This is a genomic window from Frigoribacterium endophyticum (genome assembly GCF_011759585.1).
Lineage (GTDB): Bacteria > Actinomycetota > Actinomycetes > Actinomycetales > Microbacteriaceae > Frigoribacterium > Frigoribacterium endophyticum.
Map to the genome: position 1 here is coordinate 910,629 of NZ_JAAOYV010000001.1, position 461,373 is coordinate 1,372,001.

Here is a 461,373-nt window from a genome sequence, read left to right on the forward strand (position 1 = left end):
TCAGCTCCGGCGTCCGGGTCGAGACCCTCGAGCAGCGCTACCTGCGCATCACGCTGGCCGCTCCGCTCGAGGGCCCCGTGGGCCTCACGTACACGGTGTCCAACGGCCTCGCGACGGCCGAGGGCACGGTCACGGTCGTCGAGATACCCCGGCGCCAGCAGACGCAGCCCCCCGTGGCGACCGACGACCAGGTCACCGTCCGGGTGGGGGACGCCATCGACATCGACGTCCTGGCGAACGACGAGCAGCCCGACGGCGACGACCTGACCCTGGTCGCCGACCTCGTCCGGGGCGTCCCTGCCGACGGCGGCCTCCTGTTCACGTCGGCCACGAAGCTGCGGTACCTCGCGCCGGCCACGCCGGGCAACGTCACCGCGGTGTACGCCGTGCGGGGGAGCGACGGGCAGATCGACTCCGCCCAGGTCTCGATCTCGGTGCGCGAGGCGGACGCCTCGACCAACAACGCCCCCGTGCCGCAGACCGTCACGGCGCGGGTGGTCGCGGGCCAGACCGTGCGGGTCAGCGTGCCCCTCACCGGCGTCGACCCCGACGGCGACAGCGTCAGCCTGCTGGGCATCGGCACGAGCCCCGAGAAGGGCAACGTGACGGAGGTGGGGGCCGACTACGTCCAGTACCAGGCCAACGCCTCGGCGGCGGGCACGGACGAGTTCACGTACACCGTGGTCGACGGCCTGGGCGCCCGGGCGACGGGCAAGCTGCGGATCGGCATCGCGGCGCGCGCCGACGGCTCGCGGAACCCGGTCGCCGTCGCGGACGTCGTGACGATGCGGCCGGGCGGCACAGTGACGGTCAGGGTGCTCGAGAACGACTCCGACCCCGACGGGGGAGCCCTCACCGTGACCCAGGTGCAGGCCTCCGACGAGGCCACGACCGCCGAGGTCGTGGACGGCTCGCTCGTCGAGGTGACGCCGCCCCGGGCCGAGGGGTCGTACGGCCTCGTCTACACGGTCGAGAACGCGCAGGGCGGCTCCAGCTCGAGCTTCGTCACGGTCACCGTCGACGCCGACGCGCCCCTCAACCGCCCCACGGCGTCCGACACGGTTCTCGACCTCGCCGACATCAGCGGCCGGGAGTCCGTCGACGTGGCCGTCCTCGCCAACGTCTTCTTCGCCGACGGCCCCGTCTCCGAGCTGGGCCTCGGCATCGAGCCCGGCTACGACGGCACGTCCGTGGTGACCTCCGACCGTCGCGTGCGCGTCACCCTGACCGACCGCGCGCAGATCATCCCGTTCTTCGTCACCCACCCCGACGACCCGGGAGTCCGGGCGACGGCCTTCATCCGGGTCCCCGGCTTCGACGACGCCCTGCCGCAGCTCGACAAGCGGGCGCGTCCGGTGACGGTCGTCAGCGGCCAGCGCGTCGTCGTCGACCTCAGCCGGTACGTCATCGCGGCCGGCGGCAAGGCCGTCCGCCTGACGAACCCCGGAGCCGTGCGAGCCACCCACGCGAACGGGGACGACCTCGTCGTCGACGAGACCACGCTGGCGTACACGTCGGCCGACCTCTATTTCGGGGCCGCCTCCCTCTCGTTCGAGGTCACCGACGGCACGTCCGCGGACGACCCCGAGGGGCGGACCGCGACGCTCGTGCTCCCGGTCACGGTCACGCCGCGCGAGAACCAGCCGCCCACCTTCACCGGGACGTCGATCGCCCTCGAGCCCGGCGAGTCGCGGACGCTCGACCTGACGCGCCTCACGACGTACCCGTACCCCGACGCGGTCGGCGAGCTGCGCTTCGAGGCACGCCCCGAGGCCGCCCCCGGGTTCACCGTCGACGTCTCGGGCCAGCGCATGACGGTCACGGCCGACGCCGGCACCCCGAAGGGCACCTCCCGGACGCTGCCCGTCGCCGTCCGCGACTCCGTGTCGACCGGCCAGTCGGGCGCGGTCCAGCTCGCCGTCGTGGGGTCGAGCCGTCCCCTCGCGCAGCCCGTCGCCGACGCCCAGGCCGTCCGACGGGGCAGCTCGGCGACCATCGACGTGCTCGCCAACGACCAGGCGACCAACCCCTTCCCCGGGCAGCCGCTCCGCGTCGTCGACATCAGGGGCCTGGGGGGAGGCGGCCTGCCGGCGGGCGTGACGGTCACGCCGAGCGCCGACAACAGGACCCTCGCCGTCGCCGTCGGTGCCGGCGCCGCCCCCGGCGACGCGAACCTTCAGTACCGGGTGGCCGACGTCACCGGCGACCCCGAGCGCCAGGTGTGGGGCAACGTGACGATCTCCGTCCAGGACGTGCCGGCGCAGCCGGCGGCGCCGACCCGCACCGGGTCCTTCCGCGGCGGAGAGCTGACGCTGAGCTACGCGGCTCCGCAGGCGAACAACTCGCCGCTCACCCGGTTCCGCCTCGTGGGCACCGGCAGCGGCGGGTCGCCCTACTCGAAGGACTGCGGGCTCTCCACGGTCTGCACGCTGACCGACCTCGCCCCGGAGCAGACCTACCAGTTCGCGGTCGTCGCGACCAACGCCGTCGGAGACTCCCCGGCGAGCGCCCTCAGCGACACCTACAGCGCCGACTTCGTCCCGGCGGCGCCGACCGGCGTCTCGGTCACCCCGTCACGCTCGACCCCGGGCGCGCTCGACGTGTCGTGGAACGCCGTGCCGAAGCCCGCGCGGGGCACCGCCGTCACGGGCTACGTCGTCGAGCGCGCGGGCGCGGCGGCCCAGTCGACGTCGGCCACCTCGGTGACCCTGACCGGCCTCACCCCGAACGAGGTGTACGGGGTGACCGTCTCGGCGCGGAACCGTGCACAGGTGAGCAGCGACGCCGACTGGGCCCGGAGCGGCACGGCGTCGGCTCGCGCGGTCGGCACGCCGAGCGCTCCGACGTCCGTCCGCGCGGAGGCGAGCCGGAACAGCGTGACGGTGTCGTGGCAGGCCCCCGCCGACCTCGCCGGTGGCACCTCGGCGACCTACAGCGTGTGGCGGCAGCCCCAGGACGCCGGGGCGAGCGGCTGCTCGGCGACCGGCACGCCCCTGCTGACCGACGAGGCGCGCACGAGCGTGACGGACACTCCTCCCGACGGCACCTGGTCGTACGTCGTCGTGGTCCGCAACGGCTACTTCTGCGCGAGCGGCAGCGCGAGCTCCGAGGCCGTGACGCCGCCCGGGCAGGCCTCCGGCTCCGTGACGGTGGAGCGCTCCGACCAGTTCGGGAACTTCGACCTGCGGGCCGAGGGCCTCGCGGCGACGGGACTCGTCGACCGGTTCCAGTACCGGATCGGCTCGGGCGCCTGGACGGACGTGCCCGCCGACCGGTTCCTCGCGACCGACTCGCCCAGCGGGAACACGCTGTCGGTCGCCTTCCGCGCCTGTCGCGTGGGGGCCTCGCGGGCCGAGTGCGGCGCCGAGTCGTCGCCGACGTCCGCCACCCCGGTCGCGACGCGCGCCGCGGGTGCGGTCTGCTCCGTGGGGCAGCCGCTGTCGGTGAGCGACCCCGTCAACGGGCCCGACGCCTCCGTGAGCGCCACGACGGTGGAGTTCCGCCTGGTCACGCTCGACGTGCTCGGCGTGCCGATCGCCTCGTCGTGGACCACCGAGGGGCCGGACGGCGTCCGGTACACCCGGACGAGCACGGTCCCGTCGAACGCCGACGCGGTCCGCGTGACGACGACGGTGGACGCCGACGGCACGTCCTACACGGATCCCGGCTCGTTCACGACATCGTGCTCGTGACGCACCACCACCCCGCGCCGACCAGAGAGACGACAGCAGAATGAGCATGACCCCCGAGCAGGCGACCTGGTTCTCCGACATCTTCGGCCGCCTGGTCGCCAACGTCGACCAGGTCCTCCTCGGCAAGTCGTTCGTCGTCAGGCTCTCGTTCACCGCCCTGCTCAGCGAGGGCCACCTCCTCCTGGAGGACTTCCCGGGCACGGGCAAGACCTCGCTCGCCCGCGCGGTCGCGCAGACCGTGCAGGGCACGAGCAGCCGGGTCCAGTTCACGCCCGACCTCCTGCCCGGCGACATCACCGGCGTCAGCATCTACGACCAGAAGAAGGGCGAGTTCGAGTTCCACCGCGGGCCCGTCTTCGCCAACATCGTGCTCGCCGACGAGATCAACCGCGCGAGCCCGAAGACGCAGTCGGCCCTGCTGGAGGTCATGGAGGAGTCGCGGGTGACGGTCGACGGCATCAGCCACGACGTCGGCGCGCCGTTCATGGTGATCGCGACCCAGAACCCCGTCGAGCAGGCGGGCACCTACCGCCTCCCCGAGGCCCAGCTCGACCGGTTCGTCATGAAGACCTCCATCGGCTACCCCGACCATGCGGCCACGGTCCGGATCCTCGAGGGCTCCGCGACGCGGGTCCACGAGGGGTCGATCTCGCCCGTGGTCCAGGCCGGCGTCGTCGTCGAGATGGCCCGTCTCGCCCGCACGGTGCACGTCGAGTCGACGATCAACGACTACGTCGCCCGGCTCGTCGAGGCGACGCGGACGGCTCAGGAGGTGCGGCTCGGCGTGAGCGTCCGTGGTGCGCTGTCGCTGGTGCGCTGCGCGAAGACCTACGCGGCCTCGCTCGGCCGGCACTACGTGACGCCCGACGACGTCAAGGTGCTCGCCGAGCCCGTCCTGGCTCACCGACTCGTGCTCGACCCGGAGGCGGAGTTCGACGGCGTCACGGCGTCGAGCGTCGTCAGCCAGCTCCTCATCGAGACGCCCCCGCCCGCGGAGAGGGTCGCCGTGTGAACGAGGACGCAGCGGGACCCGTCGGGGCCTCGCGCGGGTCCGTCGCTCCGCGCGAGCGCAGCCGCACCCGGGGCGGACAGGTCGCCCGCGGGGGCGTCGACGCGTCGTTCGCGACCGGCACGCGCGGGCTGACGAACGCCCGCACGCGGCTCGTCGGCGACCGCACCGGCCCCGTGGCCGACGGCCTCGTGCTCGTGGTCCGGGCCGTCCGCGGCGTGCGCCGCGTCACCGCGCGCGCGGTCACGGTCGTCTCGGGCGTCGTGACGCCCGTGGGGTGGGCGATGCTCGTCGCCGCGCCCGTCGGCCTGGCGGCGGGCCTGGTGCTCGGCTGGCAGGAGCTCCTGGTGATCGGCTGGGCCGCGGTCGTCATGCTCCTCGTCGCGGCGGTGTACCTGATCGGGAGGAACGCCTTCACGGTCGAGCTCCACCTCCCGCACGAGCGGGTCGCCGTCGGTGACAACGCGTCCGGGACGGTCACGGTGCAGAACCCCACCCGGCGGCGGCTCCTCGGCGTCTCCGTCGAGGTCCCCGTCGGCGTCGGCCTCGCCGAGCTGAGCCTGCCGGGCCTGCGGGCGGGGGAGTCGCTCACCGAGACGTTCCCCGTGCCGACGACGCGCCGGGGGGTCGTGCGGGTCGGCCCCGTCCGCACCGTCCGGGGCGACGCGGTCGGCCTCGTGCGGCGCGAGCTGGAGTGGACGGGCGTGACCGAGCTCTTCGTGCACCCGCGGACGATCGGCATCGCGAGCTCGAGCACCGGCCTCATCCGCGACCTCGAGGGCAACCCCACGAGGGACCTCAGCCCGAGCGACATCTCCTTCCACGCCCTGAGGGAGTACCAGCCGGGCGACGAGCGGCGGAACATCCACTGGCGCTCGACCGCCAAGACCGGCACCTACATGGTCCGCCAGTTCGAGGAGAGCCGCCGGAGCCACGTCGTCATCGCCCTCAGCGTCGCCCGCGACGACTTCGCGGGCGACGAGGAGTTCGAGCTGGCCGTCAGCGTTGCCGGCTCCCTCGGCGTCCGGGCGATCCGCGACGCCCGGCAGGTGAGCGTGGTGGTGGGCGAGCGCACGCCGGAGTTCGCCAAGCGCAAGGTGCTCGCCGTCCGTGAGCTCAGCACGCTGACCCGCAACCGCCTCCTCGACGACCTCGCGGTCGTGGAGCGCGACGAGTCGGCCCTGCGGATCGACGACGTGGCGCGCGTGTCGAGCACGCAGGTGTCGGGGGTGAGCGTCGCGTTCCTCGTGGTGGGGTCGAGCACCACCCTGACCGAGATGCGGTCCGCCGCCCTGCAGTTCCCGCTCGGCGTCGAGGCCGTCGCCGTCGTCTGCGACCCCGAGTCGGTGCCGGGCATGGTGCGCGTCGCCGACCTGACGGTGCTGACGGTGGGGTACCTCGACGACCTGGCGCTCTCCCTGGCCCGGGCGGCGGCGACGTGACCGCGCACGACCTGGGGGAGCGCCGACGGGCCGGTGACCTGCGGGTGCGGGTCCGGCGGCCCCGGCTCCGCGCCTCCTTCGTCTCCCTCGCGTGCGCGCTGCTCGGGCTGGCCACCCTCGTCTCCGTGCTGCCGTTCTGGCCCGTCTACCAGAGCGCGGAGTTCGTCGTCACCGTCGTGGTGACGGTGCTCGTCGGCACCACGGTCGGCGTCGCCGGAGCCGTGCTGCGCCTCTCCAGCTTCGTCGTCCTCCTGGCCACGGTGGCGGCGTACCTCCTGCTCGGCGTCCCCCTCGCCGTGCCCTCCGGTGCGCTCTGGGGAGTCCTCCCCACCCTCGACGGCCTCCGTCAGCTGGTCGTCGGCACCGCCCTCGGCTGGAAGCAGCTGCTGACCATCTCGTTGCCCGTCGGCAGCTACGAGGCGCTGCTCGTGCCGCTGTTCGTGCTGCTGCTCGTCGTCTCGGTCGTCGGGACGTCCGTGGCGCTCCGCACCCGGCGCGGCGAGCTGGCGATCGCCGGTCCCGTCGTCGTCCACCTGGCCGGCATCGTCCTCGGGCCGCAGGACGCCGTCCTGCCGCGGGTCGCCGGGCTGGCGCTGCTCACGACGTGCGTCGCCTGGTTCGTCTGGTGGCGCCTCCGTCGTCGTCGCCTGGCGGTCGACGCCCTCGCGGGGAGCCGCCCGGCGAGCTCGACGGGCCACGGGCACGGGACCGTCGCGGGGCGTGCCGTCGCGGGCACCGTCCTGACCCTGGTCGTGGCCGCCTCCACCGCCGTCGGGGCCGTCGCCCTCCTGCCGTCCCCGAGCGACCGGGTGGTGGCCCGCTCGCTCGTCGCCCAGCCGTTCGACCCGCGCGACGAGGTGAGCCCGCTGACGCGCTTCCGCGTCTACGAGCAGGAGCCGCTCGTCGACGACGAGGTCTTCCGCGTCCGGGGGCTCGCGCCCGGGCAGCTGCTGCGCCTCGCGACCCTCGACACCTACGACGGCGTCTCGTACACGGTCGGCAGCGGCTCGGTGTCGAGCGCGTCGGGCACCTTCGACCTCGTGCCGTCCACCGTCGACCAGTCCGCCGTCGTGGGCGCGCCGACGAGCGTGTCGGTCGACGTCGGCTCCTACGACGGCATCTGGCTGCCGACCGTGGGGGCGCTCCGCGACGTCGCCTTCTCGGGCCCGACCGCCGCCGCACGACGGGAGCGGTTCTACTACAACGACGTGACGAGCACGGCCGCCGTCGTCGGGGGAGTCTCCGAGGGCGACACCTACAGCCTCCAGGCCGTCCTGCCCCGGCAGCCGTCCGGGGGAGACCTCGACGGTCTGACGCCCGGCACCGACGCCGTCCCGGCGCCCCGGGCCGTCCCCGACGAGCTGAGCACGGCCCTGGACGGCTACGTCGAGGGAGTCACGGGGCCGGGTGCCCAGCTGCAGGCCGCCCTCGAGGGCCTCCGGACGCAGGGCTACGTGAGCCACGGCGTCTCCGCCGACGAGCCGTCCAGCCGGTCGGGCCACGGGGCCGACCGCATCGCCCAGCTCTTCACGGACCCGGTCATGGTCGGCGACGGCGAGCAGTACGCGACCGCGGCCGCCCTGATGGCCGACCAGCTCGGCTTCCCCGCCCGCGTGGTGATGGGCTTCGTGCCGGGCGAGGAGGCGCCCGTCGACGACCAGGGGGCCGTCGCGATCACCGGTGGCGACGTCACCGCCTGGATCGAGGTCGACACCGCCCAGTTCGGCTGGGTGGCCCTCGACCCGAACCCGGAGGAACGCCCCGTCCCCGAGGAGCAGCTGCAGGACCCGAGCCAGGTCTCGCGCCCGCAGTCCGTCGTGCAGCCGCCCCCGCAGGACCCGCAGGTGCGCGACGACCAGGCTCCGCCGCAGACGGCGCAGGAGGACGCCGACACGCCCCCCGAGTGGCTCGCGGCGCTCCTCGTGGTCGTCACGGTCGCCGGGTGGCTCGCCGTGGTCGCGGGGATCGTGGCGGCGCCGTTCCTGGCCGTGGTCGGGCTGAAGGTCCGCCGTCGTCGACGCCGCCGGAGGGCGGCGTCGGCCGCGGCCCGGATCACCGGCGGCTGGCGGGAGTTCGAGGACGCCGTGGTCGACCACGGCGTCGACACGCCACCGGCGGCGACCCGCAGCGAGGTCGCCGCCCGGGTGGGGGGAGCGCGGACGGCGGTGCTGGCCCGCGTGGCCGACCGGGCGGTCTTCGGGCCGTCCGCCCCGCCGGAGGAGGACGCCGACCGCGTCTGGGCCGTCGTCGAGGACCTCCGCCGGTCGCTCGGGGAGGGCCTCACCCGGTGGCAGCGGGTCAAGGCGGCGGTCTCGCTCCGCTCGCTCCGTCGATACCATGGCCGGACACGTCCCGAGCGCTAGAGGAACCTCATCGATGCACTGCCCCACCTGCGCCAGCCCCCTCCCCGTCGGAGCCATGTTCTGCGGCGAGTGCGGTCGGGCCGTCACGAGCGCGGACGTGCAGGCGGCCCGTCGGGCGGAGGAGGCCGAGGCCGCGCGCGTCGCCGAGGCGGGGCCGGCACCGGCCGCTGAGACGCCGTCCTGGCGCCTCGAGCAGCCCGACCGTCCGCTGCCGGGCGAGCAGGAGCCCTGGTGGGTGCGCGAGCGTCGCGCCCCTGCCGCGCCGCCGGCGTGGTCCGGCCAGCCCGTGCAGCCCCTCCCGACGACGCCCGAGGCGCGCCCCGCCCCGACGGAGCCCGACGACGGGCCCGTCGACAGGCCGGCCGAGGCTGCGACACCGACCGCCGCACCGGCACCGGCACCGGCCCCGGCCCCGGCACCCGCGCCCGCGGCGGCCCCCGCTGTCCGCCCCGCGCCCCTGCGCGTGCCCGGTGCCGACGACGACGGCCCGCGGCCCACGTCGGCCCCGCTGTGGACGGCGTCCCTGGCCCCTGTCCCCGAGGCCGCGTCGGCGCCGGCCGACGCCGGCGATCCGGCCCCCGTCGACCAGGAGTCGCGCACGCGCCCGGAGGCGGAGGCGGAGGCCGACGAGGCGGCGCCCGCCCGCGACGACGTCGCCTCACCGGACGACGTCGCCTCACCGGACGACGTCGACGCCGAGCCGCGCGACGACGAGGCCGTCCCGACCGACGACGCGGCCCAGGCCGACGACCACGTGATCGGCGCGACGTCGGAGGCGTCCGGTCCCGCGACGCCCGCCGCCGAGACCGCCACCGCCGGTGCCCCGGACCAGGACGACTCCGCCGAGCACGACCAGAGCGTCGACGTGACGCCCGCGGCCGACGACGACGACGGCGCCGCGTCCGCCGACGCGCAGGCCGCCGAGCCCGAGCCGGCCTCGGCTCCCGTGCCCCTCCGCGAGCCCGTCTCGTTCGCCCCCGCGGCGGGCGACACGGCCCCCGTCGCCCCCGTGCCCCTCGTGGAGCCGGGCCGCGCGGCCGCCGTCGAGCACTGCACCCACTGCGGAGCCGCCCTCCACGAGGACGACATCTTCTGCCCCGAGTGCGGTGCCGTCGTGCAGTCCGTCGCCCTGTCGTTCACCGGGCCGATCGCTCCCGTGCCGGCCAGCTGGACGCCGCCGACCGCGCCGGCGCCCGACGTGCGGGTCGAGCCGGCGCCCGTCGAGCCCGCCACCCCCCGCGAGGCGGCGCCCGTCGAGCAGCCCTCGCCCCGGCCGGTCACGCCGCCCGCGCCCCCGGCCCCCGTGGTGCCCCCGGCCCCGCGGGCGCCCGAGGCCTCGCCGTGGCGCCCCTCGCCCCTGCCTTCTCACCTGACGCCGTCCGACGACGACGTCGACGCCACCCGGCTCGTCCGGCGCGGCCCCGTGGGCACCCCCTACCTCCTCCAGTTCAGCACCGGCGAGAGCGTGACCGTCGACGGCTCGGGCCTGCTCGGCCGTGCGCCCGCCCCGCAGCCCGGCGAGCGCTTCGACCAGCTCGTCCGCATCGTCGACCCCGGCAAGTCCGTCTCCAAGACGCACCTCGAGTTCGGGCAGGAGTTCGGGGCGCTCTGGGTGAGCGACCGGTGGTCGGGCAACGGCACCGTCGTCCGGCCCCACGACCAGCCCGCCCGCCGGGTGGAGCCCGGCACACGGGTGCGCGTCGCGCGGGGCACCCGCGTCGAGATCGGCGAGCAGTTCTTCGTAGTCAGCTGAGGTCCCTCCCCAGCTGACGGTGCTCCCGTCCGTCCCCCGGCGTCGGCACGCGTCTCCCGTGGAGGCCGCGCGACGTGGTCTCCTCGAGCATGCCCCCGCTTCCCCGTGCTCCCCAGGCCCCGGCCCCCGACGTCCCGTCGCCCGGGGAGCCGCGGGCGCCCCGCGCCGCCGTCCGCCGGGACGCCGCCCTGGTCGCCGCCGGGGTGGCAGCGGTCGTGCTGACCACCGGCGGGCCACGGTCCTGGAGCGTCGCCGTCGCCGCCGCGGCCGCCTCCTGGGTCGGCACGACGGCGGCGAGGGCCCTCCGACGCCGGAGGCCACGGTCACGTCGAGTCGCGCGGGAGCACGAGGAGGCGGTGGTCGCGGTCACGAGACGGCTCGCGGTCGTGGCCGACGACCTGTCGGCCGAGTTCCCGAGCTCGGCGGCGCTCGCGGAACTCGTGCGTCGTCGCGGAGGCCTCCGGTCCCTAGCGCCGCGAGGCCCCCGCGGCGCGGCCTGGCTCGTCCTCGGCACGGGGGAGGTCGACGTGGGCGCGGCGGTGCTCGGCGACGACCCGGTCACCGCGGGGCGACGTGCCCCGGCCCGGCGGGCCGCGACGATCGCCCGGGGCCCGCTCTGCGTCGACGCCCGGGGCGGTGTCGACGTCCACGGCCCCGCCGTGCTCGTCCGCGGGGTCGCCGCGGGCCTCCGGCTGCAGCTCCGCGCGCAGGGCGGCCCGGTCGACGCGGTGGCCGTCGTCGGTGAGGACGCACCGAGCAGGGAGCCGGCCGCGTGCGTGCTGGTCGTCGCGCGGGACGGCACCGCGACGGTGACCCGCCGCGACGGGCGTGCGTGCGAGGTGCCCGTCCAGGTCTGGAGCATCTCGGTGCACGACGACGCGGAGCGGGCACGGCCGTGACGCGGCTCGACCCTCGCCGGGGCCGGAGTTCGCGAGGGCCCTCAGCGCCCCGCGGCGACGAGCTCGGGGCTCACCTCGATGCCGCCGACGACGACGCCTCCGCCGAGGACGGGCTCCAGGGTCGCCTCGACGACGCGACGTGCCGCGTCGGCGTCCACCGCGCCCTCGGCGACGAGGAGGTGCAGCGCGACGAGCGTCCCCGCGCGCACGTTGCCGTCCAGCACCTTGACGGCGACGCCCACGCCGTCCGGCGTGCCCATCACCATGACGCCCTCGGCCCCGAGCTTCGCGAAGACGCCGAGCTCATCGACCGTGACGGTGTTGGCGCGGCCGGGGCCGTCGATGGCCCAGGCGTCGGCGAACACCGCGTCGACGAGACGAGCGGCCTCGGGGTCGCCCGCCCGGCGGCCGGGCGCCACCGAGCCGGCGACCCGCGCGACGGAGCGCGCGAGCCCCGTCACGGTCGTCGCGAACACCGGGGCGCCGCAGCCGTCGACGCCCGCGTGGTCGACGACCTCGCCGGTGTACTCGCTCACGGTCTCGCGCACGGCACGCTGCAGCGGGTGGTCCAGGTCGACGTAGGTCGCCGGGTCCCAGCCGTTCTCGGCGCAGGCGAGGAGGAACGACGCGTGCTTGCCCGAGCAGTTCATGGCGAGCCGTCGGCTGCCGTCGGCGCGCCGGGCGCTCGCCCGGTCGCCGGGCCAGTCGGGCGGGCAGAGCAGGTCGTCCTCTCCGCTGCCGGAGCGGGCGAGCACGCTCGCGGCCAGGGCGAGGTGCTCCGGGGTGCCGGAGTGGCTCGCCGTCGCGATGGCCGCCTGGGAGCCGGGCAGCTCGACGCCCGACCGCAGCACGGTGAGCGCCTGCAGGGGCTTGAGGCACGAGCGCGGGTAGATCGAGGCACCGCCGTCGCCCACCTCCCGGAGCACGGCGCCGTCGTGGTCGACGACGACGGCCGCGCCGAGGTGCCGGCTCTCCTCCAGCCCGGAGCGCACGAGCACGGCCAGCTCACGGCTGCCCTCCGCCGTGAGCGGGCGGCGGGGGGCGGAGACGGGCGCGGGAGCACGGTGGTCGGTCATGATGGGGAGCATACCGACGCCCCCGGCCACCGACGGGGGCGTGCCCGCCACCGATCCCCGGAGGTCCCCGTGCTCGACCACCACTACGCCGTCGACCTCACCTGGACGGGCGACCGCGGCGTCGGCACGACGTCGTACCGCAGCTACGGGCGCGACGCGCTGATCTCCGCCGCGGGCAAGCGGCACGACGTCGAGGGCTCCGCCGACCGCACCTTCCACGGCGACGCCGACCGCTGGAACCCGGAGGAGCTCCTGCTCGCCGCGCTGGCCGAGTGCCACCTGCTCAGCTACCTCCACGTCGCGGCCGCCGCGGGCGTCGTCGTCGTCGCCTACTCGGACGCCGCGGAGGGCAGCATGACGCAGACCGCCGACGGGGGAGGGCGCTTCACCTCCGCGACCCTGCGGCCCCGCGTGACCGTGGCGGACGAGGGCATGGTCGAGGCCGCGACCCGGCTGCACGCGGAGGCCTCCCGCAAGTGCTTCATCGCCGCCTCCGTCGCGTTCCCGGTCGGGCACGAGCCCACGACCCTCGTCCGCGCCTCCTGACCCCGGGCACGACGCCCAGCGGACACCTCGACGTCGTGCGGCACAATGGTCTGCGCCGAGCGTCGTCGACGACCGGCCCCCACCGCCTCGACCGAGAGATCACCATGCGCCGCTCCCTGTCCCTCCTGGCCGTCCCCGCCCTCGTGCTCGCGCTCGCCGCGTGCGCCGGCGACGACGGGGCCGCCCCCGCCGACACGTCCTCGCCGTCGAGCTCGTCGAGCTCCGCCGCGAGCGACGTCCCCCAGCGCGCCACGGGCGCCGACCAGGAGCCCACCCCGGGCTTCCCGACGGTCGAGCTCGACGCCGACGGCCGACCGACCGTCACGATCCCCGACTCGGCGGCGCCCACCGAGACGCAGGTCGAGGTGCTCAAGAAGGGCGACGGCGCGGTCGTCGCCGACGGCGACACCGTCACGGTCCAGTACCAGGGCGTCAACTGGACGACCGGTGAGGTCTTCGACGAGAGCTGGTCGCGCGGAGCACCGGCGACCTTCGCCACCACGCAGGTCATCACGGGCTTCGCCCAGGGCATGGTGGGGCAGACCGTCGGCTCCCAGACGCTCGTCGTGATCCCCCCGGCCGACGGCTACGGCGCGTCGGGCCAGCCGCAGGCCGGCATCGGCGGGACGGACGACCTCGTCTTCGTCATCGACATCCTCGCCGTCGGCTGACGTGACCCGCGTGCGCCGTCTCCCGCGCCTCCTCGCGGCCGCCGTCCTGCCGCTCGTCGCGGCGGGGCTCGTCGGCTGCACGGGCGGCGGCGAGCCGGCGCCGTCCGACGGCACGGCCTCGGGCACGGCGACCGCAGCGGCCCGTGACTGCCTGCCGTCGGGACCGGCGTCGGAGTCGGTCCAGGTGTCGGGCGACGTCGGCACGCAGCCGACGATCGCCCTGAGCGGGCCGGTCGACACGTCGTCCAGCCAGCAGACGGTCGTCACCGAGGGCACGGGCGAGCGCACGGGCACGGGCGACGTCGTCCGCGTGGCGATCACGGTCTTCGACGCCACGACCGGCGACCTCGTCAACTCCGCGGGCTACGAGAGCGGCACCGGTGAGCAGCTCACCATCAGCGCCGACTACTACGTGCCGGGGCTCGAGGGCGCGCTCCTCTGCGCCCAGGCCGGCGGTCGCACGGTCACCGTCGCCTCCGCGGCCGACATGCAGCCGAGCACCGAGGGCACCGACCCGCCCAACGCCGCCGCCGTCATCGTGGTCGACACCTTCGCGGTCGTCCCGACCCGGGCGACGGGGGCCGAGCAGGAGGCGCAGCCCGGCTTCCCGTCGGTCGAGCTCGCCGACGACGGCCGCCCGACGGTCACCCTCCCCGAGGGCGACCCGCCCACGGACCTGCAGGTGGAGGTCCTCAAGCTCGGCGACGGCCCGGTCGTGCCCGACCCGGCCAACGTCACCGTCCAGTACCAGGGCGTGAACTGGCGCACCGGCGAGGTCTTCGACGAGAGCTGGGGGAGCGGCACGCTCGCGACGTTCTCGACCCAGCAGGTCGTCAGCGGCTTCGCCTCCGCGATGATCGGCCAGACCGTCGGGTCGCAGGTGCTCGTCGTCGTGCCGCCCGCGGAGGGCTACGGGGAGGCCGGCCAGGCCTCGGCCGGCATCGAGCCCGGCGACACGCTCGTCTTCGTCATCGACGTGCTCGCCGTCGCCTAGCCCGCCCCGCCCCGCCCCGAGCCGACGACCCGCCCCGAGCCGACGACCGGCGCCGGGCCGGGGCGCGGCGACCCCCGCCGAGGCCCGCCCGCGGGCCCTAGGCTGCTGGCATGCGTCGCGTCACGATCCTCGGCTCCACCGGCTCCATCGGCGTCCAGGCGCTCGACGTGGTCCGGGCCAACCCCGACCTCTTCGAGGTGGTGGGGCTCTCGGCCGGGAGCAACCGCGAGCTGGTCGAGCGGCAGGCGGCCGAGTTCGGGGTCGAGCACGTCGCGCTCGGCACCGACGAGTCCGTGGCCCTCGTCCGCGACGTCGCGACGGACGTCGTCCTCAACGGCATCACCGGCAGCGTCGGCCTCGGCCCCACCCTCGCGGCCCTCGAGTCGGGCGCGACCCTCGCGCTGGCCAACAAGGAGAGCCTCATCGTCGGCGGCGACCTCGTGCGGGAGCGCGCCCGGCCGGGCCAGATCGTGCCCGTCGACTCCGAGCACTCGGCCATCGCACAGGCGCTCCGGTCGGGGGCGGAGCGTGAGGTCCGGCGCCTGGTGCTCACCGCCTCCGGCGGCCCGTTCCGCGGTCGCACCCGGGCCCAGCTCGTCGACGTGACCCCCCGGGAGGCCCTCGCGCACCCCACCTGGGACATGGGCCTGGTGGTCACCACGAACTCCTCGACCCTGGTCAACAAGGGGCTCGAGGTGATCGAGGCGCACCTGCTCTTCGACGTCGACTACGACCGGATCGACGTCACCGTGCACCCGCAGTCGATCGTGCACTCCATGGTCGAGTTCGTCGACGGCTCCACCATCGCCCAGGCGTCGCCGCCCGACATGCGCCTGCCCATCTCGCTCGGCCTCGCCTGGCCCGACCGCGTGGCGGGCGTGGGGCGTCCGTTGGACTGGACCACCGCCTCCACCTGGACCTTCGAGCCGCTCGACACCGAGGCCTTCCCCTCCGTCGAGCTCGCGAAGCAGGTCGGCCGGGCCGGCGGCACGGTGCCTGCCGTCTTCAACGCCGCCAACGAGCAGGCCGTCCTGGCCTTCCACGAGGGCCGTGTCGGGTACCTCGGCATCCTCGACACGGTCCGCGAGGTCGTCGACCGCCACGACTCCGGCGTCGCGTCGCTCGAGGGAGTCCTCGAGGCGGAGCGCTGGGCCCGCGCGGAGGCCGACGCGCTGCTCGCCGGCTGATCCGGCCCGGCCGCCGGCGGCCGCGGTCGGGCGCCCGCCCCCAGACCTGGGGTGACGGCCCCCGCCGGCCCGGCGTTCCCAGCGTCGCCAGGGCCGGGGCGCACCTCGCCCCCTGGTCCGGGCAGCTACCCTGAGCCGGTGGAAACGATCCTGCTGTACGTGCTCGGCATCCTGATCATGGTGATCGGGCTCGGCGCGTCGATCGCGCTGCACGAGGTGGGCCACCTCGTGCCGGCGAAGAAGTTCGGGGTCAAGGTCGGCCAGTACATGATCGGCTTCGGGCCCACGATCTTCTCCCGCCGTCGCGGCGAGACCGAGTACGGCCTCAAGGCGCTGCCCCTCGGCGGCTACATCTCGATGTCGGGCATGTACCCGCCGAGCGCCGCCGGCGGCTCGCGCACGGCGAGCACCGGCTTCTTCCAGACCCTCGTGCAGGACGCCCGCACCGCCAGCGCCGAGACGATCGACGAGGGGGAGGAGGAGCGCACCTTCTACCGCCTGCCGGTCTACAAGCGGATCATCATCATGCTCGGCGGCCCCGCGATGAACCTCCTCATCGCCGTCGCCCTCTTCGCCGTCCTGCTCTGCGGCTTCGGCACGGCCCAGTCGAGCTCGACCGTGGGCTTCGTGAACGAGTGCGTCCTGCCGGCGGGCTCGACCGAGACCAGCTGCCCCGCGGGGGCGACCCCGGCTCCCGCCTACGCCGCCGGGATGCAGAACGGCGACCGGATCGTGTCGATCGACGGCGTCGCCATGACCGACGGCGACCAGGTCACGAGCACCCTGCGCGCCGCGCCCGACCAGACCCTCGACGTCGTGGTCGAGCGCGACGGGGCCGAGCAGACCCTCCAGGTCACCCCGGTGCTCACCGAGCGCGAGGTCACCGACGACGCCGGAGCCGTCGTGACGGACGCCGACGGCGCGCCGCGCACGCAGGAGGTGGGCTTCGTCGGCATCGGCTTCGCCACCGAGAACGTGCGGCAGCCCGTCACGGCCGTGCTGCCGGCTGTCGGCGACACCGTGGCCCGGGTGGCGAACGTCGTCCTGCACCTCCCGCAGCGGATGGTCGACGTCGCCCAGGCCGCCTTCGGCGGCGGTGAGCGCGACGCGAACGGCCCGGTCAGCGTCGTCGGGGTCGGGCGCATGGCGGGCGAGATCGTCAGCCTCGACAGCATCCCCGTCGTCGACCGGGCGGCGTACCTCGTCAGCCTGCTCGCGAGCCTCAACGTCGCCCTGTTCGTCTTCAACCTGGTTCCCCTGATGCCGCTCGACGGCGGCCACGTCGCCGGCGCCCTCATCGAGGCCGTCCGCCGTGCCGCCGCGAAGCTCCTCCGCAGGCCCGACCCGGGCCCCGTCGACACGGCGAAGGTGATCCCGTTGACCTTCGCGGTCGTCATCGTGCTGGGCGGCATGAGCCTGCTGCTGACCTACGCCGACATCGTCAACCCGATCAAGCTGTTCGGCTGACGCCGGGTCCACTCGGCGCTCAGCCCGCGGGGCTAGCATGTGGTCCGTGCCTGCAGTCAATCTCGGAATGCCGAAGGTCCCAGAGACCCTTGCCCCGCGACGCAAGTCGCGGCAGATCAAGGTCGGCAAGGTCCTCGTCGGAGGAGACGCTCCCGTGAGCGTCCAGTCGATGACGACCACGCCCACCCCGAACATCAACGCGACCCTCCAGCAGATCGCCGAGCTCACCGCCTCCGGCTGCGACATCGTCCGGGTGGCCGTGCCCAGCCGCGACGACGCCGAGGCGCTGCCGATCATCGCCAAGAAGAGCCAGATCCCGGTGATCGCCGACATCCACTTCCAGCCGAACTACGTGTTCCAGGCGATCGACGCCGGCTGCGCGGCCGTCCGTGTCAACCCCGGCAACATCCGCAAGTTCGACGACCAGGTCGGCAAGATCGCGGCGGCCGCCAAGGCCGCGGGCGTCTCCATCCGCATCGGCGTCAACGCCGGGTCGCTCGAGCCGAGCCTGCTCCAGAAGTACGGCAAGGCCACTCCGGAGGCGCTCGTCGAGTCCGCCGTCTGGGAGGCCTCGCTCTTCGAGGAGCACGACTTCCACGACTTCAAGATCTCGGTCAAGCACAACGACCCGGTCATCATGGTCAAGGCGTACCGGCAGCTCGCCGAGCGCGGCGACTGGCCGCTGCACCTCGGCGTCACCGAGGCCGGCCCCGAGTTCCAGGGCACCATCAAGTCGGCCACCGCCTTCGGCATCCTCCTCGGCGAGGGCATCGGCGACACGATCCGCGTCAGCCTCAGCGCCCCGCCCGCTCAGGAGGTCAAGGTCGGCCTGCAGATCCTCCAGTCGCTGAACCTGCGCGAGCGCAAGCTCGAGATCGTCAGCTGCCCGAGCTGCGGTCGCGCCCAGGTCGACGTCTACAAGCTCGCGAACGACGTCACCGACGGCCTCGAGGGCATGACCGTGCCCCTCCGCGTCGCCGTCATGGGCTGCGTCGTGAACGGCCCCGGCGAGGCCCGCGAGGCCGACCTCGGCGTCGCCTCCGGCAACGGCAAGGGCCAGATCTTCGTCAAGGGCGAGGTCATCAAGACCGTCCCCGAGGCCGAGATCGTCCAGACCCTGATCGAGGAGGCCAACCGCCTCGCCGCCGAGATGCCCCCGGGCGAGGTGGGCTCGCCCCAGGTCCTGACGGTCTGACGACCGCCCGGCGGCCGAGGCCGCCACACCCGCGGGAGGCGCGGTGCGAGTGACAGCTCGCACCGCGCCTCCCGCATGTCCGGCCCGGGCGCCGCGACGCATGTGTCGTCGTGTGACGCGCCCGCGCGCCCCCGCTCCGCGCAGCCTCCACCATGGAGGGGACGCCCGAGCGAGCGCCGACCCGGGTCGGCCACCGCAGTCGGCTCGTCGCCGCAGAGAACACCGAGGAGACACATGTCCAGCGCCACGCCCCTGATCGACGCCCCGAAGAAGGGCCCCGGTCGACTCATCGCGATCATCGTCGTCGCCGTCGTCGTGATCGCCGCCGCGATCGGGATCGGCGTGGCCGTCGCCGGCCGAGGCGGCTCCGGCGCCGCGGGGGAGACCGTGCGCATCGGGGTCGTCGGCGCGAGCGACCCGTACTGGAAGACGTTCACCGACGCCGCGGCGGAGGAGGGCATCACGGTCGACCTGGTCGACTTCTCCAGCTACGAGCAGCCCAACCCGGCGCTCACCGAGGGCGAGCTCGACCTCAACCAGTTCCAGCACATCGTCTACCTGGCCCAGTACGACGTCGCGGCCGAAGCGGACCTCGTGCCCATCGGCTCGACGGCGATCTACCCGCTGCCCCTCTACTCGCAGGAGTACACGTCGGTGGACGACTTCCAGCCCGGCGACACCGTCGCCGTCCCCGATGACGCCAGCAACCTCGCCCGGTCGCTGCTCGTGCTCCAGTCGAACGGCCTCATCACGCTGAAGGACGGCGGCGACATCTTCTCCGGGGTGGACGACATCGACGAGTCGAAGTCCACCGTCAAGGTCACGACGGTCGCCGCCGACCTCGCCGCGACGTCGCTGCCCGACTTCGCCGGGGCGATCATCAACAACGAGTACGCGACGAAGGCCGGCCTGTCGACCGACGACGTGATCGCGCAGGACGACCCGAGCGACCCCGCCGCGCTGCCCTACGTCAACGTGTTCGCGGCCCGCGCCGACGACGCCGACGACCCGACGCTGAAGAAGCTCGTGCAGATCTACCAGGACACCAAGGCCGTCACCGACGGCGTCGTCGAGAACTCGGGCGGCACCGCCGTCACCGTCAAGGTGCCGGTCGCCGACCTCGAGTCGTCGCTGGACGAGACGAAGGAGCTCGTCGAGCAGAACGGCTGACGCCCGGCCCGACCTGCCCCGCCCGACCCGTGTGCCACCCTGGTGCACGGGTCCGGCCGTCCCGCCCCTGACGAGGAGAACCATGCCCGCCATCACCCTGACCGACGTCGTGAAGACGTACCCGCCCCGAGAGAAGGGCGGCGCCCCCCTGACCGCCGTCGACGGCGTGAGCCTCGAGATCGCGGACGGCGAGATCTTCGGCATCATCGGCTACTCCGGGGCCGGCAAGAGCACGCTGGTCCGCCTGATCAACGCGCTCGAGCTGACGACCAGCGGGCGCATCGAGATCGACGGGGCGCCCGTCACCGGGCTGCCCGAGCGCGAGCTGCGCCGGGTGCGGGCCGGCATCGGCATGATCTTCCAGCAGTTCAACCTCTTCTCGTCCAAGACGGTCTGGGGCAACGTGGAGTTCCCGCTGCGGGCCGCCGGGGTGCCGAAGGCCGAACACCAGCGGCGGATCAGCGACCTGCTGCACTTCGTCGGCCTCGCCGACAAGGCCCACGCCAGGCCCGACCAGCTCTCCGGCGGGCAGAAGCAGCGCGTGGGCATCGCCCGGGCCCTCGCCACGTCGCCGCGCATCCTCCTCGCCGACGAGGCGACGAGCGCCCTCGACCCCGAGACGACGCAGGAGGTGCTGGGGCTCCTCCGGCGGGTCAACGCCGAGCTCGGCATCACGATCGTCGTCATCACCCACGAGATGGACGTCATCAAGTCCATCGCCGACCGGGTGGCCGTGATGGACTCCGGCAAGGTGGTCGAGCTGGGCCCCACCTTCCAGGTCTTCAGCGAGCCCCGGGAGGCCTCCACCCGCCGCTTCGTGTCGACGGTCGTCGCGGGCAGCCCCGAGGGCGACGAGCTCGCGGCCCTGCGCCGACGCCACCCCGGTCGGCTCGTGACCGTCAGGGTCTCCGAGGGCGGGGTGGACCAGCAGCACGTGTTCGGGGTCCTGGCCCGGCACGGCGTCTCCTTCGAGATCGTCTTCGGCGGCATCGACGAGATCGCCGGCCGGACCTTCGGCACCCTGACCCTCGCCCTGGCGGGCGACGACGGGGCCGTGGAGGCCGCCGTCGGTGAGCTCGGCCCCGCGGCCACGGAGCTCCTCCCGCCCGCCGCCGTCACGACGCAGAAGGGCCTCTGACCCGTGGACTCCCTCCTCCAGCTCCAGCCGCTGCTCTGGCAGGCGGCCTACGAGACCGTCTACATCGTGGCCCTCACCCTCCTGCTGGGCGGCCTGGGCGGCCTCCTCCTCGGGCTCGCGCTGTACCTCACGCGAGCCGGGGCGCTCTTCGCCAACCGACCCGTCTTCAGCGTGCTGAACGTCGTCGTCAACGTCTTCCGGCCGATCCCGTTCATCATCTTCCTCGCGGCGGCCCAGCCTCTCGCCCGGGCCGTGCTCGGCACCGGCGTGGGCAACACGGCGATCATCTTCACGCTCTCGCTCGCGGCGTCGTTCGCCATCTCCCGCATCGTCGAGCAGAACCTGCTGACCGTCCAGCCCGGCGTGGTCGAGGCCGCGAGGGCCGCGGGCGCCGGCCCGTTCCGCATCATCGGCAGCGTCATCCTGCCGGAGGCGCTGGGGCCGTTGATCCTGGGCTACACCTTCGTCTTCGTCGCGCTGGTCGACATGTCGGCGGTCGCCGGCTACGTGGGCGGCGGGGGGCTCGGGGCCTTCGCGCTCCTCTACGGCTACCGGCAGTTCGACCCGGTCGTGACCTGGGCGGCCGTGCTGCTGATCATCGTCCTGGTGCAGCTCGTCCAGTTCGCCGGCAACGCCCTCGCCCGTCGCGCGCTGCGACGCTGACGGGGGGTCCCGGCGGGGTCGGGCCTGACGGACGTCCGGTCTACAGTGGAGCGCGTGACCGACACGACGACGACTCCCCAGCCCGCCGCGGCCGAAACCGGTCCGATCAGCCCGGCCGAGATGGAGCGCGCGCACCGGGTGCTCGGCACGGTCTCCGAGGCCTTCTCCCGCAAGGTCGTCGGCCAGACGGCCCTGCGCGACACCCTGCTGATCGCCCTGATCACGGGCGGGCACGTCCTGCTCGAGAGCGTGCCGGGGCTCGCGAAGACCACGGCCGCCCAGACCCTGTCGTCGGCGGTCCAGGCCAGCTTCACGCGCATCCAGTGCACGCCCGACCTGCTGCCGAGCGACATCACGGGCACGCAGATCTACGACGCCCAGAAGTCGACGTTCGTGACCCAGCTGGGCCCCGTGCACAGCAACTTCGTCCTGCTCGACGAGATCAACCGCTCGAGCGCCAAGACCCAGAGCGCCATGCTCGAGGCGATGCAGGAGCGCCAGACGAGCATCGGCGGCCGCGTCTACGCGCTGCCCCGCCCCTTCCTCGTCCTGGCGACGCAGAACCCGATCGAGCAGGAGGGCACCTACCAGCTGCCCGAGGCCCAGCTCGACCGGTTCCTCCTGAAGGAGGTGCTCGACTACCCGAGCCCCGCCGAGGAGGCGGAGGTCATCCGCCGCATCGAGGCCGGCGTCTACGACGAGGGCCGGGCCGACGAGCCGACCGGGGTGACGCTCGACGACGTCGTCTTCCTGCAGGAGCTCGCGAAGCGGGTCTACGTCGACGCGTCGATCGTCAACTACGTCGTCCAGCTCGTCTACGTCACGCGGCACCCGCAGCAGTACCTGCCGGCCGGGCTGGCCGACTACGTCGAGTTCGGCGCCAGCCCGCGCGCCAGCATCGCCTTCGTCCAGGGCGCGCGGGCCCTCGCCCTCCTCCACGGCCGCGACTACGTCATCCCGGAAGACGTCAAGCACCTGCGCCACGGCGTGCTGCGGCACCGGGTCATCCTCGGCTACGAGGCCGCCGCCGACGACGTCCGGCCCGAGACCGTCATCGACGCCGTCTTCGGCGCGGTGCAGACCCCCTGACGCCGTGCCGGGCCTGCTGCTCCGGGTGCGCACGAAGATGTCGCTGTTCGCCCACCGACGCACCCTCGACCTGCTCGAGGGCGGCTACGCCTCCGTCCACCACGGGCGCAGCCACGACTTCGACGACCTGCGGGCGTACGTGCCGGGCGACGAGGTGCGCGACATCGACTGGAAGGCCACCGCCCGCCACGGCGAGCCCCTCGTCAAGCGCTACATCGCCAGCCGTCGCCGCCACCTGGTGCTGGTCGTCGACACCGGCCGCAACATGGCCGCCACCGCCGCCGGCGGCGAGACCAAGAAAGACATCGCCGTGATGGCGGCCGGGGCCCTGGGCTACATCGCCGCGCAGCACGGCGACGTCGTCAGCCTGGTGGCGGGCGACGAGTCGGGCACGCGGGCCTACCCCGCCGGGTCCACCGACGCGCACCTCGAGATGCTGCTGCGGCGCGTCGACGAGCGGGTGAGCCTCGAGGCGCCCCGCAGCGACCTGCACGGCGTCCTGTCGTGGGTCGCGCGGGGCGTGCGTCGGCGGTCGATGCTGCTCGTGGTGGCCGACGACGTCGTGGTCGACGAGGTGCTCGAGAAGCTCCTGCGCCGGCTCCGTGCGCAGCACGAGATCCTCTGGCTCACGGTCGGCGACGCCGACCTGATGAGCCGCGCGGGCCACGCGCGCGACCTCTACGACGTCCAGGAGGCCTCGGGGCTCCCCGCGTACCTCCGCGAGAACGGAGCCCTGCGGGTCGCCTTCGACGCCTCGTCCGAGCGGCGGGTCGGCGACGCCGAGCGCCAGCTGCAGGCCCTCGGCATCAGCAGCCAGCGCCTCACCGCCCAGTCGCAGGTCGTCCCCGGTCTCTCCGCCCTGATCGAGAAGCACCGCCGTGCTCGACGATGACGGCTTCTTCGGCCCCTACCAGTACCAGTGGTGGGGGCTCTGGCTCGCCCTCGGCCTCCTCCTCCTGGCGCTCGTCGTGGGGTGGTGGGTGTTCGTGGCGCGGTTCTCGGCGCGACGCCTCCCGCCAGCCGAGCGCGCCGCCCGACGGGCGGCCGCCGTCGACCTCCCGAGCGTCCGGGCCCGGTACCTCGGCCTGGTCGACGAGGTCGAGGCCGCGGCCGCGGCGGGCAGGCTCGACGACCGCGCCGTCCACGGTCGACTGAGCCTTCTGCTGCGCTCCTTCGCCCACGAGACCGCCGGGGTCGACACCCACGTGATGACGTTGGCCGACCTGCGCGAGTCCGACCTGCCGCAGCTCACCGGCGCGGTCGAGGAGTACTACCCGCCCGCCTTCCGTCCGGCGTACCCGGGCGACGCGCGCCACGCCGTCGCCACGGCACGGGAGGTGATCACCTCGTGGGCCTGATCTTCTGGTGGGTGCCCCTCGTGGCGCTCGTCGTCGCGGGAGTCGCGGTCTGGCTCACCGTGCGGCGCCTCCGTCGCGAACGGGGTCGCCTCCGTCGCCTCGGCACGCCCGTCGCGCACAGCGAGCGCCTCACCGAGCTGCCGGTGTACCGCCGGCTGGTGCGCCGGTACCGCGCGCTGCTCGTGGCGGCGCTGGTCGCCCTGGTCGCCCTGGGCGGCGTCGGCGCGCTGCTCGCCGCCCGCCCCTCGTCGACCCAGGTGGTCGAGCCGCCGTCCTACAAGCGCGACATCGTGCTCTGCCTCGACGTCTCCGGGTCGATGACCGAGGTCGACGCCCAGATCGTCGAGACGTTCGCCCAGCTGGCCCAGGGGCTCGACGGTGAGCGGATCGGCCTGACCCTCTTCGACAGCTCTGCCGTGACGGCCTTCCCGCTCACCGACGACTACGACTTCGTGACCGAGCAGCTCCGGCGCTACGGCGCCTCCTTCGACTCCCTCGGCGAGGACGGCACGCGGTACTGGTCGGGCACCGACCTCGGCGAGGGGGCCTCGCTGATCGGCGACGGCCTCGCGTCGTGCGTGCTGGGCTTCGACGGCGGCAGCGAGAGCACCCGGCCCAAGTCGGTCGTGCTGGCCACCGACAACTACGTCAACGGCCAGGCCCTCGTGACCCTCGCCGACGCCGGTGAGCTCGCCACCGAGCGCGACGTGCGGGTCTACGCGCTGAACCCGGCCGACTACTCGTCCGACGCCGTCGCCGACGAGGTGGCGGGGGAGCTCGAGCAGGTCGCCGTCGACACCGGCGGGGCCTACTACGCCCTGAACGACGACGACACGGTCTCCGCGGTGATCGACGCCATCGACGAGCGGGAGGCCGGGCTGTTCACGGGCACGCGCCGGCTCGTCGTCACCGACCGGCCCCAGGGGCTCGTCATCGCGGCCCTGCTGGGCGTCGCGGGCGCGTTCCTCCTGCTCTGGCGGGTGCGGCTGTGAGCGCGGTCGGCACTGTGAGCGCGGTCGGTACGGGGGAGGCGCTGGTCACCGCTTCGACGGGGGTCGCTCGGGCCGTCGTGTTCCAGCCCGTGCTGCCCTGGTGGCTGCTCGCCCTCGTCGGCGTCGCCCTGCTCGGCTTCACCGCCTGGCGGCTCGTCGCGGAGCGGTCGAACCGGCGGCTCGCCCGGGCCTGGGCTCGGCGCCTGGGCGTGGTGGCGCTGCTCCTCGTCGTGGCCGCCCGCCCCGGCCTGCCGGGAGGCTCGGCGGAGGCGTCGGTCGCGCAGGTCAACGTCTTCTTCGTCGTCGACACCACCTCCAGCATCGCGGCGGAGGACTGGGGCGACGGCGAGCCGCGGCTGACGGGGGTCCGCGCCGACGTGGCCGCCGTCACGGAGCAGCTCGCCGGGGCGCGGTTCTCGCTGATCAGCTTCGACAGCACCGCGGTGCTGCGCACGCCCCTCACCGACGACGCGGCCGCCGTGGTGTCGGCGGCCGAGGTCATGAACCAGGAGATCACGACGTACTCCCGGGGCAGCTCGATCAGCGAGGCGAACGAACTCCTCGCCGAGCGCCTGGCCGAGGCCCGCGACGCCGACCCGGCACGGGCGAACGTCGTCTACTACCTGGGCGACGGCGAGCAGACCTCGGGCGACGAGCCGGAGTCGTTCGCCGAGGCGGCCGGCGATGTCGACGGGGGAGCCGTGCTCGGCTACGGCACCGCCGCTGGCGGGCCGATGAAGGTGTTCGACGGGTACGGCGACGAGTACAGCAGCGACGAGTACATCCTCGACCGGACCCAGGCGGGGGAGCCCGAGGCGATCTCGCGCATCGACGAGGACGCGCTCCGCACCGTCGCCGACCAGCTCGGGGTGCCGTACGAGCACCGCTCGGCGGGCACGAGCATCGACTCCGTCGTCGCCGACGTGCGCTCGGGCAGCGTCGCGTCGGACGCGACCCGGTCCGAGTTGGTGACCGACCTCTACTGGATCGCCGCGGTGCCGCTCTTCCTGCTCGTGCTCGTCGACGCCCTCCAGGTCGCCCGCGCCCTGGCGGAGGTCAGGCCCGCCCGGCCTCCCCGGCCCGGGGGCGCCGCCGGCTCCGACCGGCCGCCCCGCGCCTCCGACGCCCGCCGACCCACGACCGGAGCCCGTCCGTGACCGACACCCTGCCCCCGCCCCCGGTCGACGAGGTCGCGCGTGCCCGCGTCGCCGTCCCGGCCCCGACGGTCGAGGAGTACCGGCGCCGTCTGCGTCGTCGTCTCCTCCTGTGGTCGGCCCCGGTCGCCCTGGTCGTCCTCCTCGTCGCGGTCAAGCTGCTGTCGCTCCCGATCGCCGCAGCGCTCACGCAGCAGGCCTACGGCGCCCGTGACTTCGAGCGGGCCGCGTCGCTGACCGGGCCGCTCGGCGTCGCCAACGTCGTCGAGCCCTGGGTGCACCACTTCGACCGGGGCACGGCCTACGCGCAGATCGGCGTGCTCGACGTGGCGCGGCAGGAGTTCGTCACCGCCCTCGACCTCGCCCCCGACGACGACACGGTCTCCTGCGTGATCCGCACCGACCTGGTGCTGACCATCGAGGCGCAGGGCGACGCCGCGCTCCTCGAGCTCCGCTACGCGGACGCCGAGGCGCTGTACGCACTCGGCCTGACGACGATCGAGGAGGCGCCCGAGGGCTGCTTCCGGCCCCCGGAGGACCCGCAGCAGCCCGACACCTCGGAGCCGCTCGACCAGGCCGAGGGACGCCTCGGCGAGAAGGAGCAGCAGGCCCAGGGCGAGCCGGGCGACGGCGACCCGGGCGGAGGCGACGGGAGCGAGCCCGCCCCCGGCGACGGGGAGGAGGGCGACGACGGAGCCGGCGGCCAGACGCCCCTGGAGCAGCTGCAGGACCAGGGCGAGCAGAGCCAGCAGGAGCAGCAGCGCGACCAGGACCGCGAGCGGTACTACGAGCAGAACCCGGGGGACTACGACGGCAAGCCGTGGTGAGGTGCCGCCGCGCCCCTAAGCTGGTCGGGTGTCCACGCGCCTCTCCCAGCTCTTCGTCCGCACCCTCCGAGAAGACCCCTCCGACGCGGAGGTGACCAGCCACCGCCTCCTCGTGCGGGCCGGCTACATCCGCCGTCAGGCGCCGGGCGTGTTCGCCTGGCTGCCGCTCGGCCTCCGCGTCAAGGCCCGCATCGAGGCCGTGATCCGCGACGAGATGGCCGCCGCCGGCGCCCAGGAGGTGCACTTCCCGGCCCTGCTGCCGCGCGAGCCCTACGAGGCGACCGGCCGATGGACGGAGTACGGCGAGGGCATGTTCCGCCTGAAGGACCGCAAGGACGCCGACTACCTCCTGGCGCCCACGCACGAGGAGGTCTTCACGCTCCTCGTCAAGGACCTCTACTCGTCGTACAAGGACCTCCCGCTCACCCTGTTCCAGATCCAGGACAAGTACCGTGACGAGGCACGGCCCCGGGCCGGCCTCCTGCGCGGTCGCGAGTTCACGATGAAGGACGCCTACTCGTTCGACGTCCGCGACGAGGGCCTCGAGCTCAGCTACCAGGCCCAGCGCGACGCCTACGAGCGCATCTTCACGCGACTCGGCCTCGAGTACGTCATCGTCCAGGCCGACGCGGGCGCCATGGGCGGCTCGCGCTCGGAGGAGTTCCTGCACCCGACCGAGGTCGGCGAAGACACGTTCGTCCGCTCGGCCGGCGGCTACGCGGCGAACGTCGAGGCGTTCACCACCACGGTGCCCGCGGTCGTGCCGATCGAGGGCCAGCCCGCCGCGGTGATGCTCGACAAGGCCGACACGCCCACGATCGCCTCGCTCGTGGAGCAGCTCGAGACCGCGCACCCGCGCGCCGACGGCCGGCCCTGGACGGCCGCCGACACCCTCAAGAACGTCGTGGTCGCGCTCACGCACCTCGACGGCACGCGTGAGCTCGTCGTCGTCGGCCTGCCCGGCGACCGCGACGTCGACATGAAGCGGCTCGAGGTCGCGTTCGCCCCGGCCGAGGTCGACGCCGCCGGCGACGCGGACTTCGCGAAGGCGCCCGGCCTGGTGAAGGGCTACATCGGGCCCGGCGGCGCGGGCTGGGGAGCCGGCATCCGCTACGTCGTCGACCCCCGCGTCGTCGAGGGCAGCTCGTGGGTCACCGGGGCCAACATCCCCGGCGTCCACGTCGCGGGCCTCGTCGCCGGTCGCGACTTCGAGCACGACGGCGTCGTCGAGGCGGCCCAGGTGCGCGAGGGCGACCCCGCCCCCGACGGCTCCGGCCCGATCGAGACCGCGCGGGGCATGGAGATCGGCCACGTCTTCCAGCTCGGCCGCAAGTACGCCGAGGCCCTCGGCCTCAAGGTGCTCGACGAGAACGGCAAGCAGGTCACCGTCACGATGGGCTCGTACGGCATCGGCGTGACCCGCATCCTCGCCGTCATCGCCGAGGCCAACAACGACGAGAAGGGGCTCGTCTGGCCCGAGAACGTGGCGCCCTTCGACGTGCACGTCGTGGCCACCGGCAAGGACCCCGTCGTCTTCGAGGTGGCCGAGGCCCTGACCGCCGAGCTCGAGCAGCACCGCCTCGACGTCCTCTACGACGACCGCCCCAAGGTGTCGCCCGGCGTCAAGTTCGGCGACGCCGAGCTGCTCGGCGTGCCGCGCATCGTCGTCGTGGGCCGCTCGGCCGGCGAGGGCGTCGTCGAGCTCTGGGACCGCCGCACGGGCGAGCGCACCCCCGTCACCGTGGCCGAGGCCGTGGCGGCGCTCTCGGCACCGCGCGCCTCCTGACCACCGACACCGCGCCTCCCCGTCGTCCTGACGAGGAGGCGCGGTGTCGTGCGTCCGGGCGGTGCGTCCCCCCGCCCGCACTCGGGTACCGTAGGGGGATGCTGTGTGCGCCACCGCGCGCGCAGCCTGCAGATCTGAACAGTGGAGGCCCTCAGTGGACATCGACCTGAGTGTGTTGCGCCTCATGGAGCGCGAACGCGAGATCCCCTTCGAGGAGCTCGTCGGCATCATCGAGCAGGCCATCCTCACGGCCTACCTCAAGCACACCAACCAGCCCGAGAGCCGCGTGCCCGCGGCCCGCGTCGAGCTCGACCGCAAGACCGGCCACGTGTCCGTCTTCGCCATCGAGCGCGACGAGGAGGGCGCCGTCGTCGGCGAGGCCGTCGACAGCCCGAGCGACTTCGGTCGCATCGCCGCCTTCGCCGCGAAGCAGGTGATCAACCAGCGCCTGCGCGACATCGGCGACGACAAGGTGCTCGGCCAGTTCAAGGGCCGAGAGGGCGACATCGTCGCCGGCGTCATCCAGCAGGGGCCGAACCCCCGCATGGTGCACGTCGACCTCGGCACCGTCGAGGCGATCCTCCCCCCGGAGGAGCAGGTGCCCGGCGAGAAGTACGCGCACGGCTCACGCATCCGCGTGTACGTGACGGGCGTCAGCAAGGGCACGAAGGGGCCGCAGATCACGGTCTCGCGCACCCACCCCTCGCTCGTGCGCAAGCTCTTCGCGCTCGAGGTGCCCGAGATCGCCAGCGGCGTCGTCGAGATCGTGTCGCTGGCCCGCGAGGCCGGCCACCGCACCAAGATCGCCGTCCGGGCCACGGAGGCGGGCGTCAACGCCAAGGGCGCCTGCATCGGCGAGATGGGCCAGCGGGTCCGCGCCGTCACGACCGAGCTGAACGACGAGAAGATCGACATCGTCGACTACTCCAGCGACCTGCCGACCTTCGTCGCGAGCGCCCTGTCGCCCGCGAAGGTGTCGTCGGCGTTCGTCATCGACAAGTCGACCAAGGCCGTCCGGGCCCTCGTGCCCGACTACCAGCTGTCGCTCGCCATCGGCAAGGAGGGCCAGAACGCCCGCCTCGCCGCGAAGCTGACGGGCGCGCGGATCGACATCCAGCCCGACTCGATCCTCGAGGACGACTGAGCTGGATCGTCGACCACGACGCCGGGGGCCGGCGGCGCACCACGCCGTTCGCCCCCGGCGTCTCCCGTCCCGCGACCCGAGGGGGTAAGGTGGAACCCGTCAGAACGTGCATCGGCACTCGAACGCGCGCTCCGCGGTCCTCACTCGTGAGGATCGTCGTCCGAGACGGACGCCTGGTGGTCGACGAGACCGCCTCGCTCCCCGGGCGGGGTGCGTGGTTGACGCCTTCGATGGAGGCGTTCGAGTCAGCAGTGAAGCGCAGGGCCTTCCGCCGTGCGTTCCGCCTCGACTCGGACCCCGACTCGCAGGAGCTCCGCGACCACCTCGTGGCACGGACCACTCCCGATGCACCACCCCGAGTTCCACCACGACCACTAGCCCAGACAGAACAGGCTGACAGGCACATGGACAACTAATGAGCGGCTCGAAATGAGACCCGTCCAGAACTGACGGCTCCACCCTGATCGGGCGGGGCCCGAGACAGGAGAACTGTGGCTAAACCACGCGTACACGAGATCGCCAGCGAGCTGGGGATCGACAGCAAGACCGCACTAGAGAAGCTCAAGGAGATGGGCGAGTTCGTCAAGGGCCCGTCCTCCAGCGTCGAGCCCCCCGTCGCCCGCAAGCTGCGCCAGGCGTTCGCCGGTGCCGCTTCGGCGTCGCCCGCACCCAAGGCGCCCGCCAAGCCCGCCACCGCGGCGTCGTCCTCGGCTCCCAAGCCGGGAACTCCCCGTCCCGCGGCGCCCACCCCCAAGCCCCCGGTCGCCGAGCAGCCCGCTGCTCCGGAGCCCGCTCCCGTCGCCGCCGAGCCCGAGGCGGAGGCGGCACCCGCCCCCGTCGCGCCGCTCACCGTCGCCGAGCGTCAGGCCCAGGCAGAGGCGCAGCGAGCCGCCGCCGCCGCCGAGGCCGCCTCCGCCCCCGCGGCGGACGCCGTCAAGCCCGGTGCCGCCGGCCCCAAGCCCGGTGGCCCCCGCCCCGGTGCCCCGCGCCCCGGCAACAACCCCTTCGCCAGCAACCAGGGCATGGGTCGTCCCAGCGCGCCCCGTCCCGGAGGCTCCGGCGCCGCGAGCAGCATGCCGCGCCCCGGCGGCGCCGCGGGCCCCCGCCCGATGGCTCCCCGTCCCGGTGCTCCCCGTCCGGGCGCTCCGCGCCCCGGCGTGGGCGCAGGCCCCCGCCCCAACGGCTTCGGACAGCGTCCGGCCGGTGCCGGTGCTCGTCCCGGCGGTGCCGGCGGCGGGTTCCAGCGCCCCGGCGGCGGCGCCCCCGGTGCCGCGGGCGGCTTCCGCCCCGGCTTCGGCGCTCCCCGCCCCGCGGGCGGCGGCGGCGGCCGTGGTCGTGGCCCCGGCGGCGGCACGGCCGGCGCGTTCGGCCGCGGTGGCGGCAAGAGCAAGGCACGCAAGTCGAAGCGGACGAAGAGGGCCGAGTTCGAGATGCGGTCGGCGCCGTCCCTGGGCGGCGTCAGCGTCCCCCGCGGCGACGGCAGCACGATCGTCCGTCTTCGTCGCGGTGCGTCCATCAGCGACTTCGCCGACAAGATCGACGCCAGCCCCGGCAACCTCGTGACCGTGCTCTTCCACCTCGGTGAGATGGCCACGGCGACGGAGTCCCTCGACGAGGCCACCTTCCAGGTGCTCGGCGAGGAGCTGGGCTACAACATCCAGGTCGTCTCGCCCGAGGACGAAGACAAGGAGCTCCTCGAGGGCTTCGACATCGACCTCGAGCAGGAGCTCGAGGACGAGGACGAGTCCGTCCTGCAGATCCGTCCCCCCGTCGTGACCGTCATGGGCCACGTCGACCACGGTAAGACGCGACTCCTCGACGCGATCCGCAACGCCAACGTCGTGGCCGGTGAGGCGGGTGGCATCACCCAGCACATCGGTGCCTACCAGGTGTGGGCCCCGCACGAGGGCGTCGAGCGCGCCATCACCTTCATCGACACCCCGGGCCACGAGGCGTTCACCGCCATGCGCGCCCGTGGTGCGCAGGTCACCGACATCGCGATCCTCGTGGTCGCCGCCGACGACGGCATCATGCCGCAGACGGTGGAGGCCCTGAACCACGCCCAGGCGGCCAACGTGCCGATCGTGGTCGCGGTCAACAAGATCGACAAGGAGGGCGCGAACCCGGCGAAGGTCCGGCAGCAGCTCACCGAGTACGGTCTCGTCGCCGAGGAGTACGGCGGAGACGTGATGTTCGTCGACGTGTCGGCGCGTGACAACAAGAACATCGACGCCCTCCTCGAGGCCGTCCTGCTCACGGCCGACGCGGGCCTCGACCTGCGGGCGAACCCCGACAAGGACGCCCGAGGCGTCGCGATCGAGGCTCGACTCGACAAGGGTCGCGGTGCCGTCGCCACGGTGCTCATCCAGTCGGGAACGCTCCGCGTCGGAGACGCCATCGTCGCAGGCACGGCCTACGGCCGCGTCCGTGCGATGGTCGACGAGAACGGCGACGCCGTCGACGAGGCCTACCCGAGCCGGCCCGTGCTGGTCCAGGGCCTGTCGAGCGTTCCCCGCGCCGGCGACACCTTCCTCGTCACCGAGGAGGACCGTACGGCCCGTCAGATCGCCGAGAAGCGCGAGGCCGTCGAGCGCAACGCGTCGCTGGCCAAGGCCCGCAAGCGCATCTCGCTCGAGGACTTCACCCGTGCCCTCGAGGAGGGCAAGGTCGAGGCGCTCAACATCATCATCAAGGGCGACGTGTCCGGTGCCGTCGAGGCGCTGGAGGAGTCGCTGCTCAAGATCGAGGTGGACGACAGCGTGCAGCTGCGCATCATCCACCGGGGCGTGGGCGCCGTCACCGAGAGCGACGTCAACCTCGCCACGGTCGACAACGCGGTGATCATCGGGTTCAACGTTCGCCCCGACACGAAGGCCCGGGAGCGCGCTGCTCGCGAGGGTGTCGACGTCCGCTTCTACTCGGTCATCTACGCGGCCCTCGAGGACATCGAGAACTCGCTCAAGGGCATGCTCAAGCCCGAGTTCGAGGAGAAGCAGTCCGGTGTGGCCGAGATCCGCGAGATCTTCCGCTCGTCGAAGGTCGGCAACATCGCCGGTGTCATCGTGCGATCGGGAACGATCACCCGGAACGCCCGTGCTCGGGTCATCCGCGAGGGCGTCGTCGTCGGCGACAACCTGGCGATCGACTCGCTGCGTCGCTTCAAGGACGACGTCACCGAGGTGCGGACGGACTTCGAGGCCGGCATCGGCCTCGGCAAGTTCAACGACATCCAGATCGGCGACGAGATCGAGACCATCGAGATGGTCGAGAAGCCGCGGGTCTGACCCCGGCGTCACAGCACTGAACGAGGCCCCGCCCCGACTCCGGTCGGGGCGGGGCCTCACCCCTCACCGCTCGCCCTGAGCGGACCAGCAGAAGGAGCCCGACATGGCTGACCCGCAGCGCGCCCGCAAGATGGCCGACCGCATCAAGGAGATCGTCGCTCGACGCCTCGACAAGGGCATCAAGGACCCGCGTCTCGGCTTCGTCACGATCACCGACGTCAAGGTGACGGGCGACCTCCAGCACGCCTCGATCTTCTACACGGTCTACGGCACCGACGAGGAGCGCCGCGACACCGGCGCCGCCCTCAAGTCCGCGACCGGCATGCTCCGCAGCGAGGTGGGCAAGAACATCACCGCGCGCCTCACCCCGAGCATCGAGTTCATCCTCGACGCCCTGCCGGAGAACGCGGCGTCCATCGACCGCCTCCTGCAGGAGGCGCGTCAGCGTGACCAGGAGAGCCAGACCATCGCCGCCACGGCCGAGTACGCCGGCGACGCCGACCCGTACGTGAAGCCGCGTGACGAGGACGACTACGACGACGAGGAAGACGACGACGCTCTCGTGGTCGACGACGCCGAGCCCGCGCCGTCGGCCGACGCCCCCGCGGGCGACGCCCCGGTCGGCGACGGCTTCGTCGAGCCGGACGGCGGCACCCGCTGACCTGAGGCGGCGGCGCCTCGCGTCGTCAGCTCGGCAGTTCCCAGCCCTCGTCGGCGCTGCCCGTGACCAACCCGTCACGGAGCAGGCCGGCGAGGGCTCTGTCGCGCTGGGCGGCGTCGGGCCACACCGTCGTGATCTCCGCGGCGGTGACGGGCACGTCGCTCGCCCGCAGCTCCGCCATGACGAGCCCGCGCACCTGGCGGTCCGATCCCTCGAACTTCGCCTGGGTGCGGAGGCGCGGCCCGACGTGCGCCGGGCGTCCGGCGAGGACCCACGCGCACTCCGCGATCAGGGGGCACTCGTCGCAGCGGGGCGAGCGGGCGGTGCAGACCAGGGCACCCAGCTCCATCACTCCTGCGCTGACGACCCGCGCCTCCTCTCGGTCGAGGGGCAGCTGAGCCTCCATCAGCGGCAGGTCACGACGGGCCGACGGCGCCCAGGGCTCGGCCAGGCCCTCGACGGCACGGGCCAGGACGCGACGCACGTTCGTGTCGACGACCGGGTGCCGGTGCCCGTAAGCGAAGACGGCGACGGCCCGGGCCGTGTAGTCGCCGACCCCGGGCAGCGCCAGGAGGTCGGGCACCTCCTCGGGGACGACTCCGCCGTGCCGCTCGGTGATCGCCACGGCGGCGGCGTGCAGCGCGAGGGCGCGACGGGGGTAGCCCAGGCGGTCCCAGGCGCGGACGGCGTCGGAGGCGGGGGAGGCGGCCAGGTCGGTGGGCGTGGGCCAGCGCTCGAGCCACTGCCGGAGGCGCGGGACGACGCGGACGACCGGCGTCTGCTGGAGCATCACCTCGCTGACGATCGTTCCCCACGCGGTGAACCCCGGCCGGCGCCAGGGCAGGTCCCGCCCGTTCTCGCGGAACCAGGCGGCGACGGGGGAGGCGAGGGGCACCGGACGATCCTAGGCCGCGCGCCCTCGACGGAGGCGCGCCCTCCCCAGGCGCGGTGCCCCGGTCGTCGTCCCCAGAGCCGGGGGCCGAGTGGCGACAGAACGGTACATGTGGAATGTTGATGGGCAGTCCGCCGACCACTGTGAGACAGGACCCCGCCATGAGAACAGCCTGCTGCCCCTGCACCGCGTGCGACGAGTCATCGTGAGCTTCGCGGGCGACCTGTCGAAGCCCCGGGTCACCGGCGATCCCAGCCAGGTGCTGGCGCTGGCCGTGCGGTGGGGGGCGACGGCCGAGCTGATCTGGTCGGCGGCGGAGTCGTTGCGCTCCCTGGACGCCGAGGGCGCGCAGAGCGACGCGGTCGAGGCGTTCCTCGCCGCGGCCGGCGAGGTCGAGCAGCAGCTGCGGACGGTGCACCGGCGCTACCAGGGCGCGGGGGAGGCGTTGCGGGCCTACGCCGCCGCCCTGGCGGAGGCGCAGACGGCCTCGGCGCCCGCCCTCCGGGAGCACGGCCTCGCGGTCGACGACCGCGACGCAGCCCGACGGCTGGTCGAGAAGTACGAGGGGATGGCCCTGGTCGCGGTCGGCGAGGAGGCGCGGGCCGACTACGAGGAGCTCGCTCGCGTGCAGCGCCTGCGCCTCGCCGAGGCTGCCGAGCGTGTCGTGCTCCACGGTGGCCGCGTGGACCCCGCGCACGCCGCGGTCGAGGCCGCCGCGACGACCGCGATCGCGCGCCTGGACGACCTCGAGGCCGACGGGCCCCGCGACTCGTTCTGGGACGACGTGAGCGGGGCCGCGGGCGTGGCCTTCGACGGCTTCCAGCAGTGGATGGAGGACAACGACCACTGGCTCGACGGCCTCGTCACCGCCGCAGGCTTCGTGGGCATGGCGCTGGCCGTCGCGGCTCTCTTCATCCCGGGCGTCAACGTCTTCGCTTTCGCCCTCATGGTCGGCGTCCTGGCCGTCACGACCGCTCAAGCCGCCGTCGGGACTGGCGAGTGGTCGGACGTCGCCTTCGCTGCCCTGTCCCTCGCCACCTTCGGCACCGGATCGGTCCTCGTCGCTGGTGCCAAGACCGCTGCGAAGGGCATCGCAGTGAACCGGGTCAACGGCTTGGTCGCGTCGGGCCAGTCGCGGTCGCTGGCGACGGCATGGGTCAAGGCGACGTGGGACCGAGCCGCCCCTGGCCTCCTCAGCAAGTCCCTCCGGCAGAACCTGGGGGACGTCGACATGGCTCAGATACGACGGTTCCTGCGAAGTGACCGACCCGGAGCAGAATTCGACGACGCCGTCACCGTCGCCGGTGCGCTCCGCGATCTGCGGCACGCTCGCATCTTGTCCGGTAGCGACTTCGCGGTGAGTGGGTTGCGAGTTCTGGATCCTCACGGCCGGCTGCAGCGGGCGGGAGTCACCAAGTGAGCGCGAGAGCCCCGTCCACGAACAGAGGCCGGAGGTCGAGCGGTGCTTCTGATCCGATCTCGGCAGGGTTCTGGGTCGTCGCCTACTACGGCAGTCTGGTTCCGGTACTCGTCATTCAGAGCTTCAACATCGTGCTGGTGATCATCGCCGTGCGCTGGGAGGCGGATGGCCGCCGGTCATCCGAGATCGAGACGGTCTTCGAGTCGTCACCCGGTTGGCCTCCGGTCGACATGCCGGGCCTCGTGTTCGTCGGCATGGGGATCGGCATCGTGCCCATGGCCGTGGAGATGGTGGTTCGCCGCGGAAGAACGCCCAGTGGCAGCCAGCCGGGGCTGATGAGCTTCGTGTGGGCTGCTGACGGCCTGCTCTGCCTGAACCACTGGTGGGCCTTCGATGCGGCGCCGGTCTGGGCTGCTCCCGCGGGGCTCGCGGGCTTCACGATGCTGGCCTCAGCGGGCGTGGCGTTCGTCGTGTACCTGATCCGTGGCGTGCGTCGACTGCTAGCACGTCGCCGGGGCCACCCGGCTGCCGACGAGCCGGTCGAGTCGCTCGACCCAGTGCGGGCTCGGTTGCTCCGCGGAACGGGGATCGACCGATGACCGCGCCACGGTGGGTGCGGCGGGGGCCGGGCATCGTCGGCGTGGGCTACGCGGTGATGGTGCCGCGGGGCTGGGTGCAGATCCCGGGGCAGCTGCGTCCGGAGATGGCCTTCGACGCCGTCGTCGACCAGCTCGGCAGCGTCCTCGGCGGGGAGGTCCCGGCGGAGTTCGCCCGGAGGGTCGGCAGCGGGCTGATCGAGGCCCGCGCCGCCGACGTCGACGGCCACGTGCTCGACTCCTACGTGACCGCGGGGCCGCTGCCCGACACCGGCACGACCGCGAGCATCGTGGTCACCGTGGTGCCGGTCGTTGCACGGTCGACGGACGACCTCGACCTGCTGCTGCTGGGGCGGGTCGGCCGCGGCGCGACAGCCCTGGGCGTGGGAGGTGAACCGGCGGTCGTGTGGAGCGAGACCGACGGTGGGCAGCCGGCCCGCGACTCCCCGGGTCGGGTGGTCCGCCGGCGCACGATGCTCAGCAGGGTGACCGGGCAGCTCGACCGTCTCGTGTCGGCGACGCTGACCGTGCTCGAGACCCACGAGCGCACCACCGGCACGGACGGCGCCAGCGACGCCGTGGCGGACGCGCTCGTCGAGCTGTTCGACGCGATGCTCACCACCGTGCGCTGGCTCGACGCGGAGGGCCGGGTGATCACCGGCCGCTGAGCCGCCGCGCGGCACCGCGGCCTAGGGTGACCTCATGACCACCCGCTGGGCCCCCGCCAAGAAAGACACGCTCCGTGCACTCGCGACCGAGATCCTGCACAACTACTCGAGGGGCCGCGCCTTCGTCGCCGTCGACGGCCTGCCCGGTGCCGGCCAGGCCGCGTTCGCCGACGACCTCGCCGACGCCCTCCGCGAGCTCGGGCACGCGGCCTTCCGCGCCTCCGTCGAGGACTTCGTCGTCCCCGTGGACACGGGCTCGTCGCCCGACATCGGCGCCGCCGACCCGGCCTTCGCGCCCGAGCTCTTCCGCCGCGTGCTCATCGAGCCCTTCCGCCTCGGCGGCAGCACCGGGTGGGTCGAGGCGGCCTACGACCGCGAGGCCCGTCGCGCCGCCGAGCCGCGCTGGGTCACCGGGCCCGCCGACGCGCTCCTCCTCGTCGACGGCGCCGGGCTCAACGAGCCCGAGCTCGCCGGTCTCTGGAACTACAGCGTCTGGGTCACGGCCGACGCCCACCGCGGCGGCCTCCGAGCCCGGGCCACCTACGTCGTCGACGTCAGCGACCCGGAGCACCCGCGCCGCGTGTTCGACGACGCGTGCTGAGGTCCGCCCCTCGCGGGTGCGGTAGCGTCGTCGCGTGAACAGCGGCATCCTCCTCGTCGACAAGCCGCAGGGCATCACCAGCCACGACGTCGTGTCGCGCGTCCGTCGGGCTGCCGGCACCCGCAAGGTCGGCCACGCCGGCACCCTCGACCCGCTGGCCACCGGGCTCCTCGTGCTCGGCCTGAACTCGTCGACGCGCCTCCTGACCTTCCTCGTCGGCCTCGACAAGACCTACGAGGCGACCATCCGCCTCGGCGTCGCGACGACCACCGACGACTCCGAGGGCGAGACGACCGCCACGCACGACGCCTCCGCGGTCGCCGACGACGCGATCGACGCCGGGGTGCGGGCCCTGAGCGGCCCGATCAGCCAGGTGCCCACGACCGTGAGCGCCATCAAGGTGAACGGCCGTCGCGCGTACGACCTCGCCCGCGAGGGCGTCGAGGTCGAGCTCAAGGCCCGCGACGTGACGGTCTCCGAGTTCTCCGTCCACGATCGGCGAACCGCCGAGGTCGTCGACGAAGCCGGGCGCACCGTGAGCGTCCGGGACCTCGACGTCCGCGTGCGCTGCTCGTCCGGCACCTACGTGCGGGCGCTGGCCCGCGACCTGGGTGCCGGGCTCGGCGTCGGCGGGCACCTCACGGCCCTGCGCCGCACGACCGTCGGCCCCTTCGACGTCGCCGACGCCGCCGTGCTCGAGGGCATCGACGTCGCGCCCGCCCTGCTGCCCCCCACCGCGGTGGCGGAGCGCCTCTTCCCCGTCTGGCGGATGTCCTCCGACGAGACGGTCGACCTCGGCCACGGCAAGCGCGTCACCGTGGGCATCGACGACACGGCCGGGCCCGTCGCCGCCGTGACGCCCTCCGGGGACCTCGCCGGTCTGGTCGAGGTGCGGCGGGGGCAGGCCGTGCCCATCGTCAACTTCCCGAGCGACGAGGTGTCGGCATGATCGAGTGGTTCACCTGGGTGCAGGTCGTCGTGGCCTGCGTCGCCGGCCTCGTCTGCGTCGTCGCCGGGTTCGCCCGCAAGCTGCCGAACGACGTCACCGTCGGTGCGACGGCCCTCGTGCTCGTGCTGCTGCTCGTCCAGCTCGTCGTCGCGATCGTGGCCCCGTTCGTCGGCAACCCGCCCACCGGCAACGTCGTCGAGTTCTACATCTACCTCGTGTCGGCCATCCTCCTGCCGCCCCTGGCGGTGGTCTGGGCGCTCGTCGACCGGACCCGGTGGAGCAACCTCGTGCTCGCGGCGTCGGTGTTCGCGGTCGCCGTGATGGTCTACCGCATGCTCCAGATCTGGACGGTGCAGGTCGCGTGACGCCGTCGTCGAGCCGCATCCCGTCGACCCTGCCGCCCGTGTCGGCGCGCACGGCGACCGCGACCTATCCTGGTCGATGATGGTCACTCAGAAGTCAACGCGCGCTGTCGGTCTCGGCCGGGTCCTCGTCGCGGTCTACGCCCTCCTCGCCCTGGCGGCCACCGGCCGCTCCGTCTTCCAGATCGCCGAGCAGTTCTCGGAGGCGCCGCTCGCCTACACGCTGAGCGCCCTCTCGGCGGTCGTGTACATCGTCGCGACCGTGGCCCTCGTGAAGCGGGGCACCACCTCCTACGCCGTCGCCTGGGCGACCATCTCGTTCGAGCTCGCCGGCGTCCTGATCGTCGGGCTCGTGACCGCGCTCGACCCGGCCCTCTTCCCCGACGACACCGTCTGGTCGTTCTTCGGCCGCGGCTACGGCTTCGTGCCGCTCCTGCTGCCCGTGCTGGGCATGATCTGGCTCGCGCGCACCCGACCGACCGCCGCCGAGCGCGCGCACGACGGCGAGCCGGAGTCCGTCACCGGCCTGCCCGAGTAGGCGACGTGCAGTTCTTCGAGACCGTCGCCTCCGTCCCGGCCGACTTCGGGCCGAGCGCGGTGACCATCGGCAAGTTCGACGGGGTCCACGTCGGCCACCGGGCCGTCATCGACCTCCTCGAGCAGGTGGCCGCCGACGAGGGCCTCGTGAGCACCGTCGTCACCTTCGACCGGCACCCGCTCGCCGTGCTGCGACCGGGCGACGTGCCTCGGGCCCTGGTCAGCAACCGCCAGAAGCGCGAGCTCCTCGAGCAGGCGGGCGTCGCCGCGACGCTCATGCTCACCTTCGACGACGAGCTCCGCGCCCTCGCTCCCGAGGAGTTCGTCGACAGGATCCTCGTGGGCGCCCTCCACGCGCGGGTCGTCTTCGTCGGCGACGACTTCCGCTTCGGCGTCCGGGGCAGCGGCACCGTCGACACGCTCCGCGAACTCGGGGCCACCCGCGGGCTCCGCGTGGTCTCGATCGACGACGTCCGCCCCGGGGGCGCACGCCGCGCCTCCTCGACCTGGATCCGCGAGCTGCTCGACGGGGGCCGCGTCCGTGAGGCCGCCGAGCTGCTCGGCCGGGAGCCGGCGGTGCGGGGCGTCGTCGTCCAGGGCGAGCAGCGCGGCCGCGAGCTGGGGTTCCCCACCGCCAACCTCGAGCCGCACAGCGAGGGCTTCGTGCCCGCCGACGGCGTCTACGCCGCCAGGGTGCTCGTCGGCGACACCCTGTACCCGGCGGCCGTCTCCGTCGGCAACAACCCGACCTTCGAGGGCGTGCCCGAGAAGCAGGTCGAGGCTCACCTGCTCGACGTGACGCTCGACCTCTACGGGCAGGAGATCACCGTGCACTTCGTCGACTGGGTGCGGGGCAACGTCGCCTTCGAGGGGCTCGACGCGCTGATCGCCCACATCCGGGCCGACGTCGTGCGGTGCCGTGAGATCCTCGGGGCGCCCGCGCCCTGAGCCCGCACCGCGCGGCCTCGGCCCGCGCCGGCAGGATGAGCCCGCGCCCCGACGGCCCGGCCCCCCGGACGCCAGGAGGCCCGCACGACGATCGTCGTGCGGGCCTCCTGCTCTGTTCCGGCGTCGCCTCAGTACGACGTCGTGTCGTCCCCGGCGCCGGAGGCGCTGCCGGTCTCGAGCCGGTGCGCGAGGTCGTCGAGGATGGTGCCGCTGGCGCTGGTGCCGAAGCGGGTCACGCCGAGGTCGAGCATCTCGAGGACGGTGTCGAGGCCGCGCACGCCGCCCGACGCCTTGACCTGGACGGCCTCGCCGACCGCGTCGCGCATGAGGCGCAGGTGGGGGAGGGTCGCGCCGCCGCCGGCGAACCCGGTGGAGGTCTTGACGAAGGCCGCGCCGGCCCGCTCGGCGGCCTTCGAGCCCGCGACGATCTCGTCGTCGCTGAGGAAGGCGGTCTCGAGGATGACCTTGACGACGAGGTCGCCCGCGGCCTCGACCACGGCGCGGACGTCGGCCTCGACGTCGACGAGCAGGCCGCTGCGCAGCCGGCCGACGTTGACGACCATGTCGAGCTCGACGGCGCCGTCGGCGACGGCCTGACGGGACTCGGCGACCTTGGCCTCGGTCGAGGTCGTGCCGTGGGGGAAGCCGATGACGGTGCCGACGAGGACGCCGGTGCCCTCGAGGCGGGAGACGGCGTGGGCGACGTCGGAGGGGCGGACGCACACGCTGAAGACGTGGTGCGCCGCGGCCGTGTCGAGCGCCTCGTCGACGTCGGCACGGGTCAGTTCGGGCTTGAGGATCGCGTGGTCGATCATGCCGGCGACGGCGGCGACCGTGGGGAGCTGCTGGGTAGTCATGATGCTGCCAGCGTAGCTTGGGCACATGGCCACCGACCCCGTCCCGTCCGACCCCCGCCCCGCCGCCGACCCCGTCGTGCGCGAGAACGACGGCGCGGTCGCGCGGCGCCGTGTCCTCGTCACCGGCTCGACCGGCTACATCGGCGGGCGTCTGACGCCGCGCCTGGTGGCGGCCGGCGCCGACGTGCGCGTCCTGGTGCGGAGCCCCGGCAAGCTCGTCGACGTCCCGTGGGCCGGCGACGTGGAGGTCGTCGAGGGCGACCTCACCGACGCCTCCACCGTCCGCCCCGCCATGGAGGGCGTCGACGTCGTCTACTACCTCGCCCACGCGATGGGCGGTCGCGGCGACTTCGAGGCGGCGGAGGCGGAGGCCGCCCACACCGTCGCCGACGCCGCCCGTGAGGCAGGCGTCGGCCGCATCGTCTACCTCGGCGGCCTGCACCCCGAGGGCGAGCTCTCGAAGCACCTCCAGTCGCGCAAGGAGGTCGGCGACATCCTGCTGGCGAGCGGGGTCCCGACGGTCGCCCTCCAGGCGGGCGTGGTCATCGGATCGGGCTCGGCGTCGTTCGAGATGATCCGCCACCTCACCGACGTCCTGCCCTACATGCCCGCGCCGAAGTGGGTCCGCAACCAGATCCAGCCGATCGCCGTCCGCGACGTGCTGCACTACCTCCTCGGCGCCGCCGACGTGCCCGCCGACGTCAACCGCACCTTCGACATCGGGGGCCCCGACGTCCTCCGATACGGCCAGATGATGAACGGCTACGCCCTGGAGGCGGGGCTGAAGCAGCGCCCCATCGCCTCGCTGCCGGTCTTCACGCCGTGGCTGGCCTCGCAGTGGGTCAACCTCGTCACTCCGGTGCCGCGCGCCCTCGCCGTGCCGATCATCGCGTCGCTCCAGTACGACTGCGTCGTGCATGAGCACGACATCGACCAGTACGTGCCGGCGCCGGCCGAGGGCCTGCTGCGCTACCGCCAGGCCGTGCGCCTCGCGCTGCAGCGCGAGAAGGACGGCGAGGTCGAGACGAGCTGGCAGGACAGCTCGGTGTCGGGAGCGCCCAGCGACCTCCTGCCCAGCGACCCCGACTGGTCGGGCCACATCGTCTACACCGACGACCGGGAGACCGACTCGACCGCGCCTCCGGAGGAGCTCTGGAAGGTCGTCGAGAGCATCGGCGGCGAGAACGGCTGGTACTCGTTCCCGCTGGCCTGGGCCGCGCGGGGCTGGATGGACCGGCTCGTCGGGGGAGTGGGGCTGCAGCGTGGCCGTCGCAGCCGCAGCACGCTCCGTGCGGGCGACGCCCTCGACTGGTGGCGCGTCGAGAAGATCGAGCGCGGCCACCTGCTGCGGCTCCGGGCCGAGATGAAGGTGCCGGGCGGCGCGTGGCTGGAGATGACCGTCACGCCCCGCGAGGGCGGCGGCTCCCACTACCGCCAGCGCGCGGTCTTCTTCCCGCAGGGGCTCGGCGGGCGCCTGTACTGGTTCGCGATCCTGCCCTTCCACGGGGTGATCTTCTCCGGCATGCTCGAGCGCATCACCGCCACCGCCGAGCGGGACGCGGCCGCCGCCTCCCACGGTGACGACGTGCCCGCGGGGCGAGGAGCCCAGGAGGCGCGGGTCGCGGCCGACGACGCCCACGGCAGCAGCGCGGCCGGGTCGTGACGCCGCTGCTCGCCGCCCCGCTGCTGGCGCCGCTGCTGCGGGCGTCGACGACGTTGACGCCGACCCCGTCGCCGTTCGGCCCCGGGGGCGACGGCCCCGCCTCGCCCGTGCCGCTGTGGCTGGGCGTGACCCTCGGGATCGTCGTCGTGGTCGCGTCGTTCGTCGTGCTGCTGCCCGGCGTGCGACGGGGCCTCGACCGCATCTCGTCCCATCGACCTCGACGCTTCCGCGACTGACGCGGTAGCGTCGAACCACCCCGCGACCGGTGGAGCCGCCCTCGGGCAGCACGGCCGGTCGCGCACACGACGACAGGAGGCCCCCATGGCGCACGGCGAGAAACTCGTCTTCGTCGGAGACAGCATCACGGCAGGCGGCGACTGGACCGCCTGGTTCCCCGACGACGACGTCGTCGAGCTCGGCGTCGACGGCGACACCACCACCAGCCTGGCCGAGCGCCTCGACGACGTCGTGGCGGCCCAGCCCGACTCGGTCGTGCTGCTGATCGGCACGAACGACTTCGGCCAGCGACGCACCGTCGAGCAGGTCGTGCGCGGCGTCGAGTCGATCATGGTGACGATGCGGCGCGAGCTGCCCGGCACCCGGCTGCTGCTCCAGTCGATCATGCCGCGGGGCGCCGACTACGCCCCGCGCATCAAGGACGCGAACCGGCACCTCCGCCAGTTCTCCTCGACCGTCCGGGCGCAGTACCTCGACCTGTGGCCCGCGCTGGCCGACGAGTCGGGCGACGCGATCCGCCCCGAGTTCAGCGACGACCAGCTGCACCTCACGGCCGCGGGCTACGAGGCGTGGCTCGCCGAGCTCGTGCCCGGGCTGGCGCGGCTCCGCGACGAGCCGCCGATGAGCGCGCCGCTGCGCGTGCTCAACGTGCCCTACGACATCGACTGAGCCCGGGGCGTCGGGGCGCCCAGGGCGCCCCGATAGGCTCGTCCGCGCCGCGCCCGCGGCCTGACGAGAGGTCCACCGCCCGTGCCCACGCCCACCGCTCCCGCCTTCCTGCGACCCGCCCTGGCGCCCGGGCTGCTCGGGGCGATCGTGCTGACGGTCGGGGCGTTCCTGCTCGACTCGCCGACGTTCACGATCGTGCGCTTCGCGGTCGCGATCCTCGCGCTGATCATGCTGGTCTTCGCCTGGCGCGGCCGCACGTGGTGGGCGCTGCCCGTCCTCGCGGCGATCGCGGTGATCTGGAACCCCGTGGCCGTCGTGCCGCTCTCCGGCCAGCCGTGGGCCGCCCTGCAGTTCGCCGGCGCGGTCGCTTTCGTGGTCACGGGGGTCCTCGTGAAGGTGCCGACGGAGCAAGCGGCGGGCGACGCCCGCCCTGCTCGACGTCGCTGACCGGGGCGAGGCGCTCCGGCGTGCACGAGAACCCGCTTCGACCAGCTAAAATCAGTTCGTTCTAGAGTGCGGAGGCCGTCCCGAGGCCCCCACGGGAAGTTGAGTCTGAATGGTCACCGAGATCACCGGTACGACAGAGAGTCCTCTGCTGACGCCTCGTCCCCGACCCGGTGGTCTGGACCGCGACGACGTGGTGGTGCGGAAGGGGCAGTTCACGCTCCTGAACGGTCACCTCACGCCGCAGCAGTCGATGATCGAGGATCTCCTCTTCATCCGTCGCGTCCTCGACGAGGCAGCCATCCCGTTCCTCCTCGTCCGCGGCAACGACGTGCGCCCCGTGCTGGCGGTCGACGTGGTCCACCGCCGTGCCTTCATCGACGCCATGATCGCCGCGTCGGGCTCCGAGCCCTTCTACGCCAAGCCCCGCAAGGGCCAGGCCGTCCTCGTCGCCGAGGGGGGCCTCGAGTCCGAGACCGAGCGGGCCTTCAAGGTGTACCGCCCCCGCGTCGAGCCCATCGGCCGCCTCCGCTACGGCGCCGGCACGGCCGTCCAGGTCGAGTTCTGGGTCCTCACCGACGACGAGGTCCTCGTGCCCGTCGAGAACTCCCTCATGCGGTACTCGCTGCCCCGCGAGGAGGCCGTCGAGACGACCGTCGAGCGCTACGGCCTCGAGTGGCCGACCCTCGAGCACATGTTCGACGACCACGCCACCGACATCACCTTCGACATCGACATCGTCTTCTCCTGGGTCGACGGCAACTCGGTCGAGTACCAGCGCGCCCGTGCCGCGCAGGCGAAGCGCCACGTCGTGGGCGAGGGCGACGACGCCCCGGCCCGGTTCCGCCAGATCGACGAGCTCAAGTACGCCCTCCGCAGCGTGTACATGTTCGCCCCGTGGGTCCGCAACATCTACGTCGCGACCGACTCGCCCGTCCCCGAGTGGCTGGGCGACCACCCCCGCGTGCGCGTGGTGCGCAGCGAGGAGTTCTTCTCCGACCTCTCGTTCCTCCCGACCCACAACTCGCAGGCCGTCGAGTCGCAGCTGCACCACATCGAGGGGCTCAGCGAGCACTTCCTCTACTCGAACGACGACATGTTCTTCGGGCGCCCGGTCGCGCCGTCGATGTTCTTCTCGCCGGGTTCGGTGACGAAGTTCATCGAGGCCGAGACGCGCATCGGGCTCGGCGTGAACAACACCGAGCGCAGCGGCTTCGAGAACGCCGCGCGGGTGAACCGGCGCCTCCTGCAGCAGCGCTTCGGCCGGGTCACCACGCGCCACCTCGAGCACACCGCCGCGCCCCTGCGCCGCAGCGTGATGTCGGAGATGGAGCACGAGTTCGCGGACGAGTTCCGGGCGACCGCGGCCAGCCCGTTCCGGGCGAAGGAGAACGTCTCCGTGACGAACTCGCTCTACCACTACTACTCGTTGATGACGGGGCGCGCGATCGTCCAGGAAGCCGCCCGGGTCCGCTACGTCGACACGACGACGGTCGCCGACCTCGCCTCGCTCTCCGACCTGCTGAAGAAGCGCTCGTACGACTTCTTCTGCCTCAACGACGGCAGCTTCCCCGAGGTCACCGACGAGGAGCGCACCGCGACGGTCACCGACTTCCTCGAGCGGTACTACCCGTTCGCGGCCCCGTGGGAGAAAGCCGAGATGGAGCGCGTCGAGCGCGAGACGGCCGAGCAGCGTCGCCGTGTCCGCCGAGCGGGTGGCGACCAGGACCAGATCGAGGCGTAGCCCCGGGGAGGCGCGGGTCGGTACCCGCCGACACCGCGCCTCCTGCAGGTGGTCACGCCGGGTGCTCGCCCCGCCGCACCTCGCCCGCCACGACGAACTGCGCGCTCGGGTCGCCCGACAGCGCGGCGTCGACGCGGGCGCGCATGTCGGCGGTCATCGGCGGCAGGTCGCCGCGGGGGAACCACCGGGCCTCGGTGTTCTCCCCGTCGGCCGGCGAGGGGTCGCCGCTCTGCCAGCGCATGAGGAACGTGTGGTCGAGGTAGCTCGCCTGGTCGCCGTTGCCGTAGACGATGCCCTCGGTCACCCCGAGGGCGGCGAGGCGGACGGGCACGACGTGGAGGTCGGCCTCCTCCAGCACCTCGCGCACGGCGGCGTCGGCGGGGTGCTCGCCCGGGTCGATGATCCCGGTGACGGGCGTCCACTCGCCCGTGTCGGAGCGGCGGACCATGAGCAGGTCGTCGCCCCGCTCGACGACGGCGGTGACGCCGGAGAGCCAGAGCGGCGCGGTGCCGATCGACTCGCGGAGGGTCAGGATGAAGTCGGGGACGGCCATGCCGCGAGCCTAGCGAGCCTCCTTCGCGGGAGCCTGCCCGCGACTCCCCGCGCGTAGGCTGACGGCATGAGGGGCGACGACGTGCGGTGGGGAGCCGACGTCCGCTCGATCTCCGACATGGCGGGGGAGTCGCTGCTGCTCGGCGGCGGCGGCCGGGCCATCCTGCTGCAGCTCGCGAACCCGGCCGTCGGGCACGGGGTCGCCGACCACAGCGACTTCGTCGACCGGCCGCTCGCCCGACTCCACGGCACGATGACCTACCTCTACGCCATCGTCTTCGGCACGCCTGACGAGGTCGCCTTCGTGCGGGCGCTCGTGGACCGGGCCCACCGGTCCGTCCGGAGCACCGCCTCCTCGCCGGTCACCTACGACGCGGTCGACCCGCAGCTGCAGCTCTGGGTGGCCGCCACGCTGTACGACTCGGCGATCACGCTCTACGAACGCGTCCACGGGGCCCTGTCGCCCCAGGCGGCGGAGGACGTCTACCGCGACTACGTGGTGGTCGGCTCGGCTCTCCAGATGCCGCCGGAGCTGTGGCCGGCGACGCGGGCCGAGTTCCGCACCTGGTGGGACGCCCAGCTCGCCGGGCTGTCCGTCGACGAGGTCACCCGCGACGTCGCGCACCAGCTGCTGCACCCGGTGAGCGTGCCCGTGGCGCTCCGCCTGGCCATGCCGCTCGCACGCCTCGTGACGGCGGGGCTGCTGCCGGCGACGGTGAGGGAGGCGTTCGGCCTGCCCTGGGGAGCGGTGCGGCAGGGCCTCTTCGACGTGGTCCTGGGCGTGAGCCGGGTCGTCGTGCCGCGGCTGCCCGCCCGGCTCAGGCACGTGCTGCGGGACCACTACCTGCGACGGCTGCGGCGCTACATGGCGCAGCGGGGCACGGAGCAGGCGGGCTAGGAAGCCACCGCGGGTCGCGTCGACGTCCGTCTCGGCGTCTCGCCACGGCCCCGCTGCGCTCGGTCGTGCCCGCGGCTCGGGCTCCTCGCCGTCGAGCTCGCGGTGATGTCTCAGACCTTGAACCCCGAACCCCGAACCCCGAACCCCGAACGCCGAACCCCGAACCCGGAACCCCGAACGCCGAACCCCGAACCCGGAACCCCGAACCCCGAACCCCGAACGCCGAACGCCGAACGCGGAACACGGAACCCCGAACCCCGAACTCAAACGCCGAACGCCGAACGCCGAACCCCGAACGCCGAACTCAAACGCCGAACGCCGAACTCAAACGCCGAACTTAAACGCCGAACGCCGAACGCCGAACGCCGAACGCCGAACGCCGAACGCCGAACGCCGAACCCCGAACCCCGAACCCCGAACGCCGAACGCCGAACGCCGAACCCCGAACCCCGAACCCCGAACTCAAACACGGAACCCCGAACCCCGAACCCCGAACCCCGAACCCCGAACCCCGAACCCCGAACCCCGAACCCCGAACCCCGAACCCCGAACCCCGAACCCCGAACTCAAACACGGAACCCCGAACTCAAACACGGAACCCCGAACTCAAACACGGAACCCCGAACTCAAACACGGAACCCCGAACTCAAACACCGAGCGCCGAGCGCCGAGCGCCGAGCGCCGAGCGCCGAGCGCGGAACGCCGAACGCCGAGCGCTGGACGCTGGCATGAAGGCACGATCTGCCACGTGACACGACTGCGGGGCGCGCCGACCGTCGGCAACTCCCGCGCGACGTCGCCGGGACGGCGACGGTGGCGGCGAGCGGGTCAGGGCGCAGGAGTTGTCGACGTGGCGCGCGGGCGCTCTGCGCAGGGCCGTCTGGCTCCGGGCGAGGAGGCGCGGGTCCGGAGACGGAGCCGGGCGAGGAGGCGCGGGTCCGGAGCCGGAGACCTGAGCGGGATGTGTCGGCAACTCCTGCGCGACGTCGCCGGGACGGCGACGGTGGCGGCGAGCGGGTCAGGGCGCAGGAGTTGTCGACGTGGCGCGCGTCCGCCCTGCGCGGGGCCGGGTCGCCGCGAGCGAGCCGGGCCGGCTCAGCGGCCGGCGGGGCCGACGTGGCCGCCGGCCCGGCCGGCCGCCTCGCGTCAGAGGGTGTCGATGGGGCCGGTCAGCGCGAGCTCGCGCGTCACCACGGGCACCGGGGCCGTGTCGGTGCGGCGGTGCCGGGGCGCGGCCGGCGCGATCCGCACGCCCGCGAGGGCGAGGCGCTCGGCCGTCGACGACGGCGAGACGTACTCGCCCACCGTGTCGTACGAGCCGATCGGCACGACCGAGTGCACGACCGTGTCGGCGTACACGTGCACCAGGTTGTACGACTGCGCGCCGTCGCGGCCGCGGGTGCCGCCGACCGCGAGGTCCTGCGTGTAGCAGGTGGCCGAGGCCACCGAGACGGGGACGCCCGCGAACACGGCCGTGGTCGAGTAGTGCAGGTGCCCGGCGATGATCGACCGGACGTCGCTGCCCTCGACGACCTCGGCCAGCGACGCCTGGTCGCGCAGCTCGACGAGCACGCTGAGGTCCTGCACGCTGGGCACCGGCGGGTGGTGCATCGCGATGATCGTGCCGTGCTCCGCGGGGGTCGAGAGCTCCTCGGCGAGCCAGTCGAGCTGGTCACCGGTCAGCTGGCCGTGGTGGTGGCCCGGCACCGACGTGTCGAGGGTGATGATGCGCAGGCCGTCCACGTCGTAGACGAAGTCGACGGGCCGGTCGGAGGGCATCTGCCCGAAGAGCTGCTCCCGGAAGGCGCCGCGCTCGTCGTGGTTGCCCATCGCCCAGATGATCTGGGCCCCGAGGCGCTCCGCGACCGGCTCGAGCAGCGCCCGGAGCTTGCGGTACGCCGCGGGCTCGCCCTTGTCGGCGAGGTCGCCGGTGAGGACGATCGCCTCCGGCCGCATGCCGGAGGCCTCGATCCCGGCGAGGATCTGGGCGAGACGCCCCTCGCTGTCGACGGCGCCGTAGAGGTCGGCGTCACCGCCGACGAGGTGGGTGTCGCTGAGGTGCAGGATGAAGTGGTCGGGCCTCGGGTGCTCGGCCGTCCGGAGATCCATGGTTCTCTCATTCACGTGTCGCCGACGACGGCCCCAGGACGAGGCCCTCGTTGTTCCTTCGTCACCAGTCCACCACTCGTTTGCTCCACGGCCGGTGAACGTCGGTGCGTGTTCGGGTGAACGGTCAGCGAACTGATCGGACACGTCGACGCCCCGCGACGCTACCGACGTGCGGAGGGCCCCGCCAGGCCCCAGGACGGGGCGGAGCGGGGCCCGGCGGTGACCCGCGGGGAGTCGCGCTACGGCTTGAGCACCACCTTGATGCAGCCGTCCTCCTTCTTCTTGAACAGCTCGTACATCTCCGGCGCGCGGTCGAGCGGCACCGGGTGCGTGGTGAGGTCCTCGGTGCCGAGCGGGTCGGTCGGGTCCTCGACGAGGGGCATCAGGGTGTCCATCCACTGGTGGACGTTGCACTGGCCCATCTTGATGGTGATCTGCTTGTCGAAGAGGGTGAGGAAGGGAGTCGGGTCGGCCGTTCCGCCGTAGACGCCCGACAGCGAGACGGTGCCGCCGCGACGGACGACCTCGAACGCGAGGTGCATGGCGCTCAGGCTGTCGACGCCGGCCTTCTGCATGAGCGCCTGGCCGACCTTGTCGGGCAGGGCCGCGGCGAACTTCTGGACCATGCTGACGCCGCCGTGGTCGTGGGCCTCCATGCCGACGGCGTCGACGACGGAGTCGGGGCCGCGGTCGTCCGTCATGCCCTTGATGACTTCGGCGACGTCCTTCGTGAGGTCGAGCACCTCGACACCGTGGCGCTCGGCCATGGCGCGGCGCTCGGGGACGGGGTCGACGCCGATCACCCGGAAGCCCTTGTGCACGCCGATGCGGGCCGCGAACTGGCCGACGGGACCGAGCCCCAGGACGACCAGCGTGCCTCCTTCAGGTACCTGCGCGTACTCGACGCCCTGCCACGCCGTGGGGAGGATGTCGCTGAGGAAGAGGTAGCGCTCGTCGGGGAGGTCGTGCCCGACCTTGACGAGGTTGGCGTCGGCGCGCTGGATGCGCAGCTGCTCGGCCTGCCCGCCGGGCACCTGGCCGTAGAGCTTCGTGTAGCCGTAGAGGGTGGCGCCGGATCCGTACTCGGTGACCTGCGTGGTCTCGCACTGCGAGAAGAGGCCGCGCTCGCACATGAAGCACTCACGGCAGGCGATGACGAAGGGGACGACGACGCGGTCGCCGACCTGGATGCGCGAGACGGCCGAGCCGACGGCGGTGACGACGCCCATGGTCTCGTGGCCGAGGACGTCGCCCTTGTCGAGGTAGGGGTCGAAGACGTCGTAGAGGTGCAGGTCGCTGCCGCAGATCGCGGCGGAGGTGACCTTGATCACCGCGTCGGTGGGCTCCACGATCGTGGGGTCGGGCACCTCGGTGACGGCGACGTCGGCGATGGACTGGTAGGTGAGAGCCTTCATGCACCCCGTCTACGCCCGGCGGCAGGGAGCGCGCTGGCCCCGTGGGGTACAGGTGTCGCGGAGACGACGAAGGCGGCCGCCCCCGACAGGGGACGACCGCCTCAGCAGTGCCGCAGGTGCGGCCAGGGGGTGCTACGCGTCGACGCTCACGGCGGAGGCGACGATGTTGACGACCTTGCGGCCGCCCTTGGTGCCGAACTCGACCGCGCCGGGGGCGAGGGCGAACAGCGTGTCGTCGCCGCCACGGCCGACGTTGGCGCCGGGGTGGAAGTGGGTGCCGCGCTGGCGGACGAGGATCTCGCCGGCGAGGACGACCTGGCCGCCGAAGCGCTTCACGCCGAGGCGCTGAGCGTTCGAGTCACGACCGTTGCGGGTGGACGATGCGCCCTTCTTGTGTGCCATGTGTGCTCAGCTCCCTTTACTTGGAGATCTTGGTGATCTTGACGCGGGTGAGGTCGGCACGGAAGCCCATGCGACGCTTGTAGCCGGTCTTGTTCTTGTAGTTCTGGATGACGATCTTCGGGCCGCGGAGGTCGTTGAGGACCTCGCCCTCGACCGTGACCGAGGCGAGGTCGTCGCCCGAGAGGACGGTGTCGCCGTCGACGTGCAGGACGGGGACGAACGAGACGGTGTCGGACGTGTTCGCCTTGAGACGGTCGACGGTCAGGATCGTCCCGACCTCGACCTTCTCCTGACGACCGCCGGCACGCACGATTGCGAAAGCCATGGGATCTCCTTGGTGCAGCTAAGTGTGAGGTGCCCGCGTTCGGGCAACTTGGATAGTCTTTCACAGATGTCACGACCGATCAAACTTCAGCGCCCGCCGCGGTTCACCGCGGAGATCGTCGCCGACGCCCGGCAGCGGTTGCTCGACCTGCTCGACGACCTCGACGGCCTCACCTCCGAGCACGCCGACGACATCGAGGTGTGGGGGTCGGCCGTCACGACCGCCGGGTGGGAGATCGCGACGCTCGGCCAGTGGCTGGGGCTGGAGGGCGAGGCGGTGCTGCTGCTCGGCGGCGCCTCCTACCCTGAGATCGCCGAGCACCAGGGCACCAGCGCCTCGGCCGTGTACGCCCGTGTCGGCCGGTCGTTGACGCTCGCCCCCTACGCGCACGCCTCGGGGGCGGACGGCGGCACCACGAGGGTCTCGGCCGACGACCTCGAGCAAGCACGGGCGGACTACCGCGCCGACCGCGCGGGCGCCGAGGGGGAGGACGTCGAGGAGGCGGGGGTCGGCTCGGGCGCGTCGCTCGCCGACCGCATCCCTGAGGTCCTCCGCGCGGGGCCGCTGTCGACGACCGCGCTCGTGGCCGCGCTGCCGGGCTACCGCCGCAGCAGCGTGCTCTCGACCCTCAGCGTGCTGACGCGCCAGGGGAGGCTCGAGCGGGTCGGGCACGGCGTGTACGCGGTCGCCGGCCCGGCCGCGGCCCCTGCGGCTGAGCCCGGCCCCGCCGCGAGCTAGCGCGCGCAGTCGATGCAGAGCCGCGCCGTCGGGCGGGCCGTGAGCCGCGCCTCGCCGATCCGGGCCGAGCACCGCTCGCAGCGGCCGAACGTCCCGTCGGCGAGTCGCCGCAGTGCCGAGTCGGCGTCGGCGGCCCGCTCGAGGGCCGACCGCCGCACCGCGTCGAGCTGCGACCGCTCGTAGGCGATCGTCGACCCCTCGGGGTCGTGCTCGTCGTCGACGTTGGCTCCCTCGCGGGCCGCGGCCACCGCCTCCATGTCCTGTCCGAGGCGCGCGGCCAGGGCGAGCGCGTCGTCGCGGGTGGCGCGCAGCTGGTCGCCCGGGTCGGTCACGCGACGAGCGGCGGCACCTGCTCGCCGTCGCGCGGCGGGGGCGGCGGGGTGCCGTCGCCGAAGGGGCGGCCGCCGAGCTCCTCACGCCCGTGGGCGGTCAGCCAGCCCGACGGGTCGGGGCCGGCGGGCACGATGCCGGTCGGGTTGATGTCGCTGTGCACGACGTAGTAGTGCGCCTTGATCTGGGCGAAGTCGATCGTGTCGCCGAACCCGGGGGTCTGGAACAGGTCGCGGGCGTAGGCCCAGAGCACCGGCATCTCGGTGAGCTTCGAGCGGTTGCACTTGAAGTGCCCGTGGTACACCGCGTCGAAGCGGGCGAGGGTGGTGAAGAGGCGGATGTCGGCCTCGGTGATCGTGTCGCCGACGAGGAACCGCTGACCCTCCAGGCGCTCTGAGAGCCAGTCGAGACGGGCGAACAGCGTGTCGTACGCCCGCTCGTAGCTCTTCTGCGACCCGGCGAACCCCGCGCGGTAGACGCCGTTGTTGACGTCGCGGAACACGACCGCGTTCACCTCGTCGATCTCGGCCCGGAGGTGCTCGGGGTAGAGATCGGGCGCGCCCTCGCGGTGGTGCTCGCGCCACTCGGTCGCGAAGTCGAGCGTGATCTGCGGGAAGTCGTTGGTGACGACCTTGCCGCTCGGCACGTCGACGACCGCGGGCACGGTGATGCCGCGGGCGTAGTCGGGCGTGCGGGCGAAGAAGGCCTCCTGCAGGCGCTCGATGCCGAGCACGGGGTCGCGGCCGTCGGGGTCGAGGTCGAAGGTCCAGCTGCGGGCGTCGTGGGTGGGGCCGGGCAGGCCGAGCGAGATGACGTCCTCGAGGCCGAGGAGGCGGCGCGAGATGACGGTGCGGTTGGCCCAGGGGCAGGCGCGGGCGGCCACCAGGCGGTAGCGGCCCGCCTCGACGGGCCAGCCGTCGACGGCGTCGCGCGTGATCCTGTCCTCGATGTAGTTCGTGTCGCGGGTGTACTCCTGGCCGGGCTCGACGTACGTGCCCTTCGCCTGCTGGTCGTCGCTCATGCCCGCCACCCTACGCAGGAGCGTCCGAGAGGTCGGGCAGCTCGGCGCCCCCAGACCCGGAGGCGGCCGAGGCGCGGCTCGCCTGCCAGTCGCGCCACATCGCCTTCAGGTCCCAGGCGTTCTCCGCCTCCAGCGAGATGCCCTTCTCCCCGGTGCGCCGGGTGCGCCCCTGGATCAGCATGAGCTTGGTGCCGAAGAGCAGCGAGCCCGCCCGCGACTGGGCCTCCTCGAAGAAGGTCGCGTCGGCGCAGCCGGTGCCGTCGTCGAGGCTGATGAAGACGACCCGCTTGCCGCTGCGCATGGGCGGCGTCTGCGTGGCGATGCGGATGCCGGCGACGAGCACGGTCGTGCCGTTCCAGTGGTCGCGCAGGTCGGCGGCCCGCGTGACCCCGAGGTCGTCGAGCATGGGCCGGTAGCTCTCGACGACGTGCTCGCTGACCTCCATCGAGAGGATGTCGAGCTCGTCGCTGACCCGGTCGCGGAGGCTGACGTCGGGGGTGCCGGTCGGCACCTCGGCCGAGTCGTCGACGCTGAAGTCGAGCTGGTTCTCGACGTCGGAGGCGCGGGGCCGGGCGGTGCGCTGGGTCAGCGACCGCACACGGGCCAGCACGTCGCCCCGCGTGCGGCCCGGGCCGGCCAGCGAGTCGAGCGCCCCGACCTGCGCGAGGCGCTCCACCAGCCGCCGTGACGGCGTCGCGCGCTGCCAGAAGTCGGTGATGGAGTCGTAGGGCCTGCCCACGACGATCCGCGCGAGCTCGGCGTCGGTGATGCCGTGCACGTCGGCGAGCGAGAGCCGGATGCCGAGGTCGCCGGGGCGGCTCGGGGCGATCGGGGTCGCGGGGGCCCGCACGCGCTCGACGCTGTAGACGTCGGTCGACTGGTTGACGTCGAGCGGCAGCACGGGCACCCCCATGCGTCGTGCCTCGGTGAGCAGCAGCCGCTTCGGGTACATGCCGGGGTCGTGGGTGAGCAGCCCCGCGAGGAACTCCGCGGGGTAGTGGGTCTTCAGCCAGGCGCTCTGGTAGGTGGGCAGGGCGAAGGCCGCTCCGTGCGCCTTGCAGAAGCCGAACGAGCCGAACCCCTTGAGCACCGCCCAGATCCGGTCGACCTGCGCGTCGCTGAAGCGCCTCCTGCCCCGCTCGTCGACGTTGGCCCGCGTGCGGCGCCGGAACTCCACCTCGAGGTCGTCGTCGGCGCCCTTGCCCATGTGCCGACGGAGCTCGTCGGCCTCGGCGAGCGACACCTCCATCGTCGCCTCGAGGATCCGCAGGACGTGCTCGTGGTAGATCACGACACCGTAGCTGTCGTCGAGGAACGACGCGAAGCTCGGGTGCAGGTAGTCGGGCTGCTGGAAGCCGTGCTTGGTGTCGAGGAAGGGCGCGACCATGTTGCCCTTCATCGGCCCGGGGCGGAACAGCGAGATGTCGGCGATGAGGTCGCTGTAGCGGTCGGGCTGCATCTTGCCGATCAGCTCGCGCTGCCCCGGGCTCTCGATCTGGAACATGCCGAGCGTGTGCGTGGTGCGGATGGCCTCGAAGGTGTGCTCGTCGTCGTGGGGGATCTCGTCGAGCTCGACCCGCCCCGCGCGGTTCACGTAGGGCACGTCGACCGAGAGGCCGCCCGCGACGGCCGCCCGGGAGCCGTTGACCCGCTCGATCTCGTCGAGGGCGTAGGCCATCGAGCTCTGCATCCGGACGCCGAGCACGTCGAGCTTGAGGAGGCCGGCGTCGTTCATGTCGTGCTTGTCGAACTGGCTCATCGGCAGGCCGATGCCGCTCGGCTGCACGGGCGTCGTGCTGAGCAGGTCGGAGTCGCCGAGGATCACGCCGCACGGGTGCATCGAGATGTGCCGGGGGAGCCGGTCGAGCCGCTCGGTCAGGTCGACGAGGAGGTCGATCTGGCCGTTCTGCCGCGCGAGGTCGGCGATGGCGCGCAGCTCGGGCTTCTCCGCCATGGCGGTGCGGAGGTCACGGGCGTTGGACCGCCAGACGTTGTTGGCGACCATGTCGATCTGCTCGTCGTCGAGGCCGAGCGCCTGGCCCGCGTCACGGACGGCCCCCCGGCCCCGGTAGGTCGACTGCATCGACATGAGGGTGACCCGGTTGCTGCCGTAGCGGTCGAAGATGGCCCGGTAGATCTCGTGCCGCCGGGCCGACTCCACGTCGATGTCGATGTCGGGCAGGGTCTCCCGCTTGTTGCCGAGGAACCGCTCGAAGAGCAGGTCGTGCTCGATCGGATCGACGTTCGAGATGCGGAGCAGGTAGGTGACGAGGCTGCCCGCGCCGGACCCCCGGGCGGCGTTCCTGACCCTCATGTCGCGCATGAGCTGCGAGACGTCGGCGACGGTGAGGAAGTAGCCGGCGAAGCCGAAGCCCGAGATGATGCCCAGCTCGTAGCGCATCCTCTCCTCGACGATGCGGCGGAGACCCTGGCCGGCGTGCCCGAAGCGGGCCGTGACCCCCGCCTCCGCCCGGCGGAGCAGCACCTGGTCGGGGTCGCCCTCGACGCCGATCGCGCTCAGCTCGGGCACCTTGGGCTGCCGCCAGCGGAGGTCGGCGTCGGGGTCGAGCCGGCAGCGGTCGGCCAGCCGCTCCGTCGCGGCGAGCATCTCCTCCGCCGCCCGGCGCGACAGCGACGAGGCGTCGGCGACGAGGTGGGCGATCGCCCGCATCGCGGCGCCGTTCTTCAGGGTCGCCTGCGCGTTGGGCTGGGGCGTGAACGAGCCGAGCGGTGCCAGGTGGCCCGCTGAGTCGAGCACGTCGGCCGTCACCGCGCCGTCGGCGTCGAGGTAGCGCACCGCGTTGGTCAGCACCGCCGGCACCCCCACGTGCTCGGCGAGCTCGAGCATCCGGGCCGCGTGCCGCACGCTCCGGCTCTCGCCGGGCTCGGTGAGGTGGCAGACGACCTCGACGACGACGCCCCCGGGCAGCTCGCGGGCCCAGTCGGCGAGGGAGGCGGCGGCCGCGGTGCTGCGCCCCTCGCGCACCAGCCGGCCCACGTCGGAGTCGGGGCCCAGCAGCACGGTGGCGGAGGCGCCCTCCTCGCCCCGCAGGAACGCCCGCAGCCGGGAGCGCCCGATGGTCGCCGTGCTGTTGGCGCTGCCCGCCGCCCGGCGCGTGGCCCGGCCGTGCGCGGCGCTGATCAGGCGGCAGAGCGACGCCCAGCCCTCCCCGGCCCGGCCCTCGCCGGAGCCGTGGGCGAGCACGACGACCCGGTCGACCGGGGCCGCGGCGGAGGCGGCCGTCCGGCTGCCGGTCGCCGGCGTCGCCTCGGCCCGGTCGTCGGCGCAGCCCAGCTCCACCCCGACGATCGGGTCGATGCCCGCCGCCCGGCAGGCCCCGATGTGCCGGATCGCGCCGTAGAGCCCGTCACGGTCGGTGATCGCGAGGGCGTCGGCCTCGTCGGCCGCCGCCCGCTCGACCAGCTGGGCGGGCGGGGTCGTGCCGTGGTGAGCGCTGAACGAGGAGGCCACGTGGAGGTGGGTGAAGCGCATGGTCGTGCTCCGAGTCGGGACCCCGGCCAGGTCTGGTCGAACGTGTGTTCGATCAGTGTACGTCCTCGGCCGGGCCGCGCCGCCGCCGGGCTGTCATCATCGGTGCATGCCCGATCGACGCCCGAGCGGCTCCCGCCCCGACGTCCGGGCCGACGTCCGCACCGCCTCGCGGTGGGCCCGCGTCCTGCTCGGCCAGCCGCGCCTCCTGCTGGCCGTGAAGGCGGCGCTCGCCGCGGCCCTCGCCTACTGGCTGGCTCCCCACGTGCCCGGCGTGGCGGCCGAGTACCCGTACTACGCCCCGCTCGGCGCGGTGATCGCGATGTACCCGACCATCAAGGCGTCGCTCCGCCAGGGGGTGCAGACCCTGCTCGGCCTCGTCGTGGGCATCGTGCTGGCCACGGTCGTCTTCTCGCTCCAGGAGGGGCAGCCCGGCGTGCTCGCCGTCGCGGCGGTCGTCGGCGTGGGGACGCTGCTCGCGGGCATCCGCCGGCTCGGCGCCGGGAGGGACTGGGTGCTCACGGCCGGGCTCTTCGTGCTGCTGCTCGGCGGCAGCGCGACCACGGAGGGCGACCAGGCCGACTACTCGACGGGCTACGTCATCCAGGTCGCGGTCGGCGTGGTCGTCGGGCTCACGGTCAACTACCTGCTCGTGCCGCCGCTCTACGCCGGGCGGGCCGACGAGCGGCTGCGATCGCTGCAGGCCTCGCTCGCCGACCGCACCGACGACGTCGCCGCGGTCTTCGAGGCCCGCTGGCCGCTCGAGGGCGACGACTGGGAGCGCCGCGTGGCGGAGCTGCCCGGCACCCTCCGCCGGGTCCGCGACGCCGTGCAGTACGCCGACGAGTCCCGCCGGCTCAACCCGCGCTGGAAGCTCCGGCGCCGCGACCTCGGCCAGGAGTACGCCGACCTCGTCGTCTTCGAGCGCGTCGGGTTCCACCTCCAGGACATGGCCGAGGTCTCCGGCATCCTGGGGCGCCGCATCGGCCGCCAGATCGGGATCGTCGAGGAGCTCGCGCCGGTCGTGGCCCGCGCCGCTCACGCCGTCGCCGAGGTCGTCCGGCTCCGGGGCGGCGACGACGTCGACGCGTTCGTCGAGGCCCGGCGCCGGGTCGCCGACCTCTGGGAGGCGATCGACGAGCACCGGCACCTGCCCACCACCGACACCAGCGGGGGCGTCTCGATCGCCGTCTCGATGGGCCGGATCATCGCCGCGCTCGACCCCGACGACACCACGGCGCCCCGACCCGACGACGACGCGGGGGAGGGCGACGAGAGCGGGGGAGGCGCGGGGAGCGACGCCGAGGGCGGCACCGGCCCCGCCGACGGCCGCGCGGGCGACGAGCCCACCGAGGGCGGCACCGACAGCACCGGCCCCGTCGACGACCCCACCGCGCCCCGCGACACCGAGCCCCGCCGGTGAACGTGCTTCCCGCGGGAGCAGTACGGTTGACCGGGCACCGGCGCCCGAGCGCGACGCGCTGCCCTCCCCGGGCGGCCCCGCGGGGGCCGGGAACGGTCCGCCGCCCGTCGCGTTGACCCACCGGGGCCCCCAGCACACCGGCGCGGACGCGCTCGTCGTCCGCAGCTCTCGGCCCGCCATCGAGGAAGGACGACCATGACCACCGACACCACGTCCCCGTCGGCGGCTGCCTCCGGGCAGTTCACCATCGGAGGCGACCTCCCCGTCACCCGCCTCGGGTACGGCACCATGCAGCTCACCGGCGAGGGGGTCTGGGGCCAGCCCCGCGACCACGACGAAGCCGTCCGGGTCATCCGCCGGGCCGTCGAGCTCGGCGTGACCTTCTTCGACACCGCCGACTCCTACGGCCCCGACGTGGCCGAGCCGCTGCTGCGCGAGGCCCTGCACCCCTACGGCGACGACGTCGTCATCGCCACCAAGGCCGGCCTCACCCGCCCGGGCCCCGGCGACTGGCGGCCCGTCGGGCGCCCCGAGTACCTCCGCCAGCAGGTGGAGATGAGCCTGCGCATCCTCGGGCTCGACCGCATCGACCTCTTCCAGCTGCACCGCATCGACCCGGCCGTGCCCCTCGCCGACCAGGTCGGCGAGCTCGCCGCCCTGCAGCAGGAGGGCAAGATCCGCCACATCGGCCTCTCCGAGGTCTCCGTCGACGAGATCAAGGAGGCGCAGCAGACCGCGACCATCGCCTCCGTCCAGAACCTCTACAACCTCGCCTCCCGCGACGCCGAGGCCCTGCTCGACCACAGCGAGGCCGAGGGCATCGCCTTCATCCCGTGGTTCCCGCTCGCCACCGGCGCGCTCGCCGCACCGGGCGGGCCGCTCGACGCCCTCGCGACCGAGCACGACGCCACCCCCTCGCAGCTCGCCCTCGCGTGGCTGCTCCGGCGCTCGCCGGTCATGCTCCCCATCCCCGGCACGTCCAGCGTCTCGCACCTGGAGGACAACGTCGCCGCCGCCCAGATCGACCTCAGCGACGACGAGTTCGCCGCCCTCACGAAAGCTGCACAGTGACCGACACCACCACCCTCATCATCCTCGGAGCCTCGGGCGACCTCACCGAGCGACTCCTGCTGCCCGGCCTCGCCAGCCTCCTGAAGAGCGACCGCGGCGTCGACGTCCAGCTCATCGGCACCGGCCGCAGTGAGCGCACCCCCGAGGAGTGGGACGGCGTCGTCAAGACGGCCTTCAACGGCGACGCCGGCAGCGACCTCGCGAAGAAGACCCTCGCCTCCAGCCGCTACATGCAGGGCGACCCCACCACCGTCGAGCACCTCAAGGCCCTCTTCGAGGCCTCCGAGGGCACCCCGGTGATGTACTTCGCGCTGCCCCCGGCGATCAGCACCCGCGTGATCCAGGCGCTCGCCGAGATCGACCTGCCCGACGGCCTGCGCCTCGCCCTCGAGAAGCCCTTCGGCTCCGACGAGGAGAGCGCGCGCGAGCTGAACGCCGAGCTGCTGAAGATCGTCCCGGAGGAGCGCATCCACCGGACCGACCACTTCCTCGGCCGCGCCACCGTCCTCAACATGATCGGCCTCCGCTTCGCGAACCGCCTCTTCGAGCCGGTCTGGAACGGCGAGAACATCGAGAAGGTCGAGATCTTCTACGACGAGGTCCTCGGCCTCGAGGGCCGCGCCCAGTACTACGACAAGGCCGGCGCCCTCGTCGACATGATCCAGAGCCACCTCCTGCAGGTGCTCGCCGTCATCGCGATGGACGCGCCGTCGAGCATCGACTCGGTCGAGCTCCGCAGCGAGATCGCGCGCGTGCTGCGCGCGACCTGGGTCAAGGGCGGCGACCCCGTCGCCTCGAGCCGCCGGGCGCAGTACACGGCCGGCACGATCGACGGCAAGGACGTCCCGTCGTACTCCGACGAGGAGGGCGTCGACAACGACCGCCAGACCGAGACCCTCGCCGAGGTCGAGTTCGAGGTGAAGACCCGTCGCTGGGCCGGCGTGCCCTTCATCCTGCGCTCCGGCAAGGGCATGACGAAGATCCGCAAGGAGGTGCTGATCACCTTCAAGCCCGTCCCCGCGCTGCCCGAGGGCCTGAACGGCTCGTCGACCCCCGACACGCTCCGCATCGAGATCAGCCCCGAGACGATGGAGCTCGGCGTGACCACCAACGGCAAGGGCAACCCCTTCGACCTGGAGCAGTCCACCTTCCAGGTCACGCTGGGCAAGCCCGAGCTCACGCCCTACGGCGAGGTGCTCAGCGGGATCTTCCACGACGACCCGACCCTCTCGATCCGCGGCGACGTCGCGGAGCGCTGCTGGGCCATCGTGGCGCCCGTCGTCGATGCCTGGACGGCCGGCGACGTGCCGCTCGACACCTACGCGGCCGGCTCGACCGGCCCCGCGGACTGGCCCGCCTGATCGGCGCCGACCGTCCGACGGTGCCCTGAGCGCCGCGCCACGACGAGGCCGCCCTGCCCACCGGCAGGGCGGCCTCGTCGTGTCCGCCGCGGCCGGCGGACGACGCCGTCTCGACGGACGGGCCTCCGCCAACGCCGTGCGTCGAGCGCGCCGCCGATCGCGTCAGCGACGTGCGTCGAGCGCCCCGCCGATCGCGTCGGCGGCGCGCACGAGGGCCAGGTGCGAGAGCGCCTGCGGGGTGTTGCCGACGTGGCGGCCGGTGGCCACCTCGATCTCCTCCGAGAGCATGCCGACGTCGTTGCACCAGCCGACGAGGCGGTCCATCAGCGTCACGGCGTCCTCCACGCGCCCCGACCGGGCGTACTGCTCCGCCAGCCAGAACGAGCAGGTGAGGAAGGGGTGCTCCGTGCCCTCGAGGCCGTCGACGCCCGACTCGGTGCGGTAGCGGAGCAGCAGGCCGTCCTGCAGCAGGTCGTGCTCGATCGCGGCGACGGTGCCGATCATGCGCGGGTCGTCCGGGGCGACGAAGCCCACCTGGGCGAGCTGCAGCAGCGAGGCGTCGACCTCGGCCGAGCCGTAGTGCTGGGTGTACGTGCCCCGGTCGGCGTCCCAGCCCTGCTCCTCGACCTCGGCACGGACCTCGTCGCGGAGGCTCCGCCACCGGTCGACGGGCCCGTCGAGCCCGAACTGCTCGACGCCCTGGACGGCGCGGTCGAGGGCGGCCCAGATCATGACGCGCGAGTGGGTGAAGTGCTGCGGTTCGCCGCGGATCTCCCAGATGCCGTTGTCGGGGCGGGTCCAGTTGTCCTCGACGTACTGCATCAAGGCGCGCTGCAGCGGCCACGAGTACTCGGACTCGGCCACCCCGAGCTGGCGGGCCTCGTGCAGCGCGACCATGACCTCGCCGAAGATGTCGCCCTGGTACTGCGTGAACGCGGCGTTGCCGAGCCGGACGGGCGAGGCGCCCTCGTAGCCCGGCAGGTGCTCCAGCTCGCTCTCGTGCAGGTACCGCTCGCCGGCGAGCCCGTACATGATCTGCACGTCGGCGGGGTCGCCGGCGATCGCGCGGAGCAGCCAGCCGCGCCACTTCTCGGCCTCCTCCGCGAAGCCGTGCAGGATGAGCGCCTGGAGGGTCATCGACGCGTCGCGCAGCCACACGTAGCGGTAGTCCCAGTTGCGCGAGCCGCCGAACGACTCGGGCAGGCTCGTCGTCGCGGCGGCGACGATGCCGCCCGTGTCCTCGTTCGTGAGGGCCCGGAGGATGAGCAGCGAGCGGCGCACCTCGCGGTCGTAGGCCGAAGGCTCCTGCGAGCGGGCGGCCCAGGCCTGCCACCAGCGGACGGTGTCGGCCAGCACGGCGTCGACGTCGGGAGCGGTCGGCGGCTCGCGGTGCGAGGGGTACCAGGTGAAGGTCATGTCGACGGTCTCGCCGGCCGCCACGTCGAACTCGGCGGCGTGGGTGTGGTCGGCCGCCGTGAGGTGGGGCCCGCGGACCACGACCGCGTCGGGGCCGGCGATGGCCACGAGGGCGGTCTCGTCGCCCTCGGGCAGCTGGCGCACCCAGGGCAGCGCGGCGGCGTAGCCGAACCGGATGCGGAGGTCCTCCTGCATCCGCACCGTGCCCTCGACGCCGGTCACGCGACGCACGACGTCGGCCCGCCGGTCGCCGACGGGCATGAGGTCGGTGACCTCGACGACGCCGGTCGACGTCGTCCAGCGCGTCACGAGCACGAACGTGTCGTCGACGTAGCGGCGGGTCGCCGTCGCCCCTGCCTCCGCCGGCGCGACGAGCCAGCGGCCGTGGTCGCGGTCGCCCAGGAGGGCGCCGAAGACGGAGGCGGAGTCGAAGCGCGGCAGGCACGACCAGTCGATGCTGCCGTCGGAGCCGACGAGGCACCCCGTGTGCAGATCGCCGATCAGGGCGTAGTTCTCGATGGGCAGGGGCATGGCGCCATCGAACCAGACGGGGTGGTGAGCACGCCGGGGGGAGTCGCCCCCTCAGCCCGCGGTCAGCGGCGCTGGAGCGTGGGGTCGGGCCACTGGGTCTCGACCAGCGGCTTCTGCCTCCTGGCGCGGGCCCAGACGAAGAACCCGGCGAGCGTGAAGGCGCCGTAGAAGACGTACATCAGCCCGGAGGCGTAGTAGCCGGCGCTGAAGAGCAGGGGCGTGCCGACGAGGTCGACCGCGACCCAGATGAGCCAGAACTCCACCCAGCCCTTCGCCATGCCCCAGGTGGCCAGCAGCGAGCCGGTGAAGATCCAGGCGTCGGCCCAGACCGGCTCGTAGGAGCCCAGGGCGCTGAACACGGGGGTCAGCAGGGCGGTGCCGCCCACAAGGCCAACGACGAGCAGGGCCCGGTTGCGGGCACCGGCCCAGCGCGGCTCGACCGCGGTGCCCGCGTCGCCGCCGCGGCTCTGGCGCCAGCGCCACCAGCCCCAGATCGACACGGCGATGAACATGACCTGCCGACCGGCCTGGCCGAGGAGGTTGACCGGGTCGGGCGTGTCGAAGACCGCCCCGAGGAAGACGGTGAAGAGGAGGGCGTTGCCCACGATGCCGACCGGCCAGGCCCACACCTTCCGGCGCATCCCGCCGAGGGCGCTGAGCAGCCCGAACACGTTGCCGACGATCTCGCGCCAGAGGATCGTCTGGTCGCCGATCACCAGCTGCGCGTCGAACAACCACCGGATGACGGTCATGGGCACCTCCCTGTCTGCCGAGGCCCAGCGGGAGAACGGCTCCGGCGGGCCGTGCATTCCCGCCGCGCTCGCCGGTGCCCCGGGCGCTCGTCGGGTGTCGGCCCCCTCAGGCGAAGAGCTGCTGCTCGACGGTGTCGTCGTAGACGCCGAGCAGCAGCCAGGTGCCGCCCTCCGCCGGGTCGAGCGCGAGGTCGAAGGTGCCGTCGACGCGGTGCGCCCCGTCGGTGAGCGGCAGGGCGTCGACGCGCCACACCGGCAGCTCGAGCAGCTCCGCCCCGAGGCCCCGGGGCGCCCGGGGCGCCGAGCGCCACCACTCCCGACGGGTCATCCACATCTCGGGGGCGCTGACGACGCCGTAGACCACCCCGCGCCAGACGAAGCGGAGGGGCGCCCCGCCCTCCGTGGTCTCGACCGGCACCTGTTCGTCGACCTTCACGTCGCCTCCTCGTTCGAATGTACGTTCGACCAGGAGTGTACGAAGTCCCACCGACATCGGCCAGGGGGGGGGAGTCACCAGCGGGGCAGCGACTCCTCGACGTGGCCCACGACGCGGCCGGGGACGCCCGCCTCGTCGGCGAAGCTCCGCCAGCGCGCCACCGCGTCGCGCACCTCGTCGACGACGTCGGAGGCGCCCGGCACGAGGTGGCGGTCCGCCAGCCTCATGACGTCGGCCCGCGCGACGTCGCGGAAGACGCCGTCCACCCCCATCAGGTGCTGGTACGTCCACCGGCCGGTCGGGTTGTGCGCGAACGTCACGTCGTAGGCGGGGGAGAGCTCCCACGGGGCGGTCGGCGACCTCAGCAGGAACGACGCGTTCTTCGTGTGGTCGTCGTTGTTGGCCGCGAGCACGTTGAAGATCATCCGCCGGAACACCTGCTCCCGCGCCTCGGGCCCGCCGCCGAGCCGGGCGACGGCGTCGAAGAGCTGCCCGTAGTCGTGGGCCTGGCGCTGCCGGTAGTCGAGGTGCGCAGTCCCACAGAGGGTGACCGAGTGCACCTTGCCCTCCGGCGACCGGTCGAACCGCCGCGTCATGAAGTGCGCCCGGCCCCCCTCCTCGAGCAGTCGGCACTCGCTCATCTCGATGCCCGCCGCCCTCGCCATCAGCGAGTACGCGTACTCGACCCGGCCCGTGGCCGAGCCCTGGCCGAGCTCGACGTCGGCGCCGAGGCCGTCCAGCTTCAGCAGCCAGTGCTCGAACCCCTCGGGAGCCGGGAGCTGGCCCGACCGCACCTCGCCCGTCGCCCTGTCCCAGGCGACGACGGCCTTGGCCCGCGCCCCGCCCGCCGAGGTGCCCACCTGGATCAGCGACCGGATCGCCGACTCCGCTCCCTCGTCGTCCGCGAAGCTCCCGTCGAGCACGCTCCGGGCGCCCTCGACCAGGGCGCTCAGCTCGACCGCGCTCGTCGTGCGGTGGCGCGGGCCCCGCGAAGGCCGGAACTCGAGGGCGCCCATCGCGCGGTCGGCCATGTAGGCCAGCCGGTCGAGCGGCGTCACTGCCGCCCGCGAGACGCCCTGCCGGGCCAGCCAGGCGTCGATCACCGCGTTGCCGAAGTCGTCGGGCAGCGCGTCGGCCAGCAGGGCGGGGAGGCGGTGGAACGTCGCCTCCGGCAGCTGCGGGAAGACGTGGCGCCGCACCCGGGTGGGCATCGTCAGCGGCGCGAGCTCGATGCCCCGCTCGACCCAGTCGGGCCAGTACTCGAACACGTACGCGCCGAGCCGGGGGTCGGGCGCGACCGCGCCGACGCGCATGCCCCAGGCGCTCACCTCGACGGCGGGCACCGGCACCCAGCTCACTCGCCGGCCCCTCCGGACGAGCGCTCGCCGCGTCGCCCCGCGTCGTCGCGCACGACGCGGCTGGCCCGGGGGCCCCGGGGGCGGTAGACCCGACGGCGGGGGGCCGCCGGCGCCGAGCGCAGCACGTCGAGCGGGCTCACGTCGCTGTGCGGGGCGATGGTGTCGAGGGCCGACTCCGCCCCGAGCGCCCGCAGCACCCGCACGAGGCTCCGCACGGTGCTCCCACGGCCGTTCTCGAGCGACTGGAGGGTGCTGGTCGACACGTCGGCGAGGCGCGCGAGCGAGATCTGGTCGAGGCCCTGGTCGAGGCGTCGGGCACGCACCTGGGCGCCGATCCGCACCTCCCACTCCTGGGTGGAGCGGGCAGCGTCGGGCTGGTCGGTGATCTCGGTCATGTCGCTCCTGTACCTGATCTTCTGATGATAAGACACAAGAACGCCTCCCATGACGGGATTTCCCTGTATCAGAGGCGGGTGTCTCCCGAGCGGGGGACGACGTCGGTGTCGACGAGCTGCTCCCACAGCCCGGCGCCGTCCGGGGCGGAGACCCAGACGGCGTCGCTGCCCTGCGCGTGCTCGGAGCGCGAGCGCCCGCCGGCCAGGACGGCCTCGCTGGGCGACAGCTGGCGGATCGCGACGGCCGCGACGTTCTCCGGGTGGTCGCGGAGGAACCGCCCGTAGAGCTCCTCGTCGTGCTGCCCGTCGTCGCCGACCAGCAGCCACCGCATGTAGGGGAACTCCTCGGCGAGACGGTCGAGCGAGCCCTGCTTGTGCAGGCGGCCGCTGCGGAACCACCGGTCGTGGGTCGGCCCCCAGTCGGTCAGCAGCAACGGGCCGCTCGGGTAGAGGTTGCGCGACAGGAAGCGCGACAGCGTCGGCGCGACGTTCCAGGCGCCGGTCGACAGGTAGATCACGGGGCAGCCGCCCGCGGCCGTGTGCAGCCGTTCGTAGAGGACGGCCATGCCGGGCACCGGGCGCCGGGCGTGCTCGTTGAGCACGAAGGTGTTCCACGCCGCGAGGAAGGGGCGGGGGAGCGAGGTGACCATGACCGTGTCGTCGATGTCCGAGACGATGCCGAAGCGGGCGTCGGCGTCGATCACGACCACGGGGGCCTCGATCGGCGGCGAGCCCTCGGTGCTCAGGGTGACGAGGTGCCACCCCGGCTCGAGGTCGACCTCGATCCGGGCGTCGAGCACCCCGCCGCGGTCGGTGGTGACCTGCACGGTGCGGCCGCCGACCGTCACGTCGACGACGGCCCGCTCGACCGGCACGCTGGTGAAGCTCCGCCAGCCGCGCACGTTGAGGCGGTCGGTGCCGTCGAGCGAGCCCGTGCGCGTGAGGAGCACGCGCGACAGCACCCGCACCCAGCCGGCCGAGCCGTAGCCCGAGTACGGCACGATCGTCGGGAGCAGTCCCCGCTTGCGGGCCCGCTTCTCGCGGAACCGGTGCACCGAGTTCTCGAGTCGGGCGGCGCGGTGCAGGAGGGGCTCGACGGCGGACGACGTCACCGTTCGGGGGTCGGGCATGCGGTCATCCTCCCACGCCGCCGCACGCTGACGGGTCAGACCGGGTCGACCAGCGACGGCGAGTCGACGCCGACGCGGCCGACCTCGGGCGACACCTCGTGCACCTGCAGCCGGGCGGCGACCTCGTCGACGAGCCCCGAGACCCCCTGCAGCAGGTCGTCGTCGCCCTCGGTCTCCGGGTCGAGCCAGTCGTCCATGACGTCGGCCCCGACCAGCACGGGCATGCGGTCGTGCACCTCGGCGAAGGGCCCCGAGGAGGCGCGGGTCAGCACCGCCGTCGAGAGCAGCCACCGAGACGGCGACCCCACGGCGGCCGCCGGGTCGCGCCACCACTCGTACAGGGCGGCGAAGAGCATCACCTCGTCGTCGGGCAGGCTCACGTAGACCGGGCGCTTGCTGCCGTCCGGCCGGACCTGCCACTCGTACCAGCCGTTGGCGGGCACGAGCCCGCGTCGGGAGGCGACGGCCTCGCGGAAGGTCGGCTTCTCGGCCGCGGTCTCGACCCGGGCGTTGAAGAGGGGGGCGCCGACGGGGCCGGGGGAGCCCGCCGCGACGAAGCCCCACCGCGCCGAGGCGAGCCGTCGCACCGGCGGCCCGCCCGCGTCGTCGCCCCGGGGCGCGGCGTCGACGAGCAGCGACACCGGGCGGGTCGGAGCGATGTTCCAGGAAGGGTCTGGGAGAGTGTCACCCGATACATCAACGTCGAACAGGGCCACCAGGTCGCTCGAGGCGCGCGCCATCACGAATCGTCCGCACATGCGTCCATTCTCGGGGCAGCGACCGACAGTGGCCGACACCCGGTCGCCGGAGCCCCCGACGGGGCGCCTGCGAGGCCGGCCAGGCGGGCCTGCGCGCCGCCGTCGACCGACGGCCGGCTCCGACGTCCAGCACCGTGCCCGGCACCCGCCGGCACCGCACCAAGGAGGAACGTTGCTCGTCACCGACGTCAATGAAGCACTGCCCGGGGGATCGTCACTGCTCAGGAACGAGCCGGTCCAGGCGCGCAGCACCGCGCGCCTCACGGGCCTGCTCGACGCCGCGGCCTCGATCATCGACGAGATCGGCTACGAGCGGCTCACGACCGCGATGGTCGCCGAGCGCGCCGGCGCCTCCATCGGCACGGTCTACCGCTACTTCCCCGACCGCATCGCGGTCGTCGACGCCCTGGCGCTCCGCTGCACCCAGCGTCTCGTCGCCGGCGTGTCGGCGGCGGTGGCCGCCGACGGCGTCGACGACTGGCGTCAGGCCCTCGACGCCGTCATCGACACGGAGGTCGAGATGTACCGCTCCGAGCCGGGCTTCCGGTCCGTGAGCTTCAGCGACGCCCCCGAGCTGGGCGCCGACGGGGGAGCGCCGGCCGCGCACCCCCTGGCCGAGAGCCTCTCCGCCCTCCTCGCCGACCGCTTCGGCGTCGTCCGCGACGACGCGAGCGACCTGGCCGTCCAGGTCGTCGTCGAGATCGGCGACGCGCTCCTGGCGCGGGCCTTCGTCGCCGGCGGCGACGGCGACCCCCGCTTCGTCGAGGAGTGCCGTCGAGCCGTGCGGGGCTATCTCGAGCCCGTCCTCACGGTGGCCTGACCCGCCTCCTCACCGTCCCTCCGCGGCCCGGCCGCCGTCGTCCGCCCAGCGCGGCGTGGGCGGCCGTTCTACGTCACGACTCGGCCACGGAGGCGGCGACGAGGTGCCCCCGTCGGGGGAGTGTGGTTGGGTGGTGGCCCTGGCAAGTGTCGATCCGTGCTGCCCACGAGGAATGAGCCACCCATGATCGAGTTCCGCTCGGTGAGCAAGCAGTACCCCGACGGCACCCGCGCCGTGGACGACTTCAGCCTCGTCATCCCCTCCCGCAAGACCACCGTCTTCGTCGGGTCGAGCGGCTGCGGCAAGACGACCATCCTGCGGATGATCAACAGGATGGTCGACGCCACCTCGGGCACCATCGAGATCGACGGTCAGTCGATCGCCGGCCTCGAGCCGGTGGCCCTGCGCCGCAGCATCGGCTACGTGATGCAGAACTCGGGCCTGCTCCCGCACCGCAAGGTCGTCGACAACATCGCCACCGTGCCCGTGCTCAAGGGCATCGGCAAGAAGGAGGCCCGCGAGCGCGCGCTGGAGCTGATGGACACCGTCGGCCTCGACCGCTCGCTGGCCGACCGCTACCCGAGCCAGCTCTCGGGCGGGCAGCAGCAGCGCGTGGGCGTGGCCCGCGGCCTCGCCGTCGACCCGAACATCCTCCTGATGGACGAGCCGTTCGGCGCGGTCGACCCCCTGGTCCGCTCCGACCTCCAGCAGGAGCTCATCCGGCTGCAGCGCGAGCTCGACAAGACCGTCGTCTTCGTGACCCACGACATCGACGAGGCCTTCTACCTCGGCGACCAGGTCGTCATCCTCGAGAAGGGCGGCCGGATCGCCCAGCAGGGCACGCCCGCCGAGATCCTCTCCGACCCGGCGAGCGACTTCGTCGCCGACTTCGTCGGGTCGAACCGCGGCAAGCGCGCGCTGCACATCGAGCAGACCGCGACGGGCCAGGTCGTGGTCGACGAGTCCGGCCGAACGACGGGCGTCCTCACGCAGCCCGTGCCCGTGCTCCAGGCAGAGGCCGGTGCCCCCGGGGCGCCGGGTGCCCCGGCGCAGGGTGGGCACGCGTCGTGAACTGGATCTGGTCGAACACCGACTACATCTGGGACAAGACGCTGGTCCACCTCGGGCTGAGCGTGCCGCCCGTGATCCTGGCCTTCGTGATCTCGCTGCCGATCGGGTGGCTGGCCAACCGCTTCCCGGTCGTCCGCGGGGTGCTGCTCACCGCCTCCGGCCTCATCTACGCGGTGCCGTCGTTCGCCCTGCTCGTGGCGCTGCCCGGCATCATCGGCCTCTACCCGCTGCGGAGCAACACCAACCTCATCGTGGCGCTGACCCTGTACGGCGTGGCCCTCATGGTGCGTTCGACCGCCGACGGGCTGCGGGCCGTCGAGCCCGACGTGCTGCAGTCGGCCACGGCGATGGGGTACTCCGGCTGGCAGCGCTTCTGGCGCGTCGAGTTCCCGCTCGCCGGCCCCGTCCTGCTCGCCGGTCTCCGCGTGGTCGTCGTCAGCACCGTCAGCCTCGCGACCGTCGGCGGCATCCTCGGCATCAACGGGCTCGGCCTGCTCTTCAACGACGGCCTGCAGCGCAGCATCCTCGCCGAGATCGGCACGGGCATCGTGCTGACGATCGTCATGGCCCTAGTGCTCGACGGCCTGCTCGTCCTGCTCGGTCGCGTCCTCCTGCCCTGGGCCGACCAGGGTGCGCGCGACCGGCGCCGCGTCCGCCAGGCCGGGGAGGTGACCGCGTGAACGCCTTCCTCGACGCCCTGGCGTGGCTCGGCGACCCGGTCCACCTCACGGGGGCGAACGGCGTGCCGGCCCGTCTCGGGCAGCACGTCACCTACTCGGTGATCGCCGTGCTCATCGCGGCCGTGGTCGCGATCCCGCTCGGGTTCCTGATCGGGCACACCGGCAAGGGGCGCACGGTCGCGGTCGCGCTCACCGGCGGCGTCCGGGCCCTGCCCACCGTCGGCATCGTCTTCCTCCTCGCGCTCCTGCTCGGCATCGGCATCAGCGCGCCGATGATCGCGTTCGTGGTGCTCGCGATCCCGTCCATCCTCGCCGGGGCGTACTCCGGCTTCGAGGCCGTCGACCGCGCGACGATCGACGCGGCCCGCGCGGTCGGCATGACGGAGTGGCAGATCGTCACGCGCGTGGAGCTCCCGCTCGGCCTGCCCCTCCTCATCGGCGGGCTCCGCTCCGCGCTGCTGCAGGTCGTCGCCACGACCACCATCGCGGCCACCGTGGGCGCCGGCGGCCTGGGCATCTACATCTTCACGGGCCTCCGGTCGAACGACTACACGCAGATGTTCGCGGGGTCGATCGTCGTGATCGCCCTCGCCGTCGTGCTCGAGGTCGTCTTCTCGGTGCTCCAGCGACTCGTCGTCCCGGCCGGCGTCACCGCCGCGGGGCGCCCCCTCGACACCCGCGTGACGACCTCCCGGTCGGCCGCGGCGAAGGCAACATCCCTCCAGGAAGGAACACAGTGATCAACACAGCGAAGAAAGGCCGGCTCACCGTTCTCGGTGCGGTCGCGATCGGGGCCATGGTGGCCCTGGCAGGGTGCGCGTCGAGCGACCCGCTGAGCGACGGAGGAGGAGATGCCTCGGCGTCGTCCGACACCATCGTCGTCGGCTCGCAGCAGTACTACTCGAACGAGATCATCGCCGAGCTCTACGCCCAGGCCCTCGAGGACGGCGGCTACACCGTCCAGCGCGAGTACCAGATCGGCCAGCGCGAGGTCTACCTCCCCGAGCTCGAGTCCGGCGACATCGACGTCTTCCCCGAGTACACCGGCAACCTCCTGCAGTACTACGACAAGGAGTCGACGGCGAAGTCGCCCGAGGAGGTCGAGGCCGCCCTGGCCGACGCCCTCCCGGAGGGCCTGACCGCGCTCACCGCCTCCGAGGCGTCCGACCAGGACAGCTACACCGTGACCAAGGAGTTCTCCGAGGAGAACGACATCACGAGCCTGGCCGACCTCAAGGACTACGACGGCACCCTCGCCGTCGGGGCGCCGCCGGAGAACGCCGAGCGCCCCTACGGCCCTCCCGGGCTGAAGAGCATCTACGGCGTCGACGTCACCTCGACCCCGATCGACGACGGAGGCGGGCCCCTCACGGTCAAGGCCCTCCTCGACGGCAGCGTCCAGCTCGCCGACGTCTACACGGCCAGCCCGCTGATCGCCGAGAACGACCTCGTCACCCTCGACGACCCGGAGAACATGATCCTGCCGCAGAACGTGGTGCCGATCGTCTCCGACAAGGTCGACCAGGGCGCGCAGGACATCATCGACGCCGTCGACGCCGCCCTGTCGGCGAAGGACCTGCAGGAGCTCAACGCGAAGAGCCAGACCGACCAGGAGTCGTCGGCCACCATCGCGAAGGACTACCTGACGTCGAAGGACCTCATCGGCTGATCGTCGGTCCACACCAGCGGAGGGGCCGGGCGCGCACAGCGCCCGGCCCCTCCGTCGTGCCGGGACAGGCCCGGGGGCAGGCGCCGGGGGCGGGCGTCGCGGCTCAGAGGTGGGCGTCGTCCTCCGGGGGGCGACCGTCCCCGTGCCCCATGTGCCGCGCCTCCCGCCGGTGGACGACCTTCTTCACCACCAGCACGAGCACCAGGAACGCGGCGACGATGCCGACGAAGACGTAGCCAGCGTGGTGCAGCTGGTCGGCGAGCTCACGGTAGCTCCCGGCCGCCGCGGCGCCGACCGACACGTACGCCGTGGCCCAGAGCAGGCAGGCGGGCGTCGTCCAGGTGAGGAAGGTGCGGTAGCGCATGGGGCTCGTGCCGACCGTGAGGGGGATCAGCGAGTGCAGCACGGGCAAGAAGCGGGAGATGAAGACGGCGATGCCGCCCCGCCGCGCCAGGTAGGCCTCGGCCCGGGCCCAGTTCGCCTCGCCGAGTCTCCGTCCGAGCCTGCTGTGCCGGATGGCGGGGCCGAAGTGCCGGCCGAGGGCGAAGCCGACGCTCTCGCCCACCAGCGAGCCGACGACCAGCGCGGCGACGAGCAGCACCCCCTCGAGCGGTGACGCGACGGCGGTCGCCGACACGATGGCGACGGTGTCGCCGGGCACGACGAGGCCGAGCAGCACGGAGGTCTCGAGCACCATCGCGAGCCCCGCGAGGAGCGTCCGGAGGAGCGGGTCGACCGACTGCACGAGGTCGAGGAGGCCGGTCAGCACGTCGTTCACCCGGCCGATCCTATTCACAGGCAGCCGTGAGGCGGCCGCCCCCCTATGCAACGGGTGTTGTCTAACGATCGTCCTACGCTGAGATCGTCCCGCCGACGTGACGCCCTCCGTCCCCCTCGAGGAAGAAGACGACAGTGCTCTCGACCCTCACCACCCGCGGGCCGGGCCGCTCATGACCGAGCTGCTCGATCCGCTGCTGCTCTCCCGCTGGCAGTTCGGCCTCACGACCATCTACCACTTCCTGTTCGTGCCGCTCACGATCGGCATGGCGTTCACCGTCGCCGCCTTCCAGACCGCCTGGGTGCGCACCGGCCGGGTGCACTACCTCCAGCTGACGCAGTTCTTCGGCAAGATCTTCCTGATCAACTTCGCCATGGGCGTCGTGACCGGCATCGTCCAGGAGTTCCAGTTCGGCATGAACTGGTCCGACTACTCGCGCTTCGTCGGTGACGTCTTCGGCGCGCCCCTCGCGCTCGAGGGCCTGCTGGCGTTCTTCCTCGAGGCCACCTTCATCGGCGTCTGGATCTTCGGCTGGGACAAGGTGCCCGCGAAGCTCCACCTCGCGAGCATCTGGGGCGCGACGGTCGGGAGCGTCCTGTCGGCGTACTTCATCATCGCGGCCAACGCCTTCATGCAGAACCCCGTCGGCTTCGACATCAACGAGGAGAAGGGCCGGGCCGAGCTCACCGACATCGTCGCGGTGCTGACCAACAAGGTGGCCCTGGCGGCCTTCCCGCACACGATCTTCGCCTGCTTCATGGTCTCCGCCGCCGTCATCGTCGCGGTGGCCAGCTGGCACCTGAGCCGGAACCAGAACCTCGAGACGATGCGCCCCGCGCTGCGCTTCGGCCTGTGGACGATGGTCGTCGCCGGTGGCCTGACCGTGCTCACGGGCGACCAGCTCGGCCTCGCCATGGTCGAGACGCAGCCGATGAAGATGGCGGCGGCGGAGGCCCTGTACAAGACCTCGACGGGGGCCGACGCCTCCTTCTCGATCTTCACGCTCGGCACCCCCGACGGCGTCCACGAGCTGTTCAGCCTGCGCGTGCCGTACCTGCTCTCGTTCCTCTCCACCCACACGTTCGACGGTACCGTCGAGGGCATCAACGACCTGCAGGCCCAGTACGTGCAGCTCTACGGCCCGGGCGACTACACCCCGATCATCTGGGTCACCTACTGGTCGTTCCGCTGGATGATGGGCCTCGGCATGGTCGCGGTCATGGTCTCGGTCGTCGGCCTCTGGGTCACGCGCCGGGGGCGCCTGCCCCAGAACCGCTGGGTGTGGCGGGCCGCGGTGTGGACCTTCCCGCTGCCGCTCCTGGCCATGGTCGTCGGTTGGGTCTTCACCGAGATGGGCCGCCAGCCCTGGCTCGTCTTCGGCCTGCTCAAGACCGCCGACGGCGTCTCGCCCAACGTCACGGGCCTCGAGGTGCTGATCTCCCTGCTCGCCTTCACGGCCATCTACGGGACCCTCGCGGTGGTCGAGTTCCGGCTCATCCTCCGCGCCGCCCAGAAGGGCCCGGCCGGGCCCCCCAGGGTCGACGCCGAGACCGGCGCCGTCACCCACGAAGCGACCGTCTACTGATGGAAGGCGCACCCTGACATGGACCTCCCCACCCTCTGGTTCGGCATCATCGCCTTCCTCTTCGTCGGCTACTTCGTGCTCGACGGGTTCGACTTCGGCGTCGGCATGTCGCTGCCCTTCCTGGGCCGTGACGACACCGACCGCCGCGTCCTGATCAACACCATCGGGCCCGTCTGGGACCTGAACGAGACCTGGGTCATCGTGGCCGGGGCCGCGCTCTTCGCGGCCTTCCCCGAGTGGTACGCGACGATGTTCAGCGGCTTCTACCTGGCCCTCCTGCTCATCCTGCTCGCGCTCATCGCCCGCGGGGTCTCGTTCGAGTACCGCCACCAGCGGCCGGAGGCGCGGTGGAAGCGCCGCTTCGACCTCATGATCACGGTGGGCTCGGCCGTGCCCGCATTCCTCTGGGGCGTGGCGTTCGCCAACGTCGTCCGGGGCGTGCCGCTCGACGCCGGCTTCAACTACACGGGCACCTTCCTCGACCTGCTCAACCCCTACGCGCTGCTCGGCGGGCTCACGACCCTGCTGCTCTTCTTCACCCACGGCGTCGTCTTCGTCTCGCTGAAGACCGACGGCGAGATCCGGGAGCGGGCACGTCGGCTCGCGGTGCGGTCGGGCGCGGCGACGATCGTGGTCGCCGCGGGCTTCCTCGCGACCACGTCGCTGATGCACGGCACGCTGGCGTCCACCGTCCTCTCCGTCGCGGCGGCGGCCACGCTGGTGGCCTCGTTCGTCGCGAACCTCCGTGGCCGTGAGGGCGTCGCGTTCGCCACGATGGCCGTGACGATCGGCCTCGCCGTCGTCAGCCTGTTCGCGGCGCTCTTCCCCGCGGTGATGCCCGCGAGCAACGACCCGGCGAACAGCCTCACCATCGCCAACGCGGCGAGCTCGACCTACACGCTCACCGTCATGAGCTGGGTGGCGCTCGTCTTCGTGCCGCTGATCCTCGCCTACCAGGGCTTCACGTACTGGATCTTCCGCAAGCGCGTGACGCGGGCGGCGATCCCCGTCGCGGCGCACTGACGGGAGGGCCGTGAAGCCGCTCGATCCGCGCCTCCTGCGGTACGCCTCCGCCGCCCGGGCGTTCCTCGTGCTCGGGGCCGTGCTGGGCGTGCTGCAGACCGTGAGCGTCGTCGGGGTCGCCTGGGGCGCCACCCGCGCGGTCGTCAGCGTCGTCGAGGGCACCGGGGCGGGAGCGACCGGCGAGGCGCTCGTCGTGCTCGCCGTCTCCGTCGTGGCGAGGTCGGCCACGTCGTGGGCGCTCGAGGCCGTGGCGGCCCGGACCGCAGCGACGGTCAAGAGCCAGCTCCGGGCACGGGTCCTCGCGGCGGTGACGGCTCGCGGCCGCGAGTGGGTCGCCGAGCGGGGCTCCGCCCGTCTCACGACCCTCGTCGGCCCCGGCCTCGACGCCCTCGACGAGTACTTCTCCCGCTACCTGCCCCAGCTCCTCCTCACCGCCCTGGCGACGCCGTTGATCGTCGGGGTGATGCTGGTCAGCGACTGGCTGTCCGCGGTGATCGTGCTGGTGACGCTGCCGATCATCCCGCTCTTCATGGTGCTGATCGGCTGGACGACCCGGGCCGCCCAGGATCGCCAGTGGGAGCGCCTGCAGGCCCTCGCCGCCTCCTTCCTCGACGCGGTGGAGGGGCTCTCCACCCTCAAGGTCTTCGGCCGGGAGCGTCGACAGGTCGAGCGGATCGGGCGGCTCACGGACGACCACCGGCGGCACACCATGGCCGTGCTGCGCGTCTCGTTCCTCAGCGGCTTCGCCCTCGAGCTCGCGGCGTCGCTGTCGGTCGCCCTCGTGGCGGTCTCGGTCGGCATCCGGCTGGTCGACGGGTCGCTCGCCCTGTCGGTCGGGCTGTTCGTGCTGTTGCTGGCGCCCGAGGCGTTCCTGCCGCTCCGTCAGGTGGGGGCGGCGTTCCACGCGGCCTCCGACGGCGTCGCGGCGGCCGAGGGCGTGTTCGCCGTCCTGGAGGAGGGGCCAGCGACCGGCCCGACGCCCGCGCGTGCGACGGCCGACCCCGTCGAGCCAGGCGACGCCCTCGTCGTCTCGGGGGTGTCGGTCGAGCGCGGCGGCGTCGTCTCGCTGGCCGCCACGTCGTTCGTCGCGGAGACGGGCCGGGTCACCGCCGTCACCGGGCCGAGCGGCGTCGGCAAGTCGACCCTGCTCGCGGCGGTCAGGGGGGAGGCGCCCCACGGCGGCGAGGTCCGCTGGCGCGACGCCGACCGCGGCTGCGTCGTCGGCGACGTCGCCTGGTCGGGCCAGCGCGCCGGCCTCGTCTCGGGCACCGTGGCCGAGAACGTCGCCCTCGGCGACGAGGTGGACCCGCCCGCGGTCGCGGCCGCCCTCCGCGCCGCGGGAGCCCCCGACGTCGACCCGGCCCTCGTGCTCGGCGCGGGCGGCGGCGGCCTCTCGGGCGGGCAGGCCCAGCGGGTCGCCCTCGCCCGGGCCCTGTACCGGGTCGAGCGCCGCGGTGCCCGGCTGCTGCTCGTCGACGAGCCGTCGTCGGCCCTCGACGCCGTCACCGAGGCCGCCGTGGTCGCGGGGCTCCGGCGCGTCGCGGCCCGGGGCGTCGCCGTCGTGGTCGTGACGCACCGCGCGGCCGTGCGCGACGCGGCGGACGACGTCGTCGTGCTCGCCCCTGCCCCTGCCCCTGCCCCTGCCCCCACCCCCGCGATGGCCCCTGAGGAGCTGCCCGCATGACCGTCACCCGCACCGGCGCGGCCCCCGGCCCGTCCCTCCTCCGCACGGCGCAGCCGCCGCTCCGGCGCTCGGGCCCGGGCATCGCGGCCGGCTCGCTCAGCGCGCTCTCGGCCGTCGCCCTGCTCGCCGCCTCCGCGTACCTCATCACGCGGGCGGCCGAGCAGCCGCCCATCCTCTACCTCACGATGGCCATGGTCGGGGTGCGGGCCTTCGCCCTCGCCCGGGCGGCGTTCCGCTACCTCGAGCGGCTCTCCAGCCACGACGCGTCGTTCCGTCAGCTGGCGGTCGTCCGCACCGAGCTCTACCGCAGGCTGTCGCGCGTCGCGCCGGCCGGGCTCGGCCGCACCGACCGCGGCGACCTGCTCGCCCGGGTCGTCTCCGACGTGGACGCCCTCCAGGACCTGCCGCTCCGGGTCGTCCAGCCCCTCGTCGTCTCCGGCGTGACCGGGGTCGCCGCCGTCGTGGGCGTCGCGGTGGTCTCGCCCCGCGCGGCGCTGGTGCTGGCCGGGGGCCTCGTCGTCGCGCTCGTCGTCGGCGTCGTGCTCGCCGACCGGCTCGCGACGGGCACGGAGGCCGCGCTGGCCGCCCGCCGCGGCGCCCTCTCCGGCGCCGTGCTCGACACGGTCCAGTCGCTCGACGTGCTCGTCGCGTTCGACGCGCTCGAGGGCCAGCTGCGCCGGGTCGCCGCCCTCGACGACGACCTGCGCCGCGCCTCCCGACGGCGCGCCACCACCGCGGGGCTCGTGGCGGCGCTCCTGTCGCTCGTCTCCGGCGCCACGGTGGTCGGCGTGGTGCTCGCGACCGCGGGCGACGTCGCCGCGGGCGAGCTGCGCGGGCCCGCCTTCGCGCTGGTCGCCCTCGTGCCGATCGCCGTGCTCGAGGTCGTCGGGGCCGTGCCGACCGCGGTGGTCGCGTGGCGTCGCGTGCGCGCCAGCGGGGCCCGGGTCGAGTCGGCCGCCCCGCTCGTCGCCCCGGCGGAGGTCGTGGTCGACGAGCTCGACGAGGCAGAGGTCGAGGTCGACGGGCGCGACGGGGGCGACGGCCCGGCCGCCCTCCCGGCCGACCTGCCGGTGCTCAGCCTGGAGCACGTCTCGGCGCGCTGGCCCGGCGCCGCGACCGACTCCCTCGTCGACGCGACGCTCGAGGTCCGCGCCGGCGACCGCGTCGTCGTCGAGGGCCCGAGCGGGGCCGGCAAGAGCACGCTCGCGGCCGTCCTCGTGCGCTTCCTCGAGCACCGCGGCCGGTACGAGGTCGGCGGCACGTCGGTCCGGTCGCTCGGCGCCGAGCGCGTACGGGGCACGGTCGGCCTGATCGAGCAGTCGCCGTGGCTCTTCGACGAGTCGATCCGGCAGAACCTCCTCTTCGCGCGCGACACCGCGACCGACGACGACCTGCTGGCCGTGCTCGACCGCGTCGACCTCGGCGACTGGGTCCGCGAGCGGGGCGGCCTCGACGCCCGCCCGGGGGAGCGCGGCGCGCTCGTCTCCGGCGGGCAGGCCCAGCGGCTCTCGCTCGCCCGCGCCCTGCTCCGCGGCTTCCCCGTGCTCGTGCTCGACGAGCCGACGGCCGGCCTCGACGCCGAGCTGGCCGACCGCCTCGTCACCGACCTCCTCGAGGCGGCGCGCGACGACGGCACCACGGTGGTCCTGATCTCGCACGTCCCCGTGCCCGCGGCCCTGGTCACCCGCCGGGTGCGCGTCGACAGGGGCGTGCTGCGCGACGTCGGCTGACTGGGGTCCGCGGGCTGCCGGCCGCGCCGGGCGCCGTTTGCCGTTTGCGGACGCCGGTCGACCGTGCCGTCGCGGTCAGGCGGTCAGGCGGTCAAGCGGTCAGGCGGTCAGGCGGCCGGCAGCGGTCGGCGCAGCGCGTCGAGTCGTCGCTGCCAGGTCGCCAGGCGACCGGGCTCCTCGGCCGTCGTCGGGCCGTCGACCCACCGCGTGGCGATGCGCACGCCGTGCAGGGCGCTCAGCGACCAGATCTCGAACCCGTCGAGCTGCTCCGGCGTCACCCGCTCGTGCAGCACGTCGACGCCGAGCACGGCCGCGAGGGTGAGCACCGTCCGCACCGTGACGCCCGGCAGCCTCGGGAGGTCGTCCGCGGGCATGCAGAGGGCGTCGCCGCGCCACCAGAGCAGCGAGCTCCACGCGCCCTCGACGACCCAGCCGTCGCCGTCGAGCAGCACGGCCTCCTCGGCGCCGCGGGTCGCGACCTCCCGGCGCAGCGCGCCCAGTGCCTCCAGGTCCGGCCCCTTCACGAGCGGCTCGGTGCGGGGGTCGGAGGAGGCGGTGGCCAGCACGACCGACCGTCGCGGCTCCGGGGCCGGCCGCAGCTGCAGGCGGAGGTCGTCGCCGAGCAGCTCCGCGCGCGGGAACCACCGTCCCTCGCGAGGCAGGGCCGCGACGGCGGTCGACCAGAAGGCGTCGACGTCGAGCCCCGGCGCGGCCTGCCTCACCGAGCCGGCGAAGCGGTCGCGGTGCACGTCGAGGGCCCGGACGGCACCGTCGACGACGAGCCAGGAGTCGGCCACGCGGATCGGGTCACGGCGTGCCTCCGGGGCACCGTCGTCACGGGAGGCGTCGCCGTCCCCGCCGCCCGCCTCGCCGACCTCGTCGTCCACGAGTCGTCCGTCGTGCCAGCGGAGGGTCGTCGCGAGGCTCATGCCCCCAGGCTAAGCGCCGCACGGGAGCCGGCCCGACCCAGGGCGCCCGGGGCTCCTACACTCGGTCCATGCGCCCGACGGTCCTCCGCCGCCCCCTGCCCTGGGCCGACCCGGAGGCCGTCGTCGCCGCCCTCGCCCCCGACGGCGACGTCGTGTGGCTCGACGCCGGGCACGGGGCCGTCACCGGCCGGTCCGTCCTGCTGTGGGGCGACCGGGTCACCGCGTCCGCGCGGCACGGCGAGCTCGGCCGGCTCTGGGCCCTGCTCCGCGACGACCTCGCCGACGGCCGCGACGACGCCGCGCCGCTCGGCTGGGCCGGCTGGCTCGGCTACGGGGCGGGCACGTGGCTGCTCGACCGCGACGCGACCGTGGGGCCGGGGCGCGGGAGCCCGCCGTCCGTGACCGCCGGCCTCCCCGTCGACGAGACCGCGCCTCCCGACGTCGCCCTGCTCCGCACCGACCGCGCCCTCGTCTTCGACCACGCCGCCCGCGAGGTCGAGCTGGTCGCCCTCGCGGCCGACGACTGGGCGCGGTCGGTGGCCGCGGCCTGGCCCGGCGTCGTCCCGCTCGGCGAGCCGGGGGAGCCGGAGGCACTGCGCGGCCCCGGTGCCGTCCGCCGCCGTCACGGCGACGACGAGTACCTCGCCCTCGTCGCCCGCTGCCAGGCCGCCATCGCGGCGGGCGACGCGTACGTGCTCTGCCCGACGACGTCGTACGAGGTCGCGGGGCCGGTGGACGCCTTCGAGACGTACCGCCGCCTCCGTCGGTCGTCGCCGTCGCCGCGCTCGTCGTTCGTCCGCATCGGCGGGACCGCGGTCGCGGGCGCCTCGCCCGAGTCGTTCCTCGAGGTCTCGCGGGGCGGCGTCCTGAGCTCGTCGCCCATCAAGGGCACCCGGCCGCGCTCCGCCGACCCGGTCGCCGACGCGGCCCTCGCCGCGGAGCTCGCGACGAGCGAGAAGGAGCTCGCCGAGAACCTGATGATCGTCGACCTGGTGCGCAACGACCTCACCCGCGTCGCCCGCCTCGGCAGCGTCGTCGTCGACGAGCTGTTCGCCGTGCGCTCCTACCCGGCCGTGCACCAGCTGGTCAGCACGGTCACGGCCCGGCTCGCGCCGGGCCTCGGCGCGCTGGACGCGCTCGAGGCGACCTTCCCCGCGGGCTCGATGACGGGCGCCCCGAAGCGCCGCGCCGTCGAGCTGCTCGCCGAGGGCGAGCGCGCGCCCCGCGGCGTCTACTCCGGCGCCGTCGGCGTGCTCGGCCTCGACGGCAGCGCCTCCTGGGCGATGGCCATCCGCTCGGTCGTGGTCACCGACGGCCGGGCGACCGTCGGGGTCGGCGGGGGAGTGACGTCGTCGTCGGTGCCGCGGGAGGAGCTGGCGGAGGTGGCCTGGAAGGCGACCGCGCTGCTGCGCGCGCTGGGGGTCCCCGCGGGAGGCGCCTCCTCGTGATCTGCCCCGGTGCGGTCGCCGCCCCGTGCGGACCACCTGCGGCGGGCCGCTACCCTGGACGACGGGCCGCCGCGTGCCCGCACCTCGTCGTGCCGTCCGCCGGTCGCCTCCACCCCGTGAGCGAATGAGAGTCCCGTGGCACACGAGCACGACAACACCCCCGCCGAGGAGCGCGAGTACGACGTCGCGCGCCTGCAGCGCAAGTGGCAGCAGGTGTGGGAGGTCGCGAAGCCCTTCGCGGTCGACCCCGACGACAAGCGCCCGCGCAAGTACATCCTCGACATGTTCCCGTACCCGTCGGGCGACCTCCACATGGGCCACGCCGAGGGCTACGCGCTCGGCGACGTGATCGCGCGCTACTGGCGCCAGCAGGGCTTCAACGTGCTCCACCCCATCGGCTGGGACAGCTTCGGCCTGCCCGCCGAGAACGCCGCCATCAAGCGCGGCGTCGACCCGCGCGAGTGGACCTACGCGAACATCGCGCAGCAGGCGCAGAGCATGAAGCTCTACGCGCCCTCCTTCGACTGGGACCGCGTCCTCCACACGAGCGACCCCGAGTACTACAAGTGGAACCAGTGGCTGTTCCTCAAGATGTACGAGAAGGGGCTCGCCTACCGGAAGGACAGCTGGGTCAACTGGGACCCGGTCGACCAGACCGTCCTGGCGAACGAGCAGGTGCTCGCCGACGGCACCTCCGAGCGCTCGGGCGCCGTCGTCGTCAAGAAGAAGCTGACGCAGTGGTACTTCGGCATCACCGAGTACGCCGACCGCCTGCTCGACGACCTCAACCAGCTCGAGGGCCGCTGGCCGACCAAGGTGCTGAACATGCAGCGCAACTGGATCGGCCGGTCGATCGGCGCCGACGTGCACTTCGAGATCGAGGGCCGCGACGAGCGCGTCACGGTCTTCACGACGCGCCCCGACACGCTCTACGGGGCGACGTTCATGGTCGTCGCGCCCGACAGCGACCTCGCGGCCGAGCTCGTCGCCGAGGCCACCGACGACGTCAAGGCCGCCTTCGCGGAGTACCTGGTGCAGGTGCAGAAGTCGACCGAGATCGAGCGCCAGACGGCCGACCGGCCCAAGACCGGCGTGCCCCTCGGCCGCGTCGCGGTCAACCCGCTCACCGGCGCCCCGATGCCGGTCTGGGCCGCCGACTACGTGCTGGCCGACTACGGCCACGGCGCGGTCATGGCCGTGCCCGCCCACGACCAGCGCGACCTCGACTTCGCCCGCAAGTTCGACCTGCCCGTCCGGGTCGTCGTCGACACGAACGCCCCCGTGACGGGCGTGATCCCGAAGCTCGAGCTCGACGAGGACGGCCAGGCGATCCTGCCCGAGGACCTGCCCGAGCTCGACCCCGCGAAGACCGGCGTGGCCCTGACCGGCGACGGCCGCCTGATGAACTCGGGCCCGCTGACCGGCCTCAGCAAGTCGAACGCGATCAAGCGCGTCGTCGAGCTGCTCGAGGAGAAGGGCGCCGGGAAGGCCGCGAAGACCTACCGCCTGCGCGACTGGCTGATCTCGCGCCAGCGCTTCTGGGGCACGCCCATCCCGATCGTCCACGCGGCCGACGGCACCGAGGTGCCGGTGCCGGAGGACCAGCTGCCCGTGTTGCTGCCGTCGACCGAGGGCCTCGACCTCAAGCCGAAGGGCAGCTCGCCGCTCGGCGCCGCCACCGACTGGGTGACCGTGCCGAACCCGGTCGACGGCACGCCGGCCCGGCGCGACGCCGACACGATGGACACCTTCGTCGACAGCTCGTGGTACTTCCTGCGCTTCCTCAGCCCGAACGACGCCGAGAAGGCCTTCGACCCCGCCGTCGTCAACCGCTGGGCGCCGGTCGACCAGTACGTGGGCGGCGTCGAGCACGCCATCCTGCACCTGCTCTACGCCCGCTTCATCACCAAGGTGCTCTTCGACCTCGGCTACGTCGACTTCACCGAGCCGTTCAGCGCGCTGCTCAACCAGGGCATGGTGCTGCAGGACGGCGCGAAGATGAGCAAGAGCAAGGGCAACCTCGTCACGCTGTCGGAGGAGGTCGAGAAGCACGGCGTGGACGCCATCCGCCTCACGATGGCGTTCGCCGGGCCGCCGGAGGACGACATCGACTGGGCCGACGTCTCGCCGGCCGGGTCGGCGAAGTTCCTCGCCCGCGCCTTCCGCCTCTCGTCCGACGTCGCCAGCCCCGTCGACGCCGTCTGGGCGGACGGCGACCAGGCCCTGCGCCGCCAGACGCACCGGTTCCTCGCCGAGGCGCCCGGGCTGACGGAGGCGTTCAAGTTCAACGTGGTCGTCGCGCGCCTGATGGAGCTCGTCAACGCGGTGCGCAAGACGATCGACTCGGGCGCCGGCGCGGCCGACCCCGCGGTGCGCGAGGCGACCGAGACGGTGGCCCTGGCCCTGTCGCTCTTCGCCCCGTACACCGCCAGCGAGATGTGGGAGAAGCTCGGGCACGACGGCGTCTCCGTCGCCTCGGCCGGGTGGCGCAAGGCCGACCCGACCCTGCTCGTCGAGACGAGCGTCACGGCCGTCGTGCAGGTGAACGGCAAGGTGCGCGACCGCCTCGAGGTCTCGCCGAAGATCAGCTCGGAGGAGCTCGAGGCCCTGGCCCGCGACTCCGCCGCGGTGCAGCGCGCCGTCGGCGAGAAGGAGATCGTGAACGTGGTCGTGCGGGCGCCCCGCCTCGTGGCGATCGCCGTCAAGTAGCGGCGCTCCGTCCCTCCCCGGTCACCGACGGCCGCCCTGGCTCCCCAGGGCGGCCGTCGTCGTCGACGGGGGCACCACGGCGGCCCCTAGCGTCACGGGATGGTCGTCACCTTCCGCAGCGCGCCCGACCCGGCGAGGCCGGGCGGCCCGCGCTGGCGTCTCGGCCTCGGCGCGGCCGTCGTGGTGCTGCTGGTGCTCGCCGTGGGGTCGGTCGTCGCCACGGCGGTGGCCACGGCAGGGGGAGCGGGGGGAGGCGCGGGCGAGACCGCGATCACGGCGGCGTCGTCGCCGGGCGGCCCGCTCGACGGCGAGGCGGGGGCGGCGGCGACCGGCGCGGGTGCCGGGCCGGGCACCGCGGGGTCGCTGTTCGTCCACGTGCACGGCCACGTCGCCCGGCCCGGCCTCTACGAGGTGCCCGCGGGAGCCCGCGTGGTCGACGTCGTCGCCGCGGCCGGGGGCTTCGCGGAGGGTGCGGACGAGGCGGGGGTCAACCTCGCCCGGCCGGTGGCCGACGGCGAGCAGCTGCGGGTGCCGGCGGTGGGCGAGGTCGTGGATGGGAGCGGTGCGACGGGTGCCGTCGGGGGTGCTGCCGGCGGGGGCGGGGCGTCGGGTGCGGGGGGCGGCGCGGGCGGCGGCCTGGTCGACCTGAACCGCGCCGACGCCACGGCTCTCCAGGCGCTGCCCGGGGTCGGCCCGGCGACCTCGGCCGCCATCGTCGAGTGGCGGGAGGGCTCGGGCGGGTTCCGGTCCGTGGACGACCTGCTCGAGGTGCCGGGCATCGGCGAGAAGACCCTCGAGTCGCTCCGGCCGCTGGTGACGGTGTGACCGTCGGCGACGGCGAGGCGGCTCGGCCCGTCGACGTCCGCCTGGCGGTCCCGGCGGGCGTGGCCTGGGCGGTGCTCGTCGTCGCGCTGCCGTGGTCGGCGGGGCGGCAGCTGGTCGTGCTGGCGGGCCTCGCGGTGGTCCTGCTGGCGGCCGGCGTGGTGGCAGCCGTCGCGGGGAGGGGCGGTCAGGGCGTCGGCCCGTCGGGTGGGGCGTCCGCCGGAGCGCCAGCCGGGCCGCCGGCCCGGTCAGGCTCCCTCGCGAGGCCCCGAGCCTCCCGCGCGTCCCCCGTCGCGGCCCTCGTGCTCGTGACGGCGGGGCTGGCGGGTCTCCTGCTCGGGGCGGCCGCGGCGCGGGCGGACGACCGGTGGCCGCCCGCCGTCCTCGACGTGCAGGGCAGGGTGGTCACGATCGAGGGCACCGCGACGGCCCGGATCGTCCCGGGCAGCACCACCGCGGAGCTCGACGTGGGCCTCGTCGAGGTGGGCGGTCGGGCGGTCTGGCGAGGCGACTCCTCGCTGTTCCTGCTGGGGCCCCGGGTCTCGGGGCCGGCCGTGGAGATCGGCCAGGCCGTCCGGGTCCGCGTCTCGCTGCTGCCCGTGGAGCGCGGCGATCCGCACCCGTGGGCGGCGGCGTCGCGGGGGCCGCTGCGGGCCGGAGCCGAGGCGGAGGGCGTCGAGGCCGTGGCGAACGGGCTCCGAGGGGCCTTCCGCGACGCCGTGGCCGAGCTGCCGGGCGACGGCGGCGCCCTGCTGCCCGGCCTGGTGCTGGGCGACACGTCGGCGGTGCCCGACGACCTGCGGGACGCGATGGAGACGGCCTCGCTGACCCACCTGACCGCCGTGTCGGGCTCGAACTGCGCCGTCCTCGTCGCCCTCGTGATGCTCGTGGGCGGTGCGCTGCGGGTGCCCCGCGTGGTCCGCATCGGGGTCTCCTGCGTCGTCCTGCTGGCCTTCCTCGTGCTGGTGACGCCCGACGCGAGCATCCTGAGGGCCACGGTCATGGCGCTCGTGGTGCTGGTCCACCTCGCGGCGGCCCGGCCCGTGTCGGGCCTCCCGGTCGTCGCCCTGGCCGTGACGGGGCTGCTCCTCGCCGACCCCTGGCTGGCGCGCGACGTCGGCTTCGCCCTCTCCGTCCTGGCCACGGCGGGGCTCGTCGTGCTGGCGCGACCGCTGGCGGCCGAGCTCGCCCGCGTGCTGCCCACGCCGCTCGCGCTGGGGCTCGCGGTCCCGGCGGCGGCTCAGCTCGCGTGCCAGCCCGTGCTGCTGCTGCTCGAGCCCAGCCTCCCGGTGCACGGGGTCGTGGCGAACGTCCTGGCCGAGCCCGCGGCTCCCGTCGCCACCGTGGCCGGCCTCCTGGTCTGCGTGACGGCGCCGTGGGCGCCCCGCGCGGCCGAGCTCGTCGCGCGCGTGGCCTGGGTGCCGGCGAGCTGGGTCGGCGCGGTCGCCCGCACCGTCGCCGCGTGGCCGGGGGCTCGCCTGGACTGGTCGGGCGGGCCGGCGGGCGTGGCCGTGCTGGTCGTCGCGTCCGCGCTCGTCGCGGCCCTCGTCCTGACACCGCGAGGGCTGCGGGCCCGACGTCTGCTGAGCGTCGCGCTCGTGTCCTCTCTCGTCGTGCCGGCCGGCGTCGCCGTCGGTGCCCGTCTCGGGGAGCGCGCCGGGGTGCCCGACGACTGGGTCGTCGTTCAGTGCGACGTCGGGCAGGGCGACGCCGTGCTCGTCCGGAGCGCCGGGCGCGTGGCGCTGATCGACGTGGGCGACGACGAGGAGGCGCTGGCCGGCTGCCTGCGCCGCTTCGGGGTCGACGAGGTCGACCTGCTCGTCCTCACCCACTTCGACACGGACCACGTCGGGGCCGTCGGAGTGGTCGCGGGCAACGTCGCCACCGTGCTCCTCGGGGCGCCGGGGAGACCGGCCGACGTGGCGGTCGTCGACGGCCTCCGGGCGGGAGGCGCGGAGGTCGTCCCCGTGACGGCCGGCGCCGGCGGAGTGCTCGGCGACCTGACCTGGTCGGTGCTCTGGCCGGTCGACCCTGAGGCCTCGGGCAACGACGCCAGCGTCGTGACCGCGTGGCGGCCCGCCCCAGGGTGCGTCACCGGCTGCGCGTCGCTGCTCGCGCTCGGCGACCTCGGCGAGACCGCCCAGCGGAGGCTCCTGTCGTCGCCGGCCGGCGAGGAGGCCGTGGGGCCGGTCGACGTCGTCAAGGTGTCGCACCACGGCTCCGCCGACCAGCACGCGGAGCTCTACCGCCGCGCTCCCGCCCGGGTGGCGATGATCGGCGTCGGGCGGGAGAACGGCTACGGGCACCCGACCGACGACGCCCTCGCGCTCGTCGGAGGGGCCGTCGTCGCCCGTACCGACCTCGACGGCGACGCGGCGGTGACCGTCAGCGGGGCGCCCGCCGCCGACGGCGCCGCGGCGGAGCTGCGTCTCTGGCGGCGTCGTCGTGGGTGACGGAGGGGTCCGTTACGCTGATCACCGGCTGCCCGGGGCGGCCGCACCTGGAGGAGGACCGTGGCCGCGAAGACGACCGGCAAGACCGTCAAGAAGGCGTCGGTCAGCGTCGACCAGGTCGCGTGGCACCAGATCCGACCGGCCCCCGTCGTGCTCGTGAGCGGGCCGGAGCAGTTCCTCGCCGACCGGGCCGTGCGGCAGCTGCGTGACCAGCTCACGGCGGAGGACCCGAGCCTCGAGGTCAACGACCTCGAGGCCGACCACTACCAGCCGGGCGAGCTCATCTCGCTCGCGAGCCCCTCCCTGTTCGCCGAGCCGCGCCTCATCCGGGTCTCCTCCGTCGAGAAGTGCACGGACGCGTTCCTCACCGAGACGCTCCGCTACCTCGAGTCGCCCGCCGACGACACGTACCTCGTGCTCCGGCACGGCGGCGGCGTGAGGGGCAAGAAGCTCCTCGACGCGCTGCGCTCCGGGCTCGGCGGCGGCTTCGAGGTCGTCTGCGCCGAGCTGAAGAAAGAGACCGAGAAGCTCGACTTCGCCGCCGCCGAGTTCCGGGCCGAGCGTCGTCGGGTCACGTCGGGGGCCCTGCGCGCCCTCGTGACGGCCTTCAACGACGACCTCGCCGAGCTGGCCAGCGCGTGCCAGCAGCTGATCTCCGACGCGGCGGACGAGATCACGGAGGCCACGGTCGAGAAGTACTACGCCGGCCGTGTCGAGACGAACGCCTTCAAGGTGGCCGACATGGCGATCGCGGGTCGGCAGGGCGAGGCGCTGGTGCTCCTGCGGCACGCCCTGTCGTCCGGGGCGGATCCGGTGCCCGTGGTGGCCGCGTTCGCGATGAAGGTCCGCACGATGGCGAAGGTGCAGGGCTCGTACGGGCCGTCGGGCCAGCTGGCCTCGCGCTTCGGCATGGCGCCCTGGCAGGTCGAGCGGGCGCAGCGCGACGTGCGTGGCTGGAGCGAGGACGGCCTCGGGCGCTGCATCGAGCTCATCGCCGAGACCGACGCCGCCGTCAAGGGCGCCGAGCGCGACGCGATCTACGCCCTCGAGCGCATGGTGACCGCCGTCGCGACCCGCGGCTCCCTCGCCCGCTGACCCGCGCCTCCCGCCCCGCCCCGTCCCGCGCCATCCCGCGCCGCGCTGCCCCGCGCCGCGCTGCCCCTCGCCGCGCTGCCCCGCGCCGCGCTGCCCCGCGCCGCGCCGCGCCGCCCCGCCCCGCGCCGGCCTGCGTCGTCGGGCCCCGCCCGAGGGTGCCCCCTCCCTCCCTCCGTCGCGCGCCGGCGGTGGTCGGCAACTCCTGCACGGTGCCCTCATCGGCTCCCGGGACGGCCGCTCAGCGACACCCCGCAGGAGTTGCCGACCGCGCCGCGTCGGAGGCGCTGAACCGGCGCCGACGCGGTGCCGCCGCCGCCGCATGTTCGGCGCAGCGAAGCGTGCGTCGGCGACTCCTGCTCTCGGTCGCGTGAGCGGCGTGGGGGCCACGTCGGCGGGCAGGCCGCAGGAGTTGCCGACCGTCCGCGGGGGAGGCGCGTGCCGATTCGGTCGCGGCCCGGACGTGCTGCGCAGCGAGGCGTGCGTCGGCAACTCCTGCTCCTGGTCGCGGGAGCGGCGTGGGGGCCGGCCCGGCGAGCAGGCTGCAGGAGTTGCCGACGGCTCGCGGGGGAGGCGCGGTGCCGGTCCCGCCGCGCTCCGGACGTGCGGCGCGGCCAAGCGTGCGTCGGCAACTCCTGCTCCCTGTCTCGAGAGCGGCGTGGGGGCCGCCCTGGCGGGCAGCCCGCAGGAGTTGCCGACGGCGACGGCGACGGCCCGCGACCGCCGGCCGCGGGCACGACGAAGGCCCCGTCTCCGAGGAGACGGGGCCTTCGTCGTCGACGACCAGGTCGTCGGGGATGCTGCGTCAGCGACGCGTCACCGGGGTTCGGCTCAGAGAGCGCTGACCTGCTTGGCGATGGCCGACTTGCGGTTCGCGGCCTGGTTCTTGTGGATGACGCCCTTGCTGGCGGCCTTGTCGAGTTTCTTCGCCGCGAGGGCGAGGGTGCTGGTGGCCTTGTCCTTGTCGCCCGAGACGATGGCCTCGCGCGTGGCGCGGATCGCGGTCTTGAGCTCGCTCTTGACGGCCTTGTTGCGGTCCTGGGCCTTCTTGTTGGTGCCGATGCGCTTGATCTGCGACTTGATGTTTGCCACGTTCGCTACTTCCTTGGTTTCTGTGTCTGGACGAGTGATGCGCCAGCCGACCGGAGGACGGTGCGTCCTGCCCGGGCTGCCGCCGGTGCTGCCACCGGAGCGGCTCACGGCTGGGATCGCGTTCCGTCAGTTCAGACGTAACGCGCAAGCCAACAGGCAACGTTACCAGTCGCGTCCGCCATCCTCAACGACCGAGGGGCCGGAGGCGCGGCGTGTCGCCCGTAGTACCGTTCAGCATGCCTTCGCTCGCCCCGCACGTCGCGTCCGTCCCCACGTCCGGCATCCGACGGATCTTCGAGATCGCGGCGAAGCTGGACGACGTCGCGATGCTCGTCGTGGGGGAGCCCGACGTGCCCGTGCCGCACCACGTCGCCGACGCGGCGAGGCGCGCCTGGGCCGACGACCGCACGAACTACACGCCGAACGGCGGCGTCCCCGCGCTCCGCGAGGCCCTGGTGGCGAAGCTCGCCCGCGAGAACGACGTCCACGTCGACGTCGAGCAGGTCTGGGTGACGGTCGGCGCCACGCAGGCCCTGCACCAGACGATGGGCCTGCTGCTGGCCGCGGGAGACGAGGTCCTCGTGCCCGACCCCGGCTACACGACCTTCACGATGAACGCCCGCATGCTCGACGCCGTCCCCGTGCCCTACGCGCTGTCGCCCGACCGCGGCTTCGTGCCGCACGTCGACGACCTCGAGAAGCTCGTCACTCCGCGAACCCGGGTGATCATCGTCAACTCGCCGTCGAACCCCCTCGGCGTCGTCTACGAGCGGGAGGTGCTGCAGTCGCTCCTCGACTTCGCGGCGCGCCACGACCTCTGGGTGATCAGCGACGAGGTCTACGAGTACTTCACCTACGGCACGCCCCACGTCAGCCTGGCGAGCCTCGACGCCGACGACCGCGTCTTCAGCGTCTTCTCGACGAGCAAGACGTACGCGATGACCGGGGTCCGGGTCGGCTACCTCGTGACGCCGCGCGGCCTCGCCGACACGATGCGCACGGTGCAGGAGGCCGCGATCAGCTGTGTCGCCGAGCCCGACCAGCTGGCGGCCCTCGCGGCCGTCCTCGGCGACCACTCGCCGGTCTCCGAGGCCCGCGAGCACTACCGCAGCAACCTCGAGCTGGCGAAGGGCCTGCTCGACGAGCGGGGCATCCGCTACCTCGACCCGCAGGGCGCCTTCTACCTCTGGATCGACGTCGGCCACGCCTCGCGGGGCGACGTCGCCGCCTGGGCGGAGGATCTCTTGTTCCAGCACCGCGTCGCCGTCGCGCCGGGCAGCGCGTTCGGCCGCTCCGGCGAGGGCTGGATCCGCGTCTGCCTCGCCTCGTCGCCCGAGGTGATCACGCGGGGCCTGGCCGCGCTGCCCGCTCCCGGCGACCCGCGACGCCCGCTCGGCCGCGCCTCCGTCGTGTCGTCCGACTGACCCGTCCCGCACCTCCCGCACCGCCGGGCGAGGGCGGGCCCCCGGCCGTTTCCGGGGGTCAGCCCCCGAGGAGTCGCGGGTCGACTTTCCTAGGCTCGGTGCATGACCTCGACCACCACCGCCCCCGCCCCGTCCCCCTCCGTCGCCGCCCCCGCCGCTGCCTCCGCGCCGCTCAGCATCACGAGCCTCGTGCTCGGCCTGGTCTCCGTCGCCGCCGGCTTCACCCTCGTCGTGCCGATCGTCGGCCTCGTGCTCGGCGTCCTCGCGCGCCGTCGCGAGCCCGAGGCGCGCACGTTCTCGACGATCGGCATCGTCGCCAACGCCGTCATGCTCGCGGGCGCGGCGATCGTGCTGGGCCTCGGCCTGGCCGTGGGCGTCCCGCTCGGCGTCGCGCACCTCCTCGGCGGCCTCGGCTAGGCGGCCCGGGCCGACCCGCCGGGGGCGCGGGTCGGCGCTGCCGGGCCCTCGCCGCGTCGCGGGCGTGGGAGAATGCTCGGACCCCCGCCCGCCACCCCCAGAGGACCGTGTGAGCCCCCAAGCACTCCGAGCACTCGAGCCGGCCCAGACCGCGCCCGAGCAACTCCGCAACTTCTGCATCATCGCGCACATCGACCACGGTAAGTCGACGCTGGCCGACCGCATGCTCGGCATCACCGGCGTCGTCGAGAGCCGCGCCATGCGCGCCCAGTACCTCGACCGCATGGACATCGAGCGCGAGCGCGGCATCACGATCAAGAGCCAGGCCGTCCGCATGCCGTGGGAGCGCGACGGGGCGACCTACGCGCTGAACATGATCGACACCCCCGGGCACGTCGACTTCAGCTACGAGGTCTCCCGATCGCTCGCCGCCTGCGAGGGCGCGATCCTCCTGGTCGACGCCGCGCAGGGCATCGAGGCCCAGACGCTGGCGAACCTCTACCTGGCGCTCGAGAACGACCTCGAGATCATCCCGGTGCTCAACAAGATCGACCTGCCCGCGGCCGACCCCGACAAGTACGCGGCCGAGCTCGCGAGCCTGATCGGCGGCGACCCCGCCGACGTCCTCCGCGTCAGCGGCAAGACCGGCATGGGCGTCGAGGAGCTCCTCGACCGCGTGGTCGACCGCATCCCGTCGCCGGTCGGCGTCGCCGACGCCCCGCCGCGAGCGATGATCTTCGACTCGGTCTACGACAGCTACCGCGGCGTCGTGACATACATCCGGATGATCGACGGCACGCTGCACCCTCGCGAGAAGGTCCAGATGATGTCGACGAAGTCGACGCACGAGATCCTCGAGATCGGCGTCTCGTCGCCGGAGCCGGTGCCGAGCGCGGGGCTCAGCGTCGGCGAGGTCGGGTACCTCATCACCGGCGTGAAGGACGTCCGGCAGTCGAAGGTCGGCGACACCGTCACGACCCACGCGAAGCCGGCCACCGAGGCGCTGCCGGGCTACACCGAGCCGCTCCCGATGGTGTTCTCGGGCCTCTACCCGATCGACGGCAGCGACTACCCCGACCTCCGCGAGGCGCTCGACAAGCTTAAGCTCTCCGACGCGGCGTTGGTCTACGAGCCCGAGACGTCGGTGGCCCTCGGTTTCGGCTTCCGCTGCGGGTTCCTCGGCCTGCTGCACCTCGAGATCATCACCGAGCGGCTCGAGCGCGAGTTCGGCCTCGATCTGATCACGACCGCGCCGAGCGTGGTCTACGAGGTCACGGCGGAGGACGGCAAGACCGTCACCGTGACCAACCCCAGCGAGTTCCCCGGCGGCAAGATCGCCAGCGTCCGCGAGCCGATGGTGAAGGCCGCCATCCTCGCCCCGAAGGACTACGTCGGCGTGATCATGGAGCTCTGCCAGCAGCGCCGCGGGTCGCTGCTCGGCATGGAGTACCTCGGCGAGGACCGCGTCGAGATCCGCTACGCGATGCCGCTCGGCGAGATCGTCTTCGACTTCTTCGACAGCCTCAAGTCGAAGACGGCCGGCTACGCGAGCCTCGACTACGAGCCCACCGGCGAGCAGGAGGCCGACCTGGTCAAGGTCGACATCCTGCTGCAGGGCGAGCAGGTCGACGCCTTCAGCGCCATCGTCCACCGCGACAAGGCCTACGCCTACGGCGTGCTGATGACCGGGCGCCTCCGCGAGCTCATCCCGCGCCAGCAGTTCGAGGTGCCCATCCAGGCCGCGATCGGCGCGCGGATCATCGCGCGCGAGAGCATCCGCGCGATGCGCAAGGACGTCCTCGCCAAGTGCTACGGCGGCGACATCACCCGCAAGCGCAAGCTGCTCGAGAAGCAGAAGGAGGGCAAGAAGCGCATGAAGACCATCGGTCGCGTGGAGGTCCCCCAGGAGGCGTTCATCGCCGCCCTCTCCGGCGACACGGAGAAGAAGGACAAGAAGTAGCCCCATGCGCCGAGCCACCCACACCGAGACCCGGACCACCTACGGCGAGGTCGGGGCCACCCAGGCCGCCGACCTGATGCAGTACCCGCCGGTCGGTTTCACCCCGGTCGAGTACCGCACCCGGGTGGGCCACGGCGACGCGCGCTTCGAGGCGGCCTGCATCGCCGCCCTGACCTGGAAGATCCAGGAGCGCAGCGGCATCACGGTGCGCGTCGACGACGTCCCGCCCGCCGATGACACCGGCTACGTGCCGGTGACGTTCGACGAGTCGGGCGAGCCGGTCGACCCGGCGCACTGGAGCGAGGAGCGCCCCGACGAGTCGCGCTACGCGCCCGACGGCACGCCCTTCCTCACGGCCGGCACGACCGCGACGCTGGTCATCTCTGCCTGGGGCCGCCAGGTGGAGGCGCCGGTGCGCGTCGTCTACGTCGTCGACGAGCCGAAGCGCAAGGGCTTCGCCTACGGCACGCTCGAGGGCCACCCCGAGAGCGGAGAAGAGAGCTGGATCGTCGACCAGACCGACGACGGCTCGGTGTGGCTGACGATCCGTGCCTTCTCGCGCCCGAGCACGTGGCGCTGGCGCCTCGTGTCGCCGTTCATGAAGCGGACGCAGACCCTCTACACGAAGCGCTACCTCCAGGCCCTGAGCCAGAACGACGAGACCGGCGACGCGAGCGAGACCGTGCCGAGCGTCGACGACGTCGACCTCGCGGCCGCCGCCGAGGCCGCGGCGGACGACGAGGAGTCGCGCCGTCACGGTCCCGACGAGGTCCGCGACGTGCGTCCGGGCCACTGACGGTGCCCGGAGCCCTCCCCGTCGCCGACCCGGCCCCCGCCGACGGATCCCTGCCCGCCTCCGTTTGCGAGGGCGTCGCCGACCGCGACCTCGGCGTCTACCTCCACGTCCCGTTCTGCCGCGTCCGCTGCGGCTACTGCGACTTCAACACCTACACGGGCGACGAGCTGCGCGGGGCCCGTCGCGACGACTACGCCTCGCAGGCGGTGGCCGAGGTGGCCCAGGCCGGCCGTGTGCTCGAGCGGGCGGGCCTGCCGCCGCGCCGCGCCTCCACCGTGTTCTTCGGCGGCGGCACCCCGACGATGCTGCCGCACACCGACCTCGCGACGATGCTGCACGCCGTCGTCGACACCTGGGGGCTGGAGGCGGGGGCCGAGGTCACGACGGAGGCCAACCCGGACAGCGTCGACGCGGAGTACCTGCGCGCCCTCGCCGCCGCCGGCTTCACCCGGGTCAGCTTCGGCATGCAGTCGGCCGTGCCGAGCGTGCTGGCCACGCTCGAGCGCACCCACGACCCCGAGCGCATCCCGCTCGTCGTGGCCTGGGCCCGGGAGGCCGGCCTCGACGTCAGCCTCGACCTCATCTACGGCACGCCGGGCGAGACCCTCGACGACTGGACGAGGTCGCTCGACGTCGCCCTCGCGCAGGAGCCCGACCACCTCTCGGCCTACGCCCTGATCGTCGAGGACGGCACGAAGCTCGCCCGGCAGATCCGCCGCGGCGAGGTCGCCCAGCCCGACGACGACACGGCCGCCGACATGTACGAGCTGGCCGACGCCCGCCTCGCCGAGGCCGGCTACGACTGGTACGAGGTGAGCAACTGGTCGCGCGGCGTCGAGCACCGGTCGCGCCACAACCTGTCGTACTGGACGGGCCAGGACTGGTGGGGCGTCGGGCCCGGCGCACACAGCCACGTCGGCGGGGTCCGCTGGTGGAACGTCAAGCACCCCGCCGCCTACGCGCAGCGCATGACCGCGGGGGAGTCGCCCGGGGCGGGGCGGGAGACCCTCGACGACGAGACGCGCCGGGTCGAGCGCGTGCTGCTCGCCGTGCGCACGCGGGACGGCCTGCCGACGAGCGACCTCGACGCGACGGGCCGGGCGGCGGTCGCCGGGCTCATCGCGGACGGATGGATCGACGGCCGCGCCGCCCTCGCCGGCCGCGTCGAGCTGACGCGCACCGGGCGCCTGATGGCCGACGCCGTCGTCAGCCGGCTGCTCCCGGCGTGACGCGAGGCGCGCCTCCCCGGGGGAGACGCGCCTCGGTGGGTGCGGCGGCGCTGTCGCGCCGGCGGGCTACGCCTTGATGAACTCGATCGTCAGCGGGTACTTGTAGTACTCGCCCTTGTTCGCGGCGAGGGCCGCGAGGATGCTGAAGACGAGGATGACGATGCCGACGGCGGCCGAGATCAGGTAGCCGACGAGGACGATCCAGAGCAGGGCGCCGACCACGCTCGCGATCGTCATCGTGATCTGGAAGTTGAGCGCCTGACGCGTGTGCTCCCGGATGAACGGACCGCGGTCCTTCAGCACGAGGTAGCCGACGAGCGCCGGGATGAACCCGAACAGGATCCCGCCGACGTGGATCAGGGTCGACCAGAGCTTCTCGTCCTCCGGACGGAGGGGCTGGCCGGCCTGCTGGTAGCCGGCGCCGCCGCCCGGGGCCTGCTGGCCCCACGGCTGCTGCTGGCCGTAGGGCTGCGGGCCGCCCTGCGGCGCCTGCTGGCCGGGTGCCTGCTGGCCGGGTGCCTGCTGCCCGTACGGCGGCGGGCCGGGCTGGCCGGCCGGGCCGCCCTGGCCGGGCTGCTTGGCGTAGGGGTCCTGCGGCTCTGCGGGCGGGGTGTCGGTCATCTGCTCACCTGGTTCGTCGTGGTCGGAGGTGACGGCCTCCCGCCCCGGAGGGGCCGGTGCCCGAGGGCGTCGACCGGACCGCGCGGTCCGGTGTCCGTCACGCCGAGCATAGGACAGGGAGGCGCGGCGCGAGTAGGTACCGCCAGGCCGGTGGCGTAGCATTGGCAGTCTGGTACGGCGAGTGCCAGCCGGTCCGTGTCGACGCCCGCGGGGCGCGCCGGGCCCGTGGTGCGATGAGGAGGTGTGCGGTGGTCTCGGAACGAGGGCTCGAGGTGCTGCGCGTCATCGTGCACGACTACGTCGCCTCCCGGGAGCCCGTGGGCTCGAAGTCCATCGTCGAGCGGCACCAGTTCGGCGTCTCTGCCGCGACGATCCGCAACGACATGGCCCTCCTCGAGGAGGAGGAGCTCATCGCGGCCCCGCACACCTCCAGCGGCCGCGTCCCGACCGACAAGGGGTACCGCCTCTTCGTCGACCAGCTCGCCGACCTCCGCCCGCTCAGCGCCGCGCAGCGCCAGGCGATCGAGACCTTCCTCGGCGACTCCACCGACCTCGACGAGGTCCTCGGCCGCACCGTCCGCCTGCTCAGCCAGCTGACGAACCAGGTCGCGCTCGTCCAGTACCCCTCCTTCTCGCGGGCCCGCGTCCGCCACGTCGAGCTCGTCAGCCTCGCCGAGCGCCGGGTCATGACGGTGCTCATCACCGACACGGGCCAGGTCGAGCAGCGGGTCGTCGAGCTCCCCGCGCCGGTCGACGAGTCCTTCCTCGGCGAGCTGCGCTCCTCGCTCAACGCCCTCGTCGGCGGGGCTGCCCTGAGCGCCGCCGCGACGGCGCTGGCCGACCTGTCGGCGCAGCACCCGCCCGAGCGCGCGGCCACCGTCGGGCTCCTCGTGGCGAGCCTCGTCGAGCAGCTCGCCACCGGCCGCCAGGACCGCCTGGTCATGGCGGGCGCGGCGAACCTCGTCCGCATCGGCGACGACTTCAGCGGCAACCTCTACCCCGTCCTCGAGGCCATCGAGGAGCAGGTGGCGCTGCTCCGGCTCTTCGGCGAGATGCAGCTCGACGCCGTCGACGTCGCCGCCAGCATCGGCCGCGAGAACGAGTCGTTCGGGCTCTCGCAGGCGTCCGTCCTCGCGAGCGGCTACTCGTCGTCGGGCAGCGAGATCGCCCGCCTGGGCGTGCTCGGCCCGATGCGCATGGACTACTCGACCAACATGGCGGCGGTCCGGGCGGTCGCCCGCTACCTCTCGTCCCTGCTCTCCGAGCGCTGACGAGGGCCGTCGCCGGCCTGCGGCCCCGACCACCGACTCCACCCCCTGACACGACACACGACCAGCAGACACCCCACCCAGACATCCGCCCCGCGGCCCCCGCGGAGCGCAGACGCACACCAGAGGCAGACGAGAACCAGTGGCAGATCATTACGACGTGCTCGGAGTCGACCGCTCGGCGACCCCGGAGGAGATCAAGAAGGCGTACCGCCGGCTCGCCCGCGAGCTGCACCCCGACGTGAACCCCAGCCCGGAGGCGTCCGAGCGGTTCAAGGACGTCACGCACGCCTACGACGTCCTCAGCGACCCCCAGCAGCGGGAGCGCTACGACCTCGGCCCGCAGGCCGGCTTCGGCGGGGGAGGCGGCGCCGCGGGCTTCGGCGACATCTTCGACGCCTTCTTCGGCGGCGGGGGAGGCGGCGGCCAGCGCCAGGGGCCGAGGTCGCGTCGCGAGCGCGGCCAGGACGCCCTGCTCCGCCTCGAGGTCGACCTGGAAGAGATCGTCTTCGGCACCCAGCGCGACATCGAGGTCGACACCGCGGTCCTCTGCGAGACCTGCTCCGGGTCCTGCTGCGCGCCCGGCACCTCGCCCCAGACCTGCGACATCTGCCACGGCTCGGGCCAGATCCAGCGCCAGGTCCGCTCGCTGCTCGGCAACGTCATGACCTCCAGCCCCTGCGGCACCTGCCGCGGCTACGGCACAGTCATCCCGAACCCGTGCCCGACCTGTCAGGGCCAGGGCCGCGTCCGCGCGCGCCGCACCATCCCCATCGACATCCCAGCGGGCGTCGACACCGGCCTCCGCCTCCAGCTGCCCGGCCAGGGCGAGGTCGGCCAGGCCGGCGGCCCCAACGGCGACCTCTACCTCGAGGTCAAGGTCCGCCACCACGAGACGTACAGCCGCAACGGCGACGACCTCCTGGCGACGCTCGAGGTGCAGATGTCCGACGCGATCCTCGGCACCGAGACGACCCTCGACGGCCTCGACGGCGCGGTGGAGATCGAGCTCAAGCCCGGCACCCAGAGCGGCGACGTGCTCACCGTCCGCGACCGCGGGGTCACGAAGCTCCGCGGCACGGGCCGCGGCGACCTCAAGATCGGCGTCCAGGTGGTGACGCCGACGAAGCTCAGCCACAAGGAGCGCGAGCTGATCGAGAAGTTCGCCGCCGGCCGTCGCGAGCAGGCGCCGGAGCTCTCGCAGTTCCAGCAGGGCCTGTTCGGCAAGCTCCGCGACCGGTTCCTCAACTTCTGATCGTGGCGCACTTCTACCTGGTCGACGACCTGACGGAGGCGGTGGCCGGCTCGACCGTCACGGTCACCGGCGCCGAGGCCCGGCACGCCGTCACCGTCAGCCGGGTGCGGGTCGGCGAGCAGCTCACGCTCGGCGACGGCCGCGGCACGGTGGTGCGGGGCGAGGTGACCGAGGCGACCGGAGACCGGCTGTCGCTGGTGGCGGCGACCGTCACCGCGCATCCTCGGCCGGGGGTGCGGATCGCGCTGGCCCAGGCCCTCGCGAAGGGCGACCGCGACGAGCTGGCCGTCCAGGCCGCGACGGAGCTCGGGGTCGACGAGGTCGTCCCCTGGTCGGCGTCGCGGTCGGTGTCGCGCTGGGAGGGCGCCAAGGTCGCGAAGGGCACGAGCCGCTGGCGCGCGATCACCCGTGAGGCGACGAAGCAGGCGATCCGGCCCTGGGCGCCCGAGGTGCTCGACCTCGCGACGACGAAGCAGCTCGCGGCCCGCACGGCGCTCGGCCCGGTGCTCGTGCTGGAGCCGACGGCCGACCGCGCGCTCTCCGCGGTCGACCTCCCGCCCGAGGGAGGCGCGGGCTCGGTCGTCACGGTGGTGGTCGGCCCCGAGGGCGGCGTCTCGACCGCCGAGCTCGCCCTCTTCGTCGACGCGGGCGCCACGCTCGCGAGGCTCGGCGACAGCGTGCTGCGGACCTCGACGGCGGGCCCGGCGGCCCTGGCCGTCCTCAGCGTGCGGCTCGGTCGCTGGTAGGCGGCCCCGTCGCCGACGTCGGGCCGGTGTCACCGGCCGCCGGTACGATGAGCGGCATGTCCGACGACCAGACCAGCCAGGCCCCCGGCGGCTCCGACCAGCCGTCCGTCTTCAGCCGCATCGTCGCGCGCGAGATCCCGGCCGACATCGTCTTCGAGAACGAGCGGGTCATCGCGTTCCGCGACGTCGAGCCCAAGGCTCCCGTCCACCTGCTCGTCGTCCCCAAGAGCGAGCGGTGGCACGACGTCGCCGAGCTGGCCGCGGGCGACCCCGCGCTGCTCGCCGAGATCGTGGCGACGGCCTCGGCCCTGTCGGCCGACCCGGCCGTCTTCCGCTCCGACGACGGCACCGACCTCTCGGTCGGCCGCGGCGAGTTCCGGCTCGTCTTCAACACCGGCCCCTCGGCCGGCCAGACCGTGTTCCACGCGCACGCCCACGTGCTCGGGGGACTCCTCCAGGAAGGCACCCTTGCCCACTAGCGACACTCCGTCCACCGGCTCCGACGCCCGCGCCGAGGGCGCGACCCGGGTCGACATCACCGTCGACGGCGTCGCGATGGTCCAGCTGCTCGGTCCCCACGACCGGCTCCTCAAGACCGTCGAGAAGCAGTACCCCGATGTCCGTGTCCTCGTGCGGGGCAACGAGGTCGGACTCGAGGGGCCGGCGGCGTCGGTCGCCCGGGCCCGGGGCCTCGTCGACGAGCTCGTCTCGCTGGTGCGCAACGGCCACGACCTCGTCCCGGCCGAGGTCGAGACCAGCGCGAAGCTGCTCGACTCCGGGCAGGCCGCGCCCGCGGACGTCTTCGGCCAGCCGATCGTCTCGAGCCGCGGCAAGTCCGTCCGGGCGAAGACGCTCGGCCAGGCCCGCTACGTCGAGGCGATCGACCAGCACACCATCACGTTCGGCATCGGCCCCGCGGGCACCGGCAAGACCTACCTCGCCATGGCGAAGGCGGTCCAGGCCCTGCAGCGGCGCGAGGTGCAGCGCATCATCCTCACGCGCCCCGCCGTCGAGGCGGGGGAGCGCCTGGGCTTCCTCCCCGGCACCCTCACCGACAAGATCGACCCGTACCTCCGCCCGCTCTACGACGCGCTCAACGAGATGATGGACCCGGAGATCGTGCCCAAGCTGCTCGCGGCCGGCACCGTCGAGGTCGCCCCGCTCGCCTACATGCGCGGCCGGACCCTGAACGACGCCTTCGTCGTGCTCGACGAGGCGCAGAACACGACGCCCGAGCAGATGAAGATGTTCCTCACCCGGCTCGGCTTCGGCTCCCGCATGGTCGTGACGGGCGACGTCACCCAGATCGACCTGCCGACCGGCGCGAGCGGCCTTCAGCTCGTGACCCGCGTGCTCGACGGCATCGACGACATCCACTTCGCCCGCCTGACGAGCGACGACGTCGTCCGTCACACCCTCGTCGGCCGGATCGTCGACGCCTACACGACGTACGACGCCGAGCGGCAGGCGCAGCGCACCCACCGAGAAGAGCAGGCGGCGGCCGCGCGGCCCTCGTCCGCCGACGGTGCGTCGCGGTCGACGGGAGGCAGCCGATGAGCATCGAGGTCAACAACGAGTCGAGCATCGAGGTCGACGAGGCCGCGCTGCAGCGGCTCGCGACCTTCGCCCTCGACCAGATGCACGTGCACCCCGAGGCCGAGCTGGCGATCGTGCTCGTCGACGAGGCCGCCATGGAGCAGCTGCACGTCCAGTGGATGGACGAGCCGGGCCCGACCGACGTGCTCAGCTTCCCCATGGACGAGCTGCGCCCCGGTACGGAAGACGACCCGACCCCGGCCGGGCTGCTCGGCGACATCGTGGTCTGCCCGCAGGTCGCGGTCTCGCAGGCGGCGACGGCGGGCCACTCGCCCCTCGACGAGATGCTGCTGCTCACCTGCCACGGCGTCCTGCACCTGCTCGGCTTCGACCACGCCGAGCCGGAGGAGGAGCGCGAGATGTTCGGGCTGCAGCGCGAGATCCTGGCCGCCTTCGCGGCCGCCGACGAGAGACGGTGACGCCGTGATGGTCACCGTGTTCGTCATCGTGGCCGTCGTGCTCGTCGTCCTCGGAGGGCTGCTCGCGGCCGTCGACTCGGCCCTGGGCGTCCTCAGCCGGGGCGACCTGCACGAGGAGGCCGAGGCCTCCCCGCGCAGCCGGGCGGCCCTGCTCGCCGTCGCCGACGACGTCGGCGCCCACGTCAACGCCGTCAACTTCATGCGCATTGTCGCCGAGACGTCGGCGGCCGTGCTCGTCACGCTCTCGTTCGCGACGGCCGTCGACCAGTGGTGGCTGGCCCTGCTGCTGTCGGCGCTCATCATGACCGTCGTGTCGTTCGTGCTGGTGGGCTCGAGCCCCCGCAGCGTCGGCCGCGCCCACGCCCGCGGGCTCGTGGTCGTCACGGCCGGGCTCGTCCGGGCCCTCCGGCTCGTGCTCGGCCCCCTGGCCGACGCCCTGGTCGCCGTCGGCAACCGGGTCACCCCGGGGCGGCCGCGCACCGCGTCGTTCTCGTCGGAGGAACAGCTGCTCAGCATGGTCGACGAGGCCACCGAGCTCGACGTCCTCGAGGAGGACGACCGGGAGCTCATCCACTCGATCTTCGAGTTCAGCGACACCGTCGTCCGCGAGGTCATGGTGCCCCGCACCGACATGGTGACCGTCGAGGCGACGGCGACCGTCGGCTCCGCGATGAGCCTCTTCCTCGGCCGGGGCGTGTCGCGCGTGCCGGTCGTCGGCCGCGACAGCGACGACGTCGTCGGGGTGGTCTACCTCCGCGACCTCGCCCGGCGCCTGCACGAGCACGTCGGCGACGACTCGGCGCCGGTCGTGGGGCTCGCCCGCCCCGCCCTCTTCGTCCCCGAGTCGAAGAAGGCCGACGACACGCTGCGCCAGATGCAGGTCGACAAGAACCACCTCGCGATGGTCGTCGACGAGTACGGCGGCATCGCCGGGCTCGTCACCCTGGAGGACCTCATCGAGGAGCTCGTCGGCGACATCAGCGACGAGTACGACCGAACGGTCGCCGCCCACCGCGAGGTCAGCCCCGGCGTCTTCCGCGTCAGCGCTCGCATGCCCGTCGACGAGCTCGGCGACCTGTTCGGCCTCGAGCTCGACGACGACGACGTCGACTCCGTCGGCGGGCTCCTCACCAAGGCGCTCGGCCGCCTGCCCGAGAAGGGCTCGGTCGTGACCGTGTCCGGTCTCGTGCTGACCGCCGACCGGACCGAGGGCCGCCGGCACGACCTCCAGACCGTGCTCGTCGAGCGCAGTCCCGACCTGACGGCCGCCGAGGCCGACACCGCACCCGCCACGACGAGAGAAGCACCATGACGAACACCGACGACGCCGACCGCACCTCCGCCGCGCCTCCGGCGGGGTCCACCTACCGCGCGGGCTTCGTCTCGTTCGTCGGCCGCCCGAACGTCGGCAAGTCCACGCTGACGAACGCCCTCGTCGGCGAGAAGGTGGCGATCACGTCGTCGAAGCCGCAGACGACGCGCCGCGCCATCCGCGGCATCGTCCACCGCGAGGTCGGTCAGCTCGTCGTCGTCGACACCCCGGGCATGCACCGCCCGCGCACCCTCCTCGGCGAACGCCTCAACAGCGTCGTCCAGACGACGCTCGGCGACGTCGACGTCATCGGCTTCTGCGTGCCGGCCGACGAGAAGATCGGACCCGGCGACAAGTTCATCAACGAGCAGCTCGACGCCTTCCCCCGGGCGAAGAAGGTCGCCATCGTGACGAAGACCGACACGATCTCGCGGCCCGCCGTGGCGGAGCAGCTGCTCGCCGTGAGCAAGCTCCGCGACTGGGAGGCGATCATCCCGCTCTCCGCCGTCGAGGGCGTGCAGCTCGACGTGCTCACCACCGAGCTGATCAAGCTGATGCCGGTCTCGCAGCCGCTCTACCCGGCCGACGCCGTCACGGAGGAGGTCGTGCAGGACAGGATCGCCGAGTTCATCCGCGAGGCCGCGCTCGAGGGCGTGGAGGACGAGCTGCCCCACTCGCTGGCCGTCACGATCGACGACATGATCGAGCGCGACGACCGCGACCTGCTCGAGATCTACGCGAACCTGTTCGTCGAGCGCGACAGCCAGAAGGGCATCGTCATCGGAGGAGGCGGCGCTCGCCTCCGCGAGGTCGGCGCCCGGGCCCGGGCCCAGATCGAGCCGCTCGTCGGCAAGCAGGTCTTCCTGTCGATCCGGGTCAAGGTCGCGAAGGACTGGCAGCGCGACCCGAAGCTGCTCGGCCGCCTCGGGTTCTGACCCGGCGGTGTCCCTCCACAGGATGATCCCCGTCGTCCTCTCGTCGTCCGGGGCGCCGTCGGTGTCGTGGGGCCGGGCCGCGGGCCGTACGGTGGTGCGGTGATCTTCCGACGACTCGCCCCGTACCAGGTGGTCGTCGACGTGTCGGCCGCGGTCGTCCTCGGGGTCGTCGCGCTGGGCCTCAGCGCGGGAGGCACGGCGGCCGGGCTGGTGATCGCGGGCATGACGGCGACGCTCGCCGTCCGGCGGCTCGCCCCGGGCCCGTCGCTCGTGCTCGCCTGGGTCGTGGCGATCAGCGAGATGCTGTCGCAGACCAGCCCCGGGGTGAGCAACCTGGCGATCTGCGCGGTGCTCTACACGGTCGCCGCCTACGGCACCGAGGCGACGAAGTGGGCGGGGCTCGTCTCCACGGTCGTCGGGGCCGCCGTGGGCACCTTCTACGTCACGAGCGTGCAGACCACGCTCTTCGGCATCGACTACACGGTGTACGGCCTGCAGGACGTCGTGCGCATCCTGCTCCAGCTGGGCATCACCTTCCTCGGCTTCCTCGCCCTCCTCGGCCTGCCGTGGGCGGGCGGCCTCCTGGCGCGAGCACGGTCGTCCGAGCGGCTCAGCCGTGAGGCGCAGCTCATCGCCGAGCGCGAGACGGCGCGGGCGGAGGGCGAGGTCGCCCGCATCGAGCGGGAGGCCGCCCGGGCCGAGCGCGACGTGGCGGTCGAGCAGGAGCGCAACCGCATCGCCCGCGACATGCACGACGTCGTCGCGCACTCCCTGGCCGTCGTCATCGCCCAGGCCGACGGCGCCCGCTACGCGGCCAGGGTCGACGCCGGGTCCGTCGACGACGCCCTCGTCACCATCGCGACCACGGCCCGGGAGGCGCTCGGCGACGTCCGCGTGCTGCTCGGGCAGCTCCGCCACAGCCAGGGGGAGGCGCCCCAGCCGGCCCTCGGCGACCTCGACCGGCTGCTGGAGCAGATGCGCGCCTCCGGCCTGGTCATCGAGCACCGGGTGCAGGGGGAGGCGCAGGTGCTGGGCACCAACCGTCAGCTCGCCGTCTTCCGGATCGTGCAGGAGTCGCTGACGAACGTGCTGCGCCACGGCGCCGCGGGGGCGCCCGTCGACCTCCTCTTCGACTGGCGCTACGAGGCCCTCCACCTGGTCGTCACGAACGTCGTCCGGCCCGCCACCCAGCCCGTCGACACCCGCCCCGGCGGAGACGACCGCCGCGGAGGCGGGCACGGCCTCGACGGGATGCGCGAGCGCGCGACCCTCGCCGGCGGCTCGCTCACCACGCAGGACGCCGACGGTCGCTTCGTCGTGCACGCCGTCGTGCCCACCCTCGCCCTCACCCAAGAAGTAGGAATCCGCCGATGAGCCCCACCACGCCCGCCACCGCCGTCCGAGTCGCGCTCGTCGACGACCAGGCCCTCTTCCGGGCCGGCATCAAGATGCTCGTCAGCTCGCAGCCCGACCTCGAGTTCGTCGGCGAGGCCAGCAACGGGGAGGAGGGCGTCGCCATGGTCGCCGCGACCCGCCCCGACGTGGTGCTGATGGACATCCGCATGCCCGTGATGGACGGCATCGCCGCGACGACGGCCGTCCTCGCCCAGGCCCAGGCCGCCTCCCGGAAGCCGCCGCGCGTCATCGTGCTCACGACCTTCGACCTCGACGAGGCCGCGACCCGGGCCATCCGGGGCGGGGCCAGCGGGTTCGTCCTGAAGGACGCCGACCCCGAGTTCCTGCTCGCGGCCATCCGGACCGTGCACGCCGGCAACGCCGTCATCGCCGCCTCCGCCACCCGTGAGCTCTTCGAGCACTTCGACGGGCGGTCGGCGCGGGCCGCCGCGGTGCCCGCCGCCTTCGGCACGCTCACCACGCGCGAGCGCGACATCTTCGACCTCGCCGCCCGCGGGCTCAGCAACTCCGAGATCGCCGGGCGGGAGTACCTCAGCGAGGCCACGGTCAAGACGCACATCAGCCGCGTGCTGTCGAAGCTGTCGCTGCGCGACCGGGTGCAGCTCGTCGTCTACGCCTACGAGCACGGGCTGGCGGAGTAGCCGGGCGCCGGCGTCGTCACGGTCCAGCGTGCCGTCGAGGTCGGTGCTAGCCTCGGCACGTGCTCACCTGTGCGCTCCGCCTCCTTCGCCGCCGCGACGAGTCCTGACCCTGGCCTCCCTCGTCGCGGAGTTCGCCGTCGGCCGACCCACCCGCGAAGACAGCCCCTCCCGGGGCGAGAGAGACCTGAGACCATGAAGAACGCACAGCAGCCCTCGGCCATGCCGATCCACAAGTACCGTCCGTTCCACGAGCAGATCGCCGTCGACCTGCCCGACAGGACGTGGCCCGCCAAGCGGATCGAGCAGGCCCCGCGCTGGTGCGCCGTCGACCTCCGTGACGGCAACCAGGCGCTGATCGACCCGATGAGCCCCGAGCGCAAGCGCATCATGTTCGACCTGCTGGTCGGCATGGGCTACAAGGAGATCGAGGTCGGGTTCCCGAGCGCCTCGCAGACCGACTTCGACTTCGTGCGCAGCCTCATCGACGAGGGCGCCATCCCCGACGACGTGACCATCCAGGTGCTGACGCAGGCCCGCGAGCACCTCATCGCGCGCACCTACGAGTCGATCGCGGGGGCGAAGCAGGCGATCGTCCACCTGTACAACAGCACGAGCGTCCTCCAGCGTGACGTCGTCTTCCGCACCGACCGCCAGGGCATCGTCGACATCGCCCTGGAGGGCGTCCGGCTCTGCCGCGAGCACGAGGCGACGATCCCCGAGACCACCGTCTTCTACGAGTACTCGCCCGAGAGCTACACCGGCACCGAGCTGGAGTTCGCGCGCGACATCTGCAACCAGGTGATCGAGGCCTTCGACGCGACTCCTGACCGCCCCGTCATCATCAACCTCCCGGCCACCGTCGAGATGGCGACGCCCAACGTCTACGCCGACTCGATCGAGTGGATGCACCGCAACCTGGCGCGTCGCGACAGCGTCATCCTGTCGCTGCACCCCCACAACGACCGCGGCACCGGCATCGCGGCCGCCGAGCTGGGCTACCTGGCCGGCGCCGACCGCATCGAGGGCTGCCTCTTCGGCAACGGCGAGCGGACGGGCAACGTCGACCTCGTCGCCCTGGGCATCAACCTGTTCACGCAGGGCATCGACCCGCAGATCGACTTCAGCGACCTCGACATGGTCAAGCGCACCGCCGAGCACTGCAACCAGCTGCCCGTCCACGAGCGCAGCCCCTGGGCGGGCGACCTGGTCTACACGGCCTTCTCCGGCTCGCACCAGGACGCCATCAAGAAGGGCTTCGAGGCGATGGCCGCGACCGCCGCCGAGCGGGGCGTCGACGTCGACCAGCTCGAGTGGGCCGTGCCCTACCTGCCGGTCGACCCGAAAGACCTCGGCCGCAGCTACGAGGCCGTCATCCGCGTCAACTCGCAGTCCGGCAAGGGCGGCGTGGCCTACCTGCTCAAGGCCGACCACGCGATCGACCTGCCCCGCAAGCTGCAGATCGAGTTCAGCGGCGTCGTGCAGTCGCGCACGGACGCCGAGGGCGGCGAGATGACGAGCTCGCACATCTGGTCGATCTTCCAGGACGAGTACCTGCCCGCCGACGACGCCGACGAGAAGTGGGGCCGCTTCGAGCTGACCCGCACGGGCACGTCGAGCGACATGAGCGGCGAGACCAGCCTCGACGTCGAGCTGCGCGTCGGCGACGAGCGCCAGCTGACGACCGGTCGCGGCACCGGGCCGATCGCGGCGTTCCTCTCCGTGCTCAGCGAGCACGGCGTCTCGGTGAAGCTGTACGACTTCGTCGAGCACACGCTCAGCGCCAGCGGCGACGCCCAGGCCGCGGCCTACGTCGACCTCGACGTCGACGGCACGCGTCTCTGGGGCGTCGGCATCGACGCCGACAGCTCGACGGCGTCGCTGAAGGCGATCGTCTCGGCCGTCAACCGGGCCATCCGCCAGACGTCGGAGACGCGCGAGCTCGCCGACGTCTAGTCTCCGTCGCCGTGGCCGTGGCCGTGGCCGTGGCCGTGGCCGGGGCTCGAGCCCGTGGCCTCTGCCGTGGCCGTGGCTCGAGGCGGTGGCCTCTGCCGTAGCTGCAGCCGCAGCCGCAGCCGCAGCCGCAGCCTCGGCTTCTGGCCGACCTCGTCGGCTCGTCACGCGCATCCCCCCGGTCGGCAACTCCTGCACACCGTCGTCTAGAGCGACGCCGGAGCCGCTGGCGCGCCACGGGGCAGGAGTTGCCGACCGGGCTGTCCCGGGGGCCCGGCGCGAGCGGGGGCCCGGCGCGAGCGGGGGCAGCGGCCCGCGACCGCGAGGAGGCGCGGGCCGGCTCAGCGGGGCCGGCGCCAGCGGGGCAGGCGGCTGAGCGAGCGCTGCTCGGGCAGCGTCCAGCCGAAGCGCACGGCCAGCAGCCGGATCACCAGCGTCACCGACGTGCCGATCACGGCGGCGGCCGCCGCGGGCACGCCGAGGGAGACGAGGCTGACGAGCACCACGGTGCCGCCCGCGGCCGCGACGGCGTAGAGCGACCCCACGTGCATCATCGCGATCGTGAGGTTCATGAGCACGTCGCGCAGCACCGAACCGCCCACGGCGGAGATCACCCCCACGAAGATCGCCGGGATCTCCGGCAGCCCGAGCGACAGCGCCTTCGTCGAGCCGATCGCGCCGAAGAGCCCGATCGTCAGGGCGTCGAGGGCCGTGATGACGCTGGCGAGCCGGTGGAAGAGGCGCTGCAGCGCCATGCCGACGAGCGCGGCGGCGACCGCGACCAGCAGGTACCAGTTGCTCGCCATCATGCGCGGCACCTGCCCGAGCAGGACGTCGCGGAGGATGCCGCCCCCGAGCCCGGTCGCGATGCCGATGATGGCCACGCCGAGCAGGTCGAGGCGGCGGTCCTTGAACTCGGAGGCGAACATCGCGCCCTGGAGGCTCCCCACGCCGACGGCCAGGAGATCAGCCCAGAGGGGGATGGCGAAGGCCGTGGCGTGCATCCGACGTTTGTACCACGCGTGGGATCATGGGTCGGTGCCCGTCTACCGTGATGAATGCGTCGTGCTGCGCACCCACAAGCTGGGTGAGGCCGACCGCATCGTCACCATGCTCAGCCGCCAGCACGGCAAGATCCGAGCCGTCGCCAAGGGCGTCCGTCGCACCGCGTCGAAGTTCGGGGCCCGCCTCGAGCCGATGATGGTCGCTGACCTCCAGCTCTACGAGGGCCGCTCGCTCGACATCGTGCAGCAGGCGGAGTCCCTCGGCTCGTACGGCGCCCTCATCGCGAGCGACTACGCCAGCTACACCGCCGGCAGCGTCATGGTCGAGACGGCCGACAAGCTGACGGAGGCGGAGGCCGGCCTCCAGCAGTACCTCCTGCTGGTGGGGGCGCTGCGGTCGCTCTCGCGGCACGAGCACGCGCCGCAGCTGACGCTCGACTCGTACCTCCTGCGGGCCCTCAGCGTCGCCGGGTGGTCGCCGAGCTTCGGGGACTGCGCCGTCACGGGTGCACCCGGGCCGCACTCGGCGTTCGTCGTCCAGCTGGGCGGGGTCGTCGCGGACTCGCACGCGCCTCCCGGGGCTCCTCGCCTGTCGCGCGAGGCGCTCGGCCTCCTCGCCGCGTTGCTGACCGGCGACTGGGCGACCGCGGAGGCGGCGAGCGAGGCGACGCGCAACCAGGCCAGCGGCGTCGTCGCGGCCTACACGCAGTGGCACCTCGAGCGTGGCCTCCGGTCGATGCAGCACCTCGACCGGGAGCCGGGGCGACCGCAGCTCTCGGCCGGCGTCCGCGCGACGGCGGCGGCCGAGGCGGCGGCACTCGCGGCGACCGTCGTGCCCGTGCCCGTGCCCGTGCCCGCGGTCGATCCGAGCACCCCGACCACCCCGACCCCGCACGCCCTCGGAGGGACCCCGTGAAGAAGACCCACCGCGACGCCGTCGACTTCCGCCCCCTCGACTGGACGGGCCTCTACCCGCCCGCGCTCCCCGCCGCGGCCGTGCCCGAGCACGTCGCCGTCGTGATGGACGGCAACGGCCGCTGGGCCAACGGCCGTGGCCTGACGAGGGTGGAGGGCCACAAGGCCGGCGAGGCGAGCCTGCTCGACGTCGTCGCGGGCGCGATCCAGCTGGGCGTCAAGCACCTGAGCGTCTACGCCTTCTCGACCGAGAACTGGAAGCGCTCGCCCGACGAGGTGCGCTTCCTCATGGGCTTCAACCGCGAGGTGCTGCACCGTCGCCGCGACCAGCTGAACGCGTGGGGGGTCCGGGTGCGCTGGGCGGGCCGGAAGCCGCGGCTGTGGGGCTCCGTCATCAAGGAGCTGCAGTTCGCCGAGCAGCTCACCCGCGACAACGACGTGCTGACCCTCACGATGTGCGTCAACTACGGCGGTCGCACCGAGATCGCCGACGCCGTCCGTGAGATCGCCGTGGGGGTCGCCGCCGGGCGCATCAAGCCGTCGGGGGTCAGCGAGAAGCTGATCCAGAAGCACCTCTACACGGCCGACCTGCCCGACGTCGACCTCTTCGTCCGCAGCTCGGGCGAGCAACGGACGAGCAACTTCCTGCTCTGGCAGTCCGCCTACGCCGAGATGGTCTTCCTCGACACGCTCTGGCCCGACTTCACCCGCGAGCACCTCTGGGGGGCCGTCACCACCTACGCCCGGCGGGCGCGCCGCTTCGGCGGGGCCGTCGACGCCCCCGGTGAGGGCGCCTGAGCCTCAGAACTGGACGTTGGCCCCGAGGAAGATGCGCTCGGCGGGCCAGAGGAACTGCAGCGTCAGCGGCCCGTCGGCCTGACGGTGGAACCAGGCGTTGCCGAACACGACCTGCTCGCCGGGCAGCAGGTACCACGACGTCGCGTCGGCGGGGAACTGCGTCGCCAGCTCCGTCGACCAGCCCTGGCTCGTGATGAGGTCCTGCCCGGCGAAGGTGTCCTGCTGGGCGAGGTCGTTGCCGTACGACGAGTAGTCGGCCGAGAGGTCGGTGAGGTCGAGGCGTCGCTGCGAGGCGTTCGACAGCACGTAGACGGTCGCCTCGACCGTCGTGCCGGCCGGGTAGGGGTCGGTGCCGTCCGGCCGCGCGAAGATCGACGGTTCGGTGGTCGTGAGCTCGCCGACGCCGTAGACGTAGATCGTGAGGTCCTTGTAGTTGACCTGGTTCAGCAGCGCGCCCCCGGGTACGAGGTCGTCCGCCGCCGACCCGCCGCCCGTGCCGGGCGCCCCCGTCACCTGGGGCTGCGGGACACCGGACGAGCCCTGCCCGGGGTCGGAGCCCGACGCCCCGGACGAGCCGTCGGCGGGGCGGAGCGTGTCGAGGTCGGCGTAGCACCCGGTCAGCCCCAGGAGGGCCGCGGAGAGCAGGGCGGCGGAGGCGAGGGTTCTTCTCGACACGGGGCAGGCACCTCTCGGACGGGCGGCCGCGCGGACGGCACGGCGGGCGGGTCGCCAGCCTAGCCGGGACCCCCGACGCCGACGCGGGAGGCGGGGGTCGGAGCGGCCTCGGGCCCCACGACGCCCCGGAGCCCGTGCGCCGCGGGATCGACCGCGTGCAGGGCCTCGGCCAGCAGTCGCACGCTCGGCACGCGTCGGGCCCCGCGTCGGTGGACCACGGAGATGACGCGGGCCATCCCGCGGGGCAGCGGCACGACCCGCACGCCGTCCGGCAGCGCCGCGGCCTGCAGCGAGAGCCCCGGCAGGAGGGCGACGCCGAGCCCCGACGCGACGAGCCCCAGCACCGCGAGGGCGTTGTCCGTCTCGAGCACGATCTCGGGCTCGAAGCCCGCCGACGCGCACGACGCGAGCAGGTGGCCCCGACAGCGTGGGCACCCGCCGATCCAGCGCTCCGCCGCGAGCGAGGCGAAGTCGTCTCCGGGCTGGAAGCCGTGCGCGCGGGGCACCACGAGCACGGTGTCGTCGACGAAGGCGGGGTGCTCCCGGAGGGAGTCGGGCAGCGGGGCCGGCGAGGGCGCGCCCGCCCCGGCGTGCCCGAAGACCACGGCCACGTCGGCGAGGCCGTCCCTGACCAGGGCCAGCGCCTCCGGCGGCTCGGCCTCGACGTAGTCCACCCGCAGCCCGGGGCGGCTCCGGTGCAGGGCGGAGAGGACCTCGGGGACGAGGGTCGAGGAGGCGCTCGGGAAGCCCGCGAGGCGCACCCGGCCGGACGTCGCCCCGCCCAGGTGGTCGAGCTCCTGCCGCGCGGCGTCGAGCGCGGCCTGCACGTGCACGGCGTGCTCGGCGAGACGGCGGCCGGCCTCGGTGAGGGCGACCCCGCGGCCCGACCGCAGGACGAGCGGGTGGCCGACCCGCGCCTCCGCGCGTCGTAGGTGCTGGCTGACGGCGGGCTGGCTGTAGCCCAGGCGGGCGGCCGCCGCCGTGATGGTGCCCGTCTCGGCCAGGGCCCGCACGACCCGGAGGGTCTGCAGGTCGACGTCGTCGCTCATGGCTCGACCATAACCCCGGGTTATGGATCTCGAGCGGAGCTGGCGGTTGTCGTGACGGGAGCGGGTCGTCACCCTGGAGGCATGACCGCACCCGCCCGCACCCTCCCGGCCCCTGCCGGCGCTCCGCTCTCCGTCGCGGACCTCGCGGGGGAGTTCGCCCGCGGCACCGGCTACCTCGCCGCCTGCACGATGGGGCTGCCGCTGGCCGCGACGCTGGAGGCGCAGCAGCGTGACCAGGAGGCCTGGCGGACGGGCCGCCGGTCGCCCGTCGACTACGGGGCGATCGTCGAGGAGTCGCGGGCCGCGTGGGCCCGGTCGGTCGGCGTCCCGACGTCGGCCGTCGCGATCGGCTCCCAGACGTCGGTGATGGTGTCGGTGGTCGCCGCGGCCGTCCCCGACGGCGCCGAGGTGCTCTGCGTCGACGGCGACTTCAGCTCGATGGTGTTCCCGTTCGTGGCGCAGGCGCACCGGGGCGTCACGGTGAGGAGCGTGCCGCTGGCCGAGTTGGCGGAGAGCGTGGGGGAGCGCACCGCCGTGGTGGCCTGGTCGGCGGTGCAGTCGGCCACGGGGGAGGTCGCCGACCACGCCGCGGTGGTGGCGTCCGCGGCCCGGCACGGCAGCCTCACCGTCTGCGACCTGACCCAGGCCGCCGGCGTGCTGCCGGTCGACGCCGCGACCGTCGACGTGACGGTCTGCCACGCCTACAAGTGGCTCTGCAGCCCGCGCGGCGCGGCCCTCGCGACGTTCTCGGCGCGGGCCCTCGCCGAGCTCCGGCCCGTCCAGGCCGGGTGGTACGCGGGGGAGTCCGTGTGGTCGTCCTGCTACGGGCCCGAGATGCACCTCGCGACGGACGCCCGGGCGTTCGACGTGTCGCCGGCCTGGCAGGCGTGGGCCGGCGCCCTGCCCGCCCTCGACGCCTTCTCCCGGCTCGACGTCGCGGAGGCCTGGGCCCACGCCAGCGGGCTCGGCGACGAGCTGTGCCGACGCCTCGGCATCGCCGAGCAGGGGCAGGCGATCGTCACCTGGCCCGACGCGGAGGCCCGCGACGTCGCGGCGATGACCGCGGCGGGCCTGACCGTCTCGGGCCGCGCGGGGCGTGCGCGCGTCGCCTTCCACCTCTGGAACGACGGCGACGACGTGGAGGCCGTCGTGCGGGCCCTCCGGCCCTGACGCCGGGCCTCCGGCCCTGACTCCGGCCCTGACGCCGGCCCTCCGGCCCTGACGCCGGCCCGGGGCCCCGGCCCTGGCGCGGCGACCTCGGCGGCTAGAGTTGCCGGGTACCTCGACCCACCGGGCACCCAGCTCGGCCTGACTCTCTGGAGCATCACACGTGGCAGCACCCAACCGTCTCGATTCCGTCATCGCCCTGGCCAAGCGCCGAGGGTTCGTCTTCCAGTCGGGAGAGATCTACGGCGGATCGCGGTCGGCGTGGGACTACGGCCCCCTCGGCGTGGCCCTGAAGGAGAACATCAAGCGCCAGTGGTGGCAGACCATGGTGCAGGGCCGCGACGACGTGGTCGGGCTCGACTCGGCGGTCATCCTGCCCCGTCAGGTGTGGGAGGCCTCGGGCCACGTCGAGGTCTTCAGCGACCCGCTGGTCGAGTCGCTGCACACCCACAAGCGCTACCGCGCCGACCACCTGCTCGAGGCGTACGAGGCCAAGCACGGCCACCCGCCGGAGAACGGCCTCGCCGACGTGCGCGACCCCGAGACCGGCCAGCCCGGCTCGTGGACGGAGCCGCAGAACTTCTCCGGCCTGCTGAAGACCTTCCTCGGCCCGGTCGACAACGAGCAGGGCATGGCGTACCTGCGACCCGAGACGGCCCAGGGCATCTTCACCAACTTCGACAACATCCTGCAGTCGTCGCGCATCAAGCCCCCGTTCGGCATCGGCCAGATCGGCAAGAGCTTCCGCAACGAGATCACGCCCGGCAACTTCATCTTCCGCACCCGCGAGTTCGAGCAGATGGAGATGGAGTTCTTCGTCGAGCCCGGCACCGACGAAGAGTGGCACCAGTACTGGATCGACCAGCGCTTCCAGTGGTACGTCGACCTCGGCATCGACCCCGACAACCTCCGCCTCTACGAGCACGCGGCCGAGAAGCTGTCGCACTACTCGAAGCGCACCGTCGACATCGAGTACCGCTTCCGCTTCGCGGGCGGCGAGTTCGGCGAGCTCGAGGGCGTCGCGAACCGCACCGACTACGACCTCAAGACGCACGCCGCCGCCTCCGGCAAGGACTTGTCGTACTTCGACCAGGCGAAGAACGAGCGCTGGACGCCCTACGTCATCGAGCCCGCGGCGGGCCTCACCCGCTCGCTGATGGCCTTCCTCGTCGACGCCTACACGGAGGACGAAGCGCCGAACGCGAAGGGCGGCGTCGACAAGCGCACCGTCCTGAAGCTCGACCGCCGCCTGGCGCCGATCAAGGTGGCCGTGCTGCCGCTGAGCCGCAACGAGCAGCTGTCGCCGCTCGCCCGGGGCCTGGCCGCCGACCTCCGCAAGTACTGGAACATCGACTTCGACGACGCCGGCGCGATCGGGCGTCGCTACCGCCGCCAGGACGAGATCGGCACGCCGTTCTGCGTCACGGTCGACTTCGACTCCCTCGACGACGACGCGGTCACGGTGCGCGAGCGCGACACGATGGCCCAGGAGCGCATGCCGCTCTCGGCCCTCCGCGGCTACCTGGCGGAGCAGCTGCTCGGCGCCTAGGCCTCCGGCACGCCGAGAGGGCCCCGACGGCGTGTGCTGTCGGGGCCCTCTCTCCGTCCCGATCTGCGCCTGTGCCGCGTCATGGCTTGGGGCGCGCCCTTGAGTCCGAGCCTGCGGCCTGCACGCGCGGTGTCGTCGCTCGCGACGGCACCGCAGTCCGTGCATGGCGCCGCCCTCGTCCCCGGCCCGCAGCGCGTCCTCCGCGCGTGGTCGGCAACTCCTGCTCGCTGTCACGCCGCGGCGGCCCAGCCCCTCCCCACGTGCAGCGTGCAGGACGAGCCGACCGCCGCGTCGCGCAACCGGCACCGGACCGTCGACGCCGGGCTGGAGGCGGCAGGGTCCGCCGCCGCGCCCCCGCCTCCGCCTGGTGGTGCTGGGCGCCGACCCCCGCCTCCGCCTGGTGGTGCTGGGCGCCGACCCGCGCCTCCGCCTGGTGGTGCTGGGCGCCGACCCGCGCCTCCGCCTGGTGGTGCTGGGCGCCGACCCGCGCCTCCGCCTGGTGGTGCTGGGCAGCGACCCCCGCCGCCCACCCTGGGCGTCTCCCCACCGCTCGCCGCCGGTGCCCCCGGGTGCTCGGGTGGGGAACTCCTGAACGGTGTCTCCGGCGCGCGCTCCGCGGCTCGGGCCGCGACAGCGGGCAGGAGTCGCCGACCGGTCCCTGGATGGTGGGGGCCTACGGGCGTGGCGGAGGGTGCTGCTCGCGTCGGCTCGGCCGCGGTCGGGAATTCCTGCTGGGTGTCGTCACGGCGCGCTCGGCGGCTCGGCCCACGACAGCGCGCAGGAGTTGCCGACCGGCCCCGGAGCGACGCGGGCTGAGGCGGTGCCGTGACCGGCTGTGCGACTGGCGTCGGCGCCGTCGGCAACTCCTGCCGGGTGTCGTCGGCGGGGGCGTCGAGGCGCGTCACGCCGCAGGGAGCAGGAGTTGCCGACGGAGGGCGGGTGAGCGGTGGGGTGGGGGAGAGCGGCAGAGCGGGAGAGCGGGAGAGCGAGACGGCGTGACGGCGAGAGGGGGAGGCGCGGGGAGCGCGTGCGGGGACGGGAGGCGCGGGGAGCGCGAGAGGGGGAGGCGCGGGCGCGCGTGCGGGGGAGGCGCGGGGCGCGCGTGCGGGGGAGGCGCGGGGCGCGCGTGAGGGACGGGAGGCGCGGTGCGGGAGGTGCGCCGGTGCGGGACGCGCCCTCCCCAGCGGCCGCCGGGTGAGTCCTGTCCACGGGAGGGCGGGCGGCGTCGGGGGCCTGCCCTCGCGGAGCACCAGGATCGGCCCATGACGACGATCCGAGAGCTGGTGCACGACGCCGGCGGACTGCTGCACAAGCGTGATCTGGTCGCGCACGGCGCGTCCGACCGACACCTCACCGCTGCCGTCCGCCACGGGGGAGTGCTGCGGCCCCGCAGGGGGTGGTACTCGACGTGGAGTCCGACCGATCCGCGCTTCGTCGCCGTCGGCGTCGGGGGCCGCCTCGCGGGGGCGTCCGCGCTGGCCCTGCAGGGAGCCTGGGCCTGGCGGCCACCCTCGCAGGTCGTCGTCTCCGTGCCCCGGACGGCGTCACGGCTCCGCCGCAGGCCGGGAACGAGGGTGGTGTGGGACGGCCCGGCCGTCTCGGGCCGCGGCACGTCCGCCGTCGTCCACGTGCACGACGCCCTGTCGCGAGCCGTCGTCGAGGCCGGCTCGTTCGAGGACGCCGTCGCCCTCGCCGACTGGGCCCGACGGGCCGCAGTGGTCGACCGGGTCGACGTCGAGCCCGTGCTCGGAGCCCATCAGCGCGACGCGGCGGGCCTGGCCGCCTGGAGCGACGAGGGTGCCCAGAGCATGATCGAGAGCGTCGCGGGCACGCGCCTCCGCCTCCGAGGTCGGCGGGTGGCTCGGCAGGTGGTCGTGGGCCCCCTGGGGGAGGCGGTCGACCTGACCGTCGACGGGCTCGTCGGTCTCGAGACGGACGGCCGAGAGCACCACGAGGGCCGGTTCGAACGCGACAGGTGGAAGGACGGCCTGACAGCCCGGGCCGGGTACCTGCCGCTCCGGGCGAGCTTCCTCGCCGTGCGCCACCGGTGGGCCGAGACGGAGGCCGCCGTCGACGCCATGATCAGCACCGCGGGCGGCCCTGCCCCCGGCGGACGGCCCGCGCCGGGGCTCCCGCGGCTCCTGGCTGCTCGGGGCGGGCGGTCCTGGAGGCTGTCCCGGGAATGCCGGGGGCGTGGCCGGACTTGGCTCTAGGCGTGACCGACTCGACCCCCGCCTCCACCGTTCCCTCCCCCCGCGACCCCGTCGTCGTCGACGTGTGGAGCGACATCGCCTGCCCGTGGTGCTTCATCGGCAAGCGCAAGTTCGAGGCCGCGGTCGAGAGGTTCGAGGGCGCCGTCACCGTCGAGTACCACTCGTTCGAGCTCTCGCCCGACACCCCGGTGGACTTCGAGGGCGACGAGATCGACTTCCTGTCGAAGCACAAGGGCATGCCGGCCGACCAGGTGCAGGGCATGCTCGACAACGTCGCCGGGATCGCCGCCGAGGTCGGGCTCGCCTACGACTTCGACGCCCTGAGGCACACCAACACCGTCAAGGCGCACCAGCTGCTGCACTTCGCGAAGGCCCGGGGGCGCCAGCTCGACATGAAGGAGCGCCTCCTCTCGGCCTACTTCGAGGAGGGGCGTCACGTCGGCCGGGTCGAGGACCTCGCCGACCTGGCCGCCGAGGTCGGGCTCGACCGCGACGAGGTCGTCGCGGCCCTGGAGTCGGACGCCCACCTCGCCGACGTCCGTGACGATCAGCGGCAGGCCCAGGCCTACGGCATCTCGGGGGTCCCCTTCTTCGTCCTCGAGGGCAAGTACGGCATCAGCGGCGCCCAGGCGCCGGAGACCTTCCTCGGGGCGCTGCAGCAGGTCGTCGCCGAGCGCAGCGCGGCTGCGGCGGCTCCCGCCGTCGGGGTCGACCGATGAGCGCCGCCTTCACGATGCTGGGCGACGCGGACGCGCTGGCCTGCGAGGGCGACTCGTGCCTCCTGCCGGCCGTCGTCGCCGACGTGCACGCGGCCACCGCGAGCGGCCAGGCACCCGCCCGAGCCGTCGTCGAGGCTCTCGACGAGGGCCGTCAGATCTGACGCGACGTCCGTCGTGCCCGACGACGACGGCGTCCTCCGCCGTCGTCGTCCTCCTCGCGACGGCGGGGATCGAGCTCAGTCGCTGATGTCCGCCACGGTCGCCGAGAGGCCCTCGACGAGCGCGTCGGCGTCGACGAGGGCGCTCCGGCCGTGGACCCCGGCCCCGAGGGCGACGCGCAGCCCGAGGATCCGCTCGTCGGCGAAGACCGGCCACGCGGTCGAGCTGCCCAGCGGGGTGATGGTGCCGCGTTCGTAGCCGGTGGCCGCGAAGGCCACCTCGGCCGAGGGCATCGACAGCTTGTTGACGCCCACCACGGATCGCAGCTTGCTCCACGAGATCTGTCGGTCTCCCGGCACGAGCGCGAAGAGGAACGACCCGTCGTGCCGCTTCACGACGAGGCTCTTGACCACGGACGAGGCGTCGAGGCCGAGGAGGGCCGCGGCCTGCTCCAGGCTCTCCGCGGCGGGCCGCTCGACCACCTCGACGGCGAGGCCCAGCTGATCGGCCGCGGCCGACACCCGGTCGGCTCCGGGACCAGCGGGGGAGCCCCCGTCGCCGCGTCCCTCCCCGACTCCACGCCCCTCCGACTCGTCCACACCCGCTGCCGACCCGACTGTCGCGCCCTCGTCGCTCATGGGAGAATCGTACAGATGTCCACCACCACCCTTCCTTCCCCCGGCCTCTCGATCGGACCGATCGACGTGGCCTCGCCCGTCGTCCTCGCCCCGATGGCCGGCATCACGAACACCGCCTACCGCCGCCTCTGCCGCGAGTACGGCGCCGGTCTCTACGTGAGCGAGATGATCACGAGCCGTGCGCTGGTCGAGCGCACCCCCGAGTCGATGCGGCTCATCCAGCACCACGAGAGCGAGACCCTCCGCAGCATCCAGCTCTACGGGGTCGAGCCCAACACCGTCGCCGAGGCGGTCACCATGCTCGTGGCGGAGGACCGCGCCGACCACATCGACCTCAACTTCGGCTGCCCGGTGGCGAAGGTGACGCGTCGGGGCGGGGGAGCAGCCCTCCCCTGGAAGCTCGGCCTGTTCCGCGAGATCGTCGAGCGGGCCGTGCGCGCCGCCGGTGACGTCCCGGTCACGGTGAAGATGCGGAAGGGCATCGACGCCGACCACCTGACCTACCTCGAGGCCGGCCGAGCGGCCGAGGGTGCCGGCGTCGCGAGCATCGCGCTCCACGCGCGCACCGCCTCCGAGTTCTACTCCGGCACGGCCGACTGGTCGGCCATCGCCACCCTGAAGGAGACCATCGGCAGCGTGCCCGTGCTGGGCAACGGCGACATCTGGTCGGCGGCGGACGCCCTGCGCATGGTCGACGAGACCGGCTGCGACGGCGTCGTCGTCGGCCGGGGGTGCCTCGGGCGTCCGTGGCTCTTCGGCGACCTCGCGGCCGCCTTCCGCGGCGAGGACGCCAAGGCCGAGCCCACGCTCGGCGAGGTGGCCGCCGCCTTCCGACGCCACGCCGAGCTGCTCGTCGAGTTCTACGACGGCGACGAGCCGCACGCGTGCCGCGACATCCGCAAGCACGTCGCCTGGTACTTCAAGGGGTACCCCGTCGGCGGCGAGACCCGCGCCAGCCTGGCGGCGGTGGAGTCCCTCCAGCAGATGGACGACCTGCTGTCGACGCTCGACGGCTCGCAGGAGTACCCCGGCGAGGCCGCCGAGGGCCCTCGCGGGCGCGCCGGCAGCCCGAAGCGACCGTCCCTGCCCGATCGCTGGCTCGAGAGCCGTGAGCTCGACGTCGCCTTCAAGGCCGAGCTGGCCGCCGCCGAGCTGCACCACAGCGGCGGCTGAGGCGTGTCGATCCGCATCGCCCCGCACCTGCCGGCCCGCACCCGCCCGGTCGTGCCTCCCCGCGACTCCGCCCGCTGCTCCGCCCGCCGTCCTGCCTGCCCCGAACCGAGAGGTGACCGGTGACCGCTGCGTCCCCGCACGCCGTGAGCGTCGCCTACGACCCCGCCGACTCCGAGCGGTGGCTGCCCGAGCAGCACTCGAACCGACGCAGCGACTTCGCCCGCGATCGCGCTCGGCTGCTGCACTCGAGCGCGCTCCGTCGCCTCGCGGCCAAGACGCAGGTGCTGAGCCCCACCGCGGGCCTCGACTTCGCGCGCAACCGGCTGACGCACTCGCTCGAGGTCGCGCAGGTCGGTCGTGAGCTCGCGACGAGCCTGGGCCTCGACCCCGACGTCGTCGACACGGCGTGCCTGGCCCACGACCTCGGGCACCCGCCCTTCGGGCACAACGGCGAGCGTGCCCTCAACGAGTGGTCGCGCGACATCGGCGGCTTCGAGGGCAACGCGCAGACCCTCCGCCTGCTCACGCGCATCGAGCCCAAGGTCATCGACGCGACCGGGCGCAGCTTCGGCCTCAACCTGACCCGTGCCAGCCTCGACGCGAGCTGCAAGTACCCGTGGCCGGCCGCGCAGGGCGTGCCCGACCCCGGCGGGCGCATGAAGTTCGGCTTCTACGACGACGACACGGCGGCGTTCCGGTGGCTGCGCGCCGGGGCCCCTCGTCGCCGTCGCTGCATCGAGGCCCAGGTGATGGACCTCTCCGACGACATCGCCTACTCCGTGCACGACTTCGAGGACGCCGTGGTGAACGGCTACGTCGACGTCTCGAGCCTCGGCTCGCTCGACGGCCACGACGCCCTCGTGACGGCCATGCACGCGTGGGTCGGCGGCGAGCTCAGCCGTGACGAGCTGGTGGAGGCGTTCGAGCGGCTGCGCCGCCAGCCCTTCTGGCTGCGGTCGTACGACGGCGGCCGGCTCGACCAGGCCCGGCTGAAGAACCTCACCAGCCAGCTCATCGGCCGCTTCGCGGGCTCGGCCACGCAGTCGACCCGGGAGTCGTACGCGGAGGAGTCGCTCATCCGGTTCCGCGCGAGCATGGTCATCTCGCCCGACGTCATCGGCGAGATCGCCGTGCTCAAGGGGATCACCGCCGCGTTCGTGATGACCCAGGGCGCACGCCAGCCGATCTACGAGCGCCAGCGCGAAGTGCTGACCACCCTCGCCGAGTCCCTCTGGCAGCGGGGCGACTCCGAGCTCGACGCGGGCTTCGCGGCCGACTGGGCCAGCGCCTCCGACGACGCCGCCCGCCGCCGCGTGGTCGTCGACCAGGTCGCGTCGCTGACCGACCAGAGCGCCATGGCCTGGCACGACCGTCTCGTCGGCTCTCGGTGACGCGCCCGAGCGACACCGCCTCCGAGCACACCAGCCTCCGGGGCACAGCCCCCGTGTCGGAGCCCCGACCTAGGATCGATCCGTGGCAGGGCTGATCAAGCGGGACGACATCGACGAGGTGCGCTCGCGCACCAACATCGCCGACGTCGTCGGCGACCACGTCACGCTCAAGGGCGCGGGCGTCGGCAGCCTCAAGGGCCTCTGCCCGTTCCACGACGAGCGCAGCCCGAGCTTCCACGTGCGGCCGCAGGTCGGCCGGTACCACTGCTTCGGCTGCGGCGAGGACGGCGACGTCTACAGCTTCGTCATGAAGATGGACCACACCACCTTCCAGGAGGCGGTGGAGCGTCTCGCGGGCCGCATCGGCTTCGCCCTGCACTACGAGGACGGTGGCCAGGCGAGCGACCACGGCAACCGGGCGCGCCTCCTGGCGGCGAACGAGGCGGCTCGCGAGTTCTTCGTCGAGCACCTCACGGCGGCCGACGCCGACCCGGCCCGGCGCTTCCTCGGCGAGAGGGGCTTCGACCCGGCGGCCGCCGAGCGCTTCGGGGTCGGCTTCGCGCCGAAGTCGTTCGACGCCCTCCGCTCGCACCTCAAGGGCCTGCGCTTCACCGACGAGGAGCTCGTGACGGCGGGCCTGCTCAGCCAGGGCGACCGCAGCCCCTACGACAGGTTCCGGGGCCGGCTGCTGTGGCCGATCCGCGACGTCACGGGCTCGACGATCGGCTTCGGCGCGCGCCGCCTGCTCGACGACGACAAGGGCCCGAAGTACCTCAACACGCCCGAGACGCCCGTCTACCACAAGTCGCAGGTGCTCTACGGGCTCGACCTCGCCCGACGCGACATCGCCAAGGGCAAGCAGGTCGTCATCGTCGAGGGCTACACGGACGTCATGGCGTGCCACCTCGCGGGCGTCACCACCGCCGTCGCCACCTGCGGCACGTCGTTCGGCGTCGACCACATCAAGCTGCTGCGCCCGATGCTCGGCGACGTCGGCGGGGCGGACACGTCGACGGCCGGTGAGGTCGTCTTCACCTTCGACCCCGACGAGGCCGGTCAGCGGGCCGCCTCCCGCGCCTTCGCCGAGGAGAGCCGCTTCTCGGCGCAGACCTTCGTGGCCGTCGCGCCCGACGGGCTCGACCCGTGCGACCTGCGGCTCAACCGCGGCGACGACGCGGTCCGGCGCCTCGTCGACACGAAGCGGCCGATGTTCGAGTTCATGATCCGCCGGGTGCTCGACGCCCACGACCTGGAGACGGTGGAGGGGCGGGTCGCCGCCCTGCGCGCCGCGGCTCCCGTCGTGGCCGGCATCCGCGACCGGTCGATGACCCAGGGCTACGTCCGCTCGCTCGCGGGCTGGCTGGGGCTCGACCCGGGGGAGGTCGCGACCAGCGTCGAGGAGGCGCGCCGCGCCTCCGGTGCCGTGGCCGCCCTCGAGCGGGCCCAGCCGAAGAGCGTCTCCGACGGGCGTCAGTCCATCACCAGCCTGCCGCCGCTGCCCGAGGAGCCTGCGGGCCCCAGCCTGATGACGCTGCCCGGCGACCTGACCACCCGTCTCGAGCGGGACGCGCTGATGGCGATCCTGCAGCAGCCGGCCGCCGTCGGCCTCGAGCTGATCCAGCGCGCGACGCGGGCGACGCTCGCGACCGCGTCGTTCGACGTGGTCAAGGACGCCGTCGCGGTCAGCCTCGACAGCTTCGGCGACCCGCGGTGGCTCGACGTGGTGCTCGACCAGACCCCCGAGTACTACGCGGGCCTCGCCAAGGAGCTCGCCGTCGCGCCGCTGCCGGAGCGCGAGGGCCGGGAGATCACCACCTACTGCCGCGGCATCGTCTCCTCGCTGGTCGAGCGCGACCTCCTGCGGCAGAAGGCGGACCTGATGGGGCAGTTCCAGCGCACCGACGTCAAGGCCGAGCCCGAGCGACACCGTGAGCTCCAACGTCGGCTCGTCGAGGTCGAGGCGGAGCGGCGCGCCGTCCGCGCCGAGTAGCGACCGCCCGCGACGGCGGGGGTCCGCGACCGCGACGGGCCCCGACAGCGACGACACCTGCCTGGAAGCGCATACACGAGCTGCTGCGACGACCAGACCACGTGGCAAGGTTCGTTGCCGTCTTGTTAACGATCCGGCCTGGGCTACGACCCGAGGCCGGGCGTGTGTTACCAATGAGCACTCCCAGAAACGGCCGCACCTCACAGCAGCGGTGTCGGGAGCCCCTCGTACCCAGAGAAAGAGGCAACCGGATATGACAACGTCCGACATCAGGCTCGGCCGTCGCGTCCTCGCGATCACCGGTGGCGTCGCCGCCACCGCCCTCGTCCTCGCCGGCTGCGCGTCCGGAGGCGGCGACGCCGCCGACGACGCGCTGAACGGCATCAGCGTCGGCACCACCGACGTCATCACCTCGCTCGACCCGGCCGGTTCGTACGACAACGGCTCGTTCGCCGTGCAGAACCAGGTCTTCGGCTTCCTGATGAACTCGCCGTACGGCAGCCCCGACGTCGAGCCCGACCTCGCGGCCTCCGCCGAGTTCACCGACCCGACGACCTACACGGTCACCCTCAAGGACGGCCTGACCTTCGCGAACGGCAACGCGCTCACCTCGAGCGACGTCAAGTTCACGTTCGACCGCCAGCTCGCCATCGCCGACGACAACGGCCCCTCGTCGCTCCTCGCGAACCTCGACAGCACCGACGCGCCCGACGACACGACCGTCGTCTTCCACCTCAAGGGCGCCGACCAGACCTGGCCGCAGATCCTCTCGAGCCCCGCCGGCCCCATCGTCGACGAGGACGTCTTCTCGGCCACGAGCCTGACCGCGCCGGCCGACATCGTCTCGGGCGACGCCTTCTCGGGCCAGTACTCGATCACCGACTACAAGGAGAACGAGGCGATCCAGTACGAGGCCAACGACTCGTACGACGGCGTCCTCGGCGCTCCGAAGGCCTCCTCGATCACGGCCACGTACTACACCAAGGAGACCGACCTCAAGCTCGCCGTGCAGGAGGGCGACGTCGACGTCGCCAACCGCAGCCTCAGCCCGACCGACCTCGCCGACCTGGCGAAGGACGACTCGCTGACGGTGCACAACGGCCCCGGCGGCGAGATCCGCTACATGGTCTTCAACCTGAACACCCAGCCCTTCGGCGCCACGCAGCCCGACGCCGACCCGGCCAAGGCCCTGGCCGTGCGCCAGGCCGTCGCCGACAGCGTCGACCGCGCGGCCCTCGCGAAGGACGTCTACAACGACACCTACACGCCCCTCTACTCGGTCGTCCCCGACGGTCTGACCGGCGCCACCGAGCCCCTCAAGGAGCTCTACGGCGACGGCGACGGCGGAGCCGACGTGGCGAAGGCCACCGAGGCCCTCTCGGCCGCCGGCGTCTCGACGCCCGTGTCGATCGACCTGCAGTACAGCCCCGACCACTACGGCGCCTCGAGCGACGAGGAGTACGCGCTGATCAAGACGCAGCTCGAGGCCACCGGCCTCTTCACCGTCAACCTGCAGTCGACCCTCTGGGACACCTACTCGAGCGAGCGCCGCGAGGACGCCTACCCCGTGTACCAGCTGGGCTGGTTCCCCGACTTCTCGGACGCCGACAACTACCTGTCGCCGTTCTTCGTGAAGGACAACTTCGTCGGCAACCACTACGACGACGCCGAGGTGCAGGGCCTGCTCACGCAGGAGATCGCCGAGTCCGATGAGACCGCCCGCACGGCGCTCATCGGCCAGATCCAGGACGCGGTCGCCGCCGACCTGCCGACCCTGCCGCTGCTCCAGGGCACGCAGGTCGTCGTCTCGGCCTCCGACATCCAGGGAGTCGACGACACGCTCGACGCGTCGTTCAAGTTCCGCTACGGCGCCCTGAGCCGCTGACGGCCGCACCGCTGACCCGCCACGAGCGGGTCGGCACCGACCGAGACACCGCGTGACGCGGAGGGGGTGTCCCGCCCACGGGCGGGACGCCCCCTTCCCGCGTCCGCTCCGCACCACCACGAAAGGCACAGTGACGTGACAGTGCTCACCGGGAGCGCCACAGCTCCCGCGACGCCCCCGACGACCACCGAGAAGAGGCGGAAGTCCTCCGGCGGCGGCCTCGGCCGCTACCTCGTGGTCAGGGCCCTCCTGATCATCCCGACCGTCTTCATCCTGGTCACCCTGGTCTTCTTCCTGATGCGGGTCGTCGGGAACCCGATCACCGCCTCCGTCGGGGGCCGCCTCACCGAGGCGCAGCTGCAGGAGCGCCTGCACGCCGCGGGCTACGACCGGCCGATCATCGTCCAGTACCTCGAGTACCTGGGCCAGATCGTCCGCCTCGACTTCGGCACGACCGCGACCGACAACCGCCAGATCAGCGAGGTCATCGTCACGTACGGCGCGGCCACGGTCGAGCTCGTCTTCTACGCCCTGATCGTCGCGCTGGTGATCGGCATCCCGCTCGGCATGCTCGCCGCCTACGTGCGCGACCGCTGGCCGGACGCCGTGCTGCGCATCCTCGCGATCCTCGCCTACGCGACCCCCGTCTTCTTCGCGGGCCTGCTGCTCAAGCTCGTCTTCTCGGTCTGGCTGGGCTGGCTGCCGCTCAGTGGCCGCGCCGACACGAGGGTGGGCATCGCCCTGGGGCGCATCGACAACCCCACCGGCGTCTACATCATCGACGCCCTGCGCATCGGCAACGCGACCATCACGACCAACGTGCTGAGCCACGCCGTGCTGCCCGCCCTGACCCTCGGCCTCCTCACGGCCGGCATCTTCCTGCGCCTGGTGCGCACGAACGTCATCGGCACCCTCGGCTCCGAGTACGTCGACGCCGCCCGCTCGCGCGGGGTCTCGGAGTTCCGCCTCGTCCGCAAGCACGCGCTGAAGCCCGCGCTCATCCCGATCATCACCGTCATGGGCCTGCAGATCGCCATGCTGCTCGGCGGCTCGGTGCTGACCGAGACGACCTTCGGCTGGCGCGGCCTCGGCTTCGAGCTGCAGCAGTACCTGTCGGCGCGCGACTTCGTCGCCGTGCAGGGCATCGTGGCCGTGCTGGCGGTGATCGTCGCCGTCACCAACTTCGTCGTCGACGTGATCGCGGCTCTCATCGACCCGCGAGTGAGGTACTGACATGTCCACCGTCCCCACCGCCGTCCTCGCCGACCGCCGCGAGCCGCTCTGGAAGCGCCTCCCGGTCGTCTCGCACCTCCGGCGCTCGGTCGGGCTCCAGCGCGGCATGCTCGTCGCCGGCCTCGTGCTCTGCGTCGTCTTCATCGTCCTGGCCCTCTTCGCGCCGCTCATCGCGCCCTACGGCTTCGGCCAGCTGAGCGACGCCGACGGCAACTTCGCCCGTCAGGCCGCCCCCTCCGCCATGCACCTCTGGGGCACGACGGTGGGCGGCTACGACGTCTTCAGCCGGGTCGTCTGGGGCACCCGCACGGCGATCGCCGTGATCGTCGTCGCCGTGGTCCTCTCGATCTCGATCGGCGTCGTGCTCGGCCTCGTCTCGGGCTACCTCGGAGGCTGGCTCGACCGCGTGCTCGTGGTCGTCGCCGACGCCGTCTACGCCTTCCCGTCGCTGCTGCTCGCGATCGTCATCTCGATCGTCATCAGCGGGGGGCAGTCGAGCCTGTGGGGCGGCATCCTCTCCGCCGGCATCTCGATCACGGTGGTCTACGTGCCGCAGTACTTCCGCGTGGTCCGCGCCGAGGCCGTCCGCCTCAAGGCCGAGGCCTTCGTCGAGTCGGCGAAGGTCGTCGGCAGCAGCACCCCGCGCATCATGTTCCGGCACGTGCTGCGGAACGCCACGCGGAGCCTGCCGCTCATCCTCACCCTGAACGCCTCCGAGGCGATCCTCACCCTGGCAGCGCTCGGGTTCCTCGGCTTCGGCATCGGCCCGACCTCGGCCGCCGAGTGGGGCTACGACCTCAACCGGGCGCTCAGCGACACGGCGAGCGGCATCTGGTGGACGGGCGTGTTCCCGGGCTCGGCGATCGTGCTGATGGTGCTCGGCATCACCCTCGTGGGCGAGAGCCTCAACGACCTGGCCGACCCGCGCCTCCGGACGCGTCGTCGCGCGGGGCGCAAGAAGACGACGGCCGCGGCGCAGGCACCGGCCGAGACGACGGAGGTCCCCGCATGAGCGACGACACCAGCACCACGGCCGGCGGCACGACGAGCGCGGGAGGCGCGGTGGCGGTCCGCCACGCCGCGCACGACCTGCCCCGCGACCAGCGCGACGTCGCGGTCGGCATCACCGACCTGCGCGTCACGTTCGCCACCGACGGCGGCGACGTGCCGGCCGTCCAGGGCGTGACGCTCGACGTGCGCGCCGGCGAGGTCCTCGCGATCGTGGGGGAGTCGGGGAGCGGCAAGTCCGTGACGGCCAAGACGATCCTGGGGCTGCTGCCCGAGACCGCAACCGCGAGCGGCGCCGTGGTGCTGAGCGGGAGCGACGTGCTCTCGGTCGGCGCCGGCAAGGTGCGCGAGCTGCGCGGCACCGAGGTCGCCATGGTCTTCCAGGAGCCCTCGACCGCCCTTAACCCCGTCTACACGGTGGGCTGGCAGATCGCCGAGGGCATCCGGGCCCACGGCAAGGTCAGCCGGAAGGACGCGAAGGCCCGCGCCGTCGACATCCTGCGTCGCGTGGGCATCCCCGACCCGGAGACTCGGGTCGACCACTACCCCCACCAGTTCTCGGGCGGGCAGAAGCAGCGCGTCGTCATCGCGATGGCGCTCGTGCTCAACCCGTCGGTCATCGTCGCCGACGAGCCGACCACCGCCCTCGACGTGACGGTGCAGGCCGAGATCCTCGACCTGCTGCGCGACCTGCGTGACGAGTTCGGCACGGCCATCGTGCTCATCACCCACAACATGGGCGTCGTCGCCGACCTGGCCGACCGCGTCGCCGTGATGTACCTCGGCCGCGTCGTCGAGCAGGCGTCCGCCGCGGACCTCTTCGCCGCGCCTCAGGACGACTACACGAAGCGCCTGCTGGCCTCCGTGCCCAAGCTGGAGGCGCGGGGCGCGCAGGTGCAGGCGGCGGAGGCCGACCGCGAGGTCGTCGTGCGCGCCACGGGGCTCGAGATCGAGTACCCGGGCCGCTTCGGCCGCAGCGGCTTCCGTGCCGTCAAGGGCGTCGACTTCTCCATCGCGAAGGGCGAGGTGCTGGGCCTCGTCGGCGAGAGCGGCTCAGGCAAGACGACCATCGGCCGGGCCATCGCCGGGCTGACCAAGGTCACCGGCGGGTCGCTCGAGGTGCTCGGCGTCGAGATGAACGGCGTGCACGAACGGGACTTCAAGCCCCGCCGCGCCGACATCGGCTTCGTCTTCCAGGACCCGGCCTCCAGCTTCAACCCCCTGCTGACGATCGCCGAGTGCGTCGCCGAGCCCCTGGTGGTGCACGGCCGTGCCCCGCACGCCCGTGCGGCGCGGAAGCGGGTCGACGAGCTGCTCGAGGCCGTGCAGCTGCCCCGGGCGTTCGGCGACCGGTACCCGCACGAGCTCAGCGGCGGCCAGCGTCAGCGTGCGAGCCTGGCCCGGTCGCTGGCCCTCGAGCCGACCCTGCTGATCGCCGACGAGCCGACCAGCGCGCTCGACGTGTCGGTCCAGGCGCGGGTGCTCGAGCTGTTCCGCGAGCTGCAGTCCGACCTCGGGTTCGCCGCCCTGTTCATCAGCCACGACCTCGCCGTCGTCAACATGCTCGCCGACCGCATCGGCGTGCTGTACCACGGCGACATGGTCGAGATGGGGCCGAACGACCAGGTGCTCGGCGCCCCCGAGCACCTGTACACGCAGCGGCTGCTGGCGTCGCTGCCCGTGCCCGACCCGGCCGAGCAGGCGGCCAGACGGCAGCACCTCGCCGAGCTCGACCGCGTGGCGGCCGAGGGCGCGGCCTGACCGTGGCGGGGCTCGACCTCGACCTGTCGCGACCGGTCGCGACCGACGACCTCTCGCTCGAGTACCCGGCGCGCGCCGGCAGCCCCGCCCTGCGGGCGGTCGACGGCGTCACGCTCTCGGTGGCCCCCGGCGAGATCGTCGCGGTGCTCGGCGAGAGCGGCTCGGGCAAGTCCACCCTGGCCCTCGCCCTGGCCGGCCTCGTCGGGCGCGGCCGAGCGCCCGAGGGGCGGCCCCGCATCGTCGGCGGCGCCGCCCGCGTCTTCGGGCAGGACCTCCTGCGGGCGTCGCCGCGGCGTCGCGACCGGCTCACGGCCGTGGTCGGCTACCTCGCGCAGGACGACGGCGAGGCGCTCAGCCCCGACCTCACCGTGGGGGAGGCGATCGCGGAGCCGATCTACCTCCGTGACAAGCGGTTCGACCGACGGGAGGCCGGTCGTCTGACCTCGACGCTCGTCGACGCGGTGCACCTGCCGCTCAGCGTCATGCTCAAGCAGACGTGGGAGCTCAGCTCGGGCCAGCGGCAGCGCGTGGCGCTCGCGCGGTCGCTCGTGCTCGAGCCGAGCCTGCTCGTCGCCGACGAGCCCGCCCGCGGGGTCGACGTGCTCGTGCGCCAGGCCGTGCTCGACGTGATCAAGAACCTGCACGAGGACCGCCAGTTCTCGGCCGTCGTCGTCACCTCCTCGGTGGCCGAGGCGCGCGCCGTGACCGACCGGGTCGCAGTGATGCGCGGCGGCCGTCTCGTGGGCCACGGCCAGATCGACGAGGTGCTGCGTGACGGGGTCGACCCGTACGTGAAGGTGCTCGCGCAGACGTCGCCGATCGACGCCATCCGGCGGGGGTCGACCGGAACGGTCGGCTCGACCGGCCCGCTCGGCTCGGCCGGCCCGCGCGGCGAGGCCGAGGGCGACGCCGGGCAGACGGCCGGGGGAGACCCGCGATGACCGGCAGCGCTGACGTCCCGGTCGCCCGCGGGCACCGCTCCACCGACGTGGTCGCCGCCCTCCCCGCCGACCGCCGGCCCCGCCCGGGCGCCGTCACCGTGGCGCCGCGGGAGTCCCCGGTCTTCGTGGCCGCCGTCGAGGAGGCCGGGGGCACGCTCGTCCCGCTCGGCCCCGACACGCGCGGCCTGATCTGGCTGTCGTACCGTGACGTCGCCGGCCTCGACGCGGCACTCGCCGCCCATCCCGGCATCGAGTGGGTCCAGCTGCCCTGGGCCGGCGTCGACGCCTTCTCCGACGTGCTGGCCCGGCACGCCGACGCCCCCCGGCCCCTCTGGACGAGCGCGAAGGGCGCGTACTCCGAGCCGGTCGCCGAGCACGCCCTGATGCTCGTCCTCTCGCTGTTCCGGGTCGTGCCCTCGCGCGTCCAGGCCACCTCGTGGCAGACCGAGCAGCGAGGGGTCTCGCTGTACGGCCGACGGGTCGTCGTCGTGGGCGCCGGAGGGATCGCGCGCGAGCTGCTGCGGCTGCTCGCGCCCTTCGAGTGCCGCGTGACGGTGGTCCGCCGGTCGGCCGAGCCCGTGGCGGGCGCCGAGCGCACGGTCACCGTCGAGCAGCTCGACGAGGTGCTCCCCGACGCCGACGTCGTCGTGCTCGCGGCGGCCTCGACCGCCGAGACGGCGCGCCTCGTCGACGCCCGGCGGCTCGCGCTGCTCCCTCCGCGGGCCGTCCTGGTGAACGTCGCGCGCGGTGACCTCGTCGACACGGAGGCGCTGGTCGCCGCCCTGGACGACGAGCGTCTCTGGGGCGCCGGCCTCGACGTGACGTCGCCCGAGCCCCTGCCCGACGGGCACCCGCTCTGGGGCCACCCCCGGGCGATTGTGACGCCGCACCAGGCGGACACCCCCGAGATGACGGCGCCGCTGCTCGCCGGGCGCATCCGCCACAACGTGCGCGCCCTGGCCGGCGACGGCGACTTCGCGGGGGTCGTCGACCCGCGCGCCGGCTACTGAGGTCCGGTCCCACGGCCGCCCGCGGGCGGTGGGTGCAGGGGCCGCGGCGCGACGCGCCCGGCGCGCGCCCGGTGTTCATCCGGAGGTCAGATGTGCGCTACAGTTGGACCCGCTGTTGAGAACTCAGGTTCGCAGCAGTTGCCATTCCTCGATAGCTCAATTGGCAGAGCAGCCGGCTGTTAACCGGCAGGTTCTTGGTTCGAGTCCAAGTCGGGGAGCGAAGGCCCAGCGGCTCCACCCGCTGGGCCTTTTCACGTTCTGGGGGAGCGACGGCCCAGCGGCTCCGCCCGCTGGGCCTCCTCACGTCCTCGGGGAGCGACGAGGCCCGAGGCCGCGCCGATCAGTCGTCGAGGTGGTCGACGCCCGGCAGCCAGGTCTTGCCGGGCACGCCCCAGCTCGCGCGCTTCACGGCCTTGGCGGCAGCCTTGTGGAACGGGTGCTCGAGACGGTCGGCGTAGAGCACGCCGTCGAGGTGGTCGTACTCGTGCTGGAAGATGCGGGCGAGCCAGCCGACCGCCTCGATCTCGAACGGCTGCCCGTCGAGGTCGGTGGCCCGGAGCAGCACGCTGTCGGCACGGCGCAGCGGGAAGCGCTCGCCCGGGATCGACAGGCAGCCCTCCGACTCGCCCTCGTCGTCGAGCGGCTCGATCGTCAGCGGGCTCTGCCAGAGGGTCGGGTTGATCGCGACGCCGCGCTGGTCGCCTCCGTCGTCGTCGATCCACGACCAGACGAACAGGCGGAGGCCCACGCCCACCTGCGGGCCGGCCAGGCCGACCCCGGGAGCGGCGTCCATGGTCTCGAACATGTCGGCGACGAGCGTGCGCAGCTCGTCGTCGATGTCGAGCACCTCGGAGGCGCGGTGGTGGAGGACGGGATCACCCGTGATCGAGATGGGACGTACGGCCATTCGTCCAGACTATCGACGACGCGCCCGCTACCGTGGTCGCGTGAGCGCTGACCTCGGGGACCTGACCGCCCAGGTCTCGCTGACCCCGTACCAGGCGCTCGGCATCCCGCTCGCCCTCGTCGGCGCGGTCTTCCTGTCGATCGGCGCGCAGCTGCAGAGCCGGGGGGTGGCGAAGGTCGAGCACCGGCTCGGCGCGGCGCACAGCGGCATGTCGGTGCGCCAGGTCCTCGCCCTGCTCGGGCGGCCCTCGTGGGTGATGGGGACGGCCATGCTGGGCCTCGCGATCGTCTTCCAGCTCACCAGCCTGAAGATCGCGCCCCTCCTCGTCGTGCAGCCGCTCGGCGCCGTCGCGCTCGTCGTCACGGCCCTCGTCAACGCCCGGGTGACGGGGCGTCGGCTGACCGGCCGGGTCAAGCGCTCGATCGCGATCTGCGTGGGCGGCATCGGGCTGTTCGCGACCGTCGCCGCCTTCACCGCCACGGAGAGCCCGATCACGACCCCGCAGCTCGTCACGGTGCTCGTGCTGCTGCTCTTGGTGGGGGCCCTGCTCGGAGGGGCGTTCGTGCTCCTGCGCCGTCGCCGCAGCGCGCTGTTCTACATCATCGGCGCCGGGGTGCTCTACGGCTTCGTGGCGACGCTCGCCAAGGTCGTCCTGAACAGGATCACGGCGGGGGAGTTCGACTGGCTCAGCGTGGTCTGCCTCGTGATGCTCCTCGCCGCCGGGGCCCTGGGCGGGTACTTCGTGCAGAACGCCTACTCGTCGGGCTCGCCCGACCTCGTCATCGCCGGCCTCACGGTGGTCGACCCGATCATCGCCGTCACGATCGGCATCGTCGTGCTGGGGGAGGCCGCGACCGCGCCCGCCGTCGCCGTCGTGCTCTTCCTGCTCGCCGGCGCGGTCGCCGTCTACGGCGTGTTCCAGCTGGCCAAATACCAGCCCGTGAAGAAGACCTGAGCTAGCGTGGCCACGCCGTGTCGGGAGCGGGCCGTCGACCGGGCGCGCGCCTCCTCGGCACGACCCGCGCCTCCTCGCCTCACCTGACCACCGTTCGACCTGACCACCGAGCCTCACGAAGGACGCCCGAGACGTGACCGACGCCCCCGATCCCGCCGCGCCGACCCGCCCGGAGGCCGCCTCCGACGCCCGCCTCACCGTGCTGATCGCCGCCGACACCTTTCCGCCCGACGTCAACGGCGCGGCCAACTTCGCCGAGCGCCTCGCCGTCGGGCTCGCCGACCGTGGCCACGACGTGCACGTGCTGGCCCCGGCGGCGACTCGTCGGCACGGCACGTTCCTGGAGCAGCACGCCGGCACGACCCTCACCGTCCACCGCCTGTACTCCACGCGCTGGCCGCTGCACGACTGGCTGCGCTTCGCGACCCCGTGGCGGGCGCAGCGCAACGCCGAGCGCGTGATCGAGCAGGTGAAGCCCGACGTCGTCCACATCCAGTCGCACATCGTCATCGGCCGCGCCGTCGTGCGCGTCGCGAACCGCCTCGGCATCCGCGCCGTCGCGACGAACCACTTCATGCCCGAGAACCTCCTCGAGCACACCGGGCTGCCTCAGGGGCTCCGGGCCACCGCCGTCGCGCTGGCGTGGAAGGACGCGAGCTCGACGTTCCGCCGCGTCGAGGCCATCACGACGCCGACGCAGGCCGCCGCGGACTTCCTCGAACAGGCCGTCGACGTGCACGGCGTGCTCGCCGTCTCGTGCGGCATCGACGCGGCCGACTACACCGCCAGGACGGACCGCCCGGCCGAGAACCGGATCGTGTTCGTCGGCCGGGTCACCGCCGAGAAGCAGATCGACGTGCTGCTGCGGGCCGTGACCCAGCTCGACCCTGCCCTCGGCGCCACGCTGACGATCGTCGGCGGGGGCGACCTGATGAAGCAGCTGCAGCAGCTGACCGTCGAGCTGGGCCTCTCCGACCGGGTGACCTTCGCGGGGTACCTCTCCGACCACGACCTGCGGCAGACGCTCACGGACGCCACGGTGTTCGCGATGCCCTCGATCGCCGAGCTGCAGAGCATCGCCAGCCTCGAGGCGATGGCGTCGGGCCTGCCCATCGTCGTCGCCGACGCGATGGCGCTGCCGCACCTCGTGACGGAGGGCGTCAACGGGCACCTCTTCCGGCCCGGCGACAGCCGAGACCTCGCGGCGAAGCTGACCCGGGTGCTGACCCTCCCCGACGACGACTACCTCGCGATGCGGCGGGCCAGCCTGCGGGTCATCCAGGGGCACGACATCCAGCGCACGCTGAGCGTGTTCGAGGGGCTGTATCGTGGTCAGCCGGTGGCACCCACCACCGAGGTCGACCCGGCCTGACCCGCCTCGGCGGCCCGACGGGTCGGCGGGGGGCGGTAGCTCAGCCGGTTAGAGCAGTCGACTCATAATCGATCGGTCACGGGTTCAAGTCCCGTCCGCCCTACTGGTGTCGCGTACGGTGCGTCGTCGTGCGCCGCGTCTCGCGTCTCGCGTCTCGCGCCTCGCGCCTCGCGCTGAGGTGCCTGTGGCACGATGTGCGCATGTTCACGAGGCGACCGCGCGACCTGCAGTCCGACGACGACGGCCCCGCGGCCGGCCCGGCCCGCATGGGCATCGGGGCGCAGGTGTACGTGCTCGACTCCGACGAGGACGCCGCGTCGCCCTTCCCCTACGGCCCGACCGGCGTCGTGCTGCGGGCCGGTGGCTCGGCCTGGCAGGGCGTCTCCGCCATCGGCGGGTCCGCCCGCACCTGGTGGGTCGAGTTCGACTCGCCGCAGATCGACCGTGACGGCGACGGGCCCGTCGAGCGTGCCCAGGTCGCCGAGCGCTTCCTCCGCCTCGCGCCCCCGCTGGCCTGACCCGCTCCTCCCTCTCCTCGTCCCGCTCTGGCGCCCCGTCCGCACCGGAGGGCAGCGCCCTTCCCTCCGGCGTCCCCCGGGCCCCGACGGGGCCCCTCGACCGACCCCCTCGACCGGGCCCCTCGACCGGCCCCCTCCCCGTCCGAGCGCCCGCCTACCGTCTCGTCTGCCGCCCCCGGCCTGTCGGCAACTCCTGCTCCGGGTCCCGGAGCTGCCCCGTCGGCCGGGAGGGGCGCGCCTGAGCAGGAGTTGCCGACACGCCTGGGCGAATCGAGTCCGCCCCGGAGCCCCGGGTGCGCGACGGCCCGTGTCTCCGCCCACCGCGACTCCTCGCAGGTCTCGGGATCGCCGCCCTCGGTCGGCAACTCCTGCCCTGCGCTGCGCGGAGCGGGTGGAGTCGCGGTGTCGGAGGCAGGGAGCAGGAGTTGCCGACACGGTGTGAGCAGGAATTGCCGACACGATGGGAAGGAGAGGGCGCGCCCGGCGATGGCGAGACGGCCAGGTCGGGTTGGGTGCGGTCGCTCGCTCGCGGCTGTCACATGACCCCTCGTGCTCGGTCGGCAACTCCTGCCCTGTGCTGCGCGGAGCGGGTGGAGTCGCGGTGTCGGAGGCAGGGAGCAGGAGTTGCCGACAGGGGGGCGATGGGCACGGGGCTCGGGGCAGGTGCCGGTGACGCGGTCGACGGAGAGAGGAGAGAGGTTCGCGGGGCGGGAATGCCGAGGGGGAGGCGCGCGTTCGGACAACTACATGCAAACGCATGCAGTTGAGCTAGGGTGGACACCATGCAGCTAGGGATCTTCAGCGTCGGCGACATCACGACCGACCCGACCACGGGGCGGACCCCGACCGATCACGAGCGCCTCGAGGCGATGGTCACCATCGCCAAGAAGGCGGAGGAGGTCGGCCTCGACGTCTACGCCGCCGGCGAGCACCACAACCCGCCCTTCGTGAACTCCAGCCCGACGACCCTCCTCGCCTGGATCGCCGCGCAGACCGAGACGATCACCCTCAGCACCTCGACCACGCTCATCACGACGAACGACCCGGTCAAGATCGCGGAGGACTTCGCGACCCTCCAGCACCTCACGAACGGCCGCGTCGACCTGACCCTCGGCCGCGGCAACACCGGCCCGGTCTACCCCTGGTTCGGCAAGGACATCCGCCAGGGCATCAACCTCGCGATCGAGAACTACGCGCTGCTGCGCCGGCTCTGGACGGAGGACGTGGTCGACTGGAAGGGGCACTTCCGGACGCCCCTGCAGGGCTTCACCGCGACTCCCCGGCCTCTCGACGGCGTCGCGCCGTTCGTGTGGCACGGCTCCATCCGCAGCCCCGAGATCGCCGAGCAGGCCGCGTACTACGGCGACGGCTTCTTCGCCAACCACATCTTCTGGCCCGCCTCGCACACGAAGCAGATGGTCGAGCTCTACCGCACCCGCTTCGAGCACCACGGCCACGGCCGCGCCGACCAGGCGATCGTGGGCCTCGGCGGTCAGGTCTTCCTGGGGAAGAACTCGCAGGACGCCAAGGCCGCGTTCCGCCCCTACTTCGACCAGGCCCCCGTCTACGGCCACGGGCCGAGCCTCGAGGACTTCACCCGGCAGACGCCCCTCACGGTCGGCAGCCCGCAGGAGGTCATCGACCGCACCCTCGGCTTCCGCGAGTACGTCGGCGACTACCAGCGCCAGCTGTTCCTGATGGACCACGCCGGGCTGCCGCTGAAGACCGTGCTCGAGCAGCTCGACATCCTCGGCGAGGAGGTCGTCCCGGTGCTGCGCGCCGAGTTCGACGCCCGGCGGGCCCCCGGCGTGCCCGAGGCGCCCACCCACGCCTCGCGGGTGGCCGCGGCCGACGCCGCCGCGCTCGACGCGCAGGCGCTCCGTGAGGCCGACCCCGTCGCCACCGCGCGCTGAGCGCCGGCCGGAGCCCCGGCACGCACCAGCACCAGCACGCACCAGCACCAGCACGCACCAGCATCAGCACCACAGACAGGAGCACCACCCCGTGAGCACCAAGACCGTCGTCGTCGTCAGCGCCGGGCTCAGCCAGCCCTCCTCCACGCGGCTGCTCGCCGACCGCCTCGCCGAGGCGACCGCCCGTGAGCTGCTCGCCGGCGGGACGCCCGCCCGCGTCGAGGTCGTCGAGCTGCGCGACCTGGCGCACGAGATCACCGACGCCCTGCTCACGGGGTTCGCTCCGGAGGCGCTGGCCGCGGCCCTGGAGCAGGTCGCGCGGGCAGACGGCCTGATCGCCGTCACTCCTGTGTTCACCGCGTCGTACAGCGGCCTGTTCAAGTCGTTCTTCGACGTGCTCGACAAGGACGCCCTGAGCGGGACCCCGGTGCTGCTCGGGGCGACCGCGGGCACGGCGCGCCACTCGCTCGTGCTCGACCACGCGCTCCGGCCGCTGTTCTCGTACCTGCGGGCGGTCGTGTCGCCGACGGCCGTCTTCGCCGCCTCGGAGGACTGGGGCGGGGGAGACGAGACGACGACGGGCCTGCCTGAGCGCGTCAGCCGCGCCGCCGGCGAGTTCGCCGCCCTCGTCGCCCGCCACGACACCGAGCGCGACGACCCGTTCGCCGACGTCGTGCCGTTCGCCGAGCAGCTGCGCCGCCTCGGCGGTGACACGACGCCGTAGCCCGCCGCGCCGCGGCACGGCCCTCCGCGCCGCGCCGCAGCACGACGCGGGGCATGATCGGACGCCGCGCACGGTTCACCCCGACAGACCCAGGAGGACCCATGGCCGACGCCACGCCCCGAACGCCCGACCCCACGCCCCGCACTCCCGACGCCGCCTCGGCGGCCGCCGAGCTCGAGCGCTTCCGCGCTCTCCGGCACGCCCACGTCGTCGGCGCCCGCGGCCCGCTCGCCCTCGTGAACACGCAGTGGGTCGACTCGCCCCAGCCGATCTGGGGCGTGCCGGGCACGTGGGAGCCGACCTCCGCGGGCGTCTCCGGTCTGCGGGTGACGGCCGCCGCCTCCGACGGGATCGTGGTCGACGGCGACCTCGTCGACGGCTCGGTGCTGGTCTCGGGGGACGACGCGATCACCCCGAGCAGCGTGCGGTTCTCCGACACCGTCACCGGCACCGTGGTCGCGAACGACGACCGCACGAGCTGGGCGCTCCGCGTCTGGGACGCCGCGTCGCCCGACATCGGCCGCTTCGGCGAGATCGACGCGTTCCCCCACGACCCGGCCTGGGTCGTCACCGCCGAGTTCGTCCGCAGCGAGGAGGGGGCGGAGGTCGACATCCGCCACCAGGCCGACCTCGAGCTGAGCCGGCCGAAGCCGCTGCCGGGCGTCATCCGCGTCACCCTGGGCGGCGTCGAGCACGAGCTGGTCGCGTTCCCGGCCGGGCAGGGCGACCGCCTCCAGCTCGTCTTCTCCGACGGCACGACCGGCGACAGCACCTACTCCGTCGGCCGCTTCCTCTTCCCGACGCCGTCCGACGACGGCACGATCGTGCTCGACTTCAACCGGGCGGTGCTGCCGCCCTGCGCCTTCAGCTACGCGTTCAACTGCCCGGTGCCGCCGCCGCAGAACCGGCTCACGGTCGCGGTCGAGGCGGGCGAGAAGACCGTGCTCGACACGGCCGGGGCCCCGCTGCACGAGTAGCGCAGGGGCGCGGCCGGGCGGGCCCCCGTCAGGTGGCAAGATCGACGGGTGTTCATCCTCGTCCGCCGTCTCGACGACGGCGACGTCGAGCTGACGCCGTGGAGCCGCGAGGCCCCGGGCGCCCCGCTCGCTCCCGGTCCCTCCCGCACGATCGCCGACGGCGAGCTCGCCGAGGTGGTCAGGAGGCGCGAGGCCGACCCCGAGGTCGCGTCGCGGCCCCGCTGGGTCTGGGACGACACCCCGCGGTGGTACCCGCGCCTCCTCGAGGCCGGCGTCCGCGTCGCCCGCTGCGTCGACCTGCGCCTGTGCCACGCCCTGCTGCGTGCCTCGACCGCCACCGTCGGCTCCGAGCTGCACGGGGCCCCTCGGGGGCCGTGGGACGTGCCCCAGGCGAGCGAGTCCCCGCGGGACGGGCTCTTCGACGTCCTGCCCGAGTCCCTCCCCGACCCCGCGGCCGAGTTCGCCCGTCAGCGTGCGGCGATCGAGGCCGCCGCGGGGCGGGGCAGGCTCGAGCTGCTGACGGCCGCCGAGTCGACGGGGGCCCTGATCGCCGTCGAGATGCGTCACCGCGGCGTGCCCTGGTCGCCCGTCGTGCACGACCGGCTGCTGACCGAGATCCTCGGGCCGCGGCCCGCGCCGGGCGAGCGCCCGAGCCGCATGCGCGCCGACCTCGCCGAGGTGCGCGAGGCGCTCGGGGCGCCCGACCTCAACCCCGACTCGCCCGCCGAGCTCGTCCGGGCTCTGCAAGGCGCCGGCGTCATGGCCGCGTCGACGAGCAAGTGGGAGCTCGAGCGGCACGACCACCCCGTCGTCGAGCCCCTGCTGCGGTACAAGAAGAAGCAGCGGCTGCTCGTCGCGAACGGCTGGGCCTGGCTCGACGCGTGGGTGCACGACGGCCGCTTCCGCCCCGACTACGTGCCGGGCGGGGTCGTGACCGGGCGCTGGGCGACGAGCGGGGGAGGCGCGCTGCAGCTGCCGAGGGCGGTGCGCGCCGCCGTCGTGGCCGACCCGGGCTGGTCGCTCGTCGTGGCCGACGCCTCGCAGCTCGAGCCGCGCATCCTCACCGGCCTCAGCGGCGACCGGGCGATGGCCGCCGCGGGGGAGGGCGACCTCTACGAGGGCATCGTCGCGAGCGGTGCCGTCGCGAGCCGCGCCGAGGCGAAGGTCGCGATGCTCGGCGCCATGTACGGTGCGACCCAGGGCGAGAGCGGGCGCCTCGTGCCCCGGCTGGCACGGAGATTCCCCCAGGCGATGCAGTTCGTCGAGGACGCGGCGCGGACGGGCGAGGCGGGCGGCGTGGTCAGCACGCTCCTCGGCCGCACCTCGCCCTCGTCGGCCGACGGCGCCGACGAGCTGCCGCCCGAGATGCCCCGCGCCGCGGTCGACCGCGACGCGCGCTCGTGGGGCCGATTCACGCGCAACTTCGTCGTCCAGGGCACCGCCGCGGAGTGGGCGCTGTGCTGGATGGGCGCGCTGCGCTCCCGGGTGCACGACCGCTGGGGCCACCTCGGCGACGGCGCTCCGCACCTCGTCTTCTTCCTCCACGACGAGGTCGTGCTGCAGGCACCGCGGGAGGCGGCGGCGGAGGTCGCCGAGATCGTCACGGAGGCCGCGGCGGAGGCCGGGCGCCTCCTCTTCGGCTCGGCGCCGGTGCGGTTCCCGCTCACAGTGGCGGTCGTCGACGACTACTCGCAGGCCAAGTGACGGGCCGGCCCGCGGCGCGCGCCTCGTCCGCCCACGCCGACGCGCCCGGGCGCACAGCTGTTACACGGTTGTGATGCACGGGCGGCATCTGCGATGATCTCCCCAGCGGGCTCGCCCGCGCACAACTGAACACGCACGAGAGCAACGATCGCAGCCGAGCTGCACCGTTCGAGAGGTCGATGGGGAAGTCGCACCTGACCGAATGGAGGAATCGTGGCTGCTGCAATGGCTCGGGGAGTGCTCTACGTGCATTCATCCCCTCGTGCACTGTGCCCACACGTGGAGTGGGCGGTCGGTCGTGCCCTCGGGCACGCCGTCAACTTCGCGTGGGTCGACCAGCCCGTGCTGAAGGGCTCCCAGCGCACCGAGTTCTCCTGGCAGGGAGACGAGGGCGCGGGTGCCCGCATCGCCTCTGCCCTCCGGGGCTGGGAGCACCTCCGCTACGAGGTGACGGAGGACCCGGGCGCCGAGAACGACGGCGGGCGGTGGATGCACTCGCCCGACCTCGGCGTGTTCTTCGCCCAGACCGACACCGCGGGCAACACGGTCGTCCCCGAGGACCGCATCCGGTACGCCATGGATATCGCGGGCTCGAACGCGCTCGAGCTGCACCGCGAGCTCCGGCTCGCGCTCGGGCAGGCGTGGGACGACGAGCTCGAGCCGTTCCGCCACAGCGGCGAGGGCAACCCCGTCGTGTGGCTGCACAAGGTGGGCTGACCGCTCGGCCGACCCGCGCCTCCCGGGTCACGTGACGAAGGCCGGCACCCTCGCGGGTGCCGGCCTTCGTCGTGCTCGCTGCGACGCGTCGAGGCGCGTCGCGCCGTGGTCAGACCGAGCGGAACGCGATGACCGCGTTGTGGCCTCCGAAGCCGAACGAGTTGCTGATCGCGACGATCTGGCCGTCGGGGAGGCGACGCGGCTCGCCGAGCACGACGTCGAGGTCGATCTCGTCGTCCATCTGCGTGACGTTGATCGTCGGGGGAGCGATCTTCTCCTGCAGCGCCTTGACGGTGAAGACCGCCTCGATCGCGCCGGCCCCGCCGAGGAGGTGCCCGGTCGCGGCCTTCGTGGCCGACACGACGAGCTTGGAGGTGTGGTCGCCGAAGACGCGCTTGATGGCGCGGTACTCGGCGATGTCGCCCACCGGCGTGCTCGTGGCGTGCGCGTTGACGTGCACGACCTGCTCGCGCTCGACGCCGGCGGCCTCGAGCGTGGCGACGACGGCACGAGCCGCTCCGGAGCCCTCGGGGTCGGGGGCGGTGATGTGGTACGAGTCGCTGGTCACGTCGCCGCCGATCAGCTCGGCGTAGATCTTGGCGCCGCGGGCGAGCGCGTGCTCCTCGGTCTCGAGGACGAGCGCCGCGCCTCCCTCGCCCAGGACGAAGCCGTCGCGGGTGACGTCGTACGGGCGCGAGGCGGTCGCCGGGTCGTCGTTGCGCTTCGAGAGGGCCTGCATGGCCGCGAACGACGCGAGCGGCATGGGGTGGATCGCCGCCTCGGAGCCGCCCGCGATGATGATGTCGGCGAGGCCCTGCTGCAGGTGCGAGTACGCGTTGGCGATGGACTCGGTGCTGGAGGCGCAGGCCGACACGACGGTGCGGGCGCCGGCCCGGGCGCCGAGGCCCATCGAGATGGCCGCGGCGGGGCCGTTGGGCATGAGCATCGGGACGGTCATGGGCAGGACCCGGCGGGGGCCCTTCTCGCGGAGGGTGTCCCAGGCGTCGAGGAGGGTCCAGACGCCGCCGATGCCGGTGGCCCAGTCGACGCCGAAGCGCTCGGGGACGACCTCGGGGGAGCCCGCGTCGGCCCAGGCCTCGCGCGCCGCCGTGAGGGCGAACTGGCTGGAGGGGTCGAGCCGCTTCGTCTCGCGGCGGTCGAGCACGTCGGCCGAGGGCGTCCGCGCCTGGCCAGCGATGGTGACGGGCAGCTCGTACTTGGCGACCCAGTCCTGCTCGAGGGTCGTGATGCCGGACTGGCCGGCGAGGAGGTTGGCCCAGCTGTCGACGGCGGTGCCGCCGAGGGGCGAGGTCGCACCGATGCCGGTGACGACGATCTTCTTGGTCATGACGGTTCTCCCTGGAGTGGCGCTGTCGCCCGGCCGTGCGGGGGCGCGACGGAGAGCGGCGGAACGGGTGCGCCCGGCCGGCCCCTGCGGGCCGGGCCGGGCCGCGACGTCGTTAGTCCTGCGCCTTGGTGATGAAGGTGACGGCGTCGCCGACGGTCTTGAGGTTCTTGACCTCTTCGTCGGGGATCTTCACGTCGAACTTCTCTTCTGCGTTGACGACGATCGTCATCATCGAGATGGAGTCGATGTCCAGGTCGTCGGTGAACGACTTGTCCATCTCGACGGTGTCGGTCGCGATGCCCGTCTCGTCGTTGACGAGCTCGGCCAGGCCGGCGAGGACTTCTTCGGTGGACAGTGCCATGGTGTTGTTCTCCTTGAGGGGGTGTCGTGGTGACCGAGGTAGAGCCTATACAGGCGGGGGCGAGGGGGAGGCGCGGCGCGCTACGGCAGGACGACGACCTGGGCGCCGAACACGAGGCCCGCGCCGAAGCCGATCTGCAGCGACAGGCCGCCGCTGAGCTCGGGGTGCTCCTCGAGCAGGCGGTGCGTCGCGAGCGGGATGCTGGCGGCCGAGGTGTTGCCGGTGGTCGCGATGTCGCGGCCGATCACGACGGTGTCGGGCAGCCCGAGCTGCTTGGCGAACTCGTCGATGATGCGCATGTTGGCCTGGTGCGGCACGAAGGCGGCGAGCTGGTCGCTCGTGACGCCGGCCCGCTCGAGGGCGAGCTTCGCGACCTTGACCATCTCCCAGACGGCCCAGCGGAACACCGTGGGGCCCTCCTGGCGGAGCGTCGGCCAGGCGACCTCACCGGCGCCCTCGCGGTACTCCTGCATGGTCGACGTCATGCCGATCGCGTCCCACTTGCTGCCGTCGGAGCCCCAGACGGTCGGTGAGATGCCGACCGTGTCGCTCGGGCCGACGATCGCCGCGCCCGCGCCGTCGGCGAGGAGGAACGAGATCGTGCGGTCGGTCGGGTCGATGATGTCGCTGAGCTTCTCGGCGCCGACGACGAGCACGTGCTCGGCGAGGCCGCTGCGCACGAACGAGTCGGCCTGGGCGATGCCGTAGGCGTAGCCGGCGCAGGCGGCGCTGATGTCGTACGCCGCGGCGGGGTTCGCGCCGATGCGCTCGGCGAGCAGGGTGGCGACGGAGGGCGTCGCCACGCCGCCGCTGACGGTCGAGACGAGCACGACCCCGATCTGGTCGGGGCGGATGCCGGCGCGCTCGATCGCCTGGCGGGCGGCCGTCTCGGCGAGGTCGACGACGTGGACGTCCTTCGAGGCGCGGACCCGGGTGATCACGCCGGTGCGCTGCTGGATCCACTCGTCGGAGGAGTTGATCGGCTCGATGATGTCGGCGTTGGGCACGACGTTCTCGCCGCGGGCGGCGCCGAGCGAGAGGATGCGCGTGTACGCCGCACCGGTGGTCTGGTTCATCTGGGGGGTGGTCATGCTGCTCCCTCGAGGAGGTCGACGGCGGCCTGGAGGTCGTCGGGGGTCTTGACGGCGACGCTGGGGACGCCGCGGAGGGCGCGCTTGGCGAGCCCGGTCAGGGCGCCGGCCGGCGCGAGCTCGACGATGCCGGTCACGCCCTCCGCCGCGAACGACTCCATCGTGGCGTCCCAGCGGACGGGCGAGGCCACCTGACCCACGAGCAGCTCGACGAAGCGGGGGCCCGAAGTGACGACGGTGCCGTCGTGGTTGGTCCAGAGGCGGAGCGTCGGGTCGGCGGGCGTCACCGAGGAGGCGGCGGTGCGGAGGGCCTCGACGGCCGGCTCCATGAAGCGCGTGTGGAACGCGCCGGCCACCTGCAGCGGGACGACCCGGGCCCTGGCGGGGGGCTGCTCGGCGAGGGCCGCGAGGCCGGCCAGCTCACCCGCGACGACGATCTGTCCGCCGCCGTTGTAGTTGGCGGGCGACAGGCCCAGCTCGGCGAGGCGGGCAGTGAGCTCGTCGGCGTCCCCGCCGAGCACGGCGCTCATGCCGGTCTCGACCTGGGCCGCGGCGGCGGCCATGGCGCGCCCGCGCTCGGCGACGAGGCGGACGGCCTCCTCGTCGGTGAGGACGCCGCTGACCGCTGCTGCGGTGAACTCGCCCACGGAGTGGCCGGCGACGCCGCCGACCCGGCCGCGGTCGACGCGGGCGAAGAGGGCGTGCGCCGTCAGCAGGCCGGCGGCGACGATGAGCGGCTGCGCCACCGCGGTGTCGCGGATGGTGTCGGCGTCGGAGGTCGTGCCGTGCGCGACCAGGTCGAGGCCGGAGGCCGTGCTCAGCGTCTCGAGGAGGCCGCGGCTCTCCGGGTCGGCGAGCCAGGGGGCGAGGAAGCCGGGGGACTGGGAGCCCTGCCCGGGCGCTACGACAACGATCACTGCTCCATCATGCCCTCGACACCGTGGGCCGTGGTGTAGCAACTCGACCAAAGATCGCGACGAGCCTTGTCGATCTCCACGAGGCGCCGCCTCCGGCACGCGTCAGCGGCGACGCGTGACCGGGGCGTCGTGGTCGGCGATCGAGCCGAGGATGAGCGCGCTCTGGAGGATGAGGGCCTCCCGGGCGCCGGTGGCGTCCCAGCCGATGACGTCGGAGACGCGCTTGAGGCGGTAGCGCACGGTGTTCGGGTGCACGAAGAGCTCGCGGGCCGTCGCCTCGAGCGAGCGCCCGTTGTCGAGGTAGCACCAGAGGGTGGTCAGGAGCTCGGTGGAGTGGTTCTTGAGCGGCTTGTAGACGCGGTTGACGAGGGTCGACCGGGCGACGGGGTCGCCGGCGAGGGCCCGCTCGGGCAGGAGGTCGTCGGCCAGGACAGGGCGGGGTGCGGCACGCCACGACCGCGCCACGGCGAAGCCGGCGAGGGCTGCCTTGGCGCTCTTGGACGCATCGACGAGGCTCAGCACCTCGTGGCCGAGGACGAGGTGCCCGTCGCCGAACCCGGGCTCGAGAGCCGAGGCGATCTCCGTGAACGACGTGCGGCGGTCGGGGGCGGCCGTCTCGCCGTCCGTGTCGGAGACGACCTGCTCGGCGCGGCCGATGACGAGGACGAGCCTGCTGCCCTGCACGCCGATGAGCACGTCGGCCTCGAGGTGCCGGGCCGTGCGCCGGAGCATGTCGACGTCGAGCATCCGCGGGGCGGTGCCGACGAGGACGGAGACCTCGCCGTGCCCGTGCCAGCCGAGCGCGGCGATGCGGCTCGGCAGCTCGTCGTCGTACTCGCCGCTGAGGATGGAGTCGACGACGAGGGCCTCGAGACGGGCGTCCCAGAGGCCGCGTGCCTCCGCGGCCCGCGCGTAGACGTCGGCGGAGGCGAACGCGATCTCACGCGAGTAGAGCAGGATCGCCTCGCGGAGGGAGTCGTCGCCGTCCTTGACCCGCTCCTCGACGACCTCGACCGTCACGCGGATCAGCTGCAGGGTCTGCTGCAGGCTGACGCTCCGGAGCAGCTCGCGCGGAGCTGCCCCGAAGACGTCGGCGGCGATCCAGGGCGTCGACTGGGGGTTGTCGAACCAGCTGATGAACGACGTGATGCCGGCCTGGGCGACGAGCCCCACAGCGGAGCGCCGCCCGGGCGGCATGTCGCCGTACCAGGGCAGGGTCTCCTCCAGGCGTTTGATCGTCGCCGTCGACAGCTCGCCCGAGACCGTCCGCAGCCACGCGAGCGTGCGCTCCTTCGTGGCGGCGGACGGTTCCATGGGCGAGTGCGACACCCGCTCAGCGCTCACGTCGCGGTCAGCTCTCCCCGCCGGCGCTGCCGCTGGTGCCGGCCGTCACGTCGTGCAGCCGGTAGCGGTCGATCGCCTGCTGGACGACGCTCGGGTCGACCTCGCCGCGGCGGGCCAGGGCCTGCAGCGTGCGGACGACCATCGACGGGCCGTCGATCTTGAAGAACCGACGGGCCGCGGCGCGCGTGTCGGAGAAGCCGAAGCCGTCGGCACCGAGCGTCAGGTAGTCGCCGGGCACGAACTCGCGGATCTGGTCGGGCACGGCGGCCATGAAGTCGCTGGTGGCGATGAACGGGCCCTCGCTGCCCCGGAGCTTCTCCGTGACGTAGGGGGTGCGCTGCTCGGCGCCGGGGTTGAGGAAGTTGTGCTCCTCGGCGGCGAGGCCCTCGCGGCGCAGCTCGTTCCAGGAGGTGACGCTCCAGACGTCGGCCGCGACGTTCCAGTCGTCGGCCAGCAGCTGCTGCGCCTCCAGGGCCCACGGCACGCCCACGCCGGACGCGAGCAGCTGGGCGCGCGGGCCCAGGTTGTCGGCGCCCTTGAGCTTGTAGATGCCGTGCAGCAGCCCGTCGACGTCGAGGTCGTCGGGCTCGGCGGGCTGGGCCATCGGCTCGTTGTAGACGGTGATGTAGTACATGACGTTCGGGTCGGAGTGGGCCGGCGAGCCGTCCTCCGTCGTGCCGTACATGCGGTCCATGCCCGCCTTGACGATGTGGCCGAGCTCGTAGCCGAACGCGGGGTCGTACGAGACGACGGCCGGGTTCGTCGAGGCGAGCAGGAGCGAGTGGCCGTCCGCGTGCTGCAGGCCCTCGCCGGTCAGCGTCGTGCGGCCCGCGGTGGCGCCGATGATGAAGCCGCGTGCCATCTGGTCACCGGCGGCCCACATGGCGTCGCCGGTGCGCTGGAACCCGAACATCGAGTAGAAGACGTAGACCGGGATGAGCGGCTCGCCCTGGGTCGAGTACGAGGTACCGACGGCCGTGAAGGCCGCGAAGGCGCCGGCCTCGTTGATGCCGACGTGCAGCAGCTGTCCCTGGGGGCTCTCCTTGTAGGCGAGGAGGAGTTCACGGTCGACCGACGTGTAGTGCTGGCCGTTCGGGTTGTAGATCTTGGACGTCGGGAAGTAGGCGTCCATGCCGAAGGTGCGCGCTTCGTCCGGGATGATCGGGACGATGCGGTGGCCGAAGTCGGGTGAGCGCAGGAGGTCCTTCAGGAGGCGCGCGAAGGCCATCGTCGTGGCGACCTCCTGCTTGCCGGAGCCCTTCTTGACGACGTCGTACGACTTCTGCTCGGGCACGGCGACCTGCGTGTACTTCGAGCGGCGCTCGGGCACGTAGCCGCCGAGCGCGCGACGGCGCTCGTGGAGGTACTGGATCGCCTCGTCGCCGTCACCGGGGTGGTAGTACGGCGGCTGGTAGGGGTTCTCGTCGAGCTGCGCGTCGGAGACCGGGATGCGCATCTCGTCACGGAACTGCTTGAGGTTGTCGAGCGTCAGCTTCTTCATCTGGTGGGTCGCGTTGCGCCCCTCGAACGACGGGCCGAGGCCGTAGCCCTTGACCGTCTTCGCCAGGATGACGGTCGGCTGGCCCTTGTGCTCGGAGGCCGCCTTGAACGCCGCGTAGACCTTGCGGTAGTCGTGGCCGCCGCGCTTGAGGTTCCAGACCTGGTCGTCGGTGAAGTCCTTGATGAGCTCCAGGGCGCGGGGGTCGCGGCCGAAGAAGTTCTCCCGGACGTAGGCGCCGCTCTCGGCTTTGTACGTCTGGAAGTCGCCGTCGGGCGTCGTGTTCATGAGGTTGAGCAGGGCGCCCTCGGTGTCGCGGGCGAGCAGGTCGTCCCACTCGCGGCCCCAGACGACCTTGATGACGTTCCAGCCGGCACCGCGGAAGAAGCTCTCGAGCTCCTGGATGATCTTGCCGTTGCCGCGGACGGGGCCGTCGAGGCGCTGCAGGTTGCAGTTGATGACGAAGTTGAGGTTGTCGAGCCCCTCGTTCGCGGCGACCTGGAGCTGGCCGCGGCTCTCGACCTCGTCCATCTCGCCGTCGCCGAGGAAGGCCCAGACCTGCTGGTCGGAGGCGTCCTTGACGCCGCGGTTCGTGAGGTACTTGGCGACCTGGGCCTGGTAGATCGCGTTAATCGGGCCGAGGCCCATCGACACGGTCGGGAACTGCCAGAACGACGGCATGAGGCGGGGGTGCGGGTAGGAGCTGAGGCCGCCGGTGTGGTGCGACTTCTCTTGACGGAAGCCGTCGAGCTGCTCAGTGCCGAGGCGCCCCTCGAGGTAGGCGCGGGCGTACATGCCGGGGGAGGCGTGGCCCTGGAAGAAGATCTGGTCGCCGCCGCCGGGGGCGTCCTGACCGCGGAAGAAGTGGTTGTAGCCGACCTCGTACAGCGCGGCGGAGGAGGCGTAGGTGGAGATGTGGCCGCCGACGGAGATGCCGGGGCGCTGGGCACGGTGCACGGTGACGGCGGCGTTCCAGCGGATCCAGCGACGGTACCGGCGCTCGAGGTCTTCATCGCCGGGGAACTCGGGCTCGTCCTCCGGGGCGATCGTGTTGACGTAGTCCGTCTTCGGGACCATCGGGACCCCGAGGTGCAGCTCGCTCGACCGCGTCAGCAGGCTCTTCATGATCTCGCGCGCGCGCTCGTGGCCCTGCGTCGCGACGAGGGAGTCGAGCGACTCCCGCCACTCGGCGGTCTCTTCCGGATCGCGATCGGCCTTGTCGACCGTGTACGGATCCTGGTCGTTTACCGTCACCCTTGACCTCTATCACTCGTGGTTGACATCAGCTGCCACCCGTCTCGGGCAGGCAGACGCCAGGGCTGACACGGCCGGGTAACGGCAGTCGTCGGCGTCTGACTGGTCGAGTCTAGTTGCCTCCGCCGACGGAGGCTCGGCAGCCGCTGGGAGGCGTCGGGAGCCGGCCGTCGGCACGCCGCGGGCGAACGGCCTTGCGGCCGCGCGCCTCCGGCGTAGTATCGACGATCGTGTCATCGCCGGCCGACCGTGCCGACGAGGGAGGAACGCGCAATGGCTCTGGAGAACGATATCCAGGCACCTGACTTCGACCTGCCGAACCAGTTCGGCGAGCACGTCCGGCTCTCGGACTTCCGGGGCGTCAAGCCCGTGGCGCTGGTCTTCTTCCCGCTTGCCTTCTCGAGCACCTGCACCGCCGAGCTGTGCACGCTGCGCGACAACCTGTCGATGTTCCAGGACCACCGCGTCGAGCTGATCGGCATCTCCGTCGACTCGAAGGCGACGCTGCGGGCGTTCGCCGAGGACGAGGGCTACGACTTCACGATGCTCGCCGACTTCTGGCCCCACGGCGAGGTCTCGAAGGAGTACGGCGTGTTCCTCGACCACAAGGGCTTCGCGACGCGCGCCACCTTCCTCATCGACGTCGACGGCGTGATCCGCGAGCACTTCGTCACCGAGCCCGGCCAGGCCCGCTCGATCGACGACTACCGCACGGCCCTCGACGCGCTGGTGCCCGTCCCCGCCTGACGCGACGGGCCCCGGCCTCGGCCGCGGTAGCATCGTCCCGCCGCGCACCCGCGGTGCAGGGGCCTTTAGCTCAGTTGGTAGAGCGCCACGTTTACACCGTGGATGTCGTCGGTTCGAGCCCGGCAGGGCCCACTCTAGAAATTGCCGGTCAGAAGCCAGTCTTTGCGAAAGCAATGCCTTTTATACCGTTCGACAAGTATTCTCGTGTCGGTGTGGTGTTGGTGCTGGACGATCCACTGTCCTACGTCGTGGACGCCAATCGCATCTTGCTTGGGAGGACCCTCGCTCAGATCGTGGGTCTGGCTCCGGGGTTCCGCTGGTCAGTTCGGCTGAATGAGCTGCGGGCCGTGTCCTGGAGAGACAGAGCTCTGCAAGACCAGCGCTGCTGCTCCGATCGCGGCTGAGTCTCTCGGGTTGGTGGCCAACTCGACTCGGACGTCGTGCGACTGCCGAGCGAAGGCGCTCTCCATGAGACGTTCTCGGACGGCCCGGGCGTACACGGAACCCGCGACCGCGATGCTCGGACCGGAGAGCACGAGCCGGTCGACGTCGAGGACGTTGACGAACGACACGACGGCGGCGGCGAGATAGCGCGCGGACGTGGCGATCAAGCTCTCGGCGACAGGGTGCCCGCCCACAGCGGCGCGAGCCAGACGGTCGAAGTCTTGGGCAACGGTGTGATCCTCGAAGGCGAGTCCGAGGCCGGTCAAGCGTCCTGACTGCTCACGGGCTTGGAGCAGGACGGCGGCGGGCGCCGCATAACGTTCCACGCATCCTCGGTTGCCGCAGAAGCATGGCTCGCCGTCGAGGTCGACCGACGTGTGCCCGAGCTCGCCGGCGTTCGAGCTCGCACCGCGGTACAAGGCCCCGTCGATGATGATGCCGGCGCCGAGGCCCGTGCCCATGTAGATGCCGGCGAAGGTCTCGGTGCGGGGGACACGACGCGTCCAGAACTCGCCCACGGCCGCGGCCGCGGCGTCGTTGTCGATCAGGACGGGGACGTCGAGGCGTTCCGAGAGCCTGTCGCGGAGCGAGAAGCCCTCCCACCTGCGGAGCGTCGGCGAGCGGAGGATGGCACCGTGGTCGGCCGACAGCGGGCCGGGTGCGACCACGGCGACACCAGCGATCGACGCCCGCGAGATGCCAGCGGCGTCGACGAAGGCGTCGAACTGCGCCACGAGGCGCTCGGTCACCTCGTCCGGCGAGTCGAGCGACGCACCGTCCACGAGCTGCCGAGCAACGATCCCCCCTCCCGCACCCGTCGCCACGAAGGTCATCGACTCGAAACCGAGCTGGACGCCCACCGCGTAGAGGGCCCCAGGATTGATCTCGATGAGGGTCCGAGGCTTGCCGCCGCCCGAGGCCACCCGACCGCTTTCTCGCACGATGCCCTCGACGAGCAGCTTGCGGACGATGTTGGAGATGCTGGGCTGGGTCAGGCCGGTCGTCTCGGTCAGCTCGACCCTGCTGATGGGGCCGGACGAGCGGATGACATCGACGACGAGTGCCCTGCTGCCCGGCCCGGACGCGGAGGACTCGGGTCTGGCCACGTCGTCCTCCGCACCTCGGGCGAGCCCTGGTGTGGTGCTGGCCCGCGTCGGTGACACGATAGCGGTCACGAGAGAGCGCACGGCACCATGATCGGGGCCGAGGAGGACGAAGCGATGAGAGACGCGACCCTGGACGAGAGCGACAGTCCGTCGCGCCTCCCGCGGCCGATCGGCCTGACCCTGGTGCGTCCCAGCGAGATCTACGGGGCCGAGCCGTACTTCCACGAGCTCACCGCCGGCCTCGACCGTGTCGTGCGGCCGCGGGGGCATGCGGTCTTGCTCAGGGTCCTTCCTGACCGCGAGGCTGAACTCGACCTGTGCCGCCGGTGGTCGGCCGGGGGCGTCGTGGATGCCGTGGTGCTCGTCGACCTGAGCGTGGACGACCCGCGCGTGTCCATGGTCGCCGAGCTCGACCTGCCTGCGATCTCGGTGTCATCACCCGCCATCTCGAGTGGGCTCCCGGCCGTCTGGACGAACGACGACGTCGCCGTCGAAGAGGCGGTGAATGCGCTGGCCTTGCTGGGCCACGTCCGTCTCGCCCACGTCAGCGGACCGCTGCGCCTCGCCCACTCCGTCGCGCGCCGGGACACCTTCGTGTCGGTCTGCGACGATCGGGGGCTGATCGCGGCGACGGTGACGGGCGACTACTCGTTCGAGTCGGGCGAGCGAGCCCTCTCGGCACTACTCGACACCCAGGTCGACTCTGACGACCAAATCATCGAAAGCGCCCCGGCTGTTGTGACCGCAGTGGTCTTCGACAACGACCTCATGGCGCTCGGCGGACTTGCAGAGGCACGACGCCGCGGTCTCAGCGTGCCCGGTGACCTCTCGCTCGTCGCATGGGACGACTCGGCCCAGTGCCAGCTCTCCGAGCCGCCGCTCTCCGCCCTCAGCCACGACGTCCAGCGCATCGGCGAGATGGTGGGCGAGACGGTCTTGGCCGTGCTCGACGGTCAGAGACCACCCACGCTCGAGGCACCGCCCATCGTCTTCGTGCCCCGGGCGACGACTGGCCCGCCCTCCCACTGACGCTCCGAGTGCGGCGCCACTCCGTCCCTCTCGCCCTCATCCTCCGATCCATTGTGCATAAATTAATAATCAAAGTCTTGACAGGGCGCGACGCCGCGGGTGAAGCTGAGGCACCCGACCAGCTCGCACCCGCCGAGACCTGCCGGACAGAACGGCCGAGGCACCCCGCCGGCACCCACGAACGAAGGAGTTCGCACACATGAAGAAGACAGCACTCATGGGCATGGCGATGGTCTCGCTCACCGCGATCAGCCTGACCGGCTGCTCGTCCGCGTCCAACGACGACGGCGATCCCTCGGGCGAGATCACCGTGCTCACCAACCGCACCGACCTCGTCGACACCACCTTCGCCGACTACGCGAAGACGTTCGAGGACAAGTACCCGGGCACGAGCGTGAAGTTCGAGGCGCTGACCGACTACGAGGGCGACGTCAAGATCCGCCTGAACTCGAAGGACTACGGGGACGCGCTGCTCATCCCCAGCTCGAACGTCACGAAGGACCAGTACGCGAGCTTCTTCGAGCCCCTCGGCACGGTCGACGAGATGAGCGAGAAGTACCGCTTCGTCGACGCCGGTGCCTACGACGGCCAGTCCTACGGCATCTCGACCTTCGGGTCAGCCATGGGCATGGTCGTCAACAAGAAGGTCTGGGCCGCTGCCGGGATCACCGAGGCTCCGACCACACAGGAGGAGTACCTTACCGACCTCCAGGCGATCCGCGACTCGACAGACGCCGACCCTTACTACACGAACTACGCCGATGGCTGGCCCCTCGCTGCCATCGAGAACAACCTCGGGGCCACGCAGGGCCCGGACGTGCGCATGGAGATGGCCGCGGACGACGCTCCGTGGACCGAGGGCACCGACCAGTACAAGATCGATGACCTGCTGTACCAGACAGTCGAGGCCGGCCTCAGCGAGGCCGACCCGACCACCACCAACTGGGAGGAGTCCAAGAACCTCCTCGCCCAGGGCAAGATCGGATCGATGGTGCTCGGCTCCTGGGCCGTCAGCCAGATGCAGGACGCCGCCGAGGCCGCTGGCGCATCGCGCGACGACATCGGCTTCTGGCCGATGCCGTGGCAGGTCGACGGGCAGTTCACCTCGGTGACCGCCAGCGACAAGGTCCTCGGTGTCAGCAAGAACAGCGACAACAAGGCGACCGCGAAGGCATGGGTCGACTGGTTCTCGAACGAGTCCGGCTACGCCGAGAGCCAGGGAGCCATCAGCCCCGTCAAGAGCGACCCCGAGCCCGACACCCTCGCCGACTTCTCCGCCCTCGACGTGCAGTACCTCGAACTGGCTCCCGACCCGGTCGGCAAGGAGGCACTTCTTACGGACATCGCCAACGAGGCCGAGATCGACATCTTCGGCAACAGCTACAAGCAGAAGCTCATCGACACAGCCCGCGGCGCAGCCGACGGCGACGAGCAGTCGTTCTTCTCCGACCTCAACGACCGCTGGGCCGCAGCACAGGAGAAGGTCTCCGAATGACCCAGCTCGCCTCGCCTCCCGAGGTCGCGGCGACCGTCACCGACAAGGGCCAGCGCCGGGGCAAGCGCCCCGGCGCCGGCTCGGCCGGGCGCGTGGGCCGACGCGGCCTCCGCATCGCCCCGTGGCTCTTCCTGGCCGTGCCGCTGGCGTTCCTCATCGTCCTGACCTACGTGCCCGTCGCGAACCTCCTCTGGTACAGCGTCACCGACTGGGACGGCCTGTCGCCGGTCAAGGAGTTCGTCGGCCCCGAGAACTTCGTCGACATCTTCACCCGGCCCGAGATCTTCCAGGTCTTCTTCGTCAGCCTCTTCTACCTGGCCGGCGCCATCGCCCAGCTCGTCCTGGCCCTGTACTTCGCGACCCTCCTCAGCTTCAAGACCCGCTTCTCGAACCTGTTCAAGGGGATCATCTTCTTCCCGTACCTCATCAACGGGGTCGCGATCGGGCTCGTCTTCCTCTACTTCTTCCGCCCCGGCGGCACCCTCGACGCCCTCGCCGCCCTGGTCGGCGTCGAGAACACCCCGCAGTGGCTCGGCGACCCCGGCGTCGTCAACACCTCGCTAGCCGCGACGAGCGTCTGGCGCTACATGGGCCTGAACTTCGTGCTCTTCTTGGGCGCGATCCAGTCGGTGCCGTCCGAGCAGTACGAGGCGGCCGACCTCGACGGCGCGACGTCCTGGCACAAGTTCCTCTACATCATCGTGCCCAGCATCCGACGCATCCTCGGCCTGTCGTTCATCCTCGCGATCGCCGGTGCCCTCTCGGCGTTCGAGATGCCGTACATCATGACCGGAGGCGCCAACGGGTCGGAGACGTTCGTCATCCAGACCGTCGACACCGCGTTCCGCTTCTCAAAAGTCGGCCTCGCCTCCGCCATGGCCGTCGTCCTGCTCATCATCGTGCTCGTCATCACAGCGGTGCAGCGGCTGCTGTTCCCGGACGAGAAAAAGGAGGACGCCTCGTGACCAGCACCGCGTCGCTCACCCGCTCGCGCGCGCTCGCCCGCACCGGGACGATCGTCAAGTACGTCAGCCTCGTGCTCGCGTGCCTCGCGGCCCTCGTCCCGCTCGTCACCATCGTCATGCTCGCCTTCAAGACGGACGACGAGTACCGGACCACGGCCCCGCTCAGCCCGCCCGGCAACTGGCTCAACCTCGACAACTTCGTCACCGCCTTCACCCAGGGCGGCATGCTGATGGGCTTCGTCAACACGGGGATCATCCTCGTCGTCTCCGTCGTCGGGACCATCCTGATCGGCACGATGGCCGCCTACGCCATCGACCGGTTCCGGTTCCGCGGCCGGAAGCTCGTGCTCGGAGGGTTCCTGCTCGCGACCCTCGTGCCGTCGGTCACGACGCAGGTCGCGACCTTCCAGGTCATCAGCGCCCTCGACCTCTTCAACACCCGCGGCGCGGCGATCCTCATCTTCATGGGAACCGACATCGTCGCGATCTACATCTTCCTGCAGTTCATGCAGTCGATCCCCGTCTCGCTCGACGAGGCGGCGATGCTCGACGGCGCGAGCCGCTTCACCGTCTACTGGCGGATCGTCCTGCCGCTGCTCAAGCCGGCCATCGCGACGGTGGTCATCATCAAGGGCATCGCGGTCTACAACGAGTTCTACATCCCCTTCCTCTACATGCCCTCGCAGGACCTCGGCGTCATCTCGACCTCCCTGTTCCGCTTCATGGGCCCCTTCGGCGCGCAGTGGGAGGTCATCGCGGCAGGCACGCTGCTCGTGATCATCCCCACCCTCATCGCCTTCCTCTTCCTCCAGCGATACATCTACAACGGCCTCACGGCAGGAGCCACCAAGTGACCACCACCTTCCCCACCACCGCGACCGAGACTCGCCGCCCGCTCCACGACGGCTGGTCCGTCCGCTCGACCCGCGGCCCGGTGCCCGCCGACATCGCCTCGGCGACCGTCCCCGCCACGGTGCCCGGCCTCGTGCACACCGACCTGCTCACCGCCGGCCTCATCCCCGACCCCTACCTCGACCGCAACGAGCAGAAGGTCACCTGGATCGGCGCGAGCGACTGGCAGTACCGCACCACGTTCTCGTGGAGCCCCGACGGCCACGACCGTCACGACCTCGTGTTCGAGGGCCTCGACACCGTCGCCACGGTCACCCTCAACGGCACCGAGCTGGCACGCACCGTCAACCAGCACCGCACCTACCGCCTCCCGGCCGACGGGGTGCTCGTCGACGGAGACAACGACCTCGTCGTCGACTTCGCCTCGCCCGTCGCCTACGCCGACCAGGCCAGCCTCGACATCGGTTACCGGCCGCACACCTACTCCCACCCCTTCAACGCCATCCGCAAGGCGGCCTGCAACTTCGGTTGGGACTGGGGCCTCGACGCGGCCTCCTCGGGCATCTTCAAACCCGTCACCCTGCACTCCTGGTCGGGCGCCCGCGTCGAGAGCGTCCGCCCCGTCGTGACGACCGACGGAGGCGCGGGCCACGTCCGCGCCCACGTCACGATCGAGAGGGCGGCCGGCTCCGACGCCGCGCTGACAGTCTCCGGCCTCGTGGCGAGCCCCGACGGAGCCGAGGCCGCGACGGCCAGCGTCGACGTCGCCCCGGGCGCGACCGAGGCCGTCGTCGACCTCGACGTCGACGACGTCGCGCTCTGGTGGCCTCGCGGCCACGGCGACGCCGTCCTCTACGGCCTCGCCGTCGACCTCGTCGTCGACGACCAGCCCGCAGCCGCCTGGTCGAGCCGCATCGGATTCCGCACGGTCGTCGTCGAGCTCGAGCCCGACTCCGAGGGCACCAGCTTCCGCGTCGTGGTCAACGGCCAGCCGGTGTGGACGAGGGGCGCGAACTGGATCCCCGACGACGCCTTCGTCACGCGTGTCACCCGCGACCGCGTCGCCGCCCGCCTCGACCAGGCCGAGTTCGCGAACATGAACCTGCTGCGCGTCTGGGGCGGCGGCTACTACGAGTCCGATGACTTCTACGAGCTGTGCGACGAACGCGGCATCATGACCTGGCAGGACTTCCTCTTCGCCTGCGCTTCCTACGCCGAGGAGGAGCCGCTCCGCAGCGAGGTCGAGGCCGAGGTCCGAGACAACGTGACGCGCCTCATGTCCCACCCGAGCCTGGTGCTCTGGAACGGCAACAACGAAAATATCTGGGGCTTCGAGGAGTGGGGCTGGGAGAAGCGCCTCCAGGGTCGCACCTGGGGCCTGGGCTACTACCTCGACCTGCTGCCACGCCTCGTCGCCGAACTCGACCCCGAGCGGTCCTACACGCCGGGCAGTCCCTGGTCGGGCGACCCCGAACGGCCGGCGAACGAGATCGAGCACGGCTCGGTGCACCTCTGGGAGCTGTGGAACCGCGTCGACTACCCGCACTACCGCGACACCGTGCCCCGTTTCGTCGCCGAGTTCGGCTGGCAGGGCCCCGCGACCTGGTCCACGATCCAGCAGTCGATCTCCGACTCGCCCCTGACGCCCGAGTCGCCCGGCATGATCTGGCACCAGAAGGCGACCGACGGCAACGACAAGCTGACCGACGGCCTCGTCGCGCACCTCCCGCTGCCTGACGACACCGAGGACTGGCACTGGGCGATGTCGCTGAACCAGGCCCACGCGGTCGCCTTCGCCATCGAGCACTGGCGGTCGTGGAGCCCCACCACGATGGGGTCGATCGTCTGGCAGCTGAACGACTGCTGGCCCGTCACCTCGTGGGCCGCCGTCGACGGCTACGGACGCGCCAAGCCGCTGCTCTACGCCCTCAAGCACGTCTACGCCGACCGCCTCGTCACGATCCAGCCGCGCGGCGACGACCTCGTCGCCGCCGTCTCGAACGACTCGCCCGAGGCGTGGGAGGCGCAGGTCGTCCTCCAGAGGCTCTCCTACGAGGGCGAGGTGCTCGCCTCCGCGACGGTCGACCTGGCGCTCGACGCCCGCACCACCACCACGGTCGCGATCCCCGCCGAGGTCGCCGCCTTCGGCGATCCCGCCCGCGAGCTGATCGTCGCCACGGTCGGTGCCGAGCGGGGGCTGTGGTTCCCGGTCGAACAGCGTGACTCGGCCCTGACCGCCGCCGACCTGACGACGGTCGTGACCGCGGTCGACGGCGGCTACGACGTCGTGGTGACCAGCGCCTCCTTGGCTCGCGACGTGACGCTGCTCGTCGACAAGGTCGACGTGCACGCCGTCGTCGACGACATGATGGTCACCCTGCTGCCCGGGGAGTCCGTGACGTTCCGCGTGAGCAGCGATGCCGACCTCACCCCCGAGCAGCTGACCTCGGCGAGCGTGCTCCGCACGTCGAACCAGCTCGTCGTCGACTGGGCCTGACGATGTCAAGGATCGCCCTGGCCGTCGACCTGGGCGGCACCAAGGTCGAGGCTGCCCTCGTCGACGACGACGGCCGGATCGTCGGGGGCAGCCGGGTGCGCGCAGCCACGGGCGCGGCGGCCTCGCGGGCAGAGCTGCGGGGTGCCGTCGGCACCGTGGTCGACGGTGCCCTGGCCGCCCTCCCGGCCGGCGGCGAGCTGGTGGGTGCTGGCATCGGGTCGGCCGGCCCCGTCGACCTCGTCGCGGGCACGGTGAGCCCGAAGAACCTGCCCGTGCTCGCCGGGTTCGACCTGCGCCGAGAAGTCGAGGTCCGCCTCCAGGCCCTGCCGGTCCGGCTGCGCCTGGACGGCACTTGCATCGCTCTCGCCGAGCACTGGCTCGGAGCGACGGCTGGGCTCGCGGACACGATGTCCATGGTGGTCTCGACCGGGGTCGGCGGCGGGCTGATCGTCGGCGGTGCCCTGGTGTCGGGCAGGACGGGGAACGCCGGACACATCGGCCAGATCCACGTCGCCGGCTTCGGAGGGGAAGCAGGCGAGGCCGACTCGACCACGCTCGAGGCCGTCGCGTCCGGGACGAACGCCGTGCGCTGGGCCCGGAGCCACGGCTGGTCCGGGACCTCGGGGGAGGACCTCGCCCTGTCGTGCGCCGACGGGGAGCCGACCGCCCTGGCGGCCGTCCACCGATCCGCAGCAGCCGTCGGCCAGGCGATCGCCAGCACGACCACGCTGCTCGACCTGGACGCCGTCGCCATCGGCGGTGGCTTCGCGGGGGTCGTGCCCGATTACGTCGACCTGGTGCGCCACGGGGCCCGTCGAGCCACCGTGCTCGCCTACGCCACCGAGGTGCTCATCGTCCCGGCAGCCCTCGGATTCGCCGCTCCCTTGCTGGGAGCCGCCGCACTCGTCCACCGCCCCGACATGGTCGACCCGAACCGGGTCGACACACGGCGGCTGGTCAGCACGACCTGACACCAGGCCGCCCGACCGGGGCGCCCTGATCACCGCACAGCCGAAGGAGCCTGAGCACCCATGACGACACCGACCGCCACCAGCGTCCCCAGCCACGACCATCCGTCCCGCACGACCCCGAGACCGACACGGAGGCGGTCGATCCGAGTGTGCGCCGTGGTCGCCACGGGCGTCCTGCTCGGCTCGCTCGCACCCCTGACGCCACACCAGGCGGAGGCCGCGTCCGCCGTGCCGCGCGCGGAGTGGACGACCCAGAACACCGAGTTCGTCACCCGGGACGCGTCACGCCTCCAGCTCAGGGGAGAGACCTTCCGGGCCAGCGGGGCCAACATCTACTGGCTCGGCCTCGACGAGAACGTCGGAGGGGTCGACTACCCCACCTTCTTCCGCATCAAGGACACCCTCGACTCGGCCCACCGTGCCGGCATCACCGTCGTCCGCTCGCACATGGGCACCTCGACGGCCCAGGACGACGCGAACACGCTCGCGCTGATGCCGAGCCTGGGCGAGTACGACGACGACGCCTTCGCCACGATCGACTTCGCCGTCGCCTACGCCGGGTCGCTCGGCATCCGGCTGATCTTGCCGCTCACCGACGAGTGGGAGTACTACCACGGCGGCCACCGCGACTTCACGACGCCCCTGGGCCTCGAGTCCGCCGACTTCTACACCGATCCGCGGGCCATCGACGCCTACCAGGACTACGTCGACCACGTCGTCGGGCGCACCAACGCGCTGACCGGCGTCCCCTACGCCGAGGACCCGACCATCATGGCCTGGGAGCTCGGCAACGAGCTCGAGGGCATGACCCTCCCGTGGATCGACGAACAGGTCGCCCACGTCAAACAACAAGCCCCGTCGCAGCTCGTCGCCGCCGGCCGACGGTTCGACATCGACCCCGACACCCTCGCCGCGGCCGCGCTCGACATCGTCGACGTCCACTACTACCCTCCGACGGCCGCCCGCGTCTCAGCCGATGCCGCGACCGTCACCGCCGCCGGGAAGGTCTACATCGCCGGCGAGTACGCCTCGACGGCGGCGACGCCCGCGCTGTTGAGCCCGCTCGCCCAGGACCCAGCTGTCTCCGGGATGTTCGCCTGGTCGCTGTTCGGCCACGACGACCGCGCCGGCCTCGTGCCCCACGACGACGGGTTCACCTTCCACCTGCCCGGAGGGACGCCGTCCGAAGAGTCTCGGGCCGAGGCGATCCGCCAGTACGCCCGCGACATCGGCGTCGTGCTGCCCGCCCTGCCTCTCGAGGCCCCGCTCGTGACGAGCGTGCAGCGAGCCCAGGGCATCTCGACCATCACCTGGCGCGGGACCGCCGGCGCAGCCGGATACGTCGTCGAGCGACAGGTCACCGACCAGCCGTGGACGACCGTCACCGAGGAGGCGCTGGGCGCGTCAGCCGGGACCGTCACCGACATCGAGTCCCCGGCCGGCGCCTCCTACCGGGTCCGGGCGCTCGACGGTACGGGGACGACCGGACCCGCGTCCGACGTCGTCCGCCCGGACGGCGGCGACGTGCTCGTCGATCCCGTGCAGGACTGGCGCCTCTCGTCCGCACACGACGGCGTGACGGTCGCGGCCGACCCCGACGGAGGGTCCGTGATCGCAACGGACGGCACGTCCGGTTCGGTGGCCTGGCAGCGTGTCGGGCTCACCCGTGCCGAGTTCCAGGTCGACGAGCCGGCCGCCGCCCGCGTCGAGACGAGCGCGGACGGCAGCACCTGGGTGCCCGCCGCCACGGTCGTCACCGACGAGGGCTCGATCGTCGCCGACGGCCTCGCCGGTGACCACGTCCGCGTCGTGCTGACCGGGGACGCGCACCTCACGCGCGCCACCCTGCGGTCCGCGGCCATGGACCCCACCAGAGCGCCCGGGGCGTTCTTGCTGCAGGCGCCCCTCGACGAGACGACGGGCACCACCTCGACGCCGGACTTCGCCTGGACGGCCGCGGCGGACGCCGCCTACTACCGCTTCGCGCTGAGGGACCCCAAAGGCACGATCGTGGCCTCGGCCGGCGGTCTGACCGGCACGTCGTACCGGCCCGACGTCACGCTCGAGCCCGGCACGACCTACCGCTGGTCGGTCGAGGCCGTGAACGGTGTCGGCACCACGACGTCGGTACCCACGACGGCGTCCTTCTCCACCCGTCCCCTCCCGACGGAGGCGCTCGTGGTGGAGGACTTCGAGGAGTACGCCGACGAGGCCGCCCTCACCAGCACCTACGTGCGCAACACGGGGGGCGGAGCTGTCACGCCCACCCTCGGTGAGAACCCGTCCACGGGCTCGCAGGCGGGACAGTTCGCCTACGACCTCGCGGGCCCCGGCTACGCGGGCGTCGTCCGCACCCTCGCCGAGCCGCAGGACTGGTGGGGCTACACCGGCCTCTCGCTCTCGCTGCGCGCCCCCGCCGGGGACGACGTGACCGTACAGATCGTGGCCGGAGGGTCGTACTTCGAGACCACCCTCGCGGTCGAGGGGGAGGGCTGGCAGCAGATCGACGTGCCCTTCGGCGCGTTCGCGCCGCCCGCCTGGGCAGGCGACGCCGTCCTCGACCCGTCGAGCGTGACCCAGCTCGCCTTCTACCTCGGCGGCGACGGGGCGGGCGAGCTGCTCGTGGACGACGTCGTCACGACGGTCGACCCTGCCGCGGTCGTGCCTGTCGACCCGGGCACGCCGGGCACGCCCGGAGCGCCCGGTGGGGATGCCGGACCGGGCGCAGGTCCGGGGTCCGGTGCAGGAGGCACGGTGCCCGTCAGCGGGACCGGGATCGTCCCGACCTCCGCGACCACCGCCTCCACGGGTCTCGCCTTCACAGGCTCGGCCTCGACCACGGCGCTCGCCCTGGCCGCCCTGGTATCGGTCATCGCCGGTGCCGTCGCACTCCGAGCCGCACGACGACGTCGGCTCACAACGACGACCACCTCGGTGGTCGAGCGAGGAGAAGCATCATGACCACACGTTCCAAGCGCACCGCCCTCGGGGCCAGCGTCGCGTTCCTCTTGGCAGGAGTCCTCGCCGTGGGCGCCCCAGCTGCGACCCCGGCCGAGGCGTTCAGCCCGGCATCCAAGGGCACCGTGCTGAACTACTTGGCCAGCATCAAAGGCCAGAAGACCATCAGTGGGCAGCACAACAAGGAACCCGCCGGGCAGCCGAGCCAATACACACAGCGCGTCAAGGACATCACCGGGGTCTACCCGGCGCTCTGGGGCGGGGACTTCCTCTTCGCCGCCTCCGACGTGGCGAACCGGCAGCGGGTCGTCGACCAGGCCAAGACGGAGTGGAAGAACGGGGCGCTCGTCTCGCTCACATGGCACGTCTGCCCACCGACGGTCGGCTCGTCGTGCTCCTGGAACGACGTCAACGCGAACCTCACCGACGCGCAGTGGTCGCAGCTGACCACGAACGGGACGGCGCTGAACTCGGCGTGGAAGTCACGACTCGACGAGGTCGTCCCCTATCTGCAGCAGCTGAAGGACGCGGGCGTGCCCGCCGTCTTCCGCCCGCTGCACGAGATGAACGAACAGTGGGCCTGGTGGGGCGGACGTTCGGGCTCGGCCGGCTCCGCCAAGCTCTACCAGATCACCCGCGACTACCTCGCCGGCACGAAGGGCATGACGAACCTCATCTGGGCCTGGAACGTGCAGGACAACCCGGCCGGCGGACTGGCCGGCTACTACCCGGGCAGCTCGTACGTTGACGTCGTCACCCTGGACGCCTGGTACAAGACCTTCCCGAGTGCAGCCGAATACCAGACGATGCAATCGATCGCGGCAGGGAAGCCGATCGCCCTGGGCGAGGTCGGCAAGATGCCCACGTCGGCGCAGCTCGCCGCACAGCCGAACTGGACATGGTTCATGCACTGGTCGGAGCAGCTCGAGTCCGCGAACACACAACAGGCGATCAAGGACACCTACGCGAACCCCCGCGTCCTGCACCAGGGTGACATTGCCATTCCCTAGCTCGAACCACGCCCGGCATCGGGCATGAGAAGGGCGTCGGCGCGCGATGCGCCGACGCCTTTCCTCTCCTGCGGCACTTGCGATGCGACTCGCCCCATGCGCCCCGGCTCCAAGTGCTTTGGCGAGTGTTCCGTGCGCCGGCGCGCTCAGCTGGAGACGCGGCAGAGTGCTCGAGGTCCGGGTCCGACCGTGCCGGCCCGGCACCGTGTCCCTCCTGCTGACTGACTCGCAAGCTACGGCACCGGGGCCGCCGACAGCAGCTGTTGGCGCTGACGACTTCGCCCTGACAGGTGCGTCGTTGGCCCGGGTTCTCGCGTTGGCTCTGATGCTCCTGGCCATCGGGGCGGCTCTCGTCGTCCGCCATCGCCGCTCAGCCGCCTAGAAAGGATGCCGGCGGTCTTGCCCGACCACGAACAGCTGGCTCCCGTCCGGCTGCCGGCTGTGCAGCGTTCGGCCAAGGTCGCATCTCAGTGAGCCGTGTCTCACCGTCGGCGCCGACGCGGCCATACGTCTTCGACACGCGACCGGTCTGGGCCAGTTCGAGGCTGTAGAACTCGTTCGAGTTCGCCTTCGTGTCGTCGTCATGCCTATCCCATGAGCGGCATGAGGTCGTCAGCTTCCGTAGATGGCGGCGCGGCGAAACGGTGTTGAACAGGTCTCAGCGACTCGTTGTGGATAGCATCGCGACTCGTGACCACTTCGATCGATGACCTGGCGCCCCAGGATGAGTTCAAGTCGGGCGCGGAGACCATGCGCCTGACTGACGACGGTCTGGTGATGCACTTTACGGGCATGCTCACGCAGACCGTCCGCAAGAAGGCCTCTCCCTACGAGGTGCCTTTCGAGTCAATCGAGACCATCGACTACACGCCGTCGTCGAACTGGAAGCCCGGGTTCATCACCTGGCAGCTCGTGGGGGACGACAACCCGCAGCCAAAGCCGGAGTACAACGTCAACGCGTTCATCATCCAAAACAGCGCCCGTGGGCCGAAGGCCGAGGAGTTGCAGGCTGAGTGGCTAGGGCTGGCCAATCGGCTGGTGGCCCAGGTCGCGGAGGCTCGCGACGTCGACCCGAGTCTGGTCATGAGCCCCCGTTTCGGCAGAACAGCAACGGCGGCGGAAGTCGCGAGCGACAAGCTCGTCGTCAAGACGACGAAGGTCGAGGCGAAGGCCGTTGTCGTCGAAGAGAAGAAGGCTGAGAAGGCGCGCATCGCTGCCCTCACCGGCGCGAGTCAGTTCACCTTCTTCGAGATGTTCGGCACCTTGCACGTCTTTTCCAACGAGGTGTGGAAGGGCAAGCCTCACGGCCCTGGATCGGTTGGAGGTTCCCTGGCCGGTGCGATCGCCGAAGTGAGTACAGAGGGCCACCTCCAGCAGCGCCTGACGCTGACGCGCATGTTCGTGCTCGGCCCCATCGCGCTAGCCGCACCGAAGCAGACCGGAAACCAGAAGTTCGTCTTGCACATCTCCGGCGAGGACTACGACATCCAGTACATCCCGTCCGGGAAGACGCCGAGTTACAACCAGCTGGCCAAGGCCGCCCAGTTCATCAACAATCAGTCGCGGAAGCTCAAGCCGATGCTGACCGAAGAGCCGTCGGTGGCGCCGACGGTCCTAGTCTCCTCGACGCCACGAAAAGCGGAGGCGACCCTGGCTGAGCAGCTCCGTCAGCTGGCAGCGCTTCGCGACGACGGGATACTCACCGAGGACGAGTTCACGGCCAAGAAGACGCAGCTGCTGGGGCTGTAAACGGCCCCGTTCACGCAGCCAGCCCGTGCGCGTCACGGTCGCGCGACAGCGCAGGCAGCGCCTTCGGCAGGATGGCCTCGGACACGGCCTCGTCCATGGACGCCTCGAGGGGCTGCTTGAAGCGGCCGAGCAGCTGACGGAGGGTTCCGTTCGGCAGGAGCTCAGCGTTGGCGATGAGCTCGGAGCCTCGGTAGACGCCGAGGGGGTAGGAGCGGTGGTCGACGGCGACGGCACCGTACGAGAGACGGTCGACCAGCGCGTCCATGGCTTCCCCGACCTCGCCACCCCGGAGCGGCTCTTGCGTTCGACGAGGTCATGGGTTTCGATGAGGATGTGGCTGCCCATGAACAGGCGTCGTTCCACGAAGTGGGTCGTCGAGGGCGGGGGTGGTCATGGTCACGTGTCTGCTCCAAGGTCGGTGGGCGCTTCGCGTAGTTCATGCGCGGCAGCGCCACCGTGACCGCCGTGCTGCGCCACCTCGCCGTCACCGTAACCAAGGTCCTCCGCGACCGCCCTGGCCCTGGTCGCTTGCGAGTAGGACGCATCGAGGTACGTCCGGAAGTTGTGCGCCACAGCCAGGGGTGGCAGCTGTCCCCAGCCCCAGCGTGCAGGGTCGGCAGCGCTGGCGGAGTTGCGTGCAGCTATTCGCTGGCGCCTTGCCTCAGCATCTGCTTCCTTCTTGGTTTTTCGGGCGGCCTCAGCAGCGTCAAGTTTCGCCATGAGGGCCTCTTGCTGGGCTGCCTCAGCAGCAGCGCGTGCCTCCTCCTCTGCAATCCACAGCTCCCAGGCGTGCTTTGTGCGTGGCCTGTCGAGCCGGTTGCGAAGGGCTGCATCGACCCAGTCGGCCATGAGGACGTAGCGGGTCGCAATCAGGTCGGTGGCGACCTTCTCATCGCCGCGCTCCAGGTGGTAGATCGGCACGTACCCAGCTTCGAGCGCTACGTCGGCGTTCCTTGTCAGCCAGAGCGAGCGCGTGTTCGGCACAACGGTCCGAAGGTCCTGCCGGCGCCGATACTCCTCCGCGCCTTGGGACGAGACTTGCACCTCGAAGACGACCCGCTGCCCGGTGTTGGGGTGAACTGCGAGCACGTCCGGTATGTGGTCGGGGCGGTCCTTGCCGCTCTTGCCGGCCTCAGCCTCGGCGTCCCAGCCGAGGCGCCGGGACTCGAAGACGAGCGTGTCTTTCAGCGCCAAGTGAGACTCGGACTCGCCAGCCCACCGGCAAGTGGCCTTCTCCTTCGCGAAGTGAGCGAAGTGGTAGCGGAGGCGTCCTCCTACCGACTTCGACCTGATGAACACGCGGTGCTCGCAGAACGGATGGACGAGGGTTCTAGACTCCTCAGCCTTGGACCGGACCTGGTCGACGTTGTGCCGACTGATCTGGGCACGGTCGATGCGTTCGCCGTCCCAGTAAGCGTGCAGGCTCATCTGCCCTCCCCAGGCGGGAGCCTAGGTCGGGCCACCGACACTCGGGCAGCCCCTCAGGAGGGGCCAGAACATGACGGCGCCGACGACGATCGGCAAAACCGTCGCGCCGACAAGCGTGGCCGCGAGGGAAACAGTCATCCGGCGGCGGGTCTTCGTGGACAGCATCATCGTGGCCTCCTGGTGGTGCGTTGATGCCAGGAGGCATGTGGCGCGGTCGGGCGCTCACGGCATGCCGGTCGACCGAAACGTGACGCGAGCAGGTGAGCGAGCCGACAGTAGTGGCAGTCGGTGCCGGAGGCGGAATCGCTACTTGACGGTTTGGACGGGCTCGGTGGTCAGCTTCCGAGCTGACGACGGATGGGGGCCGGTGCCGGAGGCTGCCGAGGTGTGAAGACTCGCGCCAACTCCGCTGTCGTCTCCTCGGTGAGGAGGGCGGGATTCACCTCGAGCAGGCGCCGGATACGGGCTACGAACTCACCCGGCGTCATCTGGGTGGCGGCGCTTCCTTCCGGCAGGGCCGTGTCGTCGACGATGCGGGCGTTCGTGAGGATCCGCCGCTGCTCGTCGGCGAAGGAGCCAGCAGCAGCCATCGCGTGGAAGCGCTGCTCCCACTCCTGCCCGCTCATGCTGAGTTCGGGGTCCGTCACCGCCAGTTCAACGCCCTCAGTGGAGACCACGAACGTCGCAAGCCGCGGTGGTCGACCGTCGGCGCCGACGGCCTTCTTCGTCCGGCGAGGCGACGACATGCGCTTCCAGATGGCACGGGCGGACGGAAGAGCTCGCTCGTGCCAGAACCGCGCGATGATCGGCAGTGAGGCGACGATGCCGGCGAGCATCAGCTCCGCCATCAAGGCGATCGCTTCGAGTTCTTCCTTCGTGAGTTCCGGCGACTGAGGTGCCTGCGAGTAGCTAGGCGTGTCCTCGACGTACTCCCAGTCAGCGTGGTCGACGAGGTTGCCGTCCGCGTCGAAGAGGTGCCCCTTGAAGGCGCCGTCGACGCGTCGTGAGGAGCCGAGGTGAAGTCCCTCAGGGACGATGGGGACGAAGGGCATGCTGCGACACTACTGGCCGCGAGCAGTCCTCACGAAGTCGGGGGTGGCGGGCCTAGTAGACCGCGTCGAGCACGAGGCCACCGACGAGGCCGGCCAGGCCAAGGACGGCGCCGGTGACGGTGAGGCGCTTCCGGGTGCGGGGAGTCATCATCATGCGAGTCCCATGCGCGGCAGCCGCCGAAGTGGTCAGACGCCGAGTCGGTGCCGGACGCTGATCGAGTTGGCGTGGACGGTTGCCGGGCGGGGCACCTCGCCGAGGACTCGGTGGAAGAGGCTGACACCGCTCGATGACCGGAAGAGCTCTGCGCGGCGCTCGGCGGGTGACGCGCTGAGCGGTGTGGTCTCGCCGAGGTGTCCTCGAGCGTGACAACCGCACTTGCGCCTACTGCGTAAGCAGCCGCTTCGGCACGACGCTAGACCACATCATGCCCGAGAGCCGGCTCACGCGAGTCGAGGCGGACACGTGGCTCAACACCATCGCCGCCTGCCTCAGGTGCAACGGCATCAAGGCCCACCGCACCCCGGAGGAGGCCGGCATACCGCTGCTCTTCCATCCACGGGAAATCACCGCGAGGGACACACTCCTCGTGGCCGTCACCGCTACCGGCGCCGACGTCGTCGCCCTGGGCCTCGTCGCCTAGGAGCGGCCTTCGGTCGCTCTAGGCTCACGTCATGGAGTGGACACGCGCAGGGCTGACGGCGGCAGGCTTCCACGGCTTCGTGCCCTTCGCGGACCTGCCGGCGTCGCCCGTCCCGCCTGGCGCCGGCACCTACGTCGTCGTCCGACCTGACGCGGGACCGCCTGTCTTCCTCGAGGCGAATGCCGGCCGTGCGGTGCCCGGCCGCCGGCACACCGAACCTGTCACGACCCTCGAAGCGGCATGGGTCACTGGCGCTGAGGTCATGTACATCGGCAAGGCCGACCTCGGCTCGAAGGGCGACCGAGGCATCGCCAAGCGGCTCGATGAGTACCGGCTCCACGGTGCAGACCTCGGCGGCAGCCACAACGGTGGCCGCTACCTGTGGCAGCTCCGAGACAGCGCCGCCCTGCTCGTGGCCTGGCAAGAGAGCGCCGACGCCCGCGCCACCGAGACAGAGATGCTCGACCACTTCATCGACCAGTTCGGCAAGCTCCCCTTCGCCAACCTCACGAACGGCCGCGGATCCCGGCACAGCCGCAGCCGTCCGCCTCGCGTAGGAGAGGCGTGAACACGCGACAGGTGATGGACAGCCCTTCGGTCGGGGGATATGGCGCGTGACTCATCGTGGCTGGCCTGGGTGGGCCGTCTACATGTGTCATCGGTGGGCCGCCCCAGGGGAACCCGTTCGCAGATCGCCGTGGTCCACCAACTTCGACGGACCCTGTCACCAGTTAGCCCCTGCGAGAAGTCGTGACGATGAACACGAACAGAATGACAGTCGACGACGCAAGTGTCGCCAACTCGCTCACGACCGCGCTCTTACTTGGTCTTGCTGAGACCGAGGACATGCACGGGCCCAGTCTCCGTGCACAGTTCCAGCTTTGTGTCGGTGTGGTGTTGGTGACGGGCTGCGCAACACTGCTTTCCCTTGCACGCAGTTGCGCTCCTGGCCCCAGAAAACCGGCAGTTCTGCGCAACTAGCGGCAAGAACAAATGCTCCGCGCCACGTTTACACCGTGGATGTCGTCGGTTCGAGCCCGGCAGGGCCCACCGTCAGGTACCTGACCGGATCGACGAGGGCGTACCGCGTCACGGTCGCCACCGAGCTAGGTGCTGTCGTGCACGCCCTCACCGCTCGCTCCTCCGGGCTGATCCACGCGTCTGCTCGCGTGGAGCTTCGCCTCGCTCGCCAGCTGTCAGGTCGACGCGGCACGATGGCCGTGGATCGACGACCAGGGGGCTGAGCGATGACGCAGGACGATGACGGAAGAGCCCGTCCGACCGATCGGGGCGTGACCGCTCGCCCCGTCGCCGCCCGTGCCGTGGCGTTCGCCGTGCCGTCACGGTGGTCGGGTCGGGCCGTCCGCAGGGTCCGCCACGATGCGTTGTGGCCGGACGGCCGGGTCGAGTACGACGTCAGCCTCGTCGGCGCGATGTACCGCGGAGCGCCGGCCGACTACTCGGCCGTCGCCCACGCCGTCGCCGACCGCAGCCCCGAGCTAGGGGCAGGCCCGTGGATCGACCACTGGGCACTCGAGGTCGACGGCCCGGGCCTGCCGGCGGGCCGAGCGGTCGACGCGACCGAGGGCGCTCGACGGGAGTTCAGGCCGCTGCCGATCACGCCCCGGCGATCGCACCCTCGCCGGTGGCGCATCGTGGTCGGATCCCTCCTCGTCGCGGCGGGGACCACCGGCTTGGCCGTCGGAGGAGCCGTGGGGCCCGCGGGGTTCCTCTCGTTCCTGCCGACCGTCTCCGGGCTGGCTCTGCTCGGGAGTCTCGTCGGGCGGCACCCTCGCCGGTAGGGCGACGGCCGCGGTGCGGGGGAGGTGTCAGGCCGGGACGCCCGGGAGCGCCAGCAGCGCCACCGCCAGCGCGGCCGCCACCGTGCCCAGCACGACGATGACGATGCCCGGGGCCGGGCTGCCGCCGCCCCGCCGGGCGACGATCAGGGCGCCTCCGACGACGCCGACGAGACCGAGGACGAGGAGGGTGACGGCGAACAGCATGGGGAGGCCTTCAGGTCGGAGGAGTCAGGGGGCGAGCGACGAGGTGCGCGACACGGCACCAGCCGGGTCTCGGCGTGCGGTGCCCGAGCCCCGAGCCTAGGGTCGAGCGATGATCGTCGTCGCGGTGACCCGCTTCCTGGCCGGTGCCTTCCTCACCAACGCCGTCCCGCACGGAACGGCGGCGCTCCGTGGGCGGGAGTTCCCCAGCCCGTTCGCGACGCCCCCGGGGGTGGGCCCTTCGTCTCCCCGCGAGAACGCCGCGTGGTCGCTGACGAACCTCGTGGTCGGCGCGGCCCTCCTCCTCGCCGTCCGTCGGCGCCCCGGGACGCCCGCGTGGGCGGCCGTCGGCGCCACGCTCATGGGCGGCTTCCTCGGCTGGTGGTTCGCGCCCGCACGACGGGAGGCGCGCCTCCTCGCAGTCCCGCTCGGACGGTGAGCGGGTCCGGGCCCGGAGCGGCACCCGGAGCGCCTCAGCCCGAGGCGCCCGTCACGGTGCTGGCCCGCACGACGAGCTCGGGGGCGAAGACGACGCGCCGTGGCTCGCGCGTCGGGTCGTCGATCTCCTCCTGCAGGATCTCCATCGCCGTCTGGCCGATCAGCCCGCTGGGCTGACGCACCGACGTCAGGGGCACGACGGCGGCCCGGGCGAAGTCGATGTCGTCGTAGCCCACGAGGGCGACGTCGTCGGGCACCCGCAGGTCGCCGAGCATCACCAGCGACTGGAGCACGCCCATCGCCACGAGGTCGTTCGCCGCGAAGACGCCGTCCGGCCGCTCGGCCGCCGGCCGGGCCATGAGGGCCGCCGCCGCCGCTCGGCCGTGCTCGACGGTGAGGCCCGGGACCTCGACCACCTCGAGGGTGACGTCCGGGCCCGCGGCTCGCACCCCCTCCCGGGCCCCTGCGACGCGGTCGGCGACCTGCTGCAGGTCGAGGGGGCCGCCGACGACCACGAGGCGGCGACGGCCGATCGAGACGAGGTGCTCGACGGCGAGCTGGCCGCCGCGCACGTCGTCGACGGAGACGGAGGAGAAGTCGGTGAGGTCGGCCCGCCGGTCGACGAGCACGGCCGGCGTGCCCCGGCGACGGAGACGGGCCAGCCTCGCGGTGACGTCGCCGACGGGGGAGATGAGGATGCCGAGCACCCGGTGCTGCTCGAAGAGGTCGAGGTAGTGGGCCTCGCGCTCGACCTGCTGGTCGCTGTTGCCGAGCAGGACGACGCGGCCCGCGCGCTCCGCCGCGGTCTCGGCGCCCCGGGCCACGTCGGAGAAGAACGGGTTCGCCCCGTCGAGGATGACGAGGCCGACGGCCCGGCTCGCCCCCGCCCGCAGCTGTCGCGCCGCGTCGTTGCGCACGAAGCCGAGCTCGTCGATGGCGGTGTGCACCCGCTCGACGGTGGCGGGGCTGACCTTGTCGGGGTGGTTCAGCACGTTGCTGACGGTGCCGACCGACACGCCCGCGGTGGTCGCGACGTCGCGGATGCTGACCGACTCCACCGGGGCCCCCTCCGTCGTCGGCGCCCGGGCAGGCGACGGTCGACGTCCGTCCGCCGACGCTGACGAGTGTAGGCCGACGGGTGGCTCCGGGCGGGGCGGGCCGCGCCTCCCGCGTGGCGACGACGCGGCCCGCGGCACGCCGTGCTTGACGTCGGACCCGCTCGCCCCTACTCTCGTCCCCACGAGCTGTTGAAACGATTCATTTCTCGATGAGGAGAACGATCGATGACGATCGACCCCCTGGCCTCCGGCTACTCGCCGACGGCCCCCGTCCTGGAGCTGCGGCACGCCCGCAAGTCCTTCGGAGCGGTCGTGGCCCTCGCCAGCGGCAGCGTGCAGCTGCGGGCCGGCGAGATCAACGCGCTCGTCGGCGAGAACGGCGCCGGCAAGTCCACGATGGTGAAGATCCTCGCCGGAGTGCACCAGCCCGACTCCGGCGAGTTCCTCTTCGACGGCCACCCGATCGTCTTCCGCACGCCGGCGGAGAGCAAGGCGGCGGGCGTCAGCGTCATCTACCAGGAGCCCACGCTCTTCCCCGACCTGACCGTCGCCGAGAACATCTTCGTCGGCCGTCAGCCCACCTCGCGCCTCGGTTTCATCGACCGCGGCAAGATGCGGGCCGACGCCCGGGCCCTGTTCGAGCGCCTCGGCGTCCCCATCGACCCCGACCGCGTCGCCGAGGGCCTCTCGATCGCCGACCAGCAGATCATCGAGATCGCCAAGGCGATCTCGCTCGACGCCAAGGTGCTGATCATGGACGAGCCGACGGCGGCGCTCAGCGGCGTCGAGGTCGATCGCCTCTTCGGCGTCGCCCGGGCCCTCCGCGACCGCGGCAGCGCCATCATGTTCATCTCGCACCGCTTCGACGAGGTCTTCGGCCTCAGCGACCGCATCACGGTCATGCGCGACGGAGCCTTCATCTCCGAGCACGCCACCGGGGACGTCACGACGGCCGAGGTCGTCCGCGCGATGGTCGGCCGCGACGTCGACCAGCTGTTCCCCAAGCAGGAGGCGCGGATCGGCGAGCCCGTCGTGACCGTCCGGGGGCTGACGCGGCAGGGCGTCTTCCACGACGTCTCGTTCGAGGTGCGGGCCGGCGAGATCGTCGGCCTGGCGGGGCTCGTCGGGGCGGGCCGGACGGAGGTCGCCCGCGCCCTGTTCGGCATCGACCGCTACGACGCCGGCAGCGTCACCGTGAACGGGAAGCCCCTCGCGCGGCGGAGCCCGCTGGCCGCCATCACGGCCGGCATCGGCTTCGTGCCCGAGGACCGCCGCAGGCAGGGCCTCGTGATGGACATGTCGGTGAGCCGCAACACCACGCTCACCCTGCGCAGGACGCTGAGCCGGGCCGGCCTGGTGAGCGCGCGCCGCGAGCGCGACGCGGCGGCAGAGTGGTCGCGGCGCCTGCAGGTCAAGACCGGCAGCCAGGAGCTCCCCGTCTCGACCCTGTCGGGCGGCAACCAGCAGAAGGTCGTGCTGGCGAAGTGGCTGGCGACCGACCCGACCTTCCTGATCGTGGACGAGCCGACCCGTGGCATCGACGTCGGCACCAAGAGCGAGGTGCACCGACTGATCAGCGACCTGGCGGGCCGCGGCATCGCCGTGCTGATGATCTCGTCCGAGCTGCCCGAGGTGCTCGGCATGGCCGACCGGGTGCTCGTCATGCACGAGGGTCGTCTGACCGCGACCCTCGACCGCGCCGAGGCCACGGCGGAGCGCGTGATGCACGCCGCGACCGGGTCGGGCTCGGCTGACCCGACCGCGACCGGGGCGCCCGCCGAGCCCGCGCCTCCGGCCCCGTCCCCGTCCATGCCCCCGACCGCAGAGGCCACCCGATGACCACGTCCCACGCCCTCGCCCCCGCCGCCACGTCAGGGCGCAGCCCCCTCGCCTCGGTGCTCCGTCAGCGCGAGGTGCCGGTCGCCTCGGCCCTCGTCGTGCTGGTGATCGTCACGACGATCGCCAACCCGCTCTTCGTCTCGGCACAGGGCGTCAAGGACCTCATGCTCAACGCGACGATCACGGTCATCATGGCCGTCGGCCTCGGCGCGGTGATCATCACGAACAACATCGACCTCTCGGTGGGCTCGATCCTGGGCCTCGTCGCGTTCGCGACGGGGACCGTGTTCGCCGCTGCACCGGAGATCCCGATCGTCGTCGTCTTCCTCCTCGGCCTCGCGATCGGCGCGGTGCTCGGCGCGGTCAACGGGTTCCTGGTCACGGTGGCCCGGGTGCCGTCGCTCGTCATCACGCTGGGCATGCTCTACATCTACCGCGGCCTCAACAACGCGTGGGCCGGCGGCCAGCAGTACTTCGCGGGGGACCGCCCCGCCGCCTTCGGCCGCCTGTCGGTCGACACGGTGCTCGGCGTCCCGATCATCACGGTCATCGCCGTGGTCGTGGTCGTGCTGGTCGCGGTCTTCCTCGCCCGCACTCGGCCCGGTCGCGACCTGTACGCCATCGGCTCCGACGAGCAGGCGGCACGCCTCTTCGGCATCCCGGTGAGCCGGCGCGTCGTGACGGCTTTCGTGCTCAACGGCACCCTGACGGGCCTGGCGGGCGTGCTCTACGCCAGCCGGTTCAACTCGGTCGGCGCGACGACGGGCACCGGGCTCGAGCTCGACATCGTGGCCGCGGCCGTCGTCGGCGGCATCGCGATCTTCGGCGGCTCCGGCAGCGTCGTCGGCGCGGCCATCGGTGCCGTGCTGCTGACCACCATCACGAGCAGCCTCACCGCCCTCGGCGTCGACAAGTTCTGGCAGCAGGCCATCGTCGGCGTCCTCATCCTGACCGCCATCCTCGTCGAGCGGATCGCCTCGATCCGCAAGGCCCGACGACTGCGCACGAGCGAGGCCACCAATGCCTGACCAGACCGTCACCCGCGCCCCCCAGGCCCCCGCCTCCCCGTCGGGCGGCGCCGCCCGCGACCCCGGGCAGCGCGCAGAACGGGCGCTGCGCCGCCGTCGCCTCCTCACCGGTCGGGGAGCGATCATGGTCTGGGCGCTGCTCGCGACCCTGCTCGTCTGCGCCCTGACGGTGCCGCGCTTCGCCAGCGTCCAGACCACCGGGTTCCTGCTGCTCGACGCGATCCCGATCCTCATGATCGCCATGCCGATGGCGCTGGTCGTCATCACCGGCGAGATCGACCTCTCGGTCGCGAGCACCGCGGGCCTCACGAGCGCCACCATGGGCGTGCTCTGGGCCGCCGGCTGGGGCATCCCCGAGATCTTCGTCGTCTGCGTGCTGATCGGCGTCGTCTGCGGCGCGCTCAACGGCGCGCTCGTGACGACGGTCGGGCTGCCGAGCCTCGCGGTCACGATCGGCACCCTGGCGCTCTACCGCGGTCTCGCGCTCGTCGTCATCGGTGACGACGCGGTCGCGAACTTCCCTCCCGGCCTCACGTCGTTCTTCACCTCGAAGATCGGCGGCACGGGAGTCCCGACGGTGATGGTCGGCGTCGTCGTCGTCATCCTCTTCTTCGGGGTCCTCCTGCACTTCAGCTCGTTCGGCCGGGCCCTGCCCGCCATCGGCTTCAGCAAGGAGGCCGCGAGCTTCGTCGGCGTGCACGTCGGCCGCGCCAAGTTCTGGATGTTCGTCGCCACCGGAGTCGTCTCGGCCCTGGTCGGCATCTACTGGACGCTCCGCTACTCGAGCGCCCGCAGCGACAACGCGACCGGCATCGAGCTGGCCGTCATCGCCGCCGTGCTGCTCGGCGGCGTCTCGATCTTCGGCGGCCGGGGCTCGATCCCCGGCGTCGTCGCCGGCGTGCTGATCATCTCGAGCATCAGCTACGCGCTGCGGCTCGGCGGCATCAGCGACGTCGTGCTCAACGTCGTCACCGGGCTGCTGCTCGTCGGCAGCGTGGTCACCCCGAGCCTGATCGCGGTCGTCCGCGAGAGGGCCCGGGCGAGGCGGGCCGCGAGGGCCGTCCTCGAGGGCTCCGCCGAGCACGCCTGACCTTCCTCGATCCCACCCGCCCCCCTCGCTCCACCCCGGCACCACCCCACCCCACAGCAAAGGACAGAACGATGGAGTTCCCCACCTTCCCCCGCGGCCGCGCCCTCCGGCGAGGCCTGGCCGCCGCCGCGGCCGTCGCCGCCGTCTCGCTCGTCGCCTCCGGCTGCGCCCTGACGGCCGGCGGCGACGACGCCGGCTCGGGCTCCGGCTCGGGCGGCGGCTCGTCGTCGATCGCCTTCGTGCCGAAGCAGCTGAACAACCCGTACACCGACGTCGTCCTCGGCGGCGGCGAGGCCGCGTCGAAGGACATCGGCTACGACTACAGCGTGGTCGGCCCGCTCGAGGCGAGCGCCTCGTCGCAGGTCACCTTCCTCAACACGCTCACCCAGCAGGGCACGAACGTCATCGTCATCGCCGCGAACGACCCCGACGCGGTCGGGCCCGCCCTGAAGGAGGCGCGCGACGGCGGAGCGAAGATCGTCGCGTTCGACTCCGACACGAACCCCGACTACCGCGACGTGTTCGTCAGCCAGGTCGAGGCGAAGGACGTCGCCCTCATCCAGATCCGCCAGATGAGCGAGCAGATCGGCGGGGAGGGCGACATCGCCATCCTGTCGGCCACGGCGAACGCCACGAACCAGAACGAGTGGATCAAGTACATCCAGGAGGAGGTCGAGACGAACCCGGACTACGCGGGCATCTCGATCGTCTCCACCGTCTACGGCGACGACGACGACGCGAAGTCCTTCCAGGAGGCCCAGGGCCTGCTGCAGGCGAACCCCGACCTCAAGGGCATCATCTCGCCCACCACGGTCGGCATCGCGGCCACCGCCCGCTACCTCTCGACCTCGGAGTACAAGGGCAAGGTCGCGCTCACCGGGCTCGGCCTGCCCAACGAGATGCGCGAGTTCGTCAAGGACGGCACCGTGACGGCCTTCGCCCTCTGGGACCCGGCGCAGCTGGGCGAGGTCGCGGCCTACGCCGGCCAGGCGCTGGTCGACGGCACGATCACGGGCGCCGAGGGCGACACGTTCACCGCCGGCGACCTCGGTGAGCGCACCGTCGGTGCCGACGGGATCATCATCGTCGGCCCGCCGACCGAGTTCGACGCCGACAACATCGACGACTACGACTTCTAGTCGTCGTCCGTGACGGAGGCGGCGGCCCGGCCGGCCGCCTCCGTCACCGCCCCGCGGCTCTCCCGTGCCGCCCCTGCCCGCCCCCTGCCCGCCCTCATCCCTCGCGACGGAGCGACCCCCATGAGCGCCACGCCCCCACCGGCCACCGACCTGCTGCCCCCGATCCGCCGTCGCCGTACCCGCGTCGGGCTGGTGGCGGGCGGGCTCGGCACCTACTGGCCGCAGTTCCCCGGCCTGCTGCCCCAGCTGCAGGAGTCCACCCGCTACGTCGTCGACCGCTTCGGCGGGCTCGACGCTGAGGTCGTCGACACGGGCTTCATCTCGGACGCGAGGGAGGCGCGCGTCGCGGCCGAGACGCTGCGCACGGCGGACTGCGACCTGGTCGTGGTCTTCCTCACGACGTACCTGACCTCGTCGATGGTGCTGCCGATCGCGCAGCGGGCAGGCGTGCCCGTGCTCGTCATCGACCTCCAGCCCAGCGAGGCCATGGACCACGCGACCTTCGACACCGGGCTGTGGCTCGCGTACTGCGGCCAGTGCCCGGTGCCCGAGGTGGCGAACGTCTTCCGGCGAGCCGGGGTCGAGTTCCGGTCGGTGACCGGTCACCTCCGCAGCGAGCGGGCCTGGGCCCGCATCGAGCGGTGGGTGCACGCGGCCGGGGTCCGCGCCCGGCTGAGGGAGGCGCGGCACGGCCTGATGGGGCACCTGTACCCGGGCATGCTCGACGTGTCGACCGACCTCACCCTCGTCTCGACGCACTTCGGCTCGCACGTCGAGGTGCTCGAGCTCGACGACCTCCGGGTGCGGGTCGACGACGTGACCGACGCGCAGGTGCGGGACCGCTCGGCGCTCGCCCGCCGGGTCTTCGACGTCCACCCGTCGGTCGACGAGGACGACCTCGACTGGGGAGCGCGCGTCTCCGTCGCCCTCGACCGCCTCGTCGACGACTTCGACCTCGACTCGCTGGCCTACTACCACCGCGGGCTCGACGGCGAGCTGCACGAGCGGATCGGCGCCGGCATGATCCTCGGCGCCTCGTTGCTCAACGCCCGCGGCCTGCCGGCCGTGGGGGAGTACGAGCTCCGGACCTCGGTCGCGATGCTGGCGGCGCAGTCGCTCGGCGTCGGGGGCTCGTTCACGGAGATCCAGGCGATCCACTTCGGGGACGGCGTCGTCGAGATGGGCCACGACGGGCCGGGGCACCTGGCGCTGTCGTCGGCGAGGCCCGTGCTGCGCGGCCTCGGCGTGTTCCACGGCAAGCGCGGGCACGGCGTCAGCGTCGAGTTCGACGTGCAGCCGGGCCCGGTGACGACCTTCGGCCTCGGGCAGGACCGCGACGGCGGCCTCTCGTTCGTGACGAGCGAGGGGGCCGTCGTGCCCGGGCCGCACCTGTCGATCGGCAACACGACCTCCCGTGTCGACTTCGGGGGAGACCCCGGCGAGTGGGTCGACGCGTGGTCCCGGACGGGCATCGGCCACCACTGGGGTCTCTGCACCGGGCACGTGGCCCGCGACGTCGCCGCCTCCGCCTCCCTCCTCGGCATCGAGCACCGCCACGTCTCGGCGCCGTTCGACGACGCCGACGGCTTTGCCCGGAGCATCGGCCGCTCGACGCCCTGACCTGCTCGACACCGCGTGCCCCCCGGGATACGCTCAGTCCATTGAAACGATTCAACGACGAACCGGAGATCTCCTGATGACCGCCGACGAGCACGAGCGCTACGCGTTCCGGCTGCAGGTCGCCCCCGACCGACTCCACGACTACGCCCGGCGCCACGCCGCGGTCTGGCCCGAGATGCTGCAGGCCCTCCACGACAGCGGCTGGCACGGCTACTCGCTCTTCGCCGCCCCCGACGGCCTGCTCGTCGGCTACGTGGAGGCCGAGTCGCTGGTCGCCGCCCAGGCAGCGATGGCCGAGACCGAGGTCAACGCGCGCTGGCAGGCCTCGATGGCCGAGTTCTTCACCTCGCTCGACGGCACCCCGCCCGACGAGGGCCTCGAGCTGCTGACGCAGGTCTTCAACCTCGAACGACAGCTCGGCCTGCCCGGCGGCGGCCGCCCCACGGCCGCCGACGCGAGCCCCGGGCCACGCGTCGCCCCCCTCACCCCCACGACCCCGGCGTCGACGACGACGACCGGAACGACGACCACGGAAGAGACCTCATGACCACCTTCGAGTCCATCGTCCCCGTGCTCGAGCGGCAGGCCATCGAGCTGCCCAGCTGGGCGTTCGGCAACTCCGGCACCCGGTTCAAGGTGTTCGGCACGCCGGGCACGCCCCGCACGCCCGAGGAGAAGATCGCCGACGCCGCCACGGTGCACCGCGTGACGGGCCTGGCCCCGAGCGTCGCCCTGCACATCCCGTGGGACGAGGTCGACGACTTCGGCGCCCTCCGCTCGTTCGCCGCCGAGCAGGGCGTCGCGCTCGGCACCGTCAACTCGAACACGTTCCAGGACGAGGCCTACAAGTTCGGCAGCCTGGCCCACAGCGACGCGGCCGTCCGCCGCAGGGCCGTCGACCACCACCTGCGCTGCCTCGAGATCATGCACGAGACCGGGTCGCGCGACCTCAAGATCTGGCTCGCGGACGGCACCAACTACCCCGGGCAGGACTCGCTCCGCCAGCGCCAGGACCACCTCGCCGAGTCGCTCGCCGAGATCTACGCCGGCCTCGGCGACGAGCAGCGCCTCGTGCTCGAGTACAAGTTCTTCGAGCCGGCGTTCTACCACACCGACGTCCCCGACTGGGGAACGAGCTACGCGCAGGTGACCGCCCTCGGCGACCGTGCGCTGACCTGCCTCGACACCGGCCACCACGCCCCGGGCACGAACATCGAGTTCATCGTCATGCAGCTGCTGCGGCTCGGCAAGCTCGGCTCGTTCGACTTCAACTCGCGCTTCTACGCCGACGACGACCTGATCGTCGGGGCTGCCGACCCGTTCCAGCTGTTCCGCATCCTGTTCGAGGTCGCCGACGGCGGCGGGCTCGACGAGGGCTCGCCCGTGCAGTTCATGCTCGACCAGTGCCACAACGTCGAGGACAAGATCCCCGGCCAGATCCGCAGCGTGCTGAACGTGCAGGAGATGACGGCGCGCGCCCTGCTCGTCGACCGTCCGGCGCTCGACGCGGCCCGCGCCTCCCACGACGTCCTCGGCGCGCACGCCGTGCTGATGGACGCCTTCTACACCGACGTCCGCCCGGCCCTGGCCGACTGGCGCGAGGGCCGCGGCCTGCCCCGCGACCCGATGGCGGCGTACCTCACGAGCGGCACGCCCGAGCGACTGGCCGCCGAGCGCGTGGGCGGCACGCAGCTCAGCTGGACCTGACGCGCGCCTCCCGACCTGCGCCTCCCGCGCCTCCTCGACCCGCCCCTCCTCACCTCGAACGGACCCCACCTCGTGACCAGCACCACGCCCACCCCCGCCGCCGACCTCGTCGCGCGCAGCAACCGCCTCGGCGCCGACCCGGCGAACACGAACTACGCCGGCGGCAACACCTCGGCCAAGGGCGCCGCGACCGACCCCGCGACGGGCGAGCCGGTCGAGCTGCTCTGGGTCAAGGGCAGCGGGGGAGACCTCGGCACCCTCACGGAGGACGGCCTCGCGGTGCTGCGGCTCGACCGGCTGCGCGGCCTGGCGGGCGTCTACCGCGGCGTCGAGCACGAGGACGAGATGGTCGCGGCGTTCGACTACGCCCTGCACGGCAAGGGCGGGGCCGCGCCGTCGATCGACACGGCCATGCACGGCCTCGTCGACGCGGCGCACGTCGACCACCTGCACCCCGACGCGGGGATCGCGATCGCCACGGCGGCGGACGGCGAGCGGCTGACGGCCGAGATCTTCGGCGGCGCGGTCGTCTGGGTGCCGTGGCGCCGGCCGGGCTGGCAGCTCGGCCTCGACATCGCGGCGATCAAGGCGGAGCACCCGGAGGCGCGGGGCACCGTCCTGGGCGGGCACGGCATCACCGCGTGGGGCGACACCAGCGAGGAGGCGGAGGCCGCCTCGCGCTGGATCATCGAGACCGCACAGGCCTGGCTCGACGAGCACTCGCGGCCCGAGCCGTTCGGGGCCCCGCTCGCCGGGTACGCGGCCCTGCCCGCCGAGGAACGCCGCGCGAAGGCCGCGGCCCTCGCGCCCGTCATCCGTGGCATCGCCTCCCACGACCGGCCGCAGGTCGGCGCGTTCACCGACAGTGACGTCGTGCTCGACTTCCTCGCGAGCACCGAGCACCCGCGGCTCGCGGCGCTCGGCACGAGCTGCCCCGACCACTTCCTCCGCACGAAGGTGCGGCCGCTGGTGCTCGACCTGCCGGCCGACGCGACCGTCGAGGAGTCGATCGCGCGCCTCCGCGAGCTGCACGAGCAGTACCGCCTCGACTACCAGGCGTACTACGACCGGCACGCGACGCCCGACAGCCCGGCGATCCGCGGGGCCGACCCGCTGATCGTGCTCGTGCCGGGCGTCGGCATGTTCTCGTACGGGGCCGACGCCCAGACGGCGCGCGTCGCCGGCGAGTTCTACGTGAACGCGATCGCCGTGATGCGCGGCGCCGAGGGCGTCTCGAGCTACGCGCCGATCGACGAGGCCGAGAAGTTCCGGATCGAGTACTGGGCCCTCGAGGAGGCCAAGCTGCAGCGGCGGCCTGCGCCGAAGCGGCTCGCCACGCGGATCGCCCTCGTCACGGGTGCCGCCTCGGGCATCGGCAAGGCCATCGCCACGCGCCTCGCCGCCGAGGGCGCGTGCGTCGTGGTCGCCGACCTCGACCTCGCCAAGGCGCAGGCCGCGGCGGCCGAGATCGGCGGCCCGGACGTGGCGCGCGGCGTGGCGGCCGACGTCAGCGACGAGGCGGCGGTGAAGGCCGCGATCGGCGAGGTGCTGCTCGCGTTCGGCGGGCTCGACCTCGTCGTGAACAACGCCGGGCTGAGCCTCTCGAAGTCGCTGTTCGACACCACCGAGGCCGACTGGGACCTGCAGCACGACGTGATGGCCAAGGGCTCGTTCCTCGTCGCGAAGAACGCGGCGCGCGTGCTCGTCGACCAGGGCCTCGGCGGCGACATCGTCTACATCTCGTCGAAGAACTCGGTCTTCGCCGGCCCGAACAACATCGCCTACAGCGCGACGAAGGCCGACCAGGCCCACCAGGTCAGGCTGCTCGCGGCGGAGCTCGGCGAGCACGGCATCCGCGTGAACGGCATCAACCCCGACGGCGTCGTGCGCGGGTCGGGCATCTTCGCCAGCGGGTGGGGAGCCAACCGCGCCGCGACCTACGGCGTCGACGAGAAGGACCTCGGGGCGTTCTACGCGCAGCGCACGATCCTCAAGCGCGAGGTCGTGCCCGAGAACGTCGCCGCGGCCGTCGCCGCCCTCTGCACGAGCGACTTCTCGCACACCACCGGGCTGCACGTGCCGGTCGACGCGGGCGTCGCCGCCGCCTTCCTCCGGTGACCCGGCGATGAGCACCGTGCCCGCGACCGGCGGAGCCGTCGCCGCGGTCGACCTGGGGGCGACGAGCGGCCGGGTCGTCATCGGCCGGGTCGACCGCGACGGGGTGCGCCTGCAGCACGTCGCACGCTTCGCGAACGAGCCCGTCGCGGTGCCCGAGGGGGAGCCCGGGGGAGTCGCGGGCCGGGTCGGCCTGCACTGGGACGCCCTCGGGCTCTGGCGGTCGGTCACCGCGGGGCTGACGCAGGCCCTCCGCGACGAGCCCGCCGTCGCGTCGATCGGGGTCGACTCCTGGGCCGTGGACTACGGGCTGCTGCGCGACGGACGCCTCCTCGGCTCGCCGTACCACTACCGCGACGAGCGGTCGGCGGCCGGGGTCGAGGCCGTGCACGCCGTCGTGCCGCCGGAGGAGCTCTTCGCGCGGACGGGCCTCCAGCACCTGCCCTTCAACACCGTCTTCCAGCTCGCCGCCGACCGTGCGACGGGAGTCCTCGCGCCCGCCGACCGCGCCCTGCTCGTGCCCGACCTCTTCTCGTGGTGGCTCACCGCCACGGCGGCCACCGAGCGCACCAACGCCTCGACGACCGGCCTGCTGTCGCCCGCGACGGGGGAGTGGGACGCCGAGCTCGTCCGGCGGCTCGGCCTCGACCTCGGCCTGTTCGCGCCGCTCGTCGACCCGGGGACGTCGCTCGGCCCGCTGCGGCCGTCGGTCGCCGCCGCGGTCGGCGCTCCGCCCTCGCTCGGGGTCACGGCGGTCGGTTCGCACGACACCGCGTCGGCCGTCGTCGCCGTCCCGATGACGGGCGACGACGCCGCCTACGTGTCGAGCGGCACGTGGTCCCTCGTCGGCCTCGAGCTGCCGTCTCCGCTGCTCGGCGACGACGTCCGGGCGGCGGGGTTCACGAACGAGGGCGGCGTCGACGGCCGCGTGCGGTTCCTCAAGAACGTCTCCGGCCTGTGGCTGCTCAGCGAGTCGATGCGCGCCTGGAGCCGCTCGGGCACCTCGGCCGCCGAGCGCAGCAGCGACCTGGCGGCCCTCCTGGGCGAGGCGGGCGCGGTGACGCGGCCGGTCTCAGTCTTCGACGCGACCGACGAGCGGTTCACCCCGCCGGGCGACATGCCCGCGCGCATCGAGGCGTGGTGCACCGAGCACGACGTCGAGCCCCCCCGTGGCCGCGCCGAGACGGTGCGCAGCATCCTCGAGTCCCTCGCGGCCGCCTACGCGGCGACCCTCCGCGACGCCGAGCGGCTCTCGGGCCGCACCGTCCGCACGGTCCACGTCGTCGGGGGCGGCTCGCAGAACGAGCTGCTCTGCCAGCTCACGGCCGACCGCACCGGCTGCACGGTGCTGGCCGGGCCGGTCGAGGCGACCGCCCTCGGCAACGTGCTCGTCCAGGCCAGGGCGGCCGGGCTCGTCGACCGCAGGTCGTCGCTCGAGTCGCTGCGCGCCCTCGTCGCCGCGTCGCACGCCCCGGTGGCCTACCGACCGCGGACGTCGTCGTCCACGGCCCCCGCCCGCGCCTCCTGACCTCCCCACCCCGACCCGGAAGGACCAACCCCATGGTCGACCGTCGCATCCCGAAGTTCCACGACCTCGCGCCGCTGATGCAGTTCAAGAAGCCCACCTTCGACCTCAAGGCGAAGCGCCTGCGCGAGGCGCTCACCATCGAGGACCTGCGGAGGATCGCCAAGCGGCGGACCCCCACCGCGGCCTTCGACTACACCGACGGCTCGGCGGAGGCGGAGATCTCGCTGCGCCGTGCCCGCCAGGCCTTCCGGGACGTGCAGTTCAACCCGGCGATCCTGCACGACGTCGCCACCGTCGACACGGGCTGGGACGTGCTCGGGAAGCGGGTCGAGCAGCCGTTCGGCATCGCCCCGACCGGCTTCACCCGCATGATGCAGACCGAGGGGGAGAAGGCGGGAGCCGCCGCGGCGGCGGCGGCGGGCATCCCGTTCAGCCTGTCGACGATGGGCACGGCGTCGGTGGAGGACGTCGCGGAGGCGGCACCCGGCGGCCGGAACTGGTTCCAGCTGTACATGTGGAAGGACCGCGACCGGTCGATGGCCCTCGTCGACCGTGCGGCCGCGGCGGGCTTCGACACCCTGCTGGTGACGGTGGACGTGCCGGTCGCCGGTGCGCGCCTCCGCGACTCCCGGAACGGGATGACCATCCCGCCGTCGCTGACGCCCCGCACGATCGTCGACGCGCTGCCCCGCCCGTGGTGGTGGATCGACTTCCTCACCACCGAGCCCCTGGCGTTCGCGTCGCTCGACCGCTGGTCGGGCACGGTCGCCGAGCTGCTCAACACCATGTTCGACCCCACGGTGACCTACGACGACCTCGCCTGGATCAAGTCGCAGTGGCCGGGCAAGCTGGTGGTCAAGGGCGTGCAGACCATCGAGGACGCGCGGCGCGTGACGGACCTCGGCGTCGACGCCCTCATCCTCTCCAACCACGGCGGACGGCAGCTCGACCGCGCACCGATCCCGTTCCACCTGCTGCCCGACGTCGTGAAGGAGGTCGGCGCCGACATCGAGGTGCACCTCGACACGGGCATCATGTCGGGGGCCGACATCGTCGCGGCGGTCGCGCTCGGGGCGCGCTTCACGCTGATCGGCCGCGCCTACCTGTACGGCCTCATGGCCGGCGGGCGCGAAGGGGTCGACCGGGCGATCGAGATCCTCTCGGTCGAGATCGCGCGCACGATGCGCCTCCTCGGCGTGAACTCGCTCGAGGAGCTGGAGCCGCGCCACGTCACGCAGCTCGAGCGGCTCGTGCCCCGCGCGCGCAGCTGACGAACCGGGGCGGCGGCTGTGGAGTGGCGGCCGCCGCACGCCGGCCCCCGGCCCCGGGCCCCTGCGGGCCCGGTCAGGCGCTGTCGCGCCACACGATGTCGGTCGGCAGCAGGACGCCCACGGCGCGGTCGGTGCCCCCGAGCTGGTCGAGCACCTGCTGGGCGGCTCGGCGGCCGAGGTCCTCCGCCGGCTGCCGCACGGTGGAGAGCGCCGGCGTGCAGCGCAGCGCCCACGAGCTGTCGTCGAAGCCGACGATGCCGACCTGCCCCGGCACGTCGACGCCCCGCCGGTGCAGCACGTCGAGGGCCCCTGCCGCGACGGCGTCCGACGCGGCGAAGACGCCGTCGACCGTGGGGTCGCGTCGCAGCAGCTCCGTCATGCCGTCGACGCCGGCGGTGTAGCTGTAGAACGGGTTGCGGACGACGAGGTCGGGGTCGAAGAGGTCGCCGAGGGCGGCCCGGAAGCCCGCGAGGCGGTCCTGGCCCGAGTCGCGGTCGAGGCCGGAGGCGAGCATGCCGACCCGGCGCCGACCGGTGCCGAGCAGGCGACGCACGATCGCCTCGGCCGCCGCGGCGTTGTCGATGCCGATGTAGGGGATGTCGGGGGCGTCGAGCGGGTGGCCGACGAACGAGGCGGGGAGGCGCAGCTCGGCGACCGCCTGCGAGATCGGGTCGCCGGTGCGGGCCGACAGGATGATCGCGCCGTCGACGAAGCCGCCCCGGAGGTACTCGACCACGCGGTCGCTGTCGCGGCGGGAGTCGATCATCAGCGTGACGAGCTGGTGGTCGGCCTGCGAGAGCACCGCGTTCGTGCCGATCAGGATGTTGCCGATGTTGGGGTCGTCGAGCACCACCGAGTGCGGCTCGTGCACGATCAGCGCGACGGCCCGCGACCGCTGCGTGACGAGGTTGCGCGCGGCCGCGTTGCGGACGTAGCCGACCTTCGCCACGGCGGCCTCCACGGCCTCCCGGGCCTGCGCCGACACGTAGGGCTCGTCGTTGAGCACCCTCGAGACGGTGCCTCGCGAGATGCCCGCCTCGGCGGCGACGTCGTGGATCGTGGCCCGGCGCCGGGGTGCTGGCTGACCAGGCATGGGAGTCACCTTAGCCGACCCTGGACGGCCGGGCGCGGAGCCTCGGCGCCTGCCGTGTTGACAAACCCGGACGTCTGGGTTTTACTCTGTGAACGTTCCCAGAAAAATGCTCGGAGGCTTTCGCCGACGGTGTGTGGGAACGATCACAGACACTGTGTGTGAACCTTCACAGACGAAGGGCTCCGGCCTGGCGTCGGCGGGGGACAACCCGACGACGAAGCCGAGGCCCCCGTGCTGACCCAGACCCTCCCGCAGCGCACCGCGCTCGACCTCGGGCTCGACGGCCTCGTCTTCGGCTGTGACTACAACCCCGAGCAGTGGACGCACGAGACCTGGGTCGAGGACGTGGCGCTGATGCGCGAGGCCGGCGTCAACCTGGTGGCGATCAACATCTTCGGCTGGTCGCACGTCGAGCCCGAGCCCGGGCGCTTCCGCTTCGACGACCTCGACACGGTCATCGAGCTGCTGCACGAGGCCGGCATCGGCGTGAACCTCGGCACCGGCACCTCGTCCCCGCCGCCGTGGCTCACCACGCGCCACCCCGAGGTGCTGCCCGTCGCGGCCGACGGCACGACGCGCTGGCCGGGCGGCCGCCAGGCGTACTGCCCCAGCTCGCCGGTCTTCCGCGAGCGCGCCCTCGAGCTCGTGCGGGCGACCGCCGAGCGCTACGGTTCGCACCCGGCCGTGAAGCTCTGGCACGTCTCGAACGAGCTCGGCTGCCACAACGCCCTGTGCTACTGCGACGAGTCGGCCCTAGCCTTCCGGGCCTGGCTGGAGGCGCGCCACGGCACCGTGGACGCGCTGAACGCCGCGTGGGGCACGGCCTTCTGGAGCCAGCGCTACTCGTCGTTCACCGAGGTGCTGCCCCCGCGGTCGACGCTGTCGTTCGTCAACCCGGCCCAGACCATCGACTTCCACCGCTTCAGCTCCGACGCGCTGCTGGAGCACTACCGGGCCGAGGCCGAGGTCATCCGGCTCGCCAGCGCGGTGCCGATCACGACCAACTTCATGGTGGCCGCGCACATCAGGAACCAGGACTACTGGACCTGGGCGGGCGACATGGCCGTCATCGCCAACGACCACTACCTCGACCACCGCCTCGAGCGCCCCGAGGTCGAGCTCTCGTTCGCCGCCGACACCACCCGGGGCCTCGCCGGCGGTGCGCCGTGGATCCTGATGGAGCACTCGACGGGAGCCGTCAACTGGCAGCCCCGCAACCTCACGAAGGCGCCGGGTGAGATGCTCCGGAACACCGCCTCCCACGTGGCCCGCGGCGCCGACGGCATCTGCTTCTTCCAGTGGCGCGCCTCCGTCAAGGGCACCGAGAAGTTCCACTCGGCGCTGCTGCCGCACGCCGGCACGTCGTCGCGCACCTGGCGGGACTCCGTCGAGCTCGGCGCCCTCGCCGGCCGGCTCGGCGAGCTGCGGGGCTCGCGGGTCGTCGCCGACGTCGCCCTCGTCTTCAGCTGGGAGAACTGGTGGGCGGCCGACCTCGAGGCGCACCCCACGGCCGACTTCTCGTACATCGAGCAGGTCCACCGCCTCTACGGCGCCCTCTGGGAGCTCGGCGTCACCGTCGACGTGGTCGCGCCCGGCGCCTCCCTCGACGGCTACGCGCTCGTCGTGGTGCCGAGCCTCTACCTCGTCCGCGACGAGCACGCGGCCGTGGTCGACGAGTTCGTCGCGGCCGGCGGCTCGGCCCTCGTCACCTTCTTCAGCGGCGTCGTCGACGAGACCGACGCGGTCCGCGTCGGCGGCTACCCCGGGGCGTTCCGCGACCTGCTGGGCGTGCGGGTCGACGAGTTCTCCCCGCTGCCGGTCGGCGGCCGGGTCGAGATCTCGGGCGGACCCGTCGGCGCCACCGGGTCGCTCTGGTCGGAGCCCGTGGAGCTCGTCGGCGCCGAGGCCGTCCTGGGCTACGCCTCCGGCACGCTCGCCGGTCGCCCGGCCGTGACGCGGAACGTCCACGGCCGAGGCCTCGGCTGGTACGTCTCCACCGAGCTCGACGCCGCCACGCTCCGCCACGTCGTGGCCCGCGCCGTCGACGAGGCCGGGGTCGCCCCCCGCAGCGAGGTCGCCGGCCGCGCCGGGGTCGAGGTCGTCCGCCGCGTCGGCGACCAGCGCGAGTGGGTCTTCGTCCTCAACCACTCCGACGACGTCGTCGTCCACGAGTTCTCCGGCTACGACCTGGTCTCCGAGCAGCACGTCTCGGGGCCCGTCGAGCTCGCCGCGGGCGGCTCGCACATCATCCGCCAGGACAGGAAGGCATCATGACCGTCACCTCCGCCCGCTCGCGAGGTCGCCGCGCGACCGACGAGGCCCCGCGACCCGAGGCCCCCGGCCGCAGGAGGGGCTTCCGCTACCGCAAGGCGATCGCGATCTTCGTCCTCCCCTTCGGCGTGCTCTTCGCGGCCTTCTACCTCACGCCCATCCTCTACGCGGTCTGGCAGTCGCTCCAGAAGATCGAGCGCGAGGGCACCTTCGGCGCCCCGACCCAGGTCTTCGGCGGCCTGGCGCAGTACGCGCTGGTGTTCCAGAACGGCGAGTTCTGGTCGTCCATCCTCCGGGTGCTGCTCTTCGGCGTCGTCCAGGTGCCGGTCATGCTGTTCCTGGCCCTGCTGTTCGCCCTGCTCCTCGACTCGCCCCTCCTCCGCGGCAAGCGCTTCTTCCGGCTGGCCTTCTTCGCCCCCTACGCCGTCCCCGGCGTCATCGCGGCCATCATGTGGGGCTACCTCTACTCGCCGAGCCTCTCGCCGTTCTCCGCGGTGACCTCGAGCGTGGGCCTGCTCGACGGCGGCACGGTGCTGTGGGCCATCGCCAACGTCGTCACCTGGGTCTTCGTCGGCTACAACATGCTGATCATCTACTCGTCGCTGCTCGCCATCCCGACCGAGATCTACGAGGCCGCGCGCCTCGACGGTGCCTCGCAGTGGCGCATCGCGGTCGCCATCAAGATCCCGCTCGTCATCCCCGCGATCGTGCTCACCGCGGTGTTCTCGGTCATCGGCACCCTGCAGCTGCTCACCGAGCCGCTGGTCTTCCGCCAGTTCACGTCGACGATCTCGTCGACCTTCACGCCGAACATGCTCGTCTACTCGACGTCGTCGGTGCCCAACTTCAACCTCGCCGCCGCGTTCAGCGTCGTCCTCGCCGTGGCGACGTTCATCCTCTCGATCGGCTTCCTCCGGTTGACCCAGCGGAAGGCCGACCAGTGACCGTCGACGCACCCACCCGTCCCGCCCAGTCGTTCGACGACGCCAGCGCCCCGGCGCCGAAGCGCGGCCGCGGACCCCGCGAGAGCGTCATGTCGCGCTCCGCCGCGATGATCATCATGGGCGCCTTCACGCTCTACTTCCTCATCCCGATCTTCTGGCTGTTCGTCTCGTCGACCAAGACGCTCGACAACTTCAATAGCGGGCCGGCGCTCTGGTTCTCGGCGACGTCGCTGCAGGACTTCGTCGGCAACATCGGGCAGCTCTTCACCTACAACGACGGCATCTTCCCGCGGTGGATGCTGAACAGCATCGTGTACGCCACGGTCGCCGGAGGCCTCGGCACGATCCTCTCGGCCATGTGCGGCTACGCCCTGGCGAAGTACCGCTTCCGCGGTCGGGAGGCGCTGTTCAACGTCTTCCTCGGCGGCGTCCTGGTGCCCGCGACGGCGCTCGCGCTCCCGCTCTTCCTGATCTTCAGCCAGGTGCAGCTGACCGACACCTTCTGGGCGGTCTTCCTGCCGAGCATCGTCAGCCCGTTCGGCGTCTACCTGAGCCGGATCTACGCGGCGTCGAGCGTGCCCGACGAGATCATCGAGGCCGCGCGCATCGACGGCTCCAGCGAGCTCCGCACCTTCTTCACCGTCGCGATCCGCCTCATGTCGCCCGCCCTGGTGACGGTGTTCCTCTTCCAGTTCGTCGCGATCTGGAACAACTTCTTCCTGCCCCTCGTGATGCTGCGGTCGCAGGAGCTCTTCCCCGTGACCCTCGGCCTCTACACCTGGAACTCCAACGTGAGCCAGTACCCCGAGCTCCGCACCCTGGTGCTCGTGGGGGCGTTCGTCTCGATCATCCCGCTCCTGGTCGCCTTCCTCAGCCTGCAGCGCTTCTGGCGCAGCGGCCTGGGCTCCGGCGGGCTCAAGTGAGCCGGCCCGGCCCGCTCGACCCGCACCGCGCCTCCCCGACTTCCCTTCCCCACGGCAACAGCGTCGTTCCCACCCGTGACCGGGCACCCCGGTCACGCACCTCGATAGGAATCAGCATGAACAGATCCCGCGTCCTCACGATCGCGGCCGCCGCCGTGGTCTCGACCATCGCCCTCGCCGGCTGCAGCTCCGGCAGCGGCTCGGACAGCGCCTCCGGCGACTCGGCCTCGTGCGAGGCCTCCGCGGGCGAGGTCACCCTGAACTTCACGACCTGGGTGCCCAACATGGACAAGGTCGTCGCGCTCTGGAACGAGGAGAACCCCGACATCCAGGTCAAGGTCTCCATCGTGCCGAACGGCAACAGCGGCACCTACCAGAACTTCTTCAACCAGCTCAAGGCCGACAACGCGCCCGACATCGGTCAGGTCGAGTACGACACGCTCCCCGCCTTCCGCGTGCAGGACGGCCTCGCGAACATCGCCTCGTGCGACGGCGTCTCCGACGCCGAGGCCGACTTCTCCGACGGCCTGTGGAACCAGGTCACCTTCGGCGAGGACGACTCCGTCTACGCGATCCCGCAGGACTCCGGGCCCATGGCGCTGTACTACCGCAAGGACCTCTTCGAGCAGGCCGGCCTCGACGTGCCCACCACGTGGGAGCAGTACGCCGAGGACGCCGTGACGATCAAGGAGATGGGCGGCAGCATCACCAACTTCGCCAAGGGCGACGTCAACCAGTTCGCCGGGCTCGTCTCGCAGGCCGGCGGCCAGTGGTTCGACACGAGCGACGGCACCTGGAGCGTCGACATGACCGACGAGGCCTCCACCAAGGTCGCCGACTACTGGCAGGACCTCATCTCGAAGGGGCTGGTCAGCACGCTGCCGAGCTTCACCGACGAGTGGAACAACGCCTACAACACCGACCAGGACTGGACGTGGGTCTCGGCCGTCTGGGGCGCCAACACCATCTCGAGCGGCGCGCCCGACACGTCGGGCAAGTGGGCCGTCGCGCCCATGCCGCAGTGGGAGGAGGGCGAGAGCGCCTCGGCCGCCTGGGGCGGATCGTCGAACGTCGTCTTCAAGGGCAGCGAGCACCCCGCCGAGGCGTCGAAGTTCCTGATCTGGCTGAACACCTCCACGGAGGCGCTGGACGCCCTCAACAAGGAGGCCAACCTGTACCCGGCCTCGACCACCGGTGCCGACCTGCCTGCCCTGACCGCCGGCGTCGAGTTCTACGGCGACCAGCCCATCTACGAGGACTTCGCGAAGGCCGCCGAGAACATCCAGCCCTTCACCTGGGGCCCCACGATGACGCAGACCTACAGCGACATCTCGGACGGCTTCGGCACCGCGGCCTCCGGTGACGGCACCCTGCTCGACGCGCTGAAGGACGGCCAGGAGAAGACGATCGCCGCCCTCGAGGCGCAGTCGATCGCGGTCAAGTAGCGGCGCAGCACCGCAGCACAGCAGCACCGCACCACGCACGACGACGCCCGTGCCGGAGGACCTCCTCCGGCACGGGCGTCGTCGTCGTCGCGGGTCGCCCCGCGCGGGCCTCAGGCCATGGTCGCCGTGTCGATGACGAAGCGGTAGCGCACGTCGGACGCCAGGACGCGCTCGTAGGCCTCGTTGATCTGGTCGGCGCTGATCAGCTCCGTCTCGGGCAGGATGCCGTGCTCGGCGCAGAAGTCGAGCATCTCCTGCGTCTCGCGGATGCCGCCGATGGCCGAGCCGGCCCAGCTGCGACGCGCGGGGATGAGCGCGAACGCCGGCACCTCGAGGGGCTCCGAGGGGGCGCCCACGTTGACGAGCGTCCCGTCGACCCTCAGGAGGCTGAGGTACGCGCCCATGTCGATCTTCGCCGACACGGTGTTGACGATCAGGTCGAACGAGTTCGCCAGGTCGGTGAAGGTCTGCTCGTCGCTGGTCGCGTAGTGCGCCTTCGCGCCGAACCGGAGCGAGTCCTCCTCCTTCGAGGTCGTCTGCGAGAGCACGGTGACCTCGGCGCCGAGCGCCGCGGCGATCTTGACGCCCATGTGGCCGAGGCCGCCCATGCCCACGATGGCGACCTTGGTGCCCTCGGTCACGCCCCAGTGGTGCAGCGGCGAGTAGAGGGTGATGCCGGCGCAGAGCAGCGGCGCGACCTTGTCGTAGTCGAGCGACTCCGGCACGCGGAGGATGAAGTCCTCGGTGACGACGACGGCCTGCGAGTAGCCGCCCTGCGTGATCGTGCCGTCAGCGGGGTCGACGCCGGTGTACGTGCCGACGTTGCCCTTCGCGCAGTACTGCTCGTCGCCGCGCAGGCAGTACTCGCACTCGCCGCACGAGTTCACCATGCAGCCGACGCCGACGCGGTCGCCGACCTGGTGCTTCGTCACCTCCGAGCCGACCTCGGAGACGGTCCCGACGATCTCGTGGCCGACGACCTGCGGGTACTGGATCTCGCCCCACTCGCCGCGGACGGTGTGGATGTCACTGTGGCAGATGCCGGCGTAGGCGATCTCGATCATGACGTCCTTCGGGCCGACGTCGCGGCGCTCGATGGTCGTCTTCACGAGGGGCTCGGTGGCCGACGGGGCGGCGTAGGCGGTGACGGTGCGCATGGGGGTGCTCCAAGGGTGGTGGTGAGGGGGAGGCGCGGAGCCCGACACGAGGTCGCTCCGGTCGCCTCCCACCACGCTACGCGCGGCACCTCCGTGGAGGCAGGCCCCGTCAGTGCCCCCTCCGCACCCCCTCCGCGCCCGCTCCCGGCGGGAGGCGCGTCGTCAGCCGTGCCAGGCGGAGACGAGCACCTTGCCGCTGGCCGAGGAGTCCTTCGCGACCTCGAAGGCGCGGACGGCCTCGGCGGCCGGCAGCCGGTGGGTGACGACCGCCTCCAGCGACGGGTCGTCGGTGAGCAGGCGCACGGCCTCGTCGATCTCGTCGTCGAAGCGGAACACCCCGACGACCGTGAGCTCCTTCGAGATGGCCGGTGCGAGGTTCACGGGTCGGGGCTGGTCGGGCACCATGCCGATCTGCGCGACGACGCCCCGACGACGCGCCGCGACGAACGCGGCGCTGATCGCGGGGGAGGCGCCCGAGCACTCGAGCACGACGTCGAAGGCCTCGGCGGGCACCTCGTCGACGCCGAGGCGCAGGACGACGTCGGCCCCGACCGCCGTGGCCCGGGCGAGGGGCTCGGGCAGGAGGTCGACCACGGTCACGTGGGCGGCTCCGCGGGCCCGGGCGGCCGCGGCGGCGAGCAGGCCGATCGGCCCGGCTCCCGACACGAGCACGCGCGCCCCGGTGACGTCGCCCGCCCGGCCGACGCCGTGGAGGGCGACGGCGAGGGGCTCGGCGAGGGCGGCCCGGTCGAGGGGCAGGCCCTCGGGCAGCACCCGCACCATGGCGGCGTCGACGACGAGGTGCTCGCTGAGGGCCCCCTGCGTGTGCGGCCGGGTCGACGCGCTGCCGAGGTAGGAGCCGCCGGGCCAGAGGTGCGGGGCGTCCTCGACGCCGGGCGACGGCGTGCCCCGGCGGGCCGGGTGGACCGTCACGGGGGTGCCGGGCGCGAGTCGGCCGCTGGGGTCGAGGTCGACGCGACCCGAGAGCTCGTGCCCGGGGGTCAGGGGCTCCTCGACGACGAAGGCCCCGTTGGCGCCCTCGAAGTAGTAGTGCAGGTCGGAGCCGCAGATGCCGACCCACTCGACGCGGACGCGCACCTCGCCCTCCGTGGGCTCGGGCAGGGGGACGTCGCGCTCGGCCAGGCTGAGGGCTCCGTCGATCTGGATGGTCTTCATGGTCGTGTCCTCTACTGCTCTAGACGACGCTCGTCATGCCGCCGTCGACGAAGATGTTCTGCCCCGAGACGAAGTCGCTCGCCGCCGAGGCGAGGTAGACGAGGGTGCCCTGCAGCTCCTCCACCCGGCCCCAGCGCTGGGCGGGGGTGCGCTGCCGCAGCCAGGCGTCGAAGGTCTCGTCCTGCCAGAGGTCGGTGTTCATCTCGGTCGCGAAGTAGCCGGGCGACAGGGTGTTGACCTGCACGTTGTGCCGGGCGAGATCGGCGGCCATGCCGCGGCTCAGCTGGGCGACGCCGGCCTTGGTGGCCGAGTAGGGCGCGATCGTCTGCCGCGCGAGCATCGACTGCACGCTCGCGATGTTGACGATCTTGCCCGAGCCCCGCTCGACCATCCCGGGGGCCACGAAGCGCGAGACGTAGAACACGCTCGAGAGGTTCGTCCTCACCACCGCGTCCCAGTCCTCGACCGGGAACTCGGTGAAGGGCGCCCGACGCTGCACGCCGGCGTTGTTCACCAGGACGTCGGGCACGCCGTGCTCCGCCACGAGGTCCGCGACGGCGGACTCGACGGCCGCGGCGTCGGTGACGTCGAAGAGCGTCGCGGCGGGGCGGCGGCCGGTCGTGCGCTCGATCTCGTCGCGCGTCTCCTCCAGGGCCGCGGCGTCGCGACCGTGCACGACGACCCGGGCCCCCGCCTCCGCCAGGGCCGTCGCCAGGGTGCGGCCGAGGCCGCGGGAGGAGCCGGTCACGAGGGCGAGCCGGTCGGTCAGGTCGAACAGGTCGTTCACGATGTTCCTCTCGAGGGGCCCTGCCGGCGGACGCCGGGAAGGGCGGGGAAGGGCGGGGCCGTGCCGGGGCGGGGGAGGGCTAGAGCAGCGCGCCCACGCCGAAGACCAGGAGGGCGGCGGCGAAGCCGAGCACCGACTCCACGGCCTGCTGCACGGTCCAGACGCGGAGCGTCGTCTTGACGTCCATGCCCATGAGGCGGCCGACGAGCCAGAAGCCCGAGTCGTTGACGTGACCGGCGAAGACCGAGCCCGCGGCGGTGGCGAGCACGACGGCGGCGAGCTGGACGGGGTTGAGGTCGGCCAGGGCGACGGCGGGGGCGATCAGGCCGGCGGCCGTCACGAGGGCGACGGTGGCCGAGCCCTGGGCGAGGCGCAGGATGGCGGCGATCAGCCAGGCGGCCACGATGACGGGCAGGCCGAGGTCGCCGAGGACGTCGGCGAGGGCGTCGCCGATGCCCGAGGCGCGGAGCACGCCGCCGAACATGCCGCCGGCGCCCGTGATGAGCACGACGGAGCAGATCGGGCCGAGGGCGCTCTCGAGCACCTTCTCGAGGGCGCTGCCGCTCACGCCGCGGGCACGGCCGAGGACGACGGCGGCGACGAGCACCGAGATGAGCAGCGCGATCCCGCTGGTGCCGACGAGCACGAGGGCCTGGACCCAGGTGGCGTCGCCGTCGACGACGCCGACCGACGAGAGGGAGGTGAGGCCGGTGTTGAGGAGGATCAGCACGAGCGGCACGGCGAGGACGGCGATGACCGTGCTGGCCTTCGGCGGGTTGCCGGCCTGCACGTCGTCCTTCTCCTCGCCGAAGAGCGAGAGCACGGGGAGGGGGATGCGCGCGTTGACGTACTTGGCCCACAGGTAGCCCGAGACGTACCAGAGCGGGAAGACGATGACGAGGCCGGCGAGCAGGACGATGCCGAGGTCGGCGCCGAGCAGCTCGGTCGCCGAGACGGGGCCCGGGTGCGGGGGCAGGAAGACGTGCATGACCGAGAAGGCGGCGGCGGCGCTGATGCCGTAGAGCAGCATCGACTTGCCGCCCATGCGGCGGGCCACGGCGAAGACGATCGGCAGCATGACGATCAGGCCGGCGTCGAAGAAGATCGGGAAGCCCATGATGAGCGAGGCGAGGCCGAGCGCGAACGGCGCCCGCTTCTCGCCGAAGACGTCGACCATCCGGTCGGCGAGCACCCGTGCGCCGCCCGACGACTCGACGAGGCGGCCGAGCATCGCGCCGAGGCCGACCAGCAGGGCGACGGAGCCGAGCGTGGTGCCGAAGCTCGTCACGAGCAGCTCGGCGATGGCGCCGGTCGGGACGCCGGCGACGAGCGCCGTCAGCGCCGCGACGATGACGAGGGTCAGGAAGGCGTGCAGCTTGAACTTGATGACCAGCAGCAGGATGAGCGCGATGGCCCCCGCCGCGATGGCGAGGAGCGGCCCCGCCTCCAGAGTCTGTGTCCAGTCGTCCATGTCGATCTTCTCCGTTGAATTCGTCGGGCGAGGTGCGCCGTCCCACGCCGGAGCCCGGTGCGGGCCCTGCGTCCGGGTCAGGGTGCCATGAAAAGTAGGACTTTTGCAAACGGACTGACCCGGACACGGCGGCGGGCACGACGCACCCTCGCCTCGACGAGCGTCAGAGCGGGCGCGACTCGCGCAGGATCTGGGCGAGCTCGGTCATGTGCTCGGCCTGCGAGCGGTAGTCGAGGGCGGCGCCCGACCAGCCGTCGTGCACCTGCCCCGCGGCGAGGGCGGGGTGCGACGCGAAGGTGGGCTGCGCCTCCAGGTCCGCGGTCTGGAAGCCCTCGTTGTTGACCAGCAGCACGTCGCCGGTCATCATCTGGCTCGCGTTCTCCCAGCTGAAGATGTCCCAGTAGTAGTACCCGTCCGGGTGGAGGTCCGTGTACCGGACGCCGAGGCTGCGGTACAGCTCGGTCTCGGGCTCATCGGCGGGCTTCGTCACGTAGACGCCGTCGGCGTCGGCGTACATCGCGGTCACCTCGACGTCGCTCTCGTCGGCCGCCGCCGTGAGGTCGGCCGCGGCGGCGTCGAACTCGGTCTTCGCGTCGGCGATCGTCGCGTCGTCCACGCCGAGCGCCGAGGCGAGCCGGTTGACGCTGTCGATGACGTCGAGGCCCGAGCCGCCGACCTCGATCGCGACGACCGGGGCGATCTTCTCGAGCTGGGCCTGCTGCTCGGCGTCGGCGAAGCCGTAGTACGGCGCCTCGAGGTCGAGGGTGCCCTCGCGGTCGGTGGGGTAGATTCCCGTCACGATCAGGTCGGGGGCGGCCTCGGCGAGGGCCTCGAGGTCGATCTCGCCGTAGGAGTTCCCGACGATCGCGGTGTCGTCGAGGTCGGCGCCCTCGAGGCGCGCGTCGCTCGCGACGTCGTAGCGGCCGAACAGGGCCACCGGCTCGACGCCGTAGCTCATCAGGCCGATCGCGTAGTCGGTGAAGCTCGCGACGCGCTCGGGGCGGTGGTCGAGCTCGACCGTCGTGCCGGTGTCGTCGGTGAAGCTCCAGGCGCCGGTGTCGACGCCGTCGGCGGCGGGGGAGTCGCCCCCCGCGTCGGTCGAGCAGCCGGAGAGCACGAGTGCGAGGGCCGCGACGGGCGCGAGGAGGCGGAAGGGGCGGAGGGGGCGGAGGGGGCGGCGCACGGCCGTCGAGATGGTCACGAAGAGTAAGGGTAGCCTACCCTTACCTAGGGGCGCCACCGGCGTCCGCGATGCCGGGCTCGCCGGCGGGATCCACGGCGGGGTGCAGGTCGGGGTCGCGCGGCACCACGAGCGGAGCACCGCTCGTCGGGTCGGTCAGCACCACGGCGTCGAGGTCGAACGCCTCCCGCAGCAGCTCCGGCGTCAGGACCTCCCACGGCGTCCCGTCGGCCAGCACCCGCCCGGCGCCCACGACCACGAGCCGGTCGGAGTACCGGGCGGCGAGGGTGAGGTCGTGCAGCACCATCACCACCGTGGTGCCGCGCCGCCGGTTGATCGACCGCACCAACCGCAGGATCTCGAGCTGGTGGGCCAGGTCGAGGAAGGTGGTCGGCTCGTCGAGCAGGAGCACGTCGGCCTGCTGCGCGAGGACGAGCGCGAGCCACGCGCGCTGCAGCTGCCCGCCGGAGAGCGACCCGACGTCGCGCCCCGCGAGGTCGCGGAGCCCCGTCGCGTCGAGGGCGTCGTCGATCGCCGCCGCGTCGGCGGGCGTCCACGGGCGCAGCAGGCTCTGGTGCGGGTGTCGACCGCGCGACACGAGGTCGCGGACGGTCGTCGCCGACGGGGTGAGGGGCTTCTGCGGCAGGACCGCCAGCCGTCGCGCCACGGCCTTGCCGGGCAGCGAGCGGAGGGGCTGGCCGTCGAGCTCGACCGCGCCCGCGACCGGCGCCAGCAGCCTGCCGAGCGCGCTCAGCACCGTCGACTTCCCGCTGCCGTTCGCGCCGATCAGGGTCGTGACGGTGCCGCGCTCGATCGACAGGTCGAGCCCGTCGACGACGATCCGCCGGTCGTAGCCGAGCGTCACCCCCCGGGCGCGGAGCGCGGGGCCGGGGGAGTCGCGGGCGGGGGAGGCAGGGGAGGCGGGGGAGTCGCGGGTGGGGTCGGTCATGCGGGTCGGTCCTCTCGACGGTGGCGGACGAGCAGCCAGATCAGGTACGGGGCGCCGACCACGGCGGTGACGATGCCCACGGGCACCTCGCCGGGCAGCAGCGTCCGGGTGGCGAGGTCGGCGGCGACGACGACGAGCGCCCCGAACGTCGCCGAGGCGGCGAGGGGCGGGCGGCCCGTGCCGGCGACGCGCCGGGCGAGCTGCGGCGCGACGAACGCGACGAACTCGAGCGGCCCCCCGGCCGACACCGCGGCGGCGGTCAGCAGCACGGCGCAGGCGAGCACGACGAGCCGGTGGCGCTGCACGGCGACGCCGAGCCCCCGCGACAGGTCGTCGCCCAGCTGGCTGACGTCGAGCGCCCTCGTCTGCGTCGCCGCCAGCGGGGCGACGACGGCGAACGCCACCAGGGCGGGCCAGACGCTCGCCCACGAGATGCCCGAGACGCTGCCCACGAGCCACTGGCTGGCCGCCGCGGCGTCGGTGATCCGGGCGCGGGCGACGAGCCAGCTCGTGAGCCCGCCGAGGGCGGCGGTCGCCCCGATGCCGACGAGCACGAGCCGGTAGCCGTCGACGCCGCCCCGCCACGACAGCGCGTACACCGCCACGGCGGCCACGAGGGCCCCGACGACCGCGGCCGCCGGGACGCCGACGCTGAGCAGCCCTCCCGTCACGGAGTACCCGCCGCCGGCCAGCACGATCGCCGCGACGGCGCCGAGGCCGGCGCCCGAGGTGACGCCGAGGATGTCGGGGGTCGCCAACGGGTTGCGCGCGAAGGTCTGCGTGAGGGCGCCGGCCAGGCCGAGGCACGCCCCGACCACGAGCGCCCCGGCGACCCGGGGCAGGCGCAGGTCGAGCACGATGAGCTCCTGGGCGGGCGTGCCGCCTCCGGCGAGGGTGCGGACGACGTCGGCGACCCCGAGCGACGACGACCCCGAGGCGAGCCCCACCAGGGCGAGGGCGACGACGACCAGCAGCGAGCCCGCCGTCGCGGCGGCCGCGCGGGGCCCGCCGACGGCACGAGGCCGTGCCGGTGGCCGAGGCCCGGCTCCGGCCTCGGTCCCGGCCGCGACCCGGTCGGCGGGCGCCGGCGGCGTGGTCGCGGGGCCGCCCGCGCCGGCGGGCGCGCGGGCGTCGAGCCGGCTCACGGCGCGGCCGCCGTCCCGCGGCGGACGATCGCGACGAAGGCCGCCCCGCCGAGCACCGTGAGCACCACCCCGACCGAGAGCTCGGACGTCCCGCCGACCAGCCGGCCGACGACGTCGCAGGCGAGCAGGACGACCGCGCCGACGAGCGCCGAGGCCGGCAGCAGCCGGGCGTGCCCGCCCCCGACCAGCGCCCGGGCCAGGTGCGGGGCCGTGAGCCCGACGAAGCCGATCGGCCCGCTGACGGCGACCGCGGCGGCCGTCAGCAGGGTGATGGCCCCGAGCCCGACGAGCCGCGCCCGGAGGAGGCTCTCGCCGAGGCCCCGGGCGAGCTCGGCGCCGAGGGCGAGCGTGTCGAGCGACCGGGCGTTGACCGCCGCCAGGGCCGCGCCGGCGAGGGCGAGGGCGACGGCGGGCCCCGCCCCGTCGAGCGAGCGACCGGAGAGCGACCCGACGACCCAGATGCGGTACGCGGCGAGCGTCGTCTCGTCGGAGAGGACGAGGAACGACGTCAGCGCCACGAGGAGGGCCGAGACCGCCGACCCCGCGACCGCGAGCGGCACGGGGCTCGCGAGCCCCCGCCCGAGGGCGGCGACCGAGAAGACGACGACGCTCGCGACGACGGCGCCGACGAGCGCGAGCCAGAGCGTCGCGACGACCGAGCTCGTGCCGAGCACGTACACGCCGACGACGACGGCGAGGCTCGCCCCGGCCGAGACGCCGAAGAGCCCGGGGTCGGCCAGGGGGTTGCGCGTCTGGCCCTGCATCACGGCGCCCGCGAGGCCGAGGGAGGCGCCCACCAGCAGCCCGAGGACGGTCCGCGGCACGCGGGAGCCCCAGACCACGGCCCCGACGTCGCGGGCCGGGTCGAGGAGGGCGCCGACGACGGCGGCCGGCGAGAGGACGGCGCTGCCGAGGGCGAGGCTCGCCGCGACGACGACGACCAGGGCGGCGAGGAGGAGCACGCCCCGGGGAGCGGCCCGCCGGGCAGCACCGAGGCCGGAGGTGGAGAGGGGAGGAGCGGACGAGGTCACCAGGTGAGGTTAGCCTACCCTCACCACGAGGTCAGGCCGGCTGCCCCGTCGCCGCGGGCGTCGTCCGTGCCCAGCCCCCGCTCCGGCGCTCGATAGCCCCGGCCTCCTCGAAGGCGGCGAGCCACCCCTCCATGGGCCAGGTGCCCCAGCGCTCGGCGAACACCCGCCCGTTGCGGAGGATGTCGTCGAGGTGCTGCCAGGGCGGCGAGGAGGTCGGGTGCCACTGGTGGTAGGCGTGCGCGCCGCCCACCCAGACGAGCGGCACCTCCGCCGCGTGCGCCGCGAACGCGAAGTCGGTGTCCTCCCCGCCGTAGCCCTCGTACTCCGCCGAGAAGCCGCCGACGCGGGCCCAGGTGTCGACGTCGAGCGCGAACGAGAGCGACCAGAACAGCCGGTGGTCGCCGTCGCGCGCGACGACGGTGCGGCCGGCGGGAGGCGCGGGCCGGGCCGCGTGCGGGCGCGTCAGCCCCGCGGGGTCACGGTCGAGCTCGGCGAGGCTCGCGCCCTCGGGCAGGTACGTGACGGGGCCGCAGAGCAGCGCGCCGGGGTGCCGGGCCGCCGCGGCCTCGTAGCCGGGGACGAGGTCGGGCCCGGGCACGCAGTCCGCGTCGAGGAACACGAGCAGGCTCGCCCCGAGCGCCCGGGCCGCCGCGGCGCCGCGGTTCCGGCCCTCGGCGAGCCGCAGGCCGTCCGGCCCCGGCGGGACGTGCACGACGACGGCGTCCTCCAGCCCTGCGCCCTCCGGGGCCGGGGACTCGTCGAGCCACACGACGACGTGGGGCACCGGAGGCGACAGCCGGCCCAGGCGGACCCGCTGGGCCCGCAGGTGGCCGAGCCGCGCCTCCGAGCACAGCGTCACGGCGACCGTCAGCGCTGCCACGAGGCCACCTCCGCGACGACGGCCGCGGCCCGGGCGGGCGCGCCCTCGACCTGCCAGGTCGACCAGTCGGGCGTCGTCGCCAGCGCCCGGTCGAGGAGGGCGGGCCACGCCTCGTCGGCTGGCCACCCGTCGACGACGACGGCGAGGCCGCGGTCGGCCAGCAGGCGCGCCGTCGCGCCCTGCTCGTCGAACGGGCGGCCCTGCGGCACGACGACGGCGCGGGCGCCGGCGGCGGCGAGGTCGGCCACGCTGTTCTGGCCGGCCGCCGTCACGACGACGTCGGCCGTCGACAGGAGCTCCCAGGGGTCGTCCACCCACGCGCCCGCCTCGCCGCCCAGCAGGGTCCACGAGGCGCCGGGGGTGACCGCCGCGGCGCGCGCGACGTCGTCGGCGAGGCGACCCGCGCCTCCGTCGCCCCCTCCCGGCAGCACCAGCACGCGCGGGCCCGCCGGGGCCGCGGGGCGCACCGCGCGGGGTCGACCGGCGAAGCGCGAGACGCCCCCCACCGTCCGGACGCGGTCGGCGGCGACGTCGAGGGCGGGGGAGGCGTGGAGGCCCGGCGCCCAGGGCGCGAGGACCCGCTCGGCGGCGCGGAAGGCGAGGAGGTGGGGCTCGTCGGAGCGGTCGCCCGGCTGGGTGACGACGACGGGCGGCACGCCGAGGAGGCGCACGAGCAGCGCGACCTCGACCGAGACGTCGACGACGAACGCCGCCGGCCGGTGCTCGGCGACCCAGCCGGCGATCGCGGCCAGCCGCCCGGAGTGGCCGGGGTGGTGCAGCGGGGCCCAGTGGAGCAGGCCCCGCACCGTCGGGGAGGCGTCGCGGGGGTCGAGGTCGGCGCCGTCGCCCGAACGGGGCGCGACGGGGTCGTCGTCGCGCGGCAGGACCACCCACTCGGTGTCGGCGGAGAGGCCGGCGGGGGCGGGCAGGCTGCTGAACACGACGACCCGCGCGGCCAGGTGCGGGCGGACGGCCGTGAAGCGCGTGACGTGGCCGGCGCCGTGGTGGTGGACGTACCAGCCGACGAGCGGCGGTGCGTCGCTCACGCGTCGGCCCGGGCGCCGGCGTCGGTCACGTCGAGGGAGTCGAGCGTGTCGACCGTGCCCGTGTCGACCGGGGAGGGCGACGACGTCGACGAGACGCCTCGACGGGTCTCGACGAGCGACCGGTAGAGGCCCTCGAGCACGCCCGCGCGGTGCCGCAGCGACAGCCGGTCGACGGCGTCCTCGCGGATGCGCGCCCGGAACCCGGGGGTGCTCTGCGACTGCGCGGCGAGCCCCTCCGCGACGTGGGCCAGCGCGTCGGCGTCGCCCATGGCGACGAGGCCCGCCCCGGCCGACGAGCCGACGACCTCCGAGACGCCGCCGGTGTCGAAGGCCGCCACCGGCGTCCCGACGGCGAGCGCCTCGGCGATGACGAGGCCGAACGGCTCCTCCCACACGGGCGTGACGAGCGCGCAGGCGCTGCGGCCGACGAGGTCGGCGAGGCTGCGCTGGTCGAGCTCGCCGACATAGCGGACCCGGTCGCCGAGGTGCGGCTCGACGGCCTCCTCGAACCAGGCTGCGTCGCCGACGCGGCCGGCGAGCACGAGGCACCGACCGGTCCGCCGGGCGGCCGCGATCGCCAGGTCGGCGCCCTTCTCGGGCACGAGCCGCCCCGACCAGACGAGGTCGTCGCCGCCCGGCCCGAGCGGCCACAGGTCGGTGTCGACGCCGTTCGGCAGCACGAGCGACTCGACGCCCGCCGCCCGCCACTCCCGCGCCGTGTGGTCGCTGACGGCGAGGAAGGCGCTGCGCGGCTCGGGCCCGCGGGCGTGGTGCTCGAGCAGGTCGGGCAGCGTCGGCGTGTGCAGCGTCGACACGACGGGCACGCCGAGTCGGCCCGCCCACGAGAGGGGCAGGCCGTGCAGGCTGTGGTTCTCGACGACGTCGAACTGGTCGGCGTGCTCGGCGACCCAGGCCAGGGCCCGGTCGAGGGCGGGGAGCGCCCGCTCGAGGTAGCCGGCCGGGTACGTCGTGTCGGTCGCCTCGGCGGGGTCGTCCCACACCACGGGCGGCAGGGTGAACTCGGTCGGCCCGCCCTCCAGGAAGTCGCTGCCCTCGGGGGCGCAGAGCACGACGTGGTGGCCGCGGGCACGGAGCGTCCGCACCTGGTTCCAGACCGACGACTCGAGCCCGCCGGCGTGCGGCTGGCGGATGGGGTACCGGAGCGGTGCGACGACGGCGATGCGGAGGGGCTCCCCGTCGCGGCCGGAGGCGTCGCCCGGCTCGGCGGCGTCCGCGCGGCCGCGCGGCTCCGGCGCGGAGGCGCCCGAGCGGTCGGCCACCGAGCGGAGCGCGGCGGCGTAGGCCTCGTCGTGCGTCGCGGCCACCGTGCGCCGCTGCACCCGGCGCACGAGGCGTCGGCGCGCGACGAGCTCGGCCCGGGCGGCGCTGCCGGGACGGCCTCCCCGGCCGTCGGTCAGGGTGCGGAGGGCCTCGGCGAGCGCGGCGGGGTCGCCGGCGTCGAACGCCGCGAAGGAGTCCGGGTGCTGCTCGGCCGCGTAGCCGACGCGGGGGCCGGCGACGGGGACGCCGAGGTCCCAGCAGAGCTCGACCCAGCCGGAGTGGGTGCCGTGCCGGTAGGGGAGCACGGCCACGTCGAGGTCCGCGAGCGACGCGGCGAGCTCGTCGTCGGAGAGGCGGGGGTGCACGTCGAGGACGGCGTGGGGGTCCGCCGCGACCAGCGCGGCCACGCGGGCCCGCGCCTCCTCGTCCCGCACGCGCTCGTTGAGGTCGACGCGGACGACGACGTCGGTGCCGTCGCGGCGCAGCAGCTCGGCCGCGGCCAGGAGCGTCTCGACGGCGCGGACGGCGTCGATGTTCGGTCGCAGGTCGCGGAGCGCCGCGCCGACGACCAGCGCGTCGGACGCCCGGCCGGAGGGCGCCTCGGCGTCGAGGGGCAGCAGGTCGGGGTGCGCGACGACGACGGCCTCGCGCCCCCAGCGCCGGGCCACCTCGGCGGCGGCTCCGGGCGTGAGGGTCAGGACGACGTCCGCGGCGGGCACCAGGAGGTCGAGCTGGGCGGCGTGGTCGCCCTGGTCGACGAGCTGGGGGTTCTCGAGGTCGTGGACGGTGTAGACGAGCGGCTTGCCGACCTCGCGCAGCGCGGCGACGACGCCCGCGAGGTGCTCGAGGGTGAACGACTCCGTGCCGAAGTGGACGTGCAGGAGGTCGAACTCGTCGGCGTGCGCCCGGACCCAGCCGGCGTCGACCATCACGGGGGGCCACCACTGGCCGGGGCCGGCGCCGGCCGGGGCCGGGTCGGCCAGGCGGACGACCGTGGCGGGGCGGTCCGCCGCGTCGAGCGCGCGCACGTAGGGGTGGGCGGCGGGGACGGACGCGACCCGGAGCAGCGGCTGCGGGGGAGCGACCCGGTCGTTCAGGGGATCGATGATCGTGCCTCCTCGGCGTGTCGTCTGGGGCGGGGCGGACGAGTCCGCAGGACCCTGCTGACGTCCGGGGGGCCGGTCGGTGTCGAGGAGGGGGTGAGCCGATGGGAGCGGCCTCCACGGACGCTAGTCCTCGGGAGGCTCTCAGGCCCTGTGTGCGTGTACCCCTCTGCTCGGCGCCGGGCGGGAGGGCCCCGGACCCGGCAAGCTGGGGCTGCCCGCCACGACCGTCGCCGGCAGGAAGGCGACCCCATCGTGACCACCACCCCCGTCGTCGACGGCCGCACGCGCCACTACGGCGACTTCTACGGGCTCAGCGAGCCCGAGGGCGACGGCGCCGTCGCCCTCGTCGTCGGCAACTGCCAGGCGGAGTCGCTCCGCATCGCCCTCGAGGGAGGCGGCCTGCGGACGGTGAGGACGCCCGCGGTCCACGAGCTGGTCGCCACGGACCTCCCGCACCTCGCCCGCTGGCTCGGCCGGGCGGAGCTGCTGGTCTCGCAGCCCGTCCGCGACGACTACCACGGCCTGCCCCTCGGGACGGCGCAGCTCGCGGCGGCGCTGCCGGCGCGGGCCCGCGTCGTGAGGGTGCCCGTCATCCGGTTCGCGGGCCTCTACCCGGCGCACGCGATCGTCCGGCCGCCGAGCGACGCGTCGCTGGTGCCGCCCGTGGTCGAGTACCACGACCTGCGGCTCGTCGTGCGGGCCGCGGCCCGGGGCGGCGCCGTCGACGCGCCCTCCCCGCTGCCCCCGCTCCGGCCCGAGTCCGTGCGGGCGGTCGCCGAGCTCTCCCGGGGCGAGCTGCGACAGCGTGAGGAGGCCCACGACGCCGTCGTCGTCTCCGACCTCTTCGACCGCCCCTCCTTCGCGCAGATGCGCACGCTCAACCACCCCGGCAACCCGGTCTGGCGGTCGCTCGCCGAGCGGGTCCGTCGCCGGCTCGCCCTGCCCGAGCACGAGGTCGACCCGGGGCGCCCCCTGCTCGACAGCGTCCACGCGCCCCGGGAGGCCGTCGTCGTCGAGGCGTTCGGCCTCGACGAGGAGCCGACCGACCACTGGGTCGTCGGCGGTCGCCGCCTCGAGGCGGCCGAGGTCGAGGAGGCGCACCTCGGCTGGTACGCCGACCACCCCGAGGTCGTGACGGCGGCGCTCGCCCGCCACGCCGACGCGCTGCGCCTGCTGGGCCTGTCGTGAGCGACTCTGCGCCGTCGGCGACCGACTCCACGGGCCTCCCGGCCCTCGTCGTCACCGACGACCGCCAGCACGGGGTCTCGAACTACGCACGGGGCGTCGCGGCGGCCGTGGCGGCCCTCGTCGGGCGGGACCTCGCGGTCGCGCCGGACGCGCTCACCGGGACCGCGCCTCCGGCCCGGTCCCACCTCCACTTCACCGACCGGCTCTGGGGCGGGTCGCCCGAGGAGGCGGCCGACCGCATCGAGGACCTCGCGCGCCGGACGTCGCTCACGGTCACCCTGCACGATCTCCCGCAGCCGTCCGACGGCGAGCGCAACCTCCCGCGGCGCGCCGAGTGCTACCGGCGCGTGGTCGAGGCGGCCGCGGGCGTCGTCTGCAACAGCCGGCACGAGGCGCTGCTGCTCGATGAGCACGCCCTCGTGGGGGCGGGCGGCCGCGCGGCCGTCCTGCCCCTGGCCGTCGACCCCGTCGGGCCGGCGCCCGCGCCCGGGCAGCGCCCGCCGCCGGACGGGACGGCGGCCGTCATCGGGTTCTTCTACCCCGGCAAGGGCCACGCCGAGCTCGTCGACGCCGTCGTCGAGCTGCGGGCCGCCGGGTCGGCCCTGCGGGTCGCGGCCCTGGGTCGCGCGTCGACGGGCCACGAGGCCGAGCTCGCCGAGCTCGTCGCCGGCGCCGCCTCCCGCGGAGCGTCGCTGGAGGTCACGGGCTACCTCGACGACGACGAGCTGCTCGAGCGCTGCCGCCGGGCCGCGGTGCCCGTCGCCGCCCACCGGCACGTCTCGGCCTCCGGATCGATCGCGACCTGGATCGCGGCCGGGCGGCGCCCCCTGGTGCCCGACACGAGGTACTCCCGCGAGATGGCCGAGCTGCGGCCGGGCACCCTGACCCTCGTCGACCCCGACGACCTCGTGACGGCGCTGGCCGCGGCCCTCGCCGACCCCGCCTCGACCTGGCTCGGGCCCTCGGCCGTGACGGCGCCCGGCCTTGCCGACGTCGCGGCGGCCTCGGTGCGCTGGTGGGCAGACGAGGTGGCCTGGTGACGGCGCGGCCGCCGTGGGGGCGGGGCCTGCCCGGCAACCGCTGGGACCTGCTCGACGGCGAGCTGCCCGCGGAGCCGCCCCGCGTCAGCGTCGTCGTGCCCCACTACCGCCAGCAGGCCGAGCTCGACCGGACGCTCGCGGCCCTCGCCCGGCAGACGCACCCCGCCGATCGCCTCGAGGTCGTGGTCGTCGACGACGGGTCGCCCGAGGCGCCCGTCGTGCCGCCCGGCGTCGTGCTCGTGCGGCAACGCGACGAGGGCTTCCGGCTGGCCGCGGCGCGGAACCTCGGCGTGCGGACCGCCACCGGCGACGTGCTCGTCTTCCTCGACGCCGACACGGCGCCCGAGCCGGGCTACGTCGCCGCGGTGACCCGGCTGCCCGCCCTCTCGCCGGAGGTGGTGACCGTGGGTCGACGCCGGCACGCCGACTTCGCCGGGGTGCCGGTCGACGCGCCGGTCGAGGTCGCGGGGCCGGCCGCCGAGCTCCCGTCGCCTGCGTGGCTCGACGACGCCCACCGGGCCAGCCGCGACCTGCTCGACGCCGACGACCGGTCGTACCGCCACGTCATCGGGGCGGTCACGGCGTGCAGCCGGTGGCTCCTCGAGGAGGTCGGCGGCTGGGACGAGGGCTTCACCGAGTACGGGGGAGAGGACTGGGAGTGGGTCCACCGCGCCTGGCGGGGCGGGGCCGTGCTCGCGCACGTCCGCGACGCGGTCGCCTGGCACGACGGCCCGGACTGGGCCGGTCGCTCCGCCGACGCCGACGCCCGGCAGCGGCGTCAGAACGCCGAGACGATCACGCTGAGCAGGCTCGTGGCCGTGGCTGGCTCCCGCCCCCGGGCGCTGCGGGGCGACGGGCCGGTCGACGTCGTCGTGCGCCTCGGCCGCGCCCTGTCGCCGGGACGTGCCTTCCTCACGGCGGACTCCGTCCTGGCGGTGCTGCCGGAGGCGCGGCTCGTCGTCCCGGAGGAGGTCGCGTCGGCCGTCGAGGATGACCCGCGGGTCGTCTCCGCGGCGGAGGTCGCGGCCCGGCCCGCGCTCGTGACCGGTGCCCGGGTGACGGTCGACCTCCCCGGTGAGGTGAGGGTCCGGGACGGCGCCGCCCTCGTCCGCGCCGTGGCCGAGGTCGGCGTCGGCGAGCTGGGCGCCGTCGAGCTGTGCGCCGTCGGGCCTGAGGACGGTGGGCGGGACGACGGCGGGGCCAGCGGGGCCGCGCCCGTCGTCGTCGCCCGCGTCACGTCCCGACGCGCCGAGCTGCGGCGGGCGCGCTGGGAGCGCGACGACCTCTTCCGGACGGAGCGCCGGGGTGCCGACGGCCTCGAGCCTGTCGTCGGCGAGCCCTCCCTCGCGGCGTGGCTCGGCGGGTGGGGCTGAGGGGCAGGCGCCGCACGGGCCTGCCGACGGCCCCGCGACTCCGCCGTTCCTGCTGGTCACACCGGCGAGCCTCCCCGGCCCGGCGTGCCGCCCGAGGTACCGTCCCGCCATGACCGACAGCGTGCGGACGGCCGAGGGCGACACCATCGTGGTGCCCGAGGCCGACGACGCACCCCAGCGGCACCGCTCGACCTTCGTCGAGCCGGTGCCCCGCACGTCGCCCGAGGCGGAGGCCACCGCCCCGCCCGAGGCGACCGACCAGGAGCTCCGCCCCGTGACACCCACCCTGACGCCCGAGGCCCCCGCCGACCTGGAGCAGTCGCCCGCCGACCCCGAGCAGTCGCCCGCCGACCTCGACCCGGCGGCGGTCGTCGAGCCGAGCGCCCCGGTGCGCGAGCCGCGTCCCGTCTCCGTCCCGTCGCACCGGGCCGACGTGCCCGCCGACGTCGTGCCGACCGACGCCGCCGAGCCCCGCCCCGCGAGCGTCGCGCGGCACTCCCTCGACACGTCGAGCATCACCCTCCCCGTCTTCGCCGAGCCCGTCGACCCCTCGCTGCCGCAGCCGCCCGAGCGCATCTCGCTCGACGACGACGTCCTCGTGCGCATGGTCGAGCGACGCCTCGACGACACGGCGACCGTCGACCTGATGGCCGTCGTCCAGGCCCAGATGGAGGCGCGTCGCCAGGAGGCCGCCCGCTTCGCCCGCTGGGCCGACGAGGTCGGCCGCATCGGCACGGACGAGGCCGCCGAGGCCCTCGAGCGCACCCGCCTCCGGTTCACCGGCGTCATCGACGTCGTCCTGCCCCTGATGCCCGCTCCGGGCGACGAGGTCGCCGTCGCCCCGGTGGTCGCGTCCGAGGCCGCCGCGCCCGCCGTCCTCGACGTCGCTCCGGCGCCCGAGGCCCCTCAGGTCGTCGAGGAGGCGCCCGCCGGCTCCCCGGCACCGGTCACGACCGCCGCCGCCGCCGAGGTCGCCCGCGCCGAGCCGGCTCCCGTCCCCTCCGACGTCGTCGCCGGCACCTCGGCCGCTGACGCTCCGGTCGCCGTGGCCGCGCCCTCGCGACGCCCCCTCGCCCTGGCCGGCCTGGCCGTCGGCGTCCTCGTCGTCCTCGCCGCCCTGGTGCTCACGCTCCTCGACGCCGGCCTCCTGGTCTCCGCCGTCGTGGCGACCCTCGCGGTGCCGGTCGTCGGGGGCCTCGTGGCCACCGCGGCGCTCCGCGTCGCCTCGCAGCGCCGCCCGGGCGACGCCCGGCTCGAGACCCGGGGCCCGATCGCCGTCGTGGCCGCCGTCGTGCTCTCCGCCGTCGTCGGCCTCGGCCTGCTGGCCCCCTCGTCGGAGGCCCTCTCGTGGCAGGGCTACCTGCTCGGCGGCGCCCCGCTCGAGCCGGTCGTCGGCCTGCTCGTCGCCCTGGTCGCCGCGGCCCTCGTCGCGGTGGTCGTGGTCGCGTCCGTCGCCCTCGTCCGCCCGGCGGCCCGCGACTAGGCTGACGGGGTGTCCTCCCTCGCAGCCGTCTCCGCCGCCGTCGAGCGCCTCTGGCCCCTCGCGGGCGCCGAGTCGTGGGATTCTCCGGGCCTCGTGCTCGGCGACCCCGAGCAGCCCGTCCGGCACGTGCACCTGGCGGTCGACGCGGTGCTCGACACCGTCGACGAGGCCGTCGCCCTGGGCGCCGACCTCCTCCTGACGCACCACCCCCTGCTCTTCCGCGGCGTGACGACGCTGGCGGGCGACACGACCAAGGGCGCCGTCGTGGCCCGGCTGCAGCGGGCCGGGTGCGCCCTCCTCGCGGCGCACACCAACGCCGACGTCGTGCCCACCGGCACCTCGCGGGTGCTGGCCCACCAGCTCGGCCTCGTCGACCAGTCGCCGATCACGGCGGGCGCCCTCCCGGGCACCGGGCTCGGCGTCGTCGGGCGCCTCCCGCGCCCGACCAGCCTCGTCGCGCTCGCCCGCCAGCTCGGCGACGTGCTGCCGCCCACGGCCTCCGGAGTCCGTGTGGCCGGAGACGCCGACCGCGTCGTCGAGACCGTGGCGCTCTGCGCGGGCGCCGGCGACTCGCTGCTCGACCACCCCGCCGTGCGGGCCGCCGACGTCTACGTCACGAGCGACCTCCGGCACCACCCCGCCTCCGACGCCCGCGACCTGATGCGCCTCGGCCACGGGCCCGCCCTCGTCGACGTGTCGCACTGGGCGAGCGAGTGGCTCTGGCTCGACACCGCCGCGGAGCAGCTCCGATGCGAGCTCGACGACGTCGAGGTCACCCTGAGCGACCTCCGCACCGACCCCTGGGACTTCGCGGTCGTGCAGTAGCCGCCGCCGACCCGCCCGGGCGCCCCGGCGCCCGCCCCGTTCCGCCCCTGACGAAAGAAGTCCCCGTGCCGTTGCAAGCCAGCCCCGCCGACCAGGCCCTGCTGCTCGACCTCCAGAAGCTCGACACCACCCTGCAGCAGCTCGCGCACCGTGCCGCGAACCTCCCCGAGATCGCCGTCCTCGCGACGGTCGACGGCGACGCCCACCGCCTCCGCAGCCGCATGGCGTCGGAGCAGGGCGCCTGGGAGGACGCGCAGGCCGAGCTCCGCCGCGTCGAGTCCGACGTGGCGGTCGTCGAGGCCCGCGTCGCCCGCGACCGGCAGCGGCTCGCGAGCACCTCGTCCGTCAAGGACGTCCAGGCGCTCGAGGCGGAGCTCGCCGCCCTCGCGAAGCGGGGCTCCGACCTGGAGGACATGCAGCTCGAGGTGATGGAGCGCGTCGAGAGCCTCGGCGCCGTCGCCACGGTCACCCACGAGGAGCTCGACCAGCTCGAGGTCCGCCGGGCCGACGCCCGGAGCACGCGCGACGCCAAGCTCGGCGAGCTCGAGATCGAGCGCCGTCAGGTCGAGGCCGACCGCGCCACGCTCGCCGAGAAGGTGCCGGCCGACCTGCTCGACCTCTACGAGACGCAGCGTCGCCGGTACGGCATCGGTGCCTCCCTCCTGCGCGGCGGCGTCTCGAGCGCCAGCGGGGTCACCCTGACCGGCAGCGACCTGGCCGCCGTGCGCTCCGCCAGCGCGTACGACGTCGTCCTCTGCCCCGACAGCAACGCCGTCCTCGTGCGCACGAACGAGTCCGGGATCTAGGCCTCTCCGGGGCACGGGGGCCGGCACCGGCTCGGCGCCCCGCCGGCGCGCGCTACAGTGGCAGGGCGGATGGGTCGGCAAGACGGTCGCGTCGGTCGGGGGCTCGCTCCCGACCGCCGAGGAACGTCCGGGCTCCACAGAGCAGGGCGGTGGGCAACACCCACCCGGGGCGACCCGCGAGACAGTGCAACAGAGAGCAGACCGCCTCGGTCACGTCGTGAGACGGGGCCGCGGTGAGGGTGAAACGGTGGTGTAAGAGACCACCAGCGGTTCGGGTGACCGACCGGCTAGGCAAACCTCGCCCGGAGCAAGGTCAGACAGAGGACGTCGAGGTGGCTCGCCGAGTCCTCGGGTAGACCGCTGGAGGGCTGCGGCAACGTAGTCCCGAGATAGATGGCCGTCCATGGTGCCTCGGCACCGGGACAGAACCCGGCGTATCAGCCGGCCCATCCGCCCCAGACCGACAGGAGGCCCGGGTGCAGGAGGCACGCCTCCCGCACCCGGGCCTCCGTCACGTCGTGACGACGGTCGGCCCGGGCGGTCGCCGCCCCGGGCCGTCGTCGGTTCAGACCGCGGTCGTGGGCCGCGACGACGCCGCGAGGGCCGCCGCGCCGAGGATGCCCGCGTTGTTGCGGAGCACGGCCGGCACGATCTCGGCCCGGAGGTCGAGCAGGGGGAGGAACTCCTGGTGGTGCTTCGAGACGCCGCCGCCGACGATGATGAGCCGCGGGTAGAGCAGGGCCTCGAGGTGCGAGTAGTACTTCTGCAGGCGCTTGGCCCAGTGCTTCCAGCTCAGCTCGTCGCGTTCCTTGGCGGCGAACGAGGCCTTCGTCTCGTAGTCCTTGCCGCCGATCTCGAGGTGGCCGAGCTCGGCGTTGACGATGAGGACGCCGTCGTTGATGAGCGCGGTGCCGATCCCGGTGCCCAGCGTCGTCATGACCACCAGCCCCGGGACCCCCTTCGCCGCGCCGTAGCGCGTCTCGGCGTAGCCCGCCGCGTCGGCGTCGTTGACGAAGTGGATGTCGCGCCCGAGGGTGGTCTCGAAGAGGCGCTCGGCCTCGAAGTCGATCCACTTCTTCGACACGTTCGCGGCCGACAGCGTCTTGCCGTCCATGATCGCGGCGGGGAAGCAGACGCCGACGGGCACGTCGAGGTCGTCGACGCCGAGCTCCTCGACGATCTGCTTCACGACGGCCACGATGTCGTCGGGCTCGCCGCCGGCCGGGGTCGGCTTCTTGAGGCGGTCGGTGAGCAGCTCGCCCGACTCGACGTCGACGATCGCCCCCTTGATGCCGGTGCCGCCGATGTCGATGCCCACTGCCTTCTGTGCCACGGGTGGAACCTTCCTAGGGGAGTGTGTCGGAGTTGGGGTCAGCTGAGGGTGAGCACGTCGGCGCCGCGCTCGGTGACGACGAGGGTGTGCTCGAACTGCGCCGTGAGCGACCGGTCGCGGGTCGTGACCGTCCAGTCGTCGGGCCAGATGTCGGCCTCGACGCCGCCGAGCGTCAGCATCGGCTCGATGGTGAAGACCATGCCGGGGGTCATGACGTCGTCGTACTGCGGGGCGTCGTAGTGCGGGATGACCAGGCCGGAGTGGAACGCACGGCCCACGCCGTGGCCGGTGTAGTCGCGGACGACGCCGTAGCCGAAGCGCGCGGCGTAGGACTCGATCGCGCGGCCGATGACGTTCACCTGCCGGCCCGGCGCGACGGCCTTGATTCCCCGACGCAGGGCCTCCCGCGTCCGGTCGACGAGGTCGACCGTGGCCTGGGGCGCCTCGCCGACGATCATCGTGCGGTTGAGGTCGCCGTGGACGCCGTCCTTGAACGCGGTGACGTCGACGTTGAGCAGGTCGCCCTCGACGAGGGTCGTGTCGTCGGGGATGCCGTGGCAGATCACCTCGTTGAGCGAGGTGCAGATCGACTTCGGGAAGCCGCGGTAGCCCAGGGTCGAGGGGTAGGCGCCGTGGGCGACGAGGAACTCGTGGGCGACGCGGTCGAGCTCGTCGGTGGTGACGCCGGGGCGGAGGGCCGCCTCGACGGCGTCGATGGCCTGCGAGGCGATGCGACCGCTCTCGCGGATGAGCTCGACGGTCGCGGCGTCGTGCACGTCGCCGCCCGTGTAGGGCGCCGGCCCGGCCTTGCCCACGTACTCCGGTCGAGGGATCGACGCGGGGACCGGACGCTGCGCTGAGATCCGGCCCGGGGTCAGGTGTCCGTGGGAGTCCCGAGGCATGTCGTCCACCTTAGGGGGAGACGTCGTCCGCGGGGCGCAGCGGCGGGCACCCGGCGGCCCCGGGCCGAGCCCCGGAGGTAGCCTGCTGCCATGGCACCCGAGTACTGGTACAACATCACCACCCACGAGGTCGAGGAGGGCAAGGTCTCGCCGGCCGTCGACCGCGCCGGCCCGTACGCCACCCGTGAGGAGGCGGAGCGCGCGATCCAGACGATCACGGAGCGCAACGCCCGCCTCGACGCCGAGGACGCCGCCGACGACTGACCGGGCCCGCGCCCCCGCGGCGCGCGTCCCGTCCACTAGCCTGGTCGTCGAGCAGAAAGGCCGTGCATGGACAAGCAGACAGACTTCGTTCTTCGGACCATCGAAGAGCGGGGCATCAAGTTCATCCGCCTCTGGTTCACCGACGTGATCGGCACCCTCAAGTCGGTGGCCATCGCGCCGGCCGAGGTCGAGGGGGCGTTCGCCGAGGGGATCGGCTTCGACGGCTCGGCGATCGAGGGGCTGACCCGCTCCTACGAAGCCGACGTCCTGGCGCAGCCCGACCCGACGACGTTCCAGATCCTGCCCTGGCGGGGCGAGATCGACCCGACGGCCCGCATGTTCTGCGACATCACGACGCCCGACGGGCAGCCGGCGGTCGCCGACCCCCGCAACGTCCTGAAGCGCACGCTCGCCCGCGCCGGCGACCGGGGCTTCACCTTCTACACGCACCCCGAGGTCGAGTTCTACCTCCTCAAGAGCGCCCAGCACGGCCCGGAGGGCCCCCAGCCGGTCGACTCCGCCGGCTACTTCGACAACGTGCCCGGCGGCACCGCCCACGACTTCCGTCGTCGCTCGGTGCGCATGCTGGAAGACCTGGGCATCTCGGTGGAGTTCAGCCACCACGAGGCCGGCCCCGGCCAGAACGAGATCGACCTCCGCTACGCCGACGCGCTCACCACGGCGGACAACATCATGACCTTCCGCACGGTCATCAAGGAGGTCGCGATCGAGCAGGGCGTCTACGCGACGTTCATGCCGAAGCCCTTCAGCCAGCACCCCGGCTCGGGCATGCACACCCACATGTCGCTCTTCGAGGGCGACTCGAACGCCTTCTACGAGGCGGGCGCGGAGTACCAGCTCTCCCGCATCGGTCGACAGTTCATCGCCGGCCTGCTCAAGCACGCCCCCGAGATCACGGCCGTCACGAACCAGTTCGTCAACAGCTACAAGCGCCTCTGGGGCGGCGACGAGGCCCCGAGCTTCGTGACCTGGGGCCACAACAACCGCAGCGCCCTCGTGCGCGTGCCGCTCTACAAGCCGAACAAGGGCAACTCGAGCCGCGTCGAGTACCGCGCGATCGACTCGGCGGCGAACCCGTACCTCGCCTTCTCGCTCATGCTGGCCGCCGGCCTCAAGGGCATCGAGGAGGGCTACGAGCTGCCGACCGAGGCGGAGGACAACGTCTGGGGCATGAGCGACGCCGAGCGCCGCGCGCTGGGCTACAAGCAGCTGCCCGCCAGCCTCGACCACGCCCTCTCGATCATGGAGGACAGCGAGCTCGTCGCCGAGACGCTGGGCGAGCAGGTCTTCAACTACGTGCTGCTCAACAAGCGCCAGGAGTGGAAGGCCTACCGGGCCCAGGTCACCCCGTACGAGCTGCGCTCCAACCTCGAGATCCTCTAGCCCGCGCCGCAGTCCGCGCGCCCGACCGTCATGACCCGCCCGAGCACCGGACTGTCCGAGCTCGCCCGGCTGGGCTTCGCGGAGCTGCGGGAGGCCCGCGACCGCATCGAGCGGCTGGTCGCCGAGGAGCCCCGGGCGGAGTCGCTGGTCGCGTCGTTCACCCGCGCTCCCGACCCCGACGCGGCGCTCCGGCACCTCGAGCGGCTCGTCGAGCGCGACGCCGGCGGCGTCTCCCGGCTCCTCGACGGCGGAGCCGGGCCCCGCCTGGTGCGCGTGCTCGGGGCGTCGTCGGGCCTCGCGGAGTTCCTGACGCGACGACCGGACCAACTCGCGGGCCTCCTCGTTCCCCTCACCGCGCCTCCCTCACCGGAGGAGTACGTCGACGACCTCCTCGCCGCCGTCGCCGGGCTGGTCGGCGACGACGCCGCGGTCGCGCTCCGTCGCCGGTACCGCCACCACCTCCTGCGGCTCTCGGCCTGGGACCTCGAGTCCTCCGACCCGGTCGCCGTCCTGCCCGAGGTGGCCGCCGCCCTCGCCGACCTCGCCGGCGCCGCCCTCGAGGCCGCCGTCGACGTCGCCCGGCGCGAGGTGCCCTACCCCGCCGCTGACGTGGCCCGCACGCGCTTCACCGTCATCGGCATGGGCAAGACGGGCGCCCGCGAGCTCAACTACCTCAGCGACGTCGACGTCGTGTACGTCGCCGAGGGCGCCGACGGGCTCGAACCGGGCCGGGCCGTCGAGATCGCCACCCGCCTCGCGGTCCACGCCGTGCGCGCGGTCTCCGACCTGTCGATCGAGCCCGAGCTCTGGGAGGTCGACGCGAACCTCCGCCCCGAGGGCAAGGACGGCGCGCTAGTCCGCACCCTCGACTCGCACGTGGCGTACTACGACCGCTGGGCCCGGGGGTGGGAGTTCCAGGCGCTGCTCAAGGCCCGGCCGATCGCCGGCGACCGCGAGCTGGGCGAGCGCTACGTCGAGCGCATCGCGCCCTTCGTCTGGTCCGCGGCCTCCCGCGAGGCCTTCGTCGAGTCGGTGCAGCGGATGCGCGAGCGCGTCACCGACCTCATCCCCGCCGACGAGGTCGACCGTCAGCTCAAGCTAGGGCCGGGGGGCCTCCGCGACGTCGAGTTCACGATCCAGCTGCTCCAGCTCGTGCACGGCCAGGCCGACGACGGCGTCCGGGAGCGCTCGACCCTCGCGGCCCTGTCGGCGCTCGCCCGCCGGGGCTACGTCGGACGGGCGGAGGCGGCGGAGTTCGACCGCGACTACCGCGTCCTCCGGCTGCTCGAGCACCGCATCCAGCTCTCCCGCCTGCGTCGCACGCACCTGATGCCGACCGACGACGACGACCTCCGCGCCCTCGCCCGCGGCACCGGCCTGGCCGGCTCGGCCCGCGAGCTCGTCGAGGCGTGGCAGGGCGTCAAGCGACGCGTGCGCACCCTCCACGAGCGCCTCTTCTACCGCCCGCTGCTCTCCGCCGTCGCGGCGCGGCCGGAGGAGGAACTGGCCCTCAGCACCGACCAGGCCGCCGCGAGGCTCGCGGCCATCGGCTTCGCCGACCCGCGGGGCGCGCTGGGGCACATCGCGGCCCTCACGGGCGGCGTCTCCCGCCGCGCGAGCATCCAGCGCCACCTCCTGCCGGCGATGCTGCAGTGGTTCGCCGACGGCACCGACCCGGACCTCGGCCTCCTCGCCTTCCGTCGGCTCAGCGACGGGCTGGGGGAGTCCTACTGGTTCCTCCGCATGCTCCGCGACTCCTCCGGGGCGGCGCACCGCCTCACCACCGTCCTGTCGACGTCGCGCTTCGTCGCGGATCTCCTCGAGCGCGCCCCCGAGGCCGCGGTCTGGTTCGAGAACGACGACGAGCTGCGCCCCCGTAGCCTCGCCAGCCTGCTCGACGAGACGCACGCGACCCTGGCCCGTCACGACACCCCGGAGGCGGGGGCCGCGGTCCTGAGGAACGCCCGCCGACGCGAGGTCCTCCGCCTCGCCATCGGCGGCATCCTCGGCCTGATGACGATCGACGAGCTGGCGGCCGGGCTCACCGACGTGACCACGGCCGCCATCACGGGCGCCCTCGCCCTCGCGCGGCGCGACGCGGGCGACATCGAGTTCGCCGTCGTGGCCATGGGGCGCTACGGGGGCCGCGAGCTCGGCTTCGGCTCGGACGCCGACGTGCTCTACGTCTACCGGGCCCCGGACGGCGACGAGACCGCCCACCGCCGGGCCGTGCGCGTCGTGGCGGAGCTGAACCGACTGACCGCCGACTCCCTCGTGCCCCTCGACCTCGACGCCGGCCTGCGCCCGGAGGGCAGCAGCGGGCCCGTGGTGCGGTCGTTGACCTCCTACCGGGCCTACTACGACCGGTGGTCGCTCACGTGGGAGGCGCAGTCGCTGCTGCGGGCCCGCGCCGTGGCCGGCGACGAGGCGCTGCGCCGTGACTTCACGGCCGTCGCCGACACGGTGAGGTACCCCGCGGAGCTCTCCGAGCAGGAGGTGCGGGAGGTCAAGCGCATCAAGGCGCGCGTCGAGGCCGAGAGGCTGCCCCGCGGCGCCGAGCCGTCCCGGCACCTCAAGCTCGGGCGGGGGTCGCTGAGCGACGTCGAGTGGTTCGTGCAGCTGCTCCAGCTGCAGCACGCCCACGCCGTGCCCGCCCTCCGCACGCCCTCGACCCTCGACGCCCTGGCGGCGGCGGAGGAGGCCGGGCTCGTCTCGGCGGAGGACGCCCGCAAGCTCCACGACGCCTGGGTGATCGCCTCCCGCGCACGCTCGGCCGGGGTCCTCTGGACGTCGCGGACGTCCGACGTCCTGCCGACCGACCGTCGTCAGCTCGAGGGCGTGGCGCGGCTGATGGAGTACCCGCCCGGCTCGGCGACGCGGCTGGAGGAGGACTACCTCGCCGCGACCCGGCGTGCCCGGGCCGTCTTCGAGCGGGGCTTCTACGGCCTCGACGAGGCTCCCACCCCCACGGGCTGAGGCGCGACACGCCCGGGATGCAGATCTCGGCGGGTGAGGCACGAATTCGTCGCGGGTGATCGCTGCGTACCCCGATATCACCCGATGTACCCCGACCGAGATGACCGGCGTGTTTCGGGCTCGTGGCCGGCGGGAGCACGGCCCGTGTCTGACAGGTCCTTCTCAGGTTCACGGGTACTCGCTCTTGGTGCTTCAGTCGATCCTGTCGAAAACCCTGTCCAGAGGGCTTTTCTCCGATCGTGAGGCGGGCTCTGATCTAGCCCTGAGGGAGGCGACGGCCGTCGTTCAGGGGGCGCCAGCCGTGTCGCTGTCCGGTGTCGGCATTTCGCCTGACACCAGAGGGAGGACAAGTGCCGTACCCCACGGGGTGAGAGCACGCCCCCGAAGAGGTGACGGCTTGTGAGCACCCGCAGGGTGACTGAAGATTGCCTCACCCGACACCCAGGTTCCCCGACGACGCGGACGCCACCCCCTGTTCCCCCATCTTCCGAGGCGGCCATCGTGTTGACTTTCATCCTTCAGATCCGTTCCATGGCGGGCGGCTACCCCGAGGTCTACCTGTTCGCGGTGTACTCGGCCCTCATCTGGGTCCTGTGGATCGTCAAGGTGGTCCTCTCGCGCCGGTACCGCCCCTCGACGGGCGAGTTCACCGGCACGACCAGCGTCGTCGTCCCCGTGGTCGACGAGCCCCTCGACCTCTTCCGCGACGTCATCGGCCGCATGGTCGAGCAGGCGCCCGGCGAGATCATCGTCGTCATCAACGGCGCCCCGAACCCCGACCTCGCCGCGGTCTGCGACGAGTACGCGCCCCTCGTGCGCTGGGTGCACACGCCCATCCCCGGCAAGCGCAACGCCGTCATGATCGGCACCGAGCTGAGCCGCGGCGACATCACGGTGCTCGTCGACTCCGACACCGTCTGGACGCCGGGCACGCTCTCCGAGCTCGTCCGCCCCTTCTCCGAGGCCAACGTCGGCGGCGTCACCACCCGTCAGCGCATCCTCGAGCCCGAGCGCAGCTGGATCACCCGCTGGGCGGACTGGCTCGAGAACTCGCGGGCCCTGTACTCGATGCCCGCCCAGAGCGTGCTCGGCCAGATCGGCTGCCTCCCCGGCCGCACCATCGCCTTCCGCCGCGTCATCCTCGAGCGGGTCATGGACAAGTTCATGACCGAGAAGTTCATGGGCGTGTTCCTCGAGGTGAGCGACGACCGCACCCTGACGAACCTCACGCTCAAGGAGGGCTACCGCACCGTCTACCAACACACGAGCCTCGTCTACACCGACGCGCCCCTGCAGGTGAAGAAGCTCTTCAAGCAGCAGCTCCGCTGGGCCCGCGGCAGCCAGTACAACACCTTCCGGATGATGCCGTGGATGCTCGGCCACGCTCCGATGCTCGCCTTCTTCTTCGCGATGGACATCATCCTGCCGTTCATGCTCATGGGCGTCATCGGCGGCTGGGTCTACCGCGGCATCACCGGTCAGGGCGTCAACCTCTACCGCGGCATCCTCGCCGAGTACGGCGTCTCGACCGGGCTCATCAGCATCATCGTGCTGATGGTCCTCTCCTCCGTGCTGAGCATGGCGATCCGCCAGATGCGCCACCTCGCCGAGAAGCCCTCGGACTTCTTCCGCCTGCCCGTCTTCATCATCGTGTCGACGTTCTTCCTGATGCCCATCCGCGTCATCGGCTTCTTCCGCATGGGCCACGCGAGCGGCTGGGGCACCCGTGCCGGTGCCTACGGGGGAGGCGCGGCCGACGACGCCGTGCAGGCCCAGGTCCAGGCCGTGGGGGCCGACGACTCCCTCGACGTGCTGGAGCGCGAGTTCCGGGGCGAGGCCGACCCCGGCGTCGACACCCTGTTCGACTTCGGACCGTCCACCTCGACGGCCGGCCCGACCGGCGACTCCACCACGGTGCGCGACGGTGACCGCGGCGCGGTCATGGTGCGCAGCCACCGCGCGGAGACGGCCGTGGACGCCCGCCCCGGCGACGCCGTCACGACCAGCACGGCGACCGCGCTGGCGGAGGCGACCTCCCCGGCCCGCGTGGCCGCGCCTCCCCGTCGTCGCCTCAACCCCAAAGCCGGCTTCCCGTACCTGATCGGTGCCGTCATCCTCGCCCTGGAGGTGCTCTTCATTGTCTGAGTCCGCACAGAAGTTCGTCGCCCCGGCGCACGTGCAGTCGGGAGCCTGGTGGGCGCAGTCCCACGGCAACGCCCGCCGCACGGGCCTCGGCGCCACCGCCGTCGTCGTCCTGCTCGCCATGATCTCGTGGCTGATCTGGATATCCCCGTCCGACAACGCCGTGCGCAGCGCGGTGCAGACCGCCGTGGGCGCCTCGCCGTCCGACGTCGCCGAGCTGAAGGCCGACCGGTCGGCCCTGCTCGACCAGCTGGTGAGCGCGAAGGCGCAGCTGGCCGACAGCAAGACGGCCCTGGCCGACGTGCAGCAGCAGGCCTGGACCTCCGAGGGGCAGCTGACCGCGGCGCAGGCGAAGCTCGCCTCGGCGCAGAGCGCCCTCGACCAGGCGCAGGCCGCGGCCGACGGCGGATCGACGGCCGCAGGGTCGGCAGCCGGCGGGTCCGGCGCCGCCGCCTTCTCGGGCGCCAAGGGCGCCACGGGGTCGGGGGGCAAGGGCTCCGGCAACGGCAGCGGCTCGGGCTCCGGCACCGGCAGCGGGACCCCGGCGGCCCCCCAGCCCGTCACGGCGCCGTCGCTGGCGAGCATCATCCAGCCCGAGTCGCGCTACTTCGGCCTCTACACGACGCAGTCGCCCTTCAGCTGGTCCGAGTTCGACGACGTCAGCAGCAAGGTCGGCGCGCAGCCGAACATGGCGGGGTACTTCCAGGGCTGGGACCAGGACTTCGACCCGAACGCGGTCACCCGGGCGTGGGCCAAGGGCGACCTGCCCTTCCTCACCTGGGAGTCGCGCCCGCTGAAGGCGGCCAACGACCAGGTCGTCGACCCCGACTACGAGCTCGGCAAGATCATCGACGGCGAGTTCGACGCGTACCTGACGAAGTACGCCCAGGACATCAAGACCACCGGGCTGCCCCTCGCCATCCGTCTCGACCACGAGATGAACGGCAACTGGTACCCGTGGGACGAGGGCGTCAACAACAACACTCCCGGCCAGTACCGAGAGATGTGGCGCCACGTGCACGACGTATTCGAGCGCGAGGGGGCGAACGACCTCGTCGCCTGGGTCTGGGCTCCCACCCGCGTGGAGGGCGTGCCGACCAAGAACCGCACGCTCGAGTACACCGCGAGCCTCTACCCCGGCGACGACTACGTCGACTGGGTCGGCATGACCGGCTACCTCCGCAGCAACGCCGAGACGCCGCAGACCGGCGACTTCGACGGCACCTTCGGCAAGACCCTCGGCTACCTGCGGGCCATCACCGACAAGCCGATCGTCCTCGCCGAGATCGGCGCGGCCGAGCTGGGCACGACGAAGGCCGCCCAGAAGCCCCGGTGGATCGACTCGCTGTTCGACACCCTGGCCGACCCGGCGAACGACGACATCGTCGGCTTCGCCTGGTTCAACCTCACGGCGACCACCGTCGCGTCCGGGTCGTACCTGACCAACGACTGGCGGATCGTCTCCCGACAGGACTCGATCACGGCCTTCCGCGAGGGCATCGCCCGGCGCGACACGGGCTTCGACCTCCGGACCCTCCCGTGACCGGCCCCGCCCGTCCCTCCTCCCTCCCTGCAGCCCCCACCATCCTCAGGAGCGCATCATGACCGACGACCTCACCCCCTTCGACAGCGACGCCCCCGTCACCTCCGCCGACTCCGCCCGGCCGCGCATCAGCGTCATCGGCACCGGCTACCTCGGCGCCACCCACGCGGCCGCCATGGCGGAGATGGGCTTCGACGTGATCGGCGTCGACACCGACCCCTCGAAGGTGGAGGCGCTGGCCCAGGGCCGCGTCCCGTTCTTCGAGCCCGGCCTGCCCGAGCTGATCGTCAAGCACGTCGACTCCGGCCGGCTGGTGTTCACCACCGACCTCGCCGAGGCCGTCGCCCTCAGCGACGTCCACTTCATCTGCGTGGGCACGCCCCAGCGGCGGGGGAGCCACGCGGCGAACCTGACCTACGTGGAGGAGGCGACCCGGGCCGTGGCCCGCTCGCTGAGCCACGACGGCCTCATCGTCGGCAAGTCGACCGTGCCCGTGGGCACGGCGGCGCGGCTCCGAGAGATCGTCGCGGGCGTCCTGCCCGCCGGCATCTCGGCCGACGTCGTCTGGAACCCCGAGTTCCTCCGCGAGGGCCACGCCGTCGAGGACACCCTGCGCCCCGACCGCATCGTCTTCGGGGGCACCGACAGCCGCTCGGAGGCCGTGCTGCGGGCCGTCTACGCCGAGCCCATCTCGACCGGCACGCCGGTCATCTCGTGCGACCTGCCGACGGCCGAGCTGGTGAAGGTCAGCGCCAACGCCTTCCTCGCGACGAAGATCTCGTTCATCAACGCGATCTCCGAGCTCTGCGAGGCCGCCGGCGCCGACGTGTCGACGCTCGCCGACGCGCTGGGCTTCGACGACCGCATCGGCCGCAAGTTCCTCAACGCCGGCCTCGGCTTCGGCGGGGGCTGCTTGCCCAAGGACATCCGCGCCCTCATGTTCCGGGCCAACGAGCTCGGCGCCCACCGCGCGGTGGGTCTGATGCAGCAGGTCGACGAGATCAACATGGCCCAGCGCCAGCGCGTCATCGACCAGGCCATCGACGCCTGCGGCGGCTCCGTGCTCAACCGCCGGATCGCCGTCCTCGGCGCGGCCTTCAAGCCGCACACCGACGACGTCCGCGACTCGCCCGCCCTCAACGTCGCCGCGGCGCTGCACCTGCGCGGTGCGCAGGTGCTCGTCGTCGACCCCGAGGCGACGCAGACGGCCCAGCGCAGCTTCCCCACGCTGTCGTTCGCGGACAGCATCGAGGAGGCGGTGACCGACGCCGACGCCGTCCTCCTGCTGACCGAGTGGCCCGAGTTCGTCGGGGCCGAGCCGCTGCCCCTCGCGCAGCTGGCCGCCAACCCCGTCGTGATCGACGCCCGGAACGCGCTCGACGCCGAGGTCTGGGCGAGCGCCGGCTGGGAGGTCCGGCCGCTCGGCAGCCGACGCGTCCCTGCGCGTCGCCAGGCGCTGTCGCCGGTGGCGATCCCGGCCTGAGCCAGCCGCCGCACGGCGATCACGGGCCGTCCTCCTCCGGGAGGGCGGCCCGTCCGCGTGCCCCCGGCCGGTGCGCCGGGCGGCGACACGGGCTGGGGAACGACGGGAGGCCCGCACCCCAGGGGGTGCGGGCCTCCGCGGAGAACGCTCGTGAGCTAGACGCCGAAGTACATCTCGAACTCGAACGGGTGGGGACGCTGCGCCATGGGCAGGATCTCCTTGTCGCGCTTGTACGCGATCCAGGTCTCGATGAGGTCCTCGGTGAACACGTTGCCCTTGGTGAGGAACTCGTGGTCGGCCTCGAGCGCGAGCAGGGCCGCGTCGAGCGAGGCGGGCACCTGGGGGATGTTCTTCGCCTCCTCCGGGGGCAGCTCGTAGAGGTCCTTGTCGACGGGCTCGTGCGGCTCGATCCTGTTCTGGATGCCGTCGAGGCCCGCCATCAGCTGGGCGGCGAACGCGAGGTACGGGTTCGAGGCCGCGTCGGGGACGCGGAACTCGATGCGCTTGGCCTTCGGGTTCGTGCCCGTGATCGGGATGCGGATCGCCGCGGACCGGTTGCCGGCCGAGTAGACCAGGTTGACGGGGGCCTCGAAGCCGGGGATCAGGCGGTGGTACGAGTTGATCGACGGGTTGGTGAAGGCGAGCACCGCCGGAGCGTGCTTGAGCAGGCCGCCGATGTACCAGCGGGCGACGTCGGAGAGACCGCCGTAGCCGTTCTCGTCGTAGAACAGGGGCTTGCCGTCGCTCCAGAGCGACTGGTGGGTGTGCATGCCCGACCCGTTGTCGCCGAAGAGCGGCTTGGGCATGAAGGTCGCGACCTTGCCCCACTGCTCGGCGGTGTTCTTGACGATGTACTTGAACTTCAGGATGTCGTCCGCCGCGTGGACCATCGTGTCGAACTTGTAGTTGATCTCCTGCTGGCCGCCCGTGCCCACCTCGTGGTGCGCGCGCTCGAGCTCGAGGCCGGAGTCGATCAGCTTGAGGCTGATGTCGTCGCGGAGGTCGGCCGTCTTGTCGACGGGGCTGACGGGGAAGTAGCCGCCCTTGTAGGCCGTCTTGTTGGCGAGGTTGCCGCCCTCCTCGACGCGACCGGTGTTCCAGGCGCCCTCCTCGGAGTCGACGCTGTAGAAGCTCGCGTTCTGCGTGACCTCGTAGCGGACGTCGTCGAAGATGTAGAACTCGGCCTCGGGCGCGAAGAACGCCGTGTCGGCGATGCCGGTCGAGGCGAGGTACTTCTCGGCCTTCTTGGCGACCTGGCGGGGGTCGCGGCTGTAGAGCTCGCCGTTCCGCGGGTTGAAGATGTCGAAGACCAGGATGAGCGTGCGCTCGGCCCGGAAGGGGTCCACGTAGCCGGTCGTGACGTCGGGGATGAGCTGCATGTCCGACTCGTGGATCGAGGCGAAGCCACGGATGGACGATCCGTCGAAGAGCTGCCCGACGGAGAAGAACTCCTCGTCGACCGTGGAGGCGGGGATGTTGAAGTGCTGCTGGACGCCGGGGAGGTCGGTGAACCGGATGTCGAGGAACTTGACGTCGGTGTCCTTGATGAACTTCAGCACCTCGGAAGAATCAGTGAACATCTAGATGTCTCTCCAATGGTGTGGAACGGATCGGCCAGCGGGACGCAGCCACTGACGACGGTATGGGCGAGGGGTTTCGCTGCGGTGTCCCTCGTGTTTCCGGCATGTTACGCATGTGCCGGTCGGTAGGCTCGACGCCATGCCCGACTCCATCCGCCGACCTCCGTCCGAGCCCGCCGCGCCCTCCGGCCAGGGCGGCTCCGACGGCCGCCAGGAGTGGCCGGGCCAGCGTCTCGGCCTGCCGCGAGAGGGGCCGCGGTCGATCGCGCGCCTCGGGCGCCGGGTCGGCGGCCTGGTGATCGACTGGGCCCTCGCCTCGGTCGTCGCGTACGCGTTCTTCGACGGTGAGGGCCTCGCCATCACCGCCGTGTTCGTCGTCGTGCAGGTGCTCTTCCTGGTCACCCTCGGGGGCACGCCGGGCCACCTCGCCCTGGGCATGCGCCTCGTGCCGATGCGAGGGGGAGCGGTCGGTCTCTGGCGCCCGCTGGTCCGCACGCTCCTGGTCGCCCTCGTCGTCCCCGCCGTGGTGTGGGACCTCGACCAGCGCGGCCTCCACGACCGCATAGCCGGCACGGTGCTCGTCCGCGTCTGACGCCGCCCGCGCGGGCCCGCCCGGTCCGGTGGGTGCCGCTCGGCACGACGACGGCGCCGCCCCCGAGGGGAGCGGCGCCGTCGTCGTGCGGGGCGGTCGGTCAGCGCGGTCGGCCGGAGCGGACCTTGAACGGGTCGACGCCCTTGGGGATGGGCAGGCCGTTCTTGCCGAGCGACTGGAGGCGGTTGCTGACCGCCAGCACCTCGTTGCGGTTCAGGGTCGACTTGACCTTGTTCATGCGCCCGGCGAGCTTGTGCAGCGGGACGGCGTCGGCGTCGGGGCCGACGTGCAGCACGGTCACGGCGACGTTCGGCAGGATGCGGGCGACCTTGCGGCGCTCCTCGTCGACGAGCTTCTTGGTCTGGGCCGCGGCGCCCTCGGCGATGAGGACGACGCCGCCCTTGCCCACGGCCCGGTAGACGGCGGCCTGGGTGCGGCCCTGCACGGCGACGGGCATCTCGGCCGCACGCCACGAGCGGCGGAGGCCGCTCTTCATGACGGCGCCGACGGCGCCCGGCTGGCCCTCGATCTGCGAGTACGCGGCCTTCTCGGCACGTCGCCCCAGGACGATGAGCAGCAGGAGGACGCCGAGCATGAGCCCGACGATGATGTAGAGCACGAGCGCGAGCACGTTGCCGCCCGAGAGCAGCAGGGCCGCGACGACGCCGAGCACCACCGGCACGAGCAGCGCCGCGAGCATCAGCGGCAGCGCCTGGGAGTCGTAGCGGCGGGTCATCTGGAAGACCTGCCACATCTGCTTGAACCGACCCGGTTCCTTGGGCGGCTTGGGAGTCGGGTTCTCGGAGCGTCGTGCCATGTCGACCAGGATACGGGACGGGCGTGCGCACGGCGGCCCGGTCGGCCCTCCCGGCCTCCCCCCGGGGCGGGCCCGTCCACAGGGCACCCCGGGGAGTCGCGGTGCCGGGCCCGGCACCGGGCACGCTCTCCGGGTGAGCAGCTCCCGCACCGGCCCCTACGACGTCCACGCCCGAGACGAGCACGACGGCCTCGAGGCCCTCCGCGCGACGGGACCGGACGGGCTGCCGGTCGTCCTCCTGCGGCCGGCGCAGGCCGGCCCGCACGGAGCGCGCGTGCAGGCGGAGCTCGCCCGGGCCGCCCCGGTGCGGCACGCCCACCTGCTACCCGCCGTCGACGTCCTGCACGAGCCCGACGGGCGCCTGGTGGTGGTCGTGCCCGACGGCGACCTCGTCCCCCTCCCGTCGTGGCTCGCGGGCCGGGGGCCCCTGGCGCCGGGGGAGCTGGTCACCCTGGCGGTGCCTCTCCTCGCGGTGCTGGAGCGCGCGGCCGCGACGGGTCTGCTCGTCGGCCGCCCCGACCTCGGCGACGTGGTCCTCGACGACCGCGGCGCACCGCTGCTGCGTCGGCTGCGCACGGCGGGCGCGACGGCGGACGTCGCGGCGGCCCGTGCGTCGGCGGCCGCCGCCTCGCGGGGTCTCGTCGAGCTCGTGGCGGGGCACCTCGAGGAGGGCTCGTCGCCCCTGCTCACGGCCCTGGCGGCAGCGGACGACCTCGACGCCGTCGTGGAGGCCGTGCACGACCTCGCGGCCCCGCTGCCCCTGCCGTCGGCGGCGGCGGAGACGGACGACGCGACCCAGGGCGACGAGGTCGACTGGTCCGCCCTGGCGGGTCCGCCGCGCCCCGCGTGGGCGGCCGTGCTGCCGGAGGCGGCGGTGGTCGACGCGGCCCTCGACTGGCTCGCCGCGCGTCGCGAGACCTCCGTCCGGGCGCGCGTCGCGGCGGTGAGGCCCCGGTTCTGGCTCCTGGGCGGCGTCGTGGCGGCGTCGGTCGTGATCGCCCTCCTGCTCTCGGCGCCGGGAGGGTCCGTCGACGGCGGCACCGCCGTCGCGACGGACGGCGGGGGCGCGGCCGGCCCCTCCCCGACACCCGCCCCGGCAGCGGACGTCGGTGAAGGCGGTGATGCCGGTGCGACGTCTCCTCCCGGGCAGCCGCCGACGACCTCCCGGGGTGGCGACCGGCCGACCCCGGGCGACGACGACGTCGTGACCACGGGGGAGGACGCCGTCGCCGCGGCCCGGGTGCTCCTTGAGGCTCGGGAACGCTGTCTCGCCGACGTCACGCCCTCGTGCCTCGCGGCCGTCGACCAGCCGGGCTCACCGGTCGCGGCGCGAGACGCGCAGCTGCTGGACGACCCCGGGGCGGCGGGAGGGGCACTCGTCCCGACGGCGGTCGACGGCGAGGTGCAGCGACTGGGCGAGACGGTGCTCCTCGACGCCCGCGGGGCCGACGACGAACCGGCCTCGGTCCTGGTGGTCAGGACCGAGGCCGGTTGGCGGCTCCGCGAGGTGGTCGCCCGCCGGTGACGGGCGACCGGGCTAGATGCCGAGCACGGAGGCGAAGTCGCCCGCCTCGAGGCGGTCCTTGACCGCGACGAGGAAGCGGGCGGCGTCAGCGCCGTCGACGATGCGGTGGTCGTACGACAGGGCGAGGTACACCATGGAGCGGACCGCGATGGCCTCGCCCCCGGCGGCCTTGACGACGACGGGGCGCTTGACCACGATGCCGGTGCCGAGGATGGCGACCTGCGGCAGGAACACCACCGGGGTGTCGAACAGCGCGCCGCGCGACCCCGTGTTCGTGACCGTGAAGGTGCCGCCGGCGAGCTCGTCGGGCTTCAGCTTGTTGTCGCGCGTCCGCTGGGCGAGGTCGGCGATCTGGGCGGCGATGCCGGCCAGGTCGAGCTCCGAGGCGTTCTTGATGACGGGCGTGAGCAGGCCGCGCTCCGTGTCGACGGCCATGCTGACGTTCTCGTGGTCCGGGTAGACGATCGAGTCGCCGTCGACGGTCGCGTTGAGCTTCGGGTGGGCCTTGAGGGCCTCCGCCGCCGCGAGGGTGAAGAACGGGAGGAACGACAGCTTGTTGCCGGTCTTCTCCAGGAACTCGGCCTTGTGGGCGTCCCGGAAGGATGCCACGGCGGTCACGTCGACCTCGACCACGCTGGTGAGCTGGGCCATCGCCTGCATCGACTGGACGGCGCGCTCGGCGACGACCTTGCGGAGGCGGGTCATCGGGACGGTCGTGCCGCGGAGCGGCGAGACCTCGACGGGGGCGGGAGCCGCGGCGCCCGACGACGCCGGGGCCGACGCCGCGGCCGAGGCGGCCTCGGCGGCGGCGAGCACGTCCTCCTTGCGGATGCGTCCGCCGACGCCGCTGCCGCTGAGCGTGCTGATGTCGACGCCCTTCTCGTTGGCGAGCTTGCGCACGAGGGGGGTGACGTAGCCCGTCGGAGCGGAGCTGCTCGAGGCGGACTCGGCGGCGGGAGCGGCGGCCGGCGCGGGGCTGGCCGCCGGCGCTGCCGGCGCCGGAGCGGCGGCGGGCACCGCGGCCGGCACGGCGGCGGGAGCGGCCACCGGGGCGGACGGTGCGGGGACGGGAGCCGACGCGTCGGTCGCCCCCGGCTGGGCGGGCGCGTCGTCCGACGCGGCGGGCGCCGGGTCGACCTCGTCCGCCGGGGCGAGGGGAGCGGCGGGCGCTTCCTCGCCGGGAGCGGGAGCGTTCGACGACGAGACGACGGTCTCCTCGGTCTCCGCCTCGGGCTCGGGCGCCTGCTCGGACTCGGCAGAGGCCGACTCGGGGGCGGAGCCGCCGTCGGACGAGCCGCTGCCGTCACCGATGCGCACCAGCGCCGTGCCGACCTCGACCGTCTCGTCCTCCTGGACGAGGATCTCCTCGACGACGCCGGCGACCGGCGACGGGATCTCGGTGTCGACCTTGTCGGTCGAGACCTCGAGCAGGGGCTCGTCGACCTCGACCCGGTCGCCGACGTTCTTCAACCATCGGGTGACCGTGCCCTCGGTGACACTCTCCCCGAGTGCCGGGAGGTTGACGGATTCGCTCATGCGTGGAACTCCTTTGACGACATCATGTGCCTGTGTGTGCGGTGCGGTGCGGTGCAGTGGTGGGTGGTGCTACATCGCGTGGAGGGGCTTGCCCGCCAGGGCCAGCATGGCCTCGCCGAGCGCCTCGTTCTGGGTGGGGTGGGCGTGGACCAGGGGAGCGACGTCCTCCGGGTAGGCCTCCCAGTTGACCGTCAGCTGGGCCTCGCCGATGAGCTCGCCGACGCGGGCGCCGATCATGTGGACGCCGACGACGGGGCCGTCGACGACGCGGACGACCTTCACCGAGCCGCTCGTGCCGATGATGTGGCTCTTGCCGTTGCCCGCGAGGTTGTAGTCGTAGGTGGCCACGGCGTCGCGGCCGTGCTTCTCGACGGCCTTGGCCTCGGAGAGGCCGACGGAGGCGACCTCGGGGTCGGAGTAGGTGACCTTGGGGATGTTCACGTCGTCGATGACCTGGGGCGAGAGCCCCGCGATCTCCTCCGCCACGAAGATCCCGTGCTGGAAGCTGCGGTGGGCGAGCTGGAGGCCGGGCACGATGTCGCCGACGGCGTAGACGCCGGGGACGCTCGTCGCGAGGCGCTCGTTCGTGATGACGAAGCCGCGGTCCATGGTGAGGCCCACCTCCTCGTAACCGAGGCCCGCGGTCGAGGGGCCGCGGCCCACGGCGACCAGCAGGATGTCGGCCTCGAAGGTCTTGCCGTCCTCCAGGGTGACGACGACGCCGTCGTCGCTCTGGGTGACGCCCTGGAAGCGGACCCCGAGCGAGAAGCCGATGCCGCGCTTCCGGAAGGCGCGCTCGAACTGCTTCGAGATCGACTCCTCCTCGTTCGGGACGAGGTGCGGCAGCGCCTCGATGATGTCGACCTCGGCGCCGAACGACTTCCAGACGCTCGCGAACTCGACGCCGATCACCCCGCCGCCCAGGATGGCGACGCGCGACGGGACGTGGTCGAGGGCGAGCGCCTGCTCGCTGGTGATGACACGGCCGCCGATCTCGAGGCCGGGCAGGCTCCGTGAGTACGAGCCGGTCGCCAGCACGACGTTCTTGCCCGTGAGGGTCACGTCGCCGACCTGGACGGTGGTGGGCGAGGTGAGGCGCCCCTCGCCCTCGACGGTCGTGATCTTGCGGGCCTTGAGCAGGCCCTGCAGGCCCTTGTACTTGCTGGCCACGACGCCCTCCCGGTAGGAGGTCACGGCGGCGATGTCGATGCCGTGGAAGTCGGTGTGGACGCCGTACTTCTCCGACTCGCGCGAGACGTCGGCCACCTCGGCGGAGTGCAGCAGGGCCTTGGTCGGGATGCAGCCCCGGTGGAGGCAGGTGCCGCCGACCTTGTCCTTCTCGACGAGCGCGACGCTCAGCCCCAGCTCGGTCGCCCGCAGCGCGGCGGCGTAGCCGCCGCTGCCGCCGCCGAGCACCACCAGGTCAAAATTCTGTTCCGACACCCAGCAACTCCCTCGTGCGTTCGGAGGTACCCCGCGGGGCTGAGGTGCTGCGGCGTCGTGGTGACGGCGTCGTCGCACCCGCCAGCGTCTGCTCCGTCAGGAGCTGCGCCCGGCAGGTGCTCTGCAGGGCGCGGGGCTGGTGTCGCCCGGGGGACCGATCTCGGCGGGTTTCTCCCGCCTCCCCGACCCTACTACGCGACCGAAAAGACGGCTGCCAGCTCCAGCAGGGTGCGGACGGAGACGCCGGTCGAGCCCTTGGCCGTGAAGCCGTAGCCGCCGCCCTTGTTGTTCGACGGCCCCGCGATGTCGAGGTGGACCCACGGGAGGACGCTGCCGTCCTCGCGGCGCCCGACGAACTCCTGGAGGAACACGCCGGCGAGGAGCATGCCGGCGGCGGTGTTGCCCGGGGTCGCGTTGACGAGGTCCGCGACGTCGGAGTCGAGACGGGCGCGCAGCTCGCCGGGCAGCGGCATCCGCCAGAACGTCTCGCCGACACGGCCCGCGAGGCCGACGACCTCGTCGGCCAGCGCGTCGTTGCCCATCACCCCGACCGTGCGCGTGCCCAGGGCCACGACCTGGGCGCCCGTGAGCGTGGCGACGTCGACGACCGCGTCGGGCATCTCCTCGCTCGCGGCGACCAGGCCGTCGGCCATGACGAGGCGGCCCTCCGCGTCGGTGTTGGTCACCTCGACGGTGGTGCCGCCGCGGATCGTCAGGACGTCGTCCGGGCGGATCGACGTGCCGCTGACCATGTTCTCGGCGATGCAGAGCCACGCCGTGAGCCGGACGGGGAGGTCGAGGCGAGCGGCCGCGACGGTGACGGCGAGCACCGTGGCCGCGCCCGTCATGTCGTCCTTCATCCCGAGCATGCTGCCGGCCGGCTTGAGCGAGAGCCCGCCGGTGTCGTAGGTGATGCCCTTGCCCACGAGGGCGAGGTGCTTGGCGGCGCCCTCGGGCGCGTACTCGACCTTGACCAGGCGAGGCCCGCGCGACGAGCCCTGCCCTACCCCCAGGATGCCGCCGTAGCCGCCGGCGCGCAGCTCGTCCTCCGCGAGGACGGTGACGGTCAGGGGCAGGCCCTCGGCCCGGGCGACGGCCACGTCGGCCAGTGCCTGCGGGAACATCTGCTGCGGCGGGGTCATGGCGAGGTCACGGACGGTGTGGACGGCCTCCGCGACCACCGCGGCGCGCGTCACCAGCGACTCCTCGAGGTCACGGTCGGCGACCAGCACCAGCTCGCGCGCGTGCCGCCGAGACTCGCCGGCCGAGGCCGAGCGGAAGGAGTCGAACTCCCAGGAGGCGATGGCCGCGCCCTCGAGGACGGCCGCGGCCTCGTCGTCGTCGGCCACGGGGAGGGCGAGGGCGACGCGGTCGACGCCGGTGAGCTGACGGACCGCCGAGCCGGCGGCGTAGCGCAGGGACTCCGCGTCGACGACGTCGCCGAGGCCCACGAGGGCGACGACCGACGCGGCCACGCCCACGGCGGGCACGCGGACGAGCTGGTCACGGGCACCGGTCACGCCGAGGACCGCGAGGTCGGTCGGCAGGCCTTCGAGCTCCACGGTCACGGTGGGGCCGTCGGCTCCCTTGAGGACGCCCACGACGAGGACGTCGGCGGTGGTCTCGGCGGGGGAGGTGCGGACGGCGGACAGGCTGAGCTCGGTCATGACGTCGATGCTACCGACGGCGCTGTTCGCTCTCGGCACGCGCCGGCGGCCGGGGAGGCGACCCCGGGGTGTCTAGGCTCGATCACATGCACGACCCCGCCGGCCTCTACGACCTCGCCCCCGACTCCCACGACGTGCCCGAGGGCCTGCCGCTCGTCGCGGGGCTCACCGGCTTCGCCGACGCGGGCTCCGCCGTCAGCCAGCTCGGGCAGTACGTGCTCGACACCCTCGACCACACCCTCGTCGCGACCTTCGACCCCGACGAGCTCCTCGACTACCGGGCCCGACGTCCGGTGTTCACCTTCGACCAGGACCACGTCGCCGAGATCACGACCTCCCCGCTGTCGCTGCACCTCGTGCAGGACGACGTGGGGCAGCCGTTCCTCTTCCTCTCCGGGTTCGAGCCCGACTTCCAGTGGCAGCGCTTCACGGCGGCGGTGGTGGGCCTGGTCGAGCGGTACCGCGTGTCGACGACGACGTGGGTGCACTCGATCCCCATGCCCGTGCCGCACACCCGCCCGCTCGGGGTCACGGTCAGCGGCAACCGGGCCGACCTCATCGAGACCCTCTCCGTCTGGAAGCCCGTGACGCAGGCGCCCGCCAACGCCCTCCACCTGATCGAGAAGCGGCTGCACGACGACGGCCACCCGACGGCAGGCTTCGTCCTCCTGGTGCCGCACTACCTGGCCGACACCGAGTTCCCCGACGCGGCCGTGACCGCGCTCTCGAGCATCAGCGCGGCCACCGGACTGATCTTCCCGACCGACCGCCTCCGCACCGAGGGGCGCGACTTCCTCGTGAAGGTCGACGAGCAGGTGCACGGCAACCAGGAGCTGTCGCGGCTCGTGACGACCCTGGAAGAGCGCCACGACACGTACATGGAGGGCAACCCCCTGCCGTCGCCCCTCACCGACCAGGACGGCCAGGTCCCGTCGGCCGACGCCCTGGCGGCCGAGCTCGAGAAGTTCCTCGCGACGCGCCGCCCCGACGACGAGGGCTGACTCCCGCTCCGTGCCGGGGGAGGAGCGGGTCGGGTAGGTTCGTCGGGTGAACTCCGCGCGTGCCTGGCTGGTCTGGGGCACCGCCGTCCTCGCGTACGTGGTCGCCGTGCTCCAACGGTCCTCCCTCGGCGTCTCGGGCGTCGAGGCCCAGCAGCTCTTCGGCATCTCTGCCGCCACCCTCTCCACGCTCGCCGTCGTGCAGCTCGCCGTCTACGCCGGGCTGCAGATCCCGGTCGGCGTCATGCTCGACCGCGTCGGGCCCAAGGCCCTGATCGTGACGGGCGGCGTCCTCCTTGCAGTGGGGCAGGGCGTGGTCGCCCTGTCCCCGCCCGTGATCGGCGTGGCCGTGGTCGGTCGCGTCCTGGTGGGGGCCGGCGACGCGATGACGTTCATCTCGGTGATGCGGCTCCTGCCGGCCTGGTTCCGCGGGCCGATCCTGCCGCAGGTCTCACAGTGGACGGGCAACATCGGCCAGGCCGGGCAGGTGCTCTCGGCCCTGCCCCTGTCGCTCGTGCTGCACTCCGCGGGCTGGTCGCCCGCCTTCCTCAGCGCCGCGGCGCTCTCCGTGCTCGCGGTCGTCCTCGTCGTCGCCGTCGTCAGCGAGTCCCCGGAGGGCCGCGACCGCGACCGCGCCGTGCTCACCTGGCGCGAGGCGGGCCGGCAGCTCGGCGAGAGCGTGAAGCGGCCGGGCACCCGCCTCGGCTTCTGGTCGCACTTCGTGACGCAGTCGTCGGGCACCGTCTTCTCCCTCCTCTGGGGCGTGCCCTTCCTCGTGGGCGGGCTGGGCTTCACGAGCGGACAGGCCTCGGGCCTCCTCACCGTGCTCGTCGTGTCGGGCGTCGTGGCCGGGCCGGTGCTCGGCGTCCTGATGGCGCGCTTCCCGCTGCGCCGCTCGGCGCTGGTGCTGGGCATCGTGACCGTGCTCGGCGTCGTCTGGACGGTGCTGCTGGCCTGGCCCGGGGTGCCCCCGCAGTGGATGGCGGTCGTCCTGGTCGTGGCCCTCGGCGTGGGAGGGCCCGGCTCGATCATCGGCTTCGACTTCGCCCGCACGTTCAACCCCCTGCGCAGCCTGGGCGTCGCGAACGGGGTGGTCAACGTCGGGGGCTTCCTCGCGAGCTTCGTCATGATGTTCCTCATCGGCGTCGTCCTCGACCAGGTGGACGCCGCACGGGTGGCGTCCGGGCAGCCGAGCGACCTCTTCGCGTTCGACTCCTTCCGGGTGGCCTTCCTGGTGCAGTACGTGGTCGTGGGCGGCGGGGTGGTCGGCCTGCTCCTCGCCCGCCGCGGCACGCGTCGTCGCCTGCACCTCGAGGAGGGGATCCAGGTCGCTCCGCTCTGGGTCGCGCTCGACCGCCGCTGGCGCGAGGCGCGGCGTCGGCGGCGAGGTGGCGCCTGACGCACGGGCGTCCGCCGAGGGCGCACCGCGGGGGCGCCCGCGTGTCGAACGGCTCGCCCGGGCCGTGCAATAATGGTCGAAGGACCCGTTCGTGTCCTCGCACACCGTCCGCCGTGAGGCGCGTCACCGCGAGGACTTGACATGGGTCCTAGTACTGCCCGAAATCCTGCACCATCTCCCGCGCGCCCCGTGGCGTGCGAGACCACAGCGACATCGGCCCGCCACCAGGGCCGATCCGGTCGGCCCGCCCCGCGGGCCGTCCGCCCAGAAGCAAGGCCGACCGACGTCAGGGCGCCGGTCGACACGTCGAGACGCCGCGCCGCAGCCTCCCCGACGCAACCGACGATCGAAAGGTGTTCGCATGGCTACTCGCAGCAAGGCGACCACGGCCGCCCCGGCCGTGTCCGACGAGGGGACCGAGCCCGTGTCCCCGGCCACGGAGGCGGCCGAGACCGCCGCCGCGGCCCCCGCCAAGAAGGCCCCGGCCCGCAAGGCCCCCGCGAAGAAGGCCCCGGCCAAGAAGGCTCCCGCGAAGTCGACGAAGGCGGCGGCCGGCGAGGACGCCCCCGACGACGAGGCCGAGGTCGAGCCCGTCGAGGTTCCCGCCGACACCGAGGCCGACGCCGCCGACGAGACCGAGGGCGACGCCCCCGCGAAGGCTCCCGAGGTGCTGCCCACCGGTGCCCTCGTCATCTCGCAGGACGACGACGACGAGATGCCGGTCTACTCGACCACCATCACCGGTGCGACGGCCGACCCCGTCAAGGACTACCTGAAGCAGATCGGCAAGGTCGCCCTCCTCAACGCCGCCGAGGAGGTCGAGCTGGCGATGCGGATCGAGGCCGGCCTCTTCGCGGAGGACAAGCTCTCGCACAGCACGGGCCTCAGCAAGGAGCTCGAGCGCGAGCTCCGCTGGGTCGCCCGCGACGGGCAGCGGGCCAAGAGCCACCTGCTCGGCGCGAACCTCCGCCTCGTCGTGAGCCTCGCCAAGCGCTACACCGGTCGCGGCATGCAGTTCCTCGACCTCATCCAGGAGGGCAACCTGGGCCTGATCCGTGCCGTCGAGAAGTTCGACTACACGAAGGGCTTCAAGTTCAGCACCTACGCGACGTGGTGGATCCGCCAGGCCATCACCCGCGCCATGGCCGACCAGGCCCGCACCATCCGCATCCCCGTCCACATGGTCGAGGTCATCAACAAGCTGGCCCGCGTGCAGCGGCAGATGCTGCAGGACCTCGGTCGCGAGCCCACGCCCGAGGAGCTCTCCCGTGAGCTGGACATGACGCCCGAGAAGGTCGTCGAGGTCCAGAAGTACGGCCGCGAGCCCATCTCGCTGCACACGCCCCTCGGCGAGGACGGCGACAGCGAGTTCGGCGACCTCATCGAGGACACCGAGGCGGTCGTCCCGGCCGACGCGGTCGGCTTCACCATGCTGCAGAAGCAGCTGGAGTCGCTGCTCGACAGCCTCTCCGAGCGCGAGGCGGGCGTCATCCGCATGCGCTTCGGCCTCGGAGACGGGATGCCGAAGACGCTCGACCAGATCGGCGACACCTTCGGCGTGACGCGCGAGCGCATCCGCCAGATCGAGTCGAAGACGATGGCCAAGCTCCGCCACCCGTCCCGGTCGCAGTCGCTCCGCGACTACCTCGAGTAGACCCGTGAAGTACGTCATCCCCGTCCTGGCCGGGCGCCTGGTCCGTGCCGCGGCCCGGCTCCGCGGCGGCGGCTCGGCCTACCCGGGCCGCACTGTCCTGACGCTGGCGCCGGACTTCCTCAGCCACGTCGCGTCGCAGTTCGAGCAGGGCGTCGTCTTCGTGCTCGGCTCCAACGGCAAGTCGACGACGACGATGATGCTGACGGAGACGCTGCGGGCCCACGGCCTCTCGGTCTTCACCAACCCGACCGGGGCCAACCTGCCCCAGGGCATCGCGTCGGCCTTCCTCCGCGAGGTGACGGTGACCGGCCGTGTCAAGCACGACATCGGCGTGATCGAGGTCGACGAGGCCTTCGCGGTCGAGCTGACCCGGTCGCTGCACCCCTCGACGGTGCTGATGCTCAACGTCCAGGTCGACCAGCTCTACCGCTTCTTCGAGACGGAGCGCGTCGGCACGATGATGACCGACACGGCCGCGCTGGCGACCACCGCCGTGGTCACGAACCGCGACGACCAGCACCTCGCGCCCTACGAGGCACGCCCGGGGCAGACCGTCACCCGCTTCGGCGCGGCCCCCGACGTCGTCGAGGCGTCGCCCAACGGCCTGCAGAACGCCCACGACTTCAGCCGCGAGGCCGACGGCGGGCGGTCGGCCGACAGCGAGGTCCTCTCGCTCTCCGGCGACCGAGCCACCATCTCGGTCGGCGGCACCACGGTCGAGGTCAGGCTGCCCGCCCGCGGCCTGCACTACGCCGTCGACGCCGCGGCGGCGCTGCAGACCGCCTCGGTCGTCCTCGGCCGACCCGTCGACCCGGCCGCCGTCAGCCGGGCGTTCGAGTCGATGAAGCCGGCTTACGGGCGGGGCGAGCGCATGTCGCTCGGCGCCGATGAGGCGGAGTTCATCATGTTTAAGAACGCCGCGAGCCTCCAGCTGAACCTCGACGCCCTGCCGCAGGACGTCGAGCAGGTCATGCTGGCGATCGACGAGGGCACCCCCGACATCTCGTGGATCTACGACATCGACTTCTCGCACCTCGACCACGTCGACGTGCTGGCCGGTGCCAAGGCCTGGCAGCTCGCGCTCCGTCTCGAGCACGACGGCATCCCCGTGCACGTCATCGAGGAGGACATCTCGAAGGCCATCCGGCTCATGCGCCGGCTGCCCTCGCCGAGCGACCACACGAAGCACTTCGTGACGAACTACGAGCAGATGATGCTGGCCCGTCGAATCCTCGGCCACCCCGACCTGGAGAAGACCGCGTGAGCAGCGACACCCTCCGCCTCGTCCACCTCTACCCCGAGCAGCTCGGCGTCAGCGGCGACCGGGGCAACGTGACGGCCCTCGTCGAGCGCGCCCGCCGGGCCGGCATCGAGAGCGAGGTCCTCGAGTACAGGGTCGGCGACGCGGTCCCCACGGTCGCCGACGTCGTGCTCGTCGGCCACGGCCCGCTCTCGGGCGTCCGCGCCGTCAGCGAGGACGCACAGCGCCTCCGCGACGCGCTGGAGGGCTTCGCCGCGTCCGGCGTCCCCGTCGTCGGGGTGGGCGGCGGCATGGAGCTCCTCAGCCACGGCGTGCAGACGACGGAGGGCGAGACGGTGGTCGGCATCGGCTTCCTCCCCGGCACCGTCCGTCGGGGCGCGCCGCGCCGCACGAACTACTTCCAGGTCACGACCGAGCACCTCGGCGACCCGCTGACGCTCTTCGGCTTCGAGGACCACGCGGCGCACGTCGAGCTCGACGCCGACGCGGAGGCGTTCGCCACCGTCGTCCACGGCGGCGGCAACGGCGACGGTCGCTCCGAGGGGATCCGGCGGGGCGCCTCCTTCGGCACGCAGCTCAAGGGCCCCCTGCTCCCGCTCAACCCGGCCCTGAGCGACCGCCTGCTGCGGGCAGCGCTCACGCGCCGGAGCATCTCGTACCACCCGTCGGCCGCGCACGCGAAGCTCGACGAGTACGCCGCGGCCTCGCAGCGCGTCATCCGCGACAACCTGGAGCGCTCGTTCAAGGCGATGTGACCCGAGCGCGGGCGACCGCACGACGAAGGGCCCGTGCCGGGTGGCACGGGCCCTTCGTCGTCACGGGCCGGGGCGTGCCCGGCCGGTAGTCGTGGGTGGTCAGCTCGCCGTGAGCTTGGCGCTCTCGTCGAGCCACTCGACGGCGTCGGGCTGCAGCTTGTCCTTGAACTTCGCGCCGTGGTGGGCGCAGAAGAGCAGTTCGCCGCTGGCCATGGTCGCGCGGACGTAGGCCTGGGCTCCGCAGCTGTCGCAGCGGTCTGCGGCGCTGAGCTGGTACCGGGAGCCGAGCTCGTCGACGGCGGTGGTGTCGGTGGCCATCTGAGTCATGGGGTGCTCCTCCTGACGGTGGTGCTGTGGGTGGGTGACACTCATCAAAACACGCGCGCGGCGAGCACGGAGCACATTGCGCGGGATTTCGCTCCGCGCGTAGCGGAACGGCCCCGGGAAGGGGGCCTCGCGGGTGTCGACCCGGCCGTATCGGGGGCTCTCGTTAAGATGGACCGAGCCCACCGCCTCCGGATCCCCCGGTCGACGCGGTCGGCTCAGCGTCAGGAGATCCCCGTTGGCCACGTCTGATTACTCGGCTCGACACCTTTCCGTCCTCGAGGGGCTCGAGGCGGTGCGCAAGCGACCCGGCATGTACATCGGGTCGACCGACTCCCGCGGGCTGATGCACTGCCTGTGGGAGATCATCGACAACTCCGTCGACGAGGCGCTCGGCGGCCACGGCGACGCCATCGACGTCGTCCTGCACGCCGACGACAGCGTCACCGTCCGCGACACCGCGCGCGGCATCCCCGTCGACATCGAGCCCAAGACCGGCCTCACGGGGGTCGAGGTCGTCTTCACCAAGCTGCACGCCGGCGGCAAGTTCGGCGGTGGCTCGTACGCCTCCTCGGGCGGCCTGCACGGCGTCGGCGCCTCCGTCGTGAACGCCCTGTCGGAGCGGCTCGACGTCGAGGTCGACCGCGACGGCGTCACCTGGGCGATGTCGTTCCGCCGCGGGGAGCCCGGCACGTTCGACGACTCCGGCGAGCCGACGCCCGACGCGCCCTTCACGCCGTTCGTCTCCGGCAGCGTGCTGCGCCGGGTCGGGAAGGTGAAGAAGGGCGTGACGGGCACGCGCATCCGCTACTGGGCCGACCGCCAGATCTTCACCCGCGGCGCGAGCTTCCAGCCCGACGAGCTGTTCGGGCGGGCCCGCCAGACGGCCTTCCTCATCCCCGGCCTGTCGCTGCGCATCCGTGACGAGCGGCCCGGCTCGCTGACCGACGGCGGCTTCCCCTCCGAGAGCACCTTCCGCTTCGACGGCGGCATCAGCGAGTTCGTCGAGTTCCTGGCGCCCGACACGGCCGTGACCGACACCTGGCGGATGACGGGCCGGGGGAGCTACACCGAGACCGTGCCCGTGCTGACCGAGGGCGGTGCCATGGTCGCCACCGAGCTCGAGCGCGAGTGCGAGGTCGACATCGCGCTGCGCTGGGGCAGCGGCTACGAGACGGTCTTCCGCAGCTACGTCAACATCATCGCGACGCCCAAGGGCGGCTCGCACCAGGCCGGCTTCGAGGCGGGCCTGCTGAAGTTCCTCCGGCAGCAGGTCGAGGCGAACGCCCGTCGACTCAAGGTCGGCACCGACAAGGTCGAGAAGGACGACGTGCTGGCGGGGCTGACCGCGGTGCTCACCGTGCGCCTCCCCGAGCCGCAGTTCGAGGGCCAGACGAAGGAGATCCTCGGCACCCCCGCCGTGCGGGCGATCGTCGCCGGCGTCGTGGCCGACCAGTTCGGCGAGCTCTTCGGCTCGTCGCGCCGGGAGGACAAGGCGCAGACGGCGCTCGTGCTCGACAAGGTCGTCGCCGAGATGAAGTCCCGCATCGCCGCTCGGGCCCACAAGGAGACGCAGCGGCGCAAGAACGCGCTCGAGAACAGCTCGCTGCCCGCCAAGCTGGTCGACTGCCGGTCCAACGACGTCGCGAACAGCGAGCTCTTCATCGTCGAGGGCGACTCGGCCCTCGGCACGGCCAAGCTGGCCCGCGACAGCGAGTTCCAGGCGCTGCTGCCCATCCGCGGCAAGATCCTCAACGTGCAGAAGGCCTCGGTCAGCGACATGCTCTCCAACGTCGAGTGCGCGTCGATCATCCAGGTGCTCGGGGCGGGGTCGGGGCGGTCGTTCGACCTCGACGCGGCGCGCTACGGCAAGGTCATCATCATGAGCGACGCCGACGTCGACGGAGCCCACATCCGGACGCTGCTGCTCACGCTCTTCTTCCGGTACATGCGCCCGATGATCGAGCAGGGGCGCGTCTTCGCGGCCGTGCCTCCCCTCCACCGGGTCGTGGCCATCAACGCCGGCAGCAAGCCGAACCAGACCATCTACACGTACTCCGAGCAGGAGCTGAAGGGGGTGCTGGCGGGTCTCCGCCGGAGCGGCAAGCGCTACCAGGACCCGATCCAGCGCTACAAGGGCCTCGGCGAGATGGACGCCGAGCAGCTCGCGACCACCACGATGGACCGCAAGGGGCGCATGCTGCGCCGGGTCAGGGTCGACGACGCGGAGAACGCGGCGCGGGTCTTCGAGCTGCTGATGGGCAACGACGTGGCCCCCCGCAAGGAGTTCATCATCGACGGGGCCGGCCTCAGCCGCGACCGCATCGACGTCTGACGCCGCCGCCGGGGTCGGCCCGACCGCTCGCCGCGGGGGAGCCCCGCCGGCCTGGCCGGGCCGGTGGCTGCCCGTCGTCGGTCACTCGACCGGCTCGGCCCCGGCCTCGGCCCCCGTGGCCGAGTCGGTGACGTGCGCGACCGAGGCCCCCACCGACGCGACGACGGCCGGGAGCGGTGCCCCCGAGGCGTCGCGCCGCACGAGCTCCTCGGGCAGCGAGCGCACGGCGCCGTCCGCCGCGACCGCCCGGGCGGGGCCCGGCCCCACCCAGGCGAGCGAGAGGCCGCCTTCTCCCTTGAGGAGGGCGTGGGCACGGACGCCGCCGGTCGAGCGGCCCTTGGCCGGGAACTCGTCGAAGGCGCTGAGCTTCGCGCGGCCGGGGTCGACGCCGTCGATCGAGGCCGCACTCGTCGACACCGTCGCGACCACCGCCTCCTGCCCCTCCGGCACGGCCCCGAAGAAGAGGACGCGGGCGCTGTCGGGCAGGCTGACCCCGGCCACGCCGCCGCCTGCCGGTCCCTGGGGCCGGACGGACGCCGCGGGGAACCGGAGCAGCTGGGCGGCCGACGTGACGAAGACGAACTCGTCGTCGTCGGTGCCCTGCGCCACGCCGACCACCGAGTCGCCCGGCTTGAGCGTGACGACCGGGAACTCGGGCTTGGCCGGCCACTGGCCGGGGGCGACCCGCTTGACGACGCCCCGTGCCGTGCCGAGGGCGACCGGGCGGTCGGCGGTGAGGGAGACGAGCGCCAGCACCTTCTCGGTGGCGTCCGGCAGCCCGAGGTACTCGCGCACCGGGACGCCGGCCCCGAGCTGGACCGAGGTGGGCGGGACGGAGGGCAGGTCCACCGGCGTGAACCGGATGAGACGACCGGTCGACGTCACGGCGCCGACCTCGCTCCGCGTGGAGGTGTCGATCGACGAGAGCACCGCGTCGTGACTCGTGCGTCGGGCCGGGGGAGTCGGGGCCGCGGAGCCCGGCTCGGGGTGGTCGACCCTGAGGAGGCGCCCGGTCGTCGAGAGGAACACCCGCGTGGGCGTGTCCGCGATCTCCAGCACCGGAGCCCCGCGTCCACGCCCGGCCGTCGCGACGCTCGGGGCGGCCTCGGTGAGCAGGGTGCGTCGCGGGGTGCCGAACTGCTCCGCGATCTCCGCGAGCTCGGACGACACCAGCGCGCGCAGCCGGGCCGGGTCGGCCAGGAGGGCGCGGAGCTCCTCGATGGCGGCGACGAGCTCGTCGCGCTCCGACTCGAGCTCGATGCGGCTGAACTTCGTGAGCCGGCCGAGGCGCAGGTCGAGGATGTACTCGGCCTGGATCTCGCTGAGGTCGAAGACCTCCCGGAGCCGGGCCCGTGCGGCGGCCGAGTCGTCGCTCGTGCGGATGACCTGGATCACCTCGTCGATGTCGAGGATCGCGACGAGGAGCCCCTCGACCAGGTGGAGGCGGTCTTCCTTCTTGCCCAGACGGTGGCGGCTGCGGCGCGTGACGACCTCGAGGCGGTGGCCCACGTAGACCTGCAGCATCTCCTTGAGGCCCAGCGTCCGGGGCTGGCCCTCGACCAGGGCGACGGCGTTGATGCTGAAGCCGTCCTCCAGGGGCGTGTAGCGGTAGAGCTGCTCGAGCACCGCCTCGGGGCTGAAGCCGGTCTTGATGCCGATGACGAGCCGGAGCCCGTGCGTGCGGTCGGTGAGGTCGGTGACGTCGGTGATTCCCGTCAGCTTCTTCGCCTGGACGCCGTCCTTGATCTTCTCGATGACCTTCTCCGGGCCGACGAGGTAGGGGAGCTCCGTGACGACGAGACCGGACTTGCGGGCGGTGATGCTCTCGACCTGGACCTTGGCCCGCGTCTTGAACGAGCCCCGCCCGGTCGCGTACGCGTCGCGCACCCCGGCGAGCCCGGAGATCGTGCCGCCGGTGGGGAGGTCGGGGCCCGGCACGAAGGCCATCAGGTCGTCGAGGCTCGCCCCGGGGTGGTCGATGAGGTGCCGGGCGGCACCGACGACCTCGACGAGGTTGTGGGGCGCCATGTTGGTCGCCATGCCGACGGCGATGCCGCTCGCGCCGTTGACGAGCAGGTTGGGGAAGGCCGCGGGCAGCACCTCGGGCTGCATGAGCTGGTTGTCGTAGTTCGGGACGAAGTCGACGACGTCCTCGTCGAGGCCCCGGGTCATGGCCAGGGAGGCCTCCGCCAGCCGGGCTTCGGTGTAGCGCGGGGCGGCGGGGCCGTCGTCGAGGGAGCCGAAGTTGCCGTGGCCGTCGATCAGCGGCACGCGCATGGTGAACGACTGGGCCTGGCGCACCATGGCGTCGTAGATCGCCGTGTCGCCGTGGGGGTGCAGCTTGCCCATCACCTCGCCGACGACGCGGGCGCTCTTGACGTGCCCGCGGTCGGGGCGGAGCCCCATCTCCGACATCTGGTAGAGGATGCGACGCTGGACCGGCTTGAGGCCGTCGCGGGCGTCGGGCAGGGCCCGCGAGTAGATCACGGAGTACGCGTACTCGAGGAACGACCCCTGCATCTCGAGGGAGACGTCGATGTCCTCGATCCGCTCACCGTCGCTGGCGCTGCTCATGTCGTTCGTCGTCGTGGTCATGCACTTCTCGGGGGAAGGAGGCGCGGGGCGCCTCGGCGGGGCCGGCACCCGGCTGCGGGGCGGCGGGACCGGCCAGACGGCGCTGTGCCAGACTGGTGCCGATGACGACCATCGTACCGGCGCGCCCGACCGGAGCCGTGAGCCTGGCCGACGTCCTGGAGTCGTCCGTCGCGGCCCTCACGGGCCAGGTCGGCGCCCTCCCCCTCCCCCCCGCCCGCTCGGCGATCCTCCTCCTCGTCGACGGCCTCGGCTCGGCCTCCCTGGGGGCCCGAGCCGGTCACGCACGCACCCTCACGGGCCGGAAGGGCAGCATCTGGTCGGGCTTCCCGACCACGACGGCCGCTGCCCTCGCGACGCTCACGACGGGCGCGCTCCCCGGCGAGCACGGGCTCGTCGGCTGGTCCGTCCTCGACGCGGAGAACGACCGGGTCGTCAAGCAGCTCTCCGGCTGGGACGACCGGATGCGCCCGAGCACGTGGCAGCGCCGGTCGACCGTCTTCGAGCGCAGCGCCGCGGTCGGCGTCCGCAGCTTCGCGGTCGGGCCCCGTCGCTACGCCGCCTCCGGGCTCACCGAGGCGATCCTCTCCGGCGCCGAGTACGTCACCGCCGAGACCGTGGCCGAGCGCTTCGCCACCGCGCGCTCCCTCGTGGCCGCGCCCGGCGCCTCCCTCGTGTACCTCTACGTGCCCGAGCTCGACATGATCGCCCACCGGGCCGGGTGGGAGTCGGACGAGTGGACGGCGGCCCTGGAGGAGCTCGACGGAGAGGTGCGGCGCCTGGACGAGGCGCTCGGCGCCGACGAGGGGCTGCTCGTCACGGCCGACCACGGCGTGCTCGACGTGGCCGAGAAGGGCCGCGTCGTCTTCGGCGGCCAGGCCGCGCTCGTCGACGGGGTTCGCCACGTGGCGGGGGAGCCGCGCTGCCTCCAGCTGCACTTCGAGCCCGACGCGAGCGACGGCCAGCGGGCCGCGACCGTCGCGGCCTGGCGCGAGGCGGAGTCGCACCGTTCCTGGGTCGTCACCCGCGAGGAGGCGGTGGTGGCCGGCTGGTTCGGCCCGGTCGACGAGGCGGTGCTGCCTCGCATCGGCGACCTGCTCGTCGCCGCCCGCAAGGGGGTCGTCTACTACGACGGCCGCTCCACCGGCGGTGCCGCGGGCAGCATGATCGGCCAGCACGGGTCCTGGTCGAGCGAGGAGACGCAGGTGCCCCTGCGCCGGTTCGGGGCCTTCGCCCGCTGAGTCAGGCGGGGCCCTCGTCGTCCGTCCGGGCACCGAACACGATCTCGTCCCAGCTCGGCATGGACGCGCGCCCCCTGCCCTTCTTCGGCGGGGTGGTCGTGGCGGAGGTCGGGATCGGGTCGCGACCGCGGCCTCGACGGGCCGAGCCGATGGACCGGGGCTCGGCCGGGGCGGGGGCCGGCGGGTCGACCTGCTCGGTCTCGTCGTCCCGGGGGGCGGGAGGGGCGCCCTCGGGCAGGCCGAAGTCGGTCAGGGGGACGTCGATGACCCGCATCGACCCCGTGGACGGGTGCGCCGAGCGCTCGTCGTCCGTGAAGCGGGCGGCCTCGCGCTCGCCCCGACGGCGGCGCAGGGCCTCGAGCAGGTCGGCCGTCTGGGCCTGCGACGACGGGGAGGTCGGGGCGGAGTCGCGGTTCGTGGCGGCCAGGGAGGCGGCGGACCGCGGGTCGACGCGGGGGCGCTCGGCGGCCGGGGACTCGACGACGGTGTCGTCGACGACGTCGGAGCGGTCGGGGGCGATCTCGAAGGCGCCGGTGTCGAAGCGGCCGCCGGCGTCCGACTCGGCGTCGGAGGAGTGGCCCACCGCGCGGAGGCGCGGGACGAGGGGGCCCGGGTCGGCGGAGTGGCGGGACAGCACGTGGGCGTCGCCCGAGTGGGGCGCCAGGGCGGTGCGCTTGGGGTCGAAGCGCCAGACGGCGTCGCGGGCGACCTCCTGGGTGACGTAGGAGACCCGCACGACCCAGCCGTGCTCGCCGTCCTTGTAGCTCGTCCACTCGCGGTCGGTCGCGTCGGCGGCGTCGAGGCGGGACTCGATGACCGCGCCGAAGGTGCCGGAGCCCGTGGAGGGAGCCACCTCGGTGGCGACGGAGACGGCCACGCGGAGGGCCGTCTCGAGGACGAAGGCGCGCTCCGCGAGGACGGGGCCCTCGAAGCGGTGGACGAACTCGACGTCGGCGCCGGTGAGCGCGGCGACCTCGGCCGACGAGAGCCCGGAGCGCACGAGCGACTGGATCTCACGCGGCGGGGCCTTGCGCGTCGTGGCGGGCGTCTCGCCGCTCGCCGTGCGCAGCTGCGCGCGCAGCGAGTGCGTGACGGGGAGGCGGTACTCGACACCGGCGTCGGTGGTCAGGAGGAGCGCTCCGTCCTCGACTCCGTTGACCCTCAGATCCTGCATGTGGCACGCCTTTCGCCGTCGTGTTCCCGGGAGAAGAATCGCACGTCAGAGGCCGTCTGCCGGGAATGCGACGGGCGTGCCGCGGGTTCCACCGAGGCGGCCGAGAGGCCCCCCGCGGCGGGTTTGCTATTCGACAACGAGTGATGCAAACTGTGCCCGCCGAATCGGGCAACGATCAACACGAAGACTGGATGGGCATGGCCACCGACTACGACGCACCTCGCAAGAACGACGACGACTCGGAGTCGATCGAGGGCCTCAAGGAGCGCACCCCTGACAAGACGACCGGCGTCATCGACGACGACGCCGACAACCCCGGCTCGTTCGAGCTGGCCGGGCAGGACCTCTCCGACCTCGACCTCGACGTCGTCGTCCTCCCTCCCCAGGTCGACGAGTTCACCTGCGTGGAGTGCTTCCTCGTGAAGCACCGTTCGCAGCTGGACCACGAGACCAAGCTGGGCGCTATCTGCCGGGAGTGCGCCGCCTGAGCTCCTCCACCCGGCGCACGACCTCGTCAGGTCGTCGCGTCGACACCAACCAGTAAGGAGCGGGGTCGGAGTCGTCGGTCAGCGTGATCTTCACGACCGGCCCCACCCAGCCCCGGAAGAGGGTCCAGGCTCGCGCGTCGAGCCCGGGCCCTCTCTGCGTGGTGGCGGCGGAGCCCGTGAACCCCGTCACCTCGCCGATCTCGTCGGGGTGCAGCCGGGCCCGGCCGGCGTGGAACCCCTCGTCGTCCACACGGACGACCGGCGAGCTGACCACGAGCGCCACGACCGCGGCCGCGTAGAACAGCACGGCCACCACGACGCCCACGACGGGGTCGATGGGCAGGAAGACCAGCAGGGTCGCGGGCACCAGGAGCGCCGAGGCGAGGAAGACGGTGAGCGGCGGCAGCAGCCGTTCGCGGTAGGGGTTCATGGGTCCATTCGACCAGACTTCTGCACTACCCTCGACACGTGACCCAGAGCCTCGACGTCCCCCTCACGGCCCGGAGGTCGCCCGCCGACCCGTCCACGGGCACGGCCGCCGTCGACCACACGCCGCGGTACGCCCACCCGGGCGACGCCGGCGCAGACCTCCTCGCGAGCGAGTCCGTCGTGCTCCTGCCCGGCCGTCGTGCCCTGGTCGGCACGGGGGTCTCGATCGCCCTGCCCGAGGGCCACGCGGCCTTCGTCATGCCCCGCAGCGGGCTCGCGGCCAAGCACGGCGTGACCGTCGTCAACAGCCCGGGCACCGTCGACGCGGGCTACCGTGGTGAGATCAAGGTCGCGTTGTTGAACACCGACCTCGAGGCCGAGCACCACGTCGCCGTCGGCGACAAGATCGCCCAGCTCGTCGTCATGCCCGTCGTCCGGGCCGAGTTCCTCCCCGTCGACGCCCTCCCCGAGAGCGTCCGCGGCGAGGGGGGCTTCGGCTCCACGGGCTACGCACACACCACCGGAGGCACCGCATCATGAGGAAGTCGAAGCGCGAAGCGCAGCAGCTGGCCACGACCGAGGTCGAGGTCGAGACCGCTGACCTCGACGACGTCGAGGTCAGCATCGAGTCCCTGGAGGACGCGGAGGTCGAGGTCTTCGACGACTCCAAGTCCGCTCCTGCCGACCGTGCCGACACGGGCCCGCTCGACGAGACCGAGGCCAGCCCCGTCCGCCCGTACGTCGACCTGGGCGGCGTGAAGATCCTGCCGCGCGACGGCCTGCACCTTCGCCTCGAGGTCGAGGAGGGCAGCAAGCGCGTCGTCGCCGTCGGGCTCGACTTCGCGAAGTCGACGCTCCAGGTGCAGCCGTTCGCCGCCCCCCGCAGCACGGGCCTGTGGAACGAGATCCGCGAGCAGATCACCGAGCAGATCCAGCGACAGGGCGGCACCACGGCCGAGGTCGACGGCCCGTTCGGCCCCGAGGTCAGGGCCGAGATCCCCGTCATGGGCGGCGACGCCAGCACGACCCGCCGAGCCCGCTTCATCGGCGTCGACGGCCCCCGCTGGTTCCTCCGCGGCGTCATCGCCGGCGAGGCGGCGGTCGACCCGGAGGCCGCGGAGAAGATCGAGGAGCTCTTCCGGAGCGTCGTCGTCGTCCGCGGCAGCACCCCGATGGCCCCGCGTGACCTCATCCCGCTGACCATGCCGAAGGCCGGCCCGACCGACGCCCCCAGCACGACGCCCTCGCGCGTCTGACGCGACCGAGCCCGTGAGCACGCCCGGCCTCGGCGACGCCGACGACCTCCGCGCGACCGGCACGCCCGTCGGCGACGGCGAGGCGTCGCCTCTCGACGACCCTCGCGTCTCGCTCTCGGCCCAGCTCCGCTCGGCGGCGCAGCGTGCCGGCATCGGGCAGGTCGCGCCCGGCGAGGTGCCCACGGCGTCGGCGCTCCTCTCGGCGATCGGCGGCGTCCGCGGCCTCGTCGAGTCGATCGTCCCCGGCCTGGGCTTCGTCGTCGTCTACGCCGTGACGCGCGACGTGCTCCCGTCGGTGCTGATCCCGGTCGTCGTGGCCCTGGCCTTCGTCGTCGCCCGCGCCGTGCAGCGGGGCCCCGTGGCCCAGGCCCTGGCCGGCGTCCTGGGCATCGCGATCTCCGCCGCGATCGCCCTGCTCAGCGGTCGCGCCGAGGGCAACTTCGTGCCCGGGCTCGTCATCAACGCCGTGTCGCTGCTCGCCCTCCTCGCGAGCGTCGTGGTCCGCTGGCCGCTGATCGGCGTCGTCGTCGGCCTCCTGACCAACGAGGGCTCCGCCTGGCGCGGCGACCGCGCCAAGCGTCGCGTCCTCACCCTCGCGACCGTCCTGTGGGCGGGGCTCTTCGCCGCCCGGCTGGCGGTCCAGCTCCCGCTCTTCTTCGCGGGCCAGATCACCGCCCTCGCGACCCTGAAGCTGATCATGGGCGTGCCCCTCTACGCGGGCCTGCTCTGGGTCACGTGGCTGCTCGTGCGGACGGTCTACCGCGGCCGAGCCGAGGCCGAGGTCGGCGACGCGGCCGCCGAGGGCGATCCGCAGCGCTCCTGACCGCTGTTCCGCGACTCCTGGTGGTACCGTTGTCTCGACATCGAGATACATCGACGGCCACGGCCGCTCGCGGTCGATCGACTTAGGCTGGCCTCGCTGGTGCGGCTCCGGGTCGGGCGACCATGATGAGGGCGTAGTCAGCAAGGGAGACGGCACGTGTCTGCAATCAACAGCTTCAGCTCGAAGGACAGCCTGACGGTCGGCGCGACCGAGTACGAGGTCTACCGCATCGACGCGGTCGACGGCTCGGCCAGGCTCCCGTTCAGCCTCAAGGTCCTCCTCGAGAACCTCCTCCGCACGGAGGACGGCGCCAACGTCACGCGCGACCAGATCACGGCGCTGGGGGAGTGGCAGCCCACGGCCGACCCCGACACCGAGATCCAGTTCACGCCGGCGCGCGTCGTCATGCAGGACTTCACGGGCGTGCCGTGCATCGTCGACCTCGCCACCATGCGCGAGGCCGTGTCGGCCCTCGGCGGCGACCCGACGAAGATCAACCCGCTCGCCCCCGCCGAGCTGGTCATCGACCACTCGGTCATCGCCGACCTCTTCGGCAGCGAGAACGCGCTCGAGCGCAACGTCGAGATCGAGTACGAGCGCAACGGCGAGCGGTACCAGTTCCTCCGCTGGGGCCAGACGGCCTTCCAGGACTTCAAGGTGGTGCCGCCCGGCACGGGCATCGTCCACCAGGTCAACATCGAGTACCTGGCCCGGGTCACGTACAGCCGCGACGTCGCGGTCGAGGGCGGCGGCACGGTCCTGCAGGCCTACCCCGACACCCTCGTCGGCACCGACTCGCACACCACCATGGTCAACGGCCTCGGCGTGCTGGGCTGGGGCGTCGGCGGCATCGAGGCGGAGGCCGCGATGCTCGGCCAGCCCGTGTCGATGCTCATCCCCAAGGTCGTCGGCTTCAAGCTCCGCGGCTCGATCCCCACCGGGGTCACCGCCACCGACGTCGTGCTCACGATCACGCAGCAGCTCCGCGCCCACGGCGTCGTCGGCAAGTTCGTCGAGTTCTACGGCGAGGGCGTCGCCGAGGTCCCCCTCGCGAACCGCGCCACGATCGGCAACATGAGCCCCGAGTTCGGCTCGACCGCCGCGATCTTCCCGATCGACGACGTGACCCTCGACTACCTCCGCCTCACCGGTCGCTCGGACGAGCAGATCGAGCTCGTCGAGAAGTACTCCAAGCTCCAGGGCCTCTGGCACGACCCGTCGGTCGAGCCGGTCTTCAGCGAGTACCTCGAGCTCGACCTGGCCACCGTCGTTCCCTCGATCGCCGGCCCGAAGCGCCCGCAGGACCGCATCGAGCTCACCGCCGCCAAGAGCCAGTTCGAGGTCGACCTCGAGAACTACGCGACGACCGACCACTCGCACGTCGACGCCGCGGTCGAGGGCACCTTCCCGGCCTCCGACCCCATCGGCTTCACCGCGGAGGACGACGACGAGGCGCAGCCGCACAGCATCTCGCACACCTCGCACGCCCCGGCGAAGGTCTCGAAGCCGACCTCGGTCGAGCTGGGCGACGGCTCCACCTTCACCCTCGACCACGGCGCCGTCGCGATCGCGGCGATCACCTCGTGCACCAACACCTCGAACCCGTCGGTGATGCTCGCCGCGGGCCTGCTGGCCCGCAACGCCAGCCAGAAGGGCCTCAAGGCCAAGCCGTGGGTGAAGACCACCCTCGCGCCCGGCTCGAAGGTCGTCACCGACTACTACGAGAAGGCCGGCCTCACGACCTACCTCGAAGACCTCGGCTTCTACACCGTGGGCTACGGCTGCACGACCTGCATCGGCAACTCGGGCCCGCTGCTCGACGAGATCTCGTCGGCCGTGCAGGAGAACGACCTCGCCGTCACGGCGGTCCTCTCGGGCAACCGGAACTTCGAGGGCCGCATCAACCCCGACGTCAAGATGAACTACCTGGCGAGCCCACCGCTCGTCATCGCCTACGCGCTGGCCGGCTCGATGAACTTCGACTTCGAGTCCGACCCCCTGGGCACGACGCCGGAGGGCGACGACGTCTACCTCCGCGACATCTGGCCCGACGCGGCCGAGGTCCAGTCGACCATCGACTCGTCGATCGACACGGGCATGTTCACCCACGAGTACGCGGGCGTCTTCGACGGCGACGAGCGCTGGAGGTCGCTGCCGACGCCCACCGGCGCCACCTTCGAGTGGGACTCCGAGTCGACGTACGTGCGGAAGCCCCCGTACTTCGAGGGCATGACCCTCGAGACGACGCCGGTCCGCGACATCAGCGGGGCACGGGTGCTCGCGAAGCTCGGCGACTCGGTCACCACCGACCACATCAGCCCGGCGGGCTCGATCAAGGTCGACAGCCCCGCGGGCCGGTACCTCGACGAGCACGGCGTCGACCGGAAGGACTTCAACTCCTACGGGTCACGACGCGGCAACCACGAGGTCATGATCCGCGGCACGTTCGCGAACATCCGCCTGCGCAACCAGCTCCTCGACGGTGTCGAGGGCGGCTACACCCGCGACTTCACGCAGCCCGACGCACCGCAGACGTTCATCTACGACGCGAGCGCGCGCTACCAGGAGCAGGGCACGCCCCTGGTCATCCTGGGCGGCAAGGAGTACGGCTCCGGCTCGTCGCGCGACTGGGCGGCCAAGGGCACGAGCCTGCTCGGCGTCGCGGCGGTCATCACGGAGAGCTTCGAGCGGATCCACCGCTCGAACCTGATCGGCATGGGCGTCGTGCCGCTGCAGTTCCCCGCGGGCGAGAGCTGGGAGTCGCTCGGGCTCGACGGCACCGAGTCGATCAGCATCTCCGGCCTCGAGCAGCTGAACGAGGGCGTGACGCCGAAGACGGTCCGTGTGGTCGCCGAGCCGACCGAGCACTCCGCCGCCGGCGCTCAGACGATCGAGTTCGACGCCGTCGTCCGGATCGACACCCCTGGTGAGGCCGACTACTACCGCAACGGCGGCATCCTGCAGTACGTGCTGCGCAGCCTGGTCTAGCCCGCACGAGGAGCCCCCACCCGCGTCGCCGACGCCCGGTGGGGGCTTCCGGCGTTCTCGCCGGGTCGACGCATAAACTGAGCCCGGCTGCCTCCGGGTAGGCGGAAAGGAAGCCGGCATGAGCATTCTCGAGACGATCAGCGGTCCGCGTGACCTCCTCGCGTTGACCGACCAGCAGATGGTCGACCTCGCGACGGAGATCCGGGCGTTCCTCGTGGCGGAGGTCAGCAAGACCGGCGGCCACCTCGGGCCGAACCTCGGGGTCGTCGAGCTGACGCTGGCCATGCACCGCGTGTTCCGCTCGCCGCACGACGCGTTCGTCTTCGACACGGGCCACCAGTCGTACGTGCACAAGCTCGTGACGGGCCGACAGGACTTCAGCGGTCTCCGCCTCCGGGGCGGACTCGCGGGTTACCCGCAGCGCAGCGAGTCGGAGCACGACATCGTCGAGAGCTCGCACGCCTCCAGCAGCCTCTCGTGGGCCGACGGCATCTCGCGCGGCTTCGGCCTCACCGGCCAGTCCGACCGCCACGTCGTCGCCGTCGTCGGCGACGGCGCGCTGACCGGCGGCATGACGTGGGAGGCGCTGAACAACATCAGCGACGACAACGACCGCCGCCTGATCATCGTCGTGAACGACAACGGTCGGTCGTACGCCCCCACCATCGGCGGCATGGCGCGCTTCCTCAACACGGTGCGCACGCGGAGCACCTACCGCGAGATGCACATGGGCAGCGAGGCCGTGTTCGACCGGCTCGGCCACCCGGGTCGCGCGTTCTACCGCGGCGTGCGGGGCGGGCTGCACGGCTTCCTCAGCCGCTTCACCAACAACGAGGCGCTCTACTCGAACCTCGACATCAAGTACATCGGGCCCGTCGACGGCCACGACCAGGTCGCGATGGAGGAGGCCCTCCACCAGGCCAAGAACTACGGGGCGCCGGTCATCGTCCACGCCATCACGGAGAAGGGTCGCGGCTACGACCCCGCCCGCGCCGACGTGGCCGACCAGTTCCACGCGGTCGGCCAGATCGACCCCGAGACCGGCGAGCCGCTCGAGACGACCGCCGCGCCCTCGTACACGAGCGTCTTCGCGGACGAGATGGTCGCCGTCGCCGCCGAGGACGAGACCGTCGTCGGCATCACCGCCGCGATGCTGCGGCCGGTCGGGCTGCACAAGATGGCCGAGCGCTTCCCCGAGCGGGTGCTCGACGTCGGCATCGCCGAGCAGCACGCGGTCACCTCCGCCGCGGGCCTGGCCTACGCCGGGCTCCACCCGGTCGTCGCCCTGTACGCCACCTTCGTCAACCGCGCCTTCGACCAGGTCCTGATGGACGTCGGCCTGCACCGGGCGGGCGTGACCTTCGTGCTCGACCGGGCGGGCGTGACCGGGCCGGACGGCCCGAGCCACCACGGCATCTGGGACTTGGCGCTGCTCCAGATCGTCCCGCACATCCGTCTCGCCGCGCCCCGCGACGCCACGCGCCTCCGGGAGGAGCTCCGCGAGGCCGTCGCCGTCACCGACGCCCCGACGGTCGTGCGCTTCTCGAAGGGCACGGTCGGCACCGAGCACGAGGCCGAGCGCCGGCTCGACGACGGCGTCGACGTCCTCTCGAGCGACGAGCGCCGCGACGTGCTGCTCGTCTGCGTGGGGCCGATGGCCTCCGTGGGGCTCGAGGTGGCCGAGCGCCTCGCCGCACAGGGCATCGGCGCCACCGTGGTCGACCCGCGCTGGGTCGTGCCCGTGGCCCGGTCGATCGTCGACCTCGCCGCCGACCACCGCCTCGTCATCACGATCGAGGACGGCGTCCGGGTGGGGGGCATCGGCACCCGGGTCCGACAAGACCTCCGTCAGGCGGGCGTCGACACGGCCGTGACCGAGCTGGGCCTGCCCGACGAGTTCCTCGAGCACGGCTCACGGGCCCAGATCCTCGAGGAGGCGGGCCTCACCCCCCAGCACATCGCGCGGGACGTCGTGGCGCAGGTCCTCGGGAGCAAGATCCCCGTGGCCCGCCCGCTCGACGACGCCGACGAGCGTCGGGTGGACGCCCAGCACGACTGACCGACACCGGCGTCCGCGCCGGCTCGGCTCTCCTTGGCGCCCGTCCGGCCTCGGCGGGCCGCGCCGACAGCGTCGGAGGGCCCGCCACGACCGTCGTCGTGGCGGGCCCTCCGATCGCCGTGCCCCGTGGCGTCAGGCGTCGACGTACTCCGGCCCGACGATCATCGGGTCGTGGAATGTCGTGCCACGCACGCGGAGGGTCGCCCCCACACGGTCGAGGTAGGGCGTCACCCCGCCCATCTGGAACGGGTACCCGGCGCCCAGGATGAGGCAGAGGTCGATGTCCTGCGCCGCCGACACCACACCGTCGTCGAGCATCCGGCCCACCTCGTCGGCGAGGCCGTCCTCGATCCGGCGACGGAGCTCGTCGTCCGTCATCGGGGTGCCGGGCCCGGCCGCGAGGGCGACCGCCTTCTTGTCGAAGCCCTTGCGGCGGCCCTTGGAGTCCCGCTCGAAGATCGTTCCGTGCTCAGCGAGGCGGTGCAGGCCGTCGCTGGCGAAGAAGCGGTCGGGGAAGGCCGCGTGGTGCGTGTCGAGCACGTGGGCGCCGACCGTGAGGCCGACGAGCTCCAGGAGCTCGAACGGGGTCATCGGGAGGCCGAACGGGGCCGTCGCACGGTCGACGACCTCGAACGGGGTGCCCGTCTCCACCGCGTGCATGGCCTCGCCGAGCAGCTTCGCGAGGATGCGGTTCACCACGAACCCAGGGGTGTCGGCCGTGATGACCGCGTTCTTCCGGAGGGCGGCCGCCGTCACCATGGCGGTGCTGAGGGTGGCCTCGTCGGTGGCGGGCGTGCGCACCACCTCGACCAGGGGCATCACGGCCACCGGGTTGAAGAAGTGGAAGCCGACCAGCCGCTCGGGGTGGCGGAGGCGGGCCCCGATCGCCTCCACGCTGAGCGACGACGTGTTCGTGGCGAGCACGGCGCCCTCCGCGACCACCGCCTCCACCCGTTCGAAGACGTCCTGCTTCACGCCGAGCTCCTCGAAGACGGCTTCGATCACCCAGTCGCAGTCGGCGAAGTCGGAGAGGTCGGTCGTGCCGGTGACGAGCGCGGAGAGCCGGTTCGACTCGTCGCCCGAGATGCGGCCCTTCGTCGCGAGCTCGACGATCTCGCCGCGGATCCGCTCGACGCCGGCGTCGACCCTGGCCTGGTCGAGGTCGGTGATGACGACCGGCACCTGGAGACGACGGACGAAGAGCAGGGCGAACTGGCTGGCCATCAGGCCCGCGCCGACGATGCCGACCTTGGTCACGGGCTTCGCCAGGTCGCGCGGGGGAGCGCCGGCCGGCTTCTTGGCCCGCTTCTGGACGAGGTCGAACGAGTACATGCTCGCGGCGAACTGGTCGCCCGCGACGAGCCCGGCGAGGGCCTCGTCCTCCGCGGCGAAGCCCGTGGCCCGGTCGGTCGACCGGGCGGCCTTCAGCAGTTCCAGGGCCGCGTAGGGCGAGCGCGCCACCGTGCCGATCTTGCCCTCGAGCGACTTCCGGGCGATCGAGACGGCGGCGTCCCACTTCACCGCACGCTCCAGGCGTCCGGGCACGTGGGGGCGGGCGACCTTCGTCGTGCCGGCCACCACGCCGTCCGCCCAGCGGATCGAGTCCTCGAGGAAGGCCGCCGGGCCGAAGGCCGCGTCGACGATGCCGAGCTCCAGGGCCTGCGCCGGCTTCAGCGTCCGGTTGTTCTTGAGCGGGTTCTCGATGACCACCCGGAGGGCGGCCTCGATGCCGATGAGGTTCGGCAGCAGCCACGCGCCTCCCCAGCCGGGGACGATGCCGAGGAAGACCTCGGGCAGCGCGAGGGCGGCGGCGGACGTGTCGACGGTGCGGTAGTCGGCGTGCAGGGCGATCTCGAGGCCGCCCCCGAGCGCGAGCCCGTTCACGAAGACGAAGGTCGGCACGCCGGCGTCGTGCAGCTTGCCGAGGGTGGAGTGACCGAGTCGAGCGAGCTCGCGGGCGACCTCGCGGCTGGGGATCTGGCTGACCTTGCTGAGGTCGGCCCCGGCGGCGAGGAAATAGGGCTTGCCCGTGACGGCGATCGCCGCGACCTCGCCGCGCGACGCACGCGCTCGGAGCTCGTCGAGCGTCGCGCCGAACTCGAGCAGCGTCGCCGGCCCGAGGGTGCTCGGCCGGGTGTGGTCCCGGCCGTTGTCGAGGGTCACGAGCGCGAGGACCCCGCCGGAGGGGAGGGGCACGTCGCGGACGTGGCTGTGGGTCACGACCTCGTCGTGGCTGAGCTCGGTGAGGGCCTCGAGGGGGGCGTTCGTGGTCGTGCTCATGCTCGTGCGGCCTTCCGGTCGAAGTGCGGGTTCTCCCAGATGACGCTGCCGCCCTGGCCGAGGCCGACGCACATCGCGGTCAGGCCGTAGCGGACCTCCGGGTGCTGCTCGAACTGGCGAGCGAGCTGGATCATCAGCCGCACGCCGGACGAGGCGAGCGGGTGGCCGACGGCGATGGCGCCGCCCCACGGGTTGACCCGCGGGTCGTCGTCGTCGACGCCGAAGTGGTCGAGCAGCGACAGCACCTGCACGGCGAAGGCCTCGTTGAGCTCGAAGAGCCCGATGTCGTCGATCGTGAGCCCCGCCTTGCGGAGCGCCTTCTCGGTGGAGGGCACGGGGCCGATGCCCATGATCTCCGGCTCGACCCCGGCGTAGGCGAAGCTGACGAGACGCATCTTCGGGGCGAGGCCGTACTCGCGCGCGGCCTCCGCCGAGGCGAGCAGGCTGACGGTCGCGCCGTCGTTCAGCCCCGACGAGTTGCCCGCGGTGACCCGCCCGTGGGGTCGGAACGGCGTCCGCAGGCCGGCCAGCGCCTCCATCGTGGTCTCCGGGCGCGGTGCCTCGTCGCGGGTCACGAGGCCCCAGCCCTCGGCCGACGGCACGGCGACCGGCACGAGGTCGGGCTGGATGTGCCCGGCGTCGTAGGCGGCCGCGAGCTTCTGCTGTGACCGCATCGCGAAGCGGTCGGAGCGCTCCTTCGTCAGCTGCGGGAAGCGGTCGTGGATGCGCTCGGCCGTCGACCCCATGTTGAGGGCGTCGCCGCTGACGAGCTTCTCGGTGAGGAACCTCGGGTTGGGGTCGGCGGCGAAGCCCATCGGGTGGCGGCCCATGTGCTCGACGCCGCCGGCGACGGCGACGTCGTAGGCGCCGAAGGCGATGCCGCCCGCGAGGGTGGTGACGCTCGTCATCGCCCCCGCGCACATCCGGTCGATCGCGAAGCCGGGCACCGACCGGGGGAGGCCCGCGAGGAGCGCCGTCGTGCGCCCCAGGGTCAGCCCCTGGTCGCCCTGCTGCGTGGTCGCCGCGACGGCGACGTCGTCGACGCGGTCGAGGGGGAGGGAGGGGTTCCGCTCCAGCAGCCCCTTCATGGCCTTGACGACGAGGTCGTCCGCCCGGGTGCCCCAGTAGACGCCCTTCTCCCCTGCCCGGCCGAACGGGGTGCGGACCCCGTCGACGAAGACGACTTCTGTTCTCTCGGCCACGTTGCCTCCAGTGCTCGGAACTGGTCCGATCCTAGGGAGGCGGCGGGGGCGGGCAGAATCCTTCGCGGATTGCTACGAAGGCTCGGCGGGCTGCGTCTCGGGCTCTTGGTGGGCGTCGACAAAGGCGTCGGCGAGGGGCCCCGCGACGGCCTCGACCTGCCAGGTGCGGGCCCCGAGCTCGGTCAGGGCCGCGGCGAGGGCCTCGGGCTCGAAGGGGATCGGCGGCTCCCAGCAGACCCGGCGGAGGAGCTCCGGCGTGAGGAGGTTCTCGACCGGCAGGTCGAGGCGCTCGGCGATCGCCGCCACGACGGGGCGGGCGTGCCGGTACCGGGCGTCGGCCATCGGCGACTTGTCGGCCCAGCTGCGGGGCGGGGGGAGGGTGTCGCCGGCCGGCCCGCGGTGCGAGGGCAGGTCGGCGGTCGCCTGGCCGCGCTCGACGGCGGCCCACCACCGGTCGAGCTCGCTCCGGCTCGCGCGGCCCACGAACTCGCGGAGGCCGGCCAGGGCGCGCTTGTCGGCCGGCAGCGCCTTCGCCGCGGCGACCAGGGAAGAGTCCGGCACGAGCCGGCCCGCGGCGGTGTCGACCTGCCGGGCGTAGTCGTCGCGCGCGGTCCAGAGCTCACGGGCGACGGCGAGGCCCCGCGACCCGCGCACGGTGTGCAGCCCGGTGAGGCGACGCCAGGGCTCGGCCTTGGCCGGCTTGACCTCGCGGGCGACCGTCGCCGCGAACTCCTGCCGAGCGATGTCGAGCTTGCCGTCACGCTCGAGCAGCTCGGCCATCGCGTCCCGGAGGTCGACGAGCAGCTCGACGTCGAGGGCCGCGTAGACCAGCCAGCTCTGGGGGAGGGGGCGGGTCGACCAGTCGGCCGCGGAGTGCTCCTTGGCGAGGTGGACGCCGAGGAGCTGCTCGACGACGGCCCCGAGGCCCACCTTCGGCAGCCCGGCGAGGCGGGCGCCGAGCTCGGTGTCGAACACGAGGTCGGGGTCGAGGCCGATCTCGCGCAGGCACGCGAGGTCCTGGCTGGCGGCGTGCAGCACCCACTCCTCGTGGCCGATGACGGCCTGGAGCTCGTCGAAGCGGCCGATGGCCGGCGGGTCGAAGAGGAAGACGCCCGAGCCGCGGCGGAACACCTGGATGAGGTACGCGCGCTGCGAGTAGCGGTAGCCGGAGGCGCGCTCCGCGTCGATCGAGATCGGCCCCGTCCCGGCGGCGATCGCCTCGACCGCGGCCAGGTAGCCGTCGCGGTCGTCGATGACGTCGACGTGCCCGTGGGCGGAGTCCGCCGTGGCGACGACGGGGGCCACGGTCACTCGGGGAGCGGCGGCGGCCTCGGGCGAGGGCGTCTCGCTCGGGTCGGGGGTGACGGTGTCCATGTCTCGGCGGTCCTGTTCTCGGCTCGGAGGTGTCGCGGTGGGCGACGGGTCAGTCGCGCCCGACGCGGCGCGACGCGAGGAGGGTGACGCCCTCGACGGTCGGCGGCAGGCCCGCGAGGGTGCAGATCAGTTCGCTCCAGGCCTCGAGGTGCGGTGCGAGGTCGGTGCTCGTCGGCGTCCACGAGGCGCGCAGCTCGAGCTGCGCCCCCTCGCCCTGGTCGGCGAGGTCGCCGTAGCCGGTCGAGAGCACCTTCGTGGCGGTGCCGGAGGCGGAGTGGTGGGAGGCCCCGCCGGCGGCGAGGGAGTCGACGAGCCACGACCAGGCGACGTCGGCGACGAAGGGGTCGAGCGCGAGGTCGGCCTCGAGCGGCGCCTGGGCGAAGCAGACGACGCGGAAGACGCCGCCCCAGGCCTCCGGGGCCGACTCGTCGTACAGCAGGACGAAGCGGCCCGTGCCGAGGTCGGGGTCGGCGCGGCCCGAGGCGCCCACGACGTCGCCCGCGAGGGCGAGGGCGTGCGGCGCGAGGCCGCCCGGAGCGGGGATCTCGCTGACGGCGAGGTCGTCGCGGGCGACGGCTCGGCGCACGGACTCGACCGCTGCGGCGAACGCGGACGGGGTCGTCGGCGTCGAGGGGGTGTCGGACACCCCAGCAGACTAGGCTCCCAGCTGATCCCGAGGTGGGCGGCACGCCGCGTCCGCCCGCCGCCCCGTCGATCGGAGCTCCCGTGACCCGCCCCTCGACTCCGTCCCCCGACCTCGGCGCGCGTCGCGCCCGGGGCGTCGGCCTCGTGCTCTCGGCCTCCGTCGTCGCCACGGCCGTCGTCTCGGCGGCGGCCGTCGTCTCGGGCGCCCTGGTCATGGCCGACAAGGTCGTGACGCCGGCCCGGCGTCGCGCCGACGGCGTCCGGGTGCTCGGGCACGACCCGTCCGTCCCCTCCGTGACGCTCAGCTCCGACCCCGACACCCGCCTGCCCGGCCGCTACAGCTTCTGGTTCGACCACGGCCGGGGCCACGCCCGAGTCGGAGAGGTGCTGAGCGACGACGGGCACCGGGTGGTCCGGTCGGTCGAGGCCGTCGACGCGGGCGACCTCGCCTCGGCCCGCCGGGGGCGGCTCGGGGGCTGGCTCTGGCGCACGCCTGCCGACGCCGGCCTGCCGGTCGTCGACGTCGAGGTCGGCACCCCGGTCGGCCCCGCGCCCGCGTGGCTCGTCCCCGCTCCCGGCGGCACCGACGGGCCGTGGCTGATCAGCGTGCACGGCCGGGGCGTCACGCGGGCCGAGACCATCCGCGCCGCGCCGGCCGCGCACCGCGCGGGCTGGACCTCGCTCCTCGTCTCGTACCGCAACGACGGGGAGGCGCCCCCGTCTCCCGACGGCCGCTACGCCCTCGGCGACCAGGAGTGGCGCGACGTGGAGGCCGCGATGGAGCACGCGGTCTCCTCCGGCGCGACCGCCCTCGTGCTCATGGGCTGGTCGATGGGCGGCGCGACCGTCCTGCAGGCCGTCACGCGCGCGAGGCACGGCGACCGCGTCGTGGGCGTGGCCCTCGAGTCGCCCGTCGTCGACTGGCGGACGACGCTGCGCTTCCAGGGGCGGGCCATGCACGTGCCGCGCCTCGTGCAGGAACTCGCGCTGCGCCTCCTGCAGTCGCCCGCGGCGGCGCGGCTCGGCCGCCGCGACGGGCCGATCGACCTCGACCGTCTCGACCTCGTGGCGCGGGCCGACCAGCTCGACGTCCCGGTGCTCCTGCTGCACAGCGACGACGACGGGTTCGTGCCGTCGACCGCGTCGCACGCGCTGGCCGAGGCGCGACCCGACCTCGTGCAGCTGGAGGTCTTCGCCGTGGCTCGCCACACGAAGATCTGGAACTACGACCCGGAGCGCTTCGAGCGGGTCATCGGCGAGTGGCTGGGCCGTCTGCCACGAGCCAGCGCGCGTACAGCGCGTCGTGGTCGTCCTTCAGCAGCTGGCTGAGCGAGAGGCGCGCGGGGTCGAACCTCTCGCGGCCGAAGACGGGCAGGCCGCTGCCGATCACGACCGGGGAGGTGCTGAGGCAGAGCTCGTCGACGAGGCCGTCGCGGAGGAACTGCCCGGCGAGCGACGGCCCGCCCTCGCAGACGAGCGAGAGGAGGCGGTGGTCACGCAGCCGTCGGAGCACCGTCGCGGGGTCGAGACGCCCGTCCACGTCGTCGACCACCAGCACGGTCGCCGCCTCGGCGACCGCCGGCCCGAGGCTCGCGGCCACGGCGTCGGTCGCGCCGGCGGGGCACACGACGACGACGCGCTCGGCCTCGGCGGGGTCCATCCGGTGGCCTGACAGGTCGCCGGACGACGTGACCACGACGAGCCGGGAGGTCTTGGGCACCCGGTAGCCCTCGGCGCGGACGCTGGCGGCGCCGACGACCACTCCGTCGGCCAGGTCGCGGACGACCGCGAGCACCGCCCGGTCGACCGCGTTGCTGAGGGTGTCGGAGGTGCCGTCCTCGCCGGCGGCGTCGCCGCTCACCGCGGCGATGAGGTTGAGGCGCAGCCAGGTCTCGGCCGGGGGAGCGTAGAGGCCGCGGAGGGTCTCGCGCCCCCCGTCGCCGTCGCCCTCCACCGGGACGAGGTCGCCCGCCGACGCGAGGGAGGCCGGGGCGGCGGTGTGCAGGACCCGGAGGCTCACGCTCCCGAGGCCCCCGGAGCACCGGCGGTGTCGGCCTGCGCCGTCTTCTCGGCGATCTGGCGCTTGGCCCGCCCGAGGAGGGCGGTCATGCCCCGGACCCGCAGCGGGCTGACGGCCTCGACCAGGCCGATCGTCTGGGGGTAGTCGTCCGGCACGTCACGGAGGACCTGCTGGGCGGTCAGGCCCGTGAGGCCCTGCGCCAGGATCGACGCGAAGCCGCGCGTCGTCGGCGCCTCCCGAGGAGCCGTGGCGTGCATCGCGACGACGCCGTCGACGACCTCGACGAAGATGAAGACCGGCGACTGGCACTCCTCGACACGCTCGAGCAGGTCGGGGTGGCCCTCGTACTCGGCGGGCAGCGCCGGCAGCTCGTTCGAGAACTCGAGCAGCAGCTGGAGGCGGTCCCGCACCTCGAGGGCGAGGAACTCGTCGCGGATCTCGGCGAGCGAGGCGGGCAGGTCGCCCGCGCCGGCCGCGGTGTCGGCCACGGCCGTCATCGAGCCGGGACGGCGCCGGGCTCGGTGCCCTGCACGATCGGGACGCGCACGGCGCTGCCCCACTCGGTCCACGAGCCGTCGTAGTTCCGGACGTCCTCGAAGCCCATCAGGTGGTGCAGCACGAACCAGGTGTGGCTCGACCGCTCGCCGATGCGGCAGTAGGCGACGACGGAGTCCCCGTCGGCGAGGCCCGCGCCGTCGCGGTAGATCGCGTCGAGCTCCGCGCGCCCGCGGAAGCGGCCGTCGTCGGCGGCGGCCTTGCCCCACGGCACGTTCTGGGCGCTGGGGATGTGGCCGGCGCGCAGGGCGCCCTCTTCCGGGTAGGCGGGGGCGGTGGTGCGCTGGCCCGAGTACTCCTCGGGGGAGCGCACGTCGATGAGGGGCCGGCCGAGGTGGGCGAGCACGTCGTCCTTGTAGGCACGGATCACGGTGTCGTCGCGCTCGACCACCGGGTAGTCGGTCGGCTCAGGGCTCGGGGCCTGGGTGGTGTACTCACGGCCCTCCGCCTCCCACGCGGCGCGGCCGCCGTCGAGCAGGCGCACGTCCTCGTGGCCGAAGAGCGAGAACACCCAGAGGGCGTAGGCCGCCCACCAGTTGTTCTTGTCGCCGTAGACGACGATCGTCGAGTCGCGCGTGACGCCGCTGCGCGACATGAGCGCCGCGAAGGCCTCGCCGTCGACGTAGTCGCGCTGCACGGGGTCGTTGAGGTCGAGGTGCCAGTCGATCTTGACGGCGCCGGCGATGTGCCCGGTCTCGTAGAGCAGCACGTCCTCGTCGGACTCGACGACGACGAGCCCCGGCGTGCCGAGGTGCTCCTGCAGCCAGTCGGTGCTGACGAGGCGCTCGGGGTGCGCGAACTCCTGGAACTTCGGTGATGCGTCGTGCTCGACGACCATGGGTGCCTCCTGCTGTGTCTCTCCGTCGCGGGGACGGAGCGCCGCCGGCGACGGCGGACGATCTCGGGTGCAGCGCGGCGGGCGCTGCGGTCGGGCGCCGGTGCCCGGTGGCTAGACTCGGGCCCGGGTCACCGTCGAGGCTACGCACACGGCGTGAGCGTCGTCCGGGCGCCCCTCAGACTCTGACACAGATCGCCCCGACGCACACCGCGGCCAGGCCCCCGACGTGCGTCGCCCCCTGGTCCCCTGCCTGCGAGGTCGCCCGATGTCACCAGATCCCCTCACCGCCCGCGTCGCGCTGACCGAGCGCGCCCCCACGATCACGGGCGCCGAGATCGTCGCCGAGCTCGTCCCGCCCCGACAGTTCGACGGGGCGTCGCTCGAGAACTACGTGCCCGACACGGCCTTCCCGTCGCAGGCGGAGGCGGTGGAGGCGGTGGCCGGCTTCGGCGGCGCCGCCGAGCGTCCCGCACGACGCGGCCTGTTCCGCCGACGCGCGGACTCTCCCGACGTGCTCCCCGGCCTCTACCTCGACGGCGGCTTCGGCGTCGGCAAGACCCACCTGCTCGCCGCCCTCTTCAACCGGACCACGGGGCGCCGCTACTTCGGGACGTTCATCGAGTACACGGCCCTGGTCGGCGCCGTCGGGTACGCGGGCGCCGCTCGCCAGCTGGAGGGCGCCTCCCTGGTCTGCATCGACGAGTTCGAGCTCGACGACCCGGGCGACACGATGATGATGACGCGGCTGCTCGGCGACCTCGCCGAGGGCGGGACGCGGATCGCCGCGACCTCGAACACGCCGCCGGCGGCCCTCGGCGAGGGCCGGTTCGCGGCGGCGGACTTCCTCCGCGAGATCCAGGGGCTCTCCGACCGCTTCCGCACCCTCCGCATCGACGGTGACGACTACCGCCGTCGGGAGGTCGAGGCGAAGGCCCACACGGTCGACGACCTGGACACCGCGGTGGCCTCCCTGCCGGGCACGGTGTCGGTGGACGACTTCGCGGCCGTGGTCGCGCACCTCTCGTCGGTGCACCCGAGCCGGTACGTCAAGCTCATCGACGGCCTCGACGCGGTCGCCCTGCGCGACGTCCGGCCGTTCACGAGCCAGACGGACGCGCTCCGCTTCGTGGCCTTCGTCGACCGGCTGTACGACGCGCAGGTGCGCGTCGTCGCGTCCGGCGCACCGCTCGACACGGTGTTCAGCGACGAGATGCTGGCCGGCGGCTACCGGAAGAAGTACCTGCGGGCCACCTCGAGGCTCGTGGCGCTCACGTCGGCGCACTGACTGACGTCGGGGCGCTGACGTCGGGGCGCTGACGTCGGCACGCTGACCTTCCGGGCCACGCGGCGACGTCGCCCCCTGGGCCCCGACCTCGGAGGCCTTCCCGAGGCGGGCGAAACACGTTGTTCACAGTCGCGCGATACGTGTTACATCCCCGAAACACGACGGCACACGACCCGAAACACCTCGTCGAGACACTGAGGGCGGCACCACCCGCATCGTCCCGCACAGCCCGTGGCACCCCCACGGTCGGGGCGGCCGGTGCCTCCCTGGCTTGTCAGAACTCGAGAGGTGACACACACATGGATCAAGGCAACACCGCCTTCATGCTGATCTGCGCGGCACTCGTGCTGCTCATGACGCCCGGCCTGGCGTTCTTCTACGGCGGCCTCGTCAAGGCCAAGAGCGTGATCAGCATGATGATGCTGAGCTTCGGGGCCATGGGCCTGATCGGCGTCCTCTGGGTGCTCTTCGGCTACTCCATCGCGTTCTCGAACGGCCCCCAGGGCCCCGCGGGCACCGACACCTACATCGGGTGGGACGGCGTCTTCGGCTTCGACCCGTCGATGTTCAGCCTCGACTCGCTCTTCCAGGAGAGCGCGGCGCCGGTCGGCGACTACCCGACCATCGCCTTCGCCGCCTTCCAGGCGACGTTCGCGATCATCACCGTCGCCCTCATCTCGGGCGCCATCGCCGACCGCGCCAAGTTCGGCGCGTGGATGATCTTCGCCGGCGTCTGGGCCACGGTCGTCTACTTCCCCGTCGCGAGCTGGGTCTTCAACTTCACCCTCGGCGAGGACGGCTCGGTCGTCGACGGCGGCTGGATCGCCAGCATGGGCGTCATCGACTTCGCCGGCGGCACGGCCGTCCACATCAACGCGGGCGCCGCCGCCCTGGCCCTCGCCCTGGTGCTCGGCAAGCGCGTCGGCTTCGCCAAGGGCGCCGACAAGCCCCACAACCCGCCCTTCGTGCTGCTGGGCGCCGGCCTGCTCTGGTTCGGCTGGTTCGGGTTCAACGCCGGCTCGGAGCTCGCCGCCGACGGCGTCGCCGCCCTCGCCTTCCTCAACACGATCGCCGCCCCCGCGGCCGCCATCCTCGGCTGGCTCGTCGTCGAGAAGGTCAAGGACGGCAAGGCCACCTCGGTCGGCGCCGCCTCGGGCGCCGTCGCCGGCCTCGTCGCCATCACGCCGGCCTGTGCCGCCCTGTCGCCGTTCTGGGCCATCGTGCTCGGCGTCGCCGCCGGCGCCGTCTGCGCCCTGGCGATCGACCTCAAGTTCAAGCTCGGCTTCGACGACTCCCTCGACGTCGTGGGCATCCACCTCGTCGGCGGCCTGCTCGGCACCCTGTACCTCGGCTTCTTCGCGAACAACTCGGGCCTGATCTTCTCCCACTCGTTCCGTCAGCTGGGCATCCAGGCCCTCTCGGCCCTCGCCGTCATGGCCTACTCGTTCGTGCTCGCCTTCCTGATCGGCCTGGCCATCGAGAAGACGATCGGCTTCCGCGTCAAGAACGAGGACGAGGTCGCGGGCATCGACCTCGCGCTGCACGGCGAAGAGGGCTACGTGCTCGAGAACTCGCGCGCCTAGCTCGTCACCGCTGCTCCACCAGGACGGCCCCGGTCACCACGACCGGGGCCGTCCTTCTGTGTGTGCGGTGGAGCTGCCGAGCCGCGCAAGCGGGCTGCTGCGCCCCGCAGGGACGCCGGAGGCGCACGAGCCCACCTGAGGACGTCCGGGACGACGAGACGGGCGGCGGACGCGGGTCGAGACGAACGGTGCCCGCGGGGGAGGACAGCACCCTCCTCGGAGGCCAGCAGCCCCTGAGAACGACGAAAGCCCCCGGGAACGACGAAAGCCCCCGGCGAACCGGGGGCTTTCTCTGTGTGAGCGATACTGGGATCGAACCAGCGACCTCTTCCGTGTCAGGGAAGCGCGCTACCGCTGCGCCAATCGCTCATGCATGTCGCCGAGGCGACGTATTCAGTTGATCACGACATCATAGACCGGAGTCTTGACGACATGGAGGTGGAGACGGGATTTGAACCCGCGTGAACGGCTTTGCAGGCCGGTGCCTCGCCTCTCGGCCACTCCACCATACGAGCAGCTCCCAGAGGGGGAGCCACCAGTCGGTGGACCACCCTCTGGTGAGCATTACACTCGAGCGGATGACGAGATTCGAACTCGCGACCCTCACCTTGGCAAGGTGATGCGCTACCACTGCGCCACATCCGCATTTCGCTTTGCATTTCTGCGTGCAAAAGAACAATACCCAGACCCGGGGCAGAAAACAAATCGAGGGAAGTTCGTGTCTTGGGGGCCATGATCAGCGGCCTCGACCGCCCCTGCGTCGGGCCCTCGAATGGCGCCGGGCCGCTCCGATGCACTAGCATCGACGAGTCCCGCAGGGGCGATTGGCGCAGTTGGTAGCGCGCTTCCTTCACACGGAAGAGGTCATCGGTTCGAGCCCGGTATCGCCCACACAGAACTTCCCTCGAGAGAACCTCCCCCGGCAGAGCATGTCGGCAGAACCCCGGTCCGCCGGGGTTTTCTCATGCCCCCGCCCGGCATCACGGCCGACCGCCCGTCACGGCGTGGACGACTGCGGTGCCAGGAACACGTCGGTCGACTGATCGGCCCCGTACGTGACCGAGACCGGCACCGCCTCCGCCGCGCTCCGCACGAGCGGGACGGGCACGTACTGCCCCGCCCACCACCAGCGCTGGTGCGACGCCGTCTCGACGCCCACCGTGTAGCGACCGCTCGGCACGATGAACTGAGCCACCTTGCGGGGCGAGCTCGTGGCGTCGAGGGCCTGCGTCATGACGGCCCCGGTCACCGTGTCCGTGATGGTCACGACGGCGCCGTCGAGGTCCGGGCCCGGAGCGTTCACCGGGTCCGGCTCGTCGACGACGACCTGGAGGTCGTACGTCGTGTGGACGTACCGGGGAGCCGCGGCGACGTGGCTCGCCGGCGTCGTGGCGGTCTCGGCCTCGACGTCCTGTCGCCACACGGTGGGCACCGCACCCGGGGCGGCGACGACCGTGGCCGTGTAGAGGTCGGTGGGCATGCCCGAGAAGAAGTAGCGCCCCTCGGCGTCGGTGACCGAGCTGAGGGAGGTGCCGGTCCGGTTGCCGTAGACCTCGACCGTGAGCCCGGCCGGCGGCGAGGGCCACGGGCCGACCAGCCGGCCCCCCAGGGTGCCCCCGACGGGGAGCGTCACGTCGACCGCCGTGGACGCGCCGGCCCGGACGGTGAGGTCGGTGGTCATCACCGGTGTCCGACGACCGTGACCGGCGGTCGGCGGCGGGGTCACGGAGACCCAGTAGCGCGTGCCCACAGGAACGTCGGCGAAGGTCAGGGCTCCGGTGGAGTCGGTGGTCGCGTCCCGCTCGAAGGGCCAGGCTCCCACGAGGCGGACCGTGGCCCCCGGGAGGCCGAGGGTCGTGCCCGACGACCGCAGCAGCCGGACGGAGACCGTGCCCGTCGCCGTCGCGGCCGGCACCGCGGCGGCCGGCACCGTGGCGGTCAACGACACGACGGGCGGAGGCGCGGCCTGGGCCGAGGCCGGGGCGAGAGCCCCGAGGCCGACCGCGGCCACGAGCGAGAGCGAGACGACGAACCTGTCCACGGGGACCCCCTGTGCGTGCAGCGGCCCGGCACGGTGCCGAGCCCGCCGGGGTCCGGGCCTCCGGTGGCAGGAGCCTAGGCCCGCGGCGCCTCCGCCGCACCCGTCGTGGTCACCGCGGCTCGACAGCGTCCACCGGGCGGGCCGCCGTCGACGCTCAGCCCGCCTTCGCGGCCCGCCGTCGACGGACGGCCCGCACGGTCCGCACGCCGTAGACCACGGCGATGACCGCCCCGACGACGATGGTCACCCACGAGCCGTCGGGGGAGAGCAGCGCCTCCGCCGCGAAGACGAGGCCGAGGAAGGCGATGCCGGCGGTGATGGCCAACGACGCGGTGGTGGGGGCGGGAGGGGGCGTGTCGCTCATCCCGTGACCGTACCGTCACCCGCTCCGGGGGAGCAGCATCGGAGCATGCCCGCCGCCCCGCCCCTGCCGCACCGCCCCGTCACCCAGCACGACTGGCGCGACGTCGTCGGCCTGCACTGGGCGATCGACCCGGCCCTCGCGGCGCCGCTGGTGCCCCGGGGCACGAGGCCCGACCTGCACGACGGGGCGGCCTGGGCGAGCCTCGTCGCCTACCGGTTCGTCGACAGCACCGTGCCGCCGCTGCCGCGCCTGGGGCGGCTCGGCACCATGACAGAGATCGTCGTCCAGCTCGCGACCGTCGACGACGGCGGCCGTCGGGGCATCGCGTACCGCTCGATCGACACCCAGCACGCGCCCGCCGTGGTCGCGGCTCGGCTGATCGGCCTGCCCTACGTCTGGGCCCGGGCCGGCAGCCGGGTGCGCGACGACGACGTCGCCCACCGCACGCAGCGCCGGGCAGGAGGCGCGGGCTCGGTCGTCCGGGTCGCCCTCGTCCCCGAGCCGGTCGCCCCGCGCACGGCCGACGCCGACGAGACGACGAGGTTCCTCTCCGAGCGCTGGGGAGTGCACACCGCCCGCCGCGGAGTCACCGGCTGGTGGCGTCGGGCGCACGAGCCGTGGACCTTCCGCACGGGCACGGTCACGCGCCTCGACGACGGGCTCCTGGCCGCGGCGGGCCTGCCCGGCCTCGCCGAGCGCGAGCCCGACCGCGTGACGGTGTCGCCGGGCGTCGTCGTCCGCTACTCGCGGGGCTGAGGGCGGCCCGCTCGGACGGCCACGCGGCGTCCACCGTCCCGTCACCGGGGCGCCGCCTCCTCGTCGTCCTCGCTCCCTACGGTGCTCGCGGGCCGGTCAGCACGACCGGCCGCACGACCGGCGGCCGCCCGCGGCCCCGCACCTGGAGGACACCGTGACCCCGACCCGCCCCCTCGCCGCCGCCGCGGCGCTCACCGTCCTCGCCCTCGGCCTCGCGGGCTGCACCGCCGCCGACGCCGCGGGCGACGACGCCGCCGCCGGCACGGCCGCGACCGCCACCAGCGCGGAGGACCTCGGCGGCATGGACGCCCTCGTCGCGGCCGCCGAGGCCGAGGGCGAGCTCAACGTGATCGCCCTGCCCGACACCTGGGCCAACTACGGGAAGATCATCGACGCCTTCGAGGCCGAGTACGACATCACGGTCAACAGCGACAGCCCCGACGTCTCGAGCGCGGAGGAGATCACGGCGGCGGAGAACCTCGCCGGGCAGGACACCGCGCCCGACGTCTTCGACCTCGGCTCGGCCGTGACGCTCGCGAACCTCGACCAGTTCGCGAAGTACAAGGTCGCGACGTGGGACGACATCGCCGACGACCACAAGGACGCGGACGGCGCCTGGGTCCACGACTACACCGGCCTGATGTCCGTCGGCTACGACGCGGACGCCGTGCCCGAGCCGGAGACCCTCGACGACCTTCTGGGCTCCGAGTACAGGGGGAAGGTCGCGATCAACGGCGACCCGACCCAGGCCGGCGCGGCCGCGGCGGCCGTCCAGTGGGCGGCGCTCCAGGACGGCGGCAGCGCCGACGACGTCAGCGCCGGGGTCAGCTGGTTCGGCGAGCTCGCCGACGCGGGCAACTTCCTGCCCACCGACCCGACCCCCGCCACGATCGCCTCGGGCGAGACGCCCGTCGTCTTCGACTGGAGCTACAACAACCTCGCGGCCGCGGCCGACGCGGGAGGGCGCGACTGGAGGACGGCCGTGCTGCCCGGGACGGCGCTCGGCAGCTACTACAACCAGGCCGTCAACGTGGACGCGCCCCACCCCGCCGCCGCGCGCCTGTGGCAGGAGTTCATCATGAGCGACGAGGCCCAGAACCTGTACCTCGCCGCCGGGGCGTACCCCGTGCGCCTGGCCGCGATGACCGAGGCCGGCACCGTCGACCAGGACGCCCTCGACGCCGTCGGCGAGCAGCCGGCCGACACCGTGCAGCTGACGACCGAGCAGACCGAGGCCGCCTCCGCGCTGCTCGCCGGCACCTGGGCGCAGGCGATCGGCTGATCGTGGTCGCGCTCGTCGAGGGGAGGCCCCCCGCGGCCGACCGCGACCGCGTCGACGGCGCCCGGCCCCCTCGGGCCCGGCGCCGTCCGGCGGCGTGGTGGGCCCTGACCCCGTTCGCGGTCTACGTCCTGCTCTTCCTCGCCGTGCCCTGCGTCGTCGCGCTGGGCACCGGCTTCGTGACCGGCGACGGCCGACCCAGCCTCTCGGCGCTCACCGCCCTCGGCGAGCCCCTCGTGCTCCGCGCCTTCGGGAGCTCGGCGCTCGTGTCGGGGATCACCGCCGTCGTCGGCGCGGTCGTCGGCGCCGTCGTCTGCTGGGGACTCACCGCCCTCCGCCCGGACGGCCTCGTCCGCAGCCTCGTCGACTCGGCCGCGAGCGTCCTCGCGCAGTTCGGCGGCGTGATGCTCGCCTTCGCCTTCACGGCCACCATCGGGATCCAGGGCGTCGTCACCCAGCTGCTGCTCACCCGGCTCGGCGTCGACGTCTTCGCCGGCGGCGTCTGGTTCTACCAGGTGCCCGGGCTGCTGCTGCCCTACGTCTACTTCCAGGTGCCGCTGATGGTCATCACCTTCATGCCGGCCGTCACGGGGCTCAAGCCCCAGTGGCAGGAGGCGGTGGCCACCCTGGGCGGGACGCGGCGCGAGCACCTGCTCCGCGTCGTCGTGCCCGTGCTCGCCCCGGCCTTCGTCGGCAGCGTGCTGCTGCTCTTCGCGAACGCCTTCTCCTCGTACGCGACCGCCGCGGCCCTGATCAGCCAGGGCGCCCAGATCGTGCCCCTGCAGATCCGCGCGGCGTTGGTCAGCGAGACGGTGCTGGGCCGCGAGAACGTCGCCGGCGTGCTCGCGCTCGGCATGGTCGTCGTCATGGTCGTGCTGATGACGCTCTACTCGCTGCTCCAGCGCCGCACGGAGCGGTGGCAGCGGTGACCCGCCGACGCGGGGCCCCCGGCACGGCGCTCCGGAAGGCCGTCCTCGCCGTCGTCGGCGCCGTCTTCGCCGTCCCGATCGCGGCCATGGTCGCGTTCTCCCTCCGCTCGGCGGACGGGACGGGCCACGACCTGGGGCACTGGACCGCCCTCGCCGCCCCCGAGAACGAGAGGGCGTACCGCTCCCTCGTCGAGGGCGTCACGAACAGCCTCGTCCTCGCGGCGGTGACGGCCGTGCTCGTGCTCGTGCTGCTCGTGCCGACGATGGTCGTCGTGCACCTGCGGTACCCGGCGCTGGTGCGGCCCCTCGAGTTCGTCTGCCTCGTCCCCGTCACGGTGCCGGCGATCGTGCTCGTCGTCGGGCTGGCCCCGGTGTACTCGGTCGTCTCGCGGGTCGCCGGCTCGGGAGCCTGGACCCTCGCGCTGGCCTACGGGGTCACCGTCCTGCCCTACGCGCACCGTGCCGTCCAGGCCGACCTGGCCGCCACCGACCTCCGCACCCTCACCGAGGCGGCCAGGACCCTCGGCTCCGGCGGCGTCGCGACCCTCCTCCGCGTGGTGGTGCCGTCGCTCCGTCGTGGGCTCCTGGCCGCGGCGTTCATCACGGTGGCCGTCGTCCTGGGCGAGTACACGATCGCCAGCCTGCTGAACCGGGTGACGCTGCAGACGTCGCTCGTCCAGGTCTCGCGCAGCGACCCCTTCGCGGCCGTCATCCTCGCCCTGCTCGCCCTCCTGCTCGCGTTCCTGCTGCTCGCCGTGGTCGGACGGGTCGGCTCCGCCGGCGCGGGCCGCCCCGTCCTCCCCGGTCGCGACGTCGCGGCCACCGCCCCTGCTCCCGCCCGGAAGGCCCTCTCGTGACCGCCACCGCCCCCGTCGACCCGACCACCGCCTCCTCGGCCCCGCCACCGACCGGTCGAGGCTCCGCCGCCGCGGGCGCCCGGACGACGTCGACCGTGGGCGCCGCGGTCGCCCTCCGCGGCGTGGTCAAGGAGTACGCGGGCCACGTGGCGCTCCGCGGCGTCGACCTCGACCTCGCTCCGGGGGAGCTCGTCGCGCTCCTCGGCCCCTCGGGCTGCGGCAAGACGACGGCACTGCGCACCCTCGCGGGGCTCGAGACGGTCACCGAGGGCCGCATCACGGTGGACGGGCGCGACGTCGTCGACGTGCCGACGCACCGTCGGGACGTCGGCATGGTCTTCCAGGCGTACTCGCTCTTCCCGCACCTGACGGTGCAGCAGAACGTCGAGTTCGGGCTCCGCACGCGGCGCGTGGCGCGGGCCGGGCGGGCGACCCGCGCCGCCGAGATGCTCGACCTGGTGGGCCTCGGGGAGCTGGGCGGCCGGTTCTCGCACCAGCTCTCGGGCGGCCAGCAGCAGCGCGTCGCGCTCGCCCGCGCGCTCGTGACGCGGCCCCGCGTGCTGCTGCTCGACGAGCCTCTCAGCGCGCTCGACGCCCAGGTGCGGGTGCAGCTGCGGGAGGAGATCCGTCGCCTGCAGCGCGAGCTCGCCATCACGACCCTCTTCGTGACGCACGACCAGGAGGAGGCCCTGGCCGTCGCGGACCGGGTCGCCGTGATGCGGGCCGGCGCGATCGAGCAGATCGGCACGCCCGAGCAGCTGTACTCGGCGCCGGCGACGCGGTTCGTCGCGGAGTTCGTCGGGTCCAGCAACCGGCTGCGGGCCGAGGTCGTCGACGGGCGGGTGCGGCTGCCCGGGCAGGAGGTCGCCGCCGTCGGCTCCCCGGCCGACGGGGAGGCGTGGGCCTACGTGCGCCCGGAGGACGTGGCGTTCGCCGACCGCGGGGTCGCGGGCGTCGTCGAGTCGGTGTCGTTCCTCGGTGCGGTCTGCCGCACGAGGGTCCGGACGTCGCCCGACGACGTCGTCGTGCTCGACCACCGCGCGCACGAGCGGCGCGAGGTCGGCGAGTCCGTCCACGTGGCGTTCACGCCGCGGGCCGTCGCGGTCGTGCCGTTCGGCTGAGGGCGCCGGCGGCCCCGGGGGTCAGGAGGAGGACGAGGGCTCGGTCGAGCCCGTGCCCTTCTTCGCCGCGATGGCGTCGCGCTCGCCCCGCAGCGAGCGCACGGTCTCGGGGTCGAGGAAGTCGACGAAGGGGTTCGGCTGACCGGTCTTGTCGGCCACGACCAGCGTGTACTCGGCGGCCGCCTGGCGCACGCGCTCGGTGGCGCGCCCCGCCTTCTTCGCCGAGAGCGGCCGGTCTCCCATCACCTCGCCGTGGTGCTCGAGGGCCTTGACCAGGGTCTTGAGGGCTGCATCGATCTTCTTGCTCACGGGGGCATGGTGGCACACCGAGGTGAACGGGCGAGCCCGGGGCGCAGGAGCGGTCGTCCGCCGGGAGGACCACGGTGGTCCTCCGGGCCGATCCGGGCCGGGTGTCGGCGCCCTTAGCGTCGCCGACATGTCCGCGCCGTCCTCCACGCCCTCCTCCCGCCCCCGGCCCGCCGGCTCCCCGGTCGCCGGTCGCCGGTCGCGGTCCCTCGACCGGGCCGTCGAGGCCCTCCGCGGCCTCGTCGCCTTCGCGGTGCAGCAGGCACTCTCCTGCGCGTTCCCCGTCGCCGTGCTCGTCGGCCTCGCCGTCACCTCGGTCGTCGACGTGGGGATCCCGCGGTACGACGCGATGCTCGTCTGGTGCGTCGCCGTCCAGGCGGCCTTCGTCGTCGGGCGGCTCGAGAGCCGCCGCGAACTGCTCGTGATCTGTGCCTTCCACCTCCTGGGCCTCGGCCTCGAGGTGGTCAAGGTCGCCGTCGGCTCCTGGTCCTACCCCGACGAGGGGGTCCTCCGCGTGGCCGACGTGCCGCTCTACAGCGGCTTCATGTACGCGGCCGTCGGGAGCTACGTGTGCCAGGCCTGGCGGCGCCTCGACCTCCGGGTCGACCGCGTGCGGACGGGCCCGGCCCTGGCCCTCGCGGCCGCCTTCTACCTGAACTTCCTCACGAACCACTGGCTGCCCGACGTCCGGTGGCCGCTGATGGCGGTGGCCGTCCTGCTCCTCGGCCGGCACCGGGTCGCCTTCACCGTCCGGGGGAGGGTCCGTCGCATGCCGCTCCTCGTCTCGTTCGCGCTCATCGCCGTCTTCATCTGGCTCGCGGAGAACGCGGCGACCCTCGTCGGGGCCTGGGCCTACGCCTCCCAGGCCGACGGCTGGTCGATCGTGCACCCGTCGAAGATCGGCTCGTGGACGGTGCTCGTCGTCTTCAGCGTGGTGCTCGTCATCTGGCTGCACCAGCGCGCCGACGACGGCGCGGCACGGGTGGCCGCGTCAGGCGACGCCGCCACCGCCGAGGCCGAGGTCGGGGCCGAGCCGTCCCGTCGCGAGGACGGCGTCGAGCACGAGGTGCGCCACCTCGTCCTTGGTCCCGGCCAGGCGGCCGACCTCCTGGCCCCCGGCGCCCAGCACGACGACGTCGGAGTCGTCGGTGCCGAAGCCGGTCGACCAGCCGACCGGGTTGACGACCAGCAGGTCGCAGCCCTTGCGGGCCAGCTTCCGGCGCCCGAGGTCGAGCAGCTCCTCGGGCGACGTGGCCGTCTCGGCCGCGAAGCCGACGACGACCTGGTCGGCCGGGCGTGAGGCGCTGAGGGCCGCGAGCACGTCGGTCGTCCTGACCAGGCGGAGCGTCAGCTCGTCGCCCCGGTCGTCCTTGCGGATCTTCGACGCGGCCACCTCGACGGGGCGGTAGTCGGCGACCGCCGCCGCCATGACGACGACGTCGGCCCCGGTCGAGGAGGCGGTGGTCGCGTCGAGCAGCTCGCTCGCGGTGCCCGCCGCCACGACCTCGACGCCGGGGAGGAGCGCCGCCGCCCGGGCGACGTCGTCGTCCAGGTGCGCGGCCACGAGGGTCACGGCCGCCCCGCGGGAGGCAGCGGCTCGGGCCAGGGCGAGCCCCTGTCGACCGCTCGAGCGGTTGCCGAGGAACCTCACGGGGTCGAGGGGCTCGCGGGTGCCGCCGGCCGTCACGACGACGCGGCGACCGGACAGGTCGCGGGGGCGCGCCTCCGCGACGACGGCCTGGGCGACGGCCGCGAGCGCGGCCTCGACGATCACGTCCGGCTCGCTGAGCCGACCCGGCCCGCTGTCGCCGCCGGTGAGCGGCCCGTCGTCGGGGCCGACCACGACCACGCCCCGCGAGCGCAGCAGCTCGACGTTCGCGACGGTGGCGGCGTTCCGCCACATCTCGGTGTGCATGGCAGGGGCGACGACCAGGGGAGCCGTGCTCGCGAGGATCGTCGTGCCGAGGAGGTCGTCGGCGAGCCCGTGCGCGATCGCCGCGAGGGTGTGGGCCGTCGCCGGCGCGACGACGACGAGGTCGGCCGCCTGGCCGAGCGCGACGTGGCGCACCTGGGCGACGTCGTCGAAGACGGAGGTGTGCACCGGGTTGCGGCTGATGGCCTCGAAGGTGGGCAGGCCCACGAAGCGCAGGGCCGCCTCCGTCGGGACGACGTGGACGTCGTGGCCCCGCACGACGAGGCCGCGGACGACGCTGACCGCCTTGTACGCCGCGATGCCGCCCGAGACGCCCACGACGACCGTGAGGCGCCGGGCGCCCTCGCCGTCGTCGTCTCGTCGGTGCTGGCCACGGTCGGTCTGTCCGGTCACGGTTCCCCTGACGTCGGGGGCCGTCGGGAAGCGCCGGCGGCCCGGTAGCGTTGCTGCCTCCACGATGCCCCATCCCGGGGTGGTCGCGCCCCCGACCCGGCCGAGGAGCCTCTCCGTGTGCACAGTCGTCGTCTCCGTCGCCCCGTCCGGCCCCTGGCCCGTGGTGTTCCTCGGCCTGCGTGACGAGGCGGCCGACCGCCCGTGGGATCCTCCGGCCGCCTGGTGGCCCGAGCTCGGCGGGCGGGTGCAGGGCGTCCACGACCGGGAGGCCGGCGGTGCCTGGCTGGCCACGGCGACGGGCCCGGCCCGCGCCTCCGTCGTCCTGAACCGGCACGAACGGCCGCCGGAGCCGGAGGGCGGGTGGGAGACCCGAGGGGTCCTGCCGCTCCGCGCGGCGGCCGACGGCGACCTGCCCGCCGGCCGCCCGCGCCAGCGTCCCTTCACGCTCCTCACCGCGGACCGGGAGGGGGCGCTGGTGACCTCGTGGGACGGCTCCGTGCTCCGGGCCGAGCGCCTCGCCCCGGGGGTGCACGTGCTCACGCACGGGGCGGTGGACGACCCGTCGGTGCCGCGCGTGGCTCGCTGGGCCCCGCGGTTCCGCGCGGCGGAGGCGCCCACGGGGCCGCCGCCCGCCGAGAGCCGGGCGGACGGGCTCGGCGGTCTCGACGCCCTCGCCGACGCGGGCTCCTCGTGGGGTCCGTGGCTCGACGTGCTCCGCGAGAGCACGTCGCTCGACGAGCGCGACCCGGAGGCCCTGGTGCGCTCCGACCTGCTCGACGGCCGCTGGCTCGGGTCGCTGTCGCTCTCCCTCGTCGCGGTCGCCGCCGACGACGTCCGGCACGTGCACGTGAGGCTCGACGACGAGACGCGGCGTCATCGGGAATCAGCGGGGGCGACGCGCGGTTAGTCTCGGGAGCCACGCCCGACCCGGGCGCAGGAGCACCCCCGACCAGGAAGTCCGACGTGAAGATCACCGCGCCCCGCACCCGCCTCGCCCGCACCGCCCGCACCGTCGCCCTCACCGGCGTCGTCGCCGCCTCCGTGCTCGGCCTCAGCGCCTGCGCCCCCGCGTCGACCGACGGCGTCGTCAGCGCGCCGACCGGCAGCAGCAGCGCCGCGGCGGGGGAGGGCACGACCCTCGCCGACGTGCAGGACGCCGGGAAGCTCGTCGTCGGCACCGAGGGCACCTACCAGCCGTTCACCTTCCACGAGGACGGCTCCGGCGAGCTCACCGGCTACGACGTCGAGGTCGTCACCGCCGTCGCCGAGAAGCTGGGAGTCACGCCCGAGTTCCAGGAGACCCAGTGGGACGCGATCTTCGCGGGCCTCGACGCGGGCCGCTTCGACCTCATCGCCAACCAGGTCTCGATCACCGACGAGCGCGAGGCCAAGTACGACTTCTCGGCCCCGTACACGGTGAGCCGCGGCGTGGTCATCGTGCCGGCCGACGACACCTCTATCACGTCGCTCGCCGACCTCGACGGCAAGACCACCGCGCAGTCGCAGTCGAGCAACTGGTACACGACCGCGAAGGACGCCGGCGCCGACGTCGAGGTCGTCGAGGGCTGGGCCCAGTCGATCGCGCTCCTCGAGCAGGGCCGCATCGACGCCACGGTCAACGACGAGCTGACCTTCCTCGACTACCAGCAGACCGACCCGACGGCCGCGGCCGCGGTCAAGGTCGGCGCCACCACCGACGACGTCTCCGAGAGCGCCTTCGTGGTCGCGAAGGGGTCCGACGACCTCGTCGCCGCGATCGACGACGCCCTCGACGAGCTGCGCGCCGACGGCACGCTCGCCTCGATCTCCGAGAAGTACTTCGGCAGCGACGTCAGCGAGTAGCCCGTGCCGTCGTCCGACCTCTTCTGGCGGTCGCTGTGGCCGATCGTGTCGGGCGCCCTCGTGGCCTCGATCCCGCTGGCCCTCGCCTCGATGGCCATCGGGCTCGTCATCGCCCTGGTGGTCGCCCTCATGCGGCTGTCGCCGACGCGGTGGCTGCGGTGGCCGGCCCGCGTCTTCGTCTCGGTCATCCGGGGCACGCCGCTCCTCGTGCAGCTGTTCGTGGTCTTCTACGGGCTGCCGTCGATCGGCGTGCGCCTCGACCCCTGGCCGAGCGCGATCATCGCGTTCTCGCTCAACGTGGGCGGCTACGGCGCCGAGGTGATCCGGGCGGCGATCCAGTCGGTGCCGCGCGGCCAGTGGGAAGCGGCGCACACGATCGGCATGTCGCGCTCGCTCGCGCTGCGGCGCGTCGTGCTGCCGCAGGCGGCGCGCGTCTCCGTGCCCCCGCTCTCGAACACGTTCATCTCGCTCGTCAAGGACACCTCGCTCGCCTCGCTGATCCTCGTCACCGAGCTCTTCCGGCAGGCACAGCAGATCGCGACGGTCTCGAACGAGTTCATGCTGCTGTACCTGGAGGCCGCCCTGGTCTACTGGGTCATCTGCCTCGCCCTGTCGACCGGCCAGGGCGCCCTCGAGAAGAAGCTGGACCGCCATGTCGCCCGCTGACGCCTCCGCCGCCGGCCCCGCCCGCGCCTCCTCGTCCGCCCCCGCCGTGCTGACCGTGACCGGGCTCACGAAGTCGTTCGGGGGCACGGCCGTGCTGAAGGGCATCGACCTCTCCGTCCGCCGCGGCCAGGTGGTCGCGATCATCGGGCCCTCGGGCTCGGGCAAGACGACCGTGCTGCGGTCGCTCAACAGCCTCGAGGTGCCCGACGGCGGCACCGTCGCCCTCTCGACGGGGCAGGTGCTCGACTTCGGGGCGGGGGCGTCCAAGCGCGAGCTGCTCGCCCTGCGCGACCGGTCGTCGATGGTGTTCCAGCACTTCAACCTCTTCCCGCACATGACCGTGCTGCAGAACGTCGTCGAGGGGCCGATCCGCGTCCAGGGGCGCGACCCAGAGGAGGCGCGGAGCGAGGCCCGCGGACTGCTCGCGCGAGTGGGCCTCGGCGGCCGGGAGGACGCGTACCCCGTCGAGCTCTCCGGCGGGCAGCAGCAGCGCGTCGGCATCGTGCGCGCGCTGGCTCTCCGGCCCGAGCTGCTGCTCTTCGACGAGCCGACCTCCGCCCTCGACCCCGAGCTCGTCGGCGACGTGCTCACCGTCGTGAAGGAGCTCGCCGAGGAGGGGTGGACGATGATCGTCGTCACCCACGAGCTCGAGTTCGCCCGGCGGGTGGCCGACGAGGTCGTCTTCATGGACGACGGCGTCGTGGTCGAGCGCGGCACCCCGGCCGACGTCCTCAACCGCCCCCGCGAGGCGCGCACGCAGCAGTTCCTCCGACGGGTGCTGCGGCCGCTCGACGACTGACGCCGACCGCGGCGGCGGCACGGCGGGCGACCTCCGGGAACACGGGGCGCCCCCGCGTCGTTGCACGACGGTGCCGTGGTCGACCCTCGGTACGATCGGCAGGAAGGGACACCGTGACCACCACCACCTCCACGACCGCCGGCCCTCGGGCCGCCGCGACGACCGCCTCCCGGGGGCCGCTCTCCGACGACGAGGCCGCGCGCCTCCGCGCCGACTTCCCGCTCCTCGCGCAGGAGGTCTCGGGGGAGCCGCTGGCGTACCTCGACTCCGGCGCGACCGCGCAGCGGCCCCGCGCCGTGCTCGACGCGGAGCGCGCCTTCCTCGAGACGACCAACTCGGCCGTGCACCGCGGCGCGCACACGCTCGCGGCCCTCGCGACGGAGGCCTTCGAGGAGGCGCGGGAGACCGTGGCCGGCCTGCTCGGCGCCTCCGCGGACGAGGTCGTCTGGACGGCGAACGCCACGGACGCCCTGAACCTCGTGGCCTACGGCATGGCGAACGCGACCCACGGCCGCGGCGGCGAGCCCGCCCGGAGGTTCGCCCTCCGGCCCGGCGACGAGATCGTCGTCACCGAGGCGGAGCACCACGCCAACCTCGTGCCCTGGCAGGAGCTCGCGGCCGTGACGGGAGCGGTGCTGCGCGCCGTCGCGGTCGACGACGACGGCGTGTGGACGGCCGCCGACGCCGCGGCCGTGATCGGGCCCCGGACGCGCATCGTGGCCGTCGCCCACGTCTCGAACGTCACCGGGCTGGTCGCCCCCGTCGACGAGGTCGTCGCGCTCGCACACGCGGTCGGGGCCCTCGTCGTGCTCGACGCCTGCCAGTCGGTGCCCCACCGCCCCGTCGACGTCCGCGCCCTCGACGTCGACTTCCTCGCGTTCTCGGGCCACAAGATGCTCGGGCCGACCGGCATCGGGGTGCTCTGGGGGAGGGCGGAGCTGCTGGGCGCGCTGCCGCCCTTCCGCACGGGCGGGTCGATGATCACCACCGTCACGCTCGACTCGGCCGAGTACCTGCCCGCCCCGCAGCGCTTCGAGGCCGGCACGCAGCCCGTCTCGCAGGCCGTCGCCCTCGCCGAGGCCGTCCGGTACCTCCGGGCCGTCGGGCTCGACCGCGTGCAGCAGCACGAGGAGGCGCTGGCTGAGTCGCTCGTCACGGGTCTCTCCGCGATCCCCGGCGTCCGAGTCGTGGGGCCGCCCGCGGGCGTCGCCCGCTCGGGCCTCGCCAGCTTCGTCGTGGACGGCGTCCACGCCCACGACGTCGGGCAGTACCTCGACGCCCAGGGCGTCGCGGTGCGCGTCGGGCACCACTGCGCCCAGCCGCTGCACCGCCGGCTCGGCGTCACCGCCACCACGAGAGCGAGCACGTACCTGTACACGACCACGGAGGACGTGGCGCGGCTGCTGACCGGGGTCGCCGGGGTCCGCGCCTACTTCGGCGTGGACGACGGCGGGACGGCCTCGGCCGGGGAGGGCGACCGATGAGCGGCGCCCTCGACTCCCTGTACCAGCAGGTGATCCTCGACCACGCCAAGGCGCGGCACGGCGACGGCGACCTGCCCGGCGCCGGCGCCGAGCACTACGAGCGGAACCCCACCTGCGGCGACGAGATCACCGTGCGCGTCGCGCTCGTCCCCGGGACGGACCGCGTCGAGTCGCTGCGCTGGCAGGGCGCGGGCTGCAGCATCTCGATGGCGTCCGCGTCCGTCCTCGCCGATGTCGCCCCGGGCCTGACGCTCGACGAGCTCCGGGTCCGGGTCGGGGCGTTCCGCGAGATGATGCGGTCGCGCGGTGCGGGCGAGCCCGACGACGAACTGCTCGGCGACGCCGTCGCCTTCCACGGCGTCTCGAAGTTCGTCATGCGCGTGAAGTGCGGCATGCTCGCCTGGGTGGCGGCGGAGGCCTGCGCCGTCGAGCTCGCCGCGTAGCGGGGAGGGGCGTCGCCCGCCGCTAAACTGGCCGCCGTCCCCCGAACGCCAAGGAGCACACGACCGTGTCTGACCAGCCTGCCCCCGACGCCAGCGTCACCCCCGACAGCGGCGCCACCGCCCGCCCGGAGACGGTCGAGGTGACGCAGACGACGACCGGCCTCGAGCTGTTCACCGACAAGGCCGTCGTGGCGATCCGCGTGGCGGGCGAGCTCCGCGACCTCGCGTCCGAGGTGCACGCCGGCGACGTCGTCGAGCCGGTGCTGATCGACTCGCCCGACGGGCTCTCGATCCTGCGGCACTCGGCGGCCCACGTCATGGCGCAGGCCGTGCAGGCGATCAACCCGGAGGCCAAGCTCGGCATCGGCCCGCCCGTCACCGACGGCTTCTACTACGACTTCGACGTCGCCGAGCCGTTCACGCCCGACGACCTCAAGGCCATCGAGAAGGGCATGGAGCGGATCATCCGCCAGGGCCAGCGCTTCCGCCGCCGCGTCGTCACCGACGAGGAGGCCCGCGAGCTCCTGGCCGACGAGCCCTACAAGCTCGAGCTCGTGGGGCTCAAGGGCGGCGCCGACGGCGTCGGCGACGACGGCGAGTCCGTCGAGGTCGGGGGAGCCGAGCTCACCGTCTACGACAACGTCGACCCGAAGACCGGCGACGTGGTCTGGTACGACCTCTGCCGCGGTCCGCACCTGCCGAGCACGCGACTCCTCGGCAACGCCACGAAGTTGATGCGCGTGGCCGCCGCCTACTGGCGCGGCTCGGAGAAGAACCCCCAGCTGCAGCGCATCTACGGCACGGCCTGGCCCACGAAGGACGAGCTGCGGGCCTACCAGGCCCGCCTCGAGGAGGCCGCGAAGCGCGACCACCGCAAGCTCGGCGTCGAGCTCGACCTGTTCTCGTTCCCGGACGAGATCGGCTCCGGGCTCGCGATCTTCCACCCGAAGGGCGGCATCATCCGTCGCGAGATGGAGGACTACTCGCGCCGGCGGCACGAGGCCGCCGGCTACGACTTCGTCTACACGCCGCACATCACCAAGGCCAGCCTGTTCGAGACCTCCGGCCACCTCGGCTGGTACAAGGACGGCATGTTCCCGGCGATGAAGCTCGACGAGGCGCGCAACGACGAGGGCGAGGTCACACGGCAGGGCGCCGACTACTACCTCAAGCCGATGAACTGCCCGATGCACATCCTCGCCTACCGGTCGCAGCCGCGCTCCTACCGCGACCTGCCGCTCCGGCTCTTCGAGTTCGGCACGGTCTACCGCAACGAGAAGTCCGGCGTCATCCACGGCCTCACGCGCGTCCGCGGCATGACCCAGGACGACGCCCACATCTTCACGACCCGCGAGAAGATGAAGGAGGAGCTGACCGGCACGCTCGCCTTCGTGCTGTCGCTGCTCCGCGACTACGGCCTCACCGACTTCTACCTCGAGCTCAGCACGAAGGACCCGGAGAAGTACGTCGGCGACGACGACATCTGGGAGACCGCGACGTCGACCCTCCGCGAGGTCGCGGAGGAGTCCGGTCTCGAGCTGGTGCCCGACCCGGGCGGGGCCGCGTTCTACGGCCCGAAGATCTCCGTCCAGGCCCGCGACGCCATCGGCCGCACGTGGCAGATGTCGACGGTGCAGCTCGACTTCAACCTGCCCGAGCGGTTCGAGCTCGAGTACGCGGCCGCCGACGGCACGCGCCAGCGCCCGGTCATGATCCACCGAGCCCTCTTCGGCACCATCGAGCGGTTCTTCGGCGTGCTCACGGAGCACTACGCCGGGGCGTTCCCGGTCTGGCTCTCGCCCGTGCAGGTCGTCGCGATCCCGGTGGCCGACGAGTACGGCGACTACCTCGACGGCGTCGTCGCGCAGCTGAAGGAGAAGGGCGTCCGCGCCCAGGTCGACCACGGCGACGACAGGTTCCCGAAGAAGATCCGTACGCACACGAAGTCCAAGGTGCCGTTCCAGCTGATAGCCGGCGAGGAGGACCGCGCCGCGGGGGCCGTCAGCTTCCGCTACCGCGACGGCTCCCAGGAGAACGGCGTGCCCGTCGCCGACGCCGTGGCGAAGATCCTCGAGGCCATCGAGACGAAGGCCCAGGTCTGACGGTGACGGCGAGCACGCCCGCCGGCTCCGGGGGAGAGGGCGCGACGCCCGCCCCCGGGGAGTCGGCGGGCGACTTCGCGGGCGTGCCCGACGCCTTCCAGCGACTGTGGACTCCGCACCGCGCCGTGTACGTCGCCGGCGGGCAGGGCGCGCACGACGACGACTCGTGCCCGTTCTGCCGTGCGCCGTCGCAGCCCGACGAGGAGGCGCTGGTCGTCGCCCGCGGCCGCCACGCCTACGTCCTCCTGAACCTGTTCCCGTACAACCCGGGTCACCTGCTGGTCTGCCCGTACCGGCACGTCTCCACCTACGACCTCGCGACTCCCGAGGAGGTCGCGGAGATCGGGGCGCTGACGCAGACGGCCATGCGCGTGCTCACGGAGGTGTCCCACGCGCAGGGCTTCAACCTGGGCATGAACCAGGGAGCCGTGGGCGGCGCCGGGATCGCGGCGCACCTCCACCAGCACGTCGTGCCGCGCTACGCGGGCGACTCGAACTTCTTCCCCATCGTGGCGGGCACGAAGGCGATCACGCAGCTGCTCGGCGACGTCCGCACCGCGGTCGCCGAGGCGTGGCCGCACGACGAGGCCACTTCGGCACCGGCGGCGTCACCGGGGCCCGTAGCCTGACGAGTGCGCCTAAACTAGGCGCATCATGAGCGACAGCACCCCGACCTCCGTCCCCACCTCCGCCTCCTCGTCGACCGCCGCCGGCACGACCGGCTCCGACCGGGTCAAGCGCGGCCTCGCAGAGATGCTGAAGGGCGGCGTGATCATGGACGTCGTCGACGTCGAGCAGGCGAAGATCGCGGAGGAGGCCGGCGCCGTCGCCGTCATGGCCCTCGAGCGCGTGCCCGCCGACATCCGCTCGCAGGGCGGCGTCGCCCGGATGAGCGACCCCGACATGATCGACGAGATCATCGCCGCCGTCTCCATCCCCGTCATGGCCAAGGCCCGCATCGGGCACTTCGTCGAGGCGCAGGTCCTGCAGACCCTCGGCGTCGACTACATCGACGAGTCCGAGGTCCTGAGCCCGGCCGACTACGTCAACCACATCGACAAGTGGAACTTCACCGTCCCCTTCGTCTGCGGCGCGACGAACCTCGGCGAGGCCCTCCGCCGCATCACCGAGGGGGCGGCGATGATCCGCTCGAAGGGCGAGGCCGGCACCGGCGACGTCTCCGAGGCGACCAAGCACATCCGCACCATCTCGAAGGAGATCGCGCAGCTCAAGGGCCTCGCGAAGGACGAGCTCTACGTCGCCGCGAAGGAGCTCCAGGCTCCGTACGAGCTCGTCGCCGAGATCGCCGCGACCGGCAAGCTGCCCGTCGTCCTCTTCACCGCGGGCGGCGTCGCGACCCCGGCCGACGCCGCGCTGATGATGCAGCTCGGCGCCGACGGCGTCTTCGTCGGCTCCGGCATCTTCAAGTCCGGCAACCCGCGCGAGCGGGCGGCCGCGATCGTCAAGGCGACCACCTTCTTCGACGACCCGCAGGTCGTGGCCGACGCGTCCCGCGGCCTGGGCGAGGCCATGGTCGGCATCAACGTGCCCGACCTGCCGGCGCCCCACCGCCTCGCCGAGCGTGGCTGGTAGCCCCTCGACGGAGGCGCGGGGCCCCCGGGTGGGGGTCCTCGCCCTCCAGGGCGACTTCCGGGAGCACCTCGCGGTGCTCACGGCCCTCGGCGCCGAGGCCGTGCCCGTCCGTCGTCCTGACGAGCTGGCCTCGGTCTCCGGCCTGGTCATCCCCGGCGGGGAGTCCACCGTGATGGACAAGCTCTCCCGGACGTTCGGCATGGCCGAGCCCCTCCGCGCCGCGGTCGACGGCGGCCTGCCCGTCTACGGCACCTGCGCGGGGCTCATCATGCTCGCCGACCACGTCGTCGACGGCACCCCCGGGCAGCGCACCATCGGCGGGCTCGACGTCTCCGTCCGCCGCAACGCGTTCGGCGGCCAGACCGACTCCTTCGAGACCGACCTCGACGTGCCCGTGATCGGTGGTCCTCCCGTGCACGCCGTCTTCATCCGCGCACCGGTGGTCGACCGGGTCGGGGCCCTGGCCACCGCGGTCGGCGTGCTCGACGACGGCCGTGTGGTCGCGGTCGAGCAGGGCTCCCTGCTCGGCACGTCGTTCCACCCCGAGGTCACGGCCGACTACCGGTTCCACGCGAGGTTCCTCGACAAGGCCCGCGCCTTCAGCTCGCGCTGACCGCCCTGGCCGACGTCGGCCGGTACACTGGTCCGGATCATCTGCCGTAGGTAAGGAGCACCGTGTCCGGGCATTCCAAGTGGGCCACGACCAAGCACAAGAAGGCCGTCATCGACAGCCGCCGCGCGAAGTCGTTCGCCAAGCTCATCAAGAACATCGAGGTCGCCGCCAAGCAGGGCGGTGCCGACATGTCGGGCAACCCGACCCTGGTCGACGCGGTGCAGAAGGCCAAGAAGACCTCGGTGCCGAACGACAACATCGACCGCGCGGTCAAGCGCGGCGCCGGCCTCAGCGGTGAGGTCGTCGACTACCAGACCATCATGTACGAGGGCTACGGCCCGAACGGCGTCGCCCTGCTGATCGAGTGCCTCACCGACAACAAGAACCGGGCCGCCGCCAACGTCCGCACGGTCATGTCGCGCAACGGCGGCACCATGGCCGACCCCGGCAGCGTCGCGTACAACTTCAGCCGCAAGGGCGTCATCGCGGTCATGAAGACCGACGAGCTGACGGAGGACGACGTCCTCGCCGCCGTCCTCGACGCCGGCGCCGAGGAGGTCACCGACCGCGGTGAGGGCTTCGAGATCGTGACGGAGCCGTCCGACCTCGTCCCCACGCGCACCGCGCTCCAGGACGCTGGCATCGACTACGACTCCGCCGACGTCGAGTTCGTGCCCGGCCTCAAGATCGAGGTCGACCTCGAGACGGCCCGCAAGGTGTTCAAGCTCGTCGACGCGCTCGACGACGACGACGACGTCCAGAACGTCTACGCCAACTTCGACGTGCCCGCCGACGTTCAGGCCGCGCTCGACGACGACGACGAAGACTGACGAGGCCGTGCCGCTGCGGGTGCTCGGCATCGACCCCGGCCTGACGCGCTGCGGCGTCGGCGTGGTCGAGGTCGACGCCCAGCGGCGCGCCACCCTCGTCGCCGTGACGGTCGTCCGGTCGGGCGTCGACGAGCCCCTCGAGCAGCGGCTCATGACGATCGGCCGGGGCATCGAGGCCCTCGTCGACGAGCACCGGCCCGACGCGATGGCGATCGAGCGCGTCTTCGCGCAGGACAACCTGCGCACCGTCATGGGCACCGCGCAGGTGAGCGGGCTCGCGCTGCGTGCCGCCGCCGAGCGGTCGATCCCCGTGGCGCTGCACACCCCCTCCGAGGTGAAGGCCGCCGTCACCGGCTACGGGTCCGCCGACAAGGCCCAGGTCGCCGCCATGGTGGCCCGGCTGCTCGGCCTCGCCGAGCCGCCCCGTCCGGCGGACGCCGCCGACGCCCTCGCCATCGCGATCTGCCACGCCTGGCGTCGTGACGGGCGCACGACCACCGTGCCGTCCGCCTCGTCCTCGGCGTCGGGCGGTGCCGGCACGGCCGCCGGGCTGACGCCCGCCCAGCGGGCGTGGCGCGACGCGGAGAAGCGTCAGCGGGCTCCTAGGCTGGGGGCATGATCTCGTCCGTCCGGGGAACCGTGCTGTCCGCCTCCGGGACGACCGTCGTCGTCGAGGTCGGGGGAGTGGGCCTCCGCGTCGGCGTCACGGCCCAGCTCGCCCTGACCCTGCGGCCCGGCGAGACGGCGATGCTCCACACCGCCCTCGTCGTCCGAGAAGACGACCTCTCCCTCTTCGGCTTCGCCGACCGCGAGGAGCTCGAGGTCTTCGACCTGCTCCGCAGCGTGACGGGCGTCGGCCCGAAGAGCGCCCAGGGAGTGCTCGGGCACCTCAGCCCGTCGCAGGTCGCCCACGCCGTCGCCGACGACGACGACGCGGCGTTCCGTCGCGTCTCGGGCATCGGCCCGAAGACGGCGAAGCTCATCGTCCTGTCGCTGGCCGGCAAGCTCGACGTCGCGGCGTCCGCGCCCAGCGTGACCGCCGCCTCCAGCACGGCCGCCGACGTCCTCGTCGCGCTCGTCGGCCTCGGCTGGTCCGAGCGCGAGGCACAGACGGCGATCGACTCGGTGGTGGCCGCCCGGGGCGACGACGTCGCCGCGGCCGTGCCGCAGCTGCTCCGGGCGGCGCTCGGCCACCTCGGGCCGCAGAAGTCGCTCGGCGCCCGCTCGTGACCGACGCCGACCTGACCCGGCCCACCGTCGAGTCGGAGGCGGAGCTCGCCTTCGAGGGCGCGCTCCGTCCGACCTCGCTCGGCGAGTTCGTCGGGCAGGCGAAGGTCCGTGGGCAGCTGGAGCTGCTCCTCAAGGCCGCCGCGATGCAGGGGCGGTCGCCCGACCACATCCTGCTGGCCGGTCCGCCCGGGCTGGGCAAGACGACCCTGGCGATGATCGTGGCCCACGAGAGCGGCCGCCCCCTGCGCATGTCGTCCGGGCCGGCCATCCAGCACGCCGGCGACCTCGCCGCCGTGCTCTCGGCCCTGGTTCCGGGCGAGGTCCTCTTCATCGACGAGATCCACCGCATGGCGCGCTCCGCGGAGGAGATGCTCTACCTCGCCATGGAGGACTACCGGATCGACATCATGGTCGGCAAGGGCGCGGGGGCCACGAGCATCCCCCTCGAGCTCTCGCCCTTCACCCTGGTGGGGGCGACGACCCGCAGCGGGATGCTGCCGAACCCGCTCCGCGACCGCTTCGGCTTCACGGCCCACCTCGAGTTCTACGACGAGGCGGAGCTCGCCGAGGTGCTCCGACGCGCCGCCTCGCTCCTCGGCATCGCCGTCGACGGAGAGGCCCTGGCCGAGATCGCGGGCCGGTGCCGCGGCACGCCGCGCATCGCCAACCGCCTGCTGCGCCGGGTGCGCGACTACGCCCTCGTCCACGGCCGTGACGCCGACCTCGCGACGGTGCGCGCGGCGCTGGAGCTCTACGACGTCGACGACCTGGGGCTCGACCGCCTCGACCGGGAGGTCGTGAAGACGATCCTCACCCGGTTCGACGGGGGGCCCGTCGGGCTCGGCACCCTCGCGGTCTCCGTGGGGGAGGAGGCCGACACCATCGAGTCGGTCGTCGAGCCCTTCCTCGTCCGGGTGGGCCTCCTCGTCCGGACCCCGCGCGGGCGGGTGGCCACCGCGACGGCGTGGCGGCACTTCGGCCTCGCGCGCGGCTCAGGAGCGCTGTTCGGCGATGAACTATGATCTCCGGAGGTCGGTGAGGCCAGGGGCCCCCGCAGCACCGCCGCCGACGACAACCTCCTAGCTCCGAAAGGCAGTTCCTCATGGACGCCACATCGCTCATCATGGTCCTCCTCCTGGTGGTCCTCGTCTTCTTCATGTTCCGCAACAAGAAGAAGCGCGACCGTCAGCAGGCCGAGCTGCAGACCGCGCTCGTGCCCGGGGTCGAGGTCATGCTGACCTTCGGCGTCTACGGCACCATCGTCTCCGTCGACGACGAGACCACCACGGCCGAGGTCGAGGTCGCTCCCGGCACCGTCCTGAAGGTGCACCGCCAGACCCTCGGCCGGGTCGTGACGCCCCCGGTGGCCGCCGACGACGACACGGTCGTCGCCGACGCCGACGAGGTCGACGGCCGTCCCGCCGGCCAGCCGGTCGACCTGACCAAGCCCGCCTTCGGCGAGCGTGCCCCGGGCGACCGGGTCGACACCTCGGCCTCCGACGACGAGAACCCCCGCACCGTCTAGACCGCCGTCGCGGGGCCACGACCCGGCCCCGCCCGCCCCCCCGGCGCGCGCTCCTCACCAGGGCGCGCGCTCCCATGAGAAAGCAGACTCCTCCGTGGCACGCTCGACGCCGGTCAAGAAGGCCCTTCGTTCCCTGACCTGGTTGTTGGTCATCATCGCGGGGCTGACCGCCCTCAACGGCACCGCCACCCTGCTGAACGGCAAGGCCGACTGGGCCGCCGGAGCAAGCTGGGTGCCCGAGCTCGCGCTCGACCTGCAGGGCGGCACCCAGATCACCCTCGCGGCGCAGCTCGCGAGCGGCGAGTCCGTCTCGAGCCAGCAGCTCGACCAGGCCGTGACGATCATCCGCCAGCGCATCGACTCGGCCGGAGTCTCCGAGTCGGAGATCACCCGCCAGGGCTCGCAGAACATCGTCGTCTCGATCCCTGGCCGGCCCGACAACGCGACGCTGGAGCGCATCGAGGCGTCCGCCCGCCTGACCTTCCGCCCCGTCCTGTACACGGAGGCCGTGAGCACGGCGGCCGTCGGGGGGGACGACGCCGACGGCGCGTCCGCGAGCCCCTCGGCCACGCCCTACACGCCGAACCCCGAGCTCAACTCGACCCCCACGGCCTCGCCGACCAACGCCTCCGACCTGGCCTGGATCACCGAGCAGCTGGCCGACGAGTACACGAACTACCAGTGCGCCGCCGACAACGACCTCGCGACCGCGCCGGACGACGAGCCGCTCGTCACCTGCTCGACCGACGGCACGTCGAAGTTCATCCTCGGCCCCGTCGAGGTCCAGGGCAGCGACATCAGCGACGCCACCAACGGCCTCGCCACCGACTCGCAGGGCAACTCGACGAACACCTGGGCCGTGAACCTCGAGTTCAACGGCCAGGGCTCGCGCGAGTTCAGCGACGTCACCTCCCGCCTCGTGACCCTGCAGGCGCCGCAGAACCAGTTCGCGGTCACGCTCGACAACCAGGTCATCACCGCTCCGTCCGCCAACGCCGCGATCACCGACGGCAAGGCGCAGATCACCGGCTCGTTCACGCAGGACACCTCGAAGACCCTCGCCGACCAGCTCAAGTTCGGTGCTCTGCCCATCAGCTTCACGGTGCAGAGCAACGAGAACATCACGGCGACCCTCGGCCAGACCCAGCTCGTCAGCGGCCTGATCGCCGGCCTGATCGGCCTCATCCTCGTCGTGATCTACTCGCTCGTGCAGTACCGGGCGCTGGCCTTCGTCACGATCCTGTCGCTCGTGATCGCGGCCACCCTGACCTACCTCGTCATCGCGATCCTCTCCTGGCGGGAGGGCTACCGGCTGTCGCTCGCCGGCGTGACGGGGTTGATCGTCGCCATCGGCATCACCGCCGACTCGTTCATCGTGTACTTCGAGCGCATCCGCGACGAGCTCCGTGACGGGCGCATCCTCGAGTCCGCCGTCGAGTCGGGCTGGCGTCGGGCCATCCGCACGATCATCGCGTCGGACACGGTCAACTTCCTCGCCGCCATCACGCTCTTCATCCTCGCGGTGGGCAACGTGAAGGGCTTCGCGCTCACGCTCGGCATCACGACGGTCATCGACCTGATCGTCGTGGCCCTGTTCACGCACCCGATGCTCCAGCTGATCGCCCGCACGCGCTTCTTCGGCGAGGGCAACCCCCTCAGCGGGCTCGACCCCAAGGCCCTCGGCGCGGTCTACCGCGGCCGGGCACAGTTCCGCACCCCGGCACCCGTCGGGGCTCGCAAGGGCGCCGGTGGTCGCGAGGCCGCCAAGCGCCAGACCATCGCGGAGCGCAAGGCCGCCGAGAAGAACGGCGACCGTGTCGACGACACGACGCGCACTGACGGGAAGGACTCCTGATGGCCAGTTTCTCGAAGTTCGGGAACGACCTCTACACGGGGGCTCGCTCCTACGACATCGTCGGCCGACGCCGTACCTGGTACATCGTCGCCGTCGTCGTCCTCATCCTGTCGGCCACGGTGCCCTTCCTCCGCGGCGGCTTCCACTTCGGCATCGAGTTCACCGGCGGGTCCGAGTTCCAGGTGGCCCAGCCCGCCTCCCTCGACCAGGACGTCGCGACCGAGACCGTCGAGGCGGTGGCGCCCGGCTCGACCCCCCGCGTGACGCAGGTCGGCTCCGACACCATCCGCGTGCAGACCTCGCAGCTCGAGCCCGCACAGACGAACGACGTCGCCGACGCCCTGGCCGAGGCCTACGACGTGCCCGCCGACCGGGTCACGTCGTCGTTCATCGGGGCCTCGTGGGGCGCCGACATCACGGGCCAGGCCATCAAGGGCCTCGTGATCTTCCTCATCCTCGCCGCGATCGGCATGACGCTCTACTTCCGGACGTGGAAGATGTCGCTGGCCGCCATGGCGGCCCTGCTGCACGACCTCGTCCTGACGGCCGGCATCTACGGCATCGTCGGCTTCGAGGTCACCCCCGCGGCCGTCATCGGCTTCCTCACCATCCTGGGCTACTCGCTGTACGACACGGTGGTGGTCTTCGACAAGATCCGCGAGAACACCACGGAGGACGGCGAGAGCTCGAGGCGGACCTTCGCGCAGTCGGTCAACCTCGCCGTCAACCAGACGCTCGTGCGGTCGATCAACACCTCCGTGGTGGCCCTGCTGCCCGTCGCGGCGATCCTGTTCATCGGCGCGTTCGTCCTCGGGGCCGGCACGCTGCGCGACATCTCGCTCGCCCTGTTCATCGGCATCCTCGTGGGCACCTACTCGACGATCTTCATCGCGTCGCCGCTCTACGCGACGCTGCGGATGCGCGAACCGGCCCTGGCCGACCGCGACGCGAAGAAGACGGCGGCCTCCGCCCCCGTCACCGCCGACGAGCGCGCCGAGGTCGGCTCGTGACCGCCGGTGCCGGCTCGTCCGATTTCCCCGACGTCACCGCCGCGGAGGCCGTCGCCCTCGTCGCCGACGGCGGCTACCTGCTCGACGTGCGCGAGCGCTCCGAGTGGGACGCCGGCCACGCGCCGCAGGCCGTGCTCGTGCCGCTCTCCGAGCTGGGGGAGCGCCTCGACGAGGTGCCGACCGACCGAGACGTGCTCGTCGTCTGCCACTCGGGGATGCGCTCGATGCGTGCCTCGGCGGCGCTTCGTCGATCAGGTCGCCGAGCCGTCAACGTCGAGGGCGGCATGCTCGCCTGGCGCGACGCCGACGGCGAGCTGACCCGCGACGGCGGGGGCCCGGCGTCGGTCGACTGACCGCGAGAGGGTAGCGTTGTCGGAGCGGGTCACCGCCACGGCCACCACCCACCCGACGGGGCCGAGGAGGCCCCAGGACGAGAGCGAGGCGCGGTCGTGACCGAGATCACCACGAGGAACGACGCGCCGCCCGAGCCTCAGGGCACGGCGTCGCTCCGCACGCTGCTGCCCCGGCTCTTCTCCCGGAGCCAGCCGGCCGGTGCCGTCGACCGCCTGGTCAAGACCGTCCGCATGCACCACCCGAAGGCCGACCTCGTGGTCATCGAGAGGGCCTACAGCGTCGCCGAGCGCGCCCACCAGGGGCAGCTGCGGAAGAGCGGCGAGCCGTACATCACGCACCCCGTGGCCGTCGCCCAGATCCTCGCCGACCTCGGCATCGGCTCCAAGACCGTCGCCGCCGCCCTCCTGCACGACACCGTGGAGGACACCGACTACACGCTCGACATGCTGCAGCGGGACTTCGGCGACGAGATCGCGATGCTGGTCGACGGCGTCACCAAGCTCGACAAGCTGAAGTACGGCGACAGCGCCCAGGCCGAGACGGTCCGCAAGATGGTGGTCGCGATGTCGAAGGACATCCGCGTGCTCGTCATCAAGCTGGCCGACCGCCTCCACAACGCGCGCACCTGGGGCTTCGTCGAGTCGGAGTCGGCGACGCGGAAGGCGACCGAGACCCTCGAGATCTACGCGCCGCTCGCGCACCGGCTCGGCATCCAGGCCATCAAGTGGGAGCTCGAGGACCTCTCCTTCGCCGTCCTCCACCCGAAGCTCTACGTCGAGATCGACAACCTCGTCAAGCAGCGCACCCCGCAGCGTGAGCAGTTCGTGCAGAACGTCATCGACGCGGTGAAGTCGGACCTCAAGTCGACGAAGATCCGGGGCGACGTCGTCGGCAGGCCGAAGCAGTACTACTCGATCTACCAGAAGATGATCGTGCGCGGCCGCGAGTTCGACGAGATCTACGACCTCGTCGGCATCCGGGTCCTGGTGAACTCGCTGCGCGACTGCTACGCCGTGCTGGGGTCCATCCACGCCCGCTGGAACCCCCTGCCGGGTCGCTTCAAGGACTACATCGCGACGCCGAAGTTCAACCTCTACCAGTCGCTGCACACGACGGTGATCGGGCCGAAGGGCCGACCGGTCGAGATCCAGATCCGGACGCACGAGATGCACCAGCGCGCGGAGTTCGGCGTCGCCGCGCACTGGAAGTACAAGCAGCGGATGAACGGCGGCCGTGACGACTCCAGCACGGGCGCGCGCACCGAGACCGACATGGCCTGGCTCGCGCACATCTCCGACTGGCAGGCCGAGACGGCCGACCCCGGCGAGTTCCTCGACAGCCTGCGCTTCGAGATCGGAGCCAAGGAGGTCTACGTCTTCACGCCGCAGGGCAAGGTCATCGGCCTGCCCTCCGGCGCCACGCCCGTCGACTTCGCGTACGCCGTGCACACCGAGGTGGGCCACCGGACGATGGGCGCCAAGGTCAACGGCCGCCTCGTGCCGCTCGAGAGCGTGCTCAACAGCGGTGACGTCGTCGAGGTGTTCACCTCGAAGAACCCGGACTCGGGCCCCAGCCAGGACTGGCTGAGCTTCGTCAAGAGCCCCCGGGCCCGGAACAAGATCCGGCAGTGGTTCACCAAGGAGCGCCGCGACGAGGCGATCGAGCAGGGCAAGGACGCCATCGCGCGGGCCATGCGGAAGCAGAACCTGCCGCTGCAGAAGCTGATGAACCAGGACTCGATCGCCGAGGTCGCCTCGCAGCTGCGACACGACGACGTCTCGAGCCTCTACGCCGCCGTGGGCGAGGGCCACATCTCGACGCAGTCGGTCATCGAGAAAGTGCTCGCCGCCGTCCAGCAGCAGAACGAGGTCGACGAGGGCGAGTTCGAGTTCCCGAGCAAGGGCGTCACGCGTCCGCTCCGCAACAGCGACTCGGGCGTGCTCGTGCGCGGGGCCCCCGACATCCTCGTCAAGCTCGCCAAGTGCTGCACGCCGGTGCCGGGCGACCAGATCGTCGGGTTCGTCACGCGGGGCCAGGGCGTCAGCGTGCACCAGGCCAACTGCCACAACGTGCAGGGCCTGATGAAGGAGCCCGAGCGGATGATCGACGTCGAGTGGGCGCCGTCGTCGAAGAGCGTCTTCCTCGTCCAGATCCAGATCGAGGCCCTCGACCGCAGCGGCCTGCTCTCCGACGTGACCCGGGTGCTCTCCGAGCACCACGTCAACATCCTCTCCGCGAGCGTGTCGACGTCCGACGAGCGTCTGGCCCTCAGCCGCTTCGTCTTCGAGATGGGCGACACCACGCACCTCGACCGCGTCCTCAACGCGGTGCGTCGCATCGACGCGGTCTACGACGTCTACCGGGTGAGCGCCGGCTGACGGGCCTGGCCTCCGTCGACCCGGTGCCTCAGCCGAGCACCGGGTCGACGAGGGCACGCAGGAGCGCCTGCGCCCGGGCGCGACCGACCGCCGACGAGTGGCGCCGCGAGAGCGACAGGACGGTGCGTGGCTCCACCTCGTGCTCGGCGAGCACCCGGAGGGCCAGTTGCTCCGACCTCCCGCTGGCGTCGCTCAGCCGGAGCAGGTCGAGCACCGTCCGCGCCGGCGACGTCACGAGACCCCCGCCGAGACGGACGACCTCGTCGTCGTCGATCCGCACCTCCGACACGCGGCTGCCCGACGGAGCTCCGCGGCTGCGGGCCGACGACGACACGAGGCACTGGAGGTCCGGGGGAGGCGCGGCGCAGGCCCCCCAGATCCAGGCAGCGGTGCGGCGGGCCGCGATCGTCCTCGACGACGACTCCGACAGGACCGACCGGGCCCGCGCCTCCGCGTCGTCGGGGTCGGCCACGGACGACCAGCGGTCACCGAGCGCGTAGAGCTCCCCGTCGAGCACGGCCGCCCGCAGCTCGGCCTCGGGGAGGTCCCGAGGGCTGAGGAGGCGGGGGAGCGGTCGGCGCACGGGCCCAGCCTGGCGCACCGGGGCCGCGACGACGGACCGCCCGCGCTCTCCTGTGGAGAGGGCGGGCGGTCGTGGTCGATCGGGGCGACGCGTCGCGGGCCGGTCAGGAGCCGAGTGCGTCCAGCCAGACCCGGCGGGCGTCGAGGGCCTCGCGGGCCTCCGCGACGCGACGCGCGTCGCCGGACGCCTCGGCCGCCGTCAGCTCCTCCTGGAGCTTCGTGATGGCGTCCTGCAGCTGGCTCGCGAGGCCCTCCGAGCGGGCCTTGCGCTCGGGGTTGTTCTTCTCCCAGAACTGCTCGTCGAGCTCGCGCACGTGCGACTCGACCTTGCGCAGGCGGTCCTCCACCGAGCGGAGCTGCTCGCGGGGCACGCGGCCGATCTCGTCCCAGCGCAGCTGGACGGAGGTGAGCTGCTCGCGGGCCGGCACGCGGTCGGTCACCGTGAGGATCTTCTCGGCCTCGTCGAGCAGGGCCAGCTTGGCCGCGAGGTTGCCCTCGTACTCGACGTCGTCCTGCGCGGCGATCTCGCCCTTGGCGGCGTAGAGGACGTCGCCGGCGCGCTTGAAGCGCGCCCACAGGGCGTCGTCGTACTTCTTGCCGGCGCGGCCCGCGCGCTTCCAGTCGTCGAGCAGGTGGCGGTACTCGGGGATGCCGTCCGCACCGCGGGCCGCCAGGGCGTCCGCGGCCTCGACGAGGGCCTGCTTGCGCTGACGGGCCTCGCGGTGGGTGGAGTCGAGCTCGGCGTAGAACGCCTTGCGGTGCTGGTCGATGGTCGACCGGGCCGCGCGGAAGCGCTTCCAGAGGTCGTTGCCCTCGCCCTTGGGGATGCGCGGTCCGTCCTGCTGGTGCTTCTGCCAGCGGGCGAAGATGTCGTCGACGGAGGCGGTGACCTGCTTCCACTGCACGCGCGCTGGGTCCTGCGCGGCGAGCGTCTCGGCCTCGACGACGAGCGACGTGCGGTAGGCGACGGCCTCGGTCAGCGCCTCCTGCGCCTCGGCGCTCTGCTTCTCGGTCATCTCGCCGACGGTCGAGTCTAGGGCGGCCACGCGCGTGCGCAGGGCCTCGATGTCGCCGACGGCGCTCGGCTCGACGAGCTGCTGGTGCAGGGCCTTCACCGTCTTCGCGACGTCGGAGGCGGAGGCGCCGCGCTTCACCCGCTGCTCGAGCAGGGTGACCTGCCCGTTCAGCTCGGTGTACTTGCGCTCGTAGTAGGCGAGGGCCTCGGCGGGCGTCGCGTCGGGGTACTGCCCCACGGCGCGCTCGCCCTCGCCCTCGCGCACGTACACGGTGCCGTCGTCGTCGACTCGGCCCCAGGGTGCCCGATCGTCAGTAGCCACTGTCATCCCTTGCTGGAGGTGCTCGTCGCGGCGCTCAGGACGAGCCCCCGCGATGGGTGCCCAGCCTATGGCACGAGGAGGCGCGGAGGACTACTCCAGGGACGCGGACGTGATGGTGGTCGGCACCACCGGCGCGCCGTCCGTCTCGCTGGTGCCCGGCGTGAGCCCGGCGTCGGTGATGTTCGCGGTCAGCTGGTCGAGGCCGCTCGTCACCCGGCCCACGACCGTGTACCCGCCGGTCGAGGCGTCGAGGTAGGTGTCGCCGTAGGTGACGAAGAACTGGGTCGACTGCGAGTCGGGGCTCTCGCCCCTGGCCATCGCGATCGTGCCCGCCGGGTACAGGCCGTCGGTCGGGACGTTCTCGAGCGGCCCGAAGGTGAAGCCCGCGTCGCCCGTGCCGTCGCCGTTCGCCGAGCCGCACTGGAGGAACTCGGCGGAGTCGGCGTCGCTCATGCGGTGGCAGCTCGTGCCCGTGTAGAAGCCCTCCCGCACGAGGTCGACGAGCACGGAGGTCGCCTGCGGCGCCGCGGCGCCGTCGAGCTCGACGCCCAGCTGCACGTCGTCGTTGAGGTCGAACTGCCCCGTCCAGGTGCGGCCCTCGGCGATCTCGGCGCTCGGGACGTCGCCGGTGCCCGTCGCCTCGGCCGTCGACGAGGCGCTCGGCGACGGGGTGGACGCCGCCGTGCCGGGGTCGTCCTGGCCCCAGACCACCTGCGTGAGCACGGCGAGGCCGACGACGACCACCACGCCCACGACGGCGAGGACGTCGTCGCGGCGGCGCCGGGCGACCTGGGCGGCGTGCACCTGCTTCCGGGCGGTGTACCGCCTCAGCCTGTCGCGGGACTCCCGGTCGTTCTTCGTCGCAGCCACGCGTGTCCTCCGTGCTCGGCCGTCGCTCGCCCGGACGGACGAGCTCGTGTGGTCGGGTCGACTGTATCGGGGCGGACGGCGGCGTCGACGACGGCCGCTGCTCCCGTGTCGGGGGCCCGGTCTAGCATGGGTGCCCATGAGCCCGCTCCCGCAGAGCTCGACCCCACTCGCGGTCCGCATGCGCCCCACCAGCCTCGACGAGGTCGCCGGTCAGCGGCACCTGCTGCGGCCCGGCTCGCCCCTCGTCACCCTCGCCTCCGACACCACGGGGGAGCAGGGCGCCGTCTCGGTCATCCTCTGGGGCCCGCCGGGCACGGGCAAGACGACCCTCGCGCAGGCCATCGCGCACAGCTCCGGTCGGCAGTTCATCGAGCTGTCCGCCGTCACCGCCGGCGTGAAGGACGTCCGTCAGGTGATGGAGAAGGCCCTGACGAACCGGGACCTCTACGGCACGACGACCGTCCTCTTCCTCGACGAGATCCACCGCTTCACGAAGGCCCAACAAGACGCGCTGCTGCCCGGGGTCGAGAACGGCTGGGTCATCCTCATCGCCGCGACCACCGAGAACCCCTCGTTCTCGGTCATCACGCCCCTGCTGTCGCGGTCGCTCCTGCTCACGCTCGAGCAGCTGAGCGACGACGACCTCGGCGACCTCGTCCGTCGCGCGGTGCACGATCCCCGGGGCCTCGACGACCGGGTCGTCCTCGACGACGAGGCGCTGTCGACCATCGTCCGGCTCGCGTCGGGCGACGCCCGCCGGGCGCTGACCGCGCTCGAGGCGTCCGCCCACGCCGCGACCGCGACGACGGCCGAGCTCACCGCCGCGGGCGCCGCGACCGAGGAGGTCGACGGCGACGCGGACTACGACCCCGACGCCGAGTACGGCGACGACGGTGACGGGGGCGACGGCCGACCGGTCATCACCGCCGAGACCGTCGCCCAGTCCGTCGACCGCGCCCTGCTCCGCTACGACCGCAACGGCGACGAGCACTACGACGTCATCAGCGCGTTCATCAAGTCCGTCCGCGGCTCGGACGTCGACGCCGCGCTCCACTACCTCGCGCGGATGATCGAGGCGGGGGAGGACCCTCGCTTCATCTGCCGGCGCATCATCGTCTCCGCCTCGGAGGACATCGGGATGGCCGACCCGAACGCGCTGACGGTGGCCGTCTCCGCGGCCACGGCCGTCCAGATGATCGGCATGCCGGAGGGGCGCATCCCGTTGGCCGAGGCCGTCGTGTACCTCGCCACGGCGCCGAAGTCGAACCGCTCGTACAGCGCCCTGGACGCCGCCATCGCCGACGTCAGGGCGGGAGGCGCCGGCCCCGTCCCGAAGCACCTCCGCGACGCGCACTACCCCGGGGCCCGCCGCCTCGGCCACGGCAAGGGCTACAAGTACGCGCACGACTCCGAGTTCGGCGTGGTCGAGCAGCAGTACCTCCCCGACGAGATCGTCGACCACACGTACTACGACCCCACCTCGAACGGCAACGAGCGCGACGTCGCGGCCCGGCTCGAGAAGCTGCGCCGCATCACCCGCGGCCGCTGACGCCCGAGCGCGACTCGCCGCCTCGGTCCTGTCGCGCAGCCGCAGCCGCTCCTGTATGCTCGTGGGGTTGCCTAGAACTCGGGCGTCGATGCGCGGCTGCTGAAGACGTCCCCGAGAGAGGTGCGACGACCTGTAGCCGGTCGCCACCGCGGCACTCACCCCTCTTGTTACGCCTGCCGGCGCTCGCGCGCTGGGCCGGCCCTCCATGATCCACGACAAGAACAGGACGACCGTGTCGACCAAGTCACGTACCCGCAGCAAGACCCGTCTCTCGCGTGCCCTCGGCATCGCGCTGACCCCCAAGGCCGCCCGCTACCTCGAGAAGCGTCCCTACGCTCCCGGCGAGCACGGCCGCACCAAGCGCAAGACCGACAGCGACTACGCCGTCCGTCTCCGTGAGAAGCAGCGCCTGCGTGCCCAGTACGGCATCCGCGAGGCCCAGCTCCGCATCGTCTTCAACGAGGCCCGCAAGGCCTCGGGCCTGACCGGTGAGAACCTGGTCGAGCTGCTCGAGACGCGTCTCGACGCCCTGGTCGTCCGTGCCGGCATCGCCCGCACCACGGCCCAGGCCCGTCAGATGATCGTGCACCGTCACATCCTCGTCGACGGCAAGCTCGTCGACCGCCCCTCCTTCCGTCTGAAGGAGGGCCAGATGATCCACGTCAAGCCCAAGAGCGAGAAGATGGAGATCTTCCAGGTCTCCGCCGCCGGTGGCCACGTCGACCTCCTCCCCAAGGTGCCCGCGTACCTCGAGGTCGAGATCGACAAGCTGCAGGCCCGCCTCGTGCGTCGCCCGAAGCGCGCCGAGGTCCCCGTGACCTGCGAGGTCCAGCTGGTCGTCGAGTACTACGCCGCCCGTTAGCACCTGCTCCACAGCGACTCCGGAGGGAGCGCGCCGCTCACGTGGCGCGCTCCCTTCGTCGTCCCCGCCGGCCCCGTGCCCGACCGCCCGACCGTTCGAAGTAAGCTGACGTGTCGACCCGCGCCGTCCCGGCGCAGACCCGTGAGGAGCATCCGTGAAGAGCCTGATCCTGCTGTCCGTCGGCGTCGTCCTCGGGCTCGGCATCGCGCACCTCGCCGTCCGCACGGCCGGGGGGCAGCGCCTCCTCGACGACATCGACGGCAGCGTCACCTCGTTCCGCGCCGCGGTCGTCGACGGCTACAAGACCCGCGAGGCCGAGCTGCGCTCGGCGACGGACCCCACGACCGAGGGCTGACCCGGCCGGGGCCCCGCGCCTCCTCTTCCGCCCCCGCACATCACCGCAGCACCCCTGGGAGAACCATGCAGACCGCAGAGATCCGCCGCCGTTGGCTCGAGTACTTCGGTGAGCGAGGCCACACCGTGGTCCCGTCCGCCTCCCTGGTCAGCGACGACCCGTCGCTGCTCTTCACGGTCGCCGGCATGGTGCCGTTCATCCCGTACCTGACCGGCCTCGTGCCGACGCCGTGGCCCCGGGCCACGAGCGTCCAGAAGTGCATCCGCACCAACGACATCGAAGAGGTCGGCAAGACGCCGCGGCACGGCACCTTCTTCCAGATGAACGGCAACTTCTCCTTCGGCGACTACTTCAAGGACCGCGCGATCGAGTACGCGTGGGGGCTGCTCACCTCGAGCGAGGCCGACGGCGGGCTGGCCTTCTCGCCGGACGACCTGTGGGTGACCGTCTACGAGGAGGACGACGAGGCGATCGAGCTCTGGAAGCGCATCGCGGGGCTGCCCGACGAGCGGATCCAGCGCCTCGGGAAGGACACGAACTACTGGCACACCGGCCAGCCCGGCCCCGCCGGCCCCTGCTCCGAGATCTTCTTCGACCGGGGCCCGGCCTACGGCGTCGACGGCGGCCCGGCCACCGACGACGACCGCTACGTCGAGATCTGGAACCTCGTGTTCATGCAGTACCAGATCGAGAACGTCCGCTCGAAGGTCGACTTCGACATCGTGCGCGAGCTGCCCGCGAAGAACATCGACACCGGCATGGGCCTCGAGCGCGTCGCGTTCCTCAAGCAGGGCGTCGACAACATGTACGAGATCGACCAGGTGCGCCCCGTGCTCGACGCCGCCGCGGAGCTGTCCGGCCGCTGCTACGGCGCCGTGCACGACGACGACGTCCGCATGCGGGTCATCGCCGACCACGTGCGGAGCGCGCTCATGCTGCTCTCCGACGGCGTCCGTCCGTCGAACGAGGGGCGCGGCTACATCCTGCGTCGCCTGCTCCGCCGAGCCGTGCGGTCCATGCGCCTGCTGGGCGTGGAGGGGGCCACCTTCCCGGTGCTCTTCGCCGCCTCGCGGGACGCCATGAAGGCGGCCTACCCCGAGGTCGAGACCGACTACGACCGCATCTCGCAGCTCGCCGTCGGCGAGGAGGAGACCTTCCTCCGCACGCTCTCGGCCGGCACCGACATCCTCGACATCGCCGTGGCCGACACGAAGCGCCGCGACGAGGGCTCCGGCTCCCCGCGACTCGCGGGCGACACGGCCTTCCTCCTCCACGACACCTTCGGCTTCCCGATCGACCTGACGCTCGAGATCGCGGAGGAGAACGGCCTCACGGTCGACCGCGAGGCCTTCGACCGCCTCATGAGCGAGCAGCGGGCCCGCGCCAAGGCCGACGCGAAGTCGCGGAAGACCGCCCTCGCCGACCTCAGCGTCTACAGCGCGTTCCGTGCCCACGGCGAGACCGTGTTCACGGGCTACGACGTGCTCGACACCGAGTCGACCGTCCTCGGCATCATCGTCGACGGTGCCTCCGTCGACCGTGCCGTCGCGGGCGACATCGCCGAGGTGATCCTCGCGGAGACCTCGCTCTACGCGGAGTCCGGCGGGCAGGAGGCCGACGCCGGCAGCATCGTCGGCACGGGCTTCGACCTCGAGGTGCTCGACGTCCAGAAGCCGGTCAAGGGCCTCATCAGCCACCGCGTCCAGGTGCGCTCCGGCGAGGTCGGCGTCGGGGACGCCGCCACGAGCGTCGTCGACCCCGTGTGGCGCCGCGGCGCGACGCAGGCGCACTCCGCGACCCACCTCGTGCACGCGGCGCTCCGCGAGGTGCTCGGGCCGGAGGCGCACCAGGCCGGCTCGTACAACAAGGCCGGCTACCTGCGCCTCGACTTCAACTGGAACCAGGCCCTCAGCCCCGCCACGCGGTCGGAGATCGAGGAGATCGCGAACCGCGCCATCCGCGACGACCTCCAGGTCGTCACCCGCGAGATGCCCCTCGACGAGGCCCGGGCGATGGGCGCCATGGCGCTGTTCGGCGAGAAGTACGGCGAGACCGTGCGGATGGTCGACATCGGGGGCCCGTGGTCGCGGGAGCTCTGCGCCGGCACCCACGTCTCGACGAGCTCGCAGGTCGGGCTCGTCAACCTGGTGAGCGAGACCTCCGTGGGCTCGACCAACCGCCGGGTGGAGTCGCTGGTCGGCCTGGACGCGTTCCGCGAGTTCGCGTCGGAGCGCGCGATCGTGGCCCAGCTCACGTCGTCGCTCAAGGCGCCGCGCGAGCAGCTGCCCGAGCGCGTGGGCGACCTGGTGGCGAGCCTCAAGGCCGCCGAGAAGCGGATCGCGGAGTTCGAGTCCGCCCAGCTCGCGACCCGGGTGCCCTCGCTCGCGGCGACGGCCGCCGTCGTCGGCGAGCTGACGGTCGTGGCCGAGGACGTCGGCGCGCTGCGCACCACCGACGAGCTGCGCTCGCTCGTGACGTCCGTGCGTGAGCGTCTCGGCTCCTCGTCCTCGTCCGTCGTCGCCCTGGCGGCCGACGTGCAGGGCAAGCCGGCCGTCATCGTCGCCACGACCGACGGTGCTCGTCGGGCCGGCGTGAAGGCGGGCTCCCTCGCCCGCGCGGCCGCCGGCGTGCTCGGCGGCGGCGGAGGCGGCAAGGACGACCTCGCGCAGGGCGGCGGCTCCGACGTGGCCGCCGTGCCGGCGGCGCTGGCCGGCATCGTCGCGGCCCTCCGGGGCTGAGGGTGCGTCGCGGGGTGCGGCTCGGCGTCGACGTGGGCCGTGCCCGCATCGGCGTCGCCCGCACCGACCCGGACGGCATGATCGCGACCCCGGTCGAGACCGTGCCGAGGGCGGCGGACGGCACCGCCGACGTCGACGCCATCCTCGCCCACGCCGCTGAGGCGTCGGCCTTCGAGATCATCGTGGGCCTGCCGTTGTCGCTGTCGGGCGGTGACACTCCCTCGACCACCGACGCGCGCGACTTCGCCGCCGTCCTCGCCGGCCGGAGCGACGTGCCGGTCAGGCTCGTCGACGAGCGGCTGTCCACCGTCAGTGCACAGGGAGCACTGCGGGCCTCCGGGCGCAAGGGCCGTCGACAACGATCCGTCATCGATCAGGTCGCCGCTGTTATCATCGTGCAGCACGCGCTCGACCTCGAGCGGTCGAGCGGTCGCCCGCCCGGTCACCTCGTGGGCGCACCCGGCCCCGACGACGGCGCCGGGGCCCTCCCCGTACCCGACGAAGGACGATGAACGTGGCCGACGATCCCCAGTGGGACGACCTCTTCGCGTCGCCTCCGCAGTCCGACCCTCCCCGTGGCGCCGACGGCAGCCGCGCCTCCGCCCGTGACCGCCGAGCCGGGGTCGCCACCGCCGAGCCTGTCGAGGAGGTGCCGGCCGCCTCCCGTCGTGAGCAGCGCGACCGGGAGCGCTCGCCCCGGGCCCGCGAGAAGCGCCCTCGCGGCAGCAAGAAGGGCGGCGTCGTGCTGCTCGTGGTCCTGCTGGTCGTCGTGGGCGGCGGCGCCGCGGGCGTCGCAGCAGCCTGGGGCGCCGTGTCGCCCCTGATCGAGAAGCTCCAGGGCGAGCCCGCGCCCGAGGACTTCTCCGGCTCCGGCAACGGCACGGAGGTGCAGTTCGCCGTGACCAGCGGCGAGAACGGCTCCGACATCGCGACGAACCTCAACGACGCCGGCGTCACGAAGAGCTACCAGGCCGCCTACTCGCTCATGCTCGCCGACCCCACCATCACGTTCCAGCCCGGCAGCTACACGCTGCAGCAGGAGATGAGCGCCGCCTCGGCCCTCGCCGCCCTCCAGGACTCCTCGAACCGGGTCACCGACCGTGTCGTCATCCCCGAGGGGACGGCCGCCGTCGACGTGTACACGTTGCTCGCCGACGCCACGGGCATCCCGCTCGACCAGGTCCAGGCCGCGGCCGCCGACCCCGCGTCGTTCGGCCTGCCCGCCGAGGCGACGAGCCTCGAGGGCTGGCTCTTCCCGGCGACCTACGAGCTCGACCCCGGCCTCGACGCGCGGGGCTACCTGCAGCAGATGGTCGACACGATGAAGGAGCGCCTCGCGGCCGCCGGCGTCCAGCCCGCCGACCAGCAGCGCATCGTCGTCTTCGCCTCGCTCATCCAGCGCGAGGCGGGCCTCGCGGCCGACTACCCGAAGGTGGCGCGGGTCTTCCAGAACCGCCTCGACCAGGGGATGCTCCTGCAGTCCGACGCGACCGTCGCCTACGGCACCGGCAACACGCACCGCGTGACGACGACGGACGCGGAGCGCGGCGACGCCGACAATCCCTACAACACGTACCAGCACGAGGGCCTCCCCGTCGGCCCCATCTCCAACCCCGGCGACCTCGCGATCGACGCGGCCGTCGCCCCGGCCGACGGCACCTGGCTCTACTTCGTCACGACGAACCTCGACACCGGCGAGACGGCGTTCTCGACGACCTTCGCCGAGCACGAGGAGGCCGTGGCCGTCTGGCAGGCGTGGATGCGCGAGCACCCCGAGTACCAGTAGGCCCCCAGCAGTGCCGTGCCCGCCGCCGTCGCCCCCGCCCGGGGCGACGGCGGCGGTCGTCGGACGGCCACGACCCCGGCCTGTGCGAGGATTGCCGCATGCTTCGTTGGTTGACCGCAGGGGAATCTCACGGCCCCGAGCTCATCGCCGTCCTCGAGGGGCTGCCCGCGGGCGTGCCCGTCTCGATGGACGCCGTCCGCACCGACCTCGCCCGGCGGAAGCTCGGCTACGGCCGTGGCTCGCGGATGAAGTTCGAGCAGGACGAGCTGGCCATCTCCGGCGGCGTCCGCCACGGCCTCACCATGGGCAGCCCGGTCGCCCTCCGCATCGGCAACACGGAGTGGCCGAAGTGGGAGGAGGTCATGAGCCCGGAGCCCGTCGAGGTCAGCGACGCCTCCCGGGGGCGCAGCGCCCCCCTCACGCGCCCCCGCCCCGGCCACGCCGACCTCGTCGGCATGCAGAAGTACGGCTTCGACGAGGCCCGCCCCGTCCTGGAGCGCGCGAGCGCCCGCGAGACGGCCGCGCGCGTGGCCCTCGGCGCCGTGGCGCGCTCCTTCCTCGCCGAGCTCGGCGTCGAGCTCGTCAGCCACACGCTCTCCGTCGGCCCCGTCCGCGTGCCCGAGGGCGCTGACCTGCCGCGCCCCGGCGACGTCGACCGCCTCGACGACGACCCCCTCCGCTGCTTCGACCCGGCCACCTCGGCACTGATGGTCGAGGAGGTCGAGTCGGCGAAGAAGGACGGCGACACCCTCGGCGGCGTGGTCGAGGTGCTCGCCTACGGCGTACCGCCCGGCCTCGGCTCGCACGTGCACTGGGACCGCCGTCTCGACTCCCGCCTCGCGGCCGCCCTGATGGGGATCCAGGCGATCAAGGGCGTCGAGGTCGGCGACGGCTTCGAGACGACCCGGCGTCGCGGCAGCGTCGCGCACGACGAGCTGCACCGCCAGGGCGGCCTCATCTCCCGCGACACCGACCGCGCCGGGGGCACCGAGGGCGGCATGAGCACCGGCACGGTCCTCCGCGTCCGCGCCGGCATGAAGCCCATCGCCACCGTCCCCCACGCCCTCGCGACGATCGACGTCGCGACGGGCGACGAGAGCAAGGCGCACCACCAGCGCTCCGACGTCTGTGCCGTCCCCGCCGCCGGCGTCGTCGCGGAGTCGATGGTCGCGCTCGTCCTGGCCGACGCGGTGCTCGAGAAGTTCGGCGGCGACTCCCTCGCCGAGACCTCGCGCAACCTCCGGGCCTACCTCGAGTCGATCCCCGACACCCTCCGCACCGAGGCGGCGGCCTCCGGATCGTGACCGGGGCCCCGGAGGGCACGCCGACGCGGCCTCCCGCCGCCGAGGCCGCGCCCGTCGTGCTCATCGGCCCCATGGGCGCCGGCAAGAGCAGCATCGGGAAGAAGCTGTCCCGGCGGCTCCGCCTCCCCTTCGTCGACACCGACCGCGTCGTCGTGCGACGGCACGGGCCCGTCGCGGAGATCTTCGCCGTGCACGGGGAGCCCCGGTTCCGGGAGCTCGAGCACGACGTCGTCGCCGAGGCGCTGACCAGCCCCGGCGTGGTCTCGCTCGGCGGGGGAGCGGTGCTCCACCCCGACACGCGCGAGCGGCTCGCCGCGACGACCGTGGTGCTGCTGACGGTCACGCCCGAGGCGGTGGAGGCGCGGATCGCCGGGTCCGCCCGCCCGCTCCTGCAGACCGGCGGCATGGCCGCCTGGCGGGCCATCGCCGACGAGCGGGCGCCCCTGTACCGATCCCTGGCCGACGTCGAGCTCGACACGTCCGACCGGCCCGTCTCGACCGTGGTCGACGACATCGTCGTCTTCCTGGCCGGGCGCACCGACCCCCTGACCGAGAGGCCCGCATGAGCGACACCCGCCCCCACGACAGCGACCGGCAGGGCGCCCCCGCCCGCGACGACGGCTCGACGACGATCCGCGTCGGCGGCGACGCCCCCTACGACGTCGTCCTCGGCCGGGGCGTGGCCTCGCGCATCCCCCCCCTGCTGCCGAGCGGCACCGCCAAGGTGCTGATCGTCCACGCGCCCACGCTCGGCCGGAAGGCCGGCGAGCTGCGCGAGAGCCTCGTGGCCGCGGGCTACGAGGCCATAATCGCCGAGGTCCCCGACGCGGAGGACGCCAAGCGCGTCGAGGTGGCGGCCTTCTGCTGGCAGGTGCTCGGCCAGGCGGACTTCACGCGCACCGACGCGGTCATCGGCCTCGGCGGCGGCGCCGTCACCGACCTCGCGGGCTTCGTCGCCGCGACCTGGCTCCGGGGCGTCGCGCTCGTCCAGGTGCCCACCACCGTCCTCGGCATGGTCGACGCGAGCCTGGGCGGCAAGACCGGCATCAACACGGCCGAGGGCAAGAACCTCGTCGGCGCCTTCCACGCTCCGGTCGCCGTCGTGGCCGACCTCGACATGCTCGACACGCTCGGCCGGAACGAGATCCTCGCCGGGTTCGCCGAGGTCGTGAAGGCGGGCTTCATCGCCGAGCCCGAGATCCTCGACGTGATCGAGGCCGACGTCGACCGGGCGGTCGACCCGACGACCCCGGAGTTCCGCCGGGTGCTCGAGCTGGCCATCGGCGTGAAGGCGCGCGTGGTCGCGGCCGACTTCACCGAGCAGGGGCTCCGCGAGATCCTGAACTACGGCCACACCCTCGGCCACGCCGTCGAGCACGCCGAGCGCTACCAGTGGCGGCACGGCGCCGCCGTCTCCGTCGGCATGGTCTTCGCCGCCGAGCTGGCCCGCCTGAGCGGACGGCTCAGCGACGAGGTCGTCGACCGTCACCGCCGCATCCTCGAGTCCCTGACCCTGCCCACGAGCTACCCGCTGGGCCGCTGGAACACCCTGCTCGCGACGATGCAACGCGACAAGAAGTCCCGCGCCGGCATGCTCCGCTTCATCGTCCTCGACGACGTGGCGAAGCCCACCGTCCTCACCGGTCCCGACGCGAGCCTGCTCTTCATGGCCTACCAGGAGATCGGTTCCTGACGGTCGCTCACGGGTCACTATGATCCGGGGGTGCGTGAATCCCTGATCCGGTCGCTGAGGCTCGCCGTCGAGCAGTCCCCGGACGACGTCCCCCTGAGGGTCCACCTCGGCGCCCTGCTGTGGGAGGAGGGCGACGTCGACGGCGCCGTGGCCGCCCTGGCGGCGGCCCTCGCCCGCGATCCCCTGGACGAGCACGCGCGGGCGGGCATGCGACGAGCCCTCGGGCCGTCCGGCGACACGGCGGGGGGCGTGCGGGACGACGGGGCGGTCGACGAGGCGGCACCGGTCGACGACGGGGCGACGTCGCTCGGCGACCCCGAGGGCGTCGCCGACCCGCGGGGCCTCGACGACCTCGGCGCCGGTGACGGCCCCGGCGGCCCGGCGCGCAGCGACGACTCGGGCTTCGACTGGGCCACCGCCGAGGACGACCTCCACGCTGCCTCCTTCCGCATCGACCGGCCCGCCGCCCGGCTCTCCGACGTCGGGGGGATGGCCGACGTGAAGGCCGCCGTCGACCAGGCGTTCCTCGTGCCGCTGCGCAACCCCGAGCTGCGGCAGGCGTACGGGGCGACGATGCGGGGAGGGCTGCTGCTCTACGGCCCGCCCGGCTGCGGCAAGACCCACCTCGCCAGGGCCCTGGCCGGCGAGCTGGACGCCGCTTTCCTGAGCGTCTCCCGGGCCGACCTGCACGACCACGCGAGCGGCCGCGCCGACCTCGCCGTCGCCGACCTCTTCGCCGCCGCGCGACGCGCCGCACCGTGCGTGCTCTTCCTCGACGAGGTCGACACCCTCCTGCCCCGCCGCTCGTCCGCGGACGGCTGGACGGCGGCGCTCACCACCCAGGTGCTCGTGGAGCTCGACGGCGTCGACTCCCGGAACGACGGCCTCTTCGTGCTCGCCGCGACGAACCGCCCCTGGGAGGTCGACACGGCCGCGCGACGGCCAGGGCGCCTCGACCGCACGCTCCTCGTGCTCCCGCCGGACGGTCCTGCCCGACGGGAGATCGCCCGTCGTCGCCTGGAGGGACGGCCGGTGGGCCACGTCGACCTGGACGGCCTGGCCCGTCGGACGGAGGGCCTCTCCGGCGCGGACGTCGCCTACGTCTGCGACCTGGCCCTCCGTCGGGCGCTCTCCGACAGCGTCGCGGCCGGGACGCCCCGTCCGGTCTCCGACCGGGACCTCCGCCGCGCGGTGTCGTCCGTGACGTCCTCCGTGGGCGAGTGGGCGGCGGCGGCACGCAGCGTCGTGGCCTACGGCGTCGACGACGGCACCTTCGCCGAGCTGCGGGCCTTCCTCGGCGTGAGGCGGGGCCGGTGAGCACCGACGACCTCGCCGACGCGACGCGGCTCCGGGGGGAGGGCCGGCTGAAGGAGTCCGCGGCCGCGCTCGCCCGGCACCTCAGGTCCGACCCCGACGACGCGCCCGCGCTCCGGCTCCTCGCGGCGGTGCAGCTCCAGGCGGGCCGCCGGCTCGCCGCGCGCGACACCGCCCGGCGTGCCACGTCCGTCGAGCCCGGAGCGGCGACGGCCTGGACCGTCCTGGCCGAGGCGTCGCACCGCCTCGGCGAGGCGGACGACGCGAGGGCCGCGACGGCCGAGGCCCTGCGTCTCGCGCCGCACGAGTGGCGGGTGCACGCGAGCGCCGCCTACCTGGGCATGGCCGAGCCGTTCCCCACCGACGCGACGAGGGCGCACGCCGCCGAGTGCGTCCGCCTCGCCCCGGAGCAGCCCGCCGCCCACCTCGTCGTCGCCGACATGGCCGTCCGCGACCGGCGGTACGCCGCAGCCCGCGCCGCCTTCCGCACGGCGCTGGCCCTGGAGCCCGAGAACGTCGACGCCCGTCGCGGCCTCGACGCCCTCGACCTCGACACGGGGCGCGCCGAGGTCGCGAGCGTCGGGGCCCTGGCGCAGCTGGCGGACGCGCCGACCTCGAGGGACGCGCTCGTCCACCTCCGGTCCTTGGTGCACCAGGTCGTCACCCGCCTCGGAGCGCTCCCCGCCCTGGCCCCCTGGGCGACGGCGCTCCTCGTCGCCGGCGCGGGGGCCGGGGCGGCCGAGGCCGACGGGGGCGTCCTCGTCGCCGTCCTGCTCCTCGTGCCCGTGCTCGCCACGCTCGCCGCGGCCGGGTGGTGGCTCCTCCTCGTGGCCAGGTTCGCGGCCCGGGCGGGCCTGGAGCCCCGGGCGCTCCTCGACCGGCTCCACGCGGTCAGCCCGGCGCACGTCGCCTGGCTCGGCGTCCAGGCCGGTGTCCTGCTGCTGCTGGTCCTCGGCTGCTCCGTCGTGCTCGTCCTGGGCTCGGCGACGGGCGACGGTCCCGTCGTCGGGCCGGCGCTCGTCGTCGCCGGAGTCTGCGGCGCGTCGGCCTTCGTCCTCTCCGTGCTCTCCTGGCTCGGGGGCCCGGTGCTCGGCGCCCTGGTCTCGAGCCCGTCGCGCGGCGGACGCCGCCGACCGCGCTAAGCTCCTCCTGGCCTGATCAGGGCCCTCGCGGTCCGCCGCCGTCACCGCCCCCGAGGTCGGCCCGGCGCCTCCGCTTACCTCACGCTCGCAGACACGAAGGACCCCGCACGCATGGCGACCACCAACGACATCAAGAACGGCGCCGTCCTCAACCTGGACGGCCAGCTCTGGAACGTGATCGAGTTCCAGCACGTCAAGCCGGGCAAGGGCGGGGCCTTCGTCCGCACCAAGATGAAGAACGTCATGTCGGGCAAGGTCGTCGACAAGACGTTCAACGCCGGCACCAAGATCGACTTCGCCAACGTCGACCGCCGCGAGTACACGTACCTCTACGCCGAGGCCGACGGCTACGTGTTCATGGACACCAGCGACTACGACCAGATCAACGTCCCGGCGACGATCGTCGGCGACGCGAAGAACTTCATGCTCGAGAACCAGAACGTGCAGATGGCGCTCCACGACGGCACGCCCCTCTACATCGAGCTGCCCGCCAGCGTCGTCCTCGAGGTCACGTACACCGAGCCCGGCCTGCAGGGCGACCGCTCGACCGGCGGCACCAAGGCCGCGACGGTCGAGACCGGCTACGAGATCCAGGTCCCGCTCTTCCTCGAGACCGGCACCAAGGTCAAGGTCGACACGCGCGACGGCGGCTACCTCGGCCGCGTCGCCGACTAGTCGGCGCCGACAGCCTCCGTGAGCGCACGCACCAAGGCGCGCAAGCGCGCCCTCGACGTCCTCTACGTCGCCGACGTCCGACAGATCAGCATCAGCGACGCCCTGGTCGCCGAGACCACGCGGGCGATGGCCCAGCCCGAGCGCAGCTCCAGCTGGGGCTACGCCCGCGACCTCGTCCAGGGCGTCGTCGAGAACGGCTCCGAGATCGACGAGCTCATCGAGACGTACTCGCAGGGCTGGCCCCTGAAGCGCATGCCCATTCTCGACCGGGGCATCCTCCGCATCGCCATCTTCGAGCTGCTCCACGCCGACGACGTGCCCGACCACGTCGCGATCAGCGAGGCGGTCGAGCTGGCGGAGTCGCTGAGCACCGACGACTCCGCCACCTTCGTCAACGGCCTGCTCAGCAGCGTCGCCGCCAGCCGCTAGGCTGCCGGAACCGCGTCGCGGCCTGCGGGCCGGGTCGCGACGCACCACCCCGACGTCCTTTAAGTTCCGTCCCGAGAGGCGGGGAAGGAGGTCCGATTGAGCACCCGTACCGTGCTGAGTCAGGCTGACATCACGCGCGCCCTGACGCGCATCTCCCACGAGATCCTCGAGTCGAACCGGGGCCCCGACGGGCTCGTGGTCCTCGGGGTCCCCACGCGGGGCGTGGCCCTCGCCGAGCGCCTCGGGGCGACCCTGTCGTCGATCGCGGGCGTGGCCGTGCCGGTCGGCTCCGTGGACGTCACGATGTACCGCGACGACCTGCGGCGGAACCCCACGCGCGCCAGCCACCCCACGAGCCTCCCGACCGGCGGCATCGACGGCGCGGTGGTCGTGCTCGTCGACGACGTGCTCTACTCGGGCCGGACCGTCCGGGCAGCCCTCGACGCACTCAGCGCGCTCGGCCGACCGCGGGCCGTCCGTCTCGCCGTCCTCGTCGACCGGGGCCACCGCGAGCTCCCGATCCGGGCCGACTTCGTGGGCAAGAACCTGCCGACCTCCTCGTCGGAGCGCATCTACGTGCACCTGTCGGAGGTCGACGGCGACGACGGGGTCGCCATCGAGGGAGGCGCGGGCGACGAGCCCGGCACCACACCCGCCGAGCAGACGGGAGGGCCCACCTCGTGAGGCACCTCCTCAGCACGGCCGACCTGAGCCGCGACGACGCCCTCCGGGTGCTCGACGTCGCCGAGGACATGGCCGACGTCGCCACCCGGCAGGTGAAGAAGCTCCCCACGCTCCGCGGCACCACCGTGGTCAACCTCTTCTACGAGGACTCCACCCGCACCCGCATCTCGTTCGAGGCCGCGGCCAAGCGCCTGAGCGCCGACGTGATCAACTTCGCGGCGAAGGGCTCCAGCGTGTCGAAGGGCGAGTCCCTGAAGGACACCGCCCAGACCCTCGCCGCGATGGGAGCCGACGGCATCGTCCTCCGGCACCCCGCCTCCGGCGCCCCTCGCGTGCTGGCCGACAGCGGCTGGGTCGACGCCGGGATCGTCAACGCCGGCGACGGCACGCACGAGCACCCGACGCAGGCGCTGCTCGACGCCTTCACGATGCGTCGTCGCCTCCACGGCGCCGCGAGCCGAGGCCGCGACCTCGACGGGGTGGAGGTGCTCATCGTCGGCGACGTGCTGCACTCCCGCGTGGCCCGGTCGAACGCCTGGCTGCTGCGGACGCTCGGCGCCCACGTCACCGTGGTCGCGCCGCCGACGCTGCTGCCGGTCGACGTCAGCCGCTTCGGGGTCGACGTCCACTACGACCTCGACGAGGCCATCGCGGCCGTGCGGCCCGACGTCGTGATGATGCTGCGCATCCAGCAGGAGCGCATGCACGAGGCGTTCTTCCCCAACGCCCGCGAGTACGCCCGCTCCTGGGGCCTCGGCGCCGTGCGGTTCCGCACGCTGCCGGAGACGACGATCGTCATGCACCCCGGGCCGATGAACCGCGGCCTCGAGGTCAGCGACGAGGCGGCCGACTCGCCCCGCTCCACCGTGCGCGACCAGGTGACGAACGGCGTCGCCGTCCGCATGGCCGTGCTCTACCTGACCCTCGCCGGCGACCGGGAAGGGACCCCGTGACCACCACCTCCTACCTGATCCGCTCCGTCGAGGCCCCCGACGGCGCCCGCACCGACGTCCTCGTCCGCGACGGCGTCGTGGCCGAGCTCGGCTCCGGGCTGAGCCACCTCGGCGCCCGGGTCGTCGACGGCGACGGGCTGCTCGTGCTGCCCGGTCTCGTCGACCTGCACACGCACCTCCGCGAGCCCGGCGGCGAGGGCAGCGAGACGGTGCTCACGGGCTCCCGCGCGGCGGCGGCCGGGGGCTACACGGCGGTCAACGCCATGGCCAACTCGTCACCCGTGGCCGACACGGCCGGCGTCGTCGAGCAGGTCCAGGCCCTCGGCGACCGAGCTGGCTACGTGACCGTGCGGCCGATCGGCGCGGTGTCGCAGGGCCTCGCCGGCACGCACCTCTCCGAGATCGGTGCGATGGCCCGGTCGCGCGCCGCCGTCCGGGTCTTCTCCGACGACGGCCACTGCGTCTCCGACCCGCTGCTCATGCGCCGCGCCCTCGAGTACATCAAGGGCTTCGGGGGAGTGCTCGCGCAGCACGCGCAGGAGCCGCGGCTGACCCAGGGCGCGCAGATGAACGAGGGCGCGCTCTCCGCCGAGCTCGGCCTGGGCGGCTGGCCGGCCGTCGCCGAGGAGGCGATCATCGCGCGCGACGTGCTGCTCGCCGACCACGTCGGGGCCCGCCTGCACGTCTGCCACGTGTCGACGGCCGGCAGCGTCGAGGTGGTCCGCTGGGCGAAGTCCCGGGGCATCGCCGTGACCGCCGAGGTCACGCCGCACCACCTGCTGCTCACCGAGGAGCTCGTCTCGAGCTACGACTCGCGCTACAAGGTGAACCCGCCGCTCCGGCGGCAGGAGGACGTCGAGGCCCTCCGTGCGGCCCTCGCCGACGGCACCGTCGACATCGTCGCCACCGACCACGCACCGCACACCTCGGAGGCGAAGTGCTGCGAGTGGGACGCCGCGGCCAACGGGATGGTCGGCCTCGAGTCGGCCCTCTCGGTCGTGCACCGCACCATGGTCGAGACGGGCCTGATCGGCTGGGCCGACGTCGCCCGCGTGATGTCCACGACCCCGGCCGTGATCGGGCAGGTCGCGGGCCAGGGCCGCCCGCTCGCGGTGGGGGAGCCCGCCGAGCTCACGCTCTACGATCGAGGGGTGACCCGCACCTTCGGCCTCGAGCACCTCGCGGGCAAGAGCACGAACTCGCCGTACCTCGGCGAACGGCTCCCCGGGCGGGTCGAGGCGACCTTCCACCAGGGCTACGCGACCGTCCTCGACGGGTCCGTGGTCGCCGCCGAGGCCGTCGCCCGGTCCGCCGCCGAGGTCTCGGCTCGCGCCGTGCTGGCCGCGGGGGAGGCGACCGACCGGTGACCTACTGGCTCATCGGCGCCGCCGTCCTCGTGCTCCTCGGCCTCCTCATGGCCGCGATGGTCCGCGCCTGGCGCGCCCGCGGGCGACGACAGTCGGAGGTGCCCGCCCCCGAGCGCGCCCCCGACGAGCTCGGGCCCGCGAGCGTCGAGCGCGACGGGTTCTACGTCGCCACCACCCGGGCCGGCGACCCCCTCGACCGGATCGTCGTCCACGGCCTCGGCTTCCGCGGTCGCGCGGTCGTCTCCGTGCACCCCGAGGGCGTCCGGCTGGCCATCGCGGGCGAGCCTGCGGTGCTGATCCGCGCCTCCTCGGTCCGCGCCGTCGAGCGCGCCACCTGGGCGATCGACCGCGTCGTCGAGACCGACGGCCTCGTGGCGGTCACCTGGAGCCTCGGCGACACCGTCGTCGACACCTACCTGCGCTTCGCCGACGACCCCCGACCGGTCGTCGACGCCCTGCGCCCCCTCGTCCCCCCGGCCCCCGCGGCCGGCACCCCCACAGGAGAGAAGACCATTGACTGACGCGTCGAACACCCCCCGGGCCGTCCTCGTGCTCGAAGACGGGTCGCGCCACGTCGGCCGCGCCTACGGCGCCGTCGGGCGCACCCTCGGCGAGACCGTCTTCGCGACCGGCATGACCGGCTACCAGGAGACCCTCACCGACCCGTCGTACGCGGGCCAGATCGTCGTGATGACGGCGCCGCACGTCGGCAACACCGGCGTCAACGACGAAGACCCCGAGTCACGCCGCATCTGGGTCTCCGGCTACGCCGTCCGCGACGCCAGCCGCGTCGTGTCGAACCACCGCGCCCAGGGCAGCCTCGACGACCAGCTCGTCGCCGACGGCGTCGTGGGCATCCGGGGCATCGACACCCGGGCCGTGACCCGTCGCCTCCGCGACGTCGGCTCGATGCGGGGCGGCATCTTCAGCGGGGCCGACTTCGACCTCGCCGACGACGAGCAGCTCGCCCTCGTGCGCGACTCGGCCGACATGCGCGGCCTGAGCCTGTCGAGCGAGGTCTCGACGACGGAGCGCTACGTGCTCCCGGCCGAGGGCGAGGCCGTCGGGACGGTCGCCGTGCTCGACCTCGGCGTCAAGACCTCGACCCTGCGCTACCTCGCCCAGCGCGGCTTCGAGGTGCACGTGCTCCCGCAGGACACGTCGCCCGAGCAGCTCCGCGAGCTGGCTCCCGACGCCCTGTTCTTCTCGAACGGCCCCGGCGACCCCGCGGCCAGCGACGCCCAGGTCGAGCTGCTCCGCGGCGCGCTGCGCGACGGGGTGCCCTACTTCGGCATCTGCTTCGGCAACCAGCTCTTCGGTCGGGCCCTCGGGTTCGACACCTACAAGCTGCCCTTCGGCCACCGCGGCATCAACCAGCCCGTGCTCGACAAGACCACCGGTCGGGTCGAGATCACCAGCCAGAACCACGGCTTCGCGGTCGACGCCCCGATCGAGGGCGTGCTCGACTCGCCCGCCGGCTTCGGCCGCGTCGAGGTCAGCCACTTCAGCCTGAACGACGAGGTCGTGGAGGGGCTCCGTGCCCTCGACATCCCGGCGTTCTCGGTGCAGTACCACCCCGAGGCCGCCGCGGGCCCGCACGACAGCAACCACCTCTTCGACCGCTTCCGCGAGGCGGTCGTCGCCCGGAAGTCCGGCCAGCCCGTCGACTTCGGCTCCGACCTGGAAAGCAGCAACTGATGCCCAAGCGCGCAGACATCAACTCCGTCCTCGTGATCGGCTCCGGGCCGATCGTCATCGGCCAGGCGGCCGAGTTCGACTACTCGGGCACGCAGGCCTGCCGCGTGCTCCGCGAGGAGGGCGTCCGGGTCATCCTCGTCAACCCGAACCCGGCGACGATCATGACCGACCCCGACTTCGCCGACGCCACGTACATCGAGCCGATCACCTCCGAGGTGCTCGAGGCGATCATCGTCAAGGAGCGCCCCGACGCGATCCTGCCCACGCTCGGCGGGCAGACGGCCCTCAACGCCGCCATCGCCCTCGACGCCGAGGGGATCCTCGCGAAGCACGGCGTCGAGCTGATCGGCGCCAAGGTCGAGGCGATCCAGAAGGGCGAGGACCGCCAGCTCTTCAAGGAGCTCGTGCTGGAGTCCGGCGCCGACGTCGCGAAGTCGTACATCGCGCACACCGTCGACGAGGCGATCGAGTACGCCGAGGACCTCGGCTACCCGCTCGTCATCCGCCCGTCGTTCACGATGGGCGGCCTCGGCTCGGGCTTCGCCTACACGCGCGACGAGCTCGTGCGCATGGTCACCGACGGCCTGCACCAGAGCCCCACCACGGAGGTCCTCCTGGAGGAGAGCATCCTCGGCTGGAAGGAGTACGAGCTCGAGATGATGCGCGACACGGCCGACAACACGGTCGTCGTCTGCTCGATCGAGAACGTCGACCCGGTCGGCGTGCACACCGGCGACTCGATCACCGTCGCCCCGGCGCTGACCCTCACCGACCGCGAGTACCAGAACCTCCGCGACATCTCGATCGACATCATCCGGCGCGTGGGCGTCGACACGGGCGGCTGCAACATCCAGTTCGCGGTCGACCCGACGAACGGCCGCGTCATCGTCATCGAGATGAACCCCCGCGTCTCCCGCTCCAGCGCCCTCGCGTCGAAGGCGACGGGCTTCCCGATCGCCAAGATCGCGGCGAAGCTCGCCCTCGGGTACCGGCTCGACGAGATCCCGAACGACATCACGAAGGTGACCCCCGCCTCCTTCGAGCCCACCCTCGACTACGTCGTCGTCAAGGTGCCGCGCTTCGCCTTCGAGAAGTTCCCGGCCGCCGACACCACGCTGAGCACGACGATGAAGAGCGTCGGCGAGGCCATGGCCATCGGCCGCAACTACGCCCAGGCGCTGCAGAAGGCCCTGCGCTCGCTCGAGAAGCGCGGGTCGAGCTTCCACTGGGAGGGCGAGCCGGGCGACGCGGAGGCGCTCCTCGCGCTGGCGCACACCCCCACCGACGGGCGCATCGTGACCGTGCAGCAGGCCCTGCGTGCCGGCGCGACGGCCGAGCAGGTGTTCGAGTCCACCGCCATCGACCCCTGGTTCATCGACCAGGTGGTGCTGATCAACGAGGTCGCCGACGAGGTCGCCGCGGCCGCGGAGCTGGACGCCGACCTGTTCGCCCACGCGAAGGACCACGGCTTCAGCGACGCCCAGATCGCGCAGCTGCGCGGCCTCGGCGAGCAGGAGGTCCGCGAGCAGCGCTGGGCGCTCGGCGTGCGCCCGGTCTACAAGACCGTCGACACCTGCGCCGGTGAGTTCCCGGCCCTCACGCCGTACCACTACTCGAGCTACGACGTCGAGACCGAGGTCGCCCCGAGCGACCGCCGCAAGGTGGTCATCCTCGGATCGGGCCCGAACCGCATCGGCCAGGGCGTCGAGTTCGACTACTCGTGCGTGCACGCCAGCTTCGCGCTGAGCGACGCGGGCTACGAGACGATCATGGTCAACTGCAACCCCGAGACGGTCTCGACCGACTACGACACGAGCGACCGGCTCTACTTCGAGCCGCTGACCCTCGAGGACGTCCTCGAGGTCGTCCACGCGGAGTCGCAGAGCGGCGAGCTCGTCGGCGTCGTCGTGCAGCTCGGCGGCCAGACGGCGCTCGGCCTGTCGAAGGGCCTCGAGGCCGCCGGGGTGCCCATCCTCGGCACGACCCCCGACGCGATCGACTCCGCCGAGGAGCGCGGCCTGTTCTCGGCCATCCTCGACCGGGCGGGCCTCCTCGCGCCGAAGAACGGCACGGCGACCGACTACGAGAGCGCCGTCGCCGTCGCGGAGGAGATCGGCTACCCCGTGCTCGTCCGCCCGTCGTACGTGCTCGGCGGCCGCGGCATGGAGATCGTCTACGACAGCCCGTCGCTGGCCGACTACTTCGTCCGCGTGCAGGACGCGGCGATCATCGGGCCCGACGCGCCGCTCCTCGTCGACAGGTTCCTCGACGACGCGGTGGAGATCGACGTCGACGCGCTCTACGACGGCACCGAGCTCTACGTCGGCGGCGTGATGGAGCACATCGAGGAGGCCGGCATCCACTCCGGCGACTCGAGCTGCACGCTGCCCCCGGTCACGCTGGGCAAGGGCGAGATCGACCGCGTCCGCGAGGCGACCCTCGCCATCGCGCAGGGCATCGGGGTCTCCGGCCTGCTGAACGTCCAGTTCGCGATCGCCGCGGGCGTGCTATACGTCATCGAGGCGAACCCCCGGGCCAGCCGCACGGTGCCCTTCGTCTCGAAGGCCCTCGGCATCCCCCTCGCGAAGGCGGCCTCGCTCGTGATGGTCGGCACGTCGATCCGCGAGCTCGTCGAGAGCGGCCTGCTGCCCGAGCAGGACGGCTCCGACGTGCCGCTCGACTCACCGATCTCCGTCAAGGAGGCCGTCCTGCCCTTCAAGCGGTTCCGCACGAAGGAGGGGCAGATCGTCGACAGCGTGCTGAGCCCCGAGATGCGGTCCACCGGCGAGGTCATGGGCATCGACCGCGACTTCCCGCGCGCCTTCGCGAAGAGCCAGACCGCCGCCTACGGCGGGCTGCCCACGTCGGGCACGGTCTTCGTGTCGGTGGCCGACCGTGACAAGCGGGCCATCGTGCTGCCCGTGCTGCGCCTGCAGCAGCTCGGCTTCCGGATCCTCGCGACCGAGGGCACCGCGACCGTCCTCGTGCGCAACGGGATCGCGGCCGACACCGTGGCCAAGTTCAGCGCCGGCGGCGAGAGCGTCGTCGACCTGATCAACCGCGACGAGGTCGACATCGTGATCAACACGCCGAGCGGGTCCAGCGCGCGGGCGGACGGCTACGAGATCCGCGCCGCCACCGTCGCGGCCGACAAGGCTCTCTTCACGACGATCGCGCAGCTCGGCGCCGCCGTGGCGTCGATCGAGGCCGTGCACACCGACCTCGAGGTGACCAGCCTGCAGGACTACGGCATCGCCCGGGCCGCTCGCCGATGACCCCGACCGCGCCGTCGGCGCCCGCCCCCTTCGGCGACCGGCTCGCCGACGTCATGGCGAGCGTCGGCCCGCTCTGCGTGGGCATCGACCCGCACCCGTGGCTGCTCGACGAGTGGTCGCTCCCCGTGAGCGCCGTCGGCGCGCGGGAGATGGGCCTCCGCGTGGTCGAGGCGGCCCGGGGAGGCGCGGGCGTCGTCAAGCCGCAGGTCGCGTTCTACGAGCGGTGGGGCTCCGCGGGCTTCGCGGCCCTCGAGGCGGTGCTCGCGGCGGCCCGCGACGCCGGCCTGCTCGTCGTGGGCGACGCGAAGCGCGGCGACATCGGCAGCACGATGGACGCCTACGCCGAGGCCTGGTTCGCGCCCGACTCGCCCCTCCGCGTCGACGCCCTGACGGTGTCGCCCTACCTGGGCTTCGGGGCCGCGGCCGGCACGATCGCCCTGGCCCGCGCCTCCGGTGCCGGGGTCTTCGTGCTCGGCGCCACCTCGAACCCCGAGGCGCAGGGCGTGCAGCGCGCCGGGTCGGCCGGGGCGGACGGGCGCGTCGTCACCGTCGCGGGCGGTATCGTCGACCACGTGCTCGACGACAACCAGACCGCGGGGGAGACCCGCCTCGGCTCGGTCGGACTGGTGCTCGGCGCCACCGTCGACCTCGCCGCCACCGGCATCGACGTCGCGCGGCTGACCACCACGCCCGTGCTCGCCCCGGGCTTCGGCCACCAGGGCGCCCGGTACGACCAGCTGCGCAGCCTGTACGGCGCCGCGGCCGACGCTGTCGTCGTCTCGACGTCCCGGGGCGTGCTGTCGGCCGGCCCCTCGGGCGTGGCTGCCGCCGTGCGCCGCGACCAGGAGGAGGTCCGCTCGTGCCTCGCATGACCCCGCCCCCGGTCGACCGGGCCGCCGCCGCCCGGGCGGCCGTCGCCGCTCGTCGGGCCCGCGCCGCCGTCAAGGCGTCGATCGCGGAGCGTCGTCGATCGGCCCTCGACGTCGCCGAGTCGGCCTGGGCCGGCGAGGCCACCGAGCCCGAGGCGACGCTCCGCGTCCGCGAGCTCCTCACGAGCATCCCCGGCATCGGGCCGACCCGGGTCGCGCGCATCATGGCCGACCTCGGCATCGCCGAGTCCAAGCGCGTCGGTGGCCTGGGCGTGCGGCAGCGCCGCATCCTCGGCGACTGGCTGGCGCACCGCGAGGCGAAGGGCCGGCAGCGGTCGCGCCTCGTCGTCCTCGCGGGCCCGACCGCGGTGGGCAAGGGCACGGTGTCGTCGTACATCCGCGACAACTACCCCGACGTCCACCTCTCGATCTCCGCGACGACGCGGTCGCCCCGCCCCGGCGAGGTCGACGGCGTGCACTACTACTTCGTCGACGACGCCGAGTTCGACCGCATGATCCGTGAGCGGGAGCTGCTCGAGCACGCCGTCGTCCACAACTCGTACCGCTACGGCACGCCGCGGCCGCCGATCGACGCCGCGCTCCAGGAGGGCCGGAGCGTCCTGCTCGAGATCGACCTCCAGGGCGCGCGCCTGGTCCGGACGGCCATGCCGGAGGCGGTCCTCGTCTTCCTGCTGCCGCCCACCTGGGACGAACTGGTCCGCCGTCTCATCGGCCGCGGCACGGAGGACGCCGCGGAGCAGCAGCGTCGCCTCGAGACCGCCAAGGTCGAGCTGGCCGCCCAGGACGAGTTCGACGTCAAGGTCGTGAACCACGACGTGGCAGAAGCGGCTCGTGAGGTCGTAGACTTGATGACTGCGTCCTGACCAGGCCGCCCCGCGCCTGACCGGCGCCACGATCTCCCGTCCGGCCCCGGCCGCGGCGGCACCGCCACACGCAGCACCGCCACACGCAGCACTGCGACATGACAAGAGGAGCACAACATGGCCGACAAGAACCAGGGCATCATCGATCCGCCCATCGACGAGCTGCTCTCGAAGGTCGAGTCGAAGTACGCGCTCGTCATCTTCGCGTCCAAGCGCGCCCGCCAGATCAACGACTACTACGCCGACCTGCACGAGGGCAGCCTGTTCGACAACGTCGGACCGCTCGTCGACAGCACCATCGACGACAAGCCCCTCTCGGTCGCCATGCACGAGATCAACGAGGACAAGCTCGAGGTCAAGCCGCTCGCGGCGCCCGCCGAGTAGCGCCCCTCCCGCCGACCGCCGTCATCGACGGTGGTCGGTCGTACCATCAGACGAGGCCCCGCAGGAGTCGATCCCGCGGGGCCTCGCCCCGTCCCCGGGCACCCCCGGGGGCCCGTCCCGACACCCGGAGGACCCGTGACCCTGACCGACCAGACCACCAGCAGCCCGACACCGGCCGCGAGCAGCCTGCGGCTGTTCACGTCCGAGTCGGTCACCGAGGGCCACCCCGACAAGATCTGCGACCAGATCTCCGACGGCATCCTCGACGCCCTGCTGGCGGTCGACCCGGCGAGCCGGGTCGCGGTCGAGACCATGGTCACCACCGGGCTCGTGCACGTGGCCGGCGAGGTGACGACGAAGGGGTACGTCGACATCCCCACGATCGTGCGCGACCTGATCGTCGGCATCGGCTACGACTCGAGCGCCGTCAGCTTCGACGGGCGCACCTGCGGCGTCGAGGTCTCGATCGGCGCGCAGTCGCCCGACATCGCCCAGGGCGTCGACACCGCCCTCGAGGCGCGGGCCGGCACCTCCGACGACGTCCTCGACCGTCAGGGCGCCGGCGACCAGGGCATCATGTTCGGCTACGCGACGAACGAGACGCCCCAGTACATGCCGCTGCCCGTCTGGCTCGCCCACCGTCTCGCCGAGCGCCTCGCCCACGTCCGCAAGTCGGGCGAGCTCGACTACCTGCGCCCCGACGGCAAGACCCAGGTGACGGTCGGCTACGACGGCGTCGTGCCGAAGACGGTCGACACCGTGGTGGTCTCGACGCAGCACTCCCCGCGCGTGTCGATGGAGCAGCTCGAGGCCGACGTCATCGCGCACGTCGTGCGGCCCGTCCTCGACGAGGCGGGCCTCGACTCCCGCGAGACGCGGTTCATCATCAACCCCACGGGCCGCTTCGAGATCGGCGGCCCCCAGGGCGACGCCGGCCTCACGGGCCGCAAGATCATCGTCGACACCTACGGCGGCGCCAGCCGGCACGGCGGCGGCGCGTTCTCCGGCAAGGACCCGTCGAAGGTCGACCGCAGCGCGGCCTACGCCATGCGGTGGGTGGCGAAGAACGCCGTGGCCGCCGGCCTCGCCGACCGCATCGAGCTCCAGGTCGCCTACGCCATCGGCCGCGCCGCACCGGTCGGGCTCTACGTCGAGACCTTCGGCACGGGCCACGTCCCCGACGAGACCATCATCGAGGCCGTCACGGCGGTCTTCGACCTCCGCCCCGCGGCGATCATCCGCGACCTCGACCTGCTCCGCCCCATCTACGCCGCGACGTCGACCTACGGCCACTTCGGCCGCGAGCTGCCGGAGTTCACGTGGGAGGCCCTCGACCGGGTCGACGCCCTGCGGGCCGCCGCCGGGCTCTGACGGGTCCGACGGGCGTGGCGACGGCAGCGGTGTCCCCGTCGGCGGAGGAGCCTGCGTCGGGCGGGCCCGTCGACGCCGCCGCGCCCCGGGCGGTGGCGCGGGTCCTGGTCGAGTCGCCCCTGCCGCAGCTCGACCGGCTCTTCGACTACGCCGTCCCCGCTCACCTCCGCGCCGACGTCGCGCCGGGCGTGCGCGTCCGGGTGCCGCTCCGCTCGGCGGGGCGCATCGCCGACGCCTTCGTCGTCGAGCTCGACACGACGAGCGACCACCGGGGCGAGCTCAGCGACCTGGAGGACGTCGTGTCGACCGTCCCCGTGCTCGCCCCGGAGGTCTACCGCCTCGCCCGGGCCGTGGCCGACCGCGCCGGCGGCTCCGCGAGCGACGTGCTGAGGCTCGCCGTCCCGCCCCGGCAGGTGCGCGTGGAGAAGGCCCACCTCGCCGCCCTCGAGGAGGCCGCGGGCGCCGAGCCGGTCGCCGACGAGGCCGTCGAGGCGCACGCCGTGACGGGGTACTCCGCCGACGCCCTGGCGGGCCTCGTGCCGGCGAGGGGGCGCGCCGCGGTCGACGCCGTGCCGCTGCTCGCCGAGCTCCCCGACGGCACGTGGGTCGGCCGCTGGGCGGTCACGGCCGCCGAGCTGGCGACGGTGGCCCTCGCCGCCGGCGACGACGCGATCGTCGCGGTGCCCGACCACCGTGACGAAGACCAGGTGCTGCGCGCGCTGGCGGCCGTGCTCCCGCCCGACCGGGTCGTGCGGCTCGACTCGCGCCAGTCGAACGCCGACCGCTACCGGGCCGTCCTGCGGGCCCGGGGCGCGACTCCTCTCGTCCTGGTCGGCAACCGGTCGGTGCTCCTGGCGCCCTCGGAGCGCCTCGGGCTCATCGTGGTCTTCGACGACGGCGACCCGCTGTTCTCCGAGCCTCTGAGCCCCTACGTGCACGCCCGCGACACGGCGCTCCTGCGGCAGGCCCAGCAGGGCACCGCCCTGGTCTTCCTCGGGCACACGCGCAGCACCGACGTGCAGCGCCTCGTCGAGATCGGCTTCCTCGCCGAGGTGCGCCCCGACCCTCGCTACCAGCCGCACGTCGTCCCGACCTCGCAGCAGGCGGCCCGCGACGGCTTCGCCGCGCAGGCCAGGATCCCCTCCACGGCCTGGACGGAGGCACGGGCCGCGGTCGAGCACGGGCCCGTGCTGATCCAGGTCGCCCACCCCGGGTACTCGCCACGACTCGCCTGCACGGAGTGCGGCGACACCGCCCGGTGCCTGCGCTGCAACGGGCCCCTCGTGCAGCGGTCGCAGGGCGCCCAGCCGGCCTGCTCGTGGTGCGGGGCCCTGGCCGTCGGCTGGCGCTGCCAGACCTGCGAGGGCACCGTCATGAAGAGCGTCGGCACGGGCGCCTCCCGCACGGCCGACGAGCTGGGCAAGGCCTTCCCCGGCGTCCGCGTCATCGTCTCCGACGGCTCCCGCGAGATCGTCCGGGTCGACGACGAGCCGGCCATCGTCGTCGCGACCCGCGGGGCGGAGCCGATCGCCCCGGGCGGCTACCGTGCCGTCCTCCTCCTCGACGGCGAGCGGATGCTCGCGCGGGAGAGCCTGCGCGTCGCGGAGGACTGCCTCCGCTGGTGGGCCAACGCGACGGCCCTCGCCGCCCGCCGCGCGCCCGTGGTGCTCGTCGGCGTCGGCGGAGCGTTGGCCTCGGCCCTCGCCACGTGGCAGCTCGCCCGCTACGTGTCGGGCGAGCTCGCCGACCGGCGAGAGCTGCGGTTCCCTCCCGCCGTCCGCGTGGCCACGGTCACCGGCACCGTCGACACCGTGGCCCAGGCCCTCGAGGCGCTCCCGCCCGAGGTCGGCCGGGAGGTCCTCGGCCCGGTCGAGGTGCCCGACGCCGGCGTCCGGGCCATCGTCCGGTTCGACTTCGCCCGGGGCGCCGAGGTGGCCCAGGTGCTGCGCTCCCAGGTCATCCGCGCCGCCACCGGTCGACGCAAGGCGGTCGCAGGTCGTCGAGGCCGCCCGCTCCCTACACTCAGGGTGCGCTTCGACGACGTCGAGCCGTTCACCGACTGACCGGGCCACCGACCGACCGGGCCGGCGTCCGGGTCGGCTCCGCGCCTCCCCGGTGCCCCGTCCGTCGGCAGCCCGTCACCCTCCGCCCCCCCCCCCCCCCGCCCGCCCGCCATCACCGACCCCCCAGGACCCCTCGTGCGCCTCGTCTTCGCCGGCAGCCCCGCTGCCGCAGTCCCGTCCCTCACCGCCCTCGCGGCGAGCGAGCACGACGTCGTCGCCGTGCTCACCCGCGACGACACGCCCCAGGGGCGCCGTCGCGTCCTGACCGCCACCCCGGTCGCCGTCGAGGCGGAGCGGCTCGGCCTGCCGGTGCTCAAGGCGCGCCGCGTCACCGACGAGGTGACGGCCGCGATCACCGCCCTCGACGCCGACCTCGGCGTCATCGTCGCCTTCGGGGCCCTCCTCCGGGAGCCCCTGCTCTCCGCTCCGCGCCTCGGCTGGGTCAACCTGCACTTCTCGCTGCTGCCCCGCTGGCGCGGCGCAGCCCCGGTGCAGCGCGCCCTCATGGCGGGCGACCCCGTCACGGGGGCCGCCGTCTTCCAGCTCGTGCCCGAGCTCGACGCCGGCGAGGTCTTCGGCACGGTCGAGCGCCCCCTCGGCGGCGACGAGACCGCGGGCGAGCTCCTCGCCGAGCTGGCCGCGAGCGGCGCCGACCTGCTCACCGACGTCGTCGACGCCCTCGCGGTCGGGAGCGCGGTCGGCACGCCGCAGGTCGGCGAGGTCACGACCGCCCCCAAGCTCACGCTCGACGACGGCGCGCTCGACCTCTCGGCGCCCGCCACCGCGGTGCTCGACCGGTGGCGCGGCACCACGCCCGAGCCGGGGGCCCACCTGCCGCTCGGCGAGGGCCGACTCAAGGTGCTGGAGGCGCGGGTAGACGACACGGACGCGCCCGCCCCCGCACCGGGCCGGCTCGAGCGCCGTGGCCGACGTCTCGTCGTCGGCACCGCGAGCCGGCCGCTGGAGCTCGTCCGCGTGCAGCCTCCTGGGAAGAAGCCGATGCCGGGCGCCGACTGGTGGCGTGGCCTGGCGTCCGACCCGGGGCCCCTCCTCCTCGCCCCGGCCCCTTCCGCCTCTGCCTCCGCCGCTGCCCCTTCCGCGTCCGCCCCCGCCGACGCCTCGACCCCCACAGGAGGACCCGCGTGAGCCGCGTCCAGCCCGCCCGCCAGATCGCCCTCGACGTGCTGCGGGCGGTGGAGGAGGACGACGCCTACGCGAACCTTCTCCTGCCTCAGCGGATCGCCCGGGCCCGGCTGCAGCCCGCCGACGCCGGCCTCGCGACCGAGCTCACGTACGGCACGCTCCGGCTCCGGGGGTACTACGACCGCGTGATCGCGCTGGCCGCCCGGCGGCCGGTCGACGCCGTCGACCCGGCGCTCCTCGACGTGCTCCGCCTCGGCGTGCACCAGCTGCTCTCGACCCGGGTCGCCGTCCACGCCGCCGTCGACGAGTCCGTCGAGCTGGCGCGCCAGGTCGGCAGCAGGTCGGGCACCGGGTTCGTCAACGGGGTCCTCCGGGCGGTGTCGCGCAGCACTCCCGAGGAGTGGCGGCAGCGGGTGCTCGACGCCGCCACCAGCGACGACGACCGCCTGTCGGCCGAGTGGTCGCACCCGACCTGGGTGATCCGGGCCTTCCGGCGGGCCCTCGCCGCGGAGGGCCGCGTCGACGAGCTCGCCGACCTGCTCGCGGCCGACAACGACGCCCCCCGGGTCAGCCTGGTCGCCCTGCCCGGCCTCGCCGAGGTCGACGAGCTCGGCCCGCCGAGCGGGAAGCTGTCGCCGCTGGCCGCCACGAGCGCCGGGGGAGACCCCTCGCAGCACCCGGCCGTCCGCGCCGGGCGCGCGCGCGTGCAGGACGAGGGCTCCCAGATGGCCGCGCTCCTGCTGAGCCGGCACCACCCGGCGGCGGCGGGCGAGCGCTGGCTCGACCTCTGCGCCGGCCCCGGGGGGAAGGCGGCCCTGCTGGGGGCCGAGGCCGCCCGCGCCGGAGCGACGCTCGTCGCCAACGAGCTGGTGCCCGCGCGCGTGGGGCTCGTGCGGCAGGCCCTCGCGGTCGTGCCGGGGGGCGTCGAGGTGCGCGAGGGCGACGCGAGGCGCTTCGGCACGGAGGAGCCCGGCTCGTACGACCGCATCCTGCTCGACGCGCCCTGCACCGGGCTCGGCGCCCTGCGGCGGCGGCCGGAGGCGCGCTGGCGCAAGCAGCCGAGCGACGTCGGCGACCTCACCTCGCTCCAGGCCGAGCTCTTCGCGAGCGCTCTCGACGCACTGGCCCCCGGCGGGCTCCTGGCCTACGTGACGTGCTCGCCGCACCTCGCCGAGACCCGGGCGATCGTCGAGACGGGCACGGCCCGCCGCGACGACGTCGAGGTCCTCGACGCCACCGCGACGCTCGCCGAGGTTGCGGGCCGCCCCGTCGACCTCGCGAGCGGGCCCTACGTGCAGCTGTGGCCCCACCGTCACGGCACCGACGCGATGTTCACGGCCCTGGTCCGCAAGGTCGGCTGACGGGCGGCGGGGCCGGGGCCCTGCCGGGGGAGGGCCGGTAGGCTCCTCCCGTGCCCGTTCGCATCAGCCCCAGCATCCTCTCGGCCGACTTCGCCAACCTCGAGCGCGACCTCGGCCGCATCGCGACCGCCGACCTCGTCCACGTCGACGTCATGGACGGCCACTTCGTGCCGAACCTCACGATCGGGCTGCCGGTCGTCGAACGGCTCCAGCAGGTCAGCCCGGTGCCGCTCGACGTCCACCTGATGATCGACGACGCCGACCGCTGGGCGCCGCGGTACGCCGAGCTCGGCGCCTTCTCCGTCACGTTCTCCGCGGAGGCCGCGGCCGACCCCGTGGCGACCGCCCGGGCGATCCGCAGCTCGGGCGCGCGCGCGAGCATCGCCGTGAAGCCCGGCACGCCGGTCGAGCCGTACCTCGAGACCCTCGACGAGTTCGACATGATCCTCGTGATGACGGTCGAGCCCGGCTTCGGCGGGCAGTCCTTCCAGGCCGACACGATGCCCAAGCTGGCCCGCGCCCGGGAGGCCGTCCGCGCCTCCGGCCTCGACGTCTGGCTCGAGGTCGACGGCGGCATCGACACCGAGACGATCGTGACGGCTGTCGCGGCCGGGGCCGACACCGTCGTCGCCGGCTCGGCCGTCTACGGCGGCGACCCCGCCGAGCGCATCGCCGCACTGCGGGCCGCCGCCGCGACGGTAGCCTTGTCGTCGTGAAGTCCTTCGACCAACTGTTCGCCGAGCTCAGCGACAAGGCCCGTGACCGGCCCGCGGGCTCCGGCACCGTCGCCGAGCTCGACGCCGGCGTCCACCAGATCGGCAAGAAGATCGTGGAGGAGGCCGCCGAGGTGTGGATGGCCGCCGAGTACGAGGGCGACGTCGCCACTGCCGAAGAGATCTCCCAGCTGATCTACCACGTGCAGGTGCTGATGATCGCCAAGGGCCTGACGCCCGACGACGTGTGGCGACATCTCTGAGCTCGTCCCCACCACCCGAGTCGCGCCGCCGGGCCCGCCCCCGGCCGACCAGCAGCTCGCCGCCGACCCGCGGCGTCAGATCGGAACGACCCAGACCATGCTCCGCGTAGCAGTGCCCAACAAGGGCTCCCTCAGCGAGACCGCCTCCGCCATGCTCAGCGAGGCCGGCTACACCGGCCGTCGTGACACCCGCACCCTCCACGTGGAGGATCCGCGCAACGGCGTCGAGTTCTTCTACCTCCGCCCCCGCGACATCGCGACCTACGTCGGCTCCGGCGCGCTCGACGTCGGCGTCACGGGCCGTGACCTGCTGCTCGACAGCCACTCGCCGGCCCACGAGGTCGCCGCGCTCGACTTCGGCGGCTCCACCTTCCGCTTCGCGGGCCCTCCCGGCCGCTTCGGCGACGTCCGTGACCTCGAGGGCACCCGCGTCGCCACGAGCTACGCCGGTCTCGTCGGGAGCTTCCTCGAGCAGCACGGCGTCTCCGCGACGCTCGTGAGCCTCGACGGCGCGGTCGAGAGCGCCGTCCAGCTCGGCGTGGCCGACGCGGTCGCCGACGTGGTCTCGACCGGGGGCACCCTCCGCGCCGCCGGGCTCGAGATCTTCGGCCCGGTGATCCTCGAGTCGACCGCGGTGCTGATCGCCAGCGACCCGGCCGTCGAGGGCCTGAGCGTGCTGCACCGCCGCCTCCAGGGCGTGCTCGTCGCCCGTCAGTACGTCCTGATGGACTACGACGTGCCGCTCACCCAGCTCGAGGCGGCCACCGCGGTCGCGCCGGGCATGGAGTCGCCGACGGTCTCCCCGCTGCACGACCGCGACTGGGCGGCCGTCCGGGTGATGGTGCCGCGCGGCGACACCAACCAGGTGATGGACGCCCTCTACGACCTGGGCGCCCGGGCCATCCTGGTCAGCCCGATCCACGCCGCGAGGCTCTGACCGTGACGGCCTCCGATCCGTCGCTCGCCGTCCGGGTCATCCCGTGCCTCGACGTGGCCGCGGGCCGTGTCGTCAAGGGCGTGAACTTCCTCGACCTGCGCGACGCGGGCGACCCCGTCGAGCTGGCGCGCACCTACTACGAGCAGGGCGCCGACGAGATCACCTTCCTCGACGTGACCGCCACGGTCGACGAGCGCTCGACGACCTACGACGTCGTGCGCGCCACCGCCGAGCAGGTCTTCATCCCGCTGACGGTCGGTGGGGGAGTCCGCTCCGCCGACGACGTCGCCCGTCTGCAGGCCGCCGGCGCCGACAAGATCGGCGTCAACAGCGCCGCGATCGCGCGGCCCGACCTCGTCGGCGAGATCGCCGACCGCTTCGGCGCCCAGGCGGTCGTCCTCTCCCTCGACGTCAAGCGCTCGTCACGGACGGCGTCCGGCTTCGTCGTCACGACGCACGGCGGGCGGACCGAGACCGACCTCGACGCCGTCGCCTGGGCCCGAGAAGCGGTCGAGCGGGGCGCGGGCGAGCTGCTCGTCAACTCGATCGACGCCGACGGCACGAAGCAGGGCTTCGACCTCGAGCTCATCCGCCTCATGCGCGAGAACAGCCGGGTGCCCGTCGTGGCGTCCGGAGGCGCGGGTGCGGTCGAGCACTTCGCCCCGGCCATCGCGGCCGGTGCGGACGCCGTCCTCGCCGCCTCCGTCTTTCACGCCCGCGAGCTGACCGTCGGCGACGTCAAGCGCGAGCTGGCGGCGTCCGGCGCCGTCGTCCGATGACCCCGGGAGCCCCCATGACCGACCAGCCCACGCCTCCCGAGAGCGGTCGCGACGACCGAGTCGGCACGACGCTCACCCGCGAGACCGTCGAGCCCGTCGTCGCCCGCGCGCGCTTCGACGACGCCGGCCTGCTGCCCGCGATCATCCAGGACGCCGTGTCGCGCGACGTCCTCATGATGGGCTGGATGGACGCGGAGGCGCTCCGCCGGACCCTGACGGAGGGGCGCGTGACCTTCTGGTCGCGCTCCCGACAGGAGTACTGGCGGAAGGGCGACACCTCGGGCCACGCGCAGTTCGTCCGCGCCGCCGCTCTCGACTGCGACGACGACGCCCTGCTCGTCACCGTCGAGCAGGTCGGGGCGGCCTGCCACACGGGCGCCCGGTCGTGCTTCGACGTCGACCCGCTCGACCCCGTCACCGCCTCCGCCCCGGCCGGCACGGCAGGGCCCGTCGACGGAGCCGCCGCGTGAGCGGCCGCACCTCGACGACCCGGCCGGCGTTCGACGCCCTGCTGCCCGACCACCGGGTGGTGCCGGTCGTCCGTGACCTCTTCGGCGACGGCGAGACCCCGGTCGGCATCTACCGCAAGCTCGCCGCGGGCCGACCCGGCACCTTCCTCCTCGAGTCCGCCGGCCAGGGCGGCATCTGGTCGCGCTGGTCGTTCGTCGGGGTCTCGTCCTTCGGCGTCCTCACGACCGAGGCCGGACGCCCGCGGTGGCTCGACCACGGCCTCTCGGAGGAGCGAGCGCTGGGCGGCGCCGCCGGAGCGCCCCTCGAGGTGCTGAGCGCGCTGCACGACCGGTGGGCGACCCCGCGCATCGACGGGCTCCCGCCCCTGACCGGCGGGCTCGTCGGCTTCGTCGGCTGGGAGGCCGTCCGTGAGCTCGAGCACCTGCCCGACGCTCCGCCCGCTGAGTTCGAGGTGCCCTCGCAGGCCCTCAGCTTCGTCTCGGAGCTCGTGGCGCTCGACCACCGCACGGGGGCCGTGCTCCTCATCGCCACCGTCCTGGCCGACGGCACCGACGACTCCGACACGCTCTGGGCCGACGCGCAGGCGCGGCTCGACCGCCTGCAGGCGGAGCTCGCGGTGCCCACCGAGGCGCACCTCTCCGACGTCGACCTCACCGTCGAGCCGACGCCGATCCGCCGCTCGACCGACGAGGAGTACGCGGCCGCGATCGAGCGGTCCAAGCAGTTCATCCGCGACGGCGACGTCTTCCAGGTCGTGGTGTCGCAGCGCTTCGACCACGAGCTGACCGCCGAGCCGCTCGACGTGTACCGAGTGCTGCGCACGCTGAACCCGAGCCCGTACATGTACCTGGTCAGCCTCGCCGACGCGGCGGGGGAGCCCTACTGGATCGTCGGCTCGTCGCCCGAGGCCCTGGTCAAGGTGGAGGGGCGCCGTGTGTTCACGCACCCCATCGCGGGCTCCGCGCCCCGCGGCGACACGCCCGAGGCCGACCTCGCCTTCGCCGACCGCCTCGAGCACGACGAGAAGGAGCGCGCCGAGCACCTCATGCTCGTCGACCTCGCCCGCAACGACCTGCTGAAGGTGTGCACGCCGGGCACCGTCGAGGTCACCGAGTTCATGCAGGTGGAGAGGTTCAGCCACATCATGCACCTCGTGTCGAGCGTCGAGGGCGACCTGGCCCAGGGCCACGACGCCATCGACGCCTTCAGGGCGACGTTCCCGGCCGGCACGCTCTCAGGGGCGCCCAAGCCCCGCGCCCTCGAGATCATCGACGAGCTGGAGCCCGCCCAGCGCGGCGTCTACGGCGGCGTCGTCGGCTACTTCGACTTCGCCGGCTCGGCCGACGTCGCGATCGCCATCCGCACCGTCCTCATCCAGGGCGGCGTCGCCCGGGTCCAGGCCGGGGCGGGGCTGGTGGCCGACAGCGACCCGGTCGCCGAGAACCAGGAGGCGCGCAACAAGGCCGCGGCCCCCCTCCGTGCGGTCGCCGTGGCGAACGCCATGACGAGGCTCCGCTGATGCGGGGCGGGCGCCTGAAGCTCGTCTCGATCCTCGCCGGCGTGCTGTTCGCCGGCCTGGCCCTGCTCGCCTGGACCCAGCCGTGGTTCGACCTGGTGGTGCAGTCGCCGCAGGGCGGGGAGCTCCGCCTCACCGCGGCGGGCGACGTCGCCGCCGCTCCGCTCTCGGCCCTCGCGCTGGCCGTGCTCGCGTCCGCCGGGGCCCTGACGATCGCCGGCCGCGTCTTCCGCGTGGTCCTCGGCGCCCTGCAGGTGCTCCTCGGGGCGAGCGTCGCGACCACCGCCTCCGTCGCCCTCGGCGACCCCGTCCGCGCCGCCGGCAGCGCCGTCACCGACGCCACGGGCGTCGACGGCGACGAGTCGCTGCACCAGCTCGTCTCGAGCGCCGTGGCGACGCCGTGGCCGACCGTGGCGCTCGTCGCGGGCGTCCTCGTCGCCGTGCTGGGCGCCTCCGTCGTCCTGCTCTCCGGGGCCTGGCCCCGGGCCGGGCGCAAGTACAGCGCGACGCGGCTCGTCGCCGCCGACCCCGCCGACGACCCGGCCGCCGCCTGGGACTCGCTGTCCGGAGGAGACGACCCCACGGGCGGGAGCGTCGACGAGGGCGACGACGGCGACGACGACCCCCTGCGGCGTCCTGACCTCCCGGGGCACGACCGGTAGAGTGGGCCCGTCCCGTCTTGATCCAAGGAGCACCGTGAGCACGCAGACGAAGAACGACAGCACCGAGACCGCCGACGACCTCGGCCACGGCAACTCGCCCGCGGCCTGGACGGCCGTCGTGATCATGCTCGTCGCGTTCTCCATCGGCACCGTGGCCTTCTTCTTCGCCGTCGAGTGGGTCGTCTGGGCCGCCGCCGGCCTCGTCGTCGTCGGCCTCGTCGTCGGCCTCGTGCTCAAGCGCGCCGGCTACGGCGTGGGCGGCCACCGCTACGTGCCGAAGGCGCACAACTAGGTGCTCGACGACCTCTTCGCGGGCGCCCTGGCCGACGCCGAGGCCCGCCGCGCCACGCTGCCCCTCGAGCGGGTCGAGGCCGCTGCCCTCGCTCGCCCGCCCGCCCTCGACGCCCGCACCGCCCTGGCCCCCGCCGAGCGCGTCAAGGTGATCGCCGAGGTCAAGCGCGCCAGCCCGTCGCGCGGCGACCTGTCGGCGATCGCCGATCCCGCCTCCCTGGCCGCCGCCTACGCCCGCGGGGGCGCCAGCGCGATCAGCGTCCTCACCGAGGGCCGACGCTTCAAGGGCACGCTCGCCGACCTGGAGGCCGTCCGGGCCGCCGTCGACGTCCCCGTCCTCCGCAAGGACTTCATCGCCGAGCCCTACCAGGTGCTCGAGGCCCGCGCGGCGGGCGCCGACATCGTCCTGCTCATCGTGGCGGGCCTCGAGCAGGCCCGCCTCGTCGAGCTGCACGACCTCGTCCGCCAGCTCGGCATGACGGCCCTGATCGAGACCCACTCGGCCGACGAGGTCGCCCGCGGCCTCGACGCCGGGGCCGAGGTCCTGGGCGTCAACGCCCGCGACCTGGCCACGTTCGAGCTCGACCGCGACCTCTTCGGCCGCCTGTCCGGGCTCGTCCCCGAGGGCGTCACCCGCGTCGCCGAGAGCGCCGTGGCGTCCCCGGCCGACGTGGCCCACTACCGCCGGTCCGGTGCCGACGTCGTGCTCGTGGGCGAGGCCCTCGTCACGCACGGCGACCCCGCGGCCGCACTCACCAGCTTCCTGGAGGTCTAGATGGCACTGCGCGACGAGACGGGGCCCTACTTCGGCTCCTTCGGGGGCCGCTTCGTCCCCGAGTCCCTGGTGGCGGCGCTCGACGAGCTCGACGCCGCCTACAAGGCGGCGGCGGTCGACCCCGAGTTCCAGGCGGAGCTCCGGGCCCTGCACGCCACCTACACCGGCCGCCCCTCGATCATCACCGAGGTGCCCCGGTTCGCCGAGCACGCGGGCGGCGCCCGCGTCATCCTCAAGCGCGAAGACCTGAACCACACGGGCTCGCACAAGATCAACAACGTGCTCGGCCAGGCCCTCCTGGCCCGCAAGCTGGGCAAGACCCGGCTGATCGCCGAGACCGGGGCCGGCCAGCACGGCGTCGCCACGGCGACGGCCGCGGCCCTCTTCGGCATGTCGTGCGTCGTCTACATGGGCCAGGTCGACACCGAGCGCCAGGCCCTGAACGTCGCCCGCATGCGCCTGCTCGGCGCCGAGGTGGTCTCGGTCACCACGGGCTCGCGCACGTTGAAGGACGCCATCAACGACGCGATGCGCGACTGGGTCGCCAGCGTCGACACGACGCACTACGTCCTCGGCACCGTCGCGGGCCCGCACCCCTTCCCGGCGATGGTGCGCGACTTCCACAAGATCATCGGCGAGGAGGCGCGTGAGCAGGTGCTCGCCCTCACCGGCGCCCTGCCCGACGCCGTCACGGCGTGCGTCGGCGGCGGATCGAACGCCATGGGCATCTTCCACGCGTTCCTCGACGACCCGTCGGTCGAGCTCTGGGGCTACGAGGCGGGCGGCGACGGCGTCGAGACCGGCCGCCACGCCGCCTCGATCACGCTGGGCCGGATCGGCAACCTCCAGGGCACGAAGTCGTACCTCATGCAGGACGAAGACGGCCAGACCCTCGAGAGCCACTCCATCTCCGCCGGGCTCGACTACCCGAGCGTCGGGCCCGAGCACGCCTGGTTGGCCGAGAGCGGCCGGGCGCACTACGAGCCCGTGACCGACGCCGAGGCCATGGCCGCCTTCAAGCTGCTCACGCAGACCGAGGGCATCCTCCCCGCCATCGAGACGGCCCACGCCCTGGCCGGCACGATCAAGCTCGGCCAGCGGCACCCTGACTGGACGATCCTGGTGTCGATGAGCGGCCGCGGCGACAAGGACGTCGCGACCGCCAGCCGGTACTTCGGGGTCCTCGACGAGGAGGCGCAGCAGCTGTGACCGACGTCGCCTCCGCCCCCGAGACGGCCAGCAAGGTCTCCGCCGCCATCCGTGCCCGTCGCGACGCCGGCACCGGCGCCGTCATCGGCTACCTCCCGGTCGGCTTCCCCGACCTGCAGACGAGCATCGACGCCGCGGTCGTCCTCGCCGAGAACGGCGTGGACGTCATCGAGCTCGGCCTCCCGTACTCGGACCCCGTCATGGACGGCCCGGTGATCCAGGCCGCGACCCAGCGTGCCCTCGCCGAGGGCTTCCGCGTGCGCGACGTCTTCACCGCGGTGCGCGAGATCACCGCCCGCACCGCGGCTCCCGTCGTCGTCATGACGTACTGGAACCCCGTCGAGCAGTACGGCGTCCAGCGCTTCGCCGACGACCTCGCCGCCGCCGGCGGGGCCGGGCTCATCACGCCCGACCTCATCCCCGACGAGGCCGGCGCCTGGCTCGACGCGTCCGAGGCCGCGGGGCTCGACCGGGTGTTCCTGGCGGCTCCGTCGTCGAGCGACGCGCGCCTCCGGCAGTCCGTCGATCGCAGCCGCGGGTTCGTCTACACGGTCTCGACCATGGGCATCACGGGTGCCCGCACCGACGTCGACTCGGCGGCGCACACCCTGGTCGACCGTCTCCGGGTCGCCGGGGTCGAGAACGCCTGCGTGGGGCTCGGCATCTCCACGGCGCAGCAGGTGCGCGAGGTCCTCGAGTACGCCGACGGGGCCATCATCGGCTCCGCCTTCGTCCGGGCCCTCGCCGAGGGCGGCCTCGACCGCCTCGCGGCCGTCGCCGCCGACCTCTCCTCCGGCGCCGCCGTCCGTCCCTGACGGACGGCCGCGCTAGAGTCGTTCCGCGTCGGCCTGCCGACGTCCTGTCGTTCCCCTTGAAAGGCGCCCCCGCCCGTGTTCGTTCCCCTGAGCATCCCGAGCCCGTCCGCCGACTGGCAGTACTTCGACCTCACGAACTGGATCAACTCGACCTTCGGCGCCTCCGTGCCCGGGTCGCTGCGCATCCACGCCTACGCCATCTGCATCCTCGTGGGCATCGTCGTCGCAGGGCTCATCACGAACCAGCGCCTGCGCGCCCGCGGGGCCGAGAACGGCGTCGTCATCGACGTCATGCTGTTCTGCGTGCCCCTGGGCATCATCGGGGGCCGCTTCTTCCACGTCGTCACGCACCCCGCCGACTACTTCGCCGGTCAGCCGCTGTGGCACGTGATCGCGGTGTGGGAGGGCGGGCTCGCCATCTACGGGGCGCTCCTCGTCGGGGCCGTCGGGGTCTGGCTGGGCTGCCGGGTGACGGGGCTGCGGTTCTCGGTCTTCGCCGACTCGCTGGCGCCGGGCCTCCTCGTCGCGCAGGCCTTCGGGCGGCTCGGCAACTGGTTCAACCACGAGCTGTTCGGCACGCCGACCGACCTGCCCTGGGGCCTCGAGATCGAGCAGAGCAACGCCGCGTGGCCCACCGGGCTGCCCGAGGGCACGCTGTTCCACCCCACGTTCCTCTACGAGATCATCTGGATGCTCGCCGGCGTCGCCGTCCTGCTGCTGATCGAGCGCCGCACGCCCCTGCAGTGGGGCCGTGGCCTCGCGTTCTACCTGGTCTGGTACGGCATCGGCCGATCCGTCTTCGAGTCGATCCGCACCGATCCGAGCCTCCTGTTCCTGGGCATCCGCACCAACGTGTGGATGTCGTTCGCCGCGATCGTCCTCGGCGTCGTCATCTGGGTCGTCGCCTCGCGGCGTCACACCGGCCGGGTGCCCGGTGCGTACCTGCCCGGGCGGTCGCCGGCCGAGCGTCAGTCTGAGGTAGACTCCTCCGACACGTACACGGAGGACGACGAACCCGAGCTGGTCTCCGCGGGGTCCTCGGCCGACAAGACCGAGACCACGCCACGTTCCTGAGCTCCACGGGGCCGGTGCCGCCACAGGCACCTCCCGCTGACAGCACACGAGCATCCTCCGCGTCGCACACCGCCTCACGACCGCCACAAGCGGTCCCGGGAAGCCTCTGCTGCGCCGCACGCCAGACGACGACACCTCGTCCGGCCAGCACCGCCGGCGTCTCGCGCTCTCGCGACGACGCCCCCCGCCCGGGCCGACGACGTCCCGACTCGTACAGGATCTCTTCGTGAGGACGGATCACATGGCGCTCACGCCAGCCCACCAGCAGTTCAGCACGGTCCCTGCGGCGCAGGGTCTCTATGACCCCCGCAACGAGAAGGACGCCTGCGGCCTCGCCATGGTCGCCACGCTCCGCGGCACCCCGGGCCACGACATCATCGACGCCGCCCTCGGCGCGCTGCGCAACCTCGAGCACCGCGGAGCCATCGGCTCCGACGCCGGCACGGGCGACGGTGCCGGCATCCTCTGCCAGGTGCCCGACGCGTTCCTCCGCGAGGTCGTCGACTTCTCCCTGCCCTCCGCCGGCGAGTACGCCGTCGGCATCGTCTACCTGCCGCTCGACGACCAGGAGCGCGCCGAGATGAAGACCGGCATCGAGCGCATCGCGGACCTCGAGCAGCTCGACGTCCTCGGCTGGCGTGAGGTGCCCGTGCGCCCCGAGCAGCTCGGCACCCTGGCCCGCAACGCCATGCCCGCGTTCGAGCAGGTCTTCGTCAGCAGCCGCCGTCGCGACGCCGACGGGGCTCCGCTCGCGGGCGTCGCCCTCGACCGCCAGGCGTACCGGCTGCGCAAGCGCGCCGAGGCGAAGCTGTCCGCGTACTTCACGTCGCTCGGCAGCCGCACCATGGTCTACAAGGGCATGGTCACGACGCTGCAGCTCGAACCGTTCTACCCCGACCTCAGCGACGAGCGCTTCGCGTCGAAGCTCGCCATCGTCCACTCGCGGTACTCGACGAACACGTTCCCGTCCTGGCCGCTCGCCCAGCCCTTCCGCATGATCGCCCACAACGGCGAGATCAACACCGTCAGGGGCAACCGCAACTGGATGCGCGCTCGTCAGTCGCAGCTCGAGTCCGAGCTGATCGGCGACCTCAAGCCGCTGCTCCCGATCGTCAGCCCGGGCGCGAGCGACTCCGCGTCGTTCGACGAGGTGGTCGAGCTGCTCAGCCTCACCGGCCGCTCGCTGCCCCACTCGGTGATGATGATGGTGCCCGAGGCCTGGGAGAACCAGGTCGACATCGACCCCTCCCTCCGCGACTTCTACGAGTACCACTCGATGCTCATGGAGGCGTGGGACGGCCCCGCGGCCATCACGTTCACCGACGGCTCCGTCGTGGGCGCGACGCTCGACCGCAACGGCCTCCGCCCCGGCCGGTACCTCGTGACCGACGACGGACTGGTCGTGCTCGCCAGCGAGATCGGCGTCCTGCCCGAGCTCGACCCCGCGAAGGTCGTCCGCAAGGGCCGCCTGCGCCCCGGCAAGATGTTCCTCGTCGACACCGAGGCCGGCCGTCTGATCGAGGACGACGAGATCAAGGCGGAGCTCGCCGCGTCCGCGCCCTTCGGCGAGTGGCTGGCCGAGGGCCGGATCCACCTCTCCGACCTGCCCGAGCGCGAGCACATCGTGCACACCCCGGCCTCGGTCACCCGGCGCCAGCGCACCTTCGGCTACACCGAGGAGGAGGTCCGCATCCTCCTCACCCCGATGGCGAAGACGGGCGCCGAGCCCCTCGGGGCGATGGGCAGCGACACCCCGATCGCCGTCCTCTCCGAGCGGCCCCGCCTCCTCTTCGACTACTTCACGCAGCAGTTCGCGCAGGTGACGAACCCGCCGCTCGACTCCATCCGCGAGCAGGTCGTCACGTCGCTCGCGCTCGGGCTCGGGCCGGAGAGGAACCTCCTCTCCGCGACGCCCGAGCACGCCCGCCAGGTGATCCTCGACTTCCCGGTCATCGACAACGACGAGCTCGCCAAGATCCAGCACATCGACCCGAGCCCCGGCTCGCGGGTCACGACGACGATCCGGGGGCTGTACCGGGCCGACAAGGGGCCGCGCGCCCTCGAGAAGCGCATCGCCGCGATGTGCAACGAGGTCGACGACGCGATCGAGGCGGGCGCGCAGTTCATCGTCCTCTCCGACCGCGACTCCAACCAGGACTTCGCTCCCGTCCCGTCCCTGCTGATGATCGCCGCGGTCCACCACCACCTCATCCGGACCGAGAACCGCATGAAGGTCGGCCTGATCGTCGAGGCCGGCGACGTCCGCGAGGTGCACCACGTCGCGACCCTGATCGGCTACGGCGCCTCCGCGATCAACCCCTACCTCGCCATGGAGACCTGCGAGAACCTCGTGCGGGCGGGCATGATCACCGGCATCACGCCGGAGGACGCCGTCCACAACCTGATCAAGGCGCTCGGCAAGGGCGTGCTCAAGATCATGTCCAAGATGGGCATCTCCACGGTCTCCAGCTACGCCGCGGCCCAGGCCTTCGAGGCCGTGGGCCTCAGCCAGGAGTTCGTCGACACGTACTTCACCGGGACGTCGACGATGCTCGGCGGGGTCGGCATCGACGTCATTGCGGCCGAGAACAAGGACCGCCACACGAGCGCGTACCCGACCGACGGCTCGGTCATCGCCCACGAGCGCCTCGCGACCGGCGGCGAGTACCAGTGGCGCCGCGAGGGCCCGCGCCACCTCTTCAACCCCGACACGGTCTTCCGCCTGCAGCACGCGACCCGGACGCGTCGCTACGACATCTTCCGCGAGTACACCAAGCTCGTCGACGACCAGGCGGAGGAGCTCATGACCCTCCGCGGGCTCTTCACCTTCAAGCACGGCGTCCGCACCCCGGTGCCGCTCGACGAGGTCGAGCCGATCGAGTCGATCGTCAAGCGGTTCTCCACCGGGGCGATGAGCTACGGCTCCATCTCCAAGGAGGCGCACGAGACCCTCGCCATCGCGATGAACCGCCTCGGCGGCAAGTCGAACACCGGCGAGGGCGGCGAGGACGTCGAGCGGCTGCTCGACCCCGAGCGGCGCAGCGCGGTGAAGCAGGTCGCCTCGGGCCGCTTCGGCGTCACGAGCATGTACCTGACGCACGCGACCGACATCCAGCTCAAGATGGCCCAGGGCGCGAAGCCCGGCGAGGGCGGCCAGCTCCCGCCGACGAAGGTCTACCCGTGGGTCGCCCGTACCCGTCACGCGACCCCCGGCGTGGGCCTCATCTCGCCGCCGCCGCACCACGACATCTACTCCATCGAAGACCTCAAGCAGCTGATCTTCGACGTCAAGCGGGCCAACCCGGCCGCGCGCGTCCACGTCAAGCTCGTGAGCCAGTCCGGCATCGGCGCCGTCGCGGCGGGCGTGACGAAGGCCCTGGCCGACGTCGTCCTCGTCTCGGGCCACGACGGCGGCACGGGCGCCAGCCCCCTCAACTCGCTGAAGCACGCGGGCACCCCGTGGGAGATCGGCCTCGCCGAGACCCAGCAGACGCTCATGCTGAACGGCATGCGCGACCGCGTGGTCGTGCAGGTCGACGGCCAGATGAAGACCGGCCGCGACGTGGTCATCGCCGCGCTCCTCGGCGGGGAGGAGTTCGGGTTCGCGACGGCGCCGCTGATCGTCGAGGGCTGCATCATGATGCGCGTGTGCCACCTCGACACCTGCCCGGTCGGCGTCGCGACCCAGAACCCCGAGCTCCGGGCCCGCTTCTCCGGCAAGCCGGAGTTCGTCGTGAACTTCTTCGAGTTCCTGGCGCAGGAGGTCCGCGAGATCCTGGCGTCGCTCGGGTTCCGGAGCCTCGACGAGGCCATCGGCCGCAACGACGTCCTCGACGTCGACCGCGCCGTCGACCACTGGAAGGCGTCGGGCCTCGACCTCGCCCCGGTCCTCGTCGGCCCGGCCTTCGACGACGACGAGCCCCGCCGCAACCTGCGGGGCCAGGAGCACGAGCTGGACCAGCACTTCGACGTGGCCCTCATCGCGAGGAGCGCCGACGTGCTCGAGAACGGCGGCCACGTCGAGATCGACCTCCCCATCCGCAACACGGAGCGTGCCGTCGGCACGATGCTCGGCCACGAGGTCACCGTCCGGCACGGTGAGAACGGGCTGCCCGAGGGGAGCATCGAGGTGACGCTGACCGGCTCGGCCGGCCAGTCCCTCGGCGCGTTCCTCCCCTCCGGCATCACCCTTCGCCTCGAGGGCGACAGCAACGACTACGTCGGCAAGGGCCTGTCCGGCGGGTCGATCGTCGTCCGGCCCGACCGCGCGAGCACGTTCGTCGCGGAGGAGAACGTCATCGCCGGCAACGTGATCGGCTACGGAGCGACCCGGGGCAGCATGTTCATCCGCGGGATCGTGGGCGAGCGCTTCCTGGTGCGCAACTCGGGCGCCAGCGCCGTGGTCGAGGGCGTGGGGGACCACGCGCTCGAGTACATGACCGGCGGCCTCGCCGTCATCCTCGGCGACACGGGCCGGAACCTCGGGGCGGGCATGTCGGGCGGCACGGCCTACGTGCACCGGCTCCGCCCGGAGAGGGTCAACACGGAGTCGCTCGCCTCGGGCGAGCTCCAGCTCCACGACCTCGGCAGCGCCGACGTCGAGATCCTCTCCGACCTGCTCGCCCGGCACCTCGCCGAGACGGGCTCCCCCGTCGCGGAGCGCATGCTCGCGGACCTCGAGACGACCGTCTCCGAGTTCGTCAAGGTGCTGCCCCGCGACTACGCCGCCGTCCTCGCCACCCGGCAGACGGCCGTCGACGAGGGTCTCGACCCCGATGGCGACGAGACCTGGAAGAGAATCCTGGAGGTGACCGGTGGCTGATCCGAAGGGGTTCCTCAAGACCCAGAAGCGCGAGCTCCCGAAGCGTCGTCCCGTGTCCGTGCGGCTGATGGACTGGAAAGAGGTCTACGAGCAGCAGGAGAGCGGCGAGCTCCGTCGCCAGGCCGGCCGCTGCATGGACTGCGGCGTGCCGTTCTGCCACCAGGGCTGCCCGCTCGGCAACCTGATCCCGGAGTGGAACGACCTGATGTGGCGCGGCGAGGGCCGCCAGGCCGTCGAGCGCCTGCACGCCACGAACAACTTCCCCGAGTTCACCGGGCGGCTGTGCCCGGCGCCCTGCGAGTCGTCGTGCGTGCTCGGCATCAACCAGCCGCCCGTGACCATCAAGCAGGTCGAGGTCAGCATCATCGACCAGGCGTTCCAGTCGGGCTGGGTGACCCCGCACCCGCCGGAGCGCCTCACCGGCAAGACCGTCGCCGTGGTCGGCTCGGGGCCCGCGGGCCTCGCCGCCGCCCAGCAGCTGACCCGCGCGGGTCACACCGTGGCCGTCTACGAGCGCGAGGACCGGATCGGCGGCCTGCTCCGCTACGGCATCCCCGACTTCAAGATGGAGAAGAAGCAGATCGAGCAGCGGCTCGCGCAGATGACCGCCGAGGGCACCCGCTTCCGCGCCGGCGTCGAGATCGGTCGCGACATCACCTGGGACGACCTGCGCGCGCGCTACGACGCCGTCGTGGTCGCCACCGGGGCCACGGTCCCGCGCGACCTGCCCATCCCGGGTCGCGATCTCTCGGGCATCCACTTCGCCATGGAGTACCTGGTCCAGCAGAACAAGGCCGGTGCCGGCGACACGGTGAGCGACCAGATCACGGCCGAGGGCAAGCACGTCGTCGTCCTCGGCGGCGGCGACACGGGCGCCGACTGCATCGGGACGGCTCACCGGCAGGGCGCCCTGTCCGTGACGAACCTCGCCATCGGCCAGCAGCCCCCGGAGGAGCGTCCCGAGGCCCAGCCGTGGCCCATGTTCCCGACCCTGTTCGAGGTGGCCAGCGCGCACGAGGAGGGCGGTGAGCGCATGTACCTCGCCTCCACCGTGGAGTTCCTGCGCAACGAGGTGGGCGAGGTCCGCGCCATCCGCGTCGCCGAGACCGAGTACGTGGACGGTCGTCGCGTGCCCCGTGCGGGCACGGAGCGGGAGATCCCGGCCGACCTGGTGCTGCTCGCGCTCGGCTTCACGGGCCCGGAGCGCGACGAGCTCGAGGCGCAGCTGCGGCTGCCGTTCGACGGCCGTGGCGTCCTCGAGCGCGACGCGCGCTACCAGACGACCCAGCCGGGCGTCTTCGTCACGGGCGACGCCGGTCGTGGCCAGTCGCTGATCGTCTGGGCCATCGCCGAGGGCCGGGCCACCGCCTCCGCCGTCGACGCCTACCTGGAGGGCACGACCGTCCTGCCGTTCCCCGTCAAGCCGACGGATCGCTCCATCTCGGTCTGAGTCCGTCCACCAGCGGGAATAGGGTGGTGGCACGGGCCGGATCGTCCCACCACCCTCACCCCACCAGTAAGGAACCCATGAGACGCGCAAAGATCGTCGCCACCCTCGGGCCGGCGACGTCGAGCTACGAGAACATCCGAGCGATCATCGACGCAGGTGTCGACGTCGCGCGGATGAACCTCAGCCACGGCAGCTACGACGTCCACGAGGGCGTGTACGGCAACGTCCGCCAGGCCGCCGACGACGCGGGGCGGCCCGTCGCCGTCCTGGTCGACCTCCAGGGCCCCAAGATCCGCCTCGGCAAGTTCGCAGACGGCCCCCACGACCTCGCCGTCGGCGACGTCTTCAAGATCACCGTGGAGGACGTCCTCGGCACGAAGGAGCTCTGCGGCACGACCTTCAAGGGCCTCCCGCAGGACGTCGCTCCCGGCGACCCCCTGCTCATCGACGACGGCCGCGTCAAGCTGCGCGTCCTCGAGACCGACGGCACGGTCGTGACGACCGAGGTCGTCGTGGCCGGCACCGTCTCGAACAACAAGGGCATCAACCTGCCCGGCGTCGCGGTGAACGTGCCGGCGCTCTCCGAGAAGGACGAGGCCGACCTGCGCTGGGGCCTCCGCCTCGGCGCCGACTACATCGCGCTCTCGTTCGTCCGCGACGCCGACGACGTCACCCGCGTGCACGAGATCATGGCGGAGGAGGAGCGCCGCGTCCCCGTCATCGCGAAGATCGAGAAGCCCCAGGCGGTCGACAACCTCGAGGCCATCATCGAGGCCTTCGACGGCATCATGGTCGCCCGCGGCGACCTCGGCGTCGAGCTGCCCCTCGAGGCCGTCCCGATCGTGCAGAAGCACGCGGTCGAGCTGTCGCGCCGCATGGCCAAGCCCGTCATCGTGGCCACGCAGATGCTCGAGTCGATGATCTCCAGCCCGATCCCCACGCGGGCGGAGACCTCCGACGTCGCGAACGCCGTGCTCGACGGCGCCGACGCCGTCATGCTGAGCGGCGAGACGAGCGTGGGGGAGTACCCCGTCATCACGGTGCAGACCATGGCCCGGATCGTCGCCTCGACGGAGGAGCACGGTCTCGAGCGCATCCAGCCGCTCGGCACCCGCCCGCGGACCCAGGGCGGGGCCATCACCCTGGCGGCCGCCGACGTCGCCGAGTTCGTCGAGGCGAAGTTCCTCTGCGTCTTCACCGAGTCGGGCGACTCCGTGCGACGCATGTCGCGCCTCCGCCACCCCATCCCGATCCTGGCCTTCTCGCCCAACGAGGCGACGCGCCGTCGCATGGCCCTCAGCTGGGGCGTGCGCTCGTTCCTCGTCGAGAACGTCACCCACACCGACGCCATGTTCGACCAGGTGGACGACATCCTGCTGGGCAACGACCTCTGCGCCGCCGGCGATAAGGTCATCGTGATCGCCGGGTCCCCTCCCGGGATCGCCGGCTCGACGAACGACCTGCGGGTCCACCGTGTGGGCGACGCCCACGGCGAGGCGGCTCCGGCCTACGCGGCCAAGACCCCGCCGCCCGTCTCCTAGACGACAGCACCGCATCGACCGTGAGGCCGGGCCCGACAGGGCCCGGCCTCACGGTCGTCCGTGGCTGGTCGACCTCAGGGAGTCCGCCCCCGCCAGCGCCCGCAGCCGGCGGGCGTAGTCTCCGCCCATGACCGTCCCCCCAGGCCACCCACGGTGCTTCCGACTCGACGGCAAGCTGTTCGTCGTGCCGACCTGGAGCGACGTCTCCGTGGTCGAGGCCCGGGACGCCCTGTCGAGGTCGCTCTCCGTGCGGAGCCGTCCGTTCCGGGGCTCGCGCCGTCGTGAGCGCTGGGGTCCGTCCGGGGCCGTGATCGGCGCCGGCGCGATCCTCGTGGTCGCGGTGACCGCGTGGGAGGTGACCTCCCTGGTCGGGCTCGCGGCGACGGGGGCATCGGGGGCCCTGGTCGGGGGAGTCCTCGCCGTCGGCGTCCGACGGCTCTTCGTCGACGCGGGCGCCGGCGCCGCGCTGCCGTCAGCGAGCACGGGGGAGGCGATGAGCGAGTCGACCGACTCTGGCCACGGGCGGGACAGGGTCGCGGCGGTCGAGGTCCCCGACGACGTCGCGGCGGCAGCCCCCGACGACGCGACCGGTGACGAGCTCGCCCTCTGGTCGGCGCTGGTCATGAGGTACCGCGACGCCCGCGAGGCACTGCTCAGCGGGGCACTCCCCGGTTCCGCGGTGGACGACGCCGACACCGATCCCGGCGACGCCACGGCACGCATCCGCCGGGCCGAGGCCGACCTCCGATCGGCGGAGGCGGACTACGCGCCGGTCGCGCGCCTCCTCGGGTTCCCTGCCCCCTGAGGGCGCGGGCCGCCTGGCCCGGAACGGCCGAGGGCATGCAAGAAGCCCCGACCTGCCGGAGCAGATCGGGGCTTCGTGTAGCTGACGACCAGGTCGTCGGCTGTCGGCGTCTCAGTGGACGCCGCCGAGTCAGATGACGCGGATGTTCTCGGCCTGGAGGCCCTTGTTGCCCTGAGCGGTCTCGAACTCGACCTTCTGGTTCTCCTCCAGGTTGCGGTAGCCGTCGCCGGCGATCGCGGAGAAGTGCGCGAAGACGTCAGTGGATCCGTCGTCGGGGGTGATGAAGCCGAAGCCCTTTTCGGAGTTGAACCACTTAACGGTACCTGTAGCCATTTTTCTTGTTCCTTCAATCAGAGTTGTCGATCCCGACTTCGGGATCGCTCGTCGCGGTGCCTTTTTGTCCGCTCCCTCTGAGAACGCCGCAGCCAGACCGTGCCCCTCGAGAGGAGCTCGCCCCGGCACGTCGCGAGATACAAATGCGTAACACAACAACCAGTCACTCCAGCGTAGTGCACGAGACCCCCGAGAACACCAACTCGGCCGACAAAGTCGTGGATGAGTCCGTCTCGGACATCGCGCGTCGCTCGCGGGACGGCGAACGAACTGGGGCGACAGGCGCGGGACACGCCCGGACGGACGGAGCGGGGGTGGACCCGCCGAGGTCACGAGGACGGCTCGGTGCGGCCTGGTCGCGACGGTGCCGGATGCGGGGGTCGAACCCGCACGCCCTCTCGGACAGAGCATTTTGAGTGCCCCGCGTCTGCCATTCCGCCAATCCGGCTCACGACGACCGGGTCGAGAATACCGTAGGCTCTGCTTCGTGAGTGACCAGGAAGCAACCTCAGCAGCACCCCGTCGCGTCGTCGTGGCCGAAGATGAGTCCCTCATCCGGCTCGACATCGTCGAGATCCTCCGCGACAACGGATTCGAGGTGGTCGGCGAGGCCGGAGACGGCGAGACCGCCGTCGCCCTCGCCACGGAGCTCCGCCCGGACCTCGTCATCATGGACGTCAAGATGCCCAAGCTCGACGGCATCTCGGCGGCCGAGACGCTCAGCAAGAACCACATCGCCCCCGTGGTCCTCCTCACGGCCTTCAGCCAGAAGGAGCTCGTCGAGCGGGCGAGCGAGGCCGGAGCGCTGGCCTACGTCGTCAAGCCCTTCACCCCCAACGACCTGCTGCCCGCGATCGAGATCGCCCTCTCGCGCTACACGCAGATCATCACCCTCGAGGCCGAGGTCGCCGACCTGGTCGAGCGCTTCGAGACCCGCAAGCTCGTCGACCGGGCCAAGGGCCTCCTCAACGAGAAGATGGGCCTCACCGAGCCGGAGGCCTTCCGCTGGATCCAGAAGGCGTCGATGGACCGTCGTCTGACCATGCACGACGTGGCGCAGGCCATCATCGAGCAGCTCAGCGCGAAGAAGTAGCTCCTCGCAGCCTCGTTCGACGAAGGGCCCGCCCCCACGGGGCGGGCCCTTCGTCCTCTCCTGGCGTCGAGCTCAGCCGCGGGAGTCGGTCAGGTAGTTGGTGATGCGGACGGTCGAGAGCAGGCGCCCGTCATCGTCGGTCATGACGACCTGGTGGGTCGTCAGCGTGCGCCCGAGGTGGATCGCCGTGCAGGTGCCGGTCACCCAGCCCGTCGCTGCCGAGCGGCTGTGGCTGGCGTTGAGCTCGATCCCCATCGCGAGTCGCCCCGCGCCGGCGTGCACGTTGGCGGCCACGGAGCCGAGGGTCTCCGCCAGGACGACGTGCGCCCCGCCGTGGAGGATCCCCACCGGCTGGGTGTTGCCGGTGACCGGCATCCGGCCGACGGCCCGCTCCGCGCTCATCTCGAGGATCTCGATCCCCATCTTCTCGGCCAGGGCGCCGACGCCCCGACGACGGAACAGCTCCACGGCCTCGTCGCTGAGCACCGCCTCGGAGGACACGGTGCGGTCGGCGTCGGAGGCGGGCGCGGCAGGACGGGGGGAGGCGGGGGTCGCGTCGGTCACGGAGCTCCGGTCGGTCGGGGGTCGGCCTCGGCGGATCGCGTGCTCACGGACTCGGAGGCGCGGACCCTGAGGCGCGGCCCTGACGACCGGAGAGCCTGTCGGACCTGGCCGCTAGGCTGACGGGGTGTCGGACGAAACGAAGCCTACCCTCCTGGTCATCGACGGTCATTCCCTGGCGTTCCGGGCGTTCTACGCCCTGCCCGTCGACAGCTTCGTGAACCGGGAGGGCCAGCACACCAACGCCATCCACGGCTTCATCTCGATGCTGCTGAGCCTGCTCAAGGCGGAGAAGCCCACCCACCTCGCGGTCGCCTTCGACATCTCCCGCTTCTCGTTCCGCACCCGCGAGTATCCCGAGTACAAGGGCACGCGGTCCGAGACCCCGGTCGAGTTCGTGGGCCAGATACCGCTCCTGCAGGAGGCCCTGCACGCGATGGGCATCACGACCATCACGAAGGAGGACTACGAGGCCGACGACATCCTCGCCACCCTCGCCGTGCGCGGTCGCGGCGACGGCTACCGCGTCCTCGTGGTCTCCGGCGACCGCGACGCCATCCAGATGGTGAACGACGACGTCACCCTCCTCTACCCGTCGGCGCGCGGCGTCAGCGAGCTGACCCGCTACGACCGCGACAAGGTCTTCGAGCGGTACGGCATCGAGCCCCACCAGTACCCGGAGGTCGCGGCCCTCGTCGGCGAGACCAGCGACAACCTCATCGGCGTCGACAAGGTGGGCGAGAAGACCGCCGTCAAGTGGATCACGCAGTACGGCAGCCTCGACGAGGTCATCTCGCACGCCGACGAGATCAAGGGCGTCGTCGGCGGCAAGCTCCGCGAGCAGAAGGAGCGCGCGATCCGCAACCGCCGCCTCAACCGTCTCGTCACCGACGTCGAGCTGCCCGTCGGCCCCGCCGACCTCGAACGGCGACCGGTGGACGACGAGGCCGTCCGCGAGCTGTTCGACAAGCTCCAGTTCCGCACGCTCCTCGAGCGCGTGCTCAAGCTGAGCGAGGGCGAGGGGCCGGCCCGTCCCGACGGCTCCGCCGAGGGAACGGTCGTCGCGGCGCCGACGGGCCTTCCCGTGGTGCGCACGCTGGTCGACGAAGAGCTCGCCTTCTGGCTGCGGAAGAACGCCGCCGACCCGTCGTCGCCCGTCGGCCTGGCCGTGGAGTACGGCGCCGACGGCGTGGTCGGCCTGGGCATCTCGTCGCACGACGAGTCCGCGTACGTCCCGTGGGCCACGGGCCGCGGCGACTACGTGGCCCTGGAGGCCTGGCTCGACGACGCGTCGCCGAAGGTCCTGCACGACTCGAAGCGCGCCTACAAGGCGCTCTCCCGGGCGGGCCTCCGCCTCACCGGCATCGTCGGCGACACGCGCGTCGCCGCGTGGCTGCTCCGGCCCGGCCGCACATCGTTCGCCCTGACCGACCTCGTCTACGAGCAGCTGGGCGAGACGCTCCCCGTCGCCGACCCGAACCAGCTCGTCCCGGCCGACGAGCAGGTCAGCGTCGCGACGGAGGCCTGGTACACGCTCCGCCTCTCCGAGTCCCTCACCGAAGCGCTCGACGAGGGGTCGCGGTCCGTCCTGATCGATCTCGAGCTGCCGCTCGTGCCCGTCCTCGGCGACATGGAGCTGACGGGGGTCGCGGCCGACCGCGACGCACTGGTCGCCCTCTCCAGCCGCCTCGCCGAGAGCGCCGGCGGGTTCGCCGCGGCGGCCTTCGCGGAGATCGGGCGCGAGGTCAACCTCGGCTCGCCCAAGCAGCTCCAGGAGGTGCTCTTCGAGCAGCTCGAGATGCCCCGCACCCGGGCCACCAAGACGGGCTTCTCGACCGACGCCGCCTCGCTGGCCGACCTGCAGGAGAAGCACCCGCACCCGTTCCTCGGCCTCCTCCTGCAGCACCGCGACGTCACGAAGCTCCGGCAGATCATCGACACCCTCGAGAAGTCCATCGCCGACGACGGCCGCATCCACACGACCTACGACCAGACGGGCACGACGACGGGGCGCATCTCGTCCGTCGACCCGAACCTCCAGAACATCCCGGTCAAGGCCGCCGTGGGCCGGGAGATCCGGTCGACCTTCGTCCACGGGCCCGAGTACGAGACCCTGCTGACGGCCGACTACTCGCAGATCGAGATGCGGATCATGGCGCACCTCTCCGGCGACGAGGGGCTCATCGAGGCCTTCGCGGCGGGGGAGGACCTGCACCGCTTCGTCGGGGCGCGGATCTTCCACGTCGAGCCCGCCGACGTCACGCCCCTCATGCGCACGAAGGTCAAGGCGATGTCGTACGGACTCGCCTACGGCCTCAGCGCCTTCGGCTTGTCGAAGCAGCTGCGCATCGAGAGCGGCGAGGCGAAGCAGCTGATGACCGACTACTTCGCGCGCTTCGGCGCGGTCCGCGAGTACCTGCGCAACGTCGTCGAGAAGGCCAGGGAGGACGGCTACACCGAGACGATTTTCGGCCGCCGCCGCCCGTTCGCCGACCTGAAGTCGCCCAACCGGGTGCTCCGCGAGAACGCCGAGCGCGCCGCGCTCAACGCCCCGATCCAGGGCTCGGCGGCCGACATCATGAAGCGCGCGATGCTCGGGGTCCGGGCGGAGCTCGACCAGCGGGAGATGGCGTCGCGCGTCCTGCTCCAGGTCCACGACGAGCTCATCGTCGAGGTCGCCTCCGGCGAGGTCGACATCGTCCGCGACATCGTGGAGCGCCGGATGAGCGGCGCGGCCGAGCTCCGGGTCCCGCTCGACGTCAGCGTCGGGCTCGGCGAGAGCTGGGACGCGGCCGCGCACTGAGGCCACGCCCTCCGGGGCCTGACCCGCGACTCCTCTGCGTCCTGGCCGTGGCCGTGGGCGTGGCCACGGCCCTGGCCCTGGCCCTGGCCCTGTGGGGGACCTGATCTGTACCCCGAACCGGGCACGATCGGACACGACACGCGCGGGGAGCTTGACCTTCGGACCCGAACGGACTTGTATGACTCCGCCGGTCACGACCGGCGCGTCCGCGCCCCACCGTCGCGACGCCGCCCCGAACCCCCCTCGCGGGCCAGCACGTCCGACAACGGAGTCCCGATCCATGTACGCACCCGAGCGTCACCAGCAGATCCTCGACACGGCGCGTCAGCGCGGCCGCGTCGAGGTCGCCGGCCTCGCCCGGGAGCTCTCCGTCACGCCGGAGACCGTGCGTCGCGACCTCACGGCCCTCGAGCGCCGGGGCGTCCTGCGCCGCGTGCACGGGGGAGCGATCGCCGTCGAGCGGCTCGGCATCGAGCGCCCCGTCGCTGACCGCGTGGGCTCGGCGGCCGTCGAGAAGGAGCGCATCGCACGGGCCGCCCTCGACGAGCTCCCCGACGGGGGCTCCGTCATCGTCGACGCCGGCACCACCACCGTGCGGTTCGCCGAGCTCCTGCCGGACGACCGCGAGCTCACCGTCGTCACGCACTCGCTCGCGGTGGCGAACGCCCTCGCGGGCCGACCGACGATCACGCTCCACCTCCTCGGCGGGCTCGTCCGGGCCAGGACCCTCGCCGCCGTCGGCGAGTGGACGCTGGCCCAGATCGCCGAGGTCTTCGCCGACGTGGCCTTCATGGGCACGAACGGCATCTCGGCCGAGCGGGGTCTCACCACGCCGGACATCGCGGAGGCGCGGGTCAAGAAGGCCCTGATGGCCGCGTCCCGGCGCACCGTCGTCCTCGCCGACCACTCCAAGTTCGGACGCGAGGACTTCGCGAGGGTCGCTCCCCTGAACGAGGTCGACACCGTCGTGACCGACGGCGCGGTCGACGCGGACCTCGCGGACGACGTCGAGCGCTCCGGCCCCCGCGTGCTGATCGTGTGACGCGCCCCGCGCGTCCCGTCGCCCCGCCCCCTGACTCCCACCCCACCGCACCACCGCACCCTGCAGCACCGCACCACCCCACCCGCACCCCCATCGACACTCCGCAGTGAGCACGAAGGAGAACTGACAACCATGTCCGAATTCACCCCCACGGTCTCCGGGACCGGCGTCCGAGCGCGCGTCCAGCGCTTCGGAGGCTTCCTCGCGGGCATGATCATGCCGAACATCGGCGCGTTCATCGCCTGGGGCCTCATCACCGCCCTCTTCATCCAGACCGGCTGGACCCCGGTGCCCCAGCTCGGCGGCTTCGGCGAGATGTCCGACGGCACGCCGTGGCCCGGCCTCGTCGGTCCCATCATCAAGTACCTGCTGCCGATCCTCATCGCCTACACCGGCGGTCGCATGATCCACGGCCAGCGCGGTGCCGTCATCGGCGCCGTCGGCGTCATGGGCGTCATCGTCGCGACCGACGTGCCGCAGTTCCTCGGCGCCATGATCGTCGGCCCCCTCGCCGCCTGGCTGCTGAAGCAGTTCGACAAGCTCGTCGACGGCCGCATCAAGTCCGGCTTCGAGATGCTCGTCAACAACTTCTCGCTCGGCATCATCGGCGCCGCCGTGGCGGTCGGGGCGTTCTTCGGCCTCGCCCCCGTCACGACCTGGCTGACCGGCGTGTTCGGCTCCGGCGTCGACTTCCTCGTCGAGCGCGGGCTGCTCCCGCTCGCGTCGATCATCATCGAGCCCGCCAAGATCCTCTTCCTCAACAACGCGATCAACCAGGGCGTGCTGACCCCCCTCGGCGGCATCGAGTCGCAGGAGACCGGCAAGTCGATCCTCTTCATGCTCGAGTCGAACCCCGGCCCGGGCCTCGGCATCCTGCTCGCGTTCCTCTTCTTCGGACCGCGCGCCATCCGCCCCTCGGCCCCGGCCGCGATCGTCGTGCACTTCTTCGGCGGCATCCACGAGATCTACTTCCCGTACGTGCTGATGAAGCCCGTGCTGCTCGTCGCCGCGATCCTGGGCGGCGCCACCGGCATCACGGTCTTCTCGCTCTTCGGCGTCGGCCTGGTCGGCCCCGCCTCGCCGGGCAGCATCATCGCGTACACGCTCGTCGCCGCCCGAGGGGACATCCTCCCGATCTACCTGGGTATCCTGCTCTCGGCTGCGGTCTCGTTCGTCGTCTCCGCCTTCCTCATGGGCTTCGGCCGCAAGGAGAACCGCGAGGCGGCCGCCGAGGACGCGGCAGCGCAGGAGCAGGCCCTGGCCGACGCACAGGCGGCCACCGCCGCCAACAAGGCCACCAGCAAGGGGACGTCGGCACCGACGTCCAACTGACACCGCGGGGGGCCGGCCGATCGGCCGGCCCCCCCCGACCCCGATGAAACAAGGAGACTGACATGGCAACCCTCGACGGTTCCTCGATCAAGAAGCTCATCGTCGCGTGCGACGCCGGCATGGGCAGCAGCGTCATGCTCGCCTCGACGCTGAAGAAGCAGCTCAAGAAGAGCGGCGTCACCGTCGAGCACTCGCCCGTCGCCAGCATCCCGGCCGACGCCGACGTCGTCGTGACCCAGAACAACCTCGCCGAGCGCGCCCGCGGCGTCGTGCCGAACGTCCCCGTCGTCCCGTTCCAGCTCTTCATGGGCGACCCGAACGTCGCCAAGATCGTCAAGGCGATCCAGGACGGCTCGACGGTCGAGGTCTGAGCGTGAGCGACGAGCAGGCCCCGGCCCTGACGGCCCTCCTCGCGGAGTCGTCGATCCGCCTCGACGAGACCGCGGCCGACCGTGACGAGGCCATCCGGGCGACCGGTCGGGCCCTCGTCGAGGCCGGAGCCGTCGACGAGAGCTACGTCGACGCGATGTTCCAGCGTGAGCAGAGCGTCTCGACCTACGTCGGCGAGGGCGTGGCGATCCCGCACGGCACGCTCGCCGGCAAGGACAGCGTGAAGGCCGACGCCCTCGTCGTCCTGCGCTTCCCGACCCCGGTCGACTGGGACGGCAACGAGGTCAGCGTCGCGGTCGGCATCGCTGCGAAGGGCAACGGCCACATCGCCATCCTCAGCCAGCTGGCGAGCATCCTCATGGACCCCGACTCGGCCGCCGCCCTCCGCGGAGCGACGACGTCCGCCGAGGTCTACGAGCTCCTCGCCGCGACCGACGACGACGACGACTGACCCACGACGCCCCACCCCTGACGGCCCCGGCCGTCCACCCGACCGACGACCCGACCGGCTCGGTCGCGACCAAGGAGAAGAAATGCCCGAACGTACCGTCACCATCGCCTCGAGCGTCGGGCTGCACGCCCGCCCCGCCTCGCTCTTCAGCCAGGCCGCCGGCAAGACCGGCGCCAAGGTCACGCTGACGACCTCGGCCGGCAAGAGCGTCAACGCCGCGAGCATCCTCGGCGTGCTCTCGCTGGGCATCGGCCACGGAGAGCAGGTCACGCTGGCGACCGAGGGCGACAACGCCGACGCCGCCCTCGAGGAGCTCGCCGCGCTGCTCGAGACGGACCTCGACGCCGAGTAGCGCCACCCGCCCCGGAGGGCGTCGACGACCCCGGTCGTCGGCGCCCTCCGTCGTCCCCGGCCTGGCTAGGCTCGGCGCATGACCGTCGAGCCCACGCCCCCCGCCCGCCGCGAGCCCACGCAGGTCGACGCCGTCGCCGAGGGCTGGGTCGACACGCTGGTCGACCTCGACCCGACCGTGGCGACCTGGATCGGCCGTGAGGGCCGGACGGGCGAGTACGGCGACTACTCGCCCCGGGGCCACGAGCGCCGCGTGGAGGCGGTCCGCGCGGCCCTCCGCGACCTCGAGGCGGCACCGGCGGTCGACGACGTCGACCTCGTGACGCGCGATGACCTCCGGAGCGAGCTGGAGCTCGACCTCGAGCAGGCCGAGCAGCGGCTCGAGCTCCGTGACCTGAACGTGATCGCGTCCCCCGCCCAGGGCATCCGTGAGGTCCTCGACCTCATGCCGACCGACAGCGCCGAGGAGTGGTCCGACGTGGCCTCGAGGCTCGCCGGGGTCGACCGTGCCGTGGCCCAGTACGTCGAGACGCTCCGGCTCGGAGTGCGGGAGGGCGTCGTCCCGGCCCGTCGCCAGGTCGAGGCCGTGGCGGAGCAGTGCGCGCGGATCGGCGATCCGGGCGGCTTCTTCTCCGAGCTGACCGCGCGACCGGTCCTCGCCGACGGGAGCGGCGCCTCCGACGGGCTCGTCCGAGACCTGCAGGAGGGCGCGCGCTCGGCGGGGGCGGCCTACCTCGGCCTGCGGTCGTTCCTGCTCGACGAGCTGCTGCCCGCCGCGGGCGTCGACGACGCCGTGGGCCGGGACGCCTACGCCCTGCACTCGCGGCGCTTCCTCGGCGCGACGATCGACCTCGACGAGACCTACGAGTGGGGGCTCGACGAGCTCGCGCGGACGGCCGCCGAGCAGGAGGCGGTGGCCGGGCAGATCGAGCCGGGTGCCTCGGTGGCCCGGGCCATCGCCGTCCTCGACGAGGACCCCTCGCGGCAGCTCGAGGGCACCGACGCGCTCCAGCAGTGGATGCAGGGCCTCAGCGACCGTGCGGTGGCGGAGCTGGCGGGCGCCCACTTCGACGTCCCGGAGCCCCTGCGCCGGCTGGAGTGCCGCATCGCGCCGACGAAGGACGGCGGCATCTACTACACGGGTCCGAGCGACGACTTCTCCCGACCGGGCCGCATGTGGTGGTCGGTGCCCGAGGGCGTCACGCGGTTCAGCACCTGGCGTGAGACCACCACGGTCTTCCACGAGGGCGTCCCGGGCCACCACCTCCAGATCGGGCAGGCCGTCTGGGCCCGGGGCACGCTCAACACCTGGCGCCGTCAGCTCGCCGGCACCTCCGGCCACGCCGAGGGCTGGGCCCTCTACGCGGAGCGGCTGATGGACGAGCTCGGCCATCTCGCCGACCCGGGCGACCGCCTCGGCATGCTCGACGGGCAGCGGATGCGGGCGGCGCGCGTCGTCATCGACATCGGCGTGCACCTGGGCAAGACCGTCCCGGGCACGACGCAGCGGTGGGACCACGCCCACGCCCTGCGCTTCCTCACCGAGAACGTCTCGCTCGACGAGTCGTTCGTGAGGTTCGAGGTCGACAGGTACCTCGGCTGGCCCGGGCAGGCGCCCTCGTACAAGGTCGGGCAGCGCATCTGGGAGGAGCTGCGGGCCGAGCGGACGCGCCGCGCCGGGGGCTCCCTCGACGTCGTCGCCTTCCACCGCGAGGCGCTCCAGCTCGGGGGAGTGGGCCTCGACACGCTCCGACGCGCCCTCCTGCGCTGACAGGTGTCGGCCACCCGGGGGAGGCGCGGCGCGCGGGGCCTCGGTCGTTGCCGCGTGCCCGGGCACGGAGCTATGATGTGGAGGCGCTTCCTGCGCCGATCTGTCCGCCCGCCGTGGCCGACTCCCCCCGACGAGACACTCCTCGGGACGACCGCGGCCCGATCCATGCTTTCACTGGAGCACTAACTACATGACAACCGTAACGACCAAGGCACCCAAGCAGGTCGCCATCAACGACATCGGATCCGCTGATGACTTCCTGGCCGCGGTCGAGAAGACTCTGAAGTTCTTCAACGACGGCGACCTCATCGAGGGCACCGTCGTGAAGATCGACCGCGACGAGGTCCTCCTCGACGTCGGCTACAAGACCGAGGGCGTCATCCCCTCGCGCGAACTCTCGATCAAGCACGACGTTGACCCCACGGAGGTCGTCGAGGTCGGCGACACCGTCGAGGCCCTCGTCCTCCAGAAGGAGGACAAGGAAGGCCGTCTGATCCTGTCCAAGAAGCGCGCTCAGTACGAGCGTGCCTGGGGCGACGTCGAGAAGATCAAGGACGCCGACGGCGTCGTCACCGGAACGGTCATCGAGGTCGTCAAGGGCGGCCTCATCGTCGACATCGGACTCCGGGGCTTCCTCCCCGCGTCGCTCATCGAGCTGCGCCGCGTCCGCGACCTCACGCCCTACCTGGGCCAGGAGATCGAGGCGAAGATCCTCGAGCTCGACAAGAACCGCAACAACGTGGTCCTGTCGCGCCGTGCCCTCCTCGAGCAGACGCAGTCCGAGAGCCGCACGACCTTCCTCAACAACCTCCACAAGGGCCAGGTCCGCAAGGGCGTCGTCTCCTCGATCGTCAACTTCGGCGCCTTCGTCGACCTGGGCGGCGTGGACGGCCTCGTGCACGTCTCCGAGCTCAGCTGGAAGCACATCGAGCACGCCAGCGAGGTCGTCGAGGTCGGTCAGGAAGTCACCGTCGAGATCCTCGAGGTCGACCTCGACCGTGAGCGCGTGTCGCTCTCGCTCAAGGCGACGCAGGAGGACCCGTGGCAGGTCTTCGCCCGCACGCACGCCATCGGCCAGGTCGCGCCCGGCAAGGTCACGAAGCTCGTGCCGTTCGGTGCGTTCGTCCGCGTGGCCGACGGCATCGAGGGCCTCGTGCACATCTCCGAGCTGTCGGCGAAGCACGTCGAGCTGGCCGAGCAGGTCGTCGCCGTCGGCGACGAGGTGTTCGTCAAGGTCATCGACATCGACCTCGACCGCCGTCGCATCTCGCTGAGCCTCAAGCAGGCCAACGAGGGCGTCGACCCCGAGGGCACCGAGTTCGACCCGGCGCTCTACGGCATGCTCACCGAGTACGACGAGCAGGGCAACTACAAGTACCCCGAGGGCTTCGACCCGGAGACCAACGAGTGGCGCGAGGGCTTCGAGACCCAGCGCGAGAAGTGGGAGCAGGACTACGCTGCCGCCCAGGCTCGCTGGGAGGCCCACAAGAAGCAGGTTGCGGCGTCCCTAGCCGAGGAGACCACCTTCGACGTGCCGTCCGGTTCGACGTTCTCGAGCGAGTCGGCCGGCGCCGGCACGCTCGCCGACGACGAGTCGCTCGCCGCTCTTCGCGAGAAGCTGTCGAACAACAACTAGTGACGCCGCACCTCACGGTGCAGCAGACCTGACCACGAGGCGGTCCCCGAGAGGGGGCCGCCTCGCGGCGTTCCGGGGCTCGGCGGTGCCTCACCGGGTAGCCTCGTCGGATGTTCGTCTGTGGGCTGACCGGGGGCATCGCCGCCGGCAAGAGCGTCGTGTCCCGTCGTCTCGCGGAGCGGGGCGCGGCCGTGGTCGACGCCGACCTCCTCGCCCGCGAGGTGGTGGAGCCCGGCACCCCCGGCCTCGCCGCGATCGCGGAGAGGTTCGGCAGCGGCGTCCTGGCCGCGGACGGCAGTCTGGACCGTCCGGCCCTCGGTGCCCTGGTGTTCTCCGACCCGGGGGCCCGCCGCGACCTCGAGGCGATCACCCACCCCGCCGTCCGGGCGCTCTCCCGCCGGCGCATGGCCGAGGCCCTGGCCGGGGACCCCGCCAGGGTCGTGGTCTACGACGTCCCCCTGCTCGTCGAGACCCGGGGAGCGGGCGAGTTCGACGTCGTCGTCGTGGTCCACGCCCCGGCGGAGGAGCGCATCGCCCGGCTCGTGCAGCTGCGCGGGATGCCCGAGCAGGAGGCGCGGCGCCGGGTCGCGGCACAGGCAGGCGACGACGAGAGGCTCGCGGTCGCCGACATGGTCGTCGACTCCTCGGGCTCCCTGGAGCAGACCCTGCAGCAGGCCGACGCCGTCCTCGACCGGCTCCGTTCGCTGTCAGCGGCGAAGGCCGGGGCCGCCCCCGGGCCGTCTGTCGGTGGCGCCTCGTAGACTCGGAGGCATGGAACCGACCCGAAGTGTCCGCCCGTTCGAGGTCGTCAGCGAGTACGAACCGAGCGGCGACCAGCCCGCGGCCATCGCCGAGCTGGCGGGTCGCATCAACGCCGGTGAGACCGACGTCGTCCTGCTCGGCGCGACCGGCACGGGCAAGTCCGCCACCACCGCGTGGCTGGTCGAGCAGGTGCAGCGGCCGACGCTCGTGCTCGCCCACAACAAGACCCTCGCGGCCCAGCTGGCCAACGAGTTCCGCGAGATGTTCCCGCACAACGCGGTCGAGTACTTCGTCTCGTACTACGACTACTACCAGCCCGAGGCCTACGTCCCGCAGACCGACACCTTCATCGAGAAAGACAGCTCGATCAACGCCGAGGTCGAGCGGCTCCGCCACTCGACGACGAACTCCCTGCTCAGCCGACGCGACGTCATCGTCGTCAGCACGGTGTCGTGCATCTACGGCCTCGGCACGCCGGAGGGCTACCTCGAGGCCATGATCGCGCTCCAGGTGGGCCAGCGCATCGACCGCGAGACGCTCATCCGCCGCTTCGTCTCGATGCAGTACCAGCGCAACGACATCGACTTCTCCCGGGGCAACTTCCGCGTGCGCGGCGACACCATCGAGATCATCCCGATGTACGAGGAGCTCGCCATCCGCATCGAGATGTTCGGCGACGAGATCGAGGCGCTGTACGCCCTCCACCCGCTCACCGGCGACGTCGTCAAGACCCTCGACGCCGTCTCGGTGTTCCCCGGCTCGCACTACGTCGCGGGCACCGACGTCATGCACCGGGCCATCGGCACCATCAAGGAGGAGCTGGCGGGCCGGCTCGCCGAGCTCGACCAGCAGGGCAAGCTGCTCGAGTCCCAGCGCCTGCGGATGCGAACGACGTTCGATCTCGAGATGATGGAGCAGATCGGCTTCTGCAACGGCATCGAGAACTACTCCGCGCACATCGACGGTCGCGGTCCGGGGGAGGCGCCCCACTGCCTCCTCGACTATTTCCCGGACGACCTCTTGGTCGTCATCGACGAGTCGCACGTCACCGTGCCGCAGATCGGTGCCATGTACGAGGGCGACGCCTCGCGCAAGCGCACGTTGGTCGACCACGGCTTCCGCCTGCCCAGCGCTCTCGACAACCGACCCCTCAAGTTCGAGGAGTTCCTCGACCGGGTCGGCCAGAAGGTCTACCTCTCCGCGACGCCCGGCAAGTACGAGCTCGGCATCACCGACAGCGTCGTCGAGCAGATCATCCGCCCGACCGGCCTCATCGACCCCGAGATCGTCGTCAAGCCGTCCGAGGGCCAGATCGACGACCTCCTCGACGAGATCCGCACCCGGACGGAGCGCGACGAGCGCGTCCTCGTCACCACGTTGACGAAGAAGATGGCGGAGGAGCTCACCGACTTCCTCACCGAGGCCGGGGTCCGTGTCCGGTACCTCCACTCCGACGTCGACACCCTTCGTCGCGTCGAGCTCCTCACCGAGCTCCGTCAGGGCGTCTACGACGTCCTCGTCGGCATCAACCTGCTCCGTGAGGGGCTCGACCTGCCCGAGGTCTCCCTGGTCGCGATCCTCGACGCCGACAAGGAGGGGTTCCTCCGGTCGTCGACCTCGCTGATCCAGACCATCGGCCGAGCAGCCCGCAACGTCTCCGGCCAGGTGCACATGTACGCCGACGTCATGACCGCCTCCATGAAGCAGGCCCTCGAAGAGACCGATCGGCGTCGCGACAAGCAGATCGCGTACAACACCGAGCACGGCATCGACCCGCAGCCGCTCCGCAAGAAGATCGCGGACATCACGGCGGCGCTGGCTCGGGAGGGCGCCGACACGGCGGCCCTCCTCGCCGGGCGTGACGGCAAGAAGCGGTCTCCCACCCCGAACCTGAGGCGCGAGGGCAAGGGCGCAGCGGCGGCCAACGGCATCGAGTCGATCATCGCCGACCTCAACGAGCAGATGCTCCAGGCCGCGGCCGAGCTGAAGTTCGAGCTCGCCGGGCGGCTCCGCGACGAGGTCGCCGACCTCAAGAAGGACCTGCGACAGATGGAGGCGGCGGGCCATGTCCGCTGATCGCCTCCGAGTCGTCGTCACGGGCGCGACCGCGGGGCTGGGCTACTTCGCGGCCGAGCGCCTGGCCGCCCAGGGGCACCGGGTCGTCCTCGCCGCCCGAGACCCGGAACGCGCCGTCCGCGCGGCGGACGCCGTCCGGGAGCGCGTCGCGGGGGCGGACGTCGAGACGGTCGACCTCGACCTCGCCGACCTCTCCTCCGTGCGCTCGGGGGCGGACGCCCTCGCCGCGAGCGGCCCCGTCGACGTCCTGCTCGCCAACGCGGGGGTCGTGGGCCAGCGACGCCGTCAGACCACCGCCGACGGCTTCGAGCTGCAGTTCGGCACGAACCACCTCGGCCACTTCGCCCTCGTCTCGCACCTCATGCCCGCGCTCGGCGCCGCACGGGCCGGCCGCGTCGTCCACCTCGGCAGCATCAGCCACCGGTGGGTGCGACTCGACCTCGACGACCCGATGATGGTGTCGAGCTACTCGAGCTCCGTGGCCTACGCGCGGTCGAAGCTGGCCGTGATGTCGTTCGGCTTCGAGCTCGACCGTCGGCTCCGCGCCGCGGGGTCGACCGTCACGAGCGTCGTGGCGCACCCGGGCTTCGCCTGGGAGAGCCTGAGCGATCCCCGCCCGCCCGTCGTCGAGCCCCGCCGGCCGCCGGCCGTCCTCACCTCCATGATGCACACCTTCTCGCAGGGCAAGGAGGTGGGGGCCGAGCCGCTCGTCCACGCCGCCACGGCCCCCGGCGTCGTCGGAGGGGAATACTGGGGTCCGGCCGGCTGGTTCCAGCTGACCGGAGCGCCGGCCAGGGTCCCCGCGAAGCGGCACGCCCGCGACCCCCGGGCGGCCGAGCGGCTCTGGGCCGTCTCCGCCGGCCTCACCAAGACCCACCCCGCCCTGTGACGCAGGGCACGTCCTCCCACGGAGCAGACCGACCGGCAGTGTCGGTGGTCTCCGTAGAATGGTAAGAGTGTCAATCTCTCCCGTAGATGGTTCCTCCGTGCTCAGCGTGCGCGGCGCCCGAGTCCACAACCTCGACAACGTCGACCTCGAGATCCCGAGAGACAGCCTCGTGGTCTTCACCGGCCTCTCGGGCTCGGGCAAGTCGTCGCTCGCGTTCGACACGATCTTCGCCGAGGGCCAGCGCCGCTACGTCGAGTCCCTGTCGGCGTACGCCCGCCAGTTCCTCGGCCAGGTCGACCGCCCCGACGTCGACTTCATCGAAGGCCTAAGCCCCGCGGTCTCCATCGACCAGAAGTCGACGAACCGCAACCCGAGGTCGACGGTCGGCACGATCACCGAGATCTACGACTACATGCGCCTGCTCTGGGCCCGCATCGGCATCGCGCACTGCGCGGTCTGCGGCGAGAAGATCAGCCGGCAGACCGTCCAGCAGATCGCCGACCAGCTGATGACGCTCGAGACGGGCACGCGCTTCCAGGTCCTGAGCCCCGTCGTGTCGAAGAAGAAGGGCGAGTTCGTCGACCTCTTCGCCGAGCTCGCGGCCGCGGGTTACTCTCGCGCGATCGTCGACGGCGAGCAGGTGCAGCTCTCCGCGCCCCCCGCCCTCAAGAAGCAGGTCAAGCACGACATCTCCGTCGTGGTCGACCGGCTCGTGGCCTCGCCGGAGGGCCTGACACGCCTCACCGACTCGCTCGAGACGGCGCTGCGCCTCACCGACGGCCTCGTCACCGTCGACTTCGTCGACACCGACGCGGGCGCGGCGGGCAAGTACCGCACCTTCTCCGAGAAGCTCTCCTGCCCGAACGGCCACCCTGTGCAGCTCACCGAAGTGGAGCCGCGCACCTTCTCGTTCAACGCTCCGTTCGGGGCCTGCCCGGAGTGCTCCGGCATCGGCACCCGCATGTCGGTCGACACCGACCTCGTGCTCGGCGACCCCGAGCTGAGCCTGGCCGAGGGCGTCATCCTGCCCTGGACCAACTCGGGCAAGGGCCTCTACAACTACTTCCAGAAGCTCCTCGAGGGCCTGGCGATCGACCTCGACTTCAGCCTGCGCACGCCCTGGAAGGACCTGCCGGAGCGCATCCGCGAAGCCGTGCTCCAGGGCAACGACTTCGAGGTCACGGTGAAGTGGAAGAACCGCTTCGGCCGTGAGATGAAGTACTCGACGGGCTTCGAGGGCGTCATGCCCTACATCGAGCGCAAGTACGCCGAGGCGGAGACGGACAGCCAGCGCCAGCGCTACTCCGAGTACCTCCGCGAGATCCCGTGCACCGTCTGCGGCGGCAAGCGCCTCAAGCCCGAGGTGCTCGCGGTCACCGTGGCCGACCAGAGCATCGCCGACGTCGCCGACCTCAGCCTCGCCGACGCCTTCGCCTTCATGAACGGCCTGACCCTGACTCCGCGCGAGGCGCGGATCGCGGCCCAGGTGCTCCGTGAGATCCGCGTGCGGCTCGAGTTCCTCCTCGAGGTCGGCCTCACGTACCTCTCCCTCGCCCGCTCGGCCGGCTCGCTCTCGGGCGGCGAGGCGCAGCGCATCCGGCTCGCGACGCAGATCGGCTCGGGCCTCACCGGCGTGCTCTACGTCCTCGACGAGCCCAGCATCGGCCTCCACCAGCGCGACAACCGGCGGCTCATCGACACGCTCGTCAAGCTGAAGGACCTCGGCAACACGCTGATCGTCGTCGAGCACGACGAAGACACCATCAAGACCGCCGACTGGGTGGTCGACATCGGGCCGGGCGCCGGCGTCAACGGCGGCCACGTGGTCCACTCCGGGAGCTACGAGGACCTCCTCGAGAACCGCGAGTCCTACACGGGCGACTACCTCTCCGGCCGCCGCTCGATCGAGACGCCGACGAGCCGTCGCCCCGTCGACCCCGACCGGGTCATCACGGTCGTGGGCGCGAAGGCGAACAACCTCAAGAACGTGACCGTCGAGTTCCCGCTCGGCGCGTTCGTCGCGGTCACGGGCGTCAGCGGCTCGGGCAAGTCGACGCTCGTCAACGACATCCTCTACAAGGTCATGGCCAACAAGCTCAACGGCGCCCGCCAGATCCCCGGCAAGCACCTCCGGGTCACGGGCCTCGAGGCCCTCGACAAGGTCGTGCACGTCGACCAGGCGCCCATCGGTCGCACCCCCCGGTCGAACCCGGCCACCTACACGGGCGTCTTCGACCGCATCCGCAACCTGTTCGCCGAGACGGTCGAGGCCAAGACGCGGGGCTACCTGCCGGGCCGCTTCAGCTTCAACGTCAAGGGCGGCCGCTGCGAGAACTGCGCCGGAGACGGCACGATCAAGATCGAGATGAACTTCCTGCCCGACGTGTACGTGGCGTGCGAGGTCTGCGGCGGTGCCCGCTACAACCGCGACACGCTCGCCGTCCACTACAAGGGCAAGAACATCTCCGAGGTGCTCGACATGCCGATCAGCGAGGCGGCGGTCTTCTTCGAGCCCATCTCGGCGATCTCCCGCTACATGAAGACCCTCGTCGACGTCGGCCTCGGCTACGTCCGCCTCGGCCAGAGCGCGACGACCCTCAGCGGCGGCGAGGCGCAGCGCGTGAAGCTCGCCACCGAGCTGCAGAAGCGCTCCAACGGCCGCAGCGTCTACGTGCTCGACGAGCCGACGACCGGCCTCCACTTCGAGGACGTCCGCAAGCTGCTCCTCGTGCTCAACGGCCTGGTCGAGAAGGGCAACACCGTCATCACGATCGAGCACAACCTCGACGTGATCAAGTCCGCCGACTGGCTCATCGACATGGGCCCCGAGGGCGGGGCGGGCGGCGGCTCCGTGCTGGCCACCGGCACGCCGGAGCACCTCGCGACGGTGCCGGAGAGCCACACGGGGGTGTTCCTCGCCGAGATCCTCGAGCAGGGCCACGCCGCGCCCGGCCCCGCCGCCGCGAAGCGGCGCCAGGGAGCGACCGCACGTCGCCGGGAGGCCGTCGAGGCCCGATGAGCGACACCGTCTCCTGGCGCCCCCCGGCGGGCGAGATCCCGACCGACCCCGGGGTCTACCGCTGGCGGGACGAGCGCGGCCGCGTCCTCTACGTGGGCAAGGCGAAGAACCTCCGCGCTCGTCTCAGCAACTACTTCGCGCCGCTGCCCACCCTGCACGAGCGCACCCGGCGCATGGTGCTCACCGCGAGGTCGGTGGAGTGGACGGTCGTCGGCAGCGACATCGAGGCGCTGCAGCTCGAGTACACGTGGATCAAGGAGTTCGACCCGCCGTTCAACGTCAAGTTCCGCGACGACAAGACGTACCCGTTCATGGCGGTGACCCTGGGCGACGAGGCGCCGCGGGTCATGGTGACGCGCAACCCCAAGATCAGGGGCGCGAAGTACTTCGGCCCGTACCCCAAGATCTGGGCCGTCCACGACACCATCGACCAGATGATCAAGGTCTTCCCGATCCGCACCTGCTCAGACAGCAGCTACAAGAAGGCGATGCAGACGGGCAAGCCCTGCTTCCCGGGCCAGATCGGGCGCTGCGGCGGGCCGTGCTCGCACCGGGTCTCGATCGAGGAGCACCGGGTCATCGTCGACGAGTTCGTGAAGTTCATGGGCAGCTACGACAAGCGCGTCATCGCCGAGAAGCAGAAGGCGATGAAGACCGCGGCCCTCGAGCAGCGCTACGAGGACGCCGCCCGGTACCGCGACCAGGTGCAGGCCCTCGAGGCCGTGCTCGACAAGTCCGCCGTCGTGCTCCGCGACTCCGCCGACCTCGACCTGTACGCCCTGGCGGAGGACGAGCTCGCCGCCGCCGTGCAGCTCTTCACCGTCCGCGGCGGCCGCATCCGGGGCTCGCGGGGCTGGGTCGTCGACAAGGAGATCGACATCTCCTCCGGCGACCTCGTCGAGCAGGTCCTCCAGGGCAGCTACCCGGCCGGGGCCGAGGTGCCCCGCGAGATCGTCGTCAGCGCCGTGCCCGACGACGTCGAGGCCCTCGAGGCCGTGCTGGGCGACGTCCGTGGCCGAGGGCGCGTGCAGGTGCGGTCGGCCCAGCGGGGGGAGAAGGCCGCGCTCATGCAGACGGCCATGCTCAACGCGCAACAGTCGCTGATGCTGTACAAGACGCGACGGAGCGCCGACTTCGCCACGAGGTCGACCGCCCTGGCGGACATCCAGGAGGCGCTGGGCATGACCGAGGCGCCGCTGCGGATGGAGTGCTACGACGTCTCGCACCTCTCGGGCACCAACATCGTCGCATCGATGGTGGTCTTCGAGGACGGCCTCCCGCGGAAGGACCAGTACCGCCGCTTCAGCATCCCGCAGTCCACCGACGACACCGAGTCGATCTACCAGACGCTCGGCCGTCGGCTGGCCCGCCTCGACGACGAGCTCGCCCCGGTGGAGGAGGTCGGCGAGCAGCGCAAGCGCTTCGCCTACCGTCCGAACCTCCTCATCGTCGACGGTGGCCAGCCGCAGGTGGCCGCCGCTCGCCGTGCCCTGGACGACGCCGGCGTGACCGACATCGCCCTCTGCGGCATCGCGAAGCGGCTCGAGGAGATCTGGCTGCCCGACGACGACTTCCCCGTCATCCTGCCCCGCAACTCCGACGCCCTGTTCCTCATCCAGCGCATCCGAGACGAGGCGCACCGGTTCGCCATCACGTTCCAGCGCCAGCGCCGGAAGCGCGACGTGGCGACGCAGCTCGCGGAGATCCCCGGCCTCGGGCCCGCCCGCGTGGCGGGGCTGCTCAAGCACTTCGGCTCCGTCAAGCGGCTCAAGCAGGCCGACGTGGACGAGATCTCGTCCATCCGGGGGATCGGTCCGACCCTCGCGGCGGCCGTCGTCGCGCGGCTCGGGTCGACGAGCGACGCCGAGGTCGCCGAGGCCGACGAGGCACGCCCCGAGCCGGACCAGGCCACCTCGGCCGTCTAGGATCACACCCACCCCGTGCCGACACGATCGAAGGTCACCTCCCCATGAGCGACGCGTCAGAACAGCAAGAGGTCCTCATCGTCTCCGGCATGTCCGGGGCCGGCCGCTCCACGGTCGGCAACGCCCTGGAGGACCTGGGCTGGTACGTCGTCGACAACCTGCCCGCCCAGATGCTGCGTCCGCTGCTCGACCTCGCCGAGCGTGCGGGGGACTCCCTCCCGAAGATCGCCGCCGTCGTGGACGTCCGGGGCGGGCGCCTCTTCTCCGAGGCCCAGGAGGCGGTGCGCACGCTCCGCGAGAGCATGCCCAGCAAGGTGCGGGTCCTCTTCCTCGACGCGACCGACGCCGTGCTCGTGCGACGGTTCGAGCAGGTCCGTCGGCCGCACCCGCTCCAGGGCGACGGCACGCTGCTGGACGGCATCCTCGCCGAGCGGGCCCGGATGGAGGAGCTGCGGGAGACGAGCGACGTGATCATCGACACGTCCGAGCTCAACATCCACCAGCTCGCGACGGCCGTGACCGAGCGCTTCGCCGAGTCAGAGCGGCCCGGCGTGCAGGTGACCGTGCTCAGCTTCGGCTTCAAGTACGGCCTGCCCGCGGACGCCGACAGCGTGGGCGACGCGCGGTTCCTCCCCAACCCGTTCTGGGTGCCCGAACTCCGGTCGCAGAACGGCCTCGACGAGCCGGTCACGAGCTACGTCATGGCGCAGGACGGCGCCCGCGAGTTCGTCGACTCCTTCGCGGCTGCCCTCCGCCCGGTGCTCGCCGGCTACCAGCGCGAGAACAAGAGACACGCTACGATCGCCATTGGCTGCACGGGCGGCAAGCACCGATCGGTCACCCTCGTGGGCGAACTGGCCGCGATCCTGCGTGACCTCCCCGGCGTCGCCGTCAGCGTGAAGCACCGCGACCTCGGTCGTGAGTGAGCCGGCGTCCGCACCGACGGGCACCGGCCGTCCGTCCGACCTGACGGCCTCGCCACCAGCCCGACACCCCTCGACGACCGAGCCCCGGAGGCACGCCCCCGTGGCCTCGTCGACCATCGACAGAGACAAGGACCCGCACCTGTGGCACAGACCGCCGACGTCAAAGAAGAGCTCGCCAAGGTCGAGGTGACCCGCACGACCGTGCGCGCCGCCGAGGTGGCGACGATCCTCCGCTTCGCCGGCGGGCTGCACGTCATCTCCGGTCGCATCGCGGTCGAGGCCGAGCTGGACAGCCCCGCCATCGCTCGTCGGGTCCGCAAGGACCTCGCCGAGCTCTACGGCGCCCGCAGCGACGTCTCGATGATCGGGGCCTCCGGTGCCCGGCGCACGGCCCACTACCTCGTCCGCGTCCACGAGGCGGGCGAGACGCTCGCCCGGCAGACCGGCCTGATGGACCAGCGTCGTCGTCCCGTCCGCGGGCTGCCGAACCGGCTGACGACGGGGTCGCGTGACGACCTGGCCGCGATCTGGCGCGGAGCCTTCCTCGCGCAGGGGTCGTTGACCGACCCCGGGCGCTCCGCCTCGCTCGAGGTGGTCTGCCCCGGCAACGAGGCCGCGATGGCCCTCGTCGGCGCGGCAGGTCGTCTCGGCGTCCCCGCGAAGGCCCGCGAGGTCCGGGGCGTGCACCGGGTCCTCGTCCGTGACGGCGAGGCGATCAGCGCCATGCTCGCCGTCATGGGCGCCCACAAGAGCGTGGGGGAGTGGGAGGAGATGCGCCAGCGCCGCGAGGTGCGTGCCACGGCCAACCGCCTGGTCAACTTCGACGACGCCAACCTGCGGCGCTCCGCCGAGGCCGCCGTCGCCGCCTGCGCCCGCGTCGAGCGAGCCATGCAGCTCCTCGGCGACGACATCCCCGAGCACCTCGCCTACGCGGGCCGCCTGCGCCTCGCCCACCGCGACGCCAGCCTCGACGAGCTCGGCCACCACGCCGACCCGCCGATGACGAAGGACGCCGTGGCCGGCCGCATCCGTCGCCTCCTGGCCATGGCCGACAAGAAGGCCTCCGACCTCGGGGTCGCCGGCACGGAGGCCAGCCTGCCCTCCGACCTCGACCTCCGCTAGGGGCACGACGGGGGCGCGTCTCATCACGACGCACACGCACGCCCGGCTGGTACTGTGACAAACGGTCCGGCTCCCCGACCGCACTGGTCTGAGAGCCCTCCGAGGGCCTGGTCGCCCGCCCCCTCCACGCGTCCCCGCGACGCCTGATCAACAGGAGTTCCCTTGACCGTCAAGATCGGCATCAACGGCTTCGGTCGCATCGGCCGCAACTACTTCCGCGCAGCGCTCGCCAAGGGCGCCGACATCGAGATCGTCGCCGTCAACGACCTCACCGACAACGCGGCCCTCGCGCACCTCCTCAAGTTCGACTCCATCACGGGCCGCCTCGACGCCACGGTCGAGCTCGACGGCGACTCGATCGTCGTCGACGGCAAGCCGATCAAGGTCCTCGCCGAGCGCGACCCCGCGAACCTCCCCTGGGGCGAGCTGGGCGTCGACATCGTCATCGAGTCGACCGGCTTCTTCACCAAGGCGGAGGACGCGCGCAAGCACATCACCGCCGGCGCGAAGAAGGTCCTGATCTCCGCGCCCGCCACGGGCGACGACGCGACAATCGTTCTGGGCGTCAACGAGGGCATCTACGACCCCGCCTCGCACCACATCATCTCGAACGCCTCGTGCACCACGAACAGCCTGGCGCCGCTGATGAAGGTGTTCCTCGACGCCTTCGGCGTCGAGCGCGGCCTGATGACGACGGTGCACGCGTACACCGCCGACCAGAACCTCCAGGACGGCCCCCACAAGGACCCGCGTCGTGCCCGCGCCGCGGCCGTCAACATCGTCCCGACCTCGACGGGTGCGGCCAAGGCCATCGGCCTCGTCATCCCGGAGCTCGCCGGCAAGCTCGACGGCTACGCGCTGCGCGTCCCGGTGCCGACCGGCTCGATCACCGACGTCACGCTCGAGACCTCGACCCCCGTCACGGTCGAGCAGATCAACGCGGCCTACAAGGCCGCCGCCGAGGGCGAGCTCAAGGGCATCCTGGCCTACTCTGAGGACCCGCTCGTCTCGAGCGACATCACGACCGACCCGCACTCGTCGATCTACGACTCGGGCCTGACCAAGGTCATCGGCAACATGGTCAAGATCACGTCGTGGTACGACAACGAATGGGGCTACTCGAACCGCCTCGTCGACCTCACCGAGTACGTGGCCGACCGCCTCTAGCCGGTCAGCGAACACCCTCAGCACGAACCCCCGGAGGCGGTCAGGCACGAGCCTGACCGCTTCCGTCGCAGAGAAGAGAACGAGAATGACCCTCCGTACCCTCGATCAGCTCGGTGACCTGGGCGGGAGGCGCGTCATCGTCCGGTGCGACCTCAACGTCCCCCTCGCGGACGGCGAGATCACCGACGACGGCCGCGTCCGCGCCACGCTGCAGACCCTGAACCAGCTCCTCGACCAGGGAGCGCGAGTCGTCGTCATCTCCCACCTGGGCCGACCCGACGGTCAGCCGGTCGAGAAGTACAGCCTCCGTCCCGTGGCCCAGCGGCTCAGCGAGCTGCTCGGCAAGAGCGTAGGCTTCGTCGCCCAGACGGTCGGCGACGACGCCACCGCCGCGGTCGACCAGCTGCAGGACGGTCAGGTGACCGTCCTCGAGAACCTCCGCTTCAGCGCCGCCGAGACGTCGAAGGACGCGGGGGAGCGCCGCGCGTTCGCGGAGCAGCTCGCGCAGCTCGGCGACGTCTTCGTCTCCGACGGCTTCGGCGTCGTGCACCGCGAACAGGCCAGCGTCTACGAGCTCCCGCAGCTGCTGCCGAGCGCCGCGGGCACGCTCATCTCCGCCGAGCTCGAGGTCCTGGAGCGCCTGACGGAGAGGCCCGAGCGCCCCTACGCCGTCGTCCTCGGCGGGTCGAAGGTCAGCGACAAGCTCGGCGTGATCGAGCACCTCCTGCCCCGCGTCGACTCGCTCCTCATCGGTGGCGGCATGCTCTTCACCTTCCTGGCCGCCCAGGGGCACGCCGTCGGCAAGAGCCTCCTGGAGGCCGACCAGCTCGACCGCGTCCGCGGCTACGTCACCGAGGCGCAGGAGCGCGGGGTCCGCCTCGTGCTGCCCACCGACGTCGTCGTCGCCTCGGCCTTCGCCGCCGACGCCGAGCACACCACGGTCGCCGTGGACGGCATCGAGTCGTCCGAGCTCGGCCCGGAGGCCCTCGGGCTCGACATCGGGCCCGACACCGCGGCGGCCTTCGCGGAGATCATCTCCTCGTCGTCGACGGTCTTCTGGAACGGCCCCATGGGCGTGTTCGAGTTCGACGCCTTCGCGACGGGCACCCGCGTCGTCGCGCAGGCGCTGACGGAGGTGGACGGGCTGGCCGTCGTCGGCGGAGGCGACTCCGCGTCCGCGGTGCGCTCCCTCGGCTTCACGGACGACCAGTTCGGACACATCTCCACCGGTGGTGGAGCCAGCCTCGAGTTCCTCGAGGGCAAGAAGCTCCCCGGACTGGAGGTCCTCGGATGGTGACCACGCGCACGCCCCTGATCGCCGGCAACTGGAAGATGAACCTCGATCACCTGCAGGCGATCGCGTTCGTCCAGAAGCTCGCCTGGAGCCTCAAGGACGCCAAGCACGACTTCTCGTCGGTCGAGGCGGTCGTCTTCCCGCCCGCGACCGACCTCCGGAGCGTGCAGACGCTGCTCGACGCCGACAAGCTCGAGCTGGGCCTCGGCGCCCAGGACCTCTCGAGCCACGACTCCGGCGCCTACACGGGCGAGATCTCCGGGGCGTTCCTCCGGGCCCTCGACGTGCAGTACGTGCTCGTGGGGCACTCGGAGCGCCGCACCCTCCACTCCGAGGGCGACGACGTCGTCGCGAGCAAGGTCGCCGCGGCCCACCGCCACGGCCTCGTGCCCATGATCTGCGTCGGCGAGACCGCGGCCGACCTGGAGGAGCACGGTCCGAGCGCCGTCCCGGTGGCCCAGCTCCGCGCCTCCCTGACGGAGGTCCCCGCCGACGCCGAGATCGTCGTGGCCTACGAGCCCGTCTGGGCCATCGGCTCCGGGCAGGCGGCGACGCCCGAGCAGGCGCAGCAGGTCTGCGCCGCGCTGCGCGAGGCGCTCGTCGAGATCGCAGGCCCCGAGCGGGCGGCCACGACTCGCGTCCTCTACGGCGGCTCCGTGAAGTCGAACAACATCGCGTCGTTCCTGCGGGAGCCCGACGTCGACGGCGCCCTGGTCGGCGGAGCGAGCCTCGACGTCGCGGAGTTCACGAGCATCGTCCGCTTCCGCTCGCACGTCGGCGTCTGACGGAACGTCGGGTCCGGCAGCTCGCCCGCGCGGGCGGGCCGCCGGACCCGACGCTCCGGTTATACTCGTCTACGGTCTCACCGCATCGAAAGGCGTTCCGTGGAAATTCTCCAGGTCATCCTGCAGGTGTTGCTCGGCATCACGAGCCTCCTGCTGACCCTGCTCATCCTGCTGCACCGCGGTCGCGGCGGCGGTCTCTCCGACATGTTCGGCGGCGGTGTCACGAGCAACCTCGGGGCGTCCGGCGTCGCCGAGCGCAACCTGAACAGGATCACCGTGTTCCTCGGTCTGGTGTGGATCACCTGCATCGTCGTCCTCGGCCTCATCACCAAGTTCTCGGCGGTGAGCTGATGGCCTCCGGTGGCAGCGCGATCCGTGGCTCCCGCGTCGGCGCGGGCCCCATGGGCGAACAGGACCGCGGCTTCCACGCCGAGCGGGTCACCATCTCCTACTGGGACGCCCTCGGCAACGAGGTCGTCCGTCATTTCGCGGCCAACGTGCCCGACGACGAGATCCCGGAGACCGTCGACTCCCCGTCCTCGGGGCTCCCCGCCGGTCGCGACAAGGAGAACCCGCCGACCGTCGCCAAGCTCGAGCCCTACAAGACGCACCTCGCCTACGTGAAGGAGCGTCGCACGGAGGAGGAAGCCGCCCAGCTCCTCGAGGAGGCGCTGCAGCAGCTGCGCGTCCGCCGCGGCAAGGCCTGACGCACCAGCGACACCACGACCGCGCCCCCTGTCCATTCGGACAGGGGGCTTCGTCGTGCTCCGCGCCTCTGCTCTCCGGCGGCGGGCGGCACGCCCCGACGAGGAGCGGACACGACGACGCCCCGCCCTCCGAGAGGAGGGACGGGGCGTCGGTCGTGCTCCGTGTCAGTACGTCGAGGCGATGAGGTTCTCGGGCACCTCGGCGGCGGCGTCGCGGTCGACGAAGAAGACCGTGCGCTTCCGGCCCTTGACCCCGGCCACGGGCACCTGGTCGGCGCCGGCACCGGCGAGTGCGAGCCCCAGCGACGAGGCCTTCTCGGCCCCGGCGAGGATCATCCAGACGCGCTGGGACTCGTTGATGACCGGCAGGCTCAGCGTGAGCCGCACGGGCGGGGGCTTGGGGGAGTCCTCGACGACCAGGACCGTGGGCTCCGTCATCCGCACCTGCGGGGCGTCGGGGAAGAGCGACGCGACGTGGCCGTCCGGGCCGACCCCGAGGAGGGTGATGTCGAAGCGCGGAGCGAGGTCGTCCGCCTGGGCGTGCTCGTGCAGCTCCCGGCGGTACAGCTCCGCCGCGGCCTCCACGTCGGCGGCGTCGCCCACGGCGGCGAACCGGTGCACGTTCTCGGGCAGCAGCCCGATGTGGTCGAGCAGGTCGATGCCGGCCTGGTGGTCGTTGCGGTCGGGATGCCCCGCCTCGACCCAGCGCTCGTCGGCCCACCAGATCGACACCTTCGACCAGTCGACGCTGTCGCGGGCCGGCGAGGCGTTGATGGCGGCGAGCACGAGGGTGCTCACCGAGCCTCCGCTGACCACGACCGAAGCGTAGTTCTGCTCCTCGATCACGTCGATGATCTTGGTGATGAAGCGCGCGGCCACCGAGGCGCCCAGCGATTCCTTGTCAGGGTGCACCAGCACCCGGCGTTCGTTCGTCACAGTGTCAGTCTGCCCTAGTTGCTCTCGACGGGGACGTCCAGCAGACGGACCCCGTTCCTCACGACGTTCCCGAAGAGGTCGTCGGCGTCGAGTCTACGGAGTTCCTCGGCGAGGCAGTCACGGAGCGACCGGCGTGGCAGTGAGAGGTCGTGCGTCGGCTGCCCGGGCTGCGTCAGGGTCGCCACGTCGACGACCGAGCGCTCCAGCTCGATGACGCCGGAGGCGCGGACGAGGCGCACGCCGTGGATGCCGCTCGAGCCGGTGGCGCCGATCGTCTCGTCGCCCTCGACGGTCACCTGCAGCTGCAGGCGCAGCCACGCGGCGAGCAAGACGGTCGAGGGGGAGTCGGGAGCGCCGCTCACCTGGACCCCGGTGACGGGCTCGTAGGGCGGCTGGTCCAGCACGGCGGCGAGCTGGGCGCGCCACAGCGTGAGCCGCGTCCAGGCGAAGTCCGTGTCGCCGGGGGCGTAGGAGCCGCCGAGGTCGATGATCGACTGCCGGGGGTCGGGCTGGCTGGCCGCGTCGGTGATGCGCCGCTGCGCGATGCGCCCCAGCGCCGACTCCGACACGACGTCGGGGTGCTCACGGGGCCACCACACCACGACGGGCGCGTCGGGCAGGAGGAGGCCCGTCACGAGGCCCTCCTCGTCGCTCGCGGTGTCGCCGTAGGCGCGCAGGAGGATGACCTCGCTGGCGCCGGCGTCGCCGCCCACGCGGATCTGCGCGTCGAGGCGCGCGTCGTCGGTGGTCTCCTCGCGGGACGTGGAGATGACGATGACGCGCATCGGGTGCTCGCGGGAGGCCTCGTTGGCCGCCTCGATGGCCTCTTCCTCCTCGCCGAGGTGGGTCGAGATGATGAGGGTCAGCACACGGCCGAGAGCGACGGCCCCGCCCTCCTCGCGGATCTTGACCAGCTTCTTCTGGACGCGGCTGATGGTGCTGTCGGGCAGGTCGACGATCACGGACGCCTCCAGGTTCGGCCGTCACGGGCCATCAGGTCATCGGCGGACTGGGGGCCCCAGGTGCCGGGGCGGTACTGCTCGGGCTGGCCCTGGGTCGCCCAGAACTCCTCGATCGGGTCCAGGATGCGCCAGGACAGCTCGACCTCCTCGTGACGGGGGAAGAGCGGGGGATCGCCGAGCAGCACGTCGAGGATGAGGCGCTCGTACGCTTCGGGGCTCGCCTCGGTGAACGCGTGGCCGTAGCCGAAGTCCATGGTGACGTCGCGCACCTGGGTGCCGATGCCGGGCACCTTCGAGCCGAAGCGGAGGGTCACTCCCTCGTCGGGCTGGACGCGGATGACGAGGGCGTTCTGGCCGAGCGAGGTCTGCGTGCCGAAGATGTTCTCGGGGACCTGCTTGAAGACGACGGCGATCTCGGTGACGCGACGGCCGAGGCGCTTCCCGGCTCGGAGGTAGAAGGGCACGCCCGCCCACCGCCGGGTCGCGATCTCGAGCTTGACCGCCGCGAAGGTCTCGGTGACGCTTTCGGGGTTCATGCCCTCCTCGTCGAGGAACCCCAGGACCTTCTCACCGCCCTGCCACCCTCCCGAGTACTGGCCCCGGGCCGTGCCCGCGGCGATGTCCTCCGGGATGCGGACGGCCGAGAGGACCTTCTCCTTCTCGGCACGGAGGTGCGAGGCCTCGAACGTGACGGGCTCCTCCATCGCGGTGAGCGCGAGGAGCTGCAGCAGGTGGTTCTGGATGACGTCGCGCGCGGCGCCGATGCCGTCGTAGTAGCCGGCCCGACCGCCGACGCCGATGTCCTCGGCCATGGTGATCTGCACGTGGTCGACGTAGTTCGAGTTCCAGAGGGGCTCGTACATCTGGTTGGCGAAGCGCAGGGTCAGGAGGTTCTGCACCGTCTCCTTGCCCAGGTAGTGGTCGATCCGGAAGACCGAGTCGGGCTCGAAGACGCTCTCGACGACGGCGTTCAGCTCGCGTGCGGTCTTGAGGTCGCTGCCGAAGGGCTTCTCGATGACGACACGGCGCCAGGCACCGTCCTTCTCCTCCGCCAGGCCGGAGTTGCGCAGCTGCTCCGTGACCATCGGGAAGGCCTTGGGCGGGATCGACAGGTAGAACGCGTGGTTGCCCATCGTGCCCCGCTCACGGTCGAGCTCCTCGATGGTGTCCTTGAGCCGCGTGAAGGCCTCGGCGTCGTCGAAGACGCCCTGGACGAAGCGGAACCCCTCCTTGAGCTGACGCCAGACGTCCTCGTCGAAGGGCGTGCGCGCGTACTGCTTCACGGCCTCGTAGACGACCTGCTCGAAGTCCTGGCCCTCCCATTCGCGACGGGCGAAGCCGACCAGCGCGAAGCCCGGGGGCAGGAGGCCCCGGTTGGCGAGGTCGTAGACGGCGGGCATCAGCTTCTTGCGGGAGAGGTCTCCCGTGACCCCGAAGATGATGAGTCCGCTGGGGCCCGCGATGCGAGCCAGACGGCGGTCGGAGGGCAACCTCAGCGGGTTGGACTCCGGCGTGATCTCCACCGGTGACATCTGTCTCTCGTTCCTTGGTGATCGTGGTGTGCGTGCCGCTGAGGGTGGGCGGGCGCCGCGGCGCCCGCCCACCCTCAGCGGAGAGCGCCCCGCAGTGCGGGGAGCAGGGCCGACGGGTCGTCGACCGTGAGGGTGAGCACCGGCCGTCCGTGGGCGGCCAGCACCTCCGCGTCCCCCGCCGCCTGAGCGTGGAGGAGCTCGCCGAAGGTGAAGGGCGCGCCGGGCACGGCGAGGTCCTCGTCGGTGCCCTGGACGATCTGGAGGAAGGCCCCCGTCGCCGGACCGCCCTTGTGGTACTGGCCCGTCGAGTGGAGGAAGCGGGGCCCCCAGCCGAAGGTCGTCGGCCGCTCGGCGCGCTCGGCGGTCCACTCGCGCAGCGCGAGCAGGTCAGCGTGCGCGTGGCGGTCGACGTAGGCCTGGATCGCGACGTAGCCGTCTGCCGGCAGCCTCGCGAGCAGGGCGGCGACGGCGGACTCGAGCGAGCCCCCGACGACGAGCCCGGACGACGCACGCACGGCCACGCCGCCCGTGACGAACGCGGGGGGCACGGCCTCGGGCCGCGCGGTGAGCAGCTCTCGGGTGGCCTCCTTCGCCGACTCGACGTCGGGCTGGTCGAAGGGGTCGATGCCCAGGAGACGACCCGCGACGGCGACGGCGTACTGCCAGAGCAGGAAGTGGCCGCCCAGCGACGCGGAGACCTCGACCTCGCCCTCGGCCACGTCGAAGGTCTCCAGCTCGTCCGCCACGAGGCGGATGATCTGGACGTCGGCGAGATCACCCCGGACCTCGCGACCACCAGGGCCGACGACGACGGGGAGCAGGCCACGACCACGCTTGCCCGTGGACTCGGCGAGGAGCTGCTCGGCCCAGTCGGCGAGCCCGACGATGTGCGTCCCGTCGGCGACCAGCGCGATCTTGTCGCGGAGGGGCGAGGTGCCGGCGAGCACCGCGCCGAGCACGAGGCCCGGGTTGGTCTCGTCGTCCTGCGCCAGCTCGACCGAGACCGCACCGGCCTCGGCGAGCAGCGAACGGACGTCGGCGCCGGCGAGACCGGCCGGGACGAGGCCGAAGGCCGTGAGCGCGGAGAAGCGACCGCCCACCGTGGGGTCCGCCAAGAAGACGCGGTGCCCGGCTTCGCGAGCACGGGCCTCCAGGGGCGACCCGGGGTCGGTCACGACCACGATGCGCCCCGAGGAGTCCAGACCGGCAGCGTCGAACGCAGCCGTCCAGGTGCGGAGGTGGGCGTCGGTCTCGACCGTGGAACCGGACTTCGACGAGACGACGAGGACCGTGCGGTCGAGACGGTCATGCAGAGCGCGTCGGACCTGACCCGGCTGGGTGGCGTCGACGACCGTGAGCTCGACGCCCGCGGTGCGAGAGATGACCTCGGGGGCGAGCGACGAGCCGCCCATGCCCGAGAGCACGACGTGGTCGAGACCACGGGCGCGGAGCTCCTCACGGAGCGACTCGATCTCGGCCAGGAGCGGCGTCGAGACGGCGACGGCCTCGGTCCAGCCGAGGCGCCGCGCCGCCTCGGGCTCGGCCTCGGGCCCCCACAGGGTGGGGACCTGAGCCGTGATGCCCGAGGCGACGAGGTCGCCGACCAGCTGCGGGACGACCCGCTCGACCGCGGCCGCGGCGTCGCCGCGGACAGCGATCGAGATGGTCACTCGGCGGAGCCGGCCGTCGGGACGGCTGCCTCGAGGGCAGCGCTGACGGTGTCGAGCAGCTCGTTCCAGGAGACGATGAACTTCTCGACGCCCTCCTTCTCGAGCAGCTCGGTGACCTCGTCGTACGAGACGCCCTGGGCCGCGATCGCGTCCATGACCTCGTTCGCCGAGGCGTACGACGACGAGATGGTGTCGCCACGGATCTCGCCGTGGTCGAAGGTCGCCTCGAGCGTCTTCTCCGGCATGGTGTTGACGACGTCCTGCGCGACGAGCTCGACGACGTAGGTGGTGTCGAGGACGGCCGGGTCCTTGACGCCGGTCGACGCCCAGAGCGGACGCTGCTTGTTGGCGCCGGCGGCGAGCAGGCCCGCGGCACGCTCGGTCGCGAAGGCCTGGGTGTACACCTCGTAGGCCAGCTGAGCGTTCGCGACGCCCGCCTTGCCCTTGAGGGCCGTGGCCTCGTCGGTGCCGACGGCGTCGAGGCGCTTGTCGATCTCGGTGTCGACGCGCGACACGAAGAAGGACGCCACCGAGTGGATCTCGCTGATGTCGATGCCGGCGGCCTTGGCCTGCTCGAGACCGGTGAGGTACGCGTTGATGACGGCGCGGTAGCGCTCGAGGCTGAAGATCAGCGTGACGTTGACGCTGATGCCCTGCGCGATGACGGCGGTGATGGCCTCGAGGCCCTCGACGGTCGCCGGGATCTTGATGAGCGCGTTGGGGCGCCCGACCTTGGCGGCCAGCTTGATCGCCTGGTCGACGGTGCCCTTCGCGTCGTGGGCCAGGCCCGGCTCGACCTCGATCGACACGCGGCCGTCGAAGCCGTTCGTCGTGTCGTAGATCTCGCGGAAGATGTCGCTCGCGCGGGTGACGTCGTCCGTCGTGATCTCGAAGACGGCATCGGTCACGCTGACGCCGGTCTTGGCGAGGAGGGCGACCTGGTCGTCGTACGCCTCGCCCTTGGCGAGGGCCGAGGCGAAGATCGTCGGGTTGGTCGTGACGCCCACGACGTTGCGCTCGGCGATGAGCTTCTGCAGCCCGCCAGAGTTGATGCGCTCGCGCGAGAGGTCGTCGAGCCAGATGCTGACGCCGGCGGCGGAGAGCTGTGCGGTGTTCGAATCAGTCATGTCGTTCTTCTCTTTTCTGCCAGCGCTCAGAGAGCGGCCAGCGAGTCCTTGGCGGCGGCGACGGCGGCTTCGGTGGTGATGCCGAACTCGCGGTAGAGCGTCTTGTAGTCGGCCGAGGCACCGAAGTGCTCGATCGACACGCTGCGACCGGCGTCACCGACGATGCCGCGCCACGGCATGGCAACACCGGCCTCGATCGAGACGCGGGCCTTGACGGCCGCGGGGAGCACGGCCTCCTTGTACGCGGCGTCCTGCTCGTCGAACCACTCGAGGCTCGGGGCCGAGACGACGCGGGCGTTCACGCCCTCGCCGCGGAGGACCTCACGGGCCTCGACGGCGATCTGGACCTCGGAGCCCGTCGCGATGAGGATCACGTCGGGCGTGCCGCCCGGGGCCTCGGCGAGCACGTAGGCGCCCTTGGCGACGTTGGCGGCGGAGGCGAAGGTCTCGCCCTCCGCGTCACCGGTGCCGCGCTCGAAGACCGGCAGGTTCTGACGGCTCAGCGCCAGGCCCGCGGGGCCGCTGTGGCGGTCCAGGATGGTCTTCCAGGCCCAGGCGGTCTCGTTGGCGTCGGCGGGGCGGACCACGTCGAAGTCGGGGATCGCACGGAGGGCGGCGAGCTGCTCGATCGGCTGGTGGGTCGGGCCGTCCTCGCCGAGGGCCACGGAGTCGTGGGTCCAGACGTAGGTGACGGGCGACTTCATCAGCGCGGCGAGACGCACGGCGGGGCGCATGTAGTCGCTGAAGATCAGGAAGGTGCCACCGAACACGCGCGTGTTGCCGTGCAGGGCGATGCCGTTCATGATCGAGCCCATGGCGTGCTCGCGGATGCCGAAGTGCAGGACGCGGCCGTAGGGGTTGCCCTGCCACTCGTGGGTCGACCACTCGGTGGGGACGAACGAGCCGCCGCCCGCGATGGTCGTGAGGTTGGACTCGGCCAGGTCGGCCGAGCCGCCCCAGAACTCGGGGACGACGCCGGCGATGGCGTTGATCACCTTGCCGGAGGCGGCACGTGTCGACACCTCCTTGTCGGCGGGGAAGACCGGGAGGGCCTCGTCGAGCCCCTCGGGCAGCTCGCCCGTGAGGACGCGGTCGAGGAGGACCTTCTTCTCGGGGTTGGCCGTGGCCCACGCGTCGAAGGAGGTGCGCCACTCGGCGTGCTGCGCTTGGCCACGCTCGACGGCGCCCCGGGTGTGCTCGAGCACGGCGGGGTCGACGTCGAAGGTCTTCTCCGGGTCGAAGCCCAGGACCTCCTTCAGGCCCGCGAGCTCCTCGGCGCCGAGCGCCGAGCCGTGGATCTTGCCGGAGTTCTGCTTCTTGGGCGAGGGCCAGCCGATGATGGTCTTGAGGACGATCAGCGAGGGCTTGCTCGTCTCGGCCTTGGCGGCCTCGATCGCCTCGAAGAGGGCGGCGACGTCCTCGACGTACTCGCCGGTCTTCTTCCAGTCGACGACCTGGACCTGCCAGTCGTAGGCCTCGTAGCGCTTCTGGACGTCCTCCGTGAAGGCGATGTTCGTGTCGTCCTCGATGGAGATCTGGTTGCTGTCGTAGATCACGACGAGGTTGCCGAGCTGCTGGTGGCCGGCGAGCGAGGAGGCCTCGCTGGTGACGCCCTCCTGCAGGTCGCCGTCACCGGCGATGACGTAGACGAAGTGGTCGAACGGCGAGGTGCCGACGGCGGCCTCGGGGTCGAAGAGGCCACGCTCGAAGCGGGCGGCGTAGGCCATGCCCACGGCGGAGGCGAGGCCCTGGCCCAGGGGACCGGTCGTGATCTCGACGCCGTCGGTGTGGCCGTACTCGGGGTGACCGGGGGTCTTGCTGCCCCAGGTGCGGAGCGCCTTGAGGTCGTCGAGCTCGAGGCCGTAGCCGCCCAGGTAGAACTGCACGTACTGGGTCAGCGAGCTGTGGCCCACCGAGAGCACGAAGCGGTCGCGGCCGATCCACTCGCTGTCGCTCGGGTCACGACGCATGACCTTCTGGAAGAGGAGGTACGCGGCGGGCGCGAGGCTCATCGCCGTGCCGGGGTGGCCGTTGCCGACCTTCTCCACGGCGTCGGCCGCGAGCACGCGGACGGTGTCGACGGCCTTGTTGTCGATGGATTCCCATTGCAGATCTGCCACTGGAAGTTGACCCTTCTTGTTGCGAACTGCGCGGGGTCGATGCGGACCCGCGCGGACATGCGCCTGCCGAGACGTCGTCGGCTGCGGCCGCACGGCCACCACGATGTGGAGATCAGGACAGGGAGGTGTTCGTTCCGGTGTCGGGAATCCAGCGCGGAGCAGACGTGCAACTGGCAAGCACCTGCCAGTATAGGGACGTACCGAGGTCGCGTGCCCGCAGGTGACGCCCGGTGCCGTGTCAACGCGGACGTTCATCGCCTAGACTCTCCTGGCACCCCGTTCGTCTCGTTAGAGGACTCATGACCGCAGCCATCGACACTCGCCCCGACACCGCACCCCGGGGCTTCCGTCGCAAGGCTCGAGCGTACGTGGCCCTCACCAAGCCCCGCGTGATGGAGCTGCTGCTCGTCACCACGGCGCCGACAATGTTCCTCGCCCAGGGCGGCGTCCCGAACCTCTGGCTCGTGCTCGCCACGCTCATCGGCGGGGCGCTCAGCGCCGGCTCGGCCTCCGCGTTCAACTGCTACATCGACCGCGACATCGACCGCATCATGAAGCGGACCCAGGGGCGGCCCCTCGTCACGGGCGAGGTGACCGACCGCGAGGCGCTCGTCTTCTCGTACGTGGTGGGCGTCGCCTCCATCGTGTGGCTGGCCCTCACCGTCAACCTGCTGTCGGCGGCCCTCTCGCTCGGCGCGATCCTCTTCTACGTCGTCGTCTACACCCTCTGGCTCAAGCGCCGGACCCCGCAGAACATCGTCTGGGGCGGCATCGCCGGCTGCATGCCCGTCCTGATCGGGTGGGCGGCCGTGACGAACGACCTGAGCTGGCCCCCCGTCATCCTCTTCATGGTGATCTTCCTCTGGACGCCGCCGCACTACTGGCCGCTCTCGATGAAGTACCGCGACGACTACGCCGCCGCCGACGTCCCGATGCTCGCCGTCGTGCGGGGTCGTTCGCTGGTCGGGCTGCAGGTCATCCTCTACGCGTGGGCCACGGTCGCCTGCTCGCTGCTCCTCGTCCCCGTGGCCGGCATGGGTGCGCTCTACACCGTGGTCGCCGCCGCGAGCGGCGCCTGGTTCATCTGGGAGTCCCACCGCCTCTACAGCCGTGCCATCCAGCAGGTCGCCGAGGTCCGCCCGATGCGCGTCTTCCACAGCTCCATCACCTACCTGACGCTGCTCTTCCTGGCCGTGGGCGTCGACCCGCTCCTGCCCTTCTAGGCCCGTGCCCGCCCCCGGCTGGTCGACGCGTCCGGCGCGCCCCGGCGACGTCGACTCCCTGGCCGACCTGAAGCTCCACGCCCTCCGCGACGACCTCGAGCGGGTCGGCGTCTGGCGGCCGTCGTACAACCGTGCCCGGTTCGTCCGCGAGTTCGTCCCCTCCGAGACCACCGTGGTCGTCGACGACGACGGCGGGGTCGTCGGCTGCCTCGCCGTCCACCCCGAGGGCGGGACGACCTGGCTGCGTCACTTCTACCTGCGCGAGGAGGCGCGGGGCCGGGGCCTCGGCACCCGTCTCGTCACCGAGGCCGTCGCCGCCGTCACCACGCCCACGGTCACCCTCGACGTGCTGACGGGGAGCCGCGTCGAGTCGCTCTACCGCCGCCTGGGCTTCGTCCCGGTCTCGGACGACGGGGTCGACATGATCATGCGGCTCGACCTGCCCCGCTGACGACGACGGCGCCCCGCCCCGAGACCGGGGCAGGGCGCCGAGGAGGCGGTGCCGGCGTCAGACGCGGAGCTCGGCCTCGCGGACGGGCGCCTCGACCTCGTCGGGCTGCTGGTCGTTCGTCAGGGAGAGCAGCACGGCCGTCATCGCGGCGACGAGGAGCGCGGCCAGCACCATGTGGCTGCCGACGAGCACGGGCGGCAGCCCCGTGCGGGCCTGGAGCAGCCCGACGGCGATCTGCACGAGCTCCACGGCGAGCAGCAGGAGCGGGAAGCGACGGGGGAGCCCCGCGCGGAGGGTCCAGGCGACGAGCGCGACGGTGAGCAGCAGGGTCGCGTAGGCGGGCCAGCTGTGCACGTGCTCCATGACCTCGGGAGCGAGGCCGTTGCGGGGGGTCGCGGCGTCGCCGGCGTGCGGCCCGGCGCCGGTCGTGAGGATGCCGACCACGACGGTGACGGCCACGACGACGGCCGCCGCCCGCGCCAGGAGGGCGTAGCCCCGGGGAGTCGCGGCGCGGGTACCGCGAGGACCGTGCAGCACGCGGTACACGAGCACCGTCGTCAGGGCGACCAGCACGACGGACACCACGAAGTGCGCCCCCACGATGTACGGGTTCAGGCCCGTCAGGACGGTGATGCCGCCGAGGACCGCCTGGAACGGGATGCTGAGGCCCTGGACGAGGGTGATGCGGAAGAGCTCCGGGCGCACCCTGCGGATGCGCAGCACGGCGAGGAAGGCGAGGATGACGACGAGCGTGAGCACGAAGGTCAGCAGCCGGTTGCCGAACTCGATGACGCCGTGGATGCCCATCTCGGGCGTCGACACGAAGGAGTCGTCGGTGCAGCGCGGCCACGTCGGGCAGCCGAGGCCGGACCCGGTGAGCCGCACCGCGCCTCCGGTGCCGATCAGCAGGACCTGGCAGACGAGCGACGCCCAGGCGATGAACCGCACCCGCGAGTCGACCGTCGTGGGCAGCCACGCCCAGGCTCTCGACAGCACGCCCGGGGTGGTCTGGTCTGCCTTGCTCACAGTCTCCTGCCTTTCGTCGATTTCAGGACTCCGCCCTGTAGAATCGACGGGTTCAGGAACACAACCCGGCACGGCGTCGACGGAGACGCCGCGAGACAGCTGAGGCGGACGAGCACCACGGGGTCGAGAGGCACCGGGTGCGGGTCACAGTCTAGGCAACGCACCCTGGCACTCCGCTCGCGGAGGGCCCGCCGACCACCCGCGACGATCATCGCCCCGGGGGGCCGTCGAGGGGCGGCGATCGTCACGCGGACCGGGGTGTTCGACTCGCACCGCGAGGAACGGCCCGTCGTCGCTCGCGGCGAGCACCATGGGAATGGTGGCTCCGCGCACCGCGTTCGGTCCGTCAGAGAAAGAGGTACACATGTCAGACGTGCTGATCGACCGCCCCGAGCTGGACGGCCTGGGACAATACGAGTTCGGCTGGTCCGACTCCGATGCTGCCGGCGCCTCCGCGCGCCGCGGCGTCTCGCCCGAGGTCGTCACCGACATCTCGAACCTCAAGAGCGAGCCCGAGTGGATGCTCAAGAACCGCCTCAAGGGCCTCACGCTGTTCGAGCGCAAGCCGATGCCGACGTGGGGCGCAGACCTCTCGGGCATCGACTTCGACAACATCAAGTACTTCGTCCGGTCGACCGAGAAGCAGGCCACCACCTGGGACGAACTGCCCGACGACATCAAGAACACCTACGAGAAGCTCGGCATCCCCGAGGCCGAGCGCAACCGCCTCGTCGCGGGCGTCGCCGCCCAGTACGAGTCCGAGGTCGTCTACCACCAGATCCGCGAGGACCTGGAGCAGCAGGGCGTCATCTTCATGGACACCGACACGGCGCTGCGCGAGCACCCCGAGTTCTTCCAGGAGTACTTCGGCTCGGTGATCCCCGCGGGCGACAACAAGTTCGCGGCGCTCAACACGGCGGTCTGGTCGGGCGGCTCGTTCGTCTACGTGCCCAAGAACGTCCACGTCGAGATCCCGCTGCAGGCCTACTTCCGCATCAACACGGAGAACATGGGCCAGTTCGAGCGCACGCTGATCATCGCCGACGAGGGCAGCTACGTGCACTACATCGAGGGCTGCACCGCCCCGATCTACAAGAGCGACTCGCTGCACTCGGCCGTCGTCGAGATCATCGTGAAGAAGAACGCCCGCGTGCGCTACACGACGATCCAGAACTGGTCGAACAACGTCTACAACCTCGTCACGAAGCGGGCCATCGCGCACGAGGGCGCGACCATGGAGTGGATCGACGGCAACATCGGCTCCAAGGTCACCATGAAGTACCCGTCGATCTACCTCGCGGGCGAGCACGCCAAGGGCGAGACCCTCAGCGTCGCCTTCGCCGGCCCCGGCCAGCACCAGGACGCGGGCGCGAAGATGATCCACATGGCGCCGTACACGACGTCGTCCATCGTCTCGAAGTCGATCGCCCGCGGCGGCGGTCGTGCGGGGTACCGCGGCGAGGTCCGGGTCGACGACTCGGCGCACCACAGCGCCAACACGGTGCGCTGCGACGCGTTGCTGGTCGACACCATGTCGCGCTCCGACACGTACCCGGCCATCGACATCCGCGTCGACGACGTGCAGCTCGGCCACGAGGCCACGGTCTCCCGCGTGAGCGAGGAGCAGCTGTTCTACCTCATGTCGCGCGGCATGGCGGAGGACGAGGCCATGGCCATGATCGTCCGTGGCTTCATCGAGCCCATCGCGCGGGAGCTCCCGATGGAGTACGCCCTCGAACTCAACAAGCTCATCGAGATGAGCATGGAAGGATCCGTCGGCTAGATGTCCGCCGTAGCACCCACCACAACGAGCACGACCCCCGAGGGCGTGCAGCACGGCGCGAAGGCGCATAGCGACGGAGGCTGGGGCGTCGTCCCGGTCCAGACCCGCTCCGAGCGCTTCCGCAGCACCGACCCGGCCGCGTTCCCCGCGGTCACCGGCCGTGAGGTCGACTGGAAGCTCAGCCCTGTCGAGCGGCTGCGCCCGCTCATCGACGGGCCCCTGGACGGGTCTCCCTACGCGTACCTCGCGCGGGAGACCGCCGGGGCGACGGTCGACTGGGTCGACCGGAGCGACTCCCGCGTCGGTCGGGCCGGCCAGCCCGAGGACAAGGCCTCGGCCTCGGCCTGGGCCGCGACCGAGAAGGTGCTGCTCGTGACCCTGAGCGGCGACGAGCCCTCGACCGTGACGATCGGGCGCTCCGGCCTCGACACGGCACCGCGCGCCGGCCACACCCTCATCCACGCGACGGCGAACTCGACGTCGCTCGTGGTGCTCCGCAACACGGGTGCCGCCCAGCTGGTCGAGAACGTCGAGATCGTCGTCGACGACGGCGCGCACCTCACCGTGGTGACGCTGCAGGAGTGGGACGACGAGGCGATCCACCTCGCCAGCCACTTCGCGACCATCGGGCGCGACGCCCAGCTCAAGCACTTCGTCGTCTCGCTCGGCGGGTCGGTCGTGCGGGTCAACCCGTCGGCGCACCTGGCCGGGCAGGGCTCGGACGCCGAGCTCTACGGCGTCTACTTCGCGGACGCGGGCCAGCACCTCGAACAGCAGGTCTTCGTCCACCACGACGCCCCGAACAGCCGGAGCCGCGTCAACTACAAGGGCGCGCTCCAGGGCGAGGGAGCCCGCACCGTCTGGATCGGCGACGTCCTCATCGCGCGGACGGCGCCCGGCACCGACAGCTACGAGCAGAATCGCAACCTCGTCCTCAGCGAGGGCACGCGGGCCGACTCCATCCCGAACCTCGAGATCGAGACGGGCGACATCGCCGGGGCGGGCCACGCCAGCGCCACCGGCCGCTTCGACGACGAGCACCTCTTCTACCTCCAGTCGCGGGGCATCGACGAGGCCGAGGCCCGTCGCCTCGTCGTGCTCGGCTTCCTCAGCGAGGTCGTCCAGAAGATCGGCGAGCCCGAGCTGCAGGAGCGCCTCATCGACGCCCTCGAGGTCGAGCTGACCTCCGGCCCGTCGGTCGCGGAGCCCACCGCATGAGCACGCGCGTCTGCTCCTCCGACGAGATCACGCCCGCCCAGGCGCTCCGCGTCGTCGTCGACGGCGTGGCCGTCGCCGTCGTGAAGGACAGCGCCGGGGTCATCCACGCCATCGGCGACACCTGCACGCACGGCGACATCTCGCTCTCCGAGGGCTTCGTCGAGGACGACACCCTGGAGTGCTGGGCGCACGGCTCCAAGTTCGAGCTGACCTCGGGCAAGCCGTTGACCCTCCCCGCCTACGAACCCGTCCCGGTCTTCGCCGTCTCCGTCGTCGACGGCGACGTCTTCGTCGACACCACCGCGTCGCCCGCCGGCGTCGCACAGTAAGGAATGAACGCATGAGCACTCTCGAGATCCGCGACCTCAAGGTCAGCATCGACACCGACGCCGGCCCCAAGCCGATCCTCAAGGGCGTCGACCTGACCATCAAGGAGGGCGAGATCCACGCCGTCATGGGCCCCAACGGCTCGGGCAAGTCGACCCTCGCCTACACGATCGCCGGCCACCCGCGCTACAACGTCGACGGCGGCTCCATCCGCCTCGACGGCGTCGAGGTGCTCGACATGAGCGTCGACGAGCGCGCCAAGGCGGGGCTGTTCCTGGCGATGCAGTACCCGGTCGAGATCCCCGGCGTCACCGTCTCGAACTTCCTCCGCACGGCGAAGACCGCCCTCGACGGCGAGGCCCCGGCCATCCGTGGCTGGATCAAGGACCTGCGCGAGTCGATGTCGGCGCTCAAGATGGACTCGGCCTTCGCCGAGCGGAACGTCAACGAGGGCTTCTCCGGCGGTGAGAAGAAGCGGCACGAGATCATGCAGCTGGAGCTCCTCAAGCCGAAGTTCGCCGTCCTCGACGAGACCGATTCCGGTCTCGACGTCGATGCGCTCAAGATCGTCTCGGAGGGCGTCAACCGGGCCAAGGCCAACACGGGCCTGGGCCTCCTGCTGATCACGCACTACACGCGGATCCTCCGGTACATCAAGCCCGACTTCGTCCACGTGTTCGTCGACGGCCACGTCGCCGACGAGGGCGGACCGGAGCTCGCCGACCGCCTCGAGAACGAGGGCTACGACCGCTACGTCTCCGCTGCGGCGGCTGCGGCCGCCGTCGACGCCCCGGTGGGCAGCTGACCGTGGCGGTCGCTCTGGCCCCCGAGAAGTTCGACCAGGTCGCGGAGGCGCTGAAGGAGGTCGTCGACCCCGAGCTCGGGGTCAACATCGTCGACCTCGGCCTCATCTACGACCTCGCGATGGACGAGGAGCACGAGAACGCCCTCATCATCAGCATGACCCTGACCTCGGCCGGCTGCCCGCTGACCGACGTCATCGAGGCCGACACCGCGAACGCGCTCGACGGCGTCGTGGACGCCTTCCGGATCAACTGGGTCTGGATGCCGCCGTGGGGCCCCGACCGGATCACGGACGACGGGCGCGACATGATGCGCGCCATCGGCTTCTCGATCTGATCCACCCCGGCCGACGCCGGACACGACGACGGGCCCCGGTCTCCTCGACCGGGGCCCGTCGTCGTGCGTCGGGGGAGCTGCGCTCAGCGCTCCAGGCGACGGAGCCCGCGCCACGCCAGGGGCAGCACCGAGGCGGCGATCAGCCACTTCGCGACGCCGCCCACGATGAAGGGGACGACGCCGACGGTCAGGACGGTCGCGAGGGTGACCTCGACCCCGAGGCTGCTGAGGACGACCGCGAGGTACGGCAGGCCGACCACGAAGGGCACGAGGCTGGCGAGGAAGAACGCGACGATCGACAGCAGCCACTTCTTGTCCCAGTCGCGCTGGGAGAGCCAGCCCACGAGCGCCGCCGCCGGGACGAACCCGACGATGAAGCCGAAGCTGGGCTTGAGGACGCTGAGCGGGCCGCCGGTGAACTCGGCGAAGATCGGGAGCCCGACGACGCCCAGCACGAGGTAGGTCAGCATCGACAGGGCCCCACGACGCGCCCCGAGGGTCGCACCGACGAGCATCACCGCGAGCGTCTGGCCCGTGACGGGGACGGGCCAGAGGGGCACCTGCACCTGGGCGAGGGCACTGGTGAAGGCCGCTCCGCCGAGGACGAGGGCGACGTCGGTGGCCCAGCTCCTCGTCACCAGGCGGTCGGCGAGGACCGGCCGTGAGATCGGTGCAGCAGTGTTCGTCATGCAGTCTCCTAGAATGGGTAGGTTGATCGGCCGAGCGGCTGGTCGGCAGCGCAGTGCTGCGACCCCCTCCACGCGATGTCTCATCCTAGAGGCGGCCCCTGCTCGGGCTGCGTTGTGGACATCCTCCCAATCGATTGGACTACTGCTGTGCTCTCCGTGCACGACCTCGAGATCCGCGTCGGCGCTCGCCTGCTGATGGCCGACGTGAACTTCCGCGTCGACAAGGGCGACAAGATCGGTCTCGTCGGGCGCAACGGCGCCGGCAAGACCACCATGACCAAGACGCTGGCGGGGGAGACCCAGCCGACCGACGGCAAGATCGAGCGCGGCGGCGAGATCGGCTACCTGCCGCAGGACCCCCGGAGCGGCAACCCGGAGGACCTGGCCCGCACGCGCATCCTCGACGCCCGCGGCCTCGGCCAGCTCCTCCTGGGCATCCAGGAGGCGACCCTCCTGATGGGCGACCCCGACGCCGACGTCGCCGCCCGCGCCATGAAGCGGTACGGCGATCTCGACGACCAGTTCAACGCGCTCGGCGGCTACGCGGCCGAGGCCGAGGCGGCGTCGATCGCCAGCAACCTCAGCCTGCCCGACAGGATCCTCGACCAGCCGCTCTCGACCCTCTCCGGCGGCCAGCGCCGACGCATCGAGCTCGCGCGCATCCTCTTCTCGGCGGCCGACACGATGATCCTCGACGAGCCCACGAACCACCTCGACGCCGACAGCGTGGTCTGGCTGCGCGAGTACCTCAAGACGTACCAGGGCGGCGTCATCGTCATCAGCCACGACATCGAGCTGGTGGAGGAGGTCGTCAACCGCGTCTTCTACCTCGACGCCAACCGCCAGGCGATCGACATCTACAACATGGGCTGGCGGAACTACCAGCGCCAGCGTGCCGCCGACGAGGAGCGCCGCAAGAAGGAGCGCTCGAACGCCGAGAAGCAGGCGTCGGCGCTGCAGAAGCAGGCCGCGCGCTTCGGCGCGAAGGCGTCGAAGGCCGCGGCGGCCCACCAGATGGTCGCCCGGGCCGAGAAGCTCCTCTCGGGCCTCGAGGAGGTCCGTGCCGTCGACCGCGTCGCCAAGCTGCGCTTCCCGACGCCGGTGGCCTGCGGCAAGACGCCCCTGATGGCCTCGAACCTCTCGAAGAGCTACGGGTCGCTCGAGATCTTCACGGCCGTCGACCTCGCCATCGACCGCGGCTCGAAGGTCGTGATCCTCGGGCTGAACGGTGCGGGCAAGACCACGCTGCTGCGCATCCTCGCGGGCGTCGACGAGCCCGACACCGGGCAGCTCGAGCCGGGCCACGGCCTGCGCGTCGGCTACTACGCCCAGGAGCACGAGACGATCGACGTCGCGCGCAGCGTGCTCGAGAACATGGTCTCGTCGTCGCCGAACATCACCGAGATGGAGGCGCGGCGCGTGCTGGGCTCGTTCCTCTTCACGGGCGACGACTCGGCCAAGCCGGCCGGCGTCCTCTCCGGCGGCGAGAAGACCCGCCTCGCCCTGGCGATGATCGTCGTCTCCGGCGCCAACGTCCTGCTGCTCGACGAGCCCACGAACAACCTCGACCCCGCCAGCCGCCTGGAGATCCTCGACGCCCTCGCCAACTACGAGGGGGCCGTCGTCCTGGTCAGCCACGACGAGGGAGCGGTGGAGGCGCTGAACCCGGAGCGCGTGCTGATCATGCCCGAGGGCACCGAGGACCACTGGACCAAGGACTACAGCGACCTCATCAACCTCGCCTGACCGACGGGGCGGCACGCCGCCCGCGCCGGTTCAGTGCCCGGCGGCGTCGAGCAGCTCGTCCTCCGCGTCGTTGTCGGCGAGCGGCCGGGCAGCGCGCCGGCGGGCACGCTCGGCCTCGCGGACGCGGGCTTCGTCGCCGTCGGCGCCCTCCTCGTCGAGGGCCCGGTTGCGGCGCTCCTGCCGGAAGACGTAGAAGAGGAAGGCGAAGGCGCCGACCGCGAACATGATCCACTGCACGAAGTAGGAGAGGTTCAGGCCCGTGTCGATCTCGGGTGCGCTCGCCTTCACGGGAGCCTCGGCCAGCGCCGGCGTCTCGCTCTGCAGCAGGCCGTACGCGGCGCTGTAGATCGTGCCGCTCACCCGGGCCTGCACCTCGCTGAGCTGCACGGTGGCGATCTGGTTCGTGCCGGGGACTCCCGTGCGCGACCCGAGGGCGGGCTCGCCCGGCTTGAGGCGGGCGGTCACCGTGACCTCGCCCTCCGGGGGAGCGGGGACCTCGTCGGGGGCGTCCTGGTCGTTGCCCGTGGGCACCCAGCCGCGGTCGACCACGAAGACGTCGCCACCGGTGACCCGGAACGGCACCAGGACCTCGAAGCCGGGCTGCCCGTTGAGGGGCCGGTTGCGGACGAGCAGGGTCTCGTCGGCGGCGTACGTGCCGGTCATGCTCACCGGCTGCCACTCGAGCGCGGGGTCGTAGGAGTCGAGGGCGGGCACGGCCTCGTCGAGGGGCACCGGCGCCGCGTCGTAGCGCTGCTCCAGCTGGTGGACGACGGCCGTCTTCTCCTCGTGGCGGCTCCACTGCCAGTGCGCGAGGAAGCCGCAGACGACGGCGAAGACGACGACCACGCCGAGGTAGCCCAGCCACTTGCGGGCGCCGGTGGTGCGCGCGTCGCTCACCGTGCCTCCTCGGGGACCCGGTCGACCGTGACGCCCGCGGCCGTCACGACGACGGGGAAGTCGCGCGCCCGGAGGAACTCGGCGAGGAAGTCGACGTGCTCGGCGCAGGCCGACCAGACCTTCACACGGTCGAGCCCGTGGATCTTCGGGTTCCGCCAGTTGACCGCGGAGACGGCGGAGGCGGTGCACCCGGCGCGCGAGCACTGGACGTCACCGGGGCCGTCGAGACCGAGGCCGAGCATCAGCGGAGGACGCCGTCGGCACCCGCCACGGGTGCGTCGTCGTCGGGGTCGTCGACGACGACCGGTCGGACGGGCTCCGGCGCGGGGGCCTCGGCCTCGGGCTGCCACGCCGGGTCGGGGCCGCGGTAGAGCTCGACCCCGCCGGGGCGCTCGACCTCCTGCCCGGACTCGTGGCCGACGTTGGCCAGGACGACGGCGACGTAGGGGATGACCACGGCGCCGAGGACGGGGAGCAGCGTCCACCAGGAGAGCGGGATGACGAAGCACAGGGTGATGCAGACGATGCGGATCCCGGTGGCCAGCAGGTAGCGGCGCATGCGGGAATGGCGGTCGTCGGTCGGCGACGGGGGGAGGGAGGTGATCGGCTGGGAAGTCTTCATGCACTCACGGGCTCAGAGCGCCACGGGCGACGCGTGAGCCGATCTTAAGCCCGACAGCCGACAGTAGGCTGGTCGGCGGCCGCGAACGGCCTCGACCTCCGGTCGACCCCCACGCTGCGCCCGACGCACGACCCCGAGGAGACACCATGACCACGCCCCGCACCGTCCTCGTCACCGGCGGCAACCGCGGCATCGGCCGCGCCATCGCCGAGGAGCTCGTCGCCCAGGGCCACCGCGTCGCGGTGACCGCGCGCAGCGGCCAGGGCCCCGAGGGCACGATGACGGTCGTCGCCGACGTGACCGACTCCGCCTCGGTCGACGCCGCCTTCACCGCCGTCGAGGCCGAGCTCGGCCCGGTGGAAGTCGTCGTGGCCAACGCCGGCATCACGAAGGACGGACTCCTCATGCGGATGACCGAGGAGGACTTCACCTCGGTGGTCGACACCAACCTCGGCGGCGCCTTCCGCGTCGTCAAGCGCGCCTCGAAGGGCATGCTAAAGGCCCGCTTCGGCCGCATCGTGCTCGTCTCGAGCGTCGTGGGGCTCTACGGCGGCCCCGGCCAGGTCAACTACGCGTCGTCGAAGGCCGCGCTGGTCGGCTTCGCGCGGTCGCTGACCCGCGAGGTCGGCGCCCGCGGCATCACGGCGAACGTCGTGGCCCCCGGCTTCATCGAGACGGACATGACGGCGGTGCTGCCCGACGAGCAGCAGGCCGAGTACCGCAGGACCATCCCCGCGCAGCGCTTCGGCACCGCCGGCGAGGTCGCGAAGACGATCGCCTGGCTGTCGAGCGACGACGCCGCCTACATCTCCGGTGCCGTCATCCCCGTCGACGGCGGCCTGGGCATGGGGCACTGACCCCGACCCACGGAGGGCGGGGCGTCGCGGCGAGGCTGGTCAGCCGCGGAGCCCCATCAGGGGCAGGAGCTCCGCGAGGTCGCACCGGGCGACGACGAGGTCGGCCTGCTCGCGCACGCGGGGCTTGGCGTTGAAGGCCACGGAGAGCGCGGCGGCCCGCATCATCAGCAGGTCGTTCGCCCCGTCGCCGACCGCCACCGTGTGCTCGAGGCCGACCCGCGACTCCTCGGCCCACTCGCGGAGCGCGGCGGCCTTGCCCTCGGCGTCGACGACGGGGCCGCTGACGCGGCCGGTGAGCACGCCGTCGACGACCTCGAGGCGGTTGGCCCGCCAGTGGTCGAGCCCGAGGCGCTCGGCGACCGGGTCGAGGACCTCGTGGAAGCCGCCCGAGACGACGCCGATCACGCTGCCGTGAGCGTGCAGGCCCGCGATCAGCTCCTCCGCGCCCTCGGTGACGCGGACCTGGGCGACGGCGTCGGCGAAGACGCCCTCCGACAGGCCGGCGAGGGTGGCGACGCGAGCCGTGAGGCTCTCGGCGAAGTCCAGCTCGCCCGCCATCGCCCGCTCGGTGATCCGGGAGACCTCGGCGTGCGACCCCGCGGCGTCGGCCAGGAGCTCGATCACCTCGTTCTCGATGAGCGTGGAGTCGACGTCGAGGACGGTGAGGAAGCGCGGCACGCCCCCACCATAGTGAGGGCGGGCCACCTGCCGCGGACGACGAGGTCACACGACGTAGCGGCCCGCCCTCACGGAACGGCCTCGGCGCCTACTGGTCGACGCGGACGCCCTTGCCCACGACGGTGATGCCGGAGGGCGTCACGGTGAAGCCCCGGGCCCGGTCGGCCTCGGCGTCGACGCCGACGGAGGCGCCGGCCGAGATGACGACGTCCTTGTCGAGGATCGCGCGCTCGACGACCGCGCCCGGCCCGATGTGAGCCCGCTCGAAGACGATCGAGTCGACGACGCGCGAGCCCGAGTCGAGCGTGCACCAGGGGCCGAGCACGCTGCGCTCGACGTGCGCGCCCGACAGCAGCGAACCCAGGGAGACCACCGAGTCGATGGTCGTGCCGAGGTTGCCGTGCGCGTCACGGACGAACTTCGCGGGCGGCGAGTTGAGCTGCTGGCTGAAGATCGGCCAGTCCGTGTTGTACAGGTTGAAGATCGGCAACGCCGAGATCAGGTCGCGGTGCGCGTCGTAGAACGAGTCGATCGTCCCGACGTCGCGCCAGTAGTAGCGGTCCCGCTCCGTGGCCCCGGGGACCTCGTTGCGGTTGAGGTCGTAGACGGCCGCGTCGCCCCGCGAGACGAAGTCGGGCACGATGTCGCCGCCCATGTCGTGGTTCGAGTCGGGCTTCTCGCCGTCGCGGAGCACGGCGTCGATGAGGACGTCGGCGTCGAAGACGTAGTTGCCCATGGACGCGAGGATCTCGCCGGGGGAGTCGGGCAGCCCCGTCGCGTCGGTCGGCTTCTCGAGGAACCGGCCGATGCGGGTCGGGTCGTCGCCGTCGACCTCGATGACGCCGAACTGGTCGGCGAGCGAGATCGGCTGGCGGATCGCCGCGACCGTGACGCCGGCGCCCGAGGCGACGTGCGCCTCGATCATCTGCGAGAAGTCCATCCGGTAGACGTGGTCGGCGCCGACCACGACGACGATGTCGGGCTTCTCGTCGCGGAGGAGGTTGAGGCTCTGCAGGATGGCGTCGGCGCTGCCGGCGAACCAGCGCTTGCCGAGCCGCTGCTGGGCGGGGACGGACGCGACGTACGCACCGAGCAGCCCCTCGATCGACCAGGTCTGCGAGACGTGGCGGTCGAGGCTGTGCGACTTGTACTGCGTCAGCACGACGATCTGGCGCAGCCCCGAGTTGATCAGGTTGCTGAGCGCGAAGTCGATGAGGCGGTAGTTGCCACCGAACGGGACGGCCGGCTTGGCGCGGTCCGCGGTCAGGGGCATCAGGCGCTTGCCTTCGCCACCAGCGAGCACGATGCCGAAGATCTTCTTTGATGCCATGGGGCCAGGATGGCACGATTCAGCGCCGCGCGACTACGGTGATCAGCGTGCGAGTCGATGTCATCACCAAGGAATACCCGCCCAACGTCTACGGAGGGGCGGGAGTCCACGTCTCGGAGCTCGTGAAGGCGCTCCGGTCGTCGATCGACGTGCAGGTGCGCGCGTTCGGCACCGTCGACGCCGAGCCGGGCACGACCGGCTACCCCGACCTGGCCGAGCTGGCCGACGCCAACGGAGCCCTGCGCACCCTCGGCACCGACGCCCGCATCGCGCAGGACGTCGGCGGGGCCGACGTCGTCCACAGCCACACCTGGTACGCGAACGCCGCGGGACAGCTCGCGCAGATGCTGCACGACGTCCCCCACGTGCTGACGGCCCACAGCCTCGAGCCGCTCCGGCCCTGGAAGGCCGAGCAGCTGGGCGGCGGGTACCGCGTGTCGAGCTGGATCGAGCGCCAGGCGTACGAGACCGCCGACGCCGTCATCGCCGTCAGCGAGGGCATGCGCCGCGACATCCTCCGGTCGTACCCGGGCATCGACGAGCAGAAGGTCAGCGTCGTCTACAACGGCATCGACCTCGACGGCTGGCAGCGCGTCGACGACGCCGAGGTGGTGCGTGGGCTGGGCATCGACCCCGACCGCCCCGCGGTGGTCTTCGTGGGCCGGATCACCCGCCAGAAGGGCCTGCCCTACCTGCTGCGCGCCGCGAAGCTGCTGCCGCCGGAGGTGCAGCTCGTCCTCTGCGCCGGGGCGCCCGACACCCCGGAGATCATGGCGGAGGTCACCGCCCTCGTCCGCGAGCTCCAGGAGGAGCGAAGCGGCGTCGTCTGGATCGAGCGCGTCCTGCCCCGCCACGAGCTGAGCGCCGTGCTCTCGGCCGCCACGACCTTCGTCTGCCCCTCGGTCTACGAGCCGCTGGGCATCGTGAACCTCGAGGCCATGGCCTGCGGCGTGCCGGTCGTCGGCTCCGACACCGGCGGCATCCCGGAGGTCGTCGCTGACGGCCTCACCGGCCGCATCGTGCCGCTCGAGCAGGTGCAGGACGGCACCGGCACCCCCCTCGACCCCGAGCGCTTCGTGCGCGACCTCGCCGGGGTGCTGACGGAGGTCGTCGGCGACCCCGGTCTCGCCCGGCTGATGGGCCGCGCCGGCCGCATGCGCGCCGAGGCCGAGTTCAGCTGGGGCCGGATCGCCGAGCGCACGCTCGGCGTGTACGAGGGGCTGCGTCGCTAGGCTGATGAGCATGTCGACCGTGTTGCAGCTCACCGATGTGTCCGTGGTCCGTGGAGGCTCTCCCGTCGTCGACGGCGTGAGCTGGACGGTCCAGTCCGACGAGCGGTGGGTCGTCCTGGGGCCGAACGGCGCCGGCAAGACGAGCCTCCTCCAGGTCGCCGCCGCGCAGAGCCACCCCTCGTCGGGCACCGCCGAGGTGCTCGGCTCCGACCTCGGGTCGGTCGACCTCTTCGACCTCCGCCCCCGCATCGGCTTCGCGTCGACCACGGTCGCGCGCCGCATCCCGGCGAAGGAGAAGGTAGTCGACGTCGTGCTGACCGCGGCCTACTCGGTCACCGGGCGCTGGAACGAGGAGTACGAGACCGTCGACGTCCGCCGCGCGCACCGCGTGCTGGAGGAGTGGAACCTCGACCACCTCGCCGACCGCACGTTCGGCGAGCTCAGCGACGGCGAGCAGAAGCGGGTCCAGATCGCCCGCTCGGTGATGACCGACCCCGAGCTGCTGCTGCTCGACGAGCCCGCGGCCAGCCTCGACCTCGGCGCCCGCGAGGAGCTCCTCGGCATGCTCTCGGGCTACGCGTCCTCCGACGACTCGCCCGCCATCGTCATGGTCACCCACCACGTGGAGGAGATCCCGCGCGGCTTCACGCACGCGCTCCTCCTCGACCGCGGCCACGTCGTCGCCGCCGGGCCCCTCGACGAGGTCGTCACGGCCGAGACCCTCGGCGCCGTGTTCGGCCTCGACCTGACGGTCACGTCGGCGGACGGCCGGTACGCGGCGCGCGCTGCCGGCTGACCCCCGCCTCCTGCGATCCGGGCCGCCCGTCTGGTATCGTTGACAGCTGGTCCGGGGCGTTCGTCGCGCCGGGTCCCCCCGACTCACACCACCACTCATCCGCTAGACCTAGGACTCTCATGAAGACCGACATCCACCCCGAGTACAAGCAGATCGTCTTCCGCGACCTCGCATCGGGCGCCACGTTCCTCACGCGCTCCACGACGACGAGCGACAAGACCATCGAGCTCGACGGTGAGACCTACCCGGTCATCGACGTCGAGATCTCGTCCGAGTCGCACCCGTTCTACACGGGCAAGCAGCGCATCCTCGACTCGGCCGGTCGCGTCGAGAAGTTCAACTCGCGCTACAAGAACTTCGGCAAGTAAGCAGCAGCTCTCAGCCGACAGAGGCGGTCCACTCCGGTGGGCCGCCTCTTCTGCGTCCGGCGACGGAGCGGGGCCCTCGGGAGCCCCGGGGGAGTCGCGGGTCGACTGCCCGCGGAGGCCGGCTCAGACGCCGGGCAGCGACCGGTGCGGCCACTCGCCCGACGCGGTGAAGGACGGGTCCTTCGTGCGGCGCATGTACTCCTGGAAGCTGGCGGCCTGGGTGCCGCACCAGCCGACCTGGAGGTCGTGGAGCTCGGTCGACGGGACGTCGAGACGGTCGGGGAACTTCTGGGCCATCGCCTGCGCGACCCGGCCCGCCGCGATCGCGTCCGCCCCCGCGTCGTGGGCGTCGTCGAGCACGACGCCGTAGACGCCGGCGGCGGCCTCGAGCGTGCGCTTGCCCTTGCGGTAGGTGTCGACGGCCTTGTCGATGACGAGGGGGTCGACGACGCAGCCGATCTCGCCGACGTCGCCGAGCGGCTCGAGGCCGTGGCGCCGGGCCTCACGGTCGAGCAGGGTCAGGTCGTACGGGGCGTTGTAGACGACCAGGGGCACGCCGCGCGCGAAGACGGCCCGGAGCGCGGCGATGATCTCGGCCACGACCTCGGCCGCCGGCCGCCCCTCGAGCCGGGCACGCTCGGTCGAGATGCCGTGCACCGCGCTCGCCTGCTCCGGGATCTCGATGCCGGGGTCGGCCAGCCACTCGCCGTGGGCGATGCTCGTGCCCGCGGCGTCGATGAGCCCCACGTGCGCCGTGACGATCCGCGCCGTCTCGACGTCGATCCCCGTCGTCTCGAGGTCGAAGACGCCGAGCGCCTTCCACCACGACGACGGGACGGGCCCCGGCTCGACGAGCCCGGCCGTCGCGGTCGGCCCAGGTGCGGACGGCGCGCCCGCAGAGACGGACGATGCCTGTTCGGTGCTGCTCACGCCCCGAGCCTAGGAGGCGCCACCGACAGCCGGGCGCGTCACGACGGGCACGTCGCCGATGTGCAGCCAGAAGAACGCCTGGGTGCCGAGCGTCAGCGTGACGCGGCCCTCCTCGTCGAACGACGGGAACTGCGCTCCGCCGAACAGGTCGGTCAGCGTGCGCCCCGCGAACTCGGGCGCCGTGACCGTGACGGAGACGGGGTTGTGCGCGAACGAGAACACGCAGAGCACGTCCTCCGGCAGGTCGCCGACCTGCGAGCCGCTGCCCTCGTAGCTGCGCACGAAGGAGAGCACCGACTCGTGGTCGGACTCGACGACCTGCATGGTGCCGAGGCCGAAGGTCGGGTGGGCCTTCCGCACGTGGATGACGTTGCGCACCCAGTGCAGCAGCGAACGCGACTGGGCCAGCTGCGACTCGACGTTGACGAGGTTGTAGTTGTAGACGAGCGACTGGACGACGGGCAGGAAGAGCTTGCCCGGGTCGGCCGTCGAGAAGCCTGCGTTGCGGTCAGGGGTCCACTGCATCGGGGTGCGCGACGAGTCGCGGTCCGGCAGCCAGATGTTGTCGCCCATGCCGATCTCGTCGCCGTAGTAGAGGAACGGGCTGCCGGGCAGGGCGAAGAGCAGGGCGTGCACGAGCTCGAGCTCGGCGCGGCTGTTGTCGAGCAGGGGCGCGAGGCGACGGCGGATGCCGATGTTGGAGCGCATCCGGGGGTCGTAGGCGTACCAGCCGTACATCGCCTGGCGGTACTCCTCGCTGACCATCTCGAGGGTGAGCTCGTCGTGGTTGCGGAGGAAGACGGCCCAGGCGGCGCCCGGCGGCACCTCGGTGGTCTCGGAGAGGATGCGGGTGAGCTCCTGTGCGTGCTGCGCGCGCAGCGAGTAGAAGATGCGCGGCATGACGGGGAAGTCGAAGGCCATGTGGCACTCGGGCTCCTCCTCCGTCCCGAAGAACGCGGCGGTCTCGGCGGGCCACTGGTTGGCCTCGGCGATGAGCACGCGCCCCGGGAACTCGTCGTCGACCATCCGGCGCAGCCGTTTGATGAAGTCGTGGGTGGCCGGCTCGCCCTCGCCGTTGCCCTCCTCGGTCTCGAAGAGGTAGGGGATGGCGTCGAGGCGCAGGCCGTCGACGCCGAGCGAGAGCCAGTGGCGGACGACGTCGAAGACGGCCTCCTGCACGGCGGGGTTCTCGAAGTTCAGGTCGGGCTGGTGCGAGAAGAAGCGGTGGAAGAAGAACTGGCGCCGCACCGGGTCGAAGGTCCAGTTGGACTCCTCGGTGTCGACGAAGATGACGCGGATGTTCTTGTACTCCTCGTCGGTGTCGCGCCAGACGTAGAAGTCGCCGTACGGGCCGTCCGGGTCCTCGCGCGACTGCTGGAACCACTCGTGGGCGTCGGAGGTGTGGTTGAGCACCATGTCGATCACGATGCGCATGTTGCGCTCGTGGGCCTTCGTCACGAGGTCGCGGAACTCGTCGAGCGTGCCGAACTCGGGCAGGATCGCCTTGTAGTCCTGGATGTCGTAGCCGCCGTCTCGCAGCGGCGACTGGAAGAACGGCGGCAGCCAGAGCGCGTCCACCCCCAGCCACTGCAGGTAGTCGAGGCGCGAGAGCAGCCCCTGGAGGTCGCCGGCGCCGTCGCCGTTGCTGTCGACGAACGACCGCACCATCACCTCGTAGAACACCGCACGGCGGTGCCACTGGGGGTCGAGGGTCAGTCCGGGCTGCTGGATCGGGGCAGTGAAGCTCACCCGGCCAACTCTAGGACGCACGGGGCCCCGGCGCGCACCCTCTCCCGCGCGTCGGCTCCCGCGCCTCCGTAGACTCGGCGGGTGATCGTCCGAGAGCCCCGCGTCGTCTCGCCCTACCGGGCCCTGCTCGCCGCCGTCCCCGTCCGTGAGGACGTCGTCCGCGTGGCTGGCAGCGAGACGCACTTCTGGACGTACGACCCCCCGGGGGGCGAGGAGGCGCGGGTCACCGTCGTCGCCGTGCACGGCTTCCGCGGGGACCACCACGGCCTCGAGCCGGTCGTGGCGCACCTCACGGGCGTGCGGGTCGTCATGCCCGACCTGCCCGGCTTCGGCGAGTCGACGCCGCTCGACGGCGAGCACAGCGTGGCCGCCTACGCGGCGTGGCTGGCGGAGCTCGTGGCGGAGCTGGGGCTGGGGCCGGACGTCGTCGTGCTGGGGCACTCGTTCGGCTCGATCGTGGCGTCGGCCGCCGTGGCCGGCGGGCTCCGCGCCTCCCGCGTCGTCCTGGTCAACCCGATCGCGGCGCCCGCGCTCTCCGGGCCCCGAGGGGTCCTGACGCAGCTGGCCGTCGCGTACTACAAGGCCGGCGCGGCCCTGCCCGAGGCCGCGGGCCAGTCGGTGCTGCGGAACGCCGGGGTCGTCCGCATCACGAGCCTGGCGATGGTCAAGACCCACGACCGCGAGCTGCGCCGCTGGATCCACGACCAGCACGACTCGTACTTCTCGCGCTTCGCCGACCGCCGCGTCGTGCTCGACGCCTTCCGCGCCTCCGTCTCGAGCGACGTCAGCACGTACGCCGCCGACGTCGGCGTGCCGACCCTGCTCGTCGCCGCCGACCGCGACGACATCACGGCGCTGCCGGCGCAGCACGTGCTGCAGGGGCTCTTCCCCGACGCGCGGCTCGTCGTGGTCGAGGGCGTGGGGCACCTGATCCACTACGAGAAGCCCCGCGAGGCGGCCGCCGCGATCGGGGAGTTCCTCGCGTGAGGCTCGTCGTCGACTGCCGGTACGTGCGCGTGGGGCGCCACGACGGCATCAGCCGCTTCACCGCGGGCGTCGTGGGCGCCCTGGCGGAGCGGCACCCGCTGACCATGCTCGTCAGCGACCCGCGGCAGCTCGAGTCGCTGCCCGACCAGCCGCACCTCCTGGTCAGCGACCCGACCAGCGTGCGGGAGCCCTCCGTGGCCCGGCAGGTGAACCGGCTGGGGCCCGACGTGGTCTGGTCGCCGATGCAGACGATGGGCTCGTGGGGCCGTCGCTACCGACTCGTGCTCACGCTGCACGACCTCATCTACTACACCAACCGGACGCCGCCGCCGGAGTTCGCGCCGCCGATCCGCCTGCTCTGGCGGCTGTACCACCTCGCCTGGTGGCCGCAGCGGCTCCTGCTCGACCGGGCCGACGCGGTCGTGACCGTGAGCGAGACGACGAAGGCCGAGATCGTCCGCCACCGGCTGACGCGCCGCCCCGTCACGGTCGTGACGAACGCCGCCGACCCGGTCGACGACGCCCCGGAGCGGAGCCGCCCCGCCGGCCGCGAGCTCGTCTACATGGGGTCGTTCATGCCCTACAAGGACGTCGCGACGCTGGTGCGCGCCCTGCCCCTGCTCGACGGCGCGCGCCTCCACCTCATGAGCCGGGTCTCCGACCGCGAGCGAGCCGCGCTCAGCGCGCTCGCCCCCGCCGGCTCGCTCGTCTTCCACGACGGAGCCAGCGACGAGGAGTACCGGGAGGTGCTGCTCTCGGCCACGGCGGTCGTCACGGCGTCCCGCGCCGAGGGCTTCGGCATCCCCCTCGTCGAGGGCATGGCCCTCGGCACGCCCGCGGTGGTGAGCGACATCCCGATCTTCCGCGAGATCGGCGGCGACGCGGCGCTCTTCTTCGACGTGGGGTCGCCCGCCTCGGCGGCGGCCGCCGTGCGGCGCCTGGAGGGCGAGTGGGAGGCGCGGTCGGTGGCGTCGCGCCGCCAGGCCGACCGGTTCAGCTGGCGCCGCTCGGCCGACGTGCTGCTCGACCTGCTCGAGCGCGTGGCCGGGTCGTCGACCCGCTGACCTCCGTCGCACGACGGATGTCGCCTCGCCGTCTCGGCTCGTAGCATCGCTGCATGACCGCGACGCCGACCGACCTCGGAGCCCGAACCGAGGAGCTCTTCCGCCTCCTCGCCGACGACGACGTGGCCGCGGTGCGGTCGCACATGACGCCCGGCACGGCCCGCGCCCTGACTCCTGACCGGCTCGACGGCGTCTGGAAGCAGGTCGTGGCCGCGACCGGCCCCCTGCGCGCGCTCCGCGACACGACGGCGACGACGCGCGACGGCCGGAACGCCCTCGCCCGCCTCCTGGCGTCCCGCTCGAGCGGCACGGTCGTGCAGACGACCCTCGTGCACGAGGCGGGGGAGTGGACGGGGCGGGCGGCGTTCGACGGGCAGGGCCGCGTCACGGGGCTGCTGATCGTCGAGCCGGGCAGCACCGACCTGCCGTTCTGAGGGCGACGCCACGGGTGCCGGTCGGGCCTCGTCGGTCAGGCCTCGTCGGCCGGGCGTCGTCGGTCAGGCCTCGTCGGCCGGCCCCTCCAGGGCGTTCTGGTACTCGAAGGCGTAGCGCCCCGCCCGCTCGGACTCCTCCTCGACCGGGTCGTCGAAGGTCCGCAGCTGGAGGCCGCCCTCCACGAGCTCGAAGGAGTGGATCGACCCGTTGCGGATCGGCACGCCGAGGTCTGCGGGCTCGTCGCTCGAGACGTGGTTGACGACCGCCCTGATGACGGCGCCGTGCGTCGCGACGACCACCGCGCCTCCGTCGCTCCGGCCCGCGGCCTCGACGAGCGCGGGGAGCACGCGGGCGAGCAGCTCGCGACGGCTCTCCCGCCCGGGCACGCGGGTGCCGGCCGGGAACCTCTCCTCGACCTCGGAGCCGGTGAGGCCCTCGGCCTCGCCGTAGCGTCGCTCGGCGAGGTCCGCGACGTGCTCGGGGGCGGCCAGCCCGAGACGCGCGGCGATGATCGCCCCGGTCTCGGCGGCGCGGCTCAGCGGGCTCGCGACGACGGCGGAGACGGTGCGGCGTGCCAGCAGGTCGCCCGCCTCGGCGGCCTGGCGGCGGCCGAGGTCGTTGAGGGGGATGTCGGTGGCGCCCTGGATGCGCCGGGCGCGGTTCCAGTCCGTCTCGCCGTGGCGGACGAGGTAGAGCAGCGTCATGGTGGCCTCCGGGTCGGCGCCCGCGTCAGGAGAGGCGGCGCGCCAGGGCCGTCAGCGTCTCCGACGTGCCCGCGTCGATCTTAACCGTGGCCCGGGGGTCGCCCTTCGTGACCCCGCGGTTCACCACGACGACCGGCATCTTGCGGCGGGTCGCCTGGTCGAGGAGGCGGATGCCCGAGTTGACGACCAGCGACGACCCGGCGATGAGCAGCGCGTCGGCGCCGACGACGAGCGAGCGCGCCTCGGCGAACCGCTCCACGGGCACGAACTCGCCGAAGAAGACGACGTCGGGCTTGAGCATGCCCCCGCACACGGTGCACTCGGGCACGACGAACGCGTCGATGTCGGCGACCTCGACGTCGCCGTCGGGCGCCAGGCGGACGCTCTCCGGCTCGTCGAGCCAGGGGTTCGCCGCCGAGAGGCGGGCGGCGACCACGTCACGGGCGAACGACTGGCCGCAGGTGAGGCAGACCACCCGGTCGACGGTGCCGTGCAGGTCGACCACGCGACGGGAGCCCGCCCGCTCGTGCAGGGCGTCGACGTTCTGCGTCACGACGCCGTTCGTGACGCCGGCCGCCTCGAGCTGCGCCAGGGCGCGGTGGCCCCCGTTGGGCGTCGCCGCGCGGAACGACCGCCAGCCGAGGTGGCTGCCGGCCCAGTAGCGCTTGCGGTAGCGCTCGCCCGACAGGAACTGCTGGAAGGTCATCGGGTTGCGCACCGGGGCGCCCTCGCCCCGGTAGTCGGGGATGCCGGAGTCGGTGCTCACGCCGGCGCCGGTCAGCACCGCGACCGTCCGCCCGCCGAGGAGGGCGACCGCCTCGTCGAGGGCGGCCGCGTCGAGTGACGGGGGCGTGGCGTTCGACACGGGCGGTGCTCCTTCGGGTGCGTGACGTTAGCCTAGACGTCGTCTCTGCCCCTCCCGTCCTCGTCGGTCGACCGACCGGGCGCCGCCCCCTGGAGCGCCGTGCGCATCACCCGCATCACCGACCTCGACCACGACGCCCTCGCCGACTACGCGAGGCTCACCGACGTCGCGCTCCGCCGCGTCACCGAGCCCGCGGGCGGCCTCTACATCGCCGAGTCGTCGAAGGTGATCGAGCGGGCGCTGCGGGCCGGGCACGTGCCGCGCTCGGTGCTGATGACCGAGCGCTGGCTCGCCGACATCGAGCCGCTCGTCGCCGACCACGACGGCGAGATCTTCGTGGGCGACGCGGCGCTGCTCGAGACCCTGACCGGCTACCACCTGCACCGGGGCGCGCTGGCGGCCATGCACCGGCCCGTGCTCCCGTCGGTCGAGTCGGTGATCGAGGGCGCTCGTCGGGTCGTGGTGCTCGAGGACATCGTCGACCACACGAACGTGGGCGCGATCTTCCGGGCCGTGGCGGGGCTCGGGGCCGACGCCGTCCTCGTGACGCCGCGGTGCGCCGACCCGCTCTACCGCCGGAGCGTCCGCGTGAGCATGGGGACGGTGCTGCAGGTGCCGTGGACGCGCCTGCCCGACTGGCCCGAGGGCGCGGACCTGCTCCGCGCCTCCGGCTTCGAGGTGGCGGCCCTGGCCCTCTCCGACGACGCCGTCGCGCTCGACGAGTACGCCGCGGCGCCCCCGGAGCGGGTGGCGCTCGTGCTCGGCACGGAGGGCGACGGGCTCAGCCCGGCCGCGCTGCGCGCCTCCGACCGCGTGGTCACCATCCCCATGCTGCACGGGGTCGACAGCCTCAACGTCGCCGCCGCCAGCGCGGTGGCGCTCTGGGCCCTGCGCGTGCCGGCCCCCGCCTCCGCCGCCGGGGCGGACGCCGCGTGAGCCGCGGCGCCCGACCGGCCCGACGTCGCCGACACGGCGTCCGGGCCGTGGTCGCGGGCGCCCTCGTGGTCGTGCTGGCCGCGCTCGTCTACGTGCCCGTCGTCCTGCTCGCCCCCCTCGCCCCGGCGACGGCCGCGGCGGCGGAGTGGACGGCGCCGGCCCAGCCGGGGGCCCAGCTGACGTTCCCGAGCTACGGCGCGACCGCCGTGCAGGCCGTCGGGTGGGACGAGAGCCTGACGACGAGCGGATCGACCACGCCCCTGCCGATCGCGAGCATCAGCAAGGTCGTCACCGCCCTCGTCGTGCTCGACGCCCGGCCGCTCGACGGGGGCGACGGTCCGTCGCTGACCCTCGACGCCGACGACGTCGCCCTGTACGAGGCCTACCGGTCGCAGGACGGCAAGGTGGCTCCGATGGCCCTCGGCCAGCAGCTGACCGAGAAGCAGATGCTGCAGGTGTCGCTGATCGAGTCGGCCAACAACTACGCCGACGCCCTGGCCCGGTGGGCGTTCGGCGACACGGCCGGCTTCGTCGCCGCCGCGACGGCCTGGCTCTCCGAGAACGGCCTCACCTCGACCACGCTCGTCGAGCCGACCGGCATGTCGCCGTCGAACACGAGCACGGCGACCGACCTCGTGCGGCTCGGCGAGATCGCCCTGGCCGACCCCGAGGTCGCCGCGATCGTGGCGACCCCGACGACGACCGTGCCGGGCGTCGGCGTCATCGAGAACTCGAACGAGCTGCTCGGGCTCGACGGCGTCGTCGGCATCAAGACGGGCACCCTCGACGAGGCCGGCGCCTGCCTGCTCTTCGCCGCCGACTACACGATCGCGGGGGAGTCCGTCACGGTCGTCGGGGTCATGCTCGGCGGCGTCGACCACGACTCCCTCGACGCCGACGTGCAGCGGCTGCTCACGAGCGTCTCCGGCGCGTTCCAGACCGTCACGGCCACGACGGCCGGCGACGTCTGGGCGTCGTACGAGCTGCCCTGGGGGGCGGGCACCGAGGCCGTCGCCGCGACGGACGCGAGCCGTCTCGTCTGGGGCGACGTGACGGTGACGGCCTCGATCGAGACCGAGTCGGTGACGACGGGGGCGGCCGGCGACGACGTGGGCCGGGTGCGGTTCCAGATCGGCGACGAGGAGGTCGACGTGCCGCTGGTGCTCGACCGGGCCCTCGCCGAGCCGGACGCGTGGTGGCGGCTGACCCACCCCGACGAGGTGCTGGCGGCGGGCTAGGGCTCGTCGCGGTACAGCACCGACGCGGCCTCGGGCCGCTTGGGCTGCACGCCGTCGCCGGACGACTGGTGGCGGAGGCGCCGGACGACCCACGGCACGAGGTACTCTCGGGCCCACCGGCGGTCCTCCGTCCGAGCCTGCCGCCACGGCCGAGGCGGCAGCGGCTCGGTGCGCCAGGGCTCGAGGTCGTTCTCCACGGCGAGGGCCTGCAGCACGGCGCGGGCGATGGTGTGGTGGCCGAGCGGGCTGAAGTGCAGACGGTCCGGCGCCCACATGCGGGGGTCGCCGAGCTGACGGAGCGCCCACATGTCCGCCACGACCGCGTCGTGCCGGAGGGCGATGGCGTGCACGTGCTCGTTGTAGATGGCGACCTTGCCCCGCAGGCGGCCGAGCACGGGCGTGAGGCCGATGTCGGGGCCGGTGAAGACGACGACCGTGGCCCCCTGCGACCCCAGCGTCTCGACGAGGCCCTCGAAGCCGGCGGCGACGGCGTCCGGGTCGGTGCCGGGGCGGATGATGTCGTTGCCTCCCGCCGACACCGAGATCAGGTCGGGCCGGAGAGCGAGGGCGGCCTCGGCCTGCTCGTCGATGATCTGCTGCAGCAGGCGCCCGCGCACCGCCAGGTTCGCGTAGGCGAAGTCCTCCGTCGACGCCCCGAGCACCTCGGCGACACGGTCGGCCCAGCCCCGGTGACCGCCCGGGGAGCGCTCCTCCGGGTCGCCGATGCCCTCCGTGAACGAGTCGCCGATCGCCACGTAGCGCGACCACGGGTGCTGCTGAGTCATGGCCTCCACGTTACCGCCCGCCCTCCGCCGGGCCGAGGGGCTGCCGCCCGGGGCCGCGCGTGGCTAGCCTCGACCCCGTGACCCCGACCACCCCGCCGACCTCGACCGCCTCCAGCCCCACGGAGGAGAGCCCCACGGAGACGAGCCCCCCGCAGACGAGCCCCGAGGAGATGCTGCCGGACGACCTCCTCGAGCGCTTCCGGGCCCGCGCCGCCGGCCACGACCGGGAGGGCACCTTCCCGCACGACGACCTCGCCGAGCTGCGCGAGCGCGGGTACCTCCGCGCGTTCGTGCCCACGGAGCAGGGAGGCGCGGGCTGGGGGCTCGAACGCGTCGCCGCCGCGCAGTCCCGCCTCGCCGCCGCCGCCCCGGCCACCGCGCTGGCCGTCGGCATGCACCTCGTCTGGACGGGCTGCGCCGCGGTGCTCGCGGCCCGCGGCGACCGGTCGCTCGACCTCGTGCTCGACGACGCGGCGCAGGGCGAGGTCTTCGCCTTCGGCGTCAGCGAGCCGGGCAACGACGCCGTGCTCTTCGACTCGCTCACCCGGGCGGAGCCGACGGGCGACGGCGGCTGGCGCTTCACCGGCCTGAAGTCGTCCACCTCGCTCTCCCCGGTCTGGACGCGCCTCGGCGTCTTCGGGCGCGACGACACGGACCCCGAGGCCCCCCTGCTCGTGCACGGCTTCGTGCACCGCGACCAGCCCGGCCACTCGTCGCTCGAGGACTGGGACACCATCGGCATGCGGGCGACGCAGAGCCACAGCACCCGGCTCGAGGGCGTCGAGGTGCCCGCCGAGCGCGTGGTGCGCGTGCTGCCCGTCGGGCCGAGCGGCGACCCCCTGGTCTTCGCGATCTTCGCCGTCTTCGAGACCCTCGTCGCCGCCGTGTACCGCGGCGTCGCCCGCCGGGCCGTCGAGCTCGCGGTCGAGAGCGCGACCGCCGGGCGCTCGCACCGGGCCGGCGGCGCTCCGCGCTCGCACGACCCGCTGGTCCGCTGGCGCGTCGCCGACGCGGCCGTGCTGCTCCAGGGCATCGAGCCCCAGGTCGACGCGGTGGCCCGCGACGTCGACGGGCTCGTCGAGCACGGGGCCGCCTGGCCCGCGATCGTCGTCGGCCTCAAGACCCGCGTCACCGAGACCGCCCGGGCCGTCGTGGACCAGGCGGTCGCGGTCGCGGGCGGGGCGTCGTTCCGCTCGTCGAGCGAGCTGGGGCGGCTGCAGCGCGACGTGCTGGCCGGGCGGTTCCACCCGTCGAGCACGGACTCCGCCCATGCGACGGTCGCGAACTGGCTGCTCGGCCCCGACCACTGACCACGCGGGCGACCGGGCGGACCGATCGTGGACGACGGCCGGACAGCCGGGGAGGCGCCCGCCGCCCGACGCTGTCGGTGGTGCGTGTGAGGATGCTCGGGTGAGCAAACAGGACGGCAGCGGGCGGCTGGTCACCACCGTCCCCACCGACGACGTGTCGGCCCCCATCCTGCACGTCGACATGGACGCCTTCTTCGCCTCCGTCGAGCTGCTCGACCGGCCCGAGCTCCGGGGCCTGCCGGTCGTGATCGGGCAGAGGTCCGACCGCTCGGTCGTCACGGCTGCCACCTACGAGGCCCGCAAGTTCGGGGTGAACTCGGCGATGCCGATGGCGATCGCCCTGCGCCGGTGCCCCCAGGCCGTGGTGCTCGAGCCGCACTTCGAGAAGTACCGGTACTGGTCGCGTCGGGTGATGTCGATGTTCGACGACGTCACGCCGCGGGTCGAGCGACTGGGCATCGACGAGGCCTTCCTCGACGTCTCCGGTGCCGTCCGGCTCATGGGGTCGCCCTTCGCCATCGGCACCGAGCTCCGCCGGCGCGTGCACGCCGAGACGGGCCTGCGCTGCAGCGTCGGGGCGGCCTCCACGAAGTTCGTCGCGAAGCTCGCCTCCAGCGTGGCCAAGCCCGACGGCATCCTCGTGGTGCCGCACGACCAGACAGTCGCCTTCCTGCACCCGAGGCCGATCAGCGCCCTCTGGGGCGTCGGCGGCAAGACCGAGGAGGTCCTGGGCAACCTGGGGCTCCGCACCGTCGGCGACGTCGCCACGGCGTCGCTCGACACCCTCGTCCGGGCCGTCGGGCCCGCGGCCGGCGCCAAGCTGCAGGACCTCGCCTGGGGCCGCGACCCGCGCGTGGTCACCACGGGCACGGAGGAGAAGAGCGTCGGGCACGAGGTGACGTTCTCGACCGACGTCGTCGACCCCGAGGTCATCCGCCGCGAGCTGCTGAGGCTCAGCGACCGCGTCGGATCCCGGCTGCGCGACGCCGGTCTGAGCGGCCGCACCGTCGTGCTCAAGCTCCGCACGTCCGACTTCACCACGATCACCCGGTCGCGCACGCTGGCCGACCCGACCGACCTCGGTCGCCGCATCTACGACGAGGTGCGCTCGGTCTACGAGGCCACGGGCAAGCAGCACGAGCGCATCCGGCTGGTCGGCGTCCGCGTCGAGCAGCTCGGCGCCGGGGGAGGGGGCGGGTCGCTCGCCCTGTGGGACGACGACGCGGGCTGGCGCGAGGCCGAGTCGACGATGGACGCCCTGCGGGCGAAGTTCGGCTCGACCATGCTCACCCCGGCCTCCCTCCTCGGCGCGCGTCGACGGGACGGCCTCTCCGGCCCCGACACGGGCGCCGACGCGCGGGCGCCGCGGCGCGGCGCCCCGTCCGGCGAGGGCCGCGACTCGCCCGGGCCGGTGGGCCGAGGGCCTCGTCGACCGGCCCCGCGGCCCGACCACCCCGGCCACGGCGAGTAAGATCGGGTCGAGTGAGCACAGCTAGCGCAACCGACCCGGCCGGGGGTGACGACACCGGCCAGCACGACGAGCTCGACCTGGGCGAGGTCGGCGCGACGGCCGGCAACTCGGCCGCCGAGCACCTCTCGCCGGCGTTCCCCGAGCGGGCCGCCTGGGGCACCGCCAGCAAGCTGCGGGCCTGGCAGGCCGAGGCCCTGGAGCAGTACTTCGCGACCTCGCCCCGTGACTTCCTCGCGGCGGCCACCCCCGGCGCCGGCAAGACGACCTTCGCCCTGCGGCTCGCCACCGAGCTGCTCTCGCGCGGCGAGGTCGACCGCGTCGTCGTCGTCGCGCCGACCGAGCACCTCAAGCGGCAGTGGGCCGACGCGGCCGACCGGGTGAACCTCCGCCTCGACCCGATGTTCAAGAACGCCGACGTCACGTTCGGGCGGCACTACCACGGCGTCGCCGTCACCTACGCGCAGGTCGGCATGAACCCGCAGGTGCACGCGGCGATGACGGCGGCGGGCCGCACGCTCGTCATCCTCGACGAGGTGCACCACGGCGGCGACGCGCTCAGCTGGGGCGACGGGATCCGCGAGGCCTACGGCCAGGCGACCCGCCGGCTGTCCTTGACGGGGACGCCCTTCCGCTCCGACACCGCGCCCATCCCGTTCGTCACGTACGCCCCCGACGAGCACGGCATCCGCACGTCGAAGTCCGACTACGCGTACGGCTACGGCCGTGCCCTGGCCGACGGGGTGGTGCGGCCCGTGCTGTTCATGGCCTACGCGGGCCAGATGCGCTGGCGCACCCGGATGGGCGACGAGATGAGCGCCTCCCTCGGCGAGACCGTCACGAAGGACATCACGGCCCAGGCCTGGCGCACCGCCCTCTCGCCCCAGGGCGACTGGATCCCGGCTGTGCTGTCCGCCGCCGACAAGCGCCTCACCGAGGTCCGTCGAGGCGTCCCCGACGCGGGCGGCCTCGTCATCGCGACCGACCACACCACCGCGCGGCAGTACGCGGCGGTGCTGCAGAAGCTCACCGGTGAGCGGCCCACCGTGGTGCTCTCCGACGAGAAGGCCGCCTCCGACCGCATCCAGGCGTTCTCGGACGGCGACGCGCGCTGGATGGTCGCGGTGCGCATGGTGTCCGAGGGCGTCGACGTCCCGCGGCTCGCGGTCGGGGTCTACGCGACGAGCGCCTCCACCCCCCTCTTCTTCGCCCAGGTCGTCGGCCGGTTCGTCCGGGCCCGCCGACGGGGCGAGACCGCGTCGATCTTCCTGCCCAGCGTGCCCAGCCTGATGGCCCTCGCGGGGCAGCTCGAGCTCGAGCGCGACCACGCGCTCGACCGGCCCGAGACCGCGGACGACGGCATCTTCGCGCCCGAGGACGACATGATGGCCGCCGCGAACCGCGAGGAGAAGGCCTCGAGCCTGCTCGAGCAGCAGCCCTTCGAGGCGCTCGACTCGCAGGCCTCGTTCGACCGTGTGCTCTACGACGGCGGCGAGTTCGGCACCGGCGGCGAGATCGGCAGCCTGGAAGAACTCGACTTCATCGGCATCCCCGGGCTGCTCGAGCCCGACGAGGTGCGAGCACTGCTGCGGCAGCGCCAGGCGAAGCAGGCGAAGCGCTCGGCCAAGAACGGCATGCCCACGACGGCGCCGGTCGAGGAGGCGCGGCCGATGTACCAGACCATCAAGGAGCAGCGGCAGGAGCTCAGCCGGCTCGTCTCGATCTGGTCGCGGCACTCCGCCGAGCCGCACGGGCTCATCCACGCCGACCTCCGCCGGATCAGCGGCGGCCCGGCGGTCGCTCAGGCCAGCACGGAGCAGATCCAGAAGCGCATCGACGTGCTGCGCGGGCGGATCGGCAACCGGAAGTAACGCCACCCGACCCGCACCCGGCCGCCCTCGCCGGGGCACGCCTAGCGTGGGGCGGGTGCAGACGTTCCTCCCCTGGCCCGATCCCGTCGAGACCGCCAGGAGCCTCGACCAGGCTCGGCTGGGCAAGCAGCGGGTCGAGGCCCTGCAGGTGCTGCGGGCCGTCACCCTGCCCGGCTACGGCTGGCAGAGCCACCCGGCCATCGCCATGTGGCGCGGCCACCTGCCCGCCCTGACCTCGTACTCCCTCGCGATCACCGACGAGTGGCTCGCCCAGGGCCACGCCGACACCGTGCGGCCGCAGATCGCCGAGTTCGCCCCCGAGGTCGACGGGGTCCCGTTCGCGTCGCTCGAGCTGCCCCCGTGGCTCGGCGACGAGGCCGTGCACCGCAGCCACCGCTCCAAGCTCGTGCAGAAGCAGCCCGACTGGTACCGCTCGCGGTTCCCCGACGTGCCCGACGACCTCGACTACGTCTGGCCCCCCGCCGATCCCGCGGCGCCGCTCCCGTCGGACGAGCCGGCGCTGACCGCCGAGCACCGAGCCTGGGTCGTCAGGCCGCTCACCGCCCGGCAGCACGACGACTGGGTCGACGCCGGGGTCGTGACCCTCGCCGAGTCGTCGCCCCGCGGCAAGGTCGGTGCCGTCTGGCAGGCCCAGGTCGAGCGCTTCACGACCCTCCCCGACGGGTCCGAGCTGCTCGTGCCGGATCGCGCGCAGCGGTCGTTCCGCCATGGTCGCGTGGTGGGGGAGGTCGTCTCGGCCCTCGACGACGACCGGGCGCCCGTGCTCCTGCGCCGGGTCGCCTTCGACGGCTCCTCGCTCAGTCGCTCCGAGCTGCCCCGACCCGCCCTCGCTCAGGACCCGCGGTCGCTCTTCCCGATCGCGCTCGCCTGACCGGCCGCGTCGGTAGCATCGGAGGATGCTCGACCGCGCCGACGACGACCGACTGCTCGTCCGTGCCTCGCCCGAGGCGCCTCCCGAGGCCGTCGTCGAGCGGTTCGGCGGAGGCTGGCGACTGACGCGGTGGTCGGTCGACCAGGGCGGCGACGAGTCGCTGGGGGTCTACACCGCCGCCGAGCTCGCCGAGGCGGCGTGGTGGCGGCACCTCGACCGCGACCGTGGTCAGCGGACCGCCACGCGTTCCGAGGCCGCACGGCGGCTCGGCGACGCCTGACCCGCGGGCTCGACGAGCGGCGCCTCCTCCGTCGACGCCGGCGACGGAGCGGAGCCGGGGGCTGCGCCGAGCGCCCCGACGTCGATCAGCACGTCGACCCCGTCGTCGGTGCAGGTCGCGACCGCACGGACGCCGCAGGGGCGGTCGTCGAGGCTCCGGAGCAGGGCGTCCCGCCACGCGGTGTCGGAGGCCCGGACGGCGCGGCTCCCGGTCCGCTCGACGACGAAGACCACGCGCGAGGCCCCGAACTCGCGCGCGACGGCCTGGACGGCGTCCGCCCACCGGCCCACCGCGTCCGGCAGGGGGCGGAGCGGGATCCCCTCCAGGGGCACGACCACCGGGAGCGGCACGTCGGCGGCGTCGAGGAAGAGGGTCCAGAGCTGACGCCGGATGGCCACCGGGAAGAAGTGCGTGAGCAGACGGTGCAGGTCGAGCGTCGTCTCGAGGGGCCGGTGGAGGTCGAGGGCGGGGCTGGCGGTGTCGGTGTCGGTCATGGCCACAGCCTCGCGGGGGAGCAGGCCGGCACCGCCGTTCTCCCCCGCCCGGCCCCTCCGGCCCGGGCGGGGGCCGCCTGGGGAGGGACGGCGCGGTCCCTCCCGAGGCGACGCGGTCGGTCTCAGGGCCGCGTGACGAAGCCCTTCTCGACCATCCAGTCGAACGCGACGTCCGCGGGCTCCTCGCCCTCCACGTCCACGCGGCGGTTGAGGGTCCGGAGCTCCTCGTCGGTGAGCGACGGCGAGATCGCGTCGAACACGTCGGCGAGCTCCGGGTTCTCCTCCAGCGCCTCCGCCGAGAAGACGGGCGCGACGTTGTAGGCGGGGAAGAAGCCCTGGTCGTCGTCGAGCACCGTGAGGTCGAGCGAGTCGATCCGCCCGTCGGTGGTGAACACCTCGCCGAAGTTGCAGCGACCACGGTCGGTGGCCTCGTAGACGGTGCCCGTGTCGAGGATGCTGACGTTGCTCGTCGGCACGCCGTCCGCCGCGCCGAGCTCGAGGCCGTAGCGCTCGAGCATCGGCGCGAAGCCGTCGGCCCGCGAGTTGAACTCGGCCTCGACGCAGAACGTCCGCTGCTCGACGGGGAGGGCCGCGATGTCGCTCAGCGAGTCGACGTCGCCCAGCTCGGGCACCGCCTCCGAGCGGACCGCCATCGCGTACGTGTTGTTGAGGGGCGCGGGCGGCAGCCAGACGAGGCCGTTCGCGACGTCGGCGTCCCGGACGGCGACGTACTGCTCCTCCTGGTCGGGGATACCCGCCGCCTCGCCGAGGTAGGTGAGCCACGCCGTGCCGGTGTACTCGTAGGTCATGTCCGCGTCGCCGTCGAGCATCAGCTGGCGCACGGCCACGCTGCCGGGCACGTTCGTCATGTCGGTGACGTCGAACCCGGCCGCCTTCGCGGCGAGGACGGCGATCTTGCCGAGGATGAGCTGCTCGGTGAAGTTCTTCGTCGTGACGGTCAGCGAGGCGTCGTCGGGCAGCCCCTCGATCGCCTCGATCGAGCCCGGCGCGACGGCGGGCACGAAGGCGGTGGCCGGCTGCAGGCCGCAGCCGGCGAGGAGGGCCGTCGAGGAGGCGGCCACGAGGGCCGTGAGGGAGGCGCGGCGCAGTCGGCGGCGCGGGGTCGCGGTGGTCGTCATCAGAGTCCCTTCGGACGGGCGACGTGCTCGACGACGCGGCCGAGCCAGTCGATCAGGAGCGCCAGGAGCGCGATCAGCAGGGCGCCCGAGACGAGGACACGGGGCAGGAAGAGGTTGACGCCGGTGGTGATCAGCAGGCCGAGGCCGCCGGCGCCGATGAAGGTGGCGAGGGCGGCGGAGCCGACCAGCAGGACGAGCGCCGTCCGGATGCCCGAGAGCATGACCGGGACGGCCAGGGGCAGCTCGACCCGGAACAGCACGGCGAGCGACGACATGCCCATGCCTCGGCCCGCCTCGACCAGACGGCCGTCGACGCTCTGCAGCCCGATCATCGTGTTGCGGAGCACGGGCAGCATCGCGTAGAGGACGAGCGCGACCACGGCGGCCCAGAACGAGAAGCCCAGCCAGAACGCCAGGAGCACGACGAGGCCGATGGCCGGCGCGGCCTGGCCGAAGTTCGCGACGGCGAGGATCGGGCCCGAGACCCGGCGGAACGGCCCGCGGGTCAGCACGACGCCGAGCGGCACGGCGATCACGAGCACGATCACGGCCGAGACGAACGTCAGCGCCAGGTGCTCGCCGGTGTAGCCGAGGAGGTCGGAGGGGTTCAGCGTCGTGCGCTCCGCCGTGGTGAGGTCGGCGGTCGTGAGCCACACGACGAACGCCCCGAGGGCGAGGAGCACGGCGACCGGCTGCACGACGAGGCCGAGCAGCCCGGGGCGGGCGGGGCGCCGCCGTGCCGGCCGGGGCGCCGCGGCGACGGCGGGCTCCACGGCGGCGCTCACGCGACGTCCCGCGGGGCCGCCGCGTCGGGCTCCGACCCGGTCGAGCCCGTGCCGGTGCCCCCGGCGGCCGGCTGGGGCAGGACGGAGAGCGGCCCGGTGTTCGTGCCGACGGGCGCGTCGGTCGCGGCGATCGCCGCGGCCTTCCTCGCCCGGGTGATGGCGTCCATGACGACCTCGACGGTGATGACGCCGATGAACGCGTCACGTCGGCCGGTGACGAGGGCCGCCCCTGCGCTCGAGACGAGCATCGTGTCGAGCGCGTCGTTGAGGGTGGCGCCGCTGCCGACCACGGGCAGGTCGGCGTCGGGCGTCGCCGAGACGACGTCGACCCGCCGCAGCTGCCGCAGGGAGGGCCAGCTCACGGGCCGGTCGCGCTCGTCCACGACGACGGCGTGCGCGTGCCCGGCGGCCTCGACGCGGGCGACGACCTCGGCACCGGGCTCCCCGGGGCGCGCGACCACCGCCTCCGCCAGGTCCACGTCGCCCACGCGGGCGAGGGTCAGCTGCTTGAGCCCCGCCCCGGAGCCGATGAAGTTCTCGACGAACTCGTTCGCGGGCTCGGCGAGGATCCGCTCAGGGGTGTCGTACTGGACGATGTGGGCGCCCTCGGAGAAGATCACGATCCAGTCGCCGAGCTTCACGGCCTCGTCGAAGTCGTGCGTGACGATGACGATGGTCTTCTGCAGCTCCTCCTGGATCCGCAGCAGCTCGTCCTGGAGGCGCTGACGCGTGATCGGGTCGACGGCGCCGAAGGGCTCGTCCATGAGCAGCACGGGCGGGTCGGCGGCGAGGGCGCGGGCGACGCCGACGCGCTGCTGCTGGCCGCCGGAGAGCTCCTTCGGGTAGCGGTCGCGGTAGGTGTCGGGGTCGAGCGACACGAGCTCGAGCAGCTCGTCGACGCGCGCGGCCACGCGCTCCCTGCTCCAGCCGAGCATCTTCGGCACGATCGCGATGTTGGCGGCGACGGTCATGTGCGGGAAGAGCCCGCCGGCCTGGATCACGTAGCCGATGCGCCGTCGCAGCTCGTCGCCGTCGATGCTCGTCACGTCGTCGTCGCCGAGGACGATGCGGCCCTCGGTCGGCTCGATGAGGCGGTTGATCATCTTGAGCGTCGTCGTCTTGCCGCAGCCCGACGGGCCGACGAGCATGACGATCTTGCCGGCCGGGATCTCGAGCGTGATGCCGTCGACCGCGGGGGCGGACTGCCCCGGGTAGCGCTTCGTGACGGTGTCGAGGAGGATGCTGCGGCCGGAGACGCCGGAGTCGGCGGTCGCGGCGGCGGGGGAGTCAGTTCTGGACACGGATGCCTCTCGGGATGGTCAGGCGGCCGAGGCCGACGAGGAGGAGGTCGAGCACGAGGGCGAGGACGACGACGCCCACCACCCCGGTGACCACGGAGGCGAGCGCGTTCGCGCCGCCGAGCCGGGAGAGCCCGGAGAAGATGAAGCCGCCGAGGCCGGGGCCGAGGGCGTACGCCGCCACGGCCGCGATGCCCATCACCATCTGGGCGCTGACGCGCACGCCGGTGAGGATGATCGGCCAGGCCAGGGGCAGCTGCACCTGGACGAGCGTGCGGAACCGGCCCATGCCGATGCCGCGCGCCGACTCGACGATCGCGTCGTCGACCTCGGTGAGGCCCACGACGGCGTTGCGGAGGATCGGCAGGGTCGCGAAGAACGTCACGACGATGACCGTCGGCAGGACGCCGAAGCCGACCGGGGCGATGAGCAGGCCGACGACCGCGAACGAGGGCAGCGTGAGCCCCACCGCCGAGACGCCGTTGGCGAGGCCGCGCAGCCACGGCACGCGGTGCACGAGGGCGGCCACCGTGACGGCGATCACCACCGCGAGCAGGAGGCACTGCACCACGAGCGAGAGGTGCTGCCAGGAGGCGAACCAGATCTGGTCCCACCGGTCGCTCACGTAGTCCCACGCCATGTCGCCTCGCCCCTCGTCACCAGTAGTCGTCCCGTTCACGCGAACGCCCGGCTGAGCCGGGCGGACGACTACGACCATAACCACGACGCCCGTCGCTGTCACGGTGACGGGCGCCCCCGACGGGGTGCGGACGGCGTCGTCGTTACCGAACGAGCGTCGGAGAATCCCCGATCAAGAGGGGGTCGGCCGGAGGGGCGGCGACCGGAGTGTAACGATGTGGGGGACAACGCCGGAGGCGCGGTGCAGGACGCCCCGCACCGCGCCTCCCGAGGGCCCTCGCCTCACTCCGCGGCGGCGCGCGACCCCACCTTGTAGCGCGACCCGTGGTGCTCCGCGGGCAGCCGGTCGCCCCGGCCGAAGAGCTTCTGGCGGAGGGTGCCCGGCTCGTACTCGGTCGGGTAGACGCCCCTCGCCTGGAGCACGGGGACGACGTGCTCGACGATGTCCTCGAAGGTGCCCGGCGTGATCGCGTAGGCGAGGTTGAACCCGTCGACGTCGGTCTCGGCGACCCACTCCTGCAGCTGGTCGGCGATCTCCTCGCCCGACCCCACGATGCGCGGCCCGAGCCCGCCGATGCCCGCGGCCTCGGCGATGTCGCGGATCGTCCACTCCTTGCCGGTGTCGCCCTCCTGGGCCTGGAAGTTCGCGAGCGCCGACTGGATGGCGTTGCTCTCCACGTCGCCGACCGGGTCGTCGAGGGAGTAGCTCGAGAGGTCGACGCCCATCCAGCCCGACATCAGCGTCAGGGCGCCCTCGTGCGAGGCGTACCGGCGGTACTCCTCGTGCTTCGCCCGGGCGGCCTCCGGCGTCGCGTCCGTGATGATCGTGAGCAGCGTGTAGATGCGCGCCGAGTACCGGTCGCGCCCGGCCGCCTCGAGGGCGTCGCGGAGCTTCGTCACGGTCGCGGCGAGGCGCTCCTTCGTCGGGGCGGCGACGAAGATCGACTCGGCGTTGCCCGCCGCGAAGGCGATGCCCCGGGGCGACGCGCCGGCCTGGTAGATGACCGGCGTGCGCTGCGGGCTCGGCTCGGCGACGTGGATGCCGGGCACCTTGTAGTACGTCCCCTCGTGCCCGATGTCGTGCACCTTGCTCGGGTCGGTGAACACGCCGGTCTCGCGGTCGCGGACGACGGCGTCGTCCTCCCACGAGCCCTCCCAGAGCTTGTAGAGCACCTCGAGGTACTCGTCGGCCTGGTCGTAGCGCGTGTCGTGGTCGAGCTGGTCGTCGGCGCCCATGTTGCGTGCGGCGCTCGGCAGGTAGCCGGTCACGACGTTCCAGCCGACGCGGCCCTCGGTGAGGTGGTCGAGCGTCGACATGCGGCGCGCGAAGGGGTACGGGTGCTCGTAGGCCGTGCCGGCGGTGATGCCGAAGCCCAGGTGCTCCGTCGCGGCGGCCATGGCCGACACGAGGAGGATCGGGTCGCCCACCGGCGTCTGGGTGCCGTTGCGGAGGGCCGCGTCGTGGTTGCCGCCGTAGACGTCGTACGTGCCGAGCACGTCGGCGATGAAGAGCCCGTCGAACCGGCCCCGCTCGAGGAGGCGCGCCAGGGAGGTCCAGTAGCTGAGCTTCGTGTAGTCGGGCGAGCGGTCGTCGGGGTGCCGCCAGAGCCCGGGGGACTGGTGCCCCACGCAGTTCATGTCGAAGGCGTTGAACCGGATGCGTCGAGTCATGGCTCGATGGTGGTCGACGACGGCCGCGGCCGCCTCCCTCGCGACACACGGCGTCACACTCCGGCCGTACCCTGGAGTCGTGCCCCGCCCCACCGACCCCGCCGCCGCCCCCGACCCGGCGGAGGCCCGCGGCACCGCCGCCGCCGACGCCGCCGCCGAGTCGACGCCGACGGTCCCCCCGCGGCTCGGGCGCGACGTGGTCGTGCTCGGGGTCATCGCCTTCTTCGTGATGGTCGGCTTCGGCGTGGTCGTGCCGGTGCTGCCCGTCTACGCGCAGAGCTTCGGCGTCGACCACGTGCTCGTCGGCGCCGTGCTCTCGGCCTTCGCGCTGATGCGCCTCGTCGCGAGCCCCTTCGTCGGCCGGCTGCTCGACCTCGCGGGCGAGCGGGTGGTGCTCAGCGTGGGCATCGGCATCGTCGCCCTGTCGAGCGCCCTGGCGGGCCTCGCCACCGACTACCCCCAGCTGCTGCTGATGCGCGGCCTGGGCGGCATCGGCTCCGCGATGTTCACGATCTCCGCCATGACCCTCCTGCTCGCGTCGACCCCGCCGACCCGGCGGGCGCGTGCCGTGGGCTTCTACCAGGGCGGCTTCCTCGTCGGCGGCATGGCCGGGCCGGCCATCGGCGGCGTGCTCTCGACGATCTCGCTCACCGCCCCGTTCTTCTTCTACGCGGCGACCCTCGCCGTGGCGGGGCTGATCGGCGTCGTGCTGTTGAAGCCGGTGCCGCGCGGCGCGACCGCGGAGAAGGCTGAGCCGCCGACCCCGCTCCGCGACGTCCTGGCCGACGTGCGCTTCCGCGCCGCCTGCGTCGCGAACTTCGCCCAGGGCTGGTCGTCGCTCGGGGTCCGGAGCGCCCTGGTGCCCGTGCTCGTCGTCGAGGTGCTGCGCGGGCCGACGGCCTGGACGGGCGTCCTCTTCGCCGTCGCGGCCGTCGCCCAGACCGTCGCGCTCGCGCCGGCCTCGCGCTTCGTCGACACCGTCGGGCGACGACCCGCCGTGATCGGCTCGTTCGCGGTCGCCGCCGTCAGCCTCGCCGCCGTGCCCTTCGCGTCGCACGTCGTCGTGCTCGGGGCCCTGCTCGCCGTCTACGGCGTGGCGACGGCCTTCATGGGGACGGCTCCCGCAGCGCTCGTGGGCGACGCGGCCGGCGCCCGCGGCGGGCGGCCGGTGGCGATCTTCTCGATGTGCTCCGACGTCGGGGCCATCGCCGGGCCGCTGGTGGCGGGGCTCCTCGTCGACGTGGCGTCGTTCCCCGTCGCGTTCGGCGTCGCGGCCCTCCTGCTCGCGGCGGCCTCCCTGGTGGCCGTCCGCATCCCGCGCGAGCCCCGGCCGGCCCTGGCCTGACCGGGACGACGACGGAGGCGCGCCCCGGTCACCCGGGACGCGCCTCCGTCGTCTGCCTCGTCGCCCGCGGGCGACCCCGGCTACTTCGCCGGAGCGGCCTTCGCTGGGCTGGCCTTCGCCGAGCCCGCCCCCGCGTCGTCGCCCTTCGGCGCCACGACCGGGGTCACCTTGAGGAACCCGGCGCGCGGGTCGGCCAGGCCGACCAGCGGCGTCTGGTCGCGACCACCGACGAAGTTCGTCACCCAGCCGGTGAGGATGCGCCACTTGCGGTTGACGGTCGGCATCGCGTACAGGTGGTAGCCGCGGTGGGCGAGCCACGCCGCGACGTTCTTGACCTTGACGCCCTTGAGGACGCCCGCGCCCTTGCCGATGCCGTAGCTCGCGACCGTGCCGACCGACGCGTGGCGGTACTCGGCGAGCGGGGCGCCCGAGAGCGCCGCGATCACGTTGTCGGCCACCGTCACGGCCTGACGGACGGCGTTCTGCGCGTTCGGCGGGTAGAACGCCGGCTGCTTCTCGGCCAGGAGGTCGGGCACCTGGGCGACGTCGCCGAGCGCCCAGATGCCGTCGAGCACCTGGCCGTCGTCGGTCTGCACCTGGAGCGTCGCCTTGACGTCGACGTGGCCCTTCGGGCCGAGCGGCAGGCCGAGGTCGGCGACGACGGGGTTCGGCTTCACGCCGGCCGTCCAGACGATGGTGCCGGCGGGGATGGTCTCGCCGTCGCTGAGGACGACGTCGCCGTCGATGCACGAGGGCATCGTGGTGCCGAGTCGGATGTCGATGCCGCGGCCGCGCAGGTGCCCGAGGGTCCACTTCGAGAGCTCGGGGCCGACCTCGGGGGCCACGCGGTCGAGCGCCTCGACGAGGACGAAGCGGAGCTCGTCGCGCGACAGGGTCGGGTACTCGTCGACGGCGGCCTTGGCCGCGTCGTCGAGCTCCGCCATGGCCTCGACGCCCGTGTAGCCGCCGCCGACGAAGACGACGGTGAGCAGCTTGCGGCGGGTCGCGGCGTCCTGGACGGAGGCTGCCTCGGCGATGTTGCCGAGGACGCGGTCACGGACGTACTGGGCCTCCTCCACGCTCTTGAAGCCGACGCCGTTCTCGGCGAGGCCGGGCGTGGGGAAGGTGCGCGTGACGGCGCCGAGGGCGACGACGAGCTGGTCGTAGGGCAGCTCGGAGGCCACGCCGTCGGCGGTCGTGACCGTGATGGTCTTCGAGTTCGCGTCGAGCGCCGTCACGGCGGCCTCGACGACCTTGGTCTTCTTCAGCGCCTTGCGGAGCGGCACGGTGACGTCGCGCGGCGCGATGTGGCCCCCGGCCACCTCGGGCAGGAAGGGCTGGTACGTGTAGTACGGAGACTGGTCGACCAGCGTGATGCTGGCGCTCTGCGGCGGCTGGCGCTTCTGGAGCTCGAGTGCCGTGGTGAGCCCGGCGGCGCCGCCGCCGAGGATGATGATTCGCTGTGTCATGGTTGTGTTCCTCCCTGGGTCGACCGTACTAGAGACACGCGGCGACGACCCGCCCTCCCGGGGGAGTCGCGGGTCGTCGCCCCGGGGACCGTCAGCGGTCGGCCGGGATGTCCGAGTCGGTGTACGAACCGTCGGCCTCGCCGTCGTGCGGCCCGGTGGTCTCGCCGCCGTCGGCGGGGATGTCGCTGTCGACGTACGAGCCGTCCTGCTCGCTCGTGACGTCGGTGCTCGTCGTCTCGACGTGCTCGGTGTGGACGTGGTCCTCGTGCTGGTGGTCGGACTCGTTGCCGTGGTGCTCGGTGCCCATGCTGGCGCCCTCCGTTCTGTCAGGTCGCGGAGCGTCGTCGCCCGCGTGCGGCTCACACTAGACGCGTGGGGCCGGCGCGGGTCAGAAGCCCTCGTTCTCCCTCGTGACGTACGGCGACTCGAGGGCGTCGAGCTCGTCGTCGGTCAGCCACAGGTCGACCGAGGCGACGGCGTCGTCGAGGTGCTGCATCTTCGTGGCGCCGACGATGGGCGCCGTGACGACCTCCTGCTGGCGGACCCAGGCGAGGGCGACCTGTGCGCGGGAGACGCCCCGCGCCTCCGCCACCGTCGCGACGGCCGCCGCGACCTGCCGGTCGGCGTCCTCGCGCTGGCGGTAGAGGGTGCCGCCGAACTGGTCGGTCTCGGTGCGGGCCGTGGTGTCGTCCCAGTCCCGGGTGAGCTTGCCCCGCGCCAGGGGCGACCAGGGGATCACCCCGACGCCCTGGTCGAGGCAGAGCGGGTGCATCTCGCGCTCCTCCTCGCGCTGGACGAGGCTGTACTGGTCCTGCATCGAGACGAAGCGCGTCCAGCCGCCGAGGTCGGCCGTGTGCTGCGCCTTGGCGAACTGCCACGCCCACATGCTCGAGGCGCCGATGTAGCGGGCCTTGCCCGACTTCACGACGTCGTGCAGCGCCTCCATCGTCTCCTCGATCGGGGTCTCCGGGTCCCAGCGGTGGATCTGGTAGAGGTCGACGTGGTCCGTCCCGAGGCGGCGGAGGCTGTCGTCGATCGCGCTCATCACGTGCGCCCGCGAGAGCCCCGCGCCGTTCGGGCCGGGGCGCATGCGGTTGAAGACCTTCGTGGCGATGACGACCTCGTCGCGGCGGGCGAAGTCGGCGAGGGCACGCCCGACGATCTCCTCGCTCGTGCCGTCGGAGTAGACGTCGGCGGTGTCGAAGGTGGTGACGCCCTGCTCGAGGGCCCGCCGGATGAACGGTCGCGACTCCTCCTCGGAGAGGCTCCACGGGTGGGCGCCGCGCTCCGGGACGCCGTAGCTCATGCAGCCGAGGACGACGGCCGAGACCTGCAGCCCGCTCGATCCGAGACGTGTGTACTCCATCGTGTTCCCTCTCTCTGTCCGGTCGACTGCGACAGTAGACCGCGCGGGGGGACGGGAACCGGGCGACGAGGAGCGACGGCGCCCGCGACGCACACCGCCGGGAAGGAGACGGCCGGCAGAGACACGGCCGGGAACGACGAAGGGCCCCGCCGGAGCGGGGCCCTTGCCGTGGTGCTGCACTGTCTCAACCAGTGTGTCGATCCGAGGATCGGTGTCCGAGGGGGGACTTGAACCCCCACGCCCTATACGGGCACTAGCACCTCAAGCTAGCGCGTCTGCCATTTCCGCCACCCGGACTGGATGGTGCCTGCCGAAGCCGACCACGAAACATTAGCACGGCTCCGAGGGCCCCGATGACCACGGGCAGGAGGGGGGCTCCGGGTAGCGTGGTCGACATGACGACGACCCCTGAGTCCGAGCCCGCCACGACCGACCGTGAGGTCGAGCTCGACGAGACGGCGACCATCGCGCGCGACCTGATCCGGTTCGACACGTCGAACTACGGGGGCGGCCGGTCGAACGGCGAGGCGGACGCCGCCGAGTACGTGGCCGAGGCGCTCCGGGCGCTCGACCTGGAGCCGCTCGTCTTCGAGTCCGAGCCCGGCCGCGTGAGCGTCCTCGCCCGGGTCGAGGGGGCCGACCGCTCCAAGCCGGGGCTCGTCGTGCACGGGCACCTCGACGTCGTGCCCGCCGACCCGGCGAACTGGTCGGTCGACCCGTTCGCGGGCGTCGTCCGCGACGGCATGCTCTGGGGCCGCGGCGCCGTCGACATGAAGAACATGGACGCCATGATGCTGTCGTCGCTCGGCGACATCCTCCGGGCCGGCGAGCGACCAGCCCGCGACCTCGTCGTCGGGTTCCTGGCCGACGAGGAGGCCGGGGGAGTCCTCGGCTCGCACTTCCTGGTGACCGAGCACCCCGAGGTCTTCGAGGGCGCCACGGAGGCGATCAGCGAGGTCGGCGGGTACTCCACCTTCATCGACGGCCGGCGCTCGTACCTGCTGCAGACGGGCGAGAAGGCCCTGATCTGGATCAAGCTCCGCACCCGGGGCACGGCCGGCCACGGGTCGCAGATGATCGTCGCGAACGCCGTGACGCGGCTGGCCGAGGCCGTCGCGGTGCTCGGCCGGCAGCAGTGGCCCATCGCCCTCACCGACACGACCACGGCGCTCCTCTCCGAGGTGGCGCGCATCCTCGACGTCGACCTCGAGCAGACGTCGCCCGACGAGCTCGTGCTGCACACCGGGACGGCGGCCGGCTTCATCCGCGGGTCGCTGCGGACGACCACGAACCCCACGATGCTCACCGCGGGCTACAAGCACAACGTGGTGCCCGACACGGCGGAGGCGCTGGTCGACATCCGCTGCATGCCCGGCCAGGAGGAGGCCGTGCTGGCCGAGGTCCGCGCGCTGATCGGCGACGACGTCGAGATCGAGACGATGCACACCGACATCGGCCTCGAGACCCCCTTCTCGGGCCCCCTCGTCGAGGCGATCACGGGCACGCTCGAGCGGCACGACCCCGGGGCCCCCGTGCTGCCCTACCTGCTCTCCGGCGGCACCGACAACAAGGCCCTGAGCCTGCTCGGCATCGCGGGCTACGGCTTCGCGCCGCTGCGGCTCGACGAGGGGATGGACTTCCCCGCCATGTTCCACGGCGTCGACGAGAGGGTGCCGCTCGACGCACTATCCTTCGGGAGTCGCGTCCTCCGGGACCTGCTGGCGACGTACTAGCACCCCCGCACCAGAAGGGCCCCCGCGTGGAGCATCTCCTCCAGGCACTCCTGCTCGGCCTCGTCCAGGGCCTCACGGAGTTCCTCCCCGTCTCGTCGAGCGCCCACCTGCGGCTCGTCGGCCTGTTCTTCTCCGAGCCGGGCTCGGCCGCCGACTTCGACCCCGGCGCGACGTTCACCGCGATCACGCAGCTGGGCACCGAGCTGGCCGTCGTCATCTACTTCTGGCGTGACATCACGCGCATCCTCACCAAGTGGTTCCAGGGAGTCACGGGGAAGATCCCGAAGGCCGACCCCGACGTGCGCATGGGCTGGCTGGTCATCATCGGCACGGTCCCGATCGTGCTGGTCGGCTACCTCGCCCAGGAGTACATCCGCACCGTCTTCCGGTCGCTCTGGATCGTCGCCGTGGTGCTGATCGTCTTCGGCCTGCTGCTCGGGCTCGCCGACCGCCTCGGGCGCAAGGAGCGCTCCTTCGAGCAGATGAGCTACGGCCACGGCATCGCCGTCGGCGTCGCCCAGGTGCTGGCGCTGTTCCCCGGCGTGTCCCGGTCGGGCGCCACGACGACGACCGCGCTCGCCCTCGGCTACTCGCGACCGGCGGCCGCCCGGTTCTCGTTCCTGCTCGCCGTCCCCGCGGTGTTCGGCAGCGGCCTCTTCGAGCTCGTCCAGAGCTTCAGCGACCCCGGCCCGTACTCGCTGGGCGAGACCCTCGCCGCGACCGTCGTCTCCTTCGTGGTCGGCTTCGTGGTGATCGCGTTCTTCATGAACTACATCTCGAAGCGCAGCTTCCTGCCCTTCGTCGCGTACCGCATCGTGCTCGGCGTCGTCCTGCTCGTCCTGCTCGGCACGGGCGTGGTGGCCGCGTGAGGGCCTGGACGCGGCCGACGGTCCCGGCGCTGCCCGGCTCGGCGCCCCTCCCCACCCTGCACGACACCGCGACGGCCGAGCGACGCCCGACCCGCGTCGTCGACGGCGCGGCCTCCCTCTACGTCTGCGGCATCACGCCCTACGACGCCACGCACCTCGGCCACGCGTCGACGTACCTCGCCTTCGACACCCTCGTGCGGATCTGGCTCGACGCCGGGGTCGCCGTCACCTACGCGCAGAACACGACCGACGTCGACGACCCGCTGCTGGAACGGGCGGCAGCGACCGGCGTCGACTGGCGCGACCTGGCCGCCTCGCAGACCGACCTCTTCCGCAGCGACATGCAGCACCTCCAGGTGCTCCCGCCCGACCACTACGTGGCCGTCACCGACGTGGTCTCCGACGTGGCCGAGGCCGCGGCGCACCTCCTCGACCTCGGGCTCGCCTACCGGGTCGACACGCCCGGCTCGAGCGAGGGCGACGACGTCTACTTCGACGTCAGGGCCGCCGAGCGGTCGACGAGCTGGCACCTCGGGCTCGAGAGCCGGTACGACCTCGAGACCATGACCCGCTTCTCCGCGGAGCGCGGCGGCGACCCCGACCGCCCCGGCAAGCGGGACCCTCTCGACCCGCTCCTCTGGAGGGCGGCCCGAGACGGCGAGCCCTCCTGGCCGTCCGCGCTCTCCGCCGGGCGCCCGGGCTGGCACATCGAGTGCACCGTCATCGCGCAGGCCCACCTGGCCGCTCCGATCTCCGTCAACGGCGGCGGCAGCGACCTCGTGTTCCCGCACCACGAGATGAGCGCGGCGCACGGGACGGCGATGACGGGTGAGCCGTACGCCGACCTGTGGGCGCACACCGGGATGGTCGCCTACCAGGGCGAGAAGATGAGCAAGTCGCTCGGCAACCTCGTCAAGGTCAGCGAGCTCGTCGCGGCCGGCCACGACGCCCGCGCCGTTCGGCTGGCCGTCGCCGGCCACCACTACCGGTCCGACTGGGAGTGGTTCGACGCCGACCTCGAGGCGGCCGAGGCCCGGCTCGACCGCTGGGTCCGCTGGGCCTCGGCGGCCGACGACGCGGCATCCGACGACGAGCCGACGCCGCTCCTGGCCGCGCTCCGTCGCGCACTGGCCGACGACCTCGACACGCCCTCCGCCCTCGCGGCGGTCGACGCCCGGGTCGCCTCGGGCAGCTCCGCCACCGCGGTCGACCTGGACGCGGTGCAGGCCCTCCTCGGCGTCGACCTGCGCCGCTGACCCGGCCTCGACCCGCGGCCGTCCGGGCGGTGACGGAACCTCGCGACACATGACCGTCTGACATACTGACGGGGATGTCCCTCGTCGTGCCGCCTCCCCAGGACCCCGGGAGCGCCGATCGCCCGAGACGTCGCCTCACGCGCCGCGACGCCCGGGTCGACGCCCTGGTCGCCCTCGGCCTCCTGGCCCTCGGGGCGCTCACCGCGGTGCTCGCCCTCGTCGTCGTGGACGGCGAGCCGACCGCGAGCACGGCGCCCGCCGAGACCTTCGCCTGGCTCGTCGCGCTGTGCGCCCCGGTGGCCCTGCGACGCCGACGCCCCCTGGTCGCCATGGTCGTGGTGGCCGCCGTCGTGGTGGGCGCCTCGCTCCGGGGCTACCCGGACGACCTGGCCCCGGCCCTCGCCCTCTTCCTCGTCATCTCCACCGCCAACGCCTGGGCCGCCTCCCGCCGTCGCGCGCTCGTAACGAGCGTCGTCGTCTCGGCCGCGCTCTTCGCCCTGCTGGTCGTCGGCCTCGCCCGCCGGGCGGGGGAGGCCGAGGGCGTGCCCGTCGGCCCGCTGACCGCCTCCGTCGTCTACTCCGTGGTGTTCACGGCGCTCTTCTTCGCGGGGGCGGTCCTGGTCGGGCGGTCCTCCCGCGTCTCGGCCGCGCGCCTACACGCCCTCGAGCGGGCGGGCGTCGACCTCCGGGCGGCGCAGGAGGTCGTCGCCGACCAGGCCATCGACGAGGAGCGCTCTCGCATCGCGCGCGAGCTGCACGACGTCGTGGCCCACAACGTCGCCGTTATCGGCATCCAGGCGGGCGCCGCGCGTCGCACCCTCGACCGGCCCGACGTGGCCCGCGGCGCCCTCAGCGCCGTCGAGGCGACGGCGCGCACGACCGTCGAGGAGCTGGAGCGACTGCTTCGCGTGCTCCGCACCCGCGACGGCAGCTGTGCCGCCCCGGCGGGCCTCGCCGACCTCCCGCAGCTCGTCGACGACACCCGTCGACTCGGGCTCGACGTCCGCTGGGCCGTGGAGGGCGACGTCGCCGACGTGCCCGAGAGCACGGGCGTGACGGTCTACCGCGTCGCCCAGGAGGCCCTGACCAACACGCTGAAGCACGCCTCCGCCTCCGTCGCGGTCGTCCGGCTCTCGCGGCACGACCGCACCGTCGAGATCGAGGTCGTCGACGACGGTCGCGGCTCGGGTGAGCACGGGTCGTCCGCGCCGACGTCCGCGACGGGCACGACGGGCACCGGGCTGGGGCACCGGGGGATGCGCGAACGGGTCGACCTGCACGGCGGCGAGCTCGAGATCGGGCCGCTGCCCCGCGGCGGCTACCGCGTCCGGGCGGTCCTGCCGGTCGCGTCGTGCGCGGTGCCCGGCCGCGAGCCCACGCCGGCGAGCCCCGCGCAACGGTCGTCCGGGGTCGCCCGGTGACGGCCCGGCAGCCCGTCCGCGTCCTCCTGGTCGACGACCAGGAGCTCGTCCGGGCCGGGTTCCGGATCATCCTCGACACGGCCGACGGGCTCGAGGTCGTCGGAGAGGCCCGTGACGGGCTCGAGGCCGTCGAGGTCGCGCGCGAGACGCGGCCGGACGTCGTCGTGATGGACATCGAGATGCCGCGCCTCGACGGGCTCGAGGCCACCCGGCGCATCCTCGCCGAGCGCCCCGTCGACGGGCCCGCCGTGCTCGTGCTCACCACCTTCGGCCACGGCGACTACCTCTTCCGGGCGCTCCAGGCGGGGGCGAGCGGGTTCCTGCTCAAGACCTCCGGCCCGGAGGAGCTCATCGACGCGGTGGGCGTCGTGCACCGCGGCGACGCGCTGCTGGCGCCGGAGGTGACCCGCGACGTCGTCGCGCGCGCCCTCGCCGGCCCGGAGCACCGCCCGCCCACGCCGAGCCCGCGCCTGGCCCTCCTCACCGACCGGGAGCGGGAGGTGCTCGACCGGCTCTCCGTCGGCGAGTCCAACGCCGAGGTCGCCCGGGCGCTCTACCTCGGCGAGGCCACCGTCAAGACGCACGTCTCGAACGTGCTCGGCAAGCTCGAGCTGCGCGACCGCACGGCGGCGGTCGTCTTCGCCTACGAGAACGGCGTGGCCGTGCCCGGCGAGAAGCGCTGACGGCGGCGCCTCGCGCCGGCGGGGCTCAGACCGCGGGCGGGAACCGCGGGTCGTCGCGCCCGTCGCCGGCCTTGCCGTCGCGTCGGCGCAGGTACCGCTCGAACTCCTGCGCGATCGCCTCGCCGCTCGCCTCGGGGGAGTCGACGGTGTCGCGGGCCTGCTCGAGCTGCTCGATGTAGCCGGCCATGTCGTCGTCGTCGGCGGCCAGCGCGTCGATGCCCTGCTCCCACGCGGCGGACTCGGCCTCCAGCTCGCCCCGGGGCACCTGCACGTCGGCGACCTCCTCGAGCTTCTCGATGAGGGCGAGGGTCGCCTTCGGCGACGGCGAGGCGTGCACGTAGTGGGGCACGGAGGCCCAGATGGCGAGCGTCGGCACACCCGCCTGCTCGAGGGCGTCGCCGAGCACGGAGAGGATGCCCACCGGGCCCTCGTAGCTGCTGCGCTCGAGCCCGAGCCGCGTGCGCACCTCGTCGTTGTCGCTGCTCACGAAGACGGAGATGGGCCGTGTGTGCGGGACGTCGGCGAGCATCGCGCCGAGGAAGACCACCGACGTGACGTCGTGCACGTCGACCAGATCGACGATCTCGGCCGCGAAGCTGCGCCAGCTGCGCGACGGCTCCGCGCCGAGCAGCACGAAGACCTCGGTGCCCGGGGCGTCGACCGGCGCCGCCGCGAGCGACGTCGACGAGTCCGGCGTGGCGTGCAGCTGGATGCGCGGCCAGACGAGGGAGCGCCCGCCGTCGTCGTCGAGCCCCACCTGGGGCCGGTTGAACTGGTAGTCGATGTACCGCTCGCCGTCGAGCTCGGCCACCGCCTCGAGCGACAGCGACTCGATCACGCTCCTGGCGACGCCGCTGGCGGCCTCGCCGGCGTCGTTCCAGCCCTCGAAAGCGACGACCAGCAGTCGTCCCGTCGCGAAGTCAGACGTGTCAGTCACCGTGTCCTCACCGAGTCGGGGAGGGGCCCTCGACGTCTCGGACCACGATAGACCGAGCACGAGGAGGCGCGGGTCGCCCGCCGGGGGAGCCCCCTCCCGTAGACTCCTCCGTCGTGACCGATCTCCTGCCCGCCGCCGTCCTCTGGGACATGGACGGAACCCTCGTCGACACGGAGCCCTACTGGTTCGAGTCCCAGGTCGCCCTGGTCGGCTCGTTCGGCGGCACCTGGACCAAGGCCGACGGCGACACGCTGATCGGCTCCGGCCTGTGGCACTCGTCGCGCGTGCTGCAGCAGCACGGCGTCGACATGTCCGAGGACGCCATCATCGACCACCTCACGACCGCCGTGCTCGAGCGCTGCGCCGTACACGTCCCGTGGCGCCCGGGCGCGAAGGAGCTCCTCGCCGAGCTGCGCGCCGCCGGCGTGCCCACCGCGCTCGTCACGATGTCGATCCGCCGCATGGCTCTCTTCATGGTCGACGCCATCGAGTTCGACGCCTTCGACGCCGTGGTCGCGGGCGACGACGTCGAGCACGCCAAGCCCCACCCGGAGGCCTACCTCCGGGGGGCGGAGCTGCTCGGCGTCGACGTCGCCGACTGCGTCGCCGTCGAGGACAGCGTCCCGGGCCTCGCCTCCGCCGTCGCGGCCGGTGCGGTCGCGCTCGGCGTCGAGCACCACGCGCCCCTCGCCGACGACGCGGGCTACGTCCGCCGCACCACGCTGGTCGGCACCACCCTCGCCGACCTCCGCGAGCTGCACGCCGCGGGGCGCCGCCTCCGCGAGCAGCGCACGACCGACTCCTGACCCCGGGGCGCACCCCGCGCCTCCTCGACGCCCCCGCCCTCCGGGCGCGCGCACCGACCGAAAGCAGCACCGCATGACCGCCACCCGCCGCCAGTCCGGGCCGTTCCTCGAGGGCGACAAGGTCCAGCTCACCGGCCCGAAGGGCAAGATGAACACGGTGGTGCTGACGCCCGGCGCCGTGTTCCACACGCACCGGGGCATGATCGCCCACGACGACATGGTCGGCCTGCCCGACGGCTCGGTCGTCGCGAGCACCACCGGCGACGAGTACCTCGCCCTCCGGCCGCTGCTGAGCGACTTCGTGATGTCGATGCCCCGGGGCGCGGCCATCGTCTACCCGAAGGACGCCGCCCAGATCGTCGCCTTCGCCGACGTCTTCCCCGGCGCGACCGTCGTCGAGGCCGGCGTGGGCTCCGGCGCCCTCTCGCTCTGGCTGCTCCGCGCGATCGGCCCCGAGGGCCGACTCGCCTCCTTCGAGCGCCGCCAGGAGTTCGCCGACGTCGCGCTCGGCAACGTCACGAGCTTCTTCGGCGCCGAGCCCGAGAACTGGACGGTGACCGTCGGCGACCTCGTCGAGAGCCTGCCCGACGTGATGCCCGACGGGACGGTCGACCGCGTCGTGCTCGACATGCTCGCGCCGTGGGAGTGCGTGGAGGCGACCACCGCGGCCCTCAAGCCCGGCGGCCTCGTGATCTGCTACGTCGCCACCGCCACCCAGCTCTCGCGCGTCGCGGAGGCCCTCCGCGCCTCCGGGTCGTTCACCGAGCCCGACGCCTCGGAGACGCTCGTGCGCGGCTGGCACGTCGAGGGCCTGGCCGTGCGACCCGACCACCGCATGATCGGCCACACCGGGTTCCTCATCACCGCTCGCCGGCTCGCGCCCGGCGCGGTGCTGCCGCAGCTCAAGCGCCGCCCGTCGAAGTCGGACTACTCCGATGCCGACGTCGAGGCCTGGACGCCCGGCGCCCTGGGCGACCGGTCGGCCAGCGACAAGAAGCTCCGCAAGACGGCCCGTCAGGCGCGCACCGCCGCCGACGCCGCGATCGGGGCCGCCGAGGCCGCCGCCGCGGGCACCGCGCCCGACGCCGAGGCCGCAGCCCCGGCGAGCGAGGCGACCGACCCCTCGCGCGACGCCCAGTAAGCTGTCCGACGCATCCCGCGGCTCCCGGCCGCTCCTCGCGGCCCCGCCGCCCCCGAAGCACCCGCGGCCCGGCCGCACCATGGAAAGAGGCCCCGTGCGCACCATCCCCGCCCTCGTCGTCGCCGTCGGCCTGCTGGCCTCCCTGACCGCGTGCGCCGGCGACTCCGGACCAGGCTCGTCGGGCTGCCCGCCCACGGGCGACGCCGCCTCGGTGGTCACGGCCACGGGCTCGTTCGGGGAGAAGCCCGACGCCGACGTGCCGAGCCCCATCGTCACCACCGAGACCCAGGTGTCGACCCTCATCGAGGGCGACGGCGAGCGTCTCGTCGACGGGTCGCCCGTCATCATCGACTACACGCTGTACGACGGCGCCACCGGGCGTGAGGTGGAGGACAGCGGCTACGACGGCACCGCCGCCAACCCCATCACGGTCGGCGGGCAGGCCCTCGCCCCGCTCGCAGCGGCCCTCGAGTGCTCGACCGTGGGCTCGCGCGTGGTCGTTGCCGTCAAGGCCTCCGAACTCTCCGCCTCGATCCAGGGCTCGCCGGTCGAGCCGACCGACGACCCCGACGCCGCGTACGTCGCCATCGTCGACGTCAAGCAGGCCTTCCTGCCGAAGGCCGACGGCCGCCCCGTGCCCGGCGAGAGCGGCCTGCCGGCCGTCGTCACCGCCCCGGGCGGCGCCCCCGGCATCTCCGTCCCCGACGCCGACGCCCCGACCGCGCAGGAGACCCACCTCGTCCGCGAGGGCTCCGGTCGCGAGCTCACCGCCGACGACACCGCCGTCGTGCAGTTCACGGCCGTGACCTGGGCCACGCCCTCGACGGTCACGGCCTCGACCTGGAACAACGGCGACACCGCCACGACGGTCGCCCTCGGCGACCCGGCCCTCCCGGCCCCCATCCGCGACGCCCTCGTCGGCCAGAAGGTCGGCTCGCAGGTCATGACGGTCATCCCGGCCGCCGAGGCCGGCGGCGCGGACAGCTTCGTGTACGTCTTCGACGTGCTCGGCTCCCTCTGAGCCCGTCCGCGGCCCCGGAGGCCGGTGCCCCGCACGGCGGGTCGCCGACCTCGGCCGTGGCCTAGGATCGATCGCGTGCCCGCCGCCCGCGCCCCCCGGATCCCCGTCGAAGAGCGGTTGTTCAGCCTCGTGCTGGCCCTGCTCGCGACCGACACCGGGCTGACCAAGTCGGAGGTCCTGTCGACGGTCCAGGGCTACCGCCAGAAGTACTCGACGGCCGGCGACAACGCCGCCCTCGAGCGCCAGTTCGAGCGCGACAAGGACGACATCCGCGAGCTCGGCGTCCCGCTCGAGACCGTCGACGACCCCGGGGCCTCCGGCAACAACCAGCTGCTCCGCTACCGGATCCCGCGCGGCAGCTACGAGCTGCCGCTCGACATCTCGTTCTCGCCGGAGGAGACGGCCCTGCTGACCCTGGCGGCCATGGTCTGGCGTGAGGGCACGCTCTCGGGCGAGTCCCGCCGGGCCCTCCTCAAGCTCCGGTCGCTGGGCGGGACGGCCACCGTGCCCGAGCTCGAGTACGCGCCGCGCATCCGCTCCCGCGACGCCGCCTTCGAGCCGCTCCGCACCGCCCTCGACCGCGGGGTCGTCGTCCGGTTCGACTACCTGAAGCCGGGGGAGGCCCGGCCCCGCCGCCGCGAGGTCGCGCCGTTCGCGCTCGTCCAGCACCAGGGGCGCTGGATGGTCCCGGCGATCGAGCCCGACACCGGCTCGCGGAAGAACTTCCTCCTCTCGCGCATCGTCGGACCCGTGACCGTCACCGCGCGGTCCTTTCCCCGACCGGTGGACGCGACCGCCGACTCCGCCCTCGCCGGGCTGGAGGAGCTGCGCCGGTCGAACACCGCGCTCGTGCGCGTGGTCGAGGCGTCGGACGCCGAGACCCGGCTCTCGAAGCGCCGGGGGACGGAGTCCCGGGGCGCCGACGTGCTGGCCGTCCACTACTCCGACGCGTCCATCCTCGCCGAGGAGCTCTCCTCGTTCGGTCCGGAGGTCACCGTCCTGGAGCCCGCGAGCCTGCGCGAGCTGGTCGTGCAGCGACTGAGACGCCTGGTCGCCGACCACGACGACGACGGAGCGCGGCCCGTGGCCTCCTCCACCGAGACCGGGGCCCGATCGTGAGCGACCGCCGACCCGCGCTGCAGGCGACCGACAAGCTGGCCTTCCTGCTGGCCCTCGTCCCGTGGCTGATCGACCACGAGCGCGTGAGCGTCGCCGAGGCGGCCGAGCACTTCGCCGTCAGCACGGCGGAGATCCGGCGGGCGGTCGAGCTGATCGCGGTCTCCGGCATCCCCGGAGAGACGTCGCAGTACCAGCACGGCGACCTCTTCGACATCGCGTGGGACGACTTCGAGCAGAACGACGTGATCGTGCTGACGAACCTCGTCGCCATCGACGAGTCGCCGCGGTTCTCGTCCCGCGAGGCGGCGGCGCTCATCGCCGGGCTCCAGTACCTGTCCTCCCTGCCCGACCACGCCGACCGGGCCGCCGTCGCCTCGCTGACCGCGAAGCTCTCCCGGGGCGCGTCGAGCGAGCCGAGCCAGGTGGCCGTCGCCGAGAGCGAGTCGGACGAGGCCCTCGCGGTCGTCGGCCGGGCGGTGGAGGCGGGGGTCCAGCTGGAGTTCGACTACGCCGGGGTCCGCGGCCGCGCCGAGCGTCGACGGGTCGACCCGCTGCGGGTCGAGTCCCTGGACGCCGACTGGTACCTCCGCGCGTGGGACCACGTGCGCGAGGGGCTCCGCACCTTCCGCGTCGACCGGATGTCACGACCGGCGCTCACCGACGCGCCCATCACGCACCGCGCCTCCGACCTCTCCCTCCCGGACACGCTCTTCGAGGGCTCTCCCGACGACGTCGTCGTCACGATCGAGATCGACGACGCGGCCGCCGCCCTGCTCGACGACTGGTCGCCGACCGACGTCGAGCGAGCGGACGAGGGCCGCACGCGCCTCTCGCTCCGCGTGTCGCACCACGGGACGGTGGCCCGCCTGGTCGCCGGGCTGCCGGGGCGGGCCTGCGTCGTGGCACCGCCGGAGGCGCGGAGGGCCGTCGCGGAGTGGGCACGTCGTGCCGCGGCCGAGTACGACGCCGAGGGAACCGCCGCGGGCTGACCGAGGCCGCCCAGGGACGGCACGGTACACTTGCCACTCATCCGTCCCGCGAGGAGGACCTCATGCTCGGCAACCTCACCGGCTTCCACCTGATCATCATCCTGGCGATCATCCTGCTGCTCTTCGGTGCGCCCAAGCTCCCCGGGCTCGCGAAGAGCATCGCCCAGTCGATGCGCATCTTCAAGAACGAGATCGGCGACGACAAGAAGACGGCCGACGACGACGTCCGCCGTCCGACGGTCGACGACGCACCGCGGTCGACCTCCTCGACGACCACCCGCCCCGTGCACGGGGACGATCTGCCGCCGAAGCTCTAGCGCGTGGCCGCGACCACCAGCACCGGCACGAGCGAGGGCGGCGGTGCTCCCCGTCAGCGGTCCCGTGACGGCCGGATGTCGCTCGGCGCGCACCTCGTCGAGCTCCGCAAGCGGCTGTTCCGGTCCGCCCTCGCGCTGATCCTCGCCAGCGTCGCCGGCTTCGCGCTCTCCTCCTGGGTGCTCGACGTGCTCCGGGGGCCCATCACGCAGATGGCGGTCGCGCGGGGCACCGAGGCGACGCTCAACTACCCGACCATCGCGGGCAGCTTCGACCTGCGCCTGCAGATCGCGGTCACCGTCGGCGTCATCCTCTCCAGCCCCGTCTGGCTCTACCAGGTCTGGGCCTTCATCGTCCCCGCGCTCGTCCGACGCGAGAAGGTCTACGCGGTCAGCTTCATCGGCTCCGCCATCCCGCTCTTCCTCCTGGGCTGCGCCAGCGGCTACTACGTCCTGCCGCACATCGTCGAGGCGCTCACCGGCTTCGTCGCGGCGGAGGACGCGGCGATCATCGACGCGAAGCAGTACTTCGACTTCGTCCTCAAGCTGATCCTCGCGGTGGGCATCGCGTTCGTCCTCCCCGTCTTCCTCGTGCTGCTCAACTTCGTCGGCGTCATCTCCGCCGCGGGCATCATCAAGGGCTGGCGCGTCGCCATCCTGCTCATCGCGCTCTTCACCGCGATCGCGACCCCGGCGGCCGACGTGTTCTCGATGTTCCTGCTCGCGATCCCTATGGTGGTGCTCTACTTCGCCGCGGCCGGGGTCGCGTGGCTGCACGACAGGCAGGTGGCGAAGAAGGTGGCGGCCCTCGACGCCGAACTCGCGGGAGGATAGCCAGATGACCAGCAGCGACCTCAGCCCCGCCGAACGGTTCGCCGCCTCGAAGACCCGGGTGCGGTCGCCGCAGCTGCAGTCGTTCCGCTCCCGTCTCGGCTTCGCGCTCGATCCCTTCCAGGAGGCCGCCTGCGCCTCCGTCGAGGCGGGCAACAGCGTGCTCGTGGCCGCGCCGACGGGTGCCGGCAAGACGCTGGTCGCGGAGTTCGCGATCCACCTCGCCATGCAGCACCCCCGCGACAAGGTCTTCTACACGGCGCCGATGAAGGCCCTGAGCAACCAGAAGTTCCAGGAGCTCGTCGCCGAGTACGGCGCCGGCGAGGTGGGGCTGCTGACCGGCGACACGAACGTCAACTCGCGGGCGCGCATCGTGGTCATGACGACCGAGGTGCTCCGCAACATGCTCTACGCGGGCTCGGAGATGCTCGACGACCTCCGCTACGTCGTCCTCGACGAGGTGCACTACCTCGCCGACCGGTTCCGCGGCGCCGTGTGGGAGGAGGTCATCATCCACCTGCCCCTCGACGTCCGCCTCGTGTCGCTGAGCGCGACCGTGTCGAACGCGGAGGAGTTCGGTGACTGGCTGCAGACCGTCCGCGGCGGCACGGACGTCATCGTGAGCGAGGACCGCCCCGTCCCGCTCGACCAGCACGTGCTCGTCGGGGGCAAGTTCCTCGACCTGTTCGACTCGAGCGGGCAGGCCGCCACCAACCGCGTCAACCCCGAGCTCCTGCGCGCGACGTCCATGTCGCGCCGGGGCGGTGGGCCCGGGGGCCGGGGTCGCGGCACGAGCGACCGCTGGTCGGGGCGCAGCCCCCGGGGCCACGTCGTGCCGCCGACCCCGCACCAGGGCGGCCGCCTCGACCGGTGGCGGATCGTCGAGATGCTCGACGACCAGAACCTCCTGCCCGCCATCTTCTTCGTGTTCAGCCGGGTCGGCTGCGACCAGGCCGTCAAGCAGGTGCTGCGCTCCGGCATCCGGCTGACGACCGCCGAGCAGCGCGACGAGATCCGCGAGATCGTCGAGGCCCGCTGCCGCACCCTCCGCGACGAGGACCTCGCCGTGCTCGGCTACTGGCAGTGGCTCGACGGGCTCGAGCGCGGGGTCGCCGCCCACCACGCGGGTCTGCTGCCCGCGTTCAAGGAGGTCGTCGAGGAGCTCTTCCAGAAGAAGCTCGTCAAGGTCGTCTTCGCGACGGAGACCCTGGCGCTCGGCATCAACATGCCCGCCCGCACGGTCGTGCTCGAGAAGCTCGAGAAGTTCAACGGCGAGGCCCGCGTGCCCATCACGCCGGGGGAGTACACGCAGCTCACCGGCCGGGCCGGCCGCCGTGGCATCGACGTCGAGGGCCACTCGTTGATCCAGTGGCAGCCGGGGCTCGACCCCCAGGCGGTCGCGAGCCTCGCCTCCCGCCGCACGTACCCGATGAACTCCAGCTTCCGGCCGACGTACAACATGGCCGTCAACCTGATCGAGCAGTTCGGCCGGTCGCGCACGCGCGAGATCCTCGAGACCTCGTTCGCGCAGTTCCAGGCGGACCGCGCCGTGGTCGACCTCGCGCGGAAGGTGCGCACGCAGCAGGAGAGCCTCGACGGCTACGCCCGCAGCATGACCTGCCACCTCGGCGACTTCGGCGAGTACACGCTGCTCCGGCGTGAGCTCGGCGACCTCGAGAAGCAGGGCGCGGCCCGCGCCGAGGCCCAGTCGCGCGGCGAGCACGACAAGCGCCAGCGGAAGCTCACCGAGCTGCGCAAGCAGCTGCGCCAGCACCCCTGCCACGCCTGCCCCGAGCGCGAGCAGCACGCCCGCTGGTCCGAGCGCTGGTTCAAGCTGAAGAAGCAGACCGACCAGCTCTCGGCCCAGATCCGCAGCCGCACCGGCGCGGTCGCGAAGGTCTTCGACCGCGTCACCGACGTGCTGCTCGACCGCGGCTACCTCGTGCCCGCGGCCTCCACCTCGGCGACGCCCGCCAGCCGGGGAGGCGCGGGGCGCGACGGGCACACCGCCGAGGTGGCCGTCGCCCCGGCCGGCCGCACGCTCCGCCGCATCTACGGGGACCGCGACCTGCTCGTCGCCGAGTGCCTCCGGCTCCGGCTCTGGGACCAGCTCGACGTGCCGTCGATGGCCGCCATGGCCGCGACCCTCGTCTACGAGCCACGACGCGACGAGGGGCAGCTGTCGGAGCGCTTCCTGCCACGGGGCGCCTACCGCGAGGCCCTCGACGCGACACAGCTGCTCTGGGCCGAGCTCGACGACCTCGAGCAGGAGCACCGGCTGCCCGGCAGCACGCCGCCGGCTCCCGGCCTGGCCCTGGCCATGCACCGCTGGGCCCGGGGTGCGAGCCTCGACTCCGTGCTGGAGGACGCCGACCTCGCCGCCGGCGACTTCGTGCGCTGGACGAAGCAGACGATCGACCTGCTCGACCAGCTCTCCGTCGTGGCCGACCTCCCGGTGGGCCCCGTGGCGCGTCGGGCGCTCGACGCCGTGCGGCGCGGCATCGTCTCGTACTCGGCCGTCTGAGGCACGGGGCCGGGCGCCCGGGCCGACCCGCGCCTCACAGCGACGGCCACCTAGAATCGCACGGTGCCCACCCGAGTGACCGCCCTCCGTCTGCCGCTCTGGCTCGCCCTCGTGGTCGCGGCCGGGTCGGGCGTCGTGCTCGACGCCGGGTTCCCCGACGGCGACGTGTGGCCCCTCACGTTCGTCGGCATCGGCCTGGTGCTCGTCAGCCTCCGCGGCCGACGGGCCGGGTCGGCCTTCCTGGTCGGGCTCGTCGCCGGGCTCTCGTTCTACCTCGTCCACATCTCGTGGACGAGCCTCTACCTCGGGGCCCTGCCGTGGGCGGCCCTGTCGACGCTCGAGGCCCTGTTCTTCGCCGGGGGAGCCGTGCTCGTCACGCTCGCGTACCGCTGGGTGCCGCGCATCTGGCCCGGGGCGGTCGGCACGACCGTGCTCCTCCCAGTGGTCGTCGCCGGCCTCTGGACCCTGCGCGAGTTCGTCGCCGGCAACTGGCCCTACGGCGGGTTCGCCTGGGGCCGCGTGGCCCTCAGCCAGTCGCAGAGCCCCTTCGGCCCGCTCGTCGCGTGGGTCGGCATCTCCGGTCTCTCGTTCCTCATGGTGGCGCTCGTGGCGGCGGTCGTCGAGCTGGCGCTCCGGGCCGACGTGCGGGCGTCCACGCGGGTCCTCGCCGGCGCGGTCGCCGTCACGGCCGTCCTCGCCGTCCCCGCGTGGCCGACGACGTCGTCGGGCACGGCCACGATCGCCGGCGTCCAGGGCAACGGGCCCGCGGGCTACTTCGACGAGCGCGAGCCCGGCGACCTGCTCAACTCGCAGGTGCTCGCCATGTCGGGGCTGCCCGCCGGCTCCGACCTCGACCTCATCGTGTGGCCCGAGGGCGGCAGCGACCGCGACCCCACCCGCGACGCCTACGGCCGCTACGTCTTCGACGCCGTCAGCGACGGGTACGACGCGCCGCTCCTCTCCGGCGTCATCACCCAGTCCGACGACGGCGAGCAGGCCTGGAACTCGTCGATCCTCTGGGAGGACGGCGCCGTCGCCGGCCAGTACGACAAGAAGCACCCCGTCCCCTTCGGTGAGTACGTGCCCGACCGCTCCTTCTGGCGGCCCTTCGCCCCCGACCTGATCGACCTCATCGCTCGCGACTACACGCCGGGCACCCGCCCGGAGGCGATGCCGATCGGCGACTTCGTCGCCGGCATCTCGATCTGCTTCGACATCGTCGACGACCAGCTCATCACCAACATGATGCGCGACGGCGCCCAGGTGATCGTCGCGCAGACCAACAACGCCGACTTCGGCGACACCGACGAGAACGCCCAGCAGCTGGCCATCACGCGACTGCGGGCCCTCGAGACGGCGCGACCCGTGGTCAGCGTCTCCACGGTGGCCTCCAGCCGGGTCATCGACGCCGACGGGCAGATCGTCGCCGGCGTCACCGACTTCACCGCCGGCACCATGGTCCACACCGTCGACCTGGGCACCGGCACGACGCCCGCCGTCGTCGCCAGTCGCGCCGTCGAGCTGTTCGTCTCGTTCATCGGGCTGGCGGCCCTCGTGCTCGCCCGGGTCATGATCGGTGGCCGCCGGTCACGCCGACGCCGCGCCCTCGAGACCGCTGCCTGGCCCGAGCTGGCCGACCCGCGCCTCCGCCCGGGCCGTCGGCCGCGCTCGCTCGACGAGGAGCTCGACGACCCGAGCCAGTTCGACCTCCCCGCCCGGCGCTGACCACCCCGCACCGACCGCCCCCGGGCACGACGACGCCCGGTCACCGTACGGTGACCGGGCGTCATGGGGGAGCGGCGTCAGGCGCCGATCTTCAGGCGCCGATCTTCAGGCGCCGATCTTCTCCTGGCCGCGCCGGGCCCGGAGGAACGTCAGGCGCTCCTGCAGCAGCTCCTCGAGCTCGTCGCGTGAGCGGCGCTCGAGCAGCATGTCCCAGTGGGTCCGGGGCACCTTGACGACGCCCTCCTCGATCTCGACGGGCTTGCCGTCGGCCGACAGCAGCCGGCCTTCCTGCCCGCTCTTCGGCGACTGCCAGATCTCGGGCACCTCTGCCTCAGCAGAGAACACCATGTCGAACGTCTGGCCGTCCTCCGTCTGGTAGACGGCTTTCTTCCGGGGGGAGAACTCGACTCCCTCTTCGCTCTGGAGGCTCTGACTACCGAGTCTCATCCCGCGCAAACTGCGATCTGCCATGCGTGTGGTCTCCTCTCGCGGTGCGATCTCCCGTTCTAACGTCAGAGCGTGCCGTGATGTTTCAGGTGAGAGACATTCACAGTCTGTTCACAGAGGATCGGCAGCACCCCGGCCGACCTCGACGAGGGCGAGATCGGCACGATCGGTGACGATGCCGTGCACGCCGAGGGCGAGCAGGCGGCGCATCGCGACGGGGTCGTTGACCGTCCAGACGTGCGTCTCGACGCCCACGGCCGCCAGGTCGGCGACGCGCGCCGCCGTCACGACGCGCAGCCGCCCCCAGCTCTCCGGCACCTGCACGGCGCCGCAGCCGCGCAGGACGCGCCGGAGCAGGGCGTGCCGCACGGCCGTGACCGGGACGAGGGAGGCGGCCATCACGCCGACGACGCCGGGGGAGGACGCCGAGGTGGCCACGCCGGGCAGCGCGTCGACCACCCGACGGCGGATCCGCTGGTCGAACGACGTCAGGAGCACGCGGTCGTGCGCACCGACGCGATGGATCGCGCGCACGGTCGGGTCGACCGCCTCCGCCACCTTGACGTCGATGTTGAACCGCGTCTCCGGGAACGCGTCGAGGGCCTGCTCGAGCGTCGGGACCTCCTGGTCGTCGGGCAGGCGCACCAGGCTCAGCTCGGCGAGGGTGAGGTCCCGGACGCGCACGGGCCGGCCGGCGACGCGACGGAGGTCGTCGTCGTGGCAGACCACGGCCACGTCGTCGCGCGTGGCGTGCACATCGGTCTCGACGTAGTCGGCACCCGCCGCCACGGCACGCGCGAACGCGAGCATCGTGTTCTCCGGTGCGTCGACCGCGAGGCCGCGGTGCGCGAGCACCCGGGGCCCGGCCGGGCCGAACCAGCCGGAGGCGCCGCCCGCCTCCACTACGGAGCGGCCGGGGCCGCCGGCGGCGTGGTGCCCTCGTCGGGCGTCGCCGCGTCGGCCGTGGCCGAGCCAGTGCCCGAGCGCGTGCCAGTGCCCGTGCCCGTGCCCGTGCCGCCGGTCTCCGAGCGGCTCGTGCTGCCCGGCGTGGTCGCGGTCGGGAACCCGAGGTCGGGCTCCGCCTCGAGGTCGACGGTCGTCGCGAGGTCGGGGGTGGTCGACATCTCCGAGACCTTCGTGGTCGGCTTCGGCGTCCAGCCGGGGGCGTCCGGGTTCTTCGGGGCGAAGAAGCCCTGGCCGATGCCCGACAGAGCCTCGGTCAGCTCGCTCGGGATGATCCAGAGCTTGTTGGCCGACCCCTCGGCCAGCTTCGGCAGCGTCTGCAGGTACTGGTAGGCGAGCAGCTTGGGGTCGGGGTCGCCCTGGTGGATGGCGTTGAAGACGGTGTCGATGGCCTCCGCCTCGCCCTGGGCGCGGAGCACCTGGGCCTTCGCCTCGCCCTCGGCGCGGAGGATGGCCGACTGGCGCATGCCCTCGGCCTCGAGGATCTGCGACTGCTTGGTGCCCTCGGCGGTGAGGATCGCGGCCCGTCGGCTCCGCTCGGCGCGCATCTGCTGCTCCATGGAGTCCTGGATCGAGGCGGGCGGGTCGATGGCCTTGAGCTCGACGCGGCCGACCCGGATGCCCCACTTGCCGGTCGCCTCGTCGAGGACGATGCGCAGCTGGCCGTTGATGTTGTCGCGGCTCGTCAGGGCCTCTTCCAGGTTCAGGCCGCCGACCACGTTGCGGAGCGTGGTCGTCGTGAGCTGTTCGACCGCCCCGAGGTAGTTCGCGATCTCGTAGGTCGCGGCCCGGGCGTCGGTGACCTGGAAGTAGACGACGGTGTCGATCGACACGACGAGGTTGTCCTCCGTGATGACCGGCTGCGGCGGGAAGGAGACGACCTGCTCGCGCATGTCGATGAGGGGACGGACCCGGTCGATGAAGGGCACGAGGAGGTTCAGCCCGGGGAGGAGGGTCTTGTGGTACTTGCCGAGCCTCTCCACCACGCCCGCGCTGGCCTGCGGGATGATGCGGACGGCCCGGAAGAGCACGACCAGGACGAGGATGACGACGATCGCGACGACCACGATCGTCGCGATGGTGCCGGCGCTGACGGAGGAGTCCATGCAGGGTCCCTTCTAGGCGGGGACGACCAGGGCGGTCGACCCCTCGATGGCGGTGACGACGACGCTGCTGCCGGTGTCGAGGACGGCCGGGGGCAGGGCCCCGGCGGGCGTCTTCACCGACCCGGTGGGCAGGAGACGCGCCGTCCAGGTGTCGCCGTTGGTGAGCTTGACCTGCCCGGCGTCGGGGCCGAGCGCGACGACGACGGTGCCGCGCAGGCCGAGGAGGGCCTCGACGTTGCTCGGGGTCGGGTCGCCGCCCCGGCCGAGGGCCCGCAGCAGGGGAGGCCGGACGGTGAAGAGGAGGAGCACCGCGAGCACGGCGGCCACGACGATCTGCAGCCACCACGGTGCGCCGAAGAGGTCGGCGAGCAGGCCGCCCACGCTGCCGATCGCGAGCATGAGGAACGTGAGCTCGAGGGTGGTGACCTCGACCACGACGAAGAGCAGGACCAGGGCGATCCAGATGATCCACGCGTACTGGGTGACGACGTCCACGTCGGCCTCCTTCGTTCCCTCGACGCTAGCGCACGTCGCCGACATCCGTCGGGCGGTACGCTCGGACGGGTCGCCTGGCGACCCCGAGCCGCCACCCCGGCGCCGCGACCGAGCCGGTGCCGCCCCACAGACTGGAGCCCCCGCCGTGTCCAACCCCCTCGCCGCAGGATCCCTCACCGGCACGCGTGCCCTGGTCACCGGCTCGTCCCGGGGCATCGGGGCCGACACGGTGCGCTACTTCGCCGAGGCCGGCGCGTCCGTCGTCGTGAACTACCGCAACAAGGAGAAGCGCGCCCAGCAGCTCGTCGAGAAGATCGAGGCCGCGGGCGGCACGGCCTTCGCGGTGGGCGCCGACCTCACCGACCCGGAGAGCGTCGACGCGATGTTCGCGACCGTCTCCGAGCGCCTCGGCGGCCTCGACGTGCTCGTCATGAACGCCTCCGGCGGCATGGAGAGCGGCATGGCCGAGGACTACGCCCTGAAGCTCAACCGCGACGCGCAGGTCGCCCTCCTCACCGCGGCGCTGCCCCTGCTGCAGCCGGGCTCGCGGGTCGTCTTCGTGACCAGCCACCAGGCGCACTTCATCCGGACCACCGAGACGATGCCCGAGTACCTCCCCGTGGCGCTGAGCAAGCGCGCGGGGGAGGACGCGCTGCTCGAGATGGTGCCGCAGCTCGAGGCGGCCGGCGTCGAGTTCGTCGTGGTCTCCGGCGACATGATCGAGGGCACCATCACGGCGACGCTGCTCGAGCGCTCGAACCCCGGGGCCATCTCGTCGCGCAAGGAGAGCGCCGGCAAGCTGTACAACGTCGCGGAGTTCGCCGCCGAGGTCGCCTCGGCCGCGGTCGACCCGGTGCCCGCCGACCGCACGCGCCTCGTCGGCGACACCTCCGACTTCGTCCCCGTCGCGTAGGCGGCGCCTCGTGACCGAGCGGATCGTCCGGCCGACGTCGCGCCTCCTCGTCCTGGACGAGCACGACCGCCTGCTGCTGATGATGACGAAGGCGCCCGACACGAGCGGCGCAGCCCGCTGGATCACGCCGGGAGGCGGCGTGGACCCGGGGGAGTCGCACGAGGAGGCGGCGGTCCGGGAGCTGCACGAGGAGACCGGCCAGGTGGTCGCCGAGGTCGGCCCCGTGGTCAGGGTCGACGACTTCGAGGTGCCCTGGGACGCCGCCGACCACACGCACGGGCACGCCGAGTTCTTCGTCGTGAGATTGCCTCATTTCGAGGTCGTCGACGATGACTGGACCGACGACGAACGGGTCGACATCCTCGAGTCGCGCTGGTTCAGCCTCGACGAGCTCGAGTCGACGACCGACCCCGTCGAGCCCGTCGACCTCGCCGCCACGGTGGCCGAGGTGCTGCGCGCAGGTCGCTGAGCGGCGTCCCGCACGAAGCGGGCTCTGACGGCGTCGACCCCACCCCTTCCGGCTGGTCCGTGCATGACCGATAATGCACATTATGTCAGCTCGAACGTGAGCGACGACTCACCAGGCCCTCCCCGGGCCCCTCACAGCATCTCGCGCGCCGCCTCCTGAGCGACCACGGCCTCGAGGTCGTCGAGCCTGCGCATCTGCCGCAGCGGGTTCCGCATGCGGGCGTTGTCGCGGAGCGCCGGCTCGGCCCGGTGCAGGAACGCCCAGTAGCCCGCGGTGAACGGGCAGGCGTCGTCGCCGACCCGGACGGTCGGCGAGAACCGGCACGAGCCGCAGTGGTCGCTCATCTTGTCGATGTAGCGACCTCCCGCCGCGTAGGGCTTGGTCGCGACGACTCCGCCGTCGGCGTGCTGCGACATCCCGACGATGTTCGCGGGCATCACCCAGTCGGTGCCGTCGACGAAGACGTCGGTGAACCACTCGGTCAGCTGGTCGGGCCGGTAGCCGCGCTGCAGCGACCAGTTGCCGAGGATCATCAGGCGCTGGATGTGGTGCGTCCAGCCGTGCCGCGAGACGACGTCGAGCGCGTCCGACAGACAGGCCGCCTCGACCTCCGACGAGTCGAGGCCGCGCCACCACGCCGGCAGCTCCACCCGGGCGCCCAGGGCGTCGTTCTCGTCGACGTACGACTCCCCCAGGTGCCAGTAGAGGTGCCACACCCAGTCGCGCCAGCCGACCACCTGCCGGACGAAGCCCTCGACGCTGGCGAGCGGCGCGCCTCCCTCGAAGGCCCGCAGCACCCGCTCGACCACGTGGCGCGGGTCGAGCACGCCCAGGTTCATCGGCACGCTCAGCAGCGAGTGCGCCATCGTCCAGTCGCCCGACAGCATGGCGTCCTCGAACGGGCCGAAGTCGCCGAGCCGCGTCTCGACGAAGTCCTCGAGCGCCGCCTCCGCCTCCGCGGCCGTGACGGCGAACCGGCGCCGGTCGTCCTCCCCCACGAACGTCACCAGTCCGGCGTCGCGCCAGGCGTCGAGCTGGTCGCGCACCTCGGCGTCGATCTCGTCCTCGACGGGCCAGACCGGGTCGGGCAGGCCCAGGCCGACCGCGCCGCGGGGAGGCGCGTGGCGGTTCTCGTCGTCGTAGCTGAACCGGCCGCCGACCGGGGCGGGCCCCTCCATCAGGAAGCCCTCGCGCCTCCGGACGGCCTCGTAGAAGTCCTCCATGAGGAGGCGGCCGGGGCGGACGGCGACCCAGTCGGCGAAGTCGGCCTCGCTGGTGACGAAGCCGCGGCTCGGCAGGACGACGACCGCCGGGGAGGCGGCGCGCACGACCGCGCGGAAGTGGCGGCTGGGCGGGTCCACCACCTCGAGGTCTCCGCGCCCGACGAGGGCGTCGGCGAGGCGGTCGACCCGGACGTGCTCGGCGCGGTCGCCGAGCTCGGCGACCCGGTGACGGAGCGCCGAGAGCCAGAGGTGCGCCTTGGCCCGGTGCAGCGGGCGGCGGGAGAACTCGTCGAGGGCCTCGACGACGAGCACCTCTCCCCCGTCGTCGAACGCGGGCCCCCACTGGCCGGGCAGCAGCAACCGTCGTCGGGCGGGGCGGTCCGGGGTCGTCGTCACCCCGCGGACGCTACCCGCCGCCCCGGTGGTTGGGTCGGGTCATGGACGACGAGACCGCCCCCGTGACCCCCGGCTCCCCCGACGCGACGACCCGCGACTCCCCCGCGCCCGTGCCCGACGACGGACCGGACGACGCGCACGTCCGCCCCGCGGGCGTCGACGACGCCACCGTCGAGGCCCTCGGCAAGCTGTCGGAGGCCCTCGAGGCCGTCGAGCACGCGCGAGGCCTGCTCTACGGCTTCCACCGGCTGACCGGCACCGCCGACCTGGCGCTCGGCGAGGCCGTGGACCTGCTCCGCGAGGCGGGGCACCACGAGCACGCCGACCGCCTGGAGCGCGACGTGGTGGGGCGCAACGTCGTCGAGGGCCGCTGGACCTTCCAGCTCGTCGAGGACTACGACGCGGGGTACTGGAGCGCCCTCCGGGCGGGCGAGGCGGCCGTCCGCGAGGGCCTCGTCGGCGGGCGCCGTCACCTCTTCGAGTCCGAGATGAAGGAGGCGCGGCGCAGCCACGGCCGACGCCACCACGAGTCGCGCCCGGGCTCCGACGACTGACCGCCCCGCCGGTCGACCGCCCCGGCCGCCCCGTCGCTCGGGGCGGGGATGCACGGCTGACGTCCGGGCAGGGAGCCTGCGACACTGGCTCCATGAGCCACTCCCCCGTCGACCGGCCCCGCATCGAGGCCGCCGTGCTCGAGATCCTCGCGGCCGTCGGCGACGACCCGGGGCGCCCGGGCCTCCACGACACGCCCCGGCGCGTGGCGGAGGCGTACGCGGAGTTCTTCTCAGGGACGGGGACGGACGCGACCGAGCTCGTCCGTGCCTCCTCGGTGCCGGCCGAGCCGGGCCAGCTCGGCGAGGTCGTCGTCGTGCGCGACGTGCAGTTCCGCTCGGTCTGCGAGCACCACCTGCTGCCGTTCCTCGGCGTGGCCCACGTCGCGTACGTCCCCGGCGCCTCGATCGTCGGCCTCGGCAGCGTGCCCCGCGTCGTCGACGCCCTCGCCTCGCGGCCGCAGCTGCAGGAGAAGCTCGGCGAGGAGATCGCCGACGCCTTCGACGAGGGGCTCTCCCCCACGGGCGTGCTCGTCGTGCTCGAGGCGGTCCACGGCTGCGTGACGACGCGGGGGCCGCGCCAGACGCAGAGCTCGACCGTGACGCTGGCGAGCCGCGGCAGCCTCGGCGACGCGGCCGCCCGCACCGAGGCGATGGCCCTGATCGGGGCGCCCCGTGGCTGACCCGGAGCCCCTGCCGATCAGGCTGGGCACCGTGCCGCTGCGGGTGCCCGTGCGCCGCATCGGACGTCGCACCTTCGACTTCTCGCGTCAGGTCGCGGTGATGGCGATCGTCAACCGGACGCCCGACTCGTTCTTCGACCAGGGGCGCACCTTCGCCCTCGACACCGCGGTCGAGGCCGCCGTGGCCGCTGCGGGGCAGGGCGCCGACTGGGTCGACGTCGGGGGCGTGCCCTTCAAGCCGGGGCCCGAGCTCTCAGCGGCCGACGAGGTCGACCGCGTCCTGCCGGTGGTGGAGGCGCTGGTCGCCGAGTCGGACGTGGTCGTGTCGGTCGACACCTTCCGCCCGGAGGTCGCGGCCGCCGCGATCAGCGCGGGGGCATCCGTGATCAACGACACCACGGCCCTGCACGACCCGCGTCTCGCCGACGTCGTCGCCGACAGCGAGGCGACCCTCGTGGTGACCCACAGCCTCGCCCCGCCGCGCACCGCGTGGCCGCACCCCCGCTACGACGACGTCGCGCGCGAGGTCGTCGACCTCCTGTCCCGTCGCGTCGACCTCGCGCTGGCCCGGGGGGTGCCCGAGGAGAGGATCGTCGTCGACCCCGGCCACGACCTCAACAAAGCCACCGTGCACACCCTCGAGCTGACCCGTCGCCTGGGCGAGGTCGCGGCCCTCGGCTTCCCCGTCCTGGCCGCCGTCTCGAACAAGGACTTCATCGGCGAGATGCTCGACCGCGAGAAGCCCGACCGCCTGGCCGGCACGCTGGCGGCGGCGACCGCGTGCGTGCTGCTCGGCGCGCGCGTCGTGCGGATGCACGACGTGCCCTCGGCGGTGGACGCCGTCCGCATGCTGGAGGGCATCCTGGGGTGGCGGGCCCCGCTGCTCGCCCGACACGACGTCTAGGAGCCCCCGTGCCCGACCAGCCCGCCGCCGACCCGGCCGCCGCCCCGGCCGCCCTCCGCCGCCTACTGCCGCCCGATCCGACCGGCGTCCCGCTCGACGACGACCAGCTGCTGGCGATGATCGACCCCGGCGACCGCGCCGAGCCCTGCCTCCGCGTGAACTTCGTCTCGACGCTGGACGGATCGTCCACGGCGGACGGCCTCTCCGGCAGCCTCGGCGGGCCCGCCGACAAGAGGGTCTTCGACCTGCTGCGCCGGGTCTCGGACGTCGTGGTGGTCGGCGCGGGCACGGTGCGCGACGAGGGCTACGGCCCGATGCGCCTCGACGACGCCTCCGTCGCCTGGCGACGCGGGCGCGGGCTGCCCGACCACCCCGTCTTCGCGCTGGTGTCGGCGACGCTGCGGCTCGACCCCGGCAGCCCCGTCTTCCGCGACGCGCCGGTGCGCCCGGTCGTGCTCACTACCGACCAGGCGGATCCCGAGGCGCGGAGGGCCCTCGAGGGCGTCGCCGACGTCGTCGCGTGCGGCCGCGAACGCGTCGACCTGCGCCTCCTGCGTGAGGCACTGGTCGCCCGGGGCCTCCGGCAGCTGCACTGCGAGGGCGGGCCGACCCTCTTCGGCGACCTCGTCGCCGCGGACGAGGTCGACGAGCTCTTCCTCACGCACTCGCCGACCCTGGAGGGCGGCGTCGGCCCGCGCATCGCCCGCTCGACGAGCGGGGACGCCCCGGGGCTGCGCGAGCTCGAGCTGGCGCACGTGCTCGTCGCGGGCGACCTCCTGCTCACCCGCCACGTGCGACGGCGGGCGCCCCGGGCCTGAGCCCGGGACGCCCGCTGTCGGCGTCGTCGTCGGCGCCACCGTCGTGGTGGCGTGGCGACGTCGGGTCGGGTCAGCCCTCGCCGAAGCCGCCCTCCACCAGGGCCACGAGGTCGTCGACGGCCTGGGCCGCGTCGGGGCCGGTGGCCATGATCGCCACCGTCGAGCCCTTGCCGAGACCGAGGCCCATGATGCGCAGGAGGCTCTTCGCGTCGACGCCGTTCACCGTGACGTCGGCCTGGAAGCGCGACGCGTGCGTGACGAGGTCGGCGGCCGGCCGGGCGTGCAGCCCCGACTCGTTGACGAGGACGACCGAGCGCTCGACCGCGTCGCCGCCGCGGAGCTCGCGTTCGTCCCGGTGCGGGTCGGCGACCCCGGAGGCGGTGCGGGCGGCCGCGGCGACCTCCTGCAGCGTGCCGCCGGTCTCCGCCGAGACGGCCGCGGCGACGGTGCCCTCGACGACGGGCGCGTCGGCCAGCACGACCCGCGCGGCCTCGTCGTCGTCGAGGAAGTCGACGGCGGTCTCGGTGGTGAGGATCGCCGAGCCCAGGTCGCAGAGCACCACGACGCCCTGGCCCGTGTCGGCGGCCGAGAGCGCCGCGGAGATCTTGTCGAAGCTCGTGCCCAGGCCGCCCTCGTCGGTGCCGCCCGCGGCCACGAGGGTCGTGGTCGGCGCCATCTGGCGAGCGAGCTCGACGGTGCCCTCGGCGATCGCCGGGCTGTGCGAGACGACGACGATGCCCACGCCGGCCACGGTCACGCCTCCCCGGTGGTCGCGGCGGCGGGGGTCGCGGCGGCCTCGGCTGCCGCGGCGAGGATGAGCGACGACGACTGCGCCCCCGGGTCGCGGTGCCCCACCGCCCGCTCGCCGAGGTAGCTGGCCCGGCCCTTGCGGGCGACGAGCGGCTCGGTCGACGCGGCGCCCTCCGCGGCGGCGTCGGCGGCGGCACGCAGCACGGCGGCCGGCTCGGCCCCGTCGCCCGCCGCGAGGCCGGCGGCCTCGACGGCCGGCGTCCACGCGTCGATCATCGTCTTGTCGCCCACCTCGGCCTTGCCGCGCAGCACGACGCCGTCCCGTGCCGCCGTGAGGAAGGCCACGACCGCCGCGGAGTCGAGCTCGGTCGCGTCGCCGAGGGCCGCGGCCCCCTTGAGGTACGCCGTGCCGAGCAGGGGGCCGGAGGCTCCCCCGACGGTGGAGATGAGGGTCGTGGCGACCATCTTCAGCAGCTGGCCGGGCGTGGCGTCCTCGGGCTGCTGGCCGAGCTTGGCCCGCACGGCCGAGAAGCCGCGCTCCAGGTTCTCGCCGTGGTCGCCGTCGCCGATCTCGCGGTCCAGCTCGACCAGCGCGGCACGCTGCTCGCGCACCACGTCGGCCGTCCGTTCGATGAAGGCGCGGGTCCAGGTCGCGTCGAGTGTCATGCGTCTCCTCCTCGTGGGGGTGCGGTGCGGGGGGCGGCGGGGCGGAGCAGCGGGCTCACCGGCCCCACCGGAGGGCGGCCGTCTCGACCGGAGCGTCCCAGAGCTCGGTCAGCTCGTCGTCGAGACGGGTCACGGTGATCGACATGCCCTGCATCTCGAGCGAGGTGACGTAGTCGCCGACGAGCGTGCGGGCGACCTCGACGCCGCGCTCGGCGAGCAGCTCGGCCGCCCGGCGGAAGGCGACGTAGAGCTCGACGAGCGGCGTGCCGCCCATGCCGTTGACGAACAGCAGGACGCGGTCGCCGGAGGCGGTGCCCAGGTCGTCGAGGACGGCGCCGAGCAGGCGGTCGACGATGCGGTCGACGGGCTCGAGCGGCACGCGCTCACGGCCGGGCTCGCCGTGGATGCCGATGCCGATCTCGACCTCGTCGTCGGCGAGGGTGAAGCTCGGCTCCCCCGCGTGCGGAACGACGCCGGCGGTGAGCGCGACGCCCATCGTGCGGGTCGCGGCGTTCGCCCGACGGGCGATCTCCGCGACCTGCTCGAGGCCGTCGCCGCGCTCGGCGGCGGCGCCCGCGACCTTCTCGACGACGACCGTGCCCGCGACGCCGCGACGCCCGGCCGTGTAGGTGGAGTCCTTGACCGCGACGTCGTCGTCCACGACGACCGTCGCGACGGTGACGCCCTCCGCCTCGGCGAGGTCGGCGGCCGTCTCGAAGTTGAGGACGTCGCCGGTGTAGTTCTTCACGATGTAGAGGACGCCGGCTCTTCCGTCGACGGCCTGCGTGGCCGCCACGACCGGGTCGGGCGTGGGCGACGTGAAGACGGGGCCGGGCACCGCGGCGCTCAGCATGCCCGGGCCGACGAAGCCGGCGTGCAGCGGCTCGTGGCCGCTCCCTCCCCCGCTGACGATCGCGACCTTGCCGCTGACCGGGCCGGAGGCGCGGGTCACGAAGGTCGGGTCGTGCGACACCCGCAGGAGCCCCGGGTGGGCGAGGCCCATGCCGGCCACCGCCTCCTCGACGACGTCCTTCGGATCGTTGATGAGCTTCTTCATCGAAGTTCCTCCCTGGAACGGGCGGCGGTGCGCAGGCTCGCACCGTCCTGGTCAGAAGCTACCCCCCGAGCCGTGCGCACCTGCTCCGTGCACATATGTGCATCTCGGGTGATTCGGCTACCTTCCTGAGGGTTGCCCGGGTCTATGGTGAGGCCACACGCTCACCGCGGTGGTGCACAGTCGCACCCCGCCCGACGACTAAGGAAGGTCGACGTGGACCTGGGACTGATTTTTCTCTCTGAAGTGGTGGGCACGGCCATGCTCATCCTGCTCGGTGGCGGCGTCGTCGCCAACGTGGCCCTCACGAAGTCGAAGGGCTTCAACGGCGGGACGCTGATGGTCAACTTCGGCTGGGGGCTCGCGGTCTTCGCCGCGGTCACGGTGTCGTACTCCTCCGGCGCGGCCCTCAACCCGGCCGTCAGCCTCGCGCAGCTGATCCTCGGCAACATCGACTTCGTCGCGTTCCTCGTGTACCTGGCCGCCCAGATGATCGGAGCCGTCATCGGTGCCGTCCTCGTGTGGCTCGTGTACAAGAACCACTTCGACGAGGAGCCCGACCCCGCGGCCAAGCTCGGCGTCTTCTCCACCGGCCCGGCCATCCGCAACTACGGCTGGAACCTCGTCACCGAGATCATCGCGACGTTCGCCTTCGTGTTCGTGGTCATCGGCTTCACCAACGGCGGCACGCCGGCCGAGCTGGGCGCGATCCCCGTCGCCTTCCTCGTGATCGCGATCGGCGCCTCCCTCGGTGGCCCCACCGGCTACGCCATCAACCCGGCCCGTGACCTCGGCCCGCGCATCGCCCACGCCTTCCTGCCCATCAAGGGCAAGGGCTCGAGCGACTGGTCGTACGCCTGGGTCCCCGTGGCCGGCCCGCTGATCGGCGGTGCCCTCGCCGCCGTCGTGTCGGGCGCCCTGCTCCCCATCGCCTGACCCGCATCCCACGACTCACCGCTGACCGCGGCACCGCCGTGCCCACCCGAGGCGCACCCGCCGTGTCGCGGTCGACACCATCAACGACGAAGGAGAACCACCCGTGAGCGACGACTACATCCTGGCGATCGACCAGGGCACCACCAGCACCCGCGCCATCATCTTCGACCACTCCGGCTCGATCGTGGCGACCGGCCAGAAGGAGCACGAGCAGATCTTCCCGCGCGCCGGGTGGGTCGAGCACGACCCCGCCGAGATCTGGGAGAACGTCCGCGAGGTCATCGGCCAGGCCCTGTCGCGCGCCGACATCACGCGCCACAACATCAAGGCCGTCGGCATCACCAACCAGCGCGAGACCGCCGTCGTGTGGGACAAGACCACCGGCAAGGCCGTCTACAACGCCATCGTCTGGCAGGACACCCGCACCCAGTCGATCGTCGACCGCCTCGCGGCCGACGGCGGCGTCGAGCGCTTCAAGCCGATCGTCGGCCTGCCGCTCGCGACCTACTTCTCCGGAACCAAGGTCGTCTGGATCCTCGAGAACGTCGAGGGCGCCCGCGAGAAGGCCGAGGCCGGCGACCTGCTCTTCGGCACGACCGACACCTGGGTCCTCTGGAACCTGACCGGCGGCACCGACGGCGGCGTGCACGTCACTGACGTCACCAACGCCTCGCGGACCCTGTTCATGGACCTCGAGACGCTCGAGTGGCGCGACGACATCCTCGAGGCCTTCGACGTGCCCCGCTCGATGCTCCCCGAGATCAAGAGCTCGTCCGAGGTCTACGGCACCGTCGAGGCCTCCAGCCTCCTCCGCGAGGTCCCGATCGCCGGCATCCTGGGCGACCAGCAGGCCGCGACCTTCGGCCAGGCGGCGTTCGACCAGGGCGAGTCGAAGAACACCTACGGCACGGGCAACTTCCTCATCTTCAACACGGGCGAGGAGATCGTCCACTCGAAGAACGGGCTGCTCACGACGCTGGGCTACAAGCTCGGCGACGCGGCTCCGCACTACGCGCTCGAGGGCTCCATCGCCGTCACCGGTTCGCTGATCCAGTGGCTCCGCGACAACCTCGGCATCATCGGCTCGGCCCCCGAGGTCGAGGAGCTCGCCAAGACGGTCGACGACAACGGCGGCGTCTACTTCGTGCCCGCGTTCTCGGGCCTGTTCGCCCCGTACTGGCGCTCAGACGCCCGTGGCGCCCTCGTCGGCCTCACGCGCTACGTCAACAAGGGCCACATCGCCCGTGCTGCGCTCGAGGCGACCGCCTTCCAGACCCGCGAGGTGCTCGACGCGGTCAACGCCGACTCGGGCGTCGACCTCACCGAGCTCAAGGTCGACGGCGGCATGACCGGCAACGACGCCCTGATGCAGTTCCAGGCCGACATCCTGAACGTGCCCGTGGTGCGTCCGGTCGTCGCCGAGACCACCGCCCTCGGCGCCGCGTACGCCGCGGGCCTGGCGGTCGGGTTCTGGGAGACGCTCGACGACCTGCGCTCGAACTGGCAGGAGGACAAGCGCTGGACGCCGGCCATCGAGGCCGACGAGCGCGACCGCACGCTCCGCCTCTGGAAGAAGGCCGTCACGAAGACCTTCGACTGGGTCGACGAGGACGTCAACTGACGTCGGAGCTGACGACACGGCGCTGACGCGCCGATGACAGGGAGAAGGGCCCGTTCCTCGGAACGGGCCCTTCCTCCGTGCGGCGGGAGCGTCGACCCCGCCGCACGGCGGGTCGAGACGGACGGGTCAGGGCCGGCGTGTCGCCGCGACCCACTCGTCGAGCTTGGCGGCCGCGGCCCCGCCGTCGATCGCCGCGCGGGCGACGGCCAGCTGCTCGCGGAAGCGGGCCACGATCGGACGGTCGCGCTCCGACTGGTCGGCCGCGAGCCGGTAGCTGACGAGGCCGGCCGCGGCGTTCAGCAGGACGATGTCGCGCACGGGCCCGGCCTCCCCCGCCAGGACACGTCGCGCGATCGCCGCGTTGTGCTCGGCGTCGCCCCCGACGAGGTCCGCGATGCGGGCCCGCGGGATGCCGAGGTCGAGGGGGTCGAGGTCGTGCTCGGTGACCGACCCGGTCGAGATCTCCCAGATGTGGCTGTGGCCGGTCGTGGTGAGCTCGTCCAGGCCGTCGTCGCCCCGGAACACGAGAGCGGTGGCGCCCCGGGTCTGGAACACCCCGACGATGAGGGGCACCTTGTCGAGCTGGGCGACACCCACGGCACTGGCCTCGGGCCGGGCGGGGTTGACGAGCGGGCCGAGGAAGTTGAAGACGGTCGGCACGCCGATCTCGCGTCGGACCGCCGCCGCGTTCCCGAAGCCGGGGTGGAACGCCGCCGCGAAGGCGAACGTGAGCCCGGCGTCCGCGAGCACCTCCGCGACGCGGTCGGCGCTCAGCGTGAGGTCGATGCCGAGCGCCGCCAGCACGTCCGACGAGCCCGACGACGAGCTGGCGGCGCGGTTGCCGTGCTTGATGACGGGCACGCCCGTCGCGGCGACGACGATCGACGCCATCGTCGAGACGTTGACCGTCCCGAAGCGGTCGCCGCCGGTGCCCACGATGTCGACGGCCATGGACGGCACGGGCAGCGGCACGGCGTGCGCGAGCACCGCGTCACGGAACCCGACGATCTCGTCGACCGTCTCGCCCTTGGCGCGGAGGGCGACGAGGAAGGCCGCCAGCTGGGCCGGCGTCGCCTCCCCCGTCATGACCTGCTCCATGGCCCACGTGGCCTCGGTGATCGAGAGGTCCCGACGCGCCAGGAGGGCGTCGATGAGGGCAGGCCAGGCGAGCTCGTGGGTCATGTGCCCAGGCTAGCGTCGGGGTGCACCACGCCAAGTAGCTCGGCGTCAACAGAAATTCCCGGCGCGGAGTTTCCTGCGCAAACCCAGGGCGACTTACCAGGCATAATGGACGGCGTGACAAGTACCTCTCTCTCCAGGCCTTCCAGCGCGCCGGTCGTCAACCGCCCGAGCACGGTCGCCGTGGGCACCATCGTGTGGCTCGGCAGCGAGGTCATGTTCTTCGCCGGCCTGTTCGCGATCTACTTCACGCTGCGCAGCACCTCTCCCGGCCTGTGGGCCGCCGAGACGGCCAAGCTCGACGTCCCGTTCGCGCTCACGAACACCATCACCCTGGTGCTCTCGTCGGTCACGTGCCAGTTCGGCGTGTTCGCCGCCGAGCGCATGCAGGCCCGCCGCACCGGTCGCCTCTTCCAGGTCGGCAGCTGGGGCATGGTCGAGTGGTTCTTCCTGACGTACTCCATGGGCGCCGTCTTCATCTGCCTCCAGGTCTTCGAGTACGCCCACCTCATCTCTGAGCACGTGACGCTCAGCTCGAGCGCCTACGGCTCCGCGTTCTACATGACGACCGGGTTCCACGGGGCCCACGTCATCGGAGGGCTCATAGCCTTCCTCCTGACCATCGGCCGCGCGTTCGCGGTCAAGAACTTCGGTCACAAGGAGGCCACGACCGCCATCGTGGTCTCGTACTACTGGCACTTCGTCGACGTGGTGTGGATCGGCCTCTTCATGGTCGTCTACGTCCTCAAATAGGCATCGGAAAGTTCGCACAGCATGTTCACCAGAAGCTCCTCCTCGCGACGCACCGCCAAGACCGGTCGCCGCAGCCCCGTCGCCACGGCGTCGCTCCTCCTCGTGGGCCTGCTCACGACCGGCGGCGCCTACGCCCTGTTCTCCTCCACGGCCACCGCTGAGGAGTCCGCCCCCGCCGCGGCCTCGCAGCAGAGCGTCGACGAGGGGCAGAAGCTCTTCGCGTCCAACTGCGCCACCTGCCACGGCCTCTCGGCCGACGGCACCGGTGACGGCCCCAGCCTGATCGGCGTGGGCGCCGCCTCCGTCGACTTCCAGGTCGGCACGGGCCGCATGCCGATGGCGGCCAACGGCCCGCAGGCCGAGGAGAAGCCCGTCCAGTTCACCGACGAGCAGGTCTCCGACCTCGCGGCCTACGTCGCGTCGCTGGCCCCCGGCCCCGCCATCCCCGACGAGGAGTACCTCGCCGCGGACGGCGACACGACCAACGGTGCTGAGCTCTTCCGCATCAACTGCGCCATGTGCCACAACGTCGCCGGCGCCGGCGGTGCCCTGACGGAGGGCAAGTACGCCCCCTCGCTCAAGGGCGTCAGCGAAGCCCACATCTACGAGGCCATGCTCACCGGACCGCAGAACATGCCGGTCTTCAACGACCTCAACCTCTCCCCGCAGGACAAGGCTGACGTCATCACGTACCTCAAGTACCTGGAGAAGAACCCGTCGCCCGGCGGGTTCGAGCTCGGCAGCCTCGGCCCGGTGGCCGAGGGCCTCTTCATCTGGATCTTCGGCCTCGGAGCGATCGTCGCCGTGACCATCTGGCTCACGGCCCGCTCCAACTAGCGGCCCTCCTCGTACTTCACTGAAAGGCAGCACCCATGGCACAGCACGACGACGAGGTCCCGGAGACGGGCTCGGCTGTCGAGAAGCACGAGCCCCGTCGTGTCTCGGCCGGCACGGCCGTCCTGACGACGGACGTCTTCGAGAACCCGGGCGAGCCGCCGCACCGCGACCGTGTCACCGACATCGACCCGCGGGCCGAGAAGCGGGCGGAGCGCCAGGTCAGCACCTGGTTCTTCCTCTCGATCGTCGGCAGCATCGCCGCGATCGGCGCCTACGTGGCCTTCCCGATCACGTCGGGCGACTCCGGCTCCGTCCGACTCAACAACCTCTTCCTCGGCCTCGGCATCGCCCTCGGGCTCCTGTCCGTCGGCATCGGTGCCGTGCACTGGTCGAAGACCCTCATGCCCGCCCGTGAGATCACGGAGATGCGCCACAGCACCCGTGGCACGGACGAGACGCGCGGGAAGGCCGTCGAGGTATTCGCCCTGGGCAACCAGGAGTCCGGCTTCGGTCGGCGCGCGCTGATCCGCAACAGCCTCATCGGCGCGCTCGTCGCCACGCCGCTCCCCGCGGTCGTGCTGTTCCGCGACCTCGCTCCCGCCGAGGACCCGAACGAGGTCCTCCGTCACACGTTGTGGGAAGAGGGCATGCACCTCACCCGCGACCCGTCCGGTGCTCGCATCAAGGCCTCGGACGTCACCCTGGGCTCGGTCTTCCACGTGATCCCCGAGAGCCTGAACGAATCCGAGCACCTGCTCGAGGAGAAAGCCAAGGCTGCAGTCCTCCTCATGCGTCTCAAGCCCGAGGACCTCAACATCCCCGAGGGACGCGAGGACTGGCAGTACGACGGCATCGTCGCCTACTCCAAGATCTGCACGCACGTGGGGTGCCCCGTGGCCCTCTACGAACAGCAGACACACCACCTGCTCTGCCCCTGCCACCAGTCGACGTTCGACGTGACCAACAACTGCGAAGTGATCTTCGGACCGGCCAAGCGCCCGCTCCCGCAGCTGCCGATCGCCGTGGACGCTGACGGGTACCTCGTCGCGCAGAGCGACTTCCACGAACCTGTGGGCCCGAGCTTCTGGGAGCGCGCCAAGTGACCACCACCACCCCTGCACCGGGTACCGACACGACGACCCCGTCGTCGCACGGCACCACAGTCTCCGCACCGGCCTTCGCGCCGACGCGGACCAACAAGATCTTCGGCGCCACGGCGAACTACATCGACGAGCGCACGAGCATGTCCGGCCTCGTCCGCGAGGTCGGCCGCAAGATCTTCCCCGACCACTGGTCGTTCATGCTCGGCGAGGTCGCTCTCTACTCGTTCGTCGTGATCCTCCTGTCGGGCACGTTCCTGACGTTCTTCTTCCAGCCGTCCATGGCTGAGGTCAACTACAACGGCTCCTACGTGCCGCTCAAGGGCCTCAACATGTCGGCCGCGATGGCGTCGACGCTCGACATCTCGTTCGACATCCGCGGTGGTCTGCTGTTCCGCCAGATCCACCACTGGGCAGCTCTGCTGTTCGTGGCCTCGATCATGCTGCACATGCTCCGCGTGTACTTCACGGGCGCGTTCCGCAAGCCGCGCGAGATCAACTGGGTCGTCGGCTTCACCCTCTGGGTGCTCGCCATGGCCGAGGGCTTCACCGGCTACTCCCTGCCCGACGACCTCCTCTCCGGCAACGGGGCGCGGATCATCGACGGCATGGTCAAGGGCATCCCGGTCATCGGCGTCTGGATCTCGTACCTCCTCTTCGGCGGCGAGTTCCCCGGCACCGACATGGTGGGTCGCTTCTACTCGCTGCACATCATGCTGCTGCCCGCCCTCCTGATCGCCCTGCTCGGCGTCCACCTGCTTCTGCTCATCATCAACAAGCACACGCAGTTCGCGGGCCCCGGCAAGACGAACGAGAACGTCGTCGGCGTCCCGGTCATGCCCGTCTTCGCGGCGAAGGCCGGTGGGTTCTTCTTCATCGTCTTCGGTGTCCTCGTCCTCATCGCGTCGCTCTTCACGATCAACCCGATCTGGAACTACGGCCCGTACGACCCCTCCCCCGTCTCCGCCGGCACCCAGCCGGACTGGTACATCGGCTTCGCGGACGGCGCCCTGCGCCTCGTCCCGCCGGGCTGGGAGTTCGTGGCGTTCGGCTACACCGTCTCGATGAACATCCTGGCTCCCATCGCGGTCCTGGTCGTCTTCATCCTGGCCGTGCTGCTGTACCCGTTCCTCGAGGCCTGGGTCACCGGCGACAAGCGCGAGCACCACATCCTGGACCGCCCGCGCAACGCCCCGACCCGTACGGCCATCGGTGCCGCCGGCATCGTGGTCTACGCCAGCCTCTGGGCCGCCGCCAGCTCCGACTTGATGGCGACGCACTTCCACCTCAGCCTCAACTACGTCATCCACACGGTGCAGGCCTGCCTCATCCTCGGCCCGTTCATCGCGTTCATGATCACGAAGAGGATCTGCCTCGCCCTGCAGAAGAAGGACCGCGAGATCGCCCTCCACGGCTACGAGTCGGGTCGCATCGTCCGCCTCCCCGGCGGCGAGTACGTCGAGGTCCACGAGCAGCTCGATGAGTACGAGCGCTGGAAGCTGCTCAACTTCAACGAGTACGAGCCGCTCATGGTCCGTCCGAACGCCAACGGTCAGATCACGCCCGTGCAGCGTCTCCGTGCCTCGGTGTCGTCCTTCTTCTACGAGGACCGCATCGCCCCGGTGAAGCGCTCGGAGATCGAGTCGTCGCACCACGACGCCGTTGCCTCCGGTGACGAGCGTCGGTCGATCGACCAGCACTGATCCCTGCACCGCCAGAAGGGCCCGACTGCTCCGGCAGTCGGGCCCTTCGTCGTTCGTGCTCCGCGGGGCAGCTGTGCCGACGCCGTGAGGCAGGCGACGCCACGGGTCTGCCGCACCCGACGGCGGGCGCCCCGTGCCCCCGTGACACGCGGCTCGGGGCCTCTCTACGTCCGGGCCTCAGCCTCGTTCAGTCGCGCCTAGCTCTGCTCAGTCCCGCCGAGGCCTCCTTCAGCCTCACAAGGCCTGCTCGGGCCTGCTGAGACTTGCTGGGGACTGAGTGGGCACCGGCTGACGGGCTCGAGTGTCACGGCACGCAGGCACTCACCCGAGTGCTCCGGCCCTCTGCTCCTCGACGTTCACGAGCGGGAGAGCACCGACGGCGCCGCCCCGTCCGACACGAGACGGGCCCCGCGCGGTCCCCTCCACTCGGCGCAGCCTGAGCGCGCAGCGGGCACGGTCAGCCCCTTCTCCCCCAGTCACCGGACCGGGGAGTACTGACCGTGCGGGTCCGGTGTATATTCGTGGACCCCTCGGCAAGTCCGCGTCCTTCACGGCGGATCGACGCTGACGCGCCCGCGATGTCGGGAACCCGTCGGCCCACCCGCGATTCAGCGACGGTCGTGCACCGGGTGTCCACCGGCTCAGCGACTCACGTGGTCCCGCAACGCGGGCCCTCCGGCGTTCATGTCCGGGACAGCAGACACGACGCCTACGGAACTGGCCCGGTCGGGGCTGGGCCGGCCCGGTGTGATTACCCCGCTCGGCGCAGCGTCGGCGCACAGCAGGCGGGGAGCCCCCTCTTCCGGACTCAACGGGGCCGGACGATCTGCGTGAGGGTGGTCCTGTGTTGCTCCCCGGTCCCTTCGGCTGGGCCACGTCCCTCCCGGCGGGTCAACGGTGACGCGCCCGCGATGGCGGGAACCCGCCCTATCCCTGCAACAACGGCACCCCTGGGACCGCTCAGCCCTCACGCCCAGAAGCACCCCCCTGGAGGGGCTCGAGGGGCGGCTCGAGCTCGGAATGTCGACAGGCAAGGGGCCCGTAGACGGCGTCAGCGGTCATCCTGAGCGCCCACAGTGACCGTGCGCCCTCTACCAGGGCTACACAGGGCTCAGGCGGGTAGGCGTGGCAGCGCTCCACCCCGAGGGTCGTGGTCAGAGCCTGTCGCTCGCCCGCGCTACCGACCCGGAGGGCACCTGGCCACACGCCGACGGCGCCCACCCGGAGAGGGTGAGCGCCGTCGGCGTGGTCGTGCTGAGGGACTAGTGGGCGAAGTTGCCGCGGTAGTACTCGTAGACCCAGCCGACGAGGGAGACCGCGATGAGGGCTCCACCGATGTAGATGATCCACATGCCGACCGCCAGAGCCAGGAAGACCAGACCACAGGAGAAGGCCAGCAGGATGGGCCACCACGACCAGGGGCTGAAGTGCCCGAGCTCGGGGTCGCCGTCGTCGATGTTGGCGTCGAGCCGGTCCTCGGGCAGCTCGCCGCCCTGGGCGGCGTGCGAGCGGCCCATGTAGAAGGCGAGGAACACACCCAGGGCGCCGGCGAGGCCGATGCCCATGGTGCCGGCCCACTCGACCCGGTTGACGTCGATGATGTTCCACACCGTGTAGACGGCGCAGAGGGCGAAGAAGAAGATCGCGAGGATCCAGAACAGCGTGGCGTTGGTCTTCATCGGGGTCCTACTTCACCTTGTCGCTGGAAGCGTCGTACGTCGGGGCATCCGGGGCGTCCTTCGCCGGGCCGATGCCGACGGGGAGGCCGGCCTCGGGGTGGTTCAGGTCGAACGCCGGCGACTCCGACCGGATGCGCGGGATCGACGTGAAGTTGTGGCGGGGCGGCGGGCAGGACGTGGCCCACTCGAGGGAGCGGGAGTAGCCCCACGGGTCGTTCACCTCGACCTTGGGCGCCCGACGAGCCGTGATGTACACGTTGTACAGGAACGGCAGGATCGAGATGCCGAGCAGCATCGAGCCGATCGTCGAGAGCTGGTTCATCCAGGTGAAGTGGTCCTCGGGCTGGTACGTCGCGTAGCGACGGGGCATGCCCATGACGCCGAGCCAGTGCTGGATGAGGAACGTGGTGTGGAAGCCGACGAACAACATCCAGAAGTGGATCTTGCCGAGACGCTCGTTCAGCATCTTGCCCGTCCACTTCGGCCACCAGAAGTAGAAGCCGGAGAACATCGCGAAGACGACGGTGCCGAACACCACGTAGTGGAAGTGCGCCACGACGAAGTACGTGTCGGAGACGTGGAAGTCGAGCGGGGGCGAGGCGAGGATGACGCCCGTCAGCCCACCGAAGGTGAACGTGATGAGGAAGCCGATCGCCCAGAGCATCGGGGTCTCGAACGTGACGGAGCCTCGCCACATCGTGCCGATCC

At 72.7% G+C, this 461,373-nt stretch carries 410 protein-coding genes, 10 tRNA genes, 1 other RNA gene and 3 pseudogenes (2 of these 424 running past the window's edge); 301 read left to right on the forward strand and 123 right to left on the reverse strand.

Annotation, left to right across the window (positions count from 1 at the left end):
- From FHR77_RS04260 to FHR77_RS04285, 6 genes are all read left to right on the forward strand, one after another.
- Positions 1–3,692: the 3' portion of an Ig-like domain-containing protein gene (locus FHR77_RS04260; RefSeq protein ID WP_167258962.1), read on the forward strand. It extends 2,140 nt beyond the left edge of the window; only the last 3,692 of its 5,832 coding nucleotides appear in the window; the start codon falls outside the window, past its left edge; it ends in the stop codon at positions 3,690–3,692.
- Positions 3,693–3,732: 40 nt separating this feature from the next.
- The gene (locus FHR77_RS04265; protein WP_167258963.1) at positions 3,733–4,704 is read left to right on the forward strand and encodes an AAA family ATPase; all 972 of its coding nucleotides are present in this window, start codon (positions 3,733–3,735) and stop codon (positions 4,702–4,704) included.
- Complete coding sequence (locus tag FHR77_RS04270; protein ID WP_167258964.1) at positions 4,701–6,143, forward strand: DUF58 domain-containing protein; 1,443 nt, start codon at positions 4,701–4,703, stop codon at positions 6,141–6,143. The genes FHR77_RS04265 and FHR77_RS04270 overlap by 4 nt, the downstream gene beginning before the upstream one ends.
- Complete coding sequence (locus FHR77_RS04275) at positions 6,140–8,506, forward strand: transglutaminaseTgpA domain-containing protein (protein ID WP_167258965.1); 2,367 nt, start codon at positions 6,140–6,142, stop codon at positions 8,504–8,506. The genes FHR77_RS04270 and FHR77_RS04275 overlap by 4 nt, the downstream gene beginning before the upstream one ends.
- A 13-nt stretch (positions 8,507–8,519) precedes the next feature.
- Positions 8,520–10,259, forward strand: coding sequence for a zinc-ribbon domain-containing protein (locus FHR77_RS04280; RefSeq protein WP_167258966.1), 1,740 nt, complete (start codon positions 8,520–8,522; stop codon positions 10,257–10,259).
- 89 nt (positions 10,260–10,348) lie between these two features.
- Positions 10,349–11,158, forward strand: a complete 810-nt coding sequence (locus FHR77_RS04285; protein ID WP_167258967.1) for a hypothetical protein — start codon at positions 10,349–10,351, stop codon at positions 11,156–11,158.
- A 41-nt stretch (positions 11,159–11,199) separates the two neighbouring features.
- Here FHR77_RS04285 and FHR77_RS04290 read toward each other — a convergent pair whose 3' ends face one another.
- Positions 11,200–12,234: an asparaginase gene (locus tag FHR77_RS04290; RefSeq protein WP_167258968.1), complete on the reverse strand. Its 1,035-nt coding sequence runs from the start codon at positions 12,232–12,234 to the stop codon at positions 11,200–11,202.
- A gap of 69 nt (positions 12,235–12,303) precedes the next feature.
- On the opposite strand from FHR77_RS04290, the gene FHR77_RS15910 reads away from it, so the two are divergent.
- The 20 genes from FHR77_RS15910 to rbfA all read left to right on the forward strand — a co-directional run bounded on the left by FHR77_RS15910 (position 12,304) and on the right by rbfA (position 33,560).
- Positions 12,304–12,780 carry an OsmC family protein gene (locus FHR77_RS15910; protein ID WP_167258969.1) on the forward strand — a complete coding sequence of 159 codons (477 nt, stop codon included), beginning with the start codon at positions 12,304–12,306 and terminating at the stop codon, positions 12,778–12,780.
- A gap of 104 nt (positions 12,781–12,884) precedes the next feature.
- Complete coding sequence (locus FHR77_RS04300; protein ID WP_167258970.1) at positions 12,885–13,451, forward strand: FKBP-type peptidyl-prolyl cis-trans isomerase; 567 nt, start codon at positions 12,885–12,887, stop codon at positions 13,449–13,451.
- 10 nt (positions 13,452–13,461) lie between these two features.
- Entirely contained in the window at positions 13,462–14,445 is a 984-nt protein-coding gene (locus FHR77_RS16575) for an FKBP-type peptidyl-prolyl cis-trans isomerase (RefSeq protein WP_167258971.1), read from the forward strand.
- Between the two features lie 110 nt (positions 14,446–14,555).
- Entirely contained in the window at positions 14,556–15,632 is a 1,077-nt protein-coding gene (dxr, locus tag FHR77_RS04310; RefSeq protein ID WP_167258972.1) for a 1-deoxy-D-xylulose-5-phosphate reductoisomerase, read from the forward strand.
- Between the two features lie 138 nt (positions 15,633–15,770).
- Positions 15,771–17,099, forward strand: coding sequence for a M50 family metallopeptidase (locus FHR77_RS04315; protein ID WP_341777218.1), 1,329 nt, complete (start codon positions 15,771–15,773; stop codon positions 17,097–17,099).
- A gap of 46 nt (positions 17,100–17,145) precedes the next feature.
- Positions 17,146–18,294, forward strand: coding sequence for a flavodoxin-dependent (E)-4-hydroxy-3-methylbut-2-enyl-diphosphate synthase (ispG, locus tag FHR77_RS04320; protein WP_185232272.1), 1,149 nt, complete (start codon positions 17,146–17,148; stop codon positions 18,292–18,294).
- A 234-nt stretch (positions 18,295–18,528) separates the two neighbouring features.
- Positions 18,529–19,464 carry a MetQ/NlpA family ABC transporter substrate-binding protein gene (locus FHR77_RS04325; RefSeq protein ID WP_167258973.1) on the forward strand — a complete coding sequence of 312 codons (936 nt, stop codon included), beginning with the start codon at positions 18,529–18,531 and terminating at the stop codon, positions 19,462–19,464.
- 82 nt (positions 19,465–19,546) lie between these two features.
- Positions 19,547–20,602 (forward strand): methionine ABC transporter ATP-binding protein, encoded by a 1,056-nt coding sequence (locus tag FHR77_RS04330; protein WP_167258974.1) that lies wholly within the window; start codon positions 19,547–19,549, stop codon positions 20,600–20,602.
- A 3-nt stretch (positions 20,603–20,605) separates the two neighbouring features.
- Positions 20,606–21,265: a methionine ABC transporter permease gene (locus FHR77_RS04335; protein ID WP_056054022.1), complete on the forward strand. Its 660-nt coding sequence runs from the start codon at positions 20,606–20,608 to the stop codon at positions 21,263–21,265.
- A gap of 120 nt (positions 21,266–21,385) precedes the next feature.
- Positions 21,386–22,354, forward strand: a complete 969-nt coding sequence (locus FHR77_RS04340) for an AAA family ATPase (RefSeq protein ID WP_056055824.1) — start codon at positions 21,386–21,388, stop codon at positions 22,352–22,354.
- Between the two features lie 4 nt (positions 22,355–22,358).
- Positions 22,359–23,246, forward strand: coding sequence for a DUF58 domain-containing protein (locus FHR77_RS04345; RefSeq protein WP_167258975.1), 888 nt, complete (start codon positions 22,359–22,361; stop codon positions 23,244–23,246).
- Entirely contained in the window at positions 23,233–23,712 is a 480-nt protein-coding gene (locus tag FHR77_RS04350) for a hypothetical protein (RefSeq protein ID WP_167258976.1), read from the forward strand. The genes FHR77_RS04345 and FHR77_RS04350 overlap by 14 nt, the downstream gene beginning before the upstream one ends.
- Positions 23,703–24,704: a VWA domain-containing protein gene (locus FHR77_RS04355; RefSeq protein WP_167258977.1), complete on the forward strand. Its 1,002-nt coding sequence runs from the start codon at positions 23,703–23,705 to the stop codon at positions 24,702–24,704. The genes FHR77_RS04350 and FHR77_RS04355 overlap by 10 nt, the downstream gene beginning before the upstream one ends.
- Positions 24,705–24,718: 14 nt before the next feature.
- Entirely contained in the window at positions 24,719–25,861 is a 1,143-nt protein-coding gene (locus FHR77_RS04360; protein ID WP_167258978.1) for a VWA domain-containing protein, read from the forward strand.
- Positions 25,858–26,685 (forward strand): hypothetical protein, encoded by an 828-nt coding sequence (locus FHR77_RS04365; protein ID WP_167258979.1) that lies wholly within the window; start codon positions 25,858–25,860, stop codon positions 26,683–26,685. The genes FHR77_RS04360 and FHR77_RS04365 overlap by 4 nt, the downstream gene beginning before the upstream one ends.
- Before the next feature lie 28 nt (positions 26,686–26,713).
- Entirely contained in the window at positions 26,714–28,471 is a 1,758-nt protein-coding gene (locus tag FHR77_RS04370) for a proline--tRNA ligase (RefSeq protein ID WP_167258980.1), read from the forward strand.
- Between the two features lie 154 nt (positions 28,472–28,625).
- Complete coding sequence (nusA, locus tag FHR77_RS04375; RefSeq protein ID WP_056054040.1) at positions 28,626–29,615, forward strand: transcription termination factor NusA; 990 nt, start codon at positions 28,626–28,628, stop codon at positions 29,613–29,615.
- An 89-nt stretch (positions 29,616–29,704) separates the two neighbouring features.
- Positions 29,705–30,031 (forward strand): YlxR family protein, encoded by a 327-nt coding sequence (locus tag FHR77_RS04380; protein ID WP_167258981.1) that lies wholly within the window; start codon positions 29,705–29,707, stop codon positions 30,029–30,031.
- Positions 30,032–30,106: 75 nt separating this feature from the next.
- On the forward strand, positions 30,107–32,899 hold the full coding sequence (infB, locus tag FHR77_RS04385) for a translation initiation factor IF-2 (protein ID WP_056054044.1): 2,793 nt from the start codon (positions 30,107–30,109) through the stop codon (positions 32,897–32,899).
- 103 nt (positions 32,900–33,002) lie between these two features.
- Positions 33,003–33,560 carry a 30S ribosome-binding factor RbfA gene (gene rbfA / locus FHR77_RS04390; RefSeq protein ID WP_167258982.1) on the forward strand — a complete coding sequence of 186 codons (558 nt, stop codon included), beginning with the start codon at positions 33,003–33,005 and terminating at the stop codon, positions 33,558–33,560.
- Positions 33,561–33,585: 25 nt separating this feature from the next.
- Here the strand turns inward: rbfA and FHR77_RS04395 are convergent, their stop codons facing one another.
- Complete coding sequence (locus tag FHR77_RS04395; protein WP_167258983.1) at positions 33,586–34,455, reverse strand: HhH-GPD family protein; 870 nt, start codon at positions 34,453–34,455, stop codon at positions 33,586–33,588.
- Positions 34,456–34,642: 187 nt separating this feature from the next.
- On the opposite strand from FHR77_RS04395, the gene FHR77_RS04400 reads away from it, so the two are divergent.
- The 8 genes from FHR77_RS04400 (at position 34,643) to FHR77_RS04435 (ending at position 40,533) form a co-directional block, all read left to right on the forward strand.
- Positions 34,643–35,872 carry a hypothetical protein gene (locus FHR77_RS04400; RefSeq protein ID WP_167258984.1) on the forward strand — a complete coding sequence of 410 codons (1,230 nt, stop codon included), beginning with the start codon at positions 34,643–34,645 and terminating at the stop codon, positions 35,870–35,872.
- Between the two features lie 131 nt (positions 35,873–36,003).
- Positions 36,004–36,471: a hypothetical protein gene (locus FHR77_RS04405; RefSeq protein WP_167258985.1), complete on the forward strand. Its 468-nt coding sequence runs from the start codon at positions 36,004–36,006 to the stop codon at positions 36,469–36,471.
- Entirely contained in the window at positions 36,468–37,136 is a 669-nt protein-coding gene (locus FHR77_RS04410; protein WP_167258986.1) for a hypothetical protein, read from the forward strand. The genes FHR77_RS04405 and FHR77_RS04410 overlap by 4 nt, the downstream gene beginning before the upstream one ends.
- A gap of 34 nt (positions 37,137–37,170) precedes the next feature.
- Positions 37,171–37,737 carry a nucleoside/nucleotide kinase family protein gene (locus FHR77_RS04415; protein ID WP_167258987.1) on the forward strand — a complete coding sequence of 189 codons (567 nt, stop codon included), beginning with the start codon at positions 37,171–37,173 and terminating at the stop codon, positions 37,735–37,737.
- Positions 37,738–37,771: 34 nt separating this feature from the next.
- Entirely contained in the window at positions 37,772–38,686 is a 915-nt protein-coding gene (gene truB / locus FHR77_RS04420) for a tRNA pseudouridine(55) synthase TruB (protein ID WP_167258988.1), read from the forward strand.
- Positions 38,683–39,051, forward strand: a complete 369-nt coding sequence (locus FHR77_RS04425; RefSeq protein ID WP_167258989.1) for a hypothetical protein — start codon at positions 38,683–38,685, stop codon at positions 39,049–39,051. Before truB ends, FHR77_RS04425 begins: the two co-directional genes overlap by 4 nt.
- A gap of 79 nt (positions 39,052–39,130) precedes the next feature.
- Positions 39,131–39,586 carry a hypothetical protein gene (locus FHR77_RS04430; protein WP_424955527.1) on the forward strand — a complete coding sequence of 152 codons (456 nt, stop codon included), beginning with the start codon at positions 39,131–39,133 and terminating at the stop codon, positions 39,584–39,586.
- 5 nt (positions 39,587–39,591) lie between these two features.
- Positions 39,592–40,533 carry a bifunctional riboflavin kinase/FAD synthetase gene (locus FHR77_RS04435; RefSeq protein WP_056054079.1) on the forward strand — a complete coding sequence of 314 codons (942 nt, stop codon included), beginning with the start codon at positions 39,592–39,594 and terminating at the stop codon, positions 40,531–40,533.
- 128 nt (positions 40,534–40,661) lie between these two features.
- On the opposite strand, the gene deoC is transcribed toward FHR77_RS04435, so the two are convergent.
- Entirely contained in the window at positions 40,662–41,390 is a 729-nt protein-coding gene (gene deoC / locus FHR77_RS04440) for a deoxyribose-phosphate aldolase (RefSeq protein WP_167258990.1), read from the reverse strand.
- Positions 41,391–41,415: 25 nt separating this feature from the next.
- Here deoC and FHR77_RS04445 point away from each other — a divergent pair, with 25 nt between their 5' ends.
- From FHR77_RS04445 to FHR77_RS04465, 5 genes are all read left to right on the forward strand, one after another.
- Positions 41,416–43,053, forward strand: a complete 1,638-nt coding sequence (locus FHR77_RS04445) for an SDR family oxidoreductase (RefSeq protein WP_167258991.1) — start codon at positions 41,416–41,418, stop codon at positions 43,051–43,053.
- On the forward strand, positions 43,050–43,289 hold the full coding sequence (locus FHR77_RS04450; protein ID WP_167258992.1) for a hypothetical protein: 240 nt from the start codon (positions 43,050–43,052) through the stop codon (positions 43,287–43,289). Before FHR77_RS04445 ends, FHR77_RS04450 begins: the two co-directional genes overlap by 4 nt.
- 85 nt (positions 43,290–43,374) lie before the next feature.
- Complete coding sequence (locus tag FHR77_RS04455; protein ID WP_167258993.1) at positions 43,375–43,959, forward strand: GDSL-type esterase/lipase family protein; 585 nt, start codon at positions 43,375–43,377, stop codon at positions 43,957–43,959.
- Between the two features lie 81 nt (positions 43,960–44,040).
- Positions 44,041–44,406: a DUF6804 family protein gene (locus FHR77_RS04460; protein ID WP_167258994.1), complete on the forward strand. Its 366-nt coding sequence runs from the start codon at positions 44,041–44,043 to the stop codon at positions 44,404–44,406.
- A gap of 109 nt (positions 44,407–44,515) precedes the next feature.
- Positions 44,516–46,147, forward strand: a complete 1,632-nt coding sequence (locus FHR77_RS04465; RefSeq protein ID WP_167258995.1) for a stealth conserved region 3 domain-containing protein — start codon at positions 44,516–44,518, stop codon at positions 46,145–46,147.
- A gap of 52 nt (positions 46,148–46,199) precedes the next feature.
- Here FHR77_RS04465 and FHR77_RS04470 read toward each other — a convergent pair whose 3' ends face one another.
- The gene (locus FHR77_RS04470; RefSeq protein ID WP_167258996.1) at positions 46,200–46,700 is read right to left on the reverse strand and encodes an NUDIX hydrolase; all 501 of its coding nucleotides are present in this window, start codon (positions 46,698–46,700) and stop codon (positions 46,200–46,202) included.
- A gap of 66 nt (positions 46,701–46,766) precedes the next feature.
- On the opposite strand from FHR77_RS04470, the gene FHR77_RS04475 reads away from it, so the two are divergent.
- A complete protein-coding gene (locus FHR77_RS04475; protein WP_167258997.1) occupies positions 46,767–47,597 on the forward strand; it encodes an oxygenase MpaB family protein in 831 nt (276 codons plus the stop codon).
- A gap of 102 nt (positions 47,598–47,699) precedes the next feature.
- Positions 47,700–48,329: a hypothetical protein gene (locus FHR77_RS04480; RefSeq protein WP_167258998.1), complete on the forward strand. Its 630-nt coding sequence runs from the start codon at positions 47,700–47,702 to the stop codon at positions 48,327–48,329.
- A gap of 414 nt (positions 48,330–48,743) precedes the next feature.
- On the opposite strand, the gene FHR77_RS04485 is transcribed toward FHR77_RS04480, so the two are convergent.
- The 4 genes from FHR77_RS04485 to rplU all read right to left on the reverse strand — a co-directional run bounded on the left by FHR77_RS04485 (position 48,744) and on the right by rplU (position 51,848).
- A complete protein-coding gene (locus tag FHR77_RS04485) occupies positions 48,744–49,706 on the reverse strand; it encodes a phosphodiesterase (protein WP_167258999.1) in 963 nt (320 codons plus the stop codon).
- A 239-nt stretch (positions 49,707–49,945) separates the two neighbouring features.
- Positions 49,946–51,121, reverse strand: a complete 1,176-nt coding sequence (locus FHR77_RS04490; RefSeq protein WP_167259000.1) for an alcohol dehydrogenase catalytic domain-containing protein — start codon at positions 51,119–51,121, stop codon at positions 49,946–49,948.
- Between the two features lie 132 nt (positions 51,122–51,253).
- On the reverse strand, positions 51,254–51,523 hold the full coding sequence (gene rpmA / locus FHR77_RS04495) for a 50S ribosomal protein L27 (protein WP_056054111.1): 270 nt from the start codon (positions 51,521–51,523) through the stop codon (positions 51,254–51,256).
- A gap of 16 nt (positions 51,524–51,539) precedes the next feature.
- Positions 51,540–51,848 (reverse strand): 50S ribosomal protein L21, encoded by a 309-nt coding sequence (gene rplU, locus FHR77_RS04500; protein ID WP_056054115.1) that lies wholly within the window; start codon positions 51,846–51,848, stop codon positions 51,540–51,542.
- A 66-nt stretch (positions 51,849–51,914) separates the two neighbouring features.
- Between rplU and FHR77_RS04505 the strand changes: the two genes are divergently transcribed.
- Positions 51,915–52,586: a hypothetical protein gene (locus FHR77_RS04505; RefSeq protein ID WP_167259001.1), complete on the forward strand. Its 672-nt coding sequence runs from the start codon at positions 51,915–51,917 to the stop codon at positions 52,584–52,586.
- Here the strand turns inward: FHR77_RS04505 and FHR77_RS04510 are convergent.
- From FHR77_RS04510 to FHR77_RS04520, 3 genes are read right to left on the reverse strand one after another with little or no spacing between them, the layout of a single operon-like run.
- A complete protein-coding gene (locus FHR77_RS04510; RefSeq protein WP_056054122.1) occupies positions 52,583–52,918 on the reverse strand; it encodes a TraR/DksA family transcriptional regulator in 336 nt (111 codons plus the stop codon). The genes FHR77_RS04505 and FHR77_RS04510 overlap by 4 nt on opposite strands.
- A complete protein-coding gene (locus FHR77_RS04515) occupies positions 52,915–53,937 on the reverse strand; it encodes a glutathione S-transferase family protein (protein WP_167259002.1) in 1,023 nt (340 codons plus the stop codon). The genes FHR77_RS04510 and FHR77_RS04515 overlap by 4 nt, the downstream gene beginning before the upstream one ends.
- A gap of 10 nt (positions 53,938–53,947) precedes the next feature.
- On the reverse strand, positions 53,948–57,430 hold the full coding sequence (locus FHR77_RS04520) for a DNA polymerase III subunit alpha (RefSeq protein ID WP_167259003.1): 3,483 nt from the start codon (positions 57,428–57,430) through the stop codon (positions 53,948–53,950).
- Between the two features lie 106 nt (positions 57,431–57,536).
- Between FHR77_RS04520 and FHR77_RS04525 the strand changes: the two genes are divergently transcribed.
- The 3 genes from FHR77_RS04525 (at position 57,537) to FHR77_RS04535 (ending at position 61,282) form a co-directional block, all read left to right on the forward strand.
- A complete protein-coding gene (locus FHR77_RS04525; RefSeq protein WP_167259004.1) occupies positions 57,537–58,850 on the forward strand; it encodes an FUSC family protein in 1,314 nt (437 codons plus the stop codon).
- Positions 58,851–59,045: 195 nt separating this feature from the next.
- Positions 59,046–59,921 (forward strand): aldo/keto reductase, encoded by an 876-nt coding sequence (locus FHR77_RS04530; protein WP_167259005.1) that lies wholly within the window; start codon positions 59,046–59,048, stop codon positions 59,919–59,921.
- Complete coding sequence (locus FHR77_RS04535; RefSeq protein ID WP_167259006.1) at positions 59,918–61,282, forward strand: glucose-6-phosphate dehydrogenase; 1,365 nt, start codon at positions 59,918–59,920, stop codon at positions 61,280–61,282. Before FHR77_RS04530 ends, FHR77_RS04535 begins: the two co-directional genes overlap by 4 nt.
- A 162-nt stretch (positions 61,283–61,444) precedes the next feature.
- Here the strand turns inward: FHR77_RS04535 and FHR77_RS04540 are convergent.
- The 7 genes and pseudogenes from FHR77_RS04540 to FHR77_RS04570 form a co-directional block, all read right to left on the reverse strand.
- Positions 61,445–63,247, reverse strand: a pseudogene (locus tag FHR77_RS04540) (glycoside hydrolase family 15 protein); the annotation flags it as partial.
- Positions 63,248–63,291: 44 nt separating this feature from the next.
- Positions 63,292–63,981, reverse strand: a complete 690-nt coding sequence (gene pnuC / locus FHR77_RS04545) for a nicotinamide riboside transporter PnuC (RefSeq protein ID WP_167259008.1) — start codon at positions 63,979–63,981, stop codon at positions 63,292–63,294.
- Positions 63,982–64,087: 106 nt separating this feature from the next.
- On the reverse strand, positions 64,088–64,417 hold the full coding sequence (locus FHR77_RS04550; RefSeq protein WP_167259009.1) for a DUF6504 family protein: 330 nt from the start codon (positions 64,415–64,417) through the stop codon (positions 64,088–64,090).
- A 74-nt stretch (positions 64,418–64,491) separates the two neighbouring features.
- Entirely contained in the window at positions 64,492–65,775 is a 1,284-nt protein-coding gene (locus FHR77_RS04555; RefSeq protein WP_208380400.1) for a HipA domain-containing protein, read from the reverse strand.
- Complete coding sequence (locus tag FHR77_RS04560; RefSeq protein ID WP_167259010.1) at positions 65,772–66,170, reverse strand: helix-turn-helix domain-containing protein; 399 nt, start codon at positions 66,168–66,170, stop codon at positions 65,772–65,774. Before FHR77_RS04560 ends, FHR77_RS04555 begins: the two co-directional genes overlap by 4 nt.
- 68 nt (positions 66,171–66,238) lie before the next feature.
- Positions 66,239–67,300 (reverse strand): App1 family protein, encoded by a 1,062-nt coding sequence (locus tag FHR77_RS04565; RefSeq protein ID WP_167259011.1) that lies wholly within the window; start codon positions 67,298–67,300, stop codon positions 66,239–66,241.
- Positions 67,301–67,335: 35 nt separating this feature from the next.
- A complete protein-coding gene (locus FHR77_RS04570) occupies positions 67,336–68,058 on the reverse strand; it encodes an SOS response-associated peptidase (protein ID WP_167259012.1) in 723 nt (240 codons plus the stop codon).
- A gap of 172 nt (positions 68,059–68,230) precedes the next feature.
- On the opposite strand from FHR77_RS04570, the gene FHR77_RS04575 reads away from it, so the two are divergent.
- The 5 genes from FHR77_RS04575 to FHR77_RS04595 all read left to right on the forward strand — a co-directional run bounded on the left by FHR77_RS04575 (position 68,231) and on the right by FHR77_RS04595 (position 72,298).
- Positions 68,231–68,878: a TetR/AcrR family transcriptional regulator gene (locus tag FHR77_RS04575; protein ID WP_243861365.1), complete on the forward strand. Its 648-nt coding sequence runs from the start codon at positions 68,231–68,233 to the stop codon at positions 68,876–68,878.
- Positions 68,879–69,061: 183 nt separating this feature from the next.
- Complete coding sequence (locus FHR77_RS04580) at positions 69,062–69,949, forward strand: ABC transporter ATP-binding protein (protein WP_167259014.1); 888 nt, start codon at positions 69,062–69,064, stop codon at positions 69,947–69,949.
- On the forward strand, positions 69,946–70,629 hold the full coding sequence (locus tag FHR77_RS04585; protein WP_167259015.1) for an ABC transporter permease subunit: 684 nt from the start codon (positions 69,946–69,948) through the stop codon (positions 70,627–70,629). The genes FHR77_RS04580 and FHR77_RS04585 overlap by 4 nt, the downstream gene beginning before the upstream one ends.
- Entirely contained in the window at positions 70,626–71,369 is a 744-nt protein-coding gene (locus tag FHR77_RS04590) for an ABC transporter permease subunit (RefSeq protein WP_167259016.1), read from the forward strand. Before FHR77_RS04585 ends, FHR77_RS04590 begins: the two co-directional genes overlap by 4 nt.
- The gene (locus FHR77_RS04595) at positions 71,366–72,298 is read left to right on the forward strand and encodes an ABC transporter substrate-binding protein (RefSeq protein ID WP_307803312.1); all 933 of its coding nucleotides are present in this window, start codon (positions 71,366–71,368) and stop codon (positions 72,296–72,298) included. Before FHR77_RS04590 ends, FHR77_RS04595 begins: the two co-directional genes overlap by 4 nt.
- 103 nt (positions 72,299–72,401) lie before the next feature.
- Here FHR77_RS04595 and FHR77_RS04600 read toward each other — a convergent pair whose 3' ends face one another.
- Positions 72,402–73,076 carry a VTT domain-containing protein gene (locus FHR77_RS04600; RefSeq protein WP_167259017.1) on the reverse strand — a complete coding sequence of 225 codons (675 nt, stop codon included), beginning with the start codon at positions 73,074–73,076 and terminating at the stop codon, positions 72,402–72,404.
- A 172-nt stretch (positions 73,077–73,248) separates the two neighbouring features.
- Here FHR77_RS04600 and FHR77_RS04605 point away from each other — a divergent pair, with 172 nt between their 5' ends.
- From FHR77_RS04605 to cydC, 4 genes are read left to right on the forward strand one after another with little or no spacing between them, the layout of a single operon-like run.
- Positions 73,249–74,661, forward strand: coding sequence for a cytochrome ubiquinol oxidase subunit I (locus tag FHR77_RS04605; protein ID WP_167259455.1), 1,413 nt, complete (start codon positions 73,249–73,251; stop codon positions 74,659–74,661).
- An 18-nt stretch (positions 74,662–74,679) separates the two neighbouring features.
- A complete protein-coding gene (cydB, locus tag FHR77_RS04610) occupies positions 74,680–75,684 on the forward strand; it encodes a cytochrome d ubiquinol oxidase subunit II (protein WP_167259018.1) in 1,005 nt (334 codons plus the stop codon).
- A gap of 10 nt (positions 75,685–75,694) precedes the next feature.
- Positions 75,695–77,368 (forward strand): thiol reductant ABC exporter subunit CydD, encoded by a 1,674-nt coding sequence (cydD, locus tag FHR77_RS04615; protein ID WP_167259019.1) that lies wholly within the window; start codon positions 75,695–75,697, stop codon positions 77,366–77,368.
- Positions 77,365–79,098, forward strand: coding sequence for a thiol reductant ABC exporter subunit CydC (gene cydC / locus FHR77_RS04620; protein WP_167259020.1), 1,734 nt, complete (start codon positions 77,365–77,367; stop codon positions 79,096–79,098). The genes cydD and cydC overlap by 4 nt, the downstream gene beginning before the upstream one ends.
- A gap of 107 nt (positions 79,099–79,205) precedes the next feature.
- On the opposite strand, the gene FHR77_RS04625 is transcribed toward cydC, so the two are convergent.
- Positions 79,206–80,027: an aminotransferase class IV gene (locus tag FHR77_RS04625; RefSeq protein ID WP_167259021.1), complete on the reverse strand. Its 822-nt coding sequence runs from the start codon at positions 80,025–80,027 to the stop codon at positions 79,206–79,208.
- Positions 80,028–80,095: 68 nt separating this feature from the next.
- On the opposite strand from FHR77_RS04625, the gene FHR77_RS04630 reads away from it, so the two are divergent.
- The 5 genes from FHR77_RS04630 (at position 80,096) to holA (ending at position 88,554) form a co-directional block, all read left to right on the forward strand.
- Positions 80,096–81,475 (forward strand): anthranilate synthase component I family protein, encoded by a 1,380-nt coding sequence (locus FHR77_RS04630; RefSeq protein WP_167259022.1) that lies wholly within the window; start codon positions 80,096–80,098, stop codon positions 81,473–81,475.
- Positions 81,476–81,610: 135 nt separating this feature from the next.
- Positions 81,611–84,184 (forward strand): leucine--tRNA ligase, encoded by a 2,574-nt coding sequence (gene leuS, locus FHR77_RS04635; RefSeq protein ID WP_056054181.1) that lies wholly within the window; start codon positions 81,611–81,613, stop codon positions 84,182–84,184.
- 99 nt (positions 84,185–84,283) lie between these two features.
- Entirely contained in the window at positions 84,284–85,009 is a 726-nt protein-coding gene (locus tag FHR77_RS16350; protein WP_167259023.1) for a ComEA family DNA-binding protein, read from the forward strand.
- The gene (locus tag FHR77_RS04645; protein WP_167259024.1) at positions 85,006–87,459 is read left to right on the forward strand and encodes a ComEC/Rec2 family competence protein; all 2,454 of its coding nucleotides are present in this window, start codon (positions 85,006–85,008) and stop codon (positions 87,457–87,459) included. The genes FHR77_RS16350 and FHR77_RS04645 overlap by 4 nt, the downstream gene beginning before the upstream one ends.
- Positions 87,460–87,519: 60 nt before the next feature.
- Positions 87,520–88,554 (forward strand): DNA polymerase III subunit delta, encoded by a 1,035-nt coding sequence (holA, locus tag FHR77_RS04650; protein ID WP_167259025.1) that lies wholly within the window; start codon positions 87,520–87,522, stop codon positions 88,552–88,554.
- 828 nt (positions 88,555–89,382) lie between these two features.
- Here the strand turns inward: holA and rpsT are convergent.
- Positions 89,383–89,643 carry a 30S ribosomal protein S20 gene (gene rpsT / locus FHR77_RS04660; protein WP_056054191.1) on the reverse strand — a complete coding sequence of 87 codons (261 nt, stop codon included), beginning with the start codon at positions 89,641–89,643 and terminating at the stop codon, positions 89,383–89,385.
- Positions 89,644–89,879: 236 nt separating this feature from the next.
- On the opposite strand from rpsT, the gene FHR77_RS04665 reads away from it, so the two are divergent.
- From FHR77_RS04665 to hemW, 5 genes are all read left to right on the forward strand, one after another.
- The gene (locus FHR77_RS04665) at positions 89,880–91,067 is read left to right on the forward strand and encodes a pyridoxal phosphate-dependent aminotransferase (RefSeq protein WP_167259026.1); all 1,188 of its coding nucleotides are present in this window, start codon (positions 89,880–89,882) and stop codon (positions 91,065–91,067) included.
- 102 nt (positions 91,068–91,169) lie between these two features.
- Entirely contained in the window at positions 91,170–91,484 is a 315-nt protein-coding gene (locus FHR77_RS04670; protein ID WP_156369920.1) for a hypothetical protein, read from the forward strand.
- Positions 91,485–91,593: 109 nt separating this feature from the next.
- Entirely contained in the window at positions 91,594–93,444 is a 1,851-nt protein-coding gene (lepA, locus tag FHR77_RS04675; RefSeq protein ID WP_056054197.1) for a translation elongation factor 4, read from the forward strand.
- Between the two features lie 4 nt (positions 93,445–93,448).
- Positions 93,449–94,240, forward strand: coding sequence for a DUF1990 family protein (locus FHR77_RS04680; RefSeq protein WP_082514327.1), 792 nt, complete (start codon positions 93,449–93,451; stop codon positions 94,238–94,240).
- A 2-nt stretch (positions 94,241–94,242) separates the two neighbouring features.
- Positions 94,243–95,469 (forward strand): radical SAM family heme chaperone HemW, encoded by a 1,227-nt coding sequence (gene hemW, locus FHR77_RS04685; protein ID WP_167259027.1) that lies wholly within the window; start codon positions 94,243–94,245, stop codon positions 95,467–95,469.
- 66 nt (positions 95,470–95,535) lie between these two features.
- Here the strand turns inward: hemW and FHR77_RS15930 are convergent, their stop codons facing one another.
- Positions 95,536–96,090, reverse strand: coding sequence for a DUF4870 domain-containing protein (locus tag FHR77_RS15930; protein WP_243861366.1), 555 nt, complete (start codon positions 96,088–96,090; stop codon positions 95,536–95,538).
- Positions 96,091–96,338: 248 nt separating this feature from the next.
- On the opposite strand from FHR77_RS15930, the gene hrcA reads away from it, so the two are divergent.
- The 11 genes from hrcA to leuA all read left to right on the forward strand — a co-directional run bounded on the left by hrcA (position 96,339) and on the right by leuA (position 107,631).
- On the forward strand, positions 96,339–97,361 hold the full coding sequence (hrcA, locus tag FHR77_RS04695; protein WP_167259028.1) for a heat-inducible transcriptional repressor HrcA: 1,023 nt from the start codon (positions 96,339–96,341) through the stop codon (positions 97,359–97,361).
- A 139-nt stretch (positions 97,362–97,500) separates the two neighbouring features.
- On the forward strand, positions 97,501–98,613 hold the full coding sequence (gene dnaJ / locus FHR77_RS04700; protein WP_167259029.1) for a molecular chaperone DnaJ: 1,113 nt from the start codon (positions 97,501–97,503) through the stop codon (positions 98,611–98,613).
- A 2-nt stretch (positions 98,614–98,615) separates the two neighbouring features.
- The gene (locus FHR77_RS04705; protein ID WP_167259030.1) at positions 98,616–99,359 is read left to right on the forward strand and encodes a 16S rRNA (uracil(1498)-N(3))-methyltransferase; all 744 of its coding nucleotides are present in this window, start codon (positions 98,616–98,618) and stop codon (positions 99,357–99,359) included.
- Positions 99,360–99,415: 56 nt separating this feature from the next.
- Positions 99,416–99,838, forward strand: coding sequence for a histidine triad nucleotide-binding protein (locus FHR77_RS04710; protein WP_167259031.1), 423 nt, complete (start codon positions 99,416–99,418; stop codon positions 99,836–99,838).
- A complete protein-coding gene (locus FHR77_RS04715; protein WP_424955528.1) occupies positions 99,828–100,916 on the forward strand; it encodes a PhoH family protein in 1,089 nt (362 codons plus the stop codon). Before FHR77_RS04710 ends, FHR77_RS04715 begins: the two co-directional genes overlap by 11 nt.
- Complete coding sequence (ybeY, locus tag FHR77_RS04720) at positions 100,913–101,374, forward strand: rRNA maturation RNase YbeY (protein ID WP_056054216.1); 462 nt, start codon at positions 100,913–100,915, stop codon at positions 101,372–101,374. The genes FHR77_RS04715 and ybeY overlap by 4 nt, the downstream gene beginning before the upstream one ends.
- A gap of 7 nt (positions 101,375–101,381) precedes the next feature.
- Positions 101,382–102,686, forward strand: coding sequence for a hemolysin family protein (locus FHR77_RS04725; RefSeq protein ID WP_208380637.1), 1,305 nt, complete (start codon positions 101,382–101,384; stop codon positions 102,684–102,686).
- Positions 102,683–103,621, forward strand: a complete 939-nt coding sequence (era, locus tag FHR77_RS04730; protein WP_167259033.1) for a GTPase Era — start codon at positions 102,683–102,685, stop codon at positions 103,619–103,621. Before FHR77_RS04725 ends, era begins: the two co-directional genes overlap by 4 nt.
- A 99-nt stretch (positions 103,622–103,720) precedes the next feature.
- Positions 103,721–104,995, forward strand: a complete 1,275-nt coding sequence (locus FHR77_RS16355) for a sensor histidine kinase (protein WP_341777219.1) — start codon at positions 103,721–103,723, stop codon at positions 104,993–104,995.
- The gene (locus FHR77_RS04740) at positions 104,992–105,678 is read left to right on the forward strand and encodes a response regulator (protein WP_056054229.1); all 687 of its coding nucleotides are present in this window, start codon (positions 104,992–104,994) and stop codon (positions 105,676–105,678) included. Before FHR77_RS16355 ends, FHR77_RS04740 begins: the two co-directional genes overlap by 4 nt.
- A gap of 192 nt (positions 105,679–105,870) precedes the next feature.
- The gene (gene leuA / locus FHR77_RS04745) at positions 105,871–107,631 is read left to right on the forward strand and encodes a 2-isopropylmalate synthase (protein WP_167259034.1); all 1,761 of its coding nucleotides are present in this window, start codon (positions 105,871–105,873) and stop codon (positions 107,629–107,631) included.
- 338 nt (positions 107,632–107,969) lie between these two features.
- On the opposite strand, the gene FHR77_RS04750 is transcribed toward leuA, so the two are convergent.
- Positions 107,970–108,632 carry a trimeric intracellular cation channel family protein gene (locus tag FHR77_RS04750; protein ID WP_056054235.1) on the reverse strand — a complete coding sequence of 221 codons (663 nt, stop codon included), beginning with the start codon at positions 108,630–108,632 and terminating at the stop codon, positions 107,970–107,972.
- Positions 108,633–108,666: 34 nt separating this feature from the next.
- Between FHR77_RS04750 and recO the strand changes: the two are divergent.
- Both recO and FHR77_RS04760 read left to right on the forward strand, forming a co-directional pair.
- Positions 108,667–109,386, forward strand: a pseudogene (recO, locus tag FHR77_RS04755) (DNA repair protein RecO); the annotation flags it as partial.
- A gap of 158 nt (positions 109,387–109,544) precedes the next feature.
- Positions 109,545–110,345 (forward strand): isoprenyl transferase, encoded by an 801-nt coding sequence (locus tag FHR77_RS04760; protein WP_167259036.1) that lies wholly within the window; start codon positions 109,545–109,547, stop codon positions 110,343–110,345.
- A 3-nt stretch (positions 110,346–110,348) separates the two neighbouring features.
- Here FHR77_RS04760 and FHR77_RS04765 read toward each other — a convergent pair whose 3' ends face one another.
- Together FHR77_RS04765 and FHR77_RS04770 are read right to left on the reverse strand one after the other, a co-directional pair.
- Positions 110,349–111,020 carry a hypothetical protein gene (locus FHR77_RS04765; protein WP_167259037.1) on the reverse strand — a complete coding sequence of 224 codons (672 nt, stop codon included), beginning with the start codon at positions 111,018–111,020 and terminating at the stop codon, positions 110,349–110,351.
- A 59-nt stretch (positions 111,021–111,079) separates the two neighbouring features.
- Positions 111,080–112,069, reverse strand: a complete 990-nt coding sequence (locus FHR77_RS04770; protein ID WP_167259038.1) for a LysR family transcriptional regulator — start codon at positions 112,067–112,069, stop codon at positions 111,080–111,082.
- 81 nt (positions 112,070–112,150) lie between these two features.
- Here FHR77_RS04770 and FHR77_RS04775 point away from each other — a divergent pair, with 81 nt between their 5' ends.
- The 6 genes from FHR77_RS04775 (at position 112,151) to FHR77_RS04800 (ending at position 117,878) form a co-directional block, all read left to right on the forward strand.
- Complete coding sequence (locus FHR77_RS04775) at positions 112,151–113,239, forward strand: aminotransferase class V-fold PLP-dependent enzyme (RefSeq protein WP_167259039.1); 1,089 nt, start codon at positions 112,151–112,153, stop codon at positions 113,237–113,239.
- 160 nt (positions 113,240–113,399) lie between these two features.
- Positions 113,400–114,785: a glycine--tRNA ligase gene (locus FHR77_RS04780; protein WP_056054249.1), complete on the forward strand. Its 1,386-nt coding sequence runs from the start codon at positions 113,400–113,402 to the stop codon at positions 114,783–114,785.
- Between the two features lie 367 nt (positions 114,786–115,152).
- Entirely contained in the window at positions 115,153–115,377 is a 225-nt protein-coding gene (locus FHR77_RS04785; protein WP_167259040.1) for a hypothetical protein, read from the forward strand.
- 670 nt (positions 115,378–116,047) lie between these two features.
- A complete protein-coding gene (locus tag FHR77_RS04790) occupies positions 116,048–116,998 on the forward strand; it encodes a hypothetical protein (RefSeq protein WP_167259041.1) in 951 nt (316 codons plus the stop codon).
- A 2-nt stretch (positions 116,999–117,000) separates the two neighbouring features.
- Positions 117,001–117,717 carry a DsbA family oxidoreductase gene (locus tag FHR77_RS04795; RefSeq protein ID WP_341777220.1) on the forward strand — a complete coding sequence of 239 codons (717 nt, stop codon included), beginning with the start codon at positions 117,001–117,003 and terminating at the stop codon, positions 117,715–117,717.
- Positions 117,714–117,878, forward strand: a complete 165-nt coding sequence (locus FHR77_RS04800) for a hypothetical protein (protein WP_167259043.1) — start codon at positions 117,714–117,716, stop codon at positions 117,876–117,878. Before FHR77_RS04795 ends, FHR77_RS04800 begins: the two co-directional genes overlap by 4 nt.
- A 75-nt stretch (positions 117,879–117,953) precedes the next feature.
- Here the strand turns inward: FHR77_RS04800 and FHR77_RS04805 are convergent, their stop codons facing one another.
- A complete protein-coding gene (locus FHR77_RS04805) occupies positions 117,954–118,514 on the reverse strand; it encodes an aminoacyl-tRNA deacylase (RefSeq protein ID WP_167259044.1) in 561 nt (186 codons plus the stop codon).
- A gap of 15 nt (positions 118,515–118,529) precedes the next feature.
- Between FHR77_RS04805 and dusB the strand changes: the two genes are divergently transcribed.
- The 10 genes from dusB (at position 118,530) to FHR77_RS04855 (ending at position 131,124) form a co-directional block, all read left to right on the forward strand.
- Positions 118,530–119,687, forward strand: coding sequence for a tRNA dihydrouridine synthase DusB (gene dusB, locus FHR77_RS04810; protein ID WP_167259045.1), 1,158 nt, complete (start codon positions 118,530–118,532; stop codon positions 119,685–119,687).
- Between the two features lie 119 nt (positions 119,688–119,806).
- The gene (locus FHR77_RS04815) at positions 119,807–121,078 is read left to right on the forward strand and encodes a deoxyguanosinetriphosphate triphosphohydrolase (protein ID WP_167259046.1); all 1,272 of its coding nucleotides are present in this window, start codon (positions 119,807–119,809) and stop codon (positions 121,076–121,078) included.
- A gap of 82 nt (positions 121,079–121,160) precedes the next feature.
- Positions 121,161–123,068 carry a DNA primase gene (dnaG, locus tag FHR77_RS04820; protein ID WP_167259047.1) on the forward strand — a complete coding sequence of 636 codons (1,908 nt, stop codon included), beginning with the start codon at positions 121,161–121,163 and terminating at the stop codon, positions 123,066–123,068.
- 253 nt (positions 123,069–123,321) lie between these two features.
- Positions 123,322–124,953, forward strand: coding sequence for an ABC transporter substrate-binding protein (locus FHR77_RS04825; RefSeq protein WP_167259048.1), 1,632 nt, complete (start codon positions 123,322–123,324; stop codon positions 124,951–124,953).
- A 135-nt stretch (positions 124,954–125,088) separates the two neighbouring features.
- Positions 125,089–126,186, forward strand: coding sequence for an ABC transporter permease (locus tag FHR77_RS04830; RefSeq protein ID WP_424955529.1), 1,098 nt, complete (start codon positions 125,089–125,091; stop codon positions 126,184–126,186).
- 1 nt (position 126,187) lies between these two features.
- The gene (locus FHR77_RS04835; RefSeq protein ID WP_167259049.1) at positions 126,188–127,198 is read left to right on the forward strand and encodes an ABC transporter permease; all 1,011 of its coding nucleotides are present in this window, start codon (positions 126,188–126,190) and stop codon (positions 127,196–127,198) included.
- A complete protein-coding gene (locus FHR77_RS04840; RefSeq protein ID WP_167259050.1) occupies positions 127,195–128,955 on the forward strand; it encodes a dipeptide ABC transporter ATP-binding protein in 1,761 nt (586 codons plus the stop codon). Before FHR77_RS04835 ends, FHR77_RS04840 begins: the two co-directional genes overlap by 4 nt.
- Positions 128,956–128,957: 2 nt before the next feature.
- Positions 128,958–129,896 carry an ATP-binding cassette domain-containing protein gene (locus tag FHR77_RS04845; protein ID WP_341777221.1) on the forward strand — a complete coding sequence of 313 codons (939 nt, stop codon included), beginning with the start codon at positions 128,958–128,960 and terminating at the stop codon, positions 129,894–129,896.
- Positions 129,893–130,906, forward strand: coding sequence for a D-isomer specific 2-hydroxyacid dehydrogenase family protein (locus FHR77_RS04850; protein WP_167259051.1), 1,014 nt, complete (start codon positions 129,893–129,895; stop codon positions 130,904–130,906). The genes FHR77_RS04845 and FHR77_RS04850 overlap by 4 nt, the downstream gene beginning before the upstream one ends.
- Positions 130,907–131,051: 145 nt before the next feature.
- Positions 131,052–131,124, forward strand: a tRNA-Asn gene (locus tag FHR77_RS04855).
- Between the two features lie 122 nt (positions 131,125–131,246).
- Here the strand turns inward: FHR77_RS04855 and def are convergent.
- Complete coding sequence (gene def / locus FHR77_RS04860; protein WP_167259052.1) at positions 131,247–131,813, reverse strand: peptide deformylase; 567 nt, start codon at positions 131,811–131,813, stop codon at positions 131,247–131,249.
- Positions 131,814–131,853: 40 nt separating this feature from the next.
- On the opposite strand from def, the gene FHR77_RS04865 reads away from it, so the two are divergent.
- The 9 genes from FHR77_RS04865 to FHR77_RS04905 all read left to right on the forward strand — a co-directional run bounded on the left by FHR77_RS04865 (position 131,854) and on the right by FHR77_RS04905 (position 140,693).
- Positions 131,854–132,768 carry a DMT family transporter gene (locus tag FHR77_RS04865; RefSeq protein ID WP_341777222.1) on the forward strand — a complete coding sequence of 305 codons (915 nt, stop codon included), beginning with the start codon at positions 131,854–131,856 and terminating at the stop codon, positions 132,766–132,768.
- Positions 132,769–132,901: 133 nt separating this feature from the next.
- Entirely contained in the window at positions 132,902–134,140 is a 1,239-nt protein-coding gene (locus tag FHR77_RS04870) for a glycosyltransferase (RefSeq protein WP_341777223.1), read from the forward strand.
- A gap of 29 nt (positions 134,141–134,169) precedes the next feature.
- Positions 134,170–134,243 (forward strand) — tRNA-Ile (locus FHR77_RS04875).
- 97 nt (positions 134,244–134,340) lie between these two features.
- Entirely contained in the window at positions 134,341–134,658 is a 318-nt protein-coding gene (locus FHR77_RS04880; protein WP_056054298.1) for a hypothetical protein, read from the forward strand.
- Between the two features lie 782 nt (positions 134,659–135,440).
- Positions 135,441–136,571: an LLM class flavin-dependent oxidoreductase gene (locus tag FHR77_RS04885; protein WP_167259053.1), complete on the forward strand. Its 1,131-nt coding sequence runs from the start codon at positions 135,441–135,443 to the stop codon at positions 136,569–136,571.
- A 91-nt stretch (positions 136,572–136,662) separates the two neighbouring features.
- Complete coding sequence (locus tag FHR77_RS04890; RefSeq protein WP_056054301.1) at positions 136,663–137,295, forward strand: FMN reductase; 633 nt, start codon at positions 136,663–136,665, stop codon at positions 137,293–137,295.
- 101 nt (positions 137,296–137,396) lie between these two features.
- Positions 137,397–138,272 (forward strand): DUF1684 domain-containing protein, encoded by an 876-nt coding sequence (locus FHR77_RS04895; RefSeq protein WP_167259054.1) that lies wholly within the window; start codon positions 137,397–137,399, stop codon positions 138,270–138,272.
- Positions 138,273–138,320: 48 nt separating this feature from the next.
- On the forward strand, positions 138,321–139,976 hold the full coding sequence (locus FHR77_RS04900) for a bifunctional 3'-5' exonuclease/DNA polymerase (RefSeq protein WP_341777224.1): 1,656 nt from the start codon (positions 138,321–138,323) through the stop codon (positions 139,974–139,976).
- 225 nt (positions 139,977–140,201) lie between these two features.
- Positions 140,202–140,693, forward strand: coding sequence for a DUF3145 domain-containing protein (locus tag FHR77_RS04905; RefSeq protein WP_056054307.1), 492 nt, complete (start codon positions 140,202–140,204; stop codon positions 140,691–140,693).
- Between the two features lie 109 nt (positions 140,694–140,802).
- On the opposite strand, the gene fabF is transcribed toward FHR77_RS04905, so the two are convergent.
- The 6 genes from fabF to aceE all read right to left on the reverse strand — a co-directional run bounded on the left by fabF (position 140,803) and on the right by aceE (position 148,506).
- Positions 140,803–142,041, reverse strand: a complete 1,239-nt coding sequence (gene fabF / locus FHR77_RS04910; RefSeq protein ID WP_056054310.1) for a beta-ketoacyl-ACP synthase II — start codon at positions 142,039–142,041, stop codon at positions 140,803–140,805.
- A 112-nt stretch (positions 142,042–142,153) separates the two neighbouring features.
- A complete protein-coding gene (locus tag FHR77_RS04915) occupies positions 142,154–142,402 on the reverse strand; it encodes an acyl carrier protein (RefSeq protein WP_056054313.1) in 249 nt (82 codons plus the stop codon).
- An 80-nt stretch (positions 142,403–142,482) separates the two neighbouring features.
- A complete protein-coding gene (locus FHR77_RS04920; RefSeq protein WP_167259055.1) occupies positions 142,483–143,493 on the reverse strand; it encodes a beta-ketoacyl-ACP synthase III in 1,011 nt (336 codons plus the stop codon).
- Entirely contained in the window at positions 143,490–144,410 is a 921-nt protein-coding gene (locus FHR77_RS04925; protein ID WP_167259056.1) for an acyltransferase domain-containing protein, read from the reverse strand. Before FHR77_RS04925 ends, FHR77_RS04920 begins: the two co-directional genes overlap by 4 nt.
- Before the next feature lie 102 nt (positions 144,411–144,512).
- Positions 144,513–145,724, reverse strand: a complete 1,212-nt coding sequence (locus FHR77_RS04930; RefSeq protein ID WP_167259057.1) for a PucR family transcriptional regulator — start codon at positions 145,722–145,724, stop codon at positions 144,513–144,515.
- A gap of 37 nt (positions 145,725–145,761) precedes the next feature.
- A complete protein-coding gene (aceE, locus tag FHR77_RS04935) occupies positions 145,762–148,506 on the reverse strand; it encodes a pyruvate dehydrogenase (acetyl-transferring), homodimeric type (RefSeq protein ID WP_167259058.1) in 2,745 nt (914 codons plus the stop codon).
- Positions 148,507–148,779: 273 nt separating this feature from the next.
- Here aceE and FHR77_RS04940 point away from each other — a divergent pair, with 273 nt between their 5' ends.
- Both FHR77_RS04940 and FHR77_RS04945 read left to right on the forward strand, forming a co-directional pair.
- Entirely contained in the window at positions 148,780–149,253 is a 474-nt protein-coding gene (locus tag FHR77_RS04940; protein ID WP_056054326.1) for a peroxiredoxin, read from the forward strand.
- A gap of 59 nt (positions 149,254–149,312) precedes the next feature.
- A tRNA-Val gene (locus tag FHR77_RS04945) sits at positions 149,313–149,385 on the forward strand.
- A gap of 188 nt (positions 149,386–149,573) precedes the next feature.
- Here the strand turns inward: FHR77_RS04945 and FHR77_RS04950 are convergent.
- Positions 149,574–150,884: an ROK family protein gene (locus tag FHR77_RS04950; RefSeq protein ID WP_208380403.1), complete on the reverse strand. Its 1,311-nt coding sequence runs from the start codon at positions 150,882–150,884 to the stop codon at positions 149,574–149,576.
- Positions 150,885–150,917: 33 nt separating this feature from the next.
- Between FHR77_RS04950 and FHR77_RS04955 the strand changes: the two genes are divergently transcribed.
- From FHR77_RS04955 to FHR77_RS04990, 8 genes are all read left to right on the forward strand, one after another.
- Entirely contained in the window at positions 150,918–151,832 is a 915-nt protein-coding gene (locus FHR77_RS04955) for a LacI family DNA-binding transcriptional regulator (RefSeq protein WP_208380404.1), read from the forward strand.
- 199 nt (positions 151,833–152,031) lie between these two features.
- Positions 152,032–153,327: an ABC transporter substrate-binding protein gene (locus FHR77_RS04960; RefSeq protein ID WP_167259061.1), complete on the forward strand. Its 1,296-nt coding sequence runs from the start codon at positions 152,032–152,034 to the stop codon at positions 153,325–153,327.
- Positions 153,324–154,292, forward strand: a complete 969-nt coding sequence (locus tag FHR77_RS04965; protein ID WP_167259062.1) for a carbohydrate ABC transporter permease — start codon at positions 153,324–153,326, stop codon at positions 154,290–154,292. Before FHR77_RS04960 ends, FHR77_RS04965 begins: the two co-directional genes overlap by 4 nt.
- A complete protein-coding gene (locus FHR77_RS04970; RefSeq protein ID WP_341777225.1) occupies positions 154,289–155,146 on the forward strand; it encodes a carbohydrate ABC transporter permease in 858 nt (285 codons plus the stop codon). Before FHR77_RS04965 ends, FHR77_RS04970 begins: the two co-directional genes overlap by 4 nt.
- Complete coding sequence (locus FHR77_RS04975; RefSeq protein ID WP_167259063.1) at positions 155,143–157,641, forward strand: glycoside hydrolase family 2 protein; 2,499 nt, start codon at positions 155,143–155,145, stop codon at positions 157,639–157,641. Before FHR77_RS04970 ends, FHR77_RS04975 begins: the two co-directional genes overlap by 4 nt.
- Before the next feature lie 2 nt (positions 157,642–157,643).
- Positions 157,644–158,612 carry an ROK family protein gene (locus FHR77_RS04980; protein WP_167259064.1) on the forward strand — a complete coding sequence of 323 codons (969 nt, stop codon included), beginning with the start codon at positions 157,644–157,646 and terminating at the stop codon, positions 158,610–158,612.
- Between the two features lie 156 nt (positions 158,613–158,768).
- Positions 158,769–161,573, forward strand: a complete 2,805-nt coding sequence (locus FHR77_RS04985) for a carbohydrate binding domain-containing protein (RefSeq protein WP_167259065.1) — start codon at positions 158,769–158,771, stop codon at positions 161,571–161,573.
- A complete protein-coding gene (locus tag FHR77_RS04990) occupies positions 161,570–162,580 on the forward strand; it encodes a glycosyl hydrolase (protein ID WP_167259066.1) in 1,011 nt (336 codons plus the stop codon). Before FHR77_RS04985 ends, FHR77_RS04990 begins: the two co-directional genes overlap by 4 nt.
- A gap of 370 nt (positions 162,581–162,950) precedes the next feature.
- Here FHR77_RS04990 and FHR77_RS16740 read toward each other — a convergent pair whose 3' ends face one another.
- On the reverse strand, positions 162,951–163,235 hold the full coding sequence (locus FHR77_RS16740; RefSeq protein WP_167259464.1) for a WGR domain-containing protein: 285 nt from the start codon (positions 163,233–163,235) through the stop codon (positions 162,951–162,953).
- A gap of 35 nt (positions 163,236–163,270) precedes the next feature.
- Here FHR77_RS16740 and FHR77_RS16580 point away from each other — a divergent pair, with 35 nt between their 5' ends.
- Positions 163,271–164,329: an SHOCT domain-containing protein gene (locus FHR77_RS16580; RefSeq protein ID WP_208380405.1), complete on the forward strand. Its 1,059-nt coding sequence runs from the start codon at positions 163,271–163,273 to the stop codon at positions 164,327–164,329.
- Positions 164,330–164,339: 10 nt separating this feature from the next.
- On the opposite strand, the gene FHR77_RS05005 is transcribed toward FHR77_RS16580, so the two are convergent.
- The 3 genes from FHR77_RS05005 to FHR77_RS05015 form a co-directional block, all read right to left on the reverse strand.
- The gene (locus FHR77_RS05005; RefSeq protein ID WP_167259067.1) at positions 164,340–164,594 is read right to left on the reverse strand and encodes a hypothetical protein; all 255 of its coding nucleotides are present in this window, start codon (positions 164,592–164,594) and stop codon (positions 164,340–164,342) included.
- Positions 164,595–164,725: 131 nt separating this feature from the next.
- The gene (locus FHR77_RS05010) at positions 164,726–165,757 is read right to left on the reverse strand and encodes a competence protein CoiA family protein (RefSeq protein WP_167259068.1); all 1,032 of its coding nucleotides are present in this window, start codon (positions 165,755–165,757) and stop codon (positions 164,726–164,728) included.
- 335 nt (positions 165,758–166,092) lie between these two features.
- The gene (locus tag FHR77_RS05015) at positions 166,093–166,809 is read right to left on the reverse strand and encodes a hypothetical protein (protein ID WP_167259069.1); all 717 of its coding nucleotides are present in this window, start codon (positions 166,807–166,809) and stop codon (positions 166,093–166,095) included.
- Between the two features lie 335 nt (positions 166,810–167,144).
- On the opposite strand from FHR77_RS05015, the gene FHR77_RS05020 reads away from it, so the two are divergent.
- From FHR77_RS05020 to FHR77_RS05035, 4 genes are all read left to right on the forward strand, one after another.
- The gene (locus tag FHR77_RS05020; RefSeq protein ID WP_167259070.1) at positions 167,145–167,450 is read left to right on the forward strand and encodes an HNH endonuclease; all 306 of its coding nucleotides are present in this window, start codon (positions 167,145–167,147) and stop codon (positions 167,448–167,450) included.
- A 31-nt stretch (positions 167,451–167,481) separates the two neighbouring features.
- On the forward strand, positions 167,482–168,018 hold the full coding sequence (locus FHR77_RS05025; protein ID WP_167259071.1) for a hypothetical protein: 537 nt from the start codon (positions 167,482–167,484) through the stop codon (positions 168,016–168,018).
- Positions 168,019–168,420: 402 nt separating this feature from the next.
- A tRNA-Val gene (locus FHR77_RS05030) sits at positions 168,421–168,500 on the forward strand.
- A 242-nt stretch (positions 168,501–168,742) separates the two neighbouring features.
- Positions 168,743–169,252 (forward strand): hypothetical protein, encoded by a 510-nt coding sequence (locus tag FHR77_RS05035; RefSeq protein ID WP_167259072.1) that lies wholly within the window; start codon positions 168,743–168,745, stop codon positions 169,250–169,252.
- A 27-nt stretch (positions 169,253–169,279) separates the two neighbouring features.
- On the opposite strand, the gene FHR77_RS05040 is transcribed toward FHR77_RS05035, so the two are convergent.
- Entirely contained in the window at positions 169,280–169,456 is a 177-nt protein-coding gene (locus FHR77_RS05040) for a hypothetical protein (RefSeq protein ID WP_167259073.1), read from the reverse strand.
- A gap of 109 nt (positions 169,457–169,565) precedes the next feature.
- Between FHR77_RS05040 and FHR77_RS05045 the strand changes: the two genes are divergently transcribed.
- Positions 169,566–169,892 (forward strand): hypothetical protein, encoded by a 327-nt coding sequence (locus FHR77_RS05045; RefSeq protein ID WP_167259074.1) that lies wholly within the window; start codon positions 169,566–169,568, stop codon positions 169,890–169,892.
- Positions 169,893–169,926: 34 nt separating this feature from the next.
- Here the strand turns inward: FHR77_RS05045 and FHR77_RS05050 are convergent, their stop codons facing one another.
- The gene (locus tag FHR77_RS05050; RefSeq protein ID WP_167259075.1) at positions 169,927–170,949 is read right to left on the reverse strand and encodes a substrate-binding domain-containing protein; all 1,023 of its coding nucleotides are present in this window, start codon (positions 170,947–170,949) and stop codon (positions 169,927–169,929) included.
- 225 nt (positions 170,950–171,174) lie between these two features.
- On the opposite strand from FHR77_RS05050, the gene FHR77_RS05055 reads away from it, so the two are divergent.
- The 10 genes from FHR77_RS05055 (at position 171,175) to FHR77_RS05100 (ending at position 184,286) form a co-directional block, all read left to right on the forward strand.
- Complete coding sequence (locus tag FHR77_RS05055) at positions 171,175–172,788, forward strand: sugar ABC transporter ATP-binding protein (protein ID WP_167259076.1); 1,614 nt, start codon at positions 171,175–171,177, stop codon at positions 172,786–172,788.
- Positions 172,785–173,816, forward strand: a complete 1,032-nt coding sequence (locus FHR77_RS05060) for an ABC transporter permease (protein WP_167259077.1) — start codon at positions 172,785–172,787, stop codon at positions 173,814–173,816. Before FHR77_RS05055 ends, FHR77_RS05060 begins: the two co-directional genes overlap by 4 nt.
- A complete protein-coding gene (locus tag FHR77_RS05065; RefSeq protein WP_167259078.1) occupies positions 173,809–174,906 on the forward strand; it encodes an ABC transporter permease in 1,098 nt (365 codons plus the stop codon). Before FHR77_RS05060 ends, FHR77_RS05065 begins: the two co-directional genes overlap by 8 nt.
- Before the next feature lie 71 nt (positions 174,907–174,977).
- Positions 174,978–176,045 carry a rhamnose ABC transporter substrate-binding protein gene (rhaS, locus tag FHR77_RS05070; protein ID WP_167259079.1) on the forward strand — a complete coding sequence of 356 codons (1,068 nt, stop codon included), beginning with the start codon at positions 174,978–174,980 and terminating at the stop codon, positions 176,043–176,045.
- Positions 176,046–176,165: 120 nt separating this feature from the next.
- A complete protein-coding gene (locus FHR77_RS05075) occupies positions 176,166–177,665 on the forward strand; it encodes an L-fucose/L-arabinose isomerase family protein (RefSeq protein ID WP_167259080.1) in 1,500 nt (499 codons plus the stop codon).
- Between the two features lie 76 nt (positions 177,666–177,741).
- Positions 177,742–178,212, forward strand: coding sequence for an L-rhamnose mutarotase (locus FHR77_RS05080; protein ID WP_167259081.1), 471 nt, complete (start codon positions 177,742–177,744; stop codon positions 178,210–178,212).
- A complete protein-coding gene (rhaI, locus tag FHR77_RS05085) occupies positions 178,209–179,372 on the forward strand; it encodes an L-rhamnose isomerase (RefSeq protein WP_167259082.1) in 1,164 nt (387 codons plus the stop codon). Before FHR77_RS05080 ends, rhaI begins: the two co-directional genes overlap by 4 nt.
- 72 nt (positions 179,373–179,444) lie before the next feature.
- Positions 179,445–181,490: a bifunctional aldolase/short-chain dehydrogenase gene (locus FHR77_RS05090; protein ID WP_167259083.1), complete on the forward strand. Its 2,046-nt coding sequence runs from the start codon at positions 179,445–179,447 to the stop codon at positions 181,488–181,490.
- A gap of 7 nt (positions 181,491–181,497) precedes the next feature.
- Complete coding sequence (locus FHR77_RS05095; protein WP_167259084.1) at positions 181,498–183,015, forward strand: rhamnulokinase; 1,518 nt, start codon at positions 181,498–181,500, stop codon at positions 183,013–183,015.
- Positions 183,016–183,047: 32 nt separating this feature from the next.
- On the forward strand, positions 183,048–184,286 hold the full coding sequence (locus tag FHR77_RS05100) for an alpha-hydroxy acid oxidase (RefSeq protein WP_167259085.1): 1,239 nt from the start codon (positions 183,048–183,050) through the stop codon (positions 184,284–184,286).
- A 73-nt stretch (positions 184,287–184,359) separates the two neighbouring features.
- Here the strand turns inward: FHR77_RS05100 and FHR77_RS05105 are convergent, their stop codons facing one another.
- Positions 184,360–185,379, reverse strand: a complete 1,020-nt coding sequence (locus tag FHR77_RS05105) for a LacI family DNA-binding transcriptional regulator (RefSeq protein WP_167259086.1) — start codon at positions 185,377–185,379, stop codon at positions 184,360–184,362.
- 231 nt (positions 185,380–185,610) lie between these two features.
- Here FHR77_RS05105 and FHR77_RS05110 point away from each other — a divergent pair, with 231 nt between their 5' ends.
- The 4 genes from FHR77_RS05110 (at position 185,611) to FHR77_RS05125 (ending at position 190,962) form a co-directional block, all read left to right on the forward strand.
- On the forward strand, positions 185,611–187,653 hold the full coding sequence (locus FHR77_RS05110; protein ID WP_167259087.1) for a beta-galactosidase: 2,043 nt from the start codon (positions 185,611–185,613) through the stop codon (positions 187,651–187,653).
- The gene (locus FHR77_RS05115; RefSeq protein WP_243861369.1) at positions 187,650–188,594 is read left to right on the forward strand and encodes a carbohydrate ABC transporter permease; all 945 of its coding nucleotides are present in this window, start codon (positions 187,650–187,652) and stop codon (positions 188,592–188,594) included. Before FHR77_RS05110 ends, FHR77_RS05115 begins: the two co-directional genes overlap by 4 nt.
- An 89-nt stretch (positions 188,595–188,683) precedes the next feature.
- Positions 188,684–189,517, forward strand: a complete 834-nt coding sequence (locus FHR77_RS05120) for a carbohydrate ABC transporter permease (protein WP_167259466.1) — start codon at positions 188,684–188,686, stop codon at positions 189,515–189,517.
- A 116-nt stretch (positions 189,518–189,633) separates the two neighbouring features.
- Entirely contained in the window at positions 189,634–190,962 is a 1,329-nt protein-coding gene (locus FHR77_RS05125) for an ABC transporter substrate-binding protein (protein ID WP_167259088.1), read from the forward strand.
- 110 nt (positions 190,963–191,072) lie between these two features.
- Here the strand turns inward: FHR77_RS05125 and FHR77_RS05130 are convergent, their stop codons facing one another.
- From FHR77_RS05130 to FHR77_RS05180, 11 genes are all read right to left on the reverse strand, one after another.
- Positions 191,073–192,119, reverse strand: coding sequence for an NAD(P)-dependent alcohol dehydrogenase (locus FHR77_RS05130; RefSeq protein WP_167259089.1), 1,047 nt, complete (start codon positions 192,117–192,119; stop codon positions 191,073–191,075).
- A gap of 162 nt (positions 192,120–192,281) precedes the next feature.
- Positions 192,282–193,295: a zinc-binding dehydrogenase gene (locus tag FHR77_RS05135; protein WP_167259090.1), complete on the reverse strand. Its 1,014-nt coding sequence runs from the start codon at positions 193,293–193,295 to the stop codon at positions 192,282–192,284.
- A 19-nt stretch (positions 193,296–193,314) separates the two neighbouring features.
- Positions 193,315–194,082 (reverse strand): SDR family oxidoreductase, encoded by a 768-nt coding sequence (locus tag FHR77_RS05140; RefSeq protein ID WP_167259091.1) that lies wholly within the window; start codon positions 194,080–194,082, stop codon positions 193,315–193,317.
- 79 nt (positions 194,083–194,161) lie between these two features.
- Complete coding sequence (locus tag FHR77_RS05145) at positions 194,162–195,553, reverse strand: GntP family permease (RefSeq protein WP_167259092.1); 1,392 nt, start codon at positions 195,551–195,553, stop codon at positions 194,162–194,164.
- 163 nt (positions 195,554–195,716) lie between these two features.
- A complete protein-coding gene (locus FHR77_RS05150; protein WP_167259093.1) occupies positions 195,717–196,754 on the reverse strand; it encodes an ABC transporter substrate-binding protein in 1,038 nt (345 codons plus the stop codon).
- Positions 196,755–196,776: 22 nt separating this feature from the next.
- Positions 196,777–197,682 carry an ABC transporter ATP-binding protein gene (locus FHR77_RS05155; protein WP_167259094.1) on the reverse strand — a complete coding sequence of 302 codons (906 nt, stop codon included), beginning with the start codon at positions 197,680–197,682 and terminating at the stop codon, positions 196,777–196,779.
- Positions 197,679–198,827 carry an iron chelate uptake ABC transporter family permease subunit gene (locus FHR77_RS05160; RefSeq protein WP_167259095.1) on the reverse strand — a complete coding sequence of 383 codons (1,149 nt, stop codon included), beginning with the start codon at positions 198,825–198,827 and terminating at the stop codon, positions 197,679–197,681. The genes FHR77_RS05155 and FHR77_RS05160 overlap by 4 nt, the downstream gene beginning before the upstream one ends.
- Positions 198,824–199,858, reverse strand: coding sequence for an iron chelate uptake ABC transporter family permease subunit (locus FHR77_RS05165; RefSeq protein ID WP_167259096.1), 1,035 nt, complete (start codon positions 199,856–199,858; stop codon positions 198,824–198,826). The genes FHR77_RS05160 and FHR77_RS05165 overlap by 4 nt, the downstream gene beginning before the upstream one ends.
- Positions 199,859–199,889: 31 nt before the next feature.
- The gene (locus FHR77_RS05170) at positions 199,890–200,738 is read right to left on the reverse strand and encodes a glycosyltransferase family 2 protein (RefSeq protein ID WP_341777226.1); all 849 of its coding nucleotides are present in this window, start codon (positions 200,736–200,738) and stop codon (positions 199,890–199,892) included.
- The gene (locus FHR77_RS16585; protein ID WP_167259097.1) at positions 200,726–201,784 is read right to left on the reverse strand and encodes a glycosyltransferase; all 1,059 of its coding nucleotides are present in this window, start codon (positions 201,782–201,784) and stop codon (positions 200,726–200,728) included. Before FHR77_RS16585 ends, FHR77_RS05170 begins: the two co-directional genes overlap by 13 nt.
- Complete coding sequence (locus tag FHR77_RS05180) at positions 201,781–204,093, reverse strand: glycosyltransferase (protein WP_167259098.1); 2,313 nt, start codon at positions 204,091–204,093, stop codon at positions 201,781–201,783. Before FHR77_RS05180 ends, FHR77_RS16585 begins: the two co-directional genes overlap by 4 nt.
- 330 nt (positions 204,094–204,423) lie before the next feature.
- On the opposite strand from FHR77_RS05180, the gene FHR77_RS05185 reads away from it, so the two are divergent.
- The 7 genes from FHR77_RS05185 to rnpB all read left to right on the forward strand — a co-directional run bounded on the left by FHR77_RS05185 (position 204,424) and on the right by rnpB (position 211,339).
- Positions 204,424–205,359 carry a WcbI family polysaccharide biosynthesis putative acetyltransferase gene (locus FHR77_RS05185; protein ID WP_167259099.1) on the forward strand — a complete coding sequence of 312 codons (936 nt, stop codon included), beginning with the start codon at positions 204,424–204,426 and terminating at the stop codon, positions 205,357–205,359.
- Entirely contained in the window at positions 205,356–206,399 is a 1,044-nt protein-coding gene (locus FHR77_RS05190) for a glycosyltransferase family protein (protein ID WP_167259100.1), read from the forward strand. The genes FHR77_RS05185 and FHR77_RS05190 overlap by 4 nt, the downstream gene beginning before the upstream one ends.
- Entirely contained in the window at positions 206,375–207,772 is a 1,398-nt protein-coding gene (locus FHR77_RS05195; RefSeq protein ID WP_341777227.1) for a glycosyltransferase, read from the forward strand. The genes FHR77_RS05190 and FHR77_RS05195 overlap by 25 nt, the downstream gene beginning before the upstream one ends.
- Positions 207,773–207,881: 109 nt before the next feature.
- Positions 207,882–209,255, forward strand: a complete 1,374-nt coding sequence (locus FHR77_RS05200) for a hypothetical protein (protein ID WP_167259101.1) — start codon at positions 207,882–207,884, stop codon at positions 209,253–209,255.
- 9 nt (positions 209,256–209,264) lie between these two features.
- Positions 209,265–210,080 (forward strand): Nif3-like dinuclear metal center hexameric protein, encoded by an 816-nt coding sequence (locus FHR77_RS05205; RefSeq protein WP_167259102.1) that lies wholly within the window; start codon positions 209,265–209,267, stop codon positions 210,078–210,080.
- A 65-nt stretch (positions 210,081–210,145) separates the two neighbouring features.
- Positions 210,146–210,886, forward strand: a complete 741-nt coding sequence (locus tag FHR77_RS05210) for a zinc ribbon domain-containing protein (RefSeq protein WP_255465392.1) — start codon at positions 210,146–210,148, stop codon at positions 210,884–210,886.
- A 70-nt stretch (positions 210,887–210,956) separates the two neighbouring features.
- Positions 210,957–211,339: RNase P RNA component class A (gene rnpB / locus FHR77_RS05215), an RNA gene on the forward strand.
- A 112-nt stretch (positions 211,340–211,451) separates the two neighbouring features.
- On the opposite strand, the gene ppgK is transcribed toward rnpB, so the two are convergent.
- Positions 211,452–212,219, reverse strand: coding sequence for a polyphosphate--glucose phosphotransferase (gene ppgK, locus FHR77_RS05220; RefSeq protein WP_056054479.1), 768 nt, complete (start codon positions 212,217–212,219; stop codon positions 211,452–211,454).
- 38 nt (positions 212,220–212,257) lie between these two features.
- On the reverse strand, positions 212,258–213,121 hold the full coding sequence (gene map / locus FHR77_RS05225) for a type I methionyl aminopeptidase (protein ID WP_167259103.1): 864 nt from the start codon (positions 213,119–213,121) through the stop codon (positions 212,258–212,260).
- A gap of 90 nt (positions 213,122–213,211) precedes the next feature.
- Between map and FHR77_RS05230 the strand changes: the two genes are divergently transcribed.
- The 6 genes from FHR77_RS05230 (at position 213,212) to FHR77_RS05255 (ending at position 222,933) form a co-directional block, all read left to right on the forward strand.
- Entirely contained in the window at positions 213,212–213,385 is a 174-nt protein-coding gene (locus tag FHR77_RS05230; RefSeq protein ID WP_056054483.1) for a hypothetical protein, read from the forward strand.
- A 66-nt stretch (positions 213,386–213,451) separates the two neighbouring features.
- Positions 213,452–214,789 (forward strand): glutamine synthetase family protein, encoded by a 1,338-nt coding sequence (locus FHR77_RS05235; protein WP_056054486.1) that lies wholly within the window; start codon positions 213,452–213,454, stop codon positions 214,787–214,789.
- Positions 214,790–214,819: 30 nt separating this feature from the next.
- Complete coding sequence (locus tag FHR77_RS05240; protein ID WP_167259104.1) at positions 214,820–217,765, forward strand: bifunctional [glutamine synthetase] adenylyltransferase/[glutamine synthetase]-adenylyl-L-tyrosine phosphorylase; 2,946 nt, start codon at positions 214,820–214,822, stop codon at positions 217,763–217,765.
- A gap of 531 nt (positions 217,766–218,296) precedes the next feature.
- A complete protein-coding gene (locus FHR77_RS05245) occupies positions 218,297–219,910 on the forward strand; it encodes a glycosyltransferase (RefSeq protein WP_208380662.1) in 1,614 nt (537 codons plus the stop codon).
- On the forward strand, positions 219,903–221,450 hold the full coding sequence (locus FHR77_RS05250; RefSeq protein ID WP_167259106.1) for a glycoside hydrolase family 26 protein: 1,548 nt from the start codon (positions 219,903–219,905) through the stop codon (positions 221,448–221,450). Before FHR77_RS05245 ends, FHR77_RS05250 begins: the two co-directional genes overlap by 8 nt.
- Before the next feature lie 58 nt (positions 221,451–221,508).
- Positions 221,509–222,933 carry a UDP-glucose dehydrogenase family protein gene (locus tag FHR77_RS05255; RefSeq protein WP_056054500.1) on the forward strand — a complete coding sequence of 475 codons (1,425 nt, stop codon included), beginning with the start codon at positions 221,509–221,511 and terminating at the stop codon, positions 222,931–222,933.
- Between the two features lie 155 nt (positions 222,934–223,088).
- Here FHR77_RS05255 and glnA read toward each other — a convergent pair whose 3' ends face one another.
- Positions 223,089–224,513 carry a type I glutamate--ammonia ligase gene (glnA, locus tag FHR77_RS05260; protein WP_056054503.1) on the reverse strand — a complete coding sequence of 475 codons (1,425 nt, stop codon included), beginning with the start codon at positions 224,511–224,513 and terminating at the stop codon, positions 223,089–223,091.
- A 139-nt stretch (positions 224,514–224,652) separates the two neighbouring features.
- On the opposite strand from glnA, the gene FHR77_RS05265 reads away from it, so the two are divergent.
- Positions 224,653–225,105 (forward strand): RDD family protein, encoded by a 453-nt coding sequence (locus tag FHR77_RS05265; protein ID WP_167259107.1) that lies wholly within the window; start codon positions 224,653–224,655, stop codon positions 225,103–225,105.
- Positions 225,106–225,205: 100 nt separating this feature from the next.
- On the opposite strand, the gene FHR77_RS05270 is transcribed toward FHR77_RS05265, so the two are convergent.
- Complete coding sequence (locus tag FHR77_RS05270; RefSeq protein WP_167259108.1) at positions 225,206–225,922, reverse strand: DUF4191 family protein; 717 nt, start codon at positions 225,920–225,922, stop codon at positions 225,206–225,208.
- Between the two features lie 133 nt (positions 225,923–226,055).
- On the opposite strand from FHR77_RS05270, the gene FHR77_RS05275 reads away from it, so the two are divergent.
- On the forward strand, positions 226,056–227,447 hold the full coding sequence (locus FHR77_RS05275) for a hypothetical protein (RefSeq protein WP_167259109.1): 1,392 nt from the start codon (positions 226,056–226,058) through the stop codon (positions 227,445–227,447).
- Between the two features lie 12 nt (positions 227,448–227,459).
- On the opposite strand, the gene sucB is transcribed toward FHR77_RS05275, so the two are convergent.
- From sucB to FHR77_RS05290, 3 genes are all read right to left on the reverse strand, one after another.
- Positions 227,460–228,983, reverse strand: coding sequence for a 2-oxoglutarate dehydrogenase, E2 component, dihydrolipoamide succinyltransferase (gene sucB, locus FHR77_RS05280; RefSeq protein WP_167259110.1), 1,524 nt, complete (start codon positions 228,981–228,983; stop codon positions 227,460–227,462).
- Between the two features lie 69 nt (positions 228,984–229,052).
- Complete coding sequence (gene lpdA, locus FHR77_RS05285) at positions 229,053–230,426, reverse strand: dihydrolipoyl dehydrogenase (RefSeq protein ID WP_167259111.1); 1,374 nt, start codon at positions 230,424–230,426, stop codon at positions 229,053–229,055.
- A 191-nt stretch (positions 230,427–230,617) separates the two neighbouring features.
- A complete protein-coding gene (locus tag FHR77_RS05290; protein ID WP_208380406.1) occupies positions 230,618–232,093 on the reverse strand; it encodes a leucyl aminopeptidase in 1,476 nt (491 codons plus the stop codon).
- 86 nt (positions 232,094–232,179) lie between these two features.
- Between FHR77_RS05290 and FHR77_RS05295 the strand changes: the two genes are divergently transcribed.
- The 5 genes from FHR77_RS05295 (at position 232,180) to FHR77_RS05315 (ending at position 238,160) form a co-directional block, all read left to right on the forward strand.
- Entirely contained in the window at positions 232,180–233,094 is a 915-nt protein-coding gene (locus FHR77_RS05295; RefSeq protein ID WP_056054517.1) for a proteasome assembly chaperone family protein, read from the forward strand.
- A gap of 46 nt (positions 233,095–233,140) precedes the next feature.
- Positions 233,141–234,490 carry an MFS transporter gene (locus FHR77_RS05300; protein WP_167259112.1) on the forward strand — a complete coding sequence of 450 codons (1,350 nt, stop codon included), beginning with the start codon at positions 233,141–233,143 and terminating at the stop codon, positions 234,488–234,490.
- 361 nt (positions 234,491–234,851) lie between these two features.
- Positions 234,852–236,144, forward strand: a complete 1,293-nt coding sequence (locus FHR77_RS05305) for an RNA polymerase sigma factor (protein ID WP_243861370.1) — start codon at positions 234,852–234,854, stop codon at positions 236,142–236,144.
- A gap of 4 nt (positions 236,145–236,148) precedes the next feature.
- Positions 236,149–237,408, forward strand: a complete 1,260-nt coding sequence (locus FHR77_RS05310) for a MurT ligase domain-containing protein (protein ID WP_056054529.1) — start codon at positions 236,149–236,151, stop codon at positions 237,406–237,408.
- Positions 237,405–238,160, forward strand: coding sequence for a cobyric acid synthase (locus FHR77_RS05315; protein WP_167259113.1), 756 nt, complete (start codon positions 237,405–237,407; stop codon positions 238,158–238,160). Before FHR77_RS05310 ends, FHR77_RS05315 begins: the two co-directional genes overlap by 4 nt.
- Positions 238,161–238,259: 99 nt before the next feature.
- Here FHR77_RS05315 and FHR77_RS05320 read toward each other — a convergent pair whose 3' ends face one another.
- Positions 238,260–238,487 (reverse strand): DUF7455 domain-containing protein, encoded by a 228-nt coding sequence (locus FHR77_RS05320; RefSeq protein ID WP_056054537.1) that lies wholly within the window; start codon positions 238,485–238,487, stop codon positions 238,260–238,262.
- Between the two features lie 235 nt (positions 238,488–238,722).
- On the opposite strand from FHR77_RS05320, the gene FHR77_RS05325 reads away from it, so the two are divergent.
- Positions 238,723–240,819: a DNA gyrase/topoisomerase IV subunit B gene (locus FHR77_RS05325; RefSeq protein WP_167259114.1), complete on the forward strand. Its 2,097-nt coding sequence runs from the start codon at positions 238,723–238,725 to the stop codon at positions 240,817–240,819.
- 81 nt (positions 240,820–240,900) lie between these two features.
- Here the strand turns inward: FHR77_RS05325 and FHR77_RS05330 are convergent, their stop codons facing one another.
- Complete coding sequence (locus FHR77_RS05330) at positions 240,901–243,414, reverse strand: DNA gyrase/topoisomerase IV subunit A (RefSeq protein WP_243861371.1); 2,514 nt, start codon at positions 243,412–243,414, stop codon at positions 240,901–240,903.
- 101 nt (positions 243,415–243,515) lie between these two features.
- On the opposite strand from FHR77_RS05330, the gene FHR77_RS05335 reads away from it, so the two are divergent.
- Positions 243,516–244,652 carry an alkaline phosphatase family protein gene (locus FHR77_RS05335; RefSeq protein ID WP_167259115.1) on the forward strand — a complete coding sequence of 379 codons (1,137 nt, stop codon included), beginning with the start codon at positions 243,516–243,518 and terminating at the stop codon, positions 244,650–244,652.
- Between the two features lies 1 nt (position 244,653).
- Here FHR77_RS05335 and sepH read toward each other — a convergent pair whose 3' ends face one another.
- Complete coding sequence (gene sepH / locus FHR77_RS05340; protein WP_167259116.1) at positions 244,654–245,826, reverse strand: septation protein SepH; 1,173 nt, start codon at positions 245,824–245,826, stop codon at positions 244,654–244,656.
- A 197-nt stretch (positions 245,827–246,023) separates the two neighbouring features.
- Between sepH and FHR77_RS05345 the strand changes: the two genes are divergently transcribed.
- Positions 246,024–246,314 (forward strand): DUF4193 domain-containing protein, encoded by a 291-nt coding sequence (locus tag FHR77_RS05345; RefSeq protein WP_056055877.1) that lies wholly within the window; start codon positions 246,024–246,026, stop codon positions 246,312–246,314.
- On the opposite strand, the gene FHR77_RS05350 is transcribed toward FHR77_RS05345, so the two are convergent.
- Positions 246,289–246,744, reverse strand: a complete 456-nt coding sequence (locus tag FHR77_RS05350) for a DUF3093 domain-containing protein (RefSeq protein ID WP_167259117.1) — start codon at positions 246,742–246,744, stop codon at positions 246,289–246,291. The genes FHR77_RS05345 and FHR77_RS05350 overlap by 26 nt on opposite strands.
- Before the next feature lie 38 nt (positions 246,745–246,782).
- On the opposite strand from FHR77_RS05350, the gene dut reads away from it, so the two are divergent.
- From dut to dxs, 5 genes are all read left to right on the forward strand, one after another.
- Positions 246,783–247,283: a dUTP diphosphatase gene (gene dut, locus FHR77_RS05355; RefSeq protein ID WP_056054554.1), complete on the forward strand. Its 501-nt coding sequence runs from the start codon at positions 246,783–246,785 to the stop codon at positions 247,281–247,283.
- On the forward strand, positions 247,280–247,999 hold the full coding sequence (locus tag FHR77_RS05360; protein WP_082514344.1) for a DUF3710 domain-containing protein: 720 nt from the start codon (positions 247,280–247,282) through the stop codon (positions 247,997–247,999). Before dut ends, FHR77_RS05360 begins: the two co-directional genes overlap by 4 nt.
- A gap of 13 nt (positions 248,000–248,012) precedes the next feature.
- Positions 248,013–248,822 (forward strand): DUF3159 domain-containing protein, encoded by an 810-nt coding sequence (locus FHR77_RS05365; protein WP_056054557.1) that lies wholly within the window; start codon positions 248,013–248,015, stop codon positions 248,820–248,822.
- 156 nt (positions 248,823–248,978) lie between these two features.
- Positions 248,979–251,810 carry an aconitate hydratase AcnA gene (acnA, locus tag FHR77_RS05370; RefSeq protein WP_167259118.1) on the forward strand — a complete coding sequence of 944 codons (2,832 nt, stop codon included), beginning with the start codon at positions 248,979–248,981 and terminating at the stop codon, positions 251,808–251,810.
- Positions 251,811–251,928: 118 nt separating this feature from the next.
- Positions 251,929–253,869 (forward strand): 1-deoxy-D-xylulose-5-phosphate synthase, encoded by a 1,941-nt coding sequence (gene dxs, locus FHR77_RS05375; RefSeq protein WP_167259119.1) that lies wholly within the window; start codon positions 251,929–251,931, stop codon positions 253,867–253,869.
- 132 nt (positions 253,870–254,001) lie between these two features.
- Here the strand turns inward: dxs and FHR77_RS05380 are convergent, their stop codons facing one another.
- The 4 genes from FHR77_RS05380 to FHR77_RS05395 form a co-directional block, all read right to left on the reverse strand.
- Positions 254,002–256,149, reverse strand: coding sequence for a 3-hydroxyacyl-CoA dehydrogenase NAD-binding domain-containing protein (locus FHR77_RS05380; RefSeq protein WP_167259120.1), 2,148 nt, complete (start codon positions 256,147–256,149; stop codon positions 254,002–254,004).
- Positions 256,146–257,351, reverse strand: a complete 1,206-nt coding sequence (locus FHR77_RS05385) for an acetyl-CoA C-acyltransferase (RefSeq protein ID WP_167259121.1) — start codon at positions 257,349–257,351, stop codon at positions 256,146–256,148. Before FHR77_RS05385 ends, FHR77_RS05380 begins: the two co-directional genes overlap by 4 nt.
- Positions 257,352–257,423: 72 nt before the next feature.
- Positions 257,424–258,725, reverse strand: a complete 1,302-nt coding sequence (locus FHR77_RS05390) for an HRDC domain-containing protein (RefSeq protein WP_167259122.1) — start codon at positions 258,723–258,725, stop codon at positions 257,424–257,426.
- 49 nt (positions 258,726–258,774) lie between these two features.
- Positions 258,775–259,371 (reverse strand): DUF3000 domain-containing protein, encoded by a 597-nt coding sequence (locus FHR77_RS05395; RefSeq protein WP_167259123.1) that lies wholly within the window; start codon positions 259,369–259,371, stop codon positions 258,775–258,777.
- An 80-nt stretch (positions 259,372–259,451) separates the two neighbouring features.
- Here FHR77_RS05395 and FHR77_RS05400 point away from each other — a divergent pair, with 80 nt between their 5' ends.
- Positions 259,452–260,699: an alpha/beta hydrolase family protein gene (locus FHR77_RS05400; protein ID WP_341777228.1), complete on the forward strand. Its 1,248-nt coding sequence runs from the start codon at positions 259,452–259,454 to the stop codon at positions 260,697–260,699.
- Here the strand turns inward: FHR77_RS05400 and FHR77_RS05405 are convergent.
- The 3 genes from FHR77_RS05405 to FHR77_RS05415 are packed head-to-tail and all read right to left on the reverse strand — an operon-like array spanning position 260,620 to position 262,783.
- The gene (locus FHR77_RS05405) at positions 260,620–261,390 is read right to left on the reverse strand and encodes a dihydrofolate reductase family protein (protein ID WP_167259124.1); all 771 of its coding nucleotides are present in this window, start codon (positions 261,388–261,390) and stop codon (positions 260,620–260,622) included. The two genes, FHR77_RS05400 and FHR77_RS05405, sit on opposite strands and share 80 nt — an antisense overlap.
- A complete protein-coding gene (locus FHR77_RS05410) occupies positions 261,387–261,878 on the reverse strand; it encodes a SufE family protein (protein WP_255465402.1) in 492 nt (163 codons plus the stop codon). Before FHR77_RS05410 ends, FHR77_RS05405 begins: the two co-directional genes overlap by 4 nt.
- Positions 261,879–261,883: 5 nt before the next feature.
- Positions 261,884–262,783 (reverse strand): sulfurtransferase, encoded by a 900-nt coding sequence (locus FHR77_RS05415; protein WP_167259126.1) that lies wholly within the window; start codon positions 262,781–262,783, stop codon positions 261,884–261,886.
- A 265-nt stretch (positions 262,784–263,048) separates the two neighbouring features.
- On the opposite strand from FHR77_RS05415, the gene zapE reads away from it, so the two are divergent.
- Together zapE and FHR77_RS05425 are read left to right on the forward strand one after the other, a co-directional pair.
- Complete coding sequence (zapE, locus tag FHR77_RS05420) at positions 263,049–264,068, forward strand: cell division protein ZapE (protein WP_167259127.1); 1,020 nt, start codon at positions 263,049–263,051, stop codon at positions 264,066–264,068.
- Positions 264,069–264,367: 299 nt separating this feature from the next.
- Positions 264,368–265,651, forward strand: a complete 1,284-nt coding sequence (locus FHR77_RS05425) for an ammonium transporter (protein WP_167259128.1) — start codon at positions 264,368–264,370, stop codon at positions 265,649–265,651.
- Between the two features lie 297 nt (positions 265,652–265,948).
- On the opposite strand, the gene FHR77_RS05430 is transcribed toward FHR77_RS05425, so the two are convergent.
- The 3 genes from FHR77_RS05430 to FHR77_RS05440 form a co-directional block, all read right to left on the reverse strand.
- Positions 265,949–266,020, reverse strand: a tRNA-Val gene (locus FHR77_RS05430).
- Between the two features lie 64 nt (positions 266,021–266,084).
- Positions 266,085–266,158, reverse strand: a tRNA-Cys gene (locus FHR77_RS05435).
- Between the two features lie 66 nt (positions 266,159–266,224).
- Positions 266,225–266,296 (reverse strand) — tRNA-Gly (locus FHR77_RS05440).
- A gap of 173 nt (positions 266,297–266,469) precedes the next feature.
- On the opposite strand from FHR77_RS05440, the gene FHR77_RS05445 reads away from it, so the two are divergent.
- Positions 266,470–266,542 (forward strand) — tRNA-Val (locus FHR77_RS05445).
- A 106-nt stretch (positions 266,543–266,648) separates the two neighbouring features.
- Here FHR77_RS05445 and FHR77_RS05450 read toward each other — a convergent pair.
- Positions 266,649–267,692, reverse strand: a complete 1,044-nt coding sequence (locus FHR77_RS05450) for a carboxypeptidase-like regulatory domain-containing protein (protein ID WP_167259129.1) — start codon at positions 267,690–267,692, stop codon at positions 266,649–266,651.
- Between the two features lie 154 nt (positions 267,693–267,846).
- Positions 267,847–268,056, reverse strand: coding sequence for a hypothetical protein (locus tag FHR77_RS05455; RefSeq protein WP_167259130.1), 210 nt, complete (start codon positions 268,054–268,056; stop codon positions 267,847–267,849).
- Positions 268,057–268,101: 45 nt separating this feature from the next.
- Between FHR77_RS05455 and FHR77_RS05460 the strand changes: the two genes are divergently transcribed.
- From FHR77_RS05460 to FHR77_RS05480, 5 genes are all read left to right on the forward strand, one after another.
- Positions 268,102–268,812 (forward strand): YqjF family protein, encoded by a 711-nt coding sequence (locus tag FHR77_RS05460; RefSeq protein ID WP_167259131.1) that lies wholly within the window; start codon positions 268,102–268,104, stop codon positions 268,810–268,812.
- 154 nt (positions 268,813–268,966) lie between these two features.
- Entirely contained in the window at positions 268,967–270,094 is a 1,128-nt protein-coding gene (locus FHR77_RS05465; protein WP_167259132.1) for an ABC transporter substrate-binding protein, read from the forward strand.
- A 2-nt stretch (positions 270,095–270,096) separates the two neighbouring features.
- Positions 270,097–271,020 carry an ABC transporter permease gene (locus FHR77_RS05470; protein ID WP_370543610.1) on the forward strand — a complete coding sequence of 308 codons (924 nt, stop codon included), beginning with the start codon at positions 270,097–270,099 and terminating at the stop codon, positions 271,018–271,020.
- On the forward strand, positions 271,017–271,877 hold the full coding sequence (locus FHR77_RS05475; RefSeq protein ID WP_341777229.1) for an ABC transporter permease: 861 nt from the start codon (positions 271,017–271,019) through the stop codon (positions 271,875–271,877). The genes FHR77_RS05470 and FHR77_RS05475 overlap by 4 nt, the downstream gene beginning before the upstream one ends.
- Positions 271,874–272,998 carry an ABC transporter ATP-binding protein gene (locus FHR77_RS05480; RefSeq protein ID WP_167259133.1) on the forward strand — a complete coding sequence of 375 codons (1,125 nt, stop codon included), beginning with the start codon at positions 271,874–271,876 and terminating at the stop codon, positions 272,996–272,998. Before FHR77_RS05475 ends, FHR77_RS05480 begins: the two co-directional genes overlap by 4 nt.
- Positions 272,999–273,019: 21 nt before the next feature.
- Here FHR77_RS05480 and FHR77_RS05485 read toward each other — a convergent pair whose 3' ends face one another.
- Positions 273,020–273,307, reverse strand: a complete 288-nt coding sequence (locus tag FHR77_RS05485; protein WP_056054607.1) for a hypothetical protein — start codon at positions 273,305–273,307, stop codon at positions 273,020–273,022.
- A 127-nt stretch (positions 273,308–273,434) separates the two neighbouring features.
- Between FHR77_RS05485 and FHR77_RS15950 the strand changes: the two are divergent.
- A pseudogene (locus tag FHR77_RS15950) lies at positions 273,435–274,223 on the forward strand (DUF817 domain-containing protein); the annotation flags it as partial.
- 72 nt (positions 274,224–274,295) lie between these two features.
- Here FHR77_RS15950 and coaBC read toward each other — a convergent pair.
- Complete coding sequence (gene coaBC / locus FHR77_RS05495; protein WP_341777272.1) at positions 274,296–275,555, reverse strand: bifunctional phosphopantothenoylcysteine decarboxylase/phosphopantothenate--cysteine ligase CoaBC; 1,260 nt, start codon at positions 275,553–275,555, stop codon at positions 274,296–274,298.
- Between the two features lie 190 nt (positions 275,556–275,745).
- Between coaBC and FHR77_RS15955 the strand changes: the two genes are divergently transcribed.
- The 19 genes from FHR77_RS15955 to FHR77_RS05590 all read left to right on the forward strand — a co-directional run bounded on the left by FHR77_RS15955 (position 275,746) and on the right by FHR77_RS05590 (position 294,354).
- Positions 275,746–276,537 (forward strand): NRDE family protein, encoded by a 792-nt coding sequence (locus FHR77_RS15955; protein WP_167259135.1) that lies wholly within the window; start codon positions 275,746–275,748, stop codon positions 276,535–276,537.
- A gap of 56 nt (positions 276,538–276,593) precedes the next feature.
- Positions 276,594–277,472, forward strand: a complete 879-nt coding sequence (locus FHR77_RS05505) for an amino acid ABC transporter substrate-binding protein (protein ID WP_341777230.1) — start codon at positions 276,594–276,596, stop codon at positions 277,470–277,472.
- A gap of 3 nt (positions 277,473–277,475) precedes the next feature.
- Complete coding sequence (locus tag FHR77_RS05510) at positions 277,476–278,138, forward strand: amino acid ABC transporter permease (RefSeq protein WP_056054613.1); 663 nt, start codon at positions 277,476–277,478, stop codon at positions 278,136–278,138.
- A complete protein-coding gene (locus tag FHR77_RS05515; protein ID WP_167259136.1) occupies positions 278,125–278,937 on the forward strand; it encodes an amino acid ABC transporter ATP-binding protein in 813 nt (270 codons plus the stop codon). Before FHR77_RS05510 ends, FHR77_RS05515 begins: the two co-directional genes overlap by 14 nt.
- Positions 278,938–279,050: 113 nt before the next feature.
- A complete protein-coding gene (locus FHR77_RS05520) occupies positions 279,051–280,421 on the forward strand; it encodes a SufS family cysteine desulfurase (protein ID WP_167259137.1) in 1,371 nt (456 codons plus the stop codon).
- Positions 280,418–280,864, forward strand: a complete 447-nt coding sequence (sufU, locus tag FHR77_RS05525) for a Fe-S cluster assembly sulfur transfer protein SufU (RefSeq protein ID WP_167259138.1) — start codon at positions 280,418–280,420, stop codon at positions 280,862–280,864. The genes FHR77_RS05520 and sufU overlap by 4 nt, the downstream gene beginning before the upstream one ends.
- A 140-nt stretch (positions 280,865–281,004) precedes the next feature.
- Complete coding sequence (thrS, locus tag FHR77_RS05530; RefSeq protein WP_341777273.1) at positions 281,005–282,966, forward strand: threonine--tRNA ligase; 1,962 nt, start codon at positions 281,005–281,007, stop codon at positions 282,964–282,966.
- A gap of 2 nt (positions 282,967–282,968) precedes the next feature.
- Positions 282,969–283,595: an HIT family protein gene (locus tag FHR77_RS05535; protein ID WP_167259140.1), complete on the forward strand. Its 627-nt coding sequence runs from the start codon at positions 282,969–282,971 to the stop codon at positions 283,593–283,595.
- A 25-nt stretch (positions 283,596–283,620) separates the two neighbouring features.
- Positions 283,621–284,559: a pyridoxal 5'-phosphate synthase lyase subunit PdxS gene (gene pdxS, locus FHR77_RS05540; RefSeq protein ID WP_056054631.1), complete on the forward strand. Its 939-nt coding sequence runs from the start codon at positions 283,621–283,623 to the stop codon at positions 284,557–284,559.
- Entirely contained in the window at positions 284,549–285,172 is a 624-nt protein-coding gene (pdxT, locus tag FHR77_RS05545; RefSeq protein WP_167259141.1) for a pyridoxal 5'-phosphate synthase glutaminase subunit PdxT, read from the forward strand. Before pdxS ends, pdxT begins: the two co-directional genes overlap by 11 nt.
- A gap of 62 nt (positions 285,173–285,234) precedes the next feature.
- Complete coding sequence (locus tag FHR77_RS05550; RefSeq protein WP_167259142.1) at positions 285,235–286,002, forward strand: YebC/PmpR family DNA-binding transcriptional regulator; 768 nt, start codon at positions 285,235–285,237, stop codon at positions 286,000–286,002.
- 13 nt (positions 286,003–286,015) lie between these two features.
- Positions 286,016–286,621, forward strand: a complete 606-nt coding sequence (gene ruvC / locus FHR77_RS05555; protein ID WP_192045901.1) for a crossover junction endodeoxyribonuclease RuvC — start codon at positions 286,016–286,018, stop codon at positions 286,619–286,621.
- Positions 286,618–287,232, forward strand: coding sequence for a Holliday junction branch migration protein RuvA (gene ruvA / locus FHR77_RS05560; RefSeq protein WP_167259144.1), 615 nt, complete (start codon positions 286,618–286,620; stop codon positions 287,230–287,232). The genes ruvC and ruvA overlap by 4 nt, the downstream gene beginning before the upstream one ends.
- On the forward strand, positions 287,229–288,254 hold the full coding sequence (gene ruvB / locus FHR77_RS05565; RefSeq protein WP_167259145.1) for a Holliday junction branch migration DNA helicase RuvB: 1,026 nt from the start codon (positions 287,229–287,231) through the stop codon (positions 288,252–288,254). The genes ruvA and ruvB overlap by 4 nt, the downstream gene beginning before the upstream one ends.
- Before the next feature lie 80 nt (positions 288,255–288,334).
- Complete coding sequence (gene yajC, locus FHR77_RS05570; protein WP_167259146.1) at positions 288,335–288,757, forward strand: preprotein translocase subunit YajC; 423 nt, start codon at positions 288,335–288,337, stop codon at positions 288,755–288,757.
- A gap of 94 nt (positions 288,758–288,851) precedes the next feature.
- A complete protein-coding gene (secD, locus tag FHR77_RS05575; RefSeq protein WP_167259147.1) occupies positions 288,852–290,612 on the forward strand; it encodes a protein translocase subunit SecD in 1,761 nt (586 codons plus the stop codon).
- Entirely contained in the window at positions 290,612–291,622 is a 1,011-nt protein-coding gene (secF, locus tag FHR77_RS05580; RefSeq protein ID WP_167259148.1) for a protein translocase subunit SecF, read from the forward strand. Before secD ends, secF begins: the two co-directional genes overlap by 1 nt.
- Positions 291,619–291,975 (forward strand): rhodanese-like domain-containing protein, encoded by a 357-nt coding sequence (locus FHR77_RS05585; RefSeq protein WP_167259149.1) that lies wholly within the window; start codon positions 291,619–291,621, stop codon positions 291,973–291,975. The genes secF and FHR77_RS05585 overlap by 4 nt, the downstream gene beginning before the upstream one ends.
- Before the next feature lie 96 nt (positions 291,976–292,071).
- Positions 292,072–294,354 carry a RelA/SpoT family protein gene (locus FHR77_RS05590; RefSeq protein ID WP_082514350.1) on the forward strand — a complete coding sequence of 761 codons (2,283 nt, stop codon included), beginning with the start codon at positions 292,072–292,074 and terminating at the stop codon, positions 294,352–294,354.
- Positions 294,355–294,382: 28 nt separating this feature from the next.
- On the opposite strand, the gene FHR77_RS05595 is transcribed toward FHR77_RS05590, so the two are convergent.
- The 3 genes from FHR77_RS05595 to FHR77_RS05605 form a co-directional block, all read right to left on the reverse strand.
- Positions 294,383–294,937, reverse strand: a complete 555-nt coding sequence (locus FHR77_RS05595; protein WP_167259150.1) for a type IV toxin-antitoxin system AbiEi family antitoxin — start codon at positions 294,935–294,937, stop codon at positions 294,383–294,385.
- A gap of 103 nt (positions 294,938–295,040) precedes the next feature.
- Entirely contained in the window at positions 295,041–296,279 is a 1,239-nt protein-coding gene (locus FHR77_RS05600) for a DUF349 domain-containing protein (protein ID WP_197982295.1), read from the reverse strand.
- Positions 296,280–296,363: 84 nt separating this feature from the next.
- Complete coding sequence (locus FHR77_RS05605; RefSeq protein ID WP_167259152.1) at positions 296,364–297,143, reverse strand: peptidylprolyl isomerase; 780 nt, start codon at positions 297,141–297,143, stop codon at positions 296,364–296,366.
- Between the two features lie 136 nt (positions 297,144–297,279).
- Between FHR77_RS05605 and FHR77_RS05610 the strand changes: the two genes are divergently transcribed.
- From FHR77_RS05610 to FHR77_RS05815, 42 genes are all read left to right on the forward strand, one after another.
- On the forward strand, positions 297,280–298,692 hold the full coding sequence (locus FHR77_RS05610; RefSeq protein WP_167259153.1) for a replication-associated recombination protein A: 1,413 nt from the start codon (positions 297,280–297,282) through the stop codon (positions 298,690–298,692).
- A gap of 232 nt (positions 298,693–298,924) precedes the next feature.
- Complete coding sequence (rpsD, locus tag FHR77_RS05615) at positions 298,925–299,554, forward strand: 30S ribosomal protein S4 (RefSeq protein ID WP_082514352.1); 630 nt, start codon at positions 298,925–298,927, stop codon at positions 299,552–299,554.
- A 154-nt stretch (positions 299,555–299,708) separates the two neighbouring features.
- The gene (locus tag FHR77_RS05620; protein WP_167259154.1) at positions 299,709–299,909 is read left to right on the forward strand and encodes a hypothetical protein; all 201 of its coding nucleotides are present in this window, start codon (positions 299,709–299,711) and stop codon (positions 299,907–299,909) included.
- Positions 299,910–299,974: 65 nt separating this feature from the next.
- Positions 299,975–302,647: an alanine--tRNA ligase gene (alaS, locus tag FHR77_RS05625; RefSeq protein ID WP_167259155.1), complete on the forward strand. Its 2,673-nt coding sequence runs from the start codon at positions 299,975–299,977 to the stop codon at positions 302,645–302,647.
- Positions 302,648–302,649: 2 nt separating this feature from the next.
- Complete coding sequence (ruvX, locus tag FHR77_RS05630) at positions 302,650–303,159, forward strand: Holliday junction resolvase RuvX (protein WP_167259156.1); 510 nt, start codon at positions 302,650–302,652, stop codon at positions 303,157–303,159.
- A 2-nt stretch (positions 303,160–303,161) separates the two neighbouring features.
- Positions 303,162–304,433: an endolytic transglycosylase MltG gene (gene mltG / locus FHR77_RS05635; RefSeq protein WP_167259157.1), complete on the forward strand. Its 1,272-nt coding sequence runs from the start codon at positions 303,162–303,164 to the stop codon at positions 304,431–304,433.
- A 98-nt stretch (positions 304,434–304,531) separates the two neighbouring features.
- The gene (aroC, locus tag FHR77_RS05640; protein WP_167259158.1) at positions 304,532–305,737 is read left to right on the forward strand and encodes a chorismate synthase; all 1,206 of its coding nucleotides are present in this window, start codon (positions 304,532–304,534) and stop codon (positions 305,735–305,737) included.
- A gap of 71 nt (positions 305,738–305,808) precedes the next feature.
- Complete coding sequence (locus tag FHR77_RS05645; RefSeq protein WP_167259476.1) at positions 305,809–306,303, forward strand: shikimate kinase; 495 nt, start codon at positions 305,809–305,811, stop codon at positions 306,301–306,303.
- Positions 306,300–307,430 carry a 3-dehydroquinate synthase gene (aroB, locus tag FHR77_RS05650; RefSeq protein ID WP_167259159.1) on the forward strand — a complete coding sequence of 377 codons (1,131 nt, stop codon included), beginning with the start codon at positions 306,300–306,302 and terminating at the stop codon, positions 307,428–307,430. The genes FHR77_RS05645 and aroB overlap by 4 nt, the downstream gene beginning before the upstream one ends.
- 30 nt (positions 307,431–307,460) lie before the next feature.
- On the forward strand, positions 307,461–308,747 hold the full coding sequence (locus FHR77_RS05655) for an ATP-binding protein (RefSeq protein WP_341777232.1): 1,287 nt from the start codon (positions 307,461–307,463) through the stop codon (positions 308,745–308,747).
- Positions 308,744–309,886: a tetratricopeptide repeat protein gene (locus FHR77_RS05660; protein WP_167259160.1), complete on the forward strand. Its 1,143-nt coding sequence runs from the start codon at positions 308,744–308,746 to the stop codon at positions 309,884–309,886. Before FHR77_RS05655 ends, FHR77_RS05660 begins: the two co-directional genes overlap by 4 nt.
- A gap of 111 nt (positions 309,887–309,997) precedes the next feature.
- Complete coding sequence (gene efp, locus FHR77_RS05665; RefSeq protein WP_056054683.1) at positions 309,998–310,561, forward strand: elongation factor P; 564 nt, start codon at positions 309,998–310,000, stop codon at positions 310,559–310,561.
- Between the two features lie 18 nt (positions 310,562–310,579).
- Positions 310,580–310,990, forward strand: coding sequence for a transcription antitermination factor NusB (nusB, locus tag FHR77_RS05670; protein ID WP_056054687.1), 411 nt, complete (start codon positions 310,580–310,582; stop codon positions 310,988–310,990).
- A gap of 96 nt (positions 310,991–311,086) precedes the next feature.
- Positions 311,087–311,674 (forward strand): bifunctional pyr operon transcriptional regulator/uracil phosphoribosyltransferase PyrR, encoded by a 588-nt coding sequence (gene pyrR / locus FHR77_RS05675; protein WP_167259161.1) that lies wholly within the window; start codon positions 311,087–311,089, stop codon positions 311,672–311,674.
- Complete coding sequence (locus tag FHR77_RS05680; RefSeq protein WP_167259162.1) at positions 311,671–312,627, forward strand: aspartate carbamoyltransferase catalytic subunit; 957 nt, start codon at positions 311,671–311,673, stop codon at positions 312,625–312,627. Before pyrR ends, FHR77_RS05680 begins: the two co-directional genes overlap by 4 nt.
- Positions 312,624–313,994, forward strand: a complete 1,371-nt coding sequence (locus FHR77_RS05685; protein ID WP_341777233.1) for a dihydroorotase — start codon at positions 312,624–312,626, stop codon at positions 313,992–313,994. The genes FHR77_RS05680 and FHR77_RS05685 overlap by 4 nt, the downstream gene beginning before the upstream one ends.
- Complete coding sequence (locus tag FHR77_RS05690) at positions 313,991–314,515, forward strand: PH-like domain-containing protein (protein ID WP_208380408.1); 525 nt, start codon at positions 313,991–313,993, stop codon at positions 314,513–314,515. The genes FHR77_RS05685 and FHR77_RS05690 overlap by 4 nt, the downstream gene beginning before the upstream one ends.
- The gene (carA, locus tag FHR77_RS05695) at positions 314,508–315,692 is read left to right on the forward strand and encodes a glutamine-hydrolyzing carbamoyl-phosphate synthase small subunit (RefSeq protein ID WP_167259163.1); all 1,185 of its coding nucleotides are present in this window, start codon (positions 314,508–314,510) and stop codon (positions 315,690–315,692) included. The genes FHR77_RS05690 and carA overlap by 8 nt, the downstream gene beginning before the upstream one ends.
- Positions 315,692–318,967, forward strand: coding sequence for a carbamoyl-phosphate synthase large subunit (carB, locus tag FHR77_RS05700; RefSeq protein ID WP_167259164.1), 3,276 nt, complete (start codon positions 315,692–315,694; stop codon positions 318,965–318,967). The genes carA and carB overlap by 1 nt, the downstream gene beginning before the upstream one ends.
- On the forward strand, positions 318,964–319,839 hold the full coding sequence (gene pyrF / locus FHR77_RS05705; protein WP_167259165.1) for an orotidine-5'-phosphate decarboxylase: 876 nt from the start codon (positions 318,964–318,966) through the stop codon (positions 319,837–319,839). Before carB ends, pyrF begins: the two co-directional genes overlap by 4 nt.
- Positions 319,836–320,720, forward strand: a complete 885-nt coding sequence (gene gmk / locus FHR77_RS05710) for a guanylate kinase (RefSeq protein WP_056054710.1) — start codon at positions 319,836–319,838, stop codon at positions 320,718–320,720. The genes pyrF and gmk overlap by 4 nt, the downstream gene beginning before the upstream one ends.
- 117 nt (positions 320,721–320,837) lie before the next feature.
- Positions 320,838–321,104: a DNA-directed RNA polymerase subunit omega gene (gene rpoZ / locus FHR77_RS05715; RefSeq protein ID WP_056054714.1), complete on the forward strand. Its 267-nt coding sequence runs from the start codon at positions 320,838–320,840 to the stop codon at positions 321,102–321,104.
- A gap of 141 nt (positions 321,105–321,245) precedes the next feature.
- Positions 321,246–322,475: a methionine adenosyltransferase gene (metK, locus tag FHR77_RS05720; protein ID WP_056055904.1), complete on the forward strand. Its 1,230-nt coding sequence runs from the start codon at positions 321,246–321,248 to the stop codon at positions 322,473–322,475.
- Between the two features lie 29 nt (positions 322,476–322,504).
- Positions 322,505–324,538, forward strand: a complete 2,034-nt coding sequence (locus FHR77_RS05725) for a primosomal protein N' family DNA-binding protein (RefSeq protein WP_341777234.1) — start codon at positions 322,505–322,507, stop codon at positions 324,536–324,538.
- A 135-nt stretch (positions 324,539–324,673) separates the two neighbouring features.
- Positions 324,674–325,684 (forward strand): methionyl-tRNA formyltransferase, encoded by a 1,011-nt coding sequence (gene fmt / locus FHR77_RS05730; protein WP_167259166.1) that lies wholly within the window; start codon positions 324,674–324,676, stop codon positions 325,682–325,684.
- Positions 325,681–327,042 carry a transcription antitermination factor NusB gene (locus FHR77_RS05735; RefSeq protein ID WP_167259167.1) on the forward strand — a complete coding sequence of 454 codons (1,362 nt, stop codon included), beginning with the start codon at positions 325,681–325,683 and terminating at the stop codon, positions 327,040–327,042. The genes fmt and FHR77_RS05735 overlap by 4 nt, the downstream gene beginning before the upstream one ends.
- Before the next feature lie 50 nt (positions 327,043–327,092).
- Positions 327,093–327,758, forward strand: a complete 666-nt coding sequence (gene rpe / locus FHR77_RS05740) for a ribulose-phosphate 3-epimerase (protein WP_167259168.1) — start codon at positions 327,093–327,095, stop codon at positions 327,756–327,758.
- A complete protein-coding gene (locus FHR77_RS05745; RefSeq protein WP_056054725.1) occupies positions 327,755–328,018 on the forward strand; it encodes a phosphoribosyl-ATP diphosphatase in 264 nt (87 codons plus the stop codon). Before rpe ends, FHR77_RS05745 begins: the two co-directional genes overlap by 4 nt.
- A 97-nt stretch (positions 328,019–328,115) precedes the next feature.
- Positions 328,116–328,955, forward strand: a complete 840-nt coding sequence (gene hisG, locus FHR77_RS05750; protein WP_056054728.1) for an ATP phosphoribosyltransferase — start codon at positions 328,116–328,118, stop codon at positions 328,953–328,955.
- Positions 328,956–328,957: 2 nt separating this feature from the next.
- Complete coding sequence (hisF, locus tag FHR77_RS05755) at positions 328,958–329,734, forward strand: imidazole glycerol phosphate synthase subunit HisF (protein WP_056054731.1); 777 nt, start codon at positions 328,958–328,960, stop codon at positions 329,732–329,734.
- A gap of 14 nt (positions 329,735–329,748) precedes the next feature.
- Positions 329,749–330,204: a phosphoribosyl-AMP cyclohydrolase gene (gene hisI, locus FHR77_RS05760; RefSeq protein WP_167259169.1), complete on the forward strand. Its 456-nt coding sequence runs from the start codon at positions 329,749–329,751 to the stop codon at positions 330,202–330,204.
- Positions 330,201–331,724: an anthranilate synthase component I gene (locus FHR77_RS05765; RefSeq protein WP_167259170.1), complete on the forward strand. Its 1,524-nt coding sequence runs from the start codon at positions 330,201–330,203 to the stop codon at positions 331,722–331,724. Before hisI ends, FHR77_RS05765 begins: the two co-directional genes overlap by 4 nt.
- A complete protein-coding gene (locus FHR77_RS05770) occupies positions 331,724–332,383 on the forward strand; it encodes a Trp biosynthesis-associated membrane protein (RefSeq protein ID WP_167259171.1) in 660 nt (219 codons plus the stop codon). The genes FHR77_RS05765 and FHR77_RS05770 overlap by 1 nt, the downstream gene beginning before the upstream one ends.
- Positions 332,384–332,417: 34 nt before the next feature.
- Positions 332,418–332,675, forward strand: coding sequence for a DUF6704 family protein (locus tag FHR77_RS05775; RefSeq protein WP_056054745.1), 258 nt, complete (start codon positions 332,418–332,420; stop codon positions 332,673–332,675).
- Positions 332,676–333,449, forward strand: a complete 774-nt coding sequence (gene trpC, locus FHR77_RS05780; protein ID WP_167259172.1) for an indole-3-glycerol phosphate synthase TrpC — start codon at positions 332,676–332,678, stop codon at positions 333,447–333,449. It begins immediately after the preceding gene.
- Positions 333,450–334,658 (forward strand): tryptophan synthase subunit beta, encoded by a 1,209-nt coding sequence (gene trpB / locus FHR77_RS05785; protein ID WP_167259173.1) that lies wholly within the window; start codon positions 333,450–333,452, stop codon positions 334,656–334,658. It abuts the gene before it with no gap.
- Positions 334,655–335,473, forward strand: a complete 819-nt coding sequence (gene trpA / locus FHR77_RS05790) for a tryptophan synthase subunit alpha (RefSeq protein WP_167259174.1) — start codon at positions 334,655–334,657, stop codon at positions 335,471–335,473. Before trpB ends, trpA begins: the two co-directional genes overlap by 4 nt.
- Positions 335,474–335,548: 75 nt before the next feature.
- Entirely contained in the window at positions 335,549–336,547 is a 999-nt protein-coding gene (gene lgt / locus FHR77_RS05795) for a prolipoprotein diacylglyceryl transferase (RefSeq protein WP_341777235.1), read from the forward strand.
- Between the two features lie 241 nt (positions 336,548–336,788).
- A complete protein-coding gene (gltB, locus tag FHR77_RS05800; RefSeq protein ID WP_167259175.1) occupies positions 336,789–341,369 on the forward strand; it encodes a glutamate synthase large subunit in 4,581 nt (1,526 codons plus the stop codon).
- Positions 341,362–342,819, forward strand: coding sequence for a glutamate synthase small subunit (locus FHR77_RS05805; protein ID WP_167259176.1), 1,458 nt, complete (start codon positions 341,362–341,364; stop codon positions 342,817–342,819). Before gltB ends, FHR77_RS05805 begins: the two co-directional genes overlap by 8 nt.
- A gap of 77 nt (positions 342,820–342,896) precedes the next feature.
- Positions 342,897–344,360 (forward strand): pyruvate kinase, encoded by a 1,464-nt coding sequence (gene pyk, locus FHR77_RS05810; protein ID WP_167259177.1) that lies wholly within the window; start codon positions 342,897–342,899, stop codon positions 344,358–344,360.
- A 127-nt stretch (positions 344,361–344,487) separates the two neighbouring features.
- Entirely contained in the window at positions 344,488–345,165 is a 678-nt protein-coding gene (locus tag FHR77_RS05815; protein WP_167259178.1) for a hypothetical protein, read from the forward strand.
- Positions 345,166–345,294: 129 nt separating this feature from the next.
- Here the strand turns inward: FHR77_RS05815 and FHR77_RS05820 are convergent, their stop codons facing one another.
- Both FHR77_RS05820 and FHR77_RS05825 read right to left on the reverse strand, forming a co-directional pair.
- Positions 345,295–345,498, reverse strand: a complete 204-nt coding sequence (locus tag FHR77_RS05820; protein WP_056054766.1) for a cold-shock protein — start codon at positions 345,496–345,498, stop codon at positions 345,295–345,297.
- 365 nt (positions 345,499–345,863) lie between these two features.
- Positions 345,864–345,946: transfer RNA gene (locus FHR77_RS05825), tRNA-Leu, on the reverse strand.
- A 39-nt stretch (positions 345,947–345,985) separates the two neighbouring features.
- Between FHR77_RS05825 and FHR77_RS05830 the strand changes: the two genes are divergently transcribed.
- Complete coding sequence (locus FHR77_RS05830) at positions 345,986–346,591, forward strand: ANTAR domain-containing response regulator (protein ID WP_055797432.1); 606 nt, start codon at positions 345,986–345,988, stop codon at positions 346,589–346,591.
- 72 nt (positions 346,592–346,663) lie between these two features.
- Here FHR77_RS05830 and FHR77_RS05835 read toward each other — a convergent pair whose 3' ends face one another.
- Positions 346,664–347,014 (reverse strand): hotdog fold thioesterase, encoded by a 351-nt coding sequence (locus FHR77_RS05835; protein ID WP_167259481.1) that lies wholly within the window; start codon positions 347,012–347,014, stop codon positions 346,664–346,666.
- A gap of 265 nt (positions 347,015–347,279) precedes the next feature.
- On the opposite strand from FHR77_RS05835, the gene polA reads away from it, so the two are divergent.
- The 20 genes from polA to FHR77_RS05935 all read left to right on the forward strand — a co-directional run bounded on the left by polA (position 347,280) and on the right by FHR77_RS05935 (position 371,600).
- On the forward strand, positions 347,280–349,955 hold the full coding sequence (gene polA / locus FHR77_RS05840) for a DNA polymerase I (RefSeq protein ID WP_167259179.1): 2,676 nt from the start codon (positions 347,280–347,282) through the stop codon (positions 349,953–349,955).
- Between the two features lie 280 nt (positions 349,956–350,235).
- Positions 350,236–350,997, forward strand: coding sequence for a DeoR/GlpR family DNA-binding transcription regulator (locus FHR77_RS05845; protein WP_167259180.1), 762 nt, complete (start codon positions 350,236–350,238; stop codon positions 350,995–350,997).
- Positions 350,998–351,129: 132 nt separating this feature from the next.
- On the forward strand, positions 351,130–352,329 hold the full coding sequence (locus tag FHR77_RS05850; protein ID WP_167259181.1) for a PTS transporter subunit EIIC: 1,200 nt from the start codon (positions 351,130–351,132) through the stop codon (positions 352,327–352,329).
- A gap of 62 nt (positions 352,330–352,391) precedes the next feature.
- Positions 352,392–352,700, forward strand: coding sequence for a PTS lactose transporter subunit IIB (locus FHR77_RS05855; RefSeq protein WP_167259182.1), 309 nt, complete (start codon positions 352,392–352,394; stop codon positions 352,698–352,700).
- Positions 352,701–352,702: 2 nt separating this feature from the next.
- On the forward strand, positions 352,703–353,170 hold the full coding sequence (locus tag FHR77_RS05860) for a PTS mannitol transporter subunit IIA (RefSeq protein ID WP_235491174.1): 468 nt from the start codon (positions 352,703–352,705) through the stop codon (positions 353,168–353,170).
- Between the two features lie 82 nt (positions 353,171–353,252).
- Positions 353,253–353,522, forward strand: coding sequence for an HPr family phosphocarrier protein (locus tag FHR77_RS05865; protein ID WP_167259183.1), 270 nt, complete (start codon positions 353,253–353,255; stop codon positions 353,520–353,522).
- Between the two features lie 78 nt (positions 353,523–353,600).
- On the forward strand, positions 353,601–355,292 hold the full coding sequence (locus tag FHR77_RS05870) for a DUF885 domain-containing protein (protein WP_167259184.1): 1,692 nt from the start codon (positions 353,601–353,603) through the stop codon (positions 355,290–355,292).
- A gap of 190 nt (positions 355,293–355,482) precedes the next feature.
- Positions 355,483–356,928, forward strand: a complete 1,446-nt coding sequence (rpsA, locus tag FHR77_RS05875; RefSeq protein WP_056054793.1) for a 30S ribosomal protein S1 — start codon at positions 355,483–355,485, stop codon at positions 356,926–356,928.
- 110 nt (positions 356,929–357,038) lie between these two features.
- Positions 357,039–357,689 carry a dephospho-CoA kinase gene (gene coaE / locus FHR77_RS05880; protein ID WP_167259185.1) on the forward strand — a complete coding sequence of 217 codons (651 nt, stop codon included), beginning with the start codon at positions 357,039–357,041 and terminating at the stop codon, positions 357,687–357,689.
- A 10-nt stretch (positions 357,690–357,699) separates the two neighbouring features.
- A complete protein-coding gene (uvrB, locus tag FHR77_RS05885; RefSeq protein WP_167259186.1) occupies positions 357,700–359,766 on the forward strand; it encodes an excinuclease ABC subunit UvrB in 2,067 nt (688 codons plus the stop codon).
- The gene (locus FHR77_RS05890) at positions 359,756–360,655 is read left to right on the forward strand and encodes an SDR family NAD(P)-dependent oxidoreductase (protein WP_167259187.1); all 900 of its coding nucleotides are present in this window, start codon (positions 359,756–359,758) and stop codon (positions 360,653–360,655) included. Before uvrB ends, FHR77_RS05890 begins: the two co-directional genes overlap by 11 nt.
- Positions 360,656–360,713: 58 nt before the next feature.
- Entirely contained in the window at positions 360,714–363,674 is a 2,961-nt protein-coding gene (uvrA, locus tag FHR77_RS05895) for an excinuclease ABC subunit UvrA (protein WP_167259188.1), read from the forward strand.
- On the forward strand, positions 363,671–365,599 hold the full coding sequence (gene uvrC, locus FHR77_RS05900) for an excinuclease ABC subunit UvrC (RefSeq protein ID WP_167259189.1): 1,929 nt from the start codon (positions 363,671–363,673) through the stop codon (positions 365,597–365,599). The genes uvrA and uvrC overlap by 4 nt, the downstream gene beginning before the upstream one ends.
- A gap of 44 nt (positions 365,600–365,643) precedes the next feature.
- Complete coding sequence (gene rapZ, locus FHR77_RS05905; protein WP_056054810.1) at positions 365,644–366,525, forward strand: RNase adapter RapZ; 882 nt, start codon at positions 365,644–365,646, stop codon at positions 366,523–366,525.
- 141 nt (positions 366,526–366,666) lie between these two features.
- Positions 366,667–367,647, forward strand: a complete 981-nt coding sequence (gene whiA, locus FHR77_RS05910) for a DNA-binding protein WhiA (protein WP_056054813.1) — start codon at positions 366,667–366,669, stop codon at positions 367,645–367,647.
- A 162-nt stretch (positions 367,648–367,809) separates the two neighbouring features.
- The gene (gene gap / locus FHR77_RS05915) at positions 367,810–368,814 is read left to right on the forward strand and encodes a type I glyceraldehyde-3-phosphate dehydrogenase (protein WP_167259190.1); all 1,005 of its coding nucleotides are present in this window, start codon (positions 367,810–367,812) and stop codon (positions 368,812–368,814) included.
- 85 nt (positions 368,815–368,899) lie between these two features.
- Positions 368,900–370,111, forward strand: a complete 1,212-nt coding sequence (locus tag FHR77_RS05920) for a phosphoglycerate kinase (protein ID WP_167259191.1) — start codon at positions 368,900–368,902, stop codon at positions 370,109–370,111.
- Positions 370,105–370,893 carry a triose-phosphate isomerase gene (gene tpiA / locus FHR77_RS05925; RefSeq protein WP_167259192.1) on the forward strand — a complete coding sequence of 263 codons (789 nt, stop codon included), beginning with the start codon at positions 370,105–370,107 and terminating at the stop codon, positions 370,891–370,893. The genes FHR77_RS05920 and tpiA overlap by 7 nt, the downstream gene beginning before the upstream one ends.
- A 99-nt stretch (positions 370,894–370,992) precedes the next feature.
- Entirely contained in the window at positions 370,993–371,244 is a 252-nt protein-coding gene (secG, locus tag FHR77_RS05930) for a preprotein translocase subunit SecG (protein WP_056054823.1), read from the forward strand.
- Positions 371,244–371,600: an RNA polymerase-binding protein RbpA gene (locus tag FHR77_RS05935; protein ID WP_167259193.1), complete on the forward strand. Its 357-nt coding sequence runs from the start codon at positions 371,244–371,246 to the stop codon at positions 371,598–371,600. The genes secG and FHR77_RS05935 overlap by 1 nt, the downstream gene beginning before the upstream one ends.
- A 165-nt stretch (positions 371,601–371,765) precedes the next feature.
- On the opposite strand, the gene pgl is transcribed toward FHR77_RS05935, so the two are convergent.
- The 6 genes from pgl to tkt all read right to left on the reverse strand — a co-directional run bounded on the left by pgl (position 371,766) and on the right by tkt (position 379,947).
- Positions 371,766–372,536 (reverse strand): 6-phosphogluconolactonase, encoded by a 771-nt coding sequence (pgl, locus tag FHR77_RS05940; protein ID WP_056054829.1) that lies wholly within the window; start codon positions 372,534–372,536, stop codon positions 371,766–371,768.
- Between the two features lie 14 nt (positions 372,537–372,550).
- Positions 372,551–373,498 carry a glucose-6-phosphate dehydrogenase assembly protein OpcA gene (locus FHR77_RS05945; protein WP_167259194.1) on the reverse strand — a complete coding sequence of 316 codons (948 nt, stop codon included), beginning with the start codon at positions 373,496–373,498 and terminating at the stop codon, positions 372,551–372,553.
- A complete protein-coding gene (gene zwf, locus FHR77_RS05950; RefSeq protein ID WP_167259195.1) occupies positions 373,495–375,030 on the reverse strand; it encodes a glucose-6-phosphate dehydrogenase in 1,536 nt (511 codons plus the stop codon). Before zwf ends, FHR77_RS05945 begins: the two co-directional genes overlap by 4 nt.
- A 74-nt stretch (positions 375,031–375,104) precedes the next feature.
- Complete coding sequence (locus FHR77_RS05955; protein WP_167259196.1) at positions 375,105–376,700, reverse strand: glucose-6-phosphate isomerase; 1,596 nt, start codon at positions 376,698–376,700, stop codon at positions 375,105–375,107.
- Complete coding sequence (gene tal / locus FHR77_RS05960) at positions 376,697–377,827, reverse strand: transaldolase (RefSeq protein ID WP_167259197.1); 1,131 nt, start codon at positions 377,825–377,827, stop codon at positions 376,697–376,699. The genes FHR77_RS05955 and tal overlap by 4 nt, the downstream gene beginning before the upstream one ends.
- Positions 377,828–377,853: 26 nt before the next feature.
- Entirely contained in the window at positions 377,854–379,947 is a 2,094-nt protein-coding gene (gene tkt, locus FHR77_RS05965; RefSeq protein WP_056054840.1) for a transketolase, read from the reverse strand.
- A gap of 299 nt (positions 379,948–380,246) precedes the next feature.
- Here tkt and FHR77_RS05970 point away from each other — a divergent pair, with 299 nt between their 5' ends.
- Entirely contained in the window at positions 380,247–381,170 is a 924-nt protein-coding gene (locus tag FHR77_RS05970) for a heme o synthase (RefSeq protein ID WP_167259198.1), read from the forward strand.
- Between the two features lie 4 nt (positions 381,171–381,174).
- Positions 381,175–381,621, forward strand: coding sequence for a GNAT family N-acetyltransferase (locus tag FHR77_RS05975; RefSeq protein ID WP_167259199.1), 447 nt, complete (start codon positions 381,175–381,177; stop codon positions 381,619–381,621).
- A gap of 57 nt (positions 381,622–381,678) precedes the next feature.
- Here the strand turns inward: FHR77_RS05975 and FHR77_RS05980 are convergent, their stop codons facing one another.
- Positions 381,679–382,647: a COX15/CtaA family protein gene (locus FHR77_RS05980; RefSeq protein ID WP_369814256.1), complete on the reverse strand. Its 969-nt coding sequence runs from the start codon at positions 382,645–382,647 to the stop codon at positions 381,679–381,681.
- A 364-nt stretch (positions 382,648–383,011) separates the two neighbouring features.
- Here FHR77_RS05980 and sufB point away from each other — a divergent pair, with 364 nt between their 5' ends.
- The 5 genes from sufB to FHR77_RS06005 are packed head-to-tail and all read left to right on the forward strand — an operon-like array spanning position 383,012 to position 387,115.
- Positions 383,012–384,430, forward strand: a complete 1,419-nt coding sequence (gene sufB, locus FHR77_RS05985) for a Fe-S cluster assembly protein SufB (protein WP_056054850.1) — start codon at positions 383,012–383,014, stop codon at positions 384,428–384,430.
- Entirely contained in the window at positions 384,431–385,648 is a 1,218-nt protein-coding gene (gene sufD, locus FHR77_RS05990) for a Fe-S cluster assembly protein SufD (RefSeq protein WP_167259200.1), read from the forward strand.
- Entirely contained in the window at positions 385,645–385,977 is a 333-nt protein-coding gene (locus tag FHR77_RS05995; RefSeq protein WP_056054855.1) for a non-heme iron oxygenase ferredoxin subunit, read from the forward strand. The genes sufD and FHR77_RS05995 overlap by 4 nt, the downstream gene beginning before the upstream one ends.
- An 11-nt stretch (positions 385,978–385,988) precedes the next feature.
- On the forward strand, positions 385,989–386,780 hold the full coding sequence (gene sufC, locus FHR77_RS06000; RefSeq protein ID WP_167259201.1) for a Fe-S cluster assembly ATPase SufC: 792 nt from the start codon (positions 385,989–385,991) through the stop codon (positions 386,778–386,780).
- Positions 386,781–386,782: 2 nt separating this feature from the next.
- On the forward strand, positions 386,783–387,115 hold the full coding sequence (locus FHR77_RS06005) for a metal-sulfur cluster assembly factor (protein ID WP_056054862.1): 333 nt from the start codon (positions 386,783–386,785) through the stop codon (positions 387,113–387,115).
- An 83-nt stretch (positions 387,116–387,198) separates the two neighbouring features.
- Here the strand turns inward: FHR77_RS06005 and FHR77_RS06010 are convergent, their stop codons facing one another.
- Entirely contained in the window at positions 387,199–387,804 is a 606-nt protein-coding gene (locus FHR77_RS06010; protein ID WP_167259202.1) for a biotin transporter BioY, read from the reverse strand.
- A 147-nt stretch (positions 387,805–387,951) separates the two neighbouring features.
- Here FHR77_RS06010 and abc-f point away from each other — a divergent pair, with 147 nt between their 5' ends.
- The gene (abc-f, locus tag FHR77_RS06015) at positions 387,952–389,550 is read left to right on the forward strand and encodes a ribosomal protection-like ABC-F family protein (protein ID WP_056054864.1); all 1,599 of its coding nucleotides are present in this window, start codon (positions 387,952–387,954) and stop codon (positions 389,548–389,550) included.
- Positions 389,551–389,580: 30 nt separating this feature from the next.
- Here abc-f and FHR77_RS06020 read toward each other — a convergent pair whose 3' ends face one another.
- The 3 genes from FHR77_RS06020 to FHR77_RS15570 are packed head-to-tail and all read right to left on the reverse strand — an operon-like array spanning position 389,581 to position 391,069.
- Positions 389,581–390,447 (reverse strand): SURF1 family cytochrome oxidase biogenesis protein, encoded by an 867-nt coding sequence (locus FHR77_RS06020; protein WP_167259203.1) that lies wholly within the window; start codon positions 390,445–390,447, stop codon positions 389,581–389,583.
- Positions 390,444–390,689 carry a hypothetical protein gene (locus tag FHR77_RS06025; RefSeq protein WP_056054870.1) on the reverse strand — a complete coding sequence of 82 codons (246 nt, stop codon included), beginning with the start codon at positions 390,687–390,689 and terminating at the stop codon, positions 390,444–390,446. Before FHR77_RS06025 ends, FHR77_RS06020 begins: the two co-directional genes overlap by 4 nt.
- Positions 390,689–391,069, reverse strand: a complete 381-nt coding sequence (locus tag FHR77_RS15570) for a DUF3099 domain-containing protein (protein ID WP_208380410.1) — start codon at positions 391,067–391,069, stop codon at positions 390,689–390,691. The genes FHR77_RS06025 and FHR77_RS15570 overlap by 1 nt, the downstream gene beginning before the upstream one ends.
- A 146-nt stretch (positions 391,070–391,215) precedes the next feature.
- Here FHR77_RS15570 and fabG point away from each other — a divergent pair, with 146 nt between their 5' ends.
- The gene (fabG, locus tag FHR77_RS06035; RefSeq protein ID WP_167259204.1) at positions 391,216–391,926 is read left to right on the forward strand and encodes a 3-oxoacyl-ACP reductase FabG; all 711 of its coding nucleotides are present in this window, start codon (positions 391,216–391,218) and stop codon (positions 391,924–391,926) included.
- 39 nt (positions 391,927–391,965) lie between these two features.
- Here the strand turns inward: fabG and serB are convergent, their stop codons facing one another.
- Both serB and FHR77_RS06045 read right to left on the reverse strand, forming a co-directional pair.
- Entirely contained in the window at positions 391,966–392,604 is a 639-nt protein-coding gene (gene serB, locus FHR77_RS06040) for a phosphoserine phosphatase SerB (RefSeq protein ID WP_167259205.1), read from the reverse strand.
- 88 nt (positions 392,605–392,692) lie between these two features.
- On the reverse strand, positions 392,693–393,934 hold the full coding sequence (locus FHR77_RS06045) for a glucose-1-phosphate adenylyltransferase (protein ID WP_056054881.1): 1,242 nt from the start codon (positions 393,932–393,934) through the stop codon (positions 392,693–392,695).
- Between the two features lie 47 nt (positions 393,935–393,981).
- Here FHR77_RS06045 and glgA point away from each other — a divergent pair, with 47 nt between their 5' ends.
- The 3 genes from glgA (at position 393,982) to FHR77_RS06060 (ending at position 396,330) form a co-directional block, all read left to right on the forward strand.
- Positions 393,982–395,166, forward strand: a complete 1,185-nt coding sequence (gene glgA, locus FHR77_RS06050) for a glycogen synthase (RefSeq protein ID WP_167259206.1) — start codon at positions 393,982–393,984, stop codon at positions 395,164–395,166.
- Positions 395,167–395,176: 10 nt separating this feature from the next.
- Entirely contained in the window at positions 395,177–395,962 is a 786-nt protein-coding gene (locus FHR77_RS06055) for an ABC transporter ATP-binding protein (RefSeq protein ID WP_056055915.1), read from the forward strand.
- Between the two features lie 119 nt (positions 395,963–396,081).
- A complete protein-coding gene (locus FHR77_RS06060; RefSeq protein WP_043594989.1) occupies positions 396,082–396,330 on the forward strand; it encodes a type B 50S ribosomal protein L31 in 249 nt (82 codons plus the stop codon).
- 123 nt (positions 396,331–396,453) lie between these two features.
- Here the strand turns inward: FHR77_RS06060 and FHR77_RS06065 are convergent, their stop codons facing one another.
- The gene (locus FHR77_RS06065) at positions 396,454–397,260 is read right to left on the reverse strand and encodes an exonuclease domain-containing protein (protein WP_167259207.1); all 807 of its coding nucleotides are present in this window, start codon (positions 397,258–397,260) and stop codon (positions 396,454–396,456) included.
- Positions 397,261–397,269: 9 nt separating this feature from the next.
- Positions 397,270–399,009 (reverse strand): maltose alpha-D-glucosyltransferase, encoded by a 1,740-nt coding sequence (gene treS / locus FHR77_RS06070; protein ID WP_056054884.1) that lies wholly within the window; start codon positions 399,007–399,009, stop codon positions 397,270–397,272.
- An 81-nt stretch (positions 399,010–399,090) separates the two neighbouring features.
- Here treS and FHR77_RS06075 point away from each other — a divergent pair, with 81 nt between their 5' ends.
- From FHR77_RS06075 to FHR77_RS06085, 3 genes are read left to right on the forward strand one after another with little or no spacing between them, the layout of a single operon-like run.
- Positions 399,091–399,996 (forward strand): alpha/beta fold hydrolase, encoded by a 906-nt coding sequence (locus FHR77_RS06075; protein ID WP_341777236.1) that lies wholly within the window; start codon positions 399,091–399,093, stop codon positions 399,994–399,996.
- Positions 399,993–401,060, forward strand: a complete 1,068-nt coding sequence (locus FHR77_RS06080; RefSeq protein WP_167259208.1) for a glycosyltransferase — start codon at positions 399,993–399,995, stop codon at positions 401,058–401,060. The genes FHR77_RS06075 and FHR77_RS06080 overlap by 4 nt, the downstream gene beginning before the upstream one ends.
- A gap of 53 nt (positions 401,061–401,113) precedes the next feature.
- Complete coding sequence (locus tag FHR77_RS06085; RefSeq protein WP_167259209.1) at positions 401,114–401,494, forward strand: hypothetical protein; 381 nt, start codon at positions 401,114–401,116, stop codon at positions 401,492–401,494.
- Between the two features lie 63 nt (positions 401,495–401,557).
- Here FHR77_RS06085 and FHR77_RS06090 read toward each other — a convergent pair whose 3' ends face one another.
- Both FHR77_RS06090 and FHR77_RS06095 read right to left on the reverse strand, forming a co-directional pair.
- Positions 401,558–402,199, reverse strand: a complete 642-nt coding sequence (locus FHR77_RS06090) for a histidine phosphatase family protein (RefSeq protein ID WP_167259210.1) — start codon at positions 402,197–402,199, stop codon at positions 401,558–401,560.
- Between the two features lie 25 nt (positions 402,200–402,224).
- Positions 402,225–403,064, reverse strand: coding sequence for a Sir2 family NAD-dependent protein deacetylase (locus FHR77_RS06095; RefSeq protein ID WP_167259211.1), 840 nt, complete (start codon positions 403,062–403,064; stop codon positions 402,225–402,227).
- A gap of 99 nt (positions 403,065–403,163) precedes the next feature.
- Here FHR77_RS06095 and FHR77_RS06100 point away from each other — a divergent pair, with 99 nt between their 5' ends.
- Entirely contained in the window at positions 403,164–404,000 is an 837-nt protein-coding gene (locus FHR77_RS06100) for a TrmH family RNA methyltransferase (protein ID WP_167259212.1), read from the forward strand.
- A complete protein-coding gene (locus tag FHR77_RS06105) occupies positions 403,997–405,238 on the forward strand; it encodes a D-alanyl-D-alanine carboxypeptidase (RefSeq protein ID WP_167259213.1) in 1,242 nt (413 codons plus the stop codon). The genes FHR77_RS06100 and FHR77_RS06105 overlap by 4 nt, the downstream gene beginning before the upstream one ends.
- Here FHR77_RS06105 and FHR77_RS06110 read toward each other — a convergent pair.
- Complete coding sequence (locus FHR77_RS06110; RefSeq protein WP_056054904.1) at positions 405,235–406,023, reverse strand: SGNH/GDSL hydrolase family protein; 789 nt, start codon at positions 406,021–406,023, stop codon at positions 405,235–405,237. The genes FHR77_RS06105 and FHR77_RS06110 overlap by 4 nt on opposite strands.
- Before the next feature lie 170 nt (positions 406,024–406,193).
- Here FHR77_RS06110 and FHR77_RS06115 point away from each other — a divergent pair, with 170 nt between their 5' ends.
- From FHR77_RS06115 to FHR77_RS06135, 5 genes are all read left to right on the forward strand, one after another.
- A complete protein-coding gene (locus FHR77_RS06115; protein WP_167259483.1) occupies positions 406,194–407,333 on the forward strand; it encodes an acyl-CoA dehydrogenase family protein in 1,140 nt (379 codons plus the stop codon).
- 100 nt (positions 407,334–407,433) lie between these two features.
- On the forward strand, positions 407,434–408,804 hold the full coding sequence (dinB, locus tag FHR77_RS06120; protein WP_167259214.1) for a DNA polymerase IV: 1,371 nt from the start codon (positions 407,434–407,436) through the stop codon (positions 408,802–408,804).
- Between the two features lie 77 nt (positions 408,805–408,881).
- Positions 408,882–410,672, forward strand: coding sequence for a DEAD/DEAH box helicase (locus FHR77_RS06125; protein WP_167259484.1), 1,791 nt, complete (start codon positions 408,882–408,884; stop codon positions 410,670–410,672).
- A 55-nt stretch (positions 410,673–410,727) separates the two neighbouring features.
- A complete protein-coding gene (locus FHR77_RS15575; protein WP_341777237.1) occupies positions 410,728–411,564 on the forward strand; it encodes an MSMEG_6728 family protein in 837 nt (278 codons plus the stop codon).
- Positions 411,565–411,589: 25 nt separating this feature from the next.
- Positions 411,590–411,844, forward strand: a complete 255-nt coding sequence (locus tag FHR77_RS06135) for a hypothetical protein (RefSeq protein WP_167259215.1) — start codon at positions 411,590–411,592, stop codon at positions 411,842–411,844.
- Here the strand turns inward: FHR77_RS06135 and FHR77_RS06140 are convergent.
- The 6 genes from FHR77_RS06140 to FHR77_RS06165 all read right to left on the reverse strand — a co-directional run bounded on the left by FHR77_RS06140 (position 411,793) and on the right by FHR77_RS06165 (position 417,870).
- Positions 411,793–412,338 carry a hypothetical protein gene (locus tag FHR77_RS06140; RefSeq protein WP_167259216.1) on the reverse strand — a complete coding sequence of 182 codons (546 nt, stop codon included), beginning with the start codon at positions 412,336–412,338 and terminating at the stop codon, positions 411,793–411,795. The two genes, FHR77_RS06135 and FHR77_RS06140, sit on opposite strands and share 52 nt — an antisense overlap.
- 122 nt (positions 412,339–412,460) lie before the next feature.
- Positions 412,461–413,477, reverse strand: coding sequence for a glycine betaine ABC transporter substrate-binding protein (locus tag FHR77_RS06145; protein ID WP_167259217.1), 1,017 nt, complete (start codon positions 413,475–413,477; stop codon positions 412,461–412,463).
- Entirely contained in the window at positions 413,477–414,190 is a 714-nt protein-coding gene (locus FHR77_RS06150; protein WP_156369982.1) for an ABC transporter permease, read from the reverse strand. Before FHR77_RS06150 ends, FHR77_RS06145 begins: the two co-directional genes overlap by 1 nt.
- 68 nt (positions 414,191–414,258) lie before the next feature.
- Entirely contained in the window at positions 414,259–415,563 is a 1,305-nt protein-coding gene (locus tag FHR77_RS06155) for an ATP-binding cassette domain-containing protein (RefSeq protein ID WP_167259218.1), read from the reverse strand.
- The gene (locus FHR77_RS06160; protein WP_056054917.1) at positions 415,550–416,200 is read right to left on the reverse strand and encodes an ABC transporter permease; all 651 of its coding nucleotides are present in this window, start codon (positions 416,198–416,200) and stop codon (positions 415,550–415,552) included. The genes FHR77_RS06155 and FHR77_RS06160 overlap by 14 nt, the downstream gene beginning before the upstream one ends.
- Before the next feature lie 281 nt (positions 416,201–416,481).
- On the reverse strand, positions 416,482–417,870 hold the full coding sequence (locus tag FHR77_RS06165) for an LLM class flavin-dependent oxidoreductase (RefSeq protein ID WP_056054920.1): 1,389 nt from the start codon (positions 417,868–417,870) through the stop codon (positions 416,482–416,484).
- A 79-nt stretch (positions 417,871–417,949) separates the two neighbouring features.
- Between FHR77_RS06165 and FHR77_RS06170 the strand changes: the two genes are divergently transcribed.
- Positions 417,950–419,215 carry an MFS transporter gene (locus FHR77_RS06170; RefSeq protein ID WP_341777238.1) on the forward strand — a complete coding sequence of 422 codons (1,266 nt, stop codon included), beginning with the start codon at positions 417,950–417,952 and terminating at the stop codon, positions 419,213–419,215.
- Positions 419,216–419,295: 80 nt separating this feature from the next.
- On the opposite strand, the gene FHR77_RS06175 is transcribed toward FHR77_RS06170, so the two are convergent.
- The 4 genes from FHR77_RS06175 to FHR77_RS06190 all read right to left on the reverse strand — a co-directional run bounded on the left by FHR77_RS06175 (position 419,296) and on the right by FHR77_RS06190 (position 422,347).
- The gene (locus FHR77_RS06175) at positions 419,296–420,684 is read right to left on the reverse strand and encodes an NAD(P)/FAD-dependent oxidoreductase (protein WP_056054922.1); all 1,389 of its coding nucleotides are present in this window, start codon (positions 420,682–420,684) and stop codon (positions 419,296–419,298) included.
- 91 nt (positions 420,685–420,775) lie between these two features.
- Positions 420,776–420,991 (reverse strand): hypothetical protein, encoded by a 216-nt coding sequence (locus tag FHR77_RS06180; RefSeq protein ID WP_056054926.1) that lies wholly within the window; start codon positions 420,989–420,991, stop codon positions 420,776–420,778.
- 81 nt (positions 420,992–421,072) lie between these two features.
- Positions 421,073–422,050, reverse strand: coding sequence for an aldo/keto reductase (locus tag FHR77_RS06185; RefSeq protein ID WP_167259220.1), 978 nt, complete (start codon positions 422,048–422,050; stop codon positions 421,073–421,075).
- 212 nt (positions 422,051–422,262) lie between these two features.
- Positions 422,263–422,347, reverse strand: a tRNA-Leu gene (locus FHR77_RS06190).
- Between the two features lie 98 nt (positions 422,348–422,445).
- On the opposite strand from FHR77_RS06190, the gene FHR77_RS06195 reads away from it, so the two are divergent.
- The 5 genes from FHR77_RS06195 (at position 422,446) to FHR77_RS06215 (ending at position 428,012) form a co-directional block, all read left to right on the forward strand.
- On the forward strand, positions 422,446–423,783 hold the full coding sequence (locus FHR77_RS06195; protein WP_167259221.1) for a M20/M25/M40 family metallo-hydrolase: 1,338 nt from the start codon (positions 422,446–422,448) through the stop codon (positions 423,781–423,783).
- Between the two features lie 26 nt (positions 423,784–423,809).
- Positions 423,810–424,652: an undecaprenyl-diphosphate phosphatase gene (locus tag FHR77_RS15960; protein WP_167259222.1), complete on the forward strand. Its 843-nt coding sequence runs from the start codon at positions 423,810–423,812 to the stop codon at positions 424,650–424,652.
- Positions 424,649–425,908 (forward strand): cysteine--1-D-myo-inosityl 2-amino-2-deoxy-alpha-D-glucopyranoside ligase, encoded by a 1,260-nt coding sequence (gene mshC / locus FHR77_RS06205; protein ID WP_167259223.1) that lies wholly within the window; start codon positions 424,649–424,651, stop codon positions 425,906–425,908. Before FHR77_RS15960 ends, mshC begins: the two co-directional genes overlap by 4 nt.
- A 74-nt stretch (positions 425,909–425,982) precedes the next feature.
- Positions 425,983–427,329 carry a sensor histidine kinase gene (locus FHR77_RS06210; protein WP_167259224.1) on the forward strand — a complete coding sequence of 449 codons (1,347 nt, stop codon included), beginning with the start codon at positions 425,983–425,985 and terminating at the stop codon, positions 427,327–427,329.
- On the forward strand, positions 427,326–428,012 hold the full coding sequence (locus tag FHR77_RS06215) for a response regulator (RefSeq protein WP_167259225.1): 687 nt from the start codon (positions 427,326–427,328) through the stop codon (positions 428,010–428,012). Before FHR77_RS06210 ends, FHR77_RS06215 begins: the two co-directional genes overlap by 4 nt.
- 25 nt (positions 428,013–428,037) lie before the next feature.
- On the opposite strand, the gene FHR77_RS06220 is transcribed toward FHR77_RS06215, so the two are convergent.
- Positions 428,038–428,949, reverse strand: coding sequence for a PAC2 family protein (locus FHR77_RS06220; protein ID WP_167259226.1), 912 nt, complete (start codon positions 428,947–428,949; stop codon positions 428,038–428,040).
- 113 nt (positions 428,950–429,062) lie between these two features.
- Between FHR77_RS06220 and FHR77_RS06225 the strand changes: the two genes are divergently transcribed.
- The 9 genes from FHR77_RS06225 (at position 429,063) to lnt (ending at position 439,419) form a co-directional block, all read left to right on the forward strand.
- Complete coding sequence (locus FHR77_RS06225) at positions 429,063–429,755, forward strand: HAD family hydrolase (RefSeq protein WP_235491177.1); 693 nt, start codon at positions 429,063–429,065, stop codon at positions 429,753–429,755.
- Between the two features lie 73 nt (positions 429,756–429,828).
- Entirely contained in the window at positions 429,829–430,896 is a 1,068-nt protein-coding gene (locus tag FHR77_RS06230; protein ID WP_167259227.1) for a tRNA (adenine-N1)-methyltransferase, read from the forward strand.
- Positions 430,897–430,990: 94 nt separating this feature from the next.
- Positions 430,991–431,917, forward strand: coding sequence for an FKBP-type peptidyl-prolyl cis-trans isomerase (locus tag FHR77_RS06235; RefSeq protein ID WP_167259228.1), 927 nt, complete (start codon positions 430,991–430,993; stop codon positions 431,915–431,917).
- Positions 431,918–431,992: 75 nt separating this feature from the next.
- Entirely contained in the window at positions 431,993–433,036 is a 1,044-nt protein-coding gene (locus FHR77_RS06240; RefSeq protein ID WP_167259229.1) for a WYL domain-containing protein, read from the forward strand.
- The gene (locus FHR77_RS06245) at positions 433,033–434,025 is read left to right on the forward strand and encodes a helix-turn-helix transcriptional regulator (RefSeq protein WP_167259230.1); all 993 of its coding nucleotides are present in this window, start codon (positions 433,033–433,035) and stop codon (positions 434,023–434,025) included. Before FHR77_RS06240 ends, FHR77_RS06245 begins: the two co-directional genes overlap by 4 nt.
- Before the next feature lie 62 nt (positions 434,026–434,087).
- Positions 434,088–434,342 carry a twin-arginine translocase TatA/TatE family subunit gene (locus FHR77_RS06250; RefSeq protein WP_056054956.1) on the forward strand — a complete coding sequence of 85 codons (255 nt, stop codon included), beginning with the start codon at positions 434,088–434,090 and terminating at the stop codon, positions 434,340–434,342.
- Between the two features lie 75 nt (positions 434,343–434,417).
- Complete coding sequence (gene tatC, locus FHR77_RS06255; protein ID WP_167259485.1) at positions 434,418–435,173, forward strand: twin-arginine translocase subunit TatC; 756 nt, start codon at positions 434,418–434,420, stop codon at positions 435,171–435,173.
- A 4-nt stretch (positions 435,174–435,177) separates the two neighbouring features.
- A complete protein-coding gene (locus tag FHR77_RS06260) occupies positions 435,178–437,694 on the forward strand; it encodes a DEAD/DEAH box helicase (protein WP_167259231.1) in 2,517 nt (838 codons plus the stop codon).
- A 63-nt stretch (positions 437,695–437,757) separates the two neighbouring features.
- The gene (gene lnt, locus FHR77_RS06265) at positions 437,758–439,419 is read left to right on the forward strand and encodes an apolipoprotein N-acyltransferase (RefSeq protein WP_167259232.1); all 1,662 of its coding nucleotides are present in this window, start codon (positions 437,758–437,760) and stop codon (positions 439,417–439,419) included.
- A gap of 105 nt (positions 439,420–439,524) precedes the next feature.
- Here the strand turns inward: lnt and FHR77_RS06270 are convergent, their stop codons facing one another.
- The 4 genes from FHR77_RS06270 to FHR77_RS06285 form a co-directional block, all read right to left on the reverse strand.
- The gene (locus FHR77_RS06270; protein ID WP_056054962.1) at positions 439,525–439,890 is read right to left on the reverse strand and encodes an RNA polymerase-binding protein RbpA; all 366 of its coding nucleotides are present in this window, start codon (positions 439,888–439,890) and stop codon (positions 439,525–439,527) included.
- A gap of 87 nt (positions 439,891–439,977) precedes the next feature.
- Positions 439,978–440,769 (reverse strand): glycerophosphodiester phosphodiesterase family protein, encoded by a 792-nt coding sequence (locus tag FHR77_RS06275; RefSeq protein ID WP_341777239.1) that lies wholly within the window; start codon positions 440,767–440,769, stop codon positions 439,978–439,980.
- A complete protein-coding gene (locus FHR77_RS06280) occupies positions 440,769–441,935 on the reverse strand; it encodes an SPFH domain-containing protein (protein WP_167259233.1) in 1,167 nt (388 codons plus the stop codon). The genes FHR77_RS06275 and FHR77_RS06280 overlap by 1 nt, the downstream gene beginning before the upstream one ends.
- A gap of 12 nt (positions 441,936–441,947) precedes the next feature.
- Complete coding sequence (locus FHR77_RS06285; protein ID WP_341777240.1) at positions 441,948–442,430, reverse strand: NfeD family protein; 483 nt, start codon at positions 442,428–442,430, stop codon at positions 441,948–441,950.
- A 145-nt stretch (positions 442,431–442,575) separates the two neighbouring features.
- Between FHR77_RS06285 and FHR77_RS06290 the strand changes: the two genes are divergently transcribed.
- Positions 442,576–443,343 (forward strand): SDR family oxidoreductase, encoded by a 768-nt coding sequence (locus tag FHR77_RS06290; RefSeq protein WP_167259235.1) that lies wholly within the window; start codon positions 442,576–442,578, stop codon positions 443,341–443,343.
- A gap of 10 nt (positions 443,344–443,353) precedes the next feature.
- On the forward strand, positions 443,354–443,812 hold the full coding sequence (locus tag FHR77_RS06295) for an NUDIX hydrolase (RefSeq protein WP_341777241.1): 459 nt from the start codon (positions 443,354–443,356) through the stop codon (positions 443,810–443,812).
- A 131-nt stretch (positions 443,813–443,943) separates the two neighbouring features.
- On the opposite strand, the gene FHR77_RS06300 is transcribed toward FHR77_RS06295, so the two are convergent.
- On the reverse strand, positions 443,944–445,431 hold the full coding sequence (locus tag FHR77_RS06300; RefSeq protein WP_341777242.1) for a cryptochrome/photolyase family protein: 1,488 nt from the start codon (positions 445,429–445,431) through the stop codon (positions 443,944–443,946).
- A gap of 41 nt (positions 445,432–445,472) precedes the next feature.
- Here FHR77_RS06300 and FHR77_RS06305 point away from each other — a divergent pair, with 41 nt between their 5' ends.
- The 4 genes from FHR77_RS06305 (at position 445,473) to FHR77_RS06320 (ending at position 448,387) form a co-directional block, all read left to right on the forward strand.
- On the forward strand, positions 445,473–445,985 hold the full coding sequence (locus FHR77_RS06305; protein ID WP_243861374.1) for a hypothetical protein: 513 nt from the start codon (positions 445,473–445,475) through the stop codon (positions 445,983–445,985).
- Positions 445,986–446,077: 92 nt separating this feature from the next.
- A complete protein-coding gene (gene folE / locus FHR77_RS06310) occupies positions 446,078–446,665 on the forward strand; it encodes a GTP cyclohydrolase I (RefSeq protein WP_056054986.1) in 588 nt (195 codons plus the stop codon).
- Positions 446,658–447,569 (forward strand): dihydropteroate synthase, encoded by a 912-nt coding sequence (folP, locus tag FHR77_RS06315; RefSeq protein ID WP_341777243.1) that lies wholly within the window; start codon positions 446,658–446,660, stop codon positions 447,567–447,569. The genes folE and folP overlap by 8 nt, the downstream gene beginning before the upstream one ends.
- Before the next feature lie 8 nt (positions 447,570–447,577).
- Positions 447,578–448,387, forward strand: coding sequence for a pyrimidine reductase family protein (locus tag FHR77_RS06320; RefSeq protein WP_341777244.1), 810 nt, complete (start codon positions 447,578–447,580; stop codon positions 448,385–448,387).
- Positions 448,388–448,457: 70 nt separating this feature from the next.
- On the opposite strand, the gene dhaM is transcribed toward FHR77_RS06320, so the two are convergent.
- Genes dhaM through dhaK form a run of 3 tightly spaced genes read right to left on the reverse strand, consistent with a single transcriptional unit; the run spans position 448,458 to position 450,860 of the window.
- A complete protein-coding gene (gene dhaM / locus FHR77_RS06325) occupies positions 448,458–449,129 on the reverse strand; it encodes a dihydroxyacetone kinase phosphoryl donor subunit DhaM (protein WP_167259236.1) in 672 nt (223 codons plus the stop codon).
- Between the two features lie 11 nt (positions 449,130–449,140).
- Positions 449,141–449,803 (reverse strand): dihydroxyacetone kinase subunit DhaL, encoded by a 663-nt coding sequence (gene dhaL, locus FHR77_RS06330; RefSeq protein ID WP_167259237.1) that lies wholly within the window; start codon positions 449,801–449,803, stop codon positions 449,141–449,143.
- A 55-nt stretch (positions 449,804–449,858) separates the two neighbouring features.
- Entirely contained in the window at positions 449,859–450,860 is a 1,002-nt protein-coding gene (gene dhaK, locus FHR77_RS06335; RefSeq protein ID WP_167259238.1) for a dihydroxyacetone kinase subunit DhaK, read from the reverse strand.
- A 258-nt stretch (positions 450,861–451,118) separates the two neighbouring features.
- Between dhaK and FHR77_RS06340 the strand changes: the two genes are divergently transcribed.
- A complete protein-coding gene (locus tag FHR77_RS06340) occupies positions 451,119–451,793 on the forward strand; it encodes an MIP/aquaporin family protein (RefSeq protein ID WP_243861569.1) in 675 nt (224 codons plus the stop codon).
- A gap of 103 nt (positions 451,794–451,896) precedes the next feature.
- The gene (gene glpK, locus FHR77_RS06345) at positions 451,897–453,414 is read left to right on the forward strand and encodes a glycerol kinase GlpK (RefSeq protein ID WP_167259240.1); all 1,518 of its coding nucleotides are present in this window, start codon (positions 451,897–451,899) and stop codon (positions 453,412–453,414) included.
- Positions 453,415–453,540: 126 nt separating this feature from the next.
- Here glpK and trpD read toward each other — a convergent pair whose 3' ends face one another.
- Entirely contained in the window at positions 453,541–454,596 is a 1,056-nt protein-coding gene (trpD, locus tag FHR77_RS06350) for an anthranilate phosphoribosyltransferase (RefSeq protein ID WP_167259241.1), read from the reverse strand.
- Positions 454,597–454,701: 105 nt separating this feature from the next.
- On the opposite strand from trpD, the gene ctaE reads away from it, so the two are divergent.
- Genes ctaE through qcrB form a run of 4 tightly spaced genes read left to right on the forward strand, consistent with a single transcriptional unit; the run spans position 454,702 to position 458,986 of the window.
- Complete coding sequence (ctaE, locus tag FHR77_RS06355; RefSeq protein WP_167259242.1) at positions 454,702–455,346, forward strand: aa3-type cytochrome oxidase subunit III; 645 nt, start codon at positions 454,702–454,704, stop codon at positions 455,344–455,346.
- A gap of 21 nt (positions 455,347–455,367) precedes the next feature.
- Entirely contained in the window at positions 455,368–456,183 is an 816-nt protein-coding gene (qcrC, locus tag FHR77_RS06360; protein ID WP_167259243.1) for a cytochrome bc1 complex diheme cytochrome c subunit, read from the forward strand.
- Between the two features lie 35 nt (positions 456,184–456,218).
- Positions 456,219–457,286, forward strand: a complete 1,068-nt coding sequence (gene qcrA / locus FHR77_RS06365; RefSeq protein WP_167259244.1) for a cytochrome bc1 complex Rieske iron-sulfur subunit — start codon at positions 456,219–456,221, stop codon at positions 457,284–457,286.
- A complete protein-coding gene (qcrB, locus tag FHR77_RS06370) occupies positions 457,283–458,986 on the forward strand; it encodes a cytochrome bc1 complex cytochrome b subunit (RefSeq protein ID WP_424955605.1) in 1,704 nt (567 codons plus the stop codon). Before qcrA ends, qcrB begins: the two co-directional genes overlap by 4 nt.
- 1,262 nt (positions 458,987–460,248) lie before the next feature.
- On the opposite strand, the gene FHR77_RS06375 is transcribed toward qcrB, so the two are convergent.
- Both FHR77_RS06375 and ctaD read right to left on the reverse strand, forming a co-directional pair.
- Positions 460,249–460,665: a cytochrome c oxidase subunit 4 gene (locus tag FHR77_RS06375; protein WP_056055023.1), complete on the reverse strand. Its 417-nt coding sequence runs from the start codon at positions 460,663–460,665 to the stop codon at positions 460,249–460,251.
- 7 nt (positions 460,666–460,672) lie between these two features.
- Positions 460,673–461,373: the end of an aa3-type cytochrome oxidase subunit I gene (gene ctaD, locus FHR77_RS06380; protein ID WP_167259245.1), read on the reverse strand. It continues 1,042 nt past the right edge of the window; 701 of the gene's 1,743 nt are visible here — the last part of the coding sequence; the start codon falls outside the window, past its right edge; its stop codon occupies positions 460,673–460,675.

Excerpts from the sequence above, each read along its gene's own strand:
- FHR77_RS06280 (WP_167259233.1), bottom strand. The coding sequence starts at position 441,935 with ATGGACTCCTCCGTCAGCGCCGGCACCATCGCGACGATCGTGGTCGTC.
- FHR77_RS04625 (WP_167259021.1), bottom strand. The coding sequence starts at position 80,027 with ATGAGCCTCGCGACGACCCTCCGCTGGCACGACGGACGACTCGTGGAC.
- FHR77_RS06145 (WP_167259217.1), bottom strand. The coding sequence starts at position 413,477 with ATGACGACCACCGCGACCCCGCGCCGCCGACTGCGCCGCGCCTCCCTC.
- trpB (WP_167259173.1), top strand. The coding sequence starts at position 333,450 with ATGGCACTGCGCGACGAGACGGGGCCCTACTTCGGCTCCTTCGGGGGC.
- FHR77_RS15930 (WP_243861366.1), bottom strand. The coding sequence starts at position 96,090 with ATGACCGACACCCCGCCCGCAGAGCCGCAGGACCCCTACGCCAAGCAG.
- FHR77_RS05835 (WP_167259481.1), bottom strand. The coding sequence starts at position 347,014 with ATGGGGATCGAGATCCTCGAGATGAGCGCGGAGCGGGCCGTCGGCCGG.
- tal (WP_167259197.1), bottom strand. The coding sequence starts at position 377,827 with ATGACTGATTCGAACACCGCACAGCTCTCCGCCGCCGGCGTCAGCATC.
- FHR77_RS05065 (WP_167259078.1), top strand. The coding sequence starts at position 173,809 with ATGCCTGACCAGACCGTCACCCGCGCCCCCCAGGCCCCCGCCTCCCCG.
- FHR77_RS04790 (WP_167259041.1), top strand. The coding sequence starts at position 116,048 with ATGACGACGATCCGAGAGCTGGTGCACGACGCCGGCGGACTGCTGCAC.
- FHR77_RS05060 (WP_167259077.1), top strand. The coding sequence starts at position 172,785 with ATGACCACGTCCCACGCCCTCGCCCCCGCCGCCACGTCAGGGCGCAGC.
- FHR77_RS16350 (WP_167259023.1), top strand. The coding sequence starts at position 84,284 with ATGGTCGTCACCTTCCGCAGCGCGCCCGACCCGGCGAGGCCGGGCGGC.
- FHR77_RS04775 (WP_167259039.1), top strand. The coding sequence starts at position 112,151 with ATGACCGCACCCGCCCGCACCCTCCCGGCCCCTGCCGGCGCTCCGCTC.
- dxr (WP_167258972.1), top strand. The coding sequence starts at position 14,556 with ATGCGTCGCGTCACGATCCTCGGCTCCACCGGCTCCATCGGCGTCCAG.
- FHR77_RS04770 (WP_167259038.1), bottom strand. The coding sequence starts at position 112,069 with ATGAGCGACGACGTCGACCTGCAGACCCTCCGGGTCGTGCGGGCCCTG.
- qcrA (WP_167259244.1), top strand. The coding sequence starts at position 456,219 with ATGGCACAGCACGACGACGAGGTCCCGGAGACGGGCTCGGCTGTCGAG.
- FHR77_RS04290 (WP_167258968.1), bottom strand. The coding sequence starts at position 12,234 with ATGACCGACCACCGTGCTCCCGCGCCCGTCTCCGCCCCCCGCCGCCCG.
- FHR77_RS05995 (WP_056054855.1), top strand. The coding sequence starts at position 385,645 with ATGAGCACGCGCGTCTGCTCCTCCGACGAGATCACGCCCGCCCAGGCG.
- FHR77_RS06110 (WP_056054904.1), bottom strand. The coding sequence starts at position 406,023 with ATGACTCAGCAGCACCCGTGGTCGCGCTACGTGGCGATCGGCGACTCG.
- FHR77_RS05330 (WP_243861371.1), bottom strand. The coding sequence starts at position 243,414 with ATGACCACGACGACGAACGACATGAGCAGCGCCAGCGACGGTGAGCGG.
- FHR77_RS05335 (WP_167259115.1), top strand. The coding sequence starts at position 243,516 with ATGACGACCATCGTACCGGCGCGCCCGACCGGAGCCGTGAGCCTGGCC.
- FHR77_RS05005 (WP_167259067.1), bottom strand. The coding sequence starts at position 164,594 with ATGGACGCGCTGGTCGACCGTCTCTCGTACGGTGCCGTCGCCGTCGAC.
- ruvA (WP_167259144.1), top strand. The coding sequence starts at position 286,618 with ATGATCTCGTCCGTCCGGGGAACCGTGCTGTCCGCCTCCGGGACGACC.
- FHR77_RS05815 (WP_167259178.1), top strand. The coding sequence starts at position 344,488 with ATGACCGTCCCCCCAGGCCACCCACGGTGCTTCCGACTCGACGGCAAG.
- FHR77_RS04330 (WP_167258974.1), top strand. The coding sequence starts at position 19,547 with ATGCCCGCCATCACCCTGACCGACGTCGTGAAGACGTACCCGCCCCGA.
- def (WP_167259052.1), bottom strand. The coding sequence starts at position 131,813 with ATGGCCGTACGTCCCATCTCGATCACGGGTGATCCCGTCCTCCACCAC.
- FHR77_RS05970 (WP_167259198.1), top strand. The coding sequence starts at position 380,247 with ATGACCGCAGCCATCGACACTCGCCCCGACACCGCACCCCGGGGCTTC.
- FHR77_RS05095 (WP_167259084.1), top strand. The coding sequence starts at position 181,498 with ATGAGCACCGTGCCCGCGACCGGCGGAGCCGTCGCCGCGGTCGACCTG.
- FHR77_RS05415 (WP_167259126.1), bottom strand. The coding sequence starts at position 262,783 with ATGGTCGTCGAGCACGACGCATCACCGAAGTTCCAGGAGTTCGCGCAC.
- FHR77_RS05600 (WP_197982295.1), bottom strand. The coding sequence starts at position 296,279 with ATGACAGTGGCTACTGACGATCGGGCACCCTGGGGCCGAGTCGACGAC.
- sufC (WP_167259201.1), top strand. The coding sequence starts at position 385,989 with ATGAGCACTCTCGAGATCCGCGACCTCAAGGTCAGCATCGACACCGAC.
- FHR77_RS05135 (WP_167259090.1), bottom strand. The coding sequence starts at position 193,295 with ATGAAGACCATCCAGATCGACGGAGCCCTCAGCCTGGCCGAGCGCGAC.
- FHR77_RS05270 (WP_167259108.1), bottom strand. The coding sequence starts at position 225,922 with ATGGCACGACGCTCCGAGAACCCGACTCCCAAGCCGCCCAAGGAACCG.
- glnA (WP_056054503.1), bottom strand. The coding sequence starts at position 224,513 with ATGTTCACTGATTCTTCCGAGGTGCTGAAGTTCATCAAGGACACCGAC.
- FHR77_RS05015 (WP_167259069.1), bottom strand. The coding sequence starts at position 166,809 with ATGCCCTTCGTCCCCATCGTCCCTGAGGGACTTCACCTCGGCTCCTCA.
- uvrC (WP_167259189.1), top strand. The coding sequence starts at position 363,671 with ATGAGCGACACCGTCTCCTGGCGCCCCCCGGCGGGCGAGATCCCGACC.
- FHR77_RS05770 (WP_167259171.1), top strand. The coding sequence starts at position 331,724 with ATGCGGGGCGGGCGCCTGAAGCTCGTCTCGATCCTCGCCGGCGTGCTG.
- FHR77_RS04740 (WP_056054229.1), top strand. The coding sequence starts at position 104,992 with ATGAGCCCCACCACGCCCGCCACCGCCGTCCGAGTCGCGCTCGTCGAC.
- FHR77_RS05130 (WP_167259089.1), bottom strand. The coding sequence starts at position 192,119 with ATGCGCACCGTCACCGCCTACGCCGCCCCGTCGGCCACCGAGCCCCTC.
- FHR77_RS05380 (WP_167259120.1), bottom strand. The coding sequence starts at position 256,149 with ATGAGCACGACCACGAACGCCCCCCTCGAGGCCCTCACCGAGCTCAGC.
- FHR77_RS05105 (WP_167259086.1), bottom strand. The coding sequence starts at position 185,379 with ATGCCTGGTCAGCCAGCACCCCGGCGCCGGGCCACGATCCACGACGTC.
- secF (WP_167259148.1), top strand. The coding sequence starts at position 290,612 with ATGGCCAGTTTCTCGAAGTTCGGGAACGACCTCTACACGGGGGCTCGC.
- hisG (WP_056054728.1), top strand. The coding sequence starts at position 328,116 with ATGCTCCGCGTAGCAGTGCCCAACAAGGGCTCCCTCAGCGAGACCGCC.
- FHR77_RS06180 (WP_056054926.1), bottom strand. The coding sequence starts at position 420,991 with ATGGGCACCGAGCACCACGGCAACGAGTCCGACCACCAGCACGAGGAC.
- deoC (WP_167258990.1), bottom strand. The coding sequence starts at position 41,390 with ATGACTACCCAGCAGCTCCCCACGGTCGCCGCCGTCGCCGGCATGATC.
- rhaS (WP_167259079.1), top strand. The coding sequence starts at position 174,978 with ATGGAGTTCCCCACCTTCCCCCGCGGCCGCGCCCTCCGGCGAGGCCTG.
- FHR77_RS04835 (WP_167259049.1), top strand. The coding sequence starts at position 126,188 with ATGTCCACCGTCCCCACCGCCGTCCTCGCCGACCGCCGCGAGCCGCTC.
- FHR77_RS04800 (WP_167259043.1), top strand. The coding sequence starts at position 117,714 with ATGAGCGCCGCCTTCACGATGCTGGGCGACGCGGACGCGCTGGCCTGC.
- FHR77_RS04340 (WP_056055824.1), top strand. The coding sequence starts at position 21,386 with ATGGAGCGCGCGCACCGGGTGCTCGGCACGGTCTCCGAGGCCTTCTCC.
- FHR77_RS06045 (WP_056054881.1), bottom strand. The coding sequence starts at position 393,934 with ATGGCATCAAAGAAGATCTTCGGCATCGTGCTCGCTGGTGGCGAAGGC.
- FHR77_RS05855 (WP_167259182.1), top strand. The coding sequence starts at position 352,392 with ATGGCAACCCTCGACGGTTCCTCGATCAAGAAGCTCATCGTCGCGTGC.
- FHR77_RS04465 (WP_167258995.1), top strand. The coding sequence starts at position 44,516 with ATGGTCACCGAGATCACCGGTACGACAGAGAGTCCTCTGCTGACGCCT.
- FHR77_RS06060 (WP_043594989.1), top strand. The coding sequence starts at position 396,082 with ATGAAGACCGACATCCACCCCGAGTACAAGCAGATCGTCTTCCGCGAC.
- FHR77_RS04980 (WP_167259064.1), top strand. The coding sequence starts at position 157,644 with ATGTCAAGGATCGCCCTGGCCGTCGACCTGGGCGGCACCAAGGTCGAG.
- FHR77_RS06115 (WP_167259483.1), top strand. The coding sequence starts at position 406,194 with ATGCTGCCGGACGACCTCCTCGAGCGCTTCCGGGCCCGCGCCGCCGGC.
- FHR77_RS04300 (WP_167258970.1), top strand. The coding sequence starts at position 12,885 with ATGCGCCGCTCCCTGTCCCTCCTGGCCGTCCCCGCCCTCGTGCTCGCG.
- FHR77_RS04965 (WP_167259062.1), top strand. The coding sequence starts at position 153,324 with ATGACCCAGCTCGCCTCGCCTCCCGAGGTCGCGGCGACCGTCACCGAC.
- tatC (WP_167259485.1), top strand. The coding sequence starts at position 434,418 with ATGTCGCTCGGCGCGCACCTCGTCGAGCTCCGCAAGCGGCTGTTCCGG.
- tpiA (WP_167259192.1), top strand. The coding sequence starts at position 370,105 with ATGGTGACCACGCGCACGCCCCTGATCGCCGGCAACTGGAAGATGAAC.
- FHR77_RS05870 (WP_167259184.1), top strand. The coding sequence starts at position 353,601 with ATGACCGTCGAGCCCACGCCCCCCGCCCGCCGCGAGCCCACGCAGGTC.
- rplU (WP_056054115.1), bottom strand. The coding sequence starts at position 51,848 with ATGGCTTTCGCAATCGTGCGTGCCGGCGGTCGTCAGGAGAAGGTCGAG.
- FHR77_RS04265 (WP_167258963.1), top strand. The coding sequence starts at position 3,733 with ATGAGCATGACCCCCGAGCAGGCGACCTGGTTCTCCGACATCTTCGGC.
- FHR77_RS04425 (WP_167258989.1), top strand. The coding sequence starts at position 38,683 with ATGATCGAGTGGTTCACCTGGGTGCAGGTCGTCGTGGCCTGCGTCGCC.
- FHR77_RS05360 (WP_082514344.1), top strand. The coding sequence starts at position 247,280 with ATGAGGAAGTCGAAGCGCGAAGCGCAGCAGCTGGCCACGACCGAGGTC.
- FHR77_RS06090 (WP_167259210.1), bottom strand. The coding sequence starts at position 402,199 with ATGACGCTGCTCTACCTCGTCCGCCACGGCGAGACGGACTGGAACCGC.
- FHR77_RS05845 (WP_167259180.1), top strand. The coding sequence starts at position 350,236 with ATGTACGCACCCGAGCGTCACCAGCAGATCCTCGACACGGCGCGTCAG.
- FHR77_RS06230 (WP_167259227.1), top strand. The coding sequence starts at position 429,829 with ATGACCGCCACCCGCCGCCAGTCCGGGCCGTTCCTCGAGGGCGACAAG.
- aroB (WP_167259159.1), top strand. The coding sequence starts at position 306,300 with ATGAGCGACACCCGCCCCCACGACAGCGACCGGCAGGGCGCCCCCGCC.
- FHR77_RS05240 (WP_167259104.1), top strand. The coding sequence starts at position 214,820 with ATGACCCGCCCGAGCACCGGACTGTCCGAGCTCGCCCGGCTGGGCTTC.
- sufU (WP_167259138.1), top strand. The coding sequence starts at position 280,418 with ATGAGCGGCGCCCTCGACTCCCTGTACCAGCAGGTGATCCTCGACCAC.
- hisI (WP_167259169.1), top strand. The coding sequence starts at position 329,749 with ATGACCGACCAGCCCACGCCTCCCGAGAGCGGTCGCGACGACCGAGTC.
- FHR77_RS06010 (WP_167259202.1), bottom strand. The coding sequence starts at position 387,804 with ATGACGAACACTGCTGCACCGATCTCACGGCCGGTCCTCGCCGACCGC.
- ybeY (WP_056054216.1), top strand. The coding sequence starts at position 100,913 with ATGAGCATCGAGGTCAACAACGAGTCGAGCATCGAGGTCGACGAGGCC.
- FHR77_RS04475 (WP_167258997.1), top strand. The coding sequence starts at position 46,767 with ATGAGGGGCGACGACGTGCGGTGGGGAGCCGACGTCCGCTCGATCTCC.
- FHR77_RS06085 (WP_167259209.1), top strand. The coding sequence starts at position 401,114 with ATGACCGCGACGCCGACCGACCTCGGAGCCCGAACCGAGGAGCTCTTC.
- FHR77_RS04570 (WP_167259012.1), bottom strand. The coding sequence starts at position 68,058 with ATGTGCGGACGATTCGTGATGGCGCGCGCCTCGAGCGACCTGGTGGCC.
- FHR77_RS04565 (WP_167259011.1), bottom strand. The coding sequence starts at position 67,300 with ATGCCCGACCCCCGAACGGTGACGTCGTCCGCCGTCGAGCCCCTCCTG.
- FHR77_RS05515 (WP_167259136.1), top strand. The coding sequence starts at position 278,125 with ATGTCGCCCGCTGACGCCTCCGCCGCCGGCCCCGCCCGCGCCTCCTCG.
- FHR77_RS05040 (WP_167259073.1), bottom strand. The coding sequence starts at position 169,456 with ATGCTGTTCGCCGTCACCCTCCTCGTCCTCGGTCTCGTCGGCGTCGTC.
- FHR77_RS04880 (WP_056054298.1), top strand. The coding sequence starts at position 134,341 with ATGTTCACGAGGCGACCGCGCGACCTGCAGTCCGACGACGACGGCCCC.
- dhaK (WP_167259238.1), bottom strand. The coding sequence starts at position 450,860 with ATGAAGAAGCTCATCAACGATCCGAAGGACGTCGTCGAGGAGGCGGTG.
- FHR77_RS06140 (WP_167259216.1), bottom strand. The coding sequence starts at position 412,338 with ATGACCGACACCGACACCGCCAGCCCCGCCCTCGACCTCCACCGGCCC.
- sucB (WP_167259110.1), bottom strand. The coding sequence starts at position 228,983 with ATGAGCGAATCCGTCAACCTCCCGGCACTCGGGGAGAGTGTCACCGAG.
- sufD (WP_167259200.1), top strand. The coding sequence starts at position 384,431 with ATGTCCGCCGTAGCACCCACCACAACGAGCACGACCCCCGAGGGCGTG.
- rapZ (WP_056054810.1), top strand. The coding sequence starts at position 365,644 with ATGAGCGACGCGTCAGAACAGCAAGAGGTCCTCATCGTCTCCGGCATG.
- FHR77_RS04470 (WP_167258996.1), bottom strand. The coding sequence starts at position 46,700 with ATGGCCGTCCCCGACTTCATCCTGACCCTCCGCGAGTCGATCGGCACC.
- FHR77_RS04940 (WP_056054326.1), top strand. The coding sequence starts at position 148,780 with ATGGCTCTGGAGAACGATATCCAGGCACCTGACTTCGACCTGCCGAAC.
- FHR77_RS05865 (WP_167259183.1), top strand. The coding sequence starts at position 353,253 with ATGCCCGAACGTACCGTCACCATCGCCTCGAGCGTCGGGCTGCACGCC.
- FHR77_RS05120 (WP_167259466.1), top strand. The coding sequence starts at position 188,684 with ATGTCGCGCTCCGCCGCGATGATCATCATGGGCGCCTTCACGCTCTAC.
- zapE (WP_167259127.1), top strand. The coding sequence starts at position 263,049 with ATGTCACCAGATCCCCTCACCGCCCGCGTCGCGCTGACCGAGCGCGCC.
- FHR77_RS06185 (WP_167259220.1), bottom strand. The coding sequence starts at position 422,050 with ATGGAGTACACACGTCTCGGATCGAGCGGGCTGCAGGTCTCGGCCGTC.
- FHR77_RS06305 (WP_243861374.1), top strand. The coding sequence starts at position 445,473 with ATGGACGACGAGACCGCCCCCGTGACCCCCGGCTCCCCCGACGCGACG.
- FHR77_RS05075 (WP_167259080.1), top strand. The coding sequence starts at position 176,166 with ATGAGCGCCACGCCCCCACCGGCCACCGACCTGCTGCCCCCGATCCGC.
- pnuC (WP_167259008.1), bottom strand. The coding sequence starts at position 63,981 with ATGACCGTCATCCGGTGGTTGTTCGACGCGCAGCTGGTGATCGGCGAC.
- rpoZ (WP_056054714.1), top strand. The coding sequence starts at position 320,838 with ATGGCCGACAAGAACCAGGGCATCATCGATCCGCCCATCGACGAGCTG.
- FHR77_RS05935 (WP_167259193.1), top strand. The coding sequence starts at position 371,244 with ATGGCCTCCGGTGGCAGCGCGATCCGTGGCTCCCGCGTCGGCGCGGGC.
- cydB (WP_167259018.1), top strand. The coding sequence starts at position 74,680 with ATGGACCTCCCCACCCTCTGGTTCGGCATCATCGCCTTCCTCTTCGTC.
- FHR77_RS04725 (WP_208380637.1), top strand. The coding sequence starts at position 101,382 with ATGGTCACCGTGTTCGTCATCGTGGCCGTCGTGCTCGTCGTCCTCGGA.
- FHR77_RS04955 (WP_208380404.1), top strand. The coding sequence starts at position 150,918 with ATGAGAGACGCGACCCTGGACGAGAGCGACAGTCCGTCGCGCCTCCCG.
- FHR77_RS05235 (WP_056054486.1), top strand. The coding sequence starts at position 213,452 with ATGGACAAGCAGACAGACTTCGTTCTTCGGACCATCGAAGAGCGGGGC.
- map (WP_167259103.1), bottom strand. The coding sequence starts at position 213,121 with ATGCCTCGGGACTCCCACGGACACCTGACCCCGGGCCGGATCTCAGCG.
- FHR77_RS05125 (WP_167259088.1), top strand. The coding sequence starts at position 189,634 with ATGAACAGATCCCGCGTCCTCACGATCGCGGCCGCCGCCGTGGTCTCG.
- FHR77_RS04680 (WP_082514327.1), top strand. The coding sequence starts at position 93,449 with ATGCGCCGAGCCACCCACACCGAGACCCGGACCACCTACGGCGAGGTC.
- FHR77_RS05455 (WP_167259130.1), bottom strand. The coding sequence starts at position 268,056 with ATGAGCGACACGCCCCCTCCCGCCCCCACCACCGCGTCGTTGGCCATC.
- sepH (WP_167259116.1), bottom strand. The coding sequence starts at position 245,826 with ATGCAGGATCTGAGGGTCAACGGAGTCGAGGACGGAGCGCTCCTCCTG.
- FHR77_RS04850 (WP_167259051.1), top strand. The coding sequence starts at position 129,893 with ATGACCGGCAGCGCTGACGTCCCGGTCGCCCGCGGGCACCGCTCCACC.
- FHR77_RS06195 (WP_167259221.1), top strand. The coding sequence starts at position 422,446 with ATGACGACGACCCCTGAGTCCGAGCCCGCCACGACCGACCGTGAGGTC.
- pyk (WP_167259177.1), top strand. The coding sequence starts at position 342,897 with ATGAGACGCGCAAAGATCGTCGCCACCCTCGGGCCGGCGACGTCGAGC.
- aroC (WP_167259158.1), top strand. The coding sequence starts at position 304,532 with ATGCTTCGTTGGTTGACCGCAGGGGAATCTCACGGCCCCGAGCTCATC.
- FHR77_RS04920 (WP_167259055.1), bottom strand. The coding sequence starts at position 143,493 with ATGACCACCCCCCAGATGAACCAGACCACCGGTGCGGCGTACACGCGC.
- FHR77_RS04895 (WP_167259054.1), top strand. The coding sequence starts at position 137,397 with ATGGCCGACGCCACGCCCCGAACGCCCGACCCCACGCCCCGCACTCCC.
- cydC (WP_167259020.1), top strand. The coding sequence starts at position 77,365 with ATGACCGTCACCCGCACCGGCGCGGCCCCCGGCCCGTCCCTCCTCCGC.
- leuA (WP_167259034.1), top strand. The coding sequence starts at position 105,871 with ATGAAGAACGCACAGCAGCCCTCGGCCATGCCGATCCACAAGTACCGT.
- trpD (WP_167259241.1), bottom strand. The coding sequence starts at position 454,596 with ATGACCCACGAGCTCGCCTGGCCTGCCCTCATCGACGCCCTCCTGGCG.
- FHR77_RS05115 (WP_243861369.1), top strand. The coding sequence starts at position 187,650 with ATGACCGTCACCTCCGCCCGCTCGCGAGGTCGCCGCGCGACCGACGAG.
- FHR77_RS04560 (WP_167259010.1), bottom strand. The coding sequence starts at position 66,170 with ATGACCGAGATCACCGACCAGCCCGACGCTGCCCGCTCCACCCAGGAG.
- FHR77_RS04750 (WP_056054235.1), bottom strand. The coding sequence starts at position 108,632 with ATGCACGCCACGGCCTTCGCCATCCCCCTCTGGGCTGATCTCCTGGCC.
- gmk (WP_056054710.1), top strand. The coding sequence starts at position 319,836 with ATGACCCCGCCCCCGGTCGACCGGGCCGCCGCCGCCCGGGCGGCCGTC.
- FHR77_RS04665 (WP_167259026.1), top strand. The coding sequence starts at position 89,880 with ATGCCTTCGCTCGCCCCGCACGTCGCGTCCGTCCCCACGTCCGGCATC.
- FHR77_RS04515 (WP_167259002.1), bottom strand. The coding sequence starts at position 53,937 with ATGAGCGACGACCAGCAGGCGAAGGGCACGTACGTCGAGCCCGGCCAG.
- FHR77_RS06375 (WP_056055023.1), bottom strand. The coding sequence starts at position 460,665 with ATGAAGACCAACGCCACGCTGTTCTGGATCCTCGCGATCTTCTTCTTC.
- FHR77_RS04580 (WP_167259014.1), top strand. The coding sequence starts at position 69,062 with ATGATCGAGTTCCGCTCGGTGAGCAAGCAGTACCCCGACGGCACCCGC.
- FHR77_RS04280 (WP_167258966.1), top strand. The coding sequence starts at position 8,520 with ATGCACTGCCCCACCTGCGCCAGCCCCCTCCCCGTCGGAGCCATGTTC.
- rbfA (WP_167258982.1), top strand. The coding sequence starts at position 33,003 with ATGGCTGACCCGCAGCGCGCCCGCAAGATGGCCGACCGCATCAAGGAG.
- FHR77_RS04415 (WP_167258987.1), top strand. The coding sequence starts at position 37,171 with ATGACCACCCGCTGGGCCCCCGCCAAGAAAGACACGCTCCGTGCACTC.
- FHR77_RS06160 (WP_056054917.1), bottom strand. The coding sequence starts at position 416,200 with ATGGCGTGGGACTACGTGAGCGACCGGTGGGACCAGATCTGGTTCGCC.
- FHR77_RS05425 (WP_167259128.1), top strand. The coding sequence starts at position 264,368 with ATGGATCAAGGCAACACCGCCTTCATGCTGATCTGCGCGGCACTCGTG.
- folE (WP_056054986.1), top strand. The coding sequence starts at position 446,078 with ATGAGCCACTCCCCCGTCGACCGGCCCCGCATCGAGGCCGCCGTGCTC.
- qcrC (WP_167259243.1), top strand. The coding sequence starts at position 455,368 with ATGTTCACCAGAAGCTCCTCCTCGCGACGCACCGCCAAGACCGGTCGC.
- uvrA (WP_167259188.1), top strand. The coding sequence starts at position 360,714 with ATGGTAAGAGTGTCAATCTCTCCCGTAGATGGTTCCTCCGTGCTCAGC.
- uvrB (WP_167259186.1), top strand. The coding sequence starts at position 357,700 with ATGGAACCGACCCGAAGTGTCCGCCCGTTCGAGGTCGTCAGCGAGTAC.
- alaS (WP_167259155.1), top strand. The coding sequence starts at position 299,975 with ATGCAGACCGCAGAGATCCGCCGCCGTTGGCTCGAGTACTTCGGTGAG.
- FHR77_RS05390 (WP_167259122.1), bottom strand. The coding sequence starts at position 258,725 with ATGGACACCGTCACCCCCGACCCGAGCGAGACGCCCTCGCCCGAGGCC.
- fabF (WP_056054310.1), bottom strand. The coding sequence starts at position 142,041 with ATGACCAAGAAGATCGTCGTCACCGGCATCGGTGCGACCTCGCCCCTC.
- FHR77_RS05290 (WP_208380406.1), bottom strand. The coding sequence starts at position 232,093 with ATGACCGAGCTCAGCCTGTCCGCCGTCCGCACCTCCCCCGCCGAGACC.
- FHR77_RS15570 (WP_208380410.1), bottom strand. The coding sequence starts at position 391,069 with ATGAAGACTTCCCAGCCGATCACCTCCCTCCCCCCGTCGCCGACCGAC.
- dusB (WP_167259045.1), top strand. The coding sequence starts at position 118,530 with ATGTCCACCACCACCCTTCCTTCCCCCGGCCTCTCGATCGGACCGATC.
- fabG (WP_167259204.1), top strand. The coding sequence starts at position 391,216 with ATGACCACGCCCCGCACCGTCCTCGTCACCGGCGGCAACCGCGGCATC.
- FHR77_RS05295 (WP_056054517.1), top strand. The coding sequence starts at position 232,180 with ATGCACGACCCCGCCGGCCTCTACGACCTCGCCCCCGACTCCCACGAC.
- FHR77_RS04525 (WP_167259004.1), top strand. The coding sequence starts at position 57,537 with ATGCCCGATCGACGCCCGAGCGGCTCCCGCCCCGACGTCCGGGCCGAC.
- FHR77_RS05850 (WP_167259181.1), top strand. The coding sequence starts at position 351,130 with ATGTCCGAATTCACCCCCACGGTCTCCGGGACCGGCGTCCGAGCGCGC.
- FHR77_RS05920 (WP_167259191.1), top strand. The coding sequence starts at position 368,900 with ATGACCCTCCGTACCCTCGATCAGCTCGGTGACCTGGGCGGGAGGCGC.
- FHR77_RS04840 (WP_167259050.1), top strand. The coding sequence starts at position 127,195 with ATGAGCGACGACACCAGCACCACGGCCGGCGGCACGACGAGCGCGGGA.
- FHR77_RS04905 (WP_056054307.1), top strand. The coding sequence starts at position 140,202 with ATGGCTCGGGGAGTGCTCTACGTGCATTCATCCCCTCGTGCACTGTGC.
- FHR77_RS05025 (WP_167259071.1), top strand. The coding sequence starts at position 167,482 with ATGGAGTGGACACGCGCAGGGCTGACGGCGGCAGGCTTCCACGGCTTC.
- FHR77_RS05890 (WP_167259187.1), top strand. The coding sequence starts at position 359,756 with ATGTCCGCTGATCGCCTCCGAGTCGTCGTCACGGGCGCGACCGCGGGG.
- FHR77_RS04960 (WP_167259061.1), top strand. The coding sequence starts at position 152,032 with ATGAAGAAGACAGCACTCATGGGCATGGCGATGGTCTCGCTCACCGCG.
- era (WP_167259033.1), top strand. The coding sequence starts at position 102,683 with ATGACGAACACCGACGACGCCGACCGCACCTCCGCCGCGCCTCCGGCG.
- FHR77_RS05230 (WP_056054483.1), top strand. The coding sequence starts at position 213,212 with ATGGCACCCGAGTACTGGTACAACATCACCACCCACGAGGTCGAGGAG.
- FHR77_RS04445 (WP_167258991.1), top strand. The coding sequence starts at position 41,416 with ATGGCCACCGACCCCGTCCCGTCCGACCCCCGCCCCGCCGCCGACCCC.
- yajC (WP_167259146.1), top strand. The coding sequence starts at position 288,335 with ATGGACGCCACATCGCTCATCATGGTCCTCCTCCTGGTGGTCCTCGTC.
- FHR77_RS05245 (WP_208380662.1), top strand. The coding sequence starts at position 218,297 with ATGGCGGGCGGCTACCCCGAGGTCTACCTGTTCGCGGTGTACTCGGCC.
- FHR77_RS05200 (WP_167259101.1), top strand. The coding sequence starts at position 207,882 with ATGACCGACAGCGTGCGGACGGCCGAGGGCGACACCATCGTGGTGCCC.
- FHR77_RS05265 (WP_167259107.1), top strand. The coding sequence starts at position 224,653 with ATGCCCGACTCCATCCGCCGACCTCCGTCCGAGCCCGCCGCGCCCTCC.
- zwf (WP_167259195.1), bottom strand. The coding sequence starts at position 375,030 with ATGTCACCGGTGGAGATCACGCCGGAGTCCAACCCGCTGAGGTTGCCC.
- pyrF (WP_167259165.1), top strand. The coding sequence starts at position 318,964 with ATGACCCCGACCGCGCCGTCGGCGCCCGCCCCCTTCGGCGACCGGCTC.
- FHR77_RS06270 (WP_056054962.1), bottom strand. The coding sequence starts at position 439,890 with ATGGCAGATCGCAGTTTGCGCGGGATGAGACTCGGTAGTCAGAGCCTC.
- FHR77_RS04505 (WP_167259001.1), top strand. The coding sequence starts at position 51,915 with ATGTCACGACCGATCAAACTTCAGCGCCCGCCGCGGTTCACCGCGGAG.
- FHR77_RS04410 (WP_167258986.1), top strand. The coding sequence starts at position 36,468 with ATGACCGCGCCACGGTGGGTGCGGCGGGGGCCGGGCATCGTCGGCGTG.
- rpsA (WP_056054793.1), top strand. The coding sequence starts at position 355,483 with ATGACAACCGTAACGACCAAGGCACCCAAGCAGGTCGCCATCAACGAC.
- FHR77_RS04285 (WP_167258967.1), top strand. The coding sequence starts at position 10,349 with ATGCCCCCGCTTCCCCGTGCTCCCCAGGCCCCGGCCCCCGACGTCCCG.
- FHR77_RS04805 (WP_167259044.1), bottom strand. The coding sequence starts at position 118,514 with ATGAGCGACGAGGGCGCGACAGTCGGGTCGGCAGCGGGTGTGGACGAG.
- FHR77_RS05100 (WP_167259085.1), top strand. The coding sequence starts at position 183,048 with ATGGTCGACCGTCGCATCCCGAAGTTCCACGACCTCGCGCCGCTGATG.
- FHR77_RS04430 (WP_424955527.1), top strand. The coding sequence starts at position 39,131 with ATGGTCACTCAGAAGTCAACGCGCGCTGTCGGTCTCGGCCGGGTCCTC.
- FHR77_RS05055 (WP_167259076.1), top strand. The coding sequence starts at position 171,175 with ATGACGATCGACCCCCTGGCCTCCGGCTACTCGCCGACGGCCCCCGTC.
- FHR77_RS05320 (WP_056054537.1), bottom strand. The coding sequence starts at position 238,487 with ATGACTCAGATGGCCACCGACACCACCGCCGTCGACGAGCTCGGCTCC.
- FHR77_RS04490 (WP_167259000.1), bottom strand. The coding sequence starts at position 51,121 with ATGAAGGCTCTCACCTACCAGTCCATCGCCGACGTCGCCGTCACCGAG.
- FHR77_RS04930 (WP_167259057.1), bottom strand. The coding sequence starts at position 145,724 with ATGGAACCGTCCGCCGCCACGAAGGAGCGCACGCTCGCGTGGCTGCGG.
- pdxS (WP_056054631.1), top strand. The coding sequence starts at position 283,621 with ATGAGCGACAGCACCCCGACCTCCGTCCCCACCTCCGCCTCCTCGTCG.
- efp (WP_056054683.1), top strand. The coding sequence starts at position 309,998 with ATGGCGACCACCAACGACATCAAGAACGGCGCCGTCCTCAACCTGGAC.
- FHR77_RS04670 (WP_156369920.1), top strand. The coding sequence starts at position 91,170 with ATGACCTCGACCACCACCGCCCCCGCCCCGTCCCCCTCCGTCGCCGCC.
- FHR77_RS06055 (WP_056055915.1), top strand. The coding sequence starts at position 395,177 with ATGTCGACCGTGTTGCAGCTCACCGATGTGTCCGTGGTCCGTGGAGGC.
- FHR77_RS06175 (WP_056054922.1), bottom strand. The coding sequence starts at position 420,684 with ATGACACAGCGAATCATCATCCTCGGCGGCGGCGCCGCCGGGCTCACC.
- FHR77_RS04990 (WP_167259066.1), top strand. The coding sequence starts at position 161,570 with ATGACCACACGTTCCAAGCGCACCGCCCTCGGGGCCAGCGTCGCGTTC.
- FHR77_RS06025 (WP_056054870.1), bottom strand. The coding sequence starts at position 390,689 with ATGCTCGGCCTCGGTCTCGACGGCCCCGGTGACGTCCAGTGCTCGCGC.
- FHR77_RS04630 (WP_167259022.1), top strand. The coding sequence starts at position 80,096 with ATGCGCCCGACGGTCCTCCGCCGCCCCCTGCCCTGGGCCGACCCGGAG.
- FHR77_RS04605 (WP_167259455.1), top strand. The coding sequence starts at position 73,249 with ATGACCGAGCTGCTCGATCCGCTGCTGCTCTCCCGCTGGCAGTTCGGC.
- FHR77_RS05045 (WP_167259074.1), top strand. The coding sequence starts at position 169,566 with ATGATCGTCGTCGCGGTGACCCGCTTCCTGGCCGGTGCCTTCCTCACC.
- gltB (WP_167259175.1), top strand. The coding sequence starts at position 336,789 with ATGGCGCTCACGCCAGCCCACCAGCAGTTCAGCACGGTCCCTGCGGCG.
- FHR77_RS05610 (WP_167259153.1), top strand. The coding sequence starts at position 297,280 with ATGAGCCCGCTCCCGCAGAGCTCGACCCCACTCGCGGTCCGCATGCGC.
- ctaE (WP_167259242.1), top strand. The coding sequence starts at position 454,702 with ATGGACGGCGTGACAAGTACCTCTCTCTCCAGGCCTTCCAGCGCGCCG.
- FHR77_RS04520 (WP_167259003.1), bottom strand. The coding sequence starts at position 57,430 with ATGCGCTTCACCCACCTCCACGTGGCCTCCTCGTTCAGCGCTCACCAC.
- FHR77_RS05255 (WP_056054500.1), top strand. The coding sequence starts at position 221,509 with ATGACCGACGACCTCACCCCCTTCGACAGCGACGCCCCCGTCACCTCC.
- coaE (WP_167259185.1), top strand. The coding sequence starts at position 357,039 with ATGTTCGTCTGTGGGCTGACCGGGGGCATCGCCGCCGGCAAGAGCGTC.
- FHR77_RS05305 (WP_243861370.1), top strand. The coding sequence starts at position 234,852 with ATGGCTACTCGCAGCAAGGCGACCACGGCCGCCCCGGCCGTGTCCGAC.
- rhaI (WP_167259082.1), top strand. The coding sequence starts at position 178,209 with ATGACCACCTTCGAGTCCATCGTCCCCGTGCTCGAGCGGCAGGCCATC.
- FHR77_RS04915 (WP_056054313.1), bottom strand. The coding sequence starts at position 142,402 with ATGGCACTGTCCACCGAAGAAGTCCTCGCCGGCCTGGCCGAGCTCGTC.
- dhaL (WP_167259237.1), bottom strand. The coding sequence starts at position 449,803 with ATGACACTCGACGCGACCTGGACCCGCGCCTTCATCGAACGGACGGCC.
- dxs (WP_167259119.1), top strand. The coding sequence starts at position 251,929 with ATGAGCATTCTCGAGACGATCAGCGGTCCGCGTGACCTCCTCGCGTTG.
- FHR77_RS06135 (WP_167259215.1), top strand. The coding sequence starts at position 411,590 with ATGCTCGACCGCGCCGACGACGACCGACTGCTCGTCCGTGCCTCGCCC.
- FHR77_RS04325 (WP_167258973.1), top strand. The coding sequence starts at position 18,529 with ATGTCCAGCGCCACGCCCCTGATCGACGCCCCGAAGAAGGGCCCCGGT.
- rpmA (WP_056054111.1), bottom strand. The coding sequence starts at position 51,523 with ATGGCACACAAGAAGGGCGCATCGTCCACCCGCAACGGTCGTGACTCG.
- FHR77_RS04885 (WP_167259053.1), top strand. The coding sequence starts at position 135,441 with ATGCAGCTAGGGATCTTCAGCGTCGGCGACATCACGACCGACCCGACC.
- FHR77_RS05820 (WP_056054766.1), bottom strand. The coding sequence starts at position 345,498 with ATGGCTACAGGTACCGTTAAGTGGTTCAACTCCGAAAAGGGCTTCGGC.
- sufB (WP_056054850.1), top strand. The coding sequence starts at position 383,012 with ATGTCAGACGTGCTGATCGACCGCCCCGAGCTGGACGGCCTGGGACAA.
- FHR77_RS05345 (WP_056055877.1), top strand. The coding sequence starts at position 246,024 with ATGGCCACCGACTACGACGCACCTCGCAAGAACGACGACGACTCGGAG.
- FHR77_RS05080 (WP_167259081.1), top strand. The coding sequence starts at position 177,742 with ATGACCGCCGACGAGCACGAGCGCTACGCGTTCCGGCTGCAGGTCGCC.
- FHR77_RS06260 (WP_167259231.1), top strand. The coding sequence starts at position 435,178 with ATGACCAGCAGCGACCTCAGCCCCGCCGAACGGTTCGCCGCCTCGAAG.
- FHR77_RS05645 (WP_167259476.1), top strand. The coding sequence starts at position 305,809 with ATGGGCGCCGGCAAGAGCAGCATCGGGAAGAAGCTGTCCCGGCGGCTC.
- FHR77_RS05010 (WP_167259068.1), bottom strand. The coding sequence starts at position 165,757 with ATGAGCCTGCACGCTTACTGGGACGGCGAACGCATCGACCGTGCCCAG.
- FHR77_RS06165 (WP_056054920.1), bottom strand. The coding sequence starts at position 417,870 with ATGACTCGACGCATCCGGTTCAACGCCTTCGACATGAACTGCGTGGGG.
- FHR77_RS05460 (WP_167259131.1), top strand. The coding sequence starts at position 268,102 with ATGCCCGCCGCCCCGCCCCTGCCGCACCGCCCCGTCACCCAGCACGAC.
- FHR77_RS05350 (WP_167259117.1), bottom strand. The coding sequence starts at position 246,744 with ATGAACCCCTACCGCGAACGGCTGCTGCCGCCGCTCACCGTCTTCCTC.
- FHR77_RS04455 (WP_167258993.1), top strand. The coding sequence starts at position 43,375 with ATGGCGCACGGCGAGAAACTCGTCTTCGTCGGAGACAGCATCACGGCA.
- FHR77_RS06250 (WP_056054956.1), top strand. The coding sequence starts at position 434,088 with ATGCTCGGCAACCTCACCGGCTTCCACCTGATCATCATCCTGGCGATC.
- FHR77_RS06210 (WP_167259224.1), top strand. The coding sequence starts at position 425,983 with ATGTCCCTCGTCGTGCCGCCTCCCCAGGACCCCGGGAGCGCCGATCGC.
- FHR77_RS04710 (WP_167259031.1), top strand. The coding sequence starts at position 99,416 with ATGTCCGACGACCAGACCAGCCAGGCCCCCGGCGGCTCCGACCAGCCG.
- FHR77_RS05155 (WP_167259094.1), bottom strand. The coding sequence starts at position 197,682 with ATGACCGACCCCACCCGCGACTCCCCCGCCTCCCCTGCCTCCCCCGCC.
- FHR77_RS04825 (WP_167259048.1), top strand. The coding sequence starts at position 123,322 with ATGACAACGTCCGACATCAGGCTCGGCCGTCGCGTCCTCGCGATCACC.
- FHR77_RS04530 (WP_167259005.1), top strand. The coding sequence starts at position 59,046 with ATGACCACCGACACCACGTCCCCGTCGGCGGCTGCCTCCGGGCAGTTC.
- FHR77_RS05145 (WP_167259092.1), bottom strand. The coding sequence starts at position 195,553 with ATGGACGACTGGACACAGACTCTGGAGGCGGGGCCGCTCCTCGCCATC.
- FHR77_RS06340 (WP_243861569.1), top strand. The coding sequence starts at position 451,119 with ATGCTCATCCTGCTCGGTGGCGGCGTCGTCGCCAACGTGGCCCTCACG.
- carB (WP_167259164.1), top strand. The coding sequence starts at position 315,692 with ATGCCCAAGCGCGCAGACATCAACTCCGTCCTCGTGATCGGCTCCGGG.
- FHR77_RS04485 (WP_167258999.1), bottom strand. The coding sequence starts at position 49,706 with ATGGATCTCCGGACGGCCGAGCACCCGAGGCCCGACCACTTCATCCTG.